Raw genomic sequence first — 461,373 nt, forward strand, 5'->3', positions numbered from 1 at the left:
CGATGGTGATGGTCTGACCGTTGGCCAGAGTCACGACCACAGGCGAGCCGGTGACTGGCGCGCCGACGGTGGCGGTGTAAGTCACGGTGCCGCCTTCAGCCACCGATGTATCGGCGGTCAATTTGACGGTCGACGTATCGATGGTGTCGGTGACAGTCGTCACGGCTGGAGCAGTGCTCGGTACCAGGTTCTCGAAGTTGCCACCGGTAGCGCTAGTGATCGTTGCCTGGACGGAACCGGCATCTTTGTAGACGTCATCAGACGGTGCAGGAACTGTTGCGGTGCCGCTGGTTTCACCAGCCTTGATGGTTATCACAGCGCCGTTCGACAAGGTCACGGTCACTGGCGAGCCAGCGGCGTTGGTCAATGTCGCGGTGTAAGTGATCTGGCCACCTTCGGCTACCGAACCGGTCGCACTCAGCGACAGATTGGTAGTGTCGGAAACGTCGGTGACAGTGGTCGAAACCGGTGTTTTATCCGCCACCAGATCTTCGAAATTGCCGCCGCTCACGCCAGTGATCGAGTTGGTGATCGGGGAACAGTTGCGGTGCCGGTGGTTTCGCCAGCCTTGATGGTGATCACGGCGCCGTTCGACAGGGTCACGGTCACTGGCGAGCCAGCGGCGTTGGTCAGGGTCGCGGTGTACGTAATCTGACCACCTTCTGCCACGGAATTGCTGGCGCTGAGCGACAGATTTGTAGTGTCGGTAACGTCGGTGACAGAAGTTGAAACTGGAGTTTTRTCCGCCACCAGATCTTCGAAATTGCCGCCGSTCACGCCAGTGATCGAGTTGGTGATCGGAGCATTACCGGCCAACGCATCGTTCGCAGCAACAGCAGTTGCAGTGCCAGTAGTCTGGCCGACGCCGATGGTGATGGTCTGACCGTTGGCCAGAGTCACGACCACAGGCGAGCCGGTGACTGGCNCATTACCGGCCAACGCATCGTTCGCAGCAACAGCAGTTGCAGTGCCAGTAGTCTGGCCGACGCCGATGGTGATGGTCTGACCGTTGGCCAGAGTCACGACGACAGGGGAGCCAGTCACTGGTGCACCGACGGTGGCGGTGTAGGTGACCGTGCCGCCTTCAGCGACCGAGGTATCGGCGGTCAGTTTGACGGTCGAAGTGTCGATGGTATCGGTGACATTGGTCACCGCTGGAACCGCGCTTGGCACCAGGTTCTCGAAGTTGCCGCCGGTCGCACCCTCGATGGTCACTTCGACTTTGCCGGCATCTTTATAGACGTCATCTTTAGGTGCGTCGACGGTCACGGTGCCGGTGGTTTTGCCTGCATCGATAGTGATCGTGGCGCCGTTCGACAGGGTCACGGTGACCGGTGTGCCGGCCGGGTTGGTCAGGGTTGCGGTGTAAGTGATCTGGCCGCCTTCGGCTACCGAATCGCTGGCGGTCAGGTTCAGGTTGGTGGTGTCGGTGGTGTCGGAAACCACGGTGTCTGCGGACTTGCCGTCGACCACCAGTTTTTCGTAATTGCCACCCGTGGCGCCATCAATGGTCACGCTCAGCGAGCTGCCGCCCGCCAATGGGCTGTTCGGCGCGACGTAGTTGACGCTGCCGGTGGTTTCGCCAACGGCGATGGTGATGGTCTGGCCGTTGGACAGGCTGACGGTGACCGGCGAACCGGTCACTGGCGCGCCCACGGTCGCGGTGTAGACCACGGTTTCGCCTTCAGCGACGTTCGCAGTGGCGCTCAGCGACACGGTGGTGGTGTCGATGGTGTCGTTGACCGTGGTCACCGCCGGCGCTGTGCTGGTGACGAGGTTTTCGAAGTTGCCGCCGGTTGCGCTCTGGATGGTCGCTTCAACGCTGCCGGCGTCTTTGTAGACGTCATCTTTCGGTGCATCGACGGTCACGGTGCCGGTGGATTTGCCGGCCTCGATGAGGATTGTCGCACCGTTCGACAGGGTCACGGTGACCGGTGTGCCGGCGGCGTTGCTCAGGGTTGCGGTGTAGGTAATCTGGCCGCCTTCGTTCACCGCGCCGGTCGCGCTGAGCGACAGGTTGGTGGTGTCGACGGTGTCGGTCACGGTGGTGCTGACCGGGGTCTGGTCGGCGACAAGATTTTCGAAATTACCGCCGCTGACGTTGGTGATCGAGTTGGTCAGCGGCGCGTGGCCGGAGAGGACGTCGTTCGGCGCGGTGGTGCTCACGCTGCCGCTGGTCTTGCCGACTTCGATAGTGATGTTCTGACCATTGGCCAGGGTGACGACCACAGGCGAACCGGTGACCGGCGCGCCGACGGTGGCGGTGTAGGTGACGGTGCCACCTTCGGCCGCGGTTTCGGTGGCGGTCAGTTTGACCGTCGAGGTGTCGACGGTGTCGGTGACATCGGTGACCGCTGGCGTGGTGCTTGGCACCAGGTTTTCGAAGTTGCCGCCGGTGGCGTCCTTGATCGTGACTTCAACTTTGCCAGCGTCTTTATAGACGTCGTCGGCAGGTGCCGGAACGGTGACGCTGCCGGTGGATTTGCCGGCCTCGATGGTGATCACCGCGCCGTTGCTCAGATTAACGGTCACCGGGGTACCGGCCGGGTTGCTCAGGGTCGCGGTGTAGACAATCGAACCGCCCTCGGCCACGGAGCCGGTCGCGGACAGCGACAGGTTGGTGGTGTCGGCGACGTCGGTTACCGAGGTCACCGCCGGGGTTTGGTCGGCGACGAGATTTTCGTAATTGCCACCGCTGGCGCCGTCGATTTTCACACTCAGGGTGTTGCCGCCGGCCTGTGCGTCGTTCGGCGCGGTGAAGTTGACGCTGGCGCTGCTGGCGCCGACCGGAATGGTGATGGTCTGGCCGTTGGACAGGGTCACCAGCACTGGCGAACCGGTGACCGGGGCGGTCACGGACGCGGTGTAGACAACCACACCGCCTTCTACCGCGCTGGCGCTGGCGGTCAGCGAAACCGTGCTGTTGTCGATGGTGTCGGTGACATCAGTTACCGCAGGCGTCTTGTCGATCACCAGGTTTTCAAAGTTGCCGCCGCTGGTCTTGGTGATGCTCGCATCGACCTTGCCGGCGTCCTTGTACACGTCATCGGCGGGGGCGGCGACGGTTGCGCTGCCGGTGCTCGCGCCTTTGGCAATGTTGATCACCGCGCCGTTGCTCAGGGTCACGCTCATGGCGGTGCCGGCCGGATTGCTCAGGGTGGCGGTGTAGACGATCGAGCCGCCCTCGGCAACGCTGCCGGTGGCGCTCAGGCTGATGTTGGTGGTGTCGACGGCGTCGGTGACTTTGGTCACCACAGCCGAACGATCGGCCTCAACGCGCTCGAAATTGCCGCCGCTGTGGCTGGCGATCGCCGTCCGCACGTTGCTGCCATCGATGTACGGGGTGTTGGCGGGCGCCGGGAAATTCACCGAGCCGCTGGTCGCGCCAGCGGCAATGTTGATCACCGCGCCGTTGGCCAGGGTCACGGTCATCGCAGTGCCGGCCGGATTGCTCAGGGTCGCGGTGTAGGTGATCTGGCCACCTTCGCTGACGGTATCGCTGGCAGTCAGGGTCAGTGCGGTTGTGTCGACGGTGTCGTTGACCGTGGTGCTGACCGGGGTCTTGCTGACGTCGAGTTTCTCGAAGTTGCCGCCGCTGGCATCGGTCATGGTTACGGTGAGCTTGCTGACGTCCTTGTAGACGTCATCGCTCGGTGCGGCAATCGTCACCGAACCGCTGGTCTTGCCGGCTTCGATGGTGATGGTCTGGCCATTGCTCAGGTTGACGGTCACCGGCGTCTGCGCGGCGTTGGTCAGCGTTGCGGTGTAAGTGATCGAAGAGCCTTCGAGCACATAGCTTTCTGCGCTGAGGGTCAGGTGCGTGGTGTTGACCGTGTCGGCAACATTGGTCACCGCAGGCGTAGTGCTCGGCACCAGATTTTCGAAGTTGCCACCGGTGGCGTCCTTGATGGTCACTTCGACTTTGCCGGCGTCTTTGTAGACGTCATCGGCAGGTGCCGGAACGGTCACGGTGCCGGTGGTCTTGCCAGCTTCAATGGTGATGACCGAGCCGTTGCTCAGATTCACGGTCACAGGCGCGCCGGCCGGGTTGCTCAGCGTCGCGGTGTAGGTGATCTGCCCGCCTTCGTTGACGTTGCCGGTGGCAGTCAGCGCGACGCTGGTGGTGTCGACGGTGTCGGTCACAGTGGTGCTGACCGGGGTCTTGTCGGCGACCAGATTCTCGTAGTTGCCACCGCTGACGTTGGTGATCGAGTTGGTCAGCGGTGCGTGACCGATCTGCACGTCATTCGATACCGGGGCGGTAACGCTGCCGGTGGTCTGGCCGACGGCGATGGTGATGTTCTGGCCGTTGGCCAGGGTCACGACAACTGGCGAGCCGGTGACGGGCGCGCCGACAGTGGCGGTGTAGGTGACGGTGCCGCCTTCAGCGACCGAGGTGTCGGCGGTCAATTTGACCGTCGAGGTATCGATGGTGTCGGTGACTTGAGTGACCGCTGGCGTGGTACTCGGAACGAGGTTCTCGAAGTCGCCGCCGGTGGCGCTGGTGATGGTGGCCTGCACGGAGCCGGCGTCTTTGTAGACGTCGTCGGACGGAGCCGGGAAGCTCACATTACCGCTGGTTTCGCCTGCCTTGATGGTGATGACGGCGCCGTTCGACAAGGTCACGGTCACTGGCGAGCCAGCAGCATTGGTCAAGGTTGCGGTGTAAGTGATCTGGCCGCCTTCAGCCACGGAAGCGGTCGCGCTCAGCGACAGATTGGTGGTGTCGGCCACGTCGGTGACGGTGGTCGAAACTGGAGTTTTGTCCGCCACCAGATTTTCGTAGTTGCCACCGGTTACGCCAGTGATCGAATTGGTCAGCGGAGCGTTGCCGGTCAAGGCATCGTTCGGTGCAGTGTAGGTGATGGAGCCAGTGGTCTGGCCGACGGCGATGGTGATGTTCTGACCGTTGGCCAACGTCACGACCACAGGCGAACCGGTGACTGGCGCGCCGACGGTGGCGGTGTAAGTCACGGTGCCGCCTTCGGCAACCGAGGTGTCTGCGCTCAGCTTCACCGTCGAGGTATCGACGGTGTCAGTGATTTCGGTCACAGCCGGCGTAGTGTTCGGCACCAGATTTTCGAAGTTGCCGCCGGTGGCGTCCTTGATGCTGACTTCGACCTGGCCGGCGTCTTTGTAGACGTCATCGGCCGGCGCTGGAACGGTAACGGTGCCCGTGGTTTTGCCGGCATCAATGGTGATCACCGAGCCGTTGCTCAGGGTCACAGTTACCGGGGTGCCGGCCGGATTCGTCAGCGTGGCGGTGTAGGTGATCTGGCCACCCTCGGCCACAGAGTCGGTGGCGCTGAGGCTCAGGCCAGTGTCATCCACCGAATCGGTGATGGTGGTGACCGCAGGCGTGTTGCTTGGCACCAGGTTTTCGAAATTGCCACCGGTAGCGCCAGTGATCGTGGTGCTGACGGTGCTGCCATTGTTGTAGACGTCGTTGGCCGCTGTGGGCACGTTGACGGTGCCCACGGTTTCGCCAGCCGCAATGGTGATGGTCGAACCGTTCGACAGAGTGACGGTTACCGGGGTTTGTGCCGGATTGGTCAGTGTCGCGGTGTAAGTGATCTGACCGCCTTCAACGATGTTATTGGTCGCAGTCAGGGTCAGGCCGGTGTTGTCGACCGAATCGGTGATCGTCGTGACCGCAGGCGTGTTGCTTGGCACCAGGTTTTCAAAGTTGCCGCCGGTAGCGCCAGTGATCGTGGTGCTGACGGTGCCGCCATTGTTGTAGACGTCGTTGACCGCAGTCGGCACGTTGACGGTGCCCACGGTTTCGCCTGCCGCAATGGTGATGGTCGAACCGTTGGACAGAGTGACGGTTACCGGGGTTTGTGCCGGATTGGTCAGTGTCGCGGTGTAAGTGATCTGACCGCCTTCAACAATGTTATTGGTCGCAGTCAGGGTCAGGCCGGTGTTGTCGACCGAATCGGTGATCGTCGTGACCGCAGGCGTGTTGCTTGGCACCAGGTTTTCGAAGTTGCCACCGGTAGCGCCAGTGATCGTGGTGCTGACGGTGCTGCCATTGTTGTAGACGTCATTGGCCGCAGTCGGCACGTTGACGGTGCCCACGGTTTCGCCAGCCGCAATGGTGATGGTCGAACCGTTCGACAGAGTGACGGTTACCGGGGTTTGTGCCGGGTTGGTCAGTGTCGCGGTGTAAGTGATCTGACCGCCTTCAACAATGTTGTTGGTCGCAGTCAGGGTCAGGCCGGTGTTGTCGACCGAATCTGTGATGGTGGTAACGGCTGGTGTGGTGTTCGGCACCAGGTTTTCGAAGTTGCCACCGGTAGCGCCAGTGATCGTGGTGCTGACGGTGCCGCCATTGTTGTAGACGTCGTTGGCCGCAGTCGGCACGTTGACGGTGCCCACGGTTTCGCCAGCAGCAATGGTGATGGTCGAACCGTTGGACAGGGTGACGGTTACCGGCGTTTGCGCTGGATTAGTCAGTGTCGCTGTGTAGGTGATCTGGCCGCCTTCGACGATGTTGTTGGTCGCGGTCAGCGTGAGGCCGGTGTTATCAACCGAGTCTGTGATGGTGGTAACGGCTGGTGTCGGGTTCGGCACCAGATTTTCGAAGTTGCCGCCGGTAGCCCCGGTGATCGTGGTCGTAACGGTGCTGCCATTGTTGTAAACGTCATTGGCTGGGGTCGGCACGTTGACGGTGCCGGTAGTCTGGCCAGCGCCAATGGTAATGGTCGAGCCATTCGACAGCGTGACGGTGACCGGAGTTTGCGCCGGGTTAGTCAGCGTCGCGGTGTAGGTAATCTGGCCGCCTTCGGTCACGCTCGAACCAGCCGTCAACGTGACGGTAGTGGTGTCGACGGTGTCGGTGACTTGCGTGGTCGCCGGGATAGTTGGCGGGGTCACGGTGATGCCGTTGCCGCCGCTGGTGCCGGTGACGGTCACGTCGATCTGGGTCGGGTCGTTATAGACAGTGTCGTTCGGTGCCAGCGGCACGTTGACGGTGCCGGTGGTGGCGCCGGCCGGGATAACGATCACTGCGCCATTGGACAGGGTGATGGTCAGGTCGGTCAGCGGCGCCTGGGTCAGGGTCGCGGTGTACACCAGCACGCCGCCGGCTTCGGTGATGGTCGGCGTGGCGCTGAGGCTCAGGGTCGAGTCACGCAGTGCGTTGGTGGTGGTGTCGGTGGTCAGGCCGCCCGTGGTGTCCTGCGCGACTTGCCCGGCAGAATTGATGCCCGCCGTGGGGAAGCCAATGGTCGGATCGACGCGGCCAGCGGTGGCGTCGAGCATGACGAAGCTGTGACCGCCGCCGGCAGCACCACCGGTACCTGCGGCGGTCGGGCCGGCCGCGGTGGACTCGAGTGCGGTGGTCGGGTCGACACCGGCGGCGATGGCTTGCTGCAGTTCTTCTACAGAAGGCGCGGCCTGCGCCGTGGCTTCGGCCAGGTCAGTGCTGGAGTCAGGCGAGCTGGCGCTCCACTGGGTGTCACGGCCCAGATCGAGCATGCGGCCATCGGCCAGTTCCAGCGACACCGCGCCGGACAGACCGGTATCGATCTGGTCGCCGACATACAGGCGATCGCCTTCAACGAGTACGCGACGCACGCCCTCTGGGGACACCACGAAAACCTGACCGACAATGCTTTTGACGACGGCAACAACACTGCTCATTGAAGACTCTCCGGGGTGTCACATTCAGTTGACTTCCATGGACCTGACGGGCGTCGGCGCCACTTCAGTCTGGACGTACTTTCTATAAATGGATAACTTATTGACGCTGTATTTCCGTCAATAATCTGGCTATAAATTATCGCGATTAACTTTATGCCAAACTATTGACCTTCTGGGAGCCATCCTAAACAATCGCCCCACTAATGTCACATTGATATTTCCGCGGCGACCTGTCCTTCAGCCTGTCATCCAGTTCCTGTTTTGAACTTTCCGACATACGGTCTTTCGGGTTGCCATCATCCGACGCAGCACCACGTTTCTGCTGTGATTCAAGACAAGAAGTTCCGGGATAATTCCAACCATGCGTTCGCTTTTGATCCTTGCCGCTCCCTTCGCTCTCGCCGCCTCTTTTGTACAAGCACAATCCTTACCAGAAGCCATGCAACAGGCGCTGGATGTCCATCCGGAGATTCAGGCGGGGGTCAACAGTCGATTGGCGGCGGATTATCAGTTAAAGGCTGCGAAAGGGGGATACCTGCCCAAGGTCGATCTGCTGGGCGGTTATGGCCGTGAAGGCACTGACAGTGTGACCACGCGAGCGAACGGTGGAAGCAATCACTGGGAGACGTTGAACCGCAGCGAGTCAAGTTTACGTCTCTCGCAAATGGTTTTTGACGGTTTCGCGACGTCCAACGAAGTTGCGCGTCAACAAGCCAACGTCAGCTCCCGTGCTTACTCACTGCTGGGCACTTCCGAGCGTACTGCACTGACTGTCGCCCAGGTGTATCTGGACGTGCTGACCCGTCGCGAATTCGTGCGTCTGGCCGAGGAAAACCTCAAGAGCCACCAGCGCATCTACGATCAGATCCAGCTGCGCACCCAGCGCGGTGTCGGCAGCGGTGCCGACCTTGATCAGGCCGAAGCCCGTATGGCCCAGGCCCGCAACAACCTGATCACCGAACAGACCAACCTCGCCGATGCGGAAACCAACTTCCTCAGCGCCGTCGGCCAGATGCCCGACCAGCTCGAGCGCCCGGCGCCGTTCATGGCGATGATGCCCGCCAACCTCAATGAAGCCCGCGCGCAGATGTTGGAAAACAGCCCGATCCTGCGTTCCGCCGAGTCGGATATTGCCGCTGCCGAGAAGCAGTTCGCCACCGCCAAATCGACCTTTTACCCGCGCTTCGACGCCGAACTGGGCCGTACCGCCGATAACGATATCGACGGCCAGAACGGCCACAACAATGAATGGCAGGCCATGCTGCGCATGCGCTTCAACCTGTATTCCGGTGGCAGCAACAAGGCTGATCTGGAGTCCAAGTCGTACCTGGCCAACCAGGCGCTGGACATCCGCAACAACGCCCTGCGTCAGTTGAATGAAGAGCTCGGCCTCGCCTGGAACGCGCTGAACAATGCCAACGCCCAAGTGCCGATCGCTCAGCAGTACGTCGATCGCAGCACCTCGGTGCGTACCGCCTACCAGCGTCAATTCAGCCTCGGCGAACGCACCCTGCTGGACTTGCTCGACAGCGAGAACGAGCTGTTCACCGCCTCGCGGCGTCTGGCGGAAATCAAGAACATTCAGTTATTTACTCAGTACCGAATCAAGGCGACCATGGGCCAATTGCTCAAAAGCCAGGGAGTGGTCGCGCCGTTGGCATCCGTTGTGCAGAACGACGTGAAGCCCAAGGTCCAGCTGCCTGGGATGAACTGAGTTATCCCTTCCAACTGTTAAAGAGTGTCGAGCGTGGAATCAGAAGTCAGTCGAGTTCAACTCAGCCATGATCCACGCGCGTTGCATGACGATCCGTTGCTGGATGGTCTGCTCGCCCTGTGCATGCTGCACCAGAAGCCTGCCAGCGCGGCGATGCTGACCACCGGCCTGCCGCTGCCCAAACAACGTTTGAGTGTCGAGTTGCTGCCGCGCGCAGCGGCTCGCGCCGGGCTGCAGGGGCGGGTGTTGCAGCGCAAACTCGAAGAAATTCCGGCGATCGCCATGCCCGCGCTGTTGCTGCTCAAGGATGGCCGCAGCGCCGTTCTGCTCGGCTGGCAGGGCGACAATGAAGCACGAGTGCTGCTCAGCGAAAGCGATGGCGGCGAATCGGTGGTCAGCCGCGAACTGCTGAGCGACGATTACACCGGCAAAGTGTTCTTCGCCCAGCCGCAGCACAAATTCGACGTCAATCACGGCACGCTGATCCCGCGTGCACGCTCGTGGTTTCGCGACACCCTCAAGCGTTCGCGCTGGCTGTATGCCGATGCGATCGCCGCCAGTTTCCTGATCAACATCATCGCCATGGCCGCACCGCTGTTCGTGATGAACGTCTACGACCGCGTAGTACCGAACCAGGCCGAAGCAACCCTGTGGGTGCTGGCGCTGGGCATCACCGGCGCTTACATCTTCGACTTGATCCTCAAGAGCCTGCGCAGCCTGTGCCTGGATCTGGCCGGGAAGAAAACCGACCTGATCATCTCCGCCACGCTGTTCGAGCGCATTGTCGGCATGGCGATGAAATACCGCCCGGCGCGGGTCGGCAGCTTTGCCCAGAACATCCATGAGTTTCAGAGCCTGCGCGACTTTCTCGCGTCGCTGACCCTGACCAGCCTGATCGACCTGCCGTTCACCATCCTGATTTTCATCGTCATCGCCATTCTCGGCGGGCATCTGGTGTGGATTCCGGTGCTGGCTTTCCCGATTGCCCTGCTGATCGGCTACGCCTTGCAGAAGCCGTTGATCGCGACCATGGAACGGACCATGGCGCTGGGCGCCGAGCGCCAGTCGAGCCTGATCGAAACCCTCGCCGGTCTGGACGCGGTCAAGGTCAACAACGCCGAAAGCGAGCGCCAGTATCAGTGGGAGCAGACCATCGGCACCCTCAGCCGCCTCGAGCTGCGAGTGAAAATGCTCTCCGGTCTGGCGATGAACATCACCTTGCTGATCCAGCAACTGGCCGGGGTGATCATGATCGTCTTCGGCGTGTACCAGATCATCGCCGGCAACCTGAGCATGGGCGGGCTGATTGCCTGCTACATGCTCAGTGGTCGTGCGCTGAGCCCGCTGGCGTCGCTGTCCGGCCTGCTCACGCGCTATCAACAGGCGCGGGTGACCATGACTTCGGTCGACCAGATGATGGAGCTGCCGCAGGAGCGCAATTTCGAAGAGCGTCCGCTAAGCCGCAAGGTTTTGCAGGGTGCGATCGAATGCCGTCAGCTCAGCTTCACCTACCCGGACCAGCAGAACCCTGCGCTGAAGAACATCAACCTGGTGATCCGTCCCGGCGAGAAGATCGGCATCATCGGCCGCAGCGGCTCGGGCAAGAGTTCGCTGGCGAAACTGCTGGTGGGCCTGTACCAACCGGACGACGGTGCCTTGCTGGTCGATGGCGTGGACATCCGCCAGATCGACGTCAGCGAACTGCGCTACAACATCGGCTACGTACCGCAGGACATCCAGCTGCTGTCCGGCACCCTGCGTGACAACCTGGTGTCCGGCGCGCGTTACGTCGAAGACGAGCTGGTGCTGCAAGCCGCCGAACTGGCCGGCGTCCACGAATTCGCCCGTCTGCACCCGCAAGGCTACGAGCTGCAAGTCGGCGAGCGTGGGCAAAACCTCTCCGGCGGCCAGCGGCAGAACGTCGCACTGGCCCGGGCGCTGTTGCTCAATCCACCGATTTTGTTGATGGATGAGCCAACCAGTGCGATGGACAACACCGGCGAAGAACGCCTCAAGCAACGCCTCGCAGCAGTGATTGAAAACAAGACCGTGGTGCTGGTCACGCACCGGGCATCGCTGTTGTCGCTGGTCGATCGCCTGCTGGTGATCGATCGCGGGCAGATTCTCGCCGACGGCCCGAAAGCCGCCGTGATGGAAGCGTTGAAGAAGGGGCAGATCAGTGTTGCTTAAGTCCGGTGTCAAGGAGTCGATCCGTCGCTACTTCAAGGGCTCTGCCTCGCTGCAGGGCCAGCCGCTGCCAGAGGTCAACAAGGCGCTGATCGAAGACGCCCCGCGCGTCGTGCGCCTGACCATCTGGGCGATCATCGGCTTCTTCGTGTTCCTCATGCTCTGGGCCAACTTCGCCGTAATCGACGAAGTGACCAAGGGCGACGGCAAGGCGATTCCGTCGTCGAAGATCCAGAAAATCCAGAACCTGGAGGGCGGTATCGTCTCCGAGCTGTTCGTCAAGGAAGGCCAGATCGTCGAGGCCGGCGCGCCGCTGATTCGTCTCGACGACACGCGTTTTGCCTCCAACGTCGGCGAAACCGAGGCTGATCGCCTGTCGATGCTGCTGCGGGTCGAGCGTCTGAGCGCGGAAGTCGAGGATCGTCCGCTGAACTTCCCCGAGGACGTACTCAAAGCCGTGCCGGGTCAGGCGAAAAGCGAAGAGTCGCTGTACATCAGCCGCCGTCAGCAATTACACGATGAAATCGGCGGCTTGCAGGAGCAGTTGATCCAGCGTCAGCAGGAGCTGCGTGAGTTCAGCTCCAAGCAGGCGCAGTACCGTCAGCAACTCGGCTTGCAGCGTCAGGAAATCAACATGTCCGAGCCGCTGGTGGCGCAGGGCGCGGTCTCGCCGGTGGAAGTGTTGCGCCTCAAGCGTGCCGAAGTGGAAACCCGTGGCCAGCTCGATGCGACCACGCTGGCCATCCCCCGCGCGGAATCGGCGATCAAGGAAGTGCAGCGCAAGATCGACGAAACCCGCGGCAAATTCCGCAGCGAAGCGCTGACCCAACTCAACGAAGCCCGCACCGACCTGAACAAGGCCCAGGCCACCGGCAAGGCGCTGGAAGACCGCGTCAGCCGTACGCTGGTTACCTCACCCGTGCGGGGCATCGTCAACAAGTTGCTGGTCAACACTATCGGCGGTGTGATCCAGCCGGGCAGCGACATGGTCGAAATCGTGCCGCTGGACGACACCCTGCTGGTCGAAGCCAAGATCCGCCCGCAGGACATCGCGTTCCTGCATCCGGGTCAGGAAGCGATCGTCAAATTCACCGCCTATGACTACACGATTTACGGCGGCCTGAAGGCACAGCTGGAGCAGATCGGTGCGGATACCATCACCGACGAAGACAAGAAAACCACCTACTACGTGATCAAAGTGCGCACCGAGCGCAGCCACTTGGGCACGGATGAAAAGCCTTTGCTGATCATTCCCGGGATGGTCGCTTCGGTGGATATCATCACTGGCAAGAAATCGGTGTTGAGCTATTTGCTCAAGCCGATCATTCGGGCGCGGGCTGAAGCGTTGCACGAGCGCTAGATCTTCGGCGCTGGTGACGGCCTATTCGCGAGCAGGCTCGCTCCCACAGGAGATTGCATTCCAACTGTGGGAGCGAGCCTGCTCGCGAAGGCGTCCTCCGAAGCGCTACATATCCGTCGGTAAGTGACACAAATGGTCACCCACCCCCTCACCATTCGCCATATCGTTATTCATTAACGGTATTTAATTTCCAATTCTTATAGCTATAAAGTCACTAACCTGCGTACCTGCCGACCAATCGGCGCGCCGCACGACCTGAACCGACACGCAATCCAGCGTGAGTGTCTGATCGACGAGCGCGTCCGTGAGCGCGCCGTGCGTGGGAGATGATTGATGTCCGCCGCTACTGCCACCGAAAGCGCCGCAACTGCCGCGCCGCAAATCTTCGAAATTCGCCCCTTCAGCGGTGCCGTCGGCGCCGAGATCGTTGGCCTCGACCTGCGCCGGCCGGTCAATGATCAGGACTTCGCGCGGATTCACCGCGCGCACCTGGATTTCCACGTCGTGGTCTTCCGCGATCAGCAGATTACCCCGCAACAGCAAATCGATTTCAGCCGCCGTTTCGGCGTGTTGCAGATCCATGTGCTCAAGCAGTTCCTGCTGGCCAATCACCCGGAAATCCTCATCGTTTCCAACATTATCGAGAACGGCCAGAACATCGGTCTCGGTGACGCCGGCAAGTTCTGGCATTCCGATCTCTCCTATAAAGAGCTGCCAAGTCTCGGCTCGATGCTGCACGCCCAAGAGCTGCCCGCCGAGGGCGGCGACACGCTGTTTGCCGACATGCACAAAGCCTGGGACAACCTGCCGGCTGCGTTGCGCAATGCGGTTGAAGGGCGCTTTGCCGCGCATTCCTATACCGCGCGCTACAGCGAAACCAAGTTCGAAGGTAACTGGCGCCCGACCCTGACCCCGGAACAACTGGCCCAAGTCGCCGAAGTGGTGCACCCAGTGGTGCGCACCCATCCGGAAAACGGCCGCAAAGCCTTGTTCGTCAGCGAAGGCTTCACCACGCGCATCGTCGGTCTGCCGGAAGACGAAAGTCGTCAGCTGCTCGGCGAACTCTTCGCCCACAGCGTGCTGCCGCAAAACATCTACCGCCATCAGTGGGAGCCGCATGATCTGGTGTTCTGGGACAACCGCTCGCTGATCCATCTCGCCGCCGGCTGTCCTGCGCACCTGCGCCGCAAGCTGTATCGCACGACCATTCAGGGCGATGCGCCTTTCTGATTTGCCGGAGATCGACCATGAACGCCCCTTTGCCAGGCCACGCGGCCAGCAACCCGATCGCCCACAGCGAAGCGTTGCTGGCCGTCGATCACGTCAGCCTCGAATACCGCACGCCGCAGCGAGTGGTGCGCGCTACCCATCAAGTCAGTTTCGCCGTCGACCCGGCTGATCGGTTCGTCCTGCTCGGCCCGTCCGGTTGCGGTAAATCGACCCTGCTCAAAGCGGTCGCCGGGTTCATCCTGCCCTGCGAAGGCGAGATCCGTCTGCAAGGCCAGCGCGTCGATGCGCCGGGGCCGGACCGCATTGTGGTGTTTCAGGAATTCGACCAGTTGCCGCCGTGGAAAACCGTTAAGCAGAACGTGATGTTCCCGCTGCTGGCCTCGCGCACCTTGAACAAGAAAGAAGCCGAAGAGCGTGCGTTGCATTGTCTGGAAAAGGTCGGCCTCGCAGCGTTCGCCGACGCCTATCCACACACTTTGTCCGGCGGCATGAAAGCGCGGGTGGCGATCGCCCGGGCGTTGGCCATGCAACCAAAAATTCTTTTGATGGACGAACCCTTCGCTGCACTCGATGCGTTGACCCGCCGCAAGATGCAGGAAGAGTTGCTGCTGCTCTGGGAAGAGGTGCGCTTCACCTTGTTGTTCGTCACCCATTCGATTGAAGAAGCATTGGTGGTGGGCAATCGCATCCTCTTGCTGTCACCGCATCCAGGCCGGGTGCGCGCCGAAGTGCACAGCCATCAATACGATCTGCACAGCCTCGGCGGCGTGGCGTTTCAGGAGTCGGCGCGGCACATTCATCGTCTGCTGTTCGATGAGGGCCAAGCGCCGGAGACCGAACGTGAGCACGACTTCAACGACATTCGCATCGCCTATTGAGCGGCCAGGAGGACTACCCGATGAGCCATTCATCATCCGTGCGTGAAGAATTCGAAACCGTGCTCGAGCCGCTGACCGCAGTGCCGGTCGAGCGCGAGTTGCCGCTTGGCACGCGCCTGTGGCAACAGGGCTGGTTGCGCAAAAGCCTGATCCTGATTGTGCTGGCGATCATCTGGGAGGTGGTCGCGCGGATTCAGAACAATGACCTGATGCTGCCGAGTTTTCTGCAAACCGCGCAGGCCCTGTTCGACGGGCTGCTCAGTGGTGAGCTGCTGGCCAAGGTGTGGATCTCGCTGGTGGTGCTGATCAAAGGCTACCTGATCGGCATCGTCCTCGCGTTCGCCATGACGACATTGGCGGTCTCGACCCAGTTGGGACGTGATCTGCTCAGCACCATGACTTCGATGTTCAATCCGTTGCCGGCGATTGCCCTGCTGCCGCTGGCGCTGCTCTGGTTCGGCTTGGGCCAGAACAGTCTGATTTTCGTGCTGGTGCATTCAGTGTTGTGGGCGTTGGCGCTGAACACCTATGCCGGATTTCTCGGTGTGTCCGAGACGCTGCGCATGGCCGGGCGCAACTATGGCCTCAAGGGTTTGCGCCTTGTGTTGTTCATCCTGATCCCGGCGGCACTGCCGTCGATTCTCGCCGGTTTGAAGATTGGCTGGGCGTTTGCCTGGCGTACGTTGATCGCGGCCGAACTGGTGTTTGGCGCGACCAGCGGCAAGGGCGGGCTGGGCTGGTACATCTTCCAGAATCGCAATGAGCTGTACACCGACAAGGTGTTTGCCGGGTTGGCGGTGGTGATCCTGATTGGTCTGCTGGTGGAAAATCTGGTGTTTGCCACCCTCGAGCGCGTGACCGTCAAGCGCTGGGGTATGCAGCGCTGAGATCTTCGTTGGCTGGGCCGGCCTCTTCGCGAGCAGGCTCGCTCCCACATGAGAACGCATTCCAAGGTGGGAGCGAGCCTGCTCGCGAAGAGGCCAGCGCTGGCATCGTCACTCTTTAGGGATGTTTGCTAGCATTGCGCCCGGATCAATCCAGATCAGCCAAGAGTGCTCAGCATGCAACTCCCGGACATGAACCTTCTGGTCGCCCTCGATGCCTTGCTCGACGAGGGCAGTGTGGTCGGTGCGGCGCGGCGGATGAACCTCAGCCCGGCGGCCATGAGCCGCACGCTGACGCGAATTCGCGAAGCCATCGGCGATCCGATTCTGGTGCGCGCCGGGCGTGGCCTGGTGCCGACCCCCAAAGCCCTCGAACTGCGCGAACAGGTGCGCGACGTGGTCGAGCAGGCGGCGCTGCTGTTTCGTTCCGCCGACAGCGTCGAGCTAGGCACCTTGCGTCGACGTTTCAGCATTCGCGCCAATGATTTCTTCGTCGGCGTTTACGGCGGCAAGCTGTTCGACACCCTCGACCAACTCGCCCCGCATTGCGAATTGCGCTTCGTCCCGGAAGGCGATGGCGACGATGAAGCGCTGCGCGAAGGGCGCATCGATCTGAGCGTCAGCAATACCCGTCGGCTCACGCCGGAAGTGAAAGTGCAGAACCTGTTCTCCACGCATTTCGTCGGCCTGGTGCGCGAGAATCATCCGTTGCTCGATGGCGAAATCACTGCCGAACGCTACGCCGGGTTTTCCCACATCAGCATGTCGCGCCGGGGCATCGCTCGCGGCCCGATCGATACGGCGTTGAATGCGTTGGGGCTGGAGCGTCGAGTGGCGGTGATCGCGCCGAGTTTCCATGCGGCGATGTTTGCCCTGCCGGACTCCGACCTGATCCTGCCGGTGCCTAAAGAAGCCCTGCTCAGCGTGCGGCGGCTGGGCCTGAAACTGCGTTCATTCGACCTGCCGATTCCGCTGCCAATGCTGATGCTGACCCAGGCCTGGCACCCGCGCTTCGACAAGGACCCGGCCCACCGCTGGCTGCGCGAAACCCTCAAGACCTGCTGCGATGAAACGTGGCTGGCGGCACAGCCGTAAATCATCAGACACCATCGAATCCCTGTGGGAGCGAGCCTGCTCGCGAAGGCGTCGAGTCAGTCACCTCAATGGCGACTGGTCCACCGCTTTCGCGAGCAGGCTCGCTCCCACATAGGCATTCACCGTTGTGTCTGATGCACTTATAACCTGTCAATAAGTCAATTTTCGTCAGCATCAAGCCCCACTAAAATGCTCCGGTATTTTCACCCCCGGAGCTTTTCATTCATGACATCCCTGACGGTCTCGGCGCCTCTCGCCGCGACCAGCCCGGCGACGGCGGCTGCGCCACCGGTGTTCGGGGCGCGGATCATCATTGGTCTGGTCGGCGTGCTGTTGGCCGTGCTGGTCTCGGGCCTCAACGAGATGGTCACCAAAGTCGCACTCGCCGATATTCGCGGTGCGCTGCACATCGGCTACGACGAAGGCACCTGGCTGGTCGCCAGCTACACCGCCACGTCGGTCGCGGCCATGGCCTTTGCGCCGTGGTGCTCGGTGACCTTCTCGCTGCGTCGCTTCACCCTCTGCGCGATCGGCCTGTTTACTCTGCTCGGCGTGCTGTGCCCGTTCGCCCCAAACTACGAAAGTCTGTTGTTGATGCGCATCCTCCAGGGCCTCGCCGGTGGTGCATTGCCGCCGATGCTGATGACCGTCGCGCTGCGCTTTCTCCCGGCGAACATCAAACTTTACGGACTGGCCGGCTACGCACTGACCGCGACTTTCGGCCCGGGACTCGGCACGCCGCTGGCCGGTCTGTGGACCGAATACGTCGGCTGGCAATGGACCTTCTGGCAGATCATCGTGCCGTGCCTGATCGCCATGGCCGCAGTGGCTTACGGATTGCCCCAGGATCCGCTGCGCTTGGAGCGCCTCAAGTCGTTCAACTGGAAAGGCCTGCTGCTGGGCTTTCCAGCGATCTGCATGCTGGTGATCGGTCTGTTGCAGGGCAATCGGCTGGACTGGTTCGAGTCGAATCTGATCTGTGGATTACTCGGTGCCGGTTCGCTGCTGCTGGTGGCTTTTATGATCAATGAATGGTCGCAGCCGATTCCGTTTTTCAAGCTGCAGATGCTCGGCATCCGCAACCTGTTGTTCGCCCTGATCACCCTCGCCGGGGTGTTGATCGTGCTGCTGGCGGTGGTGCTGATTCCGTCGAGTTATCTGGCCCAGGTGCAGGGTTATCGTCCGGCGCAAACCGCGCCGATCATGCTCATTGCCGCGCTGCCGCAGTTGATCGCGCTGCCATTGGTGGCGGCGCTATGCAACTTGCGCTGGGTCGATTGCCGCTGGGTGCTTGGCATTGGTCTGAGCATGCTCGCGCTGTCCTGCCTCGGCGGTTCACACCTGACTTCGGCGTGGATTCGCGATGATTTCTACGTTCTGCAATGGCTGCAGATTTTCGGCCAGCCGATGGCGGTGTTGCCGCTGCTGATGTTGTCGACCGGCAGTATCACGCCGATGGAAGGGCCGTTCGCGTCGGCGTGGTTCAACACCGTCAAGGGCCTTGCCGCCGTGGTCGCCACCGGCGTCATCGAAGCGCTGACCACCGCGCGCCTGCATTTCCATTCGACGATGTTGGTCGACAGCCTGGGCAATTCGCCGCTGGCCGATCACAGCGATCCGGGCCTCGCTCACCGCGTGCACGAGCAGGCGGTGGTGCTGACTTCGTCCGATTTGTACCTGTGCATGGCCGGCGTCGCCGTGGCGTTGATCCTGCTGATTTTCTGGCTGCCGACGCGGATTTATCCGCCGCGCGCGCCGACCTGATCGCTGTACTGAAACTGAAGGTTTTTTATGACTCAATCCAAGCAAAAACTCGCGGTGGCCGTGGCTGCCGCGCTGGCGGTGGGCGTGCTGGTGTACCTGGCGATGCCCGGGCTGTTCGGCCAACGCACCGAGCAAACCACCAATGACGCCTTCGTCTCCGCCGACTACACGCTGGTGGTGCCGCGCGTGGCCGGGTTCATCAAGCAGGTGCTGGTCGAAGATAACCAGCAGGTCAAGGCCGGGCAATTGTTGGCGCTGATCGATGACCGTGATTTGCGCGCAGCGGCGGAAGCGGCGGACGCGCAAACCCTGGTCGCGCGGGCGCAATTGCAGAACGCCAATGCGACCCTTGAGCGGCAGGCGTCGCTGATCGCTCAGGCGCAGGCCACCGTGGTCTCGGCCAAAGCGCAAATGGCTTTTGCGCAGCAGGAACTGAACCGCTACAACCATCTCGCCGGTGTCGGCGCTGGCACCGTGCAGAACGCGCAGCAGGCGCGCACGCGCATCGATCAGGCCTCGGCGCGCCTTGACACTGCGACGGCGAAACTGGCGGCCGAACGCAAACAAGTCGAAATCCTCACTGCCCAGCGCAACGCCGCTGAAGGCAATCTGAAACACGCGCAGGCGGCACTGGAAATCGCCAGTTTCAACCTCTCTTACACGCGCATTACCGCGCCGCAGGACGGCATGATCGGCGAGCGCGCGGTGCGTGTCGGTGCCTACGTCACCCCGGGCAGCAAACTGTTGGCGGTGGTGCCGTTGCAGCAGGCTTATGTGGTCGCCAATTTTCAGGAAACCCAGTTGACCGACGTGCAGCCCGGGCAGGATGTGCAAGTCCGAGTGGATAGTCTCGGTGGCGAAACTCTGACCGGCCGCGTCGAGAGCATTGCGCCGGCAACTGGCGTGACCTTTGCGGCGGTGAAACCGGACAACGCGACGGGCAACTTCACCAAGGTTGTGCAGCGGATTCCGGTGAAGATCATGCTGGAACCGGGCCAGCCACTGGCCGAGCGCTTGCGGGTGGGGATGTCGGTCGAGGCGAGTATTGATACCGCCAGCTCGAAGGCGTCCGGGCGCGAGGTGACGCAACGATGATCGGTGTTGAATCGGTTGGCCTCATCGCTGGCAAGCCAGCTCCCACAGGGGTCATTGGCAGGCTGAACCATTTTGCACAACCTGCACAATCCTTGTGGGAGCTGGCTTGCCAGCGATGGGGGCATAGGCAGCAGCTCACCCTGAGTGCCTTGCTTGCAGTCAGCCTCAGCGCTTGTACCGTCGGCCCGGACTTCCAGAAACCCGAAGCCACCCAACCTGCCGACTGGGCCAAACCGGCGCGGTCCGCCCCAAGCCAGGCCGTCAGCGAACCCTTGAACGAACGCTGGTGGGAAACCTTCCAGGACCCGCAGCTGTCCGCGCTCACCCAGCGCGCGCTGAACAGCAACCTCGACCTGCAACTGGCCAGCAGCCGCCTGCAACAAAGCCGCGCCGCGCGCCAGGTGATCACCGCCGAGCGTTATCCGAACAGCACCGCCAGCGGCAGCTACGCACGTAAACGCAACAGTGGCAAAGGCTTGAACGATCCATCGGGAAATAACGGCGATGAGGCTTTCAACCTGTGGGATGGCGGTTTCTCGGCGTCATGGGAACTGGACTTCTGGGGCCGCGTGCGCCGTGAAGCCGAAGCCGCTGATGCCAATCTCGAAGTGGCAGAAAACGACCGTCGTGACGTACTGCTGACCGTGCTCGCCGACACTGCGCAAAACTACATTCAGCTGCGCGGCGTGCAAAACACACGCGCCGTCACCGAGCAGAACCTCGACGTCGCTCGCCACAGCCTGAAACTCTCGCAGCTGCGGCTGGCCGATGGCGTGGCGACCGACCTGGACGTCGCCGAAGCCGCCGCGCAAGTCGCCGCCATCGAGGCACAGCTGCCGGCGCTCGAGCAGCGTCAGGCGCAACTGATCAACGCGATCAGTCTGTTGATGGGCGAGCCACCGCAAGCTCTCGCTGAAACGTTATCCACAGACGCGGCAGTACCGCAGTCACCACTGCAGGTCGCCATCGGCCTGCCGTCGCAATTGGCCGAACGCCGCCCCGATATCCGCCAGGCCGAAGCGCGTCTGCACGCCGCCACCGCCAACATCGGCGTGGCCAAGGGCGATTTCTATCCGCGCATCACCCTGTCCGGCAACCTCGGTTCACAGGCCATGCAGCTGAGCGATTTCGGTTCATGGGGCTCGCGTGCCTTTGCCATCGGCCCGCAATTCAGCTTGCCGTTGTTCGACGGCGGACGCCTGCGCGGTATGTTGCAACTGCGTGAAGCCCAACAGCGGGAAGCGGCCATCGCCTACCAGCAAACCGTGCTGCGCGCCTGGCATGAAATCGATGATCAACTGACCGCCTACAACGCCAGCCAGCGCCGTCGCGACAGCCTCGCCGAAGCCGTGCGCCAGAACCAGATCGCCCTGCGCACCGCGCAACAGCAATACGTCGAAGGCGTGGTCGATTTCGTCAACGTCCTCACCGTGCAGAGCGCCTTGCTCGCCACGCAGGAGCAATGGGTGGAAAGCTCGACCGGCGTTTCCCTGGCGATGGTCGGTTTGTACAAGGCGTTGGGCGGCGGATGGCAATCGGTCTATCCGGCAGCGCAACTGGCCGCAGGCTCACCTGACGTCGCCAGACCCTGAACCCGCAGCGCCAGCTATGATCAACTCCATTGCAGCAAACGGCGCAACGCCGGACCTGAATTGCAGAGGAGTTGCATCATGGAAAATCCGCAGCACAGCCTACCGGCCCTGTTCAAACAACTCGGCCTCGATGACGATCCGACCGGCATCGAACAATTCATCGCCAGCCATTCACCGCTCAAACCGGAATTGCATCTGGCTGACGCGTTTTTCTGGACGGAAAGTCAGGCGCAGTTTCTGCGCGAGGAGATTCTCGACGATGCGGATTGGGCGGAGGTGGTGGATCAGTTGAATGTGATGTTGCGCAAGGGGCGGGCTGATTACTTCGGCTGAGGCCAAGTCCGTGCCGTATGCACCAGCGCCATGATCCAGACGGCATCTCTCTCCGTTTGATAGACAAGACGGTAACTGGGATGCGGAATCAGCTCACGCGTACCGGCAATGATGCCGGCACGGCCAATCAACGGATTGTCGGAAAGGCGATGAACCGCTTCGCTGAAGCGCAGATCCATTTCGATGGCCGCTCTTGGGTTGGCGGCCTGCAAGTAGTCCCAAATATCTGCACGATCCTGTGCGGCGGCTGGCGTCCATATGATTTTCATAGGTGATCTTCTGCCTGCCTGCGCTTTGCCGCGAACGCTGCTTCTACGTCTTCGTTGTTCAATCCGTCTCCGGCACGTACGGATTCCCGAGCGATTTCAACCTTGCGTTGCAGGAACGCTTCATATTCGCGGGCCTCTCGCTGGGTTTGAACATACTGACGCATCATGTCTCGCATGATTTGCGACGCCGGCCGGTGTGCCGCTTCGGCTTCCGCCATGAACTCCTCCCGCAGTTCCGGCTCCAGTTTCATTGTGAAAACGGCTTGTTTTGACATGTTGGGCTCCTGAATTTGGTGATGACAACGTATATACCTTGTCAGTATCGAAGGAGATAGCTTTGAGTCAGATAGGGCGACTAACGGAGAGATTTGTTTCAAAACTTGACTGAAATTCCCATCCAGTGCGATATTGATAGTTAGCAAACTAACAGTGTCCGTTATCCCGTGTCCGATTCCCTCGACAGTCTCCAGATGAACATCAGCAGCGCCATGGTGGTGGCCGCCCGGCATTGGCGGAAGATCTGCCAGACCACGCTGGTCAACTATGGAATTTCCGAAGCCTGCGCCGTGCCCTTGTTGATGATCGGGCGTTTGGGCGAGGGCGTGCGTCAGGTGCAAGTCGCCCAGGCTGCGGGGATGGAGAGTCCTTCGCTGGTGCGTTTGCTCGATCAGCTGTGCCACGCCGGTTACGTCTGTCGCACCGAAGATGCCCAGGATCGCCGGGCCAAGTGCCTGAGCCTGACCGATACCGGTCGCGAGCTGGTGCAGGCGGTGGAGGCTGAGCTGGTGCGCTTGCGTCATGAGGTGCTGGAAGGCATCGAGCGCAGTGATCTGGAAGCTACGCTTCGGGTACTCAGGGCTTTTGAGGCGGCGAGTTCGCCTGTGGTGGTCAATTCTTGAAAGGTTTTTTCACTGGCATGCCGCCGGCCCGTGACTGGTTTTACGGGGTCCGTACCTTTGCCGCGTCGATGATTGCGCTGTACATCGCCTTGCTCATGCAAATGCCGCGTCCGTATTGGGCGATGGCCACGGTGTATATCGTCTCCAGCCCGTTTCTCGGCCCGACCAGCTCCAAAGCGCTGTACCGCGCGGCCGGTACATTTCTCGGCGCAGCGGCGGCGGTGCTGTTCGTGCCGATGTTCGTGCAGAGCCCGTATGTGCTCGTGGTGGTGATCGCGTTGTGGACCGGCATTCTGCTGTTCATGTCCCTGCATCTGCGCACCGCCAACAGTTATGCGCTGATGCTGGCCGGTTACACCTTGCCGCTGATTGCCCTGCCGGTGGTCGATAATCCGCTGGCGGTGTGGGACGTGGCCGAGGCGCGTACCGAAGAGATTTTCCTTGGCATCGCCGTCGCTGCGGTGGTCGGTGCGATGTTCTGGCCGCGACGCCTGGCGCCGGTGTTCAATGATGCCGTGAGCAAGTGGTTCGCCGATGCGACGAGCTACAGCCTGAAGTTTCTCAGCCGCGATGTGCAGCCGGAAGAAGTCACCGCGCTGCGCATGGCCATGGTCGCCAATTTCAACAGCCTCGAGTTGATGATCGGCCAGTTGCCCCACGAAGGCGCGCGGCCACAAACCGTGCGTAACACCAAGGAACTGCGCGGCCGGATGATTCACCTGTTGCCAGTGATCGATGCCCTAGAGGATTCGCTGTACGCCCTCGAACGCCGCACCCCGGAACTGGTGGAAAAATTCCAGCCGTTGCTGACCGCGACCCGGGAATGGCTGGGCCACGCGGACGCCAATCTCGAGCGCTGGCAAGCACTGAGAGATCAACTCGACGCGTTGCAACCGAGCGCCGAAGCGCTGGAGGAGCGCAAACAGTTGCTGTTCTCCAATGCGATTTACCGCCTCGGTGAATTCATCGATCTGTGGCAGGACTGCCGCAGCCTGCAGGATGCGATTCTTTGCGAGCGCCAGGACAGCTGGCGCGCGGTGTACCGGCACTGGCGCCTGGGCCGGTTGACGCCGTTCATCGATCGCGGGCTGATGTTGTATTCGGTGGCCTCGACCATCCTGGCGATCATCGTCGCTTCGGTGCTGTGGATTCTGCTCGGCTGGCCGGACGGTGGCAGCGCGGTGATTCTGGCGGCGGTGGCGTGCAGCTTCTTTGCCTCGATGGACGACCCGGCGCCGCAGATTTACCGGTTCTTTTTCTGGACCGGGATGTCGGTGCTGTTCGCCAGTCTTTATCTGTTTCTGATTCTGCCCAACCTGCACGATTTCCCGATGCTCGTGCTGGCGTTTGCCGTGCCGTTCATTTGCATCGGTACGCTGACCGTGCAGCCGCGTTTCTACCTCGGCATGCTGCTGACGCTGGTCAATACCTCGTCGTTCATCAGTATTCAGGGTGCCTACGACGCAGACTTTTTCGCCTTCGCCAACTCCAATCTGGCTGGACCGCTGGGGCTGTTGTTCGCCTTCATCTGGACGCTGGTGGCGCGGCCATTCGGTGCCGAACTGGCGGCCAAGCGTCTGACCCGATTCAGCTGGAAAGACATCGTCAGCATGACCGAACCGGCCAGCCTCGCCGAGCATCGGCAGTTGGGCGTGCAGTTGCTCGATCGGCTGATGCAGCACCTGCCGCGTCTGGCCCTGACCGGTCAGGACACCGGCATCGCCATGCGTGAAGTGCGTGTCGGTCTGAACATGCTCGATCTGCTTGCCTACACCCCGCGCGTCACCGGCGTGCCAAATGCCCTGTTGCGACAAGTGGTGGGGGAGGTCGGCGAGTATTTTCGCGCCTGCCTCAAAGCCGACGAACGCCTGCCGGCACCGAGCGGTCTGCTGATGACCCTCGATCGCACGCGCCGTGCGCTCAACGGCCAGGGTGACGATGAAACCCGTCTGCACCTGTTGCACGCCTTGAGCGGTCTGCGTCTCGCCTTGCTGCCCGGCGTCGAGTTCGTCTCCAGCGCCGAGCCCGAAGAACCGCTGCCCGATGGAGCGCCCCTATGATCGGTGACCTGGATATCAGCGGCATCTTCCTGCCGACCCTGCTGGTGCTGATGGGCATTACTTACGTGCTGTTTTTGTTGGTGCATGGCGTGCTGCAACGCCTGCACTTTTACCGTCTGGTCTGGCACCGGGCATTGTTCAACGTGGCGCTTTACGCCGTGCTGCTGTACGGCGTGGACTCACTCAGTCGATACCTGATGACATGAAAAAACCGTTTCTGACCATCGGTCGCGTGGTTCTGACCCTGCTGATCGTGACTTTTGCCGTTGTCCTCGTCTGGCGCATGGTGATGTATTACATGTTCGCGCCGTGGACCCGCGACGGCCACATTCGTGCCGACATCATCCAGATCGCTCCGGACGTGTCCGGGCTGATCCAGCAGGTCGAGGTAAAGGACAACCAGTTGATCAAGCGCGGTCAGGTGCTGTTCAGCATCGACCAGGATCGCTTCAAACTGGCTCTGCGCCAGGCCAAGGCCGCCGTTGCCGATCGCGAAGAAACCCTCGCCCAGGCGCAGCGTGAAGCCAAGCGTAACCGTGGCCTCGGCAACCTGGTGCCGGCCGAACAACTGGAAGAAAGCCAGTCGCGCGTCGCCCGTGCGCAGTCGGCATTGGCCGAAGCCTTGGTGGCGGTCGACAGTGCGCAGCTCAACCTCGATCGCTCGGTGATCCGCAGCCCGGTCGATGGTTACGTCAACGACCGCGCGCCGCGTCCGCAGGAATTCGTCACCGCCGGGCGCCCGGTGTTATCGGTGGTCGACAGCAATTCATTCCACATCGACGGCTATTTTGAAGAAACCAAACTCGACGGCATTCACGTCGGGCAATCGGTGGATATTCGCGTGATCGGCGACCGCGCGCGGTTGCGCGGGCATGTCGAAAGCATCGTCGCCGGCATCGAAGACCGCGACCGCACCAGCGGCAGCAACCTGCTGCCCAACGTCAACCCGGCGTTCAGTTGGGTGCGCCTGGCGCAGCGGATTCCGGTGCGCATCGCATTCGATGATGTACCGGCCGACTTCCGCATGATTGCCGGGCGTACCGCCACCGTGTCGATCATCGACGACCAGCATGAGGAGCCGCAGCCATGAGCAGGGCCTGGTTGATCGCCGGGTTGGGCGTGATGCTCTCGGCCTGTCAGATGGTCGGCCCGGATTATCAGGTGCCCGCCGACGCGGCGGTGCAGCGCAAGGATATTCAGGGTGAGCTGGCAGTCGCCGGCAAACCGGTGGTCTCGGCGCCGGTGCCGGCGGACTGGTGGCGGCTGTATAAAGACCCGCGCCTCGATCAACTGGTACAGCAGGCCATGGCTTCCAACACCGATTTGCGTGTAGCGGCGGCGAACCTGTCGCGGGCGCGCGCTCAGGTGGATGAAGCCGAGGCCGCTGGCGGGTGGAGCGGCGGGGTGAAAATGGGCGCGCAACGTTTGCAGGAATCCGGTCAGGCGTTCCTGCTGCCGGAAAAAGTCCCGGTGGCCAACATCGCCGATATCGGCATCAGCGCCTCGTATCAGTTCGACCTGTGGGGCACCTTGCAGCGCGGTATCGAAGCGGCCAAAGCCAATGCCGATGCTACTCAGGCCGCAGCCGACACTGCGCGTATCACCTTGGTGGCGGACGTGGTTCGCGCCTATACGCAAGTCTGCGCAGCCAATGAAGAGCGGGAAATCGCCGAGCATTCTCTCGACCTGCAATCGCAAAGCACCACGCTGATCCAGCGTCTGCGCGATGCCGGGCGTGGCGACGAGACCCAGGTCACCCGTTCGCAGACCCAATTCAAATCCCTGCGCGCCGACTTGCCGCGCTATGAAGCAGCGCGTCAGGCCGGGCTGTTCCGTCTGTCGATGCTGCTGGCCAAACCGGTCGAGCAGTTGCCGGCAGGTACCGCCAGTTGCGCCGAGTTGCCGAAGATCGCGCAACTGGTGCCGGTTGGTGACGGCGCTGCGCTGCTCAAGCGCCGCCCGGATATTCGTCAGGCCGAGCGGCGTCTTGCTGCGGCAACCGCCGGCATCGGCATCGCCACCGGTGAGCTGTACCCGGACATCAGCATCGGCGCGACCATCGGCACCGTCGGCATCATTGATGACCTCGGCGACCCGTCGACCAACCGCTGGGGCTTCGGCCCGTCGTTGAGCTGGAAAGTACCGACCAACGGCGCCCGCGCGCGCATCCGTGAAGCCGAGGCCAACACTCAAGGCGCGCTGGCGCATTTCGACGGCGTGGTGCTCAACGCCATCCGCGAGACCCAGACCGGTCTGGCCCAGTACAGCGCGCTGCTGCAACGCCGCGATGCGCTGGCCGAAGCCGAGCAGTCGGCCAAGCTCGCCGCCGAGCAGACGCACCGCTTCTTCCAGGCCGGCCGCGAGTCGTTCCTTGCCGACCTGCAAGCAACCCGCACCTACACCGATGTCACCGCGCAACTGGCCGGCGCCAACACCCAGGTCGCAATGAGCCAGATCGATTTGTTCCTCGCCCTGGGCGGTGGCTGGGAAAGCGGACGAACGAACACCTCGAGCGCCAGCAAACCCTGAGGCCGTTGCTATGCTTTGAAGTGTTGGAGGGGCGCCCCATGCCAAGCGCTCCTGCAATGCACATTGCTCGTGCTGGCCCAGGGGAAACCAATAATGAAAAACCCTTACGCTCTCGGCTTCTGGTGCGCTCTGGTCGCACTGGTGCTGCTCTCGGCCACGTATTTCTACGGGATCATGCTGGCCCACCAGATCGACACGGCAATGGTTTTCCTCGACAGCGCCGTTGCGTTGATCGCGGTGATGGCGATCGTCGTCGTCGCGTGGACCTCGATTCAGCTGCAACGGGTCAAGAAGCGCCAGCTCGAGCGCGGCAAGATGCTCGTGCTGATCTGGGACACCAAAGTCGCCCTGCGCCGGGTTGAAACCGTGTTCGACCGCTACTTCTGGGGCAGTTACTGGCAGCCCGGGCGAACCTTCGCCGAGGTCATGGGCGAGCTCACCGGCACGCCGCTGGAAAAAAGCCTCGAAGGGCTGAAGAAGCAATGCCTGGAACTCGACAAGCAGATCGCCGATGACGGCTGGCACTGGCTGAACAACGCCCGCGAGCTGTCCGACGTCGCCACGGCCATGGCTCGTGAACGCTATCAGCTGGATTTCTGCGATGTGCGGGCGGATACCACCGGCGGAGCGGTGATCGATCGCGACTTTGAAGTGCTGGTGTATACCTGGACCGCGCGGCTGAAGAGCTTTGATCATCAGCTGGATGAAATCGAGGTTCAGTATTCCTGAAATCAAAAGATCGCAGCCTTCGGCAGTTCCTACAGGACAATCGGATTGCAAATGTAGGAGCTGCCGAAGGCTGCGATCTTTTTGCTCTCCCAAGTGTCCATAGACACTCTTTAACCTTTAAACATTGGGCCGTCGCCCGCGCCCGGTGCTAATCTCCATCGCTTAATTGCGCACAGTCGAGCCGCGACCCGATCCCGGGTTCAAGGAAGACGACTTCATCCACAGCCACGGAAACCGATCAGGTCATTCATGAATAAATCAGCAGGCGTGCTTCTCGGAATTGTTGTTGCCATCGGCGCGATCAGCGCAGGCGGGGCCTGGTACACCGGGACCAAGATCGAAGGCGTACTGAACAACGCCGTGACCAACGCCAACAAAGAGTTGCAGACCGCCATGGCCGGCTCCAACGGCACCGCGTCGCTGGAACTGGTATCGCTTGAGCGCCACACCTTCACCAGCACCGCGCACTATCGCCTCAAGGGCGAAGGCGAAATGTTCGGCGATGCCCCGGTCGAGCTACTATTCGTCGACCACATCGAGCACGGCCCGCTGCCGTTCTCGCGTCTGGTTTCGCTGAAGTGGCTGCCGGTCATGGCCACCAGCAACTACGAGCTGGAAAAGAGCCCGTCCACGGAAAAATGGTTCGCCGCTACCAACGGCGCCGCGCCGCTCAAGGGCGTGACCAACATCGGCTACGACGAATCGACCACCAGCACCCTCAGTCTGGTGCCGTTCGAAACCGCGCTGGATGAGCAGTCGAGCCTGAAGTTTTCCGGTCTGAGCATGGACATCGCCGCCAGCGCCCAGGCGCAGAAGGTCAAGGCCGACGGCTACATGGACAACCTGAAACTGGTCACCGTGTCGCAAGACCAGGCGCCGGTGCAGGTCGAGCTCAACGGTCTGACCCTGGCCAGCAACCTCGCCAAGAGCAGCTACGGCTACTACACCGGGGAAAACACCCTGGAAGTGACTAGCAGCAAAACCACCTTCGGTGCCAAGCCGATGGTGCTGGGCGTGAAAAACTTCGAAATGAAGAACCGCACCGAAGAAAGCGGCAGCAACGCCTCGGGGCGTGCCGACTACAAAATCGGCGAAGTGACGCTCAACGACAAGAAAGTCGGTTCGGCGGCCATGGCCATGAGCCTGAAGAACCTCGACATTCCGTCGACCATGTCGCTGATGCAGATCTACCAGACCAAATTGCAGCCATACGAAAAAGCTGCCGCCGAGGCCGCCGCGCAGGGTTTGCCGGCACCGGAGCTGAATCTGACCGAAGCGGAAAACGCCCAGGTCAAAGCCGATCTGCAGAAGTTGCTGGCGGCCGGCCCGCAACTGGCGCTGGAGAACCTGTCGTTCAACACCGCCAACGGTGAAAGCCGCGCCAATCTGGTGATCGACCTGACCAAGCCGCAATCGATGGATCTGCCGCCGGATCAACTCGGCAAGCAACTGATCGCGCTGCTCGACCTGAACATTCAGGTATCCAAGCCGATGCTGGTCGATCTGCTCAGCGTGCAGGCGCAACTCGATGGCCAGACTGACGCCAAAGCCATCGTCGATCAGTCCAAGGAAGCGGCGGACATGTTCGCCGGCATGGCGGTCGGCTCGCAACTGGCTGTCGCCGACGGCACCAACGTGGTGACCAAACTGCATTACGCGGCCAATCAGGTCGAATTCAACGGCCAGAAGATGACCGTCGAGCAGTTCATCGGTTTCCTCATGAGCAAGTTTGCCGGCGTCACCCAAGAGCAATAAACCCAACCGCGCCCCCCCCCCAGACGCCCGGCCCCTGTGTGAACAGGCGCTGGGCGTTTTGCTGTACAGATTTTGTACAGATGGACCGATTCTGAACAAATATTGCGTTGTGAAAATTCGCTCTCGCTTGCGTGCAGACTGCCTCACCAAGCTTGGCCGAAGGCTGTTTTTGTCGGCCACCGTTACGAATGGGCAAGGAGGGCATTGCGACCCGGCTGGCCATGTAAGGATGCTGACAAATGCCGCGTATTGATGGCCCTGTATTACATCGTGGTTTACGCCCTTTGTTCCGATTCGCCCTGTGCAGCCAGTTGCTCTGGCCGCTGCTGGCGTTGGCCGACACACCCTACGACGAGATGGTGCGCGATGCCCGGGCCGGGCATTACACGCCTGCGTTGACCGTGCTGCGTCAGGTGCCGCCGGGCCAGGCAAGCGAAGGCCAGATCAGCGATCATCTGCAAATCGCCAGTTGGGCCGGGCTCGATGCCGAAGTGGTCAAGGTCTATGAAACCCAAGGCCGTGACCGCGTTCTGCCGGTGCAGGCGCTGACTGCCGTTGCGCGTGCCTATCGCAACCTCAAGCGCTGGGATCAGGCCATCCAGGTGTACAACAAGGCGCTGGCGCTGGAGCCGGACAACGCCGACCTGCAACTGGGTCTCGCGCTGACCCAGGCCGATTCCGGCAAACCCGATCAGGCCGTCACCCGCGCCCAGGCGCTGGTCGCCGCCAAACCCGACGATCCGTCACGCCGTCTCGCCTTGGGCTACGCACTCGGTCGAGCCGGCAAACAGTACGACGCACTCTTCGAATACGATCAGGCCTTCATCCGCGCCGGCAACAAGCCGGAAGTTGCCCGCGAGTACGTGGTCGCCCTGCAAAAGGCCCGCCTGCCAGAACCGGCGCTGCGGCTGGCCAGTCAACGTCCCGGCCTGATTGATCCGGTGACCTTGCGCCGCCTGGAAGGCGATCTCGCCGCCGAACGCGTGCGCCTCGCCGAACTGGCCACCCGCAGCGAAAAGGAACGCTACGTCATCGCCGACCGCGCGCTGGCCGATTACGACAAATTGCTCGCAACCTGGACCCCTGACGCCACTGCTCACGATGACGTGACGCGCTGGCGCATCGACCGCATGGGCGCGCTCAAGGCGCGGGCGCGCACCGCCGACGTCATCAGCGAATACCAGAAACTGCAAGCCGAGGGCGTGGAAATTCCGACCTATGCCCTGCGCTGGGTGGCAGCGTCTTATCTCGATCAGCGTGAGCCCGAGACTGCCACCGATCTGTATCGCCAGGTGCTTTCGGCGCCGGACGCCGATGTCGGTGATCGTCTTGAGGACAGCACTGCGCTGTACTACTCGCTGCTGGAAAGCGACCGCGCCGATGAAGCACGCAAGGTCGCCGAAGACGCAGCGAAAGCCCAGCGTCCGCGCGTCGAGCTCAAAGGTCTGCCCATCGGCAACCCCAACGACGAATGGATGGACGCCCAGCAACTCGCCGCCCAGGCCGGCACCTACGGTTCCGATCTTCCGCACGGCGAAGAGCGTTTGCAGACGCTGGTCGATCAGGCGCCGGGCAACCTTGGCTTGCGTCTGGCCCAGGCCGATCTTTACCTCGCCCGCCAGTGGCCGCGCCGCGCGGAAAATCAGCTCAAGGAAACCGAGAGCATGGCGCCCCGCGATGCCGGCCTGGAAGTCGCTCAGGCGCGCACCGCGATGGAGTTGCAGGAGTGGCGGCAGAACGATGCGCTGGTCGACGATGTGGTCGCGCGTTATCCGGACAACCGCCAGGTGCAGCGTCTGGCTCGCGAACGGGAAGTGCATGACATGGCCGAACTGCGCGTCGAAGCCTACGGCGGCAAGGCCAACGGTGGCGGCAGCGGCGATGCCGGTGCGGTCAGCGGCAGCCGTGATTTCGGTATCCAGAGCACCCTTTACAGCCCACCGATCAATGAAGACTGGCGTGTCTTCGCCGGGGCCGGTTATGCCACCGGTGATTTCGCCGAAGGCACCGGCCACCATCGCTTCCAGCGTGTCGGCCTGGAACGGCGCACCCGTGACATGACCCTCGAAGCCGAGGTGTCGAATCACGATTACGGCTTCGGTGACAAACAAGGCGCACGCCTGGCGATAGCCCGCGACATCAACGATCACTGGCAGTACGGCGGCAGCCTCGAATACCTCTCGGCGGAAACGCCGCTGCGCGCGCTCAACAGCGACATCAAGGCCAATGGCGGCAGTGCGTTCCTGCGCTGGCGCGCCAACGAAAGCCGCGAGTGGCGCGTGTCGGTCAGCCCGTCGCACTTCAGTGATGGCAACAACCGCGTCGAAGCCTTGGTGACCGGGCGCGAGGGCATCTACACCGCGCCGAACATCCAGGTCGACGCAGGCCTGGAAGTCGGCACCAGCCACAACTCGAAATCCGACGACGTGCCGTACTTCAACCCGAAGTCGGACTTCAGCGTGATGCCGCTGGTCAACGTCAACCACGTGCTCTACCACCGCTACGAGACTTCCTGGAGCCAGCAATTCCAGGCCGGCGCGGGCACTTACAGTCAGCGCGACCACGGCACCGGCGGCATGGCGTTGCTCGGTTACGGCCAACGGTACGCCTGGAACGACGTGTTCGATGTGGGCGGCATGTTCAGTGTGATCAACCGGCCTTATGACGGTGATCGGGAAACTGATCTGCGACTGCTTGTCGACCTCACTTTCCGCTTCTAGAAGAGTTTGAAGATGCCTTTTATCTCGCGTTTCATCCTTCTGCTGGGAGCGCTGCTGGTCAGCGCCTGCGCCCAGCAAGCCCCCGCCTTCGCGCCGCCCTCCGAGCGCCCGGTCGCGGCCAGTGAACAACCGTGGCCAAAAAACCATGTGCTCGGCATCGCCTATCACGATGTCGAAGACCGTGATCCCGATCAGGCCGTGGTGGCGGTGCGCACCGAGCGCATGATCGAGCAGCTCGCCTGGCTGCGCGAGAACGGCTACAAACCGGTGACCGTCGACCAGATCATGGCGGCACGCAAGGGCGGCCCGGAGCTGCCGGCGAGAGCGGTGTTGCTCAGTTTCGACGACGGTTACGCCAGCTTCTATACCCGCGTGTTGCCAGTGTTGCGCGCCTACAACTGGCACGCCTTGCTGGCGCCGGTCGGCACCTGGATCGACACGCCGCTCAATCAACCGGTGGATTTCGCCGGCACGCCGCGTAACCGTGAGAACTTCCTGACCTGGCAGCAGATCCGCGAAATTTCCAGGTCCGGGTTGGTAGAGATCGCCGCTCACACCGATGCCAACCACAAAGGCATCCTTGGCAACCCGCAGGGCAACCTGCAGCCGGCCGCCGCGACCCGGCGTTATGACCCGGTGACCAAACGCTACGAATCCGAAGCCGATTTCCAGGCGCGCATTCGCACCGACGTGAAAAACATTTCCGAGAAGATCCGCAAGGCCACCGGTTACAAACCACGCGTCTGGGTCTGGCCGTACGGCACCGCCGACGGTACCTCGCTGACCGTGGTCGGTGAGGAGGGCTATGAAATGGCCCTGACGCTGGACGACGGCCTCGACACCCTCGATAACCTGATGAGCGGGCCGCGCTTTCTCGTCGCCTCCGATCCTGACGGCGAGCATTTCGCCAACAGCATCGTCTCGGTGCAGGCCGAAGCGCCGATGCGCGTGGTGCATGTCGACCTCGACAACGTCTACGACCCGGACCCGGCCCAGCAGGACATCAACCTTGGCAAACTGGTGCAGCGCATGGCTGACCTCGGTGCCAGCACGGTGTTCCTGCAAGCCTTCGCCGATCCCAAGGGCGATGGTCTGGTGCATTCGCTGTACTTCCCCAACCGTCACTTGCCGATGCGCGCCGACCTGTTCGACCGCGTCGCCTGGCAACTGCGCACCCGTGCCCACGTGAAGGTCTTTGCGTGGATGCCGGTGCTGAGTTTCGAACTGGATTCGAAGCTGCCGCGCGTGACCCGCTGGGACCCGAAAACCGCCACCACCTCGGTCGATCCGAAACAGTACAAACGCCTGTCACCGTTCAATCCGGAAGTGCGCAAGATCATCGGTGAAATCTATGAAGATGTGGCGCGGCTGACCTCGGTCGACGGCATTCTCTACCACGACGATGCGGTGCTCTCGGATTTCGAAGACGCCAGCCCGGATGCCTTGAAGGCGTACGCCGCTCAAGGTCTGCCGGGTTCGATTGCCGCGCTGCGCGACGATCCGGCGGCGATGCAACGCTGGACGCGTTTCAAGAGCCGCTACCTGATCGACTTCACCAACGAACTGACCGCGAAGGTCCGTGCGATTCGCGGCCCGCAAGTGCTGACCGCACGCAACATCTTCGCCGAGCCGATGCTCAATCCTGAAAGCGAAGCGTGGTTCGCGCAGAACCTCGATGACTTCCTCGCCACCTACGACTGGACGGCGCCGATGGCCATGCCATTGATGGAAAAACAGACACTGGCCGAGTCCGGCCCGTGGCTGGAAGAACTGGTTGCCACGGTGAAGAAACGCCCCGGCGCACTCAACCGCACCGTGTTCGAATTGCAGGCGCGCGACTGGAACCAGAAGGATCAGGCCGATATCGATGCCGTGCATCTGGCGGACTGGATGGGCCGGCTCAAGCGCCAGGGCGCGACCAGTTTCGGTTACTACCCGGACAACTTCCTCGACAACCTGCCAGACCTGAAAACCGTAAGGCCTGCACTCTCCAACAAATGGAATCCATAACATGCTGGATAGACTGTTAGCCCTGCTTGTTCTGGCGATTGTCCTTGGCGTTCCGCTGGGGCTGATCTTCCTGGTGACCGGCCAGTTCCTGATGTCGTTCGTGTTCTTCTACCCACTGTTCATGTCCGGGTTGTGGATCGCCGGCGGCCTGTATTTCTGGCTGCACTGGGAGCGCCACTGGCCATGGCAGGACGACACGCTGCCGCCGCCGCTGGAAGGCGAGCCGCTGATTTCGATCCTGATTCCTTGCTACAACGAAGGCGATAACGCTGCCGATACCATTTACGCGGCGCTGGCCCAGCACTACCCGAACATCGAAGTGATCGCGATCAACGACGGCTCCAAGGACAACACCGCCGAAGTGCTCGATGCGCTGGCCAAGGAAGATCCGCGACTGCGGGTGCTGCATCTGGCGGAAAACCAGGGCAAGGCTGTGGCTCTGCGCATGGGCGCGATCGCTGCGCGCAGCGAGTATCTGGTGTGCATCGATGGCGACGCCTTGCTGGCCCCGAACACTGCGGCTTATCTGGTCGCGCCGATGCTGGATAACGCACGTCTTGGCGCAGTGACCGGCAACCCGCGCATCCGCACGCGTTCGACCTTGATCGGGCGAGTGCAGGTCGGCGAGTTCTCCTCGATCATCGGGCTGATCAAACGTACGCAACGGGTGTTCGGGCGCATCTTTACCGTCTCCGGCGTGATCGTCGCGTTCCGCCGCACCGCGCTGAACCGTGTCGGCTACTGGAGCCCGGACATGATCACCGAAGACATCGACATCAGCTGGAAGCTGCAACTCGATCACTGGAGCATCTTCTACGAACCGCGTGCGCTGTGCTGGATTCTCATGCCGGAAACCCTCGGCGGCCTGTGGAAGCAGCGTCTGCGCTGGGCTCAGGGTGGCGCCGAAGTGCTGTTCAAGAACATTCGCGGCATCTGGCAGTACCGCCATCGCTACCTGTGGCCGCTGCTGTTCGAATACTGCCTGTCCACCGGTTGGGCCTTCACTTTCCTGCTGTCGGTGATTTTCTGGGGCATGGGCAAGTTCATGGTCATGCCCGACGCGATCGCCGTCGATCACCTGATGCCGCCGGCCTTCACCGGCCTGTTGCTGGCGTTCGTCTGCCTGGTGCAGTTCGCTGTCAGCATTATCATCGATCGGCGCTATGAACCGGGTCTGGGCAAGACCATGTTCTGGGTGGTCTGGTATCCGCTGGTGTTCTGGCTCGTCAGTCTGCTGACCACCCTGGTCAGTTTCCCCAAGGTGTTGTTCAGCCAACACAAAAAACGCGCGCGCTGGGTCAGTCCTGATCGGGGTATCAAACCGCTGGGCGACGACCAGGAGGAAGTCATCAAATGAAAATTATCCGGACTCGCCAACGGCCCTTTCTGGTGGTGATCGACGTGATCCTCACCGTCCTGGCCTGGGTCGGCCTGCTGTTCCTGCTGGTACGCGGGTTATGGCCATTGATCGAAACCAGCGGCGGCCCGCGCATCGATCATTCGGCGTTCGATGCCTTGGGGACTCTGCAGGTTTATATGTGGGTGGCGCTCGTCAACGCGGTGATCCTGATCGGTTGGGCGCGTTACCAGCAACGCAAAAGCCGCAGCTTCGCCCAGCGCCGTTTGCCGTCACCGGTGATTGGCGATGAAGGTCTGAGCAAGAGTTTCAAGCTGTGCGACGAGCGTTTCCAGAAATTGCGCACGCCGGGGGTGATGACCATTCACAACGATCAGGACGGCGACATCAGCCATGTCGAAACGCATTTGTGGCCGCTTCAGCAGCAAGCACTGCCGGCGCCGCTGGCACCTTTGGAGCATCCACGGGTGATCTTTCTGCATGCCGAAGAAGACGACAGTCGCGAGCCGGTGAAACGCCTGACCTGACCTCCACACGGCCTGTATAGGAGCTGCCGAAGGCTGCGATCTTTTGATCTTTTTCCAAAGTCAAAAATCGCCGCCTTCGGCAGCTCCTACAGGTCGTTGTCAGGCCTGGATCAGCGTCCAGGCCTCTTTCATTTGCAGAGGTTGCTTCATTCGCTCAGCCAGCAGCGCCATTGCGCGTTGCTTGTCGCAGGCCACCGCCGCGACGACGATGCCGTCTTTTGCAAACAGGCCAATGAACGGCGGCTGTTCCGGCTCACCGCTGAACTCGACCTCGTCCCATTCCTGCGCGTGACCGAGATAGTCGTAGTTCTTGCCAAAGTGGTAGGTCCAGAAAAACGGCACATCCAGATAATGTTCCTCGCCACCGAGCATGTTGGCCGCAGCGATGCGCGCGTGTTGCTGGGCCAGGCGCCAATGCTCAATGCGGGTTGGCTGGCCGTTCAACGGAAACGTGGCGATATCGCCGATGGCCCACAGGCCATCGCTGACGCGCATGCCGTCATCAACACGCAAGGATTGGTCTTCTTCCTTGGGCAATGATTCGAAAGGTTCAGTGGCCGGGTGAACGCCGACGCCGGCGAGAACCAGATCTGCCGCCAGCCTCAAGCCATTATCGAGCAGCACGCCCTCGACCTTGTCCTCGCCAAGGATCTGCGTAGCCTCGTGTTCGCTGATGAACTTCACCCCGTGCTCTTCGTGCAGGGCGCGAATCGCCTTGCCCACGGCCTCGCCGAATTGCTTGGCAAACGGGATTGCATGGCGTGCCAGCACGGTGACGTCGAGGCCGAACTCGCGCAGGGCTGACGCGCATTCGAGAGCAATAAAACTGTCGCCGATGATCACCGCGCGCTGGCCCGGTTGAGCGGCGTTGATGATCTCTTCAGCCTGTGCTTTCGAACGCAGGACGAAGACGTTGGCCAACTCGGCACCAGGCAACTGCAATGGATTGGGCGCGCCACCGGTGGCGAGTACAGCGGCGTCGTAGCGCAGGATGCCGCCGTTGTTCAGATGCAGCGTTTTGCCTGGGGCGTCGAGTGAAGTTACTTCGCCTTGCACGCGCTCAATCCGTTGCGCTTGATAGAACGCCTCATCGCGTAGCGGCGGCACTTCTTTCGGCGACATCTCCCCGGCGAGAACAAATTTGCTCAACACCGTGCGGTCGTAGCCGGCATCCGGTTCGCCATCGACCAGCACGATGCGTCCGCCGAAACCCTTCTCCCGTAGCGCCGCCGCGCAAGCCGTGCCCGCCGCCCCGGCGCCGACCACCACGAACGTTCTTGGGTCGTCAGCGGGCGGGGTGTGCGGGTCGGGCAGGGGCTGGTCATCGACCCAGACTTCATCGCCGCGCAACTCCAGCGGATAGCGCTTGAGACTGTCCAGCGATGGCGGCTCGCACAGGCCACCGTCCTCGGCGCGGTACGCGGCCTTGTGCCAGGGGCAGATCAACCTGCCGTGACACATCGCCCCCTCGGCCAACGGTGCGCCGGCATGTGGACACAGGCCCTGAAACGCCCGCAACTCGCCGTTGGCACGCAGCAGGACGATCTTGCAGTCGCCGATTTCGACTTGCAGGCCACGGTCTTGCGGGACATCGGCGAAACGGGCGACACGGTGCAGGGACATTTTCGGCTTCCTCGCAGGCATTTCTCTTGTGAGTTGGCGGCGCCGCGCGAGGTTCAGCCATTTGCTACTGCCAAGGCACGAACGGTACAGCTATAGTTTGCGGGCCGACGACGGCCTCACTGCACAAGGTGCTCCCGGAATGACCCGATTGACCTCTCTCAACCCATGGCTGGCGGCCATCGCCGTGACCCTTTGCGTGCAGTTCCCGGCACAGGCCCAGGAGCGCTTCACCCTGAGCATCCCCGGCGTGTCGGATAACCGTCTGTTCACCTCGGCAGCGGCAAGTGACGCACCCGGCTGCGGCGGCAAGAACCAGTCGCCGGCGCTGAGCTGGAACGCCGGCCCGGCCGGGACCCAGAGTTACGCCATCGTCATGCACGACCCGGATGGCCAGAAAGGCCTGGGCGTCGATCACTGGATTCACTACGGCATCAAACCCACCACCCATCAGATCGCGGCCGGCGTCGGTGCCAAATCCGCCCTCGAAGGCGTCGGCGGCACCAACAGCAAAGGCAACACCCATTACATGGGGCCATGCCCGCCAGTGGGCGACAGCGCCCATCACTACATCATCCAGATCTACGCCCTCGACCTCGCCCCGGACGCCCTGCCGGCTGGCCTGACCCGCGCCGAGCTGATGGAGAAAATCAAAGGCCATGTGCTGCGCAACAGCAGCGCGGTGCGGCGTTATCACCGCTGAGGTTCGGCCGCTCACGGGCGGCTGACTGCCCTGATTCCCCAGCCATTTGGCATTGCCCCGCGAAAACGCGCACTATCGAGCCATTGCCAATGCGCTGGAGGACACCGTGGCAGCAAAAATCGACCGCATCGCCCAGCTACTCAACTGCCCGGAAAAGGGCGAACAAATGCGGCGTGCAGTAACCGAGACACGTAAGGAATTTCTGCTGAATCAGCCGGAAGAAGACCTCGTTGAAGAAGACGAGGTATTTGACGAGGCTGAGGAGGAGGGGGATGACGACGATGAATATGATGAGTTTGACTGGACGACGGAGTGACGTCGTTCCAGCGATCTTGTCATCGCCCACAAAAAAGCCCCGGACCATCATAGTCCGGGGCTTTCTCATTTGATTCATGGTGCACCAGGCGGGATTCGAACCCACGACCCCTGCCTTCGGAGGGCAGTACTCTATCCAGCTGAGCTACTGGTGCAGCGGGCGACATCATACCTAGGTCGGCTCGGGGCGTCCATGCCGGGTTTGGCGGGTTTTGTCAGTGTGCGTGTCGGCGCAAAATCGCTGCATTCCTTAAAGCGGTAACGTCCTGCAAAACCCTCGCTTGGCGCTTTGGCGGGGTTGATCTAAGGTTTTTCCTGCGGCACGGGTTTTCAGTACGTTGATCTGAAAAGCGGCATTTTTGTTCTTTTTTTCGAACGACCTATTGTCCTTTACCCCCTTTGAACCTACGATCCGTTTGAGATTTCAAACGCTCTTTGGCGGGATGTTGCAGCGCAAGTGCGCCCGGTCGTGCACTGTTGATGCGCCACAATCCGCTCACTGATTTCCCTGACGGCAGCCTTGCGAGGCGCCTTTCTACAATCATAATTTGCTCCGCGCAGGCCGCGGTGCTGTTAAGGAAAGCCGACATGCAGCTTAAAGACACCCAGTTGTTCCGCCAGCAAGCCTTCATCGATGGCGCTTGGGTCGATGCCGACAACGGTCAGACGATCAAGGTCAACAACCCGGCCACCGGCGAAATCCTCGGCACCGTGCCGAAGATGGGCGCCGCTGAAACCCGCCGTGCCATTGAAGCCGCTGACAAAGCGCTGCCGGCCTGGCGTGCGCTGACCGCCAAAGAGCGTGCCGGCAAGCTGCGTCGCTGGTTCGAACTGATGATCGAGAACCAGGACGACCTCGCGCGCCTGATGACCCTCGAGCAAGGCAAGCCGCTGGCCGAAGCCAAGGGCGAAATCGTTTACGCCGCATCGTTCATCGAGTGGTTCGCCGAAGAAGCCAAGCGCATCTACGGTGATGTGATTCCGGGCCATCAGCCGGACAAGCGCCTGATCGTCATCAAACAACCGATCGGCGTCACCGCCGCGATCACCCCGTGGAACTTCCCGGCGGCGATGATCACTCGTAAGGCCGGCCCGGCGCTGGCCGCCGGTTGCACCATGGTGCTCAAGCCCGCATCGCAAACTCCATTTTCCGCTTTCGCCCTGGCCGAACTGGCCCAGCGCGCGGGCATTCCTGCGGGCGTGTTCAGCGTGGTCTCCGGCAGCGCTGGTGACATCGGCAGCGAGCTGACCAGCAACCCGATCGTGCGCAAACTGTCCTTCACCGGCTCGACCGAAATCGGTCGCCAGTTGATGGCCGAATGCGCCAAGGACATCAAGAAAGTCTCGCTGGAACTGGGCGGCAACGCGCCGTTCATCGTGTTCGACGACGCCGATCTGGATAAGGCCGTCGAAGGCGCGATCATTTCCAAGTACCGCAACAACGGCCAGACCTGCGTCTGCGCCAACCGTCTGTACATTCAGGACGCGGTCTACGATGCGTTCGCCGAGAAGCTGAAAGTGGCTGTGGCCAAACTGAAGATCGGCAACGGTCTGGAAGACGGCACCACCACCGGCCCGCTGATCGACGAAAAAGCCGTGGCCAAGGTTCAGGAACACATCGCTGACGCCGTAAGCAAAGGCGCCACCGTACTGGCGGGCGGCAAGGCGATGGAAGGTAACTTCTTCGAGCCGACCATCCTGACCAACGTGCCGAAAAACGCGGCCGTGGCCAAGGAAGAAACCTTCGGTCCGCTGGCGCCGCTGTTCCGCTTCAAAGACGAAGCCGAAGTGATCGCCATGTCCAACGACACCGAATTCGGTCTGGCTTCTTACTTCTACGCGCGTGACCTCGGCCGTGTGTTCCGTGTCGCCGAAGCGCTGGAATACGGCATGGTCGGCGTCAACACCGGGCTGATCTCCAACGAAGTCGCGCCGTTTGGCGGCATCAAGGCTTCGGGCCTGGGCCGTGAAGGCTCCAAGTACGGCATCGAAGACTACCTGGAAATCAAATACCTCTGCCTGGGCATCTAAGCCGGGAAAGGGATCGCTGCAAACGCAAGGGGCACGAGAGCGCTGTCCCTTTGCGTCGTTTCAAACAGGAAATTTCTCTGCGGCCAGGAACGCCGTGGCAGTCGATCATCGCATGCTGCCACCGCCGATTCCTCCCGCTTCATCCTTGAACCACGCCGCCCGATGAGCGGCGAATGAGGACTGTAATGAGCAAGACTAACGCTGAACTGATGGCCCGCCGCACCAATGCCGTACCTCGTGGTGTTGGCCAGATTCACCCGATCTTCGCCGAGTCGGCAAAGAACGCCACCGTGACCGACGTTGAAGGTCGTGAGTTCATCGACTTCGCCGGCGGTATCGCTGTACTGAACACCGGCCACGTGCACCCGAAAATCATCGCCGCCGTGACTGAACAGCTGAACAAGCTGACCCACACCTGCTTCCAGGTGCTGGCTTACGAGCCCTACGTTGAGCTGTGCGAAAAAATCAACGCCAAGGTTCCTGGTGACTTCGCCAAGAAAACCCTCCTGGTCACCACCGGTTCCGAAGCCGTTGAAAACGCCGTGAAGATCGCCCGTGCCGCTACTGGCCGTGCCGGCGTGATCGCGTTCACCGGCGCTTACCACGGTCGTACCATGATGACTTTGGGTCTGACCGGTAAAGTCGTGCCGTACTCGGCGGGCATGGGCCTGATGCCAGGCGGCATCTTCCGCGCGCTGTACCCGAACGAACTGCACGGCGTGAGCATTGACGATTCGATCGCTTCGATCGAGCGCATCTTCAAGAACGACGCCGAGCCGAAAGACATCGCTGCAATCATCATCGAGCCAGTGCAGGGCGAAGGTGGTTTCTACGTCGCGCCGAAGGAATTCATGAAGCGTCTGCGTGCGCTGTGCGACCAGCACGGCATCCTGCTGATCGCTGACGAAGTGCAGACTGGTGCTGGCCGTACCGGTACTTTCTTCGCCATGGAACAGATGGGCGTTGCCGCCGATCTGACCACTTTCGCCAAGTCCATCGCTGGCGGCTTCCCGCTGGCCGGCGTGTGCGGCAAGGCCGAATACATGGACGCCATTGCTCCAGGCGGCCTGGGCGGCACCTACGCCGGTAGCCCGATCGCTTGCGCCGCTGCGCTGGCAGTCATGGAAGTGTTTGAAGAAGAGCAACTGCTGGACCGCTGCAAGGCTGTCGGCGAGCGCCTGGTCACCGGTTTGAAGGCGATTCAGGCCAAGTACCCGGTCATCGGTGAAGTGCGTGCGCTGGGCGCAATGATCGCGGTCGAGCTGTTCGAAAACGGCGACAGCCACAAGCCGAACCCGACTGCCGTGGCTGCCGTGGTGGCCAAGGCGCGTGACAAGGGCCTGATCCTGCTGTCCTGCGGCACTTACGGTAACGTGCTGCGTGTGCTGGTTCCGCTGACGTCGCCAGACGAGCAACTGGACAAAGGCCTGGCGATCATCGAAGAGTGCTTCTCTGAACTCTGATCCGCTCGTGTGACCCGCTCGACAAAAACCCGCTTCGGCGGGTTTTTTTCGTCCCTTGAAACACATCGGACGGGTTTGCGCTGTATCGAATCGCCAGCATTGGCTAAGGTTCAGGCATTGCAAGGAGAGCGCGCATGACTGCCGTTGATTTACCCGCCGTACCCCGGGTGCTGATTGCCGAGGCTGATCCCTGGTCCCGCGACCTGCTTAAACAAGTGCTGCTCAATGTGCGCTGCGATGCGCGCCTGGATTTGTGTGCCGATGGCCAGCAGGCAATGTCGTTGCTCAGCGAGGTGCCCTATGACTTGGCCATCGTCGATTGGGAGCTGCCTGGCATCGACGGATTGCATGTGCTGCGCAGCGTCCGCCAGCGCAAACGCAATCCGCCGTTGCCGTTCATTCTGATGAGCAGCCGCAACGACAGCGCCAGCGTGCGCGAAGCGATTCCGCTGGCGCCGACGGCGTACCTGACCAAACCGTTGAACATGGAAGGCCTGACCGAGCGCTTGCAGGGCTTGCTGCTCAACGCTGGCGAAGCGGTGGTTTGCGAAGTGCCGGCACTGGCGCCGGGCATGACCCTGTCGGTGTTCCTTGAGCGGCGTCGCGAGCAGGCTGATGGCGCGCCGCTGATGACCGACGTGCAAGTGGCGGTCAAGCGCAGCCTCAATCCCGAGGGGCTGGACCTCAAGCTGCTGGAAGAAGAGGTGCGCACCGATCCGCAGATTACCGCCGTGCTGATCGCAGCCGCCAACAGTGCCGCGCAACACTACGGCGCGCCGGTGCAAACCCTGGCCCAGGCGCTGCACCGACTCGGCACCGGGCAGAGCATGAACCTGATTCTCGGCCTGGCGCTCAAACGCAGCGCGCGGCTCAGCGATCCATGCCTGGCGGATTACGCCGAGCGCTATTGGGGGCTGTCACTGCACGCGGCGGAATACGCCCGCACGCTGGCGCGCCTGCTCGATCTGGATCAGGAGCGCTGCTATTGCGCGGGCATGCTACATCGGCTCGGCGATCTGGCGCTGCTGCGCTGTCTGCAGGAATGGCAGCAGGCCGGCGGCGAGCTGGACGAGTTGCAGGAGGTCGGTGAAGCGTTGGCGAAGTTTGGCGCTTCTTATGGCTCGGCATTGCGCGCCCGCTGGCGTCTGCCGCTGGAGTTGCGCGAGTTGATTGCTTCGGCCTACCAGCTCGGTGGTGGCGTTTACAGTCGCGAGGCGCTGGTGATGCACATGGCCGCGCAGATGGCGCGGCTGACCGAGCATGAAGGTGTCGAGGAGCTGGCGAAGAGCCGGACGGCGCGGTTGCTCAAGATCGGGCTGCCGGAGTTGATGCGGATGCGCAAATGACAGATCACCACATTCCAATGTGGGAGCGAGCCTGCTCGCGAAGGCGCCAGCGCAGGCAACATTTTTGTTGAAGGTGCAGGCCTCATCGCGGGCAAGCCCGCTCCCACAGGAATTGCGGCAGCCACAAAATACGGATCAGGCCGCAATGATCCGGTTCTTGCCCTGCCGTTTCGCCTCGTACATCGCGGCATCCGCGCGGGCGAACAGGCTGTCCAGGCTCTTGTCTTCGTCGGTGAGGTTGGTCAGGCCCTGGCTAACTGTGATGCTGAATGCTTGGCCGTCGTGGTTGAAGCGCAGTCGCTGGATCTCCTGTTGCAGGCGCTCCGCCACTTGCACGGCCATCTCCGGCGCGCAGCCGGGAAACACCGCGGCGAACTCCTCACCGCCAATCCGCCCGAACAGGTCGCCACGGCGCAATGAGCCGCGCCCGCATTCGGCGATCCGTTGCAGCACATTGTCGCCTTCGGGGTGGCCGTAGCTGTCGTTGATCACTTTGAAATCGTCGATGTCCAGCAGCAGGAACGCCAGCGGTGTGCCTTGGCGGCGGGCCTCGGCGAACTCGCGGTGGGCGCATTCGAAGAAGTGGCGGCGGTTGCTGCTTTGCGTCAGCACATCGGTGGTGGCCAAGCGTTGCAGCTCGGTTTCCATGTGTTTTTTGTCGGTGATGTCTTCGGCGATGCCGACGATGATCACCGGCTGCCCGGGCTCGTCCTGGCGATTGATAAAGCATTTGTCGCTGAGCCAGCGCACCTGGCCATCGGCGGCAATGATGCGGTACTCGCGATCTTCCACCGCACCTCGGTGCAGGACTTCGGCAAGGCTTCGTTCGGCGTACTCCAGATCATCGGGGTAAATGCTGTCACGCCACTGGTTGTAATCAGCCAGCACAAGCGCGGCGGAACGGCCGAAGATCCGTTCATAGGCCGGACTGACGTACAACACCTGGCGGGTTTCCCAGTTGAAAGCCCAGAGCACGGCGTTGACGCTGACCAGCAGCGAACTGATCAATTGTTCGCGCTCGCTCAGGCGCGCGACTTCGCCCTGCGCATGCATCAGCGCCATCAGCGTTTGCGCGGCCTCAGGCCATTGGGTAAAGGTTGTGTCTTTCTGGTTGTTGTTGACCATCGGCACAAATCTCAAAGGGCGCGCCGCAATGTCGACGACGGCCACAGGACAACCCGCCGGGATGGCGAAGTGTCATTGAGATAGAGGATTTTCGGCGAAGTTCCCGACCATTACCGAGTACCGCCGGGCGGCGGGGGGCAGGAGCCGACGATTGCAACGAGGCTGCGATCGTCGAGATCACAGCCTCGTTGCAGGTCAGGCAGTCGCAGGACGCAGCGAGTAGGTTTTCAGCTGATCAGCAAAGTCACGCAACGACTGGATGCCACTGGCCTCGGCCTCGTGAATCCATTCCTTGATGGCGGCCAGCATGTCGTGGCCATTGGAACTGGTCTTGACCCAGATCTGCTGCAAAGCCAGGCGTTTCTCGTAGATCACTTTCAACGCATGGCTGTGTTCGAGCATGGTCTGAATGCGCAGGTGATGACGGTCTTCCAGCAGGCTGGTTTCCCGCGACAGCAGGCGTTTGGCCCGGTGGAACTGGTGGCGCACCGAATGATCGACCTTGGCCAGCTCTTGCTTGACCAGCGGACCGATCACCAATTTGCGGTATTGGGCCATGATCTGAAAGCGGTTGTTGAGGATCGCCATGGCGGTGTCCATGTCCAGGCTGCCCTTGCCTTCGACGCGGTGGGCAATCGGTGCGACCCGCTGCACCTTGGCCAGGCGCAGGAAGCAGAAGACCTTGATCCACGCCCAGCCGAGGTCGAATTCCCACTTCTTCACCGACAGCTTGGCCGAGTTGGGGTAGGTGTGATGGTTGTTGTGCAGCTCTTCGCCGCCGATCAGGATGCCCCACGGCACCAGATTGGTCGCTGCGTCACGGCATTCGAAATTGCGATAGCCGACGGCATGGCCCAGACCGTTGATCACCCCAGCGGCCCACACCGGAATCCACATCATCTGGATGGCCCAGATGGTGATGCCGATGGTGCCGAACAGCAGCAGGTCGATCACGCCCATGATCGCCACGCCCAGCAGCGGATAGCGACTGTAGACGTTGCGTTCGACCCAGTCTTCCGGGCAGTTCTTGCCGTAGATGCGCAGGGTTTCCGGGTTCTGCGCTTCGCTGCGGTACAGCTCGGCGCCGGTGCGCAGTACGGTGGACAGACCCTTGATGACCGGGCTGTGCGGGTCATCCTCGGTTTCGCATTTGGCGTGGTGTTTGCGGTGGATGGCAGTCCACTCGCGGGTGTTCTGCGCCGTGGTCAGCCACAGCCAGAAACGGAAAAAGTGCTTCAGACCCGCATTCAGCTCGAGCGAGCGGTGGGCCGAGTAACGGTGCAGATAGACCGTGACGGCAACAATCGTCACATGGGTCATCAGCAGGGTGACCGCGACCAGTGACCAGGCCGACAAGCCAAGAAAACCTTCGTACCACATAGGCTATAGGGCCCTCGATAAAGATAAAAACAGCCGTTGCATTATCACTAAGCACACAGATAAAACCAGTCGCCCTTTCAGATAAGAAGTCGCTGAATGTTTCTTGACCTATAATTCCAACCTTTTTGTAGGGACATGGACGACCGAATGTCTGCGACTTACCGCGATGCCTTGCGTGCAGCGCTGCTCTACCTCGTACTGGCCGCCCTGTGGCTGCAAGTTTCTGATCATTTATTAAGCAGATTCTTCGATGACTCCCGTGAGCTGACCCATTGGCAACTGATCAACGGTTATCTGCTGGCGACGATCAGCGCCGCGCTGATTTTCCTCGCACGGGCGCGGCTGTGCGGGTTTCTCGGCATCGGCGCGCATTTGCGCGAGCGCCACACCGACCGTGAGCGTCTGCGTCAGGCGGCCGCCGTGTTCGACTGCACTCGCGAAGGGGTGCTGGTTACCGACCACCGGGGCCTGATCGTCCACGTCAATCGCGCCTTTATCGAGATCACCGGTTATCGGCGCGACGAGGTCATCGGCCAGCAGCCCAGTCTGTTCAAGTCCGGCCATCATCCGCCGGGCTTCTATCAGGCGATGTTCGCTACCCTCGAGGCTGAAGGTGAGTGGAGCGGCGAGATCTGGAACCGGCGCAAGACCGGCGAGATTTATCCACAGTGGCAGACCATTCGGGTGATTCACGATGATTTCGGCCGGCTCAGCCATTACGTGGCGGTGTTCTCGGACATCAGTGCGATCAAGGATTCCGAGTCCGAACTCAAACACCTGGCGCATCACGATCCGTTGACCGATCTGCCCAATCGCCTGCTGTTCAGCGACCGCGCCGAGCAGGCGCTGGCGTCGGCACAGACACACAAGCGTGGCTGCGCGCTGCTGATGCTCGATCTGGATCATTTCAAGATGATCAACGACAGCCTCGGGCATAACGTCGGCGATCGGTTGCTAAAAGCGGTGGCGACGCGTTTGCAGGAACTGTTCGGCCACGGCATTACCTTGGCGCGGCTCGGCGGTGACGAGTTCGCGGTGCTCGCGGAAAGTTGTCCACAGCCGGCCCAGGCCGCCGCGCTGGCGCAACGGACTCTGGACGCCTTGAAGGAGCCGGTGCTGGTAGATGGCAATCAATTGTTCATCAACGCGAGCATCGGCATCAGCCTGTTTCCCAGCGATGCCCTCAGCGCCGAGCAGTTGTTACGCAACGCCGACAGTGCGCTGTTCAAGGCCAAAAGCAGCGGGCGCAATGGCTACGCGCTGTATACCGAAGAGCTGACCGCCCATGCCCAGCAACGGGTCGAAATCGCCTTCGAGCTGCGCCGCGCACTGGAGCAGGAGGAACTGCGTGTCTATTACCAACCGGTGCATGACCTGCAAAGCGGCCGTCTGGTCGGCGTCGAGGCACTGGTGCGCTGGCAGCATCCGCAGCGCGGGCTGGTGTCGCCGGCGGAATTCATTCCGATTGCCGAGCGCACCGGGCTGATCGCCGAGATCGATGCCTGGGTGATGCAGCAGGCCTGCCGGCAGATGTGCCAATGGCAGCAGAGCGGTGTGGTGCTGGCGTTCGTCGCGGTGAATGTCTCCTCGCGGCTGTTTGCCCGGCGCGAGTTGTACCAGCAGGTGGCGCAGGTGCTGCACGACACGGGGCTGGATCCGGTCTATCTGGAACTGGAAGTCACCGAAAGCGCGGTGATGGACGATCCCGAAGTGGCGCTGGAACAGATGCATCGCTTGCGCGAGCTGGGTGTACGTCTGGCTATTGACGATTTCGGCACTGGCTATTCGTCGCTGCTGCGGCTCAAGCGCCTGCCGGTGCAGAAACTCAAGATCGATCAGGGCTTCGTTGCCGGGTTGCCGTGGGATGAGGATGACGTGGCGATTGTCCGGGTGATCATCGCGCTGGCCCGCAGCATGGGTATGCAGGTGCATGCCGAGGGGATCGAGCAGGCTGAGCAGGCGGCATTTCTGTTGGCGCAGGAATGCGATCTGGGGCAGGGCTACTGGTTTGGGCGGCCGGTGTCTGCGGATCGGCTTGATTGGGCGAAAACGCCAATGATTGGCTGAATAAGCCTATATGGCTAACACCGATCCTGTGGCGAGAGGATTTATCCCCGTTGGGTCGCGAAGCGACCCAAAAAAACGGGACTGCTACGCAGTCCAACGGGGATAAATCCCCTCGCCACAAGTTCTCTTGACGATTTCAAATCAGCGCAAACCCCTTGCCCTCTCTCATATTGTTTTCTGGTTATATAAACATTCTTAAATAGTCTTTTTAAGAATATCCATGCCTCTCTTATATTGCTCCCACGCCGAACGCAGTGCCGCCCACTGCCAGGCAAATCCCCTTCAAAGGAGCAGCACCATGAGCGCATCCCTTCGCAGCGTTGACGGTCAGGACGAAAGCACCATCTTGCGTGAAATCCAGAGCGCCCTGCGCGATCTGCGGTTCGGCGCGGTGGAGATCACTGTGCACAACGCGCAAGTCGTACAGATCGAACGCAAAGAGAAATTTCGTTTGCAGCAACCCGGTAAACAACCGGGCTGAAATCAAAAGATCGCAGCCTGCGGCGGCTCCTACAGGGGGCTGTGTGCAGGAGCTGGCGAAGGCGGCGATCTTTCAACGGGACCCGATTCCAGCAATACATAAGAAAAAGCCATCACCAAGAATTCCAGGAGCTTTCACCATGTCGTCGATTCGCCGTTACGCTCTGGCCGCGCTGGTCAGTGCCGTGTTTGCCGGTTCCGCCGTTGCCAAGGATTACGAGCTGCTCAACGTGTCGTATGACCCGACGCGGGAGCTGTATCAGGAATACAACGCCGAATTCATCAAGTTCTGGCAGAAGGACCATGCCGGCGACACGGTGAAAATCCAGCAGTCCCACGGTGGCTCGGGCAAGCAGGGCCGTGCGGTGATCGATGGCCTGCGTGCTGACGTGGTGACCCTGGCCCTGGCCGGTGACATCGATGAAATCGCCAAGCTCGGCAAGAGCCTGCCGGCCGACTGGCAGCAGCGTCTGCCGCAAGCGAGCACGCCGTACACCTCGACCATCGTGTTCCTGGTGCGCAAGGGCAACCCGAAAGGCATCAAGGACTGGGGCGATCTGGTCAAGAAGGATGTCTCGGTGATCACGCCAAACCCGAAAACCTCGGGTGGCGCGCGCTGGAACTTCCTCGCCGCGTGGGCCTATGGCTTGAAAGCCAACGGTGGTGACGAAGCCAAGGCGAAGGAATACGTGCAGACCCTGTTCAAGCACGTGCCGATCCTCGACACCGGCGCCCGCGGTTCGACCATCACCTTCGTCAACAACGGTCAGGGCGACGTGTTGCTGGCCTGGGAAAACGAAGCTTTCCTGGCGCTGAAAGAAGACGGCGGTGCGGACAAGTTCGACATCGTCGTGCCGTCGCTGTCGATCCTCGCCGAACCGCCAGTGGCGGTGGTCGACAAGAATGCCGAGAAGAAGGGCAACGCGCAGATCGCCGAAGCCTACCTCAAGCATCTATACAGCCCGGCCGGCCAGGAAATCGCGGCGAAAAACTTCTATCGTCCACGTGACAAGGATGTAGCGGCCAAGTACGCCCAGCAGTTCCCGAAACTGGAACTGGTGACCATCGACAAGGACTTCGGCGGCTGGAAATCCGCGCAGCCGAAATTCTTCAACGACGGCGGCGTGTTCGACCAGATTTATCAGGCGCAGTAATCTCGCCTTCAACCGGCCTGATGTCTGGGCACATGACATGTGGGACTGAGCTTTTGTGGTGAGGGGATAAGTCCCCTCACCACAGGGCTCACTCCCACATTGATGCGTTTTCAACCAGGGACTTTTATGTCGCGTCGTATCTCCCCCGTCATACCCGGCTTCGGGCTGACGCTGGGTTACACCTTGGTGTACCTCAGCCTGATTGTGCTTATCCCGCTGGCGGCGATGTTCGTCCACGCCGCCCAGCTGACCTGGGATCAGTTCTGGACGATCATCTCCGCACCGCGGGTGCTGGCGGCGTTGAAGCTGAGCTTCGGTACCGCGCTGTGTGCGGCGATCATCAACGGCATCATCGGCACGTTGCTGGCCTGGGTGCTGGTGCGCTACACCTTCCCCGGGCGCAAGGTGATCGATGCGATGATCGATCTGCCGTTCGCCCTGCCGACCGCTGTGGCCGGTATCGCGCTGACCGCGCTGTACGCGCCGGCCGGGCTGGTCGGGCAGTTCGCTGCCGATCTCGGTTTCAAAATCGCCTACACCCCACTGGGCATCACCCTCGCACTGACCTTCGTCACGCTGCCGTTCGTGGTGCGCACGGTGCAACCGGTGCTGGCCGATATTCCCCGTGAAGTCGAGGAAGCGGCGGCGTGCCTGGGTGCGAAGCCATGGCAGGTATTTCGCCACATTCTGGTTCCGGCACTGCTGCCCGCCTGGCTGACCGGTTTTGCCCTGGCGTTCGCGCGTGGCGTCGGCGAGTACGGTTCGGTGATTTTCATTGCCGGCAACATGCCGATGAAAACCGAGATCCTGCCGCTGCTGATCATGGTCAAACTCGACCAATACGATTACACCGGCGCTACCGCCATCGGCGTATTGATGCTGGTGGTTTCCTTCATCCTGTTGCTGCTGATCAACTTGCTGCAGCGGCGCATCGAAACCCCATAAGGAGGCGCGAACATGTCCCAATCGTCCATTGCGGCCGCCTCTTCGGCCAACGCTGCGCGCCGTGGCAGCGCCACTTCGCGCAGAATCCTGATCGGTCTTGGCTGGCTGATCTTTTTCCTGTTTCTGCTGCTGCCGTTGTTCATCGTCGTATCGCAAGGTCTGAAAAACGGTCTCGGCGCGTTCTTCACCGCGATTTTTGAACCGGACGCGCTTTCGGCATTGAAACTCACCGTGTTCGCGGTGCTGATTTCGGTGCCGCTGAACCTGGTGTTTGGCGTCAGTGCGGCGTGGTGCGTGAGCAAATACTCATTCCGTGGCAAGAGCATGCTGGTGACGCTGATCGACCTGCCGTTCTCGGTGTCGCCGGTGATCGCCGGTCTGGTCTACGTGCTGATGTTCGGTGCGCAGGGCCTGTTCGGGCCGTGGCTGCAGGATCACGACATCCAGATCGTCTTCGCCCTGCCGGGCATTGTGCTGGCGACGATTTTCGTCACCGTGCCGTTCGTGGCCCGGGAGCTGATCCCGCTGATGCAGGAACAAGGCACCCAAGAGGAGGAAGCCGCGCGCCTGCTCGGTGCCAATGGCTGGCAGATGTTCTGGCACGTCACCGTGCCGAACATCAAGTGGGGCCTGATTTATGGCGTGGTGCTGTGTACCGCGCGGGCCATGGGCGAGTTCGGTGCGGTGTCGGTGGTTTCCGGGCACATTCGCGGGGTGACCAACACCTTGCCGCTGCACGTCGAGATCCTCTACAACGAATACAACCACGTGGCCGCGTTCGCCGTGGCGAGCCTGTTGCTGATCCTGGCGCTCTTCATCCTGCTGCTCAAGCAGTGGAGCGAAAACCGTATCAACCGCCTGCGCGCCAGCGCCGCGGAGGAATAATTCATGTCGATCGAAGTGCGTAACGTCAGCAAGAATTTCAACGCGTTCAAGGCGCTGGACAACATCAGCCTGGATATCCACAGCGGTGAGCTGGTCGCGCTGCTTGGTCCGTCGGGCTGCGGCAAAACCACCTTGCTGCGGATTATTGCCGGTCTGGAAACCCCGGATCAGGGCAACATCGTTTTTCACGGCGAGGACGTTTCCGGCCACGATGTGCGTGATCGTAACGTCGGTTTCGTGTTCCAGCATTACGCCTTGTTCCGCCACATGACGGTGTTCGACAACGTCGCGTTCGGCCTGCGGATGAAACCGAAAAACCAGCGCCCGAGCGAAAGCCAGATCGCCACCAAGGTTCACGAACTGCTGAACATGGTGCAACTGGACTGGTTGTCGGATCGCTACCCGGAGCAGTTGTCCGGTGGCCAGCGTCAGCGCATCGCGTTGGCCCGTGCCCTGGCGGTGGAACCTAAAGTGCTGCTGCTCGACGAACCGTTCGGCGCCCTCGACGCCAAGGTGCGCAAGGAACTGCGGCGCTGGCTGGCGCGGTTGCACGAAGACATCAACCTGACTTCGGTGTTCGTGACCCACGACCAGGAAGAAGCGATGGAAGTCGCCGACCGCATCGTGGTGATGAACAAGGGTGTGATCGAGCAGATCGGCTCACCGGGCGACGTCTACGAAAACCCGGCCAGCGATTTCGTCTATCACTTCCTCGGCGATTCGAACCGCTTGCTGTTGAGCGACGACAACCACGTGCTGTTCCGCCCGCATGAAGTGTCGCTGTCCAAGCATGAGCTGGAAGATCACCATGCCGCTGAAGTGCGCGATATCCGCCCATTGGGTGCGACGACGAGGGTGACGCTGAAGGTGGAAGGGCAGACGGATCTGATCGAAGCGGAAGTGGTGAAAGACCACGACAGCCTGATCGGGTTGGCCAAGGGTGAGACCTTGTTCTTCAAGCCGAAGGTCTGGCAGAAAGTCGCCAATATTTAAAGGCAAAAGCTTCGCGAGCAGGCTCGCTCCCACAGGGAAAACTCATTCCAAATGTGGGAGCGAGCCTGCTCGCGAATACGATCTAGACAGCAGCGCGATTCGGATTGACCCGCACCACCCCCGCCCGCAACTCGATCTCTTGTTTCAATTCCTGCCGCATCCCCAGCAGAAACGCCAACTCAGCCACGACAAACAACGGCCCGACAATCAGCCCCGACACATCATCGACAAACGCCGGTTTGCGCCCTTCATAGTGATGCCCGACAAACTGGATCACCCAGCCGATCACAAACATCGCCAGGCCGCTGCTCAGCCAGACCATGGTGCTCTGCTGCGCCAGTGCATGCCCGGCCCACACCGACAGCCCCATCAGTACTGTCATCAACACGCCAAGCTTCAACTCCAGACGCAGGTAAAACCACGCCGAGGCCAGCGCCACCACAACGGCTGGAGATATCCACAGCCCGCCCAGCTCCCACTGCGGCCGTGACAGCAGGACAGCCACCGCCACCACGATCAGCGGAATGCCGATAAAGTGGCTGGCGATGTTGCGCGGGTCGCGGTGGTAGGCGGCGTATTGACTGAGATGGTCGACGAGGCTTTTCATTGTTGTTCCTCCAGTGGGGTTGAATGCATCATCCCTCGGGATCCGCGTTCGCTCTGTCGGGCAGGCGACACTCCAGGAGTGGTTATGCAAATTCGTGCACGGTTGCTCAGCGGCCAGTGGTTCAGTCATTTGCCTGCATCTTTTCAGGATAGCCTGCTGGCGCTGGCTCGGGAGCGGCGGCTGACGGCGGGACAACGATTGTTCCAGCGTGGCGATGCGCCGTGCGGTCTGTATGCAGTGCTCGATGGCGCCGTGCGCATCGGCGCGGTGAGCGAGCAGGGCAAGGAGGCGTTGTTGAGTCTGGTGGAGGCGCCGCACTGGTTCGGCGAAATCTGCCTGTTCGATGGCCAGCCTCGCACTCACGATGCCTATGCAGTCGGGTCGTGCACCTTGCTGAATGTTCCGCAAGCGGCGTTGCTCAAATTGCTCGACGAACAGCCGCAGTACTGGCGGCATCTGGCGCTGTTGATGAGCCACAAATTGCGCCTGGCCTTCATCAATCTCGAACAGCTGAGCCTGCTGCCAGCCCCGGCGCGTCTCGCCCATCGGCTGCTGATGATTGCCGAAGGCTACGGCGAACTCGACGCACCACGCCGGACGCTGCAACTGCCGCAGGAGCAGCTGGCGGCGATGCTGTCGCTGTCGCGGCAGACCACCAATCAGATCCTCAAGGATCTGCAGGGGCAGGGGATTATCGGGCTCGCATACGGCGAAATCGAAATTCTCGATGCGGTGAGATTGCGTGCCTTGGCCACGATCTGAAAACTGAAACCGATCCAATGTCGGAACTGGCACCTGTGGCGAGGGGTTTTATCCCCGCTGGGGCGCGAAGCGGCCCTGAAAAATGGGACCGCTGCGCAGTCCAACGGGGATAAATCCCCTCGCCACAGAAACCAGTTCCAACAAAGGATCTGTGTTTATTTTACGAACCGCGATAGGTCGAGAAACCGTACGGGCTCAGCAGCAGCGGGATGTGGTAGTGCTGATCGGTCTGCTTGACCTGAAAGATCACCGGAATTTCCGGGAAGAACGTCTCATGCTTGATCTTCTGGTAATACTCGCCGGTCTTGAACACCACGCGGTATTCACCGGCTTCGAATGGCTGTTTGGCCGGGAACAGCTCGGCGATCCGCCCTTGCTCGTTGGTGGTGCCTTGGGCCAGTGGTTGCCAGTTTTCGCCGACGTGTTTTTCCAGGGTGACGTTGATGCCCGGTGACGGCAGGCCGTTTTCCAGGTTGAGCACGTGCACGCTCAGCGGATTGCCGGCGGCCATCGTCAGGCTGGAAACAGCACTCAGGCCGAGGGCGGCGAGAGTCATGCGCAGGGTGGTCATGGTGGATCTCCTTAGTGGGAACGGGTGATGGTCAGGCCGGCTTTGTCGGCGGCGGCGCGGGCGCAGTTTTCGTCTTGCTCACCGCCGCCGGAACCGGCCACGCCCATGGCGCCGACCAGTTCGCTGCCGGCGAACAACGGAATGCCGCCGCCGAGCAAAAGCAATTCATCGAGGGTGTTGAGGTTGGCGGTTTCCGGGTTGCTGCGGGCGCGCTCGGCGAACAGCCGCGTCGGCGTCTTGGTCGACAGCGCGGTGTAGGCCTTGCGTTGGCTGGCGGCGGTGTTGTGCGGCCCGACGCCGTCACCACGCAACGTCACCAGCAAGTTACCGCCACGGTCGAGCACCGACACCGTGCCGGTGCAACTGCTCATCGCCTTGTCCGCCAGCCAGCGTGCGGTTTTCAGGTCGAGATCGGCGTGGCGCGGCAGTTCTGGCGTGGCACTTGCAGCGCCGCTGAGGCCGAGGATCAGGCTGGCGACAAGGTATTTGACGGTCATGTGCAGGCTCCGAATGGGAAGGTCTGCACCTTAACCGGCGCACTTCGTCAGAACCCCGTCAGGCGGATTACAAGTTTGTAATGGGCAACGGCGCCGAACACGCCTAGCCTGTGTGCCTGATCAATCGAGGTGTGCCATGCGTTTGCTGGTCGTAGAAGATGAAGCCAAAACCGCGAATTTCCTCGCCAAGGGCCTGGGCGAGTCGGGTTTCGCCGTGGATGTGGCGCTCAATGGCCTCGACGGCCGCTATTTTATCGAGCAGCAGGAATACGACCTGATCATCCTCGACGTGATGCTCCCGGGTCTCAACGGCTGGCAATTGTTGCAACTGATCCGCCAGCGCGGCGCCACACCGGTGCTGTTTCTCACCGCCAAGGACGCTATCGAAGACCGCGTGCGTGGTCTTGAGCTGGGCGCAGATGACTACCTGCTTAAACCCTTCGCCTTCGCCGAACTGCTCGCGCGCGTGCGCACGCTACTGCGACGCGGGCCGATGCGCGAAGCCGAGTCGTACAGCATCGCCGACCTGGAAATCGACGTATTGCGCCGACGGGTCAGTCGCGGCGGCCAGCGCATTGCCCTGACCAACAAGGAATTCGCCCTCTTGCAACTGCTCGCCAGCCGCCAGGGCGAAGTGCTTTCGCGCACGCTGATCGCCTCGCAAGTGTGGAACCTGAATTTCGACAGCGACACCAACATGGTCGAAGTCGCCGTCCGGCGTCTGCGCGCCAAGGTTGATGATCCGTACATGCCGAAACTTATCCACACCGTGCGCGGCGTCGGTTATCAACTGGAAGCGCCGGACGATGTGGAGTAAGTCGATCGCCTGGCGATTGGCGCTGGCCTTCGCCATGGTCTGCGCGCTGGTGCTGAGCGCAATCGGCGTGTTCCTCTACCGCTCGCTGGCCTCGGAATTGGCCTTTCGTGACGACATGGCCTTGCTCGGTCGCCTCGAGCAAGTGCGCGCCTTGCTCGCCGACAGCGACAGCCTCGACGCCTTGCAGGCACGGCCACGGTTGTATCAGAACATGCTCGGTAATCTCGACAGTCTGCTGCTGGTGCGCCGGGCCGACGGCTCCAGCGTGATCGCGATCAACCCGCGTCAGCGTGAACTGCCCGCGCTCAATGCATTAGCGCGAGAGCAAATGCCGCAGCGCCGTGACGTGCTCACCTGGCAGGCCAGCGACGGCGCCGAATTGGCCTTGCTGTCCGGCCAGGCCCAAGGCCCCAACGGTGAAACCCTCACGGTGATCGCCGGCAAAGTGCTCAGCGAGCGCGAGCAGATGCTCGGCAGTTATCGCCTGCGTCTGTACCTGTCCGTCGGCCTCGGCGCGGTGCTCGCATTTGCCTTGGGTCTGTTATTGCTGCGGCGTGGCTTGCAGCCCTTGCATCAGTTGAGCGAAGCGGTGCGCAGTATCGATCTGCGCAGCCTCGATCGACGCCTGCCTACCGAGGGCACGCCGAGCGAACTGCGCGAGCCGGTGCACGCGCTCAACACCATGCTGGCGCGGCTGGACGACAGCGTGCAGCGCCTGTCGCAATTCTCCGCCGACCTCGCGCACGAAATCCGCACGCCGCTGCACACCTTGCTCGCCGGCAACGGCCAGGCCCTGAACCATCCGCGCAGCACGGCCGAATATCAGGAAGTGCTGGCCTCGAACATGGAAGAGTTCGAACGGCTCAAGCGCATGGCCGAGAACCTGATGTTCCTCGCCCGCGCCGAACAGGCCGAACGTGCGCTAAATCTGCACACACTGGACTTGCACGACGTCGGCGACGAGCTCTGCGATTACTTCGAAGCCCTCGCCGATGACCGCGACCTCCAACTGCAAAACCGCATGCACGGCGAATTGCTCGCCGACCAGCAACTGCTGCAACGCGCCCTCGGCAACCTGCTGGCCAACGCCGTACGCCACGCCGACCCCGACAGCCTGATCAGCCTGCAACGCCGCGATGAACCGGGTATGTGCTGGCTGCAAGTGCACAACCACGGCCCGGTCATCGCGCCTGAGCATCTGGGCAAACTGTTCGACCGTTTCTACCGCGTCGATCCTTCACGTGCGGAACCGGGAGATTCGGGTGGGCTGGGTTTGGCGATCGTGCAGTCGATCATGCAGTTGCATGGCGGGCAGGTGCGGGTGAGGAGTGATGTGGGGGGGACGGTGTTTGAGTTGGGGTTTGCGGGGCCGTGTTAAGACGTTAGCGATGGCTGACCATCTACGCTAAGCTCATTTAATTGCATTGTTAATGATGCAATTAAATTTTTTTGGTGGATTTGCATTGTAAACAATGCATCTGGGGCGGTGATGGAAAAAATTGGCGAGTTGATCAGAAGCTTGCGTAAGGCTGAAAAGCTGTCCCAGCAAGCTTTGGCGCAGCAATACGGCATGAGCCGCGCAACAATCTCGGGGATTGAAAACAACACAATCTCGGAAATCGGTCTGCGTAAAGTCGAAGCGATTCTTAACGGATTCGGCTACGAATTGGCCGCAATCCCCCGCGCCTCTCGACGGCCGACACTCGACACGCTGCGCAAGATGAACTTCCATGACTGAGGCATTGGACCGCTTGCAGGTCTGCGTCGGCGGCCATGAGGTTGGAAGATTGGGGCGCGGGCACGCAGGTGTCGACAGCGTGTTCAGCTATCGGGACGATGCGATTGATGAAAATGCCGTTTCGCTGACCATGCCGACACGCCTGGAAAGTTATGGTTATGAACGCGGCATTCATCCGATATTCGAGATGAATCTTCCTGAAGGTGCGTTGCGCGATGAGTTGGTCCGGCGTTTCAGCAAAGCCGTGCGCGGCTTCGATGACTTCGCTTTACTAAGTATCGTCGGCCCGCATCAACTCGGGCGTCTTTCGATCGCGAGCGCATCGACAACTGATCGTCCACCTGAAACCTCGCTGGCTGAATTGTTGGTTCATGACGGTGCGCAAGGTTTGTTCGAGGATCTTTTGCAGACTTACGGGCAGTATTCCGGAGTTTCAGGCGTGCAGCCCAAAGTGTTGGTGCGTGACAGTGCCGCTGCAATAGACCGACTGACGCACCGAGGCTCGACTCATCTGGTCAAAGCCTTCCGTGCCGAAGAGTATCCCGAGCTGGCAACCAACGAATATTTCTGCCTGCGCGCTGCGCAACTTTGTGGCCTCGACGTGCCGCATTTCGAACTCAGCGAGCATGGCAAATTTCTCGTCATCGAGCGTTTTGACTTGAGCGACACCGGATACCTCGGTTTCGAAGACTTTTGCGTGCTCAACGGCTGGCCGTCGAAGGCCAAATACGATGGCTCTTACGAAGGAGTCGCACGGCAGATCAAGGCGTTTGTTTCGCCCTCATTACTCAAGCACGCACTGGAAGCTTTCTTCAAGATTGTCGCTTTATCGGCGGCATTGAAAAACGGCGATGCCCACCTGAAAAACTTTGGCGTGCTCTATGAGGATTGTGGCGAGCGCGCATTGGTCAGGCTGGCTCCGGCGTACGACATCATCACCACGTCGGTGTACATCAAGAGCGATAGCATGGCACTGCTGTTGGGCGGTTCGAAGGCGTGGCCCAAGCATAAAATGCTTACCAAGTTTGGTCGTACGGCCTGCAATCTAAGTGAAGCGCGTTGCAACCAGTTACTGCAAATGGTCGCGCAGGGTGTACAGCAAGCGCTGGGCGAAATGGCGGAGTACAGCGCAAATCATCCTGCCTTCGCAGAGGTGGGCGCTGCAATGATCGAACAATGGTCGGCCGGTCTGGCGCGCAGCCTGCGCAACAGTTGAAACTCAGCGCAACTGATCCCGAAACTGCCCCGGCGTCATCCCGGTCCAGCGCTTGAACGCGCGGCTGAAGCTGCTGGTGTCGGCGAATCCCAGCAGATAGCTGACTTCACTCAAGGAACACTGCGGGTCACGCAGGTGCAGCAGCGCGAGGTTTTCGCGGCTTTCGTTGAGCAGGGTGTCGAAGCGACAGCCCTCATCCGCCAGATGCCGCTGCAGGCTGCGCAGGCTCAGGTGCAAGGCCTGGGCGATGCGCTCGGCGCTCGGTTCGCCTTCGGGCAGTTGTTCTTCAATGGCATCGCGCACCTTGCGCTCCCAGGTCAGCGGTTTGAGCTGGGCGAGGGTGCGTTTGAGTACGGCTTCGTTGTGCTCGGCCAGTTCCGGGTTGGCGTCGTCGAGGTGGCTGTCGAAGTCGCCGAGGGCGAATTCCAGGCGGTCTTCGGCGGCGGAAAAATACACCGGCGCGCGGAAGACTTTGTGCCATTGCTGGGCATCGCTCGGTTCGGGGCGGCGCAAGTACACCGCCAGCGGTGCGTAGTCACGGCCGAGGCGATTGCGGCAGGTGCGCACGTAGATCGCCGTAAATGCGTCGATGGCTTCGAAGGCCGGCGCCGGGTTGCCGGGCGGAATTTTCAGGCGAAATTGATAACGGTCATTGCTACGGCTCAGCTCCAGCTCCAGCGCATCGCTGACCACCGGATGATAACGCACGATGCGTTCGAACACTTCGCGCAAGCTGCCGCTCGCCACCAGTGCATAACCAAGCGCGTGGAACGTGGTCGGGCTGACGAAACGCGACACGCGCAAGCCCAGCGCCGGGTCGCCGCTGGCTTCAACGGCGAGCGCCCACAGGCGCGTGGTACCGGATAGCGGATAGCGCGCATTGGGGTCGTCCATCAGCGTAGGGTCGAGCCCGGCCTGTTGGCACAAGGCAAGGCTGTCCAGCCCGAGCGCGTCGAGTTGTTTGCGCAAGGCGCGGGTCCAGCTGGCGAGGGAGGTCGGTTCCTTCATGCTGATTGGCGCGTCCGGTCAACAGGTTGGCGTTCTTGGCTAGCGCGGATCGAACCCCGGCAAGGCACGATGCATTCATCTTAGACCCGAGGATGGAAGCATGGACGGTACTTCTGCAAGCCCTGAACGACTGAATGCGGCGCAGCGCTCGGCACATATTCGCCAAGTGGTGTTGGCCAAGGGTGCGCAATTGCGTGAGCGCTACCCGATGCTTCAGCATCAGGATGCCCTCGGTGCGGGGATTCTGGCGTTGGCGCTGGCCGGGATGATCGGCTCGGCGGCGCTGTACATCACTGGCCATATGGCCTGGTGGGTGTGCCTGCTGCTCAACGGGTTTTTCGCCTCGCTGACCCATGAGCTGGAACACGACCTGATCCACAGCATGTACTTCCGCAAGCAGCGCGTGCCGCACAACCTGATGATGGGCCTGGTCTGGCTGGCGCGACCGAGCACGATCAACCCGTGGATCCGTCGTCATCTGCACCTCAACCATCACAAGGTTTCCGGCACTGAAGCCGACATGGAAGAGCGCGCAATCACCAATGGCGAGCCGTGGGGGTTTGCCCGTCTGCTGATGGTTGGCGATAACGTCATGTCGGCGTTTATCCGCCTGCTCCGCGCCAGGACCTGGGCACACAAGTGGAGCATCGCCAAACGCGTGCTCAAGGTCTACGCACCGCTGGCGCTGCTGCATTGGGGCGCGTGGTATGTGTTTCTCGGCTTTCACGCGGCCAATGGCATTGCGCATTTGCTCGGCTCGCCCATCGAATGGTCGGCCACCACGCTGTCGGTGATGCAGGTGATCGATATCGCCGCCGTGGTGATCATTGGCCCCAACGTGCTGCGCACTTTCTGCCTGCACTTCATCAGCTCGAACATGCATTACTACGGCGACGTCGAACCGGGCAATGTGCTGCAGCAATGCCAGGTGCTGAACCCGTGGTGGCTGTGGCCGTTGCAAGCGTTCTGCTTCAACTTCGGCAGCAGTCACGGGATTCATCATTTCGTGGTCAAGGAGCCGTTTTACATTCGTCAGATGACCGTGCCGGTGGCGCACAAGGTGATGCGCGAGATGGGCGTGCGGTTCAATGATTTCGGCACGTTTGGCCGGGCGAACCGGTTTGTGCGCGGAGATGAGGAAGTGGTGTCCGGGGAGGCGGTGGAGGCCTGACAGATGCCCCTCACCCTAACCCTCTCCCAGGGGAGAGGGGACTGATCTAGCTGTTTATGCTGGATACATCGACCTGAAATTTCGAGCCGACCTCAGGTTGGAAAAGCATGAAGATCTGCTCCCTTTCCCCCTCCCCCTCAGGGAGAGGGCTGGGGGTGAGGGGGGCTTTTGATCTTGGTTCAATCCGGCTGAAACGGCGAAGCACTGAGGATCACCCCGGTCTCTTCTACATACCGCTGCCAATGCCCGATCAGGTCAGTGAGTTTCTGTGGCTGACTCAACGCCAGATCATGAATCTCCCCTGGATCATTCGCCAGATCATAAAGTTGCCAGGTCGCCGGCCCGACCGGCCCGGGGATCCACACCGCTTTCCACGAGCCCTGGCGAATCGCCCGGCGTCCGAACAATTCCCACCCTGTCACGGTGTGCTCGTCATGCACCTGCGCGGTCTCGCCGGACAGAAACCCCAGCCACGACTTGCCGCGCAGTGGCGCCACGGCTTTGCCTTTCCACTGTTTGCCCGGATGCCGCACGCCAGCCAGATCGAGAATGGTCGGGGTGATGTCCATCACCGTGCCGAAACCATGGCTGATCTGCCCTTTCAGCGGCAATTGTGGATAGTGCAGCAGCGCCGGCACGCGGATCCCGCCCTCGGTGGTGAAAGCCTTGAACAAGCGTGACGGCGCGGTTGCCACTTGCGCCCAGTTCGGCCCGTACCAGACGTAGGAATTGGCCCGGCCGATGTTGTCGAGGCTGTTGTCGTAATGCTGGTTGAGGTAGGTCATCAGCTCCGGGCCGAATTTGGGGAACGCTTCCAGCAGCGCGCCTTCGGCACCGTTGTCGGACATGAACAGGATGAAGGTGTTGTCGAGCTGGCCTTGCTGGCGCAGGTAATCGACGACCCGGCCGATGTTCCAGTCCATGCGCTCGACCATCGCCGCGTAGACCTCCATGGCTCGTGCGGAAATCTGCCTTTGTTCATCGCTCATCGCGTCCCACTGCGCGCTGAGCTGAATCAGCGGGTGCGGTTCGACGTCTGCCTCGATCAGACCCAGTGCCTTGAGTTTTTCCAGGCGTTCGAGGCGCAGCACTTCCGGTCCGGCATCATAGCGGCCACGGTATTTCTCGACGATCTCGGCCGGTGCCTGCAGCGGCCAGTGCGGCGCGGAGAAGGGCAGGTAAGCGAAGAACGGCCGGGTCTGATCGCGTTCCTTGAGGTACTGCAGCAGCTTGTCGCCGAAGGCATCGGAGGAATAGAAATCCTTCGGCAACTCGTCAACAAACTGATCGTCCTCGATGTACAGCGCCGGGGTGGATTTCAGCAGGCCCGGCGTTTGCTCATCGTAGGTCGGCTCGAAACCATAGTGGTTGGCAGCGCCCGGCAACAGTGAAAACGAGCGCTCGAAACCGCGCGCATGGGGCGCCAGTTCAGCCTTCAGACCCAAATGCCATTTGCCGCTCATCAAGGTTTGATAGCCGGCCTCGCGCAGCAGCTCGGGCAGGGCGACGACGCGGTCATTCAGGTAGCCTTCGTAGCCAGGTTTGCCGATCAGTTCCGGGGTCAACGCTTCGGCCATGGTGCCGATGCCGGCGATGTGGTGATCGGTGCCGGTCAGCAGCATCGAGCGCGTCGGCGAGCAGGTCGGTGCGGTGTGGAAATCGGTCAGGCGCAGGCCGTTCTCGGCCAGCGCATCGAGGTTCGGCGTAGCGATTTCGCCGCCGAACGCACCGATGTCGGAAAAGCCTAGGTCGTCGGCCAGAATCACTAGAAAGTTGGGACGTTGCGGCATCGCGAAACTCCTGTTCAGCAGGCAATGAACGTCAGCGGCAGATCGCGGATCTGCACCGGTGCGCTCGGTTGGTAATGGTCATCACTGGTTAGCTCGTGCAGCAGTTCTTCGCGCAGCTGATGAAAGTCGTAACTGCTGCGCTGGCGCGGGTGCGGCAGGGCGATGTCGACCACTTGCTTGATCCGCCCCGGACGCGGCTCCATCACCACCACGCGATCGGCCAGAAAAATCGCTTCCTCGACATCGTGGGTCACCAGAATCGTGGTGATCTTTGCTCGTTCGCGGATTGCCAGCAGTTCGTCCTGCATTTGCTGGCGGGTCAGTGCGTCGAGGGCGCCGAAGGGTTCGTCGAGCAACAGGATTCGCGGGCTGGCGACGAGACCGCGAGCAATCGCCACGCGCTGCGCCATGCCGCCGGAGAGTTGATGCGGATAGGCCGCGGTGAAATCGCTGAGGCCGACCAGCTCGATAAAGTCTTTGATGCGTTGTTGTTTCTGCGCTCCGCTCAGCGGTTCATTGACCAGACCGAGGCCGATGTTGTCGGCGACCGTCAGCCACGGAAACAGACGATGTTCCTGAAAGACGATACCGCGCTCGCCGCCGATGCCGCTGACGGCCTTGCCATCGACACTGATCTGTCCGCGAAACTCGGTGTCGAGGCCGACCAGCAAACGCAGCAAAGTGGATTTGCCGCAGCCGCTGGAGCCGACGATGGCGACGAATTCGCCCTCGGCAATGTCCAGGTTGAATTCGCGAATCGCCTCCAGTTCGAAACCGTTGACGGCGAAGGATTTGCCTACGTGGTTGAAGCTGACAATCGGTGCGTTCATGCGTGTCTCCAGCGGGTCGCGCGAATTTCCAGGCGTTGGCCGATCAGGTTGAGCAGGGCGCCGGTGAGGCCGACCAGCAGCATGCCGGCCATGATCAGATCCATGCGCAACAGCTGCTGCGCGCCGATCATCTGGCTGCCGATGCCGCCATTGGACGGCATGAAATATTCAGCGCCGATGGTGCCGAGCCAGGCGTAGATCAGGCTCAATCGCAGCCCTGCGAAAATCCCCGGCGCAGCGCCGGGCAGCACCAGTCGACGCAGGCGCTGGCCGAGCCTCAGGCGCAGCACTTGCGCGGCTTCGTTGAGTTGCGGCGAGAGATTGGCGACGCTGCGCTGGGTGGCGACGAACAGCGGGAAGAAGGCGGCGAGAGCGACGAACACCCACTTGGCCAGTTCGCCGAGACCGAACCACGCGGTGAGCAGTGGCACCCAGGCGAAAATCGCAATCTGCCGCAGTGCGGCGAGTGTCGGGCCGAGCAGGCGTTCGCTGAAACGCGACAGGCCGAGGAGCAAGCCCAGGGCGAAGCCGAGGCCGCCACCGATCAGCAAGCCGCCCAGGGTGCGGCTCAGGCTCAGCGCCATGCCGTTGACCAGCGTGCCGTCGAGCAGTCCGTCCCATGTCGTGCTCAGCACAGCCGCAGGGCTGATCAGAATATTCGCGTCGACCCACTGCTGATCATTGGCCGTTTGCCAAAGCGCCAACAAGCCCAGCGGCAACAGCCACGGTTGCAGGCGTTGCCAGCCCTGATAGCGCGGGCCGCGAGTGATTTGCGCGGTGGCCGGGTGCGGCCAGTGCACCAGTCTGCGGTCGAGCAGGCCGATGCCGCGATCCATGGCCACACCGATCAGACCGATGACCACGATGCACACGAACACGATGTCGAGCATGAACAGCTGCCGCGCCCAGACCATCAGATAGCCGATGCCTTCACTGGAGGCCAGCAGCTCGACCGCCAGCAACGAGGTCCAGCCGGCGGCGAGTGCCAGGCGCACGCCAGCCATGAACGCCGGCAGCGCAGCGGGAAGCACCAGACGACGAATCAGCAGACGCGGCGGCAGGCGCAACACGGCGGCGGCTTCGCGCAGTTTCGGTTGCGCATCGCGCACGCCAACCAGTGTGTGCAAGGTCACCGGCACCACAATGGCCTTGATCAGCACCACCAGTTTCAGCACTTCGCCGATGCCGAAGAACACCATGAACAGCGGAATCCACGCCAGCGTCGGCACCTGCGCCAATCCAGCGAATGTCGGAAAAACCAGGCGCTCCAGACGTCGACTGAAGCCCAGTGCGGCGCCAAGCACCGCGCCGGTCGAAACGCCTGCCAACAAGCCCCAGAACAACCGTTGCAGGCTGATCCACAAATGACTCCACAACTCGCCTTGGGCCAGTTCCACAGCGCTGCTCCACACCAGCGATGGCGCCGGCAGGATCTGCTCGCTCATCCACTGATTGCGCGCGGCCAGCCACCACAGGACGAACAGGCTGACGGGCAACAGCCAGGGCAACAGGCGTTGATTCAGGCTCGGCCAGGTGCGACGGCTTTTCAGCGGCGGCGCGGCCAGCGGCAGGCTGAGCAGAGATTGACGGGCCATGGGTGACCTCCGTTGTCGGGTTGCATGGCGAACCGCTTTTCATGTGGGAGCGAGCCTGCTCGCGAATGGCTGTTTCAGGCAGCACTGATGTCGGCTGGTATGGCCTATTCGCGAGCAGGCTCGCTCCCACACTGGGTTTCGTCATATATGAAACTGATCTAACAAAGTTGCGTTCGATGCTATCGGGAGATAAGCGAATCCATTTAAGGCTTGCCTACTTACGCGCATCCAATGCATTCGAAGAATATTTTCGATGCTGTTAATGCATATCGCGCTGCACGCCGCACAACCACTTGCTTAGCTCATAAAGATATAAAAATGTGAATTTTTAGTATTTAAGCGAATGTAGCCAGTCAGCCTACTTTCGGCTCCTCAGCGATCAAGGAGCCGCACCCATGAACCTTCCCTTCAAACGAATCCTCAGCCTGTTTGCCGTCCCCGCGCTTGCAGGCTTTCTTGCGCTTGGCGCCCAAGCCGAAGAACTCAAGGAAATCCGCATCGCGGTGCCCGACCTCAGCGCCGGCACTCAACACAGCGGCGGCGGCATCGTCGATGTGCTGCGCGATCAGCAGATCTTCGAAAAGGCCTTCGCCGAGCAGGGCATCAAGATCCAGTGGAGTTTCTTCAAGGGCGCCGGGCCGGTGATCAATGAGGCGTTTGCCAATGGGCAGGTCGATCTGGCCTATCTCGGTGATCTGGCCGCGATCATCGGCAAGTCCAACGGTCTGGACACGCGCCTGCTCAGCGCGACGGCGCGTGGGGTCAAGCAATACCTCGGCGTGGTGCCCGGCTCGGGGATCAAGACCTTGCAGGATCTCAAGGGCAAACGCGTGGCGATCTTTCGCGGGACGGCGACGCAGCTGTCGTTCGATGCGGCGCTGGCCAGTCAGGGCCTGAGCGAGAAGGATCTGAAGGTCATCAATCTGGATTTCAACGCGGCGGTTTCGGCACTCGCGGCCAAGCAGATCGATGCCTCGTGGGGCAGCTCCGCGCTGAGTGCCTTGCAAGCCAAAGGCCTGGCGGAATTGCCGCTCAACACCAAGGACCTTGGCGGCGCTGGCAGCGTGCAGGCGGTGCTGCTGGGTAATGGCAAGTTTGTCGACGCCCATCCTGAGGTCATTGCGAAACTGCTCAAGGCGCAGCAGCAAGCGGTCGAGTGGCTGACGCAGGACAGCAACAAGGACGCCTATGTGCAGCTGGTATCAGGGCTGGCCAGTTATCCGCCGGTGATTCTGGCTCAGGATCTGAAGGACCAGAATCTCAGTGAGATTTTCCCGTCGACACTGGATCCGGTGTTCTTGAGCGGCCTGCAAGACAAGGTCGACCTGGCGGCGCAGCAGAAGCTGATCCGCAAGCCGTTCAAGGTCAGTGATTGGGTGGCGCCTGAACTCTCAGCCGCCAAGCTTTAGATCTCCAGCGTCTTCGCTGCCCTCTTCGCGAGCAGGCTCGCTCCCACATTGGATGTGTACACAGGTCCTGTGTGGGAGCGAGCCTGCTCGCGAAAGGGTTTCAGACAGCGACGCTGACGTCCTGCCGATCCAACGCGATCAACGTCTCGATCATTGCCCTCGCTGCTGGTGATAGTCGAAACCCGGTGCGGCTGACGATGCCGCAGCGCGCGTTCATCGTTTCGAGGTTCTGCGGCAGGTTGCGCCAGTGCAGCAGCACCAGCGAGCCCTTGGCGACATCCTCGGCAAACGCCTCCTCGGTACCGACACCTATCGCATTGGATTGCAGCACCACTTTGACCAGTGCCGGAAAGTGCTCGGTCTCGATGGTCGGCGAGAAATCGATGCGCCCGCTCAGGTTCGCCAGCAGCTTGCGAATGCCCGGCGGGATCAGTGTGGCGGCCAGCGGGTAGTCGAACATGTCGTTGGTCGACAGGCTTTCCTTGGCCAGCAACGGATGCCCCGGCCGGCAGAAAAACACGCCGCGCTTGGGCGTCAGCGGTTGCGTCTGGAAATTCGGGTCGGACTCGAAATGGCGGATGTCGGCGATGAAGAATTCGATCTCTTCGCGGCTCAGCGCACGGCTGAGTTTTTCCCAGTTATCCACTTGAAAACAGGTGCGCACTTTCGGGTGCGCATTGATGAACTGCGCCACCGCATCCGGCACCAGTTTCACTGCCGGCGCCGGGCCGCAGCCGAAGTGCACTTCGCCAGCGTCGAGCTTGGTCATCTGCGTCACTTCGGCGCTGAGCAAAGCTGCGCCCTGCACCAGGCTCAGGGCGTGTTGCAGCACCACCTGGCCTTCGGGCGTAGGGCGCAGATCCTTGTTGCCGCGATCGACCAGCACGCAACCGAATTCCTGCTCCAGCCCCTGAATGCTGCGGCTGAACGCCGGTTGAGTGATGCCCATGGCTTCTGCCGCACGGACAAAACTGCGGTGTTCGTTAAGGGCGATGAAGTAGCGCAACTGGCGAAGATCCATATGCTTTTCCGGCATCCTAAAAATAGCTCGAAGGCATTTGCGACGAGGGTTGCTTGAGGTTTTAAATGCAAGCTCTTATTCCGTCAACGAAGCATGTGATTATCTATTAGATGTAAATGGAATATAGATAGAGCGTTGTTTCGCTGCCGTCAAAACCGCAAGCCGTCGATGAGGGTCTTCCCATGAGCAATGCCGCACTCGCTGTAAAACCCGTTTCTCACGCGCTGGAAATTCACCCGGTGGCCGGTCGTATCGGTGCCGAAATCCGCGGCGTTCACCTGTCCGGTGAGCTGGACGCCGCCACTGTCGAAGCCATCCAGCAAGCCTTGGTCGAATACAAAGTGCTGTTCTTCCGCGAGCAGACGCAACTCGACGATCAGCGTCAGGAAGCCTTTGCCCATCTGCTTGGCGAACCGGTGGCGCACCCGACCGTGCCGGTGCGTGAAGGCACTCGCTACCTTCTGGAGCTGGACGGCGCCGAGGGCCAGCGCGCCAATTCCTGGCACACCGACGTGACCTTCGTTGATGCCTATCCGAAAGCATCGATCCTGCGCTCGGTGGTTGCGCCGGCATTCGGCGGCGATACGCTGTGGGCCAACACCGCGACCGCTTACAGCGGTTTGCCGAGCGAGCTGCGTGAGCTGGCCGACAAACTGACCGCTGTGCACAGCAACGAGTACGACTACGCCGGGGCGAAGCCGGACGTCTCGGCAGAGAAGCTGGAGCGCTATCGCAAAGTCTTCACCTCGACCGTCTACGAAACCGAGCACCCGGTGGTGCGCGTGCACCCGATCAGCGGCGAGAAGAGCTTGCTGCTGGGGCATTTCGTCAAACGCATCAAAGGTTATTCACAGGCCGATTCGGCGCACCTGTTCGGCTTGCTGCAGAGCCATGTGATCCGCCAGGAAAACACCGTGCGCTGGCGCTGGCAGGCTGGAGATGTGGCGATCTGGGACAACCGCTCGACGCAGCATTACGCGATTGATGATTACGGCACCCAGGATCGCGTGGTGCGCCGGGTGACGCTCAAGGGCGAGGTGCCGGTGGGGGTGAATGGGCAGCGCAGCCAGACCATCAAAGGTCGTGATTGAAGATCAAGAGCCCCTCACCCCAGCCCTCTCCCAGAGGGAGAGGGAGCCGACCGAGTTATCTCGCGTTATGCATCGACCTGAAAGACCTTATCGATTATGGATTCGGTGAAGCTGGATCAGGTCGGTGCACCTCTGAAATATCCCCCATTCAGTCCCCTCTCCCTCCGGGAGAGGGTTAGGGTGAGGGGCTCTTCCCGCTACCAAACACCAATCTGAACAACCTTCTCGGTTTCCGGTTCGCCATAACGAAACCGCTGCCCGCGCAAATCGATCTCCGGATGGCTGATCGTCGTCCGCCGCTTCAACCCCCTCATCCACTCAAACAGATATCCGGCATGCTCCTCGCGCACCGCCGCGTATGCCGGGTCCTCACCCAGATCATTCAGCTCCTGCGGATCATTCAACAGATCAAACAGCTGCGGTCTAAACCCGTCGTACGCCAGGTATTTCCAGCGCTCGCTGCGCACCATGGTCATGCGGCAACGGTCGATCGGCTGGCCGAGACGTTCCCGCGCCGGGGCCTGGAAGGCGTAGTCGTATTCGCTGATTGCATAGCGGCGCCAATCGGGATTTTCCCCGTGCAGCAACGGGATCAATGAACGCCCTTCAAGCCGATGCTCTGCTGCCGGCAATCCCAGTGCTTGAAGAAATGTCGGCAGCGCATCGATGGTTTCTGCCAAGCGCTCATCGACAGTGCCGCGAGTGACATCCGCCGCCCCCCGAGGATCGCGCACGATCAACGGCACACCCACCGCCTGCTCCAGCAAAAACTCCTTCTCGCCGAGCCAATGATCGCCGAGGAAATCGCCGTGATCGCTGGTGAACACGATCAACGTGTCATCCCAGCGCCCGTTGCTCTGTAGAAAATCGAACAGTCTCCCCAACTGATCATCCACTTGCTTGATCAGGCCCATGTAGGTGGGGATTACATTCAATCGTACTGAATCGCGGGAGAAGTTGCGGCTTTCCTCATGTTGGCGAAAGGCAGTGTATACGGGGTGTTTGCTGGCTTCGGAGAGCGTCGCGCGGATCGGTTGCAGAATCGATTTCGTACTGTACAAGGCGTGGTATGGCGACGGTACGATATATGGCCAATGTGGTTTGATGTACGAGAGGTGTAAACACCAGGATTTCTCGCCTTGCTCAGCGATGAAGTCGATGGCCCGAGTTGTAGTGTAGACAGTCTCTGAGTGTTGCTCGGGAATTCGTGCTGGCAAATTCGCATGACGCATTTTCCAGCCGCTGAGGATTTCACCGTTCTCGCCTTCGGCGGCATTCGCCCAGTCGTGCCAGGGATTCTTGCCATCGAAGCCCTGCGCGCGCAGGTATTGGGTATAGGGCGCGGATTCGCGCTTGTCGTCGAATGACGGATCGTCGGGGTAGATGCCGTCGTGGCGCAGGTACGGTTCGAAGCCGACCTCATTGAGCAACTCGGCTTGCGCGCTTTGCGGGTTGATCGCCAGCCGCTGCAAGGCGTCGACATTGGCCGTCGCATGGGTCTTGCCGACCAGCGCGGTGCGGATGCCGTGAGGTCGCAGGTAATCGCCGATCGTCAATTCATCCAGCGGCAACGGCACCGAGTTCCAGGCCACTTGATGACTGCTGACATAGCGCCCGGTGTAGGCCGACATCCGCGACGGGCCGCAGATCGTGCCTTGGGTGTAGGCACGGCTGAAACGAACGCCTTCGGCAGCGAGGCGATCGATGTTCGGTGTGTGCAGATGCGGGTGGCCGTAGCAGGACAGGTAATCGCGGCGCAGTTGATCGCACATGATGTACAGCACGTTGCGCACGGGGTTGGATGGGGTGGGCATGGAGTTCACCGGTCAGTGGGACAGGTGAGGGTTTTCGCTGTCGGTGGGGGTTTTCGGCAAGTGCATTTGGGGAATGGTTTTTATGCAGCGATTGCATCAGCCTCTTCGCGAGCAGGCTCGCTCCCACATTTGAAATGCGTATTCCTGTGGGAGCGAGCCTGCTCGCGAAGGGGCCAGCTCAGACCGCGAAATTCTCCAGCGAACACACCTCCTCATCCTCCGCATCAATCGCCTTGATCTGTTCGATCATCGCCTCGGCCAGTGGCGACAACCGATACCCCGCGCGGCTGACAATCCCATAGCGGGTGTACAGCTCCTCCAGATCATCCGCCAGGCCTTCGATCTTCAAACAGACCAGCTCACCCTTGGCCAGATGCAGCGCATCGGAATACGCGCCGACAATTCCGATCGCCTCCGAACGCAGCACCACGCTCAACAGCGTCGAACCGTTTTCGCATTCCACATTCGGGGTGAAATCAGGGCGGCCGCTGAGGTCGACGATGACCTTGCGCAGGTTCGGCGGGCGAATGCTTACGGCCAGTGGATAACTCAGCAACTGCTCGGCGGTGATGCGTTCGAACGCCGTCAGCGGATGCCCGGCGCGGCAGCAGAAATGCCATTTGCGCGCCCGCAGGCGGTGGGTCTGGTAATCCGGGTCGGCCTCGAATTGTCGGGTATCGGCGACGAAAAATTCGAACTCTTCGCTGAGCAGGCGTTTGCTCAGGCTCTGCCAGTCATCGACCAGAAACTGTACGCGCGCCTTCGGGTAGCGGCCGATGAATGCGCCGATCGCGCGCGGGATCAATCCGGCGGCTGGCGCCGGCCCGCAACCAAAGCGCAATTCCCCGGCCTCGAGGCCATTGAACTGGCTGATCTCATTGGCCATCTGCTGCGCACCGCTGACCAGTCGCCGCGCATGTTCGAGCAGCACATGGCCCTGTTTGGTCGGCGGCAATTCCTTGCGCCCACGGTCGACCAACTGGCAGCCGACGCTGTGTTCCAGTGCTTGGATGCTGCGGCTGAATGCCGACTGCGACAGGTTCACCGCCTGCGCGCCAGCGACAAAGCTGCGTTGCTCAACCAGAGCGATGAAGTGACGCAATTGGCGCAAGTCGATATGCATTTTTCACATAAAAAATATCCGGGAAATGCATTGGATATGCATTAGGTCGACTCCTTATAAAGGCAATCTCTTATGCAGTAAATATTTGTAAATCCATAAATAAATAACTGAAAAGAATATGCAGCACTGAAGATGTCTGTGTGTTTTTTGACCAGGAGCCGCGCCATGAGTCCGTTGAATCTCGCGTTACCCCCATCTCCCCGACGGCTCAAACGCCTGCCTTTGGCGCTGTTGCTGGCAGGCAGCGCCAGCTGGACTCACGGCTATGCCGCCGAAGCCGAAACCCCTCCGCCCGTCCCCGCAGACACAGCGGCGGCCAACGGTTCGCAGCTGGAAACCGTGACCGTCACCACGCGCCGCCGCGAAGAAAGTTCGCAAGACGTGCCGACGCCAATGAGCGTGGTCAGCGGGCAGAATCTGGAGACGCAACGGGTTTACCGGATTCAGGATTTGCAGCAACTGGTGCCCAGCGTCAACGTCGCTTACATGCATGCGCGGCAGTCCAGCGTGTCGATCCGTGGCCTCGGTAACAACCCGGCCAGTGATGGCCTGGAAGGCAGCGTTGGCCTGTACATCGACAACGTTTATCTGGGCCGTCCGGGTATGGCAGTGTTCGACTTGATGGATATCGAGCAGCTTGAGGTCTTGCGCGGGCCGCAGGGCACGCTGTTCGGCAAGAACACCACCGCCGGGGTCATCAATATCAGCACCCGCGCGCCCAGTTTCACGCCTGAGCGCAGCATCGAAACATCGGTCGGCGAGGACGGTTATTTCCAGACCAAGGGCACGATTTCCGGGCCGCTCAACGATCAACTGGCCGGGCGCTTCTCGGCGTATCGCACGCGCAGTGACGGTGACATCAAGAACGAATATGACGGCCACGACCTCAACGGCGGCTCCCGCGAGGGCTTCCGCGCGCAGCTGTTGTTCAAGCCCAATGAAAATTTCAATCTGCGCTGGATCGGCGATTACAACGAAGAAGATTCCAGTGCCGGCACCCGCGTGCTGTACAACACCGGGCCGACCATCAACGGCGTCAATCTGTATGAATCGCGGGCCAGCGCGGCCGGGGCGACGCTGGTCAACGGCCGGCATCGCAAGGTCAATCTCGACAATGACCAGCACGTCACCGTGCATCAGGGCGGCACGTCGGTGGAAGCCAACTGGACGTTGCCGAGCGACTTCACCCTGACCTCGGTCAGTTCGTATCGTTTCTGGAATTTCACCCCGCGCAACGACGATGGCCTCAACGTGCCGGCCAGTTACAACGCCGGCGTGTCGGTGGAAGACAAACAGTATTCGCAGGAATTTCGCCTGGCCTCGCCCAAGGGTGAGTTCTTCGATTATGTGGTCGGCGCCTACTATTTCGGCTCGGATCTGGACAACAAATCCTTCGCCTATTACGGCCCGCAGGCCGACATCTGGAATGGCACACCGGCGGGCAGCCTGGCCAACGTCACCAGCATCGGCAACGGCCATATCCAGACCGACAGTTTCGCCCTGTTTGCCCAAGGCACCTGGCACCTGAGCGAGCGGCTGGATTTCACCGCCGGGGTGCGTGGCACCTACGAGGAGAAAAACGCCTCGGTCAGCCGCAACGCGCCGCTCGGTGGCGTGGCGGTGGCGGGTGCGGCAGCCAATGCGCGTCGCGGCCGTGCCGGCGTCTACGATTCCGGAGACTTGAATCAGTACAGCTCCAGCCCCTCGGGACTGCTCAACCTGAGCTATCGCATCACCGACGATGTGCTCGGTTACGCCACGCTGTCCCACGGCGAGAAATCCGGCGGGGTCAACCTTGCGGTCGGCTCCGCACCTACCGCTGGCGCCGACTCGTTATTGATCGGCACCGAGCGCGCCAACAACGCCGAACTCGGCTTCAAAAGCACCCTGTGGGATCGCCGCCTGCAACTCAACGCCAACGTGTTCTGGACCCAGGTCAACGCTTACCAGACCAACGCCTACGACGCCGCCAACCGCGTGCAATACCTGACCAACGCAGGCTCGGTGCGCTCGCGCGGCATCGAGTTCGAAAGCACCTTGGTGCCGCTGCGTGGCCTGACCCTGAATTTCAACGGCTCGTACAACGACGTCAGCTACCTCTCGTACAAGGATGCGCCGTGCCCGCCGGAAGTCAGCCAGGCCCCGGGTGCACCGGCCTCCTGCGACCTCAGCGGCCATCAAGTGGTCGGCGCGTCGAAATGGATCGGCAACGCCAACGGCGAATACAAATGGAATCTGGATAACGGCTTCGAACCCTACGTCACCGGCAGCTACGCGTTCCGCTCCAAAGCGGTGGGCACGGTCGAGGATTCCGATTACGGGCAGATACCCAGTTACGCGGTGGTCAACCTTTCCACCGGCCTGCGCGGCGATTTCAATCAGGGCCAGTGGGATGTCTCGCTGTGGCTGAAAAACGCCTTCGACAAAACCTACTACACGACTCTGTGGACCGGCGGCAACGGCGGCTATGAAGGCCTGCTCGGCACCCCGCGAACCCTCGGCGTTACCGGTCGCTACGACTTCTGATTTGCCTTTAAGGAGCTGCACCATGTTGCCCATCAAAAGCGCTTTACCCCTGCTGCTATCCGGCGCAGTCCTGAGCAGCGGTGCTTTCGCCGCGCCCAGTGTGTACCCGACTGGAGTCACCCGTTATGACCCAGACAAGGCGTTTAACCAGTACGTGATCTTCAGCGGTGCCGACAAACAGACGCACCTGATCGACATGAACGGCAACGAAGTGAAGACCTGGCCGCAGGCAGGTTTCCCGTCCGCAATCATCGACCCGCAACTGGTCGGCGGTAAACGCGGCCATGTGCTGCTGCAATTGAGTGACAAGGACCCCGGCAAGCTCGGCTCGGCGGGCAATGGCCTGGGCAACCAGAGCGTCGGCGAACTCGACTGGGACGGCAAAGTGGTTTGGCAGTGGGGCGACAAGGCTCCTGGTGGCGCGGCGCAGCAACATCACGATCAGCGGCGCTTGAGCAATGGCAACACCGTGGTGCTGGCGAACAAGGTGCACAAGGTCACAGGCTTCAAGGCGCCCGAAGTAATCGATGATGTGATCTACGAAGTCAGCCCCGACGGTGCAGTGAAATGGCAGTGGCTGGCCTCGGATCATCTGAGCGAATTCGGCTTCACTGCCGAGCAATTGAAACTGGTGCGCGCCAGTGACAATCCGGATTACCTGCACATCAACAACCTCAGTCTGGTCGGGCCGAACAAGTGGTTCGACGCCGGTGACAAGCGCTTCAGTCCGGACAATCTGTTGATCGATTCACGCAACGCCAACTTCATCGCCATCATCGACAAAAGCAGCGGCAGAGTGGTCTGGCGGCTGGGGCCGAATCTGCCGCTGATCAATCCGAAAACCGCGCAGAAACTGCCGCGTCCGGTCGATCAGTTCGTCGGCCAGCATGACGCGCACATCATCCCCGCCGGGCTGCCCGGCGCCGGCAATCTGCTGGTGTTCGATAACCAGGGCTCGGCGGGCTATCCAAACGTCACCCTTGGGTTGATATCCGGCTCGCGGGTGCTGGAAATCGACCCACAGAAAAACCAAATCGTCTGGCAGTACAGCGCGGCCAATACGAAGCAGCCGGGCTGGGCGTTCTATAGCTCGTTCATCAGCAGTGCGCGGCGGTTGCCCAACGGCAACACGTTGATCGACGAAGGCATGAACGGACGGTTTTTCCAGGTAACCGCCAGTGGTGAAAACGTTTGGGAATACGTCAGCCCGTATCTGGGCAAAGCGCCGGGCAGCGATGCAATCAGCAACTGGGTGTATCGAGCGCTGCCGGTGAGCTATGACTGGGTGCCTGCCGGTACACCGCGTTCAGAGACTGCAGTGATCGCGCCCGCTGTCGGCGTGCAGCAAACCAATGCCAGCCGTTGAAGGGCGCGGATGGATGCCGTGGACGAATACTTTTCATGCCGCAAAGGCATGCGATTTACGGCTCATCGCTGCAGCCCTTGTAGCGCGTGGCCTCGGTGAAAAAGGCCGATTTGTATATTCCATGCAGATCTATACATAACTTCAAAGATTACTTTCGGTGATAAGCGTTCAGGCCCAATGATTGCCCCATCGACTACGCCGTGGGGGCTTCAAGAATGGCGGGTCGATCGCTTTGGCTCGTAGAACGGAAAGAGACCGCAGGGAGTTGAACAATGGGCAATGTCCAGACCGCCGCCAGCGCAGGGGAATTGCTGTGGCGGCACACGCCGAGTGGCGAGCTGGTCGATCTTGGCCGGCCGCATAGGGTGCCGTTGGGGCAGTTGCGTTTGCAACGTGCTCCCAAGGGCATTTTGAGTCGACGCGAAACCCTTTTGCTCGGTGTGCTCGCGTTGGTCGTGCATGGCGCGGTGATTTACTGGGTCAGCCAGAAGCCGACGCCAGTGCTGCCGGTGGTACCGCCGGAAATTCCGCCGATGACCATCGAGTTTTCGCGTCCGGCTCCGCCCGCGCCGCCGGTTGTTGCGCCGCCACCACCGGCGCCCGTGGTCGAGCCGCCACCGCCAGTGGAGGACGAGTTGGCGGTGAAACCGCCGCCGCCCAAGCCGATCGCCAAACCCAAACCGGTGGTGAAACCGCCGCCCAAACCGGCGCCAAAGGCAGTAGAGCAGCCGCCAGCGCCAGCGAAACCGATAGCGCCCGTCGCCGCACCAGCGCCGGCTGCGCCACCGGCACCGGCGCCCGTTACCCCGGCTTCAGCCAACGCTGCGTATCTGAAAAATCCGGCGCCGGAATACCCGTCGCTGGCCCAGCGGCGCGGTTGGGAAGGCACGGTGTTGTTACGGGTGCATGTGTTGGCCAGCGGTAAACCGGGCGAGATCCAGATTGCCAAAAGCAGTGGCCGGCAGCAGCTCGACGACGCAGCGCTCAACGCTGTAAAGCGCTGGAGTTTCGTTCCGGCCAAACAGGGTGATGTCGCCCAGGACGGCTGGGTCAGCGTGCCCATCGATTTCAAGATTCATTAAACCGAAACCAAATTCGCGCGAAATGTTTACACGAGGGAACACATCATGACGTTACTGGCATCTCCACTGGAATCCATCGAAAGCGCGGTGATCTGGCTGCTGGTGGTTTTTTCCGTCGCCACTTGGGGCCTGGCGTTGCTCAAGGCTGTGCAGTTCGGTCGTCTGAAAGCGCAGGATCGGCGCTTTCACAAACGTTTCTGGGCGGCGTCGAGTCTGGATGCCGCGGCAGAGTTGAGCGAAACCCAGCCCGGCGCCGCAGCGCGAGTGGCGCAGGCTGGCTATGCAGCGATCCAGGTGGGCGAGGCGCCGCAGGCGAATGATCTGAGCCAGGCGATCAACCATCAGGATCGCCTCGAGCGTGCCTTGCGCCAGCAGATCGTCCGCGAACGGCGTTCGCTGGAAACCGGTCTGGCGGTTGTCGCGAGTATCGGCAGCACCTCGCCGTTCATTGGTCTGTTTGGCACGGTGTGGGGAATCATGGAGGCCTTGAAAGGCATCAGCGCCGCCGGTTCGGCGAGCCTGGAAACGGTGGCCGGCCCGATCGGTGCGGCACTCGTCGCGACCGGCGTGGGGATCGCCGTTGCGGTGCCGGCGGTGCTGGTTTACAACTATTTTTTGCGAAGGCTGAAACTGACCGCCGCGGATCTGGATGACTTCGCCCACGACTTCTACAGCCTGGCGCAGAAGAGCGCGTTCCGCGTGCTGATCCACCCGACCGCACACAAAGTGGCAACGTCGGGCAACGCGGCAAAAGTGAAGGAGGCGTCCTGATATGGCCTTCTCCACGCAAGACACGGATGAGGTGCTCAGCGAAATCAACGTGACGCCGCTGGTAGACGTGATGCTGGTGCTGCTGGTGGTGTTTATCGTCACCGCGCCGCTGCTGACCAACGCGATCCCGATCAACCTGCCGAAGACCGAAGCGGTGGCACCGGTCGAGCAGAAGGATCCGCTGGTGGTGAGCATCGACGGCGTCGGCAAACTGTTTATCAACAAGGACGAGATTCAGCCCGACTTGCTCGAATTCAACCTCAAGTCGGCCAAAGCCAAGGACCCTGAGGTGCGCGTGCAATTGCAGGCCGATGACGGGGTGAATTACGGCGAAGTGGCGCGTGCCATGGCTTCGATCGAACGGGCGGGGATTACCAAGTTGTCGGTGATCACCGCGCGGTGACAGATTTTCGTTTTTCCGGGGCCGTCTCCTTGGCAGGGTGCGGCCCTTTTTTTGCGTTCAGTTTTTGAAAAGCCCCTCACCCTAGCCCTCTCCCGGAGGGAGAGGGGACTGACCGGGTTGTCTGGCGGCTATACACCGATATGAGAAATCCAGTCGAACTCAAGATTTGAAGAGCCTGAAGATCAGCCCCCTTTCCCCCTCGCTCCCTGGGGGAGAGGGCTGGGGTGAGGGGGAAGAATCTCACGCCCTACACAGATCACATATTCGATACAGGTCTTAATAAATAGCTTCTTATTCCTTAACGAATATAACTCCTCTCCCTATACTCGACCCGGAACAGACACGACGCAGGAGAGCTTCCCCATGCGCAACGAATCAATCCGCTACCTGATTGTGCCGGGCTGGCAAGGATCGCCAGAAGATCATTGGCAAAGCCATTGGCAGAACAGCCTGCCGAACAGCGCACGGGTGGAACAGGCCGATTGGCTGACGCCGCGTCGTGAGGACTGGGTCGCCGCGCTGGCCGAAGCGATTGCCGCCGACAGCACGCCAGTGATCCTCATCGCTCACAGCCTCGGTTGCATCACCGTTGCCCACTGGGCGGCGACTGCGCCGCTGCAATACCTGCGTCAGGTGCGCGGGGCGTTGCTGGTTGCGCCGGCCGATGTCGAGCGTCCTGCCTGTGCGCCGGCACTGCGCAATTTCGCGCCGATCCCGACGGATCTTTTGCCGTTTCCCAGTCAGGTCGTCAGCTCCGACAACGACGCCGCCGTCAGTGCCCCGCGCGCGCTCGAACTGGCACGCAACTGGGGGGCGGAGGCGGGGATTCTTGCCGGTGCCGGGCACATCAACGTCAAGTCCGGGCATCAGCGTTGGGAGCAGGGTTTCGCCTATCTCTATCGCCTGCAAAACCGCCTGGAAGACCACGCCCGCCGTCGCGCCTGATCTAATTTTTCAACGCCCCCGTCGGCTGGCGGTTTTGGGCGGGAGCCTGCCATGAGTTTTGAAACCTTCGGTCAGCCCTTGCTGACCTTTCCCGATGCGGAAAAAAGCCCTCTGAGCATTCGCGCCAAGGCGCTGGTGTTCGTCGACCCACGCTCGAGGCAATTGCGCGAGGAATTGGAGCAGTTGGCTCCCCGTTCGATTTCAGTGTTGATTCGCGGTGAGACTGGCACCGGTAAAGAGCTGCTCGCCCGGCATATCCATCGCGCCAGTGACCGCAGCGGTCTGTTCGTTTCGGTGAACTGCGGCGCGATCAGCCCGACCTACGCCGACGCCGAGCTGTTCGGCTACGCCGCCGGCAGTTACAGCGGTTCGGCCAGCAGCCGCGCCGGCTGGTTCGGTTCGGCCAACGGCGGCACCTTGTACCTGGATGAGATCGGCGACCTGCCGCTGCCGATTCAGGTCAAGCTGCTCGCGGCGCTGGAAAATCACGAAGTCACCCGCGTCGGGGCGCATCAGCCGAGCCCGGTGGATGTGCGCCTGGTGGCGGCGACCAGCATCGATCTGGCCCAGGCCGTGGACGCCGGGAAATTTCACGAGCGGCTCTATCACTATCTCAGCGAGGGTCATCTGGAGCTGCCGGCGTTGCGCGCGCGGACCGGCGACATTCTCTCGCTCGCCGAGTATTTCCTTGGCATCTACAGCCAGCGTCTTGACCTGCCCGTACCGCTGATCAGCGAAGCGGCGCAACATGTGCTCGAACAACACAGTTGGCCGGGCAACACTCGCGAACTGGAAAACGTCATTCACTTTGCCCTGCTGGTCAGCACCGGCGACGAGATCCTGCCGGAACATCTGAATCTGCCGCCGGTGCTGACGCAGATCGAAAGCCAGATCAAACAGATCCTGACCACCGGCTCCCCCGCTGACCAAGCCGCGCTCAAGCAACTTCTGGCGGACGCCAAACTTCTGTAGGAGCTGCGGCACGCTGCGATCTTTTGATCTTCAGCTGTCTCAAAGCCTTGAAAATCAAAAGATCGCAGCCTTCGGCAGCTCCTTCAGTTGAGGTAGAGCTGTATGAACAAAATGGAATATGAAGCTGAATAAACGTTATTGTCCGGGAATAAAAAATCCGGGTATTGTCCGCCTCACGCCAGCGATATCACTTCACTGGCACACGTATTAAATGCCGTCGTCGATGACGACCGTGATTTTCGATAAGGACACTGCATGAAAAAGGTTCTGTTGTTTACCGCATTGGCGGCTGCGCTGACGGCTTCTTTCGCCAACGCCGGCGAGAAACTGGTGGTTGCCGCAACGCCGGTGCCCCACGCTGAAATCCTTGAGCTGATCAAACCGACCCTGGCCAAAGAAGGCGTGGATCTGGAAATCAAGGTCTTCACCGATTACGTGCAACCGAACGTACAGGTTGGTGAAAAGCGTCTGGACGCCAACTATTTCCAGACCCTGCCGTACCTGAACAGCTTCAACCAAGGCAAATACAAGGACGACAAGTCCAAGTACCTGGTGACCGTGCAGGGCGTCCACGTTGAACCGTTCGGTGGCTACTCGAGCAAGTACAAAACCTTGGCTGAACTGCCGGATGGCGCCACCATCGCCATCCCCAACGAAGGCAGCAACAGCGGCCGTGCGCTGATCCTGCTGCAGAAGGCCGGTCTGATCGAACTGAAAGATCCGAAAAACGCTTTGGCAACGCCGAAAGACATCGCCAAGAACCCGCACAAATTCAAGTTCAAGGAACTGGAATCGGCCCTGCTGCCGCGCGTGCTGAAAGAAGTTGATCTGGACATGATCAACACCAACTACGCGCTGGAAGCCAAGCTCAACCCGCAGAAAGATGCGCTGGTGATCGAAGGCGCTGACTCGCCGTACGTGAACTTCCTGGTGGCCCGTGAGGACAACAAGAACAGCGACGCGATCCAGAAACTGGCCAAGGCCCTGACCAGCCCGGAAGTCAAAGCCTTCATCGAGAAGAAGTACAGCGGCGCGGTATTGCCGGCGTTCTGATCTGACGCTTGAGTAAATCCGCTTCAGACGTGAAAACGCCGATGGCCAGTGATGGTCATCGGCGTTTTTGTGTGTCTTGAAAAGCCCCTCACCCTAGCCCTCTCCCAGAGGGAGAGGGGACCGATTGGGGGATGCTGTAGAGGCCCGTCGACCTGTTCGTGCGTCGCTGAATCCATAATCGACTCGGTTCGTCAGGTCGATGTACGACGAAAGACACCACGGTCGGCCCCCTCTCCCTTCGGGAGAGGGTTGGGGTGAGGGGCTTTCGACTTACGCTGTAGTCTTCAACGCCCGGCGCAACGCCCTGAGCAATTTCACAATGTCCTGCGGATCCAGCCGCTGCGGCACTTTTACGTCCATGTTGTTCTTCCTTGTGGTGGATGGGCCGGAGAGTCTGGCCAAAAGCTGTGGGTCCTTGGAGGTCTTTCCTGAAAAAAAGATCCGTCCTACAGCGCAAGGAAAAATAGCCGTCTTATTCCTTCCCGGCAAACCCGCAGAATAATGTTTAAGCGATATGAATGTGGGCAGCCCAGATGGGCTAAGCAAAATTCGGTCACCCAATATGTGCGCAAAGAGCTGAGTGATGACACCCGGCCTGAGAGTGTGATTGGTGAAGGGGGCAAGTGGTTGGGGTGATTGCCCGTTGGATCAGCGGTGAGGCTCGCCCCTCACCCCAGCCCTCTCCCAAGGGAGAGGGAGCCGATGTCTGGGCTTTTCAAAATCAGGTTCGACTTCAGGCTTTCAGGTCGGCGTAACTCTCGCAAACAACTCGGTGAAGTCCCCTCTCCCTCTGGGAGAGGGTTAGGGTGAGGGGCTTTTCGCTGGCACCCTCAATCCGGCCACTGCCACGCCGGCTCATCCAGCACCCGCTGCCCGACAATCCCGGTCTGGCCCAGCGTCTTCTCCAGCACGATGCAATTGCATTCCGGGTCTTCCTGCAACGCCGAGATCAATCGTCGTGCATGGGATACGACCCACACCTGACACTGCTCCGAAGCGCGAATGATCAGCCGCGCCAGCGCCGGCAGCAGGTCCGGGTGCAGGCTGGTTTCCGGTTCGTTGAGCACCATCAGCGATGGCGGTCGTGGGGTCAGCAGGGCGGCGATCAGCAGCAGATAACGCAAAGTGCCGTCCGACAGTTCTGCCGCTGACAGCGGTCGCAACAAGCCTTCCTGATAAAACTCGATAGCGAAACGGCCACCGGCCAACAGTGCAATGTTCAGCCGCGCGCCGGGAAACGCATCGCTGATCGCCGCGCTCAGTGCTTGCGGATCGCCAATCTCGATAATCGTCTGCAAGGCCGCCGCCAGATCACGGCCATCGTGGTGCAGGACGGGCGTGCGCGTGCCCAGTTGCGGCTGACGCACCGGCGCGTCGGCATCGCTGCGAAAGTGATCATAAAAGCGCCAGCGCCGGATGAATTCGCGCATCTGAAACACTTCCGGCGAGCTGCGCAGATTGCCGACCTGATCGAACAGGCTATCGAAGTTCGGTGTGTGTTGCGCCAGTACATCCCAGGCGCGACCTTCGCGGGCGCGGATCATCGGGCCGTTGCGGTCGACCAGCAGGCTTGCCGGGCGAAACACCGGGCCGGCCCAGATGCACTCACGCTTGATTTCCGGGTCGAGGGAAAAGCATGAAGTGCTCGGCTCCGGCAGGCCCAGGCCGATGGCGTAACTGAAGTCCTCGCCGGCGAATCCCAAGCGCAACCTTTTCACGCCTTGGCGCACCGTCGGCTCGATCGCCACTTCACCGTTGCGCATGCGTCGGCTGATGGTTTCCGGCCCGGCCCAGAACGTCGATTCCAGCCCGCCCTCACGCGCCAGTGCATTGACCACACCGCCCTGGGCGGTTTCCGCCAGCAGGCGCAAGGCGCGGTAGAGGTTGGACTTGCCGCTGCCGTTTGGTCCGGTAATCAGGTTCAGGCGCCCGAGCGGAATCACCAGTTTGTTGATCGAGCGGTAATTGGCCACGGCCAGGGTGTTGAGCATGAAATCCTTCTCCGGGTCACTGCGATACGCGGGGAGCATACCTTTAATGAGATAAATCTGGTGTTGGCGTCCGCAACCGTGGAACCCTGTTCTAAGCTCTGAAGTCGTATCGTCTCGACAGCAGCATTTAAGGCCAAGGAGTGTGCATGGCGGGTCCCGGATTGAAAGTGCTGATGGCCGTGAGCGCCATGGCGTTGCTCACCGCTTGCGGCGACAAGAAGCCTGCTGAGGAATACTTGCCACGGGTCTTTGTGCAAGAGGTCGAACCGGCCAACTACGCCGCAGCGGTGACCCTCACCGGTGATGTGCAGGCGCGGGTGCAGACCCAGCTGTCATTTCGCGTCGGCGGCAAAATCATCCAGCGCATGGTCGATGTCGGCGACCGCGTCACGGCCAAACAGGTGCTGGCCAAACTCGATCCGAAGGATCTGCAGACCAACGTCGATTCCGCTCAGGCCCAGGTCGTCGCCGAACAGGCCCGCGTGAAGCAAGCGGCAGCCGCTTTCGTGCGTCAGCAAAAACTCCTGCCCAAGGGCTACACCAGCCAGAGCGAATACGATTCGGCACAAGCCGCGCTGCGCAGCAGTCAGAGCGCATTGAGCGCGGCGCAGGCGCAGCTGGCCAACGCCAAGGACCAGCTCGGCTACACCGCGCTGATCGCCGATGCACCCGGGGTGATCACCGAGCGCCAGGCCGAAGTCGGCCAGGTGGTGCAGGCCACCGCGCCGATTTTCAGTCTAGCCCGCGATGGCGACCGCGACGCGGTATTCAATGTCTACGAATCGCTGCTGGCCGAGCGTCCGTCCGATCGTTCGATCGTGGTCAGCCTGCTCGACAATCCCGAGATCAAGACCACCGGCACCGTGCGTGAAATCACGCCGTCGGTGTCGGCGCAATCGGGCACCGTGCAGGTCAAGGTCAGCCTCGACAAGCTGCCGCCGGGCATGCAACTCGGTTCGGTGGTCAGCGCCACCGCCAAAGGCACCGGCAAATCGGCTGTGGAACTGCCTTGGTCGGCGCTGACAAAAAACATCAGCGACCCGGCGGTGTGGCTGGTCGATGACAAAGGCGAAGCGCAGTTGCATACGGTCACGGTCGGTCGTTACCTGACCGGCAAAGTGATCATCAGCGAAGGCCTCAAGGGCGGCGAGAAAGTCATTGTCGCCGGCGGTCAGTTGCTGCACCCCGGCATGAAAGTCGAGATTGCCGAAAACACCTACAAGGATCTGCAACCGGGAGCGCAGCCATGAAGCGCCTCGGCCTGTTGTGCATGGCGTTGCTGCTGGGCGCCTGCTCGGAAAAGGAAACCCCGCCGGAACCGGTACGCCCGGTGCTGTCGGTCACGGTCAAAGCGCTCAACGAAGAAAGCCTCGGACGCTTTGCCGGGAGCATTCAGGCGCGTTACGAGAGCAACACCGGTTTCCGCGTCGGTGGACGCATCGCCAGCCGCAACGTCGATGTCGGCGCCGAGGTGCAGAAGGGCACCTTGCTCGCCACCCTTGATCCGTCCGATCAGCAGAACCAGTTGCGCTCGGCCCAGGGCGATCTGGCGAGAATCCAGGCGCAACTGATCAACGCTCAGGCCAATGCACGTCGTCAGCAAGCGCTGTTTGATCGCGGCGTCGGTGCGCAGGCGCAACTGGACGTCGCCAACACCGATCTGAAAACCACTCAGGCCTCGCTCGATCAGGCACGGGCGGCGGTCAGCCAGAGCAAGGATCAACTGAGCTACACCGAGCTGCGCTCCGATCACAAAGCCGTGGTCACCGCGTGGAACGCCGAAGCCGGGCAAGTGGTGACCGCTGGGCAACAAGTGGTGACGCTGGCACAACCGGACATCAAGGAAGCGGTGATCGACCTGCCTGATACGCTGGTCGATCAGTTGCCCAGCGACGTGGTGTTCTCGGTGGCCGCGCAACTCGACCCGAGCATCAACACCACGGCGATCATCCGCGAGATCGAACCCCAGGCGCAAAGCGCCACGCGCACCCGCCGCGCGCGCCTGACCCTGTCGGATACGCCGGACGGTTTCCGCCTCGGCACCGCGATCAGCGTGACCCTCAGCTCGGCGATCAAGCCGCGCATCGAACTGCCGGTGACGGCGTTGCAGGAAGCCGACGGTAAAACCCGGATCTGGGTCATCGACACGCAGAACAAAACCGTCAACCCGCGCGACGTCAGCGTGGTCAGCCGTGGCGACAACAGCGTGGTGCTGGCCGGTGGCGTGCAAAACGGCGAGCGCGTGGTCAGCGCCGGCGTCAACAGTCTCAAACCCGGACAATCGGTAAAACTTGACGAGGACAGTCAATGAAAGGCTCTTTCAACCTCTCCGAATGGGCCTTGAAGCACCAGTCATTCGTCTGGTACCTGATGTTCGTCGGACTGCTGATGGGGGTGTTCTCCTACTTCAATCTCGGCCGCGAAGAAGACCCGTCATTCACCATCAAGACCATGGTGATCCAGACCAAATGGCCGGGCGCGACCCAGGAAGAAACCCTCAAGCAGGTCACCGACCGCATCGAGAAAAAACTCGAAGAGCTCGATTCCCTCGATTACGTGAAAAGCTACACCCGCCCCGGCGAATCGACGGTGTACGTGTACCTGCGCGACACCACCAGCGCTGAGGACATTCCGCAAATCTGGTACCAGGTGCGCAAGAAGATCGACGACATTCGCGGCCAGTTTCCCCAGGGCATTCAGGGGCCGGGGTTCAACGATGAGTTCGGTGACGTGTACGGCTCGGTCTACGCCTTCACCGCCGACGGCCTGACCATGCGCCAGTTGCGCGATTACGTGGAACAGGCGCGGGCCGAGATCCGCAACGTGCCGGGGCTGGGCAAGATCGAAATGGTCGGCCAGCAGGACGAAACGATTTACCTGAATTTCTCCACGCGCAAACTTGCCGCGTTAGGTATCGACCAGCGCCAGGTGGTGCAGAGCCTGCAATCGCAGAACGCGGTGACTCCGGCCGGGGTGATCGAGGCGGGGCCGGAGCGGATTTCCGTGCGCACCTCGGGCCAGTTCGAGTCGGAGAAAGATCTGGCCGAGGTCAATCTCAAGCTCAACGATCGCTTCTATCGTCTGGCCGACATCGCCGAGATCAGCCGTGGCTACGTCGACCCGGCGACACCGGAATTCCGCTTCGACGGCAAACCGGCGATCGGCCTGGCGATTGCCATGCAGAAGGGCGGCAACGTTCAGGAATTCGGTAAGGCGCTGCACGAGCGAATCGACCAGCTCACCGCTGACTTGCCTGTCGGCGTCGGCGTGCACACCGTTTCCGATCAGGCGGTGGTGGTGGAAGAGGCCGTCGGCGGTTTCACCAGCGCGCTGTTCGAAGCGGTCATCATCGTGCTGGTGGTGAGCTTCATCAGCCTCGGCGTGCGCGCCGGTCTGGTGGTGGCCTGCTCGATTCCGCTGGTGCTGGCCATGGTCTTCGTGTTCATGGAATACAGCGGCATCACCATGCAGCGGATTTCCCTCGGCGCGCTGATCATCGCCCTCGGTCTGCTGGTGGACGACGCGATGATCACCGTGGAAATGATGGTTACGCGCCTGGAAATGGGAGAGAGCAAGGAGCAGGCGGCGACGTTCGCCTACACCTCGACGGCATTCCCGATGCTCACCGGTACGCTGGTGACCGTCGCCGGTTTCGTGCCCATTGGTCTCAACGCCAGTTCGGCGGGTGAATATACGTTCACGCTGTTTGCGGTGATTGCCGTGGCGATGATCGTCTCGTGGGTGGTGGCGGTGTTCTTCGCACCAGTGATTGGCGTGCACATCCTCAGCGACAAGGTGAAGGCCCACGATGCCGAGCCGGGTCGCGTCGGTCGCGCCTTCAACGGTGGTCTGTTGTGGGCCATGCGCAATCGTTGGTGGGCGATCGGCGTCACCGTGCTGTTGTTCGTGCTGGCGGTGTTCTGCATGCGTTTCGTGCAGAACCAGTTCTTCCCCGCTTCCGACCGCCCGGAAATTCTGGTCGACCTGAACCTGCCGCAAAACGCCTCGATCGACGAAACCCGCAAGGCGGTGGACAAGCTCGAAGCGACGCTCAAGGGCGACCCGGACATCGTGCGCTGGAGCACTTACATCGGTCAGGGGGCGATCCGTTTCTACCTGCCGCTGGACCAACAGTTGCAGAACCCGTACTACGCGCAACTGGTGATCGTCAGCAAGGATTTCGAAGCCCGCGAGGCACTCAGCCAGCGCTTGCGTGAGCGCCTGCACAAAGACTTCGTCGGCATCGGCAGCTACGTGCAGGCTCTGGAAATGGGCCCGCCGGTGGGGCGTCCGATTCAGTATCGAGTCAGCGGCAAAGACGTCGATCAGGTGCGCAAACACGCCATCGATCTGGCCACCGAACTGGACAAGAACCCGCACATCGGCGAGATCATTTACGACTGGAACGAGCCCGGCAAAGTCCTGCGCATCGATATTGCCCAGGACAAGGCGCGGCAACTCGGGCTGTCGTCCGAAGACGTCGCCAACCTGATGAACAGCATTGTCAGCGGCTCACCGTTGACCCAGGTCGATGACGATATCTACCTGATCAACGTGGTCGGTCGCGCGGTGGATTCCGAGCGCGGTACCCCGGAAACCCTGCAGAACCTGCAGATCGTCACGCCGAGCGGCACCTCGATTCCGCTGCTGGCGTTCGCCACCGTGCGCTATGAACTGGAACAACCGCTGGTCTGGCGTCGCGACCGCTTGCCGACCATTACCATCAAGGCCTCGGTGCGCGACGAGATTCAGCCGACCGATCTGGTGAAACTGCTCAAGCCGTCGATCGATGCTTTTGCCTCGAAACTGCCGGTCGGCTACAAGGTCGCCACCGGCGGCACGGTCGAGGAAAGCGGCAAGGCCCAGGGGCCGATTGCCAAGGTGTTGCCGCTGATGCTGTTCCTCATGGCAACGTTCCTGATGATCCAGTTGCACAGCGTGCAGAAGATGTTCCTGGTCGCCAGTGTGGCGCCGCTGGGGTTGATCGGCGTGGTCCTGGCGCTGGTGCCGACCGGCACGCCGATGGGCTTCGTGGCGATCCTGGGGATTCTCGCGCTGATCGGCATCATCATCCGCAACTCGGTGATTCTGGTGACGCAGATCGATGAGTTCGAGCAGAAAGGCTATGCGCCGTGGGACGCGGTGGTCGAAGCCACCGAACACCGGCGCCGACCGATCCTGCTGACCGCAGCGGCAGCGAGCATGGGCATGATCCCGATCGCCCGCGAAGTTTTCTGGGGGCCGATGGCCTACGCGATGATTGGCGGCATCGTCGTGGCGACCCTGCTGACGCTGCTGTTCCTGCCGGCGCTGTATGTGGCCTGGTACAAGATTCGCGAGCCTGAAAAAGAATCTTCCTGAAGCAAAAGAAAAAGATCGCAGCCTTCGGCAGCGCCTACAGGGAAACGCATTCCAACGTAGGAGCTGCCGAAGGCTGCGATCTTTTGATCTTCAATCAACTCGACGCCACACGCTCGCCAGCCACGGCTGCTGTTCGCGCGGCAAGCCCGCAGGCCGGTAATAATGCTCCAGCTCGACAAACCCCGCCGCCGTCAGCAACCCGCGCCAGGCCTCGAGATCGTGATACGAGCCGTAGCGCGGCCCGTTCCAGCCCTCTTGGTTGTCGCCACGCGGATTGGAACTGAACAGCACGCCACCCGGTTTCAAGGTGCCGTGCAGTTGCCGTAGCACTTGCGGCAACACCTGCAACGGCACATGAAACAGCACGGCATTGGCGAAGATCCCGTCGAAGCGCTCGGCGGGTAGATCAAGCTTGAGAAAGTCCTGCTGCCAGACTTCGCAACCGCTGTCTTCGCGGGCCATGCGCGCGAACTCCTGCGAGCCATCGAGGCCGATCGCGACGTGGCCCATGCGCGTGAAGGTTTGCAAATCCCGCCCCGGCCCGCAGCCGAAATCGAGAATCGTGAAAGGTGCTTCACCGTGAATGTGACGCAGCAAGGCCTCGATGTTCTGGCTTACATCGTGGTCACGAGTGCCTTCACGGAAATCCTCGGCCACCGAGTTGTAGTGACCAAGGGTGGTGGCGGTGATCTGTTCGAGGTCGCTGGGCGTTTGCTTCATGATCGATGCTGTATTGGCGGCGTGAGGGCGGACTATAAGCCTTTTCACCGGCAAAAAAACGCCGCCTGCGCTGGGGCCAGTGCAGGCGGCAATGGGTGCCAGGCTTCAGTGCTGCTTCGCTCCCAGACAATCGATCGAGCGGTCCATCATCGCCTTGGCCATTTCCAGCAGATGCCAGACCGAAAACACCATGGCCCGATCCGCGCCCCCGAGCTGGTCACCGCATTGATGGACGGTCACCGAGGCGCAGCGCAGTAGATCGGCAACATACAGTTGGGCGTCCTCCAGCGTCACATCTTCGCTGATGCTGTAAACGCGTTTCTGTCCCGCCAACGTGACCTGATTGCCGGCCAGATGCGAGTCGACGGCGCGGCACAGTGCAGAGCGATCCTTGAGCAAATCCTCGGTGAACCGCTTGCTTGAGGTAAGGCTGAGTGGCGGATCGGCAAGATTTTTTTCCATGGGTAAACTCCTGACTTCAAGTGGGAGCCAACCATTTCGCGACTAAACGAGCAGGACGGCGGCTGCACGCGGATCAGTCGCCGGCCGGACAACTGAATCCAGTCACCGCAAAACAGTGACGACCGGAGATTAGCTACAGGATATTTCGGGTACAAGCGGGCAAATTATTCTAGGAATCGTCCTGCAAACCCCCGTGGTTCGGGCTGGCGAAACGACAAAAGTGGTGTAGGAAGCATCTGATTTTTGAGAAGGGCGTTGCCTAAGATATCGCGATCACAAGGGCCTGATTGATGGCCACCTGCCGCCATCGACCTTAGCGCTTATTCAGTCCACGCGCCAGCCCGTCTGAATGACCGCATGGGTGCGCAAACCTGAATGCAACTGGTAGTTCTTACAGTATCGGGATGGAGAAAACTGGTTCAGTCTCGGCGTATAGACATCAGGGACTCGCGTAGCCGTGAATACCCGCCATGACACCGCCACTCCGACCTTGTCGGTAATTGACCCGCGCGCACTGGTGGTTCGCAGCGTTGCCTATTGCCGACACCCGGATAAAGCCGACATCGAATCGCGCATCACCCGGCAGATTTTTGATGAGGCGGGGCGTCAGGTAGCGTCGTGGGATCCGCGTTTGTACGGCGTTGCGCCCAAACCGAATCTGGCCACACTCTACGCATTGAGCGGTCAAGACTTACTCGCAGACAGCGTCGACGCCGGTTGGCAGGTGCGGCTGTTGAATGAAGCGGGCTCGATGTGTTCTGGCTGGGATGCGCGGGGCAGTCAGAGTCACCGCCAATACGATGATCTGCAGCGACCGCTAGCCCTCACCGAGCAGGCGCACGACGGGCAGCCTCGCGTGGTCGAGCGCTGGACCTATGCAAAAGCCACCGATGATCACGCACAGCACAACCAGTGCGGTCGACCGATCCGCCACGACGACCCGGCCGGCAATCGGCACTTCGATCACTACGGCCTCGGCGGTGCAGTGGTGGTGGAGTCGCGACGCTTTTTGATCGAGCTCGAGACGCCTGACTGGCCACTCGAACCCGACCGGCGGGATGACTATCTCGAGGAAACAACCTACGTCACCCGGCAGACTTTCACTCCAACTGGCGAGTTGCAGCATCACACCGACGCGGTAGGCAACCTTCGGACCCAGCATTACAACATCGCCGGGCAAGCTTGCGCGACCAGGCTGTTGCAGGCCGGCGAGGGCAGGCAGCCGAAGTGCCTGGTCAGCGCGATTCGCTACAACGCGCAGGGTCAGATCGAAAGCGAAACGGCCGGCAACGGCGTCATCGCCCGCGCCGAATACAGCCGCGATGACGGCCGGTTGCTCAGACTGCTCGCCAGTGTCGGCACGCATCCTCCGTTGCAGGATCTGAATTACGTCTACGATCCGGTGGGCAACATCATCAGCCTGGAAGACAAGACTCAAGCCGTGTTCTGGCTCAACAATCAGCGCATCGATCCGGTCAGTCGGTATCGCTACGACAGCCTTTATCAACTGGTCGAGGCCAGCGGCTGGGAAGTCAGCCAGCCCAGTCATGGCCCGGCCTTGCCGGAGCTGCTGCCAACGCCGCTGGATCCTAATCAACGGCGCAACTACACGCAGAAATTCGACTACGACGCAGCGGGCAACCTCATCACTCGCCATCACAGCGGTGCGCCAGGTTTTTCGATGTACACCTCCCAGCGCAGCAACCGAAGCCTGGCGCAGCGCGACGATGGTTCCTTGCCCGGAGAAGCGGAGATAGCGCTGGGATTTGATGCGGCGGGTAATCAGTTGGAGTTGCAACGCGGTCAGGCCATGTACTGGAACGTACGCAATGAGTTAAGCCGGGTTGTGTTGGTGCAGCGTGCGGATGAAAGCGATGACTACGAGTGTTATGGCTACGACGAGCCGGGGCATCGGTTGCGTAAAACGACTGTCAGCCAAGCGTCCGGTCAGACGCTGACGGTAGAAGTTCGTTATCTGCCGGGGCTCGAGATTCATCGCGAAGTCGATGGTGTCGAGCGACATGTCGTCAATGTCGACACCGGGCGCAATCGGGTACGACTGCTGCACTGGCCAAGCGGGGTGGAAGGCGACCAACTGCGTTACAGCCTCAGTGATCATCTTGGTTCCAGCACGCTGGAATTGGATGATGGTGCGGGGATTTTGACTCAGGAGCACTATTACCCGTTTGGTGGCACGGCGTGCTGGGCTGGTAAGAATTCATTGGCGGTGAAAAACAAAACGATTCGCTACTCAGGCAAAGAGCGGGATGCGACCGGTCTTTACTATTATGGATATCGTTATTACGCGCCGTGGTTACAACGCTGGACAAGTCCCGATCCTGGCCGAGATATCGATGGAATCAATCTTTACGCAATGCTAGGAAATAGTCCGCTGATTTTCGTTGATGAACAGGGGACGATCAGAGGTTTGAGTAGCGTTTTGAGCGGCGAAAGTGACGCGGAACATGCGCGCAGGGCCCATTTCAAATTGCATTTGCTCCCCAGCATCATGGCTAGAAAGGACACGGATAAGAGTTCTGCCATTGGCAAAATTAAAAAGCTGGCGCGCATCCAGAGCGATGTGGCTGCGGATGAATTGCTGGAAGCCGCTGTTGATGTCATATCCAGGGCGAAACTGACTTTCAATATCAATCCGCAAAACATCCCTGATCTAGAAGGTGATGGCCTCATGAATATGTGGCATCAGGGGGTTAAACCGGGTTTTGCAACGGAGATCCGGGATGGTTTCGAAATGGGCATGTTTGACTATGCTCATTCCCCTTCCAGAATAATAAAAGAGTATGGCTCGCTAGATCATTCGAAATTCAATGGGGATTTCAGGCCTGTTTATGGGGCTTTGAAACTCTCTGCCGGTCTGGCCAGCGCGGGTGGCGCTTCAGCCTATGGGGCTGCTGCCTTCCATCTGAAAGATGAGTCACGTAAATATATGACGTTGACCGGAGTCGACAGCTTTGATCTGAAGCCTTCAATCAATAATCTGGCTTCATTTGGAAATCTGTATCCAGTGTTTCACCAAATGCAATCCAAAACGTGGCAAGTATTGACAAGGATTATGTCGGGTGTCGAAACGGGTCTGGCTTCGCCTGATGAGTATGTGGAGTGGCAATCTCATAACAGCGTGAAGTGGAAAGACATGACGAGTCTGATTTTTCAGACAAGAGAAAACATGGAAAACACGCTTGATCAGGGAAATACCCGGGCTTTTCTGAAAAAAAATTCGATTACTCCAGGTTATGTCGGGTGAACACTCACAGTAGCGCCACCAGTTCGCATCCGATGGTGGGCGCTGGCGTCCCAGCCATCGGAAGCAAAGAGTCTGCTTCACCGCTTGTTCAACCCCCGAGCCAACCGATCCCCACCCAACTGAATCACCGCCACCAGCGCCACCAGCAAGACGATCACCGTCAACATGATCTGGCTGTCGAAGCGCTGATAGCCGTAGCGGTAAGCTATATCCCCCAGCCCACCAGCACCAATTGCCCCAGCCATGGCCGACGAATTGATCATCGTCACCAGGGTGATGGTGAAACCGCCGACAATCCCCGGCAGCGCCTCGGGCAGCAGCACATGCCAGACGATATGCCAGCGCCGGCAACCCATGGCCTGCGCGGCTTCGATCAGACCATGATCGACCTCGCGCAGACTCACTTCGGCGATCCGTGCGAAGAAGGGCGTTGCGGCGATTGTCAGCGGTACCACAGCGGCCCACACGCCATAGGTGGTGCCGACGATCAGGCGGGTGAACGGAATCAGCGCAACCATCAGAATCAGGAACGGGATCGAGCGGAACAGGTTGACGAAGGCGCCCAGCGCACGGTTCAACAGCGGCGCCTCATAGATCCCGCCCTTGTCACTGGTGACCAGAATCACCGCCATGGGAATCCCCGCCAGCAGCGCGATCAGCGACGACACGCCGACCATCAGGAAAGTGTCGATAAAACCCTGCAGCAAGCGATCAAACCACATAGCCCAATACCTCCACTCGTTGCGCCCATTGCCCGGCGCGTTCGCGCAATTGCCCGGCGCTGAACGCCGAGCCGCTGACGGCCAGCAACAGCTGCCCCAGTGCGTGACCCTGAATCCTTTCCACGCCGCCCTGAAGCAGCTTCACTTGGCCACCCAACGCCGCAAACAACGCGGCCAGATCCGGCTCATCAGCGGCACTGCCGGTGAACTGCAAACGCAACACCACCGCTGCATTTGAAGCCGTTGACTGCGTCAGCAAACGGCTCTGCAATTCTTCCGGCAAGGCGTGTTGCAGCGGCGCGAGCAAGGTCTGGCTGACCTCGTGTTGCGGATTGCCGAACACTTGCCACACCGGCCCTTGCTCGACCGCATGGCCATGCTCAAGCACGACGACGCGATCGCAGATCTCGCGGATCACTGCCATTTCGTGAGTGATCAGCACAATGGTCAGGCCCAGGCGTTTGTTGATCTCGCGCAACAGGCCGAGGATCGACTGCGTGGTTTCCGGGTCGAGCGCCGATGTCGCTTCATCGCAGAGCAGAATGTCCGGGTCATGCACCAGCGCACGGGCGATGCCGACACGCTGTTTCTGCCCACCGGAGAGTTGCGCCGGGTACGCCTTGTGCTTGCCTTGCAGGCCGACCAGTTCGAGCAGTTCGCGAACCTTGTTGTCGCGCTGCTCCTTCGGCACGCCGGCGACTTTCAGCGGCAACTCGACGTTCTGCCAGACGGTCTTGGCCGACATCAGATTGAAGTGCTGGAAGATCATGCCGATGCGCCGGCGCAGGGCGACGAGGCGGTCTTCATCGAACTCGCCGATATCCACCTGATCGATCAGCACCCGCCCCGACGTTGGCTGCTCCAGGCGATTGATCGTGCGGATCAGCGACGACTTGCCGGCGCCGCTGCGGCCGATGATGCCGAACACTTCACCACGCTGAATCGCCAGGTCGATGCCCTGCAAGGCCGCGACCGGACCTTGCCGGCCGTCGTAGGTTTTGCCCACGCCAATAAAGCGTACGTGGGCGCGATTCAACTCGGGGTGCAGCTCGGTTTTTTCAGCATTGTGTGGCTCTGGAAGCTCCAGTCGCCGTTGGATCGCGGCAGTCATGTTCAGCTTTCCCAACCGGCCTGATAGAGCTTGCCGTGGGCCTTGTCCAGTGCCGCGCGAACGGCCGGCGAATGCTGATAGATGTCGACGAACTTGATCAGGCGCGGGTCGGTTTTGCTCTTCGGCTGGATGACGAACTGGATCACGTATTCCTTGTGATCGAGACCGTCGAACAGCAGTGCCGAGCCGGCATCGAAGGTCTTCGCCAGTCGGATATAGGCCGGGTAACCCTGAACCAGGTCGGCGTCGTCGTACGCGCGCACCAGCTGCACGGCTTCGACCTGAAGAATCCTGATCTTCTTCGGATTGGCGACGATGTCGTCTTCGGTGGCTTTGTAGCCGACGCCCGGTTTCAGGCTGATCAACCCGGCCTTGGCGAGCAATTGCAAACCGCGTCCGCTGTTGATCGGGTCGTTGGCGATGGCGACGCTGGCGCCTTCGGGCAGCTCATCGAAGCTTTTGTATCGCTTCGAATACAGACCGACGTTGTTGATGATCCCCGGTGCGAATGGCACCAGATCGAAACCGGACGCGGCTTTGGCGTTTTCCAGGAACGGAATGTGCTGGAAGTAATTCACATCGATGTCGCCAGCGGCGAGGCTGACGTTGGGCGCGATCCAGTCGGTGAATTCCACCAGTTCGACTTGCAGGCCCTGTTTGGCGGCCTCTTCGACGGCGGCCTCCAGCGGAATCGCAAACGCGGCGGTGGTGCCGATTTTCAGCGGCGCATCGGCAGCAAACACCGCCGAGCTGAACAGGCCGAAGGCCAGGGCCAGTGCTTTGACTGGGTGGGACAGGGTTTTTTTGGTCATGGTGGTTTTTCCAGTCAGTGCATGAATTTTTGCTGTCGGGGAGGGCCTCTTCGCGAGCAGGCTCGCTCCCACAGGGGCACGCATTTCAAATGTGGGAGCGAGCCTGCTCGCGAAGCTTCTGATGCCTGTACGAAGATGCGCTGTGTTGCTCAGGCAACTGAGCCTCACCGTGAAACAACTTCTCGCGCAAGCTGCCGCTGTCATACGCAGTCTTGTACGAGCCGCGCCGCTGCAGCTCGGGAATCACCAGTTCGATGAAATCGACATAGCTTTCCGGGGTGACGATGCGGGTCAGATTGAAGCCGTCCAGACCGGTTTCGGCGATCCACGATTCCAGTTCATCCGCCACTTGCTCGGGCGAGCCGACCACGGTGATGTAACGACCACCGAGGGCGTGCTGGTCGAGCAATTTGCGCCGGGTCCAGTCGTTGTTTTGCAGGTTTTTCGTCGCCGACTGAATCGCGTTGCTCTTCACGTACTGGATCGGTTCGTCGATTTCGTACTGGGCAAAGTCGATGCCGGTGGAGGCGGAAAAATGCGCCACGCCGGCCTCGGCGCTGGCGTAGCTCAGGTACTCGGCATGCTTGGCCCACGCCGCTTCTTCGGTGGCGCCGACGATCACATTGAGGCCCATGAATACCTTGATGTCTTGAGGATTGCGCCCGGCTTCGACCGCGCTGGCACGGACCTTGTCGACCTGCACTTTGGTCGATGGTTTGTTCTGGCCGCTGATGAACACGCATTCGGCGTGACGCCCGGCGAAGAGCAAGCCGCGATCGGAGCTGCCGGCTTGGAACAACACCGGCGTGCGCTGCGGTGACGGCTCGCAGAGGTGATAACCCTCGACCTGATAGAACTCGCCCTTGTGCTCGACCTTGTGCACTTTTTCCGGATTGGCGTAGATGCGCTGCTCGCGGTCGTTGAGCACCGCGCCGTTTTCCCAGCTGCCTTCCCAGAGCTTGTACAAGACCTGCAGATATTCTTCGGCCTGGTCGTAGCGGCGGTCATGTTCGACCTGTTCGCGCAGGCCCATGGCTTTGGCGGCGCTGTCCAGGTAACCGGTGACGATGTTCCAGCCGACCCGGCCGCGACTCAGATGATCGAGCGTCGACATGCGTCGGGCGAACAGATACGGCGGCTCGTAAGTGAGATTGGCAGTCAGGCCAAAGCCGAGGTTTCTGGTGACGGCGGCCATCGCTGAAACCAGCAGCAGCGGATCGTTGACCGGCAACTGGATCGACTCTTTCAGCGTGACGTCCACCGAGTTCTGGTAGACGTCGTAGACGCCGACGATGTCAGCGATGAACAAGCCATCGAACAATCCACGCTCAAGCAACTGCGCCAGTTCGGTCCAGTATTCGATCGTGTTGTAGCGGGTCGAAGTGTCGCGCGGATGCGTCCACAGGCCGTGATTGATATGGCCGATGCAGTTCATGTTGAACGCATTGAGCAGAATTTTCTTTTTCGCAGCGCTCATCAGATCGTCCCTCGCAGCGGAGGGTTTTCGTCGTTGAGGTAATAATTGCCAACTGCGTGATATTTCCAGCGCACTGGGTCATGCAGGGTATGCACTCGGGCGTTGCGCCAGTGGCGGTCGAGGCCGTGTTCACTCAGCGTCGCCTGGCTGCCGGCCAGTTCGAACAGGGTGCTGCCGGCGGCGAGGGAAATTTCCGTGCTGATCGCCCGCGCTTCGGCAACCGCGATCGATGCGGCGGCTACGGTTTCGGCGTTGGTTTCGGCTTGCGCGGCATCGAGGATTTCGCCGGCACGTTCGAGCAAGGCTTCGGTGGCGTGCAACCGAATGCTCAAGTGGCCGAAGCTCTTCAATGTGAGTGGATCTTCGGTGGCCTTGTCGTTGCCGGAATCGATCCACGGACGGGTCTTGCTGCGCACGAAATGCAAGGCATCTTCGAAAGCGGCGCGGGCGATGCCGGTGTCGATGGCGGCGTGGAGAATCTGCGCCAGCGGGCCGACCGTGGTCGGGCGCTCGAAAGCGCTCTGGAACGGCAGCACATCTTCGGCCGCTACATAGACATCTTCGAACACCACCGAGCCGCTGCCAGTGGTGCGCTGGCCGAAGCCGCTCCAGTCGTCGATCACCGTCAGGCCCTTGCTCTCGCGCGGGACGAAGGCCAGTTGCTGTACGCCGTTTTCATCGACCACCGACGTCGGAATGCGCTGCGCGTAAATCGCCCCGGTCGAGTAGAACTTGCGACCGTTGATGCGATAACCAGCGCCGTCGCGTTCGAGGCTGGTGACGCGGTCGTGAGCGGTTTTGGTGCCCAGTTCTGCCAGCGCATTGCCGAAGCGTTGACCGGCGAGGACCTCGGCGTACAGACGCTTTTTCTGTTCATCGCTGCCATTCACGCGCAGCACTTCCAGTGCGTAGAAATGGTTCTGCGGAATTTGCCCGAGTGAACCGTCGGCCTGCGCAATCAGGGCGATGACTTTGGCCAGGGTGACGTTGGATACGCCCGCGCCGCCATAGTCTTTTGGCACGCTGATGCCCCACAGGCCGGAGCGGGAAAACACTTCGAGCTCGGCCAATGGCAGGCGGCGTTCGCGGTCGCGGATCGCGCTGTCGCGTTTGAAATCTTCGGCCAGGTCGCTGGCGACGATCAGGGCTTGCTCATCGCTGGTGATGAGCGCGACGTGATGGGAAAGCGTCATAGGGGGGTTCTCCAGATGACTGGTCGTCTCAGATCCAGGAATGGCGAGCCGGCAAAGTGCCGTTCAGGCGATAGGCGCCGACTGCGTGATATTTCCAGCGCACCGGGTCGTGCAGGGTGTGCACGCGGGCGTTGCGCCAGTGGCGGTCGAGGTTGAATTCGGCGAGGGTCGCGCGGCTGCCGGCCAGTTCGAAGAGCTTTTCGCTGGCCAGCAGCGAGATCTCGGTGGTCAGTACTTTTGCTTCAGCCACGGCGATCGAAGCGCGAGCAGCGGACTCAGCAGTGAGTGGCGCCGCGTGAACCTGATCAAGCACTTGTCCGGCCTTGCGCAGCAGCGCTTCGGCGGCGTGCAGTTCGATTTTCAGTTTGCCGATATCGGCGATCACGTAGAGGTCATCGCTGGCGCGCTCGACCTTGGCGTCGATCCATGGCCGCGCGCGGCTTTTGACGAAGTCGATGGCGTCGTCGATAGCACCGCGTGCGATGCCGGCGTCGATGGCCGCTTGAATCAGCTGCGACACTGCCCCTTGGGTGTTCGGCTTGTCGTTGATCTTCCAGTTGTCGATGACCAGGCTCGACTCGACGCGCACGTTGTTCAGCAGGATCGTGCCGCTGGCGGTGGTGCGCTGGCCGAAACCCGACCAGTCATCGACGATGCGCAAACCTGGCGTGCCGCGACGGACGAAGGCCAGCACTTGCTTGCCGTCATCGTTGAGCGCTTTCACCGCGACCCAGTGGGCGAACAGGGCGCCGGTGGAGTAGAACTTCTGGCCGTTGATCACGTAGTCGTCGCCATCTGCACTGATTCGCGCCTTCAGTTCCAAGGTGTTTTTCGTGCCGCGTTCCGGGCCGGCATTGCCGATGCGCCAGCCTTCCACAACACTCTGGAACAGCTGCTTTTTCTGCGCTTGGGTGGCGGTGCCGAGCACCAGATGGATGATGCCGAACTGGTTTTGCGGGATCTGCCCGAGCGCTGGGTCGGCGGCGGAAATGATCGCGAATACTTCAGCCAATGTGACGAAGGAAACCTGCGGGCCACCGTATTCGCGCGGGATGGCAATGCTGCCCAGACCGCTGCGGGTGAACTGTTCAATTTCCGACCATGGCAGCTTGCGCTGACGGTCGCGTTTGGCCGCCTGCACGCGGGCGGCCTGCGCCAGCTCTTGGGCGGCCTTGATGGCTTGAGCGTCGTTGCGCAGTACTTGCGCGGGCAACAACAGTGGGGCGATGTCCAGATCGGACTGCAGATTCGCATCTGCCAGACTGGACATCAGTGCCGCTCCCTGGCTGCACGCAATGCCCTGGCGATCTGCACTGGGGTGATTGTGTTCCGGACCATACCTACCTCACATCTCATGAAAAACGCCGCGAAGTGCGGCGATTGAAAGAATGTCCGGTGGTCCGGTGCATATACCCTAAGCGTGTATAAAAATTAAATGAACTAACTTTTAGGAATATGCATAGAAGGGTGGATGTTCGGCTTGGTTAACGAGGTTCAGGTGAGAGATAACTGACCTCCCACCTTGAGCAGGTCTCACTTGGTACGTGATTCAGCGGCCTTGAATTCGGGCTTCAACGGGACTTTCACGTACGGATTCACGCAACCGATTTTGAGTGTGCGCGGCGGTGCCCAGCGCGAGTTGTTACCGACCCGGTCGAGGATGCAGTAGGTCACGTCCAGCCGCAGGTCTTCGCCCGCTTCGACAATGACCGCCGGTGGCACCCAGACCTGAATCGGCAGCCCGACGTCGGCCGCAGTGAGCGCCGCCAGATCCATGCGCACATCACCCCAGCGCAATGTGATGGCGTCGTCTTCGGCCATGTTCAGATAAGGCTCGATAGTCAGCGGCACGCCGCGTTTGATCTGGCTGGGGTTGACGCCCTGGCGGCGAATCGCTTCGGGGATGATCACCGGTGCCAGTTGCTGGTTTTCATCTTCGCAGTGCGCAGCGGGCTGGCCACCCGGGCAATCGAGTTTGACCTGTATCCGCGTCGTTGCCGAAAGCGCGGGGCCCTGGCCGACCTGCATCACGCGGTAGTGAATGCGCGCGGTGCCATTGGTGATGAAACTCTCCGGCACCCGCAGGCTCACTGACTCGCCCACATCGGCCGCGCTGAGGACTTTTGACGCGACATAGCATTTGTCCCAGAACAGTTCGATCAGATCGCCAACGTCCATGTCGCAGTAGGGCGGCACGTCGATGAGCAGGTGGGCTGCTGTTGCCAGGTTAATGCCGGTTTTTTGTGCGCATGCCAGCGTTGGCGCTGCAAGTTCGGGTGTGTGCGAAGTGCGGGTCATCGGTTTCTCTCCTTGAAGTCTTGCAGCGAAATCCGTTTCTGGAAAACAAAAAAGGCGCGAATCAACTGGCAATAAAAGCGACAAGTATTTGCTCGGTATTAGTGCGGGTTGTTTGAACTAAGGGGCGCCGGTTGCCGACTAGATAAAAGTCTGCGGAGTGGGGTGTCAATAGAGGGGATTAGTTAATGCGTAAATTACAAGTTAATCAGAAAGCTCCTACGTCATCGAGGCACTAAGCCTAGGCGTAAGCGCGAAATCAGCTACAGATAAACAGCGGTTTCGCGGTGTTTTGTGCGGGTTCGTTCACCGGCAAACGTATGGAAATATGACGAATCGAGAACGTGCGGCATCGTTGCGCAATGTATATCTGCGCGCAAAAGTAATAAATCTTTAGAAGAATGAAATGCCGGGGGAGGGATAACTTCCGTCCGTGGAAGTTGAGGGCTGTGGTAGAGAAAGTTCTCAGGCGTGATTCAGAAACTTGCTGAGAAATTGTTGGGTGCGCTCTTCTTTCGGATTGGCAAACAGTGCCTTGGCTTCACCTTGTTCAACAATTACGCCCTTGTCGAAAAACACCACGCGATTGGCCACGTCACGGGCAAAACCCATTTCATGGGTGACAATCACCATGGTGCGATTTTCTTCGGCAAGACCGCGAATGGTCGCCAGCACTTCGCCGACCAGTTCCGGGTCGAGGGCGGAGGTCGGTTCGTCGAACAGAATGACTTCCGGCTCCATCGCCAGCGCCCGGGCAATTGCCACGCGCTGTTGCTGGCCACCGGAAAGCCGGCGCGGATACGCGTCCTCCTTGCCGGCAAGCCCCACTTTGGTCAGCAGCTTTTTACCCAGAGCAACTGCCTGGTCGCGCGGCATCTTCTTGACCACGATCGGGCCTTCGATGACGTTTTCCAAAGCGGTGCGATGGGGGAACAGGTTGAAGTTCTGGAACACGAAGCCGACGTGCTGGCGCAGGTTGCGCACCAGACTTTGCTGCTGGTTCAGCGGGCGGCTGGTATCGATTTCGATATCGCCGACCTTGATCCGGCCGCTGGTGGGTTCTTCGAGGAAATTCAGGCAGCGCAGGAACGTCGTTTTCCCCGAACCACTGGGGCCGATGATCGCGACGACTTCGCCTTCCTTTACCTCAAGGTCGATGCCGTTGAGCACGACCTGTCCCTTGAATTGCTTGGTCAGTTTTTCCACGACAATCATCGCGTCAGGACTCCTGGTCGTGCCGATTGACCCGCTCTTCCAACTTGTTCTGCAAGTGCGAAAGCACCGTGGCCAGAATCCAGTAGATCAGCGCGGCGGCAAGATACATGGTGAAGACTTCAAAAGTCCGGGCGGTAATCAGCTGCGCCTGACGGAACAGCTCCGGCACCTGAATGGTCGCGGCCAGCGCCGTGTCCTTGACCAGCGAAATGAAGCTGTTGCCCAGCGGCGGCAATGCCGTGCGCATCGCTTGCGGCAGGATGGCCCGGCGCAGGGTCTGCGCGCGGGTCATGCCGATACTCGCAGCGGCTTCCCACTGACCGCGTTCGATCGAACCGATCGCGGCACGCAGGATTTCACAGGCGTAGGCGGCCATGTTCAGCGAGAAACCGATCAGCGCTGCTGGCAGCGGATCAAGCTCCATGCCCAGTTGCGGCAAGCCGTAATAGATCACGAACAACTGCACCAGCAACGGCGTGCCGCGAAAGAACGACACGTAGATGCGGGCCAGCCAGCTGACCGATTTGAAGCGCGACAGGCGCATCAGCGCGAGGCCGAAGCCCAGCAGCAGACCGAAGAACATCCCGCCGAGGCTGAGGACTACCGTGTAGTACGCGCCCTTCAACAGAAAGGGCGCGGAATCCAGCGCGAGTTGGAAAGCCTCTTCCATTATTTAGTGACGTCTGCGTTGAAGTATTTCTTCGACAGTTTCTCAAGAGTGCCGTCAGCACGCAGTTCGTCGAGCGCCTTGTTCACCGCAGCCAGCAGTTCAGGCTCGCCTTTGCGCAGGGCGATACCGGATTCCTGACGCGAGAAGGCCTCACCGGCAGCTACGGTTTTCGGGGCTTTCTTGGCGTATTCGAGGGCAGCCAGACGGTCGATCAGGATGGCATCGGTACGACCGTTGTTGAGGTCGGCGAATTTGGTCGGATCATCATCGTAGGTGCGCACGTCAGCACCCGGCACGTTGGCGCGGACCCACTGCTCGTAGTTGGTACCCAGGCCGACACCGACTTTCTTGCCGGACAGGTCAGCGGCAGTCTTGATGTTCAGCGCCGACTCTTTGCTTTTCAGCACGAGGGCCTGGATGCCGGAGACGGTGTACGGTTCGGAGAAGTCATACTTCTTCTTGCGCTCGTCGGAAATGGTCACTTGGTTGACCACCAGATCCAGACGCTTGGATTCGAGTGCGGCGAGGATGCCGTCCCATTTGGTCGGCTGGATCTTGGCTTTGACGCCGAGCTTTTGCGCCAGCGCTTCGGACAGCTCCACTTCAAAACCCGACAGCTTGCCGTTCTCGTCGACGTAGCTGAACGGTGGGTAAGTGCCTTCCAGGCCGACGTTCAGAACGCCCTTGTCCTTGATCTGTTGCAACTGCTCACCGGCCACTGCCTGACCGATCAGGCCGGCGCTCAGTGCCAGACCCAGCGAACCGACCAGCAGAGTGCGACGTAGTGCGGAAAAATTCATGACAAGCCCCTGTGTTTTCTTATGGAAGACGCTTAAGGAATGTAGGCAAATTGGTGATTTGGACGACAGCGCTATCCTGCCTTAAAGCAGCTTAAGCGTCTCGCCTGAAATTCGCCTGCGGCGAGACTATAAGATGTGATCGTTAGACTTGAAAATACTTAATATCAATTTTGATATTCACTTTCTGCATAAGATCATTCCCACGCTCTGCGTGGGGAACAATCACCATCTCTTGATCTGCTCTTACAGAAAATCCTTGTAGGCAAACAACGCTGGCGCGCCCCCGGTGTGCAGGAAGATGATCGGGCCGTCATCGAATCGCTGCCGGCCAATCCCGTCTAACAGGCCGGCCATGGCCTTGCCGGTGTACACCGGGTCAAGCAACAGACCTTCCTGAGCCGCCAACAGTTTCACCGCCGCCAAAGTACCGGCATTCGGCTCGCCGTAACGCGGGCCGAAATATTCGTCCCACAGCTTGACCTTGAAACTGGCCGGCAACTCGATGCCCAGCAGCTCAGCGGTGCATTCGGCCAAACCCTGAACCTTCGGGCGCTGATCTTCTTCACTGCGCGAAACGGTCACGCCGATCACCGGCAGTTGCGGCAGCACCTCACTCAGCGCCAGTCCGAGACCACTGTGAGTACCGGCACTGCCTGAAGCCAGCACCACAGCGGCGAAATCGAGGCCGCTGTCCTTGATCTGCTCGGCCAGTTCCAGCCCGGCGCGCACATAACCCAGAGCACCGAGCGCGTTGGAGCCGCCAATCGGCACCAGATACGGCTTCTTGCCGTTGCTGCGCAGGCGCACGGCGAGGGCGGCCAGTTGTTCGTCGGCATTGTCGAGGTTGTCGACCAGCTCGACTTTGGTGTCGAACAGATTCAGCAGCAAGCGGTTGCCGTTGCCGGTGTAATTTCCATCATCAGTGCCCAGCGGATTTTCCAGCAGCGCCACACAACCGAGGCCGAGTTTCGCGGCCAGCGCGGCGGTCTGGCGCACGTGGTTCGATTGCAACGCACCGGCCGTGATCAGCGTGTCAGCACCTTGCGCGAGCGCGTCGGCGGCCAGGTATTCGAGTTTGCGCAGCTTGTTGCCGCCCATCGCCAGCGGCGTCAGGTCATCGCGCTTGATGTACACCTCGCGACCAAGCCAGGTGGACAGGCGTTCGAGTTTTTCCAGCGGCGTGGGGTGGCTCAGCAGTTCGAGACGGGGGAAGCGTTGCAGCTGTTGTTTGATCATGGGTCCGTACTGGCGCAGAAGAATGAAAGGACTATAGGCACGCGATTTTGCCCGGGCAACCGCCAATCGCTTATAGCCAAATGGACTGAGGCCAGCACTATCGGTTCTTAATTCGTCGGCAAAGGCATGCCGTAAAGTAGGCGCCGTTGACGCGGCCAGACAGTCCGGCCGCCCGTGAGGAGTCTTTACCGTGAGCGAGCGTTCCAGCCATTGGCAATTGCAGACCATCGTCAGCCAGCTGCGCAGCGCGCGGGATCAGTGGCGCGCACAGAATGGTCGGGCTTCAGGAGAGCAGGGCGGCCGCGAATTGCCGTCGCGAGCGGCGATGGCGGAAATCCTCGAGGCGCTGTGTGGCGCGCTGTTCCCGATGCGTCTGGGGCCGGTCGATCTGCGTGAAGAAAGTGAAGACTTCTACGTCGGCCACACGCTTGATGTAGCGCTCAATGCATTGCTGGCGCAGACGCGCCTGGAGCTGCGTTACGTTGCCCGCCACAGCGCGCAGGACGACAGTGAAGTCGAGACCCGCGCCATTCAGATCGTGCAGGATTTTGCCCTCGCATTGCCGGGTTTGCGCACGCTGCTCGACACCGACGTGCTGGCGGCCTACCACGGCGACCCGGCGGCGCGCAGCGTTGATGAAGTGCTGCTGTGCTATCCGGGCATTCTTGCGGTGATTCACCATCGCCTCGCGCACCATTTATACCGCGCCGGACTGCCGCTGCTGGCGCGGATCAGCGCGGAGATCGCCCATTCGGCGACGGGCATCGATATCCACCCGGGCGCGCAGATCGGCCGCAGTTTCTTTATCGATCACGGCACAGGCGTAGTGATTGGCGAAACCGCGATCATTGGTGAGCGGGTGCGGATTTATCAGGCGGTGACCCTGGGGGCCAAGCGCTTCCCGGCGGATGAGGACGGCCAGTTGCAGAAGGGCCATCCGCGTCATCCGATCGTTGAGGATGACGTAGTGATCTATGCCGGGGCGACGATTCTCGGACGGATCACCATCGGCAAGGGCTCGACCATTGGCGGCAACGTCTGGCTGACGCGCAGTGTGCCGGCGGGGGCGAATCTGACGCAGGCAAATCTGCAGCATGATGACGGGACGCAGAAGTAGGCCGTGGAATCCTTTTCCCCTCACCCCAGCCCTCTCCCGGAGGGAGAGGGGGCCGACCGAGGTGTTTTGCGTCATACATCGACCTGAAATACCGGGTCGATTATGGATTCGGCACGGTTTCCTCAGGTTGGCGCACATTCTGAACATCCCCCAATCAGTCCCCTCTCCCTCTGGGAGAGGGTTAGGGTGAGGGGCTTTTGATTCTTGCTTGGCGCAGTGAACGAATCTCACAAAACCCGCGTCATAAACCTCCTCGGGCGCTGTAGGAAACCTACCGCCCAGCCCTGCGATTAGTCCTTACCACCCCATTCATGTTTAACTTGAACGTTCATTCAAGTTAAACCGGTGGTTCGCTGCCCGCTCACAACAGGAGGCTTGCCTTTGCTGAGTCCGATCATTTCAGCCACGTTTCAACCCTTCGAGGTGCACTTTTCATGAGTGCATCGTCTACCCCCGCCAGCGGTCTGGTGCGCATGAATCCGCCGGTGTTCTACTTCGCCGCGACGGTCATTCTGCTGTTTGGTCTTGTCGTCATCGCCATCCCCGAGCAGGCCGGCGCCTGGTTGCTGGAAGCGCAAAACTGGGCGGCCAACACGGTCGGCTGGTACTACATGCTCGCGATGACCCTGTATCTGGTCTTCGTGGTGGTCACCGCCTTATCCGGCTACGGCAAGATAAAACTCGGTGCCGACCACGACGAACCCGAATTCAGTTACCTGTCCTGGGCCGGCATGCTGTTCGCCGCCGGGATCAGCATCACGCTGTTTTTCTTCTGCGTTTCCGAACCGCTGACGCACATGCTGCAGCCGCCGCAAGGCGAGGCCGGCACGGCGGACGCGGCGCGCCAGGCGATGCAGATCCTGTTCCTGCATTGGGGCCTGCATGGCTGGGGCGTGTTTGCCTTCGTCGGCATGGCACTGGCCTATTTCGCCTATCGGCACAACCTGCCGCTGGCCCTGCGTTCGGCGCTGTATCCGCTGATCGGCAAACGCATCAACGGCCCGATCGGCTATGCGGTGGACGGCTTCGGCATCATCGCCACGGTGTTCGGCCTTGGTGCCGACATGGGCTTCGGCGTGTTGCATCTGAATTCCGGTCTGGATTATCTGTTCGGCATCGCCCACACCCAGTGGATTCAGGTCGGCCTGATCACGCTGATGATGGGTGCGGCGATCATTGTGGCCGTCTCCGGCGTCGACAAAGGCGTACGGGTGATGTCGGACATCAACATGCTGCTGGCCTGCGGGCTGCTGCTGTTCGTGTTGTTCGCCGGGCCGACACAGCACCTGCTCAACACCCTGATCCAGAACGTCGGCGATTACCTCGGCGCGCTGCCGATGAAGAGTTTCGACCTCTACGCCTACGACAAACCGAGCGACTGGCTGGGCGGCTGGACCGTGTTCTACTGGGCCTGGTGGATCGCATGGTCGCCGTTCGTGGGCCTGTTCATCGCGCGGATTTCCCGTGGCCGCACCATCCGTGAATTCGTCTTCGGCGTGCTGTTGATTCCGCTCGGTTTCACCTTGGCGTGGATGTCGATCTTCGGCAACAGCGCCCTGGATCAAGTGCTCAATCACGGCATGAGTGCGCTGGGCATGTCGGCCATCGACAATCCGTCGATGAGCATTTATCTGCTGCTGGAAACCTATCCGTGGAGCAAGACTGTCATCGCCGTGACGGTGTTCATCAGCTTCGTGTTCTTCGTGACGTCTGCGGATTCCGGCACCGTGGTGCTCTCGACCCTGTCGGCCAAGGGTGGCAATCCGGATGAAGACGGGCCGAAATGGCTGCGGGTGTTCTGGGGTGCGATGACCGCGCTGATCACCAGCGCACTGCTGTTTTCCGGCAGCATCGATGCGTTGAAGTCGGCGGTGGTGCTGACCTCATTGCCGTTCTCGTTGATTCTGCTGCTGATGATGTGGGGCCTGCACAAGGCGTTCTATCTGGAGTCGCAGAAGCAGATCGCGCAGTTGCATTCGCTGGCGCCGGTCTCCGGTTCGCGGCGTGGCACCGGTGGCTGGCGTCAGCGCCTGAGTCAGGCCGTGCACTTCCCGTCCCGCGACGAGGTGTACCGCTTCATGGAAAGCACCGTCCGCCCGGCGATCGAAGAAGTGACCGCCGTGTTCGTCGAAAAAGGCCTGCACGTGGTTACCCAGCCGGATCCGGCGCATGACAACGTCAGCCTGGAAATCGGTCATGGCGAGCAGCATCCGTTCATCTATCAGGTGCAGATGCGCGGCTACTTCACGCCATCGTTCGCGCGCGGCGGCATGGGTTCCAAGCAACTCAACAATCGCCGCTACTACCGCGCCGAAGTGCACTTGAGCGAGGGCAGTCAGGACTACGATCTGGTCGGCTACACCAAAGAGCAGATCATCAACGACATCCTCGACCAGTACGAACGGCACATGCAGTTCCTGCATCTGGTGCGTTGATCCAGCGGCTGAGCGCCGAGAGGTTTTTACGCCTCGGCGCTCAGCAGCATGAACAACACCATCGCCGCCACTGGCACGCCAAACACCGCACTGCCCATCGCAATCTTGGGCCCTGCCGGCGATCCGTCCCTCTGTGATGATCACGAAACAGACTATTATTTATCCAAGTGTGTATGGTGTGTATCGCTGCGCGCTTTATGCCCTAGAGTTGTAATTCTTGACGTCGGAAAGGGCGAAGGAAACCTTTATGAAATTCCCGGTCGTTCTGCATAAGGATGCCGACTCGGACTACGGCGTGATCATTCCGGACGTACCGGGGTGTTATTCCGCAGGCGCCACGGTAGCCGAAGCTTTCGAAAACACGCAGGAAGCGCTGGCGCTGCACTACGAGGGGCTGGTCGCCGATGGCGCCCCACTGCCGCAAGTGCGCGACATTGATGCTCATCTTGATAACCCGGATTACGCGGGCGGTATCTGGGGCGTGGTCGACTTTGACATCACGCCTTACTTCGGCAAATCAGTGCGCTTCAATGCCACATTGCCCGAGCAGTTGCTGGAACGTATTGACCAGACCGTCCGGCGAGACCGGCGCTACCGTTCCCGCTCCGGATTTCTGGCGGCGGCTGCGCTGCGCGAATTGTCGGTATGACAGAAATTCTGTGGGAGCGATCCTGCTCACTCCCGCAGTCAGGAGCTTTCGCGCTCGATCACTTGGCATCGCAGCAGGTTCAGCCGTTGCACTGCTTCGTTGGGCAGTACGCCAAGGCTTTCCAGCACTCGCGTTGCCGCCAGCACGCCAATCTCCAGCGCTGGCGGTTTGATCGTGCTCAGACTGGGCAATAACATCTCGGCAAACGGGTAATCACCGAAGCCGAGCACGGCGCAGTCTGCGGGGATTTTGATACCCGCGCGTTGTCCGGCGAGGAGGCCGCCGGCGGCGAGATTGTCGTTGGCGAAGATGATCGCGTCGGGGCGTGGTGAGGCGTTCATCAGGGCGTCCATCGCTTGCTTGCCGGCCTCGAACGGTGCGCGGTCGGCGTCCGGGGCGAAGATCCATGGCTCACGTCCTGCTTCACGCACAGTGGCGGCATAACCATCGCGGCGCTCCAGTGCACTGAAGTCGCCCGGCGCACTGTTCTGTACGAAAGCAATGCGTTGATAGCCTTTGTCCAGCAGATGCCTTGCCGCTGTCACGCCCACTTCGAAATGCGAAAAGCCAATCTGCATCGGCCCGCGTTCCGGCTGGTAATCCCAGGTTTCGATCACTGGAATATCCGCCTCGGCGAGCATTTTCTCGGTGCCTGCGCTGTGAAAGTGGCTGGTCAGCACCAGCGCTGCCGGCGACCAGCCGAGAAACGCGCGCACGGCATTTTCTTCCTGCTTGATATCGAAATAACTCGACGCCAGCAACAGTTGATAACCGTGACAGCTAAGGGTGTCGCTGAAGCCCTGGATCGTGTTGGCAAAAATCGACCCGGAGATGTTCGGAATGACCATGCCGACGATTTTCCCCCGCGCCGAGGCCAGACCACCCGCCACCAGATTCGGCACATAACCGAGCTCGGCAACCACCGCTGCAATACGCTCGCGCCGCTCGGGCGAAACCTGTTCGGGCTGATTGAAATACCGCGACACGGTAATCGCCGACACCCCGGCCGCACGCGCCACGGCATTCAACGTTACACGGCCGGCGCCACGACGTTTACGCGGTTTTTCAACGTTCAAGACTCGATCCTTTCTAAAAACCAAATCGCATATAAAAGTAATTTTTCAGTATTGGACGCTCTATTCGCCGATGGCCAATATTGCCGATGTTAGCGCTAACAAGGCGCGTTGTCTGCTACTCGCTCGAGCGAATGCCCAAGACAGATTCAGGCGCTGTCGTCGCAGAACGGCAGCGGTTCAGGGCCATTTTCGAGCGAACACCTATGCGTAATTTTCCTGGGGCATTACACACACTGACGCAGTCGATACACGCGGCGGGCTGGATTTTCACCGGGCTGGCGGCGCTGCCGCTGCCCATGGCGTTTGCCGCTGACAGCAGCGATCAGGAACCGACGCTGAAATCCGTCACGGTGACCGCGACTCGCCGCGAAGAGTCCCTGCAGAAAGTGCCGGTGGCGGTTTCCGTGCTCGACGGCGAACAGCTCGAACGCGATAACCGCAATAGCTTGGCGAGCATCGTTCAGCAAGTGCCGTCGCTGAATTTCCGTACCGGCGCCTCGAACAAGGACACCTCGTTATTCGTGCGCGGCGTCGGCACGATTTCCACCTCGCCCGGCGTCGAGCCGACCGTGGCGACAGTGATCGACGGCGTGGTGTACGCGCGGCCCGGTCAGGCCACGCTGGATCTGCTCGATCTGGAGCGCGTGGAAGTGCTGCGCGGCCCGCAAGGCACGCTGTTCGGCAAGAATGCCTCGGCCGGTGTACTCAACATCTCCAGCAAGGCACCGACCGCCGAAACACACGGCTATATCGATCAGGCGTTCTACAGCGGCAACGAAAGCCGCAGCCGTTTCGGCCTTGGCGGCAGTCTGATTCCGGACACGCTGAAGGGCTCGATCAGCACCTTGTTCGGCACGTACGACGGTAACATCGACAATCAACACAACGGCCACGAGGTCAACGGTTACAACCACCGCGGTGTGCGCGGCAAACTCGAATTCACCCCGAACGACGACATTACTTTCACCCTGATCGCGGACTACATGCAGTCCCACGACGACGCGCCCAATGGTGTCGTCAGCCAAGCGCTGACGCCGGCCTTCGCCAACGCGCTGAGTCCGGTGAGCGCGAGCAGCCACAACCGCGACATCAACACCGACACCCGCTCTCACATCGAGGACATCAACAAAGGCCTGTCCGGCCAGCTCGACTGGCAACTGGGCGATTACACGCTGACATCGATCACCGCATGGCGCGGCTGGGACAATACCCAGTATCAGGATGGTGATCGCCTCGGCACCGTGACGGCGGCGTTCCCCGGCACGGCAGATAAAGGCGATCTGGCCTTCGACCAGTATTCGCAAGAGCTGCGTCTGGCCTCACCGAAGGGCGAGTTTCTCGAGTACGTCGGCGGCCTGTTCTACATGCACGGCAAGGACGACGAGACCTATCAGCGCACCCTCACGACCACCACACGCACCGACCGTGGCGTTGCCGATTACAGCACCACCAGCGACAGCTACGCGGTGTTTGGTGAGAGCACGCTGAACTTCACTTCGAACTTTCGCGGCATCGCCGGTCTGCGCTATACCCACGATGATCTGAAATACGATCACCGTCGCGTTTCAACATCAGCGACCACCGTCAGCGGCATTCAACCGGCGACCAGTAGCTCTGGCTCGGTGGACGAGGACGGCTGGTCCGGTCGCCTCGGTCTGCAATATGACCTGAGCGATACCGTTACCAGTTACCTGACCTATTCGCGCGGTTACAAAGGCCCGGCGTACAACGTGTTTTTCAACATGCAGCCGCGCGACACCGAAGCGCTGAAACCGGAGACCTCCAACACCTGGGAAGTGGGGATCAAAGCCACCTCCTGGAACAACCGCCTGACCACCAACCTGGCGATCTTCCACAGCGAGTACGACAACTATCAGGCGAACTTTTTCGACACCGTCGCCGGGCAGGTGGTGACGCGTTTGATCAACGCCGGCAGCGTCACCAGTGAAGGCATCGAACTCGATTACGCCCTGCAAGCCACCCAGCAACTGAAGTTCTCCGGCTCACTGGCCTACACCCGCGCACGCATCGACGAATTCGCCTGCCCGGCCGGCGCGGCGGCGTCGTGCAACGTCAACGGCAAACCATTGCCGTTCAGCCCGGACTGGAAAAGCTACGTGCGCGCCGACTACACAATTCCGCTGGACAACGGTCTCGATATCGAACTGGGCACTGACTACAGCTGGCAGAGCGAAGTGCAGTACGACATCAGCCAGAACCCCGATACCAAACAGGGCGCCTACGGGCTGTGGAACGCCAGCGTCGCCTTGGCCGATTACAGCAATGGCTGGCGTGTCGCCCTGCTCGGCAAGAACCTCGCCGACAAATCCTATTCGTCATTGCTGGCCAGTGGCGGCAGCTACATCTATCGCGCCGTGCCACGGGATGACGAGCGCTATTTCGGCGTGCAACTGCGCAAGGATTTCTGAGATGAGCAGACAGATGAAACTCGGTGCGTTTTTCATGGCCACCGGGCATCACGTAGCGGCCTGGCGGCACCCGGACGTGCCGGCGGATGCTGGGCTGGATTTCGCCCATTACAAACGTCTGGCGCAGATCGCCGAAGCGGCAAAGTTCGATGCGCTGTTTGTCGCCGACAGCGTCGCCGCACCGACCGAAAACATCGCCAGCCGCATGGCGCGCTCCGATCACTTCGAGCCGCTGACCTTGCTCTCGGCACTGAGCGCGGTGACCGAGCACATCGGCCTGATCGCCACGGCCACCACCAGTTACAACGAGCCATACCACGTCGCGCGCAAGTTCGCTTCGCTCGATCATTTGTCGGGCGGACGGGCGGGATGGAATCTGGTGACTTCGGACAATGCGGCCGAGGCGCTGAATTTCGGCCGCGACGCACACATCGGCCACGCCGAACGCTACAGCCGCGCCCGTGAGTTTCATCAGGTGGTCACCGGGCTCTGGGACAGTTGGGAAGACGATGCCTTCCACCGCGACAAGGCCAGCGGCGCCTATTACCACCCGCAGAAGCTGCACGTGCTCGATCATGTCGGTGAACATTTCCGGGTCAAAGGCCCGCTGAACGTCGCGCGCTCGCCGCAGGGGCAACCGGTGATCGTCCAGGCCGGTTCTTCCGAAGCCGGGCGCGAACTGGCGGCGCAAACGGCGGAAGTGGTGTTCACCGCGCAGACTTCGCTGGCCGCCGCACAGGCATTTTACACTGATATCAAGGGACGCTTGGCCAAGTTCGGGCGCAGCACCGATTCGCTGAAAATCATGCCCGGTGTGTTCGTGGTGGTCGCTGCTACCGAAGCTGAAGCGCAGGAAAAGTTTGAAACGTTTCAGCAATTGGTCGAACCGGAGGTGGGCGTCGCGCTGCTTGGGCGTATGCTGGGCAACTTCGATTTATCGAAGTACCCGCTGGACGGGCCGCTGCCGCCATTGCCGCTGACTGACAGCGGTCAGCAGAGCCGACAGAAATTGCTGACCGAGCTGGCCGGGCGGGAGAGCCTGACCCTCGCCGAGCTTGGTCGCAGGATCGCTGGCGGGCGGGGGCATCACAGCCTGGTCGGCACGCCGGCACAGATTGCCGATTGCCTGCAGGAGTGGTTCGAACAAGGCGCGGCGGACGGCTTCAATGTGCTGGTGCCGCACCTGCCGGGCGGGCTGGAAGATTTCGCCAATGGCGTGGTGCCGGAACTGCAACGGCGTGGCTTGTTCAGAACTGAATATGAAGGCCGCACGCTGCGGCAGAACCTGGGGCTGGTTCGACCAGCAAATCGCTTTGCATGATTGATGGGGCTTTTGTGGCGAGGGGATTCATCCCCGTTCGGCTGCGAAGCAGTCGTAAAACCAGCGCATTCGGTACACCAGATTCGCCGAGGTTTCAGGTTTTGGGGCGGCTTCGCCATCCATCGGGGATAAATCCCCTCGCCACAAAGATGTCCGGTTGCAGATGACTAAAAGACAGACAAGAGAGGATTCGATGACTTACACCGCTGCCGAAAACCGCTACGACTCCATTCCTTACCGCCGCGTCGGTCGCAGCGGTCTGGTGCTGCCGGCCTTGTCGTTGGGCCTGTGGCACAACTTTGGCGACAGCACGCCGATCGAGACCCAGCGTGCCTTGCTGCGCACCGCGTTCGATCTGGGCATCAATCATTTCGATCTGGCCAACAATTACGGCCCGCCATACGGCAGCGCCGAGATCAATTTCGGTCGCCTTCTGCGCGAAGACTTCAAGCAGTATCGCGACGAGCTGATCATCTCCAGCAAGGCCGGTTGGGACATGTGGCCCGGCCCGTATGGTCAGGGCGGCGGTTCGCGCAAATACGTGCTGGCCAGCCTCGACCAGAGCCTGCAACGCCTCGGTCTGGACTATGTGGACATCTTCTATTCGCACCGCTTCGACCCGGACACCCCGCTGGAAGAAACCGCCAGCGCCCTCGCCACCGCTGTGCAGCAGGGCAAGGCGCTGTACATCGGTATCTCGTCCTATTCCGGGGTGAAAACCCGCGAGATGGCCGCGCTGCTGAAAGAATGGAAAGTGCCGCTGCTGATTCATCAACCGGCGTACAACCTGCTCAATCGCTGGGTGGAAAAGGATCTGCTCGACACCACCGATGAACTCGGCACGGGCGTCATCGCGTTCACGCCGCTGGCGCAGGGCTTGCTCACCGACAAATACCTCAACGGCGTGCCGGCCGATGCGCGAGTCAATCGCCCGGGCGGCGGCTCGCTGCAGGCTTCGCACTTGTCCGAGGCCAACATCGCTCACGTGCGAGCGTTGAACGAGATCGCCCAGCGTCGCGGCCAGAGCCTGGCGCAACTGGCACTGGCGTGGACGCTGCGTGATCCACGAGTGACCTCGGCACTGATTGGTGCGAGCCGGCCGGAGCAGATTGTCGAGAACGTTGGGGCGTTGAAGAATCTGAGCTTCAGTGCAGAAGAGCTGGCGGAGATTGACCGGTTTGCCCAGGAGGGCGGGATCAATCTTTGGGAGAAGCCTTCGACGGCGGAGTGAGCCACCCTCACCCCAGCCCTCTCCCAGAGGGAGAGGGAGCCGACCGAGGTGTCTTGCGTCTTACATCGACCTGAAATACCGAGTCGATTATGGATTCAGCAAAGTACGTTCAGGTCGGCGTACTTCTACAGCATCCCCAATCAGTCCCCTCTCCCTCCGGGAGAGGGTTAGGGTGAGGGGCTTTTGCCTTTAAAAGGGCTCAGCGAAAAAACGGCACATCCCCCAACACCGTCGCCCGCTGCATCACCCGCCGCGCCGGGCGGTAATCGTCCACCGCGTAATGCTGCGTCACGCGGTTGTCCCAGAAAGCGATGTCGTCCTTCTGCCAGCGCCAGCGAATGGTGAATTCCGGCCGTGTCGCGTGGGCGAACAGAAACTTCAGGATCGCCTCGCTCTCGGTTTCCGACAATTCGTTGATCTTTGAGGTAAATCCTTCATTGACGAATAGCGAGCGCCGCCCGCTCACTGGGTGGGTGCGAATCACCGGGTGCGACCGCGGCGGATTCTTGCGCCGCGCTTCTTCCCACTGCGCCAGCGCCTCAGGCGTGTTGCCGTAGCGCTCGAGCGGAAACGAACGAGTGAAATCGTGGGTGGCCGTCAGACCTTCGAGCAGGGACTTCATTGGCTCCGACAACGCTTCATACGCAGCAATGCCGCTGGCCCACAACGTGTCGCCACCGAACTCCGGCAGCAACTTGGCGCTGAGCACTGCGCCCATCGCGGGCGTTGGCAGGAAGGTCACGTCGGTGTGCCAGATCGCGTTATCGCGCACGTCGGTGACGGCGGTGTCAAGGATGAGTACTTCCGGTTGTTCCGGCACGTTCGGGTAGATCGGATGAATGTGCAGGTCGCCGAAATAATGCGCGAAACGTGCCTGCTGTGCCGGCTCGATCGGCTGGTTGCGGAAGAACAGCACCTGATATTTGAGCAACGCCTGTTCGATGGCGTCGCGGTGTTCCAGGCTCAGCGGCTGGCTGATGTCGACGCCGCTGATCTGCGCGCCGAGGGCCGAGCTTAACGGGGTGATGTTGAGGGTGCTCATGGTCGTTCTCTTCGAATTCGGAGTGTCATGCTTTTGTGGGAGCGAGCCTGCTCGCGAATGCAGAGTGTCAGGCGACAGTGCAGTGAATGATCTGACGCTTTCGCGAGCAGGCTCGCTCCCACAGGGGAATTTTCACAAGGCGATTTAGTGCGCCTGGCCGTGCCATGGCACCAGTCTGCGCTGCAATGCGCGCAGGCCCATTTCCATGGCGAAGGCGATCAGGGCGATGACCAGAATTCCCAGCACCACGACATCGGTGACCAGGAATTGCGCGGCCGACTGCACCATGAAACCCAAGCCGCTGGTGGCAGCAATCAGTTCGGCCGCAACCAGGGTCGACCAGCCAACCCCCAGGCCAATGCGTACGCCAGTGAGAATGTCCGGCAGGGCGCTGGGCAGAATCACATGGCGAATCAACTGCACGCGCGTCGCGCCCAACGACTGCGCCGCGCGCAGTTTTGCTGGGTCGACGGTACGCACGCCAGTCGCGGTGGCAATGGCAATCGGCGCAAAAATCGCCAAGTAGATCAGCAGCACTTTCGACAACTCGCCAATGCCGCACCAGATCACGATCAGCGGCAGATACGCCAACGGCGGAATAGGACGGTAGAACTCGATCAGTGGATCGAGCACACCGCGAGCGATGCGGTTTGCACCAATGGCAATGCCCACCGGCACGGCGGTGAGAATCGCAAAAGCGAGACCAAGGCCGATGCGGCTCAGGCTCGCGCCCAGGTGCTGCCATAACGTCGAATCCATGTACCCCGACGTCGCCAGCAACCAGCCCTTTTGCAGCACGGCAGAGGGCGGTGGCAAGAACAGCGGTTCGATCAACTCGGTAGCGGTCACCGCCCACCAGACCGCCAACAGGCCGAACAGGGTCAGCAGGCTGATCCAGCGAGTGCTGAGGCTGCGGCGCACCGGGATGCCCGCCGAAGGTGTTTTCACCGCCGCAGCGGAAACCTCGTAACTGCTCATGCGCGCTCCTGCCGGGTTACGGCGCTGCGTTGCGAGAAGACTTTGCTCAGCACGTGCTCGCGGGTTTCGATAAAACGCGGATCGGACTTGATCGCGCGGGCCGACTCGCCAGCGGCGTAACGCTGACCGAAATCCAGCTGCAGGCGCTCGACGATCTGCCCCGGATTCGGTGCCAGCAGAATCAGGTCCGTGGCGAGGAACACCGCTTCTTCAATGTCGTGGGTAATCAGGAAAACCGGCTTGGCGGTGCGCTGCCAGACTTGCAGCAACAGTTCCTGCATCTGTTCGCGAGTGAATGCATCAAGCGCACCGAACGGCTCATCCATCAGCAGCACGCGCGGATCGGCGGCGAGGGCGCGGGCGAGGCCGACGCGTTGTTTCTGGCCACCGGACAATTGCCAGATGCGTCGGTCTTCGAAGCCGGCAAGATCGACCAGCGCGAGCATTTCACGGGCGATTTTTTCCCGCTTGTCCTTGCCGACACCGGCCAGTTCGAGGCCGAAGGCGACGTTGGCCAGTACGTCCTGCCAAGGCAATAAAGCGTCGTCCTGAAACACCACGCCACGTTCGGCGCTCGGGCCTTTGACCGGCACGCCGTCAAGGGTGATGCGCCCGGCACTCGGCTCGACGAAGCCGGCAATCAGGTTCAACAGCGAAGTCTTGCCACTGCCGGACGGGCCGAGGGCGACCAGCAATTGCTGCGGCCCCAGGGTCAGAGAAATATCCGCCAGCACCGGCTCCGGGCTGCCCGGGTACTGTGCGCTGATGCGCTCCAGCTGTAGCAAGGCCATCGCTGTACCTCCCGATCAGTTGGTGATGTATTTGGCGCTGACGTAAGGCGCGTAGTCCGGCAGCACGGCTTCGACCTTGCCTTGCTCCTTGAGGAACGCGGCGGTGTCGGTGATGGCTTTGGTGGTCGGCGCGCCGAGGTCACTGACCTGATCCGCCGCCAATGGGTAGACGTTGCCCTGCAGCAGCAATGGGATGTCGCTGGCCTTGGCGCCGGAGAGTTTGACCAGTTTGTCGACGTTGCTCTGGTTGGCCAGCCAGGCCTGCGGATCCTTGCGGTAAGCGGCGTAGGCGTCGAGGGTGACCTTGGCGAATGCGGTGACGATTTCCGGGTGCTTCTCGGCGAAGTCCTTGCGCACGATCCACGCGTCGAAGGTCGGCGCGCCGAACTTGGCCAGTTCGCCGGAGGTGATCAGCACTTTGCCGTTTTCCTTGGCGACGCCCAGTGCCGGATCCCAAACGTAAGTGGCGTCGATATCGCCGCGTTTCCACGCCGCGATGATGGCTGGCGGCGCGAGGTTGAGCACGGTGACTTTCGACGGGTCGATGTTCCAGTGCTTGAGCGCCGCGAGCAGGCTGTAGTGCCCGGTGGACACGAATGGCACGGCGATTTTCTTGCCGATCAGATCCTGCGGAGTCTTGATGCCGGAACCGTCACGCGCGACCAATGCTTCAGCGGCGCCGATTTGGGTGGCGATGAGGAAGGTTTCCACCGGCACTTTGCGCGTGATCGCAGCGGTCAACGGGCTCGAACCGAGATAGCCGATCTGCACATCGCCGGACGCGATGGCGGCAATGATGTCGGCACCGTTATCGAATTTGCGCCAGCTGATATCGGCCTTGGTGGCTTTCTCGTAGGCGCCGTCGGCCTGAGCGACCTTGGCCGGGTCGACGGTAGTCTGGTAGGCGACGGTGAGATCGGCCGCCTGGGCCAGGAAGCTTGCAGCGGCCAGCGAGGCGGCGGCGAGCAGGCGAAGCGGGAAATTCAGTTTCAATTGAGAGCTCCAGATCAGGCGACCGAATGTCGGCGTGAATGGAGACTAAATGATCTAAGAATCGATAAATAAATAACTTTTTCGAATGAGCATATGAGCGGAAAAATCTAAGACAGGAGAGGATGAGCCATTGACTGATCGTTCCCACGCTCTGCGTGGTAACGCCTCAAAGGACGCTCTGCGTCCAAAGTGACGCGGAGCGTCACAGGCTGCATTCCCACGCAGAGCGTGGGAACGATCAAGGCCGGGGCGGCTTTAATTACTGATGGCGAGGATGCTCGCCTGATACGCGCCAACAAACACATCGAAATCGCCAACCTCGTTCTGTTCAAGCTCGGTCTGCTGCGCCAGCGATGCGCGCGCCAGTTCTTCAAACTTCGCTTGCTCGTCAGCCGCCAACGGCTCGCTGCGGAAGAACTCGGCGTGGGTCTGGCTCTGGCGCAGGGAGAACTGCGCAAAGCTTTCCTTGTGCTCAGCCATGGCCGCCAGCACCTGCGCCGATGGGGTCAGGGACGGGTCGTTGACCTTGGCCAGTTGCGCATCCAGCGCCTTGCTGTGGGCATCGCCGCCGACGCTCTGGTCGAGCATCGCCGCCAGCGGAGCAATCTGTTCCAGCAGTTCGGCCGCCCATTGCTTCATCTCGACCGGTTGACCGTCACGCTGCAATTGCAGGCCCGGACGGCGACCTTCCTTGACCACGCTGAGGAAGTTCGAGGTGGCGTTGCCGCACGAAGTGTTGGTCAGCAGCGGGCTGTCGTTCAGCGCGCAGTACAGCAGGAAGGCGTCGATGAAGCGCGATTCGGTGAGGTCGATGCCCATCGGCAGGAACGGGTTGATGTCCAGGCAGCGCACTTCGACGTACTGGATGCCGCGCGCCATCAGCGCCTGGATCGGCCGCTCACCGGTGTAGGTCACGCGTTTCGGGCGGATGTTGGAGTAGTACTCGTTTTCGATCTGCAGGATGTTGGTGTTGAGCTGCACCCATTCGCCATCCTTGTGCGTGCCGACTTCCACGTATGGCGCGTAGGGCGTGGCCACGGCTTCGCGCAGGCTGTCGGTGTAGCTCGCCAGGTCGTTGTAGCACGGTGTCAGGCCGGCCTGGGCATTGCTCTGATAACCGAGATCGCTCATGCGCAGGCTGGTGGCGTACGGCAGATACAGCGTGTCCGGATCGAGCTGCTCGAGCTGATGCGAACGCCCGCGCAGGAAGCCGGCGTCCAGCGCCGGCGAGGCACCGAACAGGTACATCAGCAGCCAGCTGTAGCGACGGAAGTTGCGAATCAACGCGATGTAGGAAACCGATTGGAAATCGCGATCGGTGCCGACGAAACCTTCGGCCTCGCGCAGCAATGGCCAGAGCTGTTCCGGCAGGGAAAAGTTGTAGTGAATCCCGGCAATGCATTGCATGGTCTTGCCGTAGCGCAGGGCCAGGCCCTTGCGATAAACGTACTTGAGCTGACCGATGTTGGAGGTGCCGTAATAGGCGATCGGAATATCTTCCTCGGCCGGCAACGGGCACGGCATCGATGGACTCCACAGGTACTCGTTGCCGAGTTTGCTGTAGGCAAAACGATGAATCTTGTCCAGGCTCGCCAGCGTGTCGGCAGGATCCGGCAGGGCTGGCGTAATGAATTCCAGCAGCGACTCGGAGTAGTCGGTGGTGATCTGTTCGTTGGTCAGCGCGGAACCCAGGGCTTCGGGGTGCGGCGTTTGCGCCAGGCGACCTTCACTGGTCACACGCAGGCATTCACGTTCGATACCGTGCAGGCACTGCTTGAGCAGAGAGAGGTTGGCGCGCTCGCCGAGCAGAGCCAGGCGGCGGTTGAGAAGTTCGCTCAATTTGGATTCCTTCACGCGTCAGTCGCCCCAATATGGGGGTGGGCAAGACGGTCTACAAGGGTGAAGTTGAAACTGGCGTTATCGCCTGGTTTTCTAGCCTGTCAGCCGCACACATGAACCCGTAGGAGCTGCCGAAGGCTGCGATCTGTTGATCTTGCTGTTGAAAAACAAAATCAAAAGATCGCAGCCTTCGGCAGCTCCCACAGGATTCGTTGCGCCGAAATTAACTCAAAATGATGAGCAACATCTACAGGACAGCGAAGGTGCCTTGCGCTTTTGCGACCAGTTTGTCGCCCTGCACCACCTCGGCTTCGACCACCAGCGTGCGCCGGCCCGGGTGGATCACCCGCGCCGTGCACAGCACCTCGCCGTCGGAAACGGCGCGGATGTAGTTGATCTTGCATTCGATGGTCGCACTCTGCTGATCGAAGCCATGGCTGCTGGAACAAGCCAGGCCCATGGCGATGTCGACCAGACTGAACAGCGCGCCGCCGTGCAGTTTGCCGCCGCGGTTGCGCAGATCGGGCTCAAGCGCCAGGGCGACTTGCGCCACCCCGGTTTCGAGACTGTGCAGGCGACAGCCCAACAGCTTGAAAAACGCGCTCTCGACGAGCCCGGCCGGCATTTCCATCAGCGTTTCTTCAACTGCTTGGCGTTGGCGAACAGCGAGGCCATCGCATTGTTCACCGGCGCGGCTGTGGCGGTTTCCTTGCGCGGCGCGTTGCCCGAAGACTGGCGCGGTGCCGAGCCCGGACGCGAGCCACGGGCGCCATCGATTTTCTCGCCGGGAGTGTCGCTCATGCGCATCGACAGACCGACGCGTTTGCGCGGGATATCGACTTCCATGACCTTCACTTTCACCACGTCACCGGCCTTGACCGCTTCGCGCGGGTCCTTGATGAACTTCTCCGACAGCGCCGAGATGTGCACCAGACCATCCTGATGCACGCCGATATCGACGAATGCACCAAACGCCGTCACGTTGGTCACCACGCCTTCAAGGATCATCCCCAGTTGCAGATCCTTGAGGTCTTCGACGCCTTCCTGGAATTCGGCAGTCTTGAACTCCGGACGTGGGTCGCGACCGGGTTTTTCCAGTTCTTGCAGGATGTCGGTGACGGTCGGCAGACCGAAGGTTTCGTCGGTGAATTTCTTCGGGTCCAGACGCTTGAGGAACGCGGCATCGCCGATCAGCGAGCGAATGTCGCGGTCGGTTTCAGCGGCAATGCGCTGCACCAGTGGATAGGCTTCCGGGTGCACCGCCGACGAATCCAGCGGGTTGTCGCCGTTCATCACGCGCAAGAAACCGGCGGCCTGTTCGAAGGTTTTCTCGCCCAGTCGCGCGACTTTCTTCAGCGCTGCACGGGTCTTGAACGCGCCGTGTTCGTCACGGTGAGCAACGATGTTCTGCGCCAGCGTCGCATTGAGGCCGGAAATCCGTGCCAGCAAGGCCACGGAGGCGGTGTTCACATCCACGCCCACGGCGTTCACGCAGTCCTCGACCACGGCGTCCAGACCGCGCGCCAGTTTCAGCTGCGAGACGTCGTGCTGGTACTGGCCGACGCCAATGGATTTCGGATCGATTTTCACCAGCTCGGCCAACGGATCCTGCAGGCGACGGGCGATCGACACGGCGCCACGGATCGACACATCGAGGTCCGGGAATTCCTTGGCCGCCAGTTCCGAGGCCGAGTACACCGAGGCGCCGGCTTCGGAAACCATGACCTTGGTCATTTTCATCGCTGGATATTTTTTGATCAGCTCGATCGCCAGCTTGTCGGTCTCGCGGCTGGCAGTGCCGTTGCCGATGGCGATCAGGTCCACCGAATGCTTGGCGCATAGCGCGGCGAGGATGGCGATGGTCTGATCCCATTTGTTGTGCGGCACGTGCGGGTAAACCGTGGCGTGGTCGAGCAGCTTGCCGGTGGAGTCGACCACGGCCACCTTGCAGCCGGTACGCAGGCCCGGGTCGAGGCCCAGCGTCGCGCGAGGGCCGGCCGGAGCGGCCAACAGCAGGTCGTGCAGGTTGTGCGCGAAAACGTTGATCGCTTCGGTTTCGGCGCCATCGCGCAACTCGCCGAGCAGGTCGGTTTCCAGGTGGGTGTAGAGCTTGACCTTCCAGGTCCAGCGCACCACTTCACCGAGCCATTTGTCCGCCGGGCGGTTCTGGTTCTGGATGCCGAACTGCTGAGCGATCATGCCTTCGCACGGGTGCATGGTGCCAGGCAACTCATCGCCGACTTTCAATGCGGAGCTGAGAATGCCTTCGTTGCGGCCACGGAAAATGGCGAGGGCGCGGTGCGACGGCATGCTCTTCAGCGGCTCGTCGTGTTCGAAATAATCACGGAACTTGGCGCCTTCCTCTTCCTTGCCAGCGATGACGCGGGCACTGAGGATCGCTTCCTGTTTGAGGAAATTACGCAGCTTTTCCAACAGGCTGGCGTCTTCGGCGAAGCGCTCCATGAGGATGTACTTGGCGCCTTCCAGCGCAGCCTTGACGTCGGCCACACCTTTTTCGGCATCGACGAAGCGTGCGGCTTCGGTTTCCGGCGACAGGTTCGGGTCGTTGAACAAGCCGTCGGCCAGTTCGCCGAGGCCGGCTTCGAGGGCGATCTGGCCCTTGGTGCGGCGCTTCTGCTTGTACGGCAGGTACAAGTCTTCGAGACGGGTTTTGGTGTCGGCGAGCTTGATGTCGCGTTCCAGGGCAGGGGTGAGCTTGCCTTGCTCTTCGATGCTGGCGAGGATGCTGATGCGCCGTTCGTCGAGTTCTCGCAGGTAGCGCAGGCGCTCTTCCAGATGACGCAACTGAGTGTCATCGAGGCTGCCGGTGACTTCTTTCCGGTAACGGGCGATGAAGGGGACGGTAGAACCTTCATCGAGTAGCGCGACGGCCGCTTCGACCTGTTGTGGGCGTACGCCGAGTTCCTCGGCGATGCGGCTGTTGATGCTGTCCATAAAACCACCTGACATAGTATGAAAGCAGGCTCGCAGGCACGCAGATAATGGCCTGGAGGCTGATTGAGCGGCTGGAAAATTGCCGCTGCCTGGATCAAGAAGCTGCCCATTGACCCGTGAAATCGAACAGTTACTGCACAGGGCCGGAAAAAATACCGGCCACTTACGGTAACGATTCAGACGTTGCCTGGCGCAAAACGCCGCGCATTATAACCAGCGTTCTGTCATTCGGGGGCGTTGCAGGCTGTAGGCATAAACCCCGGTTTTCTGGCAGTGAAGGAAAAATCTGCTAACAATGCACACGGTGCGTATAACGGCAGCTACGCCATAATGCGCGCCGAGCTAAAAGGAGCATCCAATGAGCAGCACTGCACAAACGGCTGAAGGCGAAAAAATTCTTATCGTTGATGACGATCCGGGGCTGAGCAGCCTGCTGGAGCGTTTCTTCGTCAGCAAGGGCTACCGTGCCCGTACCGTTCCGAACACCGAGCAGATGGACCGTCTGCTGGCGCGTGAAGTGTTCAATCTGGTCGTTCTCGACCTGATGCTGCCGGGCGAAGACGGCCTGACCGCGTGCCGCCGTCTGCGCAGCGCGAACAACCAGATTCCGATCATCATGCTCACCGCCAAGGGCGATGAGCTGAGCCGTATCAAGGGCCTTGAACTGGGCGCCGACGATTACCTGGCCAAGCCGTTCAACCCGGACGAGCTGATGGCTCGGGTCAAAGCGGTATTGCGCCGTCAGGCCGCACCGGTGCCGGGCGCACCGGGCAGTGAAGACGAAAACGTCACCTTCGGTGATTACGTGTTGTCGCTGGCGACCCGCGAGCTCAAGCGTGGCGATGAAGTGCACATGCTCACCACCGGTGAGTTCGCGGTACTCAAGGCGCTGGTAATGAACGCGCGTCAGCCGCTGACTCGCGACAAGCTGATGAACCTCGCCCGTGGCCGTGAATGGGATGCGCTGGAGCGTTCCATCGACGTGCAGATCTCGCGTCTGCGCCGCATGATCGAACCCGATCCGTCGAAACCGCGCTACATCCAGACTGTCTGGGGCGTGGGTTACGTGTTCGTACCGGATGGCACCGCCACCAAGTGATCGGTGATTTGTAGGAGCGGGTCTGCAAGGCTCTGGTCGCACGGCCATTGCCACAGACTCGCAATCCGCAATATGCGAGCATTGCTCGCTCCTGCAAGTGTGTAGCGGTTAAAGATGAAAACCCCCGTCTGGTTCCCCCAAAGTTTTTTCTCCCGCACCCTATGGCTGGTGCTGATCGTCGTACTGTTTTCCAAGGCGCTGACCCTGGTTTATCTGTTGATGAACGAGGACGTGCTGGTGGACCGCCAATACAGCCATGGTGTCGCTCTGACGCTGCGCGCCTATTGGGCCGCCGACGAAGAGAACCGCGCAAAAATTGCCGATGCCGCGACCCTGATTCGGGTGGTCGGCGCCGGTGTGCCGGAAGGCGAGCAGCACTGGCCGTACAGCGAAATCTACCAACGTCAGATGCAGGCGGAACTGGGTGCCGACACCGAGGTGCGTTTGCGCATGCATTCGCCGCCGGCACTGTGGGTGAGGGCACCGAGCCTGGGCGATGGCTGGCTGAAAGTACCGCTGTATCCGCATCCGTTGCGCGGCCAGAAAATCTGGAACGTGCTCGGCTGGTTCCTCGCCATCGGCCTGTTGTCGACAGCCTCCGCATGGATTTTCGTCAGCCAGCTCAACCAGCCGTTGAAGCGCCTGGTGTATGCCGCGCGGCAACTCGGCCAGGGTCGCAGCGTACGTCTGCCGATCAGTGATACGCCGAGCGAAATGACCGAGGTTTATCGCGCCTTCAACCAGATGGCCGAGGACGTCGAACAGGCCGGGCGTGAGCGCGAGCTGATGCTGGCGGGGGTTTCCCACGACTTGCGCACACCGCTGACGCGCTTGCGCCTGTCGCTGGAGCTGATGGGCGATCACACCGACCTCACCGACGACATGGTCCGCGACATCGAGGACATGGACGCGATTCTCGACCAGTTCCTCGCGTTCATTCGCGACGGTCGTGACGAGTCGGTGGAAGAGGTCGACCTCAGCGATCTGGTGCGCGAAGTCGCCGCGCCATACAACCAGAACGAAGAGAAAGTGCGCCTGCGCCTGGAGCCGATCCAGCCGTTTCCGCTGCGTCGGGTGTCGATGAAACGCCTGCTCAACAACCTGATCGGCAATGCCTTGAACCATGCCGGCACGGGTGTTGAAGTCGCGGCTTATGTGTCGGGAGATACCAGCGCGCCGTATGTGGTGCTGAGCGTGATGGACCGTGGCGCGGGTATTGATCCGTCCGAGCTTGAAGCGATCTTCAACCCGTTTACCCGAGGTGATCGGGCTCGCGGTGGCAAAGGCACCGGGCTGGGGCTGGCGATCGTGAAAAGGATTGCGGCGATGCATGGCGGCAATGTCGAATTGCGCAACCGGTCCGGGGGGGGGCTGGAAGCGCGGGTGCGGTTGCCGTTGGGGTTGATGTTGCCGCGTGATGCTGTTTAAGCGCTGAGATCTTCAAGAGGGCGGATGGCCCCTTCGCGAGCAGGCTCGCTCCCACATTTTGGAATGCGATCAACTGTGGGAGCGAGCCTGCTCGCGAAGGCGGCTTTCCAGCCGCCGAATATCTCTGGGTTAACCTTTGCCCTTGGTGCGGGTCATATTCGGCCCGCCATTCTTTTCCAGATGCTCGATGATGATTCCGGCGACATTCTTGCCAGTGGTGGTCTCGATGCCTTCCAGTCCCGGCGACGAATTCACTTCCATCACCAGCGGACCGTGATTGGAGCGCAGGATATCCACACCCGCCACCGCCAGGCCCATGACCTTGGCAGCGCGTAACGCGGTCATGCGTTCTTCCGGGGTGATCTTGATCAGGCTGGCGCTGCCGCCGCGATGCAGGTTGGAACGAAACTCGCCCGGTTTGGCCTGGCGCTTCATTGCCGCGATCACCTTGTCGCCGACCACGAAGCAGCGGATATCCGCGCCGCCGGCTTCCTTGATGTATTCCTGAACCATGATGTTCTGCTTCAGGCCCATGAACGCTTCGATCACCGACTCTGCCGCCGTGGCTGTTTCGCACAGCACCACGCCGATGCCCTGGGTGCCTTCCAGTACCTTGATTACCAGCGGTGCGCCGTTGACCATGGCGATCAGGTCGGGGATGTCGTCCGGCGAGTGTGCAAAACCGGTGACCGGCAGACCGATGCCGCGCCGCGACAGCAGTTGCAGCGAACGCAATTTGTCCCGCGAACGGGCAATGGCCACCGACTCGTTGAGCGGGAACACGCCCATCATTTCGAACTGACGCAACACCGCGCAGCCGTAGAACGTCACCGACGCGCCGATCCGCGGGATCACCGCGTCGAAACCTTCCAGCGGTTTGCCGCGGTAATGGATCTGCGGCTTGTGGCTGGCAATGTTCATGTAGGCGCGCAAGGTGTCGATCACCACCATTTCATGCCCGCGCTCGATTCCGGCTTCGACCAGACGGCGGGTGGAATACAGACGCGGATTACGCGACAGCACAGCGATCTTCATGCAACACCTGTGGAGGAGGTAGATACCGGGAACACCGGCTTGTCTTGTACATACTTGATGCCCGGATTGACCACCAACTGGCCATCGATCAGGGCTTTGGAACCGAGCAACAGGCGATAGCGCATGGACTTGCGGCAGGCCAGGGTGAACTCCACCGGCCAGACCCGATCACCCAGGGCCAGCGTGGTGCTGATCACATAGCGCACTTGCGCATGGCCGTTGGAGCTCTTGATGGTTTTGCGCGTGACCAGTGGCGCTTCGCAGCGCCGGTGACGCAACTGCACCACGGTGCCGAGATGCGCGGTAAAGCGCACCCATTTCTCGCCGTCGCGTTCGAACGGTTCGATATCGGTGGCGTGCAGGCTGGAGGTGCTGGCGCCGGTGTCGATTTTTGCGCGCAGGCCCGCGAGTCCCAGGCCCGGGAGCGCCACCCACTCGCGCAGACCGACAACGGTCAAATGATCAAATGTCTTCAAAGAAAAAAACCAAGGGTTAACGCTTCCAGGCCTCGTCCGGCACCTGGGCCAACGCTTTGAATGCCGGTCTGGCGAACCAGTAGCCCTGCATCAGGAATATTCCACAGTCCGCGAGGAAATCCCGTTCCCCGGCGCTTTCTATGCCTTCGGCAATGACTGTAACGTCCAACTCCGCACACATTGTGACAATCCCCCGCACGATCACCTGACGGACACGATCCTGGTCGACATCGCGGATCAGCGCCATGTCGAGTTTGATCAGGTCCGGTTGGAAATCAGCCAGCAGATTGAGCCCAGAATAACCGGCACCGAAATCGTCGATGGCGGTCTTGAAGCCGAATTCGCGGTATTCACGCAGAATATTGGTCAAATGGCGATAATTATCTACGTGCTCGATTTCCAGGGTTTCGAAAATCAGTCGGTCGATCGGAAAGTTGTGTTTGCGTGCGGCCTCCAGCGTGCTGCGAATGCATAGCTCTGGACGGTAGACGGCGTTGGGCAAAAAGTTGATCGACAAGTGTGTCTGCATATTAAGGCTCGCCGCGCCTTCGATGGCGCGGGTCCGGCAGAGCTGGTCGAAACGGTAGCGGTTATCTTCTGTAACCTGATTTAACACCGACAGTGCACCTTCCCCGGCCACGCCTCGCACCAGCGCCTCGTGGGCGAATACCGATTGGTCGCGCAGGTCGACGATCGGCTGGTAGGCGAAGGCAAAATCGAAGTCCAGCCGTTCGCTCTGCTGGCAGCCCTGGCAACCGCCCTTGGGTGAGGTCAACGAAGTTGGAAATTTAGTCACGCGGTCACTCCAGGCCGGTCAGGCGGCGAAGATCACAGTCTATCTGGAGGGCCGAGTTCTTGCGCCCGACAGAAACGGTAGTACAGTTCCGACTACTGGCTGAGCGAGGAATTCATATGGGACAGAAGCAGGAGGAGGACGACAAGGTCCGTCTCGATAAATGGCTATGGGCAGCGCGGTTCTACAAGACCCGTGCATTGGCCAAAGCCGCCATTGAAAGTGGCAAGGTGCATTGCCGTGGCGAGCGCTGCAAACCGGGCAAGGAGCCGCGCATCGGTGATGAGTTCGAGATACGTACCGGCTTCGAAGTGCGCACGGTGAAGGTCGAGGCATTGTCGATCGTGCGTCGTGGCGCACCCGAGGCGCAGGCCTTGTATGCCGAGACCGAAGCGAGTATTGCCAAGCGTGAAGCAGCTGCGGCGATGCGCAAGGCGGGATCGTTGGGCGTGAGCACCGATGGCAAGCCGAGCAAGAAACAGCGGCGTGATCTGTTCAAGTTTCGCGGTAGCAGCAACGAAGATTGAAACGTTGTGCCGGCCTCTTCGCGAGCAGGCTCGCTGCCACATTTGATCAAGTCGTCTGTGGCAGCGAGCCTGCTCGCGAATCGAGTACGACGCGGTATCAGGCGCTACGCACCACACTCATCCGCGACACCATCGGCAGCTTGCCCAGCAACGCGAAAACCGGCGCGGTCAGCTTCAACCAGAAGTTCGCCGCGTGATAGGCAAACGGTGTGTAGTAACCCCAGCCCAACGCCCACACCGCCAGCAGCAAGCCGCCGATGTAGTCGTCCTGACCCCAATGCGCGCCGGCCACCAGACGCGGCAGCATGAACAACACTGCCAGACCCCATACTGTTAGAAATTGTCCGAAGGTGCGGCTGAACACGCCCATGAACAATGCCCAGATCAACAGCACTGAGGCATGATCACCGGGGAAACTCTGGCCGGAACGGTCCTTCAGCTCCCAGGTTTTTTCCAGATGCGGAAAGTAATCGCTGATGTGCACGGCGCCCTCAAGCACCATTGACGGGCTGCTGTGCTGCCAGCCCATGTGATCGGCGAATTTGGAAAACAGCGCGCGGATCACCACCATCAGCAGCAGGATCGAGAAAAAGCCGAAGAACGCGCGACGCACGTCGATCGCCCTGAAGACCCAGTCGCCCTTGATCAGCAGCGTCAGCAGAATCAGTCCGACGACGATGTCGAACGGGCGCAGACTTGCAATTGCCCAGATGTGGAGCCATATCGGGTTGCTGGCCAGCGGCGCATTCAGCGAGCGGAACAGCCACTCGTCGAAAATCACACACAGCATCTGGCCGGTAGGCCATAACCAGAAAGCCAGTAGCGCCAACGGCACTACGTTACACAGAACCAGCCGGCCGAGGTTCCACCTTGATTGGAACAAACGCGGATTGTTCATAAAATGCCTCCCATGGCGAAAAAGCGCCGGCACCAAAAAAAGTGCCAGCAAGCGCAAATTTTCACGTTTTGTAATCATTTTGTCATCACATTCAGATACCCAGACCTATGACCGACCTAGCGGATACCGATTTCACTCAACGCTTCATCTTCGATGACAGCGACACTCGCGGCGAACTGGTAGCGCTGGAGCGCAGCTACGCCGAAGTCCTCGCCAAACACCCGTACCCGGAGCCGGTCGCGCAGTTGCTCGGCGAACTGATGGCGGCCGCGTCGTTACTGGTCGGCACGCTCAAGTTCGATGGCTTGCTGATTTTGCAGGCACGCTCGGAAGGGCCGATTCCGCTGCTGATGATCGAGTGTTCCAGCGAGCGCGAAATCCGTGGCCTGGCGCGTTACGACGCCGAGCAGATCGCGGTTGACGCGACCCTTGCCGACTTGATGCCGAACGGCGTTCTGGCCCTGACCGTCGACCCGACTGTTGGCCAGCGCTATCAGGGCATTGTTGATCTTGACGGCGAGACCCTGTCGGACTGTTTCACCAACTATTTCGTCATGTCGCAACAGGTCGGCACCCGCTTCAAGCTCTTCGCCGACGGTCGTCGTGCCCGTGGCATGTTGCTGCAACAACTCCCCGCCGATCGCTTGAAAGACGAAGAGGAACGCGCCGCCAGCTGGCAGCATCTCACCGCACTGGCCAGCACCTTGAGCGCTGATGAGCTCATTAGTCTGGACAACGAAACCGTGCTGCATCGCCTGTACCACGAAGAGCAGGTACGTCTGTTTGATGTGCAGCATCTGCGCTTCAGTTGCAGCTGCTCGCGGGAGCGCTCCGGCAATGCGCTGGTCAGTCTTGGGCTGGAAGATGCGCTGGCGCTGGCCGCCGAGCAGGGCGGCAAAGTCGAGATCGATTGCCAGTTCTGCAATCAGCAGTACCTGTTTGACGCAGCCGATATTGCTCAATTGTTCGCTGGCGCGGGCGTCGATACGCCGTCAGATACCCGTCACTAAAACGGTTCAGCGCAGGTAAATTCACTGCGGAATGACGGAATATCGCCGTTACGACGGGAGGACCCTACTCTTTTTGGGCTTTTCTGGCATAATCCGGCCCACTTTTTTCGCGGTAGTAGTGCACGACTTTCTACTACAAAACGTTTGGAGCACACTCGGCCACTGGCCGACGGGGAACCTCATGACGCAAGCCAATAACGCCGTGTACACCGATCTGAGTGTTGATGATCTGGTAAAAGAAGCCCTGAATCGCGGTGAAGGCGAGCTTGCCGATACCGGCGCTCTGGTTGTTCGCACCGGTCACCGCACCGGCCGCTCGCCAGTCGACCGTTTCATCGTTGAAGAGCCTTCCACCCAGGCCGCTATTGCCTGGGGCCCGATCAACCGCAAGTTCCCGGCCGACAAGTTCGATGCCCTGTGGGCTCGCGTCGAGGCCTTCAACAACGCGCAAGAGCACTTCGTTTCCCACGTGCATGTAGGCGCGGCGGAAGATCACTACCTGGCCGTGAAAATGACCACACAGACTGCCTGGCAGAACCTGTTCGGTCGTTGCCTGTTCATCAACCCGGCCCAGTACAACCCGGCTGGCCGTGAAGAATGGCAAGTGCTCAACGTTGCCAACTTCGAGTGCGTGCCTGAGCGTGACGGCACCAACTCCGACGGTTGCGTGATCATCAACTTCGCGCAGAAGAAAGTGCTGATCGCTGGCATGCGTTACGCCGGCGAGATGAAGAAAGCCATGTTCTCGGTGCAGAACTTCCTGCTGCCGGCCGCTGACGTGCTGCCAATGCACTGCGCTGCCAACATCGGCGAAGACGGTGACGTGACCCTGTTCTTCGGTCTGTCGGGCACCGGTAAAACCACCCTGTCGGCCGACGAAAGCCGTTACCTGATCGGTGACGACGAACACGGCTGGGGCGAAGGCGTGGTGTTCAACATCGAAGGCGGTTGCTATGCCAAGTGCATCGACCTCTCCGAGAAGAACGAGCCGGTTATCTGGAAAGCCATCAAGCACGGCGCGGTGCTGGAAAACGTCGTCATCGACGACGCCAAGCACGCCGATTATGCCGATGTCAGCCTGACCCAGAACAGCCGCGCGGCGTATCCGCTGGAGCACGTTGCCAAGCGTTCCGAGAAGAACCTGGGTGGCGAGCCAAACGCGGTGATCTTCCTGACCTGCGACCTGACCGGCGTACTGCCGCCAGTGTCGATCCTCAACGAAGAGCAAGCGGCCTACCACTTCCTTTCCGGCTACACCGCACTGGTGGGCTCGACTGAAATGGGTTCGGGCAGCGGCATCAAGTCGACCTTCTCCACCTGCTTCGGCGCACCGTTCTTCCCGCGTCCGGCTGGCGAATACGCAGAACTGCTGATCAAGCGCATCCGCGGCTTCGGCTCCAAGGTCTACCTGGTCAACACCGGCTGGACCGGCGGCGGCTACGGCGTCGGCCAACGCTTCAACATCCCGACCACCCGCGCGGTGATCGCAGCGATCCAGAGCGGCGCTCTGATCGGTGCTGCCACCGAGCACCTGGACACCATCAACCTCGACGTGCCTCTGGCCGTACCAGGCGTCGACACCAACCTGCTCAACCCACGCAACACCTGGGCTGACAAGGCGGCGTACGACGAGGCAGCGAAAGCACTGGCCGGTCTGTTCATCGAGAACTTCAAGAAGTTCGAAGTGAGCGACGCGATCAAGGCGGCTGGGCCGAAGTTGTAAGTAGTAGTTTGCAGTGAATAAAAAACCGCCCTTTGGGGCGGTTTTTTCATGGGCGAAGATTTGGGTAAGCTCATCTCAACGGCGGTTCGTCACTTGCCATGTAGCAGTATTCATTCATTTTTGGCCTGATACGGCCAGAGTAATGCCACTCAACAGTACTGCAACATGATCCTCTAATTAAGGCCATTGCTGCCGTGCATGCATGACACGCAGCACTTCCACCCGGTCTTTTTTGATTGCGTAGACGATGACGTAGTTGGCGGCCGCAACGATTTCACGTGTTCCGAGGACCCTGCCCTTTCGGTACAAGGTTGGGCGCTGTCTTGCTATTTCCCCTTTTGATTCGAACATTTCATCGAGATCCGCAGCAGCGTCTGGGTTGTCCTGACCGATTCGGTCCATTATCCGGTCTCGGTCAGCAAGCGCTTCCGGGCGCCAGACCAACCTCATCAGCGCCCTCGTTGACGCAGGGCATCACGCTTGGCGGCGAATATTCGGCGAGCATCTTCATCGCTGATACTTGGCCTTGGATCATCGATGCTGATCTGCACCTGTCGCTTGAACCATTCCTCATAAGCGGCCGCTTCATGGGCTTGTTTCAACGCTTCAGAGCGATCAGGCCTGGCGTAGGTTTTCAGTTGCAGCGGGTCATAGCCGGAGGCATCCACGTTGAATTGGCTGATGCCCAAGCCCTGCAGATAGGTCACAAGCGTCTCCAGCCTCTTGAACAGGCGCACCTGACCACTGCGTTGTGCTGTCAGCGCGCATTTGCGGCTGCCTTGCCGAATCTCGACCGACCAGCCTCCTGGTTTCGCGACGATAATTGTGCCGCTCACAGAACCGTTTTCGACCAAGCGAACGAGGGCGCTGTGATCGATGATTTCAGTGCTGGCCATAAATGCGAGCCCTTCGCTGAGTAATGGCTCCCATCGTACGCAATCAATAGTAGTTTGCAAATTTTGACTCCTGGTGCTGGACACGGCGTGTGCAGCGATGATGTTTCGTTTGTTACTTGGCCGGGGGCATCTGACTTGCAGCAGGTCCCAGCCGTCCTGTGTCAGCAGGTACAGGGCGTGGGTGATGTGGGTGTCGCTGCCAAAGCAGCGACACCCACGACTATAGGTTCGCACCACCCGCTCGCGATAGCCGACAAGACATCGCGTGAAGTAGGAATGGGGCGAACAATTCGCCAGACGTTGCTACCGATTCTTAAACGCTTTTCAACGCAAATGTTGGTAGCCAGAAATATCCAGCAGGCTTGTGGTCAGTCCTGTTGCCGGCCGGTAGATCGTGCCTTTGACTGCCGAGAACGGCACGCCTTTGCTGCCCAGCGAGACATAGCGCTCGCCTTTGTCCTGTTCGGTGAAATAGGTGTAGGACTGGCTGTGCATCTTCTTGTAGCGGGCTTCGTCGCTGACGATGGTGCCGGTGAAGCGCAGCAGGTCGGCATCGCTCAGATTGAGCGTTTTGCTCAGTGGCACGCCCCAACGCTTGAGGCAGATTTCCGCCAGATGGCGAACGATGCGGCCGGGCTCGATCAGCGCATTGAGGTCGCTGCTGTTGGTGGGATCGCCGCCGAGGGCCGTGGCGTTGCCGGCGAGGGTGGCGTGGCGACCGGCCATTGGATAGATCGAGGTTTTGGTGCCGGTAGCGGTTTGCGGGATCACGCAGCTGAAGCCTTTTGAGCGCTCGTCGCGGGCATAGAAGGCGATGTATTCCTTGACGTTGGATTGAAGTTTGACGCGGTTTTCCTGGAAGTTGCCGATGCCCGGGACTGGATCAATCGCAAATATATTCACCGGAATATGTTTGAGTGCAGCGTCCTGGAACATCGCATTGGCGAGCATGTGGCAACTGATACCGCCACGGCTCCAGCCGACCAGATTGACTCGCGCAGGAATAACGCCGTCCTTGCGGAAAGTCTTGATGATTTGTTCCTGTAGTTTCTGTTGCGTGATACTGCGATCGCCATAGTTATACTGGCGCCAGAACCAGGAGCCTTCCACTTTTACATCTTCAATAGGAATGCCTGCGGCTTTCAGACGGTTATATTCTAACTCGGTCAGTTGTTTACGCTGCCAGTCGCATTTGCCTTTGATAATGTTCACAGCGTGTTGCACGTTTTCATCCCAGCCTTTGCCGAACAGGGTGCCGGAAAGGCCGTATTCAGAGGTCTTGGTGAACAGGTCGTCGGCTTGCAGATTGCCGCTGCCAGGGCCATCGACGACGATCCACTCGGCAAATTCGCGTCCGCTGTGGTGTGCAGCGAGCGTAGAAACGATTTCGCCGTCCCAGAAGCTTTTATGTTTGTCATCAAACTTGTTGGAGCCGGTGCCGCAGAAAAATATTGTTAAAGTTGTCATTTCGTTGCTCTTGCATATGTATAAGAGCAGCCAAGTTAGTTTTAGGTGGTGTAAAAAATAAAGGGCGCTGTTGTATCTGTGTTTGTAATGTGAAGTTTGTTATATATGTAGCTGAGCTTTTCGAAAGTATGTCGAGGCGCTTCGATTGTTAAACGCTTGTTTTCGCTTCCCATGTATCATTCAGTATTGATTCAACCCCGACCTTTTCTCGACTCGCTGCAATCGCCCGCTAGGCTTTGGGCATGGCAGCAGTCAAAGGAGTGACAGCAAATGCACCACACCCTGGAACAGGTTTTTGGTTATCCACAGTTTCGCCCCGGTCAGGAGGCCGCTGTCAGCGCGGTGCTGGCGGGGCGATCCGCGGCGGCGATCTTTCCCACCGGCTCCGGCAAATCGCTTTGCTACCAACTGCCGGCACTTTTACTACCACACCTGACATTGGTGGTCTCGCCGTTGCTGGCGTTGATGCAGGATCAACTGGCGTTTCTCAAGTCCCGCGGCATCTCGGCAGGCAGTATCGATTCGGCGCAGAGCCGCGAGGATGCCAACGACGTCATGGCCCGTGCGCGTTCGGGCGAGCTGAAAATTCTGATGATCTCCGTCGAGCGCTTGAAGAACGAGCGCTTCCGCAATTTCCTGCAGCAGGTGCCGATCTCGTTGCTGGTGGTCGACGAGGCGCACTGCATTTCCGAATGGGGCCACAACTTTCGGCCGGACTATCTGAAACTGCCCGACTACCAGCGTCAGTTCAACATTCCGCAGGCTTTGCTGCTCACCGCCACGGCGACACCAAAAGTCATCGCCGACATGCAGGCCAAATTCGCCATCGCTCCGGACGATGTAGTGACCACTGGTTTCTATCGGCCCAACCTCAATTTGCTGGTCGAGCCTGTACGCGGTCAGGACAAACGCCGGCGTCTGGTCGAATGGATGACCGAGCGTCCTGGGCAACCGAGCATTGTCTATGTGACGTTGCAGAAGACCGCCGAGCACATCGCCGAGCATCTTCAACGCAACGGAATCCAGGCCGAGGCTTACCACGCCGGTTTGCCCCACGATCAGCGTGAAGACATTCAACGCCGCTTCATGGCCGGGCAGTCCAATTGCATTGTCGCCACCATTGCCTTCGGCATGGGCATCGACAAGAGCGACATCCGCAACGTGGTGCATTTCGATCTGCCCAAATCCATCGAAAACTACAGCCAGGAAATCGGCCGCGCCGGGCGTGACGGGCAGCCCTCCGACTGCCTGGTACTGGCCAACCGCGACAGCCTCAATGTGCTGGAAAACTTCGTCTACGGTGATACGCCCGAACGCGACGGGATTCATTATGTGCTCGAAGAGCTCAAAGCCTCAGTGCCGGACGGACAATGGGAGTTTTTGCTTGGGCCATTGGCGGATCAGAGCAACATTCGCTCGTTGCCGTTGAAGACTTTGCTGGTGCAGCTGGAACTGCGAGGCCTGATCGCGCCGCGCTACGCTTATTACGCTGAATACCGCTTCAAATATCTGCTTGAGCCTGAAGCATTGCTCCAGCGCTTCGAAGGCGAGCGCAGGGATTTCGTTGCGGCGATCATCAGGACGTCCACGCGAGCACGCACCTGGGCCACAGTAGATTTCGAGGCGATGTTTTCGCAGTATTCCGCCGAGCGCAATCGCGTAGTGACAGCGCTTGATTACTTCCAGGAAAAAGGCTGGGTCGAGCTTGAAAGCAAGCAAATGACCGAGGTTTACAGCCTGCTGCAAATTGATTTTGACAGCGACGCCCTGAGCGCTGAGCTGCACGAGTATTTCACTCGCCATGAACGGACTGAGGTGGCGCGGATTCACGCCATGCTTGAGGTGTTCGCCACCGAACGCTGCCTGGGTTATCGCCTGGCCGAGTATTTCGGTGACCACAATGCCCCTGAACATTGCGGGCATTGTTCGGTATGTCACGGCCAGATCGCGCGATTGCCGGAGCCGCCGCCGTTGCCAGCACTTGTGGATAAAAACTTCGCGCAATTGTGTGGTGAATTTATCCACAGGCATGAGCAGCACACAGGCAGCCTTCCGACGGCCGAACGCCTCACACGGTTCCTGTGCGGAATCAGCGTGCCGTTGTTCACCAAACTCAAGGCGCGGGCGATACCGGGTTTTGCTGCGTTGGAAGAGTATCCCTACGCAAAGGTCCGCGAGTGGGCGGACAGTCACTTGCTCGATTAAGCAGAGAGTCTGTGGGCGCTGCATCCATCCGCTGAATGTCGATCATCACGCTAATAAACTTCAAAAACCGCCGTTGCCTGACTAAGGTTGGAATCTGTCTTCGGGCCACTCACAAGAGAACAACATGAGCCAGACAAGCTTCGAGATTCAGCAGGCTGCCGTGATCGGCGCGGGCACCATGGGCCGTGGCATCGTCATGTGCCTGGCCAGTGCCGGCGTGAACGTGCAATGGGTGGATAACAATCCGCAGATGCTTGAGCAGGCGCTGACGACGGTCGCGCAAACTTATGCACACAACGTGCACCAGGGCCGCATTGATCAGGCCGAGGCGGATGCGCGAATGGCTCGCGTATCTGCAGCGGCGGATTACGCGGCGATCCGCAACGTCGATCTGGTGATCGAAGCGGTGTACGAGAACCTTGAACTGAAGCAGAAGATCTTTCGCGCGCTGGATGGCCTGCTCAAGCCTGAGGCGCTGCTGGCGAGCAACACCTCGGCGCTGGACATCGACGCCATCGCGGCTGCGACCCGCCGCCCGGAACAGGTACTGGGTCTGCATTTCTTCAGCCCCGCGCACATCATGAAGCTGCTGGAAATCGTGCGCGGTGCGCAGACCTCGCCAGCGGTGCTGGAGGCCGCGCTGGCACTCGGCAAGCGCATGGGCAAGGTCAGCGTGTTGTCCGGCAACTGCCACGGTTTTATCGGCAATCGCATGCTGCATCCGTATGTACTCGAAGCGCGCAAGATGCTTCTCGAAGGCGCTTATCCACAGCAGGTGGATGCCGCGCTGCAAGGCTTCGGCTTCGCCATGGGGCCGTTTCGCATGTACGACGTGGTTGGCATCGATCTGGAATGGCGTGCTCGGGAGCTAGCTGGCAAGGGGCAGGATGCGCCCGAAGTTCAGGTGGATAACCGCCTGTGCGAGATGGGCCGGTTCGGGCAAAAGTCCGGTAACGGTTATTACCATTATGAGCCGGGCAGTCGCCAGGCCGAGCATGATCCCGAGGTCGATGCATTGGTACTGCGGGTCAGCGAAGAGCTGGGTTTCCAGCGTCGCGACATCGGTCCCGAAGAAATCCTTGAGCGCTGTTTGCTGGCGCTGGTCAACGAAGGCGCGAAGATACTGCAGGAAGGCATTGCCGGCTCGGCCCATGACATCGATCTGGTGTACTTGAACGGCTATGGTTTTCCAGCGGATAAGGGTGGGCCTATGGCCTGGGCGGATCAGCAGGGGCTGGCGGATATTCATCAGCGCTTGCTGGCGCTGGAGACACGCCAGGGCGATCAGTGGAAGCCGGCGCGGTTGATTGGCGAACTGGCGGCGCAGGGGAAGGGGTTTGCTGATCGTTGACACCAGTCGGCTGTGCTGACGCCTTCGCGAGCGGGCTCGCTCCCACAGGTAAAGTGTTCGTCATCACGATCAAATTCAATTAAGAGAATGCGAGAACCCTGCATGAATCAACGCTGCGACTACCCCCACTTCCAGCCCATCACCACACGCTGGCACGACAACGACGCCTACGGTCACGTCAACAACGTTACCTACTACAGCTTCTTCGACACGGCGGTGAATACCTACCTGATTCAGGTCGGTGGCCTGGATATTCATGACGGCGAAGTGGTGGGATTCGTGGTCAGTTCCGCCTGCGATTACTTTGCCTCGATCGCTTTCCCCGATCTGATCGAGATCGGACTGCGGGTCGGCAAGCTGGGCAACAGTTCGGTGCAATATGAATTGGCTGTGTTCAAGGTCGGCGAAAGCGAGGCGTGTGCGGCGGGACGGTTCGTGCATGTGTTTGTCGATCGGGCGAGCAATCAGCCGGTGCCGATTCCTGCCGGTTTGCGCGGGGCGCTGGAGCGGCTGGTGGTCTAGACGCGCAAAAAAAATCGCAGCCCAAAAGCTGCGATTTTTTGTTCAAGCCTTCGCCTTAGTGGTGGCGATAGTACTTGTGATGCTTGCGGTGGCCGTAGGCATGGCCGCGACCTGGATGACCACGGTCGCGGTAGTAGCGACGGTCATCATGGCGACGGTCGTAACGACGATCATCGTCGTCACTCTTGTTGCCCATGTAGTTACCCAGTGCGCCACCTGCGCCGCCACCAGCGGCGGAGCCGATCAGGCTGCCGGTGGTGCCGCCGAGACTACGGCCAACCACGTTACCGCCGGCTGCACCCAGTGCACCGCCGATGGCCGCTTCGCCACGGCTGCGCTTGTCTGCACCGACCGCACTACCACCCGCGCCGCCCAGGGCTGCGCCGATGGTGGAACCTGTATTGCCGCCTAACGATTGACCGACGACCGAGCCAAGAACCCCGCCCAATGCGCCGCCCACACCTGCTTCGGTGGTGCCTCCGGCAGAAGCGAAGCCACTGACCAGGCCAAGGGACAACAAGAGAATCGAGGAGAACTTCATAGAGGATGAGCCTCAAAGGGATGACGGCGCCGATCCTGAAGCTCTGCAATGGGCGTGACAATCAAAATCCGACGAATAACACGACTTGTATACAATATTGCAAGTTACTGTTTTTTCACCGGAACTTAACCGATTTTCGCCGGTCTTTAGCTACTTCGGACAGGCCGTTTTCATGCAGAAACGGCCTTTTTTGTGGGCGGTCGAAAATCTTTGCCACGGCAGATCTGTTGACAGGTCGATCGCACTCGCGAGCAGGCTCGCTCCCACCTTTGAAATGCATTCCAAGTGTGGGAGCGAGCCTGCTCGCGAAGGGGCCGGATCTGGCTCCGCGGTTAAGCGGATTTAGCCATGATCAACCCAGTCTCACTCGCCGCTTCCAGCCGGATCGCAATGAACTTCGACGTCGGCGTGTGGCTGCCATCCCCCGTACTTTCCAGCGGCACCAGCGGATTGACCTCCGGATAGTACGCCGCCGCCTGCCCCGCAGGAATATCGAACGCCAACAATGTAAAACCTTTCACCCGACGCTCGCGACCGTCGTCCCAGATCGACACGATGTCGGCCTTCTGCCCAGGACGGAAGCCCAGGCGAATGATGTCGGCCTCGTTGGCGAACAGCACGTCACGCTGGCCCTTCACGCCGCGATAACGGTCGTCGAGACCATAGATCGTCGTGTTGTACTGATCGTGGGAACGCATCGATTGCAGGATCAGATCCGGCACCTGGCCGGTGGCGCGGGTGCGTTCGTGAACCAGATCTTTCGGCAACTGGTTGGCGCGGAAATTGGCACGGCCCGATGGCGTGTTCCACTTGCGGGCGCCAGCCGAGTTGCCCAGATAGAAGCCGCCCGGGTTTTTGATCTTGTCGTTGAAGTCTTTGAAACTCGGGATGGTGTCGGCGATCAGTTCGCGAATGCGCCCGTAATCGGCTACCAGCCAGTTCCAGTCCACCGGTTGGCTGCCCAACGTCGCGGCAGCGATGCCGGCGATGATCGACGGCTCCGAGCGCATCTGGTTCGACAGCGGCTGCAACTGGCCGTTGGAAGCGTGGACCATGCTGAACGAGTCTTCCACAGTCACCGCTTGCGGGCCTTCGGTCTGGATGTCGATGTCGGTACGGCCCAGGCACGGCAGGATCAGCGCGTCTTTACCGTGAGCGAGGTGGCTGCGGTTGAGTTTGGTGCTGATCTGCACAGTCAGGTCACAGTTGCTCAGCGCTTCGAAGGTGCGTGAGCTGTCCGGCGTGGCTTGGGCGAAGTTGCCGCCCAAGCCGATGAACACCTTGGCGCGACCTTCGGCCATCGCATGGATTGCCTCGACCACGTTGTGACCGTTATGACGCGGCACCTTGAACTGGAAGCGACGCTCCAGCGAATCGAGGAACGCCACCGGTGGACGCTCGTTGATGCCCATGGTGCGGTCGCCCTGCACGTTGCTGTGACCACGCACCGGGCACAGACCGGCGCCAGGTTTGCCGATATTGCCGCGCAGCAGCATCAGATTGGCGATTTCCTGAATGGTCGGCACCGAATGACGGTGCTGGGTGATGCCCATGGCCCAGCACATGATCACGTTCTTGCCTTTGGCGTACATGCGCGCTGCTTGCTCGATCTCGACCAGGGTCAGGCCCGATTGCTCGACGATCTGCTCCCACGAGGTATCGTCGACCGTGGCGAGGTACTCCAGCACGTTGGCGCTGTGAGCATTGAGGAAATCATGGTCGAACACCGCCGGCTCGCCCGCCTTCTGCGCATCGCGTTCCCATTGCAGGAGGAACTTGGCCATGCCGCGCAGCACCGCCATGTCGCCGCCGAGTGCCGGGCGGAAGTACGCAGTGTTGGTCGGCTTGTCGCCGTTGGTGAGCATTTCGATGGGGTGCTGGGGATGCTGAAAACGCTCCAGACCGCGCTCTTTCAGCGGATTGATGCACACCACCTGAGCGCCGCGTTTCACCGCTTCACGCAACGGTTCGAGCATGCGCGGATGGTTGGTGCCGGGGTTCTGGCCCCAGACGAAAATCGCGTCGGCGTGTTCGAAGTCGTCGAAAGTCACCGTGCCTTTGCCGACCCCGACACTCTGCGCCAACGCTACGCCGCTGGCCTCGTGGCACATGTTCGAACAGTCAGGGAAATTGTTGGTGCCGTAAGCCCGCACGAACAGTTGATACAGATACGCCGCTTCGTTGCTGGCACGCCCCGAGGTGTAGAACTCTGCCTGATCCGGGCTCGGCAGATTGCGCAGGTGCTTGCCGATCAGAGCGAAGGCATCTTCCCAACTGATCGGCTTGTAGCGATCGGACTCGGCGTCGTAGACCATCGGCTCGGTCAGGCGACCCTGATATTCCAGCCAGTAATCGCTCTGCTCCAGCAGCGAAGTGACGCTGTGCTTGGCGAAGAATTTGGCATCGACGCGACGCTTGGTCGCTTCCCAGTTCACCGCTTTGGCGCCGTTCTCGCAGAACTTGACCATGCCGCTCTCCGGCGAATCACCCCAGGCGCAACCCGGGCAGTCGAAGCCGCCGTTCTGGTTGGTCTTGAGCATCATGCGCAGGTTTTTCAGGGCGTTGTCGCTGGTCAGCCACGCCTGGGCCACACTGATCAGGGCGCCCCAGCCGCCGGCGGCACCTTTGTAAGGCTTGTAGCGCGGGACAGGTTTCTGGTCGGCTTGATGATGTTGGCTCACGCTTGATTCTCCATCGCGGGGCTGTACACCCGCGGCGCACTTTTCTGCGGCAGGTGGATGAGATTGAGGTTGTGGCGCCGGGCCCATTGCACGGCCAGGCCGGTAGGCGCCGACAGGCTGACCAGGGTCTGGATGCCGGCACGCAAGACTTTCTGGATCAATTCGAGGCTGCAACGGCTGGTGACGATCGCCAGCCCGCCCTCTGTGGATATCTTCTGGCGGATCAGTCCGCCGATCAGCTTGTCCAGCGCGTTATGCCGACCGATGTCTTCACGACCGAGCAGCAGTTCACCACTGGCGTTCATGAACACCGCCGCGTGCACCGCGCCGCAGTGCTGACCGAGCGGCTGGAACGCGCCGATGCGCTGGCGCAAACCGTCGAGCCATTCGATCGGTGGCAAGGCTGCGCCCGGCAATACCTTGAGATCAGGCAGTGCCTGTTCGACCGCTTCGACGCCGCACAGTCCGCAGCCGCTGGTGCCGGCCAACTGCCGACGCTGCTGTTTGAGGTTCCAGAACGCGCGGTTGGCAATGGTCACTTGCGCGTATTGCGCCGAGCCTGCGCCTGTCAGTTGCAGATCGTAGATATCGCTGGCGTCTTCGATGATGCCGCTGCCGAGGCTGAAACCGACGATGAAATCTTCAAGGTCGGTCGGGGTCACCAGCATCACCGCCTGGCTGATGCCGTTGTAGGCGATCGCCAACGCGACTTCCTCGGCCAGCGCGGTGCTGGCCGATGCCTCAAAGGGTAAATCGCTGTAGCTGTAGGTCTGGCTGGCGGCTGGCGCGGGCGTTTCAATTGCTGGCGCCGCGCAGGCTGGACGCTTGGCGTTCATGGCATCACCGACGGTTTGATCTAGGTCAAGACTAGGCGCGGCAAGTTGTCGCGTCTAATCGCTATTACCGATCTACCGATAGATGCCGTCGATCAACCGTCGTTTGACGATTTCTGATAAAGCGCGAAACAGGCTTCTGCCAGCGCTGAACGCGGCGCGCCACGGCGCATGATCAGGCCCAGCGGGGCGAGAGTGTGGGCATTTTCGATCGGTTGCAGGCGCAGGTGATCGGCGAGGGTTTCCGCGCCGCCGTCGAGGGGCATGATCGCGCAGCAAAAACCGCCGTGTACTGCTTGCAGCAGTTGATGCACGGCGTCGGTTTGCAACAGCGGTTGCGGCGTCAGGCCACGGCTGTGGAAGTTGTGGTCGATGGACTGGCGAAAATGCATGCCGCTGGTGAGCATGCACAGCGGCAGTTCGATCAGCGATTCCCAGCTCAGGGGTTCTTCGCCGAAGTTGAACGAGCGCTCGTCATAGAGCAGGCCCATGCGCGTCTCGTTAAAGGCCAGCGAATCGAACCGCTCGCTGTCCAGACGCTCCAGATACGAAACGCCAATGTCGATGCGGTTGTTCGCCAAGTGTTCGAGCACCTGCTCGGAACTCAGCGACGACAGCTCGAAGCGCAGGTCCGGGTGCGCCGCGTGCAGACGTTGCATCAGCGGCAAGGGATCGAAACTCGACAGCGGCACCACGCCCAGGCGCAGCGTACCGATCAGATTGCCGCGACAAGCCGCCGCTTCCGCCTGCAAGCCGTCATAGGCTGCCAGCACCGTGCGCGCCCAGGCCAGCACGCGCTCGCCCGGCGCGGTGAAGCCTTCGAAGCGCTGGCCGCGATTGACCAATGGCAGGTCGAGTTCTTCCTCGAGGCTGCGCAAGCGCATCGACAGGGTCGGCTGGGTGATGTGGCAGCGCGCGGCGGCCTGGCCGAAATGGCGGGTTTCGTCGAGGGCGATGAGGAATTTCAGTTGCTTGATGTCCATCTTCGCTCCGGGCGGTTGGCGGGGTGTGGCGATTCTACCGCCTGCGGCGCGGCAGCGTCATTGGTCGGACTGGAACCGGGTTTGGCCGGGGTGGTCTAGGCTTGGACGACTGGAACCCAAATCAAGGAGTGTGCGCTATGAGTCTGTTGAGCTTTGTGAAAGAGGCCGGTGAGAAGCTGATTGATCTGTTGACCCCAGGCAATGCCAATGCGAGTGAGCAGTTGAAGGAACATATCAGCAAGGTCGGGTTGGGCAATCCCAACGTGCAGGCGACCGTGGATGGCGACAAGGTGACGGTGACCGGTGAAGTGGCGAGCCAGGAAGAGAAGGAAAAGATTCTGCTCGCGCTGGGCAACATTGCGGGCGTAGGCAGTGTCGATGATCAGATCACGGTGACCGGACCGGTCGTCGTGGCTGCCGAGTTTGTCGAGGTCAAGGCAGGTGACACGCTCAGTGCGATCTCCCTGCGCGTCTATGGCAATGCCAACCAGTACCAGAAAATCTTCGATGCCAACAAACCGATGCTCAAGGATGTGAACAAGATCTATCCGGGACAAAAACTGCGCATTCCAAAATAACGCAGTCATGTAGGAGCTGCCGAAGGCTGCGATCTTTTGACTTGGACTTTAAAAAAAGCAGATCAAAAGATCGCAGCCTGCGGCAGCTCCTACAGGGGTCAAAGCCCTGCAATCAAATCGCGGTAATCCTCGACTGCGGCAAACTCCGCTGTGTCCTTCGGCCCTTTGCGGCTGTCCGGTTCTTTCACCGCCAGCAAGTGCGCCACGCCAAAATCCCGCGCACTGCGCAGGATCGGCAAGGTGTCGTCGATAAACAGGCTGCGCGCCGGATCAAAACCTATGTCCGCCTGCAAGGCATCCCAGAACTGCGGGTTCTCCTTGGGATAACCGTAGTCATGCGAGCTGATCAGCCGCTCGAAGTACGGCGCCAGTTCGATCCGTTCCAGTTTCAACGACAGCGAATCGCGGTGCGCGTTGGTGATCATGATCACCCGTTTGCCGGCGCGTTTGATTGCGCCGAGAAAGGTATCGGCATCGGCGCGCAGGGCGATCAAGTGGGCAGTTTCCTGTTTCAGTTCACGCACCGACAATTTCAGTTCTGCGCTCCAGAAATCCAGGCAGTACCACTGCAACTGGCCAGCGTGGCGCTCGAACAACGGCTGCAATTCCAGCTCGGCCATGGCCCGGCTGATGCCGTGCAGTTCGGCGTAGCGTTGGGGCAGGTGTTCGAGCCAGAAATGGTTGTCGAAGTGCAGATCCAGCAGCGTGCCGTCCATGTCGAGCAGAACGGTATCGATGTCGGACCACGGTAAAGAAGGCATGGCAACGTCTCGAACGGTGAAAAGATATCCGACGCAAACAATCGGGAAAGCCGCGTTATAGTAGCGCGTTCACGCCAAGGAGCTTTGCATGCGCCAGAAACCCACCGTACTCGCCCGCGAGATCGTCGCCACCAGTCGCCTGTTTCGCGTCGAAGAACTCAAGCTGCGATTTTCCAATGGCGTGGAGCGCACTTACGAGCGTCTGGTCGGCAAGGGTGCGGGCTACGGCGCGGTGATGATCGTCGCGATGCTTGATGCCGAACACGCAGTGTTGATCGAGGAATACTGCGGCGGCACCGACGAATACGAACTGTCTCTGCCCAAAGGCCTGATCGAGCCGGGCGAAGACGTGCTGGCGGCCGCTGAGCGGGAACTCAAGGAAGAGGCCGGTTATGGCGCGCGTCAACTGGAACATCTGACCGAGCTGTCGCTGTCGCCCGGTTACATGAGCCAGAAAATCCAGGTGGTGCTGGCCACCGACCTGTATGAAGAGCGGCTGGAAGGTGATGAACCGGAGCCGATGCGGGTCGACAAGGTCAACCTGCGCGAACTGTCGGCACTGGCGCAGAATCCGCAATTTTCCGAGGGCCGCGCCTTGGCTGCGCTGTATCTGACCCGCGACCTGCTGAGCCAGCGCGGGGTGTTCAGCTATGAGTGAGACGTCGATGAATTTTCCCCATCCGCTGATGGCACCTGTGGTTGCGCTGGCTTTACAGGCTGGCGAGGCGATTCTGCCGTTCTGGCGCGCCGGCGTTGAAGTCACGGCCAAGTCCGATGATTCGCCGGTCACGGCCGCCGACCTGGCCGCCCATCACCTTATCGTTGCCGGGCTGACGGCGCTGGAACCGAGCATTCCGGTGCTGTCCGAAGAGGACGCCGACATCCCGCAAAGTGTTCGCGCCGGTTGGCAGCGCTGGTGGCTGGTGGATCCGCTGGACGGTACCAAGGAGTTCATCAGCGGTAGCGAAGAATTCACTGTCAACATCGCGCTGATCGAAAATGGCCGGGTGGTGTTTGGTGTGGTGACGATGCCGACCAACGGTCGTTTTTATGTCGGCGGCGCCGGATTTGGAGCCTGGCGTGGCGACGAGGGCGGTACGCCGACGGCGATTCAGGTGCGCGATGTGCCTGCGCCGGGCGAGGCGTTTACTGTGGTGGCCAGCCGTCGACATTCAAGTCCCGAGCAAGAGCGTTTGCTGGCCGGGTTGAGCGCCAGTCTTGGTGAGTTGCAACTGGCCAATATCGGCAGTTCCTTGAAGTTCTGTCTGTTGGCCGAAGGTGCTGCTGATTGCTATCCGCGACTGGCGCCGACTTCGCAGTGGGACACGGCGGCAGCGCAGGGCGTGCTGGAAGGGGCGGGGGGCGAGGTGCTGGATTTGAAGGGTGAGGCGTTCAGTTATCCGCCGCGAGAATCGCTGTTGAACGAGTTTTTTCTGGCGCTGCCGGCGAAGGCTGCGTGGCGCGGACGGTTGTTGGAGTTGGCCCGAGGCTAACTGCCTGATCCGCAATTCCCCTCACCCCAGCCCTCTCCCCCAGGAGAGGGAGCCGACCGAGTTGTCTGGCGCTATGCATCGACCTGGGGAATCGAGTCGATTGTGGATTCGGCGAAGCAGTTTCAGGTCGACGTAAATCTGTAGCATCCCCGTATCGGTTCCCTCTCCCTCGGGAGAGGGCTAGGGTGAGGGGCTGTTGATCTTCAACGGTGCAAAACGTACTGCCCGGTAAATCTCACCGCCTCGTCCTCACTTCCCGCATTCAGTATCCGCGTATCCAGCGTCAGCCGCGCCCGTCCATAGCGCCGATACATCGCCACAAAGCGTTTCCACACCGCGGCCTCCGGCGCCGGGCAAATGGCCATGGCGTCTCCCGTCACCGGCAGCGGATAACTGATCTGCCCTTCCTGAATGACGATATGTCCGTCGGCAATCCCTTCTTCCTTCAAACGTAAATGCAACCAGCCCCAACCGGCCAGCACCGCTGCGCAGTACAGGCTGCCGCCAAACATGGTGCTCTTGTGATTGACGTTGGGCGCGAGGGGCAGGTGCAGGCTCAGTTGCTGCTCGCGCCACTCAAGCACCTCGAGGCCCATTTCGGCGGTCAGCGGAATGTCGTGATGCAGCACCGTTTGCAGGTATTCGCTTTCGCTGCTCATTCGTTGTCTTCCCCGTGACTGCTGTCGCCGAAATTCAGACCGTGTTTGCGCAGCTTGTCATGCAGGGTCTTGCGCGGAATACCCAGAGCTTCGGCGAGGCTGCGCACCGAGCTGTGCGAGCGCGCCAGTTCGGCGGCTATCAACGATTTTTCGAAGTTTTCGACTTGCTCGCTGAGGCCGCCGCTGACCACTTCTACAGGCGCGCCGCCGCTGCCATCAGCGCTGTTGTCCAGTGCCAGTTCAAGGCCGAGGGCGAAGCGTTCGGCGGCATTTTGCAGTTCACGTACATTGCCTGGCCAAGTGTGGCGCAGCAGCAGGGCGCGGTGTGCCGGTTGCAGCTCGTGGGGCGGCAAGCCGTGACGGGCGCTGGCTTCATCGGCGTAATGCTGGAACAACACCAGTGCGTCTTCGCCGCGTTCGCGCAACGGCGGGATGCGCAGCGGCGCGACGTTGAGGCGGTAATACAAGTCGGCGCGGAAGCGGCCCTGATCCGCCGCCTGGCGCAGGTCTTCCTTGGTCGCGGCGATGACGCGGATGTCCAGCGGGATCAACTGATTGCCGCCCAGGCGCTCGACGACCCGCTCCTGGAGCATGCGCAGCAGTTTCACTTGCACGTCCATGCTCATGCTTTCGATTTCGTCGAGAAACAGCGTGCCGCCGTTGGCGAATTCGAATTTGCCGATGCGACGCTTCTGCGCGCCGGTGAAGGCGCCGGGCTCGTGGCCGAACAGCTCGCTTTCCACCACCGATTCGGCCAGGGCGCCGGCGTTGATCGCCACGAACGGGCCGTTGCGGCGGCTCGACAAATCGTGCAGCGCGCGGGCCACCACCTCTTTGCCGGCACCGGTTTCGCCGAGGATCAGCACGTCGGCCTTGGTCGCCGCCAGCGCGCCGATCTGTTCACGCAGGCGCAGCATTGGCGTCGAATGGCCGACCAGCCGAGCGCTCAATTCGTTGCGGTCGCTCAAGGCCAGACGCAGGCTGCGGTTGTCCAGCACCAGCCGCCGTAGCGCGAGGGCGCGACGGACGCTGTCGAGCAGTGCATCGCTGGCAAAGGGCTTTTCCAGAAAATCGTAAGCACCGGCGCGCATCGCTTGCACTGCCAGCGGTACGTCGCCATGGCCGGTGATCAGCAGCACCGGCAACTCGGGATCCTGTGCATGCAACTCGCTCAACAGTTCGAGGCCGTCCATGCCCGGCATACGGATGTCGCTGACCACCACCCCCGGCCAGTCTCGCTCAAGTTGCGCGGCCAGCCCTTTGGCTTCGGACAGCGGCAGAATTTTCAGGCCGGCCAGGTCCAGGGTCTGGCCGAGAGCCTGGCGCAAGTGCGGATCGTCGTCGATCAACACTACCTGGATGCGATTGTCGATGGTCATGCACTTCGATCCTCGGACGGTTGCAGGCTGACTCCGGGCGCGCCGGCGCGCAGGCGCAGGGTAATCAGGGCACCGCCTTGTTTGTGGTTGGCGAACGACAGCTCGCCACCAAAGGCGCGCATCAGCGTTTCACAAATGGCCAGTCCCAGACCCAGACCCTGTGTGCGGGTCTTGGTGGTGTAAAAGGGCTCGCTGGCGCGGCCAAGAGCTTCCATGCAGAACCCGGGGCCATTGTCGCGAATGTACAGATTGACGCCGTCGGCGGTGGCTTCGGCACTCAGCCACAACTTGCGCGGCGGGCCTTTTTCGGTGAGCGCATCGAGGGCGTTGGCCAGCAGATTGCCGAGCACCTGGCGCAGTCGGGTTTCGCCGGCCTCGACCCACAGCGTGGCTGCGGGCAAGTCGCGAATCAGTTCGACTTCCATGCTGCGGCGACGTTTGGCGAGCAATGCCAGCGCATCGTCCAGCGCCGGTTGCAGAGCGACGCTTTCCGGTGCGTGGCGATCGCGCCGAGCGAAGGCACGCAAGTGGGCGATGATCGAGGCCATGCGCCCGGTCAGTTCGCTGATCAGCTTGAGGTTGCCGCGCGCGTCCTCGGTGCGCTGATGATCGAGCAGCACTTCGGCGTTTTCCGCATAACTGCGAATCGCTGCCAGCGGTTGATTGAGTTCGTGGCTGATACTCGCCGACATGGTCCCCAGTGCCGACAATTTGCCGGCCTGAACCAGATCGTCCTGAGCGCGCACCAGCTCCTGCTGGGCGTGCTCGCGCTCAAGCACTTCCTGCTTCAAACGGCGGTTGAGGCCTTCCAGATCGCTGGTACGTTCGGCCACCCGGCCTTCCAGTTCGCGGCGCGCCTTGGCCTCGAAGGCGATGCGCTCCAGATAATGCCGGCGACGTTGCATCATCAAACCCACCAGCAGCATCACCACCAACAGTGTGGCGCCGCCGATCGCGACCACCGTGCGCACCGGACGATCAATCAGCGTGCGCGGGGCGAGGATGCTCACGCTCCAGCCGGTCTCGGCGATGTCGTGGGTCTGCGTCAGCCAGGCGTCAGGGCTCAGGTTCAGCGGCCGGGGTTCACGGGTCGGATAGGGCTGGATCGCAGTGATCGCGGCGCGCTCGGCATCGCTCAACTCGCGAGTGGAGCGGAAACGCCATTCCGGGCGCGACGTCAGGATGACCACGCCGTTATGGTCGGTCACCAGCAGTTGTTCCGGGGTTTTGCCCCACAGGCTTTCCGTGTGGTCGAGGTCAACCTTGATCACCAGCACGCCGATGATTTTCTCGCCGCTGCGCACAGCCGCAGCGAAGAAATAACCGCGCTTGGCCGAGGTGGTGCCGAGGCCGAAGAAGCGTCCGAGGCGCCCGGCCATGGCTTCACTGAAATACGGGCGGAAGGCGAAGTTGCGGCCGACGAAGCTGTCGCGTTTGTCCCAGTTCGACGCCGCCAGTGTCTGGCCGGAGGTGTCCATCAGATACATGACTTCAGCGCCGGTCTGCGCAGCGATGTTATTCAGCAGGCGATTGGCGTTGCCTTGGGTCACGCCGTCGTCCGGCGCACCGAGCACTGCGCGCAGGGCCGGCAGATCGCCGAGAATCTGCGGCAACACTTCATAGCGATGCAGGGTGCCGAGCAGGTTGGCGACGTAGAGATCGAGGGTCTGGCGATTCTGCCCGGCGAGTTCGCTGCGGTAATAGCGCTCGGCAAGATGTTCCAGCGGCCACAGCAGCGGCGCCAGGCACAGGGCCAACAGCGCGAGGCTGCGCCAGCGGGGTCTGCGGGGAAGCGGTGGTTTCATGTGCCGGATACGCCTGTAGGGACAGGCGCATTATGCCCGGCCTCAGGCGAAGACGTCAGCGTCCTTGAGCAGCGCAGCCGCCTGGTCCTTGGCCGACAGCTTCGGCGCTTCGTCCAGTTGCCAGTCGATGCCCAGCGCCGGGTCGTCCCAGCGAATGCTGCGCTCGGAGGACGGGTCGTAATAGTTGGTGGTCTTGTAGAGAAATTCGGCGAACTCGCTCAGCACCACGAAACCGTGAGCGAAACCTTCCGGTACCCACAGCTGGCGATGGTTTTCCGCCGACAGGCGCACCGCCACCGACTTGCCGAAATGCGGCGAACTGCGACGGATGTCCACCGCCACATCAAGCACTTCACCCGCGGTCACGCGAACCAGTTTGCCCTGGGTGTTCTGCAACTGGTAATGCAGGCCACGCAGCACGCCTTTTTGCGAGCGCGAATGGTTGTCCTGCACAAATTGCGTATCCAGACCGGTGGCGTCCTGAAACGCTTTGGCATTGAAACTCTCGTAGAAAAAACCGCGCTCGTCGCCGAACACCTTGGGTTCGATGATCAGAACACCGGGCAGATCGGTGGTGATGACATTCATGAGGATTTCCATAGACAGGTGTGAATGGCCGACATTCTTGCGCAAAGTGCTGCAGGGCGCGAGCGTTCGGTTTGAATTGGGCCGTTCAGTCACGCTGGGGGTTGCGTAACCGCCAAGGCAATGGCGATATAAGCGCCTAATAAAATTTCAGGGGTCGTTTCATGCCGCTCGCCACGTTGATTCATCGCGCCAGTTTGCCCGGTCCGCAGGTTTCAGAGGCGCAGGCGCTGCAATGGCTGGCCGAACATTACGGGCTCAGCGGCACGTTGCAGGCGCTGGGCAGCCAGCAGGATCTGAATTACCGCGTCGACAGCGCAAATGGGCGCTTCGTGTTGAAAGTCTGTCGTGGCGACTACGCTCTTGTGGAGCTGCAAGCCCAGCACGCAGGCCTCAATTATCTGGCCGAGCACTCGGCGATCAAGGTGCCGCGCGTCATCGCAGCCAATAACGGTGCAGATCTGTTGTCGTTGCAAGCCAATGGCGAAACGGTGCATGTGCGGTTGTTGGAGTACATCGACGGGCAGCCGTTGACCGATTTCGATCATCTTGGCCAGGACGTGGTTGCCGGGTTTGGCCGACTCTGTGGCGAGATGGATCTGGCGCTGGCAGGCTTCGATCACCCCGGCCTTGAACGCACCTTGCAGTGGGACGCGCGTCACGCCAACGCTTTGATCAGTCATCTGTTGCCGGTGATCTCGGACGTGCAGCAGCGTGCGGTGATCAGCGCTGCCGCCGAGCAGGCCGAGCGCCGTTTGCAGCCGCTGCTGGACAAGCTGCCGGTGCAGGCGATTCACATGGATATCACCGATGACAACGTTGTCTGGGCGCGTGATGCCCAGCGGCATTGGCAATTGCAGGGTGTGATCGACTTCGGTGATCTGGTGCGCACCTGGCGCATCACCGATCTGTCGGTGACCTGTGCGGCTTTGCTGCATCACGCCGATGGCGATCCGTTTGTCATCCTGCCGGCGGTCAAGGCGTATCACGCGGTCAATCCGTTGCAGTACGCAGAACTGCAAGCGCTGTGGCCATTGATCGTGGCGCGGGCGGCGGTGCTGGTGCTCAGTGGCGAGCAACAGGTGAGCATCGATCCCGCCAATACTTATAGCCGCGACAATCTCAGTCACGAGTGGGAAATCTTTCGCGTCGCGACATCGGTGCCACAGGCGCTGATGGAAGCGGCGATTCTCACAGCCGTGGGACAGACCGTGCCGGAGGCTGAAAACACAGAATTTGCGCCATTGTTGCCCGGGCTGGTCGGGCGTGAATTTGCGCTGATCGATCTGGGCGTGTTGAGTCCGCATTTCGAAGCGGGCAATTGGGAGCAACCGGGCATTGATCAGCGTTTGCTGACAGAGGCCGCAGCGGTGCATGGGCTGGCGGCGACGCGTTATGGCCAGTACCGCTTGTCACGCACCCGCCCGGACAGTGCGACTGAACCGGATACGTTCCCGTTGCATGTCGAATTGCGTGTGCCGACCGGAAGCGAGGTGCAAGCACCGTTCCCCGGCGTTCTAAATCAAGCGGCAAACGGGGCGCTGCAACTCGATGGCCCGCAGTTCAGCGTTCGCCTGTGGGGCGTGACGCCAGTTCTTGGCCATGACGCGGCACTGGATCGAGGCCAGAAGCTCGGTACGGTCACGGGCCCGCTGCTTGTGCAGATGTGTCGGGGAGCGGAACTCGACGCGCCGCTGTTCTGCACGCCGTCCCGTGCATCCGCGTGGCAGGCGTCGTGCCCGTCGCCGGCGACGTTGCTCGGGCTGGCCTGCGACGCCGAGCCTGAGCTGGACGCGCAAACCCTGCTTGAACGCCGCGATGCCAGTTTCGCCCGCACGCAAAAACACTATTACGTTGACCCGCCACGTATTGAACGCGGCTGGCGCAATCACCTGATTGATATGCAGGGCCGCTCCTATCTGGACATGCTCAACAACGTCGCGGTTCTCGGCCATGGTCACCCTCGGATGGCGGCGGTCGCGGCGCGGCAGTGGTCGTTGCTCAATACCAATTCGCGCTTCAACTATGCGGCGGTCGCCGAGTTCTCCGAGCGCTTGCTGAAGCTGGCGCCGAAGGGCATGGATCGCGTGTTCCTGGTCAACAGCGGCAGCGAGGCCAATGACCTGGCGATTCGTCTGGCCTGGGCTTTCAGCGGCGGGCGCGACATGATCAGCGTGCTCGAGGCGTATCACGGCTGGACGATCGGTGCCGATGCGGTATCGACGTCGATTGCCGACAACCCGAGGGCGCTGGAAAGTCGCCCGGACTGGGTGCATCCGGTGCCGGCGCCGAACACTTATCGGGGCGAATTCCGTGGCGCGGATTCGGCGCCGGATTACGTGCGCAGCGTCGAACATCACCTGCAAAAACTGGCCGAGCAAAAGCGGCAACTGGCCGGTTTCATCTGCGAGCCGGTCTACGGTAATGCCGGGGGTATTTCTTTACCGCCGGGCTATCTGCCGCAGGTGTATGAAAAGGTCCGCGCGCAGGGCGGGGTGTGCATCGCTGACGAAGTGCAGGTCGGTTACGGGCGCATGGGCCATTTCTTCTGGGGCTTCGAAGAGCAGGGCGTGGTGCCGGACATCATCACCATGGCCAAAGGCATGGGTAACGGCCAGCCACTTGGCGCGGTGATCACCCGCCGGGAAATCGCCGAGGCGCTGGAGGCCGAAGGTTATTTCTTCTCGTCGGCGGGCGGCAGTCCGGTCAGTTGCCAGATCGGCATGGCGGTGCTGGATGTGATGGAGGAGGAAAAGCTCTGGGAAAACGCCCAGGTCGTCGGCGGTTACTTCAAGGCGCGCCTGGAAGCGTTAATCGATAAACATCCGCTGGTCGGCGCGGTGCACGGCTCCGGGTTTTATCTGGGGCTGGAGCTGATCCGCAATCGGCAGACGCTGGAACCGGCAACCGCCGAGACAGCGTTGCTGTGTGACCGCCTGCGCGAGTTGGGGATCTTCATGCAGCCGACGGGCGATGACTTGAACATCCTCAAGATCAAGCCACCGATGGTGACGTCGCGCCAGAGCGTGGATTTCTTCGTCGAAATGCTGGATCGGGTGTTGAGCGAAGGTCTGTAAGCAAGGCACATCCCCTTTGAGAGCGAGCCTGCTCGCGAAAGCTGTGTATCAGTCGCCACATGCGGTGACTGACACAGCCCATTCGCGAGCAGGCTCGCTCCCACATTTGTTTTAACTCTCAAGTTCGATTTGTATCGATTTAATTAGCGTTCAAGCGAAGAGATTACTTATTTATAGCTTTTAAAGCCGATATTTATCGGTTATAAATTCGCCATTGCTCCGGCATGGCGATCTCTTGTCCGGTGCGCGCGTTTTCTTTTCGGTTGAATTCTTCGACCGTCAAAGCACTAGCCCGGAGATGATTCATGAGCCGTATCGTTACCGTCGCCGCCACGCAGATGGCCTGTTCGTGGGACCTGGAAGCCAACCTCGAAACCGCTGAAAGACTGGTCCGTGAAGCCGCCGGCAAAGGCGCGCAGATCATCCTCATCCAGGAACTGTTCGAGGCACCGTACTTCTGCCAGAAGCCCAATCCGGATTACCTGCAACTGGCAACGACGGTTGAAGAAAACGTCGCCATCAAGCATTTCCGGAAAATTGCCAAAGAGCTGCAAGTGGTGCTGCCGATCAGCTTCTACGAACTGGCCGGGCGTGCACGCTTCAACAGCATCGCGATCATCGACGCCGACGGCAGCAACCTCGGAATTTATCGTAAAAGCCACATTCCGGACGGCCCGGGCTATCACGAGAAGTATTACTTCAACCCGGGCGACACCGGCTTCAAGGTGTGGAATACCCGTTACGCGAAAATCGGCGTCGGCATCTGCTGGGACCAGTGGTTCCCGGAAGCGGCGCGCAGCATGGCCCTGCAAGGCGCGGAAATTCTCTTTTATCCAACCGCGATCGGCAGCGAGCCGCACGACAAGACCATTTCTTCGCGCGACCACTGGCAGCGAGTGCAGCAGGGCCATGCCGGCGCCAACCTGATGCCGCTGGTTGCCAGCAACCGCATCGGCAATGAAGAGCAGGACGGCTACGACATCACCTTCTATGGCTCTTCGTTCATCGCCAACCAGTTCGGCGAAAAAGTGCAGGAGCTGAATAAAACCGAAGAAGGTATTCTTGTGCACACGTTCAACCTCGACGAGCTGGAACATATTCGCAGCGCGTGGGGTTCATTCCGCGACCGCCGGCCGAATCTGTACGGCGCGTTGAAAACCCTCGACGGTTCCCTGGAGTCCTGATGACCACATTGAAAAGTACCCCGCGCGCCGACGGCTTCTACATGCCGGCCGAGTGGGCGCCACAAACCCAGACCTGGATGATCTGGCCCGAGCGCCCGGACAACTGGCGTCTGGGTGGCAAACCGGCGCAGGCCGCGCACGCCACAGTGGCCAAAGCCATCGCCCGCTTCGAGCCGGTGACCGTTGCCGTCTCCGCCGGCCAATACGAAAACGCCCGCGCGCGCCTCGATGTGCCGAATATCCGCGTGGTGGAAATGTCCAGCGACGATGCCTGGGTTCGTGACAGCGGCCCGACCTTCGTTATCAATAACCATGGCGAAGTGCGCGGTGTGAACTGGGATTTCAACGCCTGGGGCGGTTTCGATGGCGGCCTGTATGCACCGTGGAACCGTGATTCGCAGGTCGGCGGCAAGATCCTCGAGATCGAGCGCAGCCCGCGTTATCGCACTGAAGGTTTCGTGCTCGAAGGCGGCTCGATTCATGTCGACGGCGAAGGCACGCTGATCACCACCGAAGAATGCCTGCTCAACCGCAATCGCAACCCGCACCTGAGCCGCGAAGAAATCGAAGCCGTACTCAGCGACAACCTGTCTGTGGACAAGATCATCTGGTTGCCGGATGGCTTGTTCAACGATGAAACCGACGGCCATGTGGATAACTTCTGCTGCTACGTGCGTCCGGGCGAAGTGCTGCTGGCGTGGACCGATGATCCGCAGGATCCGAACTACCCGCGCTGCCAGGCCGCAATGAAAGTGCTGCAAAGCAGCACCGACGCCAAGGGCCGCCCGTTCACGGTGCACAAAATGCCGATTCCGGGGCCGCTCTATGCGACCGAAGAAGAATGCGCCGGGGTCGATCCGGTGGACGGTTCGCAGGAGCGCAACCCTTCCGTGCGCCTGGCCGGCTCCTACGTGAACTTCCTGATCGTCAACGGCGGCATCATCGCGCCGAGCTTCGACGACCCGATGGATGCCCCGGCCAGGGAAATTCTGCAGAAGCTGTTCCCGCAGCACGAAGTGGTGATGGTGCCGGGCCGTGAACTGTTACTGGGTGGCGGCAATATTCACTGCCTTACCCAACAGCAGCCAGCGCCGCACAAAGAGTGAGTTGAGTCGTAACAGCTTGAGTTGATTAACAAATCAGTCAGGCAATGATTAGCTCGCTACCCATGAAAGCAAGCCCGCAGCCCGTCAGGACCGCGGGCTTGTTTGTATCCGCCGGTCCACATTCGAGTCGCCTTGGCATAGCTCTTGTATTGCTCCTGATGCACTAGGGAGGGAGGGGAACTTCAACAGTTCTGTCACAAACCTTGGATAACGTAGCCGCTCACGAACGGGGAGAGAGCGCTGAAATGAACGCCGAAGTGAACGTAATCAGCGAGCGGACTGTGCATCCCATGGCCGTCAACGGCGAATCGCTCCAGCTTGTCGCGCACTGGTTGAAGTCCAATGGAACGCGTCAGATCAGAGAACCTGATCCGCGCCGGATGATGATCGAGCGTTACCCCGCTGGCCTGTTCAGCGAGGCCGAGCTGGAAGCCTTGTGGGATGTGATGGAAGGATAGGAACAACAGGGATTGGTCAAAAAGCGCTGCCGGGATGGCGGCGCTTTTTTTGGCCTGATTTTTATCCACAGGCATTCAAAGGTGGGAGCGAGCCTGCTCGCGATGACGTCAGCCCTGCCAATGACTTTATGCGCGTTCGCGAGCAGGCTCGCTCCCACAGTTCAGAACTCCCTGCTTAACCTCATTTTTCTGCAACCGCCCAGCAAAAAAATTACGTTTCTTAGACGTTTTTCGCCTATTTAAAGACGATTCTTGAAATTGACACACAGTTCAGGGCGCGGCTACGATTCGGCCCAACGCCTGTGGCTAACCGCCATGACTCAAAATAAGGAGCAGGCCCGCCATGACGTTAACGTCGGCGGGCTTTTTTGTTTCGGGGTGAATACAAGAGTGCAGAAAGCGCCGTTTCAGCCGTTCGACACAGCGCGTTTCAACCCGTAATAAGGAAAACAAAATGTTGAACAAGCGAATCAGTCTGATCGCACTGGGGATGTTGAGTGCTACACAGGCCATGGCTAACGACCAGGCCGAATCCAAGGGTTTCGTTGAAGACAGCAGCCTTAAAGTGCTGTTGCGCAACGCCTACATCAATCGTGATTACAAAGACGGTAACAAGGACAAGGCCGAATGGGGCCAAGCGGCCATCGGTACGTTCTCGTCGGGCTTCACCCAAGGCACCGTCGGTGTCGGTGTGGACGCTTTCGGTCTGTACGCATTGCGCCTGGACGGCGGCAAGGGCCGTAGCGGCGCTGGCGGCATCGACTTCTTCAAACAGGAAAATGACGGTCGTGCGAACCACGACATCGCCAAGGGCGGTGCTGCGGTCAAGTTTCGTGTATCCAACACCGTGTTGACCTATGGCGACCAGATGCCGGCCCTGCCGGTGCTGAGCTACGACAACGTGCGTCTGCTGCCGGAAAGCTATACCGGTACGTTGATCACTTCCCGTGAAATCCAAGGCCTGGAATTGAACGCCGGGCGTTTCACTGCCGAGTCGCGCAAAAGCGATGAAGGCCGTGACAGCGGCGGTCTGAAGTCGATCAACGTGTTGGGCGGCAGCTATCAGTTCACCGAACACTTCAAAGGCGCGCTGTACGCCTCCGACGTTGAGGACGTCTTGAAGAAACAGTACGTGAACGCCAACTACGTGATTCCGTTCAACAAGGATCAGTCGCTGACCCTGGATTTCAACGGCTATCGCACCAAGCTGGACAGCTCGTACGTACGCGAAAACACCGTACCGGGCGAAAGCATCGTCACCGGTCGCGACAACAAGATCTGGAGCCTGGCAGCCACCTTCGCCACCGGCCCGCACTCGTTCACCGTGGCGCACCAGCGTTCCACCGGCGACAGCAACCTCGGTTATGCCTACGGCGGCTACCAGAAAGATCAGGGCCGTGTCGGCGACGGTGGTAACTCCATCTATCTGGCCAACTCCTACTGGTCTGACTTCAACGCCGAAGACGAACGCAGCTGGCAGCTGGGTTACGGTCTGGACTTTGGTTCGTTCGGCGTTCCGGGTCTGAGCTACAACTTCGCTTACGTGCGCGGCGACAACATCACCACGTCCACCAGCGAAGGCGGCACCGAGCGCGAAATCTTCAACCAGTTCAAGTACGTCGTGCAGAGTGGCCCGGCCAAAGACCTGAGCGTGAAGTTGCGCAGCTCGATCCTGCGCGTGTCGCAGAAATCCAGCGAGTACAACGTCAGCGGTAACGAGCTGCGTGTATTCGTGGACTATCCGATCAACATCTTCTGATGATCGATCCGCTGTAAGAAAAATGAGAAAACCCCGATTCGATCGGGGTTTTTTTTCGCCGGTTCTTCAGCGAAAACCGCAAATAACCGGTGTTTTTGTCATGTAAAAGTAGTTTTTCAAGCGCTGCAGATTCCGTTTCAAGCAGTGCTTCAAATGCCTGAAATTCTTTCTCATGGACGCAAATTCTCCACCCAATAGATTAGGGCGTTCAACGCAGCGGAGAATTTGGTAATGATCGTTTTGAACAGAGAAGTGGGCGAATCGCTACGGCGCGACAAGTTTGTCAACGTCCAGGGTGGTGACTTCAATCTCTACGGTCATTTTGCCGACTTCGTCAGACTGACCAAAAGTTGGGAGAACATGGAGCCTGACAGCTATTACGGTCAGGCCGAAGCCGGCATGCGTTATCGTCGTTACAGCGACTTTGAATACAACCCGAAAACCCGCGAACTCAAGCAACTTGAGCATCGCGCTTATGTGCAATCGAAAGAGAACAACGCTTACGTCGGTGGCGTGGTGCGCCACTTCCAAGACTTTTCCGAAGAAGTGATCTCTTCCCCGGTGATGCGCAGCCTGATCGACACCGATTTCGAAGTGTACAAAAGTGTCCTGCCGGAAGAGTTGCACGATGAAATCTGGCAGTGCCAGATCCATCAGATCCGCATCGAGATCAAACCCGGCAAACAGCTGGAAATCACTCCTGAAGGTATTCATTGCGACGGCTATCCGTTCAGCGGTGTGCACTTCTGGGGCCGCAGTAACGTAGAGGGTGCCGAGAGTCGACTGTACGACATTCACGAGCATCAACTGGCGGCGACCACCTACGAGGAAATTCTCGATACCACCTTCTTCCTCGATCGCGACATGCGCCACTACGTGACCCCGGCGCGCAATACCCACACCCATGCCATGGCGTACCGGCAGATTCTGGCGATTTCCTTCTCGCGGCCCGGGACCGCTTTCGACATTGTTCGCTAATCAGATCACCCTAATCGACGGCGTCGAGTGCTCGACGCCAGTGGTACTGCGCCGCGCCACCGCCAAGGATGCGCAACGCATGGAGCGCTTCTTCCGCCAGTTCGACGAAGTGTCGTTCTGCGAATGGCAGGACGCCAAATGCCTGCGCGGCGTGTTGATCCAGAAAACCACCACGGCGTATCTGGCGTTCGATGTGGCTGGCGAGATCGTCGGCGCGGTGCTCGGCGGCATGCTCGGCAGTCGCGGCACGATCAATCATCTGGCCGTGAGCCCGCGCTACCGCAGCCAGGGCGTGGGCCAGCGTCTGGTTGAAGCAGCGTCGTCCGACATGAAACGGGTCGGGGTGCTGCGGATGTTTCTGTTCGTCGACGATGCTAACCTCGCGGGCAAGCGATTCTGGACTGCCCAGGGTTTTTGCGAGCCTCACGGCGAACGAACATTTGAGAGGGATCTATGAATGAAACGTCCGGCAGCGCGCCGCTGATGGCGACTCATCAGCCGTCGCGCACGTTTGCCGAAGCCAGCCCGGTGGTCGCCGGGTATTTCACCGTGTCGTTTGTCTTCGGGCTGATGGCGGTCAACGCCGGCCTGCCGATGTGGCTGCCAGTAGCGATGTGCTTGTTCGTCTATGCCGGCGCTTCGCAATTCGCCGCGCTGGCGCTGATCTCCAGCGGTGCGTCGCTGACCACCATTGTGCTGACCACGTTTCTGATCAATGCGCGGCACATGCTGATGTCGGTGTACATGGCCAAGGCGCTGCGCGCCCTTGGCTTGAGCCGCATGGAGCGCTGGGCTTACGCCGGTGGCCTGACGGATGAATCCTTCGCCTTTCATAGCGTCAAGCTCGGTACAGGCGCGCCGGTCAACGTGCGTTACCTGATCGGCTTCAACCTGTTCTGTCACACCTCGTGGGTGCTCGGCGGTTTGCTCGGTGCGGTCTGCGCGCAGTACGCGGCGCACTTGATCAAATATCAGCTCGACTACGCGCTGACGGCGATGATGCTCTACGTGCTGGTCTCGCTGTGCAACACGCGCAACAAACTGATCGCCGCCGCTGCCGCCGTGGTCTGCATGGGGGCGCTGAGCCTGATCGGCAGTTCGCCCTTCAACGTATTTATCGCCACGTTTGTGGGCTGCGGAGTGGGTGTATGCCTGACCAAACGTTCCTGATTCTGGTGGTGGTGCTGATGATGGCGGTGACATTCCTGCCGCGCGCCTTGCCGCTGCAGATCAACACCGACCACTGGCCGCCCTTCGTGGCACGGGCGCTGGAATATCTGCCGGTGGCGATCGTCGCTGCGATCAGCCTCACACCCCTGTTGATCAAGGACCGGCAGATCCAGCTCGATCGCCCGGAATTCTATGCCGCGATTCCGACGTTGCTATGTGCGTATTTCAGCAAAAACCTCTTTCTCAGTGTGGCGGTGGGGACGGCTGCGTACATTGCGCTCGGCTCGTTCATGTAGCGGCAGATCAACGACGTCGTTCAGCGCCTGGTGCGACAGCTCCGGATTGTTTACCGCCAGGCGCACTTCGAGGAAATCCTCGAAACCGGGAAAAATCGTCAGACCGTTCTTCTGCGCCGCTTCACGCGAGACCATGCCGACCGCATCCATCTGCGTGATCAACGACAGCGTCAGGGTTTCGCTGCAGGAATAGACCATGCGCTGGCCGTTCTCGTGATTGCCCAGCCCGGCGTCGAGAAACCGCAAGAAGCTGTGGGAATACGGACAATCTTCCGCAGGACGCACCTGAAACTTGTTGCCCAGCAAGGTCAGCGGATCGTTTTCCTGACCGCAATGCGCACCGACCACCTGCACCTGCACCTCTGGCAGCACGATGCTCGGCAGCCCCGGCCGCTGCGGGCCGATCAGCACGGCAAGGTCGAAATCTTCGTTCCTCAGCTTGCTGAGGTTTTCCATCGACTCGGCGTAGCTGAATTCCATCTGGTAATCGGGAAACACCTCAATCAGGCGTCCGATCATGCGTCGGTTGAAATCAGGCGACAGGGTGTTGTTCAACGCCACCTTCAACGTGCGCTGCCCGGGCACCTTCAGCGCCTCGACCTTTTCTTCCATCTGTCGCGTGGCGATCAACACTTTGTCGATGTAAGGCGTGAGCTCCGTACCTTGCGGCGTCAGCGTCAGGCCCTTGTTGGAGCGGCGAAACAAGCGGAAACCGAACTGCTCTTCGACCTTGTTCAACTGTGCGGCCAACGCCTGCACGGTCAGGCACGAATGCTCGGCTGCGGCCGACAACGAGCCGGTCTGCACGATGCGCATGAGGTTGCGTAAGGTTCTGCTATCCATGGGTAATGCCCTCTGAAGTGGGCTGGGTATTGTTGTTTACGAAACGACCGAAACGGCGCCATATGCCGGCTATATTCCTGCACCTGAGCATAGTTGTCGCGGATTTAGTAGCGAATTGATTTCCCCGCCGATGGCTGGAGGCTGACAGAGGATCGGGGTTTTTGGTGAAGTGGGGGTGATGAAGGTCAAAAAAGTGCGTGGTTTTGGTGCGCGGGGAGATTTTTTTCGAAGAGAAACAGCTTACATCTTCCTAGCTTTTTGCCTGCGTCATACGCAGATAGGTCTCAGGTAAAGTAACGATTCAGCTGATAGCGCCCAACAGTCAAAGGAGTTGAAATGGATGTCTGGCATGCGAGCCATGGTGGTAGATAACCACCTATCAACTTCGCATTGACCCACAAAGATCACTCCGAACACAACGCAGAGGTAGCGCTGATGTAGCTACAAAACCACGATGAGGTAATTGAAATGGCTGCACTACTGAAAACTACCGATGTGCGCTGCCGCATTGATGAGGATTTGAAAGCGCGTGCCACTGAAGTCTTGAACGCTTGCGGGCTGAGCATTAGCGACGCCATGCGACTTTTTCTGCGACAGGTTGTTGCTACTCAGGGGCTTCCCTTCGAGGTGCGAGTTCCATCGGAGAAGACGGCCCGCGCAATGATGGAAGCACGAGAAATCCGTCAGCGTTTCGACTCGATAGACGACATGCTAAGGAATGCTGATGGCGAAACAGGAGAAAACGCAAAAACGCGCTGATCGGCCTAAACAGTGTGCACAGACTTCTGAATTCAAGAAGTCTTGGGATCGTTTAGGGAGTCATTCAGAACTGTTTAAATAGCGCAGAAAAACATAAGCCGGCTTAACTCCGGCTTCTGAGCGTTTGAATATTACGATTCGTTCATTTGTGTATCAAAACGCTAAAAAATTACAGTTATGTACTAGTCTTCAGCTAAGACAAAAAATCAGGAGGCGTCTATGCCTACCTCATCCCCAGCTCTCACCCCACGCGAACAACTCGACGCCCCCGAAGCCGGCCGCGTTGCGCTGAAGTTCTTCTTCAACCTCATGGAGCACTGGGGGTGCAACGCCGAGCAACAACGCACCCTGCTCGGAGGAGTCGGCAACACCACGTTCTACAAATACAAACACCTGCCAAACATACGCCTGCCCCATGACACCCTTGAGCGCATCTCTTACCTGATGGGTATTCACAAGGCGTTGAGCATCATCTTCAGCAATAGTCGCGAGCGCGCCTACAAGTGGGTTAGCAGCCCGAACAACGCGGCACCGTTCAATGGCAAAACCGCGCTGGATTACATGCTGGCGGGCCGGGTGGTCGATATCGCCGATGTACGCCGCTACCTCGACGGAGTGCGCGGTTGAAAGCGCCGGCGCCGGTGGATGTGCCATGGCCGCGGGCGTATCGCATCGTCAACAGCAGCTTCCCGCCGATTGCGCTGTTCGAAGACGTCCTCGACCCCGAGGACCTCGAAGTTGCCTACGCCATCGAAGCGCTGACCAATGATCGCCTGATCGAACAGGCCGGCGTCCTTGCCCGCGTACGTCCCGAAGATCGTCTGTCCGGCCCCGGTTCCAGCCCGGTGATGGCCGCGTTCACTCACGTCGGCAAACGCAGCCGTTTCAGTGACGGCACCTTCGGCGTCTATTACGCCGCCAGCAGCCAGGCTGCGGCCATCGCCGAAAACTGTTTTCACCAGGAACGTTTTCTTGCCGCGACCCGGGAAGCCGATCTCGAATTGACCATGCGTACCTATATCAATCAGGTGACCAAGCCGCTGCATGATGTCCGCCATGGCTTTGATCACTTGCATCAGCCTGATCCTGAAGCCTATGGCCCATCACAGCTGTTCGCGCGGCAACTGCGCGACGCCGAGTCGTGGGGCTTGCTCTATAACAGCGTGAGGTTGCCTGGGCATGAATGCGTTGCAGCGTTCCGCCCGCCTGCGGTTTCGATTCCGAAGCAGGGCAAGCATTTGCGCTATGTCTGGAGCGCAAGTGAGGGCAGGATTTCGTTTGTGTTCGAGGTCAGTCAGGTCTGAATTATCGCTTTGACTTTGTCGAGTGTTGTGACAGGAATGACGCTGGATGGAATTCGCGAAGAGGGCGACAAGTTGTAAACGGCAAATTTACTGTCGATGACTTTGTCGGACATGAGTTTCAGAGATGGAAGAATTCTGGAATGAAAATGCTGATCCAGACCGCACGGCGAGATAGAGCTTCCATCAGTCTCGTAAAAGCGCCCCGCGGACTGGTTCATATCCGCTCCCACCAAAATCACCTTTGAAAAGCCTGCGTGATAGGCAAGTTGGAGTGCGAGATACAAGACTGTGCGGGCATCAAAAAAACCATGGGCCAGGTTTTTGCTGAATCCGATACTGCGGTTTCGACTACCCCAAACAGCTCGATTACGTACCAGATCCTGGTTGTTGCGCAGTAGCCATTCAGTCAAGGTTGGTTTGGGCGCTTTCTTGAGCAAATAGAGATCACCTGTCGGTTCAACAATCAGTTCCTGAGCCTGGTTAGCCCACACAGCTACACGCTGACTAGTGCGCATCGCATAGGCAAACAGTTCAGGTTGTTGTAGCGAAAAACTGGTATCGGTGCATGCGTAGAAGAACGGCTTTATGTCTGTTCCCATGAACATGGATATCGCACCGTTCACCGTGATCATCGGGATGTCGGCAAACTGTTCGATGGGAAAATCTTTCGCGGAGCTGCCCGAAACGATGATGAATGCAGCGCCGTGAGCAATGTTTCGACAGTCAGAAAAGTCCCTGATTTGCGAACGTGCGGAGCCGTTTGGCGTTTCTGATGTTGAGTTCATCGATGGTCTCTTGGTCCATGTCATGCATTCAGTCCGTTGTGCTGACGTGATGAAGCGGGATGACTCTTCCACAGCGCCGCGCTTTGTAAGGGAGTGTTGCGCTCGGCGTTAGTTCCCAATTGGCTGCGGGGCAGCCCATGCGTTGGCCAAGAACGCTCCAGTGGCTGGCGGGTTATCTGGATAGATGCAGGAGGGAAGTCGGGCATGTTTTCGGCAGGCCTGAAATGCAAGAAGCCCACGCATCAACGAGGGCTTCATATGAAGGTTTACATCAATGGTTTGTCTGGCGGCGCATCCATTACTTTCACCACATCATCGATCAGTGCCTTGCTTGGCTCCTGCAGATACTGCGAGGCATAAGCGTGAAGATCAGGATCGCGCGCGACTGAAACATGGTAAGCGAGGCGGTATACGCATTATTTATTACAACACGCTTGCTGAAGGCTCGATTTGGTTGCTCATTGCCTACACCAAGGCAAAGCTCGACAACTTGCCCGTAGCCTTCCTCAAGCAACTGAAGGAGGAAATCAGCAATGGTCGATGAACTGGAGCAATTCCAGCAGGACTTGCTGGAATCTGTACCAGATGAAGGCCGGAAAGGCCGCGCGCGTAACACAGGTGCCGCTCTCTGCGGCAGCTGAAGCGCGCGCCAAGGTGGGGGTTTCACAAAGTGCGTTCGCCAAACTGATCGGTGTAAGTCTGCGGACTTTGCAGGATTGGGAACAGGGGCGCAGGCAGCCGACGGGTGCTGCGCAGACTCTCTTGCGGGTCGGCAGTCAGCATCCTGAGGCGTTGCTGATTTGCATATTGCTTGATACCACAAAGGCCTTTGGCCTGACCTCTGCAATACAAAACGAAGCCCCTACATTTCTGCAGAGGCTTCGTTTTGTATGGCGTCAGCACTAAAATCGTAAAAAATGAATTCAGGTTGCGACTCTGTCATTTTTTGAAAAACGTGGTCTGTCCCCAATTCTGCTCACTCAGCTTTTTAACTGTGCCGGTACGGGCAGAGGGTAGAGCGACTTCGCCTGCGGAGGCTCCGAATGAGTCAATGAGACCGCTTATATAGCCGTTCAAAAACTCTTTTCTGTCGGTCAAAACTTTGCTTTCAGGCGCTTCCTGGTAATCCCAATCCACCCGCCAATATCGGCCTTCCTTCGATACCTGGATGATTGGGAGTGCTGGGTTTTTGGTCAGTTGGCGCATGTGTACTCCTGGCCGTTTGAGGGGCTGCAGGCAGTCTAAACCGGGCGCGGAAATACGTCATCTAGATGAGATTAAATCTCAGGTACAGGGTAGGCTTTTCAAAAAGAGTGATAAAGGTAATACGGCGCGGAAAAGGCTCTGGAAGCCCCGGTTTCTCTGGGGTTTCGATATCACATGGAAAAGTAATATGAAGTGATATGAAAAGTGATATTTACGTCAGCCCCCCGGTTTCATTGGGTTTCGTGATTGTGAAATATCACCTTATAAAAGAGTAATACGATTCTTTTATATCACTCGAATATCACCCTTTCCGAAAATCGCTCGAAGCCTTACAAAACGTGGCTTGCAGCGGAGTCTCAAAAGGCATATCACCTTTATTACTCTTTTTTCAGAGGGGCATACATTTTAGGCGCAACGCTACGACGAAGAGACCCGCACAGGAGGCGTCGTCAGCAGTCACTGCTATCTTCTGGGTTTAGGAGCTGCCGTGCCCGTTTGGCTGTCAGCATTGTTGCGAAATGCCCTGTGAATTTACCTGAAGCCGCAGAATGCAGAATGCCGAGTGATTCATGCGGTGGGTCGTGTCGCGTAGGTGTGGCAGCTGAAGAACTTGAGCAGGACAAGTTGTTCCAGGTTAATGACTAGATGGGGAGATGGTCTTGAAGTTTTAGACTCGTCATCGGGAGCAATTGCTTCACAAAAAAGCCGCCCTATTGGGTGGCTATTTATTCTTTTTTAAAGCTCTTGATTAGTTTAACGAGCTCTTGGAAAAATGCGGCGAGCGTTCCGTAATCCTCCGTATGATCCTTTTCTGGATTTTCTCTGCCCATCTTTTCAAAGTTCGTGACTAGTCGTGCGATTGTTATAAACAAAATAATCGCAATGGCCGAAGAGAAAGATGCTGGGATGAGAGGAGCCAATATTTTAACGTAAAACGTCTCTTTATTCGCCTCAGCGGACGGAGGGGTACGATCTTCTTTGATAGGAGACGTCTTGGCCTTCGTGTTTTTCTTCTCGGAAGTCAAGGCTGCGACAGGAGGAACTGCCGCTTGGGCTGCCGCGATTGCGATTTCTTTATTTTTTTGATCATCCAAACCGTCTAGAAAGTGCTTCCCAACCCACATCGAGAAGCTCAAGCAACAGGCTGCGGCAATTGTCAGAAACACCAGAGCCCACGTTGCGAAGTAACGACTGTATGTTTTCCGCCTAATGGATTCGTCAATGAGCCGAGACTCAGCATCATTGGTCTGATTCGGCGAGGCAAATTTTGGACCCGCGAGATCAATGGCGCCAAAATTTGGCGCTTCTTCGGTCATCCGATGAGCCCCAGGTTTTTCAGCCTGTAGGACATCGCAGCATTAGAAACTCCAAACGCCTCGGACATTTGAGGCACCGAGCTAGCGCCTGCAAAGAGTTCGCGAACCTTCTGTTCTGGCATCACAAGCTCAGCAGCGAAAGCGTTGGCTGCTCTTTCAATCGGATTGTAATTCCCGAAAGTCGTATCCCGTTGCTGTGGAGTTGCCTCGTTTACATGGCCAAGTAATACATGGCCAAGTTCGTGAGCTAGAGTAAAGCGATTACGATAAACGATCTCGCTATCATTATAATCGCAATAGAAAACCTGTCCCTCTGGTGTGTTGATGAGGGAAGCTCGACCACTTACATCAAGTTCGAACGGGCTTAATGCTCGAACGCGAATAGGGATATTTTTGTCAGCACCTGTGGTTTCGTCTCTTTTGAAGACGACCAAACTGGTGGCGATAATTTCTGGATTGACAGGCAGGGCGCCATTCCAAGCGATCTGGAGCGCTTGCTTCGCGACCTCAATCGCGTTCTGCATGGATGTGATCATTTTGCCCTCCTTTTACTCGCTCCATTGACCTATCGAGCGGCGCGCGAGTATATCCGCATTAACAATGACATTAGTACCGGTTATCACAATATTTTTGTTGATACAACAAAATTCGATACTGTTCATTCGTACAGTATACGCGTTTTTTTCCCTTGATGCCACTTGCGACGGAAGAATTATAGGCATGGACGATCTTGTTGACAGAGGCTTCCAGCACCTATTCGCTTCCCTAGCCCTAGCCCTAGCCCTAGCCCTAGCCCTAGCCCTAGCCCTAGCCCTAGCCCTCTGCCGCGTTGTCTAGAGTCCGGAACTGGTCCTTGAGGCCGCCGCGCTTGGCTCCACCGGTCAGTGGCCTACACAAATCCTTCTACTCGATGTGGTCTTCGCGCTGATGCTGGCCTACATATAAGGCAAATTGCAGAAAAGCATTCATGGATTCCAGCAAGTATTCCAATGTCGCTCGAAGGTCAGAATTTTGGCCCTTATTCAAATGACCAACCAGATCCATCATGACCTTCTTTTCCTTCTCGACTTTTTTATGGTCCGGTTCAAGCTCGTGGGCCATAGCATTGCGGAGGAGGTTGAGATGTTTGGCGAGCGTCCACAGCGTCTCACTGTACTCATTGAGTACCGTCGGGCACATCGCCCTAGCGAGGCGGACTACTTGATTGAATTGAAATCTCGCACCCAGCAAGTGTTCAGGATGGGGTACGCAGCTAGCACAAAAATCCCGTAAGGCTGCTTCGAGCAAGAGATGGGTTTTCAGAATCAGTGACTCATCGTCGAGGCCGGGAGGGAAGTGCCTGTCGAATAAATCGCCGTGCTTTTTGATGAAATCACGGGGAAATGGATTTGCTACGTTGTCATCTCCCACGTCGCGCCATCCTTGTTGTTACGTGCACTGTTACGTGGAGAGATAAAAAAAAGGCCTGCATCGCTGCAAGCCTTTGTTTTGTATGGTGCCGGCACCAGGAGTCGAACCCGGGACCTACTGATTACAAGTCAGTTGCTCTACCAACTGAGCTATACCGGCGTGTGGGCGACGATTATAGCGATTGGGTTGATCCTGTAAACCCCTGAATTCAGACTATTTTTGCATTCCCGGAAAATCAGGCCCTGCGCAAATTTATACGCAGCTTTTGTACCTCACGTGCAGTGAGGCATCTATGCAGGGCGTACAGTTGAGTCTGGGCTTGCGGGACCCCGCAATTATTCACTCGGCTAGCCCAATATTCGTCGGTTATGTCGTTTTGATTGGCAGCTTATGCACAACTGAGGGGCGCGGATACTGGCTTATGCGAGGTGTTGTGAACCCATTCTCATCTTGTTCGCAAATCCCTGTTTTACAGGTTTTTTATTCATGTGAACAAAAAATGACCAGTGTTGTTAACGCGACGAAACAGGCGCAGATATTGGATCCACGGCAAATCCATCAACAGAGTTATCCACAGGCTGTAACGTTTTAAGCGCGTTCGGCGAGCAGCAGTAGGTTACGCGGTGTGAGTGAGGTGTCGCAAAAGGTGCCGAGGCGTACGACGTATCCCTGTTCTGCGAGGAAAAGCGCCCGATCCAGATTCAGCCAGAGCTCCAGCGGTCGGCGGAACAATCCGCGAAGCAATTCCAGGTTGCGAACTTCGGCCAACCGCTGCCAACCGGCTGTTTCGAGTGCGGGCCAATCTGGCTCGCCGATTGTGGATAACTCTTTGAGCACAGCCAGATCGCGACAGTAATCGGCGAACGGTTTGTCCAGCCAGGCGCTGGGCAGGGAGGGCGTTGGCAGGTATTCATCGACGCCGCGCACTTGCCGTTGCAGCAGGTCAAAAGCCAGGCGACGAGCCATCGATGTGTCACGCTGGCGCCGGACGCGCGCACCGGCGGTGACGGTTTCGTTCATCGGCAGCGCCAGATCTTCCAGCGAGAGCTGTAGAAGCGATGCCGATCCTGCGCAGGACAAGGCCTGGTATTCGTTACGACTGATGCGGTTGTAACAGCACGGTGCGATCGCCATTTGCTGGCAGCCGGCAGCACTGGCCAAATGCATCAAGCGCACGTGCAGATCACCGCATGCGTGGAGGGCGACGGGGGTGTGGGCGGCGTTCAATACGGCCGGGGCGTCTGCCGCGAGTACATCCTGTTCGACATGCAGGGCGTGCAAGTGATGACGCTGACTCAGTGCCTGACCGCTGGCGACCAATAAAGGATCGTATTCAACGCAAGTCAGTTGCTGCCCCGACCCCATTAAGCGCCGTCCCAAGTGCCCTTTGCCTGAACACCAATCCAACCAATGCGTCGGTGGCGAAGCGAAAGACAAACGACTGGCAAACGCTTCAATCTGCTGCCACTTGCGCCCGGGCACATCGACATTCAAGCGATGCCCGGCAGCCTCAAGCGCATGCCCCGGAAACTCACCGACCGTACTCAACTCTGCCGACAACTTCGCCAATGAAGCGAACGGCTCTGGCGCATCGACAAGATCAGCAGGATGGTTATGCGCGCGTTCTGCATCTTCCAGCGACCGCCCGCGTAGCCACGCAGACAACTCCGGGTAGGACGCTTCCCATGGAAGTTGTAGGTGAGTGAACGGTCGAGGTTTCCACAGCGCCTGATGCTCAATCAGAAAAGCATCCAGCGCCGTGAAACGGGCGAGTAGGGCCTCGCCCGTCAGCACGTGGGAAGTATCAGCGGCCTTGGCAGGCATCGACGCGCAGCCAGCGTTCCAGCAGCTTGAAGCCGCGAACCAGCACGTAAGCCATGACTAGGTAGAACACACCGGCGGCGAAGAAGATCTCCACCGGCAGATAAGTGCGGGCGATGATCGTGCGTGCCATGCCGGTCAGTTCCAGCAGGGTCACGGTGCTGGCCAGGGCGCTGGCCTTGAGCATCAGGATCACTTCGTTGCTGTAGGCCGGCAAGCCGATGCGCGCAGCACGCGGGAGGATGATGTAGAACATCGCTTTCGGTCTGGACATGCCCAACGCTCGCGCGGCTTCAATTTCGCCCGGTGGAATCGCCTGAATGGCACCGCGCAGAATCTCGGCGATGTACGCCGCTGTGTGCAAGGTCATGGTCACGGTCGCGCACCAGAACGGATCGCGCAGGTAGGGCCACAACGCGCTTTCACGTACGGCGTCGAACTGCGCCAGGCCGTAATAGACCAGGAACAGCTGCACCAGCAACGGCGTGCCCCGGAAAAAGAAGATGTAGGCGTAAGGCAGCGAGCGCACGTACCACAGCTTCGAAGATCGGGCGATGCCCAGCGGAATCGCGAGCAGCAGGCCGGCGATGACCGCGATGGCGACCAGTTCCAGCGTCAGGGTCGCGCCCTGTGCCAGTTTTGGCAGCCACTTGATGATGACTTCCCAGTTCATTGCGCGCTCCTCGCAAAGCCGCGGGCGGCGCGTTTTTCCAGGAAGTGCATGCCGGTCATCGCCAGCACTGTCAGGCCGAGGTACATGATCGCCGCGACCATATAGAAGGTGAACGGTTGTTTTGACACGGTCACACCGATCTGCGCGTGACGCATGATTTCTTCCAGACCGATGACCGATACCAGCGCGGTGTCTTTCATCAGAATCATGAACAGGTTGCCCAGGCCCGGCAGGGCGATGCGCCACATCTGCGGCATGATCAGCCGGGTGAAAATCCGCCATTTCGACAGGCCCAGGGCCTGGCCGGCTTCACGGTGGCCCTTGGGAATGGCCAGCAGGGCGCCACGAAACACTTCCGTGGCGTAGGCGCCGAAGCACAGGCCCAGTGCGATCACACCAGCGGCAAAGGCGTTGAGTTGCAGGTCGGGGTTGCCGAAGTACTCACCGAGGGCGCGCATCAGGTTGACCGTACCGAAGTAGATCAACAGCACCCAGAGCAATTCCGGGACGCCGCGCACCAGTGTCGAGTAGGTACCGCCAAGCCATTGCAGCGGCTTGTACGGGGAAGTCTTGGCCAAGGCGCCGAGCAGGCCGAGCACCAGGCCCAGGCACAGGGCGGTGAGGGCCAGTTGGACGGTCATCAGCGCACCAGCGGCGAGCGCCGGGCCGAATCCGTAGAGGTCGATAATCATGGGTTTCTGTTCAAATTGCGGCAGGCAAAGTCGGGAGCCGGTGCCGCTTGATCGCGGCGCCGGTCCCACAGGTCAGATCAATAGATGCTGAACGGGAAGTACTTGTCGTTGATTTTCTTGTAGGTACCGTCAGCGACGATTTCCTTCAGCGCGGCGTTCAGCTTGTTGCGCAGTTCGTTGTCACCCTTGCGCACGGCGATACCGATCTTGTCGCTTTCCACTACCGGGTCGCCCTTGAACTCGTAGTTCTTGCCAGCGTCGGTTTTCAGCCAGTCATAGTTGGCGTACTTGTCGGCGAGGATCGCGTCGACACGACCGGAGGTCAGGTCGAGGTAGGCGTTTTCCTGGGTGTCGTAGAGGCTGACCTTGATATCGTCACCGTAGGTGTCTTCCAGCCAGGTGCCGGCCAGCGTTGCGCGCTGGGTGCCGATGGTCTTGCCCTTGAGCGAGTCCTTGTCGGTTTTGAAGTCGACGTTTTTCGGCGCGATGAACTGCAATTTGTTCGAGTAGTACGGGTCGGTGAAGTCCACCGCGGCTTTGCGCTCTTCGGTGATCGACAGCGAGGAGATCAGGAAGTCGAACTTCTCGGCGTTCAGCGCCGGAATGATGCCGTCCCAGTCGGAAGTGACGACGGAACATTCGGCTTTCATCTTCGCGCACAGGGCGTCGCCGATTTCCTTGTCGAAGCCGACCACTTGGCCGCTGGCGTCTTTATTGTTGAACGGCGGGTAGGCCGCTTCGATGCCCATCTTCAGGGTTTCAGCCATGGCACCGGCGCTGAACGCGAGGGTGACGGCGGCGGCCAGGAAGACCTTTTTGAAATTCTGCATGCATGTTGCTCCGTTAGCGGTTGCTGGACATGAATTGTTTGCAGCGCGCCGAAAGCGGGTTGTCGAACACCTGCTGTGGCGATCCTTGCTCTTCTATAAGGCCCTGATGAAGGAACACCACTTCGCTGGAGACCTGGCGGGCGAAGCCCATTTCGTGGGTCACGAGCAGCATGGTGCGACCTTCTTCGGCCAATGCGCGGATGACACTAAGTACTTCCTGAACCATTTCCGGGTCAAGCGCGGAGGTCGGTTCGTCGAACAGGATCACTTTCGGCTGCATTGCCAGCGTGCGGGCGATGGCTGCGCGTTGTTGCTGACCGCCCGACAATTGCGCCGGGTAGGCGTGGCGCTTGTCGGCGATGCCGACCTTGGCCAGCAACGCTTCGGCGACTTCGATGGCCTCGGCCTTGCTCTGGCCGAGCACGCGGCGCGGGGCTTCGATGACGTTGTCGAGCACGCTCATGTGCGGCCACAGATTAAAGTTTTGAAATACAAAACCAATCTCCGAGCGCAGGCGGTTGATCTGTTTGCCGTCAGCGGCGACCAGTTCGCCGTTCTTCGCGGCTTTGAGCTTGAGTTCTTCACCGGCCACCAGGATCTGGCCCTGGTGCGGGTTTTCCAGCAGGTTGATGCAGCGCAGGAACGTGGACTTGCCGGAACCGGAAGAGCCGAGGATCGAGATCACGTCGCCGTCGCGGGCGGTCAGCGAGATGCCTTTGAGCACCTCCAGCTGTCCGTAGCGTTTGTGCAAGTTGCGGATTTCCAGCGCGGGCGTGGCCTCAGCCATGTGCGTTCCTCATATATGTTGCGCTCCTGCTGTTGGCGGGCCTTCCTGGCGAGGCGGCCAAGCTAGCATAGCGTTTCAATGGCAGCCAACAGCGCTACGAGCGGTAAACGGGTGGCATGTGGCGGGTTGTCGCATCGGCGCAGCAGACTGTCGCCCCATCAACAACCGAACGGGTGTTTGATCGTGCAAACCCGTGGGTGCCGCGTAAAAAAAGGCGCGATGTTGCCAGCTTTGGCGGGGTGTTGGAAGCGCTATCCAGCCGAACGTTCCTTATTCGCCCTTTTTCTGTGCGCCGCACACTTTTTCTGTGTGTTTCTGGTGCGCGGATTCGTTATGAAAGTGAGTCGCCGGGTAACGTTCTGGCGAATAGCCATTAAACTCAAGGACTTGCACCGGATGCCGGAGCCCCCGGTCCTCAAGGACTTGAAACATTTTGGCGCAAATATTGCGTGCAGAATAAGGAACAGGCCGTTGGATTCTTTTTACGAGAAAGAATTTACAGACGCGCCGGACGCACTCGCTTTCCTTGCAAAGGTAGTCTCTATGAGCAGTACCCCAAGCTCCACTGGCCTCGAACAGGGGCTCAAACCGCGTCATGTGACCATGTTGTCGATCGCCGGTGTGATCGGCGCCGGTCTGTTCGTCGGCTCCGGCCACGCCATCGCTGCCGCCGGCCCGGCCGTGCTGCTGGCCTACGCCGCTGCCGGTACTCTGGTGGTGCTGGTGATGCGCATGCTCGGCGAGATGGCCGTGGCTTCGCCGGACACCGGTTCGTTCTCGACTTACGCTGATCGCGCGATCGGTCACTGGGCCGGATTCACCATCGGCTGGCTGTACTGGTGGTTCTGGGTGTTGGTGATTCCGCTGGAAGCCAACGCCGCCGCGACCATCCTGCATGCGTGGTTCCCGGGTGTCGACATTTGGGCTTTCGCGCTGGTGATCACCATGCTGCTGACCGTGACCAACCTGTTCAGCGTGAAGAATTACGGTGAGTTCGAGTTCTGGTTCGCCCTGATCAAGGTGCTTGCGATCATCAGCTTCATCGGCCTCGGCCTTGCAGCGATTTTCGGCTTCCTGCCGACCAGCCAGGTCAGTGGCGTTTCGCACCTGTTCGACAGCGGCGGCTTTCTGCCCAATGGCATGGGTGCTGTGCTGGGCGCGATCCTGACCACCATGTTCTCGTTCATGGGGACCGAAATCGTCACCATCGCGGCGGCGGAATCGAAAGACCCGGGCAAGCAGATTTCCAAGGCGACCAATTCGGTGATCTGGCGGATCGGCCTGTTCTATCTGGTGTCGATTTTCATCGTGGTTGCGCTGGTGCCGTGGAACGATTCTACCTTGGCCAACCTCGGTTCCTACCAGACCGTACTTGAGCGCATGGGCATTCCCAACGCCAAGATGATCGTCGACATCGTCGTACTGGTCGCAGTGACCAGTTGCCTGAACTCGGCGCTGTACACCTCGTCGCGCATGCTGTTCTCCCTCGGCAAGCGCGGTGACGCCCCGGCCATGTCGACCCGCACCAACAAGAGCGGTACGCCTTACTGGGCGGTGATGTTGTCGACCGGCGCAGCGTTTCTCTGCACCTTCGCCAACTATGTGGCTCCGGCCGCGGTGTTTGAATTCCTCCTGGCCAGCTCCGGCGCCATCGCCCTGCTGGTGTACCTGGTGATCGCCTTCTCGCAACTGCGCATGCGGAAACAGCGCATGGCGCGCGGCGAGAAAATCGTCTTCAGCATGTGGCTGTTCCCCGGGCTGACCTGGGCGGTGATCATCTTCATCGTCGCCGCGCTGACCATCATGCTGTTCCAGGAAGCCCACCGCGTGGAGATCCTTGCCACGGGCCTGCTGAGCCTGATGGTGGTAGCCGCTGGTCTGCTGGTGTCGCGCCGTCGCAAGCTGGAGAAGCGTGGTGCGGTGGTGTTGAACTGAGTCGTAACGCGTGATGTAAAAACGGCCGCTGTCAGGGATGACTAGCGGCCTTTTTTTGTTTCTGAGAAGGGCTTATTCGCTCTTGTCTTCCTGGGGCTCTACCGACTTGCCATAAGCATCCAGCGCCACGCCGAAATCCGTAATGAACTGCGGCTCGCTCAGCCAGGCCTGGGCCTGTTCGATGGTCATGCCGTCGGCCCACATGCGGTAGTCGATGAGCATATCGGCGGCCAGGTGGGTGGCGGCCATGCCTTCGTTGTCGGCGTTTTCCATGTCGAGCAGTTCGGGGTGGTCGACGATGATGAAGGCCAGTTCGCGCAGCAGCGTCAGCAGCATTTCGTTGCGGCTGACGGCTTCGGCGTCGCGCATTTTGCTGAACATCGCCAGGGTGTATTCCGGGATCGGCTCGGCGAGGTGGCCGAGCTCTTCGTCCTGATCCAGCGGTTTGCGCCCGACCATACGGATCTGTTTGGCTTTGGCCTTGGCGCGTTTGGCGCGTTTCTGTTGCTTGTTCAGGGATGCCATGTGAGCTCAGTTCTTCTGTTGGGTTTGTGCAGCGATCGCGTCGGATGCCGCTACATAGTCAGCCTGGAAGGCCGGGGATTCGATCCACGCCAGTGCGCCAGCCTCGTCGGTTTCCTGCGACCACTGGCGATACTCGATCAGCGCGGCGAGGATGAAATCCATCGCGCCTTCCTCACCCTCCTGCTCATAGACCAGTTCCAGCAGCGGATCTTCAAGGAACGCGGTGCACATGGCCTGTTGGCTGATCTTCTCGGCGTCGATCATTTTCTTGAACAGCTCGGTCAGGTCCACCGATTCGAAATCGATGCGGTCGTCGTTCGGGTCCAGCTCGACCGGCGCTTCGGCGCGCTTGGTGCGGTTCTGCTTGGCCTTGGCTTTGGCCCGGGTGGCGCGTTTTTGCTGCTTGTTGGCGGAGGCCATGATGTGTTCCGTCGTGCGTTGAGAGGGGCTCAGCTGCGTGGCACTTGTCGGCCGGGTGTATCGGCGGCCAGTGCGCCGGTCTGCAGCCAGGTCAGAGCAATGGGCCATAGTGTGGCTTGGTATGCGCTGCGAAAAAAGCCGAAATGTCCGACTTGTCGTTCGCCGATGTCCTGCGGCGCAATGCGCAGATGGGTTTTTGCCGCGTTGCTGAAGTAGCCGAGCAGGCGTTCGATCGCCGGGATCGTTCCGTAAGGATCATCGCTGAGGCTGATGGCAAGGGTCTGCGCGCGGACGCCATCGAAGGGCAGGGCGCCCGCCTTTTTCATCAGCACACGACAGCTTGGACGATCCTCGTACCGTGCAGTGGGTGTGCTCCAGTCGCAGACTACGCCGGTTGGCGTGTCCTCCAGCCAGCCGATCCGCTTGCCTGGAAAATAGCCGCAGAGCAGCGCCATCAAAGGCATGACCACATGCCACTTGCCGAACATCCGCCAGCGCTGTTCGGAAGCATAATCGCGCCAATAAGCGAACTGCGCACCGACGGTTACCAACCGTCGGATCACCTTGCCCGACTCCGCCAAGCCCGCCGCGCAACCGCCGAAACTATGGGCGACCACATCGATTGGCTGACCGGGAAACTCCCGCTGCGCGCGTTTGAGCATCGCTTCGAAATCCAGAGCGCCCCAGTCAGTCCACGAAGCGCGCAGCCCTTTGATCGATTCGCTGCGTGATTCGCCAATGCCCCGGTAATCGTAGGTCATCACATCGCAGCCATGGCTGAACAGGTAGGCCGCGAACCGTGAATAGTGCCGACAGCGCACCGAGGTGGCGGCGTTGATGATGACTACCGGGCGCTGAGGATCGGGCGAACTGTGGCGCCAGGTGAAGCCGCCGAGTGCGTAGCCGTCGTCGGCAGTTTCCTTGAAGGACGTGCCTTCAGCTGCAGTCAAAACTGGTTGGCTCAACTCTGCGTCTTCCAACTCGAATGGGGGCTTGCTGCCTATGGCGCTTGACCTCGGCGGTTAGGTGCCAACCATAGTCGCCGCGCTGATCAAGAACAATCCGGCTGGTTCATTCACTGGATTGAATGAGCATGCGTTCTTCGATCAACGCCTGTTCGCGGTTGAGTTCAGCACGTAACTCTTCTTCGCTCGGCAGTATCGTCTTGTAGCTGCTGGCGAACAGTTGCTCATTGCCTTTGAGCATGGAATAGCGCGCCACCGAGTCATTGCTTTCCGCGCTCAGAATGATACCGACGGTTGGCTTGTCACCTTCGCTGCGCTTGAGCTCGTCGTACATGCGCACATACATGTCCATCTGCCCGACATCGCGGGCGCTGAGCTTGCCGCGTTTCAGGTCGATGATGACGAAGCACTTGAGCAGGTAGTTGTAGAACACCAGATCGATATAGAGGTCGACGCCGTCAGTGCTGATGCGTTGTTGGCGGGCGACAAAGGAAAAGCCTTTGCCAAGTTCAAGCAGAAAGCTTTGCAAGTGATCGATGAGGGCTTGTTCGAGTCCGCTTTCCCTGACTTTGCCTGCCGAGGGCAGGCCGAGGAATTCGAGCATGACCGGATCGCGAATGAATTCCCGCGGATTGCATTTCATCGCGTCGATGTTGGTCGTGGCTTCCTCCACCACCTCGGCTTTGTCCTGACTCATCAGCAGGCGCTCGTAGTAGAGCGTCAGGATCTGACGATCAAGGGCGCGGCTTGACCAGTTGAGGTCGGCGCATTCGTTCATGTACCACAGGCGCGCTTTCTCGTTCTCGACGCGTAGCAGGCGGCGGTAGTGGGTCCAGCTCAATTCGGAACGCACTGCGTTCCAAATTGGAAAAGACTGATAAAAGCTACGCATATATCGCAGATTGCGCTCATCAAATCCCTTCCCGAATTGCCCCGTTAGATCCTTCGCCAGCAGCGCGAGCAACTGCTGGCCATAACCCGCACGCTGAGCGCCTTTCTGTTCGAAATCGACGATATGCCGGCCGATTTGCCAACAGGTCTGCACCTGAATCGTATCGACCGCGCGTAGCACTTTTTGCCGCGCCTGGCGAATCAGCTCGCCCAGTTCGCCCAGCAGTGAATCGATTTTATGGTCTTGCGTATTAGCAGATTTGAGCTGGCTCATCGGGTCTTCCGCATTCTGGAAACAGAGACGCAAGCATGCCGGGGAAGGCGGCGCAGGTATGTCGGGCGAACCTGCGAGTTCGGAAGGAAGGGTGGGACAGGCGTTGCAGGACATTGCCACCGGAAGGCGCGTAACAGGGTAAATGTCCGTAGTCCATTTCGTACTTTTGCCCAGTCAATCGCCGCAGAGTTGGCAGCGCTGCGGTGAGCGATCTGGTGTTGCGCTGGAATGAAAGAACAGGCAGGTAAGAGGCTGCTTCAAAAAAGCGCCCCAGTTGCATCATCGCGAGCGCTTGCCCTTCGGCCTCTGCTCACGCACCCGCCCTTTGCGATAAATCCACAGCCCGAACACACCGATGGCCAACATGAACGCGGTCCAGAAGCTCTGCCACATGAACTCGAACCAGTATCGCCGAGGTTGCAGTGCCAAGGTGTAGGTGCTGCGCGGTCCGCGATTGTTGGTGGTGATGGAACCGCTGATCCAGCTTTCGATAAGCATGTAGATCGAAAGACACACGGCTAAGGCAATCAGCACGCCAGCGAGCACCGTCAGCCAGAATGTCCAGTGGCTCGGGCGATACGGCGGGGGATGCGGCAAGCGAATACGGGTTCTTTTCTGATTCATAAGCGAGGCTCGCGCAAGTCGGTCAGGAAACTGCCAGCTCTTGCAGCTGTTCAGTCGGCATCTGCCGCGGGCTCGTCGGGCGTGCGGCAAGGTGGGCGCATTCGGCGATCACCTTGAGAATGCCGATCACCGCCGGGGTCAGCGCAGTGCCGAGGCAGATGCGCACGCCTGTGGAAGCCTGGCCATCGGCGAAAAAGATCCCGCTGCCAGCCACGTGGCAACCACGCTCCGTGGCCAATTGCTGCAGCGCCGGCATGTCGGTGTGTGCAGGCATTTCGATCCAGTGGATGAAGCCGCCGCGCGGTGGCACATAGACGGTCCCTAACGGGAAATCCGTGCGCACCAGCGCTTCGACAAAACTCGCCAGCGAGGACAGTTGCGATCTCAATCTGGCGCAGTGTTCGTCCATGTAGCCACGGCCGATAAATTCATTGAGGACGTTTTGCGCAAGGCTGGAAACGGCCAGGTTGCGCGAAAACATCTGCGCGAGGATGGCATTGCGGTATTTGCCGGCCAGACACCAGCCGACGCGATAACCCGGCGCGATGGTTTTGGAAAAGGACGAGCAGTAGATCGTCTGGCCGCTGCTGTCGTAGCTCTTGAGGGCGCGCGGCCGATCAGCTTCGGGCACCAGGTCGAAGAAGATGTCGTCTTCGATGATCGGCACATCCGCTTCCCGGGCGATCCTTGAAAGTCGCGCGCGCGCTTCGTCGGGCATGATGAAACCACGCGGATTCTGCAGCGTCGGGTTGAGAAAAATCACCGCGACCTTTTTTTGCTTCAGGGCTTCTTCCAGATGATCGACATCCAGGCCCGTGCGGCCGTCGGTGCGGATCGGCAGGGCGCGCATGCCCAGGCGTTCGATGGTCTGCAGGATGCCGTAATAGGTCGGGGTTTCGATGGCGACTGTAGCGCCTTTCGACGCGACTGCTTCGAGGGCGAGTTCCAGAGCGATGGTGTCGCCCGATGTCACCAGAATGTCGTCCGGCCCGCATACCACTCCGCGAGTCAGCATCAGGCCGGCAATACGCCTTCGCAGCGCGGGAAGGCCGGGTGGCGCGACCAGACCGCTCAGCGCGTTGTCGGTCCTGGCGGCCAACACCGAGAGGCATTTGTTGAGCAACACGTTGGGCGTGAGATCGCTGTGCAGGACGGCCGAATTCAGCGATGCGGTGGTGCGCGAGGCCGCCTCGGAGAGCATCGCAACCACCGCATGATTGACGTTGACGGTGACACTGGAAAAGTCGAAAGCGCCGGACGGTTTTGCCCGCCCCGATGCCGAGACGAAGTAGCCGACGCGCGGTACCGTCGAGACGTAGGCGTCGGCCTCGAGATCGGCCAGCGCCCGCTGCACCGTGGTGATGCTGGTCTCGAACATCCGCGCCAGAACGCGGATTGACGGCAGTTTCGCTTCGGCCGCCAGGTCACCGCTGTCGATCTGGCGAATAATCCAGTCCTTGACTATCCGCCAGCGCTTGTCCGGCAAATCAAACCTGTCCATAAGTTCTCTGTGATGATTCGAAACAATTCACAGAAAGTAGAGCAAAACGATCCCCGTTGCAGCAACTATGACGATGTTCAGCGCCACCAGACCGAAGGCGAAGCGGATCAGGCTGTTTTCTTCCTGGCGGTTGGCCCCGGCAAGTCCGGTGATCAACGACAGAATCGACAGCGAGCCAAGTGCGCCATGGCCGGCGGCGCTGTTGACCATTGCCGCCAGCCACGCCCCGTGTTCGCTGCTCAGCGCGGCAATGGACGGCATCACCAGCGTGTTGCCGCCGACGTTGGAGCCGGTGACATAGCCGGCAATCCCTGCCAGCAGGGCGATCGTCGGTGCCAGCGAAATACCCGACATGGATTGCAACGCGCTTTGCGCCTCGACGAGGAATCCAGCGTTGACCATCACCTGAGACAGCAGCAGGAACAGGAAGATTGTCGTGACCGGAAACTTCGCCCGGTTGAACAGCGCTGGCCACGGGAAACCCGCGCCCGCGGTTTGCCTGAACGCCATCAGCACGGTCACGATCAGCAGCGCCAGCCCTGGAGACGCCAGCGGCTTCCATGAAACGTGTTCGCCCCTGATGACCCACAGGCCATCCCAACCCGACAGCACGAACAGTCCGCGCGACGCCACAATCACTCCCAGCAAGGCCAGATAAGGCCATGCCGCGCTCGGCCAGCGCACCAGTTTTTTCCGTTGCGCCCAGGAGATGCCCAGGCCGACGCAAGCCACGGCCAGCCCGGCCAGCACACCGGAGACTTCCGGGCCGACCCACAGGTTGATGGAAAACAGCACGGCAACGAACAGGGCGGTCACGACAAGCAGCCCCAGCCACGCTGTGATCCTGCGGATGCCGGCCTGCCACAAGGCCAGCGACGCCAGGCAGAGGAACACCGGCGCGCTGATCAGCGCCGAATGGCTACCGAGGGTTTGCGCCGGCAGGTGCGCCAGCAGGGCGCCGATTACCGTCGCCAGACCCAGCGTGCCCCACGGCATGATCACCATGCCGGCGAGGGCGATTTTCATCCCCGACTGGCGAGTGAAAAGCCCCATCAGCAGCGGCACCGTGGCGATCAGCGAAACGCCGAAGCCGGTCATCGCTTCCAGCAGCGGCGCCAGACCCAGCACGATGAAAATCACCTGCGCCGGGGGTGTCCAGCCGAGTTCCTTGACCCACGCGCCGATGGCCTGTGGCGCGCCGCCGCGCTCGACCAGAATGACGAAGGCCAGCCCTGGGACGATGACGCACGCGGTGCTGAGAAACAGGATCGTGGTGTCCTGAAAAATCGCCGAGGAGATCGCCGCCGACACCGGCCCGGCAGCGCCCAGCGCCCACAGCACCAGCACCAGCACCACACCGGCCAGCGCGGCCTGTACCGGCGGACGCCGGAGGATCAGGATCAGCGCGATCACCAGCGCGATCGGTGACATTTGCAGCAAGAGAGAGCTCATAGCGGTTTCCTTGGCTTAATCGTGCGTCTGTCCGCTGTACTCGGTCGCCCGCATGGACGCGCGCTGGCAGAACGTCTGATACCACTCGCTCAGGCGTGCTTGCGCCGAGAAGTCCGAGAGTTGACGGAAAGCGATCCAGTCCAGCGCGGTCGCCAAGGCGATGTGGCCAACGGTGATCGGGCCATTGAGGTCGACGTGCTCTTCGATGAAGCGATACGCCTCCTTGAGTTTGTAGGCCTGGCCGTCCGCGTACGCCGGATAGCGCAAAGCCTCGGGGCGCCGCTCGACTTCCCAGCGCAGCTTGATGCCGACGTCGCACATGCCCTGCGCCAATGCCTGCAGGCGCAGCGCCTTGTAGCGCTCGGGGCCGCTGGCCGGGATAAATTTACGGCCATTGCTCAGGTCATCGAGGTATTCGCAAATCACGATGGAATCGAACAGTGCGCTGTCGTCGGGCAGCATCAGCACCGGCACTTTACCCAAGGGGTTGGCCTGGTAAATGGTCGCGTTCGGTGAAGTCGGGCTGGTCTCGTGATGTATCACCTCAAGGCTCGATGCGATGCCAAGTTCGTGAGCCAGCACCAACACCTTGCGGGCGTACGGCGAATGCGTCTGATAATAGAGTTTCATGCGCGAGTTCCTGTCTCAAGGATGGCGGTGGCGACTCGATGGGCGTCCATGAACAGCCGCGAAGGTGCGCCCGCCGAGGTGACGTAGTGGTTGTAATAACAGGAGCCTTCAGCGAGCGGACCCAGCACCCAGATGTCACGCACCGTTTCGCCGCTGTTCGACTTGGGGTTGGACGCCGCGTCGACATCGATGCCGTCGATGCCCGGCACATCGGTGCGTGGACGCACAAGGCCCAGGCGCGCGAGGTCGCGCACAGGTGCGCAGTCGCTGTGGGTGACGCCGCTGCTCTGGACGTAACCGGCGACTCGCTTGAAGTGATCGATCGCGGGGCGTGAGCCGGGCTTGAGAAAGGTCAGCAAACCGGCATCACACAGCGCGAGCAGATCGGCGTGGCGCTCCTTCTGCGGGCCGGCGACCAGACGGTTGATCGCCTTGTGCCAGCGGCCATAGAACTGCCGATGCGAATCTTCGGTGAGCCCATCGAAATCGACCGCCTCACGCAGCCGGTCGCGCAAGTCGCGCCAGACTTCGATGGCGGCTTTGATCGGCGACGCGCCGCGTCCCAGACGTGCTTCATGCAAGTCGGCTTCGAGGGTGTCGTAAATCCATGCGTGATAGTTGTAAGGCGTCACGCTGTCGGGCAGTGCGTGGCAGATCAGCTCCAGCGGACTGATTGCGCCGGCAATCGCTTCGAACTCGCGCAGCAAGGCTTCACAAGCGGCCACACCGGCAGGGCCGGCAACGCTGACGGTTCTGAGCTGCTCAAGCAGCTGTTGCGGCGCTGAAGGTTTATGCAGAACGGCGACCGCAGCGGCACGCATCTCCAGCAGCATCAGCGGCAGAATGTCCCGTTCGAAATCCAGTCGGCGGTTGTGCGCGTTGACCCGCAACGATTCGATACGCTCGCTCGTGAGCAGCACGGCGCTATGGCGGGGGAAGCCGATCAAGCCATTGGGACGCGTGCGAAACGGCAGCCCGTCCCGCGACTGAATGAAGATCACCGGCTCCTGACCCGAAGGCTGGTAAGTGTGACTGCCATCAGCCATGGGTTTGTAGATCCCGCCTCTGCCAGCCGTCAGCGCCGCCAGGGTGTCCATGGCGCCCAGGCCCAACCCTTCGATCAACACCGTTTCGCCGGGCTCGACGGTGGTGAGGCTGCCCGGCAGCGGGTAAACGTTGTCGACCCGGTTCTGCCCCGCCAGGCGCAGGCGTCCGGTGTGGCCAACGGTCAGCACCAGACGATCCACCGTCACCGCAGCGCCTTCTGCGGTTAGCAGAAGGTATTGCTGATTCTCGTTGCGCTCGACCGCCGTGACCTGATGCCGATGCAGATTGACCGTGACCCAAGCGGGTGCGGTCGCGAGGATCCGCGTGAAGGCGTCGGCCAGATAAGCGCCGAGCAGGTGCCGTGGCAGAAAATCCTCCGGCTCGACGTCGCGACCGTCGGCGGCGAGCAGGCCGCTGTCGGGGTCAACCTTGACGCGCTGTGCTCGGCACCACGCGAGAAAGTCCGGCCCTGGCCGTTCCCGGGCGTCGGTCAGATCACCGAACGCTGCTGCGTCGGGAAATACCCCGAGCTGACCGGCGACGGTGTTGAGCAACAGGTAGTCCGGTTGATCGGGCCAGTGCGCGCCGCTGCCGAGCACGTTGGGCTCGAAGATGTCGATGACGACCGGTTGTTGCGGACGTTCCTCGGCGCGGCTCAACAGGCGCTCGAATATCGACAATCCGCGCGAACCGCAGCCGACCAGGCCGATGTGCACAGGCGCCTTCACCATCTGCGCTCCTCGCCAAAAAATGACGGGATGGCAATTGCCGTACCGGCCGCCACCGCAATGTCGTGGATCATCCGGCCAATCGCGAGATCGAGAATGCCCATGCCGAATGGCGAATAGATCAGCGGTTTGTCTTGGGCGACATGCAGGTCACCGCGAATCAGCTGCGCCACTGTGCCGGTGACAAAGTCGCGATGGCCGTATTGCTGCTCGGCCAGATGCGGTGAGGTATTGGCCTTCAGGCAATGGGTGATGTCGTCGAAGTAGTTGTAACTTTCCTCGATGATTTCGGCGCCGATATCCCGCAGCGAGATGTTCAGAACAATCTGCCCCGGGCGGAACGTGCCCTGGCCTTTTACGTAGGGCTCGCCCGCGCTGGTGGCGAACACCACGATGTCGGCTGTCAGTGCGTCTTCGAGCGACAGCAGACGCACATCCGGCAGGCCCAGTTGTTCGCCAAATTCCGCGAGGGCTTGCGCCGATTCGGCGTTGAGATCGTGAATGCCCACGCTGTCGAAGGACCAGTCGTCCGCGACGAAAGTCTCGAGGATATTTCTTGAGATTACCCCGCCACCAATGATCGAAAGTGTCGCCGCGTGGCGGTTCTGGCCATTCAGCCACCAGGCACCCAATACCGCCGACGCCGCCGTGCGCACGGCACTGATCAGCGCACCTTCGAGCAGGGCGTAGGGATAACCGGTCTGCGGGTCGTTGAGAATCAGCACGGCAGATGCGCGCGGAATGCCTGACTTGATGTTGTCGGGATAACTGGCAATCCACTTGATCCCGGAGACGGATTGATCGCCCTCGCTGTCGACGATGGCCGCCGGCAGCGCAATGATCCGGTTCGCCGGTTGCGCAGGGAAACGCAGAAAATAACTGTCGGGGTTAACGGTTTCGCCACGCTCGTGGGTCAGGTAGGTCTGCGCCACCATGTCGATGGTTGCATGCCGCAGCCCGTTGAGGATGTCTTTGACGACAGCGCCGGGGATGACGTGGAACGGCTGGATCGGATTCTGTGTGGTCATGAGGATTACGCCGAGAGTGCCAGAGCGATTTCAGGGAAAAGGGGCTGCAGTGCGGTTGCGCCGATCCGCTGGGTGACCCAGTCGTCGGAGTAGATGGTTTCGAGATAGCGCTCACCCATGTCGGGGGAGATCGCCACCACGACATCGTCGGGCCGGATATGCGGCGCCCACTGGCGGATGCCGGCGAGCACAGTGCCGGTGGAGCCGCCGAAGAGCAGGCCGTAGCGTTGCGCCAGCCAACGGCAGACCTTGATCGTCTGTTCCTCGGGAATCGACAGGAAGTCGTGAATGCCCGACGACTCGAATATCTCCGGCAGGCGGCTGGTGCCGAGCCCCGGGATATGGCGCGTGCCGCCCGGCAGGCCGAACGTCACCGAGCCGACGGTATCGACGGCAATGACTTTGGTCTGCGGATGATGTTCGGCGAAGTAGTTCTTGCAGCCCATCAGCGTGCCGGTGGTTCCCGCGCCGACGAACAGGTAATCCACCTGGGGAAACTTGCGCGCGATGGACCTGGCAGTCGCTTGATAGTGGGCGAGGGGGTTGGTCGGATTCTTGTACTGGTTGAGCCAGATGTAGTCGGCGTTGTCAGCGACCAGTTGTTCGATCAGGCGAATCCGCGAATTCAGGTAACCGCCGTTCTCGTCACGCTGATCGACCATGAGCATTTGCGCGCCAAGGGCTTGAATCAGCTTGCGGTTCGGCGCGGAAATATTCGGGTCGATTACGCAAACGAACTTGTAGCCCTTGGCCGCGCAGACCATGGCCAGCGCAACGCCCAGATTCCCCGATGAGGATTCGATAAGGCGTGTCTTGTGGTTGATCAGTCCGCGGACTTCAAGATCAGTGATCAGCGCGTGCGCGGTCTTCAGCTTGATGGAGCCGGCGGGATTCAGTCCTTCGATTTTCAGCTGGATCGTTGCGCTGCAAAGATCGCCGATCTGCACATAACTGTCTTCATTGATGAGTTGCTTGATCATACGTCGTCCGTTTCGCTCTTTTGCCGGGCGCACGGGGGCGCCAGCATTCATCCTGGAATGTTTGAAAAGCACTAACTGCAGTCCGCCTGTGGGTTGGGTTCAGATTTTTTTGCTGGACAGGAAGTGACCTTGCGGGCGACGCCGATCGATTCAAAAAATCAGGGTTTGCGCTCTGAGGGCTACAGGAGTCCAGAGTGTTGCGGGGCGCAAAGTAGAGCCAGTCATTGGCTCGCCAAGGCTTGCTTGAAGTATTGGCGAAACGCCATCTACACGGAGAGATACAGATTTCGGGTTTTTTCCAGTACAGCTGGAATCCGGGTGTATCGAAGGGGACGAGGGGAGGGGAATCAAATCGCAGGCATAAAAAAACCCTGAATCTTGCGATTCAGGGTTTTCGGTATTTGGTGCCCAGAGACGGAATCGAACCGCCGACACGGGGATTTTCAATCCCCTGCTCTACCGACTGAGCTATCTGGGCAACGGGGCGCATTAAAAGGGTTTTTCGGATTTACGTCAACGACTTTTTGAAAATTTCTTAAATTAATTCCGTCGCTTACGAAATATACCGGTTATTCGGCTGGCGGCACGTAGCCTTCGGCCTTGGCGTATTCCTCGCCGGAGAAGTACTTGTCCATTTCGCCCTGCAGGTATTTGCGATCGTCGGCGTTCATCATGTTCAGGCGCTTTTCGTTGATCAGCAGGGTCTGGTGTTTCTGCCAGTCGGCCCAGGCCTTGGCCGAGACGTGGTCAAAAATATCCTGGCCCTTGGCGCCCGGGAAAGGGGCGCGCTCCAGCGCGGGCAGTTCTTCTTTGTACTTGCGGCACATTACGGTGCGGGTCATGGCGACTCTCCTGCATTCAATACGGCGGCCGCGCGTTCGAGCAAGGTCTTGACCGGGGCAGCAAGGCCCAGGCGCGGCGGGGTGGCGAGGTTATACCAGAGCCAGTCGGCCTCGGCCACGTGATGGCTGGCTTCCTGCACCTGAACCAGCCACGGTTCGATGGACAACTGGAAGTGGCTGAAGGTGTGAATCAGGCTCGGCAGCGCCTGCTGCTGACCCATGGTCAGCGAGTGCTGATCGGCCAGATGCTGCAGATCTTCCAGATCATCCAGTTCCGGCAGGCTCCACAAACCGCCCCACAGTCCCGTCGACGGGCGGCGGTAAAGCAGAATCGCGCCTTCGCCGTTGGCGAGCATCGGCATCAGCGTGCGTTTCTGCGGGATGGCCTTGCGTGGCTTGGGAATCGGATAACGTGTTTCCAGACCAAGCATGTGCGCTTCACAGCCACGCTTGAGCGGGCACAGCAGACAGCTCGGCTTGCTGCGCGTGCAGAGTGTGGCGCCAAGATCCATCATCGCCTGGGTGTAAGCGTTGACCCGATCGTGCGGGGTGAAGCGCTCGGCGTTGGCCCACAGCTGTTTGGCGACTTTCGGTTCGCCGGGGTAGCCCTCTTGCGCCGTGAAGCGCGCCAGCACGCGTTTGACGTTGCCGTCGAGGATCGGCGCGCGCAGGCCCATGCTGATGCTGGCGATCGCCCCGGCGGTGGACAGGCCGATGCCCGGCAGCTCGGTGAGTTTTTCCACGTCGCGCGGGAATTCGCCAGCGTACTGGCTGACGACGATCTTCGCGGTCTTCTGCAGATTGCGTGCGCGAGTGTAGTAACCCAGCCCGGTCCAGAGGTGCAGCACCTCGTCTTCCTGCGCTTCGGCCAGAGCTTGGACTGTTGGCAGCGCCGCCATGAAACGCTCGAAATAGTTGAGCACGGTGCTGACCTGAGTCTGCTGCAACATGATCTCGGACACCCAGACCCGATACGGATTGATGTCCTGCTGCCACGGCAAATCGTGGCGGCCATGGCGGTCGAACCATTCCAGCACCGCCGTGGAAAACTGCTCCGCTGTCATCGCTTGAACAGCCCCTTCAATGCGTTTTTCAGTTCCGGACTGACTTTGTCGCCCAGTTTCTCGTCGATCTTTTCGCTGAGTTTGTTGCCGGCCATTTTGCTGGCGACCTGACCAAGACGGTCATTGTCGACACGGCAGGCCTTGGCGCCCAGTTCCAGCGGGCCACGGCAGCGCAGCGGCCACTCGATGCCGACGAACTTCTCGCCGACCTGGCAGGCCGGGTCGGGCATGGCGCTGGTATCGCCTTCGACGATGATGCCGACACGGTAATCCATGCCGAGCACGCGCAGGTCGATGTCGCCGTCACCGTTGACGGTCATGCCGGGGATGCGCACTTTCAGGTCGGGGTTGCTGGCGACGCCGTTGCGCACGGTCAGGTTGCCCTTGAGCTCCTCGAACGGCGTGTCCTTGCCCCGAGGCTCGCCGCTAAGGGTCTTGCGGTTGAGGGTGGCGATGCCTTTGCACAATTGCTGTTCAAGATTGGCGTTGAGCAGCACGCCGTTGTTGATGACGAAACTGGCGTTGCCGTTCAGCGTATCGATCAGCGCCTGTTGGCTGTTGCCGCTGCCGGTGAGGCTGCTGGTCAGCGTCACCAGCCCTTTGACCGGTGGAGTCTTGCCCTGGCTTTCGATGATTTTTTCCACCGGGACGCGATTGAGCCGGGTCTGCAGGTTCAGTACCGGCGCGCTTGGGCGCACGTCGAGCGTGCCGTTGGCGACGAAACCGCCGTTGTACAGATCACCGCTCAGGTTAGTCAGTGTCAGCAGGCCGCCCTGACCGGTGGCTTTGAGCGCGGCGTTCTGGATTGGCAGTTTGTCGAGGGTCAGTTGGCCGAAAGTCAGGTCGGCGTCCACGTCCAGTTTGGCCAGGCGCTCGACCGGCAGCAGGCGCTCGGTACTCCAGGCGGTTTTGCTCGGTTTGTCCGGCAGCGGCGTGGTACCTGCGACGGCGCCGGCCTCGGTGCTGGCGACTTCGGCCTGACGGGTTTGCGTGGCGCTGTTGGCCTGAGCCGATTTCGGTGGCAGGTAGCGGTCGACGTTGAACGTGTCGGCCTTGAGAATCGCGCGCAGCGACTGTTTGGCGAAGTCCTCGACGGCGATGCGGCCACTGAAGCTGCTGTCATCGAGTTTCAGGTTGATGTTGTCGAACGACAGGCTGGTCGGGGTGGCCGCAACGCGGCTGACCAGTTCGACCTTGCTCAGGCTGCCTTCGCCCATCGCCGGCAGTGTCTGGCCGATACTGTCGACGAATTTCGCCAGATCGAACTGGGCGATGGAAATGCCGCCGCTGATCTGTGGCGTCTTGTCGAGGTCGTTGGCTTTCAACTCGCCCAGGGCGCGCAACTGGTTGGCGGAAATTTTGATGCCGGTCCATTCGGCGACGTTCGCTGCTTTATCCAGCAATAACTGCCCTTGAGCGGAGAAGGTCATGGTTTTGCCTTGCAGCGGATCGCCAGCGAGTTCGCCGGTCAGCTTCAAGTCTTCGAACTTGTAGCGTTGCAGGGCGCGCTCGAAGCGCAGCTCGCCGTTGAGCTCGGTACGCACGCGCAGCACCGGTTGATTGGTGCCGAGGAACGCGGTGGCTTTCACCGGGATATTGGTCGAATCGTGTACCGGGCCGGTGCTCAACTGAATGCTTTCGGCACTGAACTGCTTGCCGGTCAGCTCATCGGTGTACTCAACGCGGGCGTTGTTCACGGTCAGACTGTCGATGTCGAGGCGGATCGGTTGCGCCGGTTTTTCCACGGCGACGGTCGGCTCGCTGGCGGTCGCGCCCGGTGTGGCGGGTGGAGTCGAGCCAGGCGCCACAGGCACCTTGCCGATGTCTTCCCAGTTGCCGTGGCCGTTCTTGTCGCGGTTCAGGCGCAGGTTGAGGCCTTCGACGCGTACGTCACTCATCTGCACTTCGCGGCGCAACAACGGCAGCACGCGCACGGACAGGCCGAGCATCTGCAAGTCGGCAAACGGTTCGGCAGGCTTGGCCAGAGTGGCGACGCTGGCTTCGTGCAGTTCCAGGCCGAGCCACGGGAACAGGCTCCAGCCGATATCGCCATTGAGCGTCAGCTCGATGTGGGCCTTGTCGCGGGCAATCTGGCGGATCTCGTCTTTATAGTCGTTGGGATCGAAGAGGTGGGTCAGGGCAAAGCCTGCCGCCACAATGATCAGCAACAGCCCGAGAAGTACCAGACCCAGGATTTTGCCGAACGCTTTCATGGGCGAGTCCTTGTAGTTAGTCGAATTGGTCATATGGCCGGGGAGTATAGCGCTGCCGGCACCCGGTTCGGTGTGGCGTCATCTGCCGAGGGTCGGCGGCGGTACCTGCAACTTCGCCACCGGTGCCTGCGCTTGAGGATGCCCGGCGGGCGCCAGAGGGCGCAATCCGGCCCCCGCTTGCGACGCCATTTTTTGCGCTTGGTTCACCCGTCGTGCAGTCACGCCCAGGCGACGGATAACTTTTCACACGCATAAATGGGACAAGTAGCAAACGGCGTGGTGCCTTTGCAGACGCGGGGTTGGCGGCTTCCCGAGTCGTACGAGAACAGATGACTTGAAAAAAGGTGATATCAGTTTGGTTTTTCTGTCACCTGAGAATGGTAACCTTCGCCAGTTCGTCCGCCCGTCTGCGACTTAACGTCGCGCCTTCAAGGAGCTTCACCTGAAAAAACGGTCATGCCTGCGTGCATAAGGCCGAGGGTGAGCAGTGGCTGGCGAACCATACTAACAATTGGGGGATACACAATGAGCACGAGCATCACGGCGGACGGCCTCAAAGCCGACCAGCCTGCGTTCCTGTCCAAGGAACGCATCATCGCCAAGCCCGGTTTCAACCGTTGGCTGGTTCCACCGGCCGCTTTGGCCATTCACCTGTGCATCGGCATGGCCTACGGCTTCTCGGTGTTCTGGTTGCCGCTGTCCAAGGCACTGGGCGTTACCGCGCCGGTGGCTTGCGCGCCGGACATGAGCTTCATCGCACAGGTATTTTCGTCGAACTGCGACTGGCCGATCTCCATGCTCGGTTGGATCTACACGCTGTTCTTCATCTTCCTCGGCTGCTCGGCAGCGATCTGGGGTGGCTGGCTGGAACACGCCGGGCCTCGTAAAGCGGGCGTGGTCTCGGCCTTGTGCTGGTGCGGCGGTCTGCTGATTTCCGCGCTGGGTATCTATACCCACCAGATCTGGCTGATGTGGATCGGCTCCGGCGTGATCGGCGGTATCGGTCTGGGCCTGGGCTATATCTCGCCGGTGTCGACCCTGATCAAGTGGTTCCCGGACAAGCGCGGCATGGCGACCGGCATGGCGATCATGGGCTTCGGTGGCGGCGCAATGGTCGGTGCACCATTGGCGACTGCGCTGATGAGCCACTTCGCTTCGCCAGAAGGCGTGGGCGTATGGCAGAGCTTCGTAGCCATGGCGGCCATTTACTTCGTGTTCATGATCGGTGGCGCACTGTCCTACCGCGTGCCGCCAACCGGCTGGAAACCTGAAGGCTGGACCGCTCCGGCGAAGAAAGCTTCCAACGCGATGATCACCAACCGTCACGTTCACGTGAATGTAGCCTGGAAAACTCCGCAATTCCGTCTGGTCTGGCTGGTGCTGTGCCTGAACGTGTCGGCGGGTATCGGCATCCTCGGCATGGCTTCGCCACTGTTGCAGGAAGTGTTCGGCGGCAAACTGCTGGGCGTCGATGTGCCGTTCGGTCAGCTCGACGCTGGCCAACTGGCCTCGATCGCGGCGATCGCAGCGGGCTTCACCGGTCTGCTTAGCCTGTTCAACATCGGTGGCCGGTTCTTCTGGGCCTCGTTCTCCGACTACCTGGGCCGCAAGAACACCTACTTCGTGTTCTTCGCGCTGGGTTTTGCCCTGTACGCGCTGATTCCGAACATGGGCCATCTGGGCAACGTTGCGCTGTTCGTGGCGGCGTTCTGCATCATCCTGTCGATGTACGGCGGTGGTTTTGCCACCGTTCCGGCGTATCTGGCCGACCTGTTCGGTACACAGATGGTCGGTGCGATCCACGGTCGTCTGCTGACTGCCTGGGCCGCTGCCGGGGTGCTCGGTCCGGTGCTGGTGAACTACCTGCGTGAATATCAGTTGAGTATCGGCGTGGAACGCGCTGCCGCTTACGACATCACCCTGTACATCCTCGCCGGCCTGCTGGTGCTGGGCTTCCTGTGCAATCTGATGGTCCGTCCGGTGGCCGACAAGTACTTCATGACTGACGCTGAACTGGCTGCTGAACAGGCGCTGGGTCATGACAAAGGTGCTGATGCGTCTACTGTTCTGGAATGGAAAGCCGCGCCGGGCACCAAGCCGTTGGCCATCGCGGCATGGCTGGTGGTGGGTATTCCGTTGGCGTGGGGCGTGTGGGTGACCCTGCAGAAGACGGCGGTACTGTTTCACTAAGGTGTTAGCTGAATAAACGCCGAACCTGTGGGAGCGAGCCTGCTCGCGAAGACGGAGCACCGGTCGACATCAATGTTGGCTGGCCTGCCGCATTCGCGAGCAGGCTCGCTCCCACATTTGTTTCTGGCATGCCTGTAATGGCTTGTATGGACATGTCTACCCGCGACAGCCGGGCGTTCTATCCGTCAGGCATCTCACCTCTCGTGTTTCTGTTTGCCTCCTGCGTGCCTATAATGGCTGCCTTTTTCGCCCAATGATTTTGCGGAGCTGGTGATGGCCGAACGTAAGGCGTCTGTCGAGCGCGACACTCTGGAAACCCAGATCAAAGCCTCGATCAACCTTGATGGCACCGGAAAGGCCCGATTCGATATCGGTGTACCTTTTCTTGAGCACATGCTGGATCAGATCGCCCGTCACGGGTTGATCGACCTGGATATCGAATGCAAGGGCGATCTGCATATCGACGACCACCATACGGTGGAAGACGTCGGTATCACCCTCGGCCAGGCGTTCGCCAAAGCCATCGGCGACAAGAAAGGCATCCGTCGCTACGGCCATGCCTACGTGCCGCTCGATGAAGCGCTGTCGCGCGTGGTGATCGATTTCTCCGGTCGCCCGGGCCTGCAGATGCACGTGCCGTACACCCGCGCCACCGTCGGTGGTTTTGACGTTGACCTGTTCCAGGAGTTTTTCCAGGGCTTCGTCAACCACGCGCTGGTCAGCGTGCACATCGATAACCTGCGCGGCACCAACACTCACCACCAGATCGAAACCGTGTTCAAGGCTTTCGGCCGCGCGCTGCGCATGGCCGTCGAGCTGGACGAGCGCATGGCCGGGCAAATGCCGTCGACCAAAGGCGTTCTGTAATGCAGACGGTTGCAGTTATCGACTACGGCATGGGCAATCTGCACTCGGTGGCCAAAGCGCTCGAGCACGTCGGCGCCGGCAAGGTGCTGATTACCAGCGACGCGAACGTGATTCGAGAAGCCGACCGTGTAGTATTCCCGGGCGTTGGCGCGATTCGCGATTGCATGGCGGAGATCCGTCGCCTCGGCTTCGACTCGCTGGTCCGTGAGGTCAGCCAGGATCGGCCGTTCCTCGGCATCTGCGTCGGCATGCAAGCCTTGCTCGATACCAGCGAAGAGAACGCCGGCGTCGACTGCATCGGCCTGTTTCCGGGCGCGGTGAAATTCTTCGGCAAGGATCTGCACGAAGACGGCGAGCACCTCAAAGTCCCGCACATGGGCTGGAACGAGGTAAAGCAGAAGATCAGTCACCCGCTGTGGCACGACATCCCCGACCTGGCGCGTTTCTATTTCGTGCACAGCTACTACATCGCCGCCGCCAATGCGCGTCAGGTTGTAGGCAGCGGCCATTACGGTGTCGATTTCGCCGCAGCGCTGGCCGACGGTTCGCGTTTCGCCGTGCAGTTCCACCCGGAGAAAAGCCATACCCACGGCTTGCAACTGCTGCAGAACTTCGCTGCGTGGGACGGTCGCTGGTAAATGGCTGTCAAGAAATCCAGACCGCCGATCCTGACCCTCACTCCCGAGCAGGAGAGCGAGGCCAATCGCAAGATCCAGCGGTTCATGGAAGACCGTTTCGAACTGGACCTGGGTTCGTTCGAAGCGGCGGAAATTCTTGAGCTGTTTACCCGCGAGATTGCTCCGCACTATTACAACAGGGCGATTTTCGATGTGCAGACCCACCTCAAGGAACGGTTTGAAAGCATCGAAAGCGACCTGTGGGCGCTCGAGAAAAACTGATTCCCGAGCCAAGCTGAACATTCCAATTTTAAGGTTTGCCAGATGCTGATTATTCCCGCTATCGATCTCAAAGACGGTGCCTGCGTACGTCTGCGCCAGGGCCGCATGGAAGATTCCACGGTGTTCTCCGATGACCCGGTGAGCATGGCTGCCAAGTGGGTGGAGGGCGGTTGCCGCCGTCTGCATCTGGTCGACCTGAACGGCGCGTTCGAAGGCCAGCCGGTCAACGGCGAAGTGGTTACCGCAATCGCCAAGCGTTACCCGACCCTGCCGATCCAGATCGGTGGCGGCATTCGTTCGCTGGAAACCATCGAGCATTACGTCAAGGCAGGCGTGAGCTACGTGATCATCGGCACCAAAGCCGTTAAGGATCCCGCGTTCGTCGCTGAAGCCTGCCGTGCCTTCCCAGGCAAGATCATCGTGGGTCTGGATGCCAAAGACGGTTTCGTTGCCACCGACGGTTGGGCGGAAATCAGCACCGTACAGGTCATCGACCTGGCCAAGCAGTTCGAAGCCGACGGCGTATCCTCGATCGTTTATACCGACATCGCCAAAGACGGCATGATGCAGGGCTGCAACGTACCGTTCACCGCTGCGCTGGCCGCTGCCACCAGGATTCCGGTGATCGCTTCCGGCGGCATCCATAACCTGGGTGACATCAAGTCGCTGCTCGACGCCAAGGCACCGGGCATCATCGGCGCGATTACCGGCCGGGCGATCTATGAGGGCACTCTCGATGTCGCCGAAGCGCAAGCTTTCTGCGATTCGTACCAAGGCTGAGGACTGACCATGGCGTTAGCCAAACGCATCATCCCTTGCCTGGACGTGGACAACGGCCGGGTCGTCAAAGGCGTGAAGTTCGAGAACATCCGCGACGCCGGTGACCCGGTGGAAATTGCCCGTCGCTACGACGAGCAGGGCGCCGACGAGATTACCTTTCTCGACATCACCGCCAGCGTCGATGGCCGTGACACCACGCTGCATACCGTCGAGCGCATGGCCAGCCAGGTATTCATCCCGCTGACCGTCGGCGGTGGTGTGCGTACCGTGCAGGACATCCGCAATCTGCTCAATGCCGGCGCGGACAAGGTGTCGATCAACACCGCCGCCGTGTTCAACCCCGAGTTCGTCGGCGAGGCCGCGCAGCATTTCGGCTCGCAGTGCATCGTCGTTGCCATCGACGCCAAGAAAGTTTCCGGTCCCGGCGAAACCCCGCGCTGGGAAATATTCACCCACGGCGGGCGCAAGCCGACCGGTCTCGACGCAGTCGAGTGGGCGAAGAAAATGGAAGGCCTCGGTGCCGGCGAGATCCTCCTGACCAGCATGGATCAGGACGGCATGAAAAACGGTTTCGACCTCGGCGTGACCCGCGCCATCAGCGACGCGCTGGGCATTCCGGTGATCGCTTCCGGTGGTGTCGGCAATCTGCAGCATCTGGCCGATGGCATTCTCGAAGGTCATGCCAGTGCGGTGCTGGCGGCGAGTATTTTCCACTTCGGCGAATACACCGTGCAGGAAGCCAAGGCCTACATGGCCCATCGCGGTATCGTCATGCGCTAAAGCGTACAGGCCAGTGGACAGCATGGCGCGCCCAAGGCACTCTTGGGCACGCCATGGATTCCGGTAGCCCGACATGATCAAACGCCTGCTTGTTGTTCTCGCCAGCGCCTCGTTGTTGTTCATCAGCAATGCCCGGGCCGAAACCAGTCCCGACACCGATCTGGTGCTGCTCACCGAGAACTTCCCGCCGTACAACATGGCGAAGAACGGCAAGAATTTTGCCCAGGGCGACAACATCAACGGCATTGCCACGGACATCGTTCGCGAGATGTTCCAGCGCGCCGGCCTCACTTACAGCCTGACCCTGCGTTTCCCCTGGGAGCGTGTCTACAAACTCGCCCTGGAGAATCCCGGCTACGGGGCCTTCGTCATGGCGCGCCTGCCCGATCGCGAAAGACTGTTCAAATGGGTCGGCCCAATCGGCCCGGACGACTGGATCCTGCTGGCCAAGGCTGACAGCAAGATCACCCTCGAAACCCTCAATGATGCGCGCAAATACAAGATCGGCGCCTACAAGGGCGATGCGATTGCCGAGACACTCACCAAGCAAGGCCTCAAACCGGTGGTGGTGCTGCGCGATCAGGACAACGCAAAAAAACTGCTCAATGGCCAGATCGATCTGTGGGCCACGGGTGATCCTGCCGGCCGTTATCTGGCGCGGCAGGATGGCGTGACCGGCCTGAAGACCGTGCTGCGCTTCAACAGCGCCGAGTTGTACCTGGCGCTGAACAAGGACGTCTCCGATGAGGTGGTCAACAAGCTACAGACCGCGCTGGATCAGTTGCGCAAGGAAGGCGTGGTCGATGAAGTCATGGCGCGCTATCTGTAACGGCTGACTCGTCGGGCTCTGGCAGGGAGGCGCTGATTTCACCCTCGGTCGCAGGCGCAAGCACAGTCTGATCTTCGACCGCCTCCGGCTCAGTTGCGACGATGATTTCAGGCTCGGTGGGTGCGTACTGGCTGATGTGCAGGCTATTTCCATCGGTGTAGATGAAACCCTCCGTCACTGCCGTGCCGTCCGCGCGCACCAGTCTGTATTCGCTCTGGGCCAGGTAGGCGGCCACTGAGCGGTTTTTGTCCACCACCGCAACCACTTCGATGGTCGCTGTATTGAGCCATTCATTCGAATGCAGTTCGCATTGGGTGAAATCGTGGCCCAGCCGTGCGGAAAACATCAGCGCGCCGTGCTGTCGGGTTTGCCATTGGGCGCCGAATTCGATGGATGTGGTCTGGGTGAAAGTACGCAAGCCGCCAGTACGCTGGGCGCGCTGCGCATTCCACCTGAATATCTGGCTGTCGTTGCCACTGTTGCGTGCGTGACCGACGAGGATGTAGCGATCCTTGCGTTCAAGCAGATAGAAGGGCGAGTGACGCCATTGCTCAGCGGCGGTGTAACGCGGATCGTTGACCGTGAACCAGGGGAGGCTGGCGGTGTAAGTCGCATCGTCCGTTGGCTCTACAGGTGTTGGCGTCTCGCCGCAGAGCACCGGTGGCGATGGGCGTGTAGACATCTGCAGGCCGATCTGCAAGCGCAAGCAGTAGACCGGGAAACTGGCCGGTCGGGTGTAGTCACTCAAGCTGAAAAAACTGCCCGATGCCAAATAGACTTCGCCCGGCAAAGCGGCTGGAGGAACGGCGCTCCAGGTGCTGAGGCGCTGTCGGGCCTTGCTGCCCTTGTCGTCCCAGATCAGATCGGTGGTATTCGACGCGATCACCAAGTCTTCGCGAACGCACCGCACCGCGTTGAGCGACGGTTTTTCATGATCGTTCGAGCACACCGACCCCAGCGCTACGTAGCCTGCGGGAGCTAGCGGTCGCCAGATCGACAGATCTCTTTTCGAGCCTGATCCGGAGTCCTTCCAGACCAGCTCGTAATCATCGGGACGTCGCAGTGCCCTGCCTTTGGTGGGGTCAGTGCTGGCAATGTCTGCCTCACAAACAACCGCGACCACGCGTTCACCGTTGATGTTGCCAACGCCTCTGGTGACGAAGTCGCCCAAGGGGAAATAACCGGGCAGCGCGTCGGGAGCCGGGGTCGGGCGCCAGAACGACGCGGGTCTGGCCGACAAACCGTTGGTATCCCAGATGCGCAGAAATTCTGTTGTGAAATTGATCAGCAGGTTATCGATGCGGATCGGTTCAGTCCGCCCAACGGGCGGGATAATCGGGGCGTTGTTTGTCATGGGCACTCCTGATAGTTGCAAGCGACTCAAAGGAGCCGCGACCTGTTGCAGGTCTCACTATCCGGAAGGGGGAGGGGCGTTCGGTGGTAACTATGTATTGCAACGTGACCGGGTGTTACCGGTAAACGCCATCCTTGCCATGGCCAGCCATGGCGCGGTTGCTGCGCACGCTGATCATCTGCCTGATATCGATCCAGTCGATGCCCTGCGCTTTGAGCTTGGGTAATTCGCGCTCGAGCACCGCCAGGGTCTGCGGATACGGATGGCCGATCATCACCGCTGAACCCTGTTTGTGCGCCAGGGCGATCGCGGTCTGCAACTGAGTGGTAATGGCCGCTTCGGTGCGCTCATCATCAAGAAACACATCACGGGAAACGCTGGCCAGGTCGATCTTCTGCGCCTGCTGCGCAGCGACCGTTTGAGCGCTGGTGCGGCTGTCGACGAAGAACTTGTGCCGACGCTGCAATTCGCCCATCAACCACGCCATCGCCACAGGCTGCGCGGTCATGCGGCTGCCCATGTGATTGTTGATGCCGGCAGTGAACGGGACTTTTTCAAACGCGGCATTCAGGCGTTTCTGCAGCTCTTCAATGGGCAGTTCGGGGTGCCAGGCGTACGGCCCGGTGGCCGGGTCCATGGGCATGTGCAGGATGACGATCTTGCCGGCGCGATGGGCTTCGCGGGCAAATTCGGTGGCGTGGGGGGTATCGGGCATGATCGCCGCCGTGACCGGGCCGGGCAGGGCGAGCACGCGACGATCCCGGGGCAGGTTCTGCCCCAGGTCATCGATGATCAGTGTCAGGTAGGCCTTGTGCGGCGAGGAACTGGCGGGCTCTGCTTGGGCAAGACCCGCCAGACAGCACAACAGAACGCAGAGGGAACGCAGCAACATCCTCAGCGGCCGGACGTGATGCTCAGGCCTTTGAGCAGGCTCAGGGCCTGGGCCAACTGGTAATCGTCATCCTGCGGCATCGCTTTCGCCTTGCCGCCGGAACCGCTCGGTTTGTCGGCGCCGCCGTTGCCGTTGCCCAGGTGACCTTGCAGATCAGCTTCCTTGAAGTACTCGCTGTCGGCTTCGTTGGTGATCTTCGCGCGGCGCACTTCGATGTCCGGCACGATGCCCTGAGCCTGGATCGAGCGGCCGTTCGGCGTGAAATACAGCGCGGTGGTGATCTTCAGCGCGCGGTCGTTGTTCAGCGGCAGCACGGTCTGCACCGAGCCCTTGCCGAAACTGGTGGTGCCCATGACCACGGCACGTTTCTGGTCCTGCAGGGCGCCGGCGACGATCTCCGAAGCCGAGGCACTGCCACCGTTGATCAGCACGACCATCGGTACCGCTTCGCTCTCGTCCTTGCCGGTGGCGGAGAAGCGCAACTCGGAGTTGGCAATGCGGCCCTTGGTGTAGACGATCAGGCCCTTGGTGATGAAATGGTCGACCACTTCAACCGCCGATTGCAGCACGCCGCCCGGGTTGTTGCGCAGGTCGAGGATGATGCCGTTGAGCTTCTTGCCGTTGTCCTTGCGCAGTTTGGCCAGAGCCTTGGAGACTTCTTCGCCGGTCTTGACCTGGAACTGGGTGATGCGGATGTAGCCGTAGCCCGATTCCAGCAGCTGCGCCTTGACGCTCTTGACCTGAATCACTGCACGGGCCAGTGTCACGTCGAACGGCGTGCCGCCATCGCGAACCAGGGTCAGGGTGATTTTCTGGCCGATCTTGCCGCGCATCTTGTCGACGGCTTCGGTCATGGTCTGGCCACGGGTTGGCTGGCCGTTGATCTTGACGATGAAGTCACCCGCCTGGATGCCCGCCTTCGACGCTGGCGTGTCATCAATCGGCGAGACAACCTTGATGAAGCCGTCTTCGGCGCCGACTTCGATGCCCAGGCCGCCGAACTCACCGCTGGTGCTTTCCTGCAGCTCGGTGAAATCTTCAGGGCCAAGGTACGCCGAGTGCGGATCAAGGTTGCTGAGCATGCCCTTGATCGCGTTTTCCAGCAGGGTCTTGTCGTCCACAGGCTCGACGTACGCGGCTTTGATCCGGTCCATGACCTCGGCGAAGGTGCGCAGCTCTTCCAGTGGCAACGGCGCCTTGGCGGTCGCGGCAGTGCCTGCCGGAGCGACGGTCGGGGCCGGTTGCGCGGCGAACGCCAGAGGCGCGCCGATCACCAGGGCGATCGTCAGGGCCAGCGAGGTAAGGCGGGACAAATGCAGCATGTCGAACGAACTCCTGAATTAGGTGGTGCGCTTATCCTTGCGCACGGCACCATTGCGCCGGATCACTCGGGTGACCCTGCTGACGAATTGCGAAATACAGCGCTGGCGTGTCCTGACCGCCACTGTTACCGACAGTGGAAATCGACTCGCCCGCCTTGACCACATCACCCGCCGACTTGAGCAGCGTCTGGTTGTGGCCGTAAAGACTCAGAAAACCGTTGCCGTGATCAAGAATCACCAGCAAACCGGCACCGCGCAGCCAATCGGCGAACACCACGCGCCCGCCATGTACGGCATGCACCTGACTGCCGGCGGAGGCGCTGATCATCACGCCATCCCACTTGGTGCGGGCGTCGTCGCCACGGCTTTCACCGAAGCGTGCGAGTAATCGACCATCAACCGGCCACGGAAGTTTTCCCCGCGTTGCAGCAAAAGGCCCGCCAAACGTTTCGCCGCTGCTCGATACCAGCGCGCCGGGGCTTGATCTGGCGGGTTTTCGTGGGGCGTCGCTGTTTTCAGCCTGCGCCTCACGCAAACGCTTTTTTTCCGCTTCCTGCTGGGCGATCAGCGCTTTCTGCCGCGCCTCTTCTGCCTCACGAGCCTGTCGGGCCAGGGTTTCTTCAATGGTTTTAAGGACTTTAGACAGGTCTGCCTGATCCTGCTCGCGGGCGGCGAGTTTCTGATCGCGGGCCTTGACGTCGTCATTGAGTCTGGCGAGAACCTGCTGGCGCTCCTTGCGGACTTTCTCGAGTGCTTCGCGCTGCGTGTCGAGGTCGCTTTTCTGCACCAGCAACTGCGCTTGCTGCAGACCGATGTCTTTTTCGACATTGGCCAGTTGGCGCAGGGTTTCGTTGAAGTTCTTCAACTGCTCCAGGCGTGCCTGGCTCAGGTAGTCGTAATAGGTGAGGGTGCGGGCGAATTTCTCGGGATTCTGCTGGTTGAGCAGCAGCTTGAGGTATTCCTGGCGGCCGTTCTGGTACGCCGCTCGGGCCTGAATGGCGATCAGTCGCTGCTGTTCAGTGCGCGCGCTCTGGAGTTTTTTTTTCTCTGCATCGAGCCTCTGCAGCTCGGATTCGCTCTTCTGCAGTTCTTTCTGCAGCGCGTCGACCTGCTTCTGCAGCTTGCCCATCTCGGTTTCAGTGCCCTTGAGCTCTTTCTGCACGCCGGACTTTTCTTCCTGCAGCTTGCCCAAGAGTTTTTTCAGCTCGGCGATATCCTGACGCGTGGCGTCCAACTGCTGTTGGGTTTGCGCGCGCTCGTCGGCGAAGGCCGGCTGGAGCAGACAGGTCAGAGCAAGGGCGATCAGGACGCGAAGCATAGGGGCGGGCGGCACCAGGGTAAGGGACGGCCTAGTATGCCCGCCCGAGGCTGCAAAAAAAACGCCCAATTGGGGCTGTGTGATAACTGGCTGGAGATACAGCTGAAAATAATCTTCGAAACCAGCACAAACCACTGTGGGAGCTGGCTTGCCAGCGATGGCGGCTGCACATTCAACATAAATGCTGGCTGTCAGCTTGCTATCGCTGGCAAGCCAGCTCCCACAGGGTTTTTGCGGTGTTTTCCGGATTCGGCTCAGACCAGAATCGAGGTACCGGTCATCTCCGCCGGTTTTTCCAGACCCAGCAGCATCAGCATGGTCGGCGCTACGTCCGCCAGCACGCCGCCTTCGCGCACTTTCAGGTCGCGTTTGCCGACGTAGATGAACGGCACCGGCTCGGTGGTGTGCGCGGTGTGCGCCTGGTGGGTTTCTTCATCGGCCATTTTTTCGACGTTGCCGTGGTCGGCAGTGATCAAAGCTTCGCCGCCGACTTTTTCCAGCGCTTCAACGATGCGACCGACGCAGGTGTCGAGGCACTCGACCGCCTTGACCGCTGCATCGAACACACCGCTGTGGCCGACCATGTCGCCGTTGGCGTAGTTGACCACGATCACGTCGTAGCGCTGGTTTTCGATGGCGTCGACGATACGGTCGGTGACTTCCGGCGCGCTCATTTCCGGCTGCAAGTCGTAGGTGGCGACTTTCGGCGACGGGATCAGGATGCGCTCTTCGCCCGGGAACGGTTCTTCACGACCGCCGGAGAAGAAGAAGGTCACGTGAGCGTACTTCTCGGTTTCAGCGATGCGCAGCTGGGTCTTGCCGTTTTTTGCCAGGTAATCACCAAGAACGTTTTCCAGGCTGCCGGCGGCGAAGGCCGACGGTGCCGGAATACTTGCGGCGTACTGGGTAAGCATGACGAAACCGGCCAGTTTCGGCTGACGGGCGCGCGCGAATTCCTTGAAATCGTCTTCGACGAACACCCGGGTCAGCTCGCGGGCGCGGTCGGCACGGAAGTTCATGAACACCACGGCGTCGCCGTCTTCAACTTTCACCGGCTCACCGATGGAAGTGGCTTTGACGAATTCGTCGCTTTCGCCACGGGCGTAGGCGGCTTCGAGACCTTCCTGAGCGGTGGCGGCGTTGAATTCGCCGTTGCCGTCGACGATCAGGTTGTAGGCCTGGGCGACGCGATCCCAACGGTTGTCACGGTCCATGGCGAAATAGCGGCCGATGATGCTGGCGATCCGGCCTTTGCCCAATGCCTGGAACGTCGCGTCGAGCAGTTCGATCGACGAGGCAGCGCTTTTCGGCGGCGTGTCGCGGCCATCGAGGAAGGCGTGCAGATAGATTTTTTCGGCGCCGCGCTTGAAGGCCAGCTCGGCCATGGCGATCAGGTGATCCTGATGGCTGTGCACGCCGCCATCGGACAGCAGGCCCATGAAGTGCACGGCTTTGCCGGCGGCCACGGCTTTATCCACAGCGGCGCAGATGGTCGGATTGTCGAAGAATTCGCCGTCGCGGATCGCTTTGGTCACACGGGTGAAGTCCTGATACACCACGCGCCCTGCGCCGAGGTTCATGTGGCCGACTTCGGAGTTGCCCATCTGGCCGTCCGGCAGACCGACGTCCATGCCGCTGCCCGAGATCAAGCCGTTCGGCACGGTGGCCCACAGACGATCCAGCACAGGTTTCTTCGCCGCGAACACGGCATTGGATTCGGGGCTGTCGCTGTGACCGAAGCCGTCGAGAATCATCAGGACCAAAGGTTTGGGCGTAGTCGTCATGGAATCCACTCGTGGCTGATAAAGAAGAGGGCGATGGAAAACGGAGTTGGAGTTTAAAGCGAAGTTCCGACCGCGTCACCGCCGGACGGGGTTTGGCCGACCATAGTGGCTGTGTATACTGGCCGACATTTTAACGCCCTGGAACCTCCTTCGATGGTTGCTCACCTGATTGAATTTGCCACTAACCACTACATTCTTGTCGGTATCTTCGTCGTACTTCTGGCTCTGTTGCTGGCGCATACGATGCAGGGCGGCGGCAAGAGCCTGAGCACCGGCGAACTGACCGCACTGGTCAATAAAGACGCAGGCGTGGTGGTGGACATCCGTCCGGCCAAGGATTATGCCGCTGGCCACATCGTCGGCGCGGTGAACATCCCGCAAGACAAACTGGCTGCCCGCGTCGGCGAGCTGGAAAAACACAAGGCCAAGACCATCATTCTGGTCGACGCCCTCGGTCAGACCGCCGGCACCCACGCCCGCGAACTGATGAAGTCCGGCTTCACCGCCGCCAAGCTGTCCGGCGGGATTTCCAGCTGGAAAGGCGACAACCTGCCGCTGGTGAAATGACATGAGCGAAGTCATCGTCTATTCCAGCGATTACTGCCCTTACTGCTCGCGCGCCAAGCATCTGCTCGCCAGCAAAGGCGTGGCCTTCGAAGAGATCAAGGTCGATGGCAAGCCGCAGCTGCGTGCCGAAATGACCAAAAAGGCCGGGCGCACGTCCGTGCCGCAGATCTGGATCGGCGCAAAGCACATCGGCGGTTGCGATGATTTATACGCCCTGGAGCGCGCCGGCAAACTCGACGCGCTGCTCAAGGGCTGAACGGCTGCACCCACGTACAGCACTCCCTAAAAGACCCAAGATCGATAAGGATCTGAGATGACTGACCAACAGAACACTGCAGCCAGCGAAGAAGAAACCGCACCGCAATTCTCCTTGCAGCGCATCTACGTACGCGACCTGTCCTTCGAAGCCCCGAAAAGCCCGGCGATCTTCCGCCAGCAGTGGGATCCGGCGGTCGGTCTGGATCTGAACACCCGCCAGAAAGCGCTGGAAGGCGATTTCTACGAAGTGGTGCTGACCCTTTCCGTTACCGTGAAAAACGGCGAAGAAGTGGCCTTCATCGCTGAAGTGCAACAGGCCGGTATCTTCCTGATCAAGAATCTGGACGCGGCTTCGATGAGCCACACCCTCGGTGCATTCTGCCCGAACATCCTGTTCCCGTACGCCCGCGAAACCCTGGACAGCCTGGTCACCCGCGGTTCGTTCCCGGCGCTGATGCTGGCCCCGGTGAACTTCGACGCCCTGTACGCGCAAGAGCTGCAGCGCATGCAGGAAAGCGGCGAGACCCCGACCGTTCAGTAAGACGGTTCAGTAATACCCATGTGGGAGCGAGCCTGCTCGCGAAAGCGGTCTGTCAGACACATCAATGTTGACTGACACTCCGTAATCGCGAGCAGGCTCGCTCCCACATTTGCTTGCGGCGTTACTTGAAGTCGTTCTGCCGCCACGCTTCGTATACGGCGACCGCCACGGTGTTGGACAGGTTCAGGCTGCGGCAGCCTTCGCGCATCGGCAGGCGCAGGCGCTGTTCGGCGGGCAGGGCGTCGAGCACGTCCGCTGGCAGGCCACGGCTTTCCGGGCCGAACAGAAACGCATCGCCGGGCACGAACGCGGCATCATGGAACGGCCGCGAGCCCTTGGTGGTGAAAGCGAACACGCGCGGGTTACCCAGACTTTCCAGACAGCTGGCCAGGTCAGCGTGACGCTGCAACGTGGCATATTCGTGGTAGTCGAGACCGGCACGGCGCAGGCGCTTGTCGTCCATCTCGAAACCCAGTGGTTCGATCAAATGCAGGTGGCAGCCACTGTTGGCGCACAGCCTGATAACGTTGCCGGTGTTCGGCGGAATTTCTGGTTGAAAAAGGATGACGTGAAACATGCACGGCTCCGAAGGTAAAGATGAGCGGCATTCTACGCCGCCTGTGGACAACCGTTCGAAACTATTCCCGCGAGTCATCGGCTCGCTGGCGATTGTCGGCTTGATGATCGGCTTGATGATCGGCCGTCTGACCACGCCCGATCCAAGCGTGCTGGAGCGTGTCGAGGTCACCGATGGCGGCCTGGTGGTGTGGTTCAACAACGAGCCGAAACTGCACGGCGAGATTATCGATGGCACCGTCGCGCTGCTGTTTCAGGCCGAAGGTCGACCGCAGAAGGGCCAGCTCAGGCTCAACGGCAAGGACGTCAACTGGCGCACGCGCAAAAGCGATGGAGGGTTATTGCTGACGGTGCTGGCAGCGCGCCCGTTGCAGGGCGACTGGGTTGGCAGCGAGGTCGATGATCGTTGGCGGCTGGAGATCCGCTTGAGCGAGCCCTAGGGGCAAGTCCTCATCACTGGGGCGCGCTCCGACACTGTTTGAGGTCGTTTCCCACTGCGGCCGTCTCCCTTTCCCATCTCCGTCCGATGCTCGTCCACGCTATCGTTTGCCCCTTCAAACGGCAGGATGCCGAAACCCGTCGTCCCCTTGCTTGACTGCATGGGGCGTCTTTTTCAAGGATGAAAACATGCCAGTAAAACCCCCTCGCGGTGGCGGTACCCACGTGGACGTTCCGGGCAGCCCGCATCGGGCTGCGGACGCCGACATTTCGCTCCACGGCCACCCGGGTCGCACAGGCGTCGATGTGAATTTTGCTCAGCACCATTTGCTGCCGCGCGCCGAATCATCCAGTGATGCGACCCTGGGTGCCATACCTCCTGCCGCGGCCGTTGTGGTGCGCGCACTCGCAGAAGGTATTCGCCCTCCCACCACCCAGCCTTCGCTGGACAATTACGTCACCAACGCCCGAGCGATACTTCCACAGGTCAACAGTGAGGGTTTGCGGGTGATCAGTCGGCGAACCTACGCAGACCTGGTCAACGGCGACCTGGTGCCTGTCGCAGTGGATCCTGCGACGGGTCTGTATCGAGCCCGGCGGCCAAGCGAGTTGCTCCCATCCGGCCCGGTGATGCTGCGCGATGTGGACAGCGGACTTTGGTATGCGCGTGAAGTCGCGGAGCCCACCACCCGGGAGCAGATCCGCAAGTACCTGCCCGACACGACCGACGAGGACGCGGACGCCTTCATCGCCCGGTTCGATGACAAGGACGGGGCAGAGCTTGAGCTCAAGCATATCCAGCTTGGGCTGGCGCAATTGGACTCGACGCGTTTTGACCTGCCGATCAGTCGAGGTCGCATTTCATCGGACAAGGAGTTACATGAGGCGCGGAATATATGGGCGACGTTTCGCCAGCTGTATAGATGGCAAGGCCAGCCCGAACAGCGCGTCTACCGTGACGGGCGGCATGTGGGCTTCAAGCTGGAAATCGATCTGACGATATGGCCAGTTCAAAAACCGCTTTCCTTGAAATTCAGCTCAGTGGTTTCTCTGACTTTAAGAGGCCGTGGCCGGCTGGACCCGGACGTGTTTTGCGCACAGTTTCCCAATCTTGAAAGTCTGACCATTACCAGTCAGGCAATCGAAGTGGAAGGGCGGTTTCAAGGCTGGAACGTGATCGAACGGGCTTATTCGAAATTCAGGCTGGATTCGCGCTTTGCCGAGCAATTGAAAAGATTCCCGCGTTTGCAAAGGCTGCACCTGCAGGACTGTGAACTAACGTCTGACTTTTCCGTACGAGGCCTTGCCAGGCTAAACGAGCTATGGCTTTGCAACACCTTCGAGGTCCCGGTGAACAGCCTGGACATGCAGATGCGGCGTCAGGAGCAAGTCACCTTTTTGCAAGTGGCAGCTGATATCAGAGGGATGACTGAACTGCGGGTGCTGGATCTGAGCCGCACCGGAATACACCTGCTGCCTTCCGGACTTGAGGCCATCGACGTGGCGTCGAAGCTGGAAGTGTTAAAACTGGGGGGCAATCCGCTTTCGACCAGCCCCTCACTCGAACACATGACCGCACTGCAGGAGCTGGATCTTTCCAATACACGATTGCAAAGATTTCCCGAGGGCATTACCGACAGGATTCCCGCAAGAGAACTGAATCTTGCGGACAATCACATCAGGTCGATCCCCGAATCCGTGGAGCTCAGAGCGGGCTTCAATCTCATCGGCAATCCGATAATGGACCCGGCCTCTTTACGGCGGTTGATACGAGCACGTGTAGAGACAGGCACCGATATCTGGCTTGGGCAGGAAAGCAGCGATGTAACTGCCGATCTCTGGCTACGCAATGTGCCACAGGAACAGATAGCGGAAAAACAAGCGCTGTGGGACAGGCATAACGCCGCAATGCCACTGGCAGTGACCGGCATTCTTCGTCGACTGAGTCGAACGCCCGAGTTTCACGTGGAGCGCCCGCTTCTGCAGCGGCGCGTGTGGTGGTTTCTGGAAATGTATGACAGCGCCGAAGTCAACGAGCGGGCCAGGCTCGACGCCATTCTTTATACGGAAACGAGTCCCGGGAGAATGCTGGACAGGCTGGAGAATGAAATCCGCAACTATGACGGAGGGCGACAGAGTCAGCCGCTGCACCCTTTGCCCAAGCGGCCCAGGTTCGAGTAACTCGCAGGAGTACGCAGTGCCGATGCAAAAGCGGCAGACCTCGACCCGTCTGTAACAGCAATGCCACCCCCCCCCATCGTCTCTGGGATAAATGCCAGGGACGACTTTCAAGGATGAAAACATGCCAGTAAAACCACCCCGCAGTGGCAGCACCCGCGTGGACACGGATGTTCACCCGGCCATGACCCGACGTCTGGACAAGGATTTCGCACTGGTGCGCACTCCCGATCTCAATGGCACCGCCCCCTGGGTTCGTGGCGATGATCCGAAGCTGCGGGGCAGCTTGCCGGGCGATGTTGTCGGCGCGGACAGGACCTTGCCGACGCCGATGGTCGAGGTTCGCCCTGCGCCGCACACCAATCCAAGTCCTCCCGTCATCGCCAGGTCGCTGGACAGTTACGCAATGCGATCACCGGCCGGACTGCCGGCAGCTGACGGTGACGGCTTCAGGCTGTACAAAAAACGTCAGTATGTGGATGTGTCTGGCGGCGGCATCGTTCTGGTAGGGGTGGATCCGGACAGCGGATTTTATCGCGCTCGACTCCCCAGCGAGTTGCTGCCCACCGGTCCATGGATGTTGCGGGATAGCCGCAGCGGCCTCTGGCATCCGCACAACGACTTCAACGCACGCACCGATCCTCTGACCGCTGCGGGTTTGCAGGGATTTCGCAGCGGGCTGGATCTCAGCGGCGTCGCCCCCGGCAGCGACGGCGTGGTACGTCACGCTGGCAAGCTCTACGTGGTCATTGATCAACAGGCGTATCAGGTTTTGCAGGATCTTGCTGCGTCTCGCCCGGAATACAAGGTCTGGCGTCTGGTTGATCCCAGTCATCCCGGCGCCACCGACAGCGCAAACATTTATCGCGCCAGCCTCGGCGGTGAGACGCTGGCCATTACCCGGAACGAGCGCAATACCTGGGTTTCCATCCTTCCTGGTTTACGCGGGGGCATGCAGCGCAATGAGGCTGCAGGTGCCAATCCGTTCAACTTTCATCGCCCCTGGCTCACTGACTCCGGCCCTTCACGGGGGCAAGCGGCGGTTGCAGACGCGACCACGCGGGCGCAGGTAAAACGCTATTTCGCCGACTCCACCGATCAGCATGCCGATGATTTCATTGCCCGATTTGCTGAGGCAGGTGCGGCTGAGGTGGAGCTAAAACGGCTACAGCTTGAGTTTCCTCAACTCAACCGTGAGGTCACTGCGTGGGAGACTGCCTACAGGGGTGACAGCAGTGCCGAGCGCATTCGGCGACTGGCAATAGGTGCCAGCGTGCGTCGATTGTTCAAGTGGCAGGGCGACAGTTCGGAAAAAGTCTACCGGGATGGCCGGCTGATCGGCTTCAGGTTGAAACTGGATTTGGGCGCGCGGGGGAATTTCGCCCTTCCGGTTTTTTCGACTCGACTCGGATCTGTTGTGTCTCTTGGCCTGGAGGGACGCACCTCTAAGAATCTGGGAGATCTGTTGTCGATGTTCCCGCGCATGGACACCTTGCAAACACGCAGAATCGACGGCCAGAACTTGCTTGCCCAACTCGACAAGCTCCCACAGTTGAGAGTCCTGGAAATTCGTGAAAGCAGTCTGTTGCTGTCGTCGACAGGCCTCGACCACTTCGCCACATTGACCGGGCTGGAAGAGTTGAGCCTGATCAATTGTGGTATCTGGCCCGATCTTTCAGTGCGAGGGATGACCGGGTTACGGGTATTGCGCGCACGTTCCTGTGGCTTGCTCCGTCTGCCTTTCGGATTGGATGAGGTGGCCGTGGCGTCACGGTTGCAGGTGCTTGATCTGTACCACAATCCCGAACTGCGACATCCGCCTGATGTGACCCTGATGTCCGAATTGCGAGTATTGGATCTGTCCCATACCCGCATATCCGCGCCGCCACCCGGGCTTGGCATGCAGAGCGGTCCTTCGCAACTCCAGGTCTTGAATTTATCCAGCACCCCACTCGCCGCGGTGCCGTCGCTCAGCGCAATGTCGGCGTTGCTGGACGTTGACCTGAGCCATACCGCGATAAAAACTTTCCCGGACGGCGTGAACTCCGAGGTTCCCCGAGCACGTCTGGATCTGAGTTATACCCGGATCGAATCAATCCCCGAAGCTGTTGAACTCAGGGAGGGTTTCAACCTTACCGGCACGTTGATTTCCGATCCTGTCTACTTTCGGCGATTGATTGCTGCACGTCGGCAAACAGGAACGGACATCTGGTTGGGACGAGCTTCGAGCCATCTGGTCATAGACCACTGGATGCACAATGTTCCACAGGCGCAACGCGCCGCCCGGATTTCCCTCTGGGACTCGTTAATCGATCAGACGAATGTTGCCATGATGGGCAAAATCAGAGAGCTGGTCCGCACGCCTGAGTTTCAGGTTGAGCGGCCGCTTCTGCAGCGTCGGGTCTGGGCGTTTCTGGAACATTTCCAAAAGGCGAGTCTTGGTGAGCAAGACGCTTTGCGGGACATCGCGATAACGGAGTCCAGTCCCGGAAAAATGCTGGAAAGGCTCGAAGAGGAAATGACGAAGTTCGACTCAACCTGGCAGCACCAGCCCCCGCATCATTTGCCCAAGCGGCCGCGGCTTGCATAGGGGGGTGCAAACCGCAGGCGGCACGATGCCGGCATCATCACCCCTGCACAAAAGCGCAGGCTGATGACGTTCGGCCTGCCCTGCCATTCCCACATTTGCTAGCGTCATTTCCCACCGGAGCCGTCTGTTTTTCCGCTGCGCGTCAACGTTAACGCAGGCTATCGTTGGTCTTCCCAGCTAACCGGCAGGATGCCGCCCCCCCCGCCTGAGCATGAATGGCGGGGCGACTTTTCAAGGATGAAAAAACATGTCAGTAAAACCACCTCGCGGGGGCAGCACCCATGTTGATACGGATGTCCACACCTTCCCGAAGCGAAGCTCGGACAAGGATTTCACAGCGGCGGATATGCCCGTCCGCGATGGCACGGTCCCCTGGGCTGGTCTCGATGATCTGAAGTCGCTTAGCACCAAACCTGGCGACGACGCAGGCCCGAATACGATCCTGCCGGCGCCGGTGGTCGAGGTTCGCCCGGCACCGGAGGTTGCTGCCATTTCTCCTGTGATACACCGGTCGCTGGAGACTTACCGGATAACATCAACCACCGAATTGCCTGACGCTGATGGCGAAGGCTTCAGGCTGTACAAAAATCGCCGTTATGTTGACGTCCCTGGCAGTGGCCTCGTTCTCGTCGCAGCTGATCCGGATACGGGATGGTATCGCGCTCGACATCCCGGCGAGTTGTACCCTTCCGGCCCATGGATGTTGCGCGATAGCGAAAGCGGCATCTGGCATCCGCACAGCGACTTCAGCACCCGCACCAACCCCCTGACCGCCCAAAGCCTGGATGGCTTTCATGCCGGGCTGGATGTCAGTGGCGCACAATCGGGCAGCGACGGCGTGATACGTCACGATGGCAAACTCTATGTGGTCATCCATGAGCAGGCGTATCAGGTGATGCAGGATCTGGATGCCTCCCGCCCGGAATACAGGGTTTGGCGCCTGGTCAAACCCAACGATCCCGTCGCTGCCGACAGCGTGAACATTTACCGCGCCAGCCTGGGCGGTGAAACCCTGGCGATCACCCGCAGCGAGCAGAACACCTGGGTTTGCATCCTCACAGGTTTGCGCGGTGGGATGGATGGCGCTGCTCAAGTACCTGCCAACCCGTTCAACTTTCACCGCCCCTGGCTCACCGGCGCAGGTCCCTCCGGGGGACAGCCGCCGGTTCTGGTTGCGACCACACGGGCACTGGTCAGACGCTATTTTGCTGATGCGACGGATCAACATGCCGATGATTTCATCGCAAGGTATGGGGAAGCGGGTGTGGCAGAAGTCGAACTCAAGCGGCTTGAGCTGGAGTTTCCTCGATTGAACCGTGAGATCACTGCCTGGGAGACGGGTTACAAAGGCCAGGACATTGCCGAACGCAGGCGCCGGCTGGCAATAGGGGCCAACGTGCGTCGGTTGTTCAAATGGCAGGGAGAGCATTCGGAAAAAGTCTACCGCGACGGGCGGCTGGTCGGTTTCAAGCTGGAGCTCGACTTGGGAAGTCGGCGCAATCTGGCGCTACCGGGTTGTTCCGTTCCGCTCAGATCCGTCGTATCTCTAGGCCTGGAAGGAAGTCCTTCGAAAAGTCTGGGAAAATTGTTCTCGATGCTTTCCCACATTGAAACCCTCGAAATCCGCAGATTCAATGGCAAGTGTCATGAACTGTTGGCCGAAATCGATAAACTCCCGGCGTTGAAAGTCCTGACGATGCAGGAAGCCAGACTATGGCTCCCGTCGGACGGCCTTGAGCATTTCACGCGATTGACCCGTTTGCGGGAGTTGAGCCTGACGCACTGCAGTATCTGGCCGCTTTTTTCAGTGCGTGGCATGAGCGAGTTGCGGGTCTTGCGCGCACGTTCCTGTGGTTTGAGTCGTCCCCCTGTCGGGCTGGATCAATGGCCCGTGGCGTCACGGTTGGAGGTGCTTGACCTGTACCATAATCCCGATTTGACAGAAGCACCTGATGTGACTCGCATGTCCGGATTGCGAGAGTTGAATCTGGCCAATACGTTCATAACCTCGCCGCCGCCCGGGCTTGGTTTGCAGAACGGTCCGTCGCGGCTGGAGATATTGAATTTGTCGGAAAGTCGGCTGGCTGTGGCGCCCTCACTGCGGGGAATGACGGCGTTGCGGGAAGTCGATCTCCACCGAACTCGTATAAGAGAATTCCCGGACGGCGTGACATCCGATATTCCCAGGACACGTTTGAATCTGGCCTATACCGCGATCAGAGCCATTCCCGAAACCATTGAGCTGAGAAAAGGGTTTGACCTGACTGGCAGTCCGATTGCCGACCCCGCTTCTCTTCGACGATTGATAGCTGCACGTCGGCAGACGGGTACCGATCTGTGGCTGGGGAGAATCGAGGCTGATTTGGCGGACAGTCCATGGCTGCACCATGTCCCCCAAACGCAACGCGCTGAAAAGTCTGCCCTGTGGGATTCATTTGTCCTTCAAGCGAACCCCGCAATGATCAAACAACTCAGAAATCTGGTGCGTACGCCGGAATTTCAGGTTGAGCGTCTGCTTTTGCAGCGCCGGTTCTGGTCGTTTATTGAAAGCTTCCAAAAGGCCAGCGTAGGTGAGCAAGAAAGTTTGCTGAACATTGCGTCTACTGAACCCAGCCCGGGGAAAATGCTGGACAGGCTGGAGGAGGAAGTAAGGAGGTTTGACCCGACATGGCAAAACCAGCCCCCACATCATGTGCCCGAGCGCCCCAGGTTCGAATAAGGGCGGGACGCATTGCGGTGTAAAAGCGGGAATCCCTGACCTGCCTGTATCAGGGTTCCCAAAAGCATGGGCTTCGCTTGCAGCGTCAGCCCGGTGTAAAGAGGGAACCCCCGGCCTGCCTGTACCAAGGATCCCAAAACGGTGGGCTCGCTGCTTTGCGCTGTGAGCCCGGTGTAAAGAGGGGAATCCCCGGCCTGCCTGTACCAAGGTCCCCGAAACGGGTGGTGAATCGAATCACCTGAGATAGATATTGCAGGCGGCGTGCCAGGTTTTGATTTGCTGTAACAAAAAATGCTTCGAAAACGCGAAAGCCCCGGAATACGGGGCTTTCGCTTATTTCAAGTCTGGGTTTTTCGGCACTGCGGAACTGGGCGATGAGAATCGGGCTCTGCGCGATCACGGGTCATCGTGCATTGATGCGGTGCACGGTGGCCCTCACCCTGACCCTCCCCCAAGGGAGAGGGGACTGACCGAGTTGCCCGGTCAAGTTACGCCGACCTGAGATACCGAGCCGAACCCAGGCCTCGAAACCACCCGAGATTGCTCCCTTCCCCCGGGAGAGGGCTGGGGTGAGGGGGATCGATCCTGAGTACACGGCAACCCTTAAGCGTTAACCCTCTTCCCCCTCATCATCATCCCCACCATCAACCTTCATCCCCAGTTCCTTGATCTTGCGCGTCAGGGTGTTCCGCCCCCAACCCAACAGCACTGCCGCATCACGCCGACGTCCTGCGGTGTGCTTCAGTGCCGTCTCGATCATGATCCGCTCGAACGCCGGCACTGCGCTGTCGAGCAGGCTCGACTGGCCACGGGCCAGGGCCTGATCGGCCCATTGGCGCAGGGCCTGTTCCCAGTTGGTCACTGGCGCCGAATCCTGCGGCAGGTTGAGCAGTTCCGGCGGCAGGTCACTGATGTGCACTTCGCGACCAGAGGCCATGACGGTGATCCAGCGGCAGGTGTTCTCCAGTTGACGCACGTTGCCTGGCCAAGGCAGGTTTTTCAGGTATTCCTCGGTCTCGCTTTTCAGCAGCTTGGGCTCCACCGCCAGTTCCTGCGCGGCGCGGCTGAGGAAGTGCCGGGCCAGGGTTGGAATATCTTCGCGACGATCCGACAGGCGCGGGATGTGGATGCGGATCACGTTCAGGCGGTGGAACAAGTCCTCACGGAATTTGCCGGCGTGGACAAGTGTTTCGAGATTCTGGTGGGTCGCGGCGATGATGCGTACATCCACCTTGACCGGTACATGGCCGCCGACGCGGTAGAACTCGCCATCGGCCAGCACGCGCAACAGACGCGTCTGGGTGTCCGCCGGCATGTCGCCGATTTCATCGAGAAACAGCGTGCCGCCGTCCGCCTGTTCAAAACGACCGCGACGCAAATTCGCCGCGCCGGTGAACGCGCCTTTCTCGTGGCCGAACAGCTCGGATTCCATCAGATCCTTGGGGATCGCCGCCATGTTCAGGGCAATGAACGGCGAGGCCGCGCGTGGGCTGTGGCGGTGCAGGGCGTGGGCCACCAGTTCTTTACCGGTACCGGATTCGCCGTTGATCAGCACGGTGATGTTGGAGTGGCTCAGGCGCCCGATGGCGCGAAACACTTCCTGCATCGCCGGCGCTTCGCCGATGATTTCCGGGGTGCGGGTCAGCGCCGGCACAACCTCCAGGCCTTGCTGTTCCTGCGCATGCTGGTTGGCGCGTTTGACCAGCGATACCGCCTCATCGACGTCGAATGGCTTGGGCAGGTACTCGAAAGCACCGCCCTGATAGGAGGCGACAGCGCTGTCCAGATCGGAGTGAGCGGTCATGATGATGACCGGCAGCCGTGGGTGCTGTTCGCGAATCCGCGCCAGCAGATCCAGGCCACTGGCGCCCGGCATGCGGATATCGGAAATGATCACGTCCGGCTGCTGCCGGGCGAGACGACTCATCACGCCATCGGCGCTGTCGAAGCTCTGGGTGGTCATGCCTTCCTGCTGCAAGGCTTTTTCCAGGACCCAACGGATAGAACGGTCGTCATCGACGATCCACACGGTTTCACTACGGCTCATGTCGATGTGGCTCCTTGTTCCAGTGGCAGGAAGATCGAGAAGGTGGTGTGGCCTGGATGGCTCTCACACTCGATCAGGCCCTGGTGCTGACTGATGATGTTCTGGGTAATGGCCAGACCCAGCCCGGTACCGTCCGGGCGGCCGCTGACCATGGGAAAGAAAATGGTTTCCTGCAGTTCCGCCGGAATGCCGGGACCGTTGTCGATGATCTCGATCTTGGTCACCAGACGATGGCGGATGTGGCCGATGGTGAACTGGCGCATGGCGCGGGTGCGCAGGCTGATGCGGCCCAGGCGCAGCTCGTTCTGGCTGCTGATCGCCTGCATCGCGTTGCGCACGATGTTCAACACCGCCTGAATCATTTGCTCGCGGTCGATCAATACGTCGGGAATGCTCGGGTCGTAATCACGCACCAGGGTGATGCAGCCCTGGCTTTCGGCTTCGACCAGATGGCAGACGCGTTCGAGCACTTCGTGGACGTTGCACATGGCCAGCGACGGCAGTTTGTTCGAGCCGAGCATGCGATCGACCAGATTGCGCAGGCGGTCGGCCTCTTCGATGATCACATTGGTGTAATCGCGCAGGCTTTCCTCCGGAAGCTCGCGGGCGAGCAATTGCGCTGCGCCACGGATGCCGCCAAGAGGGTTCTTGATCTCGTGGGCGAGGCCGCGCACCAGCATCTTGCTGGTTTCCTGCTTGGACAGCTGCGCCTCTTCCTTGGTGATGCGCAACAGGCGATCACGCGGGTGCACTTCAAGCAAAAGCAAAGTCTCGCCGTTGCTGAGGATTGGCGTGACCGCGTAATCCACGGTCAGCGTCTGGCCGGTGAGGGCGGTGAGCATCGCTTCACGCTTGGTGAAAGGGTGCGCCTGCTCCACGGCCTGACGCAGGGAATTGAGCGCCTCGGGGGATTCGGTGAACAGCTCGCTGATGAACTGGCCGTGGCTGCGCTGACCGCTGACGGCCAACAGCATCTCCGCCGCCGGGTTCATGTACTCCAGGCGCAGTTCGGCGTCGAGCAGGATGGTCGCCGTGGTCAGGTTGTCGAGCAGCAAACGGTGAATAGCGTCGCTTATGGTCATCTGGACCCCTTTTGGAGCAAGGCGTGCGCGAGAACAAAGCGCTGATGTCGGGAAAATGCAAAAACCAAACCAAGGCTCCGAAAAGAAGCGTTTAAGCCCTGAAACAGGCGTTTGACGCGCGTTTGTATGGCACGAAGCCAGCTCAAACGGGAAGTTTCGAACCAAAATGGGTTGGGTTGTGGGCGAGATGCAGTTTAGTGCACCAATAGAGTGCGCGCGGCTGGCGGAGGTTAAAAGAAGCGCAGGAATGGATTTTTCGGCTCTTCAGGTTTGTCCTTGAGCGGACATTCCGGGCGCACGCCATAGTCGTCGGCAACGCAGGGTTTGACCTGGCGTTTCTGCGCCAGGGAAATCCGCAGCATGTGGAACGGCTGATTGGCGGTGCGTTCCACGGTACGCCCGGCGGCGTCGAGGATTTCGATCGAAAGGCTGTGGCTGCCGCGATCGATATTGCTCAGCGCAAATACCGGGCTGACGCCGGGCTCGCCAGTGGCCTTGCCATCCAGCAGCAGGCGATAACGATGGCCGCTTTGCAGGCCGGGCTCGCTGGTGACGCTGACGATCAGCTCGCCGGCGCTGCTGCGCAGAGTGGCATCAGGCTCCGGGATCAGAATGCGCAGCATGTCGTAGTGAAAGGGCGCTGGTTCGGCGGATTTTTTCGCTGTGGTGATCGGTGCTGCGGTGTTGGCAGGGACAGCCATGCGATTGCTCGTCGCGATCGGCACTCGCTTGGCGTTGGCGCGTGGCTGGTCGGTATAGACGCGGTTGCCCTGCGCGTCGAGATAGGTGAAGACCTCCGCCGAGGTGCACATCGACATCAGTGCCAGGACGAGTACCAGCCCCGCGCGGATCATGGTGTATGCACCCGTTGCACGGTGAAGACGGCTGGCGGGCTCTGCTGAATGACGGTCTGGCCGTCGATCACCTGCACGGCCAGGCGATGCTCGCCGCGATCAATGTTCACCAACTGCAAAACCGGTACGTTGCTCGGCTGGCCATAGGGCTCGTCGTCCAGCACCAGTCTCAGTTGATGCGGCGATTGCAGGCGCGGTTTGATCAGGACATTGACCGTAAAGGTGCCGTTGTTGGCGCGCAGCGCCTCGTCAGTGGGCAGACCGGCGAGTTCGAGGATTTCATAGGCGTTGCGCGGTGGTTGCGGTTGTTCTGCGGTGGGTGATTGCGGCGCGCTCGGTGCTTGCGGCTCGACCCGATTGAGCGGCGGCAGCTCGACCGGTTGCGCCTGCACGCCGTCCGGCGGCTGATTGCTGTACGCCGTGTTGCCGTTGGCGTCGGTGTACTTGTAGATCTGCGCGGCGGCGGGCAGGGCGATCAGCAGCAGAATGTAGAGAAACGTGCGACCCATGAAATCGACCGGGATTGGAAGCGATGGGTAGCAGCATAGGACAGGTGGGGCGGTTGGCCAAAACCGTTAATAACTGGAATTGAAAAGACTGGTAGCCAAAACATGGATCGTTCCCATGCTCTGCGTGGGAATGCCTCCTGGGACGCTCCGCGTCCAGTGACGCAGAGCGTCACGGGCTGCATCCCACGCGGAGCGTGGGAACGATCAAACGATCCATGACCCACCGCCTTCGCGAGCAGGCTCGCTCCCACATGGAAAATGCGTTGCGCCGGGCAATAAAAAAGGCCTCCCGAAGGAGGCCTCTTTTGTCACGCCGCTTTACGCAGCGCTACCGGATCAGCAGCTGTAGTACAGCTCATATTCCAGTGGGTGTACGAAGGTGCGAACCTTGATTTCTTCTTCCGATTTCAGCGCGATGTAAGCGTCGATGAAGTCGTCGGAGAACACGCCGCCCTTGGTCAGGAACGCGCGGCCCTTGTCCAGCTCTTCCAGGGCTTCTTTCAGGCTGCCGCAAACCTGTGGAATCTCTTTCGCCTCTTCAGGCGGCAGGTCGTACAGGTTCTTGTCGGCGGCATCGCCTGGGTGGATCTTGTTCTGGATACCGTCCAGACCGGCCATCAGCAGTGCTGCGAAGGCCAGGTACGGGTTGGCAGCCGGATCCGGGAAGCGTGCTTCGATACGGCGGGCTTTCGGGCTCGACACGTAAGGAATACGGATCGAAGCGGAACGGTTGCGCGCCGAGTAGGCCAGCATTACCGGAGCTTCGAAGCCTGGCACCAGACGCTTGTAGGAGTTGGTCGCCGGGTTGGTGAAGCCGTTCAGGGCCTTACCGTGCTTGATGATGCCGCCGATGAAGTACAGAGCGGTATCGGACAGGCCGGCATAGCCTTCACCTGCGAAGGTGTTCTTGCCGTCTTTCCAGATCGACATGTGTACGTGCATGCCCGAACCGTTGTCGCCGTACAGTGGCTTCGGCATGAAGGTCGCGGTGCGGCCGTAAGCGTCGGCAACGTTGTGCACAACGTATTTCAGGGTCTGAACTTCGTCGGCCTTCTTCACCAGGGTGTTGAACTTGACGCCGATTTCGTTCTGGCCGGCAGTCGCCACTTCGTGGTGGTGAACTTCAACCGACTGACCCATTTCTTCCAGTGCGTTGCACATGGCGGTACGGATTTCGTGGTCGTGGTCGAATGGTGGAACCGGGAAGTAGCCACCTTTCACGCCTGGACGGTGGCCCTTGTTGCCGCCTTCGATGTCCTGGTCGGACATCCACGAACCTTGCTCGGAGTAGATCTTGAACATCGAGCCGGAGATGTCCGACTTGAATTTCACCGAGTCAAAGATGAAGAACTCAGGCTCCGGACCGGCGAATACGGTGTCACCGATACCGGTGGCTTTCAGGTGCTCTTCGGCGCGCTTGGCGATCGCACGTGGGTCGCGATCGTAGCCCTGCATGCTCGAAGGCTCGATGATGTCGCACACCAGAATCAGGGTTGGGTCTTCGGTGAACGGATCGAGCACGGCCGTTTCGTCGACCGGCATCAGGATCATGTCGGAGGCTTCGATGCCTTTCCAGCCGGAGATGGAGGAACCGTCGAACATCTTGCCGACTTCGAAGAAGTCGTCATCCAGCGCATCGCGAGCCGGCATGGTCACGTGGTGCTGAGTGCCTTTGGTGTCCGTGAAGCGCAGATCAATCCACTTGACGTCATGATCTTTGATGAGTTGAACCGACTTCGACATAGTGTCCTCCGGGTGAATTAGGGCGGGTAGTGGATGCCCTTAATAATGGTGATGCCGGCGCGAATACTCTGCCAAGGCAACCTGCCTCACAAGGGAGCAAATTGCATGCCAGTGCCCCAGCATGGGTTTTTTGCCCCAAATTCACGCTTATTAAGGCGTGCGAGGTACTGAATCGACAAATCCCGCCCCTTAATGTTGCGTTTAAATTCAGAAATGACCTGTTTTGGTGCAAGCAAAACCTTCTGCACATTAACTGGTTAAACCTTGAGCAATTTCCGCTATAATCCGCGCCCCCCTTTTTCGGCTGGCCGTTCGCGCGCTGTTTTCATGAAACTTATCGTAAAAGTCTTCCCCGAGATCACCATCAAAAGCCGACCTGTCCGGACGAAATTCATCCGCCAGTTGGCCAAGAACATCCGCACCGTGCTCCGTGACCTGGACCCGGCCGTGGTGGTGAACGGCGTGTGGGACAATCTCGAGCTGGAAACCCGCGTTACCGACCCCAAAGCCTTGAAAGAGATGGGCGAACGCCTGACCTGCATGCCGGGTATCGCGCATTTTCTGCAGATCGACGAGTACCCGCTGGGCGATTTCGACGACATCACCGAAAAGTGCAAACAGCACTACGGCGATGCACTGGCCGGGAAGATTTTCTCGGTGCGCTGCAAGCGCGCAGGCAAGCATGCCTTCAGCTCGATGGACGTGGAAAAATACGTCGGCAGCAAGCTGCGTCGTGAGTGCGGTGCGGCCGGAATCGACCTTAAAGCACCGCAAATCGAAGTCCGTATCGAAGTTCGCGACAAACGGTTGTTCGTGATTCACAGCCAGCACAACGGCATCGGCGGCTACCCGCTCGGCGCGTTGGAGCAGACGCTGGTATTGATGTCCGGCGGCTTCGATTCGACCGTGGCGGCTTACCAGATCATGCGTCGCGGCCTGATGGCGCACTTCTGCTTCTTTAATCTCGGCGGGCGTGCCCACGAATTGGGCGTGATGGAAGTCGCGCACTTCATCTGGAAGAAGTACGGCAGCTCGCAACGCGTGCTATTTGTCAGTGTGCCGTTCGAGGAAGTGCTGGGCGAAATTCTCGGCAAAGTCGATAACAGTCATATGGGCGTGGTTTTGAAGCGTATGATGTTGCGCGCCTCGTCCGAGATCGCCGAACGCCTGCACATCGATGCACTGGTGACCGGTGAAGCGATCTCCCAGGTGTCGAGCCAGACGCTGCCGAACCTGTCGGTGATCGACTGCGTGACCGACAAGCTGGTGCTGCGGCCGCTGATCGTCGCGCACAAGCAGGACATCATCGACACCGCCAACGAGATCGGCACCGCCGATTTCGCCCGGCACATGCCGGAATACTGCGGCGTGATTTCGGTCAACCCCAAGACCGCCGCCAAGCGTGGCCGGGTTGAGCACGAAGAGAAAGAATTCGACATGGCGGTACTCGAGCGTGCGCTCGCCAACGCCAAACTGGTGCCGATCGATCGGGTAATCGACGAGTTGGGCCAGGATTTGCAAATTGAAGAAGTCAGCGAAGCGCTGGCCGGTCAGATCGTCATCGACATCCGCCACCCGGATGCCGCCGAGGATGACCCGCTGGAGCTCGCCGGCATAGAGGTACAGACGATGCCGTTCTATGCAGTGAACGCACGTTTCAAGGAACTGGACCCTACTCGCCAGTACCTGCTGTATTGCGACAAAGGCGTGATGAGTCGCCTGCATGCCCACCATTTGCTCAGTGAGGGGCATGCCAATGTGCGCGTTTATCGACCGAGCTAAGTGCCCGGGGCTGTTTGCCTGTGGCCTGCGTCACCGGCCCCCCGACACCGCCGTCAAGCTGTAACGGCCATGCCGGACACTACTGCTAATCGCTGCCATGACTTGTCAGCAAACCGAATCCTCTGATCGAGATACACAAGTGATCGAAAATCTACGCAACATCGCCATCATTGCCCACGTTGACCACGGTAAAACCACCCTGGTAGACAAACTCCTGCGTCAATCCGGCACCCTGGAGCGCAACGAGCTCAACGACGAGCGCGTGATGGACTCCAACGACCAGGAAAAAGAGCGCGGTATTACCATTCTGGCGAAGAACACCGCCATCAACTGGAACGGCTACCACATCAACATCGTGGACACCCCGGGCCACGCCGACTTCGGCGGCGAAGTTGAACGCGTAATGTCGATGGTCGACTCCGTTCTGCTGCTGGTTGACGCTCAAGACGGCCCTATGCCGCAAACCCGTTTCGTGACCAAGAAGGCTTTCGAAGCCGGCCTGCGTCCAATCGTGGTCATCAACAAGGTTGACCGTCCAGGCGCGCGTCCGGACTGGGTTCTGGACCAGATCTTCGATCTGTTCGACAACCTCGGTGCGACCGAAGAACAACTGGACTTCCAGGTTGTTTACGCTTCGGCCCTGAACGGTATTGCCGGTCTGGACCACACCGCCATGGCGGAAGACATGACTCCGCTGTACCAGGCAGTAGTCGACCACGTTCCGCCTCCGGCCGTTGACCGTGACGGTCCGTTCCAGATGCAGATCTCCGCTCTGGACTACAACAGCTTCCTGGGTGTTATCGGTGTTGGCCGTATCGCCCGTGGTCGCGTCAAGCCGAACACCCCGGTTGTCGCTATCAGCGCCGACGGCAAGCGTCGCAACGGTCGTATCCTGAAGCTGATGGGTCACCACGGTCTGCACCGCATCGACGTTGACGAAGCAGCAGCTGGCGACATCGTCTGCATCAGCGGCTTCGACGAGCTGTTCATCTCGGACACTCTGTGCGATATCAACACCGTCGAGGCGATGAAGCCGCTGACCGTTGACGAGCCAACCGTTTCCATGACCTTCCAGGTAAACGACTCGCCATTCTGCGGTAAAGAAGGCAAGTTCGTGACCTCCCGTAACATCAAGGATCGTCTGGACAAAGAGCTGCTGTACAACGTTGCACTGCGCGTTGAAGAAGGCGACTCCGCTGACAAGTTCAAGGTTTCCGGCCGTGGTGAGCTGCACCTCTCGGTACTGATCGAAACCATGCGTCGCGAAGGCTTCGAGCTGGCCCTGGGCCGTCCTGAAGTGATCATCCGTGAAGTCGACGGCGTGAAGCAGGAACCGTTCGAAAACGTCACCATCGACATCCCTGAAGAATCCCAGGGCAAGGTCATGGAAGAGATGGGTCTGCGTAAGGGCGACCTGAGCAACATGGTGCCGGATGGCAAGGGCCGTGTTCGTCTGGAATACAACATCCCTGCTCGCGGTCTGATCGGTTTCCGTAACCAGTTCCTGACCCTGACCAACGGTGCTGGCATCCTGACCTCGATCTTCGACCGTTACGCTCCAGTGAAGTCGGGCCACATGTCCGGCCGTCAGAACGGCGTTCTGGTTTCGGTTGAAACCGGCAAGGCTCTGACCTACTCGCTGGAAACCCTGCAGGCCCGTGGCAAGCTGTTCGTAGAACACGGCCAGGAGATCTACAACGGTCAGATCGTTGGTCAGAACAGCCGCGACAACGACCTGGGTGTCAACCCAACCAAAGGCAAGAAGCTCGACAACATGCGTGCTTCGGGTAAAGACGAAACCATCGCTCTGGTTCCACCTGTTCGCTTCACCCTGGAACAGGCTCTGGAATACATCCAGGAAGACGAGCTGTGCGAAGTCACTCCTAAGTCGATCCGTCTTCGCAAGAAGATCCTCGACGAAAGCGAGCGTACCCGCGCTGCCAAGAAAGCCAAGGCGTAATCTAGCCCTGGAATAGAAAACGCCCCCGGTCGCGAGACCGGGGGCGTTTTTGTTTGTCTGGCGTTTAGCGATATTTGTGCTGGCCCCATCGCTGGCAAGCCAGCTCCCACAGGGTTTTGGGTCGTATATAAAATATGTGTTCGACCACAATCATTGTGGGAGCTGGCTTGCCAGCGATGCCGGCCGGTTAGCCGCTGAAAATCTCAAGGCCGATCAAAATTTGTCGATGGCCCGGAAATTTTGCACCCGCTCGACTTCTTTCGGCTTATAAGCGCAATACCCCGGCCGCGGCCCGATCTTCGGGTGGTTGCGGCAGGTGTCCGGGCGCTTGTCATAAATGGTGCACAGGCGCGTTTTACGATCCAGGTAATAGCAGTCGTTGTTGCTCATGCGCTGCAGGGTGAAGATCCCCGACTTCTGATTGAAGCGCTCGACCAGACCTTCCTTTTGCAGACGCTTGGCGATGTTCTTTGGCGGATCGCCCAGTTCGAACTCGTCGACGACGCCGATGCGCACCAGATCCTTGATCTTCACTTCGACCGGCAGCGTGCAGCAGCTGGACATGCACGAGCCGCACATCGGCGCCGAGTATTTGGCCCACGTATCGAGACGATCAATCTCGGCGGCGGCGATCAGGTTGGGCTTCATCATCGGGAGTTACCAGGTGTGTATGCATCAGGGCGCGCGATCATACCGGGAGCGGTGGAATTTTGAACAACCTTTCGCCGGATATTTTCGCAACGACTGCAAATTGCCCGACAGGACGGCACGGCCCCTGCATTCATTGGCTCATCCGCCAGGGTTATGTCGGACTGGTGCACAGTCCGGGCAAATACTGCCGAACCAGAGCCGTTACCGCCGGTCAGACCGTCTAGGCTCAGAAAATTCCCGCTCGCTCGAGGTCCTGTTGATGACTCAAGAACCACTAGTTCGCGAAGCAGAGGTGGCCGCGTTCCGCGACGCCGTCCTGACCAAACTCACCTACGCCGTGGGCAAAGACCCCGATCATGCCTTCGACCATGACTGGTTCGAAGCCATTGCCCTGGCCGCGCGTGATCACATGGTCGAACACTGGATGGATCACACCCGGCAGATCTACCGCAAAGGCCAGAAGCGGGTTTATTACCTCTCGCTGGAATTTCTCATCGGCCGTTTGCTCTACGACAGCCTGAGCAACCTCGGCCTGCTCGACGTCGCCCGTGAAGCGCTGACCGAACTGGGCGTTGATCTGGAACGCATTCGTCTGCTGGAGCCCGATGCAGCGCTGGGCAATGGCGGCCTCGGTCGTCTCGCGGCGTGCTTCATGGAAAGCATGTCGACCCTCGGCATCGCCGGCCATGGCTATGGCATTCGTTATGAGCATGGCTTGTTTCGTCAGGCGATTGTCGATGGCTGGCAACAGGAACAGACCGAACACTGGCTGGATTTCGGCAACCCTTGGGAATTTGAACGGCCGGAAGTGGCGTACCCGATCGGCTTCGGCGGCAGCGTCGAAACCGTCACCGATGCCTCCGGCAAGACTCGTCAGGTCTGGTCGCCAGCGGAAACCGTGCGCGCAATTGCTTATGACACGCCGGTGGTCGGCTGGCGCGGGGCGAGCGTCAACACCCTGCGTCTGTGGCGTGCCCGCGCCATGGAAGATCTGCACCTGGAGCGCTTCAACGCCGGTGACCACCTGGGCGCCGTGGCGGAAGTGGCCCGCGCCGAGAGTATCTCCCGCGTCCTTTATCCGGCCGACAGCACCGAAGCCGGGCAAGAGCTGCGCCTGCGTCAGGAATACTTCTTCGTCGCCGCTTCGCTGCAGGATCTGCTGCGCCGTCACCGCAACATGCACACCTCGGTGCTGACCCTCGGTGATCACGCGGCGATCCAGCTCAACGACACTCACCCCTCGATTGCAGTGGCCGAGCTGATGCGCCAACTGGTCGACGTCTACGACGTCGCGTGGGACGCAGCATGGCAAGTCACCGTCGACACGCTGTCGTACACCAACCACACGCTGCTGCCGGAAGCACTGGAAACCTGGCCGGTCGGGCTGATGGAACGCATGCTGCCAAGGCACATGCAGATCATTTACCTGATCAACGCACAGCACATCGATTCGTTGCGGGCCAAGGGCATTCATGACTTCGACGTGTTGCGCGCGGTGTCGCTGATCGAAGAAGACAACGGCCGCCGGGTGCGCATGGGCAACCTCGCGTTCCTCGGTTCGCACAGCGTCAACGGCGTGTCCGGTCTGCATACGCAGCTGATGCGCAAAACCGTATTCGCCGAACTGCACAAGCTCTACCCTGAGCGGATCAACAACAAAACCAACGGCATCACCTTCCGCCGCTGGCTGTATCAGGCCAACCCGGAACTGACTTCGATGCTGGTCGATGCCCTCGGCCCGGACCTGCTCGATCATCCTGAAGAGCGCCTGCTCGAACTCGAGCCGTTCGCCGAGAAAACCGCGTTCCGCAAAGCCTTCGCCGAGCAGCGTTTGCACAGCAAGAAGGCGCTGGCCTATCTGATTCACGAGCGCCTCGGGATCGCGGTCAACCCGGCGGCGATGTTCGACGTGCAGGTCAAACGTATCCACGAATACAAGCGTCAGTTGCTCAACCTGATGCACACCGTGGCGTTGTACCAGGCGATTCGTGCCGAGCCGGAAGTCGACTGGGTGCCACGGGTGAAGATCTTTGCCGGTAAAGCGGCGGCGAGTTATCACCAGGCCAAGCTGATCATCAAGCTGACCAATGACATCGCTCGGGTGGTGAACAATGATCCGACTGTGCGCGGCCTGCTGAAAGTGGTGTTCCTGCCCAACTACAACGTCAGCCTGGCTGAAAGCATCATCCCGGCGGCGGACTTGTCCGAGCAGATTTCCACCGCCGGTTTCGAGGCGTCGGGCACCAGTAACATGAAGTTCGGCCTCAACGGCGCGCTGACCATCGGCACCCTCGACGGTGCCAACGTGGAAATGTGCGAGCGCATCGGTGCCGAGCACATGTTCATCTTCGGTCTCAGTGCGCAACAGGTTGAAGCGCGCAAGCAGAACCACGAGTTCAGCGCCGTACCCGACATCGCCGCCTCCCATCGTTTGAACGATGTGCTGCAGGCGATTCGCAGCGGTGTGTTCTCGCCGGACGATACCTCGCGTTATACCGGCCTGATCGACTCGTTGATCGACTATGACCGCTTTCTGGTCTGCGCCGATTTCGACTCCTACTGGGAAGCGCAGAAGCGTGTCGATGCGCACTGGCACGACTCGCAGAACTGGTGGCGTTCGGCGGTGCTCAACACCTCGCGGATGGGCTGGTTCTCTTCCGACCGGACGATTCGCGAGTACGCCACGGATATCTGGAAAGCGCTGGAGTAACTTTCCCCGACAAATCTGCGCAAGGCCCAACGTTTGTTGGGCCGGATCGATATACTGAGCGCCGGTTAATAGGCATCAATCACCGCCGTACCCTGTAGGAGCGAGCCTGCTCGCGAAGCGATCGTCGACTTAAACAGAAATGTTGGCTGACAATCCGCCTTCGCGAGCAGGCTCGCTCCCACACGGTTTGTGCCTAGACTGAAGCGATCGCCGGACTCGCCCCGCCCCGGGGCTGCTTAGGGATATCGACCATGCAATGGATGTTCATGTTGATCGGGCTGGTGCTCGGTGGACTGCTCGACGAGTCATTCAGCGGCGCGCTGTTGGGTGCGCTGCTGGGGCTGGTCATCGGCCAGGCGCTACGCATTGCGCGCCTCGGCTCGCGGGCGGCGGAGCAACAGCGTCAACTCGAGCAGGTGCGCGAAGCCTTGCAAGGCGTGGCCCAGCGGCTGTTTGTGCTGGAAGGTTCGCCCTCGCATGCGCCCGCGCCGCCACCTGAAGCCGAGCCAGTCGCCGCACCCGTCGACGTGGCTGAGCAGGCTGCCCCGACCCCTGAGCTGATCTGGGAACTGCCCCCCGAACTCGAACCGATCTCCGCCGTCGCCCGCGAAACCAGCCAGTCGCTGCCGGCCGATGTCTGGCGCGCCGAACCGGCTCCCGTTGCACCAACGCAAAAACCCGCCGAACCCCGTGGCCCGAACCTGATCGAGCGCGGCATCAGCGCTGCGCGCAACTGGCTGTTTGGCGGCAACACCGTGCTGCGCGTCGGTGTGGTGCTGCTGTTTTTCGGTCTGGCATTTTTACTGCGTTACGCCACCGAAGGCATGGTGGTGCCGATCGAGTTGCGTTACACCGGCGTCGCGGCAGCGGCGTTGGCTCTGCTTGCGCTGGGCTGGTGGTTGCGCCGACGCAACAGCAACTATGCATTGATGCTGCAAGGCACCGGGATCGCGGTGTTGTACCTGACGGTGTTTGCGGCGATGCGTCTGCATCCGTTGCTTGATCCGTCCGCTGCACTCGGTTTGCTGGTCGCGGTGACGGTGTTCTCGGCCATTCTGGCGATCACTCAGGATGCACTGGGGTTGGCCGCAGCGGCAGCGTTGGGCGGTTTCGCCGCGCCGATTCTGACGTCTACAGGCGAAGGCAATCACGTCGCACTGTTCAGTTATTTCGCTTTGCTCAACGCCGGCATTCTCTCCATCGCCTGGTTCAAGGCCTGGCGCCTGCTCAACCTGATCGGCTTCGTCGGGACCTTCGGTATCGGTTTCGCCTGGGGGCTGCGTTCCTACACGCCGGAACTGCTGTGGAGCACTGAGCCATTTCTGATTGTTTTTTTCCTGATGTACCTCGCCATCGGCCTGCTGTTCGCCCGGCGTAAATTGCGCGAAATGGCGGATGCCCCGCCGGACGCTGACCGTGAGGCGTTGCTGCAATGGTCGGCCCGCAAGGGTGATTATGTCGACGGCACCATGCTGTTCGGCCCGCCGATCATTGGCTTCGGTTTGCAGTTCGCCTTGGTAGAGCACCTGGAATTTGCGGCGGCGTTCAGTGCGTTGGCGCTGGGCATGATCTATATGACGCTGGCCAAAGTTTTGATGGGCGGGCGCGCGATGCTGCTGGGCGAAACCTGCCTGGCGCTGGGGGTGATTTTTGCCAGCCTGGCGATTCCGCTGGGGCTCGATGCGCGCTGGACGTCTGCGGCGTGGGCCGTGGAAGGCGCGGGGATTTTCTGGCTCGGCTTGCGTCAGCATCGACCGTTTGCCCGGGCCTTTGCCTTACTGCTGCAACTGGGCTCGGCGCTGGCATTTCTCAGCCAGTTGCAGCCCGGCGAGAGCAGCCTGCTCGACGGCGCACCGCTGGGCGCGCTGATGCTTGGCGCCGCGCTGCTGTTCAGTTTCCTTCAACTGCGCAAGGCTACGCCCGAGCAGACCTCGCCGTGGGAAAGGCAAGGCCTGCCGCTGCTGGCGTGTCTGGGCCTGACGTTCCTTTATCTGCTGGCACCGTTGTTCCTGTTCATCCAGGGCACGGCAATCAGTTGGGCCTTGGCCGGGTTGGCGACTTTGTTCGTGGGGCTGCGGATTCAATCACGCACATTCCTGTTTACCGCGTTCGCCGTGCAGTTGCTGGGCGGCGCGTTGTTCCTGCTGCGCCTGCAAACTGCCGGTGAAGATTCGGCGGCGGTGTTCAGCGCTGGCTGGAGCGGTTTGCTCAGTGCGTCCTTGATCGGACTGGCCTTGATTGGCGGCATGCTGCTCGCGGCTCGCGATGAGATGGTGCGCGCTGATGCGCGTCTGCTGCGCGGCTTGTCGGTGGTGTTGCTGGCGGGGTTGGTGCTGATCAATCTGGCGGTGCTGTTCGTGCTGCCGTGGCAAACCGCGAGCGCGGTGTGGGCGGCCAGCGGTTTGCTGATCATCTGGCTGAGCCTGTACCTGCAACAGCGTCTGAGTTTCGTTTTCGGCCTGCTGTTGCAGGTGATCGGCGGCGCAGCGTTTCTGCTCGCCGGCCCCGAATGGCTCGGGTCGCTGTCTAGCGAAGAGTTGAAACCGTTGGCCCATGGCGGCTTCTGGACGCCACAGGTGCTGGGGCTGGCCGCGCTGATCGGCGCGTGGCGCTTGCAATTGGGCAACCATGCCACGGCTTTTGATGCCTTGAGTTTGCAGCGCTTGTCGCAAGTGCTGCTGATCTGGGGCGCCGGTTGGTGGACGCTGGCGTGGGTCAGCGAGATCCTGCGATTCGCTTCGCCGAACCTGCAAGGCACATTGTTGCTGCTGGTCGCTGCGATCAGTGTTGCGCTGTGGACGCTGTTGTCGCTGCGTCTGAAATGGCCGGCGCTGGGGTTGCTCTGCACCTTACTGATTCCGGCGGCGGCGCTGGTTTTGCTCGGCGCTTGGCATTCGCGCTACCACCCGGCCGCCGACTTCGGCTGGCTGGCGTGGCCGGCGCTGTTCGCGGTGCACTTCTTCAGCCTGTGCCGCTTGGCTTCGCTGTTGCCGGCGCGCGCATTGAGCGCGGCCCATGTGTTCGGTTGCTGGCTGTTGATTGGGGTGCTGGCGCTGGAGTTGCGTTACGGCCTGCTGTTGTTGTCTGAGCAGTACAACGCGTGGCGCTGGCTGGGCTGGGCGATTCTGCCGAGCCTCTATCTGTTGCTGATGGCTGCACCGCGCAACTGGCCGTGGCCGGTGGCCGCATTTGCTCGGGAGTACCGCTTGTATGCGGCGGCACCGCTGGCGGTGCTGATGCTGGCGTGGTTCTGGCTGGCCAATGGCGTCAGCGATGGCAATGCCGAACCATTGCCTTACGTGCCGCTGCTCAACCCATTGGAGCTGGGTCTGCTGTTTGCGCTGTTCGGCGTTTATGCCTGGTCGCGCAGCGCCGTCGCGCAGCTGTCGATCCGTCAGGATCATGCCGACAAGGCTACGCAACTGATCGCCGGTGTGTCGCTGTTTGCCTTCTGCACCGCACTGGTCACCCGCGCCGCGCATCACTGGGCCGGCATCCCGTTCGAGCTTGATCAACTGCTCGCGTCGATGCTGGTGCAGGCCGGCCTGTCGATCGTCTGGACGTTGATGGCGCTGGGGCTGATGATCGGCGGCCATCTGCGCCATCGCCGCGAAGTCTGGCTGATCGGCGCGGCGCTGATCGCGCTGGTGGTGGCCAAGCTGATTTTTGTCGAACTGAGCAACCGTGGTGGCCTCGCCCGGATCGTCTCGTTTATCGGCGTTGGCGTGTTGCTGCTGGTGGTCGGCTACTTTGCGCCGCTGCCACCCAAACGCGTCGAGGCTGAACCGGCGGCGGACAAACCCGCGCCGGAAACCGAAGGAGTTGCATCTTGAGTCGCATGCTGAATCTGGGTTGGTTGGCGCTGGGCGTGGTGATGGTCGCTGGCGCTCAGGAAAAACCGGCGGACTTCGCCACGCAAGTGCCGTTGACGGTGAGCGGCAATGGCCCGTGGTATCGCCTCGACTTGCCGCTGAGCGCGCAATTGCAGGCGCGCCAGACCGATCTCAGCGACCTGCGTGTGTTCAACGCCGCCGGCGAAGCGCAGGCCTACGCCTTGGCTCGCGAATCGGCGCAGACCCGCGACGACGGCAAGCTGCACGAGGTCAAATGGTTCCCGCTGTACAACGCCGCCGACGCCAGCGAGCGCGCGCCGAATGTGCGCGTGCAGTCGACCACCAACGGCACCCTGGTCGAAGTGCAACCGTCCTCGCAACTGGAGGCGGGCGAAGAAGTGCTGCGCGGCTGGCTGCTCGATGCCAGTGCGATCAAGGCACCGTTGCAGCAGTTGATCCTCGACTGGACCAGCGAGCGCGACGGTTTCCAGCGTTTCAGCATCGAGGCCAGCGACGATCTGCAGCACTGGCAGTCATGGGGCGAGGGCCAGGTGGCACGGCTGACCTTTTCCGATGAGCGCATCGAACAGCACGAAGTGACCCTGCCGGGGCAGACCGCGCGCTATGTGCGCCTGCTGTGGGAGTCGCCGGGTTCGGCGCCCGTCCTGACGTCGGCGCAATTGAAAAGCAGCGACCCGCGCAACCTGCCGCTGCCTTTGGTCTGGTCGCCCAGCGTGGCCGGCAGCAGCACCAAGTCCGGGGAATACATCTGGCAGTTGCCGATGGGGCTGAATGTCGAGCGGGTGCAGATCGAGCTGAAACAGCCGAACAGTCTGGCGCCGGTCACGTTGGCCGGCCGGCGCGAGAGCAACTTGCCGTGGCAGCCACTGAGCAGCGGTTTGCTGTATCGCCTGAGCCAGAACAATCAGGACGTGGTCCAGAACGAAATCCCGCTGTCCGGGCAGACCGTGCAGCAACTCAAGCTGACCGTGGATGAGCGCGGCGGCGGTCTGGGTGAGCAGGCGCCGGACCTGAAATACGCGGTGCGCGCCACGCAGGTGATCTTCCTCGCCCGGGGCGAAGGGCCGTACAGCCTGGCCTTGGGCAATGCCACGGTGAAAACGGCGAACCTGCCGCTGGCAACGTTGATTCCGGATTTCAAGCCAGAAAAGCTGGCGAACCTGGGCAAGGCGACGGTGCAGGACGAAGCAGTGGCCACGCAAACCTCAACGGCGACGACGGCTGCGGTGGCCGGGACCAACTGGAAGAAGTTCGGCTTGTGGGCAGTGTTGCTGCTCAGTGTGGTGTTTCTCGGGGCGATGGCGTTCAGCCTGTTGCGCAAACCGCCAGCCAATACCTGAGCATGGCCGGCGCTGCGCGCCAATCGCTGGCAAGCCAGCTCCCACAGTGATCTCGGTCGTTCACATATTTTGTGTACACCACACATCCTGTGGGAGCTGGCTTGCCAGCGATGGCGGCCGGTCAAACAACAAAATCATCAAACTGCCGCTATCACTCAATCACCACCCGCCCCATTTCCAACTACGCTCAACCCGACACCTGAACTCTCCACCGACAATCACGTCTCATACAGGCAAATACACCCAGGCGCACGTTAGCCGGCGTCTTCGCTCGCTAGGTTTTCAGACTCCCTGTAAACTGCGCGGGTTTTCCGCCCCCCATTCCACCGGAGCCGTCCATGTCCCGCGTTACCTTGAGTCGCTATTTGATTGAGCAGACCCGCAGCAACAACACTCCTGCCGATCTGCGCTTTTTGATCGAAGTGGTAGCGCGTGCCTGCAAGGAGATCAGCCACGCCGTGTCCAAAGGCGCCCTGGGTGGTGTTCTGGGCAGCATGGGCACCGAGAACGTGCAAGGCGAAGTGCAGAAGAAGCTCGACGTGATCTCTAACGAGATCCTGCTCGAAGCCAACGAATGGGGCGGTCACCTGGCCGGCATGGCGTCCGAAGAAATGGACAACGCCTACCAGATCCCGGGCAAATACCCGAAAGGCGCGTACCTGCTGGTGTTCGACCCACTGGACGGCTCGTCGAACATCGACATCAATGCCCCGGTCGGCACGATCTTCTCGGTACTGCGTTGCCCGAACGAGTACCTGAGCCAGAACGAGCCGCTGAACGAAAAAGCGTTCCTGCAGCCAGGCACCCAGCAAGTGGCCGCCGGTTACGCCATCTACGGCCCGCAGACCATGCTGGTGCTGACCCTGGGCGACGGCGTCAAAGGCTTCACCCTGGACCGCGAAATGGGCAGCTTCGTCCTGACTCACGAAGACATCACCATCCCGGAAACCACCCAGGAATTCGCCATCAACATGTCCAACCAGCGCCACTGGGAAGCCCCGGTGCAGCGCTATGTCGGCGAGCTGCTGGCTGGTGAAGAAGGCCCGTTGAAGAAGAACTACAACATGCGTTGGGTCGCGGCGATGGTTGCCGACGTACACCGCATCTTGACCCGCGGCGGTCTGTTCATGTACCCGCGCGACAGCCGCGAGCCGTCCAAACCGGGCAAGCTGCGCTTGATGTACGAAGCTAACCCGATGTCGTTCCTCGTCGAACAAGCCGGCGGCGCGTCCACCGACGGTCACCAGCGCATTCTCGACATCCAGCCGGAAGGCCTGCACCAGCGCGTTGCAGTGTTCCTCGGTTCGAAAGAAGAAGTCGCCCGCGCCACGGCCTACCACAAGGAATAAACCATGCACGCGCCCTGGCAGCCGTTGCTCGACTGGTGGTTCGGACACGCCGAATCAGCGAACGAAGTGGCGGCCGAAAAGGGCAAGTTGTGGTTCGGCAAGCGAAACAGCCAGGACCTCGAAGCGCAGACGCGTTTCGGGGTCTTTGTCGATCAGGCCCTGGCCGGCGAATTGACTGAGTGGACGCAATGTCCCGAAGGCTGGCTGGCGGTGGTGCTGTTGCTTGATCAACTGCCACGCATGATCTATCGCGACACCCCCAAAGCATTTTCCGGTGATCTGCGCGCACAGAAGCTTGTCGCCCAAGGCATTGCAGCGGATTTTGATCGGCAGTTGAAACCGATTCAGCGTGTGTTCATTTATCTGGTGTTCGAACACTGCGAAAACCTCGCGGTGCAGAATGAAGCCGTTTCCAGATTTATTGAATTGGTGGCTGAACAGCCAGAGTCGGAGCGGGCGGTGTTTGCCGATAACCTGGACTATGCCGAGCGGCATCAGAAGGTGATTGCCCGGTTTGGCCGATTTCCGCATCGGAATGCGGTGTTGGGGCGGGAGTCTACGGCTGAGGAATTGGAGTTTCTGTCCAGGCCCGGCTCAAGATTCTGAATCTTCAGTGCGGCTTATGCCGCTTTCGCGAGCAGGCTCGCTCCCACAATTGAAATGCATTCCACTGTGGGAGCGAGCCTGCTCGCGAAGAGGCCTGAGGCTGCAGCTTAGATCCTGAAGCTGCCGACCAGATGCTTCAACCGCGCCGCCTGCTGCTCAAGGTCCGAACACGCGCGCAACGTCGCCTGCAAGTTTTCCACGCCTTCCTGATTCAGCGTGTTGATCTCGTTGATATCAACGTTGATCGACTCGACCACAGCAGTCTGCTCTTCAGTCGCGGTGGCCACCGACTGGTTCATGCCGTCGATTTCGCCGATGCGCTGGGTCACGCTGCCCAGACGCTCGCCGGCCTGGTTGGCGATGCCGACGCTGCTTTCGCTCTCGCGTTGGCTCTCGGTCATGATGCTCACCGCCTGGCGTGCGCCGACCTGCAGCTCTTCGATCATCTTCTGCACTTGCTGCGCCGAATCCTGGGTGCGGTGCGCGAGGTTGCGCACCTCGTCGGCGACCACGGCGAAACCGCGTCCGGCCTCACCGGCACGCGCGGCTTCAATGGCGGCGTTGAGTGCGAGCAGGTTGGTCTGCTGGGAAATGCTGGTGATCACTTCGAGAATCTGGCCGATGTTCACCGTGTTGCTGTTCAGCGTTTCGATATTGCCGCAGGAATCGCTGATCTTCGCCGACAGTTGTTGCATGGCGTGGATGGTTTTATCCACCACCTGCTGGCCGTCGACCGCGAGGCTGCGCGCATCGCTGGAATGCTGCGAGGCGAGGGCGGCGTTCTGGGCGATTTCCTGAGCGGCGGCGCCGAGCTGATTGATCGCGGCGGCGACGCTGTTGGTGCGGCTGGCCTGCTGGTCGGAGTTGTACATCGACGAGTTCGAGGCAGCGACCACACGCAGGGCGACTTCGTTGACCTGGCCGGTGGCCGAGGACACTTCGCGGATCGACGTATGAATGCGTTCGACGAAGCGGTTGAACGACGTACCCAATGCGCCGAATTCATCGTTGCCGTGAATCACCAGACGCTTGGTCAGATCGCCTTCGCCTTCAGCGATGTCATGCATCGCACGGCCCATGGTCAGCAGCGGTTGCATCAGCACGCGAATCAGCATGCCGAGCAGGCCGATGATGATCAGCACGGCGATGACCATGGCGATCAGTGCCGAGGTGCGGAATTCGCTGAGCATCGAGAACGCGGTGTCTTTGTCGAGCACCAGCGCCACGTACCAGTCAGCCGACGGCACGCCGTTGACGTGGGTGAAGGAAATCAACTGGGTCTTGCCGTCGAACTCGACTTCTTTCAGGCCCGGGCTGACTTTGGGCGCACCGTTCGGATAAGCCTCGGCCAGTGTTTTGAGCACCAGCTTGCTGTCCGGGTGAATCAGGATTTTCCCTTCGGCGCTGACAATGAATGCATGACCGTGGCCGCCGAAGTTCAGCGAGTTGATGATCGCGCTGACGCTGGTCAGATCGATGTCGGCACCGGCCACGCCGAGCATTTGGCCCTGACGCTGCACCGGGGTGGCGACGGTGATCACCAGTTTGCCCGACGAAGCGGCTATGTACGGTTCGGTGACGATGGTCTGCTGCGCGCTGTTGGCCGCTTTGTACCAGCCGCGCGCGCGTGGATCGTAGTCCGGCGCACGGTTGCCGGCCGGCACCGAGAACATCACGCCGTCAGCGCCACCGAAATAGCTGAGCTGGAAATTGCCGGTGTAGGCGGGCAGGTCGATGATGCGCTTGAGGCTGGCGGGCGCGTTGCCGTCGACGGCGACTTGCTGCGACAGCGATTGCAGCAGTTGAATGCGACTTTCCAGCCAGGTCTGGATGTTGCTGGTGGTCAGGCTACCCAGTTCCTGCATGGTCGCTTCGGTGCTGCTGCTCAATGCCTGACGCTGGCGATAGTCGTTGAAGAGGATGAAACAGGCGAACGCAACGGCCACCACAAGGGCAGCAGCCAGCAAAATCTTGTGGCTGAATTTCATGTTTCTGGTCATCGAATGAACTACCGCGAAGGGGCTGGTCAGGAAAGGGCGGCAATTTGCCATATTCGGCAGCGTTGCGCTGCTCTTATTTCGACCGCGCCGCGCCAAAGATTAGGCGCTTGTGGGGAAAGTCGACGAAATGCTCGACGGCTTCACAAAGTTTTTGATTTACCGACAAAAGCCGGACGGGCGGGCTGATAAATAGGCGTTCGGTCACGGAACCAGATGACACTTTTCTCTTCTAAGCTTCTGGTTGGCACCATGCCATCCCCCCTCGTTCCAGGAGTTTCACCATGTCGCTGCGATCTATCGCCCTGCTGTCGTTTTGCGTGCTGTTGGCCGCATGCAGCAAGGTCAATCAGGAAAACTACTCCAAGCTCTCGGCCGGCATGGCCAAGTCCGAAGTGGAAACCCTCCTCGGCAAGCCCACCGATTGCTCGGGCGCGCTCGGTATGTCCAGCTGCACCTGGGGCGACAAGAACAGCTTTATCAGCGTGCAATACGCCGGTGACAAAGTGCTGATGTTTTCCGGCCAAGGCCTGAAGTAAACCGGGGCTTCGCGCCCACGGAGAAAAAAATGAAGCGGTTATTGCTGATCCTTTTTGCTGGCCTGGTACTGGCTGGCTGCGCCACTTCCGGCGTCGACCCGTTGGCGCCCAAGACCGTCAACAGCGTCAATCTCAAGCGTTATCAGGGCACCTGGTATGAACTGGCACGCTTGCCGATGTACTTCCAGCGCCACTGCGCGCAATCCGAAGCCCATTACACCCTCAAGCCTGACGGTAATGTCGGCGTGCTCAACCGTTGCCTGACTCCGGAGTGGCAGTGGGAAGAAGCCAAGGGCACGGCTTATCCACAAGTGCCGGGCAAGACCGACAAGCTCTGGGTCGAATTCGATAACTGGTTCTCGCGCCTGGTGCCGGGTGTGGCGAAGGGCGAGTACTGGGTGTTGTACGTCAGCGACGATTACAAGACCGCCATCGTCGGCGATCCGAGTCGCAAGTACCTGTGGCTGCTGTCACGCACACCGACCGTCAACGGTGTAGTGCGTGAAGAATTGCTGAGCAAGGCGCGTCAGCAGGGTTACGACACCACACGCCTGATCTGGCGGGCGTCGGATCGGCAGATGGCCAAGACATCCAATTAAGCCGCTATACAAATCAAATGTGGGGGCGAGCCTGCTCGCGAAGAGGGTGTATCAGTCGATATGAATGTTGACTGATACACCGCTTTCGCGAGCAGGCTCGCTCCCACAGTTTGGTTTTGGGTCAGCCCAAGAGATCACGCAGGACCTGGGTGAAAGCTCGGGCGCTTTGCTCTTCGCCGGCATGCCGTCCATCGCGCACCACCCACTGACCATTGACCAGCACATCGCGCACTTGGCGATCGCCGCCGGCGAACAACCAGCGATTGAGAATTCCGTCGCCATTGGCCGTCGCCAGATACGGATCGCTGCCATCGAGCACAATCCAGTCCGCGCGCTTGCCCACTTCCAGCGCGCCAATCGGCTGCCCCAGTGCCTGTGCACCGCCGTCCAGCGCCGCGTCATACAGGGTGCGACCGACCATCGGCTGCTGCGCGCCATACAAGCGATTGCGCCGCTGATCACGCAGGCGCTGGCCATATTCCAGCCAGCGCAATTCTTCCACCACGCTCAGCGACACATGGCTGTCGGAGCCAATGCCCATGCGCCCGCCCTGGGCAAGAAAGTCCACCGCCGGAAAAATTCCGTCGCCCAGATTCGCTTCAGTGGTCAGGCACAGCCCGGCGATCGCGCGACTGTTGGCCATTAGCGTGATTTCTTGCGGATTGGCGTTAGTGGCGTGGACCAGACACCAGCGCTGATCGACTTCAGTGTTCTCGTAAAGCCATTGCAACGGACGACGACCGCTCCAGCTCAGGCAGTCGTCGACTTCCTTTTGCTGTTCGGCGATGTGTATGTGCACCGGGCATTGTTTGTCACTGGCCGCCAACACTTCGCTGATTTGTTGTGGCGTCACCGCCCGCAGCGAGTGGAAACACAGGCCCAGCGATTGCGCCTTTTGCTGCGCCAGTAATGGCTGCAACCGCGCTTGCAGATTCAGATAGTTCTCAGTGCTGTTGATAAAGCGACGCTGGCCATCGTTAGGTGTTTGCCCACCGAAACCGGAATGACTGTAGAGCACTGGCAGCAGGGTCAGACCGATGCCGCTTTCGCTGGCGGCCTGGCTGATACGCAAAGCCAGTTCGGCAGGATCGGCATACGGCTGGCCGTTGCTGTCGTGGTGCACATAGTGAAATTCGGCGACCGAGGTGTAACCGGCCTTGAGCATTTCGATGTACAGCTGACGGGCGATGATGCCGAGCTGATCGGGGCTGATTTTTCCGACGAGGCGGTACATCAGATCGCGCCAGGTCCAGAAACTGTCGTTGGGGTTGCCGGCCACTTCGGCCAATCCAGCCATGGCGCGCTGGAAGGCGTGGGAGTGCAGGTTGGGCATACCCGGCAGCAACGGCCCGCGCAGCCGTTCGGCGCCGTCTGCGCTGGAATCGGCCTGGATTCGGGTCAACAGGCCATCGGCGCTGACCTCGAGACGTACATTGTTGGCCCATCCGTTAGGCAGCAGTGCGCGTTCGGCAAAGAAGGCGGACATCGTTCGGCACCCCATCGTGTGTTATTTGTATATACATATACAGACGTTTGCCTGCCCGGTAAACTCCGGCAAGCTAGTCACTTTCATCCAATGAACAGGGATCAACCGTGCCGACTCCGCCTCCAGTTTCTCCGTTGGCCGCGAACATGGGCGACAGTCCGGCGCCTTTGTACGCCCGCGTCAAACAGATGATCACCCAGCAGATCGACAGCGGTAACTGGCCGCCGCACTACCGCGTACCGTCGGAAAGCGAATTGGTCAGCCAGCTCGGCTTCAGCCGCATGACCATCAACCGCGCCCTGCGCGAGATGACCGCCGACGGCCTGCTGGTGCGCATGCAAGGTGTGGGCACGTTTGTCGCCGAGCCGAAGAGCCAGTCCGCGCTGTTCGAAGTGCACAACATTGCCGACGAAATCGCCTCGCGCGGCCATCGCCACACTTGCCAGGTCATCACCCTCGAAGAAGAGGCCGCCGGTTCCGAACGCGCGCTGGCGCTGGATATGCGCGAAGGCCAGAAGGTCTTCCACTCGCTGATCGTGCACTACGAAAACGACATTCCGGTGCAAATCGAAGACCGTTTCGTCAACGCTTTGGTCGCCCCGGAATACCTCAAGCAGGATTTCACTCTGCAAACGCCCTACGCCTATCTCAACCAGGTCGCGCCGCTGACCGAGGGCGAACACGTGGTCGAAGCCATCCTTGCCGAGCCGTCGGAGTGCAAGTTGCTGCAGATCGAAAAGGGCGAGCCGTGCCTGCTGATTCGTCGGCGTACGTGGTCGGGGCGTCAACCGGTGACGGCGGCGCGTTTGATCCACCCGGGTTCGCGTCATCGTCTGGAAGGGCGCTTTCACAAATGAATGAGATAAAGGTTTTACGCGCCGAAGGCTACCCGCGCATGCCCTGGAAAAACGGCGGCGGCAGCACCGAGGAAATCACCCGTGATGCCGGCGCTGGCCTGGACGGTTTCGGCTGGCGCCTGTCAATTGCCGACATCACCGAATCGGGCGGTTTCTCGACATTCGCCGGTTACCAGCGAGTGATCACCGTGTTGCAGGGCGACGGCATGACCCTGTGCGTCGACGGTGACGCTACCCGCCCACTGTTACCGCTGGACCCGTTCGCCTTCAGCGGCGAAAGTCAGGTGTCCTGCACCTTGCTCGGCGGTGCGATTCGCGATTTCAATCTGATCTACGCGCCGCAACGTTACAGCGCACGGTTGCAGTGGTTGGCCGGTGAGCAGCGGTTTTTCAGCTCGGCATCGACGGTGCTGGTGTTCAGTGTCAGTGAGCGGATGGACGTGAGTGTTGGCGACGGCGTTTCGCAGCTCGGTCGGCATGATTGCCTGCAGCTGGACGGCAACAGTGGGCTGGTCGAAGTCTCTACCAACGCCGCATGCTGCGTGATCGAACTCCTCCAGAACTGAACACACCCCTGTGGCGAGGGGATTTATCCCCGCTGGGTCGCGAAGCGGCCCCATTCTTGATAAAAAAAAGCGGTCTGCTGCGCAGCCCAGCGGGGATAAATCCCTCGCCACGAAAGCCATCCCCACTCTTGTTTCCCTCTACGCACCAACTTGTTACCGAACGCCCCAGCGTGGCGCAAAACCACGCTGTCGTAGCCAATCCCAACCTCCCCAAAATAACTGCGAAGAAAATTTCATTCACGCCAGAACCCTCGATTCAGGCGCTCTCCAGCCCTACCTCTGATTTTTCCTGAACACTCCTCCAGCAAGTTGGCCGCTTGATTGCATATGCTTGTATGTACAAGTAAAGACGTATGCGTATGAGTCGTCCGAGACTCTCCGCAGCGTCCACTGATTCGCTTGTCGCGCAGCACAGCGCGCAGGCTGCTGCCCACTGCCAGGGTTGGTTTGAATTGATCGCTGAGGAGTCTTTTTCGTGACTGACAATACCCAGAACAGCAACAAGTTTCGTGACGTGCAGATCCGCGCCGCACGCGGTAACACGCTGACCGCCAAGAGCTGGCTGACCGAAGCGCCGCTGCGCATGTTGATGAACAATCTCGACCCGGAAGTCGCCGAGAACCCGAAAGAACTGGTGGTCTATGGTGGCATCGGCCGCGCCGCACGCAACTGGGAGTGCTACGACAAGATCGTCGAGAGCCTGACCAACCTGAATGACGACGAAACCCTGCTGGTGCAGTCGGGCAAGCCGGTCGGCGTATTCAAGACTCACAGCAACGCGCCGCGCGTGCTGATCGCCAACTCCAACCTGGTACCGCACTGGGCGAGCTGGGAACACTTCAACGAACTCGACGCCAAAGGCCTGGCCATGTACGGCCAGATGACCGCCGGCAGCTGGATCTACATCGGCAGCCAGGGCATCGTTCAGGGCACCTACGAAACCTTCGTCGAAGCCGGACGCCAGCATTACAACGCTGACCTCAAGGGCCGCTGGGTGCTCACCGCCGGCCTCGGTGGCATGGGCGGCGCGCAACCGCTGGCCGCCACCCTGGCCGGCGCCTGCTCGCTGAACATCGAATGCCAGCAAGTCAGCATCGATTTCCGCCTGAAGAGCCGTTACGTCGATGAGCAAGCCAAAGACCTCGACGACGCTCTGGCGCGCATCGACAAATACACCAAAGAAGGCAAAGCGATTTCCATCGCGCTGCTGGGCAACGCGGCGGAAATCCTCCCGGAACTGGTCAAGCGCGGCGTGCGCCCGGACATGGTCACCGACCAGACCAGCGCCCACGATCCGCTCAACGGCTACCTGCCGGCCGGCTGGAGCTGGGACGAATACCGCGCCCGCGCCAAGACCGAACCGGCCGCTGTGATCAAAGCCGCCAAGCAGTCGATGGCGGTGCACGTCAAAGCCATGCTGGAGTTCCAGAAGCAAGGCATTCCGACCTTCGACTACGGCAACAACATCCGTCAGATGGCTCAGGAAGAAGGCGTCGAAAACGCTTTCGATTTCCCGGGTTTCGTGCCGGCCTACATCCGTCCGCTGTTCTGCCGTGGCATCGGCCCGTTCCGTTGGGCGGCGCTGTCGGGTGATCCACAGGACATCTACAAAACCGACGCCAAGGTCAAAGAGCTGATCCCGGACGACGCGCATTTGCACAACTGGCTGGACATGGCCCGCGAGCGCATCAGCTTCCAGGGTCTGCCGGCACGTATCTGCTGGGTCGGTCTGGGCCAGCGCGCCAAGCTCGGTCTGGCCTTCAACGAAATGGTTCGTAGCGGTGAGCTGTCGGCCCCCGTGGTGATCGGTCGCGATCACCTCGACTCCGGCTCGGTGGCCAGCCCCAACCGCGAAACCGAATCGATGCAGGACGGTTCCGACGCCGTCTCCGATTGGCCGTTGCTCAACGCGCTGCTGAACACCGCCAGCGGCGCGACCTGGGTGTCTTTGCACCACGGCGGCGGTGTCGGCATGGGCTTCTCGCAACATTCGGGGATGGTGATCGTCTGCGACGGTACCGATGAAGCCGCCGAGCGCATCGCTCGCGTGCTGCACAACGACCCGGCTACCGGCGTCATGCGTCATGCGGATGCCGGTTACCAGATCGCCATCGACTGCGCGAAAGAGCAGGGGCTGAATCTGCCGATGATCACTGGCGGGTAACACGCTCTGGTTTTATGTGGGAGCGAGCCTGCTCGCGAAGGCGTCGTGTCAGTCGCTACTGCTGTGCCTGATACACCGATTCGCGAGCAGGCTCGCTCCCACAGAGGAATTTCAGTGAACCCGAATAGCAATCCACAGAGGTTGAATCATGGCGGTTAACAACGAACGTGCAGGCAGTACTCCGTTGATCGAAAGGCGTTCGATCGACTACATCCCGGAAGCGGAAAGACACGGTCGTCTGTTCAGTCAGTTCACCCTGTGGATGGGCGCCAACCTGCAGATCACTGCGATCGTCACCGGGGCCTTGGCCGTGGTGCTCGGCGGTGATGTGTTCTGGTCGCTGATCGGTCTGTTGATCGGTCAGTTGCTCGGCGGTGGTGTGATGGCGCTGCATGCCGCGCAAGGACCGAAACTGGGCCTGCCGCAGATGATCTCCAGTCGTGTGCAATTCGGCGTTTACGGCGCTGCGATTCCGATCGTGCTGGTGTGCCTGATGTACCTCGGCTTCACCGCCACCGGAACGGTGCTGTCCGGGCAAGCGCTGGGCCAGTTGTTCGGTGTCAGCGACAGTGTAGGCATCCTGATTTTCGCCAGCGTCATCGTGCTGGTCACGGTGCTTGGCTACCGGGTAATCCACTGGATCGGCCGCGTCGCCAGTGTGATTGGCGTGATCGCTTTCGTGTTCCTGTTCTGGCGGCTGATGAGCCAGACCGACGTTGGTGCGCTCCTGCAGATTCGTCATTTCAGCTGGAGCAGCTTTCTGCTGGCGGTGTCGCTGGCTGCGTCCTGGCAGATCGCTTTCGGCCCGTATGTGGCGGACTACTCGCGTTACCTGCCGAGCGCCACTTCATCGGTGAAAACCTTTTTCGCCGCTGGCGCAGGTTCGGTGATCGGCGCGCAGGTCGCGATGGTTCTCGGTGTATTTGCCGCCGCGTCGGCCAACGGTCAATTCGCTGGCCATGAAGTCGCCTACATCGTCGGACTCGGCGGTACCGGCGCCACTGCCGCACTGCTGTATTTCAGCATCGCGTTCGGCAAGGTGACCATCTCCACTTTGAACTCCTACGGCAGCTTCATGTGCATCGCCACCATCATCAGTGGCTTCAAAGGACACCTGACGGTTACCCGCATGCAACGGCTGGTGTTCGTGCTGTTCATCGTCGGCGCGGCAACCCTGATTGCCTTGCTCGGACAGCACTCGTTCCTCGGTGCGTTCAAGTCGTTCATCCTGTTTCTGCTCGCCTTCTTCACCCCGTGGAGCGCGATCAATCTGGTCGACTACTACTGCATCACCCGCGAGCGTTACGACGTGCCGGCGCTGGCCGATCCGGACGGCCGCTACGGTCGCTGGAACCTGCTCGGTATCAGCGTCTATGTGTTCGGCGTGCTGGTGCAGTTGCCATTCATCTCGACCAAGTTCTACACCGGCCCACTGGTGGCCGCCCTCGGTGATGTCGACATTTCCTGGATCATCGGTCTGGTTCTCCCGGCCGCCGTCTATTACTTCTGCGCAAAGAAATGGCACAGCGCAGTGCCCGATCGCCTGATTCTGCCGGTCGAGCAGAACAGCACCCTACAAGCAAAAACGAGCGGGGCCGGTCGCGCTGCGGCGCAGGCCTGATCTGGACGTGGACCAGGCTGGATGCCTCTTGAACTGCCGTAAGCCCATTCATGATTAGGAGCGTCACGACAATGAAATCGAACAAGACCCTGCTGACCACATTGCTGTCCATGGGCCTGTTGGCCAGTGCCGGCGCGACGCAAGCCGCCGGCTGGTGCGAATCGGGCAAACCGGTGAAATTTGCCGGGCTGAACTGGGAAAGCGGCATGCTCCTGACCGACGTGCTGCAAGTGGTGCTGGAGAAAGGTTACGGCTGCAAGACCGACAGCCTGCCGGGCAATTCCATCACCATGGAAAACGCCCTGAGCAGTAACGATATTCAAGTGTTCGCCGAAGAGTGGGTCAGCCGTAGCGAGGTCTGGAACAAGGCCGAGAAGGCCGGCAAGGTCATCGGTGTCGGTGCACCGGTGGTGGGCGCGGTCGAAGGCTGGTACGTGCCGCGTTACGTGATCGAAGGCGACGCCAAGCGCAAGCTCGAGGCGAAAGCCCCGGAGCTGAAAAACATCGCTGACCTGGGCAAGTATTCCGCCGTGTTCAAGGACGCTGAAGAGCCGTCCAAGGGCCGCTTCTATAACTGCCCGGCCGGCTGGACCTGCGAGCTCGACAACAGCGAAATGCTCAAGAGCTACGGCCTGGAAAACAGCTACACCAACTTCCGTCCGGGCACCGGACCTGCGCTGGATGCAGCGGTGCTGTCGAGCTACAAGCGTGGCGAGCCGATCCTCTTCTACTACTGGTCGCCAACGCCGCTGATGGGCCAGATCGATGCAGTCAAACTGGAAGAGAAACCCGGCGTCGACAAGACCGTCAGCATCAAGGTCGGCCTGTCGAAAACCTTCCACGACGAAGCCCCGGAACTGGTCGCCGTGCTGGAAAAGGTCAACCTGCCGATCGACCTGCTCAATCAGAACCTCGGCCGCATGGCCAAGGAACGCATCGAGTCGGCAAAACTGGCGAAAATCTTCCTCAAGGAACATCCTGAAGTCTGGCACGCATGGGTGAGCGACGACGCAGCCAAGAAAATCGACGCGGCCTTGTAGGTCAGGTTTCCCCGGCTGCCAGCCACGGCAGCCGGACGCTTGATCGCAACCCCTTGATTGAGAGTCCCTTATGTTTCCCGAAAGCTTTACCTTTTCCATCGCCGACTGGGTCAACGGTTGGGTCGATTCGCTGGTGACCAACTACGGCGACGTGTTCCGGCATATCTCCGACACGCTGTTGTGGGCCATCGTCAGTCTCGAAGGTTTGCTGCGTGCGGCGCCGTGGTGGTTGATGCTGGCAATCGTCGGTGTCATCGCCTGGCACGCCACGCGCAAGGTCGTGACCACCGCCGTGATTGTCGGCTTGCTGTTTCTGGTGGGTGCGGTCGGCCTCTGGGACAAACTCATGCAGACCCTGGCGCTGATGATGGTCGCGACGATCATTTCGGTGCTGATCGGTATCCCGCTGGGGATTCTCTCTGCACGCAGCAATCGCCTGCGTTCGGTGCTGATGCCGCTGCTCGACATCATGCAGACCATGCCGAGTTTCGTTTACCTGATTCCGGTGCTGATGCTGTTCGGCCTGGGCAAGGTGCCGGCGATTTTCGCCACGGTGATCTACGCCGCGCCCCCGCTGATTCGCCTGACCGACCTTGGTATTCGCCAGGTCGACGGCGAAGTCATGGAAGCGATCAATGCCTTCGGCGCCAACCGCTGGCAACAACTGTTCGGCGTGCAACTGCCGCTGGCGCTGCCGAGCATCATGGCCGGGATCAACCAGACCACGATGATGGCCCTGTCGATGGTGGTGATCGCCTCGATGATCGGCGCCCGCGGCCTCGGTGAAGACGTACTGGTGGGGATTCAGACGCTCAACGTCGGCCGAGGTCTCGAAGCCGGGCTGGCGATCGTGATTCTCGCGGTGGTCATCGACCGCATTACTCAAGCGTACGGTCGGCCACGCCACGAGGTGAGCAAATGAGCAACGCAAGCGTGAGCAAGATCGAAGTGCGCAACGTCTTCAAGATTTTCGGCAACCGCGCCAAGGACGCGCTGGCCATGGTCGGCCAGGGCAAGAGCAAGGACCAGGTGCTCAACGAAACCGGTTGCGTGGTCGGCGTGAACGACTTGTCGCTGAGCATCGGCACCGGTGAAATCTTTGTGATCATGGGCCTGTCCGGCTCGGGCAAATCCACCCTGGTGCGCCACTTCAATCGCCTGATCGATCCTACCAGCGGGGCGATTCTGGTCGATGGCGAGGACATCCTGCAGTACGACATGGACGCCCTGCGCGAATTTCGCCGACACAAGATCAGCATGGTGTTCCAGAGCTTCGGCCTGCTGCCGCACAAAACCGTGCTCGATAACGTCGCCTACGGCCTGAAAGTGCGCGGCGAGAGCAAGCAGGTCTGCGCCGAACGCGCGCTGCACTGGATCAACACCGTCGGTCTAAAAGGCTACGAAAACAAATACCCGCACCAGCTCTCCGGCGGCATGCGTCAGCGCGTCGGCCTCGCCCGTGCATTGGCGGCGGACACCGACATCATCCTCATGGATGAAGCATTCAGTGCGCTGGATCCGTTGATCCGCGCCGAGATGCAGGACCAGTTGCTGGAACTGCAAAAGACCCTGCACAAAACCATCGTCTTCATCACCCACGACCTCGACGAAGCCGTGCGCATCGGCAATCGCATCGCGATTCTCAAGGATGGCCGGTTGATCCAGGTGGGTACGCCAAGAGAGATCCTGCACTCGCCGGCGGATGAGTATGTCGACCGGTTCGTGCAGCGGCGCGCGGCAGTGGTCTGAGACTGAGTGGCCGTTGTGGCGAGGGGATTTATCCCCGTTCGGCTGCGAAGCAGTCGTAAAACCGGCCACTGCGGTCTGTCTGACGGATTTGCGGGCATGGTTTGGGGCGGCTTCGCCACCCAACGGGGATAAATCCCCTCGCCACAGGGTTACCGGCATCAACAGAATTGGTATGAGGTTTTAGATGTCCCAGGCTGAAAAAATCGTTATCACAGGCAGCCCTCTGCGTTGGCAGGACGTGGTCGCCGTTGCCCGGCACGGTGCGCTGCTGGAACTGTCCAGCGAAACCTGGGCGCGCATCGATAATGCTCAGGCCATCGTCCAGCGCATCGTCGCCAGCGGCGAGCGCGCCTATGGCGTCAACACCGGTCTGGGCGGTCTGTCCAACGTCTCGCTGCAGGACGAACAGCTCAGCCAACTCTCGCGCAACACCTTGCTCAGCCATGCCTGCGGTGTCGGCCCGGTGCTCAGCGACGAGCAGACCCGCGCAATCATCTGCGCTGCTGTTCACAACTACAGCCACGGCAAGTCCGGCCTGCATCGGCGTGTGGTCGAAGGGCTGCTGGCGCTGCTCAATCGCGGCATCACCCCGCAGGTGCCGTCGCAGGGTTCGGTGGGTTACCTGACGCACATGGCGCACATCGGCATCGCGCTGCTCGGCGTTGGCAATGTCAGTTATCGCGGGCAGATCATTTCGGCGCAACAGGCGCTGGCCGAAGAGGGCCTGCAACCTGTGCAGCTCGGCGCGAAGGATGGCTTGTGTCTGGTCAACGGCACGCCTTGCATGACCGGCCTCAGTTGCCTGGCGATAGCTGATGCTACGCGGCTGTTGCAATGGGCCGATGTCATTGGTGCGATGAGTTTCGAAGCCCAGCGCGGCCAGATCGATGCGTTCGATGCCGAGATCATTGCGCTCAAGCCGCATCCGGGCATGCAGCAGGTCGGCGAAAATCTGCGTGCATTACTCGATGGCAGCCAAGTGATCGCCGCAAGCAAAGGCATTCGCACTCAGGACGCGCTGAGCATCCGCTCGATCCCGCAGGTGCATGGCGCCGCGCGTGATCAATTGGAGCACGCAATCAAACAGGTGGAAGCCGAACTCAACGGCTGCACCGACAACCCGTTACTGCTGGGCACACCGGACAATTTCCGGGTGATGTCGCAGGCCAACCCGCACGGTCAATCCGTGGCGATGGCGGCGGATCTGCTGGCGATTGCCATGGCTGAAATCGGCTCGATCGCCGAGCGTCGTCTGGACCGTTTGGTCAATCCGCACGTCAGCGGTCTGCCGGCGTTTCTGGTGGCCAATCCCGGGGTCAACTCGGGGATGATGATCGTGCAATACGTCGCCGCCTCGCTGTGTGCGGAAAACCGTCAATTGGCGCAACCGGCGGTACTCGACAACTACATCACCTCGGGCCTGCAGGAAGATCACCTGAGCATGGGCACCAACGCCGCGCTGAAGCTGCATCGCGCGCTGGAAAACTGCACGCAGATCCTCGCGATTGAATACCTGCTGGCGGCGCAGGCGTTTGAATTCCTCAAGGAACAGCGCTTTGGCGTGGGCACTGACCGCGCGTGGAAACTGCTGCGCGAAACGGTCCCCGCCTACGATCAGGATCGCTGGCTGGCGCCGGATATCGCTGCCGCTGCGACCGTGCTGAAAGACCCGAATCTGCCGCACAACGTTCTACCGAATTTGCACTGACAACTACCCATACCAGCGTGCCAAGGCGTGGATCGTTCACAAGACGAGAAACGACGGATAACGGAATGCTCCGGAGCGACTGGTAGTTAATAACAATGCCTGACAGGAGCATTTTAATGACTGCGCTGAATCTGATCCCCGGCCAACTGAGCCTGGCCCAACTGCGTGACGTCTATCAGAACCCGGTCACACTGACCCTCGACAACAGCGCCAGCGCGCAGATCGAGGCCAGCGTCGCCTGCGTCGAACAGATCCTCGCCGAGAACCGCACCGCCTACGGCATCAACACCGGTTTCGGCCTGCTGGCCTCGACGCGCATCGCCAGCGAAGACCTGGAGAACCTGCAGCGTTCGCTGGTGCTCTCGCACGCTGCCGGCGTCGGCCAGCCGATCAGCGATGACCTTGTGCGACTGATCATGGTGCTCAAGGTCAACAGTCTCAGCCGTGGTTTTTCCGGCATCCGTCGGCAGGTGATCGATGCGCTGATCGCGCTGATCAATGCCGAGGTCTATCCGCACATTCCGCTGAAAGGTTCGGTCGGTGCGTCGGGGGATCTGGCGCCGTTGGCGCACATGTCGCTGGTGCTGCTGGGCGAGGGCAAGGCGCGCTACAAGGGCGAATGGCTTGAAGCCACCGAAGCACTGAAAGTCGCAGGCCTGGCGCCGCTGACTTTAGCGGCTAAAGAAGGTCTGGCGCTGCTCAACGGTACTCAGGTTTCCACGGCGTTTGCCCTGCGCGGTTTGTTCGAAGGCGAAGATCTGTTTGCCGGTGCAGTGGCGCTGGGCAGTCTCACCGTAGAAGCCGTGCTCGGTTCGCGCTCGCCGTTCGACGCGCGCATTCATGCCGCGCGTGGGCAGAGAGGACAGATCGACGCCGCTGCGGCTTATCGCGATCTGCTCGGCGAGCGCAGCGAAGTCTCCGCCTCGCACCAGAACTGCGACAAGGTCCAGGACCCGTATTCGCTGCGCTGCCAGCCGCAAGTCATGGGCGCCTGCCTGACCCAGTTCCGCCAGGCCGCTGAAGTGCTGGCGGTCGAAGCCAACGCGGTTTCCGACAACCCGCTGGTATTCGCCGCTGAAGGCGACGTGATTTCCGGCGGCAACTTCCACGCCGAACCGGTGGCCATGGCCGCTGACAACATGGCCCTGGCCATCGCTGAAATCGGCTCGCTGAGCGAACGCCGCATCTCGCTGATGATGGACAAGCACATGTCGCAACTGCCGCCGTTCCTGGTGGCCAATGGCGGGGTGAACTCCGGTTTCATGATCGCTCAGGTCACCGCTGCGGCGTTGGCCAGCGAAAACAAGGCGTTGTCCCATCCACATTCGGTGGACAGCCTGCCGACCTCGGCCAACCAGGAAGATCACGTATCGATGGCCCCGGCGGCGGGCAAGCGTCTGTGGGAAATGGCCGAGAACACTCGCGGCATTCTCGCCGTGGAATGGCTGGCGGCGGTGCAGGGCCTGGATCTGCGTAACGGCCTGAAGACTTCGCCGAAGCTGGAACAGGCACGGGCGATCTTGCGCAAGGAAGTGCCGTTCTATGAGAAGGACCGATTCTTTGCCCCGGACATCAATGCGGCGACTGAATTGCTGGCTTCGCGGTGTCTGACCGAGCTTGTTGCTGGGCAGTTGTTGCCTAGTTTGTAAGCGCTTTACGGGGAGATTTGTATTGTTAGTTAAATCGATCCCCCTCACCCCAGCCCTCTCCCCCAAGGGGGAGAGGGGGAAGGGAGCCGATCTTCAGTGTTTTCGCAACGTGAGTTCGGCTGAGAAATTTCAGGTCGGCATATCTCGACAGAACAACACGGTCAGTCCCCTCTCCCTTTGGGAGAGGGCTAGGGTGAGGGGCTTTTGAGGCTGCTCACCATACAAACCCAAACGGAGGCCAACAGTGAAAACCCTCTGGCAACACTGCCACGTCGCAACCATGGCCAACGGCGCCTATTCGATCATCGAGGATGCCGCGATCGTGACGTCCGGCACGCTGATCGAGTGGATCGGCCCGCGCACTCAATTGCCGTCCGGCGAATACCCGGCGGTCAGTGATTTGCAGGGTGCGTGGGTCACCCCCGGTCTGATCGACTGCCACACCCACACCGTGTTCGGCGGCAACCGCAGCGGCGAGTTCGAGCAGCGTCTGCAAGGCGTCAGCTACGCCGAGATCGCCGCGCAGGGCGGCGGCATCGCCAGCACCGTGCGCGCCACCCGTGAAGCGAGCGAAGACGAGTTGTTCGCCAGCGCCGCCAAACGCCTGAAAAGCCTGATGCGCGACGGCGTGACCACGGTGGAAATGAAATCCGGCTACGGTCTCGATCTGGCCAATGAGCGCAAGCTGCTGCGAGTCATCCGGCGCCTGGCCGAAGAGCTGCCGATCAGCGTGCGCAGCACTTGCCTGGCGGCGCACGCCTTGCCGCCGGAGTACAAGGATCGCGCCGACGATTACATCGATCTGGTCTGCGAGCAGATGCTTCCGGCCCTCGCCGCCGAAGGTTTGGTCGATGCCGTGGATGCGTTCTGCGAATACCTGGCGTTTTCGCCGGAGCAGGTCGAGCGGGTCTTCGTCGCCGCGCAACAACTCGGACTGCCGGTGAAGCTGCACGCCGAGCAATTGTCCTCGCTGCATGGTTCCAGCCTCGCCGCACGCTACAAAGCCTTGTCCGCCGATCACCTGGAGTTCATGGACGAGGACGACGCGATCGCCATGGCCGCTGCCGACACCGTCGCCGTGCTGCTACCGGGCGCGTTCTACTTTTTGCGCGAAACCCAGTTGCCGCCTATGGAAGCGCTGCGCAAGCACAAGGTGAAAATCGCCATCGCCAGCGACCTCAACCCCGGCACCTCGCCGGCGCTGTCGTTGCGCCTGATGCTGAACATGGCCTGCACCTGTTTCCGCATGACCCCGGAAGAAGCTCTGGCCGGGGCGACCATCCATGCCGCGCAGGCGATGGGCATGGCGCAGACCCATGGCTCGCTGGAGGTCGGCAAGGTCGCTGATTTCGTGGCGTGGGACATCGAGCGTCCAGCGGATCTGGCCTATTGGCTCGGTGGCGATCTGGACAAGCGCGTCGTGCGTCACGGCGTCGAATCGAATTTCTAGGAGGGCGGTTGTGGACAAGGTTCTGAGTTTCAAACAAGGCCGCGTGCCGCTGCTGATCAGCATGCCCCACGCCGGCGTGCGTCTGACCCCGGCGGTCGAAGCCGGGTTGATCCCCGCCGCGAAGAGTTTGCCGGACACCGACTGGCATATCCCGCAGCTCTACGATTTTGCCGAGGAACTGGGCGCCAGCACCCTGGCTGCCGAGTATTCGCGTTTCGTCATCGACCTCAACCGGCCGTCCGACGACAAGCCGTTGTATGCCGGGGCGACCACCGGGTTGTATCCGGCGACGTTGTTCGACGGCATTCCGTTGTTTGAGGAGGGGCAGGAGCCGTCGAAAGAGGAGCGCGCAACATACCTGGAGCAGATCTGGACGCCGTATCACCGCACCTTGCAGGAGGAACTGGCGCGACTGAAAGCCGAATTCGGTTACGCGCTGTTGTTCGATGCGCACTCGATCCGCTCGCTCATCCCGCACCTGTTCGACGGCAAACTGCCAGACTTCAACCTCGGCACGTTCAATGGCGCCAGTTGTGATCCGCAACTGGCGAGTCAACTGGAAGCGATCTGTGCGCAGCACGCGCAGTTCACCCATGTGCTCAACGGTCGCTTCAAGGGCGGGCACATCACCCGCCAGTACGGCGATCCGGCGCAGAACATCCACGCCGTGCAGCTGGAACTGTGCCAGTCCACCTACATGGAAGAGTTCGAACCGTTCCGCTACCGCGCTGACCTGGCCGAGCCGACGCGGGTGGTGCTCAGGGAATTGCTGCAGGGCTATCTGGCCTGGGCAAAATCTCACTACAGCGCCTAACCCCTGTGGGAGCGAGCCTGCTCGCGAAGGCGTCCGTTTGATCGTTCCCACGCTCTGCGTGGGAATGCAGCCCGTGACGCTCCGCGTCACTGGACGCGGAGCGTCCCAAGAGGCGTTCCCACGCAGAGCGTGGGAACGATCAGGCCCCGGAGCATGCTCATTGACGCAAATCGGGTTTATGATGCCCAACGGCAGAATAATACGAGTCCCCCCAGGGATGACCTCGACCCCTTACGGAGCGCGCAATGCAGACTTTGTTTCCGCAGATCAAACCCCACGCCCGGCACGATCTGGCTGTCGATGACACCCATACGCTGTACGTCGATGAAAGCGGCTCGCCGGAAGGATTGCCGGTTGTATTCATCCACGGTGGCCCCGGCGCCGGCTGCGACGCCCAGAGCCGACGCTATTTCGATCCGAATCTGTATCGCATCGTCACCTTCGACCAGCGCGGCTGCGGTCGCTCCACCCCGCACGCCAGCCTGGAAAACAACACCACCTGGGATCTGGTCGAAGACCTTGAGCGCATCCGCAAACACCTGGGCATTGAAAAATGGGTGCTGTTCGGCGGCTCCTGGGGTTCGACCCTGGCGTTGGCCTACGCGCAAACCCACCCGGAGCGCGTGCACGGTCTGATTCTGCGCGGGATTTTCCTCTGCCGTCCGCAGGAAATCGAATGGTTCTATCAGGCCGGCGCCAGCCGTCTATTCCCGGATTACTGGCAGGACTACATCGCGCCGATCCCGCTGGACGAGCGCGACGACCTGCTCAGTGCTTTCCACAAACGCCTGACCGGCAACGATCAGATCGCCCAGATGCATGCAGCGAAGGCGTGGTCGACCTGGGAAGGGCGCACCGCGACCCTGCGCCCGAACCCGCTGGTGGTCGATCGTTTCTCCGAGCCGCAGCGCGCGCTGTCGATTGCGCGGATCGAATGCCACTACTTCACCAACAATGCCTTCCTTGAACCTAACCAGCTGATTCGCGACATGGGCAAGATCGCTCATCTGCCCGGCGTGATCATTCACGGTCGCTACGACGTGATCTGCCCGCTCGACAATGCCTGGGAATTGCACCAGGCCTGGCCGAACAGCGAATTGCAGGTGATCCGCGACGCCGGCCACGCCGCGTCCGAGCCAGGCATCACCGATGCGCTGGTGCGCGCGGCGAGCAAAATGGCCCAGCGCCTGCTCGACTTGCCACTCGAAGAAGCATGAAGGCGCTGTTACAACGCGTAAGCGGCGCGCGGGTAGAGGTCGCCGGCGAGGTAGTCGGCGCAATCGATCAGGGTTTGCTCGTGCTGGTCGCGGTAGAACCCGACGATACGCGTACCAGCGCCGACAAACTTCTGCATAAGCTGCTTAACTATCGAGTATTCAGTGACGCCGAGGGCAAGATGAATCTGTCCCTGGCGGATGTGGGTGGCGGGTTGCTGCTGGTCTCTCAGTTCACCCTCGCTGCCGATACCAAAAGCGGCCTGCGCCCGAGCTTTTCCACGGCCGCACCGCCGGCACTGGGTGAGGAATTGTTCGACTATTTATTGAGCCAGGCGAAACAGGTGCATGGCACTGTGGCATCAGGTAGATTCGGCGCCGATATGCAGGTGCACCTGGTCAACGATGGCCCGGTTACCTTTTTGTTACAGACCTGACAGTGCCTGAAACACCTTTTTCGGAAATTTCGACTGTTTTTAGGCTGTTTTCGCGATAAATACTTTGTTACCCCTGATGCGTTGTCATCCGGGCTACTAGATAATCGCGCGCTGCGGGGATCGACATTCGTTGATCCGTTTTGACTTAGGTAGAGACTTGTCTGGATCCGATTGGGGAATCATTTTGCCCCGGCGGAGTCGGAACAATGCTCGCCAACCTGGCATAAAGATAGCTGGCCGTTGGTTTATTGATCTGTTTTCGGCGAGGGTTGCTCGTGATTGTTAGTCCCTGTAATGCAGCAAAAATGTCTGCCAAACGCATGCGAAGTGCTCTGGTAGCGGGTTCGGCGCTCCTGTGCCTGCTCAGCGCCGGTCAGCTTTGGGCGTTCAATCTTGACGACGTATCGGCCAAGGCCAAAGAGCTGGCCGGGCAGAAGTTCGAAGCCCCGCGCAGCAACCTGCCGAACGAATTCCGCGAAATGAAGTTCGCGGACTACCAGAAGATCCGCTTCCTCACCGAAAAGGCTGAGTGGGCCGATCAGAAGACGCCGTTCAAGCTCTCCTTCTATCACCAGGGTATGCACTTCGATACACCGGTGAAAATCAACGAAATCACCACCAATACCGTCTCGGAGATCAAATACGATCCGAGCCGCTTCGATTTCGGCGATCTGAAATTCGATCCGAAAGCCACCGAGCAACTGGGTTATGCCGGTTTCCGTGTGCTGTACCCGATCAACAAGGCCGACAAGCAAGACGAGATCATGACCATGCTCGGCGCGAGCTACTTCCGCGTCGTCGGCAAGGGCCACACCTACGGTCTGTCGGCCCGTGGTCTGGCGATCGATACCGCGCTGCCGTCGGGTGAAGAATTCCCTCGTTTCCGCGAGTTCTGGATTCAGCAGCCCAAGCCGGGCGACAAGCACCTGGTGATCTTCGCTCTGCTCGATTCGCCGCGTGCCACTGGTGCCTACCGTCTGATCCTGCGTCCGGGCAGCGACACCATCGTCGACGTCAAGGCGCAGATGTTCCTGCGTGACAAGGTCGGCAAACTGGGTATCGCGCCGCTGACCAGCATGTTCCTGTTCGGCGCCAACCAGCCGTCGAAAGTCCTCAACTACCGTCGTGAACTGCACGACTCCAGCGGTCTGTCGATCCATGCCGGCAACGGTGAGTGGATCTGGCGTCCATTGAACAACCCGAAACACCTGGCCGTGAGCAACTTCAGCGTCGAGAACCCGCGTGGTTTCGGTCTGCTGCAGCGTGGCCGCGATTTCAGCCACTACGAAGACCTCGACGACCGCTACGACAAGCGCCCAAGTGCCTGGATCGAGCCGAAGGGCGAGTGGGGCAAGGGCACTGTCGATCTGGTAGAGATTCCGACCGCTGACGAAACCAACGACAACATCGTTGCGTTCTGGAGCCCGGAAAAAATGCCGGAGCCAGGCCAGCCGCTGGACTTCGCCTACCGCATGCACTGGACCATGGACGAAGCAGCACTCCACGCGCCGGACAGCGCCTGGGTGGCACAGACCCTGCGTTCGACCGGTGACGTCAAGCAATCGAACCTGATCCGTCAGCCCGATGGCAGCGTTGCCTATCTGGTCGATTTCGAAGGTCCATCGCTGGCGGCACTGACGCCGGATGCCGACGTGCGCAGTCAGGTCAGCGTCGGTGACAACGCCGAACTGGTCGAGAACAGCGTGCGCTACAACCCGGAAACCAAGGGCTGGCGTTTGACCCTGCGGATGAAGATCAAGGATCCGAGCAAAGCGACCGAAATGCGTGCCGCCCTGGTTCAGCCGGTAGTCACCGCAGATCTGGGCAAATCGGTCCCGGCCTCCAACTCGTCGGTCGCCAAGGCTGACAAGGTTGCCGCCAAGCAACAGGAAAAACTCGACAAGGAAGCCAAGGCCGCCGAAGCCAAACAGGCTGAAGCCAAGCCTGCAGCCGACGCCAAGGACAAGGCCAACAAAGACGCCAAGCAGCCAGTCGCTGCCGACGCGGCCCCTGCCACACCGGAATCGGCGCCGACTGAAGAAGTCCTGACCGAGACCTGGAGCTATCAGTTGCCTGCCGATGAGTAATTCACCAGTACAGCCAGAGACTCTGTCCGAGTATTTGGCGCATCTGCCGATGACCGACGAGCAACGCGCGGAACTCGCGGGTTGCCAGTCGTTCAGCGAGCTGCATGAACGCCTGTCGTCCTCGACATTCGACGCCCCTGCCGAAGCCGCCCAGGCTTCGGTGGGCAAGCGTCTGACCCTGAGCACTGCCGAAGAACTGGCTGAAGCGGAGATGCTGGTGCTCGATGCCAGTGGTCGGGTCAGCCTCAAGGCGACCCCGCCGATCCGCCGCACCAAGGTCGTGCCGGAGCCATGGCGCACCAATATTCTGGTGCGTGGCTGGCGCCGTCTGACCGGGCGCACCAACCCGCCGCAGCCGCCGAAGGACGCCAACGTCCTGCCGGCCGCGCGCTGGCGCACCGTCGGCTCGATCCGTCGCTACATCCTGTTGCTGCTGATGCTCGGCCAGACCATCGTTGCCGGTTGGTACATGAAAGGCATCATGCCGTACCAGGGCTGGTCGTTCGTCGATCTGGAAGAAGTCCTGCATCAGCCGCTGCTGCAAACCGCCACGCAAGTGCTGCCGTATGCGCTGCAAACCAGCATCCTGATTCTGTTCGGGATTCTGTTCTGCTGGGTATCGGCCGGTTTCTGGACCGCACTGATGGGCTTCCTCGAGTTGCTCACCGGCCACGATAAATACCGTATTTCCGGGAAAAGCGCCGGTAACGAGCCGATTCCCAAAGACGCGCGTACTGCGCTGGTAATGCCGATCTGCAACGAAGACGTGCCGCGTGTATTCGCCGGTCTGCGTGCGACGTTCGAATCGGTAGCGGCCACCGGTGATCTGGATCGCTTCGACTTTTTCGTTCTCAGCGACAGTAACGACACCGATATCTGCGTCGCCGAGCAGCAGGCCTGGCTGGACGTCTGCCGCGAAGCCAAGGGCTTCGGCAAGATCTTCTATCGCCGTCGTCGCCGTCGTGTGAAGCGCAAGAGCGGCAACCTCGACGACTTCTGCCGTCGTTGGGGCGGTGACTACAAGTACATGGTCGTGCTCGACGCCGACTCGGTGATGAGCGGTGAGTGCCTGACCAGTCTGGTGCGCTTGATGGAAGCCACGCCGGACGCCGGGATCATCCAGACCGCGCCGCGTGCGTCGGGCATGGACACCCTGTATGCGCGCATGCAGCAGTTCGCCACCCGTGTGTACGGCCCGCTGTTTACCGCCGGTCTGCACTTCTGGCAGTTGGGTGAATCCCACTACTGGGGTCACAACGCGATCATCCGCATGAAGCCGTTCATCGACCACTGCGCTCTGGCGCCGTTGCCGGGCAAAGGCGCGTTCTCCGGTGCAATCCTTTCCCACGACTTCGTCGAAGCTGCGCTGATGCGCCGTGCCGGTTGGGGCGTGTGGATTGCCTACGACCTGCCGGGCAGTTACGAAGAGTTGCCGCCGAACCTGCTCGACGAGCTCAAGCGTGACCGTCGCTGGTGCCACGGCAACCTGATGAACTTCCGCCTGTTCCTGGTCAAGGGCATGCACCCGGTGCACCGCGCGGTGTTCCTCACCGGCGTGATGTCCTACCTGTCGGCGCCGTTGTGGTTCTTCTTCCTGGTGTTGTCGACCGCGCTGCTGGCGGTGAACACGCTGATGGAGCCGCAGTACTTCCTCGAACCGCGTCAGCTCTATCCGCTGTGGCCGCAATGGCACCCGGACAAGGCCATCGCGCTGTTCTCGACGACCATCGTGCTGCTGTTCCTGCCGAAGCTGTTGAGCATCATCCTGATCTGGGCCAAGGGTGCGAAAGAGTTCGGCGGCAAGTTCAAGGTGACCCTGTCGATGCTCCTGGAGATGCTGTTCTCCATGCTGCTGGCGCCGGTGCGGATGATTTTCCACACCCGCTTCGTCCTCGCCGCGTTCCTCGGCTGGGCCGCGACCTGGAACTCGCCGCAGCGTGACGACGACTCGACGCCGTGGAGCGAAGCGGTCAAGCGCCACGGTCCGCAGACGTTGCTGGGCTTCTTGTGGGCGCTGCTGGTGATCTGGTTGAACCCGAGCTTCCTCTGGTGGCTGGTGCCGATCGTCGGTTCGCTGATGCTGTCGATCCCGGTCTCGGTGATCTCCAGCCGTGTCGGCCTTGGTCTGAAGACCCGTGACGAGAGCCTGTTCCTCATCCCTGAGGAATACAATCCGCCACAGGCCTTGCTGGCAACCGATCAGTACACCCACGAGAACCGCTATCACGCCCTCAACGACGGCTTCGTCCGCGCCGTGGTCGATCCACAGCAGAACGCCTTGGCGTGCTCGCTGGCGACCTCGCGTCACGGCCAGGCCGAGCCGATCGAGTGGCTGCGTCAGGAACGTGTGCGCCACGCGATCAAGGTCGGCCCGGCCGGGCTGAACAACCATGATCGTCTGCAACTGCTCAGCGACCCTGTTGCACTGGCACGTTTGCACGAGCAGGTCTGGGCCGAAGGGCTTGCCGAGTGGCTCGATGCTTGGCGCGCTTCGGTGAAAGCCGATCCGCATGCGCCGTTGCTGCCGCTGCGACCGGTGAGCCTGCAGGCTCAGCCGGCCTGATAAGAGAACCCCGCTGATTCAGCGGGGTTTTTTTATGTCCGCTGTTGAGCTGCGAACAAACACCGATCAAACCTAAAACCAGTGCAAAGCATCCGTCGCCAAATTGGCGCGCCCGTTACCTACGACGCGCAAACAGCGCCGCTGCCTTCGCGAGCAAGCTCGCTCCCACAGGGAAACGCATTCCAAGGTGGCAGCGAGCCTGCTCGCGAATGGCATCACCTCGGTTACAGGCGAACCGCAGTCGTGCATCAACTCAGACTTTGAAACGGCCTACCAGCATCTGCAGATGCGTGCCCAACCGCGCCAGTTCAACGCTGGACGCAGCGGTCTCTTCACTCGCCGCCGAGGTTTGATCCGACACATCGCGCACGTTCAGCACGCTGCGGTTGATCTCTTCGGCCACGGCGCTCTGCTGCTCGGCAGCGGCGGCGATCTGCTGGTTCATCGCCTGGATCGCCGAGACGGTGCGGGTGATGCTCTCCAGTGAGCCACCGGCACGCCGGGTCAGTTCGACGCTGCTGTCGGTGAGGCTGCGGCTGTTGTCCATGATCGTCGCCACTTGCTGAGTGCCGTTTTGCAGGCCGACGATCAGCTCTTCGATCTCTTCGGTGGACTTCTGGGTGCGCTGGGCGAGGCTGCGCACTTCGTCGGCAACCACGGCGAAACCACGTCCGGCTTCCCCGGCACGGGCCGCTTCGATGGCAGCGTTGAGGGCCAACAGGTTGGTTTGTTGGGCGACAGACTTGATCACGTCGAGGACGCTGCCGATCTTGTCGCTTTCACGCTTGAGCTCGCCCATGGCTTCAGTGGAGTGACCCACCTCGATTGCCAGACGCTCGATCTGCGCGATGGCTTCGCCGACGACCTTGTCACCTTCGCGGGCCTGTTGATCAGCGGCGACAGCGGCCTCGGAAGCTTCTTCAGCGTTGCGTGCGACTTCCTGCACGGTGGCGGCCATTTCGTTCATGGCGGTGGCGACCTGATCGGTCTCCACCTTCTGATTGTTGACCCCGGCGCTGGTCTGCTCGGTCACCGCCGAAAGTTCTTCAGCGGCGCTGGCGATCTGCGTGACGCCGTCGCTGATGCCACCGATCAACTCGCGCAGGCCCTGGGTCATGCTTTGCATCGAGCGCTGTAACTGGCCGAGTTCGTCGCGACGCAGGGAAACCAGGTTGTGGGTCAAGTCACCGGCGGCCACGCGCTCGGCGACTTTCAGGGTCTGGGTCAGCGGAATGATGATTTGTCGGGTGATCGCCCAAGCGGCAATCAGACCGAAGGCCAGCGCCAGCGCAGTGGCGATCAGCAGCATGTTCTTGGCGTGGGCGGCATCGGTGTCGCGCACCACGGTTTGCGATTCGGTGAGCTTTTTGCTCGCCGCGATCAGGATGTCGCCTTGAGCCGACATGTTGGCCAGTGCGGCGGCGTTCTTGACCTGCGAATCACGGAACTGAGCGACAGCGGCGCGGTAAGCCTTGAGCGAATCGGTGGCCTGCTGCAGGTTGGCGATGTGCTGCTCTGGCACGCGGGTCGGCAGGCTTTCGAGGTTCTTCAAGGCGTTGTCGATGGCGGTCAGCGCCGGTTGCTCGGCATCGGCCTTGCCGCTGTAGGTGTAACCGCGCACCTGATAGCGCGCCTGCTGCAACAGTTTGCTCAGCTCGATGACAGCGTTGTACTGCGCAACGCTGTCGCCTTGCAGCAGCGCACTTTCGACTTCGCCGACCTTGGCCACAGCATTGTCAGCGTTGGCGCCAAGCTTGCTGCGCGCATCTTCACGGTGCACGGTGGCCTGGGTCATTTCGCCGAAAGCGCGTTTGTATTCGGCGACCGCAGCAAGCTGTTGATCGACCATTGCCACATCCGACGGCTGCTCGATCATGCCGCGTGCCGATTGCAAACCGCTTTCGAGTTTGCTGAGCAATTCATTGACCGCGCCCGGACCCTGTTCACCACGACGCATGTCGTAGTCCATGCGCGCCAGGCGCAGGTCTTTGGTCAGCTCATTGAGGCTGGAAATGAAGCCGAGCTTGTCGCCACGGCTAATGATGCCGCTCATGCCGGTCCAGCCGGTGAAAGTGATCAACAGCGTCAGCAACAGCACCAGGCCGAACCCGATGCCCAGCTTGCGTTTGACGCTGACGTTTCCAAGACTCTCGGCTAACCAACGGTACATGCGACCACTCCCTTCGGACCACTTAATTGGACTTATAGGGGTTGTATCGGCTGGGTGGTGGCAATCTGTAACGCCACTTGTCTGCGACTGTAGGGGCTTGTAGAAGCTGACGAGTGCAACGAGGCTGCGATCCTTTGATCTTGCTTTTAAAAACAAGATCAAAAGATCGCAGCCTTCGGCAGCTCCTACACAGGATCGGTGTCGCGTCAGAACAGGCGTGCGAGCAGGGCGGTGACGGCGGTTTCGACGCGCAGGATGCGCTCGCCCAATTGCACCGGTTGCAGGCCGGATTTGGCCAGCAGATCGATTTCGTAGGGAATCCAGCCACCCTCGGGGCCAATGGCCAGGGTCACCGGTTCGTTCAGGGCGCGCGGGCAGGGCGGGAAGTGGCCGGGGTGCCCGACCAGGCCGAGGGTGCCCGCGCTGATCGCCGGCAGCCGATCCTCAACGAAAGGCTTGAAGCGCTTTTCGATGACGATCTCCGGCAACACCGTGTCGCGAGCCTGTTCGAGCCCGAGGATCAACTGCTCACGAATCGCTTCCGGCTCGAGAAATGGCGTCTGCCAGAAGCTTTTTTCGACGCGATAGCTGTTGACCAGAATCACCTTGGCCACCCCCATGGTCGCGACGGTCTGGAACACGCGGCGGAGCATTTTCGGCCGGGGCAGGGCCAGCACCAGGGTCAGCGGCAGCTTGGCCGGCGGTGGCTGATCAAGGCTGACACGCAACTCTGCTTCGCCCGCTTCCAGACGCAGCAGCTCAGCCGAACCCATCAGTCCGTTGATGCGCCCGACGCGCAGGCTGTCGCCGACTTCCGAGCGATGAACTTCCTGCATGTGGGTCAGGCGCCGGTCGCGCAGGACCACGCGGTCGGCCGCAATGAAGTCGGCCTCTTCGAGCAGCAGCAGGTTCATGCCTGGGTCGCTGGCGGCTGGTCGTTGTGGTCGTCGGCCGGCGTTTCGTCCGGGCGTTCGCGCTTGCTGACCAGCGCGCCGAAGAGGATGCCGATCTCGAACAGCATCCACATCGGCACAGCCAGCAGGGTCTGCGAGAAGATGTCCGGCGGGGTCAGGATCATGCCGACCACGAAGCAGCCGATGATCACGTACGGGCGGATCTTCTTCAGGTATTTGACGTCGACCACGCCGATCCACACCAGCAGGACCACGGCCACCGGAATCTCGAACGCCACGCCGAAAGCGAAGAACAGCGTCATGACGAAATCGAGGTAACTGGCGATGTCGGTCATCATCTCCACGCCGGCCGGGGTGGCAGCGGCGAAGAATTTGAAGATCAATGGAAAGACGAAGTAATAGGCGAACGCCATGCCGATGTAGAACAGCAGGATGCTGGAGATCAGCAGCGGTACCGCGACGCGTTTTTCATGCTTGTACAGGCCCGGCGCGATAAAGCCCCAGATCTGATGCAGGATCACCGGAATCGCAAGAAACAGCGAAACCATCATGGTCAGCTTCAACGGCGTCAGGAACGGCGACGACACGTCGGTGGCGATCATCGTCGCGCCGACCGGCAGGTACTGGCGCAACGGCGTCGAGACGAAGGTGTAGATCTGCTGGGTGAACGCGAACAGCCCGGCAAAGATAATGAAGATCGCCGCCACGCAACGCAGCAGGCGGGTGCGCAACTCGGTGAGGTGCGATACCAGCGGCATGTGCTGGTCGTTTTCCGGAAGATCGCTCATGGGGCTCGCGGCGGCAGTGTAGGGTCTTGAGGCGCTGGTGTAGTCGGCGCGGCGGAGGGCGCTACGGGTTCAACCGATGTGTCTGTGGTAACCGGCGCCGGTCCTGGCGGTGTTACAACAGGTGCAGGAGTCGGAGCGGCAGCGCTGTGAATCGTCTGCTCGCCCACAGGCTCGACCGGCGTCGGCTCCTGCTGGTTCGGATTGAAAATCTTCCGCGCCTCTTGCTCCAGCGACAGAATATGTTCGTTGTGCAGTTGCCGACGGATCTCGTCGGCACCGATTTCACGTTCAACTTCCTGTTTGATCGCGTTGAAGCTGCGCTTCAGGCGGCCGACCCACAGACCGGCGGTGCGCGCCGCGCCCGGCAGACGCTCGGGGCCGAGCACCAGCAGGGCGACGAGGCCGACGAGCAGCAGTTCAGAGAAGCTGATACCAAACATTAGTCAGTGCTCACACGTCTTTGCGGATCGGCTCTTCGACTTTCTGCGCCTGCACGTCGATGGTGTGCGGCGGGTTGGCCTGAGCGGTGGTTTGCGGCTGCACCGGTGGCACTGGCTGGGCTGGCGGGGTCACGCTCGGTTCGGCCGGTTTTTCGTCGTCGTTCATGGCTTTGCGAAAGCCCTTGATCGATTCGCCAACGTCGGTGCCGAGGTTTTTCAGTTTTTTGGTACCGAACACCAGCACCACGACAATCAGAATGACGACCCAGTGTTTCCAGTCAAAAATGCCCATGTGGCGATTCCTCTCTAAAAGTTGTTCAGGCGGACGGACGCGAGGCTTTCTCGACGTGTCCGGACAAGCCGAAGCGACGGTCCAGTTCATCCAGCACGGCCTGCGGATGCTGCCCCAGTTGGGCGAGCATGACCATGCTGTGGAACCACAGGTCGGCGGTCTCGTAGATCACATCACTGCAATCGCCGCTGATCGCGGCATCCTTGGCGGCAATAATGGTTTCGACCGACTCTTCGCCGACTTTCTCCAGAATCTTGTTCAGCCCCTTGTGATACAGGCTGGCGACATACGAACTGTCGGCGGCTGCGCCTTTGCGCTCTTCAAGTACCTGAGCGAGGCGGGTCAGGGTGTCACTCATGTGTGTGTCCTGCGGAATAGATAGCGTGCGGGTCTTTCAGTACCGGATCGACCGTTTTCCAGTCGCCGTTTTCGAAGACCCGGTAAAAGCAGCTTTGACGGCCGGTGTGGCAGGCGATGTCGCCGATCTGTTCAACCATCAGGATGATCACGTCGGCGTCACAGTCCAGACGCATTTCATGCAGGGTCTGCACATGGCCGGACTCTTCGCCCTTGCGCCACAGCTTGCCACGGGAACGTGACCAGTAGATTGCACGATTCTCCGCAGCGGTCAGTTCCAGCGCTTCGCGGTTCATCCAGGCCATCATCAATACGCGCCCGGTCTTGTGATCCTGGGCAATCGCCGGCACCAGGCCGTCAGCATCCCACTTGATCTCGTCCAGCCAGTTTTTCATCGTCAAATCTCGAAAAGCAGCAGCAAGCCATGAGCTTCGAGCTGCAAGTAAACGCACGTTGCGGCGTGCCTGTAGCGTCAAGCTTGAAGCTGGCAGCTTATAACTTGCAGCTCAATCGTGCTATCGGCGAACGACCAGATACAAACCGACCGCGATCATGATTCCGGCGGGCCAGTGCGCCCACTCGGTCAACGGACCACCCGCTGCGAGGATCGCGCCGCCGGCCAGATGCGCGCAGCCGAGCAGGCGCAGGAACCAGTCGTCCTTGCGTTTGTGCCACGGCGGCGGAGGGTCTTTGGCGTGGGGTTGCGACATGCGTTCGAGCAGATCGCGGGCCATGTTCGACAGGTGCGGAATCTGCTCCAGCTGGCTCTGCACGTTGCCCAGCAAGGCTTTCGGGCTGACGCGTTCGCGCATCCAGCGCTCGAGAAACGGCTGCGCGGTGTTCCACAGATCCAGATCCGGATACAACTGACGACCGAGGCCTTCGATGTTCAGCAAAGTCTTCTGCAACAGTACCAACTGCGGCTGCACTTCCATGTTGAAGCGGCGTGCGGTCTGAAACAGGCGCATCAGCACCTGGCCAAATGAAATATCTTTTAACGGTTTTTCGAAGATCGGTTCGCACACCGTACGGATCGCCGCTTCGAATTCGTTGAGTTTGGTTTCCGCCGGCACCCAGCCCGAATCGATGTGCAACTGCGCGACACGGCGGTAGTCACGCTTGAAGAACGCGAACAGGTTGCGCGCCAGGTAATCCTGGTCTTCCGGGGTCAGGCTGCCGACGATGCCGCAGTCGATCGCGATGTATTGCGGGCTCCACGGATTGACGGTGCTGACGAAAATGTTGCCCGGGTGCATGTCGGCGTGGAAGAAGCTGTCGCGGAACACTTGAGTGAAGAAAATCTCCACGCCACGCTCGGCGAGCATTTTCATGTCGGTGCGCTGGTCAGCGAGGGTCGCCAGATCGGTGACCTGAATGCCGTAAATGCGCTCCATGACCAGCACTTTCGGTCGGCACCAGTCCCAATAGACTTGCGGTACATAAAGAAGCTGCGAGCCCTCGAAGTTGCGGCGCAACTGGCTGGCGTTGGCCGCCTCGCGCAACAGATCGAGTTCGTCGTAAATGGTTTTTTCGTAGTCCTGCACCACATCGACCGGGTGCAGCAGGCGCGCGTCAGCGGAGAACTTCTCGGCGGCGCGGGCGAGGATGAACAGCCACGCCAGATCCTGCGCGATGATCGGTTTCAGGCCTGGGCGAATGACCTTGACCACGACTTCTTCGCCGCTTTTGAGCTGCGCCGCATGCACCTGCGCCACCGAGGCCGAGGCCAGCGGGGCGACGTCGAAACGGCTGAACACTTCGCTGATTTTCTTGCCCAGCTGTTCTTCGATCAGCTTGATTGACAGCTGCGAGTCGAACGGCGGCACGCGGTCCTGCAGCAGCATCAGCTCATCGGCGATGTCTTCGGGCAACAGGTCGCGGCGGGTCGAAAGAATCTGCCCGAACTTGATGAAGATCGGCCCCAGATCCTGCAACGCCAGACGCAAGCGCGCACCACGGTTGAGTTCCAGCGGCTTGCGCGGCAGCCAGCGCCACGGCAGCAAAAAGCGCACGGCCAGAAGGAACCAGGGCAGCGGCAGATCGAACAGCAGGTCATCGAGGCGGTAGCGGATCACGACGCGCTGGATGCGCAACAGACGGCGGACGGCAAGCAGCTTCATGCGTTATCGCTTGGGTCGAGGGATCGGGAAAGGCGCTCGAAACGCGCCTCGAGTCGTTCCAGATCAAGTTTGATCCGGTCCAGTTCGCTGAACCGCGCTTCGGCTTCACGCTGCCCGACAAGGGTGCGCGATTCTTCGGCGAGGTATTCGGCAAGATTCTGGTTGAGGCTGGCAAATCCTTGTTGATACCAGCGTGCGCGGCTGCGCAGATGGCCACCGAGCAATTGCGTTGCGACCGGACCGAGCCAGCGCGAGAGTTCGTACTCCCAGTCCAGCTCGAGGTTTTGCAGCACGCCGGCCAGCTCCAGCAACACACCGCTGTCGCCATCGAGCTCGACTTCCGGCGCGTGCAGCACGGCGGTCTTGTCCTTGCTAAGGGCCAGTTTCAGCAGGCTTGAGGCCGGTGCACGCAACGTGCAATCGACATCCGCTGCCCACTGCGAGGCGAGCATCAGGCCTTCGTCACTGGGCAGTATGAACAGTTGCAGCGCCGGGCTGCGGCAGTCGACGGCAATCACCTTGCCGGTCAGATGCGCCAGGCGCGGCAGCGCCGTGCTGTCAAGACGCAGCACCCGGTTGAGGCCGAGTTCGACGCTGGCGAGCAGCCCGGTGAGCAACATCAGGGTTTGATGCCGCGGTGCAGGGCGACGATGCCTGCGGTCATGTTGTGATAGGTCACGCGGTCGAAACCGGCCTCGACCATCATCGACTTCAGGGTTTCCTGATTCGGGTGCATGCGGATCGATTCGGCCAGGTAGCGATAGCTTTCCGAGTCATTGGTGATCAGCTTGCCCATCAGCGGCATGAAGGCGAACGAGTAGGCGTCGTAGGCTTTCGACATCAGCGCGTTGGTCGGCTTGGAGAATTCCAGCACCAGCAGGCGGCCGCCAGGCTTGAGCACGCGCAGCATCGAACGCAACGCGTCCTCTTTGTGCGTCACGTTGCGCAGGCCGAAGGCGATGGTCACGCAGTCGAAATGGTTGTCCGGGAATGGCAGTTTTTCCGCGTCGGCCTGGACGAATTCGACGTTGCCGGCAACGCCCAGATCGAGCAGACGATCACGGCCGACCTTGAGCATCGACTCGTTGATGTCGGCCAGCACGACCTGGCCGGTCGGGCCGACGAGGTTCGAGAACTTGCGGGTCAGGTCGCCGGTGCCACCAGCGATGTCGAGTACGCGGTTGCCGCTGCGCACGCCGGAAAGCTCGATCGCGAAACGCTTCCACAGACGGTGCATGCCGCCCGACAGAAGGTCGTTCATGAGGTCGTATTTAGCGGCTACGGAATGGAAAACCTCAGCGACTTTTTCCGCTTTCTGGCTTTCCGGAACGTTTTTGAAGCCGAAGTGAGTGGTGGGTTCGGCATCGCTGCCTTTGCGCTGATCAGTCATATCGCTGTCACCAAAAGAGAATGCGCGACATTCTAATCCCCAAGCCATGCTTTGTCTTGGAATGGCTAAAGGTAAGATGGGCAACCTTCGGGACGATTTGCCGCAGATGCGGTCAAGATTCAACGTCAGCCATTCAATTATCAGGAGTCATTCCATGGCCAAAATCAGTGTTGAGCGCGCCCACACCCTGGGCAAGGAAGCCGCCCGCGAAAAGGCCGACAAACTGGCCAAAAAGCTCAACGAACAATACGGCCTGGAGCCGCAGTGGTCGGGCGACACCCTGAACCTCAAGCGCTCCGGCGTGAAAGGCGAAGTGCATGTGGCGGACGATTCGATCAGGGTCGACGTCGAACTGGGCCTGATGATGTCGGCCATGAGCGGCATGATCAAAGCCGAGATCGAGAAAGCCCTCGACAAAGCCCTGGCCTGATTTCCAGGTTGAAATCCAGTCCCCTGTGGGAGCGAGCCTGCTCGCGAAAGCGGTGTATCAGTTGACTGAAATGTTGGCTGATATGACGCATTCGCGAGCAGGCTCGCTCCCACATTTGTTTTGTGATGCTCCCGCTGGTTAGGGTGCCCTTTCTAATTTTTCTCCCTATTTTGTGCCTGAGCCCGACACTCGTCCGGCAGTTCCTCAAACCTTCTGCGCGTGAGGTGCACCATGGCCAAAGTCATTTTGAAGAAAAAAATCGACGCTCCGACTTCCACTCTGAGCGACGTCAAATCCTATGCCCGCAAGATCTGGCTGGCAGGCCTGGGCGCCTACACCAAGGTCGGCCAAGAGGGCAGCGAGTACTTTCAAGAACTCGTAGCCGCCGGTCAAACTGTTGAAAAGAAAGGCAAAAAAGCCGTCAGCGAAAAACTCCATGCGGCCAACGCCGAGATCGATGACGCGGCCACTCATGTCAGCTCGTTCAAGGGTCGCGTTGAAGTTCAGCTCGACAAGGTCGAGAAGGCCTTCGACAACCGTGTGGCCAGCGCCTTGAATCGGATCGGCATTCCGTCTAAACATGACGTTGAGGCACTCTCTGCTAAGCTCGATGAGCTGACGGCATTGCTCGAACGCGTCGCGCGAAAATCTTAAGGAGAACGGGATGGCTGGCAAAAAGAACACCGATAAAGAAAGCAGCTCGTGGGTCGGGAAGGTCGAGTCCTACTCCCGCAAAATCTGGCTGGCTGGTTTAGGCGTGTACTCGAAGATCGACACTGACGGCAGCAAACTCTTCGATGCATTGGTCAAAGACGGCGAGAAAGCCGAGAAACTCACCAAGACTGCCGTCGGCAAGAAAGTCGAGGATTCGACTTCCTCGGCCAAGTCGCGTATCAGCGGCGTGAAAGACCGCGCACTGGGCAAGTGGGACGAGCTGGAAGGGGCTTTCGACAAGCGCCTGAACAGCGCGATTTCGCGCCTGGGTGTGCCGAGCCGCAATGAGGTCAAGGCGCTCAACGCCAAGGTCGATACGCTGACAAAGCAGATCGAAAAACTCACCGGTCTGAAAGCGCAGCCTGTGGCGGCAAAAACCGCTGCGGCGAAACCTGCCAGTAAAACTGCAGCTGCCAAACCTGCGGCGAAAACCGCAGCCAAGCCACTGACCAAAGCGGCAGCAAAACCGGCTGCGAAAGCTGCGACCAAAACTGCGGCCGCCAAGCCCGCGGCCAAGGCTGCCGCCAAACCGGTTGCCGCCAAAGCAGCAGCAAAACCTGCGGCTAAAGCTGCAGCGAAACCAGCGGCCAAGCCAGCAGCGAAAACTGCTGCCGCCAAACCCGCTGCGAAGCCTGCGGCCAAACCGGCTGCGGCGAAAAAGCCTGCAGTGAAAAAACCGGCCGCGCCGAAAGCCGCTGCGCCGAAACCGGCTGCGGCGCCATCGACTGCGCCAACAGCTCTGGCCAACGCGGCAAACTCCGCTGCGGCACCCACGGCAGCAGCTACTCCGACTGCGGCATCGACACCGTCGACGCCATCCAGTCAGTCCTGATTTCAGGGCAAATCAAAAACGCCCGGCCTGTGAAGGTCGGGCGTTTTTGTTTGTGCATTCCAAGCGGCCCCTCACCCCAGCCCTCTCCCCAAGGAGAGGGAGCCGACCGAGGTGTCCTGCGTCATACGTCGACCTGAACAAATCGAGTCGATTATCGATTCAAAGAAGCTCGCTCAGGTCGGCGTAGCTCGCGAACATCCCCCAATCAGTCCCCTCTCCCTCCGGGAGAGGGTTAGGGTGAGGGGCTTTTCGGGTCAGTCGTGATCCTCAAGGTATTGCAAGGCCATCCGCTCTGTCGCCACCTTCACTGGCGGCAGCAAATGCGGCGCCACCAGCATCATGATCTGATAAACCACCAACCGAACCTCTCCCTCACGATCAAGAATCCGCTGGTAATCCAGCGAGAACAGCAACGTCATGGTCACCTGCTCCACCAGTTGCCCCAATGCCTGGGTATCGCTGACCAGTTGCCCCGAAGCCTTCAATCGCGCCAGCAACGACGCCAGCGTCCGCTTCAGCGCATTGAGCAGATTGCGAATCCCCTTGGCCAGTTTCGGCAAGCGCCCGGCGAGGTTCGACAGGTCCTGGAACAGGAACCGGTATTGCGCCAGGCGCTCGACGATCAAATGCAGAAACAGCCAGTAATCCTCCGGCGCCAGTTCAACGTCCGGCGGCGGGTCGAGCAGGGGCGCGAGCTCGTGCTGGAAGCGTTCGAACAGACCGAGAATCAGCGGTTCCTTGCCGTGGAAGTGGTAGTAGAGATTGCCGGGGCTGATCCCCATTTCGTTGGCCACCTCCATGGTGGACACGTTCGGCTCGCCCTTTTCGTTGAACAGTTGCAGCGCACATTCGAGAATCCGGTCGCGGGTTTTCATCCAGTCTTCTTAGAAAATTTCGGTTGAGCGTCAGCGCACATGCACATAGGTGCCGGGTGCCGCTTCCATCGGTGGATAGTTCGGGTTACCCAGTGTTGTGCGGGTCTCGTTAAGGGCGCCGGAGCGCTGCGCGACCCACTCCAGCCACTGCGGCCACCAGCTGCCGTCGACGTGTTTGGCATCGTAGTACCAGGCACGCGGGTCGCTGCTCAGCTTGGCGTTTTCGACGTAGGCAGCTTTCGGGTTGCTCGGCGGGTTGAGGATGCTCTGCACGTGGCCGCTGTTGGACAGCACGAAACGTCGTTCGCCACCGAGCAGCAGGGTCGAGCGATACACCGCGTCCCACGGCGTGATGTGGTCGTTCATGCCGGCGACGCTGAAGCTGTCGACATTGACCTTCTGCAGATCGATCGGCGTACCGCACACCTCGAGACCGCCAGCGTGGATCAGCGGGTTGTGCTTGAAGAAGTCCAGCAGATCGCCGTGCAGCGCCGCCGGCAGGCGGGTGTTGTCGTTGTTCCAGTAGAGGATGTCGAAGGCTGGCGGCTCCTTGCCCAGCAGGTAGTTGTTGACGAAATAGCTCCAGATCAAATCGTTGGGGCGCATCCAGGCGAAGACCTTGGCCATGTCGCGACCGTCGAGCACGCCTCGCTGGTACGAGCGACGTTTGGCCGCTTCCAGTGTTTGCTCGTCGGCGAACAGCGTGGCCGGGGTCTCGATCTGGCTGTCGAGCAGACTGACCAGATAGGTCGCGCTGGCGACCCGGCGCAGTTGCCGTTTGGCCTGCAAATGCCCTTGCAGGGCGGCAATGGTCAGGCCGCCGGCGCAGGCGCCCATCAGGTTCACTTCGCGGGCGCCGGTAATCGCCCGGCAGATGTTCATCGCTTCTTCGACCGCTTCGACGTAACTCGACAGGCCCCACTCGCGATGGCGCACATCAGGGTTGCGCCAGCTGATCATGAAGGTCTGCAGGCTGTTTTTCAGGGCGTACTGGACGAAACTGTTCTGCGGGCTCAGATCGAAGATGTAGTACTTGTTGATTTGCGGCGGCACCACCAGCAAGGGCTTGGCGTACTGCTTTTCGCTCATCGATTTGTACTGGATCAACTCGAACATTTCATTGCGAAACACCACAGCCCCAGTGGTGGTCGCTACGGTTTTGCCGACCTCGAACGCCTGCTTGGTCACTTGCCGTGGCAGGCCGTCGTTGTGCAACAGATCATCGAACAGATGGCTCAGGCCACGCACCAGACTCTGCCCGCCGGAATTGAACAGCTCCTTGACCGCCAGCGGATTGAGCAGGGTGTTGGAGGGCGCCACGGCGTCATTGAGCAGAGTGAAAGCGAAGTGCGCACGGGCACGATCTTCAGGGCTCATGTCGCCTTCATCGATCCAGCTCTTGACCTGTTTCTGCCAGGCCAGATAAGCCTGCAGGCTGCGTCGGTAGAACGGGTTTAGGCTCCACGCCGGATCGGCGAAGCGGCTGTCTTGCGGATTGGTCGGGTGCAGGGTTTCGCCGAGCAGCACGCGGCCCAGCTGTCCGCCAAGCTTCAGCGCATGCTTTGCGCTGTGCAACGGATTGCGCAAGCCGTGGGCGGCGACGCTGCGCAGTGTCGACAGCAGATCCCTGCCACGCAGACCGGCGATCGCACTTTGGGCGTTGATAAACACGGCGGGGCTGGGCACCACGCCCGTCGCTGGTTTTTCGCGCATGACTCAACACTCCTTCGTCTTCAGGGCAAAAACACACTCACCGAACCAGAACACCATAGACGCTGTTACCGGTTGCTGCCTGCGCGGCGTCCTGCCGCGCGCTTGATTTGAAAAGTGCTGCATAAAGCAGGCCGCCGCGATCAGCCGCCGAGCGGGGTCGGATGCGGGTGCATGACTGCGCGCAGACGCTCCTCTTCGAGAAACTTCATGATGATCGGCGCCACCGCTTCGGCGCGGGTGATCAGGAACAGATGGCCGTCATCGATGATGTGCAACTGGGCATTGGGAATGCGCCAGGCGAGCATGCGCATGTTGATCAGCGGAATCAGCGGATCGTCATCGCCGGCCAGCACCAGCGTCGGCTGATGGATCTTGTGCAGCCAGTGGATGCTGGTCCAGCCGAGGCCGGCGAACAGTTGCCAGTAGTAACCGAGCTTGCCCGCCGAGCGCACTTTCGCCGCATGGCTGGCAGCCAGCGTCGGGTCGCGACGGAACGAGCCGCCGTAGATCATCGGCGCGATGCGGATCACATGGGATGGCTGAATGTAGCGGCGCGGGCTGGCCATCATCCATAGCACTTTCGGTTTGCCCGGCACCATCACCGCACCGGCCGCAGTGGCCGCCAGTACCAGTTTCTTGCAGCGCTCGGGATAGTCGTAGGCAAACTGCTGCGCCAGAGCTCCGCCCCACGACACGCCGATCACATTGACCTGACCGTAGTCGAGATAGTCGAGCATCCGCGCCGTCAGTTTGGCCAGGCCGGGAAAGCGATACGGCCGGTTGGGCGTCGAGGAGCCGCCGACCCCGGGCACGTCGAAGGCGATCACTTCCAGATCCGGGTCGAGCGCAGCGACAAACGGGAACACCAGCTCCAGGTTGGCGCCGATGCCGTTGAAAATCAGCAGAGGCGTCAAATGAGGCTTGCCGGGACGCACCGCCGTGCGAAGGGTCTGGCCATCCAGATCGACGGTGCGGAATATGAACGGTTGCGGCATGCTTCAGGCCCTGTAGATTTCAAGTCCACCCGTATTCCTGTAGGAGCGGACCTTGTGGTGAGGGGATTTATCCCCGTTCGGCTGCGAAGCAGTCGTGAATCGAGTAGCCGCGGTGCGTCTGACAAATCACGGTTTCAGGATTCGGGGTCGCTTCGCAACCCAACGGGGATAAATCCCCTCGCCACAAGGCCCTCTCCCACAATGGGTGGTGTCAGTTACCGTTCGTGAACATAAGTGCCCGGCGAAGCCTCGCCTGCCGGGTACGCTTTGTTGCCCAATTTCGTCGGGGCCTTTTTCAGGTTGCCCGAGCGCTCGGCCAGCCATGCCTGCCAGTACAGCCACCAGGAATCGGTGTGCTTGGTCGAGTTTTTCTGCCAGTCATCGGCAGTCGCCGCCATCTCTTCGCTGGTCATGTAACGCGATTTCGGATTGCCCGGCGGGTTGAGGATGCTTTGGATATGGCCGCTGCTCGACAGCACGAATTCTACTTTTCCGCCGAACAGCTGCGCCGACTTGTAGCAGGACTTCCATGGGGTGATGTGATCGTTGGTGCCGGCCAGCGAGAAGATGTCGGCGGTGACCTGCTTGAGGTCGATCGGCGTGCCGCACACTTCCAGTGCATTGGGACGGATCAGTGGATTGTTTTTGAACATCTCGATCAGGTCGCCGTGGAACGCAGCGGGCAGGCGGGTGGTGTCGTTGTTCCAGAACAGGATGTCGAACACCGGCGGCTCGTTGCCGAGCAGGTAGTTGTTGACCCAGTAGTTCCAGATCAGATCGTTGGGGCGCATCCAGGCGAAGACCTTGGCCATGTCTTTGCCTTCGAGCACGCCGGCCTGGTAGGAGTGGCGCTTGGCGGTCTCCAGGGTCTGCTCATCGACGAACAGGGCGACGTCGCTGTCCAGGGTGGTGTCGAGCACGCTGACCAGCAGGGTGAGGGCGTTGACCTTGTTCTCGCCGAGCGCGGCGTAGTGGCCGAGCAGGGCGGTGCAGGTGATGCCGCCGGAGCAGGCGCCGAGCATGTTGACGTCTTTGCTGCCGGTGATCGCGGTGACTACGTCGACCGCTTCCTTCAGCGCTTCGATATACGTCGACAGACCCCACTCGCGCTGGGCCTTGGTCGGGTTGCGCCAGCTGATGATGAAGGTCGGCACATTGTTGCGCAGGCAGAAGCGCGCCAGACTCTTGTCCGGGCTCAAGTCGAAGACGTAGAACTTGTTGATCTGCGGCGGCACTACCAGCAGTGGGCGTTCGTGGACCTGCTCGGTGATCGGCCGGTACTGGATCAGCTCCAGCACATCATTGCGGAACACCACAGCACCTTCGGTGACGCCGAGGCTCTTGCCGACTTCGAACGCGCCCATGTTGACCTGGCTCGGCATGCCGCCGTTGTGCACGAGATCCTTGGCCAGATGCGAGAGGCCATCGAGCAGGCTTTTGCCGCCGGTTTCGAAGAAGCGTTTGACCGCCGCCGGGTTGGCCGCCGTGTTGGTCGGCGCCATGGCTTCGGTCATCAGGTTGATGACGAAATGCCCGCGAGCGATGTCCTTGGGGGACAGGCTGCTGTCATCGATCCAGGCATGCAGTTCCTTGCGCCAGGCCAGGTAGGTTTGCAGATAACGTTTGTACAGCGGGTTCTGGCTCCACGCCGGGTCGGCGAAACGGCGGTCGTCACCGGCCGGTTGCAGCGCGGACTTACCCAGCAGCACGTTCTTCAGCTCGAGGCCGAAATGGGTCACGTGCCTGACGCTGTGAATCGGTTGTCTGATGGCCTGTTTCAGCACCATTCGAGCAGAGGCCAGCAGATCCTTTCCGCGCAGCCCGACGACGGGGTTAAGCCCCAGAGTGTTTTCCGAGGCTTGGTACTTCAGGTCATCGTTATTCTTGTCACTCATCTACGACGCTCCATTGTCCTGAGACGAGTACCCGGTTTCACGCTGTCGCTTCCACAGCCAATGCCGGGTACTACTGCTCGGGTGACCGTTGATTCTGCATAGCTGCTTTACAGTCGTAGAGCACTGCAGGGAACTTGCCAGCTCCATTGGTTACCCGAGTTTAATTTTTTTCGCAAGCGGCCGATCCGGGGCCATATGCGCGGAGCATTCAAACAGATGAAGTTAGAAAATGCCCTCTAAAGAGCGAGAGCCACGGCCTAGAGCATCAGCTTGACGAACGACTCGTTCGGATCGCGGGATTTTCCGGCCGCGCGCAGCTCGGCAAGATAATCGTCCCAGAGTTCGTTCTGGCGCTTGCCGAGTTCATAGAGGTATTCCCAGGTGAACAGGCCGCTGTCATGACCGTCGTCGAAGGTCAGTTTCAGTGCGTAGTTGCCAGCCGGTTCCAGCTTGCTCAGACCCACGTTGAGCTTGCCGAATTGCAGGATCGGTTTGCCGTGGCCCTGGACCTCGGCGGAGGGAGAGTGCACGCGCAGAAACTCCGCGGGCAGGGTGAATTCCTCGCCGGACGCGTAAGTGAGCGTCAGGGTTTTCGAGGCTTTGTGCAGTTTGATGTCGGAGGGGATTCGATTCATGGGCTGGCGTCCGATGTGTGGGCGACCCTGATTCAAATGTGGGAGCGAGCCTGCTCGCGAAAGCGGCGGTTCAGACGGCATTGATACCGACTGACACGACCTCTTCGCGAGCAGGCTCGCTCCCACAGGGTCCGCTACCGCTGTAAGTATGGCTTACAGGATATAACGGGACAGATCTTCGTTCTGCGCCAATTCGCCGAGGTGGCTGTTGACGTAGTCGGCGTCGATCAGAATCGCCTTGTCATCGTGGGCGCTGGCCAGGTCGCCGGCGCTGAACGACACCTCTTCGAGCAGACGCTCAAGCAGGGTGTGCAGGCGACGGGCGCCGATGTTCTCGGTCTTCTCGTTGACCTGCCAGGCGATCTCCGCCAGACGCTTGATGCCCTCGGGCTGGAACTGGATGTTCAGGCCTTCGGTCTTCAGCAGCGCGCAGTATTGCTCGGTGAGCGAGGCGTGCGGTTCGCTGAGGATGCGTTCGAAGTCTTCCGGGCTCAGGGCCTTGAGCTCGACGCGGATCGGCAGACGACCTTGCAGCTCCGGCACCAGATCACTCGGCTTGCTCAGGTGGAACGCACCGGAGGCGATGAACAGGATGTGGTCAGTCTTGACCATGCCCAGTTTGGTATTGACGGTGCAGCCTTCGATCAGCGGCAGCAGGTCGCGCTGTACGCCTTCGCGGGAGACATCGGCGCCGCCGACATTGCCGCGCTTGGCGACCTTGTCGATCTCGTCGATGAAGACGATACCGTGCTGCTCGACCGCTTCCAGCGCCTTGGCCTTCAGTTCTTCTTCGTTGACCAGACGCCCGGCTTCTTCATCGCGCACCAGTTTCAGCGCTTCCTTGACCTTGAGCTTGCGCGACTTCTTCTTGCCCTTGCCCATGTTGGCAAACAGCGATTGCAGCTGGTTGGTCATCTCTTCCATGCCTGGCGGCGTGGCGATTTCGATGCCGGAGACTTCGGCGACTTCGATCTCGATTTCCTTGTCGTCCAACTGGCCTTCGCGCAGGCGCTTGCGGAACAGCTGACGGGTGTTGGAATCGGAGCTCGGCGCTTCTTCGTTGCTGAAGCCCATGCGTGCCGGCGGCAGCAGCGCGTCGAGGATGCGGTCCTCGGCGGCGTCTTCGGCGCGGTGGCGTACGCGGGTCATTTCCTGTTCGCGGAGCATCTTGATCGCGGCATCGGCCAGATCACGGATGATCGACTCGACGTCACGGCCGACATAACCGACTTCGGTGAATTTGGTCGCTTCGACCTTGATGAACGGCGCATTGGCCAGTTTCGCCAGGCGACGGGCGATCTCGGTTTTACCGACACCGGTCGGGCCGATCATCAGGATGTTTTTCGGGGTCACCTCAACGCGCAGCTCTTCAGGCAGCTGCATGCGGCGCCAGCGGTTGCGCAGGGCAATCGCGACGGCGCGCTTGGCATCGTCCTGGCCGATGATATGGCGGTTGAGTTCGTGGACGATTTCGCGGGGAGTCATGGACATAGTAATTGACGGTCCTCAAGCAGAAACAAGCCGTGGCACATGGGCCGCAACAGGCTTATTCAGCGAGATCCTGCTCCTCAATGGTCTGGGTGTGGTTGGTGAATACGCAGATGTCGCCAGCGATGCCGAGAGCGGTTTCGACGATCTCGCGCGCTGACAAGTCGGTCTTTTTCAGCAGGGCGCTGGCGGCGGCTTGCGCGTAGGCGCCGCCGGAACCCATGGCGATCAGGCCATCTTCGGGTTCGACCACGTCACCGTTGCCGGTGATGATCAGCGAGGCGTCCTTGTTGGCGACCGCGAGCATCGCTTCGAGGCGGCTCAGGGAGCGGTCGGTGCGCCATTCTTTGGCGAGTTCGACGGCGGCGCGGATCAGGTGGCCCTGATGTTTTTCGAGCTGGCCTTCGAAACGTTCGAACAGGGTGAAGGCGTCGGCGGTGGCACCGGCGAAACCGGCGATGACCTGGCCGTGGTACAGGCGACGGACCTTTTTGGCGTTGCCTTTCATCACGGTGTTGCCGAGAGAAACCTGGCCGTCGCCGCCCATGACGACTTTGCCGTGGCGGCGGACTGAAACGATGGTGGTCAAGGGAAGAGTCTCCACGCAGCGGGGCGAAAATGCCTTATGCCCATTCATATGGGGGTGCTGGAGGGGATTTCAACCGGTAGGGGCGATGGGAGACGAATGGTGTGTGTGATGACTGTGGCGAGGGGATTTATCCCCGTTCGGCTGCGAAGCAGTCGCGAAACCATCATTTGCGGTATGCCTGCGGCACTGCAATGGCTGGTTTCAGGGCTGCTCCGCAGCCAAACGGGGATAAATCCCATCGCCACTAAGTTTGAAGGTCACCTGCAAGTTGCAGCTGACCTCTGAGAGCCTTAGCGGCTCTGGCGTTGTTGTAACAACAGGTTGCTGAAGCCGGCACCAGCCAGTTGTTTCTGCGCCGTGGTCAGTTGTTCACGGTTGCTGAACGGCCCGACCAAAACGCGGTACCAGGTTTCATCCTTGACCGTGCCGGACTCCACCGCGACGGCTTGGCCGAGCAGAATGATCTGCGCACGCACCTTGTCAGCATCGGTTTCCTTGCGGAACGAACCGGCCTGGAGGAAGAACTTGGTCACTGGCGCGGCCTTGCTCACTGGCGGCGCTGGCGGCGGCGTGATCCCGGCAAGAGCCGCCTGCGCCCGTGCGGTGTCGATCTTCGCCGCTTCGGCCGGGGTTACCGGCGTGGTCGGGACGGCCGGCACTTGCGGCGTCGGCAGGGTCTTTTCCGGCACCGCGTCCGGCGGCACGATCACTTCCGATTCCGGCAGCAGGGTGTAGAAGTCGTACTTCGGTTTCACCGGTTGCGTCGGGCTCGGCGGGGTCTTGTTGGCCTCGGCGATCTTCGACGCTTTCTGCTGCTGTTCGACCTTCTCGCGCTTGACCGTGTCGCTGCCCTTGCCCGGTTCCAGTTTCATCAGAAACACGATGAACGCGCCGACGGTCAGGCCGATGGCCATCCACAGCCAGCCCGGAATCGGTTGTTTCGCCGGGGCCTGATAGCGGCTGGCGCCGCGTTTGGGTGCAGGTTTTTTCTTGGCAGCCAACTTACATACGCTCCAGAGTTTCCAGACCCAACAGCTCCAGGCCTTGCTTGAGGGTGCGACCGGTCAGTGCGGCCAGACGCAGACGGCTCTGCATCTGCGCCGGGGTGTCGGCGGCGAGGATCGGGCAGTTCTCGTAGAAGCTGGAGAACAGGCCGGCGACGTCGTACAGGTAGGTGCAGAGAATGTGCGGCGTGCCTTTTTCAGCCACGTTGTTCAGCACTTCGCCGAACTGCGCCAGCTTCGCCGCCAGCTCCTGCTCGTGCGCCGCTTCGAGGACGATCTGGCCGTCGACTTCGCTGAAGTCCTTGCCCAGTTTGCGGAACACACCGGCCACACGGGTGTAGGCGTACAGCAGATACGGCGCGGTGTTGCCTTCGAAGTTGAGCATCAGGTCGAAGTTGAAGCTGTAGTCGCTGGTGCGGTGCTTGGACAGGTCGGCGTATTTCACCGCGCCGATGCCAACAACCTTGGCGATGTTGCGCAACTCGTCTTCGGCCAGGGTCGGGTTCTTCTCTTTCACCAGGTTGTAGGCACGTTCCTGGGCTTCGGTCAGCAGGTCGATCAGCTTCACGGTGCCGCCATCACGGGTTTTGAACGGACGGCCATCGGCGCCGTTCATGGTACCGAAACCCATGTGTTCCATTTCCATCGGATGGGTGACGAAACCGGCCTTGCGCGCCACCGCGAAGACCTGCTGAAAGTGCAGGGCCTGGCGCTGGTCGACGAAATACAGCGCGCGATCAGCCTTGAGCTTGCCGCTGCGGTAACGCACGGCGGCGAGGTCAGTGGTGGCGTACAGGTAACCGCCGTCGGCCTTGACGATGATCACCGGCAGCGGGTCGCCATCGGCGTTCTTGAACTCGTCGAGGAACACGCACTGGGCGCCGTTGCTCTCGACCAGCATGCCCGCTGCTTTCAGGTCGTTGACCACGTTGATCAGGTCGTCGTTGTAGGCGCTTTCGCCCATCACGTCGGCCATGGTCAGTTTGACGTTGAGCAGTTCGTAGATCTTCTGGCAGTGCGACAGCGAGATGTCCTTGAACTTGGTCCACAGTGCCAGGCATTCGGCATCGCCAGCCTGCAACTTGACCACCAGGCCACGCGCGCGATCGGCAAATTCTTCGGACTCGTCGAAACGCTGCTTGGCCGCACGGTAGAAATTTTCCAGATCGGACAATTCGTCGCTGGTGATCGGGTTTTCCTGCAGGTACGCCATCAACATGCCGAACTGGGTGCCCCAGTCGCCGACGTGGTTCTGGCGGATCACTTCGTCGCCGAGGAACTCAAGCACGCGGGCCACGCCGTCGCCGATGATGGTCGAGCGCAAGTGGCCGACGTGCATCTCCTTGGCCAGGTTCGGCGCCGACAGGTCAACCACGGTGCGTTGCGCCGGGCCGGCCTTGCGCACGCCGACATGGGCGTCGGCCAGTGCGGCGTCGAGGCGCGAGGCCAGTGCCTGGGTGTTCTGGAAAAAATTGATGAAGCCCGGGCCGGCGATTTCGGCCTTGGTGACGTTCTCGTCAGCGGGCAGTGCGGCGATGATTTTCTCCGCCAGATCCCGTGGCTTCATGCCGGCCGGCTTGGCCAGCATCATGGCGATGTTGCTGGCGAAGTCGCCGTGGGTCTTGTCGCGGGCGTTCTCCACCTGGATCGCCGGCGTCAGGCCTTCAGGCAACACACCTTCGTTGACGAGTTGGGTGAGGGCTTGCTGGATCAGCTGGCGAATGGTGTCTTTCATGGTCTTCTCTTTCGACCGCAAGCGCGGCGGGCGCATCGATGCGCGGGTGGAAAAACTGGGCATTATCCGTTGCGAAGACGGGCTTGCCAACCTTAGCAGGCAGGATGTGGATATGTGGTGACAAAAAGTCCGCTTTCGCGAGCAGGCTCGCTCCCACAAGGTTTTTGCGCAGGACACACAAGGTATGTACGGCGCTGATCCACTGTGGGAGCGAGCCTGCTCGCGAAAGCGATCTTCAGCTCAATACAGATCCACCGGATCAACATCCAGCGACCAGCGCACTGCCCGCCCACTCGGCATCTGCTCCAGCACCAGCATCCAGCTCGCCAGCAACCGGTGCAGCGGTGCCCGCGCGGTCGCCTGTAACAACAGCTGGGCGCGATAACGCCCGGCTCGGCGCTCCATCGGCGCCGGCACCGGCCCGAGCAACTCGATGCCGCTCAGATTCAATTCGGCCAGCAAGCGTTCGGCCGCGCTGCACGCTTCATCGAGAAAGCCTTCCGCCTGCCCCGGCTTGTGCGCTTCGGCGCGCAGCAGCGCCAGATGGGCAAACGGCGGCAACCCGGCCGCGCGGCGCTCGCTCAAGGCTTGTTCGGCGAAGGCGAAATAACCCTGCTCGGTCAGTTGCACCAATAAAGGGTGGTCGGCCAAATGCGTCTGGATGATCACCCTGCCCGGCTCCTCAGCCCGGCCGGCGCGCCCGGCGACCTGGACGATCAACTGCGCCATGCGCTCGCTGGCGCGGAAGTCGCCGGAAAACAGGCCACCGTCGGCATCCAGAATCGATACCAGCGTCACCCGGGGGAAATGGTGCCCTTTGGCCAACATCTGCGTGCCGACCAGAATGCACGGCTGGCCTTTCTGGATTGTCGCGAACAGCTGATTCATCGCGTCCTTTCGCGAGGTGCTGTCGCGATCGACGCGCAGTACCGGGTAATCCGGGAATAGAATCGCCAGGCGTTCTTCGGCGCGTTCGGTGCCGGCGCCGACGGGGCGCAGATCGACCTTGCTGCACTTCGGACACTGGCGCGGCGTGCGCTCGACGTTGCCGCAATGGTGGCAACGCAATTCGCCGTAACGTTGATGCACGGTCATGCGCGCATCGCAGCGCGAGCACTCGGACATCCAGCCGCAATCGTGGCAGAGCAGGGTCGGGGCAAAGCCGCGACGATTGAGGAACACCAGCACCTGCTGGCCGTTGGCGAGGGTCTGGCCGATGGCTTGCTGCATCGGTCCGGAAATACCGCTGTCGAGCGGACGGCTTTTCACGTCCAGACGCAGGAAACGCGGTTGCTTGGCGCCGCCGGCGCGCTCGTTCAGGCGCAACAGGCCATAGCGACCGGTGTAAGCGTTATGCAGACTTTCCAGCGACGGCGTGGCGGAGCCGAGCACGATCGGGATGTTTTCCTGCCGCGCGCGTACCAGTGCCAGATCGCGAGCGTGGTAGCGCAGACCTTCCTGCTGTTTATAGGAGCCGTCGTGCTCTTCATCGATGATGATCAGCCCGGGATTTTTCATTGGCGTGAACAGCGCCGAGCGGGTGCCGATAATAATATCGGCCTCGCCATCACGGGCGGCGAGCCACGCGTCGAGGCGTTCGCGATCATTCACTGCCGAATGCAGCAGGGCGATGCGCGCATTGAAACGCTGTTCGAAACGCGCCAGGGTCTGCGGGCCGAGGTTGATTTCCGGGATCAGCACCAGTGCCTGTTTGCCGGCTTCGAGGGTTTCGCGGATCAGTTGCAGATAGACTTCGGTCTTGCCGCTGCCGGTGACGCCGGCCAGGAGAAACGCGTGATAACTGTCGAAACCGGCGCGAATCGCTTCATACGCCGCGCGTTGTTCGCTGTTGAGCGGCAGCTCCGGTTGCGCCAGCCAATGTTCATGGCGAGCGCCGGGGGCGTGGCGGCGGATTTCGACCTGCACCAGCCCCTTGGCCAGCAGCAGATCGAGGCTGTCCTTGCTCAGCATCAGTTTGCTCAACAACTGATGGGCGACGCCGTGGGGGTGCTGGGCCAGCGTGGTCAGCGCCTCGCGCTGGCGTGGCGCACGGGCCACTCGCGGGTCATCGACGCTGGCGCCGGGGGCCACCGACCAGAAGCGTTCCTGGCGGGCTTCGGCCAGCTCGCCCTGACGCAGCAGCACTGGCAAGGCCCAGTTCAAGGTGTCGCCGAGGCTGTGCTGATAATACTGCGCCGTCCACAGGCACAGCTTGAACAGCGCCGGCGGCAGCGGTGAAGTCGAGTCGAGGAGGGCCAGTGCCGGTTTGAGTTTTTCTGCCGGCACCTCGCTGGTGTCGGTGACCTCGACCAGAATCCCGATCATCTCGCGCCGACCGAACGGCACCCGCAAGCGCATGCCCGGCTGCAATTGCTCACGCCGCACCCCGGCCGGCGCCCGGTAATCGAACAGGCGGCGCAGAGGCGAAGGCAGGGCAAGGCGCAAAATGGCGTCGGGCACGCGGGGGGATCTCGATACGCAAAATGATCGGATATGCATGACCTGTGGGAGCGAGCCTGCTCGCGAAGGCGGTGGGTCAGGCAACACATGTGTCGACTGCCATGGCGCCTTCGCGAGCAGGCTCGCTCCCACAGGGAAGTGCGTTCAAGGCCGGGAGCCTAGCAGACGGTCGGTCTCGGTGACAGCTTGCGCGATTGAAAAGGTCTGGTAGAATCCGCGGCCTAATTACGTGCGGTATTCAACAATAGTGTTGGGTGGCGGCACGCTAGCCTGAGGAAGACACCATGAAAGCCGATATCCATCCGAACTACCCGGAAATTGCTGTTACCTGCAGCTGCGGTAACAAGTTCGAAACTCGTTCGACCTACGGCAAAGCCCTGGCGATCGACGTTTGCAACGAATGCCACCCGTTCTACACCGGTAAGCAGAAGACTCTGGACACCGGCGGCCGTGTGCAGAAGTTCGCAGACCGTTTCGCTACTTTCGGCGTCGGCAAAAAAGCCTGAGGCTGATCATTTTGGATGGTCGTTTCGACTTCTCCAGACTGATGAAAAAGGCGTCCCTTGCGGGCGCCTTTTTTGTGTCTGCGATTTGGCTGTCCGCCGCCCAGGCGTTCTGCCCGACACCCGCAGGGCTGACCAGCGTCAGCGTGCAGCGGGTGGTCGATGGCGACACCCTGCGCCTGAGCGACGGGCGCAATGTGCGCATGATCGGCCTCAATACGCCGGAACTGGGCAAGCAGGGCCGCAGCGACGAACCCTTCGCCGTGGCGGCGCGTAAACGCCTGCAAGCGCTGGTGGATGAGAGCGGCGGCCGGGTCGGCTTGCGGCCCGGCAAGCAGGCGAAAGACCATTACGGCCGTACGCTCGCGCATGTTTACAGCGTCAGCGGAGTGAATCTCGAAGCGCAAATGCTTGCCGATGGCCTGGGTTTTCACGTTGCGGTCGCGCCGAATGTCGACCTGGTCGCCTGCCAGCAGGCCGCCGAACGCAGCGCTCGACAGGCCGGGGTTGGTCTCTGGCGGCAATCGCCGGTGCGGAAAGCGCAGGAGATCCAGCGTTCAGGCTTTGCCGTAGTCAGCGGTCGGGTGAGCAAGGTGCAGCGCAATCGCGGCGGAATCTGGATCGAGTTGCAGGACAGGGTTGTATTGCGGGTTGCACCCAATCTGCTCGGACGATTTGACAGTGCTGATCTGGAAGCACTGAAAGGCAGGCAGATCGAGGCGCGTGGCTGGGTGGTTGACCGATCCCGGCGCGGTGGATTGCAAAAGGGTCAGGCGCGCTGGTTGTTGCCGTTGACCGATCCTTCGATGCTGCACGTACCGCGTTGAAGAAAAATTGTAGACATTTTTACAGCTGATTGTGAACAGTCCAGCCCTTGTGCGCCGTGGCTCTTGGCCCAAAGTCGTAGGGCAGGGCGCTTGACAGCGGTGACTGCCCAGTCTTGTGGGGACTTTGCGAGGCGCGTATCCTCGCTGACCAGTCTGTCCAACAGTAAAAAAGCGGAATGCCAAAATGTCTGATCTGAAAACTGCCGCTCTCGAATACCACGCCAATCCTCGTCCGGGGAAGCTGAGTGTCGAGCTCACCAAGGCCACTGCTACCGCCCGCGACCTGTCGCTGGCCTACAGCCCCGGCGTAGCTGAACCAGTACGCGAGATCGCTCGCGATCCTGAACTGGCCTACAAATACACCGGCAAGGGCAACCTGGTGGCAGTCATTTCCGATGGCACCGCGATTCTCGGCCTGGGCAACCTCGGCCCATTGGCGTCCAAGCCTGTGATGGAAGGCAAAGGCGTGCTGTTCAAGCGCTTCGCCGGCATCGACGTATTCGACATCGAAGTCGACTCGGAAAGCCCGCAAGCCTTCATCGACACCGTCAAGCGCATCTCCATCACCTTCGGTGGCATCAACCTGGAAGACATCAAGGCGCCAGAGTGCTTTGAGATCGAACGCGCTCTGATCGAGCAGTGCGACATTCCGGTGTTCCACGATGACCAGCACGGCACCGCGATCGTGACCGCTGCGGGCATGATCAACGCCCTGGAAATCGCTGGCAAAACCCTGCCGGAAGCGAAAATCGTCTGCCTGGGCGCCGGCGCTGCCGCCATTTCCTGCATGAAATTGCTGGTGAGCATGGGCGCTCGCATCGAAAACATCTTCATGGTTGACCGTACCGGCGTGATCCACTCCGGCCGTGACGACCTGAACCAGTACAAAGCCGTATTCGCCCACGCTACCGAAAAGCGCACCCTGGCAGACGCACTGGCAGGCGCTGACGTATTCGTCGGTCTGTCCGGTCCGAACCTGCTTAGCGCCGAAGGCCTGCTGTCGATGGCGGCCAACCCGATCGTGTTCGCCTGCTCCAACCCGGATCCGGAAATCTCCCCGGAACTGGCGCACGCCACCCGTAGCGATGTGATCATGGCAACCGGCCGTTCGGACTACCCCAATCAGGTCAACAACGTACTGGGCTTCCCGTTCATCTTCCGTGGTGCCCTGGACGTTCGCGCCAAGCGCATCAACGAAGAAATGAAAGTCGCCGCCGCCAACGCCCTGCGCGAACTGGCCAAACTGCCTGTTCCACAGGACGTGTGCGATGCCTACGGCGGTGCTCCGCTGGAGTTCGGCCGTGAGTACATCATTCCGAAGCCAATGGACAAGCGCCTGATCACCCTGATCTCCGACGCCGTGGCCAAGGCCGCGATCGAGACCGGCGTTGCTACTCTGCCGTATCCGAAGAACTACCCGCTGAAAAGCGTGGATGACGTGTTCAACGGCTAAGTCGTTGTAGCGTGTCAAACAAAAGCCCCGGCTCGTGAGAGTCGGGGCTTTTTTATGCCTGAAGATCAAGAGCCCCTCACCCTAACCCTCTCCCAGAGGGAGAGGGGACTGATTGGGGGACGCTTGGGAGCTACGCCGACCTGAATGTATGGTTTTGAATCCATAATCGACACCACACTTTCAGGTCGGTGTTTGACCCCAGACAACTCGGTAAGTCCCCTCTCCCTCTGGGAGAGGGTTAGGGTGAGGGGCTTTTGATCTTCGGGTAATAAAAAGCCCCGCACTTCTCACGAAGACGGGGCCTTTTTGCGGCATCAGGATCAGAACAAATCGATCGGCGCCTGTTCATCCGCCGGCAGCGGGCTGCCCGGTACGGCGCCGTTGCCCAGCTCGTTCACCGATGGCGGCGTGTCTTCGGCCTTGAACAGTTCGAAGTACGCCCCCGGTGTGCTCGGTGTTGCTGCACGGCCGCTGACCGGATCCACCCGCAGGCTGAGCAGACCTTCTGGCTCAGGCTGCACATGCGGCGGCTTGTCTTTCAGCGCGGCCGACATGTAATTCATCCAGATCGGCAGCGCCACGGTGCCACCGAACTCACGGCGCCCGAGGCTTTCCGGCTGGTCGAAACCGGTCCACACCGTGGTTACGTAATCAGCGTTGTAACCGGAGAACCAGGCATCTTTCGATTCGTTGGTGGTACCGGTCTTGCCCGCGATGTCACTGCGGCCCATGGCCAGTGCGCGCCGGCCGGTGCCGAGTTTGATTACGTCCTGCAGCATGCTGTTGAGGATGTAGGTGGTACGTCCATCGACAATCCGTTCGGCCACGGCCGGCGCTTGCGGCACTGCCGGATTGGCCGACGCTTCACCGGCAACCGGAGCGGCATTGACCGTGAACGACTCGGTAGCCGGCGCAGCGATACCGTCGGTCGCCGCGCCACCCTGTGGCACGGTCGGCGGGTTGGCGACGAACAAAGTGTCACCGTTACGGCTTTCGATCTTGTCGATGATGTACGGGGTGATCTTGTAGCCACCGTTGGCAAAGGTGCTCCAGCCAGTGGCGATTTCCATCGGCGTCAGCGTTGCGGTGCCGAGTGCCAGCGACAGGTTCGGCGGCAGGTCCTGCTTGTTGAAGCCGAAGCGGGTGATGTAGTCGATGGTCTTGCCCACGCCCATGGCCTGCAGCAGGCGGATCGACACCAGGTTGCGCGACTTGTACAGCGCTTCACGCAGGCGGATCGGGCCGAGGAAGGTGTTGGTGTCGTTCTTCGGTCGCCAGACCTTGTCCAGGTACTCGTCGACGAACACGATCGGCGCATCGTTGACCAGACTGGCAGCGGTATAGCCGTTATCCAGCGCAGCGCTGTAAACGAATGGCTTGAAGCTCGAACCAGGCTGACGCTTGGCCTGCATCGCGCGGTTGTAGTTGCTCTGCTCGAAAGCGAAGCCACCCACCAGCGAACGGATCGCGCCGTTTTGCGGATCCAGCGACACCAGTGCGCCCTGAGCCTGTGGTATCTGGCTGAATTTCAGCGAATTGTCCGTCTGGCGCTGCACGCGGATCAGATCACCGACCTGCGCCACATCCGACGGCTGGCGCGGGTTGGCGCCCATGCTGTTGGTGTTGAGGAACGGTCGCGCCCATTTCATCGTGTCCCAGGCTACGTGCTCTTCACCGGTGCGGGTCAACACCTGCAGGCCGGTTTTATCGACCTGGGTGACGATCGCAGGTTCGAGGCTGCTGATGGTGCGCTGCTTGGTCAGCTCGCTGGCCCAGGCTTCGCGGGTCTTGCCCGGCAGGCGCGACTCGGGGCCACGGTAGCCGTGGCGCTGGTCGTAGGTCATCAAGCCTTCGTGCAGCGCGGTGTTGGCCATTTCCTGCAGATTGCTCGGCACTGTGGTGGTGACGCGGAAACCTTCGGTGTAGGCGTCGCTGCCATAACGGCCGACCATTTCGGCACGGGCCATTTCGGCGATGTACGGTGCGTTCACTTCCGGGGTCGGTACGTGATAGCTGGCGTTCAATGGCTCGTTGATCGCGGCGGTGTAGTCGGCTTCGCTGATCTTGCCCAGCTTGTACATGCGCCCGAGGATCCAGTCGCGGCGTTCTTTACTGCGCGCCGGGTTGGCCAGCGGGTTGAAACGCGACGGTGCTTTTGGCAGACCGGCGATCATCGCCATCTGCGCCAGGCTGATGTCACGGATCGATTTGCCGTAATACACCTGCGCCGCCGCCTCGATGCCGTAGGCGCGGTTGCCCAGGTAGATCTTGTTGACGTACAGCTCAAGAATCTCGTCCTTGGTCAGCTGTCGCTCGATCTGCAGGGCCAGAAGAATTTCGGTGGTTTTGCGCGAGAAGCTGCGCTCGCTGGTGAGGAAGAAGTTCTTCGCCACCTGCATGGTGATGGTGCTGCCGCCGGACTGAATATGCCCGCTCTTGACCAGTTGCGTCGCCGCGCGCATCAGGCTGCTCGGGTCGACGCCATAGTGGTTGGCAAAATTGTCGTCTTCAGCACTTAGTAACGCATTGATGAAGTTGGGCGGAATGTCGGCGAAACGAATCGGTGTACGGCGCATTTCGCCAAATTCTGCGATCAACTTGTTGTCGCTGCTGTAGACGCGCAGAGGAATCTGCAACTGAATGCTTCTCAGCGCCTCCACAGACGGCAAACCCGGACTAAGGTAAAGGAAGGCGCCGCTGAGACCTAAGAGCAGTCCGCAGAAAACGGCGACGATGGACCAACCGAAAAATTTCAGCAGACGAATCAAGGCTTTTGGACATCCAGGGCAAAGAATGAATTTGGCACGGGGCTGCGGTTACACACAGAGCCATCCGCGCTGGCAGTAAAAAGCGGAAAAAATCGCTGGGCATTATAAGCACTTTTCCGTCGGGGGCGTCATTGGCGCTTCTGTCAAGACGGGGGTGAAGGAACGCAATGCGTATTACAGAGTCCGTAACTCACGGAAAGTCATAGGGAATTGGTAGTGCTGGGACTCTTCAATAAAAAGACCAATGCGTTACTGGGGATCGACATCAGCTCCACGTCGGTGAAGCTGCTGGAACTGAGCCGTCAGGGCGAGCGCTACCGGGTCGAGGCCTATGCGGTGGAGCCCTTGCCGGCGAACGCCGTGGTCGAAAAGAACATCGCCGACCTCGAAGGCGTCGGCCAGGCGCTGAGCCGGTTGCTGGTGAAAGCGCGAACCGGGGTCAAGAGCGTGGCGGTGGCAGTGGCCGGTTCTGCGGTGATCACCAAGGTCATCGAGATGGACGCCGGGCTGTCCGACGACGAACTGGAAAACCAGCTCAAGATCGAGGCCGACCAATACATTCCCTATCCGCTGGACGAAGTCGCCATCGATTTTGAAGTCCAGGGCGTCTCGCCGCGCAACCCGGATCGGGTCAACGTGCTGCTTGCCGCCTGTCGCAAGGAAAACGTCGAGGTACGTGAAGCGGCGCTGGCGCTCGCCGGCCTGACCGCGCGGGTGGTGGATGTCGAGGCCTACGCGCTGGAGCGCTCGTTCGGCCTGCTGGCAACGCATCTGGCGGCCTCCCAGGAGCGCCTGACCGTGGCGGTGGTCGACATCGGCGCCACCATGACCACCCTCAGCGTCCTGCACAACGGCAAGATCATCTATACCCGCGAGCAATTGTTTGGCGGGCGCCAACTCACCGAGGAGATCCAGCGCCGCTACGGCCTCACGGTCGAACAGGCGGGCCTGGCGAAAAAACAGGGCGGGCTGCCTGACGATTACGTCAGCGAGGTCTTGCAGCCATTTCGCGAGGCGCTGGTGCAGCAAGTCTCGCGTTCGCTGCAGTTCTTCTTCGCCTCCGGGCAGTACAACGCGGTCGACCATATCCTGTTGGCCGGCGGCACCGCCTCGGTGCCCGGGCTGGACCGTCTGATCGAACAGCGTCTGGACACGCCGACGCAGGTCGCCAACCCATTCGCCGACATGGCCTTGGGCAGCAAGGTCAACGCAGGAGCGCTGGCCAGCGACGCGCCAGCCTTGATGATTGCCTGCGGGCTCGCGCTCAGGAGTTTCGACTGATGGCGCGGATCAACCTTCTCCCCTGGCGCGAGGAACGCCGCGAAGAACGGCGCAAACGCTTTCTGCTGGTACTTATCGGCGTGCTGGCCGGCTCGATCGGCGCGGTGCTGATTGCCGACCAGATCATCACCGCAGCCATCGAGCGGCAAATGGCGCGCAACGATTACATCGGCAAACAGATTGCCGTGGTCGACGAACGCATCAAGCAAATCAGCGAGCTCAAAGCGCGCCGCCAGCAATTGGTCGAGCGCATGCGCATCATCCAGGACCTGCAGGGCAATCGGCAGATCAGCGGGCGGGTCTTCGACCAACTGGCGCGTACCCTGCCGGACGGCGTGTATTTCACCGATGTGAAAATGGCCGGCAAGACCCTGTCCATCAGTGGCGCGGCGGAGTCGAACAACCGGGTCTCCGAGCTGATGCGCAATCTCGACGCGTCCGACTGGTTCGACGCGCCAAGCCTGAATGAGGTCAAGGCCACCAGCGCTGATCAGGTCGAACAAGCCAACGTCTTCCAGCTGACCGTTCGTCAGACGCAGCCCAAGGTTGTGGAGGACGAGCAATGAACGCCTCCGGATGGCTGCAAAGCCTGCGCAGTATCGATTTCAACGACCTCGACACCAGCAACATCGGCTCTTGGCCCCCGGTGGTAAAAACCCTGTGCGGTGCGCTGGTGATGGTGTTGATCCTCGCGCTTGGCTATTACTTCTTCATCAGCGACATGGAAAATCAGCTCGACCTCAAGCGCGAAGAGGAAACCACCCTCAAGGAACAATTCGCCAGCAAGGCGCGGCTGTCGGCGAACCTTGAGCTCTATACCCAGCAAATGAAGGAAATGGAAAACACCTTCGGCGTATTGCTGCGGCAATTGCCCAGCGACACTGAAGTGCCGGGCCTGCTCGAAGACATCACCCGCACTGGTCTGGGCAGCGGCCTGGAATTCGAGGAAATCAAGCTGCTGCCGGAAGTGACCCAGCCGTTCTACATCGAGCTGCCGATCCAGATCACCGTGACAGGCGCCTATCACGACCTCGCGACCTTCGTCAGCGGCGTCGCCGGGCTGCCACGAATTGTCACTCTGCACGATTTCGAACTGGCGCCAGCCAATCCCGAGGGCGGGACGAAGCTGCGCATGAGCATTCTTGCCAAGACGTACCGCTATAACGACAAGGGGCTGGAGAAATGACCCCGATTCGTTATCTCGTCCTGCCCATGATGCTGGCGCTGAGCGGCTGCGGTGGCGGTGATGACTTCAGCGACCTCGACGCGTACCTCAACGAAGTGCGTCTGCGTCCGGCGGGCAGGATTGAACCAACGCCGACATTCCGGTCTTACCCCACATTCACTTACAGCGCCGCCAACCTGCGCAGCCCGTTTTCGCGGCAGGCGAGAGTCGATCTGGCCGGGCAGAAACACGGTTCGCGCAACGTCAAACCCGACCCCAGCCGGGTCAAGCAATACCTTGAAGGGTTCAACATCGAGCAGTTCGAAATGGTCGGCACGATTGCCAATGCCTCGGGCTCGTTTGCGCTGTTGCGCGGCGCAGGCGGGGTGCATCGTCTCAAGGTCGGAGACTACCTGGGCCGCAACGACGGCCGCATCGTCGCCATCAGCCCTACCCAGGTCGATGTCGTCGAGATCGTGCCCGACGGCGCCGGCGCCTGGCTGGAGCGGCCGCGCACCATTCCTTTGAAAGAGCACTCATAGTGGAAGTCGAATAATGAACAGGATTTTCTCCACCCTCGGTTTTTCGCTATGGATAGCGCTGGTGTCACCGATGGTAATGGCGGCCAGTCTGAAAGCGCTGGATGTTGCCGCGCTGCCGGGTGACCGCGTCGAACTGAAGCTGTCGTTCGACGGCCCGCCACCACAGCCCAAGGGCTACACAACCGAGTCGCCGGCACGCATTGCACTGGATCTGCCGGGCGTGACCAGCCAGATGGCCAACAAGAATCTTGATCTGGGCAGCGGCAACGCGCGCACGGCCACGGTGGCCGAAGCCAAGGATCGCACGCGGCTGATTGTCAGCCTGACGCAGTTGGCGCCTTACAGCACGCGGGTCGAGGGCAATAATCTGTTTGTGGTGGTCGGTCAGGGCGCTTCCGCGACTGCGCCGCGCCCGGCTGCCGTTGCACCGCGTGCCGCCACGGCCGCCACGGCCGCTGCGGCACCTGCCAGACCAGCCGCGCAACGCAGCAGGGCGATTCGCGGCGTCGATTTCCAGCGCGGCACCGAGGGCGAGGGCAATGTGGTCATCGATCTCTCTGATCCGACCATCGCCCCGGATATCCAGGAGCACGACGGCAAGATCATCCTCAGCTTCGCCCGTACGCAACTGCCGGAAAAACTGCGCGTGCGCCTCGACGTCAAGGACTTCGCCACCCCGGTGCAGTTCGTCAACGCAGCGCTCACCGGCGATCGTACGGTGATCAGTGTCGAGCCCAGCGGCACCTTCGACTATTCCACATTCCAGACCGACAACAAGCTCACCGTGAGCGTTCGGCCGATGAGCATCGACGACCTGCAAAAGCGCAACGCCGACCGTCAGGCCTATGTCGGCGACAAGCTCTCGCTGAATTTTCAGGACATCGACGTGCGTTCGGTACTGCAACTGATCGCGGACTTCACCAATCTCAATCTGGTGGCGAGCGATACGGTGCAGGGCGGTATCACTTTGCGCCTGCAGAACGTGCCGTGGGATCAGGCACTGGATCTGGTGCTGAAAACCAAGGGGCTGGACAAGCGCAAGATCGGCAACGTGCTGCTGGTCGCGCCGGCCGATGAAATTGCCGCTCGCGAGCGTCAGGAACTGGAATCGCAGAAGCAGATCGCCGAGTTGGCGCCCCTGCGTCGTGAGCTGCTGCAAGTCAATTACGCCAAGGCAGCGGACATCGCCAAGCTGTTCCAGTCGGTGACCAGCGCCGAGGCCAAGGTCGACGAGCGCGGTTCGATTACCGTCGATGAGCGAACCAACAACATCATTGCCTACCAGACCCAGGATCGCCTCGACGAACTCCGGCGGATCGTCGCCCAGCTGGATATTCCGGTGCGCCAGGTGATGATCGAGGCGCGCATCGTTGAGGCCAACGTCGATTACGACAAGAGCCTGGGCGTGCGCTGGGGCGGTTCGGTGCAGAACAAGGGCAACTGGAACGCCTCCGGGGTCAACGGTTCGTCGAGCACTATCGGTACGCCGGGCAGCACCGGCACCAACTCGCCGTTCGTCGACATGGGCACGGTCAATAACACTTCGGGGATCGGCATTGCTTTCATCACCGACAACGTACTGCTGGATCTCGAACTGACGGCGATGGAAAAAACCGGCAATGGCGAAATCGTCTCGCAGCCGAAGGTGGTCACCTCGGACAAGGAAACCGCGAAGATCCTCAAAGGCACCGAGATTCCCTATCAGGAGGCCAGCTCCAGCGGCGCTACCTCGGTGTCGTTCAAGGAGGCTTCGCTGTCACTGGAAGTCACCCCGCAGATCACCCCGGACAACCGCATCATCATGGAGGTCAAGGTCACCAAGGATGAGCCCGATTACCTGAACAAAGTGCAGGATGTGCCGCCGATCAAGAAAAACGAGGTCAACGCCAAAGTGCTGGTAAATGACGGCGAGACCATCGTAATCGGCGGTGTTTTTTCAAATACTCAGAGCAAGGTCGTAGATAAGGTGCCATTTCTTGGCGATGTGCCGTATCTTGGCCGCCTTTTCCGGCGTGATGTGGTTTCGGAGAAAAAATCCGAGCTGCTGGTATTTCTCACTCCGCGTATCATGAATAACCAGGCGATTGCTGTGAGTCGTTGATTCTGTGCGAAATTTGATACTTGTAGGACCGATGGGTGCTGGCAAAAGCACCATCGGCCGATTGCTGGCCAAAGAGCTGCGCCTGCCGTTCAAGGATTCCGACAAGGAAATTGAGCTGCGCACGGGTGCCAATATCCCATGGATCTTCGACAAGGAAGGCGAGCCCGGCTTTCGTGACCGTGAGCAGGCGATGATCGCCGAGCTGTGCGCGTTCGATGGCGTGGTGCTGGCGACCGGCGGCGGCGCAGTGATGCGTGATGCCAATCGCAAGGCCCTGCATGAAGGCGGGCGCGTGGTGTATCTGCACGCCTCCGTCGAGCAGCAGGTCGGCCGCACCTCCCGCGACCGCAATCGGCCGCTGCTGCGTACCGCCGATCCGGCGAAAACCCTGCGCGACCTGCTCGAGATCCGTGATCCGCTTTATCGGGAAATTGCCGATCTGGTGGTGGAAACCGACGAGCGGCCGCCACGCATGGTGGTGCTCGACATTCTCGACCGTCTCGCGCAGTTGCCACCCCGTTAAAGCATCGCCCGAAATGCGCTATCCTCGGCGTCCTGTCAGCGCTCGCCGAGGGTGTGGCGGTTGCCGGGCGAGCGGCGTCATACCGCTACAGGCCGCAGAACACCAATAATTTCAGGGCAGGATGCCTGCTTCCATCTTCACTGTGGGGACACATGCAGACACTCAAGGTCGATCTAGGCGAGCGCAGCTACCCGATTCATATTGGCGAAGGTCTGTTGGATCAGCCCCAACTCCTGTCGCCGCATATCCACGGGCGGCAGGTGGCAATCATCTCCAACGAAACCGTCGCGCCGCTCTATCTCGAACGTCTGACCCGCAGCCTTGCGCAGTTTTCGGTTATCTCGGTGGTGTTGCCTGACGGCGAAGCCTTCAAGAACTGGGAAACCCTGCAACTGATTTTCGACGGTCTGCTGACCGCCCGTCATGACCGCCGCACCACCGTGATCGCCCTGGGCGGCGGGGTGATCGGCGACATGGCCGGTTTCGCTGCCGCTTGCTATCAGCGCGGTGTCGATTTCATCCAGATTCCTACCACGCTGCTGTCGCAGGTCGATTCGTCGGTCGGCGGCAAGACCGGCATCAACCATCCGCTGGGCAAGAACATGGTCGGCGCGTTCTATCAGCCGAACGTGGTGCTGATCGATACCGCATCGCTGAAAACCCTGCCGCAGCGCGAGCTGTCGGCGGGCCTGGCGGAAGTCATCAAGTACGGCCTGATCTGCGACGAACCATTCCTGACCTGGCTCGAAGAAAACGTCGACGCCCTGCGCGCGCTGGATCAAACCGCGCTGACCTATGCGATCGAGCGTTCCTGCGCGGCCAAGGCTGCGGTGGTCGGCGCCGATGAAAAGGAGACCGGCGTCCGCGCTACGCTCAACCTCGGCCACACCTTCGGCCACGCCATCGAAACCCACATGGGCTATGGTGTCTGGCTGCATGGCGAGGCGGTGGCGGCGGGCACGGTGATGGCGCTGGAAATGTCCGCGCGCCTGGGCTGGATCAGCGAGCAGGAGCGTGACCGCGGCATTCGTCTGTTCCAGCGGGCCGGTCTGCCGGTCATTCCGCCTGAAGAGATGAGCGAAGCCGATTTTCTCCAACACATGGCAATTGATAAAAAAGTGATCGACGGTCGTCTGCGCCTGGTGCTGCTGCGCCGGATGGGCGAAGCGGTAGTGACCGACGATTATCCGAAAGAGGTTCTACAGGCCACGCTGGGAGCGGATTACCGCGCCCTGGCTCAGCTTAAAGGTTAAAACGATTCCGATGACTAGTTTGCATGCCGACGAGGCGTTTCTCGGCCATTTCCAGTTAAGTCACGACCCGTTCGCGCCACGGGTGCCGGGCTTCAAATTCTTCCCGGCCCAGCGCAAACCGGTGCTGGGTCAACTGCATCATCTGGCGCGTTACAGCCAGTTGCTGCTGGTGGTCACCGGCCCGCAGGGCAGCGGCAAGACCCTGCTGCGGCAAGCGCTCGTTGCCAGTACCAACAAGCAATCGGTGCAGAGCGTGGTGGTTTCCGCCCGTGGCGCCGGTGATGCGGCCGGCGTGCTGCGCCAGGTGGCGCAGGCGCTGGATGTCGCTCAGGCCGAAGTCGGCGCGATTCTCGAGCAGGTGGTGCAACTGGGTCTGACCGGGCAGGAAGTCTATCTGCTCGTGGACGATGCCGAGCAGCTCGACGAGTCCGCGCTGGAAGCATTGATGGCGCTCGGCGCCGGCACGCCGGAAGGTCGTCCGCATGTGTTCCTGTTCGGCGAGTCGTCGCTGATCGCTCAGCTTGAGGCGTTGCAGCTCGAAGAAGAGCGTTTCCACGTCATCGAATTGCAGCCGTACACCGAAGAAGAGACCCGCGAATATCTCGACCAGCGGCTGGAAGGCGCGGGCCGGGGTGTCGAACTTTTCACCGCAGATCAGATCTCTGATATTCACGAAAGCTCCGAGGGCTGGCCGGGCAACATCAACCAGGTCGCTCGCGATGCACTGATCGAAGTCATGATTGCCAGCCGCTCCGCGGTCAAGCGTCCAAGTATGGGGTTCAACATGCCGAAGAAACACGTATTGGCGATTTCCGCCGTCGTTGTGGTCGCGGTTGCCGCCGCCTGGCTGATGCCGGGTCGCAGCAAGGCACCGACCACCGGTGCTCCGGCCAATGAACAGGCGCAACTGCCATTGGGTCAGGGTGCAGCGAACGGCGCCAACCCGTCCGTCGAATTCGCCGGCAACACCCAGCCGATGCCGCTGCCATTGGTCGGCAACTCGCAGCCGGTCATGCGTGGCCCGCTGGCAGAAGCCGCCGGTGGCATCACCGAAGGCGACGACGGCGTGCCCCTGGAAGGCTCCAGCGATACGCCGCCGACCGTAACCACCTCCGCACCGCCTGCGGGCGTTCCGGCCGGTCCCGCGCCGACACCGGCTCCGACTCCTGCCGCCAAACCGGCGCCAACCCCGGCACCGACGCAGATCGCCACAGCCAAGCCTGCTCCGGCCACCCCGGCGCCAGCTGCGAAACCGGCTCCTGCTCCGGCCAAGCCTGCCGACAAGCCCGTTACCGTGGCCAAGGCTGCCGGTGGCAGCTGGTACGCCGGTCAGCCGACCAGCAACTATGTCGTGCAGATCCTCGGCACCAGCTCGGAGACCGCCGCGCAGAACTTCGTCAAGGAGCAGGGCGGCGAGTACCGTTATTTCAAGAAAGTCCTCAACGGCAAGCCGCTTTACGTGATCACCTACGGCAACTTTGCCAATCGTGATGCGGCCGTTTCTGCCATCAAGGCCTTGCCAGCGAAGGTTCAGGCTGGTAAACCTTGGCCTCGCACTGTCGCCAGCGTCCAACAGGAACTGGCAACAACTCGCTGAAGATTCGGCGGCCTTACCCAGGCCGCCTCTCCCGGCACCTCAAAATCTCCACGAGTGCGCGCCGCCTGAAAGGGCCGCGTGCCTTGTGGTGTCTGCGTCACAGTAGTCTTTGAGTCGTTGCGGTCAAAATTAAAAAAGTTTTGACTAGCACAGCAGATCGCTTTAAACCTTTCACAAATGCGACATGAATTTGCGACAGTTCGTCGTCAAATTTGTGAGCCTCTGTGTCGCTGTGTACAATGACCACCCTTTTGCCCCCGCTAAGCCGGCGTACGTTCGGCGCGGAACGCAAGTGGTTGAATTGAAAAGAAATTTGCCTCGAGTAGAGGCAGCCTGGTGAGAAAGTGTCTATGAAAGCAGGTCTGTACCAACCAGATGAATTCAAGGATAACTGCGGTTTCGGCCTGATAGCTCATATGCAGGGCGAGCCCAGTCATACCCTTTTGCAAACGGCCATTGAGGCCCTGACCTGCATGACCCACCGCGGTGGGATTAATGCCGACGGCAAGACCGGTGACGGTTGCGGTCTGCTGATTCAAAAACCCGACGCCTTCCTGCGAGCCATTGCCCAGGAAAGCTTCGGCGTCGAAATGCCCAAGCAATATGCCGTGGGCATGGTGTTCTTCAATCAGGATCCGGCCAAGGCCGAAGCCGCTCGCGAGAACATGAACCGCGAGATCCTCGCCGAAGGCCTGCAACTGATCGGCTGGCGCCAAGTGCCGATCGACACCAGCGTCCTCGGCCGCCTGGCCCTTGAGCGCCTGCCGCAGATCGAGCAGGTCTACATCGGCGGCGAAGGCCTGAGCGATCAGGACATGGCGGTGAAGCTGTTCAGCGCCCGTCGCCGTTCGTCGGTGGCCAACGCCGCTGACACCGACCACTATATCTGCAGCTTTTCGCACAAGACCATCATCTATAAAGGCCTGATGATGCCGGCCGACCTGGCCGCGTTCTATCCGGACCTGAGTGACGAGCGCCTGCAAACCGCGATCTGCGTGTTCCACCAGCGCTTCTCCACCAACACCCTGCCGAAATGGCCGCTGGCGCAGCCGTTCCGCTTCCTCGCCCACAACGGCGAAATCAACACCATCACCGGTAACCGCAACTGGGCGCAGGCCCGTCGGACCAAGTTCACCAATGATCTGATGGATCTGGAAGAGCTCGGCCCGCTGGTCAACCGTGTCGGTTCCGACTCCTCGAGCATGGACAACATGCTCGAACTGATGGTCACCGGTGGCATCGACCTGTTCCGTGGCGTGCGGATGATCATTCCGCCAGCGTGGCAGAACGTCGAAACCATGGACCCGGATCTGCGTGCGTTCTACGAGTACAACTCGATGCACATGGAGCCGTGGGACGGCCCGGCCGGCGTAGTAATGACCGACGGTCGCTACGCGGTGTGCCTGCTCGACCGTAACGGTCTGCGTCCGGCGCGCTGGGTCACCACCAAGAATGGTTTCATTACCCTCGCCTCGGAAATCGGCGTGTGGAACTACCAGCCTGAAGACGTGCTCGCCAAGGGTCGCGTCGGCCCGGGCCAGATCTTCGCCGTGGACACCGAAACCGGGCAGATCCTCGATACCGATGCGATCGACAACCGTCTTAAATCCCGTCATCCGTACAAGCAATGGCTGCGCAAGAATGCCCTGCGCATTCAGGCGACCATGGAAGACAACGACCACGGTTCGGCTTTCTACGACGTCGACCAGCTCAAGCAGTACATGAAGATGTATCAGGTCACGTTCGAAGAGCGTGATCAGGTGCTGCGCCCGCTTGGCGAGCAAGGTTACGAAGCCGTGGGCTCGATGGGCGACGACACGCCGATGGCTGTGCTGTCCCAGCGTGTGCGCACGCCGTACGACTATTTCCGTCAGCAGTTCGCGCAGGTGACCAACCCGCCGATCGACCCGCTGCGTGAAGCGATCGTGATGTCGCTGGAAATCTGCCTCGGTGCCGAGCGCAACATTTTCCAGGAGTCGCCGGAACACGCCTCGCGCGTGATCCTCAGCTCGCCAGTGATCTCTCCGGCCAAGTGGCGCTCGCTGATGAACCTCGACCGTCCGGGTTTCGAACGGGCGATCATCGACCTCAACTACGACGAAAGCCTTGGCCTCGAAGCGGCGATCCGCAACGTTGCCGATCAGGCTGAAGAAGCCGTGCGCGCCGGGCGTACCCAGATCGTCCTCAGCGACCGTCATATCGCCCCGGGCAAGCTGCCGATCCACGCTTCGCTGGCGACCGGTGCAGTGCACCACCGTCTGACCGAAAAAGGCCTGCGTTGCGATTCCAACATCCTCGTTGAAACCGCGACCGCCCGTGACCCGCATCACTTCGCCGTGCTGATCGGTTTCGGCGCCTCGGCGGTGTATCCGTTCCTGGCCTACGAAGTGCTGGGCGACCTGATCCGTACCGGTGAAGTCCTGGGCGACCTCTACGAGGTGTTCAAGAACTACCGCAAAGGCATCACTAAAGGCCTGCTCAAGATCCTGTCGAAGATGGGTATCTCGACCATCGCTTCGTATCGTGGTGCGCAGCTGTTTGAGGCCATCGGCCTGTCCGAAGAAGTCTGCGAGCTGAGCTTCCGTGGTGTGCCAAGCCGGATCAAGGGTGCGCGTTTCGTCGACATCGAAGCCGAGCAGAAAGCCCTCGCCGTCGAAGCCTGGAGCCCGCGCAAGCCGATCCAGCAGGGCGGTCTGCTGAAGTTCGTCCACGGTGGCGAATATCACGCGTACAACCCGGACGTGGTCAACACCCTGCAAGCCGCTGTGCAGCAGGGCGACTACGCCAAGTTCAAGGAATACACCTCACTGGTGGACAACCGTCCGGTGTCGATGATTCGCGACCTGTTCAAGGTCAAGACCCTCGACACGCCGCTGGACATCAGTGAAGTCGAGCCGCTGGAGTCGGTGCTCAAGCGTTTCGATTCCGCCGGTATCTCGCTCGGCGCGCTGTCGCCGGAAGCTCACGAAGCCCTGGCCGAAGCCATGAACCGCCTCGGCGCGCGTTCCAACTCCGGCGAAGGCGGTGAAGATCCGGCGCGTTACGGCACCATCAAGAGCTCGAAAATCAAGCAGGTTGCCACCGGCCGTTTCGGTGTAACTCCGGAATACCTGGTCAATGCCGAAGTGCTGCAGATCAAGGTCGCCCAAGGCGCCAAGCCGGGCGAGGGCGGGCAACTGCCGGGCGGCAAGGTCAACGGGCTGATCGCCAAGCTGCGTTACGCAGTGCCGGGCGTGACCCTGATTTCGCCACCGCCGCACCACGACATCTATTCGATCGAAGATTTGTCGCAGTTGATCTTTGACCTCAAGCAGGTCAACCCGCAGGCGCTGGTTTCGGTGAAACTCGTAGCAGAAGCGGGCGTCGGCACCATCGCCGCCGGTGTGGCCAAGGCCTATGCCGACCTGATCACCATTTCCGGCTACGACGGCGGTACCGGCGCTTCGCCGCTGACTTCGATCAAATACGCCGGCGCACCTTGGGAACTCGGCCTCGCTGAAACCCACCAGACCCTGCGGGGCAACGACCTGCGCGGCAAAGTCCGGGTGCAGACCGACGGCGGCCTGAAAACCGGCCTCGACGTAATCAAAGCGGCAATCCTCGGCGCCGAGAGCTTCGGCTTCGGCACCGCGCCGATGATCGCACTGGGCTGCAAATACCTGCGCATCTGCCACCTGAACAACTGCGCCACTGGCGTCGCGACGCAGAACGAGAAGCTGCGCAAGGATCACTACATCGGCACCGTCGACATGGTGGTGAATTTCTTCACCTACGTCGCCGAAGAAACACGTGAGTGGCTGGCCAAGCTTGGTGTGCGCTCCCTCGAAGAACTGATCGGTCGCACTGATCTGCTGGAAATCCTCGAAGGCCAGACCGCCAAGCAACATCACCTGGACCTGACCCCGCTGTTGGGCAGCGATCACATCCCGGCGGACAAACCGCAGTTCTGCGGCGTTGAGCGCAACCCGCCGTTCGACAAAGGTCTGCTCGCGGAGAAGATGGTCGAGCTGGCCGCGTCGGCGATCAACGACCTCAGCGGTGCCGAGTTTGAGCTGGATATCTGCAACTGCGACCGTTCGATCGGCGCCCGGATCTCCGGCGAAATCGCGCGCAAGCACGGCAACCAGGGCATGGCCAAGGCGCCGATCACCTTCCGTTTCAAAGGCACGGCCGGGCAGAGCTTCGGTGTGTGGAACGCCGGCGGTCTGAACATGTACCTGGAAGGCGACGCCAACGACTACGTCGGCAAAGGCATGACCGGCGGCAAGCTGGTCATCGTGCCGCCGAAGGGCAGCGTCTATAAAACTCAGGAAAGCGCCATCATCGGCAACACCTGCCTGTACGGCGCCACTGGCGGCAAGTTGTTCGCCGCCGGCACCGCAGGCGAGCGTTTCGCCGTGCGTAACTCCGGTGCCCACACCGTCGTGGAAGGCACTGGCGATCACTGCTGCGAGTACATGACCGGTGGTTTCGTCTGCGTGCTGGGCAAGACCGGTTACAACTTCGGCTCTGGCATGACCGGTGGTTTCGCCTACGTGCTTGATCAGGACAACACCTTCGTTGACCGGGTCAATCACGAGCTGGTGGAAATCCAGCGGATCAGCGGCGAGGCGATGGAAGCCTATCGCAGCCACCTGCAGAACGTGCTGAACGAGTACGTCGCCGAAACCGACAGCGAGTGGGGTCGTGAACTCGCCGAGAACCTCGACGATTACTTGCGGCGTTTCTGGTTGGTCAAGCCCAAGGCTGCCAGCTTGAAAACCCTGCTTTCCAGCACTCGTGCCAACCCGCAGTGATATGCGCCTGAAGAGTTTGATGAGGTTTTAACAATGGCTGAACGTCTGAATAACGACTTCCAGTTCATCGATGTCGGGCGCAAGGATCCGAAGAAGAAACTGTTGCGTCAACGCAAGAAAGAGTTCGTCGAAATCTACGAACCGTTCAAACCCCAGCAGTCGGCCGATCAGGCCCACCGCTGCCTGGGTTGCGGCAACCCGTATTGCGAATGGAAGTGCCCGGTGCACAACTTCATTCCAAACTGGCTCAAATTGGTGGCCGAGGGCAACATCCTCCAGGCCGCCGAGCTGTCGCACCAGACCAACACCCTGCCGGAAGTCTGCGGCCGGGTGTGCCCGCAGGATCGTCTGTGCGAGGGTGCCTGCACCCTCAACGACGGCTTCGGCGCGGTGACCATCGGTTCGGTCGAGAAGTACATCACCGACACCGCGTTCGCCATGGGCTGGCGCCCGGACATGTCCAAGGTCAAGCCGACCGGCAAACGTGTCGCGATCATCGGCGCAGGCCCGGCGGGTCTGGGTTGTGCCGACGTGCTGGTGCGTGGCGGCGTAACTCCGGTGGTGTTCGACAAGAACCCGGAAATCGGCGGCTTGCTGACCTTCGGCATCCCCGAGTTCAAGCTTGAGAAGACCGTGCTGAGCAATCGTCGCGAAGTCTTCACCGGCATGGGCATCGAGTTCCGTCTGAATACCGAAGTCGGCAAAGACGTGACCATGGAACAACTGCTCGCCGAGTACGATGCGGTGTTCATGGGCATGGGCACCTACACCTACATGAAGGGCGGTTTTGCCGGCGAGGATCTGCCGGGCGTTTATGACGCACTGGACTTCCTCATCGCCAACGTCAATCGCAACCTGGGCTTTGAAAAGTCGCCGGAAGATTTCGTCGACATGAAAGGCAAGAAGGTTGTGGTGCTCGGCGGCGGCGACACGGCGATGGACTGCAACCGCACCTCGATCCGTCAGGGCGCCAAGTCGGTGACCTGCGCTTATCGTCGTGACGAAGCGAACATGCCCGGTTCGCGCAAAGAGGTGAAGAACGCCAAGGAAGAAGGCGTGAAATTCCTCTACAACCGCCAGCCGATCGCGATCGTCGGTGAAGACAAGGTCGAAGGCGTGAAAGTGGTCGAGACCCGTCTCGGCGAACCGGACGCCCGTGGCCGTCGCAGCCCCGAGCCGATCCCGGGTTCCGAAGAGATCATCCCGGCCGACGCCGTGGTCATCGCTTTCGGCTTCCGCCCGAGCCCGGCACCGTGGTTCGAACAGTTCGAAATCCAGACCGATAGCCAAGGCCGCGTTGTTGCGCCCGAGCAAGGTCAGTACAAGCACCAGACCAGCAACCCGAAAATCTTCGCCGGTGGCGACATGGTGCGCGGTTCCGACCTGGTGGTGACGGCGATCTTTGAAGGGCGCAATGCGGCTGAAGGGATCCTCGATTACCTGGGTGTCTAACCCCGGCGCCTGAGCCAAACGCAATACTCCTGTGGGAGCGAGCCTGCTCGCGAAAGCGGTCTGTCAGCCAACTTCAATGTTGGGTGTGCCGGCCTCTTCGCGAGCGGGCTCGCTCCCACAGTTGTTTTAGGGTGTTGCGGAAAATCGTGTTCCAGCGCGACAAATTGACCCGATAGACAAAAGGCTGACCCACATCCGTGCCTTTTGCCTCGCGCTCTGAGAAAATGCCCGCACTTTTTTTCCGGATGCCGACATGACTGCCCTGAAGAACGACCGTTTCCTCCGCGCCCTGCTCAAGCAACCCGTTGACGTCACCCCTGTGTGGATGATGCGCCAGGCCGGTCGCTACCTGCCGGAGTACCGCGCCAGCCGCGCGCATGCCGGCGACTTCATGAGCCTGTGCATGAATCCGCAATTCGCCTGCGAAGTCACCCTGCAACCGCTCGACCGCTACCCGCAACTGGACGCGGCGATCCTGTTTTCCGACATCCTCACCATTCCCGATGCCATGGGCCAGGGCCTGTACTTCGAGACCGGTGAAGGTCCGCGCTTCAAAAAAGTCGTCAGCACGATGGCCGACATCGAAGCGTTGCCGATCCCGGATCCGCACAAAGACCTCGGCTACGTGATGGATGCGGTCAGCACCATCCGTCGCGAACTCAACGGTCGCGTGCCGTTGATCGGTTTCTCCGGCAGTCCGTGGACCCTCGCGACTTACATGGTTGAAGGCGGCTCCTCGAAAGACTTCCGCAAGACCAAGGCGATGCTCTACGACAACCCGCAAGCCATGCACCTGCTGCTCGACAAACTGGCGCAGTCGGTGACTTCGTACCTCAACGGCCAGATCATGGCCGGTGCGCAAGCGGTGCAGATCTTCGATACCTGGGGCGGCAACCTGTCGGCGGCGGCGTATCAGGAATTCTCCCTGGCTTACATGAAGAAAATCGTCAGCGGCCTGATCCGCGAGAACGACGGACGCAAAGTGCCGGTGATTCTGTTCACCAAGAACGGCGGCCTGTGGCTGGAAAGCATCGCCGAAGCCGGCGCCGACGCCCTCGGCCTGGACTGGACCTGCGACATCGGCAACGCCCGTGCCCGTGTCGGCGACAAGGTCGCATTGCAAGGCAACATGGACCCGACCGTTCTCTACGCCAAACCCGAAGCGATCCGCACTGAAGTCGGGCGCATTCTGGCCAGCTACGGCAAGGGCAGCGGCCACGTGTTCAACCTTGGCCACGGCATCACCCCGGAAGTCGATCCGGAACATGCCGGCGCATTCCTGCGTGCGGTGCATGAGCTGTCAGCGCAGTATCACGAGTGATCAGCGCCCAATAAAAAACGCCCGGCCAATGCCGGGCGTTTTCTTTTGCACGATCTAATGTCGTACCCAAATCAACTGTGGGAGCGAGCCTGCTCGCGAAAGGGGTGTGTCATTCAACACTGATGTTGCCTGACACAGTGCGTTCGCGAGCAGGCTCGCTCCCACAGGGTTTTATGTCAGGCTTTGACACCCTGCAACGGCGGCAACTTCGCCAGCTTCAACGCCACCAGAAGGGCAATCAGCAACAACGCACCAATAAACAGGCCGATGCCGTTCCACCCGCCCAGATGCCAGAACACCCCGCCCGCCGTCCCGGCAATGCTCGACCCGGCGTAATAACTGAACAGATACAGCGACGACGCCTGGCCCTTGGCAGTTAGCGCGCGCCGGCCGATCCAACTGCTTGCTACCGAGTGCGCGGCGAAGAAGCCGAAGGTGAACACCAGCATGCCGATGATGACCAGCAACAGCGGCGTGAACATCGTCAGCGCGAGCCCGGCGAACATCAGCGCAATCGTCGCCCAGAGCACTTTGCGCCGCCCCAGTTTGTCCGCCAGCGAACCGATCTTCGCCGAGCTGTAGATCCCCGACAGGTAGACCACCGAGAGCAATCCGACAAATACCTGATCGAGGTTGTACGGCGCAGCCAGCAAGCGGTAGCCGATGTAGTTGAACAGCGTGACAAACGCGCCCATCAGCACAAACGCTTCAAGAAACAGCAGCGGCAGACCGGCGTCGCGAAAGTGCATGGTGAAGCCGTCGAGCAGGCTGCGCGGGTGCAGCGAGCGGGCGCGGAAGTTGCGCGACTCCGGGAGGATCTTCCAGAACACCGCCGCCGCGACCAGCGCCAGACCGCCTATCACCAGCATCGCCGTGTGCCAGCTGACGAAGTCGATCAGCACGCCGGTGATCAAGCGTCCGCTCATCCCGCCGATCGCGTTCCCGCCGATGTATAAACCCATCGCCAGGCCGATGTGTTGAGGATGGATTTCTTCGCTCAGATAGGTCATCGCCACCGCTGCCAGACCGCTCAATGACAGGCCGATCAATGCGCGCATGATCAGCACGCCGTGCCAGCTCGGCATCATCGAACTGGCGATGGTGCATAACGCGGCAGCGAACAATGCCGCGACCATCACCGGTTTACGGCCGATGCGGTCGGAGATCGGCCCGGTGATCAGCAGGCCGAAGGCCAACATGCCGGTTGCCACCGAGAGGATCAGACTGCTCTGCGCCGCGTTGATCCCGTATTCGTGGGACAGCAGCGGCATCATCGGTTGCACGCAATAGAGCAGCGCGAACGTCGCAAAGCCGCCACAGAAAAGCGCCAGCACCGTGCGCATGAACGCCGGCGTGCCTTTTTCGATGTAGATCTCCTGCAGCTCGGCGAGGGCATCGTCGTCGGCTGCGGGCGGGATTTCGTGGGCAAGGGGCGCGACAGCAGTTTTCACTTCAGACCTCGGAAAGCACAGCCGGGCAGGCAATGAAAAAATCATATAGCTGGCTAATGTTTCTATCCAATATATTGTTCGACCTGTTTGATAGCTTCAGCGACCTAATGGAAATCCTATGGAATTGCGTCATCTGCGTTACTTCATCGCCGTCGCCGAAGAACTGCATTTTGGCCGCGCCGCACAGGTGCTGGGCATCTCCCAGCCACCGCTGAGCCAGCAGATTCAGGCGCTGGAACAGCAGCTCGGCGCGCGCTTGTTCGAGCGCACCAATCGTCGGGTCGAGTTGAGCGAAGCGGGCAGGCTGTTTCTGCAGGAGGCGCGGCTGGTGCTGGCGCAGGTCGACAAGGCCGCGGATGTCGCCCGGCGTGCGCAACTTGGTGAGCTGGGTGAGTTGAAGATTGGTTTCACCTCGTCGGCGCCGTTCAACTCGACCATTCCGCAGGCGATTTTTTCCTTTCGTCAGCGCTTTCCGGCGGTGCATCTGAATTTGCGCGAAATGAGCAGCACCATGGTCGCCGATGCTCTGGTGGACGAGTCGATCGAAGTCGGCATCATGCGCCCGCTGGGATTGCCAGATTCACTGAGTGTTGTGGAGTTGATGCGCGAGCCATTGGTGGCGGTGCTCAGTTCCAAGCATCCACTGGCCCAAAGTAGCGATGAAGGTCTGTTTCTATCGGCGCTGGCGCTGGAGCCCTTCGTGTTTTTCCCGCGCAGCTATGGCAGCGGGCTCTATGCGCAACTGCTAAACCTGGCCCGTGACGCCGGCTTCAGCCCGCACTTCGCTCAAGAGGCTGGTGAGGCGATGACCATTATTGGTCTGGTGGCGGCGGGCTTGGGTGTATCGGTGCTGCCAGCGTCCTACCAACGCATGCGCATCGACGGCGTGGTCTACCGACCGCTGCTCGATCCCGAAGCGATCTCAGCGGTGTGGCTGGTGCAGCGCAAAGACCAGAAATCGCCGATGGCCAAGGCGTTTGTCGAACTGCTTACGCGCAAGGTTGAACCGCTGACGGTGTGAAGGCGGCTGGCGCTTTCGCGAGCAGGCTCGCTCCCACAGGGAAACGCATTCCAAGGTGGGAGCGAGCCTGCTCGCGAAGGCGTCGGCCCAAACATCACAGATTTCAGGGCAACCGCACCAAATCCCCCTTCAAAGCCACCCGGGTAACAAAAACTCCTGCCCGGCACTCGTAGGTATTCAAATCCTTGCGTACACGCTGGTCGTAGTAACTGACAATATTGACCACCGCATTCGCCCCGACCCGCTTGGCATCAGCCTGCAATTTGATCAGATTCGACTGCAACACCCATTCACACGAAGCCTGATCGCTCTTGTTGAAGCCGTTGGTTTTCAAATCACTGACCACCCCTTGGCGCAGCAACTGCTGAGTGCCCTGCGGCCCGTTGCCGATCAGGTAGAACTTCACACTGCCATCCAGCCGACCGGCGCGAATGGCGTCCGACAGCACGGTTTCGAAAGGCATGTACATGAGGTTGGTGGCATGGCTGGCACTTGGCAGCAGGGCGATAAGCGCAGCGGCCATCAGGGCTTTCACTTGCATGGTCATCTCCTTTGACGGTGAAAGAGACTGCGAGGGCAGGTTACGGTGCTGTGACCTGCATCAGCGAGTGTAGATGCTGTTCAATCAGCGCCAAAAAAGGGCGCCAAACGGCGCCCTTTGTCATTTCTGGCGCTTACTGAACCTTCGCCAGATCACCCTTCAACGCAACGCCCGCCATGATCGCGCCGGCGTGGCATTCGTAGGTTTGCGCGTCCTTGCGCTCGTTGCGCTTGTAGAAGCTGACGATGTTGGTCACGGCGTTGGCGCCGGCGTTTTTCGCGGCCTGGTGCAGGCTGATGATTGCCGATTGGGCGACCCACTCGCAGGCGACTTCATCGGATTTGTTGAAGGCGTTGGTTTTCTTGTTGGTCACGGCGTCGGGGCTGACGACGGTGACTTTGCCGGCCGGGGTGTTGCCGGCCAGATAGAATTTCACGCTGCCATCGATCTTGCCGGAGCGGGTGGCTTCGGCGACGGCTTTGTCGAATGGCAGGTAGACCGCCGTGTCGCGGGCCTGGCTGACCGCTGGCAGGGCGCAGAGCAGCAGGGTAACGGCGGCGAATTTCTTGAAGTGCATGTAGGTCTCCTTGACCTGGATTGATTCGGTTATGCCCAGCGGCGGAAGATCAACGAAGTGTTGACGCCACCGAAAGCGAAGTTGTTGTTCATCACGTAATCGTGGTGCATCTGACGAAACTCGCCGCGCAGGTAATCGAGCTTGCCGCAGTGCGGGTCGACCTCGTCGAGGTTGAAGGTGTGCACATAGCGGTCGCTGTTGAGCATCTCGATGCTGAACCATGACTCCAGCGCACCGCAGGCACCGAGGGTGTGGCCGAGAAAACTCTTCTGCGAGCTGATCGGCATGTGTTCGCCGAACAGGCTGCTGGTGGCCAGGGTTTCGGCGATGTCGCCCTGCTCGGTCGCGGTGCCGTGGCCGTTCACATAGCCAATGGCGTCCGGACTGAGGCCGGCATCTTCCAAGGCCAGCTCCATGGCGCGGCGCATGGTGACCTGTTCCGGGCGGGTCGTGTGCTGGCCGTCGGCGTTACTGCCGAAACCGACGATTTCCGCGTGAATGTGCGCGCCACGGGCGAGGGCGTGTTCCAGCTCTTCAAGCACCAGCATGCCGCCGCCTTCGCCGATCACCAGACCGTCGCGGCCCTTGTCGTACGGGCGTGGGCTGGTCTGTGGTGCATCGTTTTTCAGGCTGGTGGCGTAGAGCGCGTCAAACACCATGGCTTCAGTCGGGCACAGTTCTTCGGCACCGCCGGCGAGCATCAACGGCAAGCGGCCGAACTTGATTGCCTCGTAGGCGTAGCCGATGCCCTGGCTGCCGCTGGTGCAGGCGCTGGAGGTCGGGATCAGGCGCCCGGTGAGGCCGAAGAAAATGCTGATATTGGCGGCGGTGGTGTGCGGCATCATCCGCACATAGGAGTTGGCGTTGAGCCCCTCGGCCACCGAGTTGAGCAGCATGTTGCCGAAGGCTTTGATCTCGTCAGTGCTACCGGTAGATGAACCACAAGCGACGCCCATGCGCCCGTCCTTGATCGATTCGTCACCGAGCAGGCCAGCGTCAGCCAAGGCTTTTTCCGCTGCGCCGACCGCCAGTCGCGAAACCCGGCCCATGCTGCGCAACTGCTTGCGGGTCCAGTGCGACGGTACGAGAAAATCATCGATAGGTCCGGCCAGACGTGTGTTGAGTTCAGTGAAGCGATCCCACTCGTCCATGCGGCGAATGCCGCTGCGATTGGCCGCGAAATTGCCGGCAATGGTCGGCCAGTCGCTGCCCAGCGAGGTGATGCCGGCCATGCCGGTGACGACGACGCGCTTCATCAGCACAGGCCTCCGTTGACCGCCAGGACCTGACGGGTGATGTACGAGGCTTCCGCCGACATCAGGAAATTCACCGCAGAGGCCACTTCTTCAGGGGTGCCCATGCGTTGCGCGGGGATCATTTTCATCAGTTCCTCCACCGGCACGTTTTCGTCGAGCATGGCCGTGTCGATCAGGCCAGGGGCGACGCAGTTAACGGTGATTTTGCGCTTGCCCAGCTCGATCGCCAACGCCTTTGCCGCACCGATCACGCCGGCCTTCGAGGCGCTGTAATTGACTTGGCCACGGTTGCCGATCAGGCCCGATACCGAAGTGATGCAGACGATGCGCCCGGCGGCGCGACGACGGATCATCGGCATCATCACCGGGTGCAGGACGTTGTAGAAACCGTCGAGGTTGGTGCGCAGGACCACGTCCCAATCGTCATCGCTCAGCGCCGGAAACGCGCCGTCGCGGGTCAGCCCGGCGTTGAGCACCACGCCGTAATAGGCGCCATGGTTTTCAACGTCGGCTTCGAGAATGCTTCTGCAGGATTCGCGGTCGGCGACGTCGAATTGCAGGATGCGTGCGCTGCGGCCCAGCGCTTCGATTTCGGCCTGCACCGCTTGGGCTTCGGTCATGCCGCTGCGGCAATGCAGGACGATGTCGTGCCCGGCTTGCGCCAGACGCAAGGCAATGGCGCGGCCGATGCCACGGCTGGAGCCGGTGACCAGTACGGATTCAGTCATCGTGCGACTCCTTTGTCTGTTGCAGATATTGGTTGGCATGCGGCGGACGGAACACGTTCAGCCGGGCGCTGGCATGAATGCCGTCACCGTGGATGTGACATTCGAATACGCCCATGCCGTTGTCGTCTTCCAGTGAGCGCAGGCCGTGGATGGTCAGCACGCTGCCAGGCGCAAAGGCTTCGACGTTGCACTCGAATTTGCGCGTGCCGAGGAGAAAGCCCAGCTCCGGCGGATTGCCTTTCTGCCGGGCGTGGCAACCGGCGAAAGCGGCGACGCTCTGCGCCATCAGCTCGACGCCGACCCACGCCGGCAGGCTGCCGTCGGGCAGGTTGAACAGGCCGTCGGGCTTGACCGTGAGGCGGGTGAAAATCTGCTCATCGTCGAAGCGCTCGATCGCGTCGATCAGAATCATGTCGCCGGCATGCGGCAGCAGTTCGGCGAGCGGCCAGTGGCTCATGGGGCGTCTCCGATAATCAGGCTGACGTTGTTGCCGCCGAAGGCAAACGAGTTGCTCATCAGGTAGCGCGGTGCAATGGACGTCAGGCGTTCGCTCGCGGTCACCCACTTGAGCGGCGGCAGCGCGGGATCGGCCTGGCCGTCCCAGATATGCGGCGGTAACGCCTGCTCAGGGTTGTCGGCACTCAGGCTCAGCCAGCAGAACGCCGCTTCCAGCGCGCCAGCCGCGCCGAGGGTGTGGCCGGTCAGCGGCTTGGTTGACGAGCAGGCGACGCCTTGGGGAAACAGCGCCGCGACCGCCAGACTTTCCATCGCGTCGTTGTGTTGGGTGGCGGTGCCGTGCAGGTTCAGGTAGTTGATCTGCGTGGCTTGCAGATGCGCGCGGCCAAGGGCTTTTTGCATGGCTTGCAGGGCGCCGCGACCGCTCGGCTCCGGTGCGGAGATATGGTGCGCATCCGAGCTGGCGCCCGCACCCAGCAGGGCGATGCCCGGGTCTTCGCCGCGCTGTTTGCTCATCACGAACAGCACCGCTGCCTCGCCGATATTGATGCCGTTGCGGTTGGTGGAAAACGGATTGCAGCGCTCATCTGAAACGGCTTCCAGCGATGAGAAACCGTTCAGCGTGAGCTTGCACAGACTGTCGACGCCGCCGCACAGTACCGCGTCGCACAAGCCCAGATCGAGCAGGCGCTGAGCGCTCATCAGCGCGCGGGCGCTGGAGGTACAGGCGGTGGAAATCACGTAGGCCGGGCCGCTCAGTTGCAGCCATTCGGCGAGAAAATTCGCCGGGGCGCCGAGTTCCTGCTGGCGATAGTCGTACTCGTGGGGAAATTGCTGTTCGCGGATGTAATGCGCCAGACCCCGGCTGGCCTCGTCGATGCCTGAGGTGCTGGTGCCGAGCACCACGCCTATGCGCTCGCGGCCGAAGGTCTGGATCGCACGATCGATGTCGTCTCGAATCTGCAGCGCGGCTTCCAGCAACAGCTGATTGTTGCGACTGCTGTGCTCGACCAGGTCCGCAGGGATCGCCGCCAATTCACCGTGTACGCCAGCCACAGGCAGTTCACGTTCGGCGACCCAGCCGGACTCGCGGCGCATCCCCGAACAGTCGCCGGCGAACAGATTGCGCGCGACTTCAGACTTGTCGCGGCCCAGGGCGCAGATCACGCCGAGGGCATTCAGGTAAGCGGTCATGGCGTCGATTCACCTAACTGGGAAACGCGATAGTGCGGGCCTTGGGGCAGATTCAATTGGAAGCTCAACGGTTGTGAATAGCGGACGTTCCAGCGCGCCGGCAGTGAACGCTGATCGGCCTGTTGTCGGGCGTCGGGATAATTGCGCAGCAGCTCGGCAGGAGGCGTCAAGGCGAACAGCAGTGCGGCGAACAACTCCCGCGCCTCGGGATTGGGCGGCAGCAGACCGTCGGCCTGCCAATGCCCATCGATCAGTTGCTGACGGGCTTGGGGAATACCCAGCGGATCCATCATCGACCAACGCGTGCCGGCGCCTTCGCGCTGGATCACCAGCAGCCAGTCCTGACGTTGCCCGGCTTGCTCGCGCTCAATGTGCAGTTGCAGCGGCAGAGGCAGCGTCGGGTTGGCCGCTGGCAGCGGTGGCTGGCTGGCGCAGGCACTCAACAGCAAGGCTGACAAAACGATCGCCAGCCATGCAGCAAACCCTGTGGGAGCGAGCCTGCTCGCGAATGCCATCTGACATTCGCCACTTTGGCTGACTGATACACCGCTTTCGCGAGCAGGCTCGCTCCCACAGGGTTTCAGGTGTTCAGATCGATAGCCGTACATCAGACAGATTCCTGCAATGGCTTGCGCGCGACGACGTTTACCAGCGTCTCTTCGCGCTCACCGGATGGCTTGGGTTTGCTCAACCCCAGCCGCTCCAGCAAACCAAAATCCTTCGACCGGCTCCACCACAGATACGGGTAGGAAACATTGCGCTCGGCAAACTCGAAGCCCTGCTCGCGGATCATCTGCAGGTAGCCGGCGGCGCTCTTCTGCACATGCATCGGATGGCGGAACAGCCAGCGAATCACCCAGGTATCGATGTAAGCCTCGGTGGATTCGGCGAACAGCAGATAGCCGCCCGGCTTGAGCACGCGATAGAACTCGGCCAAGGCCTTTTCCTGCTCGACCAGATGATGGAAGGTCTGGTGGCAGAACAGCAGGTCGACGCTGGCATCGGCGACGTTGAGCGTGGCGCAATCGCTGCCGATCAACTCGACTGGCATGCCCAGGCGCGTGGCCTCTTCGGCGCTGAGTTGCAGGCTGTGCGGGTCGGCGTCGACGCCGATCAGGCGTTGCGGGGAGAAGGTCTGGCGCAGGTGGCCGAAGGACTTGCCCTGGCCGCAACCGGCGTCCAGCAGCACCGGGTGTTCCGGCAGTGCTTCACTGAACAAGCCACGCAGATCGTTGATCGCCACGCGCAGCACATGGTGCTGCCAGGTGTGGCTGCGCAGGAACCAGAGACCGAAGCGGGTTTCCTCGACGTAGCTGTCGCTCAGGTAATTCATGGGGTGTCCTGCGCGCAGAGTTGGGAAATCATCTTCAGCCGGCGCCGCGCTTCACTGACGAACGGGTTGCGCTCGTCCCAGGCGTAACCGGCGAGGATCGAGCAGATCATCCGGCGAATCTCCGCCTGGCTGTCCTCGTAGAAAATCACGTCCTGGAAGGTGCCGGCGTACCAGCCTTCGACGTAGCAGCGGAACGTGTCGACGCCGCGTTTCAACGGCTCGGCAAATTCGCTTTGCCAGTCCACCGTTTCACCCTGCAACTGACGGTGCAGCACGCCGGCAGCCATGCTCGCCGAACGCATGGCGATGGTCACGCCGGAGGAGAACACCGGGTCGAGGAATTCTGCGGCGTTGCCCAACAGCGCGAAGCCCGGGCCATGCAGGGTTTTCACATTGGCCGCGTAGCCGCCGAGGGTGCGCGCCGGGGTGTCCCAGACCGCGTTGTTCAGAACCCCGGCGAGGCTTGGCGTCTCGGCGATAAAACTGCGCAGGCAGGCATCGAGATCGCTGTCGCGGCCCCGGAAATGTTCTTCAGCCGCGACCACGCCCACCGAGCAGCGGCCATTGCTGAACGGGATGGTCCAGAACCACACATCGCGATGCTCGGGATGGGTGGTGACGAGGATCTTTTCACGGTCGAACGCCGGGTTGTCGATGTGATCTTCGACGTGGGTGAACACCGCCTGGCGCACCGGGAAATTCGAAGGTGCTTCGAGGTCGAGCAAGCGCGACAACACGCGGCCGTAGCCGCTGGCGTCCAGGACGAAATCGGCTTCGACACGGTACTCGCTGCCATCTTCGCGGCGCACGTCTAGGAGTGGTTTCGTCTGATCGAAATCGACGCTGACGATTGCATCGCCATAACGGATTTCCGCACCTTGCAATGCTGCTTGATCGGCCAGCAACTTGTCGAAATCGGCGCGCTGCACCTGGAACGTGGTCGGCTTGCCGGCGGTGAAAGTGTCGCCAAAATCGAAAGCGCTGTAGCGCTCGCCCCAGGCAAACGCCGCGCCGGTCTTGCGCTGGAAACCGGCGGCGTTGACGGCGTCGAGCATGCCGGCTTCTTCAACGAAGTCCAGGCAGTGGCTGAGCAGGCTTTCGCCGATGGAGAAGCGTGGGAAGTGCTGGCGCTCGAGCACCAGCACATCGTGGCCCTTGCGCTTGAGCAGGGCAGCGGCGATAGCACCGGACGGGCCGGCACCGATGATCACGACCTGACGGGATTCCATTTCAACGATTGGCACGTGAGCTCCGGGGCAGAGGACTGTTCAGATTCAGGGGCGCGCGATGCAGGCCGATCAGGGCCGGCAGCAGCGTCGCGATCAGGCCCATCAGCATCAGCGCGAAATACAGCGCCGGGGTGATGAGCTGTTGTTGCAACAACAGATTGAGAAAGACGATTTCGCTCAGGCCGCGAATGTTCAGCAGTACGCTTTCGCGCCAGCGGCTGGCACCCGCGAACGAGGCTCCAGCCCAACCGAGGCCGAGCCAGTTGCCGAGCAGTTTACTGGCAATCGGCAACAGCAGCAGCGCCGCCCATTGCCCGGCGTCGAGGCTGGCGAGGGCGCTGTGCACGTCGATCTGGACGATGCCGAACGTGAGGATCAGCGGGATTGCGATCCACGTCTGCAAACGGCTCATCCAGCGTGCCGGCAACGGCAGCACCAACGGCACTTTCAGCAGCGCCATGCACAGCAGATAGCCGATGCCGAAAATCAGCGCGTTGAGTTTGTAATGCTCGGCCATGACCAGCAACGCGAAGAAGCCGAGGCTGTAAGTCAGCGGGCGACGCACGCGCAGCAGGTGCAAAAGCAGCGGCACGCCGGCCATGGCCACAGGCAGCAACAGGCTGCTCAGGTGCAGGCTGCCCTGGGCGAGGCCGAACAGCGTCCAGCAGGTCAGATCGATAAGGATCGCGGTTTGCACCAGCCGCCGCGTGGCAGCGGGCGGGTAATCGATATGACGCAGATACAGGTACAACACCGGGATCGCGGTAATCGCGAAGACCAGTCCGATGGCCAATGCGTTGAACCACGGCTGCGACGGCAGCAACCAGTACGCAACCGCCAGCCCGCAAGCGAACGGCACAGCGAAACTCGGCACAGCGATTTTTACGCTCTGGCGATCCAGACGCAGATCGATGACATCGCTGAGGATGTGCCCGAGCAGCAAGGCGAAGCTCAGGCTGTAGAGATCTTTCAGCCAGTCCGGGGCGATCAGTTGTGCGCCGCTGAGCTGCCAGCCCGGCTCGATCCAGAAATACATCAGCAACGGCAAACCGAAGCTCGCCAGCAGCAACTGACTGACGATCGGAATCAGGCCGAAGTGACGGCCGACACGAGTCGCCAGCGCAAACAGCGCCAAGGCCAGCAACCAGAAGCCGAAGACCATCATGCCGCTGGCTCCGCAACCGGTTCATGGCGCCCGGCCCACGGCGCGAGCATGAAGCTGAACGCCAGGCCGAGGCTCACCGACAGGCCGAAATTGCTCACCGCCGGGGTGCTGGACACCGCTAGCAGCCCGAACGACAGCCACGTCGTCACTGCTGCGAGCAAGGTGCCGAGCAGGCTCACCGCCGCGCCGCCGACCTGTTCGCGCATGAGGATTGCATAGTCGACACTGATCGCCGTCACCAGCAACAGGCCGAACAGGCTGAACAGGGTCAGTGGCTGACCGAGCCAGCCAAGGCTGGCCAGACTGCACAGCGCCGCCAGCAGCGGCAGGGCGACGATACGCAGGGCGCCGGTCAGGCCGAACGGCAGCATCAGCACCAGCACGATCAACACGCAGGAGGCCAGTTTCAGCTCGGCAGCGCTGATCTGCGTGGCGGCGAACACCTTGTTCAGATCACCGAGGCGATCGACCAGCACCACCCCCGGCAAATCGAGTGCTTGCACGCGCAACAACGACGGATTGTTCAAGCCCTGCAGGCTGGTGATTGCCGCAACGCCGTCTTCAGTCGGGCCAAGCCATAGCGTGCGATACGGCTCGCCGAGCGGGCCGGCCAGCGCGGCGTCGATGTCTTCGGCGGGCAGGGTCTGCAACTGCTGCAATTCATTTTGCAACGCAGCCACCGGCACGCCGAGATCGAGCAGCGGTTGCCAGACCGACGGCAGCCTGTTCAGTGATTCGCGCACTTGCTGTTGCTGGCTCGGCGCGCTGACCAGTTGATCAAGGGCCAGATAGCCTTGCAGTTTGTCGAGGTTGACCAGTTGCTGCAGCCGTTCGCTCAGCGCTGCCTGGCGCTCAAGCAATTGCTCCTGATTGGCAGCGCGGATCAGGAAGAACTGGCTGGTCGGTTGAAAACCGGTGATGCGCGCGATGGTCTGCGCTTCGTCGGTCAGATGCTGCGGCGCGCCAACCCATTGGCGAATGTCGTTTTTGCTCTGCAACTGCATCAGTCCGCCGACGCAGAAGGCGATCAGCAGGGCCAGCAGCGCGGGCGTGCGTATGCAACCGAGCAACGCCTCACGCAGATGAATCAGGCGCTCGGCCAGACGCAGCGGCCATTGCGCCGGGCGCAGTTCGACATTTTTCAGCAGCGCCGGCAGCAGGCAGACCGCCGACAGATAGGCGCCGAGCAAACCGGCCGCAGAGAACACCGCGATCTGCGTCAATGCCGGGAACGGAGTCCAGGCCAAGGCCAGATAACCGATAACGCTGGTGATCAGGCTCAGGGTCAGCCCCGGCAACGTCAGGCGCAGGGCCGGCCAACTGCGCCACGGCTTGAGGCTCCAGCTCTTGGACAGATAGTGCAGCGGGTAATCGACGGCGACGCCGATCAGACTCGAACCGAGCACCAGCGTCATCACATGCATGTGGCCGAACAGCGCCACGCAGGCCACCGCGCCGAACAGCATGCCGACCAGCACCGGAACAAATGCCAGCAGCACGCCCCAGCGGCGAAACGCCAACAGCAGCAACAGCAGAATGCCGACCGTCGCACCACCGCCGACCCAGGTCATTTCGCGGGTGGCTTGTTGCTGGCCGTTGGCGGCGTAGAGCAGGCCACTGGCGGCGAGCAACTGCACGTCGCCTTTCGCCGCCTGTTCGCGGCTGTGCTGGAGCAGATCCGCAACTTGCAGCGGCAGGTTCATATCGAAGGCATTGCCGGTGGTGCGCGCACGCAACATCACCCAGCTCTTGCCGTCGGCATCGGCGACCAGTGCGCCGCTGCCAATGTCCAGTTGCACTGCGCCATGTTTCGGCTGGCTGTTCTGGATGCGTCCGGTCAGGCCCAGCCAATCGTCCTGGCTCGGCACCAGAGTAAAGCCGTTGAACGGATCGAACAGCGCCTGTACTCGCTGCTGGATGAACGCGTCGGGGTGCTTGCTGAGTAGCTGCCGATCATCCGCCGAGAGCATCGCAAGGCGTCCTTGCAGCAATTGCTTGCGCAGCGCCGGCAAGTCGGCTTGCAGGTTCCACTGCACGGTTTCGAACAGACCGCTGGCCTGCCATTGTTCGCCCAGTTGTTGGGCCATGGTCAGCGCTTGCTGGCGATCGGCGTGGCCGACCAGCACCAGCATTTCGCGATTGAGCGGTTCTTGCATGCGCTGTTCGGCGCGCAACTCCAGCGCGTCTGGATTGGTCCCGGGTACCAGCTCCATGAGATTGGCCGACAGCGGCGCACCGTCGCGCCACTGCCAGGCAGCCAGCACGACAACGGCCAGCAGCAGGCTCAGAAACAGCCAGGGCAGCTTGCGTTCACTCGGCAAAGTCATGTTGCTCCGCTTCGCTCAAGGGTTGCTCGGCCGTGCTGTCCTGCATGCGCAGCAGGGTGCTGTCGCCTTGGGTTTCCAGCAGCTCGATGGTTTGCACAAGGGCGCCGCCATCGATATTGATCTGCTGGAACACTTGCTTGAGCAGCATCGAACGCGGCGTCAGGGTCAGTTGCCACTGCTGCGCCGTGCCGCTCAGGGCCAGTTCGAAATCGCGCTGCAAACCGCTGCTGTCACCTTGCAGCACGGCGAGGAACAAACGGTTCTGCTCGGCACCGGCGCTCTTGTTCGGCAGGAGTTGCCAGCCATTGGTGTCACGGCGGGCGATGCCATTGGCGGTGATGCGGTAATCCTGTTGCAGCGGAGTTTTCAACAGCCACAGCAGGCCATGATTTTTCGCGAGGACGAAGCTGCCCTTGCTGATCAGCGGCTGCGGCAGGGCGCGCAGGTGTTTTTCCTGAGTGAACTGGCCGTGGATAACATCCGGTTTCGCCAGTTGTTCACTGAGTTGTTGCAGGTCGAAGGCATTGGCCCATGACGACACGGCCAGCAGCGCCAACGCGCCAAGGCTTTTGAACAACACATTCATCGCAGCATCCTTTCCACGGCATCGGTGAAGACTTTGGGTGAGGCCAGTTGCATCTCGCGGCTGCTGACTTCGACGGCGACCTGCACGGAGCTTGCGCGGGTCAGGCGTTCGCCGGTCTGCAGGTCGCTGATCAGATAATTGATCTTCAGACGGTTTTCCCACTCGATCAGGCTGGCGCGCACGTTCAGCCGCTGGCCGAACACCGCGCTGCGCACGTAGCGCAGTTGCAGGTCGATGATCGGCCAGGCGTAACCCGACTCGACCATGTGCGTGTAGTTGTGGCCGATCTTGTCCAGCAACGCGCAGCGCGCGACTTCGAGGTATTTGACGTAATGGCCGTGCCAGACCACGTGCATGGTGTCGACGTCGAAAAACGGCACCAGAATCTCGGTATCGGCGTGAAGCACTCCGGCACTACGCATGCAGCCTCCAGTGTTGCGCGGCGATGCGTTGCAGGCACAGGCGCAGTTCGCCTTCCAGGGCGCGGTCTTCGATGACCGGCGGGAAGTCCTTGCCCAGCTCTTCGTGCATCGCTGCCAGTGCCGGCGGCAGCGGGCGCGCATCGGCGGCTTGAGCGCGCAGCCACACGCCCTGATTGGCGGCGAGCAGCGTGGCGGCGGCGACCTGTTCGGTCAGCTCCAGCACGCGAATCGCATCACGGGCGGCGATGGTGCCCATGCTCACCTTGTCCTGGTTGTGGCACTCGGTGGAGCGCGAGAACACGCTGGCCGGCATGGTGTTTTTCAGTGCTTCGGCGGTCCAGGCGCTGGTGCCGATCTGCACGGCTTTGAAGCCGTGATTGATCATGGCCCGATCGGCTGGCGCGCCGGAGAGGTTGCTTGGCAAGCCGTGGTTGTAGCGCTCGTCGACCAGCAACGCCAATTGCCGATCGAGCAGATCGGCGACGTTGGCCACGAGGTTTTTCAGGCTGTCCATAGCGAACGCAATGTGCCCGCCGTAGAAGTGCCCGCCATGCAGAACGCGCTCGGCTTCGGCATCGATGATCGGGTTGTCGTTGGCGCTGTTCAGCTCGGTTTCGATGAAGCCGCGCAGCCAGTTCAGGCTGTCGGCCAGCACGCCGAGCACATGCGGCGCGCAACGCAGCGAATAACGATCCTGCAGACGATGCAGTGGCGCGGTCGGCGCGTCGATCGCCAGATCCTTGCGCAGCCACGCGGCGACCTGCATCTGCCCCGGGTGCGGTTTGGCGGCGAACAGGCGTTCGTCGAAGTGCTCCGGGTTGCCTTGCAGCGCGACGACATTGAGCGCGGTGATGCGCGTGGCCAGTTGCAGCAGGTAATCGGCGCGGGTGAAAGCGAGACAGGCGAGGCCGGTCATCACCGCTGTGCCGTTCATCAGCGCCAGCGCCTCTTTCGGGCGCAGCACCAGCGGCGTCCAGCCTAGCTCGCGATGCACGTCGGCAGCCTGACGACGTTCGCCACGGAACAGCACTTCGCGCTCGCCGGACAGGGTTGCGGCGACATAGGACAGCGGCGTCAGATCGCCGCTGGCACCCACCGAACCTTCTTCGGGAATCAGCGGCAGGATGTCGTATTCGAGAAACGCGTGCAGACGCTCGAGCAGTTCGACGCGCACCCCGGAAACGCCGTGACACAACGACTGCAAGCGCGCCGCCAGCACCGCGCGGGTCGCCTGCGCGTCGAGCAGTTTGCCCAGGCCGCAACCATGAAAGGTGTAGAGATGACGCGGCAGCGCCTCGACGTGATGCAGCGGCACCGCGACCACGCAGGAATCGCCGTAACCGGTGGTGACGCCGTAGATCACACCTTCCTTGTCCAGCAGCGAATCGAGAAACCGCGCGCCCTTGGCGATGCGCTCGCGATAGTCGGCGTCAGCCTGCAATTCCACGGGCGCCTGACGGTTGGCCAGGGCCAGCACGTCTTCGATGCGCAAAGGGCGTTCGCCGAAGGTTACCGGCTCATGGGTTGGCGTCGTCATCGGTCTTCCAGAAAGGGTAAAAGTTGAACCATTGCTGCGGGGCTTCGAGGCAATAGTGACTCAGGCGCTGCGCGTAGCGAGTGGCCCACTGATGAATGACCTGCTCGCGCTCGCGGCGTGTCCACACCACCGCCTCGGCGAACGGTTCAAGGGTCAGGCGATAGTGGTCGTCGGGTTGCTTGAGACACATCAGCAGGTTGACCGGGCACTTGAGCAGGCCGGCCAGCAACCACGGGCCTTGCGGAAATGGCGCCGGATGGCCGAGAAAGTCCACCGTCACGCTGCGCCCGCCGTGCAGCGGCACGCGGTCGCCGGCAATCGCCAGCCACTCGCCGCGTTCCAGCCGTTCGTGCAGTTGCAGCATGATCACCGGGTCGAGTTCGCTGACCTGGATCAGGCGCAGATTGGTCGCCCCGGCCTCGCCAAGCAATCGGTTGAATTGCTCGGCGTGCTTGGTGTGCACCAGCACGTTCATGGTGACCTTTTCGCCGATCTCCGCCAGCGCCCGGCACACTTCGAGATTGCCCAGATGCGCGCCGACCAGCAGTTGCCCGCGACTGCCGCGCAACTGCTTGCGCAGCAGCGCCGGATCGATGATTTCGATCTGCTCGATGCTCAGCTTGCCGTTCCACACGTCGAGCTTGTCGAGCAGCGAATCGGCAAAGGTCATGAACTGGCCAAACACCCGCCAGTGGCTCGGGCGCAGGTCGTCGCGCCGGCTCCACTCGGCCAGCCGCTGCTGGTACTGCCAGGCACTGCGCCGGGCGATCCGGCCGAAGAGGAAAAAATACAGGACGATGCCGTACAGCAACGGGCTGAGCAGGCGCCGTCCGAGGACTTTGGCGGCGAATGCAGTGAATTTCATCAGCAGGAAACTGCCGCGCTCTTCGCGGTCGGCCCAGTGCTTCTTGTCGACTTCTTCGCTCATGGTTTCCACCGCCGCCAGAGGATCACCGGCCAACGCAGCAACATGCCGAAGAACAGCCGCGTGTGCATGCTGGAAATCAGCGCGTTGTCGTGGAACAGGCGGAAGTGCGACACGCCGTCCAACGGGTAATGCACGCTGGTCTGCAGCCAGCGCATCGGCTGATTGCGCCAGGCCAGCCGCACGAGAATGTCCGAGTCGAAATCCATGCGCTTGCCGACTTTGGCCGAGTCGATCACGGCCAGAGTTGGCGCCAGCGGGTAGACGCGGAAGCCGCACATCGAATCGCGAATCTGCAACGACAGGGTGTTGATCCAGACCATCACGTGGGTCAGGTAGCGCGCGTACAAACGCCCTTTCGGCACGCTCTCGTCGAACAGCGGATAGCCGCAGATCATCGCCTCGGGATGGCCGCGGGATTCGCCGACGAAGCGCGCGACGTCGTGCAAATCGTGCTGGCCGTCGGCATCGACCTGCAAGGCATGGCTGTAACCCAGACGCGAGGCTTCACGCAGACCGGTCATCACCGCGCCGCCCTTGCCCTGATTGGCCGTCAGGCGCACCAGAAAAACCCTGTCGCGCTCGGCCAGGGTGTCGAGCACCCGCGCGCAGGACGGCTCGCTGGCATCGTCCACCAGAATGCACGGCAGACCTTGTGCAAGCAGGGCATCGACCACGGTGGTGATCGCGGTTTCGTGGTTGTATACCGGGATTACGGCGCAGGGGTTATGCATGGGCAGGCCCCAGGAGAATGCGTCCGCTGGAACACGTCGCCGTGTCGTTGCGATAAGCGAAATACAACTTGCCGCGCTCGGCATCGAAACGCAGATGCAGCTGGATTTCATCACCCGGGCGCACCAGTTGCTGGAATTTCAGCACTTCCATTCCGGCAAATGCGCCGTCCAGCTTCAGCAACTGCCGACCCAGATTCAGCGCCCATTCCACCTGCACCACACCGGGCAACACCGGTGCCTTGGGAAAGTGTCCGCTGAAGTAGGCCAGGTCCGGCGGCACGCTGAGTTGCAGGCTCCACTCGCCGTCGCTTGCGCTTTGCTCCAGCACTTCGGGGACTTTCGGCCGTGCGGCCAGCAGCAATGCTTCGACGTCGGCTTGCGCCAGTTTGCCCTGGCTGTTCAACGGCATCTGCCGCAGCAGGCGCCAGCGCCGGGGCAGGGCGAGGGCTTCGCAATGCTGGCTCAAATGTTTGCGCAGGGTTTCGGTCAGGTCGCGGCGACCGTGCTCGCGCAGGGCGAACAGGCCCGATTCGCTGAGCACCAGCAGCGCACCGAGCGAAGCGCGGTTTTCCTGCACGACACCGAGGCGCGCTTCGGCGACCCAGTCATGGGCTGCCAAGGCCTGCTCGAGCATCGGCAACGAGATGCGTTTTTCTTCCAGTTTGACGATGCGGTCGAGCCGTCCCAGCAGTTCGAAGCGACCATCGGCGGCAATGCGCGCGGCATCGGCGCTGTGTTCAACATGGCCGGCAGGCAGGTAAGGCGAGGCGATCAGCAGGGCGCCGTCGCTGTCCTGGCTCAGTTCGACGCCAGCAAACGGCCGCCACAACGAATCGCCCTGACGCCAGGCGATGCCGCCGGTTTCCGAGCTGCCGAGGATTTCTGTCGGCCATTGCTGCAAGCGCTGTTGCAGACTTTGCGCCGCTTCCGGCGGTAACGCGCCCCCGGAGGAAAACACCCGGCGCACCGCGCTCAGGGCCGGCCAGTCGAGGTTGTCGCCCATGCGCTTGAGCAGCGCTGGGCTGGCGACCCAGGCAAAGGCCGGATGCTCGCGGCTGGCGCGTTGCAGGTCTTCGGAAAAGGCCAGTTGCCGGCGCACGAACGGACGCCCGGCGCACAAGGGCCACAACACGCGAAACAGCAGGCCATAGATGTGTTGGGTGGCGACACTGCCGATGATGCAGGCTTCATCGAGATCAGCGCCCCACAACTGTTCCAGCGCTTCGACCTCGTTGGCCAATTGGCGCAGGGTCTTGTCGATGCGCTTGGGTTCGCCGCTGGAGCCGGAAGTGCACAGGCTCAGTCGGCATTGATCGAGATCCAGTTGTGCACCGGGCAGTTCGGGCTGAGTGAAGTCGTCCAGCTGTGCATCGCCTGATTGATCGGTCAGCCATAGATCGACTTCCTGCGACCAGCGCTGACGCGTCTGCGCTTGCAGATCCGCCGGCAGCAACACGCTGACGCCGGCACGCCACGCGCCGAGCAGGGCGATGGCGAGGTCGGCGGCATCTTCCAGATGCACGGCCAGCCTTTTCACGCCTTGGCTTTGCAGACCCGCGGCGACGCTCAGGGCCTGCGCTCGCAGTTGCGTGTGATCGAGTGCCGGCGCCTGGCAGATCGCCCGTGCCGGCAGTGCCTTGAGCAACAGCTGCTCAAGTTTTATCCAATTCATGTACGGCCTCTTACCCGTTGTCGTATCAGCCATTCAATGGCAAACATCAGGCCGATCAATCCGTAGGAGATCAGGCCGGTGTACAACATCCACCAATCCAGCGGCGCCCACAGGGTGAGGAGGGCGGCGCACAAACCGTTGCAGAAGAAAAACACGCTCCAGGCCAGCGTGACCTTGCGCGTGTAGCGAATGGCAACCTGCGGCAGCTCCGGCTCACGCAAGCGCGCCAGACGCTCGACCATCGGCGGGCCGAATTTCAGGCTTGCGCCGAACAGCACCAGCATGAATGCGCTGATCAGCACCGGGTACCAGCGCAGCAGCTGCGGGCTGTCGAACACCGCGAGCAGCAGGCAGAACACCATCGCCACGCACGCCATCCACAGGCTGCCCGGCTTGCGTTCGCCGGTCAGGGCTCGCGCCAGCCACAGGCTGCCCAACAGCAGCGCAAATTGCCACGGGGCGAAATGCTCCATGCCGAAATACACCGCAAAGGGGTACAGCAGACCGGCCAGCAGCAGGCCCAGGCCGATCAGTCGGCTCATGCGGCCGGTTGAACCAGACGGAACACCGCCTCGACCACGTCACCGACGGTGCGCACCGATTTGAACTCTTCGGCGGCGATTTTCTTGCCGGTCTGGCGTTTGATGTGATCGATCAGGTCGACCGCATCGATGCTGTCGATTTCCAGATCCTGATACAGATTGGACTCCAGGTTCACACGGGCCGGATCCAGCTCGAACAGCTCGACCAGGGCATCGCGCAGGGTGTTGAAAATATCGTCACGAGTTTGCATGGTCCGGTCTCAAGCTGTCTTTTTTGCCGTGACGAACGCCGCAAGGCTGGCCACGTTGGTGAAATGGTTGCGGGTGTCCTTGGCATCGGCGTCGATCTTGATGCCGTATTTTTTCTGGATCGCCAGGCCCAGTTCCAGCGCGTCCACGGAGTCCAGGCCGAGGCCTTCGCCGAACAATGTCTGCTCGTCGCCGATGTCCTCGGGGCTGATGTCTTCCAGGCCCAAGGCGTCGATGATCAGCAGTTTGATGTCACGCACCAGGCTAGCGGTGTTCAGTTCGCTCATCTGCGGCGAGCTCCTTAATGAAATAGTCATGCAAATAATCGTTGAGCTTGCGCGAGGCCTGCGGTGCGGGGCCTTGCGCGGCGAAGGTCTGTGGGTCTATATCGGCCCCCACGCGAAAACTGAAGTGCACGCGGCGATGGGGGATGCGATACCACGGCTCGGCTTTGGTCAGGGTGGTCGGGCTGACCTTGATGATCACCGGGGTAACGATTTTCGCACCGCGCAGGGCAATTGCCGCCGCCCCCCGATGAAAGGCCGGCGCCTGCCCCGGCTGGGTGCGGGTGCCTTCGGGGAAAATGATCAGGGTCTGGCCGTCCTGCAATGACTGCGCGGCGGCGTCGAGCATGTCCATGCTGCCGTCGTTGCTGATGTACTCGGTGCGGCGCAGCGGGCCACGGGTGAACGGGTTTTCCCAGAGGGTTTTTTTCACCACGCAATTGGCGTGGCGCACCAGACCGATGAGAAACACCACATCAATCAGCGACGGGTGGTTGGCAATGATCATCTGCCCCGGTCGGCCAAGGCGCTCGGCACCCTCGATGTCGTAGGTGAGCACGCCGGTGCGGGCCATGAAACGCACGAAAAACCAGAACAAGCGACTGACCGTACGCCGCGCGCGCAGGCGATGGACCAGCGCGTCACCGGGCAGGCAGCCGAGCAGCGGAAATACCAGCAGGCGCAGACACAGCCCGCCGAGCCCGAACAAGGCGAAGCTCGCAGCAGTGGCCAGCAGGCGCCAGTAGTAGGCGTCGCGGTGTTTGGCGGTCACGGGTTGCGATGCCAGGTCCATACACGATTTTTCCACGCATGTTGGCAGTCAGGTTGCTGGCCGAGCAGGGTTCGCAGCAGGTTGAGCGCGTGCGGCCAGTGCGCCTTTGACCGGGTTTCGGTGCTGCTGTTCAGGGTCAGCCGCCAGTCGGTACCGGGCGTGAGCAACAAGCCCAGCGCATAAGGGAACGGCACATCATCGACCCACTGCGAATACGCCTCGGGCGGCTGCTCTTCGGTGATCACCAGCAGCACCGCCGGGGCGCCTTCATCAAGCAGTGCCGCCGCTTCGAGCATGCCGTGTTCGAGGCCGTCGCCAGCAGCGGCGAGGGCGGTCATTTCGCTGGTTTCACCGCGCATGATCGACCACAAACCGATGATCGCGTTATGCACCGACAGGCTGAACTGGGTCGGCGACAATGGCTGTTCGGTGGCCAGGTCGCGGAGTATTTCAAACGTGCGCGGGGTTTCGCCGTGCCGGGAGACGAACACCAGCGGCAGGTTGTCCCGGCCGTCGGCCAGCGGCCAGCCAACGCTGAAGGCCATCCGCGCCAGGCGGCTGAGGCGGCGGCGCTGCATGGCCGGCAGAAACGACACATCGGGCGCGGCATCACTGCTCTGCAGCACGACCGGTTGTCGGCTCCAGGCCTGCCAGGCGTCCACGCTGTCGAGCCCCGGGGCCCACGCGCGCCATTGGGCGATGTTGAAGTTGATCACGGACATTCATCCCGCCCCTGCGGGCTTTCGTTGACGCGTTGAGTCGCCAGCGCCGCAGCAGGCTTGGCTTGGCGCAGGGCGCCGGGTGGCGCGCATTATCCCGGTGCGACGGGTGTGTAGCAAATGTTGGTTACATTTTGCCCAACAAAATGTACCGAGCGGTTCGCTGTATGGCTATCACTTGGCCATTATCCAGATTTGACGCGGCGTGTCTGTCAGGTGTCTCCGTAATGGCTGGCGGTTTTTTCCATGCCTGGGCGTCGATTTTTACACCTGACGACGTAGTCCATGTCGGTGAAGGTAGCGAAGCGCGGTCACCGCCAACTACACTCGGTCATTCTTTGATACACGGAGGTTTGGTCATGCGGCGCGTGGTGTTCAATCAGAAAGGTGGCGTGGGCAAATCCAGCATCGCCTGCAATCTGGCGGCGGTCAGCGCCAGCGAGGGTTATCGCACGTTGTTGGTCGACCTCGATGCCCAGGCCAATTCCACTCAGTATCTGACCGGGCTCACCGGCGACGATATCCCGATGGGTATCGCTGACTTCTTCAAACAGACCCTGTCCTCCGGGCCGTTCTCGAAAAAGAATCAGGCGGACATCTACGAAACGCCGTTCGACAACCTGCACATCATTACCGCCACCGCCGAGCTGGCTGACCTGCAGCCCAAGCTCGAGGCGAAACACAAGATCAACAAGCTGCGCAAGTTGCTCGACGAATTGTCCGAGGATTACGACCGGATTTATCTGGATACCCCGCCGGCACTGAATTTCTACGCGGTATCGGCGCTGATTGCCGCAGATCGAGTGTTGATCCCCTTTGACTGCGACAGCTTTTCACGTCAGGCCCTGTATGGGCTGATCGCCGAGATCGAAGAGTTGAAGGATGACCACAACGAAGGATTGGAAGTCGAAGGCATTGTGGTCAATCAGTTTCAGGCGCGGGCCAGCCTGCCACAGCAGATGCTCGATGAGTTGATCGCCGAAGGCTTGCCGGTATTACCGGTGTACCTGAGCAGTTCGGTGCGCATGCGCGAGTCGCACCAGGCCAGCATGCCGCTGATCCACCTCGATCCACGGCACAAACTGACGCAGCAGTTTGTTGAACTGCACAATCTGCTGGAAGGCCACTGATTCCCCGACTCACACGCAAATCCTGTGGGAGCGAGCCTGCTCGCGAAGAGGCCGGCACATTCAACATCAGCGTTGAATGATCGGCCGCCTTCGCGAGCAGGCTCGCTCCCACAGGGTGGTCTGTGTTGGGTCAGATGCCTTGGCTACGCAGCCACGCCATCAACTGCGGCAATGGCAACGCACCGCTCTGCCGCGCCACTTCCCTGCCGTTTTTAAACAGAATCAGACTCGGAATCGAGCGAATCCCCAACTGCGCCGACAACTGCTGATTCGCTTCGCTGTCGAGCTTGGCCAGCCGGCACTTGCCCGCCAGCTGCGCCGCAGCCTGTTCGAACACCGGCGCAAACGACTTGCACGGCCCGCACCAGTCCGCCCAGACATCCACCAGTAACGGCAGATCGCCCTTGATCTGACTGGCGTAATCGCCTTGTTTGAGTTCGAAGGGTTTGCTCACCATCACCGCAGACTTGCAGCGTCCGCACTTGGGTTGATCGGCGAGACGCTCGGCTGGAATGCGGTTGACGCCATTGCAGGAGGGGCAGGGGATGAGGAGTGGGGTGGTCATGATTGGTTCTCTGATAGGCAGTCTATAGAACTGATTTGGAGTCGATCTGCCAACATTATCAATGTCGCAACTGCTCACATTTTTCTCAAAACAGTTCCGGGATCGATGGCTAGTCTGAAGACCAATTCGGCGTTTTACGCTTGTCGTGAGGAGATCGCTTTGTCTTTATCCGCGTGCTACTTTTGTTGCACTAATCCAGGAATCGATGATTCCTATGCATCAAATCGGAGCGACATAATGTCCGTAACTTCCAAGATACGCCGCCAAGGCGGCGCTGCCGTCATTACGATTCCGCCCACGCTTTTAAAGTTGTTGCATCTGGAGGTTGGCGCACAGCTAGAGCTGAATGTGGTCGATGGCGAACTGATTGCTCGTCCAGCCGTAGCCGCTACGCGTAAGCGTTATAGTTTGTCAGAGCTACTCGAAGGCGCAGAAGAATTGCAGAAACTTAACGCCCAGACTAGCGAGACCCTTGAAGGTGATTCTGTCGGCCGGGAGCTGGGTTGATGGTGCGCCGACAGCCCCCTCAGCGGGGTGACGTTTACTGGATTGATCCAAACCCAGTGGCGGGGCGGGAGATGATGAACAGACATCGCTTTGTGGTGATCACGCCCAGAGAGATCAACGCATTGGGCGTGAGCATGACGGTGCCTGTTACTAGCGGTGGGAATTTCAGCCGGTATATGGGTTTGGCGGTCGCCATTACTGGCCACGAAACCAATGGTGTAGCGGTGTGTAATCAGGTTCGCAGTTTTGACATAGAACAACGGGTACGAGACGGCACGGCCAAATTCATCGAGCGACTGGATGACGTGACAATGTCTGACATCGTCGACCGTGTAATCAGTGCAATCGACCCGCTAAGCTGAAGCGCCTACGAAGAACAACTGATCTCCAAATGCTTTCCCCACTCCGGTGGCCGCTCGGCGTAACCCTCCATCCCCGGCTGCTCCTCAAACGGTTTGCTCAGCACCGCATGCAGTCGGCGTACCTCGGCATAATCCCCTTGTTCCGCCGCATCAATAGCCTTTTGCGCCAGATAATTGCGCAGGATGTACAGCGGATTGACTGCATGCATCCGTGCGCGGCGTTGTGCCTGATCGGCATTGCCGTCGCGGCCGACCCGGGCGACGTAGCGTTTGCTCCAGGCATCGAAACCTTTGATATCGACAAAATCGTCGCGCAGGCGGGCGATGGCCTGTTCGGCTGACTCTTCACCGAGGCGGCGGAAGAACAGCGTGTAGTCGACGCCGCTGTTCTGCATCAGTTGCAGCAGGTTTTCCAGCAGTTGCTGATCGTCGTCCTCGGCGGTGGTGAAGCCGAAGCGGCGGCGCATCAGGTCGAGGTAGTGCGCCTGGAACAGCGGCAGGTACAAGCCGAGGGTTTCGCGCAGGGCCTCGACGCTGATGAACGGCGTCAGCGCCTGGGCGAGCGCGCTGAGGTTCCACTGGCCCACCGGCACCTGATTGCTGAACGAGTAGCGACCCTGATCATCGGAGTGATTGCAGATGAAATGCGCGTCGAAGTCATCGAGGAAGGCGAACGGGCCGAAGTCGAAGGTGATGCCGAGGATCGACATGTTGTCGGTGTTCATCACCCCGTGGCAGAAGCCATAAGCCTGCCACTTGGCGATCAGTTCGGCGTTGCGCTCGACGATCTCGCGGAACATCGCCAGATACGGTTCCGGTTGCTCCAGGCACTCAGGGAAGTGCATCGCCAGCACATGCTCGCCAAGCTGTTTCTGCTGCTCGGGGCGTTTGGTGTAGTAGAAATATTCGAAGTGGCCGAAGCGGATGTGGCTCGGCGCCAGACGCAGCACCATCGCCGCGCGTTCCTGCTTTTCCCGCCAGACCGGCGTGTCGGAGCCGATCACGCAGGCGGCGCGCGAGGAGGGAATGTTCAGCGCTTGCAGCGCTTCGGAGGCGAGAAACTCGCGAATCGATGAGCGCAGCACCGCGCGGCCATCGCCCATGCGTGAAAAGGGCGTTTGCCCGGCGCCCTTGAGGTGCAGGTCCCAGTGCTCACCAGCGTTGTTGTACACCTCGCCCAGCAGCAGACCGCGCCCGTCGCCCAGTTGCGGGGTATAACCGCCGAACTGATGCCCGGAATACACCATCGCCCGTGGCTCGGCATCGGCCCACAGCTTGTGGCCGCCAAACAGTTGCGCGAATTCTTCGGTTTCGGCGCTGGCCGCATCGAGATCGAGCAAGGCCAGAGCGGCCGGGCTGGCGACCACCAGACGCGGATTGTCGATCGGTTCGGGCAGCACGTGCGCGGAGAACGCGTCGCCCAGGCGGGCGAAGCGATTGTCGAAAGTCAGTTCGTCGAGGGCTTTCACGGGCCGGCTCCAGCAGAATGTCCGAGCATTCTGCTGGGACCATGTCGGTTAGTCGAGTTTGCTCGGTGGCGGTTCCGGCAACGGTTTCTGCCCGTCGACGACCGGCACGATGGTTTTGTTCTCGGGTTCCACAGGCACCATCTTGTATTCCTGACCGTGCAGGTTCTTCAGATAAACCTCCATCTGCCGGAACGAAATGTTGATGTGCTGCTTCTTGAACTCGCGATTGATGAAGCGGTTGACCTCATCCAGCACCGGGTTGCGGTCACCGAGATCGCGCACATGCATGCGCAGTTCGTGGTCGAGCGTGCTTTCGCCGAAGTTGAGGAAGTACACGTGTGGCTCAGGTTCTTTGAGCACGCGCGGGTTCTCCCGGGCCGCTTTGAGCAGCAGTTCCTTGACCAGGTCCAGATCCGAACCGTAATCGACGCCGAGTTTCAGCGTGACGCGGGTGATGGTGTCGGTCAGCGACCAGTTGATCAATTGCCCGGTGATGAACGTTTTGTTCGGGACAATGATGTCCTTGCGGTCGAAGTCGGTGATGGTCGTGGCGCGGATGCGGATCTTGCTCACCGTGCCCGACAGGTTGCCGATGGTGATGGTGTCACCGATCCGCACCGGGCGTTCGAAGAGGATCATGATGCCGGAGATGAAGTTGGCGAAGATCTCCTGCATACCGAAACCGAGGCCCACCGACAGCGCTGCCACCAGCCATTGCAACTTGTCCCAACTGACGCCGAGGGTCGACAGGGTGGTGACAAAACCAACGCCGGCAATCACGTAGGACAGCAGCGTGGTTGTCGCATAAGCGCTACCCTGGGCCAGATTGAGTTTGGACAGCACGAACACTTCGAGCAGGCCGGGCAAGTTGCGCGCCAGAGCGAAGGTGATGCCGATGATGATCAGCGCGCCGAGCATGTCGCCGATGCTGATCGGCACCATGCTCATGTTGGCGCCGGTGCCGCTGGTGTATTCGTAAAGGGTGATGTTGTCCAGATACGAGAACACCGAAATCAGGTCCGACCAGACCCAGTACAGCGCCGCAATGAAGCCGCCGAGCAGGGCCAAGCGGATCAGACGCAGGGACTGTTCGTTGACCTTTTCGATGTCCAGGGTCGGCTCTTCGATCACCGCTTCGCCGTCGCCGGCCTCTTTCGCCGCCTGCCGCTTGGCCAGCGCGCGCTGGTAAGCCAGACGCCGCGCGGCAACGCTCAGGCCTCGTACGAAGGTGGCCTCGATCACCAGCCAGAACATCAACAGGTACAGGGTATTGATCAAGCGGTCGCTGAGTTTCAGTGCGGTGTAGTAGTAGCCGAAGCACACCGCGACAAACAGGGCGATCGGCAGCAGGGTGAACATCACTCCGACGGCTTTGCGGAACAGCGAAGCGTTCTGGTGCGTCGGGCTGCTGATCAGCAGGCGACTGAGTAGCCATGCCATCAAGGCGTAGCAGGTCAGTACCACCGGCATGCCGAGCACGTCATCGGCCAGCGCCGCCGGTTGCAACTCGGCGACGGCCACCACGGCCACCAGCGCCATGACCACAAGGCCCAATCGACGTACCCAGCCCTGAAGGAACTCGACCTGCGGTTTTTCCCAGCGGAAGTGCAATTCCGCCACGCCACCCGGCGCAAGAATCCGGTACGCGGTGTAGAACACCAGCCAGGCCTGGCCCATCTGCAACAGCGCCGCGCCCATGTTGGCGTTCTGCCCGCGCGCGTCAATCTGCAGGGCCAGACCGCACAGCGCCAGACCCAACGCCACCGGCATCGCCAACAGAATGTTGATCAGAATCGCCTGCGGCGTGTGCCACTGGCTATCGCGCTTGAAGTGGCCGATGTCCTGGTGAACCTTGTTGAGTCTTCCGTACAGCGCTTTGCGTCGCCACAACAGGGCGCCGATCAGCAGCGCCAATGGCAGAAACAGCAATGGCCGCTGGGTCAGGCCGTCAGTCAGTTCGCTCAGACTCGACGCCCAGGGCAGGGTGTTGACCTGTCGCTCGAGACGCTCGGGCACGCCGCGCATCCATTCCACGTCCAGCGGCTTGTTGCTGGGGATCCAGAACATCTGTTCGTCGAGGGTCGCGCGCAGGCTTTGCGCGGTGCTCAGCAATTGTTTCTGGTTGAGCTGCAGGGTGATCGATTCATTGAGCATCGCGCTCAATTCGCGGTTCAGGCGCTCGAGCAGATCAGCACGGGTGTTGGCCAGATCGAGCAGGCTTTTGCGCAGTTGCGGGGTGACCTGCTCTGGCGGCTGCGTGGCCAGCAGATTGTCGACATAGGTCGCCGGATTGCTCAACAGCTCCCGCTGCTGGCTGACATCGAACTGATACAGGCGAATATCGGCAATCTGGTCGGCGAGGTCGCGGTCGACCTTCAAGTGCGGCAGCGCCTGCTTCTGTTTGTAGAGAATTTTCGACAGCAGCAGGCTGCCCTTGAGCACGCTGATCTGTTCGTCCAGTGCCGAATCGCTCTGGGTCAGGGTGTCGAGTTGCTGTTTGGTCTGCAGGTTCTGCTGCGTGACTTCGTTGAGACGGTCGGTGCTCTTGAGCAAATAGTCGGAAAGCTTGAGATTGGTCGCGCTCTCGCTCGCCAGCAGGCTGCTGCCGCCGGCCTTCTGCGCTTCGATCGATTGCTGGGTAACGGTTTCCTGCGACTGCGCCAGACGCTTCTGGTTGATCAGGGTTTGCAGTTCCTGGATCTCGCGGTCGAGGCGATCGGATTTCTCCGAGAGCAAGTCATGCTGAGCGTTGCCCAGATCCTGCAACTGGGTGTTGCCTGCCAGTTCCTGGCGGCGCAATGGAATCAGTGCATTGAGTGCGGCCAGTTCGGCGTTCAACTGGTCGCGCTGTTCGGCGGTGACCGTTTTGCCCGTGTCCTTGCCGGATTTGAGGATGGTGTTGATCTGCTGGATGCGCGTCTGGCTGGCGGAAATCTCCGCCTGCGCACGCTCGGGGCGAGTCTGCGCGGTGATGATCAGACTGTTGGCTTCGGCCAGGGCGTTTTGCAGATCGCTTTGCTGGGTCGAGCGATCGGTGAGGATCTGCTCCAGTTGCTGGATCGACTCTTTCGGAAAACGTTGCGCTACCGGCACCGGTGCGGTGGCCTTGAGGCGGCTCAGTTCGCGGGTATTTTCAATCGTCTGCTTCGGCGCGTTGGCCAGCTGACGCTTGAGATCGATCAGCTTCTGCTCGTAATCACGCTGGTTGTTCAGTTGATTGAGGGTGTTCTGCAGGACGGTCTGCAGGGTCTTCTTGTCGGCGTCCGGCAGTTTGCTGTCAGCCAGCTTGTCGAGGCTGGCCTGCACGGCATCGCTGGACGGTGGTTCGGCAGCATGCAGCGGGCCGACGACAAGACTGAGGCCCAGCAGGGCCGCGGCGAAAAAGGAGCGCAGGGTAGGCATAGAGACCGGTCAAGCAAGTGAGAGTGGAAGCAGTTTAGAGGAAGAGTCCGGGGCCCGGGCGACTTCCTTCGGGGAATCTGACGCCCACTTTGCCGATCTTGTTCCCGTCCATGACCGCAACCGTCCAGTGGGTGTTGTTCCACTCCACCTGGTCGCCGACGATGGGGGCGCCCCCGACTTTTTGCGCGATGAACACGCCCAGGGTCATGTCCGGATCGATGCCTTCGGCCGGCAAGCCATACAGCGCTGCAACCGCTTTAAGCTGGGCGTCTCCTTCAAGCACGAAGTCGCCGAAGAAGCGCAGATCGAGGCCACGTTGCGGCGCCTGGCTGAACAGTTTGCCGAGGGCCGACAAGTTGTGTTCATGGCCAATAACACACAGCAAATCATCGACTTCCAGCACCGTACTACCCGACGGATGGAGCAGTTGCTGGCCACGAAACAGCGCCGCGATGCGTGTGCCCTCGGGCATTTTCAGCTCACGCAGGGGCGAACCGATGCACCATTTCTCCGCGCCGAGCTTGTAAACGAACAGCTCCCACTCGCTGGTGACGTGCACTTCCAGTGCCGCCCGGGATATCGGCGCGGGTTCTGGCGGAACGGTCACCTTGAGCAATTTGGCCACCCACGGCAGGCTCGTGCCCTGCACCAGCAGCGACACCAGTACGATGAAGAAGGCCAGGTTGAAATACAGCTGCGCTTGCGGCAGCCCGGCCATCAGCGGGAACACCGCCAGAATGATTGGCACCGCGCCGCGCAGGCCGACCCAAGAAATAAAGGCTTTTTCACGACCATGGAAAGCCTTGAACGGCAGCAGGCCGACCATCACCGACAGCGGCCGCGCGAACAGGATCATCCAGAGCGCCAGACCGAGGGCGGGCAGGGCGATCGGCAGCAGATCGTGGGGCGTGACCAGCAGGCCCAGCACCAGGAACATGCCGATCTGCGCCAGCCAGGCCATGCCGTCGAGCATGTGCAGAATGCCGTGGCGGCTACGCACCGGGCGGTTGCCGATCACCAGACCGCACAGGTACACGGCGAGGAAACCACTGCCATGCAAGGCGTTGGTCAGCGCGAACACCACCAGACCGCCAGCGATGATCAGAATCGGATAGAGCCCGGCGGCGAGATTGATGCGATTGACCAGTTGCAGCATCACCCAGCCGCCGCCCAGGCCGATCACACCACCGATGCCGAACTCGCGGATCAGGTGGGTCAGCAGGCTCCAGTGCAGGCCGGTTTCGCCGCTGGCGAGCATGTCGATCAGGGTGACGGTGAGAAACACCGCCATCGGGTCGTTGCTGCCGGATTCGATTTCCAGACTGGCGCTGACCCGTTCGTTTAGGCCTTTACCGCCGAGCAGCGAGAACACCGCAGCGGCGTCGGTCGAACCGACGATGGCGCCGATCAGCAGGCCCTGAATCAGATTGAGGTCGAACAGCCACGCAGCGGCCATGCCGGTCAGCCCGGTGGTGATCAACACCCCGACCGTGGCCAGCGACAGCGCCGGCCATAACGCCACGCGGAAACTCGACACCCGCGTACGCAAGCCGCCGTCGAGCAGGATCACTGCCAGGGCGAGGTTGCCGACCAGATAGGCCGTCGGGTAGTTATCGAAAATGATCCCGCCACCATCGACCCCTGCCGCCATGCCGACCGCGAGGATGATGACCAGAATCGGAATGCCGAGACGTGAAGAAAGAGAACTGACAAGAATGCTTGCGCCTACCAGCAACGCGCCGATCAAGAACAGGCTGTTGATGGTCGTCGCATTCAAAGGCAGTACTCCAGAAGCGTAAAGACGGGGGCACAAACTGACCATGCAGTCTGCGTGCCAGCGATTCTAACCTGTTGAAATGTGATGCTGTCAAAAAGGTTTTCAGGGTGCATCAGGTTTTGCGGCAGGCGGAGGATTGCGGCCCTCACCCTAGCCCTCTCCCGGAGGGAGAGGGGACTGACCGAGGTGTTTGTAAAGGTTACACCGACTTGCAATATCGAGCCGAACTCAAAATCTGAAAGGCCCTCAATCTGCTCCCTTTCCCCCTCGCCCCCTTGGGGGAGAGGGCTGGGGTGAGGGGGTAGCCTTTGATCTTAGAGGCTGAACCGCCCAACCATGTTGTTCAGATCCAGCGCCAGGCGCGACAGCTCATTGCTCGCCGCGCTGGTCTGATTGGCGCCGGTCGCCGACTGCACCGACAGATCGCGGATGTTGACCAGATTGCGATCGACTTCCCGCGCTACCTGCGCCTGCTCTTCGGCAGCGCTGGCGATGACCAGGTTGCGCTCGTTGATTTCGACGATGGCGCTGTTGATCGTGTCCAGCGACATCCCGGCGCCACGGGCGATGTTGAGCGTCGACTCGGCGCGCTCGGTGCTGTTGCGCATCGAATCCACGGCGTGTTCGGTGCCGCTCTGGATGCTGCCGATCATGCGCTCGATTTCGCTGGTCGACTGCTGGGTGCGATGGGCCAGGGCGCGCACTTCGTCCGCCACCACGGCAAAACCACGACCGGCCTCACCGGCACGGGCCGCTTCGATCGCTGCGTTCAATGCCAGCAGGTTGGTCTGGTCGGCGAGGCCACGGATCACGTCGAGCACCTTGCCGATGTCGCGGGATTCATTGGCCAGGTCGCCGATCAGCGAAGCGGTGCTCTGCACATCGGCGCTCATGCGTTCGATGGCGCTGACGGTTTCCTGCACCAGATCACGACCGTCGCCCGCCGAAGTGGTGGCGTTTTTCGAGGCTTCCGAAGTGCTGACCGCGTTGCGCGCGACTTCTTCGACAGCGCTGGTCATCTCATTGACCGCAGTGGCGGCCTGCTCGATTTCGTTGTTCTGCTGGGTCAGGCCGCGAGCACTTTCATCGGTGACGCTGTTCAGCTCTTCCGCAGCAGACGCAAGCTGTGTGGCCGAACCGGAGATGCGCTGCAGGGTATCGCGCAGCTTCGATTGCATCTTCGCCATGGCCGCCAGCAAGCGCCCGGCTTCATCTTCGCCATCGACATGGATCGGCTGGGTCAGGTTGCCTTCGGCGATGGTTTCCGCCGCCTCCAGTGCCTTGGAAATCGGCTTGGTAATGCTCACGGTCAGCAACCAGGCGAACAGCAGGGTCAGGCCGCTGGCGATCACCAGCAAGGTCACCACCAGATTGAACGACATCGAATACTGATCCTTCGCGCCCTGGTCGGTTTCGGCGATCTGCTGGGTGTTGATCTCCAGCAAGCGCGCCAGCGCGGTATTCACCGCTTCCGAATTGCTCAGCAAATCGCTGTTGAGCATCTGCCGCAACTCGTCGATCTGATTGTTGCGCGACAGGGTTTTCATCCGCTCTTCGAGCTGACGGTACTGCGCCAGCAATTGCACGTACTGATCGTACGCCGCACGTTCCTGCGGGCCTTCGATCAGTGGCTCGTATGCGCGTTGCGCATCGGCGATCTGGCGATTGCGCAGGTCGAACAGTTCGATGGTTTTCTGCTGCACGTCGGGTTCGCGGTTGATCAGCAAACGATAGGAGAGCACGCGCAGGCGCAGGGTCAGTTGGGTGAATTCGTCCAGAGCCTTGATCGACGGCACGCTGGCGGTGGCGATGTCTTCGCCGGCCGCGCGGATCTTGCTCATCTGGTTCAGCGCAAACACGCCGAGGATCAACATCAGGCCGCCGATCAGGGCGAAACCGGTGAACGCCCGTGGGGCGATATTCATATTGCGAAGGGACATGGGCGGATACCGAAAAGGGCCGCATCCATGCGGGCTGAGACTGCTGTATGGGTGACTTATCGGTCATACGACTAAAGTCTTGAGGTGGTGTGCGTATTTGTCGCAGACAGGCTTGAGCGACGAAGTGCAGGAACCAGATCGACCAATCACAGTCTTTTAAACTCGCGAGAAGCTTCGCCACCCAGGAAAATCAAGGCCTTGCGCCGGTTTAACCCTGGCATCCGTGGTGACTTTTCTTTATCGTACGCGCCCTTTGAAAAACGCTTGGAAGATCAAAATGTTGGAAGCATCCCTCAGCCAATTGGAACAGCTCGTCAGCGACCTGGTGCAACAGAACCAGACCTTGCTGCAGACCAACCAGACCCTGTCCACGGAACTGGCCCAGGCCAAGGATGAAAACGAAAACCTGCAACTGAACCTGATGGAGCAGGAAGAAAAACACGGCGCCACCGCCGCGCGCATCCAGGCGCTGGTTGATCGCGTCAATGCCGGTCCTGTCAGCGCATGAACCACGGCACAGCAGGGGTAAAAGTCATCTCCATTCTTGGCGAGGACTATTCGATCAAGGCACCGGCCGGGGAAGAACAGACCCTGTTGGACGCGGCGATGATGCTCAAGGCCGCGCTGGAAGACACCAAGCGCAAATACCCGACGCTGATCGGTGACCGTTTGCTGGTGCTGGCGGCGATGAATCTGTGCTCGCAGCAGATCGAAATGAAGAAACAGCACCAGGAAGAACTCGACCGTTATCAAGAGCAAGTCAGCGCCACGGTCGACACCATTGCCAAGACGATCAGTCAGGGTTGACTCGCTTTTCGCAGCGCCTCGGTACATTGAGGCGCTGAACATGCTGAGGTCTTGTTGCTATGAGGCTTGGAGTATTGGCTGCCAGTAGACTTTTGTTGTCCATTCTCCATCGGATTGCTTGATGAACTCTGAGTGGGAAACTCTATAGGTAGTATTTTCGATCGTCACTTCATCACCCTTGGAAAGCAGGTAGATATATTCTGCCGACGGAATTGGCTGAACTGTGCTGTACGTCGTGCCTGCGAGGGTGGTGATCGTAATTTTGTAATGGATTACCGGGAAAACCATGACCTCGGTGAAGTGCCTGCGAATAATCATCGATTGAGAAGTCGAGCTCCCGACAAAGTCGCCAATGAGCGCCGATTTAACAAACGTATCGTTGTCAGCCATTGCCTGAACAAAATTCTCTCGTGGACCGGTGTCAGTCATGTTCTTTCTCCTGCGATGGACGGCTTGGATCTGCGACGCGGATGCTTGTCACAGACGTGAAACCGCGAATCTAAGCCACCCGATGCAAGTTGTAACCTGTCAGACTTGACAGTGAATCCCTCGATATAACGGCCAGCTTCTTGCTTGTAAGGATACGGCTGTACCGAAGGTTGTGTTTTATTCTGATGCTCTTTGTATACAATCGGCACGGCTGTTGCAGTGGTTCAGGCTCTTATTCTTCGGGGGTGCTCCATGCAGTGGTGGCGACGCAGTATTCAGTGGCAGTTGATTCTCGGCATGGGCACGGCCCTGCTGATCAGCATCGTGATCGTGGTTGGCATTTATACCCTGGTGGTCAACCGCCTCGCCCAGAGCTATCTGGTCGAACAAGCGCTGCCGTCGAGCATTGAAGCGACGCGCAACGATATCGAACGCATCCTCGTGCAACCGCTCACCGCCGCCAAGGACATCGCCAGCAACACCATGGTGCGTGACTGGCTGGCGACAGGCGAGGACAGCAGCAAAACCGCGCTCTTTGCGCAGTATCTGGAAGGCATCCGCGCCGAACACAAGGCCTTCACTGCGCTGATCATCGGCATCGAATCCAATCACTACATCACCGAAAAAGGCCTCGATCGCACCCTCAGTCGCGCGAAACCGGCCGACGCCTGGTTCTATTCCTTCCTCGACAGCAATCAGCCGCGCACCCTCAATATCGACAACGACGGCGCCACTGGCGAGCTGGCCCTGTTCATCGATCTGAAGGTCGAGCAGGCCGGTAAAGTTGTCGGTGTCGCCGGGCTTGGGCTGAGCATGAAAGAGCTGTCGGAGCTGATTCACAACTTCAATTTCGGCGAGCGCGGCAAGGTCTATCTCGTGCGTTCCGACGGTCTGATTCAGGTCCATCCTGAGGCGCAGTTCAGCGGCAAACGCACCTTGACCGAGCAGATCGGTGCCAACGCGGCGCAAGCGCTGATGGGGCACAAATCCGCAGTGAACAGCAGCTTCCAGCGCGAGGGTGAAGACTTCCTCGCTTTCAGCCTGCCGCTGCGCGATCTCGGCTGGACCCTGGTGGCCGAAGTGCCGCAGTCGCAGATCTACGCCGAAGCACGGAAAGCGATGTGGATGAGTGGCGGCATCGGTCTGGTGGTGGCGCTGGTCTGCCTGGCGTTGGTGGTGTGGCTGGCGCAGGGGCTGGTGCGACCGATTCGACAAGTAACACGGGCGCTGGTGGCCATCGGTAGCGGTGGTGGAGATTTGACCCATCGGTTAGATTCCAGCCGTGCCGATGAGCTGGGTGACCTGGCGCGCGGCTTCAATCGTTTCCTCGACAGCCAGCGCGCGATGATCGGCGAAGTGCTGACCACCAGCGAGCGCCTGCGCACGGCCGTGGGGCAAGTGGCGAAGGTGGTGGACAACACCGCCGAGCGTTCGGGCCGGCAGCAGGAAATGACCGACATGGTAGCCACCGCCGTCCACGAAATGGGCCTGACCGTGCAGGAAATCGCGCAGAACGCTGGCAACGCCGCGCTTGCCTCGCAAACCGCGCGCGATGAGGCGTTGCAGGCACGGGAGGTGGTCGGTGGCTCGATCCGTCATATCGAAAGCATGTCCGATGAGATCGGCTTAGCGGCGGGCGCAGTGGGTGAGCTGGCGCAGCAAGTGGCGTCGATCGATTCGGTGCTGGCGGTGATTCGTGGCGTTTCCGAACAGACCAATCTGCTCGCACTCAACGCCGCCATCGAAGCTGCCCGCGCCGGCGATATGGGCCGTGGCTTCGCGGTGGTCGCCGATGAAGTGCGCACCCTCGCGCGCAGGACCCAGGCCTCGACCGACGAAATTCAATTGATGATCGGCAGCCTCAAGCAAGGCGCGGAAAACGCCGTGTCATCGATGCGCACCGGCCAGGCCGCTACCGGCACCGGGGTTGAATCGAGCCAGCGCACCGGCGCGTCGCTGACGGCGATCACCGGTCAGGTCGAGCGCATCAGCGATATGAACCATCAGGTGGCGACGGCAACCGAAGAGCAGTCGGCGGTGACTGAAGAGATCAACCGCAACGTGCAGGGGATTTCCGATCTGGCGCGGGCGACGGCGGGGGAGGTTCGTGCGTGTCGTGAGGATTGTCAGATGTTGCAGCGGCTGGCGGATGATCTGGCGCGGCAGATGGGTGGGTTCAAGTTGAGTTGAAGCTGTATCGCCTGGGCTGACGCCTTCGCGAGCAGGCTCGCTCCCACATTGGATTCGGCATGTTCACGCATCCTGTGAACACCACCTGTCCTGTGGGAGCGAGCCTGCTCGCGAATGGTTTCAGTCGCAAAACAACTTGCAGATCAGAACCACTCCTCCAGCATCCCCAGACACGTATCATCCCGCGCCTCCAGCAAGTCCAGCTCATGCTGGCAACCTGGCACTTCCCATGTCAGGAAATACCGCGCCGCCTGCAACTTGCCCTTATAGAAGTCGACATCTGCAGCATTCCCTTTGGCCAGGCCTTCTTCAGCGCGGATCGCCTGCTCCAGCCAGCGCCAGCCGATCACTGCGTGGCCGAACACTTTCAGGTACAGCGCCGAGTTCGCCAGGCTGCTGTTGACCTTGCCTTGGGCCAGATCGGTGAGCAGGCCGATGGTCACGGTTTGCAGGCGGGCCACGAGTTTTTCCAGTGGTTCGCGCAGTGCGCTCAGCGAGTCGTATGCAGTGGCACGTTCGGCCGTGTTGGCGATCAATCGAATCAACTGCTTGAGACCGGCCCCACCGTTCTGCCCCAGTTTGCGCCCAAGCAGATCCAGCGACTGGATGCCGTGGGTGCCTTCGTGGATCGGATTCAAGCGGTTGTCGCGATAGTACTGCTCCACCGGGTACTCACGGGTGTAGCCGTGGCCGCCAAGAATCTGGATCGCCAGTTCGTTGGCCTTCAGGCAAAACTCCGAAGGCCAGGATTTGACGATCGGTGTCAGCAAGTCCAACAGTTCATGAGCCTGTTTGCGTTCGGCTTCGGTTTCCAGCGTGGTGGTGTCATCGAACAACCGCGCGGCGTACAGACCGAGGTCAAATGCCCCTTCGACGTAGGATTTCTGCGTCAGCAACATGCGTCTGACATCGGCGTGCTGAATGATCGCCACCGGCGCGGTGGTCGGATCCTTGCTGTCCGGCACCCGGCCCTGCGGCCGCTCACGCGCATATTCCAGCGAATACAGGTAACCGGCATAGCCGAGCATCACCGCGCCCATGCCGACGCCGATTCGCGCTTCGTTCATCATCTGGAACATGTAGCTCAAACCATGGTGCGGTTTGCCCACCAGATAGCCGACGCACTCACCGTTATCGCCGAAGTTCAGCGCTGTGGAGGTGGTGCCGCGCCAGCCCATCTTGTGGAACAGGCCGGCGAGCAGCACGTCGTTGCGCTGGCCGAGGCTGCCGTCGTCGTTGACCAGAAACTTCGGCACGATAAACAGCGAAATACCTTTCACCCCCGGTGGTGCGTCCGGCAGTTTGGCCAGGACCATGTGCACGATGTTTTCCGACAGCGGATGATCGCCGCCGGAAATGAAGATCTTGTTGCCCTTCAGGCGATAGGTGCCGTCGGACGCAGGCTCGGCGCGGGTACGAATGTCCGACAGCGATGAACCGGCATGGGGCTCGGTCAGGGCCATGGTGCCGAAGAAACGTCCGTCGATCATCGGTTGCAGGAAGCGCTGTTTCTGCTCTTCGCTGCCAAAGCTCTCGATCAGGTTGGCCGCGCCCATGGTCAGGAACGGGTAGGACGTCGAAGCTGCATTGGCGGACTGGAAATGCGCGAAGCAGGCTTGCGACAGCAGGGTCGGCAATTGCATACCGCCGGCCTCGAAACTGCGCGCTGCGTTAAGGAATCCGGCCTCAAGGAAGGCATCCACCGCCGGTTTGACTTCAGGAATCAGGATCGCCTTACCATCCTCGTAGCGCGGCTCGTTCTCGTCGCCCTTGCGGTTGTGCGGCGCAAAGTACTTCTCGGCGATGTTGCGCGCGGTGCCGATGGCGGCGTCGAAGGTCTCGCGATTGTGCTCGGCAAAGCGCTCGCGCCGGGTCAGGCCCTCGGCATCAAGGACTTCATACAGCTCGAAAGCCAGATTGCGGGAACTGAGCAGCGTCTCGGACATGGCGGCCTACCTGGAAATTGGGGGTGGACCGAGTCTAAGGCGGTGGAATAGAGGCTGGATAGGATGATTGATGAGAGTGATGCAGAAGCAAAAGATCGCAGCCTTCGGCAGCTCCTACATTTGGATTGCGTTTCCCTGTAGGAGCTGACGAAGGCTGCGATCTTTTGATCTTCTGTGGAAGCGAGCCTGCTCGCGAAAGCGGTGGGTCAGGCAACATTGATGTCGACTGAAACGCCGTCTTCGCGAGCAGGCTCGCTCCCACAGAGTATTGCGTACCAGGCGACCATTGCGGTCGCCTGGATTTACAGCGGTTTAACCGATCGTCATCAAGCTGGCGTTACCCCCCGCCGCAGCGGTGTTCACGCTCAATGCCCGCTCGATCACCAGGCGCTCCAGGGCAATGTTGGTCTCGCCTTGGGACAGTCCCTGAACGCCAACGATCGCGCCGCCACGCTGGGCGATCTGCTGGCAGACGCCGCGCAACTGGTCGGAGTGGCCGTGATGCAGCACGGCATCGAACACCACTTCGTCCTTGTTCCAGTCGGCAACGCGTTTGATCCGCGCCTGGACTTCCTTCGGCAGACGGGCGAGCAACGCCTTGGTCAGCTCGGTTTCCGGCCACACCGCCGAACCGCCAACCGCCAGCACCGCCGCCAGTTGCGTCAGCAGATCACCTTCAACTTCCGCCAGGCACAGCACGTGTTCGCGCGGCAGGATGGCGTAGCTGTTTTTCTCGCCGGTGGGACCTGCCAGCACGCGGGTGATGCCGCTCTGCGATTGCGCAGCGTACTGAACGCACAGGGTGCTCAGGTCAGCGAACTTGTTGTTGTCGGCCCAGGCTTTCAGGGCGTTCAACGATTGGCTCATGGCATCGCGCAAACGCACGTCCGGGGCGACGATGGCGTCACCGCGAGCGAAGGATTGCTCGATGGCGTCGCTAGGACGCGTCGACAGCAAACGGTACAGATACAGCGGGCCGCCGGCTTTCGGGCCAGTACCCGACAGGCCTTCGCCGCCGAATGGCTGCACGCCGACCACGGCACCGACGATGTTGCGGTTGACGTAGACGTTACCGGCGTTGACGTTGTCGATCACCTTGGCGATGGTCTCGTCGATGCGCGTGTGCACGCCCAGCGTCAGGCCGTAACCGGAGGCGTTGATCTGACCGATCAGTTGATCCAGCTCTTTGCGCTTGTAGCGCACCACGTGCAGTACCGGGCCGAAGATCTCGCGTTGCAGTTCGTCGAAGCTTTCCAGCTCGATCAGGGTCGGCATGACGAAGGTGCCGCGCTTGATCTCTTCGCTGTCGGCAATCGCAACCTGGTAAACATTGCGACCTTTGTCGCGCATGCCCTGGATGTGCTTGTCGATGCCCGCCTTGGCTTCGGCGTCGATCACCGGGCCGATGTCCACGGACAGACGCTCGGGGTTGCCGAGACGGCTTTCGGCCATGGCACCCTTGAGCATTTCGATGACGCGATCGGCGGAATCTTCCTGCAGGCACAGCACGCGCAACGCCGAGCAGCGCTGACCGGCGCTGTCGAAGGCCGACGACACTACGTCGATCACGACTTGTTCAGTCAAAGCCGAGGAATCGACGATCATCGCGTTCTGGCCACCGGTTTCGGCGATCAGCGGAATCGGACGGCCCTGGCTGTCGAGACGGCCAGCGATGTTGCGTTGCAGCAAGCGCGCGACTTCGGTGGAACCGGTGAACATCACGCCTTTGACGCGCTCGTCACCGACCAGACCGGCGCCGACGGTTTCACCGCGCCCCGGCAGCAGTTGCAGCACGCCTTCCGGGATGCCGGCTTCGAGCATCAGGCGCACAGCCTGAGCCGCTACCAGCGGAGTCTGCTCGGCCGGTTTGGCCAGTACCGGATTACCGGCAGCCAATGCCGCAGCGACCTGGCCGCTGAAGATTGCCAGCGGGAAGTTCCACGGGCTGATGCACACCACCGGGCCCAGTGGGCGGTGGGCGTCGTTGCTGAAATCGTTGCGCGCCTGCACCGCGTAATAACGCAGGAAGTCGACGGCTTCGCGGACTTCGGCGATGGCGTTGGCGTAGGTCTTGCCGGCTTCGCGAGCCAGCAGGCCCATCAGCGGCTGGATCTCGCCTTCCATCAGGTCAGCGGCACGTTCCAGGATCGCCGCACGTTCGGCCGGCGGGGTGGCCTGCCAGATCGGCGCGGCGTTCAGCGCGCATTGAATGGCGCTGTCGACATCTTCAACGGTAGCTTCTTGAACATGACCGACCACATCGCGGTGATCGGACGGGTTCAGCACGGCGACCGGCGTTTCGTTGCTGGACGCGCAACCGAGCATCGGCGCGGCTTTCCAGTCGTTGTGCGCGGTGGCGAGCAGGGCGCAGGACAGCGAGGCCAGACGATGTTCGTTGGCCATGTCGATGCCGCTCGAGTTGGCGCGCTCGGCACCGTACAGGTCACGCGGCAGCGGAATGCGCGGGTGCGGCAGGCCGAAACCACCTTCCACGGTGGCCATCTGCTCGATCTGCGCCACCGGATCGGCCACCAGTTCCTGAATCGAAATCGACTGGTCGGCGATACGGTTGACGAACGAAGTGTTGGCACCGTTTTCCAGCAGACGACGCACCAGGTACGCCAGCAGGGTTTCGTGGGTGCCGACCGGTGCGTACACACGGCACGGACGGTTCAGCTTGCCTTCGGCAACCTTGCCGACAACCTGCTCGTAGAGCGGTTCGCCCATGCCGTGCAGGCACTGGAACTCGTACTGGCCCGGGTAATAGTTCTGACCGGCGATGTGGTAGATCGCCGACAGGGTGTGGGCGTTGTGCGTAGCGAATTGCGGGTAGATGACTTCCGGTACCGACAGCAGTTTGCGTGCGCACGCAATGTAGGAAACGTCGGTGTAAACCTTGCGGGTGTAGACCGGATAGCCTTCCAGACCTTCGACCTGGGCGCGCTTGATTTCGCTGTCCCAGTACGCGCCTTTTACCAGACGGATCATCAGGCGATGACGGCTGCGGCGGGCCAGATCGATCACGTAGTCGATCACGTACGGGCAACGCTTCTGGTAAGCCTGGATGACGAAACCGATGCCGTTCCAGCCAGTCAGTTGCGGCTCGAAGCACAGACGTTCGAGCAGATCCAGCGACAGCTCGAGGCGGTCGGCTTCTTCGGCGTCGATGTTCAGGCCGATGTCGTATTGCTTGGCCAGCAGGGTCAGCGACAGCAGGCGCGGGTACAGCTCGTCCATCACGCGCTCGTACTGCGCACGGCTGTAGCGCGGGTGCAGCGCCGAGAGCTTGATGGAGATGCCCGGTCCTTCATAAATCCCACGGCCGTGGGACGCTTTGCCGATCGAATGGATCGCTTGTTCGTACGAGGCCAGGTATTTCTGCGCGTCGACTTCGGTGAGTGCCGCTTCACCGAGCATGTCGTAGGAGTAACGGAAGCCCTTGGCTTCGAACTTGCTCGCATTGGCCAGTGCTTCGGCGATGGTTTCGCCGGTAACGAACTGCTCGCCCATCAGGCGCATGGCCATGTCGACGCCCTTGCGGATCATCGGCTCGCCGCTCTTGCCGATGATGCGGCTCAGCGACGAAGTCAGGCCGGCTTCGTTGTGGGTGGAAACCAGTTTGCCAGTCAGCAGCAGACCCCAGGTCGCAGCGTTGACGAACAGCGAAGGGCTGTTGCCCAGGTGCGGATGCCAGTTGCCGGTGCTGATCTTGTCGCGGATCAGCGCATCGCGGGTGCCTTTGTCCGGGATGCGCAGCAGCGCTTCGGCCAGGCACATCAGCGCCACGCCTTCCTGGGACGACAGGGAGAATTCCTGCAGCAGGCCCTGAACAATACCGGCACGACCGCCGGCACTTTTCTGGTTACGCAGTTTTTCGGCGATGGTCGCCGCGAGCTTGTTGGTGGCTTCGGCCATCGGGGCCGGCAGGCGCGCCTGCTCGATCAGCATTGGCACCACTTCCGGCTCAGGACGGCGGTAAGCAGCGGTGATCGAAGCGCGCAGTACCGATTGCGGGAGGATGCTTTCAGCGAATTCGAGGAAGCATTGGTGAGCGTGATCGGTCTGCACTTCGCCTGCGTCATCGGCGTCTTTGGCGGTCAAACCGTTCAACTCGGTCAGGGTTGCACCACCCTCGAGTTTTTCCAGGTAATTGAAAATTGCCTGCTTGATCAGCCAGTGCGGCGTGCGATCAATCGAGGTTGCGGCAGCCTTCAGGCGCTCGCGGGTCGGGTCATCGAGTTTGACCCCAAGGGTGGTGGTAGCCATATTTTTATCCTCATGGTTGCCACAGTTGCGTGGCATCAGCTGGCCGCAAGATTAGCCTTGCGCTGAATGAGGTGCAACCGGGTGCAACCCTTTTTTTGCCGGAATAATACGCAGCTCGTCAGGAAATAATTTCTGGTACGAAAGTGCTGCTCCTGCTTGGTGCTTTTACTTCTAGTAAAGAGGCGTGACTGCCACAAAAGGGAGCAAAAACGGGGTGATCGTCGATTAATTCGACTGGGTGCAACTAATTCTCGCGAAACTGGTTGCACCTTATTTGCTTTGTTGCATAGCATTCGCCGCCAAGGTGCAACCGGGAATAACCCGGTGTACCGGCTGATGGCTTTCCTGGGGAAACATCAGTCTTAAATGCGCGGGATCCCGGATCGTCTGCCAAACGTCGTCGTTTGCGAGCGGTTCACCACCGCCGCTACATAAAAACAAAGCCAGGGCGTAACTCAATGAGCGTAAGCAATCCAACCCTGATCACGTTCGTGATCTACATCGCAGCAATGGTGCTGATCGGCTTCATGGCCTATCGCTCCACCAACAACCTTTCTGACTATATTCTCGGCGGTCGCAGCCTCGGCAGCGTCGTCACCGCGCTGTCTGCCGGTGCCTCCGACATGAGCGGCTGGTTGCTGATGGGCCTGCCGGGCGCCATCTACATGTCCGGTCTGTCCGAAAGCTGGATCGCCATCGGCCTGATCGTCGGTGCCTACCTGAACTGGCTGTTCGTCGCCGGCCGTCTGCGGGTGCAGACCGAGCACAACGGCGATGCACTGACTCTGCCGGACTACTTCTCCAGCCGTTTCGAAGATAAAAGCGGCTTGCTGCGGATTATCTCGGCGGTGGTGATTCTGGTGTTCTTCACCATCTACTGCGCTTCCGGCATCGTCGCCGGTGCGCGTCTGTTCGAAAGCACCTTTGGCATGTCCTACGAGACGGCGCTGTGGGCCGGTGCTGCGGCGACCATTGCTTACACCTTCGTCGGCGGTTTTCTCGCGGTGAGCTGGACCGACACCGTACAAGCGACCCTGATGATCTTCGCGCTGATCCTTACGCCGATCATCGTCCTGCTGGCCACCGGCGGCGTCGACACCACGTTCCTGGCCATCGAAGCGCAGGATCCGAGCAACTTCGACATGCTCAAAGGCACCACCTTCATTGGCATCATCTCGCTGATGGGTTGGGGTCTGGGCTACTTCGGCCAGCCGCACATCCTCGCGCGTTTCATGGCGGCGGATTCGGTGAAGTCGATCGCCAAGGCGCGTCGCATTTCCATGGCCTGGATGATCCTGTGCCTGGGCGGCACCGTGGCGGTGGGCTTCTTCGGTATCGCTTACTTCTCGGCGCACCCGGAAGTGGCCGGTCCGGTCACCGAGAACCCGGAGCGCGTGTTCATCGAACTGGCGAAAATCCTCTTCAACCCATGGGTTGCCGGTGTGCTGCTGTCGGCCATTCTGGCTGCGGTAATGAGCACCCTGAGCTGCCAGTTGCTGGTGTGCTCGAGCGCCCTGACCGAAGACTTCTACAAGACCTTCCTGCGCAAGTCGGCCTCCCAGCTTGAGCTGGTCTGGGTCGGTCGTGCCATGGTGCTGCTGGTAGCCCTGATCGCGATCGCATTGGCTGCCAACCCGGAAAACCGTGTACTGGGTCTGGTGTCCTACGCCTGGGCCGGTTTCGGTGCTGCGTTCGGACCGGTGGTGCTGATCTCGGTCGTCTGGAAAGACATGACCCGCAACGGCGCACTGGCCGGCATTCTGGTCGGCGCGATCACCGTGGTGGTCTGGAAGCACTTCGAACTGCTGGGTCTGTACGAAATCATTCCTGGCTTCATCTTCGCCAGCCTGGCCATCTACTTTGTCAGCAAGGCGGGTGAACCGACTCGCGGCATGGTTGAGCGCTTCGAGGCAGCGGAAAAAGATTTCCATTTGAACAAGTGATGGACTGAGCTTCGGCTCACATGAAAACGGCTCGTTTCCTACCGGAGGCGGGCCGTTTTTTGTTGCCTGTGATTCTTCAACAACACTGGAGAACCCTGTGGGAGCTGGCTTGCCAGCGATGACGGTGTGTCAGTCAGCGATAAGTTGAATGTGCCGACCTCATCGCTGGCAAGCCAGCTCCCACAGGGACACTGACCGGCTTGAAGGAATGTCTGTAGTCAAAGTGCTAATTTCTAAAGGTCCTTTCAGCAAACCACGTAGGGCAAATCTGAATTTCCCGTCACCTGCTCATCACCCCTTGCCCCTCATGCAGAATCGCCCGCCCTCACACTGCAGAGAGACATCGGATGTTCGCGCCTGCCAATCAACCGCGTTTCACGTTGACCCTCGAAGGCGCCCAGCATGACCTCAAGGTCCTTGAGTTCACGGGCAGGGAAGCCATCAGCCAACCCTTTCGCTTCGAGCTGGAACTGGTCAGCGAGCGGCCGGACCTGGATCTGGAAAGCCTGCTGCATGGTCAGGCGTTTCTGAGTTTCGATGCTCAGGGTTGCGGTATTCATGGTCAGATTTATCAGGTCGGGCAGGGCGATTCCGGGAAACGTCTGACACGCTATCACCTCAGCCTTGTCCCGCGTCTGACGTATCTGGGGCATCGCATCAACCAGCGGATTTTTCAGCATCAGAACGTGCCGCAAATTGTCACGCAGATCCTCAAGGACCATTCGATCCTGCGCGATGCCTTTGAATTTCGCCTGGGCAGCGAATACCCGGAGCGCGAATACTGCGTGCAATACGCCGAAAGCGATCTGGCCTTCATCCAGCGTCTGTGTGCCGAAGTCGGCATTCATTACCACTTTCAACACAGCCCCGAAGGCCATTTGCTGGTATTCGGCGACGACCAGACCGTGTTCCCCAAGCTGCCCGAGCCGACGCTGTATCTGCCGGGCAGCGGCATGTCGGCGGGCGCGCCGGCGATTCAGCGTTTCAATGTGCGTGTGGAAACCCGCACCAGCGTCGTCACCCGGCGCGACTACAATTTCGAAAAACCACGCCTGTCGCTGGAAAGTCGCAGCGACGGCGAGCAGCGTCCGGTGCTGGAGGACTATCACTTTCCCGGTCAATTCAACGATCGCGAAACCGGCAAAGGCCTGACGCGCCGCGCGCTTGAACGTCATGTCGCCGATTACCGTCAAGCCGAAGGCACCAGCGACGAATCCTCGCTGGTCTGCGGACATTTCCTGCAACTCACCGGGCATCCGCGCAGCGACTGGAATGATCTGTGGTTGCTCACCTGTGTCGAGCATCGCGGCCGTCAGCCGCAGGTGCTTGAGGAATCGGTGACCAGCGATGGCGAATCCTTCCAGGGCTACCGCAATACTTTCGTCGCCACGCCGTGGGACGTGGTCTTTCGTCCGGCGCTGTGCCCGGAAAAACCGCGCATGTCGGGCTACCAACCTGCCGTGGTCACCGGCCCGAAAGACCTTGAGATCCATTGCGATGAATACGGCCGGGTCAAAGTGCAACTGGCTTGGGACCGCGATGGCGAATTGAGCGAGCACTCCAGTTGCTGGCTGCGCGTTGCGACCGGCTGGGCTCACGATCACTACGGCAGCGTATTGATTCCGCGCGTCGGCATGGAAGTTTTGGTCGGCTTCATTGATGGCGATGCCGACAAGCCGCTGGTCATGGGTTGCCTGCCGAATGCGGCGACCCCGGTGCCGCTGGATCTGCCGGCAGACAAGACCCGCAGTATCTTCCGCAGCCAGAGCAGCCCTGGCGGTGGTGGTTATAACGAACTGCGCATCGAGGACAAAAAAGGCGCCGAGGAAATCTACCTGCGTGCCCAGCGCAACTGGACCCAGCATGTGCTCAACGACCAGCAGTTGCAGGTCGACAACCAGCGCAGTGTGGTGGTCACCGGCATCGCCCGCCATGAACTCAAGGCCGACGAGCAACGCATCACCTACGGCCAGCGCCAGACCGAAGTCAGGCAGGATGACCATTTGTCCGTGCTCGGCGACCGGCAGGTGCGGGTGAACAGCCAGGCCACCAGCGCCTCGGCGCAGATCCATATCAGCGCAGGCCAGCAAGTGGTCATTGATGGCGGCGCGAGCGCGACGATTCAGGCCGGGGGACAGTGGATCAACATTGGTCCCGGCGGAATTTTCAGCAGCGTGCCAATTGTTGTGGGCGGCGCGCCGATGGCGGCGACCAGCGCTGCGCCGGTGGTGCCGGGATTGCCGGAGAAACTGGCCGCTGCGCCGGCGGCGATTCTCACCGCCGCACAGATCATGAGTCTCAAAGGTGATGCGCCATTCTGCGAGGAGTGTGAGCGTTGTAAGGATGGTGTTTGTGCAGCGTGAGGAATTGACGCCCGAACAATGGCTGGCGCGGCAGCCGCTGCATGCGTCGGAACAACTGTTCGCCATTTTCAGCCGCGCCAGCGACGCCGATGCCTTCAAAGCCTGGCAGGGCACGGCGAATCCGGTCTGGGCCGAAACCATTTATGCCGAGTGGGACGCGGTGATGCCCTACGTGGGAATTGTCGCTGCAGACAGTGAGTTTTTACGTTGGGTGGCGGAAACAGAATCCCGGGATTGGGGATGGTTGGCGGTGTCTTCGGCGGATCTTGACGTGCTGGTCGAACATTTCCGCAGCCTCACTCAAGTGCTGATGCCGGACGGTAAAACCGTGTTTTTCCGCTTTTGGGATGGTCGGTTTCTGCTGCCTCTTTTGCACTCTGAGGAGGTCAATTCCGCGCAATTGCTGCCAGTCGTTTCACGAGCCTTGATCAATGGCCAAGCCATCGAAATCGCGGGCCGTGCGCTGGTTTCGGGGCGGGTCTTTCCGTGGTGGAGCGTGCCGCAATCGCTCTTGGCGCAGACAGATGCAAGCGTACGCATCGCCAATGCTTTGCAATGGCTGAGCGAGGAGCAACCGGCCGTGTTCGAGGCGTTTCCCGAGGCTGTTTTGCGCTGCAAGGTCGGGCAGTTTTTCAAATTATCGATGTCGGAAGATTCGTCACGATCGTCCCTTCTGGAGTTTTTGCTGGCAGAGGCAGAGTGAAATTTCGGGGCAAACGCTTCGGACGTTTCCTTCGAATCGCGGCGGCTTTCATGAACTGGTGCGCGGTGGGTTGCAGGGATAGTCTTTTCGTTGTCGCCGCGAGAGCGTTGGCAGGATGAAGGATTCCCGCATTCATGACGTTACAGTTCGTTGGCTTTTTGCGGCACTTGGTTCAAGTCCGTAAGATCGTTCGCGGCGGCTGTGCGTGGGGCACGCTTCGGCGTGGCCGAGGTCCATGATTGCTCGGTTCCTACTCCCGCGCACAGCTGCCACCCTAACCCGTAGGAAGGTGTGATGGCGGCTCACGTTTATCAATCATGGGACCCGGAAAATGACCAATATGCATACTGATTCACCCTACGAAAAAATCACTCCTCACCCCGACAACCGCTTCATGGCCCTCACCGGCAATTGCAGTGACATGCCCAGCCTGTTCGTCGACACCCACGTGCCCCTCGACATCCTCATGGACGCCGCCAACCATCGCATCCGCGCCGTGGTCCAGGTCCTGGAAAACATGTGCATGCGCGGCTCGATCGAATGCGACTCCGTGATCCTCAGCGACTTCGCCCTGCTGTGCGCCATCCCATTGCGCGATGGCTGTGATGTGCTCGATGTCATCGGCAGACGCTTGCGCAGCATGCCCGCCTGAAGATCAGAAGATCGCAGCCTTCGGCAGCTCGTACAGAGTGAACGCGTATCCCGTGTAGGAGCTGCCGAAGGCTGCGATCTTTTGATGTTGAGGCCCGCTCGGCTGCGAACCCCTGACTTGCCGCCCGGTAAAAGGTAAACTTTGCGGCCCTCGCAGGAGCAGCCATGAATTATCGTCACGCCTTCCATGCCGGCAATCACGCCGATGTGTTCAAACACCTGACCTTGACCCGCCTCATCGCTCTGATGTCGCGCAAGGAGCAGCCGTTTGCCTATCTCGACACGCACGCCGGCATCGGTCTGTATGACTTGCAGGGCGATCAGGCCAATCGCACCGGCGAGTATCTGGAAGGCATTGCGCGGTTGTGGGATCAGCCGGACCTGCCGGCGCTGACTGCCGACTATATGAAGGTGCTGCACGAGATGAACCCGGATGGCCAGTTGCGCTATTACCCGGGTTCGCCGGAGCTGGCACGGCGTCTGACGCGGCCGCAGGATCGGGTGATGCTCAACGAGAAGCATCCCGAAGATGGCGTGTTGCTCAAGGACAACATGGCCGGCGATCGTCGGGTAAAAGTGCATCTGGGCGAGGGCTGGCACGTGGCGCGGGCGATGTTGCCGGTGCAGGAGAAGCGCGCGGTGATGCTGATCGATCCGCCGTTCGAGCAACTGGACGAGATGCAGCGCTGCGCGGCGTCGATGAAAGAAGCCATCGGCCGCATGCGCCAGACCGTGGCAGCGATCTGGTATCCGGTGAAGGATCAGCGTGCATTGCGGCGTTTCTACCAAGACCTGGCGGGCACGGGTGCGCCGAAGTTGCTGCGTGTGGAGCTGCTGGTGCATCCACTGGACACGCCGAACAGCCTGAACGGTTCCGGGCTGGCGATCGCCAATCCGCCGTGGGGGCTGGAAGAAGAATTGCGTGAGCTGCTGCCGTGGTTGTCGAAGAAGCTGGGGCAGACCCAAGGTGGCTGGCAGATGGATTGGTTGATTGCCGAGAGCTGATCACTGACTTATCGTTCCCACGCTCCGCGTGGGAATGCAGCCCGGGACGCTCCGCGTCCCAACAGCGGACGCAGAGCGTCCATTGAGGCATTCCCACGCAGAGCGTGGGAACGATCGGTCGGTGGGGTTAGTTGCCCGCCAGGCTCGCAGGCATGCACACGCCGGTGCCCCCAATCCCGCAATAACCCTCAGGGTTCTTCGCCAGATATTGCTGGTGATACGTCTCGGCGAAGTACACGGTCGGCGCCTGTTCGATCTCGGTGCTGATTTCGCCCAGACCCGCCTTCGACAGTTCCGCCTGATACACAGCCTTGCTCTTCAGCGCCGCGTCCAGATGCTCAGGCGAGGTGGCGTAGATCACTGAGCGGTACTGAGTGCCGATGTCGTTGCCCTGACGCATACCCTGAGTCGGGTTGTGCAGTTCCCAGAACATCGCCAGCAGTTCCTCGTAACTGACTTGGGCCTTGTCATACACCACCAAGACCACTTCGGCGTGGCCGGTCAGGCCCGAGCAGACTTCTTCGTACGTCGGGTTCGGCGTGAAGCCGCCGGCGTAACCGACCACGGTGCTGACCACACCTTCGCGCTGCCAGAAACGTCGTTCCGCGCCCCAGAAGCAGCCCAGACCGAAAATCGCAAAGTCGACGTCCTGAAAGAATGGACCGAGCAGCGGGGTGTCTTCGAAGACAAAGTGTTTTTCCGGCAGGGTCATCGCGGTTTCGCGGCCGGGCAGGGCTTGTTCTTTGGTTGGAAGCACGTTTTTGTTCACCAGAATTTCCGAGCGCAGAACCATGAGCGTTCCTCTCAGTCAGGTTGGAGGTAAAAGGTCAGACCGCCAGTGTGCCGAATGATGCCGGAATTCGCACTATCAAAACTGTGGGAGCGAGCCTGCTCGCGAAAGCGGGGTGTCAGGCGACGAAGATGTCGACGGTTTTATCGCCTTCGCGAGCAGGCTCGCTCCCACAAGGGATCTTCATAGAGGCAGGCTTTAGAGGCACAGCGGCCCACGCGGATAGCGCTTGAGCGCTTTGATCAGCTCATCACCCGGAATCGGCCGGTCGAACAGATAACCCTGGCCGACGTCGCAACGATGCCGCCGCAGGAAGGCCAGTTGCTCGGCGGTTTCGATGCCTTCAGCCACAACCTTGAGTTTCAGGTTGTGGGCCATGGCGATCACCGCCGAGGTGATTTCCATATCGTCCTGGTTGTCGGGGATTTCGTGGATGAAGCTGCGATCGATCTTGATGATGTCGATCGGGAATTTCTTCAGATAGCTCAGCGACGAGTACCCGGTGCCGAAGTCATCCATGGCCAGGGTCAGGCCCAGGCGCTTGAGCTGGTCGAGTTGCAAATGCGTGTCTTCGGTGGCTTCCAGCAGCAGGCCTTCGGTCAGCTCGAGTTCGAGCAGATTGGCCGGCAGCGCTTCTTCCCTGAGGATGTTGGCGATCGAGGCGACCAGATCCGGATCGGAGAACTGTTTCGGTGACAGATTGATTGCCACTTGCAGGTTGCCCAGGCCGGCAGCGGTCAGGGATTTGCTCATGCGGCAGGCCTGACGGGCGATCCACTTGCCGATCGGAATGATCAGGCCGGTTTCCTCGGCGACGCTGATGAACTGATCCGGGCGAATCATGCCGCGCTCCGGGTGGTTCCAGCGCAACAGCGCTTCCATCCCCAGCAGACGACCGCTGCGCAGGCACAGTTTCGGCTGGTAGAACACGTCCAGCTCGTTCTGCGTCAGGGCGCGGCGCAGGTTGTTCTCGACGAACAGTTTGTAACTGGCCTCGGCGTTCAGCGCCTCAGTGAACACCTGCAACTGGTGTTTGCCGTTGGCCTTGGCCTTGTGCAGTGCCAGACCGGCGTTGCGCATCAGGGTTTGCGGATCGCGCCCGTGCAGTGGCGCGCAGGCCAGGCCCACGGAGCCGGTGACGCTGATCAGCTGGTTGTCGACGAACATCGGCTTGTCGAGGGTCATCAGCAATTGACTGGCGATCTGCTGCCCGGCTTCAAGATCGGTGTCGTCGAGCAACACGGCGAACTCGTTACTGGCAAAACGCGCCAGACTGCCACTCGGGCTGAGGCTGTTGCGCAGGCGCCGGGCGAGACTTATCAACAGTTTGTCGCCGGTCTGGTGGCCGAGGCTGTCGTTGATCCGCTTGAAGTTGTCGATGTCCACCAGCAACAGGCTGATCGGCGTATCGCTGTCGCGGGCGAAGCGCTCATCGAGATTGCGGATGAATGCCGGACGGTTGCCGAGGTTGGTCAGGTTGTCGGTGTAGGCCAGGCGCTCGATGCGTTGCTGGGCCAATTTGGTCTGGGTGATGTCTTCGTAGATGCCGATGTAATGCGTCAGCTCACGGTTATCGCCATAGACCTTGGAGATCGACAGCTGGCCCCAGTACGGTTCGAGGTTCTTGCGTCGGCTCTTGAATTCGCCCTGCCAGCTGTTGCTCTGGGCCAGCGCCGAAGGTGCGTCGAACAGCAGTTCGCTGAGATTTTCCAGCGCCGGCAATTCCGACAAGCGCTGACCGTGGACCTCCTCGGTTGTGTACTGGGTGATCGCGGTGAAGCTCGGGTTGACGTACTCGACCACGCCGTCGCAGTTGACCAGCAAGAAGGCGTTGGCGCTTTGCTCGACCGCGCGCTGAAACAGGTGCAGGGCGCTGGTGGCAGTGCGTCGGTTATGGTTGTTGATCACTTGTGCGAACTGGTCGGCCAGTTCGCCGGCAAAGGCGATTTCGTCGGACTGCCAGGCGCGGGTGACGCCGGTCTGTTCCAGGCACAACACGCCGACTACCTGGCCGTCGACGCGAATGCTGGCATCGAGCATGGCGTTGACGTCACGCGGACGCATCGCCTCGGCCATCTCGCGGGTACGCGGGTCGTGCATGGCGTTATGGGCATCGATGGCGCGGCTGCTGTGCAGGGCTTCCATGTAGTCGGGGAAGCCGCTGATATCGATCGGCTCCGGCAGGATGTATTCCTGGGTCGCGCGATGGTAAGCGGAGATCGGCAGCAAGCGCTGGCCTTCGAGGTTCCACAGGCTGGCGCAGTCGATCTCGTAGATATCGCAGGCGCAGCGGGTGATCAGTTCAGCGGCTTCCTGCAGCGAGTTGTGCGTGCTGTAGCGCTGGCGTGCGAGCAGCAGAATCAGATCCTGCTGGGCACGCACGCGCTCCAGATGCTGCAGTTGTTCCTGCTGGGCACGCTGGTTCAGCTCAAGGGCGATTTGCAGGCGCGAGTTCTGGGTTTCCAGATCCACCGAAGGCAGCGCCTGGGTTTCGTCGAACACCTCGTCGACCGCCAGCAGGTAGCCGCGCAGCAAATGCCGGTTGTGCTGTTTGTAGGCTTCACCCAGCTCGAGGATGTTCAACGCGCCGGCGGCGGTGTGCAGGGTGTAGCGCACGACGTAATGTGCGCTTTTGCTCAGTTGCTGCTGGATCGCATCGTGCAGTTGATAGCGCGCCTCGGGCTCCATCAGGCTGGCGTAAGGCGAGCCGACCAGTGCGCAGAGCTCGACGGCCGGCTGGCCAAACTGGCGTTCGCAGTTGGGATCGAGGAACAGCATTGCCCAACTCGCTTCATTCAAGCGCTCGAAACGCAGCATGCCGAGCCGCGAGGGCACAGGCAACTGCGTCACTACCTCGGCCGCCATACGGCTGGCGGCATCGGGCTGGCTCTTCATGAAGGAAACTCGCTTGGAAATATGCTGAATGCGCCGGGCTCTCGCCCTCTTGTCTGTTGGCTGCGGCAAGGTTGCATCATTGCGGCACCGACTGACAAGAGAGATGAAGGCCAAGTGCTATAAGAATATGTCGGCTGCAGTGAACATTTCTCCAGTGCACAACTGAAATGAGCACAAGATCGCAGCTTCACGCAGCCCCAACAGGGTAATGCGCCTTGTGTAGAAGCTGCCGAAGGCTGCGATCTTTGGGTGTTTCAACACAATTTCATACTGATCGACTGCAACTTCTTGCCATCGCGGTCATGGTAATTGACCAATATCTGATCAGCCTCAACGACCACATGCGCAAAATTGTCTTGGCTCACCACTGCACTGGTCAGCTCGTGCCGATAATCCCCTGCCGCCGTGCGCACCAGCGGTTGATCGAGGATAAACGTCGAGGCCTTGGCATACGGCAGCAATTTGCTGTTGTGCAGCGGCGAGGACACGATGGTGTGCACTTCGAAATCGGCGTCCTCGCTGTGAGACAGGCGACTTGTCAGAGAGCCATGAACGTCGCCGGAGACGAACACCACGTTCTTGATCCGGTGAGTGCGGATGGTTTCCAGCAGGCGCAGACGCTGTTCGGGAAATGCTTTCCAGGCATCGTCACCGTTGAACTTGCGATCGGGATAGAACATCACGCTGGTCATCACGAACTTCACTCGCGCCGGGCTATGGATCAGCCATCGCAGCAGGGCCTGTTCTTGCTCGATGTCGAGAATGCGCCGGTCATCCTTCGACAAGTTGCGTCGGGTGCGGCTGTCGGTGACGAACCAGGCGATATCGCTGTCGCCAAACTGATACCAGTAATGCTTCAACGTATCCCGGTCTATCTGACCCTTCTCATTACATGCATAAACCGGGCTGTGGCTGGCTTGATAAAGTTCATAAGCGGCCATGGCGTTGCGATATAAGTCCTCGTCCGCTGCGGTGGCATTGGCAGGCCAGTTATCTTCTATTTCATGATCGTCGAGCATCATGTAAGTCGATGTATTGGACATCAGTCGCTGAATATTCGGTTGCGAAAATGCCGTTCGATATTTCTTCAGGATGTCTTTGGCTTCGCGATCCGGAGCAATGACATTCAAATCATCTACATACACTTGATCTCCGGTCATGATCACCGCGCTGACGGGTAGATGACTGTTCTCGACCAGTCGATTGATCGAGCCAAAGATGCGGTCGCCCAGTTGCGGCAAGGAAGCGACGCCAGCGGTAATCCGCAGATAACGGCACGAACCGACGACAAACCCCCGAGGCTGGCTGGCTTTCGCGGTGCGGGTGCGAAAGCGGTAGAGCTGTCGCGGCCATTGCAATGGAAACTCAATGACCGTGTCGATGGTATGCACCGGATTCATCGGGCTTAACCAGCCGGCTTGATATTCGTATTCACAATCAGCTTCGAGATCCTGCAATACCAGTACACCCGACATGTCATTGGCCGGGTTCAAAAGTGCAAATACGCTGTTCGACCATTTTTCCGTGCCGGCCTTGCGAGCGCGAACTCCGGCAAATACACGTTTTTTGTCCTGTTGTTCGCCGCGCATGAAAATGCGCACTTGGTTAGTTGTGGTGTGGCCCACGATGGGGCCGATAGTCGGTTTGAACATGATCGATTCCGTTCGAGATTTTACTAAACAAGAATTAAATAAGCGGAGCGCGTTGAAGCAACTTTCCTGAGCAGAGGTTAGTTGGCCGGCGGCGGAAAATATTGGCGTTAAGTGGACCAGACCTGTGGCCGATGTCAGCGCAGGTTGTAGGAAAGAGGCGCGATCCGGTTTATTTCAGGCAAAAAAAGCCCCGTCAATTGACGGGGTTGAGGTACGAGCGTGTGGCGCTCGAAAGGGTGCAGCAAGCGGCCCTCCGTCGCCGGAGGGCCGTTTGAGTTACAGCAGGATGGTGCGGATGTCGCCCAACAGACTGCCCAGACGCTGAGTGAAGCGTGCCGCTGCAGCGCCGTTGATCACGCGGTGATCGTAGGACAGCGACAGTGGCAGCATCAGCTTCGGCTGGAAGGCTTTGCCGTCCCAGACTGGCTGGATGGTTGCCTTGGAAACACCGAGGATCGCCACTTCCGGCGCGTTGACGATCGGCGTGAAGCCGGTGCCGCCAATATGACCGAGGCTGGAAATGGTGAAGCAGGCACCCTGCATCTCGTCCGAGGACAGCTTCTTGGTGCGCGCTTTTTCAGCCAGCGAAGCCGCTTCGGCTGCCAATTGCAGCAGGCTCTTCTGGTCGACGTTCTTGATCACCGGCACCAGCAGGCCATCCGGAGTGTCGACGGCGAAGCCGATGTTCACGTATTTCTTGCGGATGATCGCCTTGCCGCTTGGCGCCAGCGAACTGTTGAAGTCCGGCAGCTCCTTGAGCAAGTGCGCGCAGGTCTTGAGCAGCAGCGGCAGGATGGTCAGCTTGACGCCAGCCTTCTCGGCCACGGCTTTCTGCGCAACACGGAAAGCTTCCAGCTCGGTGATGTCCGCCGAGTCGAATTGCGTCACGTGTGGCACGTTCAGCCAGCTGCGGTGCAGGTTGGCGGCGCCGACCTGCATCAGGCGGGTCATCGGCACTTCTTCGATTTCGCCGAAACGGCTGAAATCGACCACCGGAATCGGCGGAATGCCCGCACCACCGGTAGCGCCGCCAGCAGCGGCCGGGGCTTCCTTGGCCTTCTGCATCATCGCCTTGACGTAAACCTGCACGTCTTCCTTGAGGATGCGACCGTGCGGACCGCTGGCGCCAACGGCGCTCAGCTCGACGCCGAACTCACGGGCCAGTTGACGCACGGCAGGGCCGGCGTGAACTTTCGCGCCCGGCTTGGCCGGTGCGGCGGCTGGAGCGGCGGCAGCAGGTGCAGCGGCAGCCGGAGCAGCAGCGGCAGGTGCCGGAGCGCTCGGAGCTGCGGCAGCTGGAGCCGGGGCAGCAGCAGGGGCCGCGCCTTTGACTTTCAGCTTGAGGATCAGGTCGCCGGTACCGACTTCGTCATCCAGCTTGATGGAAACGCTTTCCACCACGCCAGCGGCAGGCGATGGGATTTCCATGCTTGCCTTGTCGGATTCCAGGGTGATCAGCGACTGGTCGGCTTCAACGGTATCGCCCGCCTTGACCAACACTTCGATGATCTTGGCTTTGCCAGCCGAGCCGATGTCCGGAACGTGGATGTCCTGAACGCTGTCGGCAACCGGTGCTGCTGGCGCGGCTGCCGGAGCAGGCGCAGCGGCAGCGGCCGGTGCAGCAGCCTGGGCCGGAGCGGCAGCCGCAGGGGCCGCAGCACCCGCCACTTCCAGATCCAGAATCAGGTCGCCAGTGCCGACTTCGTCGTTGAGCTTGACGCTGATGGCCTTGACCACGCCAGCGGCAGGCGACGGGATTTCCATGCTGGCCTTGTCGGATTCCAAGGTGATCAACGACTGATCAGCTTCGACGCTGTCGCCGACCTTGACCTGGATCTCGATGATCTGTGCCTTGCCCGACGAACCGATGTCCGGCACGTGCACTTGCTGTACCGAAGCGGCAGCAGGAGCAGCGGCAGGCGCGGCAGCAGCAGGTGTCGCAGCCGGTTTCTCTTCGGCTTTGGCAGGAGCAGCGGCAGGCGCAGGTGCCGCTTCAGCGGCGCCCTCGACTTCCAGCTCAAGCAGTTCGTCGCCTTCTTTCAGACGGTCGCCCAGCTTCACTTTCAGGCTCTTGATGACGCCGGCTTTCGGGGCCGGCACTTCCATGCTGGCCTTGTCCGATTCCAGGGTAAGGATGCTCTGGTCGGCTTCGATGCGGTCGCCGACCTTCACAAACAGTTCAATTACTTCACCTTCACCGCTGCCGATGTCAGGTACGCGAATGAGTTCGCTCACAAAATGTCTCCTCAGCAGTCCAGTGGGTTGCGTTTTTCCGGGTCGATGCCGAACTTGGCGATGGCTTCGGCCACAACCTTAGGTTCGATATCACCACGGTCAGCCAGTGCTTCCAGGGCTGCCAACACCACGAAATGACGGTCGACTTCGAAGAAATGACGCAGTTTCTTGCGGCTGTCGCTGCGGCCGAAACCGTCGGTGCCCAGGACTTTGAATTCCTTGGACGGTACCCACTGACGGATCTGCTCGGCGAACAGCTTCATGTAGTCGGTAGAAGCAATGACCGGACCTTTACGGCCGTTCAGGCACTCTTCGACGTAGCTCAGCTTAGGCTTCTGGCCAGGCTTGAGACGGTTGCTGCGCTCTACGGCGAGGCCGTCGCGACGCAGTTCGTTGAAGCTGGTAACGCTCCAGACGTCAGCGCCGATGTTGAACTCTTCACGCAGGATCTTCGCCGCTTCACGCACTTCACGCAGGATGGTGCCGGAGCCCATCAGCTGAACGTGGTGCGCCGCATCGCGAGTGTCTTCCTCGAGCAGGTACATGCCTTTCTTGATGCCTTCTTCGGCACCGGCCGGCATGGCTGGCTGCTGGTACGACTCGTTCATCACGGTGATGTAGTAGAAGATGTCCTGTTGCTCTTCGGTCATCTTCTTCATGCCGTCCTGAATGATCACCGCCAGCTCGTAGCCGTAGGTCGGATCGTAGGTGCGGCAGTTCGGGATGGTCGCGGCCAGCAGGTGGCTGTGACCGTCTTCGTGCTGCAGACCTTCACCGTTCAGGGTGGTGCGGCCAGCGGTGCCGCCGATCAGGAAGCCACGGGTACGGCTGTCGCCAGCGGCCCAGGCCAGGTCGCCGATACGCTGGAAGCCGAACATCGAGTAGAAGATGTAGAACGGCAGCATCGGCTGGTTGTGGCTGGAGTACGAAGTACCGGCAGCGATGAACGAGCTCATGGCGCCTGCTTCGTTGATGCCTTCTTCAAGGATCTGACCTTTCTGGTCTTCCTTGTAGAACATCACCTGGTCCTTATCGACTGGCTCGTAGAGCTGGCCGACGGAGGAATAGATACCCAGCTGACGGAACATGCCTTCCATACCGAAGGTACGGGCTTCGTCCGGGATGATCGGGACGATGCGCGGGCCGATTTCCTTGTCCTTGACCAGTTGCGCGAGGATCCGCACGAAAGCCATGGTGGTGGAAATTTCACGGTCGCCCGAGCCATCGAGGATGGCTTTGAGGGTGTCCAGATCCGGGGTCGGTACGCTGAAGCTCTGCGCGCGGCGCTGTGGCACGAAACCGCCCAGTGCGGCACGGCGCTCGGCGAGGTAGCGGGCTTCGGCGCTGTTTGGCTCTGGCTTGAAGAACGGCAGGTTCTCCAGCTCCTCGTCCTTGACCGGGATGTCGAAGCGGTCGCGGAACAGCTTCAGGCTGTCGACGTCGACTTTCTTGGTGTTGTGCGCAGTGTTTTTCGCTTCGCCGGCACCGGTGCCATAACCCTTGATGGTCTTGGCGAGGATGACGGTCGGTTGTTCCTTGTGGTTGACCGCTTCGTGGTACGCCGCGTAGACCTTGTACGGGTCGTGGCCGCCACGATTGAGTTTCCAGATCTCGTCGTCGGACAGATCGGCAACCATTGCCTTGAGTTCAGGCGTGTTGAAGAAGTGCTCGCGAACGAACGCGCCGTCTTTGGCTTTGTAGTTCTGGTATTCGCCGTCGATGACTTCGTCCATGCGGCGTTGCAGGATGCCGTCGACGTCTTTGGCCAGCAGCGGATCCCAGAAACGGCCCCAGATGACTTTGGTCACGTTCCACTGAGCGCCGCGGAACACGCCTTCGAGTTCCTGGATGATCTTGCCGTTGCCGCGAACCGGGCCGTCGAGGCGCTGCAGGTTGCAGTTGATGACGAAGATCAGGTTGTCCAGCTTCTCGCGGCCGGCCAGGGAGATCGCGCCCAGGGATTCCGGCTCGTCGCACTCGCCGTCGCCCAGGAAGCACCAGACTTTCTGTTTGCCCGGCTGGATGAAACCGCGATGCTCCAGGTACTTCATGAAGCGCGCCTGGTAGATCGCCTGGATCGGACCCAGACCCATCGATACGGTCGGGAACTGCCAGAAGTCAGGCATCAGCCAAGGGTGCGGATAGGACGACAGGCCTTGACCATCGACTTCCTGACGGAAGTTGTTCATCTGGTCTTCGGTGATGCGGCCTTCCATGAATGCGCGGGCGTAAACGCCTGGCGAGGTGTGGCCCTGGAAGTAGATCAGGTCGCCGCCATGTTCGTCGGTCGGGGCCTGGAAGAAATAGTTGAAGCCGATGTCATACAGGGTCGCACTGGAAGCGAAGCTGGAGATGTGACCACCCAGGTCCGAATCTCGCAGGTTCGTGCGCATTACCATGGCCATCGCGTTCCAGCGTACCAGCGAGCGAATGCGGCGTTCCATGAACAGGTCGCCAGGCATGCGTGCTTCGTGGGTAACTGGGATCGTGTTGCGGTAAGGCGTGGTGATCGCGTAAGGGAGCTGCGAGCCGCTGCGGGTCGCGAGTTCGCCCATACGGGTCATCAGATAGTGAGCACGGTCTTCGCCTTCTTTGTCGAGAACCGATTCCAGGGCGTCCAGCCATTCCTGGGTTTCGACGGGATCGAGGTCTTGCATGGCTTGCTCCAGGGCGGAAAGGCTTCCAGAATCGGTTGCCTGAGTTTGCGACTGGCCTTGTGGGCAGACGATTTAAAATTCTTGGATTGCCGACAGGTTGTTCCGGCGGCGTGTAGTTTTACTACAAATCTTCCGGCATTTCAGCCTTTCGAATGTATAGACGAGTAGTAAAACTACAGATGAAAGGCTTGTGGCCTCCGACTGCGTTGTGAGAATAATCGTTAAGGCGGGTCGATTTCCATCCGAATAAGGTGAAAGTTTGATGCTGGATGCCAAAGAAAAAGAAATTTCAGCTATTTCTAACTTTTGTTCGACAGTCCTTCACGTAGCGGGTTTTCATCATTCACTACAAGCGGCCCTTATTACGCCGATCAAGGATAGACCATGACCCTGCCCGTGCTTGCCGAACTGCCCGCCATTCTCCTGCCGTTGGTCAGCCGATCCGAGCAGTCGTTCCGTACGTCCGTCGCCGCCCTTGAAGACGATCACGGCCTGTCGAACTGGACGCCGGAGCGCTGGGCGCAATTCGCCCGCGTCAGCGCCGCCAGCGAATTTGTCATTGAACAGAGCATTCGTGACCCTTTGATGTTGCTGTCGCTGGTGGCGTCCGGCGAACTTGATCGGGCGTTCGCGCCCGGCGAACTGTGCGCGCAGATCGCCGCCGCCGTGAACAGCGCGCAGAGCGAAGACGAACTCGGCCGCGCCTTGCGCCGCCAGCGTGCACGGCATCAGGTGCGGATCATCTGGCGCGACCTGACCCGTCAGGCCGATCTGGTGCAGACCTGCCGTGATCTATCGGACATGGCCGACGCCACCATCGATCAAGCCTATCAATGGTTGTACAGCCGCCATTGCGAACAGTTCGGCAGGCCTACCGGCCGCCGCAGCGGTGAGCCGCAGCAAATGGTCATCCTTGGCATGGGCAAGCTCGGCGCGGTCGAGCTGAATCTGTCTTCCGATATCGACCTGATCTTCGCCTACCCCGAAGGCGGCGAAACCGTCGGCGTGAAACGCTCGCTGGATAATCAGGAATTCTTCATCCGCCTCGGCCAGCGTCTGATCAAGGCCCTCGATCCGATGACTGTCGACGGCTTCGTGTTCCGCGTCGACATGCGCCTGCGCCCCTACGGATCGTCTGGTGCGCTGGTGCTCAGCTTCAATGCGCTGGAGCAGTATTACCAGGATCAGGGCCGCGACTGGGAACGCTACGCGATGATCAAGGCGCGGGTGGTGGCTGGCGATCAGGTTGCCGGCGCGCAGTTGCTCGACATGCTGCGGCCGTTCGTCTACCGCCGTTACCTGGATTTTTCGGCGATCGAAGCGCTGCGCACCATGAAGCAGCTGATCCAGCAGGAAGTGCGGCGCAAAGGCATGGCCGACAACATCAAGCTCGGCTCCGGCGGCATTCGTGAAGTCGAGTTCATCGCTCAGGCCTTTCAGTTGATCCACGGGGGCCGCGATCTGAGCCTGCAACAGCGTCCTCTATTAAAGGTGTTGAGCACGCTGGAAGGGCAGGGCTATCTGCCGCCGGCGGTGGTCAGTGAACTGCGCGAGGGTTACGAGTTTCTGCGTTACACCGAACATGCCATTCAAGCGATTGCCGACCGTCAGACGCAGATGCTGCCGGACAGCGCGCAGGATCAGGCGCGGATCGCCTTCATGCTGGGTTTCGCCGATTGGCCGGCGTTCCACCAACAGCTGATGTACTGGCGCGGGCGCGTAGCCTGGCATTTCGCCCAGGTGATCGCCGATCCCGACGAAGAAGAGGGCGGCGAAAGCGAAGTGGTGGTCGGTGGCGAATGGCTGCCGCTGTGGGAGGAAGAACAGGACGAAGAGGCCGCGTGCCGACAGTTGCAGGAGGGAGGTTTCGTCGATGCCGGCAAAGCCCTGAAAGCGCTGGCCGGTTTGCGTGGCAGTCCGCAATTGCGCGCGATGCAGCGGCTGGGGCGCGAGCGTCTCGATGCTTTTATTCCGCGACTGCTCGCGCAAGCGGTGGAGCATGAAAATCCCGATCTGGTACTCGAGCGCGTGCTGCCGCTGGTGGAGGCGGTGGCGCGGCGTTCGGCGTATCTGGTTTTGCTCACGGAAAACCCCGGCGCGCTGCGCCGCCTGCTGACTTTGTGTGCGGCGAGCCCGTGGATTGCCGAGCAGATCACGCGCTTCCCGCTGCTGCTCGACGAATTGCTTAACGAGGGCCGGCTGTTCAAGCCGCCGCTGGCGCCGGAACTGGCGGCCGAGTTGCGCGAACGCCTGACGCGAATTCCCGAAGACGACCTCGAGCAGCAAATGGAAGCCCTGCGCCATTTCAAACTGGCGCACCGCTTGCGCGTCGCCGCCTCGGAAATCGCCGGCAGTCTGCCGTTGATGAAAGTCAGCGATTACCTGACCTGGCTGGCCGAGGCGATTCTCGAACAAGTGCTGGCCCTGGCCTGGCGGCAGACCGTGGCCAAGTACGGCACGCCGCTGCGCACCGACGGCACGCTGTGCGATCCCGGCTTCATCATTGTCGGTTATGGCAAAGTCGGCGGTATCGAATTGGGGCATGGTTCCGATCTGGATCTGGTGTTCATCCATGACGGCGATCCGCAGGCGGAAACCGACGGGCCGAAATCCATCGACGGCGCGCAGTTCTTCACGCGCCTGGGGCAACGGATCATTCATCTGCTCACAGCGCAGACCAATTCCGGCCAGCTGTATGAAGTGGATATGCGCCTGCGGCCGTCCGGCGCTTCCGGGCTGTTGGTGAGCTCCCTCGGCGCATTCGCGCGCTATCAGGAAAACGAAGCCTGGACGTGGGAGCATCAGGCCTTGGTGCGCGCGCGCGTGCTGGTGGGCAGTCAGGATGTTGGCCAGGCTTTTGAAAAAGTCCGCGCGCAGGTGTTGGGCAAACCACGGGATCTGGCCAAACTGCAACAGGAAGTCAGCGAGATGCGCGCCAAGATGCGCGATAACCTCGGCACCCGCAGCACCGCAGCCGGCACGGCGGCGAATGCGTTCGACGCGGGCGTGCCGTTCGACCTCAAGCAGGACGCCGGAGGTATCGTCGATATTGAATTTATGGTGCAATACGCGGCCCTGGCGTGGTCGCACAGCCATCCGCCGCTGCTGCGCTGGACCGATAACATCCGCATTCTGGAAGAGCTGGAACACGAAGGGCTGATGCCCGCAGAAGATGCCAGTCTGTTGCGCGAGGCCTACAAAGCCTATCGCTCCGCCGCCCACCGGCAGGCCTTGCAGAAGGACGCCGGGGTGATACCGGGCGACCAGTTTGCCGACGAACGCCGGCAGGTTTTGCGGATCTGGAAAGAGATGGGGCTAAGCTGAAAAAGCGCCAATGAAGACAATGAGATTCAAAAGGTGGGAGCGAGCCTGCTCGCGAACGCGGAGTGTCAGTCAACAGCAATGTTGAACGTGCCGGCCCCTTCGCGAGCAGGCTCGCTCCCACAGTGATCTGCGCTGAGCGCAGTAATGTGAACAGATGCAAAACAATGTAGGAGTGAGCCTGCTCGCGATAGTGGAGTGACAGTCGACAGTCATGTTGAAGGAAATGACCCATCGCCAGCAGCGCCGCTTCCACAATGATTATCGAGGCGGGGAGGCGTAAATGCCTCCCCGGTTCGTTTTTGGAAACCACATGAATATTCTGATCGTTGGGCCCAGTTGGGTCGGTGACATGGTGATGGCGCAGACACTGTTTCAGTGTCTCAAGCAGCGCCACCCGCAATGCGCAATCGACGTGCTGGCGCCCGAATGGAGCCGGCCGATCCTTGAGCGCATGCCCGAAGTGCGCAAGGCCTTGAGCTTCCCGCTCGGCCACGGCGCGCTGGAACTGGCGACACGCCGACGCATCGGCAAGTCCCTGCGCGGTCAGTACGATCAGGCGATCCTGCTGCCCAACTCGCTGAAGTCGGCGCTGGTGCCGTTTTTCGCCGGCATCCCGAAACGCACCGGTTGGCGCGGTGAATTCCGCTATGGCCTGCTCAACGACGTGCGTACCCTCGACAAAGAACGCTACCCGCTGATGATCGAGCGCTTCATGGCCTTGGCCTATGAAGCGAACGCCGAACTGCCGAAGCCGTACCCGCGCCCGAGTCTGCAAATCGACCCGGTGACCCGCGAGGCGGCACTGGCCAAGTTCGGCCTGAGCCTCGATCGCCCGGTCCTGGCCCTGTGCCCCGGCGCCGAGTTCGGCGAATCCAAGCGCTGGCCGTCCGAGCATTACGCCAAGGTCGCCGAAGCGCGCATCCGCGAAGGCTGGCAGGTGTGGCTGTTCGGCTCGAAAAACGATCACGCGGTCGGTGAAGATATCCGCGCACGTTTGATCCCGGGCCTGCGCGAAGAATCGGTCAACCTCAGCGGCGGCACCTCGCTGGCCGAGGCCATTGACCTGCTGTCCTGCGCCGATTCCGTTGTGTCCAATGACTCCGGCCTGATGCACGTAGCTGCGGCATTGAATCGTCCGCTGGTCGCGGTATACGGCTCGACCTCGCCGGGCTTCACCCCGCCGCTGGCTGAGCAGGTCGAGATCGTGCGCCTGGGCATCGAATGCAGCCCGTGCTTCGATCGCACTTGCCGGTTCGGCCATTACAACTGCCTGCGTCAGTTGATGCCGGAAGCGGTCAACGATGCCTTGCAGAAGTTGCAGGGCTCCGTGGTCGAGGTTCATTAACTTGCGGGTATTGTTGATCAAGACCTCATCGCTGGGCGACGTGATTCACGCGTTGCCGGCGCTGACCGATGCTGCACGCGCGATCCCGGGGATCAAGTTCGACTGGGTGGTGGAAGAGGGCTTCGCCGAGATTCCGAGCTGGCACCCGGCGGTCGATAAAGTGATTCCGGTGGCGATCCGCCGCTGGCGCAAGAATCTTTGGAAAACCATCACCAGCGGCGAGTGGAAACGCTTCAAGCAAAGCGTGCGCGCCAATAAATACGATCTGGTGATCGATGCCCAAGGCCTGCTGAAAAGTGCCTGGCTGACCCGCTACGTCAAAGCCCCGGTGGCCGGCCTCGATAAAACCTCGGCCCGCGAGCCGATGGCTGCGCGCTTCTACGATCGCAAGCTCGCCGTCGCCCGTGGTCAGCACGCCGTCGAACGCGTGCGCCAGTTGTTCGCCATTGCCTTGGGTTACGACCTGCCCAAAGGCCTCGGCGATTACGGCCTCAACGTTGAACGACTGGTCGAGTTGCCGCGCAAGAACGCCTACGTGGTGTTCCTCCACGGCACCACTTGGGACACCAAGCACTGGCCGGAAATCTACTGGCGCGAGCTGACCGAGCGGGTCGGCTACCTCGGCGTTGGCGTCAGGCTGCCATGGGGCAACCCTCAGGAAAAGGCCCGCGCCGAACGCATCGCTGCCGGCTTCAAGCACGCTGAGGTGCTGCCGAAACTCAATCTGGCTGGCGTTGGCAAAGTGCTCGCCGGCGCGCAGGCTTGCGTGGCGGTGGACACCGGGCTCGGCCATCTGGCCGCTGCGCTGGATGTGCCGACCATCTCGTTGTTCGGCCCGACCAACCCGGGCCTGACCGGCGCTTACGGCAAGCTGCAGATTCATCTGGCCAGCGACTTCCCGTGCGCGCCCTGCATGCAGAAAAAATGTACCTATCAACCGACCGCGCAGGATGCCCGTCAGTTTGACCTGAAACGCGAGCAGCCTTTGTGCTTCACGCGTGTGAACCCCGAGCGTGTCGCCAGCCGACTGAGCACGTTGTTAATGGCTGAGGAGCTGCGCTGATGCAATTGGCATTTGTCCTGTACAAATATTTCCCGTTCGGTGGCTTGCAGCGCGACTTCATGCGCATCGCTCTCGAATGCCAGAAGCGCGGCCATCAGATTCGCGTCTACACGCTGATCTGGGAAGGCGACGTGCCGCCGGGTTTCGAAGTGCTGGTGGCGCCGGTCAAGGCCTTCTTCAACCACCGTCGCAACGAAAAGCTCAGCGCGTGGATGGCAGCGGATCTGGCCAAGCGTCCGGTCGATCGCTTGATCGGCTTCAACAAGATGCCGGGCCTGGACGTCTACTACGCCGCCGACGGCTGCTTCGAAGACAAGGCGCAAAATCTGCGCAACTCGCTTTATCGCCGCTGGGGTCGCTATCGCCACTTCGCCGAGTACGAGCGCGCGGTGTTCGCCAAAGACGCGAAGACCGAAGTGCTGATGATTTCCGAAGTGCAGCAGCCGCTGTTCATCAAGTATTACGACACGCCGCTCGAGCGCTTCCACCTGCTGCCGCCGGGCATTGCCCAGGATCGTCGGCGGCCGGCGGATGCCGATGAGATTCGCGCCGGTTTCCGCGCTGAATTCAATCTCAAGGACGACGAGTTGCTGCTGGTGCAGATCGGCTCCGGCTTCAAGACCAAGGGTGTTGATCGCAGCCTCAAGGCGCTGGCCGCGCTGCCGGCCGAGTTGAGAAAACGCACCCGGCTGTTTGTAATCGGCCAGGATGACCCCAAATTGTTCCAGATGCAGAGTGCGACGCTGGGCCTGGGCGACAATGTGACCTTCCTCAAAGGGCGCAGCGATATCCCGCGTTTCCTGCTCGGTGCCGACCTGTTGATCCACCCGGCCTACAACGAAAACACCGGCACCGTGCTGCTTGAAGCACTGGTGGCCGGTTTGCCGGTGCTGGTCAGTGCGGTCTGCGGTTACGCCCATTACATCGCCGAAGCCGATGCCGGGCGAGTGCTGGACGAGCCATTCGAGCAGGCGCAGCTGACCCGATACCTGACCGAGATGTTGAGCGACGACGCTGCACGGGCGGCCTGGAGCCGCAACGGTCTGGCCTTCGCCGAGACGGCCGACCTCTACAGCATGCCGCAGCACGCGGCGGATGTGATTCTGGCGGAGCACGCTTAATGAAGTTGATGCTGGCTGAACCGTTCAAAAGCCTTTGGGCCGGACGCGACCCGTTCGCCGAAGTCGAAGGCTTGCAGGGCGAGGTGTACCGCGAGCTGGAAGCGCGCCGGACATTGCGCACGGAAGTCGACGGCAACGGGTTTTTTGTGAAAATCCACCGTGGCATCGGCTGGGGCGAGATCTTCAAGAACCTGCTGACCGCCAAGCTGCCGGTGCTCGGCGCGGGTCAGGAGTGGAAAGCCATTCAGCGTCTGCAGGAAGCCGGCGTGCCGACCATGACTGCCGTCGCCTACGGCGAGAAAGGCAGCAACCCGGCGGATCAGCATTCGTTCATCGTCACCGAAGAACTCGCGCCGACCATCAGCCTCGAAGACTTCAGCATTGACTGGGTCAAGCAGCCGCCGGAGCCAACACTCAAGCGCGCGCTGATTGCCGAAGTCGCGCGGATGACCGGGATGATGCACCGCGCCGGGGTCAATCACCGTGACTGCTACATTTGCCATTTTCTGCTGCACACCGACAAACCGGTCACACCGCAGGATTTCAAACTCTCGGTGATTGACCTGCATCGAGCCCAGACCCGCGCAAAGATCACTCAGCGCTGGCGCAACAAGGATCTGGCGGCGCTGTACTTCTCGGCGCTGGACATCGGCCTGACCCGCCGCGACAAACTGCGTTTCCTCAAAGGCTATTTCCAGCAACCGCTGCGGCAGATTCTGGCAGAAGAAGCGCCTTTGCTGAGCTGGCTGCAAGGCAAGGCCGACAAGCTCTACGAGCGTAAACAGCGTTACGGGGATGCGCTCTGATGGCGGGCTGGACACTTGAGCCGCAGTACGGCGAACTCGCCGAAGATTTCGGCAGCCTCGAAGCCGTATTTGCCTTGCAGGGCGAACGCCTGACCCGCGATCCGCTGTCGGAGGTGGTTCGGGTGCAGCGCGACGGCGTCAATTATTACGTCAAACGCTACGTCGGCGCCGGTAAGGGCCTGCGCCGTTACCTCGGCAAGCCGCGCGTAAAAATGGAATGGCAGAACCTCAAGCGCTTCGCCAAGTGGGGTATCCCCACGGCCGAGGTGGTGGCCTGGGGGCTGGAGCGGCGGGGCGCGGCCTATGATCGGGGTGCGATGATCACCCGTGAGCTGCCCAATACCGAAGACCTTTCGGCACTGGCCGAGCGCAAGGATCCCAGGCTCAAGGATCGCGCCTGGGTCGACGGTGTCAGCCAGCAATTGGCCGGTTACACCCGGACCATGCACGACCATCGGTTTACGCATAACGATTTGAAATGGCGCAATCTGCTGATCGACGATCAGGCGCGCATCTTCCTCATCGACTGCCCCAACGGCGAATTCTGGCGCGGCTTCTGGCTCAAGTACCGGATCACCAAGGACCTCGCCTGTCTCGACAAACTGGCCAAATATCACCTGTCCAACACCCAGCGCCTGCGCTTCTACAAGCAGTATCGCCAGTGTGATCGGCTCGATGTCGCCGACAAGAAGCGGATTCGCCACGTGGTGAGATTTTTTGAGGGGCGCGAATGACTGATTTTCTTGCCGAACAGGACCGCGCACTGCTGGAGCGCCACGGTCTCGGCAATTTCGATGCACTGTGGGCCAAACAGCTTGAAGCTGTGGATGAGCCCAACACTGCCGGTGGCGGCTGGAGCAGCGTGTTCCGTCTCGATCTTGAGGGCCAGGGCTATTACCTCAAGCGCCAGAGCAATTATCTGACCCGCACCTTGCAGGCGCCGTTTGGCGAGCCAAGCTTTGCCCGCGAATTTCGCAACATCAGCCGTTACCGCAAGTTGGGCATTCCGGCGTTGCAGGCGGCGTTTTTCGGTGAGCGCAAGGTCGCCGGGGAAGTGCGCGCCATTCTGCTCACCCGTGCACTGGATGGCTGGAGCGACCTGGATTCGTTGCTGGCGTGCTGGGCGCAGCTCAGTGCCGCTCAGCATTCGGCGATTCTCAAGGCTTGCGGGCTGCTGGCGCGGCGGCTGCACGGCGCGCGTCAGGTGCATGGCTGTTTCTATCCCAAACATATTTTCCTGCGCGCCACCGGCGACGGCTATGAGGCGCAGCTGATCGATCTGGAGAAAACCCGGCCGTTGCTGTTCGGCATGCGTGATCGGGTCAAGGATCTGGAACCGTTGCAACGGCGAGCGCCGCAATGGAGCGAGGCAGACTTGCGCCAGTTGCTCGCGGCTTATCTCGATCAGCCGACTGACAGCTCGCTGCTCGACAGCTGGCTGAGCCGACTGACAGCGCGGCGCAGCCACAAGGAGACCCGCTGATGCAATTGTCCGAGCTGGCCCGCTCCGGGCGCGCACCTTCACTGCCGCTTACCGTGACCCTGGCGGACGCCGCCGGTGCTGCGGATTTACAGTTGCTGAGCCTGCTGCGGGTGTTGCCCGGGCAGCGCTATGTTGGCGCCGGCGTCTGGCGCGGTCGGCCGGTATTGGCCAAATTGCTGGTAGGCAGCAAGGCCGCCCGGCATTTTCAGCGTGAGCTGGACGGTGTGCGCCTTCTCGCGGCGCAAGGCCTGACCACGCCGCTGCTGTTGGCCGATGGACTGAAAGACGGTGAGGGTGGCTGGCTGCTGTTCGAATTCCTCGAGGGTGCCGAGAGCCTCGGTGATGCCTGGGCCGAGGTCGAGTCTCTGCCGGCACTGGCCGATGAGCAGACCGCCGTTCTGGCCGAAGCGCTTGACGCTATCGGTCGGATGCATGGCAAAGGACTCTGGCAGGAGGATCTGCACCTGGACAATCTGCTGCGTCACGGCGGTCAGTTGTACCTGATCGATGGCGCCGGAGTTCGTGCGGAAGCGGCGGGCCAGCCACTGTCCCGACAAAAAGTGCTGGAAAACCTCGGGGTGTTTTTCGCTCAGCTTCCGAAGTCACTTGAGCCGTTCACCGAAGAGTTGCTGGTCTATTATCTGTTGAGCAACAGCGAACATGCTTTGCCGCTGGAGGCTCTGCAGAAACAGATCGACAAGGTGCGCAGTTGGCGGCTCAGGGACTACCTGAACAAGGTCGGCCGTGAATGCACGCTGTTTGCCGTACAGCGCGGTGCATTTGCCCTGCGCGCCGTTCGCCGTGAAGAAGCAGCGGCCATGCTGCCGGTGCTTGATCAGGCCGACGCCTTGCTTGATCAGGGGCATCTGTACAAGACCGGCGGCGCGGCCAGCGTCGGCAGAGTCGAGGTGGCCGGGCGAGCTCTGGTTATCAAGCGCTACAACATCAAGAATTTCGCCCATTGGCTCAAGCGCTTCTGGCGCCCGAGCCGGGCCTGGCATTCGTGGCGTGAAGGCAATCGCCTGGCGTTCCTGGGCATCGCCACGCCGAAACCGCTGGCGGTACTGGAAAAGCGTTTTTTGTGGCTGCGCCGCAGTGCCTATCTGGTCACCGAATACCTGCCCGGGCCGGACATCATCGAGCGCTTTGCGCCGTACGTGGAAAATGGCCAGGCACCGGAAGCCGAGTTGCTGGCGCTTGATCAATTGTTTGCCCGATTGATCGCCGAGCGCATCAGTCATGGCGACTTCAAAGGCCACAACCTATTCTGGCAGACTGATCGCTGGGCGCTGATCGACCTCGACTCCATGTGTCAGCACTCATCGGTCGGCAGTTTTGCCCCAGCTTACGCCCGCGATCGCGCGCGGTTCATGCGCAACTGGCCTGAAAGCAGCGCGTTGTACCAGGTCATTGATCAGCGGTTGCCGAAAGAAGTCTCCAGCGCAGGGTGATTCCTTCTCACGAGCAGACTCGTTCTTGCAAAGGACCTGGTCCACTGCGAAACGGAGTCTGTGGGCAGTAGCGGACAAAATACAGCGATCTGTCCTACAACTTCTCCAGAAGCCATGAACTGTGCCCTGCTCGGGCTCGATGCTAATTTGCCTGACGATCTCGGAGGGCGAATCTTGAGCATGAAAAAAATTCTGATGCTGGGCGTAATTTCTGTGGTGCTCTCAGGCTGTGGCAGTGTCTCGACCGTTTTACAGGGCGACGCCGATGCTGCCCGTGACCTGCGCAAAAAGAAGACCTACTGCCAATCGATTCCGCGCATCTACAGTGGTCTGGCCTTCGATTTTTGCACTCTGAATGCGCCGCCTGATCCTACGGGCATGCTGGCGCCCTTTGTGTTGCTTGATCTTCCGCTGTCCGCCGTGTTCGATACCGTTTCCTTGCCCTATACGATTTACCGGCAAATCGAGGATGGCAATCTCAGTATCTATTGGCGTCCCAATCGCGGGTGACGTTGTGCAGTTTTCTCGTTTTGAAAATCGGGGCGAGGTGCGCGAGGTTCTTGAAGGCGTAGAGCCTCAGCTCTGGCGCTCGGCTTCTGTCTTGAAACTTTGTACGATTTTTTATCTGAGAAGGGTCAGCACCGCGCATCAACACATGTGATTTTTGAACGCCGAGGAAAGCGGGAAGATAACGAGTTGGAGCTAGAGTTTCGCAGAATGTGCGGTGGTGCCAATCGAATGGGCGTGCAACTGCCGTTCGAAATAGTCTTCGCCACAAAGCAGGTCAATTCCACCGGCTTACAGCTGGCTGATCTTGTTGCGAGACCCATTGGTATGAGTGTTTTGAGAGCGGGTCAGGAAAATCGCGCTTTCGAGGTGCTCAAACGCAAGTTTTATTGCAGCGGTGGGCGCATAAACGCTGGAGAAGGTTTCGAAAATTGGGGCTTGAAGATTTTCCCGCCTCCAAAAAGCGAAAAGCCCCGGTGATCTCACCGAGGCGTTAGCGCCGACCGGGATCCCCCAGTCCATTTGAGTTGGAGTCTATTGCGACGTCCAAAGCCTGTCAACGTGGCGACTGCCTGTTCCTGCTAGAGGCTTGCGGGCGCTTTTACGCTATAATCCCGCCCTTTAGCTGCCGCTCGCCCTGTGCGAGGGCACATCAATTTTCAAGGCGCATCGCGCCTGCATGCAGACTAAAGAGGCTAGACCCCTGTGGCATTGACGATTCTTGGCCTGTCCGGCGCCCTTAGCCATGATCCTTCCGCAGCCTTGTACATCGACGGCAAGCTGGTCGCGGCGGCTGAGGAAGAGCGCTTCGTACGCGATAAACATGCAAAGAACCGCATGCCCTACGAATCGGCGAAATTCTGCCTCGAGCAAGCCGGCATCAAACCGTCCGACGTTGATGTGGTGGCGATTCCTTTCGCTCCGATCAGCCTGTTCGGCAAGGCCCGCTGGCACTACGCCAAGCGCTACTGGTATGCCCCTGATCGCGCACTCGATGCCATCCTGATGGGCAACCGTCGCTACAAGCGCTATCGCAACAAGATCGTCTGGTGCCTCGAGCAACTGGGCTTTGATCCGAAGAAAATCAAGATCGAGCCGGTCGAGCATCACCTCGCACACGCCTCCAGCGCCTATCACTGCTCGGGTTTCAAAGAGAAAACCGCGATCCTCGGCATCGACGGTAAAGGTGAATACGCCACGACCTTTTTCGGTTATGGCGAAAACGGCAAGATCCACAAGATCAAGGAATTCTTCGACCCGGATTCCCTCGGTGGTTTGTACGGTGCGATCACTGAATTCCTCGGTTTCGAGATGCTCGACGGCGAATTCAAGGTCATGGGCATGGCGCCATACGGCGATGCCAGCAAGTACGATTTCTCGCGTCTGGCCTCGTTCGAGAATGGCGAACTGGTGATCAACACCGACTACGCCAACGTGATCGGCCTGCGTCGCTATAAAGAGAAGGGCAAGGGTTTCTACTTCTCGCCGAAGCTGATCGAGTGGCTGGGTCCGAAGCGTGAAGGCGACATCGCCGATGAACCTTACATTCACTACGCCGCGAGCATGCAAGCGCTGTTCGAGAAGCTGGCGTTGCAGATGATCGACTACTACTTGGGCGACGTGCTCAAGGAAACCGGCAAACTGGCTTTCGCTGGTGGCTGTGCGTTGAACGTCAAGCTGAACCAGAAAATCATCGCTCGCGACGACATCAAAGAGCTGTTCGTACAACCGGCGTCCGGCGATGCCGGCACCGCAGTCGGCGCTGCTGCTTACGTGTCGCACGCCCGTGGCGTGCCGGTCGAGAAGATGGAACACGTCTACCTCGGCCCGTCTTATAGCAACGAAGACGTGATTGCTGCGTGTGCCCGCCACGAGAACAAGCCGACCTGGCGCAAGCTCGACAACATGCCGGAGCAGATCGCTCAGATCATGGTCGATGGCAATCCGGTCGCCTGGTTCCAGGGCCGTATGGAGTTCGGCCCGCGCGCGTTGGGTGGTCGTTCGATCATCGGTTGCCCGAGCGTGGCCGGTGTCGCCGACCGCATCAATCATCAGATCAAGTTCCGCGAGCGCTGGAGGCCTTTCTGCCCGTCGATGCTCGACACAGTCGCTCCACAGATGATCAAGATCGATCACCCGGCGCCGTTCATGACCTTCACCTTCGAAGTCGCCGAAGAATGGAAAACCCGCGTGCCGGAAGTCGTTCATGAGGACGGTACTTCCCGTGCCCAGGTGCTCAAGCGCGAATACAACCCGCGCTACTACGACATGATGAAGGCGCTGGAAAACCTCACCGGTAACGGCGTGTCGCTGAACACTTCGCTCAACCGTCGTGGCGAACCGATGATCTGCTCGCCGACCGACGCGCTGAACATGTTTTTCGGCTCGGACCTGCAGTACCTGATCATGGAAGACATTCTGGTGGTCAAAGAGGGCGCCAACGCTTATGACTCGCTCGGCTGAACGCCATGTGCTGCAGTTCTGTCACGGCTATGACGGGCCGTTCCTGGACTGCGCGCGGCAGTACGCCAGCCTGTTTGCCGGCACCGGCTATCGGGTGACCACGGTGTTTCTGACCGGGGCCGCCGATAGCGAGGTGGCCGCAGCGTGTGCTTCCGATGAAGTGTTGTTCATGGAGTACAGCTCCAAGGCCATTCGTGGCCTGAAACTGGGGGCTATCGGCGATCTGCGCAAGATCGTCGCCTCACGCAATTTCAGTCTTTGCATCGCCCATCGCTTCAAGCCGATCTATATCGCCTTGCTCGGCACATCGCTGCCGGTCATTGGTGTGCACCACGCGTTCGGCGATTACCAGCGTGGGACGCGCAAGTTGTTCGCGCATATTTTCCGCCAGCGCCTGAGCCTTCTCGGCGTGTCGGATGCAGTGCGTGACGACATGCGGCGCTGCCTGCCGAAATGGCCGGCAAGCCGAATCCAGACGTTGTACAACCGCATCGATGTGCCTGCACTGCAAGCCCGTCAGGTACCTTCCGAAGAAGCGCGGCAGATCCTCGGGCTGTCGCCGGATGCCTGGATTGTCGGTAACGTCGGCCGCCTGCACCCGGACAAGGATCAGGCCACGTTGCTGCGCGGGTTTGCCCAGGCGCTGCCAGGCCTGCCGGACCACAGTCAGTTGGTCATTCTCGGCAGTGGTCGCCTGGAGCAGGATCTCAAGGGGCTGGCCCGTGAGCTGGGCATTGCCGACCGAGTGCTGTTTCTCGGTCAGGTGCCTGATGCGCGCAATTATTTCCGCGCCTTCGATGTGTTCGCCTTGAGCTCCGATCATGAACCGTTCGGCATGGTCTTGCTGGAGGCCATGGCCGCCGGCTTACCGTTGCTGGCCACCGCGTGCGGCGGGGCGAAGGAAGTGGTGGAGGGTGTGGGCATCCTGTTTCCATTGGGCGATGCCGAACATCTGGCTCAGGGGCTGCAACATCTGGCCGCGATGGATGAGCCGCAGCGTCGTCAATGTGCGCAGATGATGCTCGAGCGACTGCATGAGCGTTTCTCCGACCGTGCGGTGCGCGAGACCTTCTGGCGCCTGCCGCCAGTTACCGATCTGGCAACGAGGGGCTGATGCTCAACCGATTTCAAGGCTGGCGCGAACGTGGCTGGTCGCCCGTTGACGCCTCGACCTACGCCACTGCCTGGCAACGTTATGGCGGCAGTGTCGCGACACATCCGCTGGTCATCGAGCGCCTGGCCGACTTGGCCGGGATCCCGGTGCGTTATCTGGCCTGGCAGCAGCAGGGCGAGGTTGAAGCCGCCATCGCTACCTGGGGACGCGACCTGGCGTTGTCCAAGGACGTGCTCAAACGCAACGGCAAGAAAGGCCTGTTCGACCTCGGCAATGCCGAGCTGATTCTGCCGGCCGCCGTCGATGCTCAGGCACCGCTGCGGCATCGGGCGCGCTATCTGTCGGCACTCAACGAAGGCCGTTTCAGTGGCCTGAAGTTGCAGGCTGAACAACTGGCCATGGCCCGCACGCCGGAAGAATTGTCGAAAAAGTTCCGCTACAACCAGCGTCGCGAATTGCGTCTGCTGGAAGAAGCGGGCGGTGTGGTGCGAGCGGTCAGCGAGTTTTCCAGCGTTGAGCTGGCCGCGATGTACTGCGATCTGTTTCAGCGCCGCTGGGGCTTTCCGGCGACCGGCGCGGCGCGCATGGCCGAGGTCATCGAGTTGCTGCGCGAGCTGTTGATCGGCTCGGTCATTTTCCTCAACGATGCGCCGATTGCGATTCAATTGGTCTACCGCGTTGAGGCGGCAGAATGGATCAGTGTCGAATACGTGAATGGCGGCGTGGATCCCGAAACCCGCGAGTTCAGCCCCGGCAGCGTGCTGAGCTTTCTCAATACGCAAAGCGCCTGGGAACACGCACGGGCACTCGGCAAGCCGTTGCGTTTTTCGTTCGGTCGCGCTGACCGTGAATACAAGGACCGCTGGTGCAACCCTGTGCCGGTGTTCACCGTATGAGTCAGACCATGAGCCGCAAACAGCAATTGCTCAGACGCCATCGACGCAACAAGCGCGTGGCCATGTTGGTCGCGCTGGCCGCCATCATCGCGCTGAGCGTGCTGGTCGCCTGGTGGCTGGCGCCGGTGTTGCTGATTGGCGGCTGGATCGCCCATGAGGCGTGGTTTGCCGATCATCTTTTCTACGCGCCCGGCGACGATTACCAATACAGCTTCCCGGCGTATACGCCGCAGCCTAAGGTGCATCTGAACGGCGAGCAGTTGCGTCTGGATGAAGGGGTGATGCTGGCTGACGAAGCCGTGCTGATTCTGGCTGTAAAGGTCAAAAGCACTTGGCTGGGACGTTTTCTTGACCCTTTCATCGAGTTGTCGGGTGGCGCCAATCCTGACGTGCAGACCTTTGAACGCGGTGTCGGCGGCCTGCGCTATCTGAACCTGAGCGGTCAGGCGCAAGCGTTGTCCGAAGGCGTGTTGCGCCTGCGTGGACGCTTCTGTCGTATATCGGGAGAACCGGTACTGTGGGCGCTGGAACACGCTGATTATCGTCGCCAGCGGGTCATGGTCATTGCCCCTCACGCCGACGATGCGGAGCTGGCGGCGTTCGGGTTGTACTGTCAGGCCGATGAAGCCTGGATCGTCACCCTGACCGCTGGCGAAATCGAGGCCGAACATTATCAGCAGATGTGCATGAGCAAGGTCGACGCCGCGCGGCTGAAGGGACGTTTGCGCGCTTGGGACAGCCTGACCGTGCCGCAATGGGCCGGTGTCCCCCAGGAACGCTGCGTGCAGTTGGGGTATTTCTGTCTGCAACTGGCAGCGATGCGCGACCACCCGGAGCAACCGGTGGGCTCGCGCGAGGCGGATTTGAGCGATACCCGTCTGTTCCGTCAATTCAACCGGTTTGTTCTGCCAAGTGACGCCGATGGCGCGCCGACCTGGAACAATCTGCTGGCTGATCTGCGCGAAACAATGCTGCGCGCGCGTCCGGACGTTATCGTGCTGCCGCATCCGACGCTGGACCCGCACCCCGACCACATCTGTGCGCAGCAGGCTGTACTTGAAGTGTTGGGGGGGCTGGACTGGCAGCCGACGCTGCTCGGTTATGCCAACCATCTGCACGATAACGACCGGTGGCCGATGGGCAATAGTGGCGATGGCGTGGCGCTGCCGCCAGCCTTTGATGCTGGCGTGCCGGTGCAGCCTGTATGCCTGACGTTGTCCGTGGATCAGCAGCGTGACAAGGCAATGGCCCTGGGCATGATGCATGACCTGCAGCCGCCCGCGCCGTTCAAGCGTCGCTTGCGTCGAAGCCTGCAGCGATTGCTGGCTGGGCGCGCCGGTTCGCCTTATGGCGAAAACGAATTTTTCCGCAAGGCGGTTCGGCGACACGAACTGTTCTGGCGTTTGTAGCGACACAGGCGCCCGCGCAAGACTGTCTTGCAGGCGGGCATGTTCAGGTTTGCTCGGGTTGCTGTTGCGGCAAGGAAGACAATGAAAGTTCTATTTCTGGTGCAGAAAGATCAGCGGGCCATCCTCGATCACTTGTATGAGGGTGTCGCCGCCCATTGTGATTGCGACCTGCGCTGGTTGAGCGGCGAGGAGCAGCGCAATCTGCGGCGATATTTCCGCCGCGAAGTCGACGTTTCCCGCTATGACCGCATCGTATTTTTCCTGCGCTTCAAGCAGGAGATCCGGCAGGTCGGGTTTATCCGCACCATCCCCAATCTGGTGATTCTGGAGCACGATGCCTATCAGAATTACATCCCCTGCAAGTACACCGGCAAGTTCAGTGCGCACTATCGGCGTTTGCCGTGGGCACGGGTGATCAGTTCCGGTTTCGTGGTGGCCGAGCGCCTGCGCTCGGAGGGCTTCGACGCCGTGTTCGTGCCCAAGGGCTACGATCAGACGCAATTGCAGGACCAGGGGCGCGAGCGGGATATCGAACTCGCCTTCGTCGGCAGCACCAACAGTGTGGCCTACAGTGGCCGCAAGGCGCTGCTGGATGAACTGGGCCAGGTCGAGCCGCTGCTGGTGACGCGGACCAAGTCCGGGGCTGAATACCTGGAAACGCTCAACCGTATCCGTTTTTTTGTCAGCGCGGACGTGGGCATGGGCGAGTTCATGATCAAGAACTTCGAAGCCATGGCTTGCGGCTGCGTCCTGCTGGCCTATGATCAAGGCGCCGCCGAAGCTGCGGCGCTGGGTTTGCAGGACATGCACAACGTGGTGTTCTATCAGACGATCGCGCAGTTGCAGGAAAAGCTGGCCACGCTGCGCGAGGATCCGCAACTGGCGCAACGCATCGCTGACAACGGTCGCGAACTGGCGGTGGAGCAGTTCAGCTTCGCGCGGATCGGTCAGCGCATCGTTGAAGAACTTGAGCCGCCGTTGCGTGATCGGGCGCCGCTGAGCCTGCTGGAAAAAATCCGCCTGAAAGCGGGCATTTGACAAGTGTCATATAGCCAGTGATATTGCTGGCGACTTCTGATTAACGAGATATCGGTGCAATTTTCCAAAGAAAGCCAGATTACATTGGTGGTTACCAGCTGCGGTCGACTCGATCTGCTCAAGGCCACTCTCGATAGCTTCGACCGGTACAACACGGCACCCATTCGTGAAGTGTTCATCACCGAAGATGCCGGCGACGAAGGCGTTGCCGGGATTCTGCCCGCCCACTGGAAAGAGCATTGCACGGTTTTCGTCAATCGTCCGAAGCTGGGCCAGTTGGCTTCGATCGACCTGGCCTACGGACACGTCAGCACCCCCTACATTTTTCATTGCGAAGATGATTGGGAGTTCTATCGTCCGGGGTTCGTCGAAGACTCGATGACCATTCTGCAAGCGCGGCCGGAAATTCTGCAGATCTGGTTGCGCAGCTATAATCACGATCTGCGGGTTCACAGCCCATACATCCACTTGGGCGCGCGCGAGATTGTCGATGGCGTCGCCTGTTATCCGCTGATTTCCGACAAGCCGGAGTGGCAAGGGTTCTCGCTGAACCCGGGGTTGCGCCGGCTCGAGGATTATCGGTTGTGTGCGCCTTTCGCCGGACACGGTGGCGAGAAGGCCTTGTCACAGCGCTACTCGCAACTGAACAGGGAGGCCTTGATACTCGAGGCAGACGCGGTCATGCACACCGGTTTTGGTCTGCATGTGCAAACGGATGTCGAGCGTGAACGCAAAGCGCGCCGCAATCGCCGCGAGCAGATTAAATTTGCCTTGTTTCTGTTGCTGGGAGTCTGCATTGGCTGGTTCATCAACTGAGTTCGAGTACGCCGCAGCTTGTCCCCGCAAATCCGTGCAACGGCTTTCTGCCCGATGAATATTCTCAATATCATGTGGGCCGGTGGCGCTCCGTTCGCATCAATTCACAAAGTGCACCAGCAAATACTCTCTCAGGCTGCGCCGTCGGCGGTGGTCAAGACCTGGCTGCTCCAGGGGCAGGGAGCCGAGTGCGGCGTGGATGTCGGTGAGGTGCGTGAGTGGCAGTTATCGTCAGCGCGCCTGAAGGGCCGGCATTTCTGGCGTTTGGCCAAACCCGTGATGCGGGCGAGGTTTCGCCAGGCGCTCGTGGACAGTGACGCTCGATTGCTGCTGCTGGACGGCATGGGCGTTGCCCGCACGTTATTGCCGGTCCTCAAGAAGCTGCCGCATATCCGCGCGGTAGTGATTTTCCACGGTTCGGCGCGATTGAATGCCGGCGACCAGGCTCTATTCCAGGCAATCCCTGCGTCCCAGCTGAAACTGGTTGCCGTTTCCAGCACTCTCGCCGATTCACTGGCCCGCGATCTGCAAATGCCTGTCACCCCGTTGCGAAGTGCGTTCGATCCGGAAGCGTTTCGTGCTGACCTGTTCACCCGCGAGCAAGCCCGGACACGGTTGGGGTTGCCGCAAGGCGATACGCCGGTATTGGGCGCGGTAGGGCGGCTGGTCTCCGAGAAGGGGTTCGGTTATTTGCTGGATGCCTTTGCCGCAGCACTCGACAGCCGCCCGGACTTGCGCCTGGTCATTATCGGCGAAGGCTCCAAACGCGCGGCGCTGGAGCAGCGCATCGACGCGCTTGGCTTGCACGACAAGGTCTTGCTGACCGGGCATCTGAACGAAGCAGCGCAGCTTTATCGTGCGTTCGACTGGGTTGCGATCCCTTCGCTGGAAGAGGGCCTCGGTCTGGTCATGCAGGAAGCGGTGATGGCCGGCGTACCGGTGTTGTGCAGCGATCTGGAGGTGTTCAGCGAACAACTGGGCAGCGCTGGCTGGTATGCCCCGGTCAATGACACAAAGGCCTGGTCCGAGACCATCGACCGCGCCTTCGGTGCCTCATCTCAAGCGATCAATGCCGAGCAGTACCGGATGCTTTCACCGGACGAGGCCTGGGCGAACTTCAGCCAGGCTGCCCGCGCATTGTTTTCATGACGACAAGACCGCGCGCTCAAGTGCCTGCATCGGAAAGCTGTCGTTCAGCTTTTCGCGCGCAATATAGCGTGCGAAGTGTTGCAGGTTGCGTTTGATCAAGCGCTTTGGCAACGGTCCGCGGGTGAAGCGCATGTCGGCGACATCGATCAGGCCCATGCGGTTGTCTGGTGTGACCACGATGTTGCCAAGATGCAGGGAGCGGAAATAGATGCCCGAGCGGTGCAGGCTGCGTATCAGTTCGGCCAGATCCGGCAATGCCTGAGTCCAGTTGAAACCTTGTTTTGCGGCGATCTGGCGCAGCGTTTGCCCGGGCAGAGGCTCATACAGCACGGCGGTCATGCCTGGTTTCTCAAGGCGAAAGAACTGGAGGATCTGCAGCGTCGGTACGCCGAGTTTGTGCAGCTCGACGGCGTTGTCGATGAATCGCTTCGAGTAGGGGCGAAACAAGGCGGATGAAAAAAACCTTTTGCGACGAAACAGTTTGAGAATTTTCCCATCCTGCAGCAGGTAGACTTTCGGGCCATAGCTGTCCGCTTCCAGAACTTTGGCGGCGTCGATCATTTGGTCTAGAGCGGCTTGTGAGAGCCGGGAGCATCGCATCGTAGGAAGCCTTGTCGAAAGTGCGGGGTGTAGTAGCGGGCAATGATGCCGAAAAGTTTCGATTTTAACCATGCCGCGTCGCATGGGCGAACCCTTGTCAGGAGCAGATTGATGCAGGAAACACGCTGGGCGCAACTATGGATGGCGATGGGGCTCTTGTGGTTTTTACTGGCTATTGCCGTAGCGCCCACCAACAAGGTCTACCAGCAGGGGCTGGTGGCTCTCGTCTGGTTGCCGGCGCTAGTGCTGGGCTGGGCTGCGCGGCACCGCGTCAGAGAAGTGCTCCATGAACAACGCTGGATCTACCTGCCATTGCTCGGATTGCTGGTCTGGTCGCTGATCAGTCTGGCATGGACAAACGCACCGGAAACGGGGCGCGAGGCCAAGCGTCTGTTGTATATCGTGGTGTTCCTGCTGTTTTTTCCGGTGTTCGCCAGCGGACGCCCCGAGCGATTGATTCGTCTCATGCAGTGGGGCGGGCTGGGATTGGCAGTAACTGCGCTGGTGGCCATCGTCAGGTTTTACGTCATCGAAGGTAACGCCTGGTCTGCCCGGGTGGAAGGGCTGGGTGAGCTGGCGCATCCGATCCTCGGCGGCTATGTCATCGGCCTGGCGGCGGTGTGGCTGGCCCTGTGGGCGCCGCGTGGCGTGATGTGGCAAGGGGTCTGGACACTGGCGTTGGCGGTGCTGGGTATCTTTGTACTGATGAGTCAGAGTCGAGGCGCGGCGCTGGCGTTGTTTCTGACCATCCTGGCCATGCCGATCTGGTGTCGTGACCGCCACAGCCGAATCGTCGCAGCCGTGGCCCTGGTGGTGGCGATTGTGGCGCTGTGGCTGTTCGAACCGTTGGTGCTGGCGCGCGGAGTTTCCTTTCGTCCGCAGATTCTGATGGCCTCTCTGGATATGATTGCCCAACATCCCTGGGGTGGGTTGGGCCTGGGTGGGGACTACAGGGTTTTCTGGTCGGGCATGACCTTCGATCACGCCCACAATCTGTTCACCCACGTTGCGATCGTGCTGGGTCTGCCGGGACTGCTGTTGTGGTCTGCCGTCTGGTTCGCCGTTATTTTCCAGGCGTGGAAAGTTCGGGAAACGCTGTATGCCCGGGGGATCATCGGTATCTGGCTGTTCTCGACACTGGCGATGCAGTTCGACGCTGCCAGCCTCACCGGCACCCCGCGCGCCGAGTGGTTCATCAGCTGGCTGCCGTTGGGGCTTGCCAGCGTTTTGGTATGGGCGCGGGCCAATGGCGGCGCTTGTGATAAAATTTCGCGTTCTTCTTAACCAGTGAGCTCTACGATGACTGACGCACCGCCCAAAGCGGAACAGGAATCCAGCCTGAAAATCTACTTTCGGCTGTTGGGGTACGTAAAACCCTATATCGGTCTTTTCCTGCTGAGTATCGTGGGCTTCGTGATCTTTGCTTCCACGCAACCAATGCTGGCCGGGATTCTCAAGTATTTTGTCGATGGCCTGAGCAACCCGGAAGCGGTGCTCTTCCCCAACGTTCCCTATCTGCGAGACGTGCAATTGCTGATGGCTGTGCCGTTGCTGATCATCCTGATCGCAGCGTGGCAAGGCCTCGGCTCGTTTCTCGGCAACTATTACCTGGCGAGAGTTTCGTTGGGGCTGGTGCATGACCTGCGTATCGAACTGTTCAACAAGCTGTTGGTACTGCCCAATCGCTATTTCGATACCCATAACTCGGGTCATCTGATCTCGCGCATCACCTTCAACGTGACCATGGTCACCGGTGCCGCCACAGATGCCATCAAAGTGGTGATCCGCGAAGGCCTGACCGTGGTTTTCCTGTTCGCCTATCTGCTGTGGATGAACTGGAAACTGACTCTGGTGATGCTGGCCATTCTGCCGGTGATCGCGTTCATGGTCGGCAACACCAGCAAGAAATTCCGCAAGCAGAGCAAGAAGATTCAAGTGGCCATGGGCGACGTCACCCATGTGGCTTCCGAAACCATTCAAGGCTATCGCGTCGTGCGCAGTTTTGGTGGCGAAGCTTATGAGCAGCAGCGTTTTGCGGCGGCCAGCCAGAGCAACACCGACAAACAGTTGCGCATGACCAAGACCGGCGCGGTGTATACGCCGATGCTGCAGCTGGTGATCTACACCGCCATGGCCGTACTGATGTTCCTCGTACTGTTCCTGCGCGGTGATGCAACGGCCGGTGATCTGGTTGCCTACATCACGGCTGCCGGGTTGCTGCCCAAACCGATCCGGCAATTGTCTGAAGTCAGCTCGACCATCCAGAAAGGCGTGGCCGGCGCCGAAAGCATTTTCGAGCAACTCGATGTTGAACCGGAAATCGACACCGGTACGATCGAGCGTGATCGGGTCAGTGGCCATCTGGCGGTGAACAACCTCAGCTTCACTTACCCGGGCACTGAACGGGAAGTGCTGAAAAACATCAGCTTCACCGCTTCGCCAGGTCAGATGATCGCCTTGGTTGGGCGTTCCGGCAGCGGCAAATCGACGCTGGCCAGTCTCATTCCGCGCTTCTATCACCACGAGACCGGCGAAATCCTGCTCGATGATGTCGAAATCGAGGACTATCGTCTGCGCAATCTGCGTCGCCATGTAGCGCAAGTGACCCAGCACGTGACGCTGTTCAACGACACCATCGCCAACAACATCGCTTACGGCGATCTGGCAGGCGCGCCTCGCGAAGATATCGAGAAAGCCGCCAGGGATGCATTTGCCATGGACTTCATCGCGCAGATGCCTCAAGGCCTGGATACCCAGGTCGGCGAGAACGGTGTGCTGTTGTCTGGCGGACAGCGTCAGCGCCTGGCGATTGCCCGGGCCTTGCTGAAAAACGCCCCGCTGCTGATCCTCGACGAAGCGACGTCGGCCCTTGATACCGAGTCCGAGCGGCACATTCAGGCGGCACTCGACCATGTCATGAAAGGCCGCACCACGCTGGTGATTGCCCACCGTTTGTCGACCATCGAGAAGGCCGATCTGATCCTCGTCATGGATCAGGGCGAGATCGTCGAACGCGGCACTCATGCCCAACTGCTTGCTCATAATGGCTACTACGCGCGTCTGCATGCGATGGGGCTGGATGCCCCGGCTGAAGACATTGCCTGATCTGCAGATGAGGGTGGGCCAGCCTCACCCTCGTGTATTCCCGGCGCGCGCGATCCTGTTAATATCGCGCCCCTGTTCATTTTGTATGTGGGTTGCTCCATGAAATTGTCGATGCCGCGATTCGATCAAGCCCCTGTCTTGGTGGTCGGCGATGTCATGCTCGACCGTTACTGGCATGGCGGAACCTCACGGATCTCCCCTGAGGCACCGGTGCCGGTGGTCAAGGTCGAGCAGATCGAAGATCGCCCGGGCGGTGCCGCCAACGTGGCGCTGAACATTGCCGCGCTGGGTGCACCGGCATCGCTGGTGGGCGTGACCGGCGATGACGAAGCCGCCGACAGCCTGAGCAACAGTCTCAAGGGCGCGGGCGTGCGCGCCTTGTTTCAGCGCATCGCGCACCAGCCGACCATCGTCAAGCTGCGGGTCATGAGCCGGCACCAGCAGTTGCTGCGTATCGATTTCGAAGAAGTGTTCGCCACCGATGCTCTGGCACTGGCCGCGCAGGTTGACGGGTTGCTTGAAGGCATCAAGGTGCTGGTGTTGTCGGATTACGGTAAAGGCGCACTGAAAAATCACCAGGCCCTGATCCAGGCCGCCCGTGCCAAAGGTATACCGGTATTGGCTGATCCGAAGGGCAAGGACTTTTCGATCTACCGCGGTGCCAGCCTGATCACACCGAATCTCAGCGAGTTCGAAACCATCGTCGGTGGTTGCGCCGATGAGCACGAACTGGTGAGCAAGGGCGCCGTCCTGATGCAGGAGCTCGACCTCGGCGCGCTGCTGGTGACCCGTGGTGAACACGGCATGACCTTGCTGCGTCCGGATCATCCGGCGTTGCATCTGCCGGCCCGCGCCCGCGAAGTGTTCGACGTGACCGGTGCCGGCGATACGGTGATTTCGACCCTGGCCGCGGCCATTGCCGCAGGCGAAGAACTGCCGCACGCCGTGGCGCTGGCCAATCTGGCAGCAGGCATCGTCGTCGGCAAGTTGGGTACCGCCGCGATCAGCGCCCCGGAACTGCGCCGCGCCATTCAGCGCGAAGAAGGTTCGGAGCGAGGCGTGCTGGGACTTGAGCAGCTGCTGCTGGCGGTTGACGATGCCCGTGCGCACAACGAGCGGATTGTCTTCACCAATGGCTGCTTCGATATCCTGCATGCCGGCCACGTGACCTATCTGGAACAGGCCCGCGCTCAGGGCGACCGTCTGATCGTGGCGGTCAACGATGACGCCTCGGTCAGCCGCCTGAAAGGCCCGGGCCGGCCGATCAACAGCGTGGATCGCCGCATGGCGGTACTCGCCGGTCTCGGCGCGGTGGACTGGGTGATCAGTTTCTCTGAAGGCACACCGGAAAACCTGCTGCGCGAGGTCAAGCCGGACGTGCTGGTCAAGGGCGGCGATTACGGTATCGATCAGGTGGTCGGCGCGGATATCGTTACCGCTTACGGCGGTACCGTGAAAGTTTTGGGTCTGGTGGAAAACAGCTCGACGACAGCGATCGTGGAAAAGATCCGCGGCCAATAAGATCAAAAGATCGCAGCCTGCGGCAGCTCCTACAGGGGAATACATTCCAATGCAGGAGCCGTCGAAGGCTGCGATTTTTTGCTTTCAGGAATTCACTTTCTTGCGCGGTACGATTTTCTTCAGCAGCTGCCTGGCCTTGCCGCGCAGGCGTGCCAGTCCAGTGGCTTTCTCCGCTGGCGTCAGGCCCTGTTGGCGCAACCAGTCTTTCCAGCGAATCCGCTCATCGCGCACCAACCAGCCATCCTGTCGCGCGAAGCTTTCGGCCAGATACAGACCGCGCGTACTCGCCGGATACAGTTGATCCTTTTTCAGGGTGTACAACTCAGGCAGCGGCTGACCGTCGTGCAATGGCATCAAGTACAGGTCTGGCCGTTTGCGATCGAGTCGCGCCACCAGTTGATCGCCTTCCAGACGCTCGTCGACATGAAACAGGCTCAAGGACTTCGCCTCCTTGGGCACGTCCAGGCGCAAGTCATAGATCAATTGCAGGGACGCCGTCGGCAGATGCACGTACGCCCTTGGTCGCTCCAGCAATTGCAGGTTGGCGCAGCGCACCGGACGCGCCGAACCGGACAACGGCGTCAGGCGAAACGGCAACGCCTCACGGTAATGCAGCGCAGCGGAGTAGGGCGCCGGCAACCAAGTCTCGTTGAAGCGCCCGCCGAGCCAGCCTTCCGGGGTTTCCAGCAGGCACTCTTCGGCAATCTCCTGAATCGCCGTGTGCAGCGGAATGTTCAGCTCATGGGCCGGCACGTAGCCGGAAATCAGCTTCAATACCACGTCGCCGCGATCCTGCCGACGCTGGCGCACCAGCACCCAGTAATCGCGATTCTGCCAGTGCAGGGTCAGGCGCACGGACACGCCGAGGTTGGCCAGCTCCAGGGCAAAGCGCTCGCTGTCGGCAACACTGACCGGTTTGCGCCGTTGCAGGGTCTGGGCGAAGTTCAGCGGCATGCCGACGCTCTGATAGCTCAGGCCTTCGGGCGTGGCTTCGACGAACAGCGGCAGTGTCTTGAAGTTGCTCGGGTTCTTGCGGATGAGCGTGCGCGGCATATCGGCTCCTGGCTTAAGGCCGCGGGGCGGCGTCAGTGACTACGCAGGACCTGGGCAACGGTCGCTACGTTATGGGCGAGGTGCAGCGGATTGATCGTGCCGACAATAGCACTGGCAACGCCGGGATGAGTGAACAGCAACTCGAAGCTGGCGCGCACCGGATCGACTCCCGGACTCAGACAGACATGACCGCTGGCCAGGGCTTTTTTCACCAGAATGGCTTTGCCGTGGGCAGCAGCATAGTCAATGACCGCCTTTTCGTTTTGTTCGTTCAGATTGTAGGTGACCATCGCGCAGTCGCCTTGCTCCAGCGCTTTCAAGCCGCCTTCGACGGTTTTGCCGGAAAACCCGAAGCCGCGAATCTTGCCCTCGGCCTTCAGCGCCGCGAGGGTGGCGTAGACCTCTTCGTGCTCGAGGATGGCCATGTCGTTGCCGTCCGAGTGCACGAGGAGCAGATCGATAAAATCCGTTTCCAGACGTTGCAGGCTGCGCTCGACCGACATTCGCGTGTGCGCGGCGCTGAAATCGTGACGCGACAGGCCATCGGCAAACTCTTCACCGACCTTGCTGACGATCACCCAGTCCTGACGCTGACCGCGCAGCAGCGGGCCGAGGCGTTCTTCGCTGCGCCCATAGGCCGGTGCGGTGTCGATCAGGTTGATGCCCAGATCGCGCGCCTGGCGCAGCAGCATGCGCGCTTCGTCATCGCCGGGAATCTGAAAGCCGTTGGGGTATTTCACCCCTTGATCGCGGCCGAGTTTGACCGTGCCCAGGCCCAGCGGCGAAACCGTCAGGCCGGTGCTACCCAGTGGGCGATGAAGTTCGTGCAGAGTGGCGATGCTCATGGCAGCAGTTGCTCCCACGCGGGTACACCTAGCGGTGGTTTCGGCAGCGGCGGCAGCGGATCAGTCGCCTGCGGCTGGATGCCGTCGCGTTGCAGCGAGGCGATAACGCGGTCGGCGAAGTCCGGCGCCAGTGCCAGTTTGGTCGGCCAGCCGACGAGCAAGCGACCTTCCTCGGCGAGGAATGCGTTGTCCGGACGGGTCAGGCCGGTTTGCAGCGGCTCCGCGCGGTCGACGCGCAGGGTGGCCCATTGCGTGGTGCTGAGGTCGATCCACGGCAGCAATTGGGCGATTTCCTTTTGCGCGGTGGCGATCTGTTCGGCTGGTTCGCGGGCCACGCCTTCGCTTTCGGCGATGTCGCCGCCCATGTACCAGACCCACTGGCCATCAGCCGCCGGATGCGTGGTCACGGTGATGCGCGGCTTGGTGCCGCCGCCCAGGCAGTGCGCGTACAGCGGTTTCAAACCGGGGCCCTTGGCGAGGATCATGTGCAGGGGGCGGCGCTGCATGGCCGGACGGCTCAGGCCCAGGGCTTCAAGCAGTTCGGCCGTGCCGGCGCCGGCGCTGAGGACGATGCGCTGGGCGCGGATCTCACGGCCATCGACTTTCAGGCCGACCAGCACGCCGGCTTCCAGCAACGGTTCGATGACCTGCCCGGCGAGCAGACCGTCACCGGCCAGCTCGGCCAGGCGCTGGATCAGGCTCGGGACATCCACTACCAGTTCGGCGAGGCGATAGACCTTGCCCTTGAAACGCTTGTCTTGCAGGGCCAGCGGCAGTTCATCGCCCTTGACCTGATCGACCCGGCCACGCACGGCTTTGCTGGCGAAGAAACTGGTCAGGTTGCCGGCCAAAGTGCCTGGCGACCACAGGTAATGGGCTTCGGACAGCAGACGTACGCCGGACAGATCCAGCTCACCATTACCGGCCAGCGCCTCGCGCCAGCGGCGCGGCATGTCGGCGATGGCTTCCGAGGCCCCGGTCAGCGCGCCGTGCAGCGCGTACTTGGCGCCGCCGTGGATGATGCCCTGGGACTTCACGCTCTGCCCGCCACCGAGGCTGGCGCTTTCCACCAGCACGGTCGAGAAACCCTGACCGCGCAGGCGCGCATTCAGCCAGAGGCCGGCGACACCAGCGCCGACAATCAGAACGTCGGTGGAAATAACGGATGGCATGCAGCGACCTCAGTGCTCAAGACGAGGGCGCAGTATACAGACTCGGGAAAGGGGCGGATTTGTCGATGATCAACATGCCGAACATATGGGCCAATGTGGGAGCGAGCCTGCTCGCGAAGAGGGAATGCCAGTCGACATATGTGTTGACTGATGTACCGCATTCGCGAGCAGGCTCGCTCCCACAGGGGATTGTGTCTGGCAGTTAATGGCCGGCGGTTTTCGAGAACAATTGAATCACCACCACGCCCAGCACGATCAACGCCATCCCCAGCATCGCCGGGATATCCAGCTTCTGCCCATAGATAAACAGTGCCGCCACGCTGACCATCACAATGCCCATACCGGCCCAGACCGCGTAGGCTACGCCGACCGGAACGGTGCGCACCACCAGCGTCAGCATCCAGAACGCAATCGCATAGCCGACGATCACCAGTACCAATGGCAGCGGCGTGCTGAAGCCTCTGACGGCTTTCATCGACACGGTGGCGATCACTTCGGCGCAGATGGCAATGGCCAGGTAGGCGTAGGCGTTCATGTTCAAATCCTCAATGTGAAACGTTGCTTGCTGAGGCGGCATTTTAGAGATTCGCCAGATGGGGTAAAGTCATTACCTATCTGTTTTGAAGATGGGTTGGTGGCTCAGCATGCAATGGAATCTCGAGCAGTTGCGGGTATTTGTCGACGTTGCAGAACAGCGTTCGTTCTCCGCCGTGGCGCGTCGACAACGCAAGGCGCAGTCGGCGATCAGCAGCGCTGTTGCGATGCTCGAAGAGGATTTGCGCGTGAGCCTGTTCGAGCGCAGCAGTGGCCGTCAGCCCCGTCTCACCGAGGCGGGCGAGGCGTTGCTGGAAGAAGCCCGCGAAGTATTGCGCCAGTGCGAGCGCCTCAACGGCCGCGCCATGGCCATGCTGCGCGGCCAGGAGGCGCAGTTGCGGGTGGCCCAGGACGAGGCGATGCCCTATCAGGCGCTGGTGGAAAGTTTCGGCGAACTGGCCGAGCAGTTTCCCAGCCTGGAAGTGCAACTGACCAGCGCCGCCCAAGGCGAAGTCGCGCGCAAACTGGTCGAACGTCGCGCCGACCTCGGCCTGCTGTTCTATCACGATGAAATCCCCGAAGCCCTTGAGCGCCGCGTACTGGGTCGAGTGGAAATGGTCACGGTCTGTGGCGTCAATCATCCGCTGGCGCAGCATTCCTATGTGACCTGCCAGCAACTGGCGCAGCACCGGCAATTGCTGATGTCGACGCAGACCAGCGTCTATCCCGGCAACGAGCCGGCCAGCCCACAGGTGTGGCGCGCCGACAGCTTTTACGTAATGTCCGAATGGCTGGTGCGCGATCTCGGCTGGGCTTGGTTGCCGCGCCACGTTGTGCAGTACTCGGCGTATCAAGGCCAGATGATTGAGCTCGACAGCGAATGGACGCCGCCAGCGCTGGTGGTGGAACTGGTCTGGCGCCGCGACGAACCGCTCGGCCCGGCCGCGCGCTGGCTGGCGGAACGTTTTGCTGTGCACTTGCGGGCGATCGGCGACAAAAGCCGATAAACTCCGCCGCCATGAATAGAACTCTCTACACCGCGTTGTTTTACCTGGGGCTGCCATTGGTGGCGATTCGGCTGTGGCTGCGCGCGCGCAAGGCGCCGGCGTATGCCAAACGCATTGGCGAGCGCTTTACTTATGGCATGCCGACGTTGCAGCCCGGTGGCATCTGGGTGCACGCGGTGTCGGTGGGCGAAAGCATTGCCGCCGCGCCGATGATCCGCGCGCTGCTGGAACGCTATCCGACGCTGCCGATCACCGTGACCTGCATGACCCCGACCGGTTCGGAGCGGATTCAGGCACTGTTTTCCAACGAGCCGCACATTCAACACTGCTATCTGCCGTATGACTTGCCTTGTGCGGCGGCGCGTTTTCTTGATCGCGTACAGCCCAGGCTTGCAGTGATCATGGAGACCGAGCTGTGGCCTAACCATATTCATCAATGTGCCAAGCGCGGGATTCCGGTGGCGTTGGCCAATGGGCGGTTGTCGCAGCGTTCCGCCAAAGGCTATGGCCGCTTCAGCAAACTCACTGCGCCGATGCTCGCCGAGATGAGTTTGCTGGCCGTGCAGACCGCAGCCGAGGCCCAGCGCTTCCGCGATCTTGGCGCACGTCCGGAAACTGTCGAGGTCACCGGTTCGATCAAGTTCGACCTGACCATCGACCCGCAACTGTTGCAGCGTGCAGCCGAACTGCGCAGCCGGTGGCAGGCGCAGGATCGCCCGGTATGGATCGCTGCGAGCACCCACGAAGGCGAAGACGAAGTGGTGCTCGACGCCCATCGTCGTTTGCTGGGCAGTCATCCCGATGCGTTGCTGATTCTGGTGCCGCGTCATCCCGAGCGTTTCAATTCGGTGTTCGACCTGTGCCAGCGCGAAGGTTTCGCCACGGTACGTCGCTCGACCGGGGCCAATGTCGATGCGCAGACGAGCGTGCTGCTTGGCGACACCATGGGCGAGTTGCTGTTTCTCTATGCCCTGGCCGACAGCGCATTTGTCGGCGGCAGTCTGGTGCCGAACGGCGGGCACAACCTGCTCGAACCCGCCGCGCTGGCGAAACCGGTACTCAGCGGCCCGCACCTGTTCAACTTCCTCGACATCGCCGCGCAATTGCGCGAAGCCGGGGCATTGGCCGAAGTGGATGATGCCGAAGGCCTCGCAGTCGAGGTGCAGCGCTTGTTCGAACTGCCGCGTGATGCGCAGCGCATGGCGGAGGCCGGGCTGGCGGTGATGCGGCGCAATCAGGGCGCGTTGCAGCGGCTGCTGGATAGCTTGGGCAGATTGATCAAGTAAGCAAAAAGATCGCAGCCTTCGGCAGCTCCTACAGTTGGAATGCATTTCCCTGTAGGAGCTGCCGAAGGCTGCGATCTTTTGTTTTTAACGCTTAAGGCCGGGCCTTGAGCTGCGCCTCAGCCGCCGACGCCAGATCCGGCGGCAGGAAATCCTTGTCCGGGTTGTAATCGGCTTTCAGATAGCGCCGCAGATCTTCCAGATCACCCGGGTTCAGCGTCCCCGCTGCCTGCTTCAGGCGCAGGTTGTCGAGGATGTAGTCGTAGCGGGTGTTGTTGTAGTTGCGCACCGAGGTGTACAGCTGGCGTTGCGCGTCGAGCACGTCGACGATGTTGCGCGTGCCGACCTGATAACCGATTTCCGTGGCTTCCACCGCACTCTGGTTGGAGATGATCGACTGGCGGCGCGCCTGCACCTGCTCGACGTCGGTGTTCACCGCGCGGTGCAGATTGCGGGTGTTTTCAACTACTTGCCGGCGCAGGGATTCGCGCTGCTGTTCGCTCTGATCCAGTTGCGCATAGGACTGACGCACTTGCGAACTGGTCAGCCCGCCGCTGTAGATCGGGATGTTCAGTTGCAGGCCCAGCGTGCTCTGCTCGACGTTGCCGCCGTAGGGCGCGCCGAACGAGTTGGGGTTGGCGAAGCCGAGGGCGTCGTTGTCGCCTTTCTCGTATTTCGCCACGGCATCGAGGGTCGGCAAATGGCCGGCCTTGCGCTGCCTGAGCGTCTGCTCGGCGGAGCTGACCGCGTAGTTGCTGGCGAGCAGATTGAGGTTCTGCCGCGCCGCCGTGTCGACCCAGGATTTCGCATCGTTGGGCGAGGGCGGCAGAATCGGCAGCGTGTGGACGATGCCCTGAATCGAGTTGTACTGACGGTTGGTCAGGGTGATCAACGCCTGGAACGCATCATCGACCTGACGCTGGGCGACGATGCGGTTGGCTCGCGCGGTGTCGTAACTGGCTTGCGATTGCAGCACGTCGGTCTTGTCCGAAAGGCCGACATCGAAGCGCTCGTTGGACTGATCGAGCTGACGTTTGAACGCCGCTTCTTCAGCCTTGGTCGAGGCCAGATTGTCCTGGCTGCGCAGCACGTTGAAGTAGCTTTCGGCGCTCTGCAGGATCAGGTTCTGCTCGGTGGCCGAGAGCTGCAGCGCGGCCTGTTCGTTGACGTCTTTGGCTGCTTGATACTGGAACCAGCGATCGGCGCGGAACAGCGGCTGCGCGAGGGTCGCCTGGTAGGAATGCGCGCTGCGGTTGGCGATGGCCGAAGGCTGGTCGATCGAGGTGCGCACGTCAGCAACTTCGGCGCCACCGGACAGGTTCGGCAGCAGACCGGCGCGGGCCTGCGGCACCACTTCTTTCTGCGCGCCATACTGGGCGCGGGCCGCGGCGAGGTCGGCGTTGTTGTCGACCGCTTCCTGATAGACGCTGACCAGATCGGTTTTGGTCGACAAGGGTGCTTCCGCTGCCCAGGCCATTGTGTTGGACGCACAGGACACGGCAACAGCCAATGAAAGTTTGCGCAGCATGAGGCGATCCCTAGCATGAATATTATGGAAGTAATCCGGGCGCCAAAGGTAAGGCGCAGCCCACACAGCGTCAAGGCTGGGCAGGCCAAGCGAGTGTAGTTGCGCATTGCTCCGGCAACAATCGGCCAGCCTGGGTATTTACGCCATTCATCATGGCGTTCGCTGCGGTGTTGGCGTTCCTTGATGGTTGTGTCTAGACTGGCCGGGTTCTTGTCGGGGTGCCTTGCTATGAGGCTGAGATCGAATAATTTCGGATCCCGTTGAACCTGATCAGGTTAGCGCCTGCGTAGGGAACAAGATTTCTCGTCACCCGGCGAGTCCTCTTGTGCTTCGTCCGGGATATTGTTCGACAATCGAACGCTCATGACGAATGCACAGCACCGGTCCTGGTGCGTCCGTGCCTTTCAGGTTCTGCTCCGACAATCCACTGCTGGATGCTGTCTGGAGAGCCCGTGATGACAACAAAAGAAAAAAACGCGATCAACCTGAGTGACTCGGCCAAGGTCGACGAGCAATCGGTCAAGCCGTTCACCCGTTCGCAAAAAATCTACGTTCAGGGCTCGCGCCCGGACATCCGCGTGCCGATGCGCGAAATCAGCCTCGATGTAACCCCGACCGATTTCGGCGGCGAGATCAATGCGCCGGTCACGGTCTACGACACTTCCGGCCCGTACACCGATCCGAACGTGGTCATCGATGTGCGCAAAGGCCTTGGCGATGTGCGTTCAGCGTGGATCGATGACCGTGGCGATACCGAGCGCCTGCCGGGCCTGAGCTCGAACTTCGGCCAGCAGCGTCTGGCCGATGCCGAACTGACCAAACTGCGCTTCGCTCACGTCAACAACCCGCGCCGCGCCAAGGCCGGGGCCAACGTCAGCCAGATGCACTACGCGCGCAAAGGCATCATCACCGCCGAGATGGAATACGTCGCCATCCGCGAAAACATGAAGCTGCAAGAGGCCCGTGCGGCCGGTTTGCTCAAGCAGCAACATGCCGGCCACAGCTTCGGCGCAAGCATTCCGCAAGAAATCACCCCTGAATTCGTCCGCGAAGAAATCGCTCGCGGTCGCGCGATCATTCCCGCCAACATCAACCACGTCGAACTGGAACCGATGATCATCGGCCGTAACTTCCTGGTGAAGATCAACGGCAACATCGGCAACAGTGCCCTGGGTTCTTCGATCGAAGAAGAAGTGGCGAAGCTCACCTGGGGCATTCGCTGGGGCTCGGACACGGTGATGGACCTGTCCACCGGCAAACACATTCACGAAACCCGCGAGTGGATCATCCGCAACTCGCCGGTGCCGATCGGTACCGTGCCGATCTATCAGGCGCTGGAGAAGGTCAACGGCATCGCTGAAGACCTGACCTGGGAGTTGTTCCGCGACACCCTGATCGAACAGGCCGAGCAGGGCGTCGACTACTTCACCATTCACGCCGGCGTGCTCCTGCGTTACGTGCCGCTGACCGCCAAACGCGTCACCGGCATCGTCTCCCGTGGTGGTTCGATCATGGCCAAGTGGTGCCTGGCGCACCACAAAGAGAACTTCCTCTACACCCACTTCGACGAAATCTGCGAAATCATGAAGGCCTACGACGTCAGCTTCTCGCTGGGCGATGGCCTGCGTCCGGGCTCGATTGCCGACGCCAACGACGAAGCGCAATTCGGCGAACTGGAAACCCTCGGCGAGCTGACCAAAATCGCCTGGAAACATGACGTGCAATGCATGATCGAAGGCCCGGGCCACGTGCCGATGCAATTGATCAAAGAGAACATGGACAAGCAGCTCGAATGCTGCGATGAGGCGCCGTTCTACACCCTCGGCCCGCTGACTACCGACATTGCGCCGGGCTACGACCACATCACCTCGGGTATCGGCGCGGCGATGATCGGCTGGTTCGGTTGCGCGATGCTCTGCTACGTGACGCCGAAGGAGCACTTGGGCCTGCCGAACAAGGATGACGTGAAGACCGGGATCATCACTTACAAGATCGCCGCCCACGCAGCGGACCTGGCCAAGGGACACCCGGGCGCGCAGATTCGTGATAACGCACTGAGCAAGGCGCGTTTCGAATTCCGCTGGGAAGACCAGTTCAACCTCGGCCTGGATCCGGACACCGCGCGCTCCTATCACGACGAAACCCTGCCGAAGGACTCGGCCAAGGTCGCGCACTTCTGCTCAATGTGCGGGCCGAAATTCTGCTCGATGAAGATCACCCAGGAAGTCCGTGAATACGCAGCCAACCAACGCATCGATGCGGTCGACGTGGACGTCGCCAAAGGACTCGCGGAACAGGCCGAGCGGTTCAAGAAGGAAGGCAGTCAGCTGTACAAGAAAGTTTGACCCCGTACTGATCGTTCCCACGCTCCGCGTGGGAATGCAGCCCGTGACGCTCCGCGTCACTGGACGCGGAGCGTCCCGAGAGGCATTCCCACGCAGAGCGTGGGAACGATCACAACAAATGTCCCTTTGAGATAACACCCTTGAGCATTCAACCCGGCACCTATTCCCCCGATCTCGCCGTCCCCGCTGCAAAGCGTGTGTTCGGCGGGCGCGATCTGTTTTCCCTGTGGTTCTCCCTCGGCATCGGCCTGATGGTTTTGCAGACCGGCGCATTGCTCGCGCCGGGTCTGGGTCTGTCCGGTTCTTTGCTGGCCATCTTCCTCGGCACGCTGGTCGGCGTGCTGTTGCTGGCTGCTGTCGGCGTGATCGGCAGCGACACCGGCCTGTCATCGATGGCGGCGCTGAAGCTCAGCCTCGGCAGCAAAGGCGCGAGCCTGCCGGCGCTGCTCAATCTGCTGCAACTGATCGGCTGGGGCTCGTTCGAAATCATCGTCATGCGCGACGCCGCCAGTCTGCTCGGCAGCCGCGCCTTCAGCGAAGGTTCGCTGTGGGCCAATCCGATTCTGTGGACGCTGTTCTTCGGCGCGCTGGCGACCTTGCTCGCGGTGAGCGGGCCGTTGACGTTCGTGCGGCAGATTCTGCGCAAGTGGGGCATCTGGCTGTTGCTCGCCGCGTGCCTGTGGCTGACCTGGAACCTGTTCGCCAAAGCCGACCTCGCGGCGCTGTGGGCGCGCGCCGGTGACGGTTCGATGCCGTTCGCCGTGGGCTTCGACATTGCCATCGCCATGCCGCTGTCATGGCTGCCGCTGATTGCCGACTACTCGCGTTTCGGCAAACGCGCGAAGAATGTTTTCGGTGGCACGGCTGTGGGTTTTTTCATCGGTAACTTCTGGCTGATGAGCCTTGGGGTGGCCTACACCCTGGCGTTCGCGCCGAGCGGTGAAGTCAATGCGTTGCTGCTGGCCTTGGCAGGCGCCGGTCTGGGCATTCCGCTGTTGCTGATTCTGCTCGACGAGTCGGAAAACGCTTTTGCCGACATTCACTCGGCGGCGGTATCGAGCGGGATTCTGTTGCGTCTGAAAGTCGAGCATCTGGCCTTGGCCATCGGCGTGATCTGCACGCTGATCGCACTGCTGGCGCCGTTGGCGCAGTACCAGAATTTCCTGCTGTTGATCGGCTCGGTGTTCGCGCCGCTGTTCGGCGTGGTGCTGGTGGATCACTTCATTCTGCGCAAACGCAGTGCTCAGGTCGCGTCAGCCGCATTGCGCTGGCCGGCGTTGCTGGCGTGGCTGGGTGGTGTGAGCACCTACCACTTGCTGGCGAATCTGTATCCGGATGTCGGCGCAACCCTGCCGGCGCTGGTGCTGGCAGGATTGCTTCAACTGGTGCTGGGCCGGGCCTTCAGTTACGGCCGGGAAACAGCTCAGGCTTGAGAATGCCGTTCAGGCGCGGGTAAGGGATCTTCAGTTCGACGTGGCCCAGCGCATAAGGCGCGATGGTGGTCACGTCGTACTTGAGGATCACGCCGCCGTAGGTCAGCGCCACGTGTGGGGTTTTCACGAACGGCCAGTTCGCGACGAATTCCGCCTCCTGATCGAGCTTGGTACTGATCAGCCAACTGTTGTGCGCCACTTGTGCGGCTTTCCAGAATGCTTCTTCCTGACCCGGCAGCAACATGTCGGACAGGTTCAGCACCTTGTGCTGCTGGCGCGAATAGTTGATGAAACCGCGACCCGGCGTGCCGTGAGCGCCGCCGGTGTCGAGGTAGCTCGACAGCTCGATGATCACCAGTCCGTCATGCTGCTCGCGTACTTTCGCTTGCAGATAGCTGCTGTTGCGCGGGCCGGCGCTGGCGAGGAACTGCTCGCGGTAGGCGGCCAGGGTTGGCGCTACCGGCGCGTTCTTCTCGGTACGGGTCATTTGCAGCAAACGTTTTTCGATGATGCCATCCAGCGCCGGCTCATCCGGGAAGCGCAGGGTGTCGATGTTCACCAGCGGGCAATCGGGGTTGGAACAGCCGGGTTTGAGTTGTTCCGAGGCGTCGCGGGTGGTTTCCAGCGGCGTGCGATAGTTGGGCTGGAACAGGCTGGCACAGGCGCCCAGAGTCAGGGCAATAGCGGCCACGGAGGCAATTTTGAAAAGCGACATGGGCGTCCTTTCGAAAGCAGGGGAAGGCAAAAAGATACCGCTTCGACTCTCAACGGAGCAGTCAGTTCGCCACTAAGCTGATTAGAGTGTGTTTCAGCTTCACCGTCCATCCCGCTGACGGTAAAGGGGCTGCATCAAACGGTGCGGGCGCGTTAGGATGGCGCGAAGTCGAGGTTGCCGGTTGTACACAGCAACCTCGTAATGGATGTGCAGTAAAGAGGAAGATTATGACTGACTTTGCCAACGCCATTCCGACCGCCGTGGATATCGTGCGGCGCGAAAAATGCTACGAGGGCTTTTACAAGCTTGACCGTGTGCACCTGCGCCATGAGCTGTTCGCCGGTGGCATGAGCCGCGAAATCAATCGTGAAATCTTCGTGCGCCACGATGCCGTGTGCGTCCTGCCTTACGATCCGCAGCGCGATGAAGTGGTGTTGATCGAGCAGTTTCGTGTCGGCGCCATGGGCAAGGCCGACAACCCATGGCTGGTCGAACTGGTCGCCGGTCTGATCGACAAGGATGAGCAACCGGAAGAAGTTGCTCACCGCGAGGCGCAGGAGGAAGCTGGGCTGGACATCAAGGCGCTGTGGCCGATGACCAAGTATTTCCCCTCGCCGGGTGGCAGCAACGAGTTCGTGCATTTGTATCTGGGACGTTGCAGCACCGACGGTGTCGGCGGTCTGCACGGGCTGGAAGAAGAGGCCGAAGACATTCGCGTAACGGTCTGGGCATTTGAAGATGCCTTGCAGGCCGTGCGTGACGGACGTATTGCCAACGCGGCGAGCATCATCGCCTTGCAGTGGCTGGCGCTCAACCGCGCCGAAGTGAGGGGGCTATGGTCGTAAACAAGCTGCGCGATCGTTATCGGGTTGACCTCGTAGGGCTGCAAGCCGCCTGCGAGGCCAACTACGCGCGCCTGATGCGACTGCTGCCGGACATGCGCAACGAACCCGAGGCGCGGCGTATCGCTGTGACCCAGGGCGAGCAGATGCTTGGCGTGCTCGCTCTCGAGGTGTTGCAGACCTGCCCGTACACCACGACCTTGCAGGTGCGCCAGGAGCACAGTCTGCCGTGGTTGCCGGTGCCGCAACTGGAAGTGCAGGTCTACCACGACGCGCGCATGGCCGAAGTGGTCAGCGCCGAGCATGCACGACGCTTTCGCGGCATCTATCCTTATCCGAACGCCGCCATGCATCAGCCCGATGAAAAGGCCCAGCTCAATGTGTTTCTGGGCGAATGGCTGAGTCATTGCCTGGCGTTGGGGCACGAGTACGAAGTCGTTCGCTAGTTGTGAACTGCGTCCGCTTCGGCGGTTTCCCCTTTTTGTCATCCCCCAGCATAATTGCCGCACCCATCCATTGCGTGCTTAGCCCCGGGAGAGCGCCTTGCCCAGCGTATCGACATTGACCAGCGCCGACCCGGCGCTGCTGGTGCAGTTGTCCGACAGCCACTTGTTCGCCGAGGCGGACGGCACGCTGCTGGGCATGAAGACCCGCGAGAGCCTGCAAAGGGTCATCGACCTGGTGTTGGCGCAACAGGCGCAGATCGACCTGGTGCTGGCCACCGGCGATATTTCCCAGGACGGCACGCTGCAGTCGTATCAGGCATTCCGCCAACTGAGCGCGCAGATCAGTGCACCCGCGCGCTGGATTCCCGGCAATCACGACGAGCCGATGGTCATGGCCGAGGCGGCGGTGCAAAGCACGCTGCTGGAGCCGGTGGTCGATATTGGCAATTGGCGGGTGACGATGCTGGATTCGGCGGTGCCGGGTTCGGTGCCGGGCTATCTGCAGGATGATCAATTGCAACTGCTCGCGCGCGCGCTGAGCGAGGCGCCTGAGCGCCATCATCTGGTGTGCCTGCATCATCACCCGGTGTCGATCGGCTGCGCGTGGATGGAGCCGATCGGCTTGCGCAACCCGGAAGCGTTCTTTGAAGTGCTGGATCGCTTTCCACAGGTTCGCGCGGTGCTGTGGGGGCATGTGCATCAGGAAATCGATCGCGACCGCAATGGCGTGCGCTTGATGGCCTCGCCCTCGACGTGTATCCAGTTCGAGCCGGGGAGTGCGGATTTCAAAGTGGGCGAGCAGGCGCCGGGGTATCGCTGGTTGCGATTGTTGCCGGACGGGAAATTGGAAACGGGCGTCGAAAGAGTCACCGACTTCGAGTTCACAGTCGATTACGGCTCCAACGGTTACTGAACTGACAATCAAAGACCCTCACCCCAGCCCTCTCCCAGAGGGAGAGGGGGCCGACCGCGGTGTCTTTGGCTGTGCATCGACCTGAAACAGCGATATCGATTATGGATTCGCAGCAAAACGCTCAGGTCGGTGTAGCTCTCGAATATCCCCCAGTCGGTTCCCTCTCCCTCCGGGAGAGGGTTAGGGTGAGGGCAGCTTGTGCTGTCACACCAATTTATTGAACCCACCCCCAATCCCGGTCCTTCTCCCTGTAAACTCCGCTATCTTTCGCCGACAGCCAGGGAGCTCAAATGTCCGGTTCGATCCTCTATATCCACGGTTTCAACAGCGCGCCGGCCTCGAAGAAGGCCTGTCAGCTGGTCGCGGTCATGGAGCAGCTGGGTTTGAGCGGGCAATTGCGCGTGCCGGCGCTGCATCACCATCCGCGTGAAGCCATCGGTCAGCTCGAGCAGGCAATCGCCGAGCTGGGCCGGCCGTTGCTGGTGGGAAGTTCGCTCGGCGGCTACTATGCGACTCACCTGGCCGAGCGCCATGGCCTGAAAGCCCTGCTGGTCAACCCGGCGGTCAGCCCGCACCGGATGTTCGATGGTTATCTGGGCACGCAGCAGAACCTCTACACCGATGAAACCTGGGAACTGACTCACGACCACGTCACGGCGCTGGCCGAACTGGAAGTGCCACCACCGCAGGATCCGCAGCGTTATCAGGTCTGGTTGCAAATCGGCGACGAAACGCTGGATTATCGCCTCGCCCAACAGTATTACCGCGCCTGTGCCTTGCGCATCCAGGCGGGCGGCGACCACAGTTTCCAGGGCTTTGCCGGGCAATTGCCGGCGTTGCTGAGTTTTGCCGGCATGGCTGCCGATATGTATCAGGCAATCGATTTCACCACGCTGTGAAGTCTTGCCCCTCTTTCATGAATGACTGACGACGAGACCTTATGGCCACTCCCAGCGCTAGTTCTTATAACGCCGACGCCATCGAAGTCCTCTCGGGCCTCGACCCGGTGCGCAAACGCCCCGGCATGTACACCGACACCAGTCGGCCGAACCACCTCGCCCAGGAAGTCATCGACAACAGCGTCGACGAAGCCCTGGCCGGCCACGCCAAATCGGTGCAGGTCATCCTGCATGCCGACCATTCGCTGGAAGTCAGCGACGACGGCCGTGGCATGCCGGTCGACATTCACCCGGAAGAGGGTGTGTCCGGCGTCGAACTGATCCTCACCAAGCTGCATGCGGGCGGCAAGTTCTCCAACAAGAACTACCAGTTCTCCGGCGGCTTGCACGGTGTGGGTATTTCCGTGGTCAACGCGCTGTCGACCGAAGTGCGCGTACGGGTCAAACGTGACGGCAACGAATACCAGATGACCTTCAAGGACGGCTTCAAGGCCTCCGAGCTGGAAATCGTCGGCACCGTCGGCAAGCGCAACACCGGCACCAGCGTGTACTTCGCGCCGGACCCGAAATACTTCGACTCACCGAAATTCTCCATCAGCCGCCTCAAGCATGTGCTCAAGGCCAAGGCTGTGTTGTGCCCGGGCTTGCTGGTCAGCTTCGAAGACAAAGGCACCGGCGAGAAAGTCGAGTGGCATTACGAAGATGGCCTGCGCTCCTACCTGGTCGATGCGGTCAGCGAATTCGAACGTCTGCCCAACGAGCCGTTCTGCGGCGCTTTCGCCGGTAATAAGGAAGCGGTCGACTGGGCACTGTTGTGGCTGCCGGAAGGTGGCGACGCGGTGCAGGAAAGCTACGTCAACCTGATCCCGACCGCCCAAGGCGGTACGCACGTCAACGGCCTGCGTCAGGGTCTGCTCGACGCGATGCGCGAGTTCTGCGAGTTCCGCAGCCTGCTGCCACGCGGCGTGAAACTCGCGCCGGAAGACGTCTGGGAGCGCATCGCTTTCGTCCTGTCGATGAAAATGCAGGAGCCGCAATTCTCCGGCCAGACCAAAGAGCGTCTGTCTTCCCGTGAGGCAGCGGCGTTCGTCTCCGGTGTGGTTAAAGACGCTTTCAGCCTGTGGCTCAACGCCAACCCGGAAACCGGTCTGGCCCTGGCCGAATTGGCGATCAACAACGCCGGCCGCCGTCTCAAGGCGAGCAAGAAAGTCGAGCGCAAACGCGTCACCCAAGGTCCGGCGCTGCCGGGCAAACTGGCTGACTGCGCCGGGCAGGACCCGATGCGTTCCGAGCTGTTCCTGGTCGAGGGTGACTCCGCCGGCGGTTCGGCCAAACAGGCGCGGGACAAGGAGTTCCAGGCGATCCTGCCGTTGCGCGGCAAGATCCTCAACACTTGGGAAGTCGACGGCAGCGAAGTGCTCGCCAGCCAGGAAGTGCATAACATCGCCGTGGCGATCGGCGTCGATCCGGGCGCCGCGGACATGAGCCAGCTGCGCTACGGCAAGATCTGCATCCTCGCCGACGCCGACTCCGACGGTCTGCACATTGCGACTTTGCTGTGTGCGCTGTTCGTCCAGCATTTCCGCCCGTTGGTGGATGCCGGTCACGTCTACGTGGCGATGCCGCCGCTGTACCGCATCGACCTCGGCAAAGAGATCTACTACGCCCTCGACGAAGCCGAGCGCGACGGCATTCTCGATCGCCTGGTGGCCGAAAAGAAACGCGGCAAACCCCAGGTCACCCGATTCAAAGGTCTGGGTGAAATGAACCCGCCGCAGTTGCGTGAAACCACCATGGACCCGAACACTCGGCGTCTGGTGCAGTTGACGCTGGGCGAAGACTTCGCCGAAACCTCGGAAATGATGGACATGCTGCTGGCGAAGAAACGCGCCGGTGACCGCAAATCCTGGCTGGAATCCAAAGGCAACCTCGCCGAGGTGCTGGCCTGATGCAGTTTGGCTGGGCCTTGGCGGGTGCGTTGCTGCTGAGTGCGCTGAGCGTGTCGGCCGAGCCGCTGCAAGAGTTGCAGCTGCTTTCCGAACACCCGGTCGAAGGCATCCGCGGCGGTAACCTGTCAGGTCTGGCCATGTGCGGCAACGAGCTGTGGACGGTTTCCGATCGCGATGACGAGCAGATCTATCGGCTCGATACCCACGATCCGGTCTGGCAGGCGCAAACTGTGCACATCGACGTGCCGCCTGTGCCGGAGAGCGGCCTGCCGTGGGGCTTGAGTTCGCGCACCTGGGCGGCGTCGTTCATTCGTGGGGGCGATCTGGATTTCGAAGGCATCAGTTGCGACAGCGTAGGCAATCGCTACATCGTCAGTGAGGCCCATGCGGCGGTGTTGCAGGTGCCGGTCAGTGGCCCGGCTAACTGGCTGAAAATCTCGCCGCTGCTGGTTCGCGAAGCGCGGGCGAGCGGCCTGCTGCTCAAGTTCAATTCGATCTTCGAGGGCCTGGCGATCAACCCGGCCGGTGATCAGATATGGCTGGCCGCCGAACGGCAAAAACGTGGTTTGCTGCTGATCAAACGCCAGCAGACGGTGTGGGATTGTGACGGTCGCTGCGTGCTGCTCAGTGAGGGCGGCAAGGAGATGCAGCCGCCACAGTTTCCCAAGGCGAAAGCGGTTCATCGCGACTTCTCCGACATTTCCTTGTTCAACGGCAAGCTGTTTACCCTTGAACGCAACGCTTTCGAGATCTGCCGTCGCGATGCGCAGACGGCCAAGGTCGAGCAGTGCTGGTCGTATGCCGGCGAACTGTTGCAGGAACAACGTCGGTATTCGCAGAACTACGGACTGGAGGAAGCGCTGATCATTGATGCCGAAGGCGCGTGGATCGGCGTCGACAACAATTTTGGCCCGCGTGCCGACGGCGAAGTCCGCCCGGTGGTCTGGCGCTTCGCCGCGCCGGACGGTGGCTGGAGTGCCAGGCCATGAGCCAGCAACCGCCGGGCAAGCGTGCCGGTCGGGTGCTAATGGTCCTCGCCTGGTGCGCGGCACTGTTTCTCGCGACGAAGTTTTTTGGGCAGTGGGAGCAGCGCCAGCAGAATCCGAACATCGTGGTCACGTCGGAGCAGGGCGAAGGTTTTATCGAAGTGAAACTGGCGAGCAATGCCCAAGGGCATTTTGTCGCCAGCGGCCAGATCAACGGCGAGCCGGTGGAGTTCATGCTCGACACCGGCGCGACCGATGTCGCGATCCCGGCGGATCTGGCCAAGCGTTTGAAGCTGCAAGAAGGTTTCGGCGTGACCCTGAGCACGGCCAATGGCCTGAGCCAGGGCTATCGAACGAAGATTGCCCGCCTGCAACTGGGCGACATCGTGCTGCGGGATGTCCGCGCACTGGTGGCGCCGGGGCTGCATGGCGACCAGGTGCTGCTCGGCATGAGCGCCCTGAACAGACTTGAATTTACCCAGCGCGGTGGCACCATGCTGCTGCGCCAGACAACGAACCGATGAGGCCCGCATGAGCGACTCCCTTGATCTCAGCCTGGATGGTGTAGAACGCCGCTCGCTGGCTGACTTCACCGAAAATGCCTACCTCAACTACTCCATGTACGTGATCATGGACCGCGCCTTGCCGCATATCGGCGACGGCCTGAAGCCGGTACAGCGGCGTATCGTCTACGCCATGAGCGAACTGGGGCTGGACGCTGATTCCAAGCACAAGAAATCGGCGCGTACCGTCGGTGACGTGCTCGGCAAGTTCCACCCCCACGGCGATTCGGCGTGCTACGAAGCGATGGTGCTGATGGCGCAGCCGTTCAGCTATCGCTACACGCTGGTCGACGGCCAGGGCAACTGGGGTGCGCCGGACGATCCGAAGTCCTTCGCCGCCATGCGTTACACCGAAGCGCGGCTGTCGCGCTATTCCGAAGTGCTGCTCAGCGAACTGGGCCAGGGCACCGCGGACTGGGGGCCGAACTTCGACGGCACCCTGCAGGAGCCGCTGGTGTTGCCGGCGCGCCTGCCGAACATTCTGCTCAACGGCACCACCGGTATCGCCGTGGGCATGGCCACCGACGTACCGCCGCACAACCTGCGCGAAGTCGCCACCGCCTGCGTACGCTTGCTGGATGAGCCGAAAGCCACGGTCGAACAGCTCTGCGAACACATCCAGGGTCCGGATTATCCGACCGAAGCGGAAATCATCACGCCGCGTGCCGACCTGCTGAAGATGTACGAAACCGGCAAGGGCTCGGTGCGTATGCGCGCCGTGTACCACGTCGAGGACGGCGACATCATCGTCACCGCGCTGCCGCATCAGGTCTCCGGCGCCAAGGTGCTGGAGCAGATCGCCGCGCTGATGCAGGCCAAACCGTCGAAAGCGCCGCAGATCGCCGATCTGCGTGACGAATCCGACCACGAAAACCCGTGCCGCATCGTGATCATCCCGGTCAACAGCCGCGTCGATCACGAAGCGCTGATGCAGCACCTGTTCGCCAGCACCGAGCTGGAGTCGACCTACCGGGTCAACGTCAACATCATCGGTCTGGACGGCAAGCCGCAGCTGAAAAACCTCCGTGCGCTGCTGGTCGAATGGCTGGAATTCCGCGTGCTGACCGTGCGTCGCCGCCTGCAATTTCGCCTCGACAAGGTCGAGCGTCGCCTGCACCTGTTGGACGGTTTGCTGATCGCCTACCTCAACCTGGATGAAGTAATTCACATCATCCGTACCGAGGAGCATCCGAAAGCCAAGCTCATTGAGCGTTTCGCCCTCAGCGAGATTCAGGCCGACTACATCCTCGACACCCGCTTGCGTCAGTTGGCGCGACTGGAAGAGATGAAGCTGCGCGACGAGCAGGACGAACTGCTCAAGGAACAAGCCAAGCTGCAAGCCCTGCTGGGCAGCGAAGCGAAGCTGAAGAAACTGGTGCGCACCGAGCTGCTCAAAGACGCCGAAACCTACGGCGACGACCGCCGTTCGCCAATCGTCGAGCGCGCCGAAGCCAAGGCGTTGAGCGAGCACGATCTGCTGCCGAACGAGAAAGTCACTGTCGTGCTGTCGGAAAAAGGCTGGGTGCGTTCGGCCAAGGGCCATGACATCGACGCTACCGGTCTGTCGTACAAGGCCGGCGATGGCTTCAAGACCTCGGCGGCGGGGCGCTCCAACCAGTTTGCCGTGTTCATCGATTCCACCGGTCGCAGCTACTCGGTCGCCGCGCATACCTTGCCGTCGGCCCGTGGCCAGGGCGAACCCTTGACCGGCCGTCTGACGCCGCCACCGGGCGCTTCGTTCGAATGCGTGCTGATGCCCGAAGACGATGCGCTGTACGTGATTGCGTCCGATGCCGGTTACGGCTTCGTGGTCAAAGGCGAAGACCTGCAAGCGAAGAACAAGGCCGGCAAGGCCCTGTTGAGCCTGCCGAACAACGCCAAGGTCATCGCGCCGCGCCCTGTGGCCGATCGTGAGCAGAACTGGCTGGCCTCGGTCACGACCGAAGGTCGCCTGCTGATCTTCAAAATCAGCGATCTGCCACAATTAGGTAAGGGCAAAGGCAACAAGATCATCGGTATATCCGGTGAACGCGTGGCCAGTCGCGAAGAATATGTCACGGACATCGCCGTCCTGCCGGAAGGCGCCACCCTGGTATTGCAGGCTGGCAAACGGACCCTGTCGCTGAAAGCCGACGACCTCGAGCACTACAAAGGTGAGCGGGGACGGCGCGGAAACAAACTTCCGCGGGGCTTCCAGAGGGTGGATGCGCTGCTCGTCGAAAACCTCAATTAGGCGAGAACGCCTTCCTAGAGCGTTCGATCTGCGATTAAACGCGTAGATCGACGCTTTGGCGCTGGAGTCGGAACGCATATTCACGGATGATATGGCCTTTCAAGCGCCGGCGTGGCCGAGCGTTCTTCATATTTATTGAGTATTTTCACTGTGGTCAGCCTTGTGGCGGCCACCTGGACGGGATGATGACTGCTCTACGCCCCCTTATTTTGTTGCTCGCCGGCGTTCTTGGCCTGGCGGGTTGCAGCGTTCACCAGCCGGTGTCGCTGTACCAACTGGACAGCGGAAGTCCGGTTCAGCCTGCGCAAAGCGCGGGCATGGCGGTTTTGCTGGGGCCGGTAGTTGTTGCCGATTACCTGCAACGCGAAACCCTGCTGCAACGTCAACCCGACGGCAGCCTGCAAGCGGCGACCGACGGTCGTTGGGCTGGCAGCCTTTCGTCGGATATCGATCAACTGCTGATGCGTCAGGTGGCTGGTCACCTGGACAGTCAGCGTGTGGTGCTGGCGCCTGCTACTGCCGGATTCACGCCGGATGTGCAGGTTCTGCTGACCATCACCCGTCTGGATTCCGGGGCGAAACAACCGGCGATTCTCGATGCGCAATGGCGTTTGATCGATCGTCGCGGCAAGGTGCGCGATAACCGCATCATTCACCTGCAGGAAACGCACGCCGGCAGCACCGCGTCCCAGGTGCAGGCACAAGGGGTTCTGTTGCAGCGTCTGGCCGAGCAGTTGTCGGTGGCGCTCAAGCCACTGGCCAACCAGCCGCCCGTGGCCGAGGCACCGCGTAAAGCCGCGCCGAAACCCGCAGCGCCGGCGGCGGATGCCGAGAAGCAGCCAAAGATTCCGATGGCCTCGCCTATTCGTACCGATATGGAAGTGTTTCGCTTCTGAGGCTGGAACGCGTCAGAACAGAGCCCGCCTTGTGCGGGCTTTGTTATGTCTGGAGGTGAGGTGGAAGATCAAAAGCCCCTCACCCTAGCCCTCTCCCGGAGGGAGAGGGGACCGACTGAGGTGTCGGGCGTCTTACGTCGACCTGAGAGATCTTGGCGATTATGGATTCACAGCCAAACGTGCATGTCGATGTAACTCTCGAATATCCCCCAATCTGTTCCCTCTCCCTCTGGGAGAGGGCTAGGGTGAGGGGCTTTTCAGGGATGCTCTCGAATCCAATAACACCGCGCACAAAAAAGCCCGCAGACAATTAATTGTCTGCGGGCTTTTGCGTATCGGGCCTAAGCCTTACGCCCGGCGCTCATGCATCCGCGCCAGTTGCCGTTCGAGCATCGACGGATATGGCTCCATCAACCGCTCCACACAGCAAGCGCCTTCAGGGCTGGCGATCGGCCGGATCCGCGCACGCTGGCGGATCAAGGTGTCATCGCTGATCTTGCGCTCGACCAGCAGCAGATTGCGGCTGTGTTGCGACAAGGCCAGTGCATCCTGGGCCGAATCGGTCAGCAGCAGATCAATCTGGCTCAGACCGAACAACTCATCGCCCAAGGTCAGGCCCAGCTGCAATTGCAGGGTGATGCCGCTGTCTGCGACCTCAATCTGCAATTGGTGGCCGAGTGCACGCAGCAGTTCGCCGCAGCAGATGGCATTGGTCAGGTAATCGTCGCCGCAGTCTTCGGTGTGGAACAGCAACAGCGTGCTGCCATCGTTGAGGGTTTCGATTTCGCCCTGATACAGCGACGCGGCCTGCTCGAGGCAGTCGCGATAGCGTTCCTGCAATTCTTCCAGACGTGCGCGAGGCAAACGACGCAATTGTTCCTGCGAGCCCAGTTGCACGGCCAGTACGGCGGTGTGCTGTGGCACGTCAGGGCTCGGTTTGCGCGTCAGCGGTTGGGCGCCGTCGTTGAGCGATTCGTCGCGCAGGTCGGCGAAAGCGTCATCGTCATCATCGTCTTCGACGGTGCTGACCAGGTGACGCGGCGCCGGTTTCTTCGCGGCCAGCGGGCGGCTTTCGTCGAAGCTCGGATCGCGCAGGTTACGCACCTCGAATTCAGGCTCGTCTTCTTCCTCGGCGAATTCCGGCTCGGGTTCGGGCTCAGGCTCCGGTTCCGGGGCGTAGCTGGCATGCAGCTGGCGCGCCAGATCGCCGATTTCATCCTGGCGGTCGATGCCCGGGGTGTGCGCGTCGATGCGGCGCAGCCACACGCGCAATTGCAGCAACGGCGTCGACAGGTAGCGGCCCATGCGCAGACTCAGAGCCAATGACAGCGCCAGCAGAATTGCGCTCAGAATGCCCATGCTTTGCAGGCTGATGGTCATCGGCTGCTGGAACTGATCCATGTCCAGGCTGATGCGCAGTTGCCCGGCAGTCACGTCCTGGAAAGTGATCTTGCTCTCGTACATGCCCTCGGCTTCGCCCAGCAGGCTGTGCTTGGGACGCTGACCGGACTCGGCGAGGATGCGGTTGTCCACACTGTAGATTGCCGCGTGGGCGACCAGTTTGTTCTTGGTCAGGTTGTTGAGCAGCACGTTGAGGCTGAGGATGTCGTTGGACACCAGCAGCTCGGTGGCGGAGGTGGCGGTCTGCGTGGTCAGGCTTTCGCCCAGCGCATCGGCCTGCTCGTGCATGGCCTGCTTGAATTGCAGCCCCATCACCCCGGCATAGATCACCAGGGCCAGAGCGACCAGGATCACGTTGTGGCTGGCAATGCGCAATGCAATCGGTACACGGCGATGGCGCAGTGCACGGAAGATCAGCAGGAAGAAGTTATCGGTTTTGACTGGCGTGGGCCGGTTCACTTGAGCTCGGCTCTTTGTCCGTGAAGTTGACGCGCAGTATAGCGACAGGCCCCAGACCGGCAAAGCGCTCGCGGTGCCCGATGGTCACTGAAAGTGGGTAGAATGCGGTTTTTTTCCAGTTGCGGGGGTGCGCGTTGCGCGAAATCGTCCTGATTAACATCACGGGAGTCGACCGTCCCGGTCTGACAGCGGCCATCACCGGTGTTCTGGCACAAGGTGGTGTGAACATTCTCGACATCGGTCAGGCGGTGATCCACGACACCCTGTCGTTCGGCATCCTAGTTGAAATTCCCGATTCCGAACAGGGCAAGTCAGTGCTCAAGGACATCCTGTTCAAGGGCTACGAACTGGATCAGCAAGTGCGTTTCACCCCGGTGTCCGAAGAGGATTACCAGCAGTGGGTGGGCAATCAGGGCAAGAAACGCCATATCGTTACCCTGCTGACGCGCAAAGTCACCGCCGGCCAATTGCAGGCGGTCAGCGCGATCACCGCCAAATATGGCTTGAACATCGACCATATCGACCGTCTGTCGGGGCGCATGCCGCTGGACACGCCGGCCGACAAGGGCAAGGGTTGCATCGAGTTTTCCGTGCGCGGTGAAGCCGCCGATCCGCAGGCCCTGCGCGCCGAATTCCTCAGCGTTGCCCAGGAATTGAACGTCGACATCGCCTTCCAGGAAGACTCGCTGTTTCGCCGCAACCGGCGTCTGGCGGTGTTCGACATGGACTCGACGCTGATCGAAGCGGAAGTCATCGATGAGCTGGCCAAAGCGGCCGGCGTGGGTGACCGGGTTTCGGAAATCACCGAGCGCGCCATGGCCGGTGAACTGGATTTCCGCGCCAGCTTCAAGGAGCGTCTGGCGCTGCTCAAGGGCCTCGACGTCAGCGTGCTCGACTCGATCGGCGCCTCGCTGCGCCTGACCGAAGGCGCCGAAACCCTGTTCGCCGAACTCAAACGCCTCGGCTACAAAACCGCCATCCTGTCCGGCGGCTTCACTTATTTCGCCAAGCAACTGCAGGCCAAGCTTGGCATCGATTACGTGTTTGCCAACGAGCTGGAAGTGGTCGACGGCAAGTGCACCGGCGTGGCGATCGAGCCGATTGTCGATGCGCAGCGCAAGGCAGATCTGCTCAAGGAGCTGGCGCACAAGGAAGGCCTGCGTCTGGAGCAGACCATTGCTGTCGGCGACGGCGCCAACGACTTGCCGATGCTGGCGATTGCCGGGCTGGGCGTGGCGTTCCGCGCCAAACCGTTGGTCAAGCAGTCGGCGAAGCAGGCGATTTCAACGCTGGGGCTGGATGGTGTGTTGTATCTGCTGGGTTTCCGGGATCGCGACGGGCAGCTCTGAGATCTCCATAAGCTGATCTGGCCTCTTCGCGAGCAGGCTCGCTCCCACAGGAAATCTCATTCCAGTGTGGGAGCGAGCCTGCTCGCGAAGGCCGTGCCTCGGTCTAGAGCGAATTCCACAACGAATCAAAATCCTCCTCACCCCCGCCATTCTGCGCAGGATCCAGCGAGCGATAGGCGAACTGGTTGAAGCTGTGCGTACTCGCCACCCGCCGATCCAGCCCGGCGCGGTGTTCTTCGCCCTGGGTGTTGATCAATACCTTGTTGCCTTCCTGAAACGGCAGGCGCGGCGCAAGTACAGTGGCCGGCACATCGATCGCACTGATCTCCGGCAACAGCAAACCGCGCAGATAATGGCTGTGATCGTCCTTGGAACGAACCAGTTGCAGCCCGCACGGCTGCGCGTGTGGCGCGACCAGTTCAATGCCCATCTGCGTGCCGCTACCGCGCACCTGGCGGATCCAGCGAATCACCGCAATGCTCCAGCCTTTGCCCTCGCTGTCCTGAATGCCGAGCATTTCCCCGGCCTGCAATTCCGCCGGCACCTCGCTCGGCCAGGCCAGGCAATAGCCGCCGGGGCTATGGTTGATCACCGGCAAGGCGTAAGTCGGATAGTTCGGCGAGTTGCCGGGGCCTTCATCCTCGCTCAACTGGTCGTACTGGATTTCCTCGTACGGCAACAGCTCATCGTTACTTTGCGGGGCAGCGTCGAACGCCTGACTCCAGCTGTCCTTTTCGCCGTTGGCCACGACGCTGCTGAAATTTGCCGTGCGGGCACCGGGATGTTTGAGCAACTCGCTGAAGGTGCGCTCGCCGCCGAGGTAGAAGTGCAGGGCGCTCATGCCGACGCACACGGTCAATGTGCCCTGGCCGGCGCTGCGCTGAAAACTGCGTTCGGCAGCCTGGCCCCAAGTGGCGTGCAGATGTTGCAGGGTATCGATGCTGAGACCGGCGGAAACAGGCAGGGGGGTTGAAGTCGGCTGCTGCAGCAGGTGCGTTTCGAGCTGCTTGACCAAGGGCTGCGGGTCGAAGCCCAGCAGCCCGCTCTGTTGTTCGCTGCGAAACATCTTGCGGTAGCGTGGACCAACATCCAGTTCCGGGCTGATGGCGAACAAACCGTCGTCGGCGCTGCCGGGATGCAGTTTGAGCAGGGCGCTCCACGGCTCGATCACCTCGGCCAGCCGAGCAATCTGACTCTGGCGTAATTGATTGCAACGGGCACTGCCCAATAGCAGCGCGGCGATGTAGGTCTGTTCGACGCTCAGTTCGCTGGTCAAAAACGCCAGATCATCGCGCAGCCGCCGTTGTTGCAGCTGTAATTGCGCAGCGCTGCGATACAGCTGATGCAATTCCAACCACACGTGTTCCGGCGGTGAACTGTACAGCTGCGTGGCGCGCACCAGTTGCGCCTTGAGGGCATGCGCGGCGCGTTGCAAGGCGGTGCCGACCAATGTCGCGCGATCCTTGCTGTATTTGGGCAGGATGCGCAGAACAATCTGTTTATAGCCGATGGCCAACTGAGCTTGCAGCGCCTGACACAGGTTGCTGACTTTTCGCGAACGCTCGTCGAGCATGATCGCCTGATGCAGAAAATGCCGTTCCAGATGCTGGCAGACGAAATACACCTCGGGCCGCAGCAGCTCAAGCAATTGCAGGCGATTGTCGCTGGGGGTGAGCAACAGGTTCAGTTCGCCGAGGCCTTGATACAGCAAGCGGGCGGTTTCGCCGATGTTGGCCTTGGGCAGGCCGGCGATCCAGCGCTTGAGGTCGCGCGGGCTGGCCTCGCAGAACGACAGGCGCGTTTGCGTAGGAGTCGGAGCGCGCAGCTTGGGAGAAAAGTTGGTCTGGCTCATGAGCAAAACCATAGCAGCAAATGCCGCGGTTTGCGGAAGCAGCCTCGGCTGCTTCCGCGAACAGGGTCACGCTTTTGGCAGTGCCAGGCCTTGGCCCATCTGCACGGGTGAACCGGCCACCAGCTCTTCGGCCCACTTCACCTGATCCGGGCCAAACAGCACGATCGCCGTCGAACCGAGCTTGAAGCGCCCAAGTTCCGCGCCTTTTTCCAGATGAATCGGTGCGCGTGCGGCTTCGTCGTAGCGGAAGGTTTTCAGCTCGCGCTTCGGTGGCGTGACCAGACCGGCCCACACGGTTTCGATCGAAGCGACAATCATCGCACCGACCAGCACCACGGCCATCGGCCCGCGTTCTGTATCGAAAATGCACGCCACGCGCTCGTTGCGGGCGAACAGCTCCGGGACGTTTTCGGCAGTGGTCTGGTTCACCGAAAAAATGCGGCCCGGGATGTAGACCATTTCGCGCAGGGTGCCGGCCAGCGGCATGTGCACGCGGTGGTAGTCCTTAGGCGACAGGTAAATGGTAGCGAAGTCGCCGCCCATGAACGGCGCTGCGTTGGCCGCATCCCCGCCGAGCAACTCCAGCACGCTGAAGCTGTGGCCCTTGGCCTGGAACACACGACCGTGCTCGATCGGGCCGAGCTGGCTGACCGCACCGTCGGCCGGGCTGAGGATTGCGCCCGGGGTCTCGTCCAGTGGACGCGCGCCGTCTTTCAGGGCACGCGTGAAGAAGGCGTTGAAGTGCTCGTAAGCGGTCAGGTCTTCGACCAGTGCTTGCGACATGTCCACTTGATAACGCTTGGCAAACCATTGCGTGAAGGCATTCTTGAACCAGCGCACGCGGCATTCGGCGATGCAGCCGGCCAGGCGCGACAGCAGGTGATGCGGCAGCAGGTACTGGCTGAGGATAAACAGACGCTCTTTCATTAGTTGTCCTTAAAAACCTTAAATCTCGACTGGCGTGTCAGGGTGGTTGCCCCATTCGCCCCAGGAACCGGCGTAGCCCTTGACCCGCGGATAACCGAGGGCTTTGGCCACCAGATAAGTGAAGCCCGACCGGTGATGGGTCTGGCAGTGGGTAATGATTTCCTTGTCCTTGGTGATCCCGAGGTTTTCGAGGATCTGCGGCATGTCGCTGCGGATACGCAACTGACGCGTCTGGTCCATGCCGGCAGTCCATTCGAAATTGACCGCACCGGGGATGTGGCCACCCTTGGCGGCGAGGACTTTCGCGCCGGAATATTCCAGCGGCCCACGCGCGTCCCAGATCGCCAGATCGGCGGCGCCGAGACGGCTTTGCAGGTATTCGCGGGTGGCGGTCGGTTCGTCGTGCAGGGTCAGCGACACTGGGCCACCGACGGCGGCCGGCACTTGAATCGACATGGGCATACCGTCCGCCAGCCAGGCCGGCAGACCACCGTCTATATAGTGGTATTTGTCGTGGCCAATGACATCGAGCAGCCAGATGAAACGCCCGGCCCAGCCGCCGCCTTCATCGTCATACACGACGTAGACCGCATCTTTGCGATGACCGAGCTCACCAAACAACGCTTCCAGATCGGCCTTCGCCGGCATCAGCCCCGGCGCCGGTGGCTGGCCGAGCTGGGTGCGTTTCGGGTCGACAAAACGTGCGCCGGGCAAGTGACCTTCGGCATACCGGGCAGGGCTGGTCAGGTCCACCAGAATCAGTTCCGGGGACTCCAGACGCGGCAGCAGGTCGCTCGGCTCGATGACAAGCGGCAAGCCAGAGAAGTCAGACATGTGAGGTCTCCAGAGCACAAAGGGGAGGATTGTAGCGCAGGCTCATTGGCCACGGCTGCTAAAGCTGTGCAGGGCTTTTTCGATGCACTGCGCGGTTTTGCCGAAGGCTTGCACAGTGATGTCGGCGAAGGGGCCGCCGCCCTGATCGGCAACGACGATCATGATCACCCGGCCGTTATTCACCAGCGAACGCAGGAACAGATGCTCACCGCGAAACAACGTGCGCAGGCTCGCTGGCAATAAGGCGGAGAATTGCCCGTTGTTCTCCGGCGTGATCCGCACCTGCGCCTGCTGAGCGAGCAGGCGTTGCAGGACTTTGCTTTGGCCGACGGCAAAACTCAGCGCCGCCGCATCCTTCGGCAAACCGGCGGTCTGGTGCACGCGCAGGGTCGTGTGTGTGCGGTCGGCTATCAGAATCATCACCCGACGCATGCCGCTAGCCACCAGTGCCTCGCGGGCGGCGACGGTCAGGCTCATGGCATTGGTGAAGCGGCTGGGTTCGGCGAGCAGTTCGGCGCATTGCCGACGCCACTGGCCCAAGTCATCCGCATTCGGCGCTGCTGCCGGGAGCATGCCGGCCGGCAAGCGACGAGTGCCCCACGGCCAGATCAGCGAAACCGCCGGGTGCCACAAATCGGGCATCGCATGCTGACGCGCGCTGTTCGCCGCTTGCTGGTGCAACTGTTGCTGCACTTCGTCCATGGAAATCTGCAGATACAGGCTGGTCAGGTACTGCCAGCGCTTGCTGTGCGGACTGTCCCAGGCCTGTTGCGCCGACAGCGCCAGCCCATTGGCCAGCAGCACGGTATTCGCCGGCTGGTTGAGCCAGCGGCGCAATGTCGGGTCATCGTCGAGGCGATTCTGCTGGCGCAGCGGGTGTTCACTGTCGCGGGCGATGCGCAGCACTTTGACCAGTTCGCGTTGTTCGCTGAGCAGCAATTTGTAGCCTTGCTCGACCCAGATCGGCAGATGCCAGGCGTGGACCAGTGCCTCGGCGATCTTCAACAGGCGCACGCCGAGCAATTGCTTTTCGACCACACGTGCCGACTCGCCCTTGTGGATCACGCGCAGTTCCCACTCCTCGAGCAACTGCGGATACGTCAGTGCCAAGGGCCACAGCGGCGACAAAAACAGCAAGCTGCCCCAATGAATGTCCTGCCACAGCCGCGCGAGGCGACTGGCAAAAAAACCGTTGGCCTGTTGTGTCGCGTGTTGGCTGATCAGTTGCAATTGGCGCAAACCCTTGGGGATTTGCCGGTGCGGTTCGGCGGGCAGGCGCGCGAGCAATTCTTCGGTGCGGGCAAGGCCCAGGCGATTGATTGCCACCTCAAGATTTTCCGCCGGCGCGGCCATGGTGCCGTGGGTGTGACGATTCGCCTCACGGATGACGCTCAAGGCCAGCGCCGGGCTGTCCTGCATCAGATCGGCGATGTCGCGCAGCGAGCTGCGATTGTCGCGGATCGCCCGGCAGACTTTGTCGTGAGCCTCTTGTGGTACGGGCAGGCGGACGCTGTCGAGCAGCTTGACCCAAGCCTGGAGCGTGGTCGGTATTACCGATGGAATGTTCGTTTCATTAGCCATGTCTGGACGAGATCTTCACTGACTGTAGACGCGCCCGGCATGGGCTAAATTGGCTTTTCGCCTGAACTGGCTATAGTCTGGCGCAGTTTTGCCGATAAGTAGAAGAAGAGATTTTTTAACTTCCGAATATGACCTTGAACCCGACTTAAACAAGTACCTTCTACCTATGGCTAAAATTATCGGCATCATCGTCGTATTCGCGAGCGTGCTCGGCGGATACGTGCTCTCCCACGGCAAGATTGCCGCTCTGATCCAGCCCTTCGAGGTGATGATCATCGGCGGTGCGGCCCTCGGCGCATTTCTCCAGGCCAACCCCGGTTACATGACGATGCACGTGCTCAAGAAATCCCTGAGCATGTTCGGTTCGCGCTTCACCCACACCTTCTACCTTGAAGTGCTCGGGCTGATCTACGAAATCCTCAACAAGAGCCGCCGTGAAGGCATGATGGCGATCGAAGGCGACATCGAAGATGCCGCCGCGAGCCCGATCTTCGCCAAGTACCCGGCGGTGCTCAAGGATGAACGCATGACCGCGTTCGTCTGCGATTACCTGCGCATCATGTCCTCCGGCAACATGGCTCCGCACGAACTGGAAGGCCTGTTCGACATGGAGCTGTACAGCCTCAAGGAAGACCTCGAGCACCCATCGCACGCAGTCAACGGCATCGCCGACGGCATGCCCGGTTTCGGTATCGTTGCGGCGGTACTCGGTATCGTGGTGACCATGGCCTCGCTGGGCGAGGGCGACCAGGCGTCGATCGGTCTGCACGTGGGTGCGGCACTGGTCGGTACCTTCTTCGGTATTCTCGCGGCATACGGTTTCTTCGGTCCGCTGGCGCATTCCCTGGCCCACGATGCCAAGGAAGAGCTCAACGTCTACGAAGCCATCAAGGCCTCGCTGGTGGCTTCGGCGTCCGGCATGCCGCCGTCGCTGGCGGTCGAGTTCGGGCGCAAGGTTCTGTACCCGGCGCACCGTCCAAGCTTCGCCGAGCTGGAACAAGCGGTTCGCGGTCGCTAAGTCATGGAAAATAATCAGCCGATCATCGTCAAGCGCGTCAAGCGCATTGCCGCCGGGCACCACGGCGGGGCGTGGAAAATCGCCTTCGCCGACTTTGCCACGGCGATGATGGCGTTCTTCCTCGTGCTGTGGCTGCTGTCCACCGCTACGCCGGAACAGAAGATCGCCATCGCCGGTTATTTCAAGGACCCGGTCGGCTTCTCCGAAAGCGGCACGCCGTACATCATCGACCTCGGCGGTACACCGACCCTGGCGCCGGAAAACACCCTCAACCCGGAAGTGAAGTCGCAGCCGCAACCGGACAAGGTTACGGTCGATACCGATCAGGTTGAAGGCATGGCCGAGCAGGTCGAGAAGGAGCGTCTCGAACTGCTCCTGCAAGAACTGCAGAACAAGGTCGACGAGAACCCGCAACTGCAGAAATTCAAGGATCAGATCCTTTTCGAGATCACCCCGAACGGCTTGCGCATCCAGATCATGGACGCCGAGAACCGGCCGATGTTCGACTCCGGGTCCGCACGCCTGAAACCGTACTTTGAAGACATCCTGCTGGCCATGGCCGACACCATCAAAGCGGTGCCGAACAAGATCAGCATCAGCGGCCACACCGACGCCAAGCCGTACATTGGCACTGGCGATTACGGCAACTGGGAGCTTTCGGCCAACCGCGCCAACGCGGCTCGCCGTGCCCTGGTCGCGGGCAGCTATCCGGATGCGCAGGTGGCGCGGGTGGTCGGTTATGCCTCGTCGGCGTTGTTCGACCGGGAAAACCCGTTCAACCCGGTCAATCGCCGGATCGACATTGTCGTACTGACCAAAAAAGCCCAGGCCGCCATCGAAGGTGCGCAGGGGCCTGAGGCAGCGAAACCGGCGGATCAGGGGCAGAACGGTGCTGCTCCGGCAGCCCCGGTTGATCCGAATGCGTTGCCGGCGGACAAACAGCCAGTGCCGGCTCACGAGTTGCGCGAGCGGTTGAATCTGTTTGACGATGCGGCGCCGAAACCGGCTGAGCCGGGTGGGGCGGCGCCGGCGCCTGCGCCGAAGCAGTAAGTGAAAAAAAGCCGACAGTGATGTCGGCTTTTTTGTGGCTATCACAGGCCGGCACTGTCTCAGAATCCCCGACGAATCCGGTTCTTCAGCTGTTCATGAAACATCTCTGCATCGCGCTTGTACGCCCCTTTCACCGAGTCGCTGAACGAATCCAGGGTTATCGAGCGCTTGTTCGACACCTCATCACGATACGCATCGATAAAGAAATCCAGATCGCTGGCCGTGCTCAGCTTCGGCCATTTGTCCAGATAGATCGGCAGTTGCGCAGGTCCGGTCTTGAACGTACAGATCCGCCGATTGCTGATCGTCGCCTCGCCAATTTCGAACGGCACCCACCACGACAGTGCAGTTGTCTCCGACACCACCGCCAGCAGATGCGTGCACTCGGTGATGTTGCGGGTAATGACCCCGGTGATGTCGTCCGTGGTCTGCGATTCCGGATCGAGGACATCGAGATATGTCCTGATCTTCGCTTGGGTCAGGCGGGTGTTGATGGCGATCGCATGGGCGCGATCCATGTGGCGATAGCTGATAAAGACTGGCATCAGAAATGTCCTTTGAGGGCGAGTTCGCGGTAATAGGCGCCGAGTGCCGTCAGGCGGCAGCCGGTGGAGTTGAGGGCGGCGTAGTACATGTGCTCGGCGTCGACCGGCTCGATCAGGCTGTGGCGGTTGCACTTCTGCAACTGGGCGAAGACCTCGCCGTGCTCAGGCACGAACGCCTTTTCGGTGGGCTCATGGCTGGGGTCGAGCGGGTAGACCGATTCGGCTTCGGCAAACCAGTCGGGCAATTTGCGCAGGATCTCCTTGGGGATCAGCGGCGAGACTTCGCGCAGGGAAATGAACTGCGACACATTGGTCTTGAACACCGGACGCTGTTCCCAGGCGCCGAGGGCGTTGTCGACAAAGGAATACAGACTGCCGGGGGTGATTTTGCCGAGGATATTCGCCGCGCCGCCGTGCAGCGCTTGCAGGAGCAGGCCGGTGAACACGCCGTGCTGCGCGCCCTCCATTGCCGGCTCGGCTTTTTTGCAGGCGGTGAGGATCGTCATACCCTCGCTGACCATGCTGCTCTCGCTGCGCAAGGCGCGCACTTCGCCGGCCGAACCGCTCTCGCAGCAGTCGAGGATGATCACTTTGTTTTTGATCCGCGTGGCTTTGTCCGCCCAGTTGAGGATGTCGCTGATGCGGATGCCGTCCTTGGCGTTGCGGTAGTCCTGCGCGATCAACATGCCTTCGTCAGTGTCGGCGTCGAAACCGCCATGGCCGGCGAAATACAGCAGAGCGACGTTGCAGTCACCGGAAAACAACTCGCGGATCTGGTCTTCGAGTTTTTGCCGGCTCAAATAATCCTCGGCGGACGTCAACACGACATTCTTGAAGTTGGGGTCGCCGTTGGCATTGGTTTTCAGCACCGACGCCATGGCCATGGCGTCGTTGCAACAGCCGCTTAGGCCGCCGATATGCGTGTAATCGTTGATGCCGATGAACAGTGCCTTGCGCATGATCACACCACCGTGTGCAGGCGGATCGCGCCGACGATGCTGTGGGCACTGCACGCGTGGATGTAGCGAGACGAATGGCGGATGAATAAAACACAGGTTGGCATGGCTTTCCTCGATGATCGCTGTGAGCGAAGGAGGAAAGAAATGTAGGCCGCTGGCTCAGGCCTACAAGGTCTGCGCGGCAAAACAGAAAGGTCCTGCAAGCAGTCGCGCAAGTGCCTACAGAAGAAGCTGACGTTTAAGAGGAGAGAGGTGAGTCAGATGCAGTCCGACAACCGGCAGCCCGTGGTGCGGGGCTGCCGGCGCGACTGCTTAATAACCGTTTTCGGGCAGGCTGGCGATGATCGAGCGATAGCTGTTCATCCGTTGCTGCTGGATGCGGCCATCTTCCAGCGCCTTGAGCAGCGCGCAACCCGGTTCGCGGTCGTGCTTGCAGTCGCGGAAACGGCAAGTGCCGAGCAGGTCATCGAACTCGATGAAACCGGCTTCGACATCGGCGCGGCTGACGTGGCCCAGACCGAATTCACGGATGCCCGGGGAGTCGATCAGTTCGCCGCCGCCAGGGAAGTGGAACAGGCGCGCGGTGGTGGTGGTGTGCGTGCCCTGACCGGACAATTCCGACAACGGCCCGACGCGGGTTTCGACTTCCGGCAGCAGGCTGTTGACCAGCGACGACTTGCCGACGCCGGACTGACCTACGAACACGCTGATGCGCCCGTCGAGCTGCTTTTGCAGTTGCTCCATGCCGTCGCCGTGGTGGGCCGAGACTTCCAGCACCGGATAACCCAGCGTGCGGTACACCGCCAGCAACGCGTTCAGCGCCGGGGCGTTCTGCTCGTCGATCAGGTCGAATTTGTTCAGCAGCAGAAGCGGGCGGATACCGGCATGTTCGGCGGCGACCAGATAGCGGTCGATCAGGTTGGCGTGCGGCTCGGGCAGCGGCGCGAAAACGATGACGATCATGTCGACGTTGGCGGCAACCGGCTTGAGCTGGCCACGACTGTCGGGGCGGCACAGTTCGGTGCTGCGCGGCAGTTGCGCGACGATCACGCCAATGCCTTGGTTGCCGGCGCGCCAGACCACTTTGTCGCCAGTGACCAGCGCTGGCAGGTTGGCGCGCAAGTGGCAGCGGAACACTTGACCGGCGAGTTCGCCGTCGACGGCTTCGACTTCGACCTGCACGCCGAAGTGGGCGATCACCAGGCCGTGTTGCTCTGGGCCAAGGTCGCCGCCCTCGAGGGCTTCGACCGCCGAGGACTCGCGTTTGGCGGCGCGTGCGGCGCGCTCGCCCTGGATCTTTTCGATGCGCCAGTTTTGACGACGATTGAGTTGGCGTTTGGCCATGGGTGTTCCGTCTGAAGAATGCAGCGATTAGGTAAAACGGCCGCGAGTTTAGCACGCCCGGCCACCGGCCTAGGCTAAACTGCGCAGCATTGCCTAGGAGCCCGAATATGCAAAATCCGCAGAACCTGATCTGGATCGACCTGGAAATGACCGGTCTGGACCCGGACAACGATGTCATCATCGAAATGGCCACTATCGTTACCGACAGTGAGCTGAACACATTGGCTGAAGGTCCGGTGATTGCCATCCACCATAGCGACGAAGTGCTCGCGCGCATGGACGAGTGGAATACCCGCACCCATGGCAACTCCGGTCTGACCCAGCGTGTGCGCGACAGCCGCATCAGCATGGCTGAGGCAGAAGCTGAGACCATCGCCTTTCTGGAAAAGTGGGTGCCGAAGGGCAAGTCGCCGATCTGCGGCAATAGCATCTGCCAGGATCGTCGCTTCCTTTATACCCACATGAAGGCGCTGGAAAGCTACTTCCACTATCGCAACCTCGACGTCTCCACGCTCAAGGAACTGGCCGCGCGCTGGGCGCCGGACGTACGCGACAGCTTCAAGAAGGGCAGCACCCACCTGGCGCTGGATGACATCCGCGAATCGATCGCCGAGCTGCAGCACTACCGCAAGCATTTCATCAAATTCTGATGCGGCGGCATCAGCCCTGACGCTTTCGCGAGCAGGCTCGCTCCCACATGGAATGCGGCTTATGTGGACGCGAGCCGGCTCGCGAGAGGCGCGCCCTCTTCTGGTGCGGCGCCGAAATGGCTAGACTGCGCGCCTTCCTGCCTGGACTGCCATCATGTTGCTGATGCTCTATCTGATCGCCATCACTGCCGAAGCCATGACCGGCGCGCTGTCCGCCGGACGACGAGGCATGGACTGGTTCGGCGTGGTGCTGATCGCCTGCATCACCGCGCTCGGTGGCGGTTCAGTGCGCGATGTGTTGCTCGGGCACTACCCGCTGACCTGGGTCAAACACCCGGAATATCTGGTGCTGACCTCGGTGGCGGCGATGTTTACGGTGTTTGCCGCACGCTGGATGCGTCACCTGCGCTCGCTGTTTCTGGTGCTCGACGCGGTGGGGCTGGTGGCATTTACCTTGATCGGTTGCATGACAGCGCTGGAAATGGGCCACGGCATGCTGGTGGCCTCGGTCAGCGGCGTCATCACCGGTGTGTTCGGCGGCATCCTGCGCGACATTTTCTGCAATGACATTCCGCTGATATTTCGCCGCGAACTTTATGCCAGTGTTTCATTCGCTGCGGCATGGTGCTACATGTTTTGTCTTTATATAAATGTGCCGGGCGAACAAGCCATCCTGATCACTTTGTTTGGCGGGTTCCTGTTACGTCTGCTGGCCATCCGTTTCCATTGGGAAATGCCGAAGTTCGTCTATAACGACGAACATTGATCATTCTTGCGTTGGTGTATTGGAGGCTGGTTTAAAGGCATATGAGTTGCCGGCGGCTGGTGCACGCATATTTCTTACACTTTTCACTTTGATATTTTCTTGGTGGGTATGTAACTTTTTTTGCTGACATGTTTTCGATGTCACTATCAAGTTATATTCTCACAGAGGAGCTGTATTATGAGTGAAAGCATGGATGCTACAGGTAATCAACAAAACACTTCGCCCGTTCTTGTGGGGTTGTCCAGTCTGAAGGTCAAGTTTGACGCCAGTGATAACACTCAAAGCAGGGCACTTTTCGCTAATGGCCGGATGCAAGTCAAAGTTCAGGTGCTGGTTGCCGGAGTAGACGCCGACGGCAACGCTGTGCATGTACCGGAAGATGTAATGGAAAGCATCCAGCTTATTCATTACGCGACCGGCAAGACCTTGCGCGATGGTTGGGTCGCGAGCGCGGTCCAAGGGCGGTTTACGCGTGAGGCACGGCCTGCACCGGATGCCTTGGACAGGCACGATGATGATCTTGAGAATGACAGCGTTCATCCACAGGTGCGTACGTTCTGGGTTTCCTCGTCGAGCGCCGGAACGACTGAGGTCGGTGCGCGCCTGTCTCTCAACGGGGAGAGGATTTTGAGCAACGGAACCACCCCTGTCAGTGTTCATTACAGCAGCGTGACTCTGGAGGCTGAAAAGCCCGCGACATATGGAGTCTTTCAGTTGTATCAGAACAGGATTGGTAATGAGTCGCCTGGTAATCGTATCTGGAAGTACCATCTGGGGCTGTACCCGGACGGGAAGCAAATCCGCCTGGTCGATTGGATGGTCGAGGGGGCTGAAGAGGGCGAAAACCTCGATTTTGCGGGCGGGAACAGGCTTAACGAAATCAAAACAAATTATATGAAGTGCATTTTCGTCCGTCCCGAAAAAACCAGTGTGACCGTCACCTTGCCTGATAGGGGTGATCCGTTTGTATATGCTTTCACCGGCGATGCGCAAACATGGAATCACAAGCATTACAAAGTAAATACGCAAAGCGACGGAGAACTCACTATTGTGCAGGCGTTATCCGAATACTCGGAAAATACCGGTGCGCAAAAATATGGAAGTGTCCTCTACTTTATCGCTATCGATGAATATGGTACCGGGCATAAGTTGGCGATTCGCGTGAGTTTTTATGAGCGCAATTTGTCTCTTCAGCGAGGCTGAGTTTCATCATCCATTGATGCAATGTCCTGGGATGTAGTAGCTGTATATGCGTTTGGCATCGCGGCTGCAGATAAGCTGCCATGTTCGATGATCAGGCATATGCACGAAAGTGCTTTATCTGATGCCTTGCGCTGGCCCGCAGCGATGTGTGGCCAGCGTCACCACTCCTCAAGGATGAGCATTCATGACTGGCAAACCGCCGAAAATCAAACCTGTATCTGCCCCAACCAGACCCATCGAGTCCAGCGGGGATGGCCTGCCCCGGGCTCTGAACCCGTCTTCGACAATGCCGCATTCGACTGTTGCACATCATCAGGGACCCTTGCCTTCGCCATCTTCTTCAGATTCGCTTGCAGTGATGCCTGTCATCAGTGTGAGCACGAGGCCGAAATATTCCACGATCGACGAGTTCGCAAGTGTGTCCGCAAGGAATTCGCTGGAGAACTACTGGATACCCACGCAAGAGCGTCTCGACGAGACCGATGCATGGGGCATCGCAATCATGAAGCAGCGTCAGTATGTTGCCGTCGCTGACAATCACATCGTACAAGTGGTCCTAGACCCCGAGAGCGGCCTGTTTCGCGCCACACATGCCAGAGAACTGCATCCTTCCGGTCCGCTGTTGAGGCCTGACAGCGAGGGCCGTTTGTGGCATCCGCTGGATGATCCTGAGTCGGCCAATCCAGTTGCAACTGTCTTTACCGGACAAAATCGCACGACAGAGCTTCCCGGCACGGAGTATTCAATAAAGGATTTCCCTCCACTGATGACCCAACGCATATTTGCCGTGAGCGGCGTCGACGCGATGATGGCGCACAGGTCCGACATTCATCCCGCTTCGCTGGCATTGCTGCAGGACACTGCGAGGCGCTTCGCCCTCGATCAAAAGATCCGCCAGTTCATCACCCAAGTGCAACATTCCGATCCGACCGTGCGTGCGCAAGCCGATTCACAACTGCAGGCTTTGTTAACGCTACAGGCAACTGATCTGAGCGAGCGCGTTATCGAACAGTCCCGCGCTTTGCTCTTTGAGCAGAGCGAGCGGGCGTTCGAGTTCGATTGCGATGACAACACATTGCAGATGCGACGGATTTTTCCTCATCTGCCCAAGACGATTGCCCAAGCGTTGTGGCGAGAGGCCAGTGCCGCCGACCATAGGCATTTGCGCCTGCGGCCGGGAATGCCGAGGCACATGGCAGAAAAAACGCTGGTGGCGCTACGCGAGGTGCGTCTCGCCAGGGCGTGCGAAGGAATCTATCTGGATGCGGTAGCCAGCCTGGACACTGACCAACTGGCTTTGCAGATGCTCGGGCAGCTTGATCAGTGGCCGCGACAGATTCGTATCGAGATTCGTCTGCAAGCGTCAGAGGGTGAGTCATTGAGTGCTATTGGCGATGCTCGATCGCCAGTGCGTCACATATTGATTCGTCAGCATGAAGGCTACGTTATCCAACGCAGCGGCATCGCGTCCCCCCAGGATCGGATGGATCTGTATGCCGCCGTCTGGCGCCTTTTACTGCCCGGGCAGCGCCAGTTGCTCGGTGTAGCGCAGGGCGGTGGTGCGGCGCTGCGGCAACTGGTACGCGCACAGCCATTGCCGTCGCGCCAACGCGTGAGCGAATTGTTGGGACTGGCACCGGTGCAGGTAACGGCTGTTCCGGCCAGCGCCCAATACGCGCAAGCGGGGCTGCGAGGCGGCGGCGATGTCAACCCGATGTTGACAGGATCCGTTGTGGAACGTGTCCGTAGCCTCTATCCGCAGCTTGATGACAAGGAGTTGGCCGCGTTCGTTTCCGAGCGCCTGGGATCTGAGCCGTCCACAGTTTTAGCGCGCCTGGAGACAGACCTCGCAATATTGCGCAATGAATTGGCGATCTGGAGTGCGGAAGGATTATCGACCCAAGCGGACTCTTCGCAGGACGCAATGCAGATCGCAGAACAGCGCCAGGCTCGCGAGCAATTTAGCGCAAAACTGCAAGATATCTGGCGACGCAAGTCGGTTTCCAGGTGGGGTTACGGTGACTATCATTTTTCCCATCATGTCGATTTTACTGGTGAGTTACCAAGATTATCCGCCAGGTTCGACTATGTAACAGAGTTGATATTGACTGTGGAAACGCCAGGCGCACGCATCGGCGCTTTTTTTGACAGTTTTCCCAATGTTCAATATTTGATGGTCACTGGCATAAAAATGGAGGACTTCCCGTCAGGAATATTCCAAATGCGCCAGTTGCGTCAACTGGTACTGGACGATTGCTCGCTTGAATTATCTGAAGCGACGGCTGAAGGTGTGTCCAGGATCGAGACGCTCACTTTGTTGAATCTGGCCAACAACCCTCTGACAGTTGCTCCGCATGTAGGCTTCATGACAGGTTTAACCGAGTTGATGCTATATAACGCCAATCTCTCCAGCCTGCCTTCCGGTATAGACAGGCTGGGAGATCTTCGGGTCATGGCGTTACAGGATAATAATATCTCAGACGTAGGGGGCGATTTGTTCGATATTCCGGATACTCAAGATCTATATGTTGGTTTATTGAACAATCCGCTGAGTGACGAGTCGATGCGGCGGATTAATCAATACCTTGAAAATTCCAGTATGGACCGGAAAGTGGAAATCCAAACGGAAGAAGCAGTTTCAGATTTTGATTCCGATAGTGAGTCATCGGAGAGCGGATTTTCGACAGGTCCAGATAGCGACTGAGTGTTGTCGAAAGTAACGGATCGATCACGCTGCCAACATGATTTGGCAAACATAAGCTACTCGCTGACTCCCCTTCCGGTTCGGGTTGATTGAATTCGGAAGGGGTAACAGGCCTTCGTGGGCCAGAATCATAGGGGCGAAAGGCTTAGTGTTGAATCTCGTAACATGCAGATCGCATTTTTTGAAGTTATTAGCATCTGTGTGAATTATTAAAGATGATGTTGAAAGTTTGCTTTTTCACAAAATGTCAAATGTCGCGGCTGTTTATATTTAAATTCGACGTTAATACTTTGCCGAGCCCTTGAAGGGCGAAATATATTAATCGGCTGAGGTGTTATCAGATGTTTGATGAGCAAGTTGGTATTTCCCGTATCGAGGTAAAGCTCGACGCCACAAATCATGGCCAGCACAAAGTGCTTTATGCCAACGGTCGCATGCAGGTGCGTGTATTGGTGCTTCTGCACGGTATCGATAACAATGGCGACGGGGTATCGCTGCATGGACATCCTGCATTGCCGTCATTGCGGCTGATTGCCTACAACGGTGCTCGGCCTCTGGAGGGAGACTGGAGTGTTTCGATTCAGGAAAATCGTTACGCTCACGAAATGTCGGGTGGGGCAACGCGCCTGACAGAAGTCCCGCGGGTCAGTGACAACCAGATAAGCAACGCCGCGGATCCGGTACAGATTTTCCAGTTCTGGGTCTCGGCTTCCCGACCTGGAATTATGGAAGTGGCTGCCGAGATCTCCTTGAATGGCGTGGTATTGCGAAGTAATGGGGTTGGTTTCGACAGCAGTGTTACGCTGGAGGCGATTCCTCCGAAAAAATACAATCAGAACAGTTTCTCTCTTTATAAGTACGGTACTTTCAGCGAAAGAGTGTACGAGGAGCGCATTCAGTATTTTCATCTCGGGCTTCACGCTGACGGTCGCCAGATCAACATTCTTGACTGGTATAGCACCGATATAAGACTTAATCCGTATGATGCTGAGGACGCGGTAATGGTGTACTCGTCAGGCACGATAAACCACTACAGTGGTGGCGGCAGGAGTTTTTATGGCTATCTGGCGCCAATCTATGGGCGATCGGCTTCGGTCAATACACCTCTTGGTTTTATTACTTTCCCGATTAACGATGTATCTGGTGTATTGACGCTGGTGCAGCGCACGACTCTACAGGCGGAGGAGAAGCCGGCGACGAGAGGTGCGTTCGAATTCGCCGTGATTGATGAGTTCGGTACGGAGCACTGGCTTGCTATCAAAGGTGATACAGAACAGCGAACTTTTATTCTGGATGAGTCGAAACGGTCAACAAAACAATTTGCCTGATTTCATTTGCGTGATTCAGCGAATTTTCGTTGGCCAGCTTGACCTGTTTAAATTTGCACCTGGAATAAAGGATATTTTTCTATGGAAAGTAATTCATCTTCCGCTGTTCACTCCAACGCTTTCAACTTTGGTGAATTTGTTTCAGGAGGCGTTGATCCCCGCACGGGCATGTACACCTGCGCATTTTCGCTTGGCAAGGTGCACTCGGCGGATCTCAATGGTCCGGAGCTTGCACTTTCAGTGGGCTTTAATCCGCTCAATCAGGCGGATAGCGGGTTCGGCGTTGGCTGGTCTTTGACACTGACCAATTATGACTTGCGCAGCAAAGTGATGACCTTGTCCAACGGTGAGCGCTACAAGGCTGTCGAGACGTCTACCGGTCTGAAGTTCAAGGAAATGAAACTGCAAACGGCGAAAGTGTCAGTCGCTGGAGCAGGACGCTATGAAGTTCGATACAAGGATGGCCGGCGTGAACTGCTCAAAGTCCTGGCCGGCACTCAGGTCGCCGTCGCGGAAAAAATAATAGCGGCGAACGGTGTGAGCATTACCCTGAAGCATGAGTTGTTCAACCAGTTTCCCCGATTGGCCGAAGTCCGTGATGCCAAGCGCTGCCTGTTGAAAATCACCCGCGCGGCAGGTCAGGTGACGCTGTCCCGGCATCCCGATACTACTTCCAGTTCCAACTACAAGCTGATCTTGAAAAACTCTCGAGTGACGGCCATCGAGCTGCCGGTTGGTAAGGGTTGGGACCTTGAGTATGAAGTCATCGCCGGGGCCAGCTATGTTCATCGCATCGTCAATCCGCTGCGCGGGGTCGAAATCATTCGCTACAAGCGGCACGGCCACCGCTTCATCAGCGGTGTGGAACGGACACTGCCGTTTGTGATTGCTCACGATGTCTACCCAGGGCGCGGCCAGCCCCGACTTTGCAAGACTTACACGTACTCCGACCATAACTTCCTTGGGCAGGGCCTCCTTCCTGCCAAGGATAGTGACCTGGATCCTCTCTATCTTGCGCCCGGCCACTACGTCTACACCTCGGACGAGCACTTGCTGGTCAGCGGCAAAGTACATACCCGCATCAAACGCACCTACAACAAATTCCATCTGTTGGTGGCTGAGGTTACAACCTGTGGTGACGCTCAGATCGCCACCACCACGGAGTATCACTGTTCCATTACCAAGCCATTCAGTGAGCAGGTTGCTCAGTTCCGCATGCCTAAGGTCCACACGGTGACGTACCTCGATCGGCGCACCCAACAGCAGCGTGTGGAAATCACCGTCACCGAGTTCGATGACGAAGGTAACTTGCTCAAGCAGGTCGAGCCCACTGGGGTGACGACGACCACGGAATTTTATCCGGCCAGTGGTGGAGATAACTGCCCAGAGGATCCGCTGGGCTTTTCCAGATTTCCGAAAAAGAGGACGGTGACTGCTGCCGCATCCGATGGTGCTTCGACAGTCACCTACTACGACTACGCGCTGCATCCGGCGCTGGACGGTGCGGAACTGGCATCCGTGTTACCGGTCGAGGAGCGTTTTTGTGAAGTGTTGGAAGGCGTTGAGGTATTGCGTTCGAAAACCGCACGCAGTTATTTGAATACGCCCGGGGATCCACTCAAGCATGGAGCCACGAAAGAGCAAAGTGTCGTTCTGAATGATAAAAAAACCGCTATCGAATTTTCCTATGAGCTTGAGGGTGACAGTTTGCGAGTCAGGTCCAGCACGCGCGGATTTGACGGCACGCTGCAGACCAGTGAGAAAGTGCTGTCGACGCTGACCGGATTACAGGTCTCTGAAGTCGGTGTCGATGGCGAGCACATCGAGCATGAGTACGACGCAATCGGTCGGGCAGTGGGCAAAACGGTTGCTGGCGGCACCCCATATGCGGCCGTTACCCGGTGGACCTATCTGGCTGCCAGCAAACAGCATCCGGCGACAATGGTGACCACGGATCCTGCTGGCGGCGAGCAAAAAGTGACTTATGACGGGATGGAACGGGTGATCACCGTTCATGAAAAGGACTGCGACCATCCCGACAAGGACGGTCTGATTCAGACACGCACGCTTTATTCTGCGCTGCATGATTCGGTCGGCCACAAGGTGAAAGTGACGCTGACTGATTGGCGTGATGGCAAGCCTTATCCGGTCAGCACCGGCTACGAATTCGATTCCTGGGGCCAGGTCAGCAAGACGCTGCACGATGATGGGCGTATCGAACACAGCGAGGCGGACCCGGTTCTTCGCCGGCAGACCCATTGGTTCCAGGGGATGGGCAAGACGATCACCCTCGTCAATGATTTCGGTAAACCGCTGAGCGTCGAGAGCTTCAATCTGAAGAACAAGAGTCTCGGCAAAACCGTTTACACCTATGACGGTTACGGGCGCACAACCAGTCAGACAGACCCTGTCGGCAATACCAGTCGATATGAGTACGACGTTTTTGACCGGATAACCCGCAGTGTCCTGCCCGACGCCACTGCGGTCGTGACCGACTACGCCGGGCATAGTGATGAAGGTCTGCCGATCAACATCAAGGTCGCTGACAAAGTGTTGGGGCAGCAAACTTATGACGGTCTGGGTCGCTTGATCCGAAGTACCGTGGGCGGACGTAAGTCCGAGGCTGGTTATGAAGCGGGCTTCACCCAGCCGCAGTGGTACAGGAGTGCTGATGGCAAAAAAACCGAATTCACTTATTTGCGGGAACTGGGCGGCCTGCTGACTGAGCGCAAGGCAGGGGATCTGGTCACGACCATGACGTATGACCCCCTCAGTGGCAATCCCTTGACCTGTACCGAAAACGGCAGAGAGCGCAATTTCGCCTATCACCCCTCCGGGCGTGTGAAAACCGAAACGACGACCCTCGGCGCTATCACCAAAGCAACCTCCAGTACCTGGTCCCTGCAGGGGCGACCGATCGCCCATGTCGATGTGCTCGGAGTCGAAAGCACATCCGAATACGATAAGCACGGCCGCCTGCTATCCACCTCTCAAGGCTCGCTTAAAACCGAATTCCACTACGACGCGCAGACGGGGATGCTGGACTGGACGCAAACCGAAGAAACGTCCATCAAGCGTCAAATGATCACCCGGTTTGCCTATGACGATATCGGGCGTGAAACCCGCCGTACTTTCGAGATTCAGGGTCAGCCAGACCAGACCCTGGAATCGACTTACACGCTGGCTGGCAAACTGGCGCAGAAAGTGTCCAGACGTGGCACTCAACTTTTACGTGATGAACAGTTCACCTACGATGTGCGCGGGCGCTTGATCCAGTACGACTGTGCCGGCACGCAAAAGCCGCGCGATCCGTATGGCAAGGAAATTGTCCGCCAGACATTCACCTTCGATGCATTGGATAACATCCTCACCGTGCAGACGAAGTTCCCGCTGGGGGTGAATCTGACCACCTTCAGTTACGACAATCCTGATCCTGCACAGCTCAGCGCCGTCAAACATTCCCACGTCGACTATCCCTCGGCAGTGACGCTGGAATACGACGCCAACGGCAGGATGATCAAGGACGACCAGGCGCGAACGCTGGCCTATGACGCGTTCGGACGTCTCGAGCAGTTGTCCAGCGCAGGGGGATCAGTGATTCGTGGCTACCATTACGACGGTTTCGACGATCTGGTGGAGCTGTCGCAAGCCGAAAAAACAATTGTGCAGCGTTACTACTACGCAGGCCGGGTTGCCAACGAGGTGAGTGGTGAAAGTTCAACCAGTGTTGTGCGTCACGGTGGAGCGCTCGTGGGGCAACAGCAATCGGGGTTGAACCCCGACGCGCAGCTATACGCCACCGATCAGCAGCAAAGTGTGCTGGCAACGCTGGGCAAGGAGCAGCTCACCGATTGCGCCTACAGCCCTTATGGGCATCGTCCCGCCGAAGGTGGATTGTTCAGCGTGGCAGGGTTCAACGGCGAACAGCTGGATCCGGTTACCGGGCTGTATCTGCTGGGCAACGGTTACAGGGCTTATAGTCCGACACTGATGCGCTTTCTCGCCCCCGACAGCATGAGTCCATTTGGCGCGGGCGGATTGAATGCCTACAGTTATTGCCTGGGCGACCCTGTCAATCGTGTCGACCCTACCGGGCATATCTCCTGGCAATCGATCCTGGGCATCGGCCTCAGTGTTCTCGGAATTGTTGCCAGCGTGGTGACGATGGGCGCGGCGACGCCATGGGCAGTGGCGGCATTGGGGCTGGCGGTTGCTTCAGGCCTGGCGGGTATTGCCAGCGAGGTGGTCAATGAACTCGCACCGGGTTCTCAAGCGGGCGAGATATTGGGCTGGATCAGTTTTGGTCTTGGGCTGGCTTCGGTGGGGGCAGGGCTGGCAGCTGGTGCCAAAGCGGGCATCAATGCTGGCAGGAAACTGGCTGGCGCCTTCAAGCAGGGCCTGAGTAGTAAAGGCTCCAAGGCAGCGGGTCAAGAGATGGCCCGAGGCATGATCAAGGGTAAGGGAAACAAGGCGGCGGCCAAGGCGAAGGCGAAGGCCAGCGCGGCCGTTCAGGAAGAGGCCGAGAAACCATGGTCACTCGTCAGGGTCGACCCCAAAAAGAACATCCTTGAGAAAGAGGGCCTTACCGGCTTGCTTGAAAAGGCCGAAACTTTCATGCAGCACATTGAGGCGGGTAACTCCCCGACGTCTTCTGCAGCGCTGATTCATGCCAAATACACGCCCATGCATGGTCCATCCGGCTCAGCATCAAAGCCGATGCATCTTTATCTGTCGCAAGGAGACCGAATATATATGACCGAAAACGCCAAGGAGCGGATCGCGGTCATCAACCAGCTGGGTGGTCATTTAAAGGAAAAAAAGTAAGTCGGAGCACGCAACGAAACGATACAAAGCGAAAGCAGGAACACTCAAGGCCCGGCTACGATTTGAACAGTGCGCTTGCCGGTTTTGCGAGCGCGCGGTGGGCGTGCTGTTCCAGTGCCCACTCGACATGTTCCCTGACCAACTCTGACGGATAATCACGTCGCGCCTTCAACGCTTCCAGCACAGGAATCGATGAAGGCGCATTCCCCAGTCCCACCGCCAGATTGCGTAACCAGCGCTCGTACCCGGCACGCCGCAACGGTGAACCTTCGGTGCTGTTCAAGAACTTTTCTTCATCCCACATGAACAGTTCAGCCAGCTCGGCATTATCGAGATTGTGCCGTGGCTTGAAATCGCTTTCTCCAGTCGGCCGAGCGAAGCGGTTCCATGGGCAGACGATCTGGCAGTCATCGCAGCCAAACACCCGATTGCCGATCAGCGGACGCAGGTCTTCGGGGATGGCGGTCTTCAGTTCGATAGTCAGATAGGAGATGCAGCGCCGGGCGTCCAGCACGTACGGGCCGACAAAGGCGTTGGTCGGGCAGATATCCAGGCATGCGGTGCAACGCCCGCAATGTTCGCTGCTGTGCGGTTCGTCCACCGGTAGCGGCAGGTCGACGAACAGTTCGCTCAGGAAGAAATAACTGCCGGCCTTGCGGTTCAACACCAAGGTATTTTTACCGATCCAGCCCAGTCCAGCCTGTTCGGCGATGGCTTTTTCCAGCACCGGTGCGCTGTCGACAAACGCACGAAAGCCGAACGGGCCGATCTCCGCCTGGATCTTGTCGGCCAATTGTTGAACACGTTTACGGATCAATTTGTGGTAATCGCGGCCCAAGGCATAACGCGACACGTAAGCCTTCTCCGGCTCAGCCAGGCGTTTGGCCATTTCGGTATCGCCTGGCAAGTAGTCCATGCGCAGGGAAACCACGCGCAACGTGCCCGGCACCAGCTCTTCGGGATGCGAGCGTTTGCTGCCATGGGCGCCCATGTAGTCCATGTCGCCGTGGTAGCCGGCCTCGAGCCAGCGCTGCAGATGCTGCTCGTGTTCGGCCAGGTCCAGACCGCTGATGCCGACTTGCTGGAAGCCCAGCTCGCGGCCCCAATCCTTGATCGATTGGGCGAGGGCGGGCAGGTCTGTGGTGATGGCGGACATGAGGCGAGAGAAACCGGAGCTGAGGTGCGTATAATTCTGCCAGACATCGGAGCCCGAAGACGCATGCCGCAGACGAAAGATGAATTACCCGACGCGCTGTACCGCGCCGCGCAGGTGCGCGAACTCGACGCGCGGCTGATCGCCGCCGGCACGCCGGGCTTCGAATTGATGCAACGTGCCGCCCGCGCGACATGGCGTGCATTGGTGCGCAGGTGGCCGGCAGCGAACGAACTGACGGTGCTCGCCGGGCACGGCAACAATGCCGGTGACGGTTATCTGGTGGCCGGGTTGGCGCTGCGGGCCGGTTGGACAGTGCGCGTTCTCGCCGTCGGCGATCCGCAACGTTTGCAGGGCGATGCCGCACTGGCCCATGCCGAATCGGTGGCTGCTGGTGTTGTGGTGCAAGGCTGGCAGGCGCAAAGCGAGCTGCGTGGTGTCGTCCTCGATGCGTTGCTCGGCACTGGCCTGAGCGGCGAAGTGCGTGAGCCCTATGCATCGGCGATCAAGGCGATCAACGCCTGCGGCTTGCCGGTAGCGGCGGTCGATATTCCTTCCGGGCTGTGTGCCGATACCGGGTGTGAACTGGGTGTCGCGGTATGCGCCGATCTAACGGTGACCTTCATTGGTATGAAGGTCGGGCTGTTGACCGGTGATGCTGCGGATCATATCGGTGAGCTGGTCTTCAACGACCTGCAAGCCACCGACGAAATTTCCAGTGACATTCCTGTCTGCGCTCAGCGCCTGAGCGCCGCTAATCTTCCAGCACTTGCACCGCGTGCGCCGACCTCACACAAGGGGCGCTTTGGTCATGTGTTGCTGATCGGCGGCGATCACGGGTTCGGCGGAGCGATTCTGCTCAGCACTGAAATGGCCTTGCGCGGCGGCGCGGGCATGGTTTCGCTGGCGACTCGCCCAGAGCATGTGCCGGCGGCGCTGACTCGGGTGCCGGAGGCGATGGCGCTCGGCACCTCGTCAGCCAATCAACTGATGGGGCTGCTGGAAAAGGTTTCGGTGCTGGTGGTCGGACCGGGTCTCGGTCAGGCCAGTTGGGGCCGTGCCCTGTTGTCGGCGGCCGCCAATGCTGCGTTGCCGCAAGTGTGGGACGCTGACGCGTTGAACCTGCTGGCCAGCGATTTTGTCCAGTTGCCCAAGGATTGCGTGATCACCCCGCATCCGGGTGAAGCGGCGCGCTTGCTTGGCGTCAGCACCACCGAGGTGCAGGCCGATCGCCCGGCCGCTGCTCTGGCGTTGAGCAAAAAGTATTCAGCGGTAGTGGTTCTGAAAGGGGCCGGCAGTCTGATCGCCCATCCCGATGGGCGTCTGGCCCTATGTCATCAGGGCCATCCGGCGATGGCCACGGGCGGGTTGGGGGATGTGCTGGCCGGTCTGACCGGCGCATTGCTGGCCCAAGACATGGACGCGTTCGATGCGGCATGCCTGGCCGTCTGGCTGCACGCCAACGCGGGTATGCAACAAGGCAAATTCGGCCGTGGGCTGGCGGCCAGTGATCTGATTCCAGCCATTCGTCAGTTGTTGGAGGAGCAAGCACCGTGTCTGAAGTAACCCTGTACCTGGCCGATGAACAGGCAATGAGCGACTTTGGCGCACGGATCGCCCGCGTCACCCAGGGCCATGGCCTGATTTTTCTTGAAGGTAATCTGGGTATGGGCAAAACCACCCTGTCACGGGGCATCATTCGTGGGCTGGGGCATGTCGGCGCGGTAAAAAGTCCGACCTTCACATTGGTCGAGCCCTACGAGATCGGTGACATACGTGCCTTCCACTTCGACCTCTATCGTTTGGTCGATCCCGAGGAGCTGGAGTTTCTCGGCATCCGCGACTACTTCGAAGACGATGCCCTGTGCCTGATCGAATGGCCCGATAAAGGTGCAGGCTTTTTGCCAAAGCCTGACCTGACCATTACCATTAGCCCGCAAGACAGCGGGCGTTCGCTGAAAATTTTAGCCCAGGGCTCGCGTGGCGAGGCCTGGTGTGCCGCTTTGGCATTGGAATCCAATTAAATGATGGGGTTTGGTATGCGCTTTCGCGCGTTGGTGGCTGCCGCTGGACTGATGTTGATGGCAGTAACCGTCAACGCTGTGGCCGATTCAAAGGTCAACAGCGTGCGCCTGTGGCGTGCGCCGGACAATACGCGACTGGTCTTTGACCTCAGCGGCCCGGTGCAGCACAGCGTTTTCACCCTGACAGCCCCTGATCGGCTGGTGATCGACATCAACGGCGCCACCCTCGGCGCGCCGTTGAACGTGCAGACCGCGAACACGCCTATCACCGCGATGCGCTCAGCCCAGCGCACGCCGACCGACCTGCGGGTGGTCATCGACCTGAAAAAAGCCGTCACCCCGAAAAGCTTCTCGCTGGCGCCGAACGCGCAATACGGCAACCGTCTGGTGGTCGATCTGTTCGACAACCCGGCCGATGCCGCGCCGCCGCCAGCCCCGACGCCATCGGTGGCGACCGTGCCGGCGGTGCCGGTGACTCCGACCGAACCGGCGATCAAGCTGCCGCCAGCCCCTGCTGGCAAGCGCGACATTATCGTCGTGATCGATGCCGGCCACGGAGGGGAAGACCCGGGCGCGTCCGGCTCGCGCGGCCAGCGTGAGAAAGACGTGGTGCTGCAGATCGCCCGCGAATTGCAGCGTCAGGTCAACGGCATGAAAGGCTTCCGCGCCGAGCTGACCCGTACCGGCGACTACTTCATTCCATTGCGCGGGCGTACCGAAATCGCCCGCAAGAAGGGCGCCGACCTGTTCGTCTCGATCCACGCCGACGCTGCGCCGTCCGCGGCCGCTTTCGGTGCTTCGGTGTTCGCCCTGTCCGATCGTGGCGCTACCTCCGAGACCGCCCGCTGGCTGGCCGACAGTGAAAACCGATCCGACCTGATCGGTGGTGCCGGCAACGTCAGCCTCGACGACAAGGACCGCATGCTCGCCGGCGTGTTGCTCGACCTGTCGATGACTGCGTCGCTGACCTCCAGTCTCAACGTCGGCCAGAAGGTGCTGACCAATATCGGTCGCGTTACGCCGCTGCACAAACAGCGTGTGGAACAAGCCGGGTTCATGGTGCTGAAGTCGCCGGACATTCCGTCGATCCTGGTTGAAACCGGCTTCATTTCCAACGCCAACGAAGCGAACAAGCTGTCCGCGTCGAGCCATCAGCAAGCGCTGGCCCGTTCGATCAGCAGCGGCGTACGCCAGTTCTTCCAGCAGAATCCGCCGCCGGGCACCTACATCGCCTGGCTGCGTGATTCCGGCAAGATTGCCCAAGGCCCGCGCGACCACCGTGTCGGCCCGGGGGAAACCCTGGCGATGATCGGCGTGCGCTATCAGGTTTCGCCGGCCACCTTGCGCGCCGCCAACAATCTGAAAAGCGATGAGCTGAAAGTCGGTCAGCACCTGACCATTCCAGGCACCGAACTGGCGTCGAAAGAATGAACCAGGTATTGAACACTGCGCGCATCGAGCTGCTCAGCCCACGACTGGCGAACCAGATCGCCGCTGGTGAGGTGGTTGAGCGCCCGGCTTCGGTGATCAAGGAGTTGCTGGAAAACAGCCTCGACTCCGGCGCCAGGCGTATTGACGTCGATGTCGAGCAGGGCGGCGTCAAGTTGCTGCGCGTGCGCGATGACGGCAGCGGTATTTCCGCCGATGACCTGCCGCTCGCCCTGGCCCGTCACGCCACCAGCAAGATTCGCAACCTCGAAGACCTCGAACAGGTGATGAGCCTGGGTTTCCGTGGCGAGGCGCTGGCGTCGATCAGCTCCGTGGCGCGTCTGACCCTCACCTCGCGCACCCGCGATGCCGATCAGGCCTGGCAGGTCGAGACCGAAGGCCGGGATATGGCGCCGCGCGTGCAGCCGGCGGCGCATCCGGTCGGCACTTCGGTGGAAGTCCGCGACCTGTTCTTCAACACCCCGGCCCGGCGCAAATTTCTCAAGACCGAAAAAACCGAATTCGATCACCTGCAGGAAGTGATCAAGCGTCTGGCGCTGGCGCGCTTCGACGTGGCTTTTCATCTGCGCCACAACGGCAAGACCATCCTCAGCCTGCACGAGGCCCACGATGATGCAGCCCGCGCCCGGCGTGTGGCGGCGATCTGCGGTTCGGGTTTCCTTGAGCAGGCGTTGCCGATCGAGATCGAACGCAATGGCTTGCACCTGTGGGGCTGGGTCGGTTTGCCGACCTTCAACCGCAGTCAGGCGGATTTGCAGTATTTCTTCGTAAACGGCCGTGCGGTGCGCGACAAACTGGTGGCCCACGCGGTACGCCAGGCTTATCGCGACGTGCTGTTCAATGGTCGGCACCCGACCTTCGCGCTGTTTTTCGAGGTCGATCCCGCAGCGGTAGACGTCAACGTGCACCCGACCAAACACGAAGTGCGTTTCCGTGACGGGCGCATGGTCCACGATTTCCTGTATGGCACGCTGCACCGTGCGCTGGGCGATGTGCGTCCGGAAGATCAATTGGCCGGCTCGGTCACCACGGCGATCGTTCGGCCGAGCGGGATCGAGGCGGGCGAGTTTGGCCCACAGGGCGAGATGCGTCTGGCCGCCAATGCGCTGCTGGAGCAGCCGCAGGCGCAACCGGCGTTCAACACGTCATCCGGCGCCAGCGCTGGCGGCGCTTATCAGTATCAATACACGCCGCGTCCGCAATCGGCGGTGCCTGCTGCCGAGGCGCAAGCCGCTTACAAGGAATTTTTCGCGCCGCTGCCTGAAGCCAATGCCAGCGCACTGCCGACCGGTCAGGAAGATATTCCGCCGCTCGGCTATGCACTGGCGCAGCTAAAAGGCATCTATATCTTGTCCGAAAACGCCCACGGCCTGGTGCTGGTGGACATGCATGCCGCCCACGAGCGGATCATGTACGAGCGCCTGAAAATCGCCATGGCCAGCGAAGGTCTCAGTGGCCAGCCGTTGCTGGTGCCGGAGTCGCTGGCGGTCAGTCAGCGCGAGGCCGATTGTGCTGAAGAGCACGCTGCTTGGTTTCAGCGCCTTGGTTTTGAATTGCAGCGCCTGGGTCCGGAAACCCTGGCGATCCGGCAGATTCCCGCTTTGCTCAAGCAGGCCGAAGCCAATCGACTGGTCGGCGACGTACTCTCTGACCTGATGGAATACGGCACCAGTGACCGTATCCAGGCGCACCTCAACGAACTGCTCGGCACCATGGCCTGCCACGGCGCGATCCGCGCCAACCGGCGTCTGGCCCTGCCGGAAATGAACGGTCTGCTGCGCGATATGGAAAACACCGAGCGCAGCGGTCAATGCAACCATGGCCGACCGACCTGGACCCAATTGGGCCTGGACGATCTGGACAAACTGTTCCTGCGCGGTCGCTGATGAGCCAGCTGCCTCCAGCGATTTTCCTGATGGGCCCGACCGCTGCGGGCAAGACCGATCTGGCCATCGAGCTGACCAAGGTGCTGCCGTGCGAGTTGATCAGTGTCGATTCGGCGCTTGTCTACCGCGGCATGGACATCGGCACGGCCAAGCCTTCGCAAGAACTGCTCGCCGAATACCCACACCGGCTGATCGACATTCTCGACCCCGCTGAAGCGTATTCCGCTGCCGATTTCCGTCGCGACGCGTTGCAGGCCATGGCCGAAATCACTGGGCGAGGAAAGATCCCGCTGCTGGTCGGCGGCACCATGCTCTATTACAAGGCTCTGGTCGAAGGTCTGGCGGACATGCCGGCAGCCGATCCCGAGGTCCGCGCGCAGATCGAGGAAGAAGCTGCACGCCTCGGCTGGCAAGCCCTGCACGATCAATTGGCGCAAATCGATCCGGTGTCGGCGGCGCGCATCCATCCCAATGATCCGCAACGCTTGAGTCGGGCACTGGAAGTGTATCGAGTCAGCGGGCAGAGCATGACCGCCCTGCGCGAGCAACAATCTGCGCTAAGTACTGAAGCAGCCGCTTCGGGACGGCAACAATTGCCCTATACTGTCGCGAACCTGGCCATTGCTCCGGCGAATCGTCAGGTTCTGCACCAGCGAATTGAACAAAGATTCACAAATATGTTGGAACAGGGATTCATCGACGAGGTCGTAGCCCTGCGTAAAAGAAGTGACCTGCATTCGGGGTTGCCGTCTATACGTGCGGTAGGCTACCGCCAAGTCTGGGATTACCTGGACGGCAAGCTGACATTGGCCCAGATGCAGGAGCGGGGCATCATCGCCACGCGCCAATTGGCCAAACGCCAGTTTACCTGGCTGCGCAGCTGGGACGATTTGCATTGGCTGGACAGTCTTGATTGCGACAATCTGCCACGCGCCTTGAAATACCTTGGGACCATCTCCATATTGAGCTGAGTCCTTGCAATTGCCGTCTATCCTTGGGGGTGTGACGGCCGAAGCCATCTGAATTTACCTGTTTTTATTATTGAATCCTTAAAGGAGTGCGGCACATGTCAAAAGGGCATTCGCTACAAGACCCTTACCTGAACACTTTACGTAAAGAGAAAGTCGGGGTTTCCATCTATCTGGTCAACGGTATCAAGCTGCAAGGGACGATCGAGTCGTTCGACCAGTTCGTGATCCTGCTGAAAAACACCGTAAGCCAGATGGTCTACAAACACGCTATCTCGACCGTCGTGCCGGTTCGTCCAATTCGTCTGCCTAGCGCAACCGAAAACGAACAGGGCGATGCCGATGCAGCGCCGGGTAACGCCTGATAGGAGTCTCCTTTGTTCTTTGAGCGCCACGGTGGTGGTGAACGAGTCATCCTCGTTCACTTGGATGGACAGGACCCTGAGGCGCGCGAAGATCCGCAGGAGTTTCAGGAGTTGGCAAATTCGGCTGGCGCCGAGACCGTCGCGTTTTTTAACGTGCCGCGTCATCGGGCAACCGCCAAATATCTGATCGGCAGCGGCAAGGTCGAGGAACTGCGCGACCTGGTCAAGGCTGAAGAAGCCGATCTGGTGATTTTCAATCACATCCTCACGCCCAGTCAGGAACGCAACCTTGAACGTGTCTTCGAGTGTCGCGTGATCGACCGCACCGGGCTGATTCTCGATATTTTCGCCCAACGCGCACGCACCCATGAGGGCAAGCTTCAGGTCGAACTGGCCCAGCTTGACCACATGAGCACGCGGCTGGTTCGCGGCTGGACTCACCTTGAGCGTCAGGGTGGCGGTATCGGTATGCGCGGTCCGGGTGAAACCCAGCTGGAAACCGACCGCCGTCTGCTGCGGGTTCGCCTGCGTCAGATCAAGGGGCGGCTGGAGAAGGTGCGCAGTCAGCGCGAGCAGTCGCGCCGTGGCCGATCCCGTGCGGACATCCCTACCGTTTCGCTGGTGGGATACACCAACGCGGGCAAATCGACACTCTTCAACAACGTGACGAAGTCCGAGGTGTACGCGGCCGATCAGTTGTTCGCCACGCTCGACCCGACCCTGCGCCGGCTGGAGCTTGACGACCTCGGTCCGATCGTCCTCGCCGACACCGTGGGGTTCATTCGTCACCTGCCACACAAGCTGGTCGAGGCATTTCGGTCTACGCTCGAAGAGTCGAGCAACTCCGACCTGCTGTTGCACGTGATCGATGCAGCCGAACCGGATCGCATGTTGCAGATCGAGCAGGTGATGGTGGTGCTGGGCGAGATTGGTGCCCAGGACTTGCCGATCCTCGAGGTCTATAACAAACTCGATTTGCTTGAAGGCGTCGAGCCGCAGATCCAGCGCGATGCCGATGGCAAGCCGCAACGGGTCTGGCTCTCGGCGCGTGATGGCAGCGGTCTGGAATTGCTTGAACAGGCCATCGCCGAGTTGCTCGGCAGTGATCTGTTCGTCGGTACCTTGCGCTTGCCGCAACGATTCGCTCGGCTGCGTGCGCAGTTCTTCGAACTCGGGGCGGTGCAGAAAGAAGAATACGATGATGAAGGTGTCAGCCTGCTGGCCGTTCGTTTGCCCCGGATCGAGCTGAATCGATTGGTAAGCCGCGAAGGATTGCAGCCGATGGAATTCATCGAGCAACACACTTTGCAATAAAAGCCTGACAAAGCGGTTGTGCCGCAACGGCAGGCATTCTGTAGCATTGGTCGGCGCGCCGTGGGTGCGTCTTTGCTTTATCAGATGGAGAGCGCTATGGCTTGGAATGAGCCGGGTGGCAACTCGAATAATCAGGATCCCTGGGGTGGCAAGCGCCGCAATAACGGCGACCGCAAGGGGCCACCGGATCTCGACGAGGCCTTCCGAAAGCTGCAGGAAAGCCTGAACGGGTTGTTCGGTGGTGGTAAGAAACGCGGTGATGACGGCGGCGGGTCGGGGCGCAGCAGTGGCGGCTTCGGCGGTCTGCTCGGCATCGGCCTGGTCGTGCTGGCGGCTGTCTGGCTGTACAGCGCGGTCTACGTGGTGGACGAGCAGGAGCAAGCCGTTGTGCTGCGCTTCGGCAAGTACTACGAGACTGTCGGCCCGGGCCTGAACATCTACTTCCCGCCGATCGACAAGAAGTACATGGAGAACGTGACGCGTGAGCGTGCGTACACCAAGCAGGGCCAGATGCTGACTGAAGACGAGAACATCGTCGAAGTGCCGCTGACCGTGCAGTACAAGATCAGCAACCTGCAGGACTTCGTGCTGAACGTCGATCAGCCGGAAATCAGCCTGCAGCACGCGACTGAAAGTGCGCTGCGTCACGTGGTCGGTTCCACCGCCATGGACCAGGTGCTGACCGAAGGTCGTGAATTGATGGCCAGCGAAATCAAGGAGCGTCTGCAACGTTTCCTCGATACCTATCGCACCGGTATCACCGTCACCCAGGTCAACGTACAGAGCGCAGCGGCACCGCGTGAAGTACAGGAAGCCTTCGATGACGTGATCCGCGCCCGTGAAGACGAGCAGCGTTCGCGCAACCAGGCTGAAACCTATGCCAACGGTGTGGTGCCGGAAGCCCGTGGTCAGGCCCAGCGCATCATCGAAGATGCCAACGGTTATCGCGACGAGACCATCTCGCGCGCCAAGGGTGAGGCCGATCGCTTCACCAAGCTGGTCGCCGAGTATCGCAAGGCACCTGAAGTCACCCGCGAACGTCTGTACCTGGACACCATGCAGGAAGTCTTCAGCAACACCAGCAAGGTACTCGTGACCGGCAACAAGAACGGCCAGAGCAATCTGCTTTACCTGCCGTTGGACAAAATGATCCAGAACAGCTCGGGCAACGCACCGGTGACCGGTTCGGCCGCCAGCAACAACACGGACGTCACGCCGCATGTCACTGACGTGCCGCAGACGCGTACAAGGGAGACCCGCTGATGAGCAATAAATCGCTGATCGCCCTGATCGTTGGCGTCGTCGTGGTACTGGTGGGCTGGAATTGCTTCTACATCGTCGCTCAGACCGAGCGCGCGGTGCTGCTGCAATTCGGTCGTGTGGTTCAGGCGGATGTCCAGCCGGGTCTGCATGTGAAAGTGCCTTACGTCAACCAGGTGCGCAAATTCGATGCGCGTCTGCTGACGCTGGATGCGCCGACGCAGCGCTTCCTGACCCTGGAAAAGAAAGCCGTGATGGTCGATGCCTACGCCAAGTGGCGGGTGAAAGATGCCGAGCGCTTCTACACCGCGACTTCGGGTCTGAAGCAGATCGCCGACGAACGTCTGTCCCGTCGTCTGGAGTCCGGTCTGCGTGACCAGTTCGGCAAGCGCACCCTGCACGAAGTGGTGTCGGGTGAGCGTGATGCGCTGATGGCTGACATCACTGCATCGCTGAACAAGATGGCGGAAAAAGAGCTGGGTATCGAAGTGGTTGATGTCCGGGTCAAGGCCATTGATCTGCCGAAGGAAGTGAACCGCAGTGTGTTCGAGCGTATGAGCACCGAGCGTGAGCGTGAAGCTCGCGAGCACCGCGCCAAGGGTAACGAGCTGGCCGAAGGCATCCGTGCCGACGCCGATCGTCAACGCCGCGTGCTGCTGGCCGAAGCTTATCGTGAATCCGAAGAGGTTCGCGGTGACGGTGACGCCCAGGCAGCTGCGATCTACTCCAAGGCCTACGGTCAGGATCAGGAGTTCTACGGTTTCTACCGTAGCCTGCGTGCCTACCGTGAAAGCTTCGCGAACAAATCCGACGTCCTGGTCCTCGACCCAAGCAGCGACTTCTTCCGTTACCTGGAAAAAGCCAAACCTTGATACGACGTTGACCTGAATCATTCCGCCCGGCGGCTAAAACCTCGGGCGGGGTGATCCTTTCGGAAAACGTGTGTATGATGCGGCAGCCGGGAAATTCCCGGCTTTTTTGCGTCTGCACGTTTGATTGCTGTTTTTGTTGCAGGCATCGGGTTTGAATAGCCCGAGCGTTTTTCGAGGAAAGTGATGGGCGAAGCCGCCAGCCGGCCTTTCGCTGCGTCGTTCATGCGCGTGCGTTTTGAACGCTCCGGTCATTTTCTGCTTCACTCAAGGCTCGCCTAGTGCTGGCCGCCCGGATCAAAGGGGAATGGCGTAATGGCAACGGTAGACCGCTGGCTGCTGCCAGATGGCATCGAAGAAGTACTGCCACCGGAGGCGGCGCGCATTGAAGTCGCGCGTCGTCAGGTGTTGGATCTGTTCCAGAGCTGGGGTTACGAGTTCGTCGTGACTCCCCATATCGAGTACCTGGAATCCCTGCTGACCGGCGCGGGCCAGGACCTGGATCTGCGTACCTTCAAGGTCATCGACCCGCAATCGGGCCGGCAGATGGGTTTCCGCGCCGACATCACGCCGCAGGTGGCGCGCATCGATGCGCACACCCTGCGTCGTGAAGGCCCTAGCCGTCTGTGCTACGCCGGCAGCGTCCTGCATGCCCAGCCGCGTGCATTGTCGTCCTCGCGCAGCCCGATCCAGCTGGGCGCCGAGCTGTACGGCGACGCCAGCCCGAGCAGTGACGTCGAAGTCATCAGTCTGATGCTGGCCATGCTGCAACTGGCCGATGTGCCGGACGTGCACATGGACCTCGGCCATGTTGGCATCTACCGTGGTCTGGCGCGCGCCGCCGGTCTGTCCGGTGAAGTCGAGCAGCAGTTGTTCGATGCCCTGCAGCGCAAGGCCATCGATGAAGTGATTACCCTGACCGAAGGTCTCCCGGCCGATCTGTCGGGGATGCTGCGTGCCTTGGTTGATCTGTGCGGCGGCCGTGAAGTATTGAGCGCTGCCCGCGAGCGTCTGGCCAATGCGCCGGCGCCGGTGCTGGCGGCGCTGGAAGATCTGCTGGCGATCGCCGAACGTCTTTCCGTGCGCTTCCCGCAGCTGCCGCTGTATTTCGACCTCGGCGAGTTGCGCGGCTACCACTACCACACCGGTGTGGTGTTCGCGGTGTTCGTGCCGGGCGTTGGCCAGTCCATCGCTCAGGGCGGTCGTTACGATGACATCGGCGCTGACTTCGGCCGCGCGCGTCCGGCGACTGGTTTCTCTACCGATTTGAAAACCCTGGTGACCCTGGGGCGTGCTGAGATCGAGCTACCGTCTGGCGGTATCTGGATGCCTGACAGTACGGATGCGGCACTCTGGCAGCAGGTTTGCCAGTTGCGCAGTGAGGGTCAGCGTGTCGTTCAGGCCTTGCCTGGACAACCATTGGCCGCCGCCCGTGATGCGGACTGCGACCGGCAATTGATTCAGCAGAACGGGCTTTGGCAAGTATCGCCACTGGCTTCTTGAGTTTTCCTGCCGGCCATCGCCGGCACCAAGTTTGCGCGAATGAGGACAAGTGTTATGGGTAAGAATGTCGTAGTCCTGGGCACCCAGTGGGGTGATGAGGGCAAAGGCAAGATCGTTGATCTGCTGACCGAACATGCTGCCGCCGTAGTGCGCTACCAGGGTGGCCACAACGCGGGTCACACGCTGGTGATCGACGGCGAGAAAACCGTCTTGCACCTGATTCCGTCGGGCGTGCTGCGCGAAGGCGTGCAATGCCTGATCGGCAACGGCGTGGTGGTTGCACCTGACGCCCTGCTGCGCGAGATCACCAAGCTGGAAGAGAAAGGCGTACCGGTGCGCGAGCGCTTGCGTATCAGCCCGTCCTGCCCGCTGATCCTGTCCTTCCACGTCGCGCTGGACCAGGCCCGTGAAAAGGCCCGTGGCGAGCTGAAGATCGGTACCACCGGTCGCGGCATCGGCCCGGCTTACGAAGACAAGGTTGCCCGTCGTGGCCTGCGTGTCGGCGACCTGCTGAACATGCCACGCTTCGAAGACAAGCTGCGTGAACTGGTGGATTACCACAACTTCATGCTGGTCGGTTACTACAAAGAGCCAGCCATCGAATTCGAAAAGACCCTGGCCGAGTGCAAGGAATACGCTGAGCTGCTCAAGCCGCTGATGCTCGACGTGACTGCCGAGCTGCACGATCTGCGTCGTGCCGGCAAGGACATCATGTTCGAAGGCGCGCAAGGTTCGTTGCTCGACATCGACCACGGCACCTACCCGTACGTGACCAGCTCCAACACCACCGCTGGTGGCGTGGCGACCGGTTCGGGCGTTGGCCCGATGTTCCTCGACTACATCCTGGGCATCACCAAGGCTTACACCACTCGCGTCGGTTCCGGCCCGTTCCCGACCGAGCTGTTTGACGAAGTCGGTGCACACCTGGCCAAGCAGGGTCACGAGTTCGGCGCTACCACCGGCCGTGCCCGTCGCTGCGGCTGGTTTGACGCCGTCATCCTGCGTCGCGCTATCGATGTGAACAGCATCTCGGGCATCTGCCTGACCAAGCTGGACGTACTCGACGGTCTGGAAACCATCAACATCTGCGTCGGCTACAAAGACGCGCAAGGCAATGCTGTTGCCCCGACCGATGCTGACAGCTACGTAGGCCTGCAGCCTGTGTACGAAGAAGTGCCAGGCTGGAGCGAATCGACCGTGGGTGCAAAAACCCTGGAAGAGCTGCCGGCCAATGCTCGTGCCTACATCAAACGCGTTGAAGAGTTGATCGGCGCGCCGATCGACATTATTTCGACGGGCCCGGACCGCAACGAAACCATCGTTCTGCGTCATCCGTTTGCTTGATAAGTCGTTGATGTAAAAAACAAAGGCTCCTTAATCGGGGCCTTTGTCGTTTATGCCTGTTGGACGGCATGACCTTTGCTGTGAATCTGTCTACAAGAGTGCCATCAAATTAATGGCGTCAGAAGTAGAGGGATTTAAAGTGTCAGCCGTTCTCTCACTGTTACAAAGCCGTTTGTTGCGGCCAGTGTTCGTTACCCTTGGTATCGCCCTTTTGGTGCAGGTGTTGGTGGCGGTTGCCCTGACGCGGAGCACGGTGACCGCGCTGGAAGCCGATCTGGCCGTGCGCCTGGGTGCCGACAGCCAGAAGCTCTCCGGTGAGCTGGAGCAGGCCGGGCGTGAAGTCACTTCGAGTCTTGATGCGTTATCGGCCAGCACTCGTCAGCGCCTGACGGTCGGCCTGTCCGCGCGTCTGAAAGAAGAGCAGGCGCAGCTGCGAGCGACGCTGGAAAAGGATCTGAAGGATTCGGCCAACGACATGGCGCAGTTGCTTGCATCCGTAGCGCCGCGTGCCATGTGGGACAGCGACGTGCCGACGCTCTCGGAGTTCGCCCGCCGCGCCCAGCGCAATCCCAACGTGCTGTTCGTGGTGTATGACGACGCCACCGGCCAGCATCTGACCCGTTATCTCAACCGTGAAAACCCGATCAACAAGGCCTTGCTGGAAAAAGGTCAGGGCGAGCGCGCGCTGGATAAAGTGCTGGATGCGGCGAAGAATGATCCTTCGGTCTACTACCTCGAGGCCTCGATCAATCCCAACGGCGTGGAAATCGGCAAAGTGCTGATGGGTGTGTCCACAGCCTCGGTGGAAACCGATCTGGCCGAGCTCGACAAGCGCTTCCTGGCGCTGATTGCCAGCAGCGATCAACTGGTCGGCGACAGCCTTAAAGGCGCAGCGGCGGACAGCGCCAAAGCGATGCAGGCGCGCCTGCAATCGGCGCAAGCCACCGCTGGTGAAATGAAAGCCAACACCGCACAAACCGTTCAGGAAGCTGCCGCCACTCTTCGCTGGCGCATTGGCCTTGGCCTGGCACTGGTCGGTTGCGGCGTGCTGCTGTTGCTGGCCGTGGTGCTCGGTCATCGGGTGGTCAATCGTCTGAAAATGCTCAATGCAGCGATGGACGATCTGGCAGCAGGCGAGGGTGATCTGACCAAGCGTGTGCAGATCAACAGCAAGGATGAAATCGGCGACATGGCCTCAGCGGTCAATCGCTTCGTGGATAAATTGCAGCCGATCGTACGCGAGGCGGGTGATGTCGCTCAGCGCACTGGCGTGGAAATCGGCGCGATGACTTTGCGCAACGCTGGCGCCGATGCGGCTGCCGGAATGCAGCGCGATGAAGTTGCAGAAAGCCTGCGCGCGCTGTCGCAAATGGCAGACGAGGCGCAGTCGGAAAGTCAGGCGATGCAGGCGGCGCTCAAGCAGGTTGTCGATATTCGTCAGGCCACCGATGAGAACACCCGGACTTCGGCGAAGGTTGGCAGCCTGATCGAAGCGCTGGCCGGGCAGGTCGATACCGGGGCGAAGGTTATCGAGCGACTGGCGCAGCAGAGCGAGCAGATTGAGGTGGTGCTGACGGTGATTCACGGCATCGCCGAACAGACCAACCTGCTGGCGTTGAACGCTGCGATCGAGGCGGCGCGGGCCGGTGAAACCGGGCGTGGGTTTGCCGTGGTGGCGGATGAAGTGCGGGCACTGGCGAGCAAAACGCAGAGCTCGACGGGCGATATTCAAGCGCACATCGTCGCTCTGCAACAGGGCGCACGTGAGGCAGTCGAGGCGATTGGCCAGGCCGGACGACAGGCCAGCGAAGGTTTGCTGGTCTTGCGCGACAGTGCGCGCTTGCAGCAATCGGTGCAGGCTTCGGTCGAGCAGGTGCATGCGGCGATCGGTCTGGCGACGCAAGCAGCAGCACATCAGGCGCAGGGTGCACAGGCAGTGCGTGGGCGCGTCGAAACGATTCATGCACAGGCCGAGAAAGCGGCGCAGGCAGTGGTGGAAACCACGGCCAGTGGCAAGGTGCTGGATGGTCTGGCGGCGCAGTTGAAGGCTAGCCTGGGACAGTTCCGCGCTTGATGTTATCCGGGCTGGCATCTTCGCGAGCAGGCTCGCTCCCACAGGGAAACTCAATCCATTGTGGGAGCGAGCCTGCTCGCGAAAACGGTATCAGCGGCTCAGATACATTCGCGTCGTCAGCAGATAAACCGGCAGCCCCGAGACCACAATCAACAACGCCGCATAAGGCGCCGCCGCCGCAAACTCGACATTCGCCGTATGCGCCCAGACTTCGGTCGCCAATGTATTGAGTCCGGTTGGGCTGAGCAGCAACGTCGCCGTCAATTCCTTCATCGCATCGAGAAACACCAGCGCAAACGCCGCGCCCAGTGCCGGGAAAATGATCGGTAATGTCACCCGGCAAAACGCCGTGAACGACGATGCGCCCAAGGTCCGCGCCGCTTCTTCCAGCTGCGGTGCAGCCTTGTTCAGTGCCGTACGAATCGGCGCCTGCGCCAATGGCAGAAACAGCAGCGCATAGGCGATCAGCAGCAAGCCCGACGTCTGATACAGCACCGGCACGTAATGCAGGGCGAAATACACCAGCGTCAACGCAATCACCAGGCCCGGCAGCGCGTGCAGCAGATAAGGCAGGCGTTCGGCCCAGATTGCCAATTGGCCTTTGTAGCGCACCACCAGCAGCCCGACCGGCACTGCCAGCGCCAGGCACAACGCCGCGCCGCCCAACGACAATGCCAGCGATGACAACAGCGCCTCAGTGATTGCTGCTACCGGGAACGCTGCCGACGAACCGACCGCCAGCCAGTAGGCCAACATCCCCAGCGGAACGCCGCTGCCGATAATCGCCAGCAACAGGCAATACAACTGACCTGCCGCAGCCCATGGCCCAAGCTTTACTTGCTCAGCCTGTCGCGCTGCACCTTGGCCAGTGCGCACATGCCGGCCCTTGCCGCGCACCCGCAGTTCCAGCCACAACAGCAGCAGGCACAGCGCCAGCAACACCGCCGAAAGCATCGCTGCGTTGGCGTTACTGAATTCCAGTTCGAATTGCTGGTAGATCGCCGTGGTAAAGGTATGCAAACCGATGATCGACAGCGCGCCGAATTCTACCAGCATGTGCAGGGCAATCAGCAGCGAGCCGGCCAACAGCGATGGCCACAACAGCGGCAGGGTGACGCGGAAAAACACGCCCCAGCGATTCTGTCCCAGCGTGCGGGCGGATTCTTCGAGAGAGGGATCGAGATTGCGCAGGGTCGCCGCGACTGGCAGGAAGATCAGCGGATACTTCGACAGGCTCATCACCAGAATCGCTCCGCCGAGGCCTTCGAACTGTGCACTCAGCGACACCCAGGTGAAGCTGCTGACAAACGCCGGCACCGCAAACGGCAGGCACAGGATCACGCCCCACAGGCGTCGACCCGGCAGATTGCTGCGTTCCAGTAGCCATGCCAGCGACAGGCCGATCACGGCGCAGGTGATCGTCACGCCGACCATCAGTGCCAAGGTGTTGCGCAACAGGCCAAACACATACGGGCGCCACAGCAAATGCAGCGCCTCGGCCCAGCCGGCCTGCCAGGCTTTCACCCCGACGTAGGCCAGTGGCAACAGGCTCAGTACCACCAGTAGCAATACCGGCAGCACCAGCCAGATCGACGGCCGCTTGCGCCTTGGCACATAACCCCCGCGCGCGGCGGGGGGCGATAACGATGCTGCCATCAGTTCAGGCCAACTTCGCGTTCCAGTTCCAGCGCTTCTTCAGCGTTGCCCAGATCCGCCGGGGTGACGTTCGGCGCTTCCAGTTCGCTGAACGGCTTGAGACCGCGATCCGATTCCATGCCTTTGTGCAGCGGGTATTCGGCGGTGGTCTGAGTGATCACGCGCTGACCTTCTTCGCTGGCCATGAAGGCGAGGAATTGCTGGGCTTCTTTTGGGTGTTTGCTGGATTTCAGCACGGCAGCGCTGGACACGGTGATCAAGCCGCCAGCGTCGCCGCCGGTGAAGTAATGCAATTTGGAATCGAGCTTGCCTTTCTCGCGTTGCAGGGCGAACCAGTAGTAGTTGTTCACCAGTACGGTGGCGACTTCACCGTTTTCCACCGCCTTGAGCGCGACCATGTTGTTACTGTAGGTCTTGCCGAATGCGCGCAGGCCGGTCAGCCATTCTTCGGCGGCGTCACGACCGTGCAGCTTGATGATCGCTACGGCCTGCTCCTGGAAGGCGCCGCTGGTCGGAACGAAGCCGACCTTGCCCTGCCACTGCGGCTCGGAAAATTCCATCACCGATTTCGGCAGGTCTTTTTCATCGATCAGTTTCGGATTGAACGCGACCACGCGTACGCGGGCGGTAACGCCGATCCAGGTGCCATTGGCGGCGACGTATTTTTCCGGCAGAACTGCCAGCGTGGCGTCATCGGCCTTGGCCAGCAGACCCTGTTCGCCGAGGTTATTCAGCGGCGGCGACTCTTCGGTGTAGATCACATCGGCGGGGGAGCGGTCGCCTTCTTCGATGATCTGGCTGGCGAGCTGGTTGCTGCTGCCTTTGCGCACGTTGACGTGGATGCCGGTCTTGGCTTCGAAAGCCTTGGCAATCGCGTCGCCGACTTCCTTGTGCTGGCCGTTGTAGAGAGTCAGGGAAACCGCATCGGCAGCCTGGGTGAGGGGAGTGGCGAGTGCCAGGCCGAGGAGGGTGAAGGTCAGGCCTCGGCGCAGGGTATTTCGAAACGTCATTCGCAGGGTTCCTCACTGTCGCATTGCAAAAACTTGCAACAATGATAAACGATATTGTTTCTCAAGTGCGCCTTGTGCGGGACAAGGGGATCGGGTAGGAGCTGCCGAAGGCTCGGGCCGCGTTCGGACGATCTTTTGATCTGCCTCCTGCGAGTTGCGGGGAAAAGCAAGATCAAGAGATCGCAGCCTCGTTGCACTCGTCGGCTCCTACAAGACCTGCGGAAATTCAGGAAGCCAGAAACGCAAAAACCCGCTTTCGCGGGTTTTTGTGAAATCCAAGGCGTGAACCTTGAATTTGAATTGGTGCCCAGAAGAAGACTCGAACTTCCACGACCGTAAGGTCACCAGCACCTGAAGCTGGCGTGTCTACCAATTTCACCATCTGGGCAATCATCGCAAGCGTTGCCGCTGTTGATGTGGCGCACTATACGGAGGCCTTTTTGATCTGTAAACCCCTGATTTGGTTTTAATAAATCAGTGTGAACAAAAGCTTTCCCGCAAATGCAAAAAACCCGCTTTCGCGGGTTTTGTGTGAGTCTTGAAACTGATCTAGTCTCAAACTCGAAATTGGTGCCCAGGAGAAGACTCGAACTTCCACGACCGTAAGGTCACCAGCACCTGAAGCTGGCGTGTCTACCAATTTCACCACCTGGGCATCATCGAAAGCGCTTGTGCGTCGTCGATGGCGCGCACTATACGGAGCGCCTTTTTAACTGTAAACCCCTACTGCAGAAAAAACTGAATTTTTTTACCAGCGGCGTTCAAAACCCTATCAGAGCGTCGATACAGGGCCATGCAAAGCCTTATAGAAGCGGAAATTTCCCGTTTCCCGGCGCCTATGCCAAACTAACCCGCATATAGACAAGGTGAAAACTCTCTAATGGCCGATTGGCAGTCCCTCGATCCCGAGGCCGCTCGTGAAGCGGAAAAATACGAAAACCCTATTCCCAGCCGCGAACTGATCCTGGCGCACCTCGCCGATCGGGGTTCGCCTGCTGCCCGCGAGCAACTGGTCGAAGAGTTTGGTCTGACCACCGAAGACCAGATCGAGGCCCTGCGCCGCCGCTTGCGCGCCATGGAGCGCGACGCTCAACTGATCTACACCCGCCGTGGCACTTACGCGCCGGTGGACAAGCTCGACCTGATCCTCGGCCGCATCAGCGGTCACCGTGACGGTTTCGGCTTCCTGGTGCCGGACGACGGCAGCGACGACCTGTTCATGAGCCCGGCGCAAATGCGTCTGGTGTTCGACGGTGACCGCGCGCTGGCCAGGGTTTCCGGGCTCGACCGTCGTGGTCGCCGTGAAGGCGTGATCGTCGAAGTGGTTTCCCGCGCTCACGAAACCATCGTCGGCCGCTACTTCGAAGAAGGCGGCATCGGTTTCGTCGTTGCCGACAATCCGAAGATCCAGCAGGAAGTGCTGGTCACCCCGGGCCGCAACGCCAATGCGCAGATCGGTCAGTTCGTCGAGGTGAAAATCACCCACTGGCCAACGCCGCGTTTCCAGCCGCAAGGCGATGTGGTCGAAGTGGTCGGCAACTATATGGCGCCGGGCATGGAAATCGACGTTGCTCTGCGCACGTACGATATTCCGCACGTCTGGCCTGAGGCGGTTGTGAAAGAAGCCGCCAAGCTCAAGCCGGAAGTCGAAGAAAAAGACAAAGAAAAGCGCATCGACCTGCGTCATCTGCCGTTCGTCACCATCGACGGCGAAGACGCCCGCGACTTCGACGATGCGGTCTACTGCGAAGCCAAACCGGGCAAGCTGCGTCTGTTCTCCGGTGGCTGGAAGTTGTACGTGGCGATTGCCGACGTTTCCAGTTACGTGAAGATCGGCTCGGCGCTGGACAACGAAGCTCAGGTTCGCGGCAACTCGGTGTACTTCCCCGAGCGCGTGATTCCGATGCTGCCCGAGCAACTGTCCAACGGCCTGTGCTCGCTGAACCCGCAAGTCGATCGTCTGGCCATGGTTTGCGAGATGACCATCTCCAAGTCCGGCGAAATGACCGACTACTGCTTCTATGAAGCGGTGATCCATTCCCACGCCCGTCTGACCTACAACAAGGTCAGCGCGATGCTGGAAACGCCGAAGGCTACCGAAGCGCGCAAATTGCGTGGCGAGTACACCGACGTCGTCCCGCACCTCAAGCAGCTCTACGCGTTGTACAAGGTATTGCTGGCCGCCCGTCACGTGCGTGGCGCGATCGATTTCGAAACCCAGGAAACCCGGATCATCTTCGGCTCCGAGCGCAAGATCGCGGAAATCCGTCCGACCGTGCGCAACGATGCGCACAAGCTGATCGAGGAGTGCATGCTGGCCGCCAACGTGGCCACTGCCGAATTCCTCAAGAAGCACGAAATCCCTGCGCTGTATCGCGTTCACGCCGGTCCGCCGCCAGAGCGTCTGGAAAAGCTGCGCGCGTTCCTTGGTGAGCTCGGCCTGTCCCTGCACAAGGGCAAGGACGGTCCGTCGCCGAAGGATTATCAGGCTTTGCTCGCGAGCATCAAGGATCGTCCGGATTTCCACCTGATCCAGACTGTGATGCTGCGTTCGTTGAGTCAGGCGGTGTACAGCGCTGAAAACGACGGCCACTTCGGCCTGAATTACGAAGCCTATACCCACTTCACTTCGCCGATCCGTCGTTACCCGGACCTGCTCACGCACCGCGCGATCCGCAGCGTGATCCATTCGAAACAGGACACCCCGCACGTTCGTCGTGCCGGTGCGATGACCATTCCGAAAGCGCGCATCTATCCGTACGACGAAGCGGCGCTGGAGCAGCTTGGCGAGCAGTGCTCGATGAGCGAGCGCCGCGCCGACGAGGCGACCCGCGACGTGGTGAACTGGCTCAAGTGCGAGTTCATGAAGGATCGCGTGGGCGAATCGTTCCCGGGCGTAATCACCGCTGTGACCGGGTTCGGTCTGTTCGTCGAGCTGACCGATATCTACGTCGAAGGCCTGGTGCATGTCACCGCGCTGCCGGGCGATTACTACCACTTCGATCCTGTGCATCACCGCTTGGCGGGCGAGCGCACCGGTCGCAGTTTCCGTCTTGGCGACACCGTTGAAGTACGCGTCATGCGCGTCGACCTCGATGAGCGCAAGATCGACTTCGAGATGGCCGAGAAAACCATCAGCGCGCCGATTGGTCGCAAGAAACGTGGCGCCGAAACCGCTGCGCCTGCTGCCAAGGCTGCGGAAGAAAAGGCTCCAGCGAAAACCGCCAGCCGTCGTCCGGCCAAGGAAAAGGTCGCCGAAGCCTATCGCCCGAGCGATGCCGTGGCGAAAAACGCCGAGCTGCGCAAAAGCCGTGAATTGAAGAAGGCCTTGCTGGCCGATGCGAAAAACGGTGGTAAAGCGGCGTCCGGGGGAAAGACCGGACGGTCGGCGCCTGACAGGGCGACCGACGGCAAGCCAGCCAAACCGAGCAAACACCGTAAGGGCCCGCCAAAAGCGGGTTCCGCTCCAGCCAAAAGTGGCGGGGCGCGTAAACCGAAGGCGAAGTCATGAGTCAGTTGGAAAAAATCTACGGCGTTCACGCGGTAGAAGCGTTGCTGCGTCACCACCCCAAGCGCGTCAAGCAGATCTGGCTGGCGGAAAGCCGCAACGATCCGCGCGTGCAGACGCTGGTCGAGCTGGCCAATGAAAACCGTGTTCAGGTCGGCCAGGCCGAGCGTCGCGAAATGGACGCCTGGGTTGAAGGCGTGCATCAGGGTGTTGTCGCTGAAGTCAGCCCGAGTCAGGTCTGGGGCGAGGCGATGCTCGACGAGTTGCTCGATCGCACCGAAGGCGCGCCGCTGTTGCTGGTGCTCGACGGCGTGACCGATCCGCACAACCTCGGCGCCTGCCTGCGTTCGGCCGATGCGGCCGGTGCGCTGGCGGTGATCGTGCCGAAAGACAAGTCGGCCACGCTGACCCCGGTGGTGCGTAAAGTTGCCTGCGGCGCGGCGGAAGTGATCCCGCTGGTGGCCGTGACCAACCTGGCGCGCACGTTGGAAAAACTTCAGCAGCGCGGTTTGTGGGTAGTCGGCACCGCTGGTGAAGCCGAGGTCAGCATTTATGACCAGGACCTGACCGGCCCGACCATTCTGATCATGGGCGCCGAAGGCAAAGGCATGCGTCGCCTGACCCGCGAGCATTGCGACTATCTAGTGAACCTGCCGATGGCCGGCAGCGTCAGCAGCCTCAACGTCTCGGTCGCCACCGGCGTGTGCCTGTTCGAAGCCCAGCGCCAGCGCGGTGCAAAAGCCAAGGCTGCCGCGAAGAAATAAGCTTCACGCAATCAACTGTGGGAGCGAGCCTGCTCGCGAAGAGGGAGTGTCAGTCGACGTCATTGTTGCCTGGCAGGCTGCATTCGCGAGCAGGCTCGCTCCCACATTCGTTTACGGTGTCTGGAAGATCGGTGGTTGTTCAAATATTCACCAATTGCCTTGCGCGCCCGCAGTCCCTTCTCTACAATTGCGCCCCTTGCTGTGACGGCAGGCACGCATGTGCCCCGCGCCAGCAAGTCCATAAGTGTCATTCACTCCTTGTCTGACCGTTTTTGAGCGGCAGGCTACAACCCGTAAGGAGCATTCATGCGTCATTACGAAATCATCTTTCTGGTCCACCCGGATCAGAGCGAGCAAGTCGGCGGCATGGTTGAGCGTTACACCAAGCTGATCGAAGAAGACGGCGGCAAAATCCACCGTCTGGAAGACTGGGGCCGTCGTCAACTGGCCTACGCAATCAACAATGTTCACAAGGCTCACTACGTGATGCTGAACGTTGAGTGCACTGGCAAGGCCCTGGCCGAGCTGGAAGACAACTTCCGCTACAACGATGCAGTGATCCGTAACCTGGTCATCCGTCGCGACGAAGCCGTTACCGGCCAGTCCGAGATGCTCAAGGCTGAAGAAAACCGCAGTGAGCGCCGTGAGCGTCGCGACCGTCCTGAGCACGAAGGCGCCGAAGGCACCGACAGTGATGACAGCGACAACAGCGATAACGCTGACGAGTAATCCACGGACCTTATTAAGGAGCCTATCAAATGGCACGTTTCTTCCGTCGTCGTAAATTCTGCCGCTTCACCGCTGAAGACGTGAAAGAGATCGATTACAAAGATCTCAACACTCTGAAAGCCTACGTATCCGAGACCGGCAAAATCGTTCCAAGCCGCATCACCGGTACCAAAGCTCGTTATCAGCGTCAGCTGGCCACCGCTATCAAGCGCGCCCGCTTCCTGGCCCTGCTGGCCTACACCGACAGCCACGGCCGCTGAGACCGGGCAGTCGACAAGTAGCAAAGGATTGAATGCATGCGCGCCTTAGCTGAGTTCATCATGCGAGGCCGAATGCAGGCCACTCTCGTGGTGGCCGGATGTGCAACATTGCCGTTGTTGTATTGGTTGGGTGCTGCCGCCGGGAGCCTTGTGCTGCTGCGGCGCGGATTGACGGACGCCCTTGGCGTTCTGTCACTGGGACTGCTGCCGGCATTGATCTGGTGGCTGTATGCCGACGACCCACGGGCACTTCTGGTGCTGCTGGGGTCTTCGGGGCTTGCGTTGGTTTTGCGCGCAAGCGAATCCTGGGTCCGCACGCTGCTGGTCAGCGTAGTGATCGGAGTGGTGTTTTCAGTGGTGCTCGGGGTCGCGTTTGCGGCCCAGATCGAGATGCTCGCGCAGGCCCTCATAAAGGTCATGCCGGCACTTCTCGGTGAGACCTACAAGCAATTGTCGGTCGATGAGCAAGCGCGTTTCGCGTCCCTGATTGCACCGGTCCTGACCGGACTGATTGCGGCCTTGTTGCAGATCGTCAGCGTGCTGAGCCTGATTGTCGGGCGGCATTGGCAGGCGTTGTTGTACAACCCGGGTGGTTTCGGTCGCGAGTTTCGCGCCATCCGCATCCCGCTGGGGCCGGCGATGTTACTGCTGGCGTTGATGCTTCTGGGCCCGAATCTCGGTGCACAGATGGCCATGTTGACGCCGTTGTGCAGTGTACCGCTGGTGTTCGCCGGGCTGGCCCTGATTCACGGGCTGGTCGGGCAGAAGCGACTGGCCGGTTTCTGGCTGGTGGGGTTGTACGTCACGCTGCTGTTGTTCATGCAGCTGATCTATCCGTTGCTCGTGGTTCTGGCCATTGTCGACAGCCTGATTGATTTTCGCGGTCGTCACGTGTCGAAAGACACCGACAGCGCGAACGGTGAAGGTTAAAAGTTAGAGGATTTTCACATGCAACTGATCCTTCTGGAAAAAATCGCCAACCTGGGCAACCTGGGCGACAAAGTAAACGTTAAGGCCGGTTACGGCCGTAACTACCTGCTGCCTTTCGGCAAGGCTACCGCTGCGACCGCTGCCAACCTGGCTGCGTTCGAAGAGCGTCGCGCCGAGCTGGAAAAAGCCGCCGCAGACCGTAAGGCATCGGCTGAAAGCCGTGCTGCCCAACTGGCCGAGCTGGAAGTGACCATCACTGCCACCGCTGGCGACGAAGGCAAGCTGTTCGGTTCGATCGGTACTCACGACATCGCTGACGCACTGACCGCCTCCGGCGTTGAAGTGCAGAAGAGCGAAGTTCGTCTGCCGAACGGCACCATCCGCAACGTGGGTGAATTCGACGTGGCCGTGCACCTGCACGCCGAAGTTGAAGCCACCGTACGCGTTGTCGTGGTAGCAGCTTAAGCAACACGGATCGGCTGGCGGCTTGTCCGTCAGACGGTTAACATCGGGCACGATCCTGTTTACAGGTCGTGCCCTTTGTCTTTCTGAATTCCCTGCTTTTCACTAATACTCAAGTGGCCATGAACGATATCTCCGCTCCCGAGCAATACGATCTGCAAACCGCTGCCCTGAAGGTGCCGCCGCATTCCATCGAGGCCGAACAGGCCGTACTCGGTGGTCTGATGCTGGACAACAACGCTTGGGAACGCGTGCTCGATCAAGTCTCCGATGGCGATTTCTATCGACATGACCACCGTCTGATCTTCCGAGCGATCGCCAAACTGGCTGATCAGAACTCGCCGATCGACGTCGTGACCCTTGCCGAACAGCTGGACAAGGAAGGTCAGACTTCGCAAGTCGGCGGCCTCGGCTATCTTGGCGAACTGGCGAAAAACACCCCGTCCGTCGCCAACATCAAGGCCTATGCGCAGATCGTCCGCCAGCGTGCGACGTTGCGCCAACTGATCGGCATCAGTACCGAGATTGCCGACAGCGCCTTCAACCCCGAAGGCCGCACCGCCGAAGAGATCCTCGATGAAGCCGAACGGCAGATCTTCCAGATCGCCGAAGCGCGGCCGAAGACCGGCGGCCCGGTCGGCGTCAATGAGTTGCTGACCAAGGC

General features: G+C 60.5%; 383 protein-coding genes, 5 tRNA genes, 8 pseudogenes and 1 riboswitch (1 of these 397 only partly in view). Of the genes and pseudogenes, 216 read left to right on the plus strand and 180 right to left on the minus strand.

Annotated features, from left to right (window positions below):
* From ASG55_RS27255 to ASG55_RS12200, 3 genes and pseudogenes are all read right to left on the minus strand, one after another.
* Window positions 1–511: immunoglobulin-like domain-containing protein (locus ASG55_RS27255; RefSeq protein WP_236708177.1), on the minus strand; the 511-nt coding region annotated here is incomplete at its 3' end.
* Complete coding sequence (locus tag ASG55_RS27505; protein ID WP_330219659.1) at window positions 508–906, minus strand: immunoglobulin-like domain-containing protein; 399 nt, start codon at window positions 904–906, stop codon at window positions 508–510. The genes ASG55_RS27505 and ASG55_RS27255, both read right to left, overlap by 4 nt.
* Before the next feature lie 20 nt (window positions 907–926).
* A pseudogene (locus ASG55_RS12200) lies at window positions 927–7,644 on the minus strand (retention module-containing protein); the annotation flags it as partial.
* Between the two features lie 361 nt (window positions 7,645–8,005).
* On the opposite strand from ASG55_RS12200, the gene ASG55_RS12205 reads away from it, so the two are divergent.
* The 11 genes from ASG55_RS12205 (at window position 8,006) to ASG55_RS12255 (ending at window position 21,776) form a co-directional block, all read left to right on the plus strand.
* On the plus strand, window positions 8,006–9,358 hold the full coding sequence (locus tag ASG55_RS12205) for a TolC family outer membrane protein (RefSeq protein ID WP_056786922.1): 1,353 nt from the start codon (window positions 8,006–8,008) through the stop codon (window positions 9,356–9,358).
* A 33-nt stretch (window positions 9,359–9,391) separates the two neighbouring features.
* Complete coding sequence (locus ASG55_RS12210; RefSeq protein ID WP_051600365.1) at window positions 9,392–11,548, plus strand: type I secretion system permease/ATPase; 2,157 nt, start codon at window positions 9,392–9,394, stop codon at window positions 11,546–11,548.
* A complete protein-coding gene (locus tag ASG55_RS12215; RefSeq protein WP_056786928.1) occupies window positions 11,538–12,905 on the plus strand; it encodes an HlyD family type I secretion periplasmic adaptor subunit in 1,368 nt (455 codons plus the stop codon). Before ASG55_RS12210 ends, ASG55_RS12215 begins: the two co-directional genes overlap by 11 nt.
* A 333-nt stretch (window positions 12,906–13,238) precedes the next feature.
* Entirely contained in the window at window positions 13,239–14,135 is an 897-nt protein-coding gene (locus tag ASG55_RS12220) for a TauD/TfdA dioxygenase family protein (RefSeq protein WP_056786932.1), read from the plus strand.
* A gap of 17 nt (window positions 14,136–14,152) precedes the next feature.
* Window positions 14,153–15,013, plus strand: coding sequence for an ABC transporter ATP-binding protein (locus tag ASG55_RS12225; RefSeq protein ID WP_056786937.1), 861 nt, complete (start codon window positions 14,153–14,155; stop codon window positions 15,011–15,013).
* A gap of 20 nt (window positions 15,014–15,033) precedes the next feature.
* Window positions 15,034–15,900: an ABC transporter permease gene (locus ASG55_RS12230; protein WP_056786939.1), complete on the plus strand. Its 867-nt coding sequence runs from the start codon at window positions 15,034–15,036 to the stop codon at window positions 15,898–15,900.
* 174 nt (window positions 15,901–16,074) lie between these two features.
* Complete coding sequence (locus ASG55_RS12235) at window positions 16,075–16,992, plus strand: LysR family transcriptional regulator (RefSeq protein ID WP_056786941.1); 918 nt, start codon at window positions 16,075–16,077, stop codon at window positions 16,990–16,992.
* Window positions 16,993–17,217: 225 nt separating this feature from the next.
* Window positions 17,218–18,756: an MFS transporter gene (locus tag ASG55_RS12240; protein WP_056786945.1), complete on the plus strand. Its 1,539-nt coding sequence runs from the start codon at window positions 17,218–17,220 to the stop codon at window positions 18,754–18,756.
* A gap of 27 nt (window positions 18,757–18,783) precedes the next feature.
* The gene (locus ASG55_RS12245; RefSeq protein WP_056786948.1) at window positions 18,784–19,851 is read left to right on the plus strand and encodes an HlyD family secretion protein; all 1,068 of its coding nucleotides are present in this window, start codon (window positions 18,784–18,786) and stop codon (window positions 19,849–19,851) included.
* Window positions 19,848–21,443, plus strand: a complete 1,596-nt coding sequence (locus ASG55_RS12250; protein WP_177342719.1) for an efflux transporter outer membrane subunit — start codon at window positions 19,848–19,850, stop codon at window positions 21,441–21,443. The genes ASG55_RS12245 and ASG55_RS12250 overlap by 4 nt, the downstream gene beginning before the upstream one ends.
* 78 nt (window positions 21,444–21,521) lie before the next feature.
* A complete protein-coding gene (locus ASG55_RS12255; RefSeq protein WP_056786950.1) occupies window positions 21,522–21,776 on the plus strand; it encodes a DUF2789 domain-containing protein in 255 nt (84 codons plus the stop codon).
* Here the strand turns inward: ASG55_RS12255 and ASG55_RS12260 are convergent.
* Both ASG55_RS12260 and ASG55_RS12265 read right to left on the minus strand, forming a co-directional pair.
* Complete coding sequence (locus tag ASG55_RS12260) at window positions 21,764–22,045, minus strand: type II toxin-antitoxin system RelE/ParE family toxin (protein WP_016772268.1); 282 nt, start codon at window positions 22,043–22,045, stop codon at window positions 21,764–21,766. The two genes, ASG55_RS12255 and ASG55_RS12260, sit on opposite strands and share 13 nt — an antisense overlap.
* The gene (locus ASG55_RS12265; protein ID WP_016772267.1) at window positions 22,042–22,320 is read right to left on the minus strand and encodes a hypothetical protein; all 279 of its coding nucleotides are present in this window, start codon (window positions 22,318–22,320) and stop codon (window positions 22,042–22,044) included. The genes ASG55_RS12260 and ASG55_RS12265 overlap by 4 nt, the downstream gene beginning before the upstream one ends.
* Before the next feature lie 195 nt (window positions 22,321–22,515).
* Here ASG55_RS12265 and ASG55_RS12270 point away from each other — a divergent pair, with 195 nt between their 5' ends.
* The 11 genes from ASG55_RS12270 to pgaD all read left to right on the plus strand — a co-directional run bounded on the left by ASG55_RS12270 (window position 22,516) and on the right by pgaD (window position 36,631).
* On the plus strand, window positions 22,516–22,944 hold the full coding sequence (locus ASG55_RS12270) for a MarR family winged helix-turn-helix transcriptional regulator (RefSeq protein ID WP_016772266.1): 429 nt from the start codon (window positions 22,516–22,518) through the stop codon (window positions 22,942–22,944).
* Entirely contained in the window at window positions 22,941–25,004 is a 2,064-nt protein-coding gene (locus ASG55_RS12275) for an FUSC family protein (RefSeq protein ID WP_056786953.1), read from the plus strand. The genes ASG55_RS12270 and ASG55_RS12275 overlap by 4 nt, the downstream gene beginning before the upstream one ends.
* Complete coding sequence (locus ASG55_RS12280; RefSeq protein WP_016772264.1) at window positions 25,001–25,210, plus strand: DUF1656 domain-containing protein; 210 nt, start codon at window positions 25,001–25,003, stop codon at window positions 25,208–25,210. The genes ASG55_RS12275 and ASG55_RS12280 overlap by 4 nt, the downstream gene beginning before the upstream one ends.
* Window positions 25,207–26,094, plus strand: coding sequence for an efflux RND transporter periplasmic adaptor subunit (locus tag ASG55_RS12285; RefSeq protein ID WP_056786955.1), 888 nt, complete (start codon window positions 25,207–25,209; stop codon window positions 26,092–26,094). The genes ASG55_RS12280 and ASG55_RS12285 overlap by 4 nt, the downstream gene beginning before the upstream one ends.
* The gene (locus ASG55_RS12290; protein WP_056786958.1) at window positions 26,091–27,533 is read left to right on the plus strand and encodes an efflux transporter outer membrane subunit; all 1,443 of its coding nucleotides are present in this window, start codon (window positions 26,091–26,093) and stop codon (window positions 27,531–27,533) included. The genes ASG55_RS12285 and ASG55_RS12290 overlap by 4 nt, the downstream gene beginning before the upstream one ends.
* Before the next feature lie 93 nt (window positions 27,534–27,626).
* Window positions 27,627–28,262, plus strand: a complete 636-nt coding sequence (locus ASG55_RS12295) for a hypothetical protein (protein ID WP_056786960.1) — start codon at window positions 27,627–27,629, stop codon at window positions 28,260–28,262.
* Window positions 28,263–28,511: 249 nt separating this feature from the next.
* Window positions 28,512–30,017: a YdgA family protein gene (locus ASG55_RS12300; protein ID WP_056786963.1), complete on the plus strand. Its 1,506-nt coding sequence runs from the start codon at window positions 28,512–28,514 to the stop codon at window positions 30,015–30,017.
* Between the two features lie 239 nt (window positions 30,018–30,256).
* Window positions 30,257–32,737, plus strand: coding sequence for a poly-beta-1,6 N-acetyl-D-glucosamine export porin PgaA (pgaA, locus tag ASG55_RS12305; protein WP_056786967.1), 2,481 nt, complete (start codon window positions 30,257–30,259; stop codon window positions 32,735–32,737).
* 12 nt (window positions 32,738–32,749) lie between these two features.
* Entirely contained in the window at window positions 32,750–34,747 is a 1,998-nt protein-coding gene (gene pgaB, locus ASG55_RS12310; RefSeq protein ID WP_056786970.1) for a poly-beta-1,6-N-acetyl-D-glucosamine N-deacetylase PgaB, read from the plus strand.
* 1 nt (window position 34,748) lies between these two features.
* Entirely contained in the window at window positions 34,749–36,104 is a 1,356-nt protein-coding gene (pgaC, locus tag ASG55_RS12315) for a poly-beta-1,6-N-acetyl-D-glucosamine synthase (RefSeq protein ID WP_056786973.1), read from the plus strand.
* Window positions 36,101–36,631 carry a poly-beta-1,6-N-acetyl-D-glucosamine biosynthesis protein PgaD gene (pgaD, locus tag ASG55_RS12320; protein WP_016772255.1) on the plus strand — a complete coding sequence of 177 codons (531 nt, stop codon included), beginning with the start codon at window positions 36,101–36,103 and terminating at the stop codon, window positions 36,629–36,631. The genes pgaC and pgaD overlap by 4 nt, the downstream gene beginning before the upstream one ends.
* A gap of 99 nt (window positions 36,632–36,730) precedes the next feature.
* On the opposite strand, the gene ASG55_RS12325 is transcribed toward pgaD, so the two are convergent.
* The gene (locus ASG55_RS12325) at window positions 36,731–38,254 is read right to left on the minus strand and encodes an FAD-dependent oxidoreductase (protein WP_056786976.1); all 1,524 of its coding nucleotides are present in this window, start codon (window positions 38,252–38,254) and stop codon (window positions 36,731–36,733) included.
* Window positions 38,255–38,393: 139 nt separating this feature from the next.
* On the opposite strand from ASG55_RS12325, the gene ASG55_RS12330 reads away from it, so the two are divergent.
* Window positions 38,394–38,954: a YbhB/YbcL family Raf kinase inhibitor-like protein gene (locus ASG55_RS12330; protein WP_016772253.1), complete on the plus strand. Its 561-nt coding sequence runs from the start codon at window positions 38,394–38,396 to the stop codon at window positions 38,952–38,954.
* Between the two features lie 46 nt (window positions 38,955–39,000).
* Window positions 39,001–39,270 (plus strand): hypothetical protein, encoded by a 270-nt coding sequence (locus ASG55_RS26335; RefSeq protein ID WP_016772252.1) that lies wholly within the window; start codon window positions 39,001–39,003, stop codon window positions 39,268–39,270.
* A 77-nt stretch (window positions 39,271–39,347) separates the two neighbouring features.
* Here the strand turns inward: ASG55_RS26335 and ASG55_RS12340 are convergent.
* Window positions 39,348–39,424: transfer RNA gene (locus tag ASG55_RS12340), tRNA-Arg, on the minus strand.
* Between the two features lie 433 nt (window positions 39,425–39,857).
* Here ASG55_RS12340 and gabD point away from each other — a divergent pair.
* The 3 genes from gabD to ASG55_RS12355 all read left to right on the plus strand — a co-directional run bounded on the left by gabD (window position 39,858) and on the right by ASG55_RS12355 (window position 44,109).
* A complete protein-coding gene (gene gabD / locus ASG55_RS12345) occupies window positions 39,858–41,300 on the plus strand; it encodes an NADP-dependent succinate-semialdehyde dehydrogenase (protein ID WP_024011131.1) in 1,443 nt (480 codons plus the stop codon).
* A gap of 185 nt (window positions 41,301–41,485) precedes the next feature.
* Window positions 41,486–42,763: a 4-aminobutyrate--2-oxoglutarate transaminase gene (gabT, locus tag ASG55_RS12350; protein ID WP_016772251.1), complete on the plus strand. Its 1,278-nt coding sequence runs from the start codon at window positions 41,486–41,488 to the stop codon at window positions 42,761–42,763.
* Between the two features lie 134 nt (window positions 42,764–42,897).
* The gene (locus tag ASG55_RS12355; RefSeq protein ID WP_056786982.1) at window positions 42,898–44,109 is read left to right on the plus strand and encodes a response regulator; all 1,212 of its coding nucleotides are present in this window, start codon (window positions 42,898–42,900) and stop codon (window positions 44,107–44,109) included.
* A 135-nt stretch (window positions 44,110–44,244) separates the two neighbouring features.
* Here ASG55_RS12355 and ASG55_RS12360 read toward each other — a convergent pair whose 3' ends face one another.
* Both ASG55_RS12360 and desA read right to left on the minus strand, forming a co-directional pair.
* A complete protein-coding gene (locus tag ASG55_RS12360) occupies window positions 44,245–45,234 on the minus strand; it encodes a GGDEF domain-containing protein (protein ID WP_056786983.1) in 990 nt (329 codons plus the stop codon).
* Window positions 45,235–45,429: 195 nt separating this feature from the next.
* Window positions 45,430–46,614, minus strand: coding sequence for a delta-9 fatty acid desaturase DesA (desA, locus tag ASG55_RS12365; RefSeq protein ID WP_041477431.1), 1,185 nt, complete (start codon window positions 46,612–46,614; stop codon window positions 45,430–45,432).
* Between the two features lie 147 nt (window positions 46,615–46,761).
* Here desA and dibA point away from each other — a divergent pair, with 147 nt between their 5' ends.
* The 6 genes from dibA (at window position 46,762) to ASG55_RS12395 (ending at window position 53,138) form a co-directional block, all read left to right on the plus strand.
* Entirely contained in the window at window positions 46,762–48,681 is a 1,920-nt protein-coding gene (gene dibA / locus ASG55_RS12370; protein ID WP_056786986.1) for a phosphodiesterase DibA, read from the plus strand.
* Window positions 48,682–48,979: 298 nt separating this feature from the next.
* A complete protein-coding gene (oscA, locus tag ASG55_RS12375) occupies window positions 48,980–49,162 on the plus strand; it encodes a sulfur starvation response protein OscA (protein WP_007917682.1) in 183 nt (60 codons plus the stop codon).
* A 139-nt stretch (window positions 49,163–49,301) separates the two neighbouring features.
* Entirely contained in the window at window positions 49,302–50,315 is a 1,014-nt protein-coding gene (locus tag ASG55_RS12380) for a sulfate ABC transporter substrate-binding protein (protein ID WP_056786988.1), read from the plus strand.
* A gap of 126 nt (window positions 50,316–50,441) precedes the next feature.
* A complete protein-coding gene (gene cysT / locus ASG55_RS12385; protein ID WP_016772245.1) occupies window positions 50,442–51,260 on the plus strand; it encodes a sulfate ABC transporter permease subunit CysT in 819 nt (272 codons plus the stop codon).
* 12 nt (window positions 51,261–51,272) lie between these two features.
* Window positions 51,273–52,145: a sulfate ABC transporter permease subunit CysW gene (cysW, locus tag ASG55_RS12390; RefSeq protein ID WP_007917679.1), complete on the plus strand. Its 873-nt coding sequence runs from the start codon at window positions 51,273–51,275 to the stop codon at window positions 52,143–52,145.
* A 3-nt stretch (window positions 52,146–52,148) separates the two neighbouring features.
* The gene (locus ASG55_RS12395) at window positions 52,149–53,138 is read left to right on the plus strand and encodes a sulfate/molybdate ABC transporter ATP-binding protein (protein ID WP_056786991.1); all 990 of its coding nucleotides are present in this window, start codon (window positions 52,149–52,151) and stop codon (window positions 53,136–53,138) included.
* Between the two features lie 82 nt (window positions 53,139–53,220).
* Here the strand turns inward: ASG55_RS12395 and ASG55_RS12400 are convergent, their stop codons facing one another.
* Entirely contained in the window at window positions 53,221–53,745 is a 525-nt protein-coding gene (locus ASG55_RS12400) for an Mpo1 family 2-hydroxy fatty acid dioxygenase (protein ID WP_056786994.1), read from the minus strand.
* Between the two features lie 84 nt (window positions 53,746–53,829).
* On the opposite strand from ASG55_RS12400, the gene ASG55_RS12405 reads away from it, so the two are divergent.
* Entirely contained in the window at window positions 53,830–54,507 is a 678-nt protein-coding gene (locus ASG55_RS12405; RefSeq protein ID WP_041477437.1) for a Crp/Fnr family transcriptional regulator, read from the plus strand.
* Between the two features lie 160 nt (window positions 54,508–54,667).
* Here ASG55_RS12405 and uraH read toward each other — a convergent pair whose 3' ends face one another.
* Both uraH and ASG55_RS12415 read right to left on the minus strand, forming a co-directional pair.
* Window positions 54,668–55,078: a hydroxyisourate hydrolase gene (uraH, locus tag ASG55_RS12410; protein WP_056786996.1), complete on the minus strand. Its 411-nt coding sequence runs from the start codon at window positions 55,076–55,078 to the stop codon at window positions 54,668–54,670.
* Window positions 55,079–55,089: 11 nt separating this feature from the next.
* A complete protein-coding gene (locus ASG55_RS12415) occupies window positions 55,090–55,575 on the minus strand; it encodes a GlcG/HbpS family heme-binding protein (RefSeq protein ID WP_041477439.1) in 486 nt (161 codons plus the stop codon).
* 136 nt (window positions 55,576–55,711) lie between these two features.
* Between ASG55_RS12415 and ASG55_RS12420 the strand changes: the two genes are divergently transcribed.
* The 4 genes from ASG55_RS12420 (at window position 55,712) to ASG55_RS12435 (ending at window position 59,346) form a co-directional block, all read left to right on the plus strand.
* Window positions 55,712–56,392 (plus strand): heavy metal response regulator transcription factor, encoded by a 681-nt coding sequence (locus tag ASG55_RS12420; protein WP_041477440.1) that lies wholly within the window; start codon window positions 55,712–55,714, stop codon window positions 56,390–56,392.
* Entirely contained in the window at window positions 56,382–57,770 is a 1,389-nt protein-coding gene (locus ASG55_RS12425) for a heavy metal sensor histidine kinase (protein ID WP_056786999.1), read from the plus strand. The genes ASG55_RS12420 and ASG55_RS12425 overlap by 11 nt, the downstream gene beginning before the upstream one ends.
* Before the next feature lie 111 nt (window positions 57,771–57,881).
* The gene (locus ASG55_RS12430; protein WP_056787001.1) at window positions 57,882–58,130 is read left to right on the plus strand and encodes a helix-turn-helix domain-containing protein; all 249 of its coding nucleotides are present in this window, start codon (window positions 57,882–57,884) and stop codon (window positions 58,128–58,130) included.
* Complete coding sequence (locus ASG55_RS12435) at window positions 58,123–59,346, plus strand: type II toxin-antitoxin system HipA family toxin (protein WP_056787004.1); 1,224 nt, start codon at window positions 58,123–58,125, stop codon at window positions 59,344–59,346. The genes ASG55_RS12430 and ASG55_RS12435 overlap by 8 nt, the downstream gene beginning before the upstream one ends.
* Before the next feature lie 3 nt (window positions 59,347–59,349).
* On the opposite strand, the gene ASG55_RS12440 is transcribed toward ASG55_RS12435, so the two are convergent.
* Complete coding sequence (locus tag ASG55_RS12440; RefSeq protein ID WP_056787006.1) at window positions 59,350–60,354, minus strand: AraC family transcriptional regulator; 1,005 nt, start codon at window positions 60,352–60,354, stop codon at window positions 59,350–59,352.
* Between the two features lie 100 nt (window positions 60,355–60,454).
* Here ASG55_RS12440 and ASG55_RS12445 point away from each other — a divergent pair, with 100 nt between their 5' ends.
* Window positions 60,455–61,525 (plus strand): fatty acid desaturase, encoded by a 1,071-nt coding sequence (locus ASG55_RS12445; RefSeq protein WP_056787009.1) that lies wholly within the window; start codon window positions 60,455–60,457, stop codon window positions 61,523–61,525.
* 179 nt (window positions 61,526–61,704) lie between these two features.
* Here the strand turns inward: ASG55_RS12445 and ASG55_RS12450 are convergent, their stop codons facing one another.
* Genes ASG55_RS12450 through ASG55_RS12460 form a run of 3 tightly spaced genes read right to left on the minus strand, consistent with a single transcriptional unit; the run spans window position 61,705 to window position 65,740 of the window.
* Window positions 61,705–63,315, minus strand: coding sequence for an arylsulfatase (locus tag ASG55_RS12450; protein ID WP_056787013.1), 1,611 nt, complete (start codon window positions 63,313–63,315; stop codon window positions 61,705–61,707).
* Window positions 63,316–63,329: 14 nt separating this feature from the next.
* Window positions 63,330–64,145 carry an ABC transporter ATP-binding protein gene (locus tag ASG55_RS12455; RefSeq protein WP_041477445.1) on the minus strand — a complete coding sequence of 272 codons (816 nt, stop codon included), beginning with the start codon at window positions 64,143–64,145 and terminating at the stop codon, window positions 63,330–63,332.
* The gene (locus ASG55_RS12460; RefSeq protein ID WP_056787015.1) at window positions 64,142–65,740 is read right to left on the minus strand and encodes an ABC transporter permease; all 1,599 of its coding nucleotides are present in this window, start codon (window positions 65,738–65,740) and stop codon (window positions 64,142–64,144) included. Before ASG55_RS12460 ends, ASG55_RS12455 begins: the two co-directional genes overlap by 4 nt.
* 395 nt (window positions 65,741–66,135) lie before the next feature.
* Between ASG55_RS12460 and ASG55_RS12465 the strand changes: the two genes are divergently transcribed.
* Window positions 66,136–67,149 (plus strand): ABC transporter substrate-binding protein, encoded by a 1,014-nt coding sequence (locus ASG55_RS12465; RefSeq protein ID WP_056787018.1) that lies wholly within the window; start codon window positions 66,136–66,138, stop codon window positions 67,147–67,149.
* 100 nt (window positions 67,150–67,249) lie between these two features.
* On the opposite strand, the gene ASG55_RS12470 is transcribed toward ASG55_RS12465, so the two are convergent.
* Complete coding sequence (locus tag ASG55_RS12470) at window positions 67,250–68,170, minus strand: LysR family transcriptional regulator (protein WP_056787021.1); 921 nt, start codon at window positions 68,168–68,170, stop codon at window positions 67,250–67,252.
* A gap of 182 nt (window positions 68,171–68,352) precedes the next feature.
* Between ASG55_RS12470 and ASG55_RS12475 the strand changes: the two genes are divergently transcribed.
* Window positions 68,353–69,261 (plus strand): TauD/TfdA dioxygenase family protein, encoded by a 909-nt coding sequence (locus ASG55_RS12475; RefSeq protein WP_056787022.1) that lies wholly within the window; start codon window positions 68,353–68,355, stop codon window positions 69,259–69,261.
* A gap of 197 nt (window positions 69,262–69,458) precedes the next feature.
* Here the strand turns inward: ASG55_RS12475 and ASG55_RS12480 are convergent, their stop codons facing one another.
* Window positions 69,459–71,075, minus strand: a complete 1,617-nt coding sequence (locus tag ASG55_RS12480) for an alkaline phosphatase family protein (protein ID WP_056787025.1) — start codon at window positions 71,073–71,075, stop codon at window positions 69,459–69,461.
* Window positions 71,076–71,253: 178 nt separating this feature from the next.
* On the minus strand, window positions 71,254–72,198 hold the full coding sequence (locus ASG55_RS12485) for a LysR family transcriptional regulator (protein WP_056787027.1): 945 nt from the start codon (window positions 72,196–72,198) through the stop codon (window positions 71,254–71,256).
* A gap of 165 nt (window positions 72,199–72,363) precedes the next feature.
* On the opposite strand from ASG55_RS12485, the gene ASG55_RS12490 reads away from it, so the two are divergent.
* The 8 genes from ASG55_RS12490 to ASG55_RS12525 all read left to right on the plus strand — a co-directional run bounded on the left by ASG55_RS12490 (window position 72,364) and on the right by ASG55_RS12525 (window position 81,316).
* Window positions 72,364–74,724, plus strand: coding sequence for a TonB-dependent receptor (locus tag ASG55_RS12490; RefSeq protein ID WP_056787030.1), 2,361 nt, complete (start codon window positions 72,364–72,366; stop codon window positions 74,722–74,724).
* Between the two features lie 22 nt (window positions 74,725–74,746).
* Complete coding sequence (locus ASG55_RS12495) at window positions 74,747–76,090, plus strand: aryl-sulfate sulfotransferase (protein ID WP_056787033.1); 1,344 nt, start codon at window positions 74,747–74,749, stop codon at window positions 76,088–76,090.
* Between the two features lie 272 nt (window positions 76,091–76,362).
* Complete coding sequence (locus ASG55_RS12500; RefSeq protein ID WP_056787036.1) at window positions 76,363–77,172, plus strand: energy transducer TonB; 810 nt, start codon at window positions 76,363–76,365, stop codon at window positions 77,170–77,172.
* Window positions 77,173–77,217: 45 nt separating this feature from the next.
* Window positions 77,218–77,943 (plus strand): MotA/TolQ/ExbB proton channel family protein, encoded by a 726-nt coding sequence (locus tag ASG55_RS12505; protein WP_041477454.1) that lies wholly within the window; start codon window positions 77,218–77,220, stop codon window positions 77,941–77,943.
* A gap of 1 nt (window position 77,944) precedes the next feature.
* Window positions 77,945–78,346, plus strand: coding sequence for an ExbD/TolR family protein (locus tag ASG55_RS12510; RefSeq protein WP_056787038.1), 402 nt, complete (start codon window positions 77,945–77,947; stop codon window positions 78,344–78,346).
* 363 nt (window positions 78,347–78,709) lie between these two features.
* The gene (locus ASG55_RS12515; protein ID WP_041477456.1) at window positions 78,710–79,291 is read left to right on the plus strand and encodes an alpha/beta hydrolase; all 582 of its coding nucleotides are present in this window, start codon (window positions 78,710–78,712) and stop codon (window positions 79,289–79,291) included.
* 51 nt (window positions 79,292–79,342) lie between these two features.
* Window positions 79,343–80,263, plus strand: a complete 921-nt coding sequence (locus tag ASG55_RS12520; RefSeq protein WP_041477457.1) for a sigma 54-interacting transcriptional regulator — start codon at window positions 79,343–79,345, stop codon at window positions 80,261–80,263.
* Between the two features lie 255 nt (window positions 80,264–80,518).
* Window positions 80,519–81,316: a MetQ/NlpA family ABC transporter substrate-binding protein gene (locus ASG55_RS12525; protein WP_056787041.1), complete on the plus strand. Its 798-nt coding sequence runs from the start codon at window positions 80,519–80,521 to the stop codon at window positions 81,314–81,316.
* 830 nt (window positions 81,317–82,146) lie between these two features.
* Here ASG55_RS12525 and ASG55_RS12530 read toward each other — a convergent pair.
* Complete coding sequence (locus tag ASG55_RS12530; RefSeq protein ID WP_056787044.1) at window positions 82,147–83,307, minus strand: AAA family ATPase; 1,161 nt, start codon at window positions 83,305–83,307, stop codon at window positions 82,147–82,149.
* A gap of 146 nt (window positions 83,308–83,453) precedes the next feature.
* Between ASG55_RS12530 and ASG55_RS12535 the strand changes: the two genes are divergently transcribed.
* From ASG55_RS12535 to ASG55_RS12545, 3 genes are read left to right on the plus strand one after another with little or no spacing between them, the layout of a single operon-like run.
* Window positions 83,454–84,557 (plus strand): efflux RND transporter periplasmic adaptor subunit, encoded by a 1,104-nt coding sequence (locus ASG55_RS12535; protein ID WP_056787047.1) that lies wholly within the window; start codon window positions 83,454–83,456, stop codon window positions 84,555–84,557.
* Window positions 84,554–85,618: an efflux RND transporter periplasmic adaptor subunit gene (locus tag ASG55_RS12540; RefSeq protein ID WP_041477460.1), complete on the plus strand. Its 1,065-nt coding sequence runs from the start codon at window positions 84,554–84,556 to the stop codon at window positions 85,616–85,618. The genes ASG55_RS12535 and ASG55_RS12540 overlap by 4 nt, the downstream gene beginning before the upstream one ends.
* Window positions 85,615–88,668, plus strand: coding sequence for an efflux RND transporter permease subunit (locus ASG55_RS12545; protein ID WP_056787048.1), 3,054 nt, complete (start codon window positions 85,615–85,617; stop codon window positions 88,666–88,668). The genes ASG55_RS12540 and ASG55_RS12545 overlap by 4 nt, the downstream gene beginning before the upstream one ends.
* Before the next feature lie 90 nt (window positions 88,669–88,758).
* On the opposite strand, the gene ASG55_RS12550 is transcribed toward ASG55_RS12545, so the two are convergent.
* Together ASG55_RS12550 and ASG55_RS12555 are read right to left on the minus strand one after the other, a co-directional pair.
* A complete protein-coding gene (locus tag ASG55_RS12550) occupies window positions 88,759–89,388 on the minus strand; it encodes a class I SAM-dependent methyltransferase (protein WP_056787053.1) in 630 nt (209 codons plus the stop codon).
* Window positions 89,389–89,493: 105 nt separating this feature from the next.
* On the minus strand, window positions 89,494–89,850 hold the full coding sequence (locus ASG55_RS12555) for a DUF6124 family protein (protein ID WP_041477463.1): 357 nt from the start codon (window positions 89,848–89,850) through the stop codon (window positions 89,494–89,496).
* Window positions 89,851–90,307: 457 nt separating this feature from the next.
* On the opposite strand from ASG55_RS12555, the gene ASG55_RS12560 reads away from it, so the two are divergent.
* Window positions 90,308–93,115: an RHS repeat domain-containing protein gene (locus ASG55_RS12560; protein WP_056787055.1), complete on the plus strand. Its 2,808-nt coding sequence runs from the start codon at window positions 90,308–90,310 to the stop codon at window positions 93,113–93,115.
* 77 nt (window positions 93,116–93,192) lie between these two features.
* Here the strand turns inward: ASG55_RS12560 and ASG55_RS12565 are convergent, their stop codons facing one another.
* From ASG55_RS12565 to ASG55_RS12615, 11 genes are all read right to left on the minus strand, one after another.
* Window positions 93,193–93,837 (minus strand): methionine ABC transporter permease, encoded by a 645-nt coding sequence (locus ASG55_RS12565; RefSeq protein ID WP_016772208.1) that lies wholly within the window; start codon window positions 93,835–93,837, stop codon window positions 93,193–93,195.
* Window positions 93,827–94,948 carry a methionine ABC transporter ATP-binding protein gene (locus ASG55_RS12570; RefSeq protein WP_056787058.1) on the minus strand — a complete coding sequence of 374 codons (1,122 nt, stop codon included), beginning with the start codon at window positions 94,946–94,948 and terminating at the stop codon, window positions 93,827–93,829. Before ASG55_RS12570 ends, ASG55_RS12565 begins: the two co-directional genes overlap by 11 nt.
* A 2-nt stretch (window positions 94,949–94,950) precedes the next feature.
* Window positions 94,951–95,760 carry a MetQ/NlpA family ABC transporter substrate-binding protein gene (locus ASG55_RS12575; RefSeq protein WP_056787060.1) on the minus strand — a complete coding sequence of 270 codons (810 nt, stop codon included), beginning with the start codon at window positions 95,758–95,760 and terminating at the stop codon, window positions 94,951–94,953.
* Between the two features lie 85 nt (window positions 95,761–95,845).
* Window positions 95,846–97,237: an LLM class flavin-dependent oxidoreductase gene (locus ASG55_RS12580; protein WP_056787062.1), complete on the minus strand. Its 1,392-nt coding sequence runs from the start codon at window positions 97,235–97,237 to the stop codon at window positions 95,846–95,848.
* Window positions 97,237–98,430, minus strand: coding sequence for an SfnB family sulfur acquisition oxidoreductase (locus tag ASG55_RS12585; protein WP_056787064.1), 1,194 nt, complete (start codon window positions 98,428–98,430; stop codon window positions 97,237–97,239). The genes ASG55_RS12580 and ASG55_RS12585 overlap by 1 nt, the downstream gene beginning before the upstream one ends.
* A gap of 28 nt (window positions 98,431–98,458) precedes the next feature.
* On the minus strand, window positions 98,459–99,700 hold the full coding sequence (locus ASG55_RS12590) for an SfnB family sulfur acquisition oxidoreductase (protein WP_056787066.1): 1,242 nt from the start codon (window positions 99,698–99,700) through the stop codon (window positions 98,459–98,461).
* Between the two features lie 263 nt (window positions 99,701–99,963).
* Window positions 99,964–100,728 (minus strand): hypothetical protein, encoded by a 765-nt coding sequence (locus tag ASG55_RS12595; RefSeq protein WP_041477469.1) that lies wholly within the window; start codon window positions 100,726–100,728, stop codon window positions 99,964–99,966.
* Window positions 100,729–101,190: 462 nt separating this feature from the next.
* Window positions 101,191–101,940 (minus strand): L-cystine ABC transporter ATP-binding protein TcyN, encoded by a 750-nt coding sequence (tcyN, locus tag ASG55_RS12600; protein ID WP_041477470.1) that lies wholly within the window; start codon window positions 101,938–101,940, stop codon window positions 101,191–101,193.
* A 4-nt stretch (window positions 101,941–101,944) separates the two neighbouring features.
* Window positions 101,945–102,610 (minus strand): cystine ABC transporter permease, encoded by a 666-nt coding sequence (gene tcyL, locus ASG55_RS12605; RefSeq protein ID WP_016772200.1) that lies wholly within the window; start codon window positions 102,608–102,610, stop codon window positions 101,945–101,947.
* Window positions 102,610–103,410, minus strand: coding sequence for a cystine ABC transporter substrate-binding protein (tcyJ, locus tag ASG55_RS12610; protein WP_016772199.1), 801 nt, complete (start codon window positions 103,408–103,410; stop codon window positions 102,610–102,612). The genes tcyL and tcyJ overlap by 1 nt, the downstream gene beginning before the upstream one ends.
* 243 nt (window positions 103,411–103,653) lie before the next feature.
* Window positions 103,654–104,646, minus strand: coding sequence for a D-cysteine desulfhydrase (locus ASG55_RS12615; protein ID WP_056787068.1), 993 nt, complete (start codon window positions 104,644–104,646; stop codon window positions 103,654–103,656).
* A gap of 190 nt (window positions 104,647–104,836) precedes the next feature.
* Here ASG55_RS12615 and epsC point away from each other — a divergent pair, with 190 nt between their 5' ends.
* From epsC to ASG55_RS12630, 3 genes are all read left to right on the plus strand, one after another.
* A complete protein-coding gene (gene epsC, locus ASG55_RS12620) occupies window positions 104,837–105,763 on the plus strand; it encodes a serine O-acetyltransferase EpsC (RefSeq protein WP_024011175.1) in 927 nt (308 codons plus the stop codon).
* A gap of 473 nt (window positions 105,764–106,236) precedes the next feature.
* A complete protein-coding gene (gene betT, locus ASG55_RS12625) occupies window positions 106,237–108,198 on the plus strand; it encodes a choline transporter BetT (RefSeq protein WP_160768576.1) in 1,962 nt (653 codons plus the stop codon).
* Between the two features lie 247 nt (window positions 108,199–108,445).
* On the plus strand, window positions 108,446–108,847 hold the full coding sequence (locus tag ASG55_RS12630) for a type II toxin-antitoxin system HicB family antitoxin (RefSeq protein ID WP_039756416.1): 402 nt from the start codon (window positions 108,446–108,448) through the stop codon (window positions 108,845–108,847).
* A gap of 38 nt (window positions 108,848–108,885) precedes the next feature.
* On the opposite strand, the gene ASG55_RS12635 is transcribed toward ASG55_RS12630, so the two are convergent.
* Window positions 108,886–109,923, minus strand: coding sequence for a LacI family DNA-binding transcriptional regulator (locus ASG55_RS12635; protein WP_056787070.1), 1,038 nt, complete (start codon window positions 109,921–109,923; stop codon window positions 108,886–108,888).
* Between the two features lie 203 nt (window positions 109,924–110,126).
* Here ASG55_RS12635 and ASG55_RS12640 point away from each other — a divergent pair, with 203 nt between their 5' ends.
* The 3 genes from ASG55_RS12640 to mgrA all read left to right on the plus strand — a co-directional run bounded on the left by ASG55_RS12640 (window position 110,127) and on the right by mgrA (window position 114,904).
* Entirely contained in the window at window positions 110,127–112,352 is a 2,226-nt protein-coding gene (locus ASG55_RS12640) for a TonB-dependent receptor (RefSeq protein WP_056787072.1), read from the plus strand.
* A 1-nt stretch (window position 112,353) separates the two neighbouring features.
* The gene (locus ASG55_RS12645) at window positions 112,354–113,673 is read left to right on the plus strand and encodes an LLM class flavin-dependent oxidoreductase (RefSeq protein WP_056787075.1); all 1,320 of its coding nucleotides are present in this window, start codon (window positions 112,354–112,356) and stop codon (window positions 113,671–113,673) included.
* A gap of 193 nt (window positions 113,674–113,866) precedes the next feature.
* Window positions 113,867–114,904 (plus strand): L-glyceraldehyde 3-phosphate reductase, encoded by a 1,038-nt coding sequence (gene mgrA / locus ASG55_RS12650; RefSeq protein WP_056787077.1) that lies wholly within the window; start codon window positions 113,867–113,869, stop codon window positions 114,902–114,904.
* 199 nt (window positions 114,905–115,103) lie between these two features.
* Here mgrA and tauD read toward each other — a convergent pair whose 3' ends face one another.
* The 7 genes from tauD to ASG55_RS12685 form a co-directional block, all read right to left on the minus strand.
* The gene (gene tauD, locus ASG55_RS12655) at window positions 115,104–115,946 is read right to left on the minus strand and encodes a taurine dioxygenase (protein ID WP_056787080.1); all 843 of its coding nucleotides are present in this window, start codon (window positions 115,944–115,946) and stop codon (window positions 115,104–115,106) included.
* Between the two features lie 144 nt (window positions 115,947–116,090).
* Window positions 116,091–116,924 carry a taurine ABC transporter permease TauC gene (tauC, locus tag ASG55_RS12660; protein WP_056787083.1) on the minus strand — a complete coding sequence of 278 codons (834 nt, stop codon included), beginning with the start codon at window positions 116,922–116,924 and terminating at the stop codon, window positions 116,091–116,093.
* Entirely contained in the window at window positions 116,921–117,715 is a 795-nt protein-coding gene (gene tauB, locus ASG55_RS12665) for a taurine ABC transporter ATP-binding subunit (protein ID WP_056787085.1), read from the minus strand. Before tauB ends, tauC begins: the two co-directional genes overlap by 4 nt.
* A gap of 15 nt (window positions 117,716–117,730) precedes the next feature.
* Window positions 117,731–118,708, minus strand: coding sequence for a taurine ABC transporter substrate-binding protein (tauA, locus tag ASG55_RS12670; protein WP_024011179.1), 978 nt, complete (start codon window positions 118,706–118,708; stop codon window positions 117,731–117,733).
* Window positions 118,709–118,963: 255 nt separating this feature from the next.
* Window positions 118,964–120,547, minus strand: a complete 1,584-nt coding sequence (gshA, locus tag ASG55_RS12675; RefSeq protein WP_041477477.1) for a glutamate--cysteine ligase — start codon at window positions 120,545–120,547, stop codon at window positions 118,964–118,966.
* Window positions 120,548–120,794: 247 nt separating this feature from the next.
* Entirely contained in the window at window positions 120,795–121,178 is a 384-nt protein-coding gene (locus ASG55_RS12680) for a PaaI family thioesterase (protein WP_056787088.1), read from the minus strand.
* Window positions 121,178–123,502, minus strand: coding sequence for a Tex family protein (locus ASG55_RS12685; protein ID WP_056787091.1), 2,325 nt, complete (start codon window positions 123,500–123,502; stop codon window positions 121,178–121,180). The genes ASG55_RS12680 and ASG55_RS12685 overlap by 1 nt, the downstream gene beginning before the upstream one ends.
* A gap of 358 nt (window positions 123,503–123,860) precedes the next feature.
* Between ASG55_RS12685 and ompR the strand changes: the two genes are divergently transcribed.
* On the plus strand, window positions 123,861–124,601 hold the full coding sequence (gene ompR / locus ASG55_RS12690) for an osmolarity response regulator transcription factor OmpR (RefSeq protein ID WP_016772186.1): 741 nt from the start codon (window positions 123,861–123,863) through the stop codon (window positions 124,599–124,601).
* A 114-nt stretch (window positions 124,602–124,715) separates the two neighbouring features.
* Window positions 124,716–126,029: an ATP-binding protein gene (locus ASG55_RS12695; RefSeq protein ID WP_016770645.1), complete on the plus strand. Its 1,314-nt coding sequence runs from the start codon at window positions 124,716–124,718 to the stop codon at window positions 126,027–126,029.
* 129 nt (window positions 126,030–126,158) lie between these two features.
* On the opposite strand, the gene rimK is transcribed toward ASG55_RS12695, so the two are convergent.
* The 3 genes from rimK to rimA are packed head-to-tail and all read right to left on the minus strand — an operon-like array spanning window position 126,159 to window position 128,336.
* Complete coding sequence (gene rimK, locus ASG55_RS12700) at window positions 126,159–127,064, minus strand: 30S ribosomal protein S6--L-glutamate ligase (protein WP_024011184.1); 906 nt, start codon at window positions 127,062–127,064, stop codon at window positions 126,159–126,161.
* Window positions 127,061–127,540, minus strand: coding sequence for a retropepsin-like aspartic endopeptidase RimB (gene rimB, locus ASG55_RS12705; RefSeq protein ID WP_056787093.1), 480 nt, complete (start codon window positions 127,538–127,540; stop codon window positions 127,061–127,063). Before rimB ends, rimK begins: the two co-directional genes overlap by 4 nt.
* 16 nt (window positions 127,541–127,556) lie before the next feature.
* Window positions 127,557–128,336, minus strand: a complete 780-nt coding sequence (gene rimA / locus ASG55_RS12710) for a S6 modification regulatory phosphodiesterase RimA (protein ID WP_056787096.1) — start codon at window positions 128,334–128,336, stop codon at window positions 127,557–127,559.
* A gap of 116 nt (window positions 128,337–128,452) precedes the next feature.
* Between rimA and ASG55_RS12715 the strand changes: the two genes are divergently transcribed.
* Complete coding sequence (locus tag ASG55_RS12715) at window positions 128,453–128,860, plus strand: RNA-binding S4 domain-containing protein (protein ID WP_056787106.1); 408 nt, start codon at window positions 128,453–128,455, stop codon at window positions 128,858–128,860.
* A gap of 97 nt (window positions 128,861–128,957) precedes the next feature.
* Here the strand turns inward: ASG55_RS12715 and ASG55_RS12720 are convergent, their stop codons facing one another.
* Entirely contained in the window at window positions 128,958–129,758 is an 801-nt protein-coding gene (locus ASG55_RS12720; RefSeq protein WP_056787109.1) for a phosphatase PAP2 family protein, read from the minus strand.
* Window positions 129,759–129,865: 107 nt separating this feature from the next.
* Here ASG55_RS12720 and hslO point away from each other — a divergent pair, with 107 nt between their 5' ends.
* Entirely contained in the window at window positions 129,866–130,768 is a 903-nt protein-coding gene (gene hslO / locus ASG55_RS12725; RefSeq protein ID WP_056787111.1) for an Hsp33 family molecular chaperone HslO, read from the plus strand.
* A gap of 181 nt (window positions 130,769–130,949) precedes the next feature.
* Window positions 130,950–132,491, plus strand: coding sequence for a phosphoenolpyruvate carboxykinase (locus tag ASG55_RS12730; RefSeq protein WP_016772179.1), 1,542 nt, complete (start codon window positions 130,950–130,952; stop codon window positions 132,489–132,491).
* 177 nt (window positions 132,492–132,668) lie between these two features.
* On the opposite strand, the gene ASG55_RS12735 is transcribed toward ASG55_RS12730, so the two are convergent.
* The 3 genes from ASG55_RS12735 to ASG55_RS12745 form a co-directional block, all read right to left on the minus strand.
* Window positions 132,669–132,941 (minus strand): type II toxin-antitoxin system RelE/ParE family toxin, encoded by a 273-nt coding sequence (locus ASG55_RS12735; protein ID WP_056787114.1) that lies wholly within the window; start codon window positions 132,939–132,941, stop codon window positions 132,669–132,671.
* Window positions 132,941–133,387: an antitoxin PaaA2 family protein gene (locus ASG55_RS12740; protein WP_056787116.1), complete on the minus strand. Its 447-nt coding sequence runs from the start codon at window positions 133,385–133,387 to the stop codon at window positions 132,941–132,943. The genes ASG55_RS12735 and ASG55_RS12740 overlap by 1 nt, the downstream gene beginning before the upstream one ends.
* Before the next feature lie 324 nt (window positions 133,388–133,711).
* A complete protein-coding gene (locus tag ASG55_RS12745) occupies window positions 133,712–134,854 on the minus strand; it encodes a hypothetical protein (protein WP_056787119.1) in 1,143 nt (380 codons plus the stop codon).
* 270 nt (window positions 134,855–135,124) lie between these two features.
* On the opposite strand from ASG55_RS12745, the gene ASG55_RS12750 reads away from it, so the two are divergent.
* The 3 genes from ASG55_RS12750 (at window position 135,125) to ASG55_RS12760 (ending at window position 138,932) form a co-directional block, all read left to right on the plus strand.
* A complete protein-coding gene (locus ASG55_RS12750) occupies window positions 135,125–137,059 on the plus strand; it encodes a RecQ family ATP-dependent DNA helicase (protein ID WP_056787121.1) in 1,935 nt (644 codons plus the stop codon).
* 124 nt (window positions 137,060–137,183) lie between these two features.
* Complete coding sequence (locus ASG55_RS12755) at window positions 137,184–138,410, plus strand: 3-hydroxyacyl-CoA dehydrogenase (protein WP_056787124.1); 1,227 nt, start codon at window positions 137,184–137,186, stop codon at window positions 138,408–138,410.
* 102 nt (window positions 138,411–138,512) lie between these two features.
* Window positions 138,513–138,932 (plus strand): acyl-CoA thioesterase, encoded by a 420-nt coding sequence (locus tag ASG55_RS12760; RefSeq protein WP_071174077.1) that lies wholly within the window; start codon window positions 138,513–138,515, stop codon window positions 138,930–138,932.
* Window positions 138,933–138,987: 55 nt separating this feature from the next.
* Here ASG55_RS12760 and ASG55_RS12765 read toward each other — a convergent pair whose 3' ends face one another.
* From ASG55_RS12765 to ASG55_RS12780, 4 genes are all read right to left on the minus strand, one after another.
* Window positions 138,988–139,473, minus strand: a complete 486-nt coding sequence (locus tag ASG55_RS12765; RefSeq protein ID WP_039756448.1) for a glycine zipper domain-containing protein — start codon at window positions 139,471–139,473, stop codon at window positions 138,988–138,990.
* A 332-nt stretch (window positions 139,474–139,805) separates the two neighbouring features.
* Entirely contained in the window at window positions 139,806–142,154 is a 2,349-nt protein-coding gene (locus ASG55_RS12770; RefSeq protein WP_056787127.1) for an FdhF/YdeP family oxidoreductase, read from the minus strand.
* Window positions 142,151–142,990 (minus strand): formate dehydrogenase accessory sulfurtransferase FdhD, encoded by an 840-nt coding sequence (gene fdhD, locus ASG55_RS12775; protein ID WP_016772170.1) that lies wholly within the window; start codon window positions 142,988–142,990, stop codon window positions 142,151–142,153. Before fdhD ends, ASG55_RS12770 begins: the two co-directional genes overlap by 4 nt.
* A 92-nt stretch (window positions 142,991–143,082) precedes the next feature.
* Window positions 143,083–143,970, minus strand: a complete 888-nt coding sequence (locus tag ASG55_RS12780) for a LysR family transcriptional regulator (RefSeq protein WP_056787129.1) — start codon at window positions 143,968–143,970, stop codon at window positions 143,083–143,085.
* 137 nt (window positions 143,971–144,107) lie between these two features.
* Here ASG55_RS12780 and lysM point away from each other — a divergent pair, with 137 nt between their 5' ends.
* On the plus strand, window positions 144,108–144,548 hold the full coding sequence (lysM, locus tag ASG55_RS12785) for a peptidoglycan-binding protein LysM (RefSeq protein WP_056787132.1): 441 nt from the start codon (window positions 144,108–144,110) through the stop codon (window positions 144,546–144,548).
* Window positions 144,549–144,646: 98 nt separating this feature from the next.
* Here lysM and yrfG read toward each other — a convergent pair whose 3' ends face one another.
* Window positions 144,647–145,309: a GMP/IMP nucleotidase gene (yrfG, locus tag ASG55_RS12790; RefSeq protein WP_056787135.1), complete on the minus strand. Its 663-nt coding sequence runs from the start codon at window positions 145,307–145,309 to the stop codon at window positions 144,647–144,649.
* An 88-nt stretch (window positions 145,310–145,397) separates the two neighbouring features.
* Here yrfG and nudE point away from each other — a divergent pair, with 88 nt between their 5' ends.
* Both nudE and cysQ read left to right on the plus strand, forming a co-directional pair.
* On the plus strand, window positions 145,398–145,967 hold the full coding sequence (nudE, locus tag ASG55_RS12795; RefSeq protein ID WP_016772166.1) for an ADP compounds hydrolase NudE: 570 nt from the start codon (window positions 145,398–145,400) through the stop codon (window positions 145,965–145,967).
* 7 nt (window positions 145,968–145,974) lie between these two features.
* Entirely contained in the window at window positions 145,975–146,802 is an 828-nt protein-coding gene (cysQ, locus tag ASG55_RS12800) for a 3'(2'),5'-bisphosphate nucleotidase CysQ (protein WP_056787137.1), read from the plus strand.
* A 203-nt stretch (window positions 146,803–147,005) separates the two neighbouring features.
* On the opposite strand, the gene ASG55_RS12805 is transcribed toward cysQ, so the two are convergent.
* From ASG55_RS12805 to rfbC, 4 genes are read right to left on the minus strand one after another with little or no spacing between them, the layout of a single operon-like run.
* Complete coding sequence (locus ASG55_RS12805) at window positions 147,006–147,461, minus strand: thioesterase domain-containing protein (protein ID WP_056787139.1); 456 nt, start codon at window positions 147,459–147,461, stop codon at window positions 147,006–147,008.
* Entirely contained in the window at window positions 147,458–148,840 is a 1,383-nt protein-coding gene (locus ASG55_RS12810) for a sigma-54-dependent transcriptional regulator (RefSeq protein ID WP_041477494.1), read from the minus strand. The genes ASG55_RS12805 and ASG55_RS12810 overlap by 4 nt, the downstream gene beginning before the upstream one ends.
* The gene (locus ASG55_RS12815) at window positions 148,837–150,645 is read right to left on the minus strand and encodes a sensor histidine kinase (protein ID WP_056787142.1); all 1,809 of its coding nucleotides are present in this window, start codon (window positions 150,643–150,645) and stop codon (window positions 148,837–148,839) included. Before ASG55_RS12815 ends, ASG55_RS12810 begins: the two co-directional genes overlap by 4 nt.
* A 42-nt stretch (window positions 150,646–150,687) precedes the next feature.
* Window positions 150,688–151,233: a dTDP-4-dehydrorhamnose 3,5-epimerase gene (gene rfbC / locus ASG55_RS12820; protein ID WP_056787145.1), complete on the minus strand. Its 546-nt coding sequence runs from the start codon at window positions 151,231–151,233 to the stop codon at window positions 150,688–150,690.
* A gap of 161 nt (window positions 151,234–151,394) precedes the next feature.
* Between rfbC and ASG55_RS12825 the strand changes: the two genes are divergently transcribed.
* The 9 genes from ASG55_RS12825 to ASG55_RS12865 all read left to right on the plus strand — a co-directional run bounded on the left by ASG55_RS12825 (window position 151,395) and on the right by ASG55_RS12865 (window position 161,258).
* A complete protein-coding gene (locus ASG55_RS12825) occupies window positions 151,395–154,307 on the plus strand; it encodes an aminotransferase (protein WP_056787147.1) in 2,913 nt (970 codons plus the stop codon).
* 305 nt (window positions 154,308–154,612) lie between these two features.
* Window positions 154,613–155,491: an N-carbamoylputrescine amidase gene (gene aguB, locus ASG55_RS12830; protein WP_041477498.1), complete on the plus strand. Its 879-nt coding sequence runs from the start codon at window positions 154,613–154,615 to the stop codon at window positions 155,489–155,491.
* Window positions 155,491–156,597 carry an agmatine deiminase gene (gene aguA / locus ASG55_RS12835; RefSeq protein ID WP_056787150.1) on the plus strand — a complete coding sequence of 369 codons (1,107 nt, stop codon included), beginning with the start codon at window positions 155,491–155,493 and terminating at the stop codon, window positions 156,595–156,597. The genes aguB and aguA overlap by 1 nt, the downstream gene beginning before the upstream one ends.
* Before the next feature lie 245 nt (window positions 156,598–156,842).
* Window positions 156,843–157,055 (plus strand): hypothetical protein, encoded by a 213-nt coding sequence (locus ASG55_RS12840; RefSeq protein ID WP_056787152.1) that lies wholly within the window; start codon window positions 156,843–156,845, stop codon window positions 157,053–157,055.
* Between the two features lie 454 nt (window positions 157,056–157,509).
* Window positions 157,510–158,814 (plus strand): OprD family porin, encoded by a 1,305-nt coding sequence (locus tag ASG55_RS12845; RefSeq protein WP_056787155.1) that lies wholly within the window; start codon window positions 157,510–157,512, stop codon window positions 158,812–158,814.
* Window positions 158,815–159,045: 231 nt separating this feature from the next.
* Window positions 159,046–159,792, plus strand: coding sequence for a 2OG-Fe dioxygenase family protein (locus ASG55_RS12850; RefSeq protein WP_041477502.1), 747 nt, complete (start codon window positions 159,046–159,048; stop codon window positions 159,790–159,792).
* 79 nt (window positions 159,793–159,871) lie between these two features.
* Entirely contained in the window at window positions 159,872–160,249 is a 378-nt protein-coding gene (locus tag ASG55_RS12855) for a GNAT family N-acetyltransferase (protein WP_008080517.1), read from the plus strand.
* Window positions 160,246–160,962, plus strand: a complete 717-nt coding sequence (locus ASG55_RS12860) for an AzlC family ABC transporter permease (protein ID WP_056787156.1) — start codon at window positions 160,246–160,248, stop codon at window positions 160,960–160,962. Before ASG55_RS12855 ends, ASG55_RS12860 begins: the two co-directional genes overlap by 4 nt.
* Complete coding sequence (locus ASG55_RS12865) at window positions 160,941–161,258, plus strand: AzlD domain-containing protein (RefSeq protein WP_041477503.1); 318 nt, start codon at window positions 160,941–160,943, stop codon at window positions 161,256–161,258. The genes ASG55_RS12860 and ASG55_RS12865 overlap by 22 nt, the downstream gene beginning before the upstream one ends.
* On the opposite strand, the gene ASG55_RS12870 is transcribed toward ASG55_RS12865, so the two are convergent.
* Entirely contained in the window at window positions 161,175–162,101 is a 927-nt protein-coding gene (locus ASG55_RS12870; RefSeq protein ID WP_041477504.1) for a LysR family transcriptional regulator, read from the minus strand. The two genes, ASG55_RS12865 and ASG55_RS12870, sit on opposite strands and share 84 nt — an antisense overlap.
* 468 nt (window positions 162,102–162,569) lie before the next feature.
* On the opposite strand from ASG55_RS12870, the gene ASG55_RS12875 reads away from it, so the two are divergent.
* The 3 genes from ASG55_RS12875 (at window position 162,570) to ASG55_RS12885 (ending at window position 164,164) form a co-directional block, all read left to right on the plus strand.
* Entirely contained in the window at window positions 162,570–162,860 is a 291-nt protein-coding gene (locus ASG55_RS12875) for a type II toxin-antitoxin system RelB/DinJ family antitoxin (protein WP_056787159.1), read from the plus strand.
* Between the two features lie 219 nt (window positions 162,861–163,079).
* Complete coding sequence (locus ASG55_RS12880; RefSeq protein ID WP_056787162.1) at window positions 163,080–163,487, plus strand: MbcA/ParS/Xre antitoxin family protein; 408 nt, start codon at window positions 163,080–163,082, stop codon at window positions 163,485–163,487.
* Window positions 163,484–164,164, plus strand: coding sequence for an RES family NAD+ phosphorylase (locus tag ASG55_RS12885; RefSeq protein WP_056787165.1), 681 nt, complete (start codon window positions 163,484–163,486; stop codon window positions 164,162–164,164). Before ASG55_RS12880 ends, ASG55_RS12885 begins: the two co-directional genes overlap by 4 nt.
* Here ASG55_RS12885 and ASG55_RS12890 read toward each other — a convergent pair.
* Together ASG55_RS12890 and ASG55_RS27630 are read right to left on the minus strand one after the other, a co-directional pair.
* The gene (locus ASG55_RS12890) at window positions 164,155–164,973 is read right to left on the minus strand and encodes a lipopolysaccharide biosynthesis protein (protein ID WP_156388190.1); all 819 of its coding nucleotides are present in this window, start codon (window positions 164,971–164,973) and stop codon (window positions 164,155–164,157) included. The two genes, ASG55_RS12885 and ASG55_RS12890, sit on opposite strands and share 10 nt — an antisense overlap.
* 242 nt (window positions 164,974–165,215) lie before the next feature.
* A pseudogene (locus ASG55_RS27630) lies at window positions 165,216–165,311 on the minus strand (DUF3077 domain-containing protein); the annotation flags it as partial.
* Between ASG55_RS27630 and ASG55_RS27260 the strand changes: the two are divergent.
* Together ASG55_RS27260 and ASG55_RS12900 are read left to right on the plus strand one after the other, a co-directional pair.
* Window positions 165,272–165,493 carry a hypothetical protein gene (locus ASG55_RS27260; RefSeq protein ID WP_056787170.1) on the plus strand — a complete coding sequence of 74 codons (222 nt, stop codon included), beginning with the start codon at window positions 165,272–165,274 and terminating at the stop codon, window positions 165,491–165,493. The pseudogene ASG55_RS27630 and the gene ASG55_RS27260 sit on opposite strands and share 40 nt — an antisense overlap.
* Window positions 165,483–165,764 (plus strand): annotated as a pseudogene (locus ASG55_RS12900) (helix-turn-helix domain-containing protein). The gene ASG55_RS27260 and the pseudogene ASG55_RS12900 overlap by 11 nt, the downstream one beginning before the upstream one ends.
* Before the next feature lie 124 nt (window positions 165,765–165,888).
* On the opposite strand, the gene ASG55_RS12905 reads toward ASG55_RS12900, so the two are convergent.
* The 10 genes from ASG55_RS12905 to ASG55_RS12955 form a co-directional block, all read right to left on the minus strand.
* Window positions 165,889–166,155 (minus strand): hypothetical protein, encoded by a 267-nt coding sequence (locus ASG55_RS12905; RefSeq protein WP_056787173.1) that lies wholly within the window; start codon window positions 166,153–166,155, stop codon window positions 165,889–165,891.
* Between the two features lie 725 nt (window positions 166,156–166,880).
* Window positions 166,881–167,471: a hypothetical protein gene (locus tag ASG55_RS12910; RefSeq protein ID WP_056787175.1), complete on the minus strand. Its 591-nt coding sequence runs from the start codon at window positions 167,469–167,471 to the stop codon at window positions 166,881–166,883.
* On the minus strand, window positions 167,468–168,007 hold the full coding sequence (locus tag ASG55_RS12915; protein WP_056787179.1) for an ImmA/IrrE family metallo-endopeptidase: 540 nt from the start codon (window positions 168,005–168,007) through the stop codon (window positions 167,468–167,470). The genes ASG55_RS12910 and ASG55_RS12915 overlap by 4 nt, the downstream gene beginning before the upstream one ends.
* A gap of 367 nt (window positions 168,008–168,374) precedes the next feature.
* A complete protein-coding gene (locus tag ASG55_RS12925; RefSeq protein WP_056787184.1) occupies window positions 168,375–168,881 on the minus strand; it encodes a hypothetical protein in 507 nt (168 codons plus the stop codon).
* An 83-nt stretch (window positions 168,882–168,964) separates the two neighbouring features.
* Window positions 168,965–169,040: transfer RNA gene (locus ASG55_RS12930), tRNA-Thr, on the minus strand.
* A gap of 429 nt (window positions 169,041–169,469) precedes the next feature.
* Window positions 169,470–170,705: a methyltransferase gene (locus ASG55_RS12935; protein WP_056787187.1), complete on the minus strand. Its 1,236-nt coding sequence runs from the start codon at window positions 170,703–170,705 to the stop codon at window positions 169,470–169,472.
* Window positions 170,686–171,375, minus strand: coding sequence for an ABC transporter permease (locus tag ASG55_RS12940; RefSeq protein WP_056787188.1), 690 nt, complete (start codon window positions 171,373–171,375; stop codon window positions 170,686–170,688). Before ASG55_RS12940 ends, ASG55_RS12935 begins: the two co-directional genes overlap by 20 nt.
* The gene (locus ASG55_RS12945) at window positions 171,372–172,067 is read right to left on the minus strand and encodes an ABC transporter permease (protein WP_041477511.1); all 696 of its coding nucleotides are present in this window, start codon (window positions 172,065–172,067) and stop codon (window positions 171,372–171,374) included. The genes ASG55_RS12940 and ASG55_RS12945 overlap by 4 nt, the downstream gene beginning before the upstream one ends.
* 77 nt (window positions 172,068–172,144) lie before the next feature.
* Window positions 172,145–172,897, minus strand: a complete 753-nt coding sequence (locus tag ASG55_RS12950; RefSeq protein ID WP_056787192.1) for an ABC transporter substrate-binding protein — start codon at window positions 172,895–172,897, stop codon at window positions 172,145–172,147.
* 13 nt (window positions 172,898–172,910) lie between these two features.
* A complete protein-coding gene (locus ASG55_RS12955) occupies window positions 172,911–173,684 on the minus strand; it encodes an ABC transporter ATP-binding protein (RefSeq protein ID WP_024011209.1) in 774 nt (257 codons plus the stop codon).
* 543 nt (window positions 173,685–174,227) lie between these two features.
* Here ASG55_RS12955 and gabP point away from each other — a divergent pair.
* On the plus strand, window positions 174,228–175,619 hold the full coding sequence (gene gabP / locus ASG55_RS12960; protein WP_056787195.1) for a GABA permease: 1,392 nt from the start codon (window positions 174,228–174,230) through the stop codon (window positions 175,617–175,619).
* A gap of 72 nt (window positions 175,620–175,691) precedes the next feature.
* On the opposite strand, the gene ASG55_RS12965 is transcribed toward gabP, so the two are convergent.
* From ASG55_RS12965 to ASG55_RS13035, 15 genes are all read right to left on the minus strand, one after another.
* Window positions 175,692–176,144 (minus strand): hypothetical protein, encoded by a 453-nt coding sequence (locus ASG55_RS12965; RefSeq protein WP_056787197.1) that lies wholly within the window; start codon window positions 176,142–176,144, stop codon window positions 175,692–175,694.
* Window positions 176,145–176,150: 6 nt separating this feature from the next.
* Entirely contained in the window at window positions 176,151–176,564 is a 414-nt protein-coding gene (locus ASG55_RS12970) for a hypothetical protein (protein ID WP_016772137.1), read from the minus strand.
* A 29-nt stretch (window positions 176,565–176,593) separates the two neighbouring features.
* Window positions 176,594–177,529, minus strand: coding sequence for an alpha/beta hydrolase family protein (locus ASG55_RS12975; RefSeq protein ID WP_236708179.1), 936 nt, complete (start codon window positions 177,527–177,529; stop codon window positions 176,594–176,596).
* A gap of 106 nt (window positions 177,530–177,635) precedes the next feature.
* Entirely contained in the window at window positions 177,636–178,694 is a 1,059-nt protein-coding gene (locus ASG55_RS12980) for a PDDEXK nuclease domain-containing protein (RefSeq protein WP_056787202.1), read from the minus strand.
* A 279-nt stretch (window positions 178,695–178,973) separates the two neighbouring features.
* A complete protein-coding gene (locus ASG55_RS12985; RefSeq protein WP_056787206.1) occupies window positions 178,974–179,318 on the minus strand; it encodes a hypothetical protein in 345 nt (114 codons plus the stop codon).
* A 22-nt stretch (window positions 179,319–179,340) separates the two neighbouring features.
* Entirely contained in the window at window positions 179,341–180,819 is a 1,479-nt protein-coding gene (locus ASG55_RS12990) for an aminotransferase-like domain-containing protein (protein ID WP_056787209.1), read from the minus strand.
* 27 nt (window positions 180,820–180,846) lie between these two features.
* Complete coding sequence (locus ASG55_RS12995; protein ID WP_056787212.1) at window positions 180,847–182,271, minus strand: L-lactate permease; 1,425 nt, start codon at window positions 182,269–182,271, stop codon at window positions 180,847–180,849.
* Window positions 182,272–182,286: 15 nt separating this feature from the next.
* Complete coding sequence (locus ASG55_RS13000) at window positions 182,287–182,901, minus strand: glutathione S-transferase family protein (RefSeq protein WP_056787214.1); 615 nt, start codon at window positions 182,899–182,901, stop codon at window positions 182,287–182,289.
* A complete protein-coding gene (locus ASG55_RS13005) occupies window positions 182,898–184,679 on the minus strand; it encodes an FAD/NAD(P)-binding protein (protein WP_056787217.1) in 1,782 nt (593 codons plus the stop codon). Before ASG55_RS13005 ends, ASG55_RS13000 begins: the two co-directional genes overlap by 4 nt.
* Window positions 184,673–185,704 carry a 2,3-diaminopropionate biosynthesis protein SbnB gene (gene sbnB / locus ASG55_RS27265; RefSeq protein ID WP_041477521.1) on the minus strand — a complete coding sequence of 344 codons (1,032 nt, stop codon included), beginning with the start codon at window positions 185,702–185,704 and terminating at the stop codon, window positions 184,673–184,675. Before sbnB ends, ASG55_RS13005 begins: the two co-directional genes overlap by 7 nt.
* Before the next feature lie 5 nt (window positions 185,705–185,709).
* Window positions 185,710–186,684, minus strand: coding sequence for a 2,3-diaminopropionate biosynthesis protein SbnA (gene sbnA, locus ASG55_RS27270; protein WP_082530294.1), 975 nt, complete (start codon window positions 186,682–186,684; stop codon window positions 185,710–185,712).
* Between the two features lie 402 nt (window positions 186,685–187,086).
* Window positions 187,087–187,162, minus strand: a tRNA-Phe gene (locus ASG55_RS13020).
* A 91-nt stretch (window positions 187,163–187,253) separates the two neighbouring features.
* Complete coding sequence (locus ASG55_RS13025) at window positions 187,254–187,526, minus strand: oxidative damage protection protein (protein ID WP_041477523.1); 273 nt, start codon at window positions 187,524–187,526, stop codon at window positions 187,254–187,256.
* Window positions 187,523–188,590 (minus strand): A/G-specific adenine glycosylase, encoded by a 1,068-nt coding sequence (gene mutY / locus ASG55_RS13030; protein ID WP_056787220.1) that lies wholly within the window; start codon window positions 188,588–188,590, stop codon window positions 187,523–187,525. Before mutY ends, ASG55_RS13025 begins: the two co-directional genes overlap by 4 nt.
* The gene (locus ASG55_RS13035; protein ID WP_056787222.1) at window positions 188,587–190,803 is read right to left on the minus strand and encodes an AsmA family protein; all 2,217 of its coding nucleotides are present in this window, start codon (window positions 190,801–190,803) and stop codon (window positions 188,587–188,589) included. The genes mutY and ASG55_RS13035 overlap by 4 nt, the downstream gene beginning before the upstream one ends.
* Before the next feature lie 525 nt (window positions 190,804–191,328).
* On the opposite strand from ASG55_RS13035, the gene ASG55_RS13040 reads away from it, so the two are divergent.
* The 7 genes from ASG55_RS13040 (at window position 191,329) to ASG55_RS13070 (ending at window position 197,148) form a co-directional block, all read left to right on the plus strand.
* On the plus strand, window positions 191,329–192,993 hold the full coding sequence (locus tag ASG55_RS13040) for an OFA family MFS transporter (protein ID WP_016772126.1): 1,665 nt from the start codon (window positions 191,329–191,331) through the stop codon (window positions 192,991–192,993).
* Between the two features lie 273 nt (window positions 192,994–193,266).
* A complete protein-coding gene (hisB, locus tag ASG55_RS13045) occupies window positions 193,267–193,860 on the plus strand; it encodes an imidazoleglycerol-phosphate dehydratase HisB (protein WP_016772125.1) in 594 nt (197 codons plus the stop codon).
* Window positions 193,860–194,498, plus strand: coding sequence for an imidazole glycerol phosphate synthase subunit HisH (gene hisH / locus ASG55_RS13050; RefSeq protein WP_056787225.1), 639 nt, complete (start codon window positions 193,860–193,862; stop codon window positions 194,496–194,498). The genes hisB and hisH overlap by 1 nt, the downstream gene beginning before the upstream one ends.
* Window positions 194,499–194,759, plus strand: coding sequence for a DUF2164 domain-containing protein (locus ASG55_RS13055; protein ID WP_056787227.1), 261 nt, complete (start codon window positions 194,499–194,501; stop codon window positions 194,757–194,759).
* A gap of 42 nt (window positions 194,760–194,801) precedes the next feature.
* Window positions 194,802–195,539, plus strand: a complete 738-nt coding sequence (gene hisA, locus ASG55_RS13060; RefSeq protein ID WP_056787231.1) for a 1-(5-phosphoribosyl)-5-[(5-phosphoribosylamino)methylideneamino]imidazole-4-carboxamide isomerase — start codon at window positions 194,802–194,804, stop codon at window positions 195,537–195,539.
* A gap of 9 nt (window positions 195,540–195,548) precedes the next feature.
* Window positions 195,549–196,319 carry an imidazole glycerol phosphate synthase subunit HisF gene (gene hisF / locus ASG55_RS13065; RefSeq protein WP_007897430.1) on the plus strand — a complete coding sequence of 257 codons (771 nt, stop codon included), beginning with the start codon at window positions 195,549–195,551 and terminating at the stop codon, window positions 196,317–196,319.
* A 73-nt stretch (window positions 196,320–196,392) separates the two neighbouring features.
* Entirely contained in the window at window positions 196,393–197,148 is a 756-nt protein-coding gene (locus ASG55_RS13070; protein ID WP_056787234.1) for a substrate-binding periplasmic protein, read from the plus strand.
* Here the strand turns inward: ASG55_RS13070 and ASG55_RS13075 are convergent.
* The 5 genes from ASG55_RS13075 to gpmI form a co-directional block, all read right to left on the minus strand.
* Window positions 197,129–198,502: a Vps62-related protein gene (locus tag ASG55_RS13075; RefSeq protein WP_082530295.1), complete on the minus strand. Its 1,374-nt coding sequence runs from the start codon at window positions 198,500–198,502 to the stop codon at window positions 197,129–197,131. The genes ASG55_RS13070 and ASG55_RS13075 overlap by 20 nt on opposite strands.
* Before the next feature lie 115 nt (window positions 198,503–198,617).
* Complete coding sequence (locus tag ASG55_RS13080; RefSeq protein WP_056787236.1) at window positions 198,618–199,394, minus strand: divergent polysaccharide deacetylase family protein; 777 nt, start codon at window positions 199,392–199,394, stop codon at window positions 198,618–198,620.
* Window positions 199,395–199,396: 2 nt separating this feature from the next.
* On the minus strand, window positions 199,397–200,716 hold the full coding sequence (locus ASG55_RS13085) for a S41 family peptidase (protein WP_039756590.1): 1,320 nt from the start codon (window positions 200,714–200,716) through the stop codon (window positions 199,397–199,399).
* 31 nt (window positions 200,717–200,747) lie between these two features.
* Window positions 200,748–202,034, minus strand: coding sequence for a murein hydrolase activator EnvC family protein (locus ASG55_RS13090; RefSeq protein ID WP_056787238.1), 1,287 nt, complete (start codon window positions 202,032–202,034; stop codon window positions 200,748–200,750).
* 254 nt (window positions 202,035–202,288) lie between these two features.
* Window positions 202,289–203,818: a 2,3-bisphosphoglycerate-independent phosphoglycerate mutase gene (gene gpmI / locus ASG55_RS13095; protein WP_056787240.1), complete on the minus strand. Its 1,530-nt coding sequence runs from the start codon at window positions 203,816–203,818 to the stop codon at window positions 202,289–202,291.
* 153 nt (window positions 203,819–203,971) lie between these two features.
* On the opposite strand from gpmI, the gene ASG55_RS13100 reads away from it, so the two are divergent.
* Genes ASG55_RS13100 through secB form a run of 3 tightly spaced genes read left to right on the plus strand, consistent with a single transcriptional unit; the run spans window position 203,972 to window position 205,184 of the window.
* The gene (locus tag ASG55_RS13100; protein ID WP_016772116.1) at window positions 203,972–204,385 is read left to right on the plus strand and encodes a rhodanese-like domain-containing protein; all 414 of its coding nucleotides are present in this window, start codon (window positions 203,972–203,974) and stop codon (window positions 204,383–204,385) included.
* A gap of 1 nt (window position 204,386) precedes the next feature.
* Window positions 204,387–204,641 carry a glutaredoxin 3 gene (gene grxC, locus ASG55_RS13105; RefSeq protein ID WP_016772115.1) on the plus strand — a complete coding sequence of 85 codons (255 nt, stop codon included), beginning with the start codon at window positions 204,387–204,389 and terminating at the stop codon, window positions 204,639–204,641.
* 57 nt (window positions 204,642–204,698) lie between these two features.
* Window positions 204,699–205,184: a protein-export chaperone SecB gene (gene secB / locus ASG55_RS13110; protein ID WP_016772114.1), complete on the plus strand. Its 486-nt coding sequence runs from the start codon at window positions 204,699–204,701 to the stop codon at window positions 205,182–205,184.
* Between the two features lie 121 nt (window positions 205,185–205,305).
* On the opposite strand, the gene ASG55_RS13115 is transcribed toward secB, so the two are convergent.
* Complete coding sequence (locus ASG55_RS13115; protein WP_016772113.1) at window positions 205,306–205,761, minus strand: tRNA (cytidine(34)-2'-O)-methyltransferase; 456 nt, start codon at window positions 205,759–205,761, stop codon at window positions 205,306–205,308.
* Here ASG55_RS13115 and ASG55_RS13120 point away from each other — a divergent pair.
* The 4 genes from ASG55_RS13120 to ASG55_RS13135 all read left to right on the plus strand — a co-directional run bounded on the left by ASG55_RS13120 (window position 205,760) and on the right by ASG55_RS13135 (window position 213,685).
* Window positions 205,760–206,200, plus strand: coding sequence for a hypothetical protein (locus ASG55_RS13120; RefSeq protein WP_056787242.1), 441 nt, complete (start codon window positions 205,760–205,762; stop codon window positions 206,198–206,200). The genes ASG55_RS13115 and ASG55_RS13120 overlap by 2 nt on opposite strands.
* 187 nt (window positions 206,201–206,387) lie before the next feature.
* Window positions 206,388–208,379: a leucine-rich repeat domain-containing protein gene (locus tag ASG55_RS13125; protein ID WP_236708180.1), complete on the plus strand. Its 1,992-nt coding sequence runs from the start codon at window positions 206,388–206,390 to the stop codon at window positions 208,377–208,379.
* Between the two features lie 121 nt (window positions 208,380–208,500).
* Window positions 208,501–210,966, plus strand: a complete 2,466-nt coding sequence (locus ASG55_RS13130; protein ID WP_056787245.1) for a leucine-rich repeat domain-containing protein — start codon at window positions 208,501–208,503, stop codon at window positions 210,964–210,966.
* A gap of 247 nt (window positions 210,967–211,213) precedes the next feature.
* Window positions 211,214–213,685 carry a leucine-rich repeat domain-containing protein gene (locus ASG55_RS13135; RefSeq protein ID WP_056787247.1) on the plus strand — a complete coding sequence of 824 codons (2,472 nt, stop codon included), beginning with the start codon at window positions 211,214–211,216 and terminating at the stop codon, window positions 213,683–213,685.
* Window positions 213,686–214,295: 610 nt separating this feature from the next.
* Here the strand turns inward: ASG55_RS13135 and ntrC are convergent.
* The 5 genes from ntrC to glnA all read right to left on the minus strand — a co-directional run bounded on the left by ntrC (window position 214,296) and on the right by glnA (window position 219,920).
* Window positions 214,296–215,732, minus strand: a complete 1,437-nt coding sequence (gene ntrC, locus ASG55_RS13140) for a nitrogen regulation protein NR(I) (RefSeq protein ID WP_016772108.1) — start codon at window positions 215,730–215,732, stop codon at window positions 214,296–214,298.
* Window positions 215,729–216,814 carry a nitrogen regulation protein NR(II) gene (glnL, locus tag ASG55_RS13145; RefSeq protein ID WP_024011230.1) on the minus strand — a complete coding sequence of 362 codons (1,086 nt, stop codon included), beginning with the start codon at window positions 216,812–216,814 and terminating at the stop codon, window positions 215,729–215,731. The genes ntrC and glnL overlap by 4 nt, the downstream gene beginning before the upstream one ends.
* Before the next feature lie 230 nt (window positions 216,815–217,044).
* Window positions 217,045–217,668: a DUF4124 domain-containing protein gene (locus ASG55_RS13150; RefSeq protein ID WP_056787249.1), complete on the minus strand. Its 624-nt coding sequence runs from the start codon at window positions 217,666–217,668 to the stop codon at window positions 217,045–217,047.
* Entirely contained in the window at window positions 217,665–218,177 is a 513-nt protein-coding gene (locus tag ASG55_RS13155) for a DUF4124 domain-containing protein (RefSeq protein WP_056787251.1), read from the minus strand. Before ASG55_RS13155 ends, ASG55_RS13150 begins: the two co-directional genes overlap by 4 nt.
* Before the next feature lie 336 nt (window positions 218,178–218,513).
* Window positions 218,514–219,920: a type I glutamate--ammonia ligase gene (glnA, locus tag ASG55_RS13160; RefSeq protein WP_016772104.1), complete on the minus strand. Its 1,407-nt coding sequence runs from the start codon at window positions 219,918–219,920 to the stop codon at window positions 218,514–218,516.
* 327 nt (window positions 219,921–220,247) lie between these two features.
* Between glnA and thiI the strand changes: the two genes are divergently transcribed.
* Together thiI and typA are read left to right on the plus strand one after the other, a co-directional pair.
* Window positions 220,248–221,702, plus strand: coding sequence for a tRNA uracil 4-sulfurtransferase ThiI (gene thiI, locus ASG55_RS13165; protein WP_024011233.1), 1,455 nt, complete (start codon window positions 220,248–220,250; stop codon window positions 221,700–221,702).
* A gap of 139 nt (window positions 221,703–221,841) precedes the next feature.
* Window positions 221,842–223,662, plus strand: coding sequence for a translational GTPase TypA (gene typA, locus ASG55_RS13170; protein ID WP_016772102.1), 1,821 nt, complete (start codon window positions 221,842–221,844; stop codon window positions 223,660–223,662).
* 213 nt (window positions 223,663–223,875) lie between these two features.
* Here typA and ASG55_RS13175 read toward each other — a convergent pair whose 3' ends face one another.
* Window positions 223,876–224,313: a YkgJ family cysteine cluster protein gene (locus tag ASG55_RS13175; RefSeq protein WP_016772101.1), complete on the minus strand. Its 438-nt coding sequence runs from the start codon at window positions 224,311–224,313 to the stop codon at window positions 223,876–223,878.
* 259 nt (window positions 224,314–224,572) lie between these two features.
* On the opposite strand from ASG55_RS13175, the gene ASG55_RS13180 reads away from it, so the two are divergent.
* The 5 genes from ASG55_RS13180 to ASG55_RS13200 all read left to right on the plus strand — a co-directional run bounded on the left by ASG55_RS13180 (window position 224,573) and on the right by ASG55_RS13200 (window position 234,172).
* The gene (locus ASG55_RS13180; RefSeq protein WP_016772100.1) at window positions 224,573–227,023 is read left to right on the plus strand and encodes a glycogen/starch/alpha-glucan phosphorylase; all 2,451 of its coding nucleotides are present in this window, start codon (window positions 224,573–224,575) and stop codon (window positions 227,021–227,023) included.
* A gap of 251 nt (window positions 227,024–227,274) precedes the next feature.
* Window positions 227,275–230,856: a DUF2339 domain-containing protein gene (locus tag ASG55_RS13185; protein WP_056787253.1), complete on the plus strand. Its 3,582-nt coding sequence runs from the start codon at window positions 227,275–227,277 to the stop codon at window positions 230,854–230,856.
* Complete coding sequence (locus tag ASG55_RS13190; RefSeq protein ID WP_056787257.1) at window positions 230,853–232,217, plus strand: DUF3999 domain-containing protein; 1,365 nt, start codon at window positions 230,853–230,855, stop codon at window positions 232,215–232,217. Before ASG55_RS13185 ends, ASG55_RS13190 begins: the two co-directional genes overlap by 4 nt.
* 338 nt (window positions 232,218–232,555) lie before the next feature.
* The gene (locus tag ASG55_RS13195; protein WP_016772098.1) at window positions 232,556–233,566 is read left to right on the plus strand and encodes a class 1 fructose-bisphosphatase; all 1,011 of its coding nucleotides are present in this window, start codon (window positions 232,556–232,558) and stop codon (window positions 233,564–233,566) included.
* A 3-nt stretch (window positions 233,567–233,569) separates the two neighbouring features.
* Window positions 233,570–234,172 carry a DUF924 family protein gene (locus ASG55_RS13200; protein WP_056787260.1) on the plus strand — a complete coding sequence of 201 codons (603 nt, stop codon included), beginning with the start codon at window positions 233,570–233,572 and terminating at the stop codon, window positions 234,170–234,172.
* A 107-nt stretch (window positions 234,173–234,279) separates the two neighbouring features.
* Here the strand turns inward: ASG55_RS13200 and ASG55_RS27635 are convergent, their stop codons facing one another.
* Window positions 234,280–235,044 (minus strand): methyl-accepting chemotaxis protein, encoded by a 765-nt coding sequence (locus tag ASG55_RS27635; protein ID WP_371915145.1) that lies wholly within the window; start codon window positions 235,042–235,044, stop codon window positions 234,280–234,282.
* A gap of 93 nt (window positions 235,045–235,137) precedes the next feature.
* A pseudogene (locus tag ASG55_RS27640) lies at window positions 235,138–236,223 on the minus strand (HAMP domain-containing protein); the annotation flags it as partial.
* Between the two features lie 230 nt (window positions 236,224–236,453).
* Between ASG55_RS27640 and ASG55_RS13210 the strand changes: the two are divergent.
* Together ASG55_RS13210 and ASG55_RS13215 are read left to right on the plus strand one after the other, a co-directional pair.
* Window positions 236,454–236,708, plus strand: a complete 255-nt coding sequence (locus ASG55_RS13210; RefSeq protein ID WP_016772095.1) for a hypothetical protein — start codon at window positions 236,454–236,456, stop codon at window positions 236,706–236,708.
* Window positions 236,709–236,737: 29 nt separating this feature from the next.
* On the plus strand, window positions 236,738–237,307 hold the full coding sequence (locus tag ASG55_RS13215; RefSeq protein WP_016772094.1) for a lipocalin family protein: 570 nt from the start codon (window positions 236,738–236,740) through the stop codon (window positions 237,305–237,307).
* Window positions 237,308–237,428: 121 nt separating this feature from the next.
* Here the strand turns inward: ASG55_RS13215 and ASG55_RS13220 are convergent, their stop codons facing one another.
* A complete protein-coding gene (locus tag ASG55_RS13220) occupies window positions 237,429–238,793 on the minus strand; it encodes a formimidoylglutamate deiminase (RefSeq protein WP_056787265.1) in 1,365 nt (454 codons plus the stop codon).
* A gap of 146 nt (window positions 238,794–238,939) precedes the next feature.
* Between ASG55_RS13220 and hutC the strand changes: the two genes are divergently transcribed.
* From hutC to mdoH, 15 genes are all read left to right on the plus strand, one after another.
* Window positions 238,940–239,650 carry a histidine utilization repressor gene (hutC, locus tag ASG55_RS13225; RefSeq protein WP_162803449.1) on the plus strand — a complete coding sequence of 237 codons (711 nt, stop codon included), beginning with the start codon at window positions 238,940–238,942 and terminating at the stop codon, window positions 239,648–239,650.
* The gene (locus tag ASG55_RS13230; RefSeq protein WP_056787268.1) at window positions 239,647–240,216 is read left to right on the plus strand and encodes a HutD/Ves family protein; all 570 of its coding nucleotides are present in this window, start codon (window positions 239,647–239,649) and stop codon (window positions 240,214–240,216) included. The genes hutC and ASG55_RS13230 overlap by 4 nt, the downstream gene beginning before the upstream one ends.
* A gap of 475 nt (window positions 240,217–240,691) precedes the next feature.
* Complete coding sequence (gene hutU, locus ASG55_RS13235) at window positions 240,692–242,380, plus strand: urocanate hydratase (protein WP_016772090.1); 1,689 nt, start codon at window positions 240,692–240,694, stop codon at window positions 242,378–242,380.
* 148 nt (window positions 242,381–242,528) lie between these two features.
* Window positions 242,529–244,001, plus strand: a complete 1,473-nt coding sequence (locus ASG55_RS13240; protein WP_056787270.1) for a purine-cytosine permease family protein — start codon at window positions 242,529–242,531, stop codon at window positions 243,999–244,001.
* 71 nt (window positions 244,002–244,072) lie between these two features.
* Window positions 244,073–245,041, plus strand: a complete 969-nt coding sequence (locus ASG55_RS13245) for an ABC transporter substrate-binding protein (protein ID WP_056787273.1) — start codon at window positions 244,073–244,075, stop codon at window positions 245,039–245,041.
* A 70-nt stretch (window positions 245,042–245,111) separates the two neighbouring features.
* Entirely contained in the window at window positions 245,112–245,963 is an 852-nt protein-coding gene (locus ASG55_RS13250) for an ABC transporter permease (protein ID WP_016772087.1), read from the plus strand.
* Window positions 245,960–246,790, plus strand: coding sequence for a quaternary amine ABC transporter ATP-binding protein (locus ASG55_RS13255; protein ID WP_016772086.1), 831 nt, complete (start codon window positions 245,960–245,962; stop codon window positions 246,788–246,790). Before ASG55_RS13250 ends, ASG55_RS13255 begins: the two co-directional genes overlap by 4 nt.
* A gap of 184 nt (window positions 246,791–246,974) precedes the next feature.
* Window positions 246,975–248,498 carry a histidine ammonia-lyase gene (hutH, locus tag ASG55_RS13260; protein WP_056787275.1) on the plus strand — a complete coding sequence of 508 codons (1,524 nt, stop codon included), beginning with the start codon at window positions 246,975–246,977 and terminating at the stop codon, window positions 248,496–248,498.
* 116 nt (window positions 248,499–248,614) lie between these two features.
* Window positions 248,615–250,147, plus strand: coding sequence for a histidine ammonia-lyase (gene hutH, locus ASG55_RS13265; protein WP_056787278.1), 1,533 nt, complete (start codon window positions 248,615–248,617; stop codon window positions 250,145–250,147).
* Between the two features lie 244 nt (window positions 250,148–250,391).
* A complete protein-coding gene (gene hutI / locus ASG55_RS13270) occupies window positions 250,392–251,597 on the plus strand; it encodes an imidazolonepropionase (protein ID WP_056787280.1) in 1,206 nt (401 codons plus the stop codon).
* A gap of 10 nt (window positions 251,598–251,607) precedes the next feature.
* On the plus strand, window positions 251,608–252,411 hold the full coding sequence (gene hutG, locus ASG55_RS13275) for an N-formylglutamate deformylase (RefSeq protein ID WP_056787284.1): 804 nt from the start codon (window positions 251,608–251,610) through the stop codon (window positions 252,409–252,411).
* A 245-nt stretch (window positions 252,412–252,656) separates the two neighbouring features.
* Entirely contained in the window at window positions 252,657–253,628 is a 972-nt protein-coding gene (gene pip, locus ASG55_RS13280; RefSeq protein ID WP_056787286.1) for a prolyl aminopeptidase, read from the plus strand.
* On the plus strand, window positions 253,625–254,062 hold the full coding sequence (dtd, locus tag ASG55_RS13285; RefSeq protein ID WP_056787289.1) for a D-aminoacyl-tRNA deacylase: 438 nt from the start codon (window positions 253,625–253,627) through the stop codon (window positions 254,060–254,062). Before pip ends, dtd begins: the two co-directional genes overlap by 4 nt.
* A gap of 305 nt (window positions 254,063–254,367) precedes the next feature.
* On the plus strand, window positions 254,368–256,149 hold the full coding sequence (locus ASG55_RS13290; RefSeq protein ID WP_162098724.1) for a glucan biosynthesis protein G: 1,782 nt from the start codon (window positions 254,368–254,370) through the stop codon (window positions 256,147–256,149).
* Window positions 256,142–258,712 carry a glucans biosynthesis glucosyltransferase MdoH gene (gene mdoH / locus ASG55_RS13295; RefSeq protein WP_056787293.1) on the plus strand — a complete coding sequence of 857 codons (2,571 nt, stop codon included), beginning with the start codon at window positions 256,142–256,144 and terminating at the stop codon, window positions 258,710–258,712. The genes ASG55_RS13290 and mdoH overlap by 8 nt, the downstream gene beginning before the upstream one ends.
* A gap of 253 nt (window positions 258,713–258,965) precedes the next feature.
* On the opposite strand, the gene ASG55_RS27645 is transcribed toward mdoH, so the two are convergent.
* The 11 genes and pseudogenes from ASG55_RS27645 to ubiE all read right to left on the minus strand — a co-directional run bounded on the left by ASG55_RS27645 (window position 258,966) and on the right by ubiE (window position 267,183).
* On the minus strand, window positions 258,966–259,838 hold the full coding sequence (locus ASG55_RS27645; protein WP_370695128.1) for a methyl-accepting chemotaxis protein: 873 nt from the start codon (window positions 259,836–259,838) through the stop codon (window positions 258,966–258,968).
* Window positions 259,821–260,882 (minus strand): annotated as a pseudogene (locus ASG55_RS27650) (methyl-accepting chemotaxis protein); the annotation flags it as partial. The pseudogene ASG55_RS27650 and the gene ASG55_RS27645, both read right to left, overlap by 18 nt.
* 206 nt (window positions 260,883–261,088) lie before the next feature.
* Window positions 261,089–261,796, minus strand: coding sequence for a 16S rRNA (uracil(1498)-N(3))-methyltransferase (locus tag ASG55_RS13305; protein WP_056787298.1), 708 nt, complete (start codon window positions 261,794–261,796; stop codon window positions 261,089–261,091).
* The gene (gene tatC / locus ASG55_RS13310; RefSeq protein ID WP_016772075.1) at window positions 261,793–262,584 is read right to left on the minus strand and encodes a twin-arginine translocase subunit TatC; all 792 of its coding nucleotides are present in this window, start codon (window positions 262,582–262,584) and stop codon (window positions 261,793–261,795) included. Before tatC ends, ASG55_RS13305 begins: the two co-directional genes overlap by 4 nt.
* On the minus strand, window positions 262,581–263,024 hold the full coding sequence (gene tatB, locus ASG55_RS26365) for a Sec-independent protein translocase protein TatB (protein WP_081932413.1): 444 nt from the start codon (window positions 263,022–263,024) through the stop codon (window positions 262,581–262,583). The genes tatC and tatB overlap by 4 nt, the downstream gene beginning before the upstream one ends.
* A gap of 10 nt (window positions 263,025–263,034) precedes the next feature.
* Window positions 263,035–263,316 (minus strand): twin-arginine translocase TatA/TatE family subunit, encoded by a 282-nt coding sequence (locus ASG55_RS13320; protein ID WP_016772073.1) that lies wholly within the window; start codon window positions 263,314–263,316, stop codon window positions 263,035–263,037.
* Between the two features lie 25 nt (window positions 263,317–263,341).
* Window positions 263,342–263,674 (minus strand): phosphoribosyl-ATP diphosphatase, encoded by a 333-nt coding sequence (locus ASG55_RS13325; RefSeq protein ID WP_003220849.1) that lies wholly within the window; start codon window positions 263,672–263,674, stop codon window positions 263,342–263,344.
* Complete coding sequence (hisI, locus tag ASG55_RS13330) at window positions 263,667–264,068, minus strand: phosphoribosyl-AMP cyclohydrolase (protein WP_007899278.1); 402 nt, start codon at window positions 264,066–264,068, stop codon at window positions 263,667–263,669. The genes ASG55_RS13325 and hisI overlap by 8 nt, the downstream gene beginning before the upstream one ends.
* Window positions 264,069–264,188: 120 nt before the next feature.
* Window positions 264,189–265,793: a ubiquinone biosynthesis regulatory protein kinase UbiB gene (gene ubiB, locus ASG55_RS13335; RefSeq protein ID WP_056787303.1), complete on the minus strand. Its 1,605-nt coding sequence runs from the start codon at window positions 265,791–265,793 to the stop codon at window positions 264,189–264,191.
* Window positions 265,790–266,413: a ubiquinone biosynthesis accessory factor UbiJ gene (locus tag ASG55_RS13340; protein WP_056787305.1), complete on the minus strand. Its 624-nt coding sequence runs from the start codon at window positions 266,411–266,413 to the stop codon at window positions 265,790–265,792. The genes ubiB and ASG55_RS13340 overlap by 4 nt, the downstream gene beginning before the upstream one ends.
* Window positions 266,413–267,183: a bifunctional demethylmenaquinone methyltransferase/2-methoxy-6-polyprenyl-1,4-benzoquinol methylase UbiE gene (gene ubiE, locus ASG55_RS13345; RefSeq protein WP_016772069.1), complete on the minus strand. Its 771-nt coding sequence runs from the start codon at window positions 267,181–267,183 to the stop codon at window positions 266,413–266,415. Before ubiE ends, ASG55_RS13340 begins: the two co-directional genes overlap by 1 nt.
* 154 nt (window positions 267,184–267,337) lie before the next feature.
* Here ubiE and ASG55_RS13350 point away from each other — a divergent pair, with 154 nt between their 5' ends.
* From ASG55_RS13350 to ASG55_RS13360, 3 genes are all read left to right on the plus strand, one after another.
* A complete protein-coding gene (locus tag ASG55_RS13350) occupies window positions 267,338–267,613 on the plus strand; it encodes a polyhydroxyalkanoic acid system family protein (protein ID WP_056787308.1) in 276 nt (91 codons plus the stop codon).
* A gap of 231 nt (window positions 267,614–267,844) precedes the next feature.
* Entirely contained in the window at window positions 267,845–268,267 is a 423-nt protein-coding gene (locus tag ASG55_RS13355) for a phasin family protein (RefSeq protein ID WP_056787311.1), read from the plus strand.
* 10 nt (window positions 268,268–268,277) lie between these two features.
* A complete protein-coding gene (locus tag ASG55_RS13360; RefSeq protein WP_056787313.1) occupies window positions 268,278–269,159 on the plus strand; it encodes a phasin family protein in 882 nt (293 codons plus the stop codon).
* A gap of 254 nt (window positions 269,160–269,413) precedes the next feature.
* Here ASG55_RS13360 and ASG55_RS13365 read toward each other — a convergent pair whose 3' ends face one another.
* From ASG55_RS13365 to argS, 9 genes are all read right to left on the minus strand, one after another.
* Window positions 269,414–270,034: a TetR/AcrR family transcriptional regulator gene (locus ASG55_RS13365; protein WP_024011259.1), complete on the minus strand. Its 621-nt coding sequence runs from the start codon at window positions 270,032–270,034 to the stop codon at window positions 269,414–269,416.
* 30 nt (window positions 270,035–270,064) lie between these two features.
* Window positions 270,065–271,747 carry a class II poly(R)-hydroxyalkanoic acid synthase gene (gene phaC, locus ASG55_RS13370; protein WP_056787316.1) on the minus strand — a complete coding sequence of 561 codons (1,683 nt, stop codon included), beginning with the start codon at window positions 271,745–271,747 and terminating at the stop codon, window positions 270,065–270,067.
* 140 nt (window positions 271,748–271,887) lie between these two features.
* On the minus strand, window positions 271,888–272,742 hold the full coding sequence (phaZ, locus tag ASG55_RS13375; protein ID WP_016772063.1) for a poly(3-hydroxyalkanoate) depolymerase: 855 nt from the start codon (window positions 272,740–272,742) through the stop codon (window positions 271,888–271,890).
* A gap of 215 nt (window positions 272,743–272,957) precedes the next feature.
* Window positions 272,958–274,637 (minus strand): class II poly(R)-hydroxyalkanoic acid synthase, encoded by a 1,680-nt coding sequence (gene phaC / locus ASG55_RS13380; RefSeq protein ID WP_056787318.1) that lies wholly within the window; start codon window positions 274,635–274,637, stop codon window positions 272,958–272,960.
* 257 nt (window positions 274,638–274,894) lie between these two features.
* The gene (locus ASG55_RS13385; RefSeq protein ID WP_056787320.1) at window positions 274,895–275,272 is read right to left on the minus strand and encodes a gamma-butyrobetaine hydroxylase-like domain-containing protein; all 378 of its coding nucleotides are present in this window, start codon (window positions 275,270–275,272) and stop codon (window positions 274,895–274,897) included.
* 153 nt (window positions 275,273–275,425) lie between these two features.
* Window positions 275,426–276,763, minus strand: coding sequence for an ATP-dependent protease ATPase subunit HslU (gene hslU, locus ASG55_RS13390; protein ID WP_016772060.1), 1,338 nt, complete (start codon window positions 276,761–276,763; stop codon window positions 275,426–275,428).
* A gap of 55 nt (window positions 276,764–276,818) precedes the next feature.
* Window positions 276,819–277,349 carry an ATP-dependent protease subunit HslV gene (gene hslV / locus ASG55_RS13395; protein ID WP_007968352.1) on the minus strand — a complete coding sequence of 177 codons (531 nt, stop codon included), beginning with the start codon at window positions 277,347–277,349 and terminating at the stop codon, window positions 276,819–276,821.
* 290 nt (window positions 277,350–277,639) lie between these two features.
* Window positions 277,640–278,350: an SPOR domain-containing protein gene (locus ASG55_RS13400; RefSeq protein WP_041477562.1), complete on the minus strand. Its 711-nt coding sequence runs from the start codon at window positions 278,348–278,350 to the stop codon at window positions 277,640–277,642.
* 1 nt (window position 278,351) lies between these two features.
* Window positions 278,352–280,088 carry an arginine--tRNA ligase gene (gene argS, locus ASG55_RS13405; protein WP_041477563.1) on the minus strand — a complete coding sequence of 579 codons (1,737 nt, stop codon included), beginning with the start codon at window positions 280,086–280,088 and terminating at the stop codon, window positions 278,352–278,354.
* Here argS and ASG55_RS27440 point away from each other — a divergent pair.
* On the plus strand, window positions 280,087–280,209 hold the full coding sequence (locus ASG55_RS27440; protein ID WP_016772057.1) for a hypothetical protein: 123 nt from the start codon (window positions 280,087–280,089) through the stop codon (window positions 280,207–280,209). The two genes, argS and ASG55_RS27440, sit on opposite strands and share 2 nt — an antisense overlap.
* Window positions 280,210–280,328: 119 nt before the next feature.
* On the opposite strand, the gene ASG55_RS13410 is transcribed toward ASG55_RS27440, so the two are convergent.
* On the minus strand, window positions 280,329–282,548 hold the full coding sequence (locus tag ASG55_RS13410; protein ID WP_056787322.1) for a primosomal protein N': 2,220 nt from the start codon (window positions 282,546–282,548) through the stop codon (window positions 280,329–280,331).
* Between the two features lie 284 nt (window positions 282,549–282,832).
* Between ASG55_RS13410 and rpmE the strand changes: the two genes are divergently transcribed.
* The 3 genes from rpmE to ASG55_RS13425 all read left to right on the plus strand — a co-directional run bounded on the left by rpmE (window position 282,833) and on the right by ASG55_RS13425 (window position 285,331).
* Window positions 282,833–283,054 carry a 50S ribosomal protein L31 gene (rpmE, locus tag ASG55_RS13415; RefSeq protein WP_041477565.1) on the plus strand — a complete coding sequence of 74 codons (222 nt, stop codon included), beginning with the start codon at window positions 282,833–282,835 and terminating at the stop codon, window positions 283,052–283,054.
* A 41-nt stretch (window positions 283,055–283,095) separates the two neighbouring features.
* Complete coding sequence (locus tag ASG55_RS13420; RefSeq protein WP_056787325.1) at window positions 283,096–283,878, plus strand: thermonuclease family protein; 783 nt, start codon at window positions 283,096–283,098, stop codon at window positions 283,876–283,878.
* A 184-nt stretch (window positions 283,879–284,062) separates the two neighbouring features.
* Complete coding sequence (locus tag ASG55_RS13425) at window positions 284,063–285,331, plus strand: malic enzyme-like NAD(P)-binding protein (protein ID WP_016772053.1); 1,269 nt, start codon at window positions 284,063–284,065, stop codon at window positions 285,329–285,331.
* Window positions 285,332–285,651: 320 nt separating this feature from the next.
* On the opposite strand, the gene ASG55_RS13430 is transcribed toward ASG55_RS13425, so the two are convergent.
* Window positions 285,652–288,096, minus strand: coding sequence for a penicillin-binding protein 1A (locus ASG55_RS13430; protein ID WP_375709703.1), 2,445 nt, complete (start codon window positions 288,094–288,096; stop codon window positions 285,652–285,654).
* Window positions 288,097–288,315: 219 nt separating this feature from the next.
* On the opposite strand from ASG55_RS13430, the gene ASG55_RS13435 reads away from it, so the two are divergent.
* The 11 genes from ASG55_RS13435 (at window position 288,316) to hemE (ending at window position 304,130) form a co-directional block, all read left to right on the plus strand.
* A complete protein-coding gene (locus ASG55_RS13435) occupies window positions 288,316–289,380 on the plus strand; it encodes a pilus assembly protein PilM (RefSeq protein WP_056787331.1) in 1,065 nt (354 codons plus the stop codon).
* Window positions 289,380–289,946, plus strand: coding sequence for a PilN domain-containing protein (locus ASG55_RS13440; protein ID WP_056787334.1), 567 nt, complete (start codon window positions 289,380–289,382; stop codon window positions 289,944–289,946). The genes ASG55_RS13435 and ASG55_RS13440 overlap by 1 nt, the downstream gene beginning before the upstream one ends.
* A complete protein-coding gene (gene pilO / locus ASG55_RS13445; protein WP_056787337.1) occupies window positions 289,943–290,566 on the plus strand; it encodes a type 4a pilus biogenesis protein PilO in 624 nt (207 codons plus the stop codon). Before ASG55_RS13440 ends, pilO begins: the two co-directional genes overlap by 4 nt.
* Window positions 290,563–291,087, plus strand: coding sequence for a pilus assembly protein PilP (locus tag ASG55_RS13450; RefSeq protein WP_056787340.1), 525 nt, complete (start codon window positions 290,563–290,565; stop codon window positions 291,085–291,087). The genes pilO and ASG55_RS13450 overlap by 4 nt, the downstream gene beginning before the upstream one ends.
* 13 nt (window positions 291,088–291,100) lie before the next feature.
* Window positions 291,101–293,188 (plus strand): type IV pilus secretin PilQ, encoded by a 2,088-nt coding sequence (gene pilQ, locus ASG55_RS13455; protein ID WP_056787342.1) that lies wholly within the window; start codon window positions 291,101–291,103, stop codon window positions 293,186–293,188.
* A gap of 4 nt (window positions 293,189–293,192) precedes the next feature.
* Window positions 293,193–293,711, plus strand: coding sequence for a shikimate kinase AroK (aroK, locus tag ASG55_RS13460; RefSeq protein WP_024011270.1), 519 nt, complete (start codon window positions 293,193–293,195; stop codon window positions 293,709–293,711).
* A gap of 152 nt (window positions 293,712–293,863) precedes the next feature.
* A complete protein-coding gene (gene aroB / locus ASG55_RS13465) occupies window positions 293,864–294,964 on the plus strand; it encodes a 3-dehydroquinate synthase (protein WP_056787345.1) in 1,101 nt (366 codons plus the stop codon).
* A 10-nt stretch (window positions 294,965–294,974) separates the two neighbouring features.
* Entirely contained in the window at window positions 294,975–296,561 is a 1,587-nt protein-coding gene (locus ASG55_RS13470; protein ID WP_056787348.1) for an AAA family ATPase, read from the plus strand.
* A 350-nt stretch (window positions 296,562–296,911) separates the two neighbouring features.
* Window positions 296,912–301,357 carry a glutamate synthase large subunit gene (gltB, locus tag ASG55_RS13475; protein ID WP_056787352.1) on the plus strand — a complete coding sequence of 1,482 codons (4,446 nt, stop codon included), beginning with the start codon at window positions 296,912–296,914 and terminating at the stop codon, window positions 301,355–301,357.
* 33 nt (window positions 301,358–301,390) lie between these two features.
* A complete protein-coding gene (locus tag ASG55_RS13480) occupies window positions 301,391–302,809 on the plus strand; it encodes an FAD-dependent oxidoreductase (protein ID WP_007909438.1) in 1,419 nt (472 codons plus the stop codon).
* 253 nt (window positions 302,810–303,062) lie between these two features.
* Window positions 303,063–304,130: a uroporphyrinogen decarboxylase gene (gene hemE / locus ASG55_RS13485; protein WP_056787355.1), complete on the plus strand. Its 1,068-nt coding sequence runs from the start codon at window positions 303,063–303,065 to the stop codon at window positions 304,128–304,130.
* Between the two features lie 176 nt (window positions 304,131–304,306).
* Here hemE and ASG55_RS13490 read toward each other — a convergent pair whose 3' ends face one another.
* The gene (locus ASG55_RS13490) at window positions 304,307–305,581 is read right to left on the minus strand and encodes an MFS transporter (protein WP_056787358.1); all 1,275 of its coding nucleotides are present in this window, start codon (window positions 305,579–305,581) and stop codon (window positions 304,307–304,309) included.
* Between the two features lie 118 nt (window positions 305,582–305,699).
* Here ASG55_RS13490 and ASG55_RS13495 point away from each other — a divergent pair, with 118 nt between their 5' ends.
* Window positions 305,700–306,602, plus strand: a complete 903-nt coding sequence (locus ASG55_RS13495; protein WP_056787362.1) for a LysR family transcriptional regulator — start codon at window positions 305,700–305,702, stop codon at window positions 306,600–306,602.
* A gap of 103 nt (window positions 306,603–306,705) precedes the next feature.
* Here ASG55_RS13495 and ASG55_RS13500 read toward each other — a convergent pair whose 3' ends face one another.
* From ASG55_RS13500 to ASG55_RS13605, 22 genes are all read right to left on the minus strand, one after another.
* On the minus strand, window positions 306,706–307,143 hold the full coding sequence (locus tag ASG55_RS13500) for a hypothetical protein (protein WP_041477579.1): 438 nt from the start codon (window positions 307,141–307,143) through the stop codon (window positions 306,706–306,708).
* A 133-nt stretch (window positions 307,144–307,276) separates the two neighbouring features.
* Window positions 307,277–307,720, minus strand: a complete 444-nt coding sequence (locus ASG55_RS13505; RefSeq protein WP_041477580.1) for a hypothetical protein — start codon at window positions 307,718–307,720, stop codon at window positions 307,277–307,279.
* Window positions 307,721–307,749: 29 nt separating this feature from the next.
* Entirely contained in the window at window positions 307,750–308,976 is a 1,227-nt protein-coding gene (locus ASG55_RS13510) for a beta-ketoacyl-ACP synthase (protein ID WP_041477581.1), read from the minus strand.
* Window positions 308,976–309,704, minus strand: coding sequence for a 3-ketoacyl-ACP reductase FabG2 (locus ASG55_RS13515; protein ID WP_056787364.1), 729 nt, complete (start codon window positions 309,702–309,704; stop codon window positions 308,976–308,978). Before ASG55_RS13515 ends, ASG55_RS13510 begins: the two co-directional genes overlap by 1 nt.
* Window positions 309,697–310,161 carry a hotdog family protein gene (locus ASG55_RS13520; RefSeq protein ID WP_056787367.1) on the minus strand — a complete coding sequence of 155 codons (465 nt, stop codon included), beginning with the start codon at window positions 310,159–310,161 and terminating at the stop codon, window positions 309,697–309,699. The genes ASG55_RS13515 and ASG55_RS13520 overlap by 8 nt, the downstream gene beginning before the upstream one ends.
* Window positions 310,158–311,354 carry a beta-ketoacyl-[acyl-carrier-protein] synthase family protein gene (locus ASG55_RS13525; RefSeq protein WP_056787370.1) on the minus strand — a complete coding sequence of 399 codons (1,197 nt, stop codon included), beginning with the start codon at window positions 311,352–311,354 and terminating at the stop codon, window positions 310,158–310,160. The genes ASG55_RS13520 and ASG55_RS13525 overlap by 4 nt, the downstream gene beginning before the upstream one ends.
* The gene (locus ASG55_RS13530; RefSeq protein WP_177342720.1) at window positions 311,351–311,962 is read right to left on the minus strand and encodes a hypothetical protein; all 612 of its coding nucleotides are present in this window, start codon (window positions 311,960–311,962) and stop codon (window positions 311,351–311,353) included. Before ASG55_RS13530 ends, ASG55_RS13525 begins: the two co-directional genes overlap by 4 nt.
* A complete protein-coding gene (locus ASG55_RS13535; RefSeq protein WP_056787372.1) occupies window positions 311,962–312,687 on the minus strand; it encodes a class I SAM-dependent methyltransferase in 726 nt (241 codons plus the stop codon). The genes ASG55_RS13530 and ASG55_RS13535 overlap by 1 nt, the downstream gene beginning before the upstream one ends.
* Window positions 312,684–313,931 carry an NAD(P)/FAD-dependent oxidoreductase gene (locus tag ASG55_RS13540; protein WP_056787374.1) on the minus strand — a complete coding sequence of 416 codons (1,248 nt, stop codon included), beginning with the start codon at window positions 313,929–313,931 and terminating at the stop codon, window positions 312,684–312,686. The genes ASG55_RS13535 and ASG55_RS13540 overlap by 4 nt, the downstream gene beginning before the upstream one ends.
* Entirely contained in the window at window positions 313,918–315,081 is a 1,164-nt protein-coding gene (locus ASG55_RS13545) for a hypothetical protein (protein ID WP_056787377.1), read from the minus strand. The genes ASG55_RS13540 and ASG55_RS13545 overlap by 14 nt, the downstream gene beginning before the upstream one ends.
* On the minus strand, window positions 315,078–317,408 hold the full coding sequence (locus ASG55_RS13550) for an MMPL family transporter (RefSeq protein WP_056787380.1): 2,331 nt from the start codon (window positions 317,406–317,408) through the stop codon (window positions 315,078–315,080). Before ASG55_RS13550 ends, ASG55_RS13545 begins: the two co-directional genes overlap by 4 nt.
* Window positions 317,392–317,994: an outer membrane lipoprotein carrier protein LolA gene (locus ASG55_RS13555; RefSeq protein WP_056787382.1), complete on the minus strand. Its 603-nt coding sequence runs from the start codon at window positions 317,992–317,994 to the stop codon at window positions 317,392–317,394. The genes ASG55_RS13550 and ASG55_RS13555 overlap by 17 nt, the downstream gene beginning before the upstream one ends.
* Window positions 317,991–318,416, minus strand: a complete 426-nt coding sequence (locus ASG55_RS13560; RefSeq protein ID WP_056787385.1) for an acyl-CoA thioesterase — start codon at window positions 318,414–318,416, stop codon at window positions 317,991–317,993. Before ASG55_RS13560 ends, ASG55_RS13555 begins: the two co-directional genes overlap by 4 nt.
* Entirely contained in the window at window positions 318,409–319,953 is a 1,545-nt protein-coding gene (locus tag ASG55_RS13565) for an HAL/PAL/TAL family ammonia-lyase (protein ID WP_056787387.1), read from the minus strand. Before ASG55_RS13565 ends, ASG55_RS13560 begins: the two co-directional genes overlap by 8 nt.
* Entirely contained in the window at window positions 319,934–320,881 is a 948-nt protein-coding gene (locus tag ASG55_RS13570) for an LpxL/LpxP family acyltransferase (protein WP_056787391.1), read from the minus strand. Before ASG55_RS13570 ends, ASG55_RS13565 begins: the two co-directional genes overlap by 20 nt.
* Entirely contained in the window at window positions 320,878–321,612 is a 735-nt protein-coding gene (locus tag ASG55_RS13575; RefSeq protein WP_056787395.1) for a glycosyltransferase family 2 protein, read from the minus strand. Before ASG55_RS13575 ends, ASG55_RS13570 begins: the two co-directional genes overlap by 4 nt.
* Window positions 321,605–323,284, minus strand: coding sequence for an acyl-CoA synthetase family protein (locus tag ASG55_RS13580; protein WP_056787398.1), 1,680 nt, complete (start codon window positions 323,282–323,284; stop codon window positions 321,605–321,607). The genes ASG55_RS13575 and ASG55_RS13580 overlap by 8 nt, the downstream gene beginning before the upstream one ends.
* Window positions 323,281–323,826 carry a membrane protein gene (locus ASG55_RS13585; RefSeq protein WP_041477595.1) on the minus strand — a complete coding sequence of 182 codons (546 nt, stop codon included), beginning with the start codon at window positions 323,824–323,826 and terminating at the stop codon, window positions 323,281–323,283. The genes ASG55_RS13580 and ASG55_RS13585 overlap by 4 nt, the downstream gene beginning before the upstream one ends.
* Window positions 323,823–324,077: an acyl carrier protein gene (locus tag ASG55_RS13590; RefSeq protein ID WP_056787400.1), complete on the minus strand. Its 255-nt coding sequence runs from the start codon at window positions 324,075–324,077 to the stop codon at window positions 323,823–323,825. Before ASG55_RS13590 ends, ASG55_RS13585 begins: the two co-directional genes overlap by 4 nt.
* Before the next feature lie 9 nt (window positions 324,078–324,086).
* On the minus strand, window positions 324,087–324,362 hold the full coding sequence (locus tag ASG55_RS13595) for a phosphopantetheine-binding protein (protein ID WP_056787404.1): 276 nt from the start codon (window positions 324,360–324,362) through the stop codon (window positions 324,087–324,089).
* Complete coding sequence (locus ASG55_RS13600; RefSeq protein ID WP_041477597.1) at window positions 324,340–325,152, minus strand: lysophospholipid acyltransferase family protein; 813 nt, start codon at window positions 325,150–325,152, stop codon at window positions 324,340–324,342. Before ASG55_RS13600 ends, ASG55_RS13595 begins: the two co-directional genes overlap by 23 nt.
* Complete coding sequence (locus ASG55_RS13605) at window positions 325,128–325,853, minus strand: beta-ketoacyl synthase chain length factor (RefSeq protein ID WP_041477598.1); 726 nt, start codon at window positions 325,851–325,853, stop codon at window positions 325,128–325,130. Before ASG55_RS13605 ends, ASG55_RS13600 begins: the two co-directional genes overlap by 25 nt.
* A gap of 356 nt (window positions 325,854–326,209) precedes the next feature.
* Between ASG55_RS13605 and ASG55_RS13610 the strand changes: the two genes are divergently transcribed.
* Complete coding sequence (locus ASG55_RS13610) at window positions 326,210–326,980, plus strand: ParA family protein (protein ID WP_056787407.1); 771 nt, start codon at window positions 326,210–326,212, stop codon at window positions 326,978–326,980.
* A gap of 130 nt (window positions 326,981–327,110) precedes the next feature.
* Here the strand turns inward: ASG55_RS13610 and trxC are convergent, their stop codons facing one another.
* Window positions 327,111–327,545, minus strand: a complete 435-nt coding sequence (gene trxC / locus ASG55_RS13615) for a thioredoxin TrxC (protein ID WP_056787410.1) — start codon at window positions 327,543–327,545, stop codon at window positions 327,111–327,113.
* A 237-nt stretch (window positions 327,546–327,782) separates the two neighbouring features.
* On the opposite strand from trxC, the gene ASG55_RS13620 reads away from it, so the two are divergent.
* Together ASG55_RS13620 and ASG55_RS13625 are read left to right on the plus strand one after the other, a co-directional pair.
* Window positions 327,783–328,052 carry an AbrB/MazE/SpoVT family DNA-binding domain-containing protein gene (locus ASG55_RS13620; RefSeq protein WP_008077592.1) on the plus strand — a complete coding sequence of 90 codons (270 nt, stop codon included), beginning with the start codon at window positions 327,783–327,785 and terminating at the stop codon, window positions 328,050–328,052.
* Window positions 328,052–328,414 carry a type II toxin-antitoxin system PemK/MazF family toxin gene (locus tag ASG55_RS13625; RefSeq protein WP_056787412.1) on the plus strand — a complete coding sequence of 121 codons (363 nt, stop codon included), beginning with the start codon at window positions 328,052–328,054 and terminating at the stop codon, window positions 328,412–328,414. The genes ASG55_RS13620 and ASG55_RS13625 overlap by 1 nt, the downstream gene beginning before the upstream one ends.
* Window positions 328,415–328,419: 5 nt before the next feature.
* Here ASG55_RS13625 and selO read toward each other — a convergent pair whose 3' ends face one another.
* The 5 genes and pseudogenes from selO to ASG55_RS27660 form a co-directional block, all read right to left on the minus strand.
* Window positions 328,420–329,883, minus strand: coding sequence for a protein adenylyltransferase SelO (selO, locus tag ASG55_RS13630; RefSeq protein ID WP_056787415.1), 1,464 nt, complete (start codon window positions 329,881–329,883; stop codon window positions 328,420–328,422).
* A gap of 48 nt (window positions 329,884–329,931) precedes the next feature.
* Window positions 329,932–333,285 (minus strand): mechanosensitive channel MscK, encoded by a 3,354-nt coding sequence (gene mscK, locus ASG55_RS13635; RefSeq protein WP_056787418.1) that lies wholly within the window; start codon window positions 333,283–333,285, stop codon window positions 329,932–329,934.
* A 34-nt stretch (window positions 333,286–333,319) separates the two neighbouring features.
* Complete coding sequence (locus tag ASG55_RS13640; protein WP_056787420.1) at window positions 333,320–335,062, minus strand: potassium/proton antiporter; 1,743 nt, start codon at window positions 335,060–335,062, stop codon at window positions 333,320–333,322.
* A gap of 314 nt (window positions 335,063–335,376) precedes the next feature.
* Window positions 335,377–336,249 carry a methyl-accepting chemotaxis protein gene (locus tag ASG55_RS27655; protein ID WP_370695130.1) on the minus strand — a complete coding sequence of 291 codons (873 nt, stop codon included), beginning with the start codon at window positions 336,247–336,249 and terminating at the stop codon, window positions 335,377–335,379.
* A gap of 30 nt (window positions 336,250–336,279) precedes the next feature.
* Window positions 336,280–337,002, minus strand: a pseudogene (locus ASG55_RS27660) (MCP four helix bundle domain-containing protein); the annotation flags it as partial.
* A gap of 277 nt (window positions 337,003–337,279) precedes the next feature.
* Between ASG55_RS27660 and ASG55_RS13650 the strand changes: the two are divergent.
* Together ASG55_RS13650 and ASG55_RS13655 are read left to right on the plus strand one after the other, a co-directional pair.
* Window positions 337,280–337,510, plus strand: coding sequence for a hypothetical protein (locus ASG55_RS13650; RefSeq protein WP_016772015.1), 231 nt, complete (start codon window positions 337,280–337,282; stop codon window positions 337,508–337,510).
* Complete coding sequence (locus ASG55_RS13655) at window positions 337,507–337,809, plus strand: cell division protein ZapA (protein WP_056787426.1); 303 nt, start codon at window positions 337,507–337,509, stop codon at window positions 337,807–337,809. The genes ASG55_RS13650 and ASG55_RS13655 overlap by 4 nt, the downstream gene beginning before the upstream one ends.
* Before the next feature lie 57 nt (window positions 337,810–337,866).
* Here the strand turns inward: ASG55_RS13655 and ASG55_RS13660 are convergent, their stop codons facing one another.
* Window positions 337,867–338,238, minus strand: coding sequence for a hypothetical protein (locus ASG55_RS13660; RefSeq protein WP_056787429.1), 372 nt, complete (start codon window positions 338,236–338,238; stop codon window positions 337,867–337,869).
* Window positions 338,239–338,535: 297 nt separating this feature from the next.
* On the opposite strand from ASG55_RS13660, the pseudogene ASG55_RS27665 reads away from it, so the two are divergent.
* Together ASG55_RS27665 and ASG55_RS27670 are read left to right on the plus strand one after the other, a co-directional pair.
* Window positions 338,536–339,561, plus strand: a pseudogene (locus ASG55_RS27665) (cache domain-containing protein); the annotation flags it as partial.
* Between the two features lie 135 nt (window positions 339,562–339,696).
* Window positions 339,697–340,428 (plus strand): methyl-accepting chemotaxis protein, encoded by a 732-nt coding sequence (locus tag ASG55_RS27670; protein ID WP_375123750.1) that lies wholly within the window; start codon window positions 339,697–339,699, stop codon window positions 340,426–340,428.
* A gap of 143 nt (window positions 340,429–340,571) precedes the next feature.
* Here ASG55_RS27670 and ASG55_RS13670 read toward each other — a convergent pair whose 3' ends face one another.
* Window positions 340,572–342,374: an acyl-CoA dehydrogenase gene (locus tag ASG55_RS13670; RefSeq protein WP_056787437.1), complete on the minus strand. Its 1,803-nt coding sequence runs from the start codon at window positions 342,372–342,374 to the stop codon at window positions 340,572–340,574.
* A 312-nt stretch (window positions 342,375–342,686) separates the two neighbouring features.
* Complete coding sequence (gene putA / locus ASG55_RS13675) at window positions 342,687–346,640, minus strand: trifunctional transcriptional regulator/proline dehydrogenase/L-glutamate gamma-semialdehyde dehydrogenase (RefSeq protein WP_056787440.1); 3,954 nt, start codon at window positions 346,638–346,640, stop codon at window positions 342,687–342,689.
* 458 nt (window positions 346,641–347,098) lie between these two features.
* Between putA and putP the strand changes: the two genes are divergently transcribed.
* The 5 genes from putP to ASG55_RS13700 all read left to right on the plus strand — a co-directional run bounded on the left by putP (window position 347,099) and on the right by ASG55_RS13700 (window position 353,305).
* Entirely contained in the window at window positions 347,099–348,583 is a 1,485-nt protein-coding gene (gene putP / locus ASG55_RS13680) for a sodium/proline symporter PutP (RefSeq protein ID WP_056787443.1), read from the plus strand.
* A gap of 347 nt (window positions 348,584–348,930) precedes the next feature.
* Complete coding sequence (tssI, locus tag ASG55_RS13685; protein WP_056787446.1) at window positions 348,931–350,946, plus strand: type VI secretion system Vgr family protein; 2,016 nt, start codon at window positions 348,931–348,933, stop codon at window positions 350,944–350,946.
* A complete protein-coding gene (locus ASG55_RS13690) occupies window positions 350,927–351,649 on the plus strand; it encodes a DUF4123 domain-containing protein (RefSeq protein ID WP_370695110.1) in 723 nt (240 codons plus the stop codon). Before tssI ends, ASG55_RS13690 begins: the two co-directional genes overlap by 20 nt.
* Before the next feature lie 331 nt (window positions 351,650–351,980).
* A complete protein-coding gene (locus ASG55_RS13695; RefSeq protein ID WP_056787448.1) occupies window positions 351,981–352,301 on the plus strand; it encodes a hypothetical protein in 321 nt (106 codons plus the stop codon).
* Between the two features lie 164 nt (window positions 352,302–352,465).
* Window positions 352,466–353,305 carry a 23S rRNA (adenine(2030)-N(6))-methyltransferase RlmJ gene (locus ASG55_RS13700; protein ID WP_016772007.1) on the plus strand — a complete coding sequence of 280 codons (840 nt, stop codon included), beginning with the start codon at window positions 352,466–352,468 and terminating at the stop codon, window positions 353,303–353,305.
* Window positions 353,306–353,432: 127 nt separating this feature from the next.
* Here the strand turns inward: ASG55_RS13700 and msrA are convergent, their stop codons facing one another.
* The 5 genes from msrA to aceE form a co-directional block, all read right to left on the minus strand.
* On the minus strand, window positions 353,433–354,098 hold the full coding sequence (gene msrA, locus ASG55_RS13705; RefSeq protein WP_056787451.1) for a peptide-methionine (S)-S-oxide reductase MsrA: 666 nt from the start codon (window positions 354,096–354,098) through the stop codon (window positions 353,433–353,435).
* Between the two features lie 195 nt (window positions 354,099–354,293).
* On the minus strand, window positions 354,294–356,990 hold the full coding sequence (locus ASG55_RS13710) for a putative bifunctional diguanylate cyclase/phosphodiesterase (RefSeq protein WP_056787453.1): 2,697 nt from the start codon (window positions 356,988–356,990) through the stop codon (window positions 354,294–354,296).
* 254 nt (window positions 356,991–357,244) lie between these two features.
* Complete coding sequence (locus ASG55_RS13715) at window positions 357,245–358,642, minus strand: alkaline phosphatase D family protein (protein ID WP_056787456.1); 1,398 nt, start codon at window positions 358,640–358,642, stop codon at window positions 357,245–357,247.
* 276 nt (window positions 358,643–358,918) lie between these two features.
* Complete coding sequence (aceF, locus tag ASG55_RS13720) at window positions 358,919–360,877, minus strand: dihydrolipoyllysine-residue acetyltransferase (protein WP_056787460.1); 1,959 nt, start codon at window positions 360,875–360,877, stop codon at window positions 358,919–358,921.
* Window positions 360,878–360,888: 11 nt separating this feature from the next.
* The gene (gene aceE, locus ASG55_RS13725; RefSeq protein WP_024011316.1) at window positions 360,889–363,534 is read right to left on the minus strand and encodes a pyruvate dehydrogenase (acetyl-transferring), homodimeric type; all 2,646 of its coding nucleotides are present in this window, start codon (window positions 363,532–363,534) and stop codon (window positions 360,889–360,891) included.
* Window positions 363,535–363,796: 262 nt separating this feature from the next.
* On the opposite strand from aceE, the gene ASG55_RS27445 reads away from it, so the two are divergent.
* The 18 genes and pseudogenes from ASG55_RS27445 (at window position 363,797) to ASG55_RS13810 (ending at window position 383,519) form a co-directional block, all read left to right on the plus strand.
* Entirely contained in the window at window positions 363,797–363,922 is a 126-nt protein-coding gene (locus ASG55_RS27445) for a hypothetical protein (RefSeq protein WP_263596264.1), read from the plus strand.
* Window positions 363,919–366,858 (plus strand): bifunctional [glutamate--ammonia ligase]-adenylyl-L-tyrosine phosphorylase/[glutamate--ammonia-ligase] adenylyltransferase, encoded by a 2,940-nt coding sequence (glnE, locus tag ASG55_RS13730; RefSeq protein WP_056787462.1) that lies wholly within the window; start codon window positions 363,919–363,921, stop codon window positions 366,856–366,858. The genes ASG55_RS27445 and glnE overlap by 4 nt, the downstream gene beginning before the upstream one ends.
* 310 nt (window positions 366,859–367,168) lie before the next feature.
* Window positions 367,169–368,203, plus strand: a complete 1,035-nt coding sequence (gene waaF, locus ASG55_RS13735) for a lipopolysaccharide heptosyltransferase II (RefSeq protein WP_056787465.1) — start codon at window positions 367,169–367,171, stop codon at window positions 368,201–368,203.
* Window position 368,204: 1 nt separating this feature from the next.
* Window positions 368,205–369,266, plus strand: coding sequence for a lipopolysaccharide heptosyltransferase RfaC (gene rfaC / locus ASG55_RS13740; RefSeq protein ID WP_056787468.1), 1,062 nt, complete (start codon window positions 368,205–368,207; stop codon window positions 369,264–369,266).
* The gene (locus tag ASG55_RS13745; RefSeq protein WP_041477621.1) at window positions 369,266–370,387 is read left to right on the plus strand and encodes a glycosyltransferase family 4 protein; all 1,122 of its coding nucleotides are present in this window, start codon (window positions 369,266–369,268) and stop codon (window positions 370,385–370,387) included. Before rfaC ends, ASG55_RS13745 begins: the two co-directional genes overlap by 1 nt.
* Window positions 370,387–371,193, plus strand: a complete 807-nt coding sequence (gene rfaP, locus ASG55_RS13750; protein WP_056787471.1) for a lipopolysaccharide core heptose(I) kinase RfaP — start codon at window positions 370,387–370,389, stop codon at window positions 371,191–371,193. Before ASG55_RS13745 ends, rfaP begins: the two co-directional genes overlap by 1 nt.
* A complete protein-coding gene (locus tag ASG55_RS13755; RefSeq protein WP_041477623.1) occupies window positions 371,193–371,927 on the plus strand; it encodes a lipopolysaccharide kinase InaA family protein in 735 nt (244 codons plus the stop codon). The genes rfaP and ASG55_RS13755 overlap by 1 nt, the downstream gene beginning before the upstream one ends.
* Complete coding sequence (locus tag ASG55_RS13760) at window positions 371,924–372,676, plus strand: lipopolysaccharide kinase InaA family protein (RefSeq protein WP_056787474.1); 753 nt, start codon at window positions 371,924–371,926, stop codon at window positions 372,674–372,676. Before ASG55_RS13755 ends, ASG55_RS13760 begins: the two co-directional genes overlap by 4 nt.
* A complete protein-coding gene (locus tag ASG55_RS13765) occupies window positions 372,676–374,127 on the plus strand; it encodes a lipopolysaccharide kinase InaA family protein (RefSeq protein ID WP_056787477.1) in 1,452 nt (483 codons plus the stop codon). Before ASG55_RS13760 ends, ASG55_RS13765 begins: the two co-directional genes overlap by 1 nt.
* 180 nt (window positions 374,128–374,307) lie before the next feature.
* Window positions 374,308–374,637 carry a YceK/YidQ family lipoprotein gene (locus ASG55_RS13770; RefSeq protein WP_371915143.1) on the plus strand — a complete coding sequence of 110 codons (330 nt, stop codon included), beginning with the start codon at window positions 374,308–374,310 and terminating at the stop codon, window positions 374,635–374,637.
* A 72-nt stretch (window positions 374,638–374,709) separates the two neighbouring features.
* Window positions 374,710–375,114, plus strand: a pseudogene (locus ASG55_RS13775) (DUF3800 domain-containing protein); the annotation flags it as partial.
* Window positions 375,115–375,339: 225 nt separating this feature from the next.
* Window positions 375,340–377,097, plus strand: coding sequence for a carbamoyltransferase family protein (locus ASG55_RS13780; protein WP_056787479.1), 1,758 nt, complete (start codon window positions 375,340–375,342; stop codon window positions 377,095–377,097).
* Window positions 377,081–378,211: a glycosyltransferase gene (locus tag ASG55_RS13785; protein ID WP_056787481.1), complete on the plus strand. Its 1,131-nt coding sequence runs from the start codon at window positions 377,081–377,083 to the stop codon at window positions 378,209–378,211. The genes ASG55_RS13780 and ASG55_RS13785 overlap by 17 nt, the downstream gene beginning before the upstream one ends.
* The gene (locus ASG55_RS13790; RefSeq protein ID WP_056787483.1) at window positions 378,211–379,107 is read left to right on the plus strand and encodes an antimicrobial resistance protein Mig-14; all 897 of its coding nucleotides are present in this window, start codon (window positions 378,211–378,213) and stop codon (window positions 379,105–379,107) included. The genes ASG55_RS13785 and ASG55_RS13790 overlap by 1 nt, the downstream gene beginning before the upstream one ends.
* An 8-nt stretch (window positions 379,108–379,115) precedes the next feature.
* Window positions 379,116–380,516 (plus strand): PIG-L deacetylase family protein, encoded by a 1,401-nt coding sequence (locus ASG55_RS13795; RefSeq protein WP_056787815.1) that lies wholly within the window; start codon window positions 379,116–379,118, stop codon window positions 380,514–380,516.
* Between the two features lie 81 nt (window positions 380,517–380,597).
* Window positions 380,598–381,554, plus strand: coding sequence for a glycosyltransferase (locus ASG55_RS13800; protein WP_056787486.1), 957 nt, complete (start codon window positions 380,598–380,600; stop codon window positions 381,552–381,554).
* 54 nt (window positions 381,555–381,608) lie between these two features.
* The gene (locus tag ASG55_RS13805) at window positions 381,609–382,370 is read left to right on the plus strand and encodes a hypothetical protein (RefSeq protein WP_056787489.1); all 762 of its coding nucleotides are present in this window, start codon (window positions 381,609–381,611) and stop codon (window positions 382,368–382,370) included.
* A 54-nt stretch (window positions 382,371–382,424) separates the two neighbouring features.
* Window positions 382,425–383,519, plus strand: a complete 1,095-nt coding sequence (locus ASG55_RS13810) for a glycosyltransferase family 4 protein (RefSeq protein ID WP_056787491.1) — start codon at window positions 382,425–382,427, stop codon at window positions 383,517–383,519.
* Here ASG55_RS13810 and ASG55_RS13815 read toward each other — a convergent pair.
* Entirely contained in the window at window positions 383,514–384,080 is a 567-nt protein-coding gene (locus ASG55_RS13815) for a lipopolysaccharide kinase InaA family protein (RefSeq protein WP_224787295.1), read from the minus strand. The two genes, ASG55_RS13810 and ASG55_RS13815, sit on opposite strands and share 6 nt — an antisense overlap.
* Window positions 384,081–384,230: 150 nt before the next feature.
* Here ASG55_RS13815 and ASG55_RS13820 point away from each other — a divergent pair, with 150 nt between their 5' ends.
* From ASG55_RS13820 to hldE, 3 genes are all read left to right on the plus strand, one after another.
* Entirely contained in the window at window positions 384,231–385,403 is a 1,173-nt protein-coding gene (locus tag ASG55_RS13820; protein ID WP_056787494.1) for an O-antigen ligase family protein, read from the plus strand.
* A 15-nt stretch (window positions 385,404–385,418) separates the two neighbouring features.
* Entirely contained in the window at window positions 385,419–387,224 is a 1,806-nt protein-coding gene (msbA, locus tag ASG55_RS13825; RefSeq protein ID WP_016771984.1) for a lipid A export permease/ATP-binding protein MsbA, read from the plus strand.
* A gap of 99 nt (window positions 387,225–387,323) precedes the next feature.
* Window positions 387,324–388,745: a bifunctional D-glycero-beta-D-manno-heptose-7-phosphate kinase/D-glycero-beta-D-manno-heptose 1-phosphate adenylyltransferase HldE gene (gene hldE / locus ASG55_RS13830; protein ID WP_041477636.1), complete on the plus strand. Its 1,422-nt coding sequence runs from the start codon at window positions 387,324–387,326 to the stop codon at window positions 388,743–388,745.
* A gap of 84 nt (window positions 388,746–388,829) precedes the next feature.
* Here the strand turns inward: hldE and ASG55_RS13835 are convergent, their stop codons facing one another.
* The 4 genes from ASG55_RS13835 to ASG55_RS13850 form a co-directional block, all read right to left on the minus strand.
* Entirely contained in the window at window positions 388,830–389,798 is a 969-nt protein-coding gene (locus tag ASG55_RS13835; RefSeq protein WP_056787497.1) for a hypothetical protein, read from the minus strand.
* A gap of 32 nt (window positions 389,799–389,830) precedes the next feature.
* Window positions 389,831–390,643, minus strand: a complete 813-nt coding sequence (locus tag ASG55_RS13840; RefSeq protein WP_056787501.1) for an aldo/keto reductase — start codon at window positions 390,641–390,643, stop codon at window positions 389,831–389,833.
* Window positions 390,640–391,815 (minus strand): NAD(P)/FAD-dependent oxidoreductase, encoded by a 1,176-nt coding sequence (locus tag ASG55_RS13845; protein WP_056787503.1) that lies wholly within the window; start codon window positions 391,813–391,815, stop codon window positions 390,640–390,642. The genes ASG55_RS13840 and ASG55_RS13845 overlap by 4 nt, the downstream gene beginning before the upstream one ends.
* Window positions 391,816–392,017: 202 nt before the next feature.
* Window positions 392,018–392,350, minus strand: coding sequence for a DMT family transporter (locus ASG55_RS13850; RefSeq protein WP_056787506.1), 333 nt, complete (start codon window positions 392,348–392,350; stop codon window positions 392,018–392,020).
* Window positions 392,351–392,459: 109 nt separating this feature from the next.
* Between ASG55_RS13850 and ASG55_RS13855 the strand changes: the two genes are divergently transcribed.
* Window positions 392,460–393,356 (plus strand): LysR family transcriptional regulator, encoded by an 897-nt coding sequence (locus ASG55_RS13855; RefSeq protein WP_056787818.1) that lies wholly within the window; start codon window positions 392,460–392,462, stop codon window positions 393,354–393,356.
* An 11-nt stretch (window positions 393,357–393,367) separates the two neighbouring features.
* Complete coding sequence (gene waaA, locus ASG55_RS13860; RefSeq protein ID WP_056787509.1) at window positions 393,368–394,642, plus strand: lipid IV(A) 3-deoxy-D-manno-octulosonic acid transferase; 1,275 nt, start codon at window positions 393,368–393,370, stop codon at window positions 394,640–394,642.
* A 91-nt stretch (window positions 394,643–394,733) separates the two neighbouring features.
* Here the strand turns inward: waaA and ASG55_RS13865 are convergent, their stop codons facing one another.
* On the minus strand, window positions 394,734–396,167 hold the full coding sequence (locus tag ASG55_RS13865; protein WP_041477642.1) for a TolC family outer membrane protein: 1,434 nt from the start codon (window positions 396,165–396,167) through the stop codon (window positions 394,734–394,736).
* Between the two features lie 204 nt (window positions 396,168–396,371).
* Window positions 396,372–396,477, plus strand: a riboswitch (TPP riboswitch).
* Between the two features lie 145 nt (window positions 396,478–396,622).
* On the opposite strand from ASG55_RS13865, the gene thiC reads away from it, so the two are divergent.
* Window positions 396,623–398,512 carry a phosphomethylpyrimidine synthase ThiC gene (thiC, locus tag ASG55_RS13870; protein ID WP_056787512.1) on the plus strand — a complete coding sequence of 630 codons (1,890 nt, stop codon included), beginning with the start codon at window positions 396,623–396,625 and terminating at the stop codon, window positions 398,510–398,512.
* 140 nt (window positions 398,513–398,652) lie between these two features.
* Window positions 398,653–399,945 (plus strand): putative hydroxymethylpyrimidine transporter CytX, encoded by a 1,293-nt coding sequence (gene cytX / locus ASG55_RS13875; protein ID WP_056787515.1) that lies wholly within the window; start codon window positions 398,653–398,655, stop codon window positions 399,943–399,945.
* On the opposite strand, the gene ASG55_RS13880 is transcribed toward cytX, so the two are convergent.
* Entirely contained in the window at window positions 399,914–400,660 is a 747-nt protein-coding gene (locus ASG55_RS13880; protein ID WP_016771974.1) for an RsiV family protein, read from the minus strand. The genes cytX and ASG55_RS13880 overlap by 32 nt on opposite strands.
* Before the next feature lie 227 nt (window positions 400,661–400,887).
* Here ASG55_RS13880 and ASG55_RS13885 point away from each other — a divergent pair, with 227 nt between their 5' ends.
* The 9 genes from ASG55_RS13885 (at window position 400,888) to ASG55_RS13925 (ending at window position 410,387) form a co-directional block, all read left to right on the plus strand.
* Complete coding sequence (locus ASG55_RS13885; RefSeq protein WP_024011344.1) at window positions 400,888–401,505, plus strand: NUDIX domain-containing protein; 618 nt, start codon at window positions 400,888–400,890, stop codon at window positions 401,503–401,505.
* Window positions 401,496–401,948 carry a DUF1249 domain-containing protein gene (locus ASG55_RS13890; RefSeq protein ID WP_016771972.1) on the plus strand — a complete coding sequence of 151 codons (453 nt, stop codon included), beginning with the start codon at window positions 401,496–401,498 and terminating at the stop codon, window positions 401,946–401,948. The genes ASG55_RS13885 and ASG55_RS13890 overlap by 10 nt, the downstream gene beginning before the upstream one ends.
* Before the next feature lie 97 nt (window positions 401,949–402,045).
* The gene (cpdA, locus tag ASG55_RS13895) at window positions 402,046–402,861 is read left to right on the plus strand and encodes a 3',5'-cyclic-AMP phosphodiesterase (protein ID WP_056787517.1); all 816 of its coding nucleotides are present in this window, start codon (window positions 402,046–402,048) and stop codon (window positions 402,859–402,861) included.
* Between the two features lie 290 nt (window positions 402,862–403,151).
* Window positions 403,152–403,760, plus strand: a complete 609-nt coding sequence (locus tag ASG55_RS13900; protein ID WP_056787520.1) for a YqiA/YcfP family alpha/beta fold hydrolase — start codon at window positions 403,152–403,154, stop codon at window positions 403,758–403,760.
* A gap of 41 nt (window positions 403,761–403,801) precedes the next feature.
* Window positions 403,802–405,709 (plus strand): DNA topoisomerase IV subunit B, encoded by a 1,908-nt coding sequence (gene parE / locus ASG55_RS13905; RefSeq protein ID WP_024011346.1) that lies wholly within the window; start codon window positions 403,802–403,804, stop codon window positions 405,707–405,709.
* Entirely contained in the window at window positions 405,709–406,698 is a 990-nt protein-coding gene (locus ASG55_RS13910) for an esterase-like activity of phytase family protein (protein ID WP_041477647.1), read from the plus strand. The genes parE and ASG55_RS13910 overlap by 1 nt, the downstream gene beginning before the upstream one ends.
* Window positions 406,695–407,219, plus strand: a complete 525-nt coding sequence (locus ASG55_RS13915; RefSeq protein ID WP_041477648.1) for a retropepsin-like aspartic protease family protein — start codon at window positions 406,695–406,697, stop codon at window positions 407,217–407,219. Before ASG55_RS13910 ends, ASG55_RS13915 begins: the two co-directional genes overlap by 4 nt.
* Before the next feature lie 7 nt (window positions 407,220–407,226).
* Complete coding sequence (gene parC, locus ASG55_RS13920; protein WP_024011349.1) at window positions 407,227–409,491, plus strand: DNA topoisomerase IV subunit A; 2,265 nt, start codon at window positions 407,227–407,229, stop codon at window positions 409,489–409,491.
* Window positions 409,492–409,676: 185 nt separating this feature from the next.
* Window positions 409,677–410,387, plus strand: a complete 711-nt coding sequence (locus tag ASG55_RS13925) for a PqiC family protein (RefSeq protein WP_024011350.1) — start codon at window positions 409,677–409,679, stop codon at window positions 410,385–410,387.
* A 348-nt stretch (window positions 410,388–410,735) separates the two neighbouring features.
* On the opposite strand, the gene ASG55_RS13930 is transcribed toward ASG55_RS13925, so the two are convergent.
* Window positions 410,736–412,247, minus strand: coding sequence for an AhpA/YtjB family protein (locus ASG55_RS13930; protein WP_056787522.1), 1,512 nt, complete (start codon window positions 412,245–412,247; stop codon window positions 410,736–410,738).
* A 134-nt stretch (window positions 412,248–412,381) separates the two neighbouring features.
* On the opposite strand from ASG55_RS13930, the gene serB reads away from it, so the two are divergent.
* Window positions 412,382–413,596, plus strand: a complete 1,215-nt coding sequence (gene serB / locus ASG55_RS13935) for a phosphoserine phosphatase SerB (protein WP_016771966.1) — start codon at window positions 412,382–412,384, stop codon at window positions 413,594–413,596.
* Window positions 413,597–413,699: 103 nt separating this feature from the next.
* Here serB and ASG55_RS13940 read toward each other — a convergent pair whose 3' ends face one another.
* From ASG55_RS13940 to ASG55_RS13955, 4 genes are all read right to left on the minus strand, one after another.
* Window positions 413,700–415,448: a hypothetical protein gene (locus ASG55_RS13940; protein WP_056787525.1), complete on the minus strand. Its 1,749-nt coding sequence runs from the start codon at window positions 415,446–415,448 to the stop codon at window positions 413,700–413,702.
* 66 nt (window positions 415,449–415,514) lie between these two features.
* Window positions 415,515–416,375: an archaetidylserine decarboxylase gene (gene asd, locus ASG55_RS13945; RefSeq protein ID WP_024011354.1), complete on the minus strand. Its 861-nt coding sequence runs from the start codon at window positions 416,373–416,375 to the stop codon at window positions 415,515–415,517.
* A gap of 18 nt (window positions 416,376–416,393) precedes the next feature.
* Complete coding sequence (rhdA, locus tag ASG55_RS13950; protein WP_056787527.1) at window positions 416,394–417,209, minus strand: thiosulfate sulfurtransferase; 816 nt, start codon at window positions 417,207–417,209, stop codon at window positions 416,394–416,396.
* A gap of 42 nt (window positions 417,210–417,251) precedes the next feature.
* On the minus strand, window positions 417,252–418,790 hold the full coding sequence (locus ASG55_RS13955) for an HDOD domain-containing protein (RefSeq protein ID WP_056787529.1): 1,539 nt from the start codon (window positions 418,788–418,790) through the stop codon (window positions 417,252–417,254).
* 166 nt (window positions 418,791–418,956) lie between these two features.
* Here ASG55_RS13955 and motA point away from each other — a divergent pair, with 166 nt between their 5' ends.
* Both motA and motB read left to right on the plus strand, forming a co-directional pair.
* Window positions 418,957–419,808: a flagellar motor stator protein MotA gene (gene motA, locus ASG55_RS13960; RefSeq protein WP_024011357.1), complete on the plus strand. Its 852-nt coding sequence runs from the start codon at window positions 418,957–418,959 to the stop codon at window positions 419,806–419,808.
* A 3-nt stretch (window positions 419,809–419,811) separates the two neighbouring features.
* Window positions 419,812–420,858 carry a flagellar motor protein MotB gene (gene motB / locus ASG55_RS13965; protein ID WP_041480740.1) on the plus strand — a complete coding sequence of 349 codons (1,047 nt, stop codon included), beginning with the start codon at window positions 419,812–419,814 and terminating at the stop codon, window positions 420,856–420,858.
* A gap of 59 nt (window positions 420,859–420,917) precedes the next feature.
* Here the strand turns inward: motB and ASG55_RS13970 are convergent, their stop codons facing one another.
* From ASG55_RS13970 to rsgA, 3 genes are all read right to left on the minus strand, one after another.
* Window positions 420,918–421,403 carry a toll/interleukin-1 receptor domain-containing protein gene (locus tag ASG55_RS13970; protein WP_056787531.1) on the minus strand — a complete coding sequence of 162 codons (486 nt, stop codon included), beginning with the start codon at window positions 421,401–421,403 and terminating at the stop codon, window positions 420,918–420,920.
* Window positions 421,403–422,362, minus strand: coding sequence for a caspase family protein (locus ASG55_RS13975; protein ID WP_056787534.1), 960 nt, complete (start codon window positions 422,360–422,362; stop codon window positions 421,403–421,405). Before ASG55_RS13975 ends, ASG55_RS13970 begins: the two co-directional genes overlap by 1 nt.
* Window positions 422,363–422,674: 312 nt before the next feature.
* Entirely contained in the window at window positions 422,675–423,706 is a 1,032-nt protein-coding gene (gene rsgA / locus ASG55_RS13980; RefSeq protein ID WP_024011360.1) for a small ribosomal subunit biogenesis GTPase RsgA, read from the minus strand.
* A 107-nt stretch (window positions 423,707–423,813) separates the two neighbouring features.
* On the opposite strand from rsgA, the gene orn reads away from it, so the two are divergent.
* From orn to ASG55_RS14010, 6 genes are all read left to right on the plus strand, one after another.
* Window positions 423,814–424,356, plus strand: a complete 543-nt coding sequence (orn, locus tag ASG55_RS13985) for an oligoribonuclease (protein WP_016771957.1) — start codon at window positions 423,814–423,816, stop codon at window positions 424,354–424,356.
* A gap of 151 nt (window positions 424,357–424,507) precedes the next feature.
* Window positions 424,508–425,122, plus strand: a complete 615-nt coding sequence (locus ASG55_RS13990; RefSeq protein ID WP_177342722.1) for a trimeric intracellular cation channel family protein — start codon at window positions 424,508–424,510, stop codon at window positions 425,120–425,122.
* Between the two features lie 177 nt (window positions 425,123–425,299).
* The gene (locus ASG55_RS13995) at window positions 425,300–426,325 is read left to right on the plus strand and encodes a hypothetical protein (RefSeq protein ID WP_056787539.1); all 1,026 of its coding nucleotides are present in this window, start codon (window positions 425,300–425,302) and stop codon (window positions 426,323–426,325) included.
* 184 nt (window positions 426,326–426,509) lie between these two features.
* The gene (locus ASG55_RS14000) at window positions 426,510–429,029 is read left to right on the plus strand and encodes a leucine-rich repeat domain-containing protein (protein ID WP_156388191.1); all 2,520 of its coding nucleotides are present in this window, start codon (window positions 426,510–426,512) and stop codon (window positions 429,027–429,029) included.
* A 341-nt stretch (window positions 429,030–429,370) separates the two neighbouring features.
* Window positions 429,371–430,357: a hypothetical protein gene (locus ASG55_RS14005; protein WP_056787544.1), complete on the plus strand. Its 987-nt coding sequence runs from the start codon at window positions 429,371–429,373 to the stop codon at window positions 430,355–430,357.
* A gap of 81 nt (window positions 430,358–430,438) precedes the next feature.
* Window positions 430,439–435,181: an RHS repeat domain-containing protein gene (locus tag ASG55_RS14010; protein WP_082530297.1), complete on the plus strand. Its 4,743-nt coding sequence runs from the start codon at window positions 430,439–430,441 to the stop codon at window positions 435,179–435,181.
* A 55-nt stretch (window positions 435,182–435,236) separates the two neighbouring features.
* On the opposite strand, the gene queG is transcribed toward ASG55_RS14010, so the two are convergent.
* Window positions 435,237–436,337, minus strand: coding sequence for a tRNA epoxyqueuosine(34) reductase QueG (queG, locus tag ASG55_RS14015; RefSeq protein WP_056787548.1), 1,101 nt, complete (start codon window positions 436,335–436,337; stop codon window positions 435,237–435,239).
* Window positions 436,338–436,400: 63 nt separating this feature from the next.
* Between queG and ASG55_RS14020 the strand changes: the two genes are divergently transcribed.
* The 9 genes from ASG55_RS14020 to hflC all read left to right on the plus strand — a co-directional run bounded on the left by ASG55_RS14020 (window position 436,401) and on the right by hflC (window position 446,472).
* Window positions 436,401–437,900: a bifunctional ADP-dependent NAD(P)H-hydrate dehydratase/NAD(P)H-hydrate epimerase gene (locus ASG55_RS14020; RefSeq protein WP_056787551.1), complete on the plus strand. Its 1,500-nt coding sequence runs from the start codon at window positions 436,401–436,403 to the stop codon at window positions 437,898–437,900.
* A complete protein-coding gene (gene tsaE, locus ASG55_RS14025) occupies window positions 437,888–438,358 on the plus strand; it encodes a tRNA (adenosine(37)-N6)-threonylcarbamoyltransferase complex ATPase subunit type 1 TsaE (protein WP_016771950.1) in 471 nt (156 codons plus the stop codon). The genes ASG55_RS14020 and tsaE overlap by 13 nt, the downstream gene beginning before the upstream one ends.
* 51 nt (window positions 438,359–438,409) lie before the next feature.
* Window positions 438,410–439,789, plus strand: a complete 1,380-nt coding sequence (locus ASG55_RS14030) for an N-acetylmuramoyl-L-alanine amidase (protein ID WP_370593506.1) — start codon at window positions 438,410–438,412, stop codon at window positions 439,787–439,789.
* A complete protein-coding gene (mutL, locus tag ASG55_RS14035) occupies window positions 439,786–441,693 on the plus strand; it encodes a DNA mismatch repair endonuclease MutL (RefSeq protein ID WP_056787553.1) in 1,908 nt (635 codons plus the stop codon). Before ASG55_RS14030 ends, mutL begins: the two co-directional genes overlap by 4 nt.
* Window positions 441,693–442,664 (plus strand): tRNA (adenosine(37)-N6)-dimethylallyltransferase MiaA, encoded by a 972-nt coding sequence (miaA, locus tag ASG55_RS14040; protein WP_056787556.1) that lies wholly within the window; start codon window positions 441,693–441,695, stop codon window positions 442,662–442,664. The genes mutL and miaA overlap by 1 nt, the downstream gene beginning before the upstream one ends.
* 95 nt (window positions 442,665–442,759) lie before the next feature.
* Window positions 442,760–443,026 carry an RNA chaperone Hfq gene (gene hfq / locus ASG55_RS14045; protein ID WP_016771947.1) on the plus strand — a complete coding sequence of 89 codons (267 nt, stop codon included), beginning with the start codon at window positions 442,760–442,762 and terminating at the stop codon, window positions 443,024–443,026.
* Window positions 443,027–443,038: 12 nt separating this feature from the next.
* On the plus strand, window positions 443,039–444,340 hold the full coding sequence (gene hflX, locus ASG55_RS14050; protein ID WP_056787559.1) for a ribosome rescue GTPase HflX: 1,302 nt from the start codon (window positions 443,039–443,041) through the stop codon (window positions 444,338–444,340).
* Window positions 444,341–444,436: 96 nt separating this feature from the next.
* Window positions 444,437–445,603, plus strand: a complete 1,167-nt coding sequence (gene hflK / locus ASG55_RS14055) for an FtsH protease activity modulator HflK (protein WP_024011368.1) — start codon at window positions 444,437–444,439, stop codon at window positions 445,601–445,603.
* A complete protein-coding gene (hflC, locus tag ASG55_RS14060) occupies window positions 445,603–446,472 on the plus strand; it encodes a protease modulator HflC (RefSeq protein ID WP_016771945.1) in 870 nt (289 codons plus the stop codon). The genes hflK and hflC overlap by 1 nt, the downstream gene beginning before the upstream one ends.
* A 17-nt stretch (window positions 446,473–446,489) precedes the next feature.
* Here the strand turns inward: hflC and ASG55_RS26850 are convergent, their stop codons facing one another.
* Complete coding sequence (locus ASG55_RS26850; protein ID WP_143497950.1) at window positions 446,490–446,696, minus strand: hypothetical protein; 207 nt, start codon at window positions 446,694–446,696, stop codon at window positions 446,490–446,492.
* A gap of 88 nt (window positions 446,697–446,784) precedes the next feature.
* Here ASG55_RS26850 and ASG55_RS14065 point away from each other — a divergent pair, with 88 nt between their 5' ends.
* From ASG55_RS14065 to ASG55_RS14075, 3 genes are all read left to right on the plus strand, one after another.
* On the plus strand, window positions 446,785–447,972 hold the full coding sequence (locus ASG55_RS14065) for an ATP phosphoribosyltransferase regulatory subunit (RefSeq protein WP_016771944.1): 1,188 nt from the start codon (window positions 446,785–446,787) through the stop codon (window positions 447,970–447,972).
* A gap of 54 nt (window positions 447,973–448,026) precedes the next feature.
* Complete coding sequence (locus tag ASG55_RS14070) at window positions 448,027–449,316, plus strand: adenylosuccinate synthase (RefSeq protein ID WP_016771943.1); 1,290 nt, start codon at window positions 448,027–448,029, stop codon at window positions 449,314–449,316.
* A gap of 139 nt (window positions 449,317–449,455) precedes the next feature.
* Window positions 449,456–451,390: a methyl-accepting chemotaxis protein gene (locus ASG55_RS14075; RefSeq protein WP_041480726.1), complete on the plus strand. Its 1,935-nt coding sequence runs from the start codon at window positions 449,456–449,458 to the stop codon at window positions 451,388–451,390.
* A 90-nt stretch (window positions 451,391–451,480) separates the two neighbouring features.
* Here ASG55_RS14075 and ASG55_RS14080 read toward each other — a convergent pair whose 3' ends face one another.
* From ASG55_RS14080 to ASG55_RS14095, 4 genes are all read right to left on the minus strand, one after another.
* The gene (locus ASG55_RS14080) at window positions 451,481–453,046 is read right to left on the minus strand and encodes an ABC transporter permease (protein ID WP_056787560.1); all 1,566 of its coding nucleotides are present in this window, start codon (window positions 453,044–453,046) and stop codon (window positions 451,481–451,483) included.
* Window positions 453,046–454,056, minus strand: a complete 1,011-nt coding sequence (locus tag ASG55_RS14085; RefSeq protein WP_016771941.1) for an extracellular solute-binding protein — start codon at window positions 454,054–454,056, stop codon at window positions 453,046–453,048. Before ASG55_RS14085 ends, ASG55_RS14080 begins: the two co-directional genes overlap by 1 nt.
* A 301-nt stretch (window positions 454,057–454,357) precedes the next feature.
* Window positions 454,358–454,444, minus strand: a tRNA-Leu gene (locus ASG55_RS14090).
* Window positions 454,445–454,624: 180 nt separating this feature from the next.
* Window positions 454,625–454,711: transfer RNA gene (locus ASG55_RS14095), tRNA-Leu, on the minus strand.
* Between the two features lie 225 nt (window positions 454,712–454,936).
* Here ASG55_RS14095 and rnr point away from each other — a divergent pair.
* The 7 genes from rnr to dnaB form a co-directional block, all read left to right on the plus strand.
* Entirely contained in the window at window positions 454,937–457,567 is a 2,631-nt protein-coding gene (gene rnr, locus ASG55_RS14100; RefSeq protein WP_024011371.1) for a ribonuclease R, read from the plus strand.
* Window positions 457,564–458,328 carry a 23S rRNA (guanosine(2251)-2'-O)-methyltransferase RlmB gene (rlmB, locus tag ASG55_RS14105; protein WP_024011372.1) on the plus strand — a complete coding sequence of 255 codons (765 nt, stop codon included), beginning with the start codon at window positions 457,564–457,566 and terminating at the stop codon, window positions 458,326–458,328. The genes rnr and rlmB overlap by 4 nt, the downstream gene beginning before the upstream one ends.
* 306 nt (window positions 458,329–458,634) lie before the next feature.
* A complete protein-coding gene (gene rpsF / locus ASG55_RS14110; RefSeq protein ID WP_016771938.1) occupies window positions 458,635–459,057 on the plus strand; it encodes a 30S ribosomal protein S6 in 423 nt (140 codons plus the stop codon).
* Between the two features lie 29 nt (window positions 459,058–459,086).
* A complete protein-coding gene (gene rpsR, locus ASG55_RS14115; protein WP_002551829.1) occupies window positions 459,087–459,317 on the plus strand; it encodes a 30S ribosomal protein S18 in 231 nt (76 codons plus the stop codon).
* Between the two features lie 36 nt (window positions 459,318–459,353).
* Window positions 459,354–460,247, plus strand: coding sequence for a hypothetical protein (locus ASG55_RS14120; protein WP_016771937.1), 894 nt, complete (start codon window positions 459,354–459,356; stop codon window positions 460,245–460,247).
* An 18-nt stretch (window positions 460,248–460,265) separates the two neighbouring features.
* Window positions 460,266–460,712, plus strand: coding sequence for a 50S ribosomal protein L9 (gene rplI / locus ASG55_RS14125; RefSeq protein ID WP_003221136.1), 447 nt, complete (start codon window positions 460,266–460,268; stop codon window positions 460,710–460,712).
* A gap of 119 nt (window positions 460,713–460,831) precedes the next feature.
* Window positions 460,832–461,373: the 5' end (the start) of a replicative DNA helicase gene (gene dnaB, locus ASG55_RS14130; protein WP_016771936.1), read on the plus strand. 856 nt of this gene lie beyond the right edge of the window; only the first 542 of its 1,398 coding nucleotides appear in the window; it begins with the start codon at window positions 460,832–460,834; the stop codon falls past the right edge of the window.

Origin of the sequence: Pseudomonas sp. Leaf434 (assembly GCF_001425545.1) — a bacterium.
GTDB lineage: Bacteria > Pseudomonadota > Gammaproteobacteria > Pseudomonadales > Pseudomonadaceae > Aquipseudomonas > Aquipseudomonas siliginis.

What these genes read in the sequence shown, in the direction of transcription:
- ASG55_RS12525 (WP_056787041.1), top strand. Translation starts at nt 80,519, where the DNA reads ATGAAAAAGGTTCTGTTGTTTACCGCATTGGCGGCTGCGCTGACGGCT.
- ASG55_RS12280 (WP_016772264.1), top strand. Translation starts at nt 25,001, where the DNA reads ATGATCGGTGACCTGGATATCAGCGGCATCTTCCTGCCGACCCTGCTG.
- ASG55_RS13505 (WP_041477580.1), bottom strand. Translation starts at nt 307,720, where the DNA reads ATGCACTTCAAGAAATTCGCCGCCGTTACCCTGCTGCTCTGCGCCCTG.
- ASG55_RS13840 (WP_056787501.1), bottom strand. Translation starts at nt 390,643, where the DNA reads ATGAGCATCGCCACTCTGCACGAACTTCATCGCCCACTGGGTAGCACC.
- ASG55_RS12780 (WP_056787129.1), bottom strand. Translation starts at nt 143,970, where the DNA reads ATGGACATCAAGCAACTGAAATTCCTCATCGCCCTCGACGAAACCCGC.
- ASG55_RS13815 (WP_224787295.1), bottom strand. Translation starts at nt 384,080, where the DNA reads ATGATCGACGCCGCCAAAGTTCTGGAAGCGGACAGCTATGGCCCGAAA.
- ASG55_RS12445 (WP_056787009.1), top strand. Translation starts at nt 60,455, where the DNA reads ATGGACGGTACTTCTGCAAGCCCTGAACGACTGAATGCGGCGCAGCGC.
- tauD (WP_056787080.1), bottom strand. Translation starts at nt 115,946, where the DNA reads ATGAGCACCCTCAACATCACCCCGTTAAGCTCGGCCCTCGGCGCGCAG.
- parE (WP_024011346.1), top strand. Translation starts at nt 403,802, where the DNA reads ATGGCCACTCCCAGCGCTAGTTCTTATAACGCCGACGCCATCGAAGTC.
- ASG55_RS27655 (WP_370695130.1), bottom strand. Translation starts at nt 336,249, where the DNA reads ATGGCGAAGATGCAATCGAAGCTGCGCGATACCCTGCAGCGCATCTCC.
- ompR (WP_016772186.1), top strand. Translation starts at nt 123,861, where the DNA reads ATGAGCAGCACTGCACAAACGGCTGAAGGCGAAAAAATTCTTATCGTT.
- ASG55_RS12205 (WP_056786922.1), top strand. Translation starts at nt 8,006, where the DNA reads ATGCGTTCGCTTTTGATCCTTGCCGCTCCCTTCGCTCTCGCCGCCTCT.
- ASG55_RS27645 (WP_370695128.1), bottom strand. Translation starts at nt 259,838, where the DNA reads ATGCAAAGCATGACCCAGGGCCTGCGCGAGTTGATCGGTGGCATCAGC.
- ASG55_RS13355 (WP_056787311.1), top strand. Translation starts at nt 267,845, where the DNA reads ATGGCCAAAGTCATTTTGAAGAAAAAAATCGACGCTCCGACTTCCACT.
- tcyJ (WP_016772199.1), bottom strand. Translation starts at nt 103,410, where the DNA reads ATGAATTTTTCCGCACTACGTCGCACTCTGCTGGTCGGTTCGCTGGGT.
- ASG55_RS12530 (WP_056787044.1), bottom strand. Translation starts at nt 83,307, where the DNA reads ATGCTCAACACCCTGGCCGTGGCCAATTACCGCTCGATCAACAAACTG.
- ASG55_RS13215 (WP_016772094.1), top strand. Translation starts at nt 236,738, where the DNA reads ATGAAGCGGTTATTGCTGATCCTTTTTGCTGGCCTGGTACTGGCTGGC.
- ASG55_RS12425 (WP_056786999.1), top strand. Translation starts at nt 56,382, where the DNA reads ATGTGGAGTAAGTCGATCGCCTGGCGATTGGCGCTGGCCTTCGCCATG.
- ASG55_RS12615 (WP_056787068.1), bottom strand. Translation starts at nt 104,646, where the DNA reads ATGATCAAACAACAGCTGCAACGCTTCCCCCGTCTCGAACTGCTGAGC.
- ASG55_RS13545 (WP_056787377.1), bottom strand. Translation starts at nt 315,081, where the DNA reads ATGATGGTCTTCGGCTTCTGGTTGCTGGCCTTGGCGCTGTTTGCGCTG.
- ASG55_RS13425 (WP_016772053.1), top strand. Translation starts at nt 284,063, where the DNA reads ATGTCTGATCTGAAAACTGCCGCTCTCGAATACCACGCCAATCCTCGT.
- waaA (WP_056787509.1), top strand. Translation starts at nt 393,368, where the DNA reads ATGAATAGAACTCTCTACACCGCGTTGTTTTACCTGGGGCTGCCATTG.
- parC (WP_024011349.1), top strand. Translation starts at nt 407,227, where the DNA reads ATGAGCGACTCCCTTGATCTCAGCCTGGATGGTGTAGAACGCCGCTCG.
- tssI (WP_056787446.1), top strand. Translation starts at nt 348,931, where the DNA reads ATGTTCGCGCCTGCCAATCAACCGCGTTTCACGTTGACCCTCGAAGGC.
- hisH (WP_056787225.1), top strand. Translation starts at nt 193,860, where the DNA reads ATGCAGACGGTTGCAGTTATCGACTACGGCATGGGCAATCTGCACTCG.
- ASG55_RS12825 (WP_056787147.1), top strand. Translation starts at nt 151,395, where the DNA reads ATGCCGCTCGCCACGTTGATTCATCGCGCCAGTTTGCCCGGTCCGCAG.
- ASG55_RS12915 (WP_056787179.1), bottom strand. Translation starts at nt 168,007, where the DNA reads ATGATCACATCCATGCAGAACGCGATTGAGGTCGCGAAGCAAGCGCTC.
- ASG55_RS12420 (WP_041477440.1), top strand. Translation starts at nt 55,712, where the DNA reads ATGCGTTTGCTGGTCGTAGAAGATGAAGCCAAAACCGCGAATTTCCTC.
- ASG55_RS12240 (WP_056786945.1), top strand. Translation starts at nt 17,218, where the DNA reads ATGACATCCCTGACGGTCTCGGCGCCTCTCGCCGCGACCAGCCCGGCG.
- gltB (WP_056787352.1), top strand. Translation starts at nt 296,912, where the DNA reads ATGAAAGCAGGTCTGTACCAACCAGATGAATTCAAGGATAACTGCGGT.
- grxC (WP_016772115.1), top strand. Translation starts at nt 204,387, where the DNA reads ATGAGCGAAGTCATCGTCTATTCCAGCGATTACTGCCCTTACTGCTCG.
- ASG55_RS12810 (WP_041477494.1), bottom strand. Translation starts at nt 148,840, where the DNA reads ATGACCATCGACAATCGCATCCAGGTAGTGTTGATCGACGACGATCCG.
- ASG55_RS12955 (WP_024011209.1), bottom strand. Translation starts at nt 173,684, where the DNA reads ATGGCTGAGGCCACGCCCGCGCTGGAAATCCGCAACTTGCACAAACGC.
- miaA (WP_056787556.1), top strand. Translation starts at nt 441,693, where the DNA reads ATGAGCCAGCTGCCTCCAGCGATTTTCCTGATGGGCCCGACCGCTGCG.
- betT (WP_160768576.1), top strand. Translation starts at nt 106,237, where the DNA reads ATGAATCCGCCGGTGTTCTACTTCGCCGCGACGGTCATTCTGCTGTTT.
- ASG55_RS12880 (WP_056787162.1), top strand. Translation starts at nt 163,080, where the DNA reads ATGCCTACCTCATCCCCAGCTCTCACCCCACGCGAACAACTCGACGCC.
- ASG55_RS14085 (WP_016771941.1), bottom strand. Translation starts at nt 454,056, where the DNA reads ATGACGTTTCGAAATACCCTGCGCCGAGGCCTGACCTTCACCCTCCTC.
- ASG55_RS12465 (WP_056787018.1), top strand. Translation starts at nt 66,136, where the DNA reads ATGAACCTTCCCTTCAAACGAATCCTCAGCCTGTTTGCCGTCCCCGCG.
- rsgA (WP_024011360.1), bottom strand. Translation starts at nt 423,706, where the DNA reads ATGGCCAAACGCCAACTCAATCGTCGTCAAAACTGGCGCATCGAAAAG.
- aguB (WP_041477498.1), top strand. Translation starts at nt 154,613, where the DNA reads ATGAGCCGTATCGTTACCGTCGCCGCCACGCAGATGGCCTGTTCGTGG.
- ASG55_RS13790 (WP_056787483.1), top strand. Translation starts at nt 378,211, where the DNA reads ATGCTCAACCGATTTCAAGGCTGGCGCGAACGTGGCTGGTCGCCCGTT.
- ASG55_RS13855 (WP_056787818.1), top strand. Translation starts at nt 392,460, where the DNA reads ATGCAATGGAATCTCGAGCAGTTGCGGGTATTTGTCGACGTTGCAGAA.
- ASG55_RS13325 (WP_003220849.1), bottom strand. Translation starts at nt 263,674, where the DNA reads ATGAGTGACACCCTGACCCGCCTCGCTCAGGTACTTGAAGAGCGCAAA.
- ASG55_RS13575 (WP_056787395.1), bottom strand. Translation starts at nt 321,612, where the DNA reads ATGCATAACCCCTGCGCCGTAATCCCGGTATACAACCACGAAACCGCG.
- ASG55_RS13715 (WP_056787456.1), bottom strand. Translation starts at nt 358,642, where the DNA reads ATGTTCAAACCGACTATCGGCCCCATCGTGGGCCACACCACAACTAAC.
- hutC (WP_162803449.1), top strand. Translation starts at nt 238,940, where the DNA reads ATGGGCGACAGTCCGGCGCCTTTGTACGCCCGCGTCAAACAGATGATC.
- hisF (WP_007897430.1), top strand. Translation starts at nt 195,549, where the DNA reads ATGGCGTTAGCCAAACGCATCATCCCTTGCCTGGACGTGGACAACGGC.
- ASG55_RS13350 (WP_056787308.1), top strand. Translation starts at nt 267,338, where the DNA reads ATGGCCAAAATCAGTGTTGAGCGCGCCCACACCCTGGGCAAGGAAGCC.
- ASG55_RS13955 (WP_056787529.1), bottom strand. Translation starts at nt 418,790, where the DNA reads ATGGCTAATGAAACGAACATTCCATCGGTAATACCGACCACGCTCCAG.
- ASG55_RS13185 (WP_056787253.1), top strand. Translation starts at nt 227,275, where the DNA reads ATGCAATGGATGTTCATGTTGATCGGGCTGGTGCTCGGTGGACTGCTC.
- ubiB (WP_056787303.1), bottom strand. Translation starts at nt 265,793, where the DNA reads ATGAAGCTGCTTGCCGTCCGCCGTCTGTTGCGCATCCAGCGCGTCGTG.
- ASG55_RS12870 (WP_041477504.1), bottom strand. Translation starts at nt 162,101, where the DNA reads ATGGATAGCAGAACCTTACGCAACCTCATGCGCATCGTGCAGACCGGC.
- ASG55_RS12325 (WP_056786976.1), bottom strand. Translation starts at nt 38,254, where the DNA reads ATGTCCCTGCACCGTGTCGCCCGTTTCGCCGATGTCCCGCAAGACCGT.
- ASG55_RS12540 (WP_041477460.1), top strand. Translation starts at nt 84,554, where the DNA reads ATGAAGCGCCTCGGCCTGTTGTGCATGGCGTTGCTGCTGGGCGCCTGC.
- tauC (WP_056787083.1), bottom strand. Translation starts at nt 116,924, where the DNA reads ATGAGCAGTTACGAGGTTTCCGCTGCGGCGGTGAAAACACCTTCGGCG.
- ASG55_RS12485 (WP_056787027.1), bottom strand. Translation starts at nt 72,198, where the DNA reads ATGCATATCGACTTGCGCCAATTGCGTCACTTCATCGCTCTGGTTGAG.
- ASG55_RS12570 (WP_056787058.1), bottom strand. Translation starts at nt 94,948, where the DNA reads ATGACTGCCGCGATCCAACGGCGACTGGAGCTTCCAGAGCCACACAAT.
- ASG55_RS12235 (WP_056786941.1), top strand. Translation starts at nt 16,075, where the DNA reads ATGCAACTCCCGGACATGAACCTTCTGGTCGCCCTCGATGCCTTGCTC.
- hldE (WP_041477636.1), top strand. Translation starts at nt 387,324, where the DNA reads ATGAAATTGTCGATGCCGCGATTCGATCAAGCCCCTGTCTTGGTGGTC.
- pgaD (WP_016772255.1), top strand. Translation starts at nt 36,101, where the DNA reads ATGAAAATTATCCGGACTCGCCAACGGCCCTTTCTGGTGGTGATCGAC.
- ASG55_RS14120 (WP_016771937.1), top strand. Translation starts at nt 459,354, where the DNA reads ATGCGCGCCTTAGCTGAGTTCATCATGCGAGGCCGAATGCAGGCCACT.
- pilO (WP_056787337.1), top strand. Translation starts at nt 289,943, where the DNA reads ATGAACGCCTCCGGATGGCTGCAAAGCCTGCGCAGTATCGATTTCAAC.
- ASG55_RS12735 (WP_056787114.1), bottom strand. Translation starts at nt 132,941, where the DNA reads ATGAGGTTGGTCTGGCGCCCGGAAGCGCTTGCTGACCGAGACCGGATA.
- ASG55_RS13080 (WP_056787236.1), bottom strand. Translation starts at nt 199,394, where the DNA reads ATGTTGCTGCGTTCCCTCTGCGTTCTGTTGTGCTGTCTGGCGGGTCTT.
- phaZ (WP_016772063.1), bottom strand. Translation starts at nt 272,742, where the DNA reads ATGCCGCAACCGTTCATATTCCGCACCGTCGATCTGGATGGCCAGACC.
- ASG55_RS13910 (WP_041477647.1), top strand. Translation starts at nt 405,709, where the DNA reads ATGCAGTTTGGCTGGGCCTTGGCGGGTGCGTTGCTGCTGAGTGCGCTG.
- hslO (WP_056787111.1), top strand. Translation starts at nt 129,866, where the DNA reads ATGACCGACCTAGCGGATACCGATTTCACTCAACGCTTCATCTTCGAT.
- ASG55_RS12245 (WP_056786948.1), top strand. Translation starts at nt 18,784, where the DNA reads ATGACTCAATCCAAGCAAAAACTCGCGGTGGCCGTGGCTGCCGCGCTG.
- ASG55_RS12565 (WP_016772208.1), bottom strand. Translation starts at nt 93,837, where the DNA reads ATGTGGTTTGATCGCTTGCTGCAGGGTTTTATCGACACTTTCCTGATG.
- rnr (WP_024011371.1), top strand. Translation starts at nt 454,937, where the DNA reads ATGGCCGATTGGCAGTCCCTCGATCCCGAGGCCGCTCGTGAAGCGGAA.
- ASG55_RS13710 (WP_056787453.1), bottom strand. Translation starts at nt 356,990, where the DNA reads ATGAAGAGCCAGCCCGATGCCGCCAGCCGTATGGCGGCCGAGGTAGTG.
- hisA (WP_056787231.1), top strand. Translation starts at nt 194,802, where the DNA reads ATGCTGATTATTCCCGCTATCGATCTCAAAGACGGTGCCTGCGTACGT.
- ASG55_RS13005 (WP_056787217.1), bottom strand. Translation starts at nt 184,679, where the DNA reads ATGGTGAAGGCGCCTGTGCACATCGGCCTGGTCGGCTGCGGTTCGCGC.
- phaC (WP_056787316.1), bottom strand. Translation starts at nt 271,747, where the DNA reads ATGCGCGAAAAACCAGCGACGGGCGTGGTGCCCAGCCCCGCCGTGTTT.
- ASG55_RS14005 (WP_056787544.1), top strand. Translation starts at nt 429,371, where the DNA reads ATGTTTGATGAGCAAGTTGGTATTTCCCGTATCGAGGTAAAGCTCGAC.
- ASG55_RS13970 (WP_056787531.1), bottom strand. Translation starts at nt 421,403, where the DNA reads ATGCCAGTCTTTATCAGCTATCGCCACATGGATCGCGCCCATGCGATC.
- ASG55_RS13000 (WP_056787214.1), bottom strand. Translation starts at nt 182,901, where the DNA reads ATGAAACTCTATTATCAGACGCATTCGCCGTACGCCCGCAAGGTGTTG.
- ASG55_RS12290 (WP_056786958.1), top strand. Translation starts at nt 26,091, where the DNA reads ATGAGCAGGGCCTGGTTGATCGCCGGGTTGGGCGTGATGCTCTCGGCC.
- ASG55_RS27445 (WP_263596264.1), top strand. Translation starts at nt 363,797, where the DNA reads ATGCTGGATGCCAAAGAAAAAGAAATTTCAGCTATTTCTAACTTTTGT.
- rpsR (WP_002551829.1), top strand. Translation starts at nt 459,087, where the DNA reads ATGGCACGTTTCTTCCGTCGTCGTAAATTCTGCCGCTTCACCGCTGAA.
- ASG55_RS12545 (WP_056787048.1), top strand. Translation starts at nt 85,615, where the DNA reads ATGAAAGGCTCTTTCAACCTCTCCGAATGGGCCTTGAAGCACCAGTCA.
- ASG55_RS14080 (WP_056787560.1), bottom strand. Translation starts at nt 453,046, where the DNA reads ATGGCAGCATCGTTATCGCCCCCCGCCGCGCGCGGGGGTTATGTGCCA.
- gpmI (WP_056787240.1), bottom strand. Translation starts at nt 203,818, where the DNA reads ATGACGACTACGCCCAAACCTTTGGTCCTGATGATTCTCGACGGCTTC.
- queG (WP_056787548.1), bottom strand. Translation starts at nt 436,337, where the DNA reads ATGTCCGCCATCACCACAGACCTGCCCGCCCTCGCCCAATCGATCAAG.
- ASG55_RS13100 (WP_016772116.1), top strand. Translation starts at nt 203,972, where the DNA reads ATGGTTGCTCACCTGATTGAATTTGCCACTAACCACTACATTCTTGTC.
- ASG55_RS13025 (WP_041477523.1), bottom strand. Translation starts at nt 187,526, where the DNA reads ATGACCCGCACCGTAATGTGCCGCAAGTACAAAGAAGAACTGCCCGCG.
- pgaB (WP_056786970.1), top strand. Translation starts at nt 32,750, where the DNA reads ATGCCTTTTATCTCGCGTTTCATCCTTCTGCTGGGAGCGCTGCTGGTC.
- waaF (WP_056787465.1), top strand. Translation starts at nt 367,169, where the DNA reads ATGAATATTCTGATCGTTGGGCCCAGTTGGGTCGGTGACATGGTGATG.
- ASG55_RS13810 (WP_056787491.1), top strand. Translation starts at nt 382,425, where the DNA reads ATGAATATTCTCAATATCATGTGGGCCGGTGGCGCTCCGTTCGCATCA.
- hslU (WP_016772060.1), bottom strand. Translation starts at nt 276,763, where the DNA reads ATGTCCATGACTCCCCGCGAAATCGTCCACGAACTCAACCGCCATATC.
- ASG55_RS12715 (WP_056787106.1), top strand. Translation starts at nt 128,453, where the DNA reads ATGGGACAGAAGCAGGAGGAGGACGACAAGGTCCGTCTCGATAAATGG.
- asd (WP_024011354.1), bottom strand. Translation starts at nt 416,375, where the DNA reads ATGAAAGAGCGTCTGTTTATCCTCAGCCAGTACCTGCTGCCGCATCAC.
- ASG55_RS13600 (WP_041477597.1), bottom strand. Translation starts at nt 325,152, where the DNA reads ATGGACCTGGCATCGCAACCCGTGACCGCCAAACACCGCGACGCCTAC.
- ASG55_RS12260 (WP_016772268.1), bottom strand. Translation starts at nt 22,045, where the DNA reads ATGAAAATCATATGGACGCCAGCCGCCGCACAGGATCGTGCAGATATT.
- desA (WP_041477431.1), bottom strand. Translation starts at nt 46,614, where the DNA reads ATGTGGTACGAAGGTTTTCTTGGCTTGTCGGCCTGGTCACTGGTCGCG.
- nudE (WP_016772166.1), top strand. Translation starts at nt 145,398, where the DNA reads ATGCGCCAGAAACCCACCGTACTCGCCCGCGAGATCGTCGCCACCAGT.
- ASG55_RS13570 (WP_056787391.1), bottom strand. Translation starts at nt 320,881, where the DNA reads ATGAGCGAAGAAGTCGACAAGAAGCACTGGGCCGACCGCGAAGAGCGC.
- ASG55_RS12945 (WP_041477511.1), bottom strand. Translation starts at nt 172,067, where the DNA reads ATGATTATCGACCTCTACGGATTCGGCCCGGCGCTCGCCGCTGGTGCG.
- ASG55_RS13200 (WP_056787260.1), top strand. Translation starts at nt 233,570, where the DNA reads ATGCACGCGCCCTGGCAGCCGTTGCTCGACTGGTGGTTCGGACACGCC.
- ASG55_RS13320 (WP_016772073.1), bottom strand. Translation starts at nt 263,316, where the DNA reads ATGGGCATTTTTGACTGGAAACACTGGGTCGTCATTCTGATTGTCGTG.
- rlmB (WP_024011372.1), top strand. Translation starts at nt 457,564, where the DNA reads ATGAGTCAGTTGGAAAAAATCTACGGCGTTCACGCGGTAGAAGCGTTG.
- ASG55_RS12765 (WP_039756448.1), bottom strand. Translation starts at nt 139,473, where the DNA reads ATGAAGTTCTCCTCGATTCTCTTGTTGTCCCTTGGCCTGGTCAGTGGC.
- hutH (WP_056787275.1), top strand. Translation starts at nt 246,975, where the DNA reads ATGTCCCAGGCTGAAAAAATCGTTATCACAGGCAGCCCTCTGCGTTGG.
- glnE (WP_056787462.1), top strand. Translation starts at nt 363,919, where the DNA reads ATGACCCTGCCCGTGCTTGCCGAACTGCCCGCCATTCTCCTGCCGTTG.
- ASG55_RS12740 (WP_056787116.1), bottom strand. Translation starts at nt 133,387, where the DNA reads ATGGCCAGCACTGAAATCATCGATCACAGCGCCCTCGTTCGCTTGGTC.
- hutH (WP_056787278.1), top strand. Translation starts at nt 248,615, where the DNA reads ATGACTGCGCTGAATCTGATCCCCGGCCAACTGAGCCTGGCCCAACTG.
- ASG55_RS12270 (WP_016772266.1), top strand. Translation starts at nt 22,516, where the DNA reads ATGAACATCAGCAGCGCCATGGTGGTGGCCGCCCGGCATTGGCGGAAG.
- ASG55_RS13610 (WP_056787407.1), top strand. Translation starts at nt 326,210, where the DNA reads ATGCGGCGCGTGGTGTTCAATCAGAAAGGTGGCGTGGGCAAATCCAGC.
- ASG55_RS13915 (WP_041477648.1), top strand. Translation starts at nt 406,695, where the DNA reads ATGAGCCAGCAACCGCCGGGCAAGCGTGCCGGTCGGGTGCTAATGGTC.
- ASG55_RS12805 (WP_056787139.1), bottom strand. Translation starts at nt 147,461, where the DNA reads ATGAGCAGCGAAAGCGAATACCTGCAAACGGTGCTGCATCACGACATT.
- motA (WP_024011357.1), top strand. Translation starts at nt 418,957, where the DNA reads ATGGCTAAAATTATCGGCATCATCGTCGTATTCGCGAGCGTGCTCGGC.
- glnA (WP_016772104.1), bottom strand. Translation starts at nt 219,920, where the DNA reads ATGTCGAAGTCGGTTCAACTCATCAAAGATCATGACGTCAAGTGGATT.
- ASG55_RS12680 (WP_056787088.1), bottom strand. Translation starts at nt 121,178, where the DNA reads ATGGAAATGCCGGCCGGGCTCGTCGAGAGCGCGTTTTTCAAGCTGTTG.
- ASG55_RS13700 (WP_016772007.1), top strand. Translation starts at nt 352,466, where the DNA reads ATGAATTATCGTCACGCCTTCCATGCCGGCAATCACGCCGATGTGTTC.
- ASG55_RS13470 (WP_056787348.1), top strand. Translation starts at nt 294,975, where the DNA reads ATGACTAGTTTGCATGCCGACGAGGCGTTTCTCGGCCATTTCCAGTTA.
- mutL (WP_056787553.1), top strand. Translation starts at nt 439,786, where the DNA reads ATGAACCAGGTATTGAACACTGCGCGCATCGAGCTGCTCAGCCCACGA.
- ASG55_RS13040 (WP_016772126.1), top strand. Translation starts at nt 191,329, where the DNA reads ATGAGCACGAGCATCACGGCGGACGGCCTCAAAGCCGACCAGCCTGCG.
- ASG55_RS13480 (WP_007909438.1), top strand. Translation starts at nt 301,391, where the DNA reads ATGGCTGAACGTCTGAATAACGACTTCCAGTTCATCGATGTCGGGCGC.
- ASG55_RS13865 (WP_041477642.1), bottom strand. Translation starts at nt 396,167, where the DNA reads ATGCTGCGCAAACTTTCATTGGCTGTTGCCGTGTCCTGTGCGTCCAAC.
- ASG55_RS12265 (WP_016772267.1), bottom strand. Translation starts at nt 22,320, where the DNA reads ATGTCAAAACAAGCCGTTTTCACAATGAAACTGGAGCCGGAACTGCGG.
- ASG55_RS12815 (WP_056787142.1), bottom strand. Translation starts at nt 150,645, where the DNA reads ATGAAACCACCGCTTCCCCGCAGACCCCGCTGGCGCAGCCTCGCGCTG.
- argS (WP_041477563.1), bottom strand. Translation starts at nt 280,088, where the DNA reads ATGAAAGACACCATTCGCCAGCTGATCCAGCAAGCCCTCACCCAACTC.
- ASG55_RS12745 (WP_056787119.1), bottom strand. Translation starts at nt 134,854, where the DNA reads ATGACAACTTTAACAATATTTTTCTGCGGCACCGGCTCCAACAAGTTT.
- ASG55_RS13125 (WP_236708180.1), top strand. Translation starts at nt 206,388, where the DNA reads ATGCCAGTAAAACCCCCTCGCGGTGGCGGTACCCACGTGGACGTTCCG.
- ASG55_RS13220 (WP_056787265.1), bottom strand. Translation starts at nt 238,793, where the DNA reads ATGTCCGCCTTCTTTGCCGAACGCGCACTGCTGCCTAACGGATGGGCC.
- phaC (WP_056787318.1), bottom strand. Translation starts at nt 274,637, where the DNA reads ATGAGTGACAAGAATAACGATGACCTGAAGTACCAAGCCTCGGAAAAC.
- motB (WP_041480740.1), top strand. Translation starts at nt 419,812, where the DNA reads ATGGAAAATAATCAGCCGATCATCGTCAAGCGCGTCAAGCGCATTGCC.
- ASG55_RS12555 (WP_041477463.1), bottom strand. Translation starts at nt 89,850, where the DNA reads ATGGAAAAAAATCTTGCCGATCCGCCACTCAGCCTTACCTCAAGCAAG.
- ASG55_RS26850 (WP_143497950.1), bottom strand. Translation starts at nt 446,696, where the DNA reads ATGAACGACGCAGCGAAAGGCCGGCTGGCGGCTTCGCCCATCACTTTC.
- ASG55_RS13500 (WP_041477579.1), bottom strand. Translation starts at nt 307,143, where the DNA reads ATGCAAGTGAAAGCCCTGATGGCCGCTGCGCTTATCGCCCTGCTGCCA.
- pgaC (WP_056786973.1), top strand. Translation starts at nt 34,749, where the DNA reads ATGCTGGATAGACTGTTAGCCCTGCTTGTTCTGGCGATTGTCCTTGGC.
- ASG55_RS12250 (WP_177342719.1), top strand. Translation starts at nt 19,848, where the DNA reads ATGATCGGTGTTGAATCGGTTGGCCTCATCGCTGGCAAGCCAGCTCCC.
- ASG55_RS13565 (WP_056787387.1), bottom strand. Translation starts at nt 319,953, where the DNA reads ATGACGACGCCAACCCATGAGCCGGTAACCTTCGGCGAACGCCCTTTG.
- ubiE (WP_016772069.1), bottom strand. Translation starts at nt 267,183, where the DNA reads ATGACTGATCAGCGCAAAGGCAGCGATGCCGAACCCACCACTCACTTC.
- ASG55_RS13120 (WP_056787242.1), top strand. Translation starts at nt 205,760, where the DNA reads ATGCACGGCTCCGAAGGTAAAGATGAGCGGCATTCTACGCCGCCTGTG.
- yrfG (WP_056787135.1), bottom strand. Translation starts at nt 145,309, where the DNA reads ATGCCTTCTTTACCGTGGTCCGACATCGATACCGTTCTGCTCGACATG.
- ASG55_RS12855 (WP_008080517.1), top strand. Translation starts at nt 159,872, where the DNA reads ATGGAGCGCTTCTTCCGCCAGTTCGACGAAGTGTCGTTCTGCGAATGG.
- hflK (WP_024011368.1), top strand. Translation starts at nt 444,437, where the DNA reads ATGGCTTGGAATGAGCCGGGTGGCAACTCGAATAATCAGGATCCCTGG.
- ASG55_RS27440 (WP_016772057.1), top strand. Translation starts at nt 280,087, where the DNA reads ATGGTCTTCTCTTTCGACCGCAAGCGCGGCGGGCGCATCGATGCGCGG.
- ASG55_RS12890 (WP_156388190.1), bottom strand. Translation starts at nt 164,973, where the DNA reads ATGACATGGACCAAGAGACCATCGATGAACTCAACATCAGAAACGCCA.
- ASG55_RS13850 (WP_056787506.1), bottom strand. Translation starts at nt 392,350, where the DNA reads ATGAACGCCTACGCCTACCTGGCCATTGCCATCTGCGCCGAAGTGATC.
- ASG55_RS12360 (WP_056786983.1), bottom strand. Translation starts at nt 45,234, where the DNA reads ATGGTCAACAACAACCAGAAAGACACAACCTTTACCCAATGGCCTGAG.
- ASG55_RS12450 (WP_056787013.1), bottom strand. Translation starts at nt 63,315, where the DNA reads ATGCCGCAACGTCCCAACTTTCTAGTGATTCTGGCCGACGACCTAGGC.
- glnL (WP_024011230.1), bottom strand. Translation starts at nt 216,814, where the DNA reads ATGACCATAAGCGACGCTATTCACCGTTTGCTGCTCGACAACCTGACC.
- ASG55_RS13590 (WP_056787400.1), bottom strand. Translation starts at nt 324,077, where the DNA reads ATGCAAACTCGTGACGATATTTTCAACACCCTGCGCGATGCCCTGGTC.
- ASG55_RS13255 (WP_016772086.1), top strand. Translation starts at nt 245,960, where the DNA reads ATGAGCAACGCAAGCGTGAGCAAGATCGAAGTGCGCAACGTCTTCAAG.
- secB (WP_016772114.1), top strand. Translation starts at nt 204,699, where the DNA reads ATGACTGACCAACAGAACACTGCAGCCAGCGAAGAAGAAACCGCACCG.
- ASG55_RS12520 (WP_041477457.1), top strand. Translation starts at nt 79,343, where the DNA reads ATGAGTTTTGAAACCTTCGGTCAGCCCTTGCTGACCTTTCCCGATGCG.
- ASG55_RS13670 (WP_056787437.1), bottom strand. Translation starts at nt 342,374, where the DNA reads ATGTCCGAGACGCTGCTCAGTTCCCGCAATCTGGCTTTCGAGCTGTAT.
- ASG55_RS13625 (WP_056787412.1), top strand. Translation starts at nt 328,052, where the DNA reads ATGGTGCGCCGACAGCCCCCTCAGCGGGGTGACGTTTACTGGATTGAT.
- ASG55_RS13440 (WP_056787334.1), top strand. Translation starts at nt 289,380, where the DNA reads ATGGCGCGGATCAACCTTCTCCCCTGGCGCGAGGAACGCCGCGAAGAA.
- ASG55_RS12470 (WP_056787021.1), bottom strand. Translation starts at nt 68,170, where the DNA reads ATGGATCTTCGCCAGTTGCGCTACTTCATCGCCCTTAACGAACACCGC.
- rhdA (WP_056787527.1), bottom strand. Translation starts at nt 417,209, where the DNA reads ATGTCTGACTTCTCTGGCTTGCCGCTTGTCATCGAGCCGAGCGACCTG.
- orn (WP_016771957.1), top strand. Translation starts at nt 423,814, where the DNA reads ATGCAAAATCCGCAGAACCTGATCTGGATCGACCTGGAAATGACCGGT.
- ASG55_RS13055 (WP_056787227.1), top strand. Translation starts at nt 194,499, where the DNA reads ATGGCTGTCAAGAAATCCAGACCGCCGATCCTGACCCTCACTCCCGAG.
- ASG55_RS13090 (WP_056787238.1), bottom strand. Translation starts at nt 202,034, where the DNA reads ATGCTTCGCGTCCTGATCGCCCTTGCTCTGACCTGTCTGCTCCAGCCG.
- ASG55_RS27635 (WP_371915145.1), bottom strand. Translation starts at nt 235,044, where the DNA reads ATGTACAACTCCGACCAGCAGGCCAGCCGCACCAACAGCGTCGCCGCC.
- tatC (WP_016772075.1), bottom strand. Translation starts at nt 262,584, where the DNA reads ATGAGCGATCTTCCGGAAAACGACCAGCACATGCCGCTGGTATCGCAC.
- ASG55_RS27670 (WP_375123750.1), top strand. Translation starts at nt 339,697, where the DNA reads ATGGTAGCCACCGCCGTCCACGAAATGGGCCTGACCGTGCAGGAAATC.
- ASG55_RS13655 (WP_056787426.1), top strand. Translation starts at nt 337,507, where the DNA reads ATGAACCACGGCACAGCAGGGGTAAAAGTCATCTCCATTCTTGGCGAG.
- ASG55_RS12940 (WP_056787188.1), bottom strand. Translation starts at nt 171,375, where the DNA reads ATGAACTGGGAAGTCATCATCAAGTGGCTGCCAAAACTGGCACAGGGC.
- ASG55_RS12515 (WP_041477456.1), top strand. Translation starts at nt 78,710, where the DNA reads ATGCGCAACGAATCAATCCGCTACCTGATTGTGCCGGGCTGGCAAGGA.
- ASG55_RS14000 (WP_156388191.1), top strand. Translation starts at nt 426,510, where the DNA reads ATGACTGGCAAACCGCCGAAAATCAAACCTGTATCTGCCCCAACCAGA.
- ASG55_RS13510 (WP_041477581.1), bottom strand. Translation starts at nt 308,976, where the DNA reads ATGAAGCGCGTCGTCGTCACCGGCATGGCCGGCATCACCTCGCTGGGC.
- tauB (WP_056787085.1), bottom strand. Translation starts at nt 117,715, where the DNA reads ATGGCCTTGCTACAGCTGGAGCGCATCAGCGCACAGTACCCGGGCAGC.
- ASG55_RS13340 (WP_056787305.1), bottom strand. Translation starts at nt 266,413, where the DNA reads ATGTTGCTCACCGGGCTGCTCGCCAGCGTCGAACTCGGCCTCAACCGG.
- ASG55_RS12580 (WP_056787062.1), bottom strand. Translation starts at nt 97,237, where the DNA reads ATGAGCGCTGCGAAAAAGAAAATTCTGCTCAATGCGTTCAACATGAAC.
- uraH (WP_056786996.1), bottom strand. Translation starts at nt 55,078, where the DNA reads ATGACCACCCTGCGCATGACTCTCGCCGCCCTCGGCCTGAGTGCTGTT.
- ASG55_RS12905 (WP_056787173.1), bottom strand. Translation starts at nt 166,155, where the DNA reads ATGCGCCAACTGACCAAAAACCCAGCACTCCCAATCATCCAGGTATCG.
- ASG55_RS12840 (WP_056787152.1), top strand. Translation starts at nt 156,843, where the DNA reads ATGAACGCCGAAGTGAACGTAATCAGCGAGCGGACTGTGCATCCCATG.
- ASG55_RS14030 (WP_370593506.1), top strand. Translation starts at nt 438,410, where the DNA reads ATGTTGATGGCAGTAACCGTCAACGCTGTGGCCGATTCAAAGGTCAAC.
- ASG55_RS13195 (WP_016772098.1), top strand. Translation starts at nt 232,556, where the DNA reads ATGTCCCGCGTTACCTTGAGTCGCTATTTGATTGAGCAGACCCGCAGC.
- aceE (WP_024011316.1), bottom strand. Translation starts at nt 363,534, where the DNA reads ATGCAAGACCTCGATCCCGTCGAAACCCAGGAATGGCTGGACGCCCTG.
- thiI (WP_024011233.1), top strand. Translation starts at nt 220,248, where the DNA reads ATGAAACTTATCGTAAAAGTCTTCCCCGAGATCACCATCAAAAGCCGA.
- ASG55_RS12455 (WP_041477445.1), bottom strand. Translation starts at nt 64,145, where the DNA reads ATGAACGCACCGATTGTCAGCTTCAACCACGTAGGCAAATCCTTCGCC.
- ASG55_RS13070 (WP_056787234.1), top strand. Translation starts at nt 196,393, where the DNA reads ATGATCAAACGCCTGCTTGTTGTTCTCGCCAGCGCCTCGTTGTTGTTC.
- ASG55_RS13230 (WP_056787268.1), top strand. Translation starts at nt 239,647, where the DNA reads ATGAATGAGATAAAGGTTTTACGCGCCGAAGGCTACCCGCGCATGCCC.
- ASG55_RS13210 (WP_016772095.1), top strand. Translation starts at nt 236,454, where the DNA reads ATGTCGCTGCGATCTATCGCCCTGCTGTCGTTTTGCGTGCTGTTGGCC.
- ASG55_RS12875 (WP_056787159.1), top strand. Translation starts at nt 162,570, where the DNA reads ATGGCTGCACTACTGAAAACTACCGATGTGCGCTGCCGCATTGATGAG.
- ASG55_RS13245 (WP_056787273.1), top strand. Translation starts at nt 244,073, where the DNA reads ATGAAATCGAACAAGACCCTGCTGACCACATTGCTGTCCATGGGCCTG.
- putP (WP_056787443.1), top strand. Translation starts at nt 347,099, where the DNA reads ATGAGCGTAAGCAATCCAACCCTGATCACGTTCGTGATCTACATCGCA.
- ASG55_RS12550 (WP_056787053.1), bottom strand. Translation starts at nt 89,388, where the DNA reads ATGAAGCAAACGCCCAGCGACCTCGAACAGATCACCGCCACCACCCTT.
- ASG55_RS12645 (WP_056787075.1), top strand. Translation starts at nt 112,354, where the DNA reads ATGAGCAGACAGATGAAACTCGGTGCGTTTTTCATGGCCACCGGGCAT.
- ASG55_RS12225 (WP_056786937.1), top strand. Translation starts at nt 14,153, where the DNA reads ATGAACGCCCCTTTGCCAGGCCACGCGGCCAGCAACCCGATCGCCCAC.
- mscK (WP_056787418.1), bottom strand. Translation starts at nt 333,285, where the DNA reads ATGCCTACCCTGCGCTCCTTTTTCGCCGCGGCCCTGCTGGGCCTCAGT.
- ASG55_RS12865 (WP_041477503.1), top strand. Translation starts at nt 160,941, where the DNA reads ATGCCTGACCAAACGTTCCTGATTCTGGTGGTGGTGCTGATGATGGCG.
- ASG55_RS13925 (WP_024011350.1), top strand. Translation starts at nt 409,677, where the DNA reads ATGACTGCTCTACGCCCCCTTATTTTGTTGCTCGCCGGCGTTCTTGGC.
- tcyN (WP_041477470.1), bottom strand. Translation starts at nt 101,940, where the DNA reads ATGATTGTCGTGGAAAAACTGACCAAGCAATTCAAGGGACAGGTCGTG.
- ASG55_RS13745 (WP_041477621.1), top strand. Translation starts at nt 369,266, where the DNA reads ATGCAATTGGCATTTGTCCTGTACAAATATTTCCCGTTCGGTGGCTTG.
- ASG55_RS12985 (WP_056787206.1), bottom strand. Translation starts at nt 179,318, where the DNA reads ATGAATCAGAAAAGAACCCGTATTCGCTTGCCGCATCCCCCGCCGTAT.
- ASG55_RS13360 (WP_056787313.1), top strand. Translation starts at nt 268,278, where the DNA reads ATGGCTGGCAAAAAGAACACCGATAAAGAAAGCAGCTCGTGGGTCGGG.
- ASG55_RS13770 (WP_371915143.1), top strand. Translation starts at nt 374,308, where the DNA reads ATGAAAAAAATTCTGATGCTGGGCGTAATTTCTGTGGTGCTCTCAGGC.
- ASG55_RS12480 (WP_056787025.1), bottom strand. Translation starts at nt 71,075, where the DNA reads ATGCCCACCCCATCCAACCCCGTGCGCAACGTGCTGTACATCATGTGC.
- hfq (WP_016771947.1), top strand. Translation starts at nt 442,760, where the DNA reads ATGTCAAAAGGGCATTCGCTACAAGACCCTTACCTGAACACTTTACGT.
- msbA (WP_016771984.1), top strand. Translation starts at nt 385,419, where the DNA reads ATGACTGACGCACCGCCCAAAGCGGAACAGGAATCCAGCCTGAAAATC.
- ASG55_RS12970 (WP_016772137.1), bottom strand. Translation starts at nt 176,564, where the DNA reads ATGGCCTCCGCCAACAAGCAGCAAAAACGCGCCACCCGGGCCAAAGCC.
- sbnA (WP_082530294.1), bottom strand. Translation starts at nt 186,684, where the DNA reads ATGATCAAGCAACTCATCAATGAAGACAGTTATGTGCAGATCGGCGAT.
- ASG55_RS13795 (WP_056787815.1), top strand. Translation starts at nt 379,116, where the DNA reads ATGAGCCGCAAACAGCAATTGCTCAGACGCCATCGACGCAACAAGCGC.
- ASG55_RS13940 (WP_056787525.1), bottom strand. Translation starts at nt 415,448, where the DNA reads ATGAGCCAGACCAACTTTTCTCCCAAGCTGCGCGCTCCGACTCCTACG.
- ASG55_RS13560 (WP_056787385.1), bottom strand. Translation starts at nt 318,416, where the DNA reads ATGCGTAGTGCCGGAGTGCTTCACGCCGATACCGAGATTCTGGTGCCG.
- ASG55_RS12505 (WP_041477454.1), top strand. Translation starts at nt 77,218, where the DNA reads ATGACGTTACTGGCATCTCCACTGGAATCCATCGAAAGCGCGGTGATC.
- ASG55_RS12585 (WP_056787064.1), bottom strand. Translation starts at nt 98,430, where the DNA reads ATGACGCTTTCCCATCACGTCGCGCTCATCACCAGCGATGAGCAAGCC.
- ASG55_RS12405 (WP_041477437.1), top strand. Translation starts at nt 53,830, where the DNA reads ATGCAAATTCGTGCACGGTTGCTCAGCGGCCAGTGGTTCAGTCATTTG.
- ASG55_RS12950 (WP_056787192.1), bottom strand. Translation starts at nt 172,897, where the DNA reads ATGCAGAATTTCAAAAAGGTCTTCCTGGCCGCCGCCGTCACCCTCGCG.
- ASG55_RS12460 (WP_056787015.1), bottom strand. Translation starts at nt 65,740, where the DNA reads ATGGCCCGTCAATCTCTGCTCAGCCTGCCGCTGGCCGCGCCGCCGCTG.
- oscA (WP_007917682.1), top strand. Translation starts at nt 48,980, where the DNA reads ATGAGCGCATCCCTTCGCAGCGTTGACGGTCAGGACGAAAGCACCATC.
- ASG55_RS12230 (WP_056786939.1), top strand. Translation starts at nt 15,034, where the DNA reads ATGAGCCATTCATCATCCGTGCGTGAAGAATTCGAAACCGTGCTCGAG.
- dtd (WP_056787289.1), top strand. Translation starts at nt 253,625, where the DNA reads ATGAAGGCGCTGTTACAACGCGTAAGCGGCGCGCGGGTAGAGGTCGCC.
- ASG55_RS12535 (WP_056787047.1), top strand. Translation starts at nt 83,454, where the DNA reads ATGGCGGGTCCCGGATTGAAAGTGCTGATGGCCGTGAGCGCCATGGCG.
- rpsF (WP_016771938.1), top strand. Translation starts at nt 458,635, where the DNA reads ATGCGTCATTACGAAATCATCTTTCTGGTCCACCCGGATCAGAGCGAG.
- ASG55_RS12295 (WP_056786960.1), top strand. Translation starts at nt 27,627, where the DNA reads ATGAAAAACCCTTACGCTCTCGGCTTCTGGTGCGCTCTGGTCGCACTG.
- ASG55_RS12510 (WP_056787038.1), top strand. Translation starts at nt 77,945, where the DNA reads ATGGCCTTCTCCACGCAAGACACGGATGAGGTGCTCAGCGAAATCAAC.
- ASG55_RS13690 (WP_370695110.1), top strand. Translation starts at nt 350,927, where the DNA reads ATGGTGTTTGTGCAGCGTGAGGAATTGACGCCCGAACAATGGCTGGCG.
- ASG55_RS13760 (WP_056787474.1), top strand. Translation starts at nt 371,924, where the DNA reads ATGACTGATTTTCTTGCCGAACAGGACCGCGCACTGCTGGAGCGCCAC.
- msrA (WP_056787451.1), bottom strand. Translation starts at nt 354,098, where the DNA reads ATGGTTCTGCGCTCGGAAATTCTGGTGAACAAAAACGTGCTTCCAACC.
- ASG55_RS12935 (WP_056787187.1), bottom strand. Translation starts at nt 170,705, where the DNA reads ATGCCTGCCAAGGCCGCTGATACTTCCCACGTGCTGACGGGCGAGGCC.
- ASG55_RS13835 (WP_056787497.1), bottom strand. Translation starts at nt 389,798, where the DNA reads ATGCCGCGCACGCTCATCCGCAAGAACCCGAGCAACTTCAAGACACTG.
- ASG55_RS12395 (WP_056786991.1), top strand. Translation starts at nt 52,149, where the DNA reads ATGTCGATCGAAGTGCGTAACGTCAGCAAGAATTTCAACGCGTTCAAG.
- rfaP (WP_056787471.1), top strand. Translation starts at nt 370,387, where the DNA reads ATGAAGTTGATGCTGGCTGAACCGTTCAAAAGCCTTTGGGCCGGACGC.
- ASG55_RS13240 (WP_056787270.1), top strand. Translation starts at nt 242,529, where the DNA reads ATGGCGGTTAACAACGAACGTGCAGGCAGTACTCCGTTGATCGAAAGG.
- ASG55_RS12860 (WP_056787156.1), top strand. Translation starts at nt 160,246, where the DNA reads ATGAATGAAACGTCCGGCAGCGCGCCGCTGATGGCGACTCATCAGCCG.
- hisI (WP_007899278.1), bottom strand. Translation starts at nt 264,068, where the DNA reads ATGAAAAACTGGCTGGACGAGATCAAGTGGGATGCTGACGGCCTGGTG.
- putA (WP_056787440.1), bottom strand. Translation starts at nt 346,640, where the DNA reads ATGGCTACCACCACCCTTGGGGTCAAACTCGATGACCCGACCCGCGAG.
- ASG55_RS13250 (WP_016772087.1), top strand. Translation starts at nt 245,112, where the DNA reads ATGTTTCCCGAAAGCTTTACCTTTTCCATCGCCGACTGGGTCAACGGT.
- ASG55_RS12850 (WP_041477502.1), top strand. Translation starts at nt 159,046, where the DNA reads ATGATCGTTTTGAACAGAGAAGTGGGCGAATCGCTACGGCGCGACAAG.
- gabP (WP_056787195.1), top strand. Translation starts at nt 174,228, where the DNA reads ATGAGCAGTACCCCAAGCTCCACTGGCCTCGAACAGGGGCTCAAACCG.
- ASG55_RS13785 (WP_056787481.1), top strand. Translation starts at nt 377,081, where the DNA reads ATGACTCGCTCGGCTGAACGCCATGTGCTGCAGTTCTGTCACGGCTAT.
- tcyL (WP_016772200.1), bottom strand. Translation starts at nt 102,610, where the DNA reads ATGGAAGAGGCTTTCCAACTCGCGCTGGATTCCGCGCCCTTTCTGTTG.
- thiC (WP_056787512.1), top strand. Translation starts at nt 396,623, where the DNA reads ATGACAACAAAAGAAAAAAACGCGATCAACCTGAGTGACTCGGCCAAG.
- ASG55_RS13620 (WP_008077592.1), top strand. Translation starts at nt 327,783, where the DNA reads ATGTCCGTAACTTCCAAGATACGCCGCCAAGGCGGCGCTGCCGTCATT.
- ASG55_RS13595 (WP_056787404.1), bottom strand. Translation starts at nt 324,362, where the DNA reads ATGAGCGAACTGAACACCGCTAGCCTGGTGCGTGACATCAAACTGCTG.
- sbnB (WP_041477521.1), bottom strand. Translation starts at nt 185,704, where the DNA reads ATGACCACACAGAATCCGATCCAGCCGTTCCACGTCATCCCCGGCGCT.
- ASG55_RS13155 (WP_056787251.1), bottom strand. Translation starts at nt 218,177, where the DNA reads ATGGGTCGCACGTTTCTCTACATTCTGCTGCTGATCGCCCTGCCCGCC.
- ASG55_RS12415 (WP_041477439.1), bottom strand. Translation starts at nt 55,575, where the DNA reads ATGACCGTCAAATACCTTGTCGCCAGCCTGATCCTCGGCCTCAGCGGC.
- rfbC (WP_056787145.1), bottom strand. Translation starts at nt 151,233, where the DNA reads ATGAATGTCATCACCACCGATCTGCCCGGTGTTCTGATCATCGAACCC.
- ASG55_RS13605 (WP_041477598.1), bottom strand. Translation starts at nt 325,853, where the DNA reads ATGTCCGTGATCAACTTCAACATCGCCCAATGGCGCGCGTGGGCCCCG.
- ASG55_RS12300 (WP_056786963.1), top strand. Translation starts at nt 28,512, where the DNA reads ATGAATAAATCAGCAGGCGTGCTTCTCGGAATTGTTGTTGCCATCGGC.
- ASG55_RS13130 (WP_056787245.1), top strand. Translation starts at nt 208,501, where the DNA reads ATGCCAGTAAAACCACCCCGCAGTGGCAGCACCCGCGTGGACACGGAT.
- ASG55_RS13695 (WP_056787448.1), top strand. Translation starts at nt 351,981, where the DNA reads ATGACCAATATGCATACTGATTCACCCTACGAAAAAATCACTCCTCAC.
- ASG55_RS12990 (WP_056787209.1), bottom strand. Translation starts at nt 180,819, where the DNA reads ATGGACAGGTTTGATTTGCCGGACAAGCGCTGGCGGATAGTCAAGGAC.
- ASG55_RS12965 (WP_056787197.1), bottom strand. Translation starts at nt 176,144, where the DNA reads ATGGCATCCCTGAACAAGCAACAGAAACGCGCCAAACGCGCCAAGGCC.
- rpmE (WP_041477565.1), top strand. Translation starts at nt 282,833, where the DNA reads ATGAAAGCCGATATCCATCCGAACTACCCGGAAATTGCTGTTACCTGC.
- mgrA (WP_056787077.1), top strand. Translation starts at nt 113,867, where the DNA reads ATGACTTACACCGCTGCCGAAAACCGCTACGACTCCATTCCTTACCGC.
- lysM (WP_056787132.1), top strand. Translation starts at nt 144,108, where the DNA reads ATGAGTCTGTTGAGCTTTGTGAAAGAGGCCGGTGAGAAGCTGATTGAT.
- ASG55_RS12980 (WP_056787202.1), bottom strand. Translation starts at nt 178,694, where the DNA reads ATGAGCCAGCTCAAATCTGCTAATACGCAAGACCATAAAATCGATTCA.
- ASG55_RS12490 (WP_056787030.1), top strand. Translation starts at nt 72,364, where the DNA reads ATGAGTCCGTTGAATCTCGCGTTACCCCCATCTCCCCGACGGCTCAAA.
- ASG55_RS12720 (WP_056787109.1), bottom strand. Translation starts at nt 129,758, where the DNA reads ATGAACAATCCGCGTTTGTTCCAATCAAGGTGGAACCTCGGCCGGCTG.
- ASG55_RS12750 (WP_056787121.1), top strand. Translation starts at nt 135,125, where the DNA reads ATGCACCACACCCTGGAACAGGTTTTTGGTTATCCACAGTTTCGCCCC.
- ASG55_RS12255 (WP_056786950.1), top strand. Translation starts at nt 21,522, where the DNA reads ATGGAAAATCCGCAGCACAGCCTACCGGCCCTGTTCAAACAACTCGGC.
- ASG55_RS13880 (WP_016771974.1), bottom strand. Translation starts at nt 400,660, where the DNA reads ATGTCGCTTTTCAAAATTGCCTCCGTGGCCGCTATTGCCCTGACTCTG.
- ASG55_RS14065 (WP_016771944.1), top strand. Translation starts at nt 446,785, where the DNA reads ATGGCAACGGTAGACCGCTGGCTGCTGCCAGATGGCATCGAAGAAGTA.
- ASG55_RS12845 (WP_056787155.1), top strand. Translation starts at nt 157,510, where the DNA reads ATGTTGAACAAGCGAATCAGTCTGATCGCACTGGGGATGTTGAGTGCT.
- ASG55_RS13650 (WP_016772015.1), top strand. Translation starts at nt 337,280, where the DNA reads ATGTTGGAAGCATCCCTCAGCCAATTGGAACAGCTCGTCAGCGACCTG.
- ASG55_RS13085 (WP_039756590.1), bottom strand. Translation starts at nt 200,716, where the DNA reads ATGCTGCATTTGTCCCGCCTTACCTCGCTGGCCCTGACGATCGCCCTG.
- fdhD (WP_016772170.1), bottom strand. Translation starts at nt 142,990, where the DNA reads ATGAACGCCAAGCGTCCAGCCTGCGCGGCGCCAGCAATTGAAACGCCC.
- rplI (WP_003221136.1), top strand. Translation starts at nt 460,266, where the DNA reads ATGCAACTGATCCTTCTGGAAAAAATCGCCAACCTGGGCAACCTGGGC.
- ASG55_RS13180 (WP_016772100.1), top strand. Translation starts at nt 224,573, where the DNA reads ATGACTCAAGAACCACTAGTTCGCGAAGCAGAGGTGGCCGCGTTCCGC.
- ASG55_RS13150 (WP_056787249.1), bottom strand. Translation starts at nt 217,668, where the DNA reads ATGATCCGCGCGGGGCTGGTACTCGTCCTGGCACTGATGTCGATGTGC.
- ASG55_RS13385 (WP_056787320.1), bottom strand. Translation starts at nt 275,272, where the DNA reads ATGAATCGAATCCCCTCCGACATCAAACTGCACAAAGCCTCGAAAACC.
- ASG55_RS12220 (WP_056786932.1), top strand. Translation starts at nt 13,239, where the DNA reads ATGTCCGCCGCTACTGCCACCGAAAGCGCCGCAACTGCCGCGCCGCAA.
- ASG55_RS13800 (WP_056787486.1), top strand. Translation starts at nt 380,598, where the DNA reads ATGAAAGTTCTATTTCTGGTGCAGAAAGATCAGCGGGCCATCCTCGAT.
- ASG55_RS13885 (WP_024011344.1), top strand. Translation starts at nt 400,888, where the DNA reads ATGACTGACTTTGCCAACGCCATTCCGACCGCCGTGGATATCGTGCGG.
- ASG55_RS13495 (WP_056787362.1), top strand. Translation starts at nt 305,700, where the DNA reads ATGGAATTGCGTCATCTGCGTTACTTCATCGCCGTCGCCGAAGAACTG.
- ASG55_RS12630 (WP_039756416.1), top strand. Translation starts at nt 108,446, where the DNA reads ATGAAATTCCCGGTCGTTCTGCATAAGGATGCCGACTCGGACTACGGC.
- ASG55_RS12435 (WP_056787004.1), top strand. Translation starts at nt 58,123, where the DNA reads ATGACTGAGGCATTGGACCGCTTGCAGGTCTGCGTCGGCGGCCATGAG.
- tatB (WP_081932413.1), bottom strand. Translation starts at nt 263,024, where the DNA reads ATGTTTGGTATCAGCTTCTCTGAACTGCTGCTCGTCGGCCTCGTCGCC.
- ASG55_RS12590 (WP_056787066.1), bottom strand. Translation starts at nt 99,700, where the DNA reads ATGTCCAGTCTGGCAGATGCGAATCTGCAGTCCGATCTGGACATCGCC.
- ASG55_RS13525 (WP_056787370.1), bottom strand. Translation starts at nt 311,354, where the DNA reads ATGACCGCTTACCTGAATGCCCTCGGCGTGATCTGCGCCCTGGGCCGC.
- ASG55_RS13420 (WP_056787325.1), top strand. Translation starts at nt 283,096, where the DNA reads ATGAAAAAGGCGTCCCTTGCGGGCGCCTTTTTTGTGTCTGCGATTTGG.
- ASG55_RS12995 (WP_056787212.1), bottom strand. Translation starts at nt 182,271, where the DNA reads ATGAGCTCTCTCTTGCTGCAAATGTCACCGATCGCGCTGGTGATCGCG.
- ASG55_RS13765 (WP_056787477.1), top strand. Translation starts at nt 372,676, where the DNA reads ATGCAATTGTCCGAGCTGGCCCGCTCCGGGCGCGCACCTTCACTGCCG.
- ASG55_RS12330 (WP_016772253.1), top strand. Translation starts at nt 38,394, where the DNA reads ATGACCCGATTGACCTCTCTCAACCCATGGCTGGCGGCCATCGCCGTG.
- ASG55_RS12685 (WP_056787091.1), bottom strand. Translation starts at nt 123,502, where the DNA reads ATGGACAGCATCAACAGCCGCATCGCCGAGGAACTCGGCGTACGCCCA.
- cysQ (WP_056787137.1), top strand. Translation starts at nt 145,975, where the DNA reads ATGAATTTTCCCCATCCGCTGATGGCACCTGTGGTTGCGCTGGCTTTA.
- ASG55_RS13585 (WP_041477595.1), bottom strand. Translation starts at nt 323,826, where the DNA reads ATGAGCCGACTGATCGGCCTGGGCCTGCTGCTGGCCGGTCTGCTGTAC.
- ASG55_RS13115 (WP_016772113.1), bottom strand. Translation starts at nt 205,761, where the DNA reads ATGTTTCACGTCATCCTTTTTCAACCAGAAATTCCGCCGAACACCGGC.
- ASG55_RS12285 (WP_056786955.1), top strand. Translation starts at nt 25,207, where the DNA reads ATGAAAAAACCGTTTCTGACCATCGGTCGCGTGGTTCTGACCCTGCTG.
- ASG55_RS13515 (WP_056787364.1), bottom strand. Translation starts at nt 309,704, where the DNA reads ATGACTGAATCCGTACTGGTCACCGGCTCCAGCCGTGGCATCGGCCGC.
- ASG55_RS14070 (WP_016771943.1), top strand. Translation starts at nt 448,027, where the DNA reads ATGGGTAAGAATGTCGTAGTCCTGGGCACCCAGTGGGGTGATGAGGGC.
- cysW (WP_007917679.1), top strand. Translation starts at nt 51,273, where the DNA reads ATGTCCCAATCGTCCATTGCGGCCGCCTCTTCGGCCAACGCTGCGCGC.
- rimK (WP_024011184.1), bottom strand. Translation starts at nt 127,064, where the DNA reads ATGAAGATCGCTGTGCTGTCGCGTAATCCGCGTCTGTATTCCACCCGC.
- ASG55_RS12760 (WP_071174077.1), top strand. Translation starts at nt 138,513, where the DNA reads ATGAATCAACGCTGCGACTACCCCCACTTCCAGCCCATCACCACACGC.
- ASG55_RS12595 (WP_041477469.1), bottom strand. Translation starts at nt 100,728, where the DNA reads ATGACCCGCACTTCGCACACACCCGAACTTGCAGCGCCAACGCTGGCA.
- ASG55_RS13535 (WP_056787372.1), bottom strand. Translation starts at nt 312,687, where the DNA reads ATGAATTACCTGAGCGACAGCTACGTCGAGGAAACCCGCTTCGGTCTC.
- ASG55_RS12380 (WP_056786988.1), top strand. Translation starts at nt 49,302, where the DNA reads ATGTCGTCGATTCGCCGTTACGCTCTGGCCGCGCTGGTCAGTGCCGTG.
- pilQ (WP_056787342.1), top strand. Translation starts at nt 291,101, where the DNA reads ATGAACAGGATTTTCTCCACCCTCGGTTTTTCGCTATGGATAGCGCTG.
- gabD (WP_024011131.1), top strand. Translation starts at nt 39,858, where the DNA reads ATGCAGCTTAAAGACACCCAGTTGTTCCGCCAGCAAGCCTTCATCGAT.
- ASG55_RS12430 (WP_056787001.1), top strand. Translation starts at nt 57,882, where the DNA reads ATGGAAAAAATTGGCGAGTTGATCAGAAGCTTGCGTAAGGCTGAAAAG.
- aroB (WP_056787345.1), top strand. Translation starts at nt 293,864, where the DNA reads ATGCAGACACTCAAGGTCGATCTAGGCGAGCGCAGCTACCCGATTCAT.
- trxC (WP_056787410.1), bottom strand. Translation starts at nt 327,545, where the DNA reads ATGACCACCCCACTCCTCATCCCCTGCCCCTCCTGCAATGGCGTCAAC.
- ASG55_RS13975 (WP_056787534.1), bottom strand. Translation starts at nt 422,362, where the DNA reads ATGCGCAAGGCACTGTTCATCGGCATCAACGATTACACGCATATCGGC.
- hisB (WP_016772125.1), top strand. Translation starts at nt 193,267, where the DNA reads ATGGCCGAACGTAAGGCGTCTGTCGAGCGCGACACTCTGGAAACCCAG.
- ASG55_RS14020 (WP_056787551.1), top strand. Translation starts at nt 436,401, where the DNA reads ATGCCGCAGACGAAAGATGAATTACCCGACGCGCTGTACCGCGCCGCG.
- ASG55_RS12640 (WP_056787072.1), top strand. Translation starts at nt 110,127, where the DNA reads ATGCGTAATTTTCCTGGGGCATTACACACACTGACGCAGTCGATACAC.
- ASG55_RS12910 (WP_056787175.1), bottom strand. Translation starts at nt 167,471, where the DNA reads ATGACCGAAGAAGCGCCAAATTTTGGCGCCATTGATCTCGCGGGTCCA.
- ASG55_RS12575 (WP_056787060.1), bottom strand. Translation starts at nt 95,760, where the DNA reads ATGACCAAAAAAACCCTGTCCCACCCAGTCAAAGCACTGGCCCTGGCC.
- hflC (WP_016771945.1), top strand. Translation starts at nt 445,603, where the DNA reads ATGAGCAATAAATCGCTGATCGCCCTGATCGTTGGCGTCGTCGTGGTA.
- dibA (WP_056786986.1), top strand. Translation starts at nt 46,762, where the DNA reads ATGTCTGCGACTTACCGCGATGCCTTGCGTGCAGCGCTGCTCTACCTC.
- ASG55_RS12400 (WP_056786994.1), bottom strand. Translation starts at nt 53,745, where the DNA reads ATGAAAAGCCTCGTCGACCATCTCAGTCAATACGCCGCCTACCACCGC.
- ASG55_RS12475 (WP_056787022.1), top strand. Translation starts at nt 68,353, where the DNA reads ATGAGCAATGCCGCACTCGCTGTAAAACCCGTTTCTCACGCGCTGGAA.
- ASG55_RS13135 (WP_056787247.1), top strand. Translation starts at nt 211,214, where the DNA reads ATGTCAGTAAAACCACCTCGCGGGGGCAGCACCCATGTTGATACGGAT.
- ASG55_RS13660 (WP_056787429.1), bottom strand. Translation starts at nt 338,238, where the DNA reads ATGACTGACACCGGTCCACGAGAGAATTTTGTTCAGGCAATGGCTGAC.
- ASG55_RS13075 (WP_082530295.1), bottom strand. Translation starts at nt 198,502, where the DNA reads ATGACAAACAACGCCCCGATTATCCCGCCCGTTGGGCGGACTGAACCG.
- ASG55_RS12355 (WP_056786982.1), top strand. Translation starts at nt 42,898, where the DNA reads ATGACTGCCGTTGATTTACCCGCCGTACCCCGGGTGCTGATTGCCGAG.
- pgaA (WP_056786967.1), top strand. Translation starts at nt 30,257, where the DNA reads ATGCCGCGTATTGATGGCCCTGTATTACATCGTGGTTTACGCCCTTTG.
- ASG55_RS13845 (WP_056787503.1), bottom strand. Translation starts at nt 391,815, where the DNA reads ATGCCATCCGTTATTTCCACCGACGTTCTGATTGTCGGCGCTGGTGTC.
- mutY (WP_056787220.1), bottom strand. Translation starts at nt 188,590, where the DNA reads ATGACAGCGGAGCAGTTTTCCACGGCGGTGCTGGAATGGTTCGACCGC.
- hemE (WP_056787355.1), top strand. Translation starts at nt 303,063, where the DNA reads ATGACTGCCCTGAAGAACGACCGTTTCCTCCGCGCCCTGCTCAAGCAA.
- ASG55_RS12730 (WP_016772179.1), top strand. Translation starts at nt 130,950, where the DNA reads ATGACGCAAGCCAATAACGCCGTGTACACCGATCTGAGTGTTGATGAT.
- ASG55_RS13520 (WP_056787367.1), bottom strand. Translation starts at nt 310,161, where the DNA reads ATGAGCCACTGGCCGCTCGCCGAACTGCTGCCGCATGCCGGCGACATG.
- ASG55_RS13580 (WP_056787398.1), bottom strand. Translation starts at nt 323,284, where the DNA reads ATGAATTGGATAAAACTTGAGCAGCTGTTGCTCAAGGCACTGCCGGCA.
- ASG55_RS13450 (WP_056787340.1), top strand. Translation starts at nt 290,563, where the DNA reads ATGACCCCGATTCGTTATCTCGTCCTGCCCATGATGCTGGCGCTGAGC.
- ASG55_RS12500 (WP_056787036.1), top strand. Translation starts at nt 76,363, where the DNA reads ATGGGCAATGTCCAGACCGCCGCCAGCGCAGGGGAATTGCTGTGGCGG.
- ASG55_RS14010 (WP_082530297.1), top strand. Translation starts at nt 430,439, where the DNA reads ATGGAAAGTAATTCATCTTCCGCTGTTCACTCCAACGCTTTCAACTTT.
- ASG55_RS13555 (WP_056787382.1), bottom strand. Translation starts at nt 317,994, where the DNA reads ATGAATGTGTTGTTCAAAAGCCTTGGCGCGTTGGCGCTGCTGGCCGTG.
- mdoH (WP_056787293.1), top strand. Translation starts at nt 256,142, where the DNA reads ATGAGTAATTCACCAGTACAGCCAGAGACTCTGTCCGAGTATTTGGCG.
- ntrC (WP_016772108.1), bottom strand. Translation starts at nt 215,732, where the DNA reads ATGAGCCGTAGTGAAACCGTGTGGATCGTCGATGACGACCGTTCTATC.
- gabT (WP_016772251.1), top strand. Translation starts at nt 41,486, where the DNA reads ATGAGCAAGACTAACGCTGAACTGATGGCCCGCCGCACCAATGCCGTA.
- cysT (WP_016772245.1), top strand. Translation starts at nt 50,442, where the DNA reads ATGTCGCGTCGTATCTCCCCCGTCATACCCGGCTTCGGGCTGACGCTG.
- ASG55_RS13995 (WP_056787539.1), top strand. Translation starts at nt 425,300, where the DNA reads ATGAGTGAAAGCATGGATGCTACAGGTAATCAACAAAACACTTCGCCC.
- ASG55_RS13305 (WP_056787298.1), bottom strand. Translation starts at nt 261,796, where the DNA reads ATGAACCTGCTGCTGCTCGAAGAGGCCGACTTCATTGCGGCCGACCGC.
- ASG55_RS13820 (WP_056787494.1), top strand. Translation starts at nt 384,231, where the DNA reads ATGCAGGAAACACGCTGGGCGCAACTATGGATGGCGATGGGGCTCTTG.
- ASG55_RS13035 (WP_056787222.1), bottom strand. Translation starts at nt 190,803, where the DNA reads ATGAAAGCGTTCGGCAAAATCCTGGGTCTGGTACTTCTCGGGCTGTTG.
- ASG55_RS13755 (WP_041477623.1), top strand. Translation starts at nt 371,193, where the DNA reads ATGGCGGGCTGGACACTTGAGCCGCAGTACGGCGAACTCGCCGAAGAT.
- ASG55_RS13550 (WP_056787380.1), bottom strand. Translation starts at nt 317,408, where the DNA reads ATGACTTTGCCGAGTGAACGCAAGCTGCCCTGGCTGTTTCTGAGCCTG.
- ASG55_RS13290 (WP_162098724.1), top strand. Translation starts at nt 254,368, where the DNA reads ATGTCTGCCAAACGCATGCGAAGTGCTCTGGTAGCGGGTTCGGCGCTC.
- pip (WP_056787286.1), top strand. Translation starts at nt 252,657, where the DNA reads ATGCAGACTTTGTTTCCGCAGATCAAACCCCACGCCCGGCACGATCTG.
- ASG55_RS12495 (WP_056787033.1), top strand. Translation starts at nt 74,747, where the DNA reads ATGTTGCCCATCAAAAGCGCTTTACCCCTGCTGCTATCCGGCGCAGTC.
- aguA (WP_056787150.1), top strand. Translation starts at nt 155,491, where the DNA reads ATGACCACATTGAAAAGTACCCCGCGCGCCGACGGCTTCTACATGCCG.
- ASG55_RS13900 (WP_056787520.1), top strand. Translation starts at nt 403,152, where the DNA reads ATGTCCGGTTCGATCCTCTATATCCACGGTTTCAACAGCGCGCCGGCC.
- ASG55_RS13890 (WP_016771972.1), top strand. Translation starts at nt 401,496, where the DNA reads ATGGTCGTAAACAAGCTGCGCGATCGTTATCGGGTTGACCTCGTAGGG.
- ASG55_RS12695 (WP_016770645.1), top strand. Translation starts at nt 124,716, where the DNA reads ATGAAAACCCCCGTCTGGTTCCCCCAAAGTTTTTTCTCCCGCACCCTA.
- ASG55_RS13530 (WP_177342720.1), bottom strand. Translation starts at nt 311,962, where the DNA reads ATGTACGGCTATCGATCTGAACACCTGAAACCCTGTGGGAGCGAGCCT.
- ASG55_RS13365 (WP_024011259.1), bottom strand. Translation starts at nt 270,034, where the DNA reads ATGAAAACCCGCGACCGGATTCTCGAATGTGCGCTGCAACTGTTCAAC.
- ASG55_RS12440 (WP_056787006.1), bottom strand. Translation starts at nt 60,354, where the DNA reads ATGAAGGAACCGACCTCCCTCGCCAGCTGGACCCGCGCCTTGCGCAAA.
- ASG55_RS12755 (WP_056787124.1), top strand. Translation starts at nt 137,184, where the DNA reads ATGAGCCAGACAAGCTTCGAGATTCAGCAGGCTGCCGTGATCGGCGCG.
- ASG55_RS13175 (WP_016772101.1), bottom strand. Translation starts at nt 224,313, where the DNA reads ATGATGAAGCCCAACCTGATCGCCGCCGCCGAGATTGATCGTCTCGAT.